The following is a 446,823-nucleotide window of genomic DNA, read 5'->3' as shown; positions in this document are numbered from 1 at the left end:
GGCCCGCGCCGCCGGACAGGATCAGCCCGTGCATCGCGTCCTCGTCCGGCAGCACGGTCGCGATCGCGGCGCGCGAGACCGCCAGGATCAGCGAGTCCGTTTCCGGAACCCGGCTGCGGCGGTACGGCTGCGACAGGTCGTTGAGGCTGACCGCGCCCGCCGGAACCTCCACCACGCCCCGTTCGGTCTCGACGCTGTAGGCGTGCCGGCTCAGGTGCAGGACGAAGCCGTCCTGTCCGTCGCGCCGGATCTGGGACCGGGACCGCGCGGGCCCCTGCGGCGCGGCGTTCATGACGCGCAGGGCCATCGGGCCGATCAGCGTCGTCTCGATCCGGCCCGTGAAGCCGTGCGGATCGGCGTCGAGGTCGTGGGCCGAGAACAGCGCCCGCCACGCGGCGAACCGGTCGCGCTCCGGCAGGGCATCCGTGGTGAAGAGGGACCGGGGTACGAAGTTCACGGCGGGACCGACGACCGAGGGTTGGCGATTTTACCTTACGTTGCGCATCCGGCCAGTCCCTATCGGACACAATCTACGATCGCCCGCAGCCGGCCCCGGCGGGGCGGCCGCGGGGGCCCCTGATCCACCGCGCGACCGCGGTGGCGCCGGTGCGCGCAGGCCCCGGAGCCGCACGGGCTTGCACGAAACATAACGCGTTATATAAAACGGGGCCGGGAGGACCACATGCCCGCAGACATCCTCGACGATCTCGGACCGCTGTTCCTGGGCAGCCGTCTGAAGCGTCTCGCAGACCGCTTCCAGGCCGACGCCGCCCGGATCCTGCGGGACGAGGGGCTCGGTATCCAGCCGGCCCAGTTCCCGATGCTCGCCGCCATCGACCGTTACGGCCCGCTGACCATCGGCGACGCCGCCGCCGTCCTCGGCGTCAGCCAGCCGGCGGCCACGCGCACGGCGGCCAGCCTCGTCGAGCTCGGACTGCTCGACGAGACGCGGTCGGGTGCGGACCTTCGCCAGAAAGCCCTGTCGCTCAGCGGCGCGGGCGAGGCCCTGATGGCGCGCGCCAAGGGCGCGCTCTGGCCGCGCGTCGACAGGGCCGTCGCGGGCCTGTGCGCCGGGCTGTCGGGGCCCCTGCTGGATCAGATCGCCGCGCTGGAGCGCAGGCTCGACGCCGTCCCGTTCGCGGCCCGCATCCGTGAGGACGACGCGGCCGGCGACGCCGCGACGGGCCTGACGATCCGGGACTACACGGACGCGCTGGCGGGCCGCTTCCGCGACATCAACGCCGAGTGGATCGAGGCGATGTTCGCGCTGGAGGAGAACGACCGCCGGATCCTGTCCGATCCCCGCGGCCAGATCCTGGACCGCGGCGGGCTCATCCTCTTCGTGGAGTCGGCGGATCTCGGCATCGTCGGCACCTGCGCGCTGATGCGGACGGATGCGGGCTGCTACGAGCTGACCAAGATGGCCGTGTCCGCGCGGGCCCGGGGCCGCAAGGCCGGCGAGCACCTGCTGCGGGCGGTGCTGGCCCGCGCCGCGGCGATGGAGATCGAGACGCTCTACCTGCTCACCAACACCCGGTGCGAGGCCGCCGTGCACCTGTACGAGAAGGTCGGGTTCCGGCACGATCCGGAGATCATGGACCGGTTCGGCCGGCGCTATGCCCGCTGCAACGTGGCCATGCGCTACCCCCTGTGACACCGCCGGCCCGGGGCTACCATTCCCCGCGTCCCGGCTCGCGCCCTCGGCTCGGCGGCAGAGGATCCGCAGACGCCCTGGCCCGCGGACGGTGTCGCTCTCCCGTCGGCCGCGGGCCCCGGCGTCAGACGGCCGCCTCCGGGACCGGCGCGCGCCCCGCGCGGTCCGACGCCAGGCGGACGACCTGATCGCCGTCGCGGACCGAGGCCATCCGGTGGGTGACTGCCACGATCGTCAGCCGGTCGGCCTGCCCACGCAGGCCGTCCATGACCTGGCGCTCCGTCTCCGCGTCCAGCGCCGAGCTGGCCTCGTCCAGGACGAGGACGCTCGGATCCGCGTAGAGGGCGCGGGCGATCGCGATCCTCTGCCGCTCGCCGCCCGACAGCTTCAGGCCGCGCTCGCCCACCACCGTCTCGAAACCCTCCGGCATGGCCTCGACGCGCGCCAGGATCGACGCCCGCTCGGCGGCCGCCCGCAGGCGCGCGGCGTCGAACGGGCGCCCCAGCACGATGTTGACCGCCAGGGTGTCGTTGAGGAGCATCACGTCCTGGGGCACGACGCCGACATGGGCGAACCAGTCGCCGCTGCGCACCCGGGCGAGGTCGACGCCGTCGACCAGGATCCGCCCCTCGGTCGGGGCGAGCCCCTTGAGCAGCATCTTCAGGACGGTGGATTTGCCCGATCCGGTCTCGCCGACGAGGAAGGTGGGCCTGCCGCGGCGGGCGGTGAAGCTCAGGTCGGCGACGCCGCGCCCGTTCGGGTAGCGGAAGCCGACCGCCTCGAACGCGATCGTCCCCTCCGCCCCCCGGTAGGGGAGCGGATCGGACGGTTCGGCCTCCTCGGGCGCGGCCCACATCCGGGCCAGCGGGCGGAAACGGGCGGCGGCCTCCGCGGTCTCCTTGATCGCCATGCCGACGAGGTGGAACGGTTCGCTGAGCTGGATCAGCATCGTGTTGAACAGCACGATGTCGCCGACCGACAGCAGCCCGGCCTCGTAGCGCGGGAGGAGCATCAGGAACGTCACGGCCAGCTGCAGCGCGGCCGCGGCCCCGAGGGCGCCGCTGAACACGCCGCTCGCCAGCGCGAACCGGCGCCAGTTCGCGTACGCGTCCGCGGCCCCGGCCGCGAAGCGCGCGCTGATCCAGGCCTCGCCGCGGGTCTGGCGGAGCGTGTCGATGAGGGTGATGGCGTTGCCGACGAGCCGCGCGTTCTCCTGGCCGCGCTCCATGGCGGCGTCCAGGAAGGGCCGCACGCGCCCGATGCGGAGGTAGTCCAGGCCGATCACGACGGCCCCGTAGACGAGCACGATCGCGGCCGTCTCCCAGCTCAGGAGGCTGCCGAGGAGTGCGGCCCCGACGCCGATCTGCACGGCGCCCGGCAGGAGCCCGCCGATCGCGAGCTGCGTGACGACGTTGAGGGTCCGGGCGCCTTCCTGTCGGGCGCTGCCGACCTCCGCGGGGTTGTGGTCGAGGAAGAAGGCCGGGGTCTTGCGCAGAAGGCGGGCGAAGAAGGCGGCGTTGGCGATGACGCCGAGGCGCTCTGCGGACAGGAAGGCCATGAAGCGGGCGGCCTGACCGCACGCTCTCGCGACCCCGTAGAGGACCGCGTAGAGCAGCAGCAGATGCAGGGCCGCCGCGGTGTCCGGCCCGCGCGCGAGCGCGTCGACGGCGCGGGAGAACAGGTACGGGGCGGACACCGCCGCCACGGCGCCCGCGAGGGTGGCGGCCAGAACCAGCAGGATCGTCCAGCGCGCCTCGTGCCAGTAGGCGCGGAGAAGGGAGCGGAGAATCGGCGCCATCGCTGCGGGGGTTCGTTTCCGGCGCCGGACAGGATCGTCGGTGCGCGCGGCCTCGTCGACCCGGGCGTCGCGCGGCTGCCCGGCCCGGCACGATCGGGAACGGCAGGATCCCGCGGCGGTGGGACCGCGGACCGCGGATCCGGTCGGACCGCAACAACGGGGACGAAGCCCGGGCGATGTGCAGCGAGCCGCTCCAGGCTGGGGAGGCTCACGGCACAGTAGACGTCAGATCCCGCACAAGAGTGGAGATGCGCGCCCAGACGAGACGCTGGACGCGATGTCCGGGACGAGGCCCGGGCCGCCGAGCGACCGGGCCGGGAGCGAGGGGCCCTGCCTCGGGCGTCGCGACCGGCCACGCCCGCGCTCAGTTGCAGCCGTCGCAGATGCTGCGCTCGATCTTGTTGAGCCGGGCGCGCTCGCGCTCCTGCACGGCGGGCGGCGGCACTTCGCCCGGGCCGAGGGACGTGCCGGGGGGCTTGGTCACACCGAGGCTGTTGGTGTTCGGCGCCGTGATCGTCGAGGCCGGGCCGCCGCCCGTGCCGGTCTGGTCGGGCGCCAGGCCCTGGGCCGCGAGCGTGGCGGGCACGGCCAGGCTCAGCAAGGCCAGGCCCGCGGAGCGGAAGAGGGTTCGGGTCATTGTACCTCCCGTCATCGAGCGCGCGTGAAGCAACCTGGCAGTATCCGTCGCCTGGCGGAACCGCCTTCGTCCGATCGTGAGCCGGACGGCTCCACTATCCCCCGTAATCCGACTGGCCGATAGAGTCCCCATGGCGATCGGCGTGATCGGATCTTTGCCCGGGCTGGCCGCCGACCCGGGCGACCTGAACTGGTCGTCTCGATCATCCCGCGAGATCTGGGCGGACGGCTCTTAGCCAATCTCTAATAAATTTTAGCGAAGTATTTACAAGAACAGGATCGGGTCTCGTCGGGACCGGGAGGCGGGAGGCGTTCATGTGCGTCGCGTGTGATTGGGCGCCCCACTTCCAGGCCTTCGGCGGACACGCCGTCAATCGGCGCGCGGTGCTGCGGTCGGGCGCTGCCATGACCGCGACGGCCATGACCGCGACGGCCGTGACCGCGACGGGCATGACCGCGACGGCCCTGGCGCTGGACCGCGTCCCGACGGGCGCCCGCGCCGGACAGGGGAGCGGCCGCGCGGCCGCGGCGGAGCCGGCCGACGTCGTGTTCCACAACGGTCCCGTCTACACGGTGGCGGGGCCGGCCCCCTGGGCCGAAGCGGTCGCGGTCCGCGGCAACACCATCGTCCATGTCGGGGACGCGGCCGGCGCGATGGCGCTGGCCGGCCCGGCCACGCAGGTGGTGGATCTCGAGGGCCGGCTGTTGATGCCCGGCTTCGTCGAGGGCCACACCCACCCGTTCCTCGGCGCGTTCCTGACGTCCGGGGTCGACCTGCAGCTCGACGACCTCGCCCAGGTCCTCGCGGCCATCGAGGCCCACGCGCGGGCGCATCCGACCGGACCGATCCGCGGCTTCGGGTGGCGCGTCGACATGTTCCCCCCGGAGGGCCCCAACCGGGCCGAACTCGACGCCATCCTGCCGGACCGGCCGGCCTTCTTCTTCGCCATCGACGGGCACAGCCTGTGGGCCAATTCCAGGGCGCTGGCGATGGCCGGCGTCGACCGGGACACGCCCGACCCGATCCCGCGCTTCAGCTACTACGCGCGCGACCAGAAGGGCGACCCCACCGGCTACGTGCTCGAGGTCAACGCGGTCCTCGAGCTGGTCAACGCCGTGGAGCCCATCAGCGTCGCCGCCATGGGCAGCCTGCTGGAGGGCTGGCTGCCCAAGGCCGCGGCCGCGGGCATCACCACGGTCTTCGACGCGGGCGTCCCGCCCGTCGGCAGCGATCAGGCCGCCATCATCGCGCTCTACGCGGAGGCCGAGAAGCGCGGCACGCTGCCGTTCCGCGTCTCCGCCTCCTACTCGGTGAAGTCGCTGCCGATCGACGACACGGTCGAGCAGTTCAACGCCGTGCGTCGGCAGGTCTCGAGCGAGTTCGTGCACGTCGACATCGTGAAGATCGTCGGCGACGGCTCGCAGGGCGGCTACACGGCGTGGCTGATCGAGCCCTACGCCGACCTGCCCGACTCGACCGGAGGGTCGCCCTTCACCGAGGCGCAGTGGCACGACCTCGTCGGCGCGGTCGACGCGGCGGGCTTCGACGTCCACGTCCACGCCTGCGGCGAGCGCACCGCCCGCGTCGCCCTCGACGCCATCGAGAAGGCCGTCGCGAACAACCCGGCCCGCGACCGGCGTCACGCCATCGCGCACCTGGTCTATGTCGAGGACAGCGACGCGCCCCGCTTCGCCCGGCTCGGCGTGACCGCGCAGTTCTCGGCCAACTGGTCGTCGGCCGATCCCGACACGCTGCAGAACATGATGGCGCGCTACGGCGCGCATCGGGCCAGCCGGATGTACCGGACCCGGACGATCCTGAGGCAGGGCGGGCGCGTCTCCTTCGGCACGGACTGGCCGGCGGCCGGCTACGTCTCGACCTACGAACCCCTGAAGTCGATCCAGGTCGGCGTGACGCGCCAGCTGGTCGGCCGGCCGGACGCGCCCGTGCTGAGCCCGGCCGAGGAGCGCCTGACGGTCGCGGAGGCGATCCACGCCAACACGATGGGCGCCGCCTATCAGCTCCGCATGGACGACAGGATCGGGTCGGTCGAGGTGGGCAAGCGCGCCGACCTGATCGTCCTCGACCGCAACATCCTCGCGATCGATCCGCACGAGATCCACCGGACCGCGGTCGTCCTGACCATGATGGACGGCGTCGTGCGGCACCGGGCCTGAGGATCCGACCGCCGCTCAGGGGCTCGGCGCGGCGCCGGCGTCTGTCCCGCCCGGATCCGCGAGCCGGTCCGCCACCATCCGGCAGAACGCCTCGGCGGCCGGCGGCATCGTCCGCCCCGCCTTCTTGATCAGGCAGACCGGACGCTCGAACAGCGGGTCGTCGATCGCCCGCGAGCGGAGCAGGGGCTCGGCCCGGATCTCCCGCGCCGCGCCCGGGAGGATCGTCAGGCCGAGGCCGGCCCGGACCATGCTGACCGCGGTCATCATGTAGGTGGCCTCGCAGGCCACGCGGGGCAGCCGGCCCGAGCCGATGAAGGCGCGGTCGACGACCGCCCGCACGCTCGTGGCCGGATCCATCAGGATCAGGGGGTGCTCGGCGAGCGCCGCGATCGTGACCCGGGGCAGCGCGCCGATCGGGTGATCGGCCGGATAGATCACGTGCAGGGCGTCGCGCGTCCGGTGCAGGACGCCGATCTCCGGATCGCGGACGTCGCCGCCGACGATGCCGAGATCCGCCTCCTCGCCGCGCACGAGGTCGAGCACCCGCTGCGCGATGACGTCCTTGATCCGGAAGGTCACGGCGGGGTGCTCGGCGCGGAAGCGGACGATCGCGTCGGACAGCACGCTCGCCGCGAAGGACGGCAGCGTCGCGACGCGCACGACCCCGTGGCGCCGCGCCGCGAGGTCGCGGGTGTCGACCACCACCGCGTCGAGGTCGCGCAGCACACGCTGGAACACGGGCAGCAGGTCGCGGCCGAGCCGCGTCGGCGCGACGGTGCGGCTGGTCCGGTCGAGGAGCCGCGCGTCGAGCGTCTCCTCCAGGCGCCGGATCTGAACCGTCAGGGCGGGCTGCGACAGGTTCAGCAGGGCGGCGGCCCGGGTGAAGCTGCCGGCCTGGACGACCGACACGAAGGCCCGCACCTGCCGCAGGTTGAGATCCATAAACTCAGGCTATCGCTGCGATCCGATCTTTTCAATTGTGTCATGAAGTGTTCCGCCGTCTCCTGACCCGATACAGGCGCGGATTCGAACCGCGCCGGCGCCCAACGGGAGGAACGGATGCTGGCCCTGCTCGGCCTGTGCACGATCGCGCTGCTGCTCGCCGTCATCCTGACCAAGCGGATGTCGCCCCTCGTGGCGCTGATCGTCATCCCGGTCGCGGCCGCCCTGATCGGCGGGTTCGGCTTCGAGACCGGCAAGTTCGTCCTCGCGGGCCTGCAGAGCCTCGCGGGCGTCGTCGGCATGTTCGTGTTCGCGATCCTGTTCTTCGGCATCGTCAGCGATGCCGGGATGCTCGACCCGATCATCGACCGGATCCTCGCCCGGGTCGGCACCCGCCCCACCCGGATCGTGCCCGGCACCACCCTGCTGGCGCTGCTGATCCACCTCGACGGGTCGGGTGCGGTGACGTTCCTGATCACCATCCCGGCGATGCTGCCGCTCTACGACCGCGTCGGCATCGACCGGCGCATCCTGGCCTGCGCCGCCTCGATGGCGGCCGGCGTGAACTTCCTGCCCTGGACCGGGCCGATGATCCGCGCCTCCGCCGCCCTGAAGCTGCCGATCCCCGAGATCTTCTCGCCCCTCGTGCCGGTTCAGGCGGTCGGCCTCGTCTTCATCTTCGCCGTCTCGTACTGGCTCGGCCTTCGGGAGGAGCGCCGTCTGGCCCACGTCCCCGGCGCCGCGGGGGCCGCCCCCGGCCCGGCCGCGACCGCCCGGATCCTGAGCGACGCGGAGCGGACCCTGCGCCGCCCCGACCGCTTCTGGATCAACCTCGTCCTCACGGCGGCGGTCCTGGGGACGATGGTCTTCCTGGCCGAGAAGGTGCCGCCGGCGCTGATGTTCATGCTCGGCACGGCGCTCGCGCTGGTCATCAACTACCCGCAGGTCGACGCCCAGCGGCAGCGGATCGACGCGCACGCCAGGGCCGCGATCCTGATGGCCTCGATCCTCCTCGCCGCCGGCGTGTTCACCGGGATCATGCAGGGCACCGGCATGCTCAGGGCCATGGCCCAGACGGCCGTCACCTTCGTGCCGCCGGAGATGGGGCGCCACATCCCGTTCGCGCTCGGCCTCGTGTCGATGCCCCTGTCGATGCTGTTCGACCCGGACTCGTTCTACTTCGGCGTCCTGCCGGTGGTGGCGGAGGTGGCCCACCAGCTCGGCGTCCCGCCGGTGCAGGTCGCCCAGGGGGCGCTGCTCGGCCAGATGACGACGGGCTTCCCCGTCAGCCCGCTGACGCCCGCGACCTTCCTGGTCTGCGGCCTGACCGGGATCGACCTCGCCGACCACCAGAAGTTCACCTTCCCGTTCCTGCTGGCGGCCTCGGTGGTGATGACCCTCACCTGCGTCGTCCTCGGGGTCTTCCCCCTCTGATCCCTCTGACAGCGGAGAGCGCGCCATGAGAATCGTCCGCCTCGGTGCCGGCGCGGGCTATGCCGGGGACCGCATCGAGCCCGCCGTCGAGCTCGCGGAGCGCGGCGACATCGACTACCTCGTGTTCGAGTGCCTCGCCGAGCGCACCATCGCGCTGGCGCAGCAGGCGAAGCTGCGCGACCCCGAGGGCGGCTACGACCCGCTGCTGGAGGCGCGGCTGCGGGCCGTGCTCGGGCCGTGCCGGGCTCGCGGCATCCGCGTCGTCACCAACATGGGCGCGGCCAACCCGGTCGCCGCTGCCCGGAAGGCCGGGGCGCTCGCGCGGGAGATGGGCCTCGCCGGCCTGCGGATCGCGGCGGTGACGGGCGACGACCTGCTCGACGCGGTGCGGGCCGGCGACTTCGTCCTGGAGGAGAGCGGCGAACCGGTCGCCAGCCTCGGCAACCGCATCGTCTCGGCGAACGCCTATCTCGGCGCGGCGCCGATCGTGGCCGCCCTCGCGGACGGCGCCGACGTGGTCATCACCGGCCGCGTCGGCGACCCGGCCCTGTTCCTGGCCCCCCTCGTGCACGCCTTCGGCTGGGCGATGGACGATTGGGAGCGCCTGGGCCGCGGCACCCTCGTGGGCCACCTCCTCGAATGCGCCGGCCAGATCACCGGCGGCTACTTCGCGGATCCCGGCTGCAAGGACGTCCCGGACCTCGCGCGCCTCGGCTTCCCCATCGGGATCGTGGCCGAGGACGGCACCGTCGAGATCGCGAAGGTCGCGGGCTCGGGCGGCCGGATCAGCCTCGCCACCTGCAAGGAGCAGCTGCTCTACGAGGTGCACGACCCGGCCCGCTACCTCCAGCCGGACGTGGTCGGCGACTTCTCCGGGGTCGAGATGGAGCAGGTCGGCCCCGACCGCGTCCGGGTGAGCGGCGCGACCGGCGCGCCCGCGACGGGCCTCCTGAAGGTCTCGGTCGGGTACGTCGATTCCTATATCGGCGAGGGGCAGATCTCCTACGCCGGGCCCGGTGCCCTGGCCCGCGGCCGTCTCGCCCTGGCGGTGGTGCGCGAGCGCCTCGCCCTCACCGGCGTGGCGACGCGCGAGCTGCGCTGCGACCTGATCGGCGTCGACGCGCTCCACGGCGCGGCGCTGTCGGGCGGGCGCGAGCCCTACGAGGTCCGCCTGCGGGTCGCCGGGCGGACCGAGACCCACGCCGAGGCCGTGCGGATCGGCAACGAGGTCGAGACGCTCTACACCAACGGCCCGGCCGGCGGCGGCGGCGCCTGGAAATCGGCCCGCGAGGTGGTGGCGGTGCAGTCGGTCCTCGTCCCCGCCGCGCTCGCCCGCCCGCGCGTGCACGTCGTCGAAGCCTGAGAGCCGGGAGTCCCGAGGATGAAGCTGCGCGCGCTCGCCCATGCCCGCACGGGCGACAAGGGCAACACGTCGAACATCGCGCTGATCGCCTACGACGCGGCGGATTACGAGCACCTCGCGGCGCACGTCACGGCCGAGCGGGTGCGGGAGCATTTCCGCGGGATCGTGACCGGCGGTGTGACCCGCTACGCGCTGCCGAAGATCGGGGCGCTGAACTTCGTGCTCACGGGCGCGCTCGGCGGCGGCGTCACCCGCTCCCTGGCCCTCGACGCGCACGGCAAGGGCCTCGGCTCCGCGCTCCTCGATCTGGACATCCCGGACCGGCCCGGAACCGGGGGCGCGCCGCCGCGGTGAGGCCGCCGGCCCGCCGCGCGATCCCGGGCCTCAGCGCCAGCCGAGCAGCACGAGGAAGCTCGAGAAGGTGAGGGCCGAGGCCATGAGGGTGAGAACGAGCGGATCCATCCCCATCGGCTAGCGGTCGGCCGCCGGCGCGGCCATCGGGCGTTCGGCCGCTGCGGCATGATCGCGGGCGGCCCGCGATCCGGGTTCGAACCACAGGCCGCCCACGACCGTTGACGGTCGTTCAGCGTGACCGTTCGAAGAGCCCAGATGGACCGCCCCCGTCGCGTCGGACTGCCCTGGTACGCCCCGGAGCAGTACCAAGCCCTGCGCACCAGCCTCGCGGACGGTGCCAAGCTGCCGCCCGACTACGAGACCTGGCGCATCGCCACGGAGCAGATGGAGCGGGAGGTGCAGCGCAGCGGCGTCGAGGTCGTGCGCGTGCCGATCGAGCCGGAGATCTTCGCGGCGTGGTGCGAGCGCGCCGGGCTCCCGCGGGATGCCGCGGCGCGCGCCCGGTACGCGGCCGCCGCGCTGGCGGCGGATTGGGCCGTCTGAGAGCGCCCCGAGCGGGGCGACGCGCGGAGGAGGCGGCCGCCGGGACTCCGCGCGGGCGCAGGTCCTCACCGACCGCACCGGCGCGCAACCGGATCGGACCGACGGCGCCTTGCGCGGGCGGCTCGGCCTGCTCCCTCGGCGCCCGTGGGCCGGCGTCGTGCGTGTCATCCAGCCGGGCCGTCCAGACCTTCGCGGCCGCCGACCGGAACGGCAACCCGTTCCTGCCAGCGCGGGACCACCCTGTTCGCCCGCGTCGCGCGCACCGGTTTCGGCGCCGCCGACCCGAGCCTCCAGGGGTGGCGCCCAGTTCAAGGGCCGCCCCGTCGGCGACCGTGTCTACAGTGCCTGCATCACGGTGAAGGGCTGCCGGTACGGCGAGCCGCGCACCGTGTCCGGAACGCCGACACACCGGTGGTGAGCGGTCCGCCGTACCCGCTCAGGGCGGCCGGTTGGGACAGAGCGGAAGCGCGGCCCGTCATGCCGCATGGGACGAAGGCCGCGCCGAATCCGGGGCCGGAGCCGCGTCGGGATCGGCGGAGGTCCCATCCGGGAGGGCCCGCGCCCGGATCAGGCTTCGGCCATCGGGAAGGTCTCGGCGAGCGCGCATCGGAACGCGGTGCTCCAGAGGATGCTCCGTTGCAGCGCGCCTTGCATCGCGGACAATCAGCGCGCGGCACTCGGGCTTCATTCCCCCGCAGCGAAGGTGGCACCGAGTGACCAAGCCGGTCGGGCGAAGGAAGAAAATGCCGATTCATCAGCACCTTCGACGGTGCTGGCGGAGACGGAGGGATTAGACCCCAAGCATCGCTTAACCGATTCTAGGATAAGCAAGCCCCGGCGATTGCACGGAATCGCGGTTCGAGATAGCGGTACGACTGCGGTACGAACCCCCTCCCGAGGACGTCCATCCAGTGCCCCGCAGAACCAACACAGGCGTGCGCTACCTCGCCGAGTATAAGGGGTACTACCGCGTGACGATGGCGGTCCCCCGGCAGCTCCAGGACCAGCTCGGCCAGCGCCTCGTCAAGGGGCTGGACACGCAGTCCCTGCTCATCGCGAGGGCTCGCGCCCCGCAGGTCATCGCCGAGTTCAAGCGCCGGATCGAGGATGCCTGGACGGCGCGCGGAGGCAAGAAGCACAGCCTCCTCGCCGAGGCCCTGGAGGTCCGGGGCATGCTGCAGGACGCGGACGAGGACATGGAGCACTTCCTCCGCCAGGGCATGAACGAGCGCATCGACAAGATCCTCAGCAAGGGGGCGACCTACAAGACGGTGTGGAACCCCGAGCTCGGCCCGGACGAGATCCGCATCCCCACGAAGGAGGCCCTGGCCGAGGCGGAGGAGTACCGGCAGATCGTCCGTGGGAGCACGCCGATCGCCTACCACCACGAGTCGTTCATGCGGACGCTCAAGATCGCGGACCGGTCGAAGCTCGACGAGCCGCGGGCGCTCGGGATTTTCCTGGACTGGCTGTCGACCCGGAACCCTCCGATCCAGCCCTTCATCGAGAACGTGACCCGGCCCGTCGCGCTCCGGTACATGGACGAGATGCCCGCCTACACCGGGCTCGCGTGGGGATCCAACGCGAAGTATTTCGGGAGGCTCAAGTTCTACTGGTCTTGGCTGTCGAAGCGGGGCTTCGCCAAGGGGAACCCGTTCCATGACCTGACGATCGCCAAGGACAAGGTCGCGCACGACGAGGAGGAGCGGGCGTTCACGGACTCGGAGATGCAGCGCCTGTTCATGGGCGACCCGCCCGAGGGCAGGTCCATGCTCGACGTCATGTGGGTGGCGGCCCTGACCGGGGCCCGGCTCGACGCGGTGATCGACCTGCGCGTCGGCGAGTGCGACGACGGCTGGTTCACCTTCAAGCCGCAGAAGAAGGAGAAGTCTTCGCGCGACGTGCCGATCCACCCGGACCTGCTGCCGATCGTGCGCCGGCGCATCGAGGGCAAGAAGCCCGACGACGACCTGTTCCCCGAGTGGCCGGCCCCCAAGCCTCCCTCGGTCAAGCCGCGTTCATCATATTATTCGAAGAGGTTCACCAAGTATTCGCGTGATATCAAGGTTCGTGATGAGCTGGAAGGCAAGAGAAGGTCTCTAATCAACTTTCATTCATTCAGAAGATGGTTCATCACGAAGATGGAGCGCGCGGCCGTCCCGGGCGACCTCATTGCGGCCATCGTCGGCCACAAGCGGTCCGGGCTGACGCTCGGCCGCTACAGCGACGGCCCCGAGATGGGGGCCGCCATAGAGGCCATCAAGAAGGTGCGGATGCCCCCGCTCGACGGCAGCGTCGTCATCGAGGACCGCAGCCTTACACCGCGCCGCAGGAGGCAAGCATGAAACCGTTCCCCCGTTCGAATCCCGACTCCTCCGCCAAACCCTAGGGCCTCGCAGGGGGTCCGCCCCCTACGGATCCTCGCCATGACCATTTTCCTGACCGCCGACCAGCACTTCGGGCATTCCCAAATCGCCAGAATGTGCGGCCGCCCCTTCGACGACCGCGACGCCTCGGCCATGAACGAGGCCATGGTCGCGGCCTGGAACGCCCGGGTCCGGCCGGCGGACGACGTCTGGCACGTTGGCGACTTCGCCATGAGGCTGAAGGCGGGGCCGCTGCGCGAGATCTTCGACAGGCTCAACGGGACGAAGCGCCTGGTCCGAGGCAACCACGACCACCGCGACACGCTCGACCTTCCGTGGGCCGAGCCGCCGCGCGACCTCGTCGAGACGACGGTCGAGGGGCAGAAGCTCGTCCTCTGCCATTTTCCTATGCGCGCGTGGCGGGGGTCGATGGGCAGCGCCATCCATGCCTACGGCCACGTGCACGGCCTGTTCGAGCCGACTCGGCTGAGCCTGGACGTCGGCGTGGACGCATGGCCCGGCATGGAACCGGCCAGCCTCGCCCAGGTCGTCGCCCGGGTCGAGCGGTCCGAGCTGGAGCCGGAGGAGCAGCGGCTCGTCCGGGAGCGGCGGGAGAGGGCTTAGAGCAGGTCCTGCCCGCGCGTCTCGCTCCAGTCGACCGGCCCGGCGGCGAGGACCTGCCCCACGAAGGCGTCAAGGTCGAAGTCTTCCTCAGGGGCGGCCTCGGCCGCGGGCGACCCAGATTCGCGCGGTGGCTCGCCGTCCGACCCGGGCTCGCCTTGGGCCCCGGGCGGGGCCCCTGCATCGTCGGCGGCGGCATCGAGGGTGGCGGCCCGCGTCCGCAGGTCGGCCGCGGCGGCCCGGGCGATCGCCGGCAGGGAATCGACGACCCACTTCGGGACTGGCTTCGCCGCATCGGTCTCCAGGAGCCACTGCGCCACGCGGGCGCGCCCGATCTCGCGACCCGTCGCCTCGTGGATCGCCTTGGCGAAATCGGCGTGCCAGGTCCCGGTCCTCGCGCCGAAGGACGCATCCCCGATCCGGCGGACGAGGTCCCGGCGGCGTCCGCGCTCTCCCGCGTCAGTGAACTCGCGCGCTCCCATCGGTACCTCGTCGCCCCTTAGTGAACGGATCGTATCACCAACTGGAGGAAGTGAACACACGCGTTCACCAGACGAGTGCCTCCATCGCATCGGCGTCGTCGTCTGGCAGCTGCACCGGCCCTCCGAGCATCGCGGCCTCGCGCGCATACGCGGGTGCGACGAGGTCCCAGAGGTCCGGGGCCAGCACGGAGAAGGCGGGCACGACGACGGCGGCGCCGAGCTCGAATTCCTCCGCCACGTGACGGGCGGCCTCCAGGGCGACGCGTGCGTGCTCGGCGCACGATGCCCTGCTCGTCTCCACCCGGGCTCGCATGGCCGCCGCGACGCAGGCCTCGGCTTCGGCGATTGCCGCCCGGCACAGGGCGGTCCCGTTCTCGCGGAGGCGCGCGTGCTCCGTGCTGCCGCCGGCGATGTGCGCCATCGAGCGGCCGGCGCAGAGGGCCGACACGTTCGGGACGGGCACGACGCGTTCGGACGCGTGGCGCACCCTTCCCCTCGCCACGTCCCGGATCTCCCGCGTCCGCAAGGCCTGGGCGAACCTGTTCAGCGCCGGTGTCAGGCGAGGGGATTCGACGGCCACGAACAGCGTGTGGCTCGGACCCGAGGGACGGATCGGCCCGTACAGCGACGTCACCCCATGCAGCAGGCGCAACGGCGCGCTTTCGTGGTGCTTGAGCGACGTGACGGACGCGGCCTCGCGGAGCGCCCTAAGCAGCGTGTAGTGACAGGTGCGTTCCATGACCGCCTCCGAATGGCATCGGCCCTTGTCGGGACGGCCCTGGCCGAGGGCGGTCCGGAGAAGGGCCGGGGCACGGGGCCCCGGCTGCTGGGTTCAGTCGCGGTAGTTCCCGAACCCATCGCGGGGGCGGTCCCAGTCGTGCGCATCCTCACGCTCGTCGCGGGCGATGCGGGCGTCGTCGGCGGCCTCGCGGTACGCGACCTCGGCGCGCTCCTCCGCGGCGGATGCCGCAGCGATCGCGTCTGGGGTGCCGTGGGCGAACGCGGCGGAGGAGGCGTCCCGGGCACGGACGAGTTCGCGGTAGGCGGCCGCGCTGGCGGCCTTGGCGGCATCGTAGTTGGCGCGGGCACGAGAGTGGGTCTGGGAAGATGACACGGGTGTCTCCGAAGTTGGCGGGGCGGCTCGGCTGAGGCCCGTGCGAGGCCGGCGAGATCCGCGGAATCGCGGCGCCGGCCCCGAGGCGGGCGTCAGTCCACGCCCTCTGCCAGGGCAGCAACGTCCGGGACGTACAGGCGGGCATCGGTCACGCCGACGTAGCCGTCGGCCATCGCCTTTTCGGCAACCTTGCGGGGGCAGTCATGGATCACGACGACCGCGTCCACTACGGTCCGCCAGTTGGCCCTGGAGCCGCCCGACGTGACGGATCCCTCCAGGCGGACCACGCCCTCGCCGAGCTTGGCGCTCGAGTCCCGCCCGAAGGCCCGGGCAATGACCCGGCCGGCGACCTCGACGGGTCCCTGCCAGCTGTCCTTCTCGATGTGGCACTGCAGGGAAACGGTGTCCGGCTCGCCCTCGCCGTCGCCGCCGTAGGACCGCTTGAGTGCGGCCCGGACCAAGGCCTCGTTGCGGGCGTCGACGCGCCAGGCCGGGGACTCCCAGCGGCCGCCCATGTCTCTGAGGCGCTTGTTGAAATTCGTGTTCATGTGCGGCGTCTGCACCAACAGGTCGGTGCCGGACTTGGTGATCTGAATGGCCACGTGGCGTTCTCCGAGATCGTGCCCGCGAGGTCGGGCGGGTGGGTAGGCCCCTCGACGAGCCGCCCTTGCGCGAGGGCGGCTGGTGGAAGGGCCGGGGCGAACCCCCGGCGGTGGTCAGAGGACGGTGGGGAAGGGGAGGACCTCGCCGGTCACGGGCAGCTCGACGAGCTCGGCGTTCTTGGCCTCGACGATCGCCACGAGGGCGTCGAGGGGGATCTCGATCGAGGTCTGAGGGATCGTGGGGGTGGTGGTGGGCTGGGTCATCTTGGCCTCCGCGAGAAGCGTTCTGCTCTCTCAGTGAACATAATGGTTCACTGAAACGGAGGCAATGGGTAGGTGAACGTTTTTGTTCACCATGTCGCTCAGGCGCCACCCCTGCCGCCAGCGCCGCCCTCCGCCGCTTCTCTGGCCAGGCGGTTGCGCCGCCTGGTCTCTGCGGCGCGGCGGGCGGCCTCGCGCCGTTTCTCCGCCTTGTGCAGATACTCGGCGTCATCGACGTCGAGCCGAGCGAGGGCCTCGCGGGCGTCGCCGGTCAGCAGGGCGAGATCGGGGTAGCGCCGCCAGACCCTGCGAGCCCGGTCGTAGCCGATCGGGACTTGGCGCTCTCCGTCAAGCAACCGCACGCGCTGGGGGGCACCCGGCGCGAGCGGCGGCGGGAACCAGAGGCCAGCGCGGCCGCCGTCGAACAGCAGGACTTCGGCGGTGAGGCCTCCGATGGCGTCGTGTTCGATGGCCGTCACGAGGACGACGGGGAGAGGCACCTCCGGCGGCACCCAGGGCAGCGCCAGGCGGAGCAAGGCCTTGACCAGGGCGTCCTCACCGGGGGCGACGCGCTCGACGACGAGCAGGTCGTCCAGCGCGGGGATCAGGGATTCCTGCGGCATGGCTACTCCCCCCACCGGATGCCGGTGCGGACGCCGGCGAGCCAGGCGAGGGCGCCCAGCGCGACGTACGCCCAGCCCCACGTCCCGACCCAGACGACGGCCATCAGCTGCGGGCTGTCGGTGCCGAACAGCGCGACCCCGGCCGGCGTGAGCGTGCCGGCCGTCAGCAGCCGGTCGATGGGCTCGCCCGCCGCGGCGGCGATGCCCTCCCTCAGGGCGGAGCGGAGATCGGGAATCATCGGACCGCCCCCGGCTTCGCGGGCGCATCGACGGGGCCGTATCGCCGCGGCAGCTCGGCGAGGCCGAGGGCGGCCAGGACGCGCTCTCCCGGATCCCGCTTCCCCGCGAGGACTTTGCCGACGTAGCTCTGGTTGATCTCGTGCAGCCGCGACCAGACCCTCTGTCCGCCCGCAATCCGGACGGCGGCTGAGAGCACGATGCGGACGTCCTCGTCCGTCAGGGGGCGCCGGCTCACGACCGGGACTCCCGCAGCGCCTCGCGGCCCCGCTCGTCCGTGGGCAGGCCGTGCCGGGCGGCGGCCTTGGCGATCGTGCTGGGCTTGCAGCCGTAGGCCGCGGCGATCCGGGCGATCGGGATGTCGGTGTGCGCCAGGGCCATAGCGAGCGCCTGGGCGTTCGGCGCGCGCCCATTGGGCTTCCCGATGCCGAGCCGCCGGCAACGGTAGGCGACGCGGTGCTCCTCGACGCCGTGCATCCGCGCGATCGACGCCCTGGTCTCACCCACATCCAGGAGCTGGCGCAGCAGCGCAGGCGGCGCCCGGTACTCCCCATCCCTTATGTACATCGGCGCGCCCATCCCCTTGCCTCCCGGTCCCTTTGAGTCCACGATTGGCCTCAGTGGTACGAGATGTAATCGCAAATTTTGCGGTTAGAAAGGGTTCTACGATAACGAACGCGCCCCATGGTGAATCGAGGCTGAGTCCTGCCCAGGACTCGCCCCCGGCGTCCGGGACGGTGACGGTAGTGATGAGGGCCGGGGCCGTGCTCCGGCCGGTCCTCGTGTGGAGCGGGACGCGCACGCGCCTGGAGGACCGGCTGGTCGCCGGATTCCAGAGCTATCCCAAGCGGCCGCACTACATCGACGAGGCGCAGACGACGTGGAAATCCGCGCACGACCTGCCCGTCGGCGCGGTCGTGACGACCGCGCGCCAGACGCCATGGGATGACGATACGTACCTGGTCACCCCGGACGGCCTGAATGCCATCACGCGTGCCCAGGCGTGGGACATCATCGACCCGGCCGGCGCCGAGGACAGGGCCGCCGAGCGCGAGCACCACCACCGCGCCGACTTGGAGGCCCTGCCGCTGCATCTCACCCGATTCGTCGGCCACCACGGGTTCCAAGACGGGGTCCACCCGGCCGGGAATTCCTATTATTTCGCAGAGAGATGCACGCGCCGGCAGGCTTTCATGCGCCGGGCCACCCGGGCGGAAATCGCGGCCCTCGGTGGCTAGTGCGCGCCTGCGCGCTTTGTGGCTCTCATGGCGGAGTGCTCTGCTCCGGATGAGGGGCCGGCGCCAGTGACCGCGCCCCCTACGCACAGGGGTTCACATGTCCTTCTTCGCCCGCCTCGCCTCCATCTTGGCCCGCATCATGGGCGGCCTGGGCACCGCCGTCGGCTACGGCCTGCAGGTCCCCGGCGCGCTGCTCAGGAGCGTCTTCCCGAACCCGGCGCTGACGCCCCGCCGCGTGGCCGACGACGCCGTCGCCGAGGACGACGCCACCGACCCGGGTTTCAACTTCGAAACCCCCGGGTTCGGGCTGTTCGTCCAGCACGCCGCGCAGGCGCTCAAGGATGGCGGGGAGGCCGCGTTCGCAGAGCATGTGCCCCACATCTCGGAGCCCGTCGCCGACTGGCTGCGCAGCCTCAACCGGGCCGAGCTCGCCAAAGTCTGCAAGGTCGCGGTGCCGGATCTGACGCGCCACGTCGCCGCCAAGACCGTCGCCGAGGGCTCGCCCCTGCTGCCGTCCTACGTCCGATTCGTCGAGCAACAGTCGGCGGCAGAGGCGCGCAGGACGGTCGAGATCGCCGTGATGGCCGCGAAGGCCCGGACCTCGTTCAAGACGATGGAGGCCGAGGTGGCCGCGATGGCGAAGCGCGGGCCGCGCCCGATCGCGGAGCCGACATGGGACGAGCGCCACGACCTCGGTGGGGCGCGCCCCGCCTTCCGCTGAGCCATCCCCAGGAACGAAGAAGGGGCCCGCCGGTCATCCCGGCGGGCCCCTTCTCTTTTGGCGGTCCCCGGCGGCTCAGATGCCCAGGGCTTCCCGGAGCGCCGCCGTCATGTGCCTCTCCTGCGCCAGTGCCTGCCGCAGCGCCGCGATCTCCGCCTGGGCGGCCCCAAGGCGGGCCTCGGCCTGGGCCGCACGCCGGAGCGCGCCGCGCTGCGCCTGCCGGGCCTCCTGGAGGCGGATCGCCAGCTCCGTGACCGAGTCGACGGCCTGCTCGCGGCGGATCCGGTGCTCGGCCTTGGCGATGGCGATGCCGAGGCCGATCGAGCTTCCGACCCTGGCCATCGTCCCTGTGACCTCGATCGCCGCTGCCGTCCCCATGCTCATGGCCGTCTTCCCTTGTTCCGTGAGCCCAGGAGAATCGAGTGGGAGTCCCGGGTCAACGGGGGTCCGCTGGCCACGGTTAAGGGATCCCTGGCCGGGCCGCGGGCCGACGTGCGCCCGACGTCGGGCCGACGTCGGCCTTAAATAGCCTTTCTGTAATTTTGTATTCAGCCCGATAAGCGACTCTCGCGACTCGGGAAATCGACGTTTTCCGAAATGGCTAGGTACAAGAAGCGCGTTACTAGGGGTTCAGGAGCGTTCCAGGCGGGGTGTCCCGTATTGAATCAGGAAAGCCCCGGTCGCGGAAGCATGGGCGAGCGTTACTCGTCTGTGGATAAGCTGCGTTGCAACGGGGGGTGGACGTGCGTTGCAACGCGATTTCCGGTCAGGCACTCCCTCGTTACACAATAGGCAGGTAACGGTAGGACAACTCGTCGGCGTGAATTTCACTCGCCTCCGGAACGATGGCCTAGACGTGGGTGCCCGCGATCCCGACAGCGACCGTGGCCCCGAATAGCGCAGCGCCCGTGTTGACGAACTCGATCAGCGACCCCGGCGACACGAGAAGGGCCCCGGCCCCTGTCAGCGGCATGCTCCCTCCGCCTGCGGGGATCGCGGCCGGGGCGACGGTGGCTCCGTCGACGTGGATCTCGAACGTCGTGGCCGGCGGCGAGGCGGCCGAGGTCGGCGAGGGCAGCAGCACGATCCCCGAACCGGTCCAGGCCAGCGGGATCGAGATCGGGGTCGCGAGCCGGCGCACCGCGCACGTGCCCGCCGGGATCCGGTTGGCCGTCACGTCCACGGGCGAGCGCATCGAGAGTTGACGCGAGCGCGAGAGGACGGTCTCCGACGTCCAGTAGGGATAGCCGCCCGGGTCCACGCTGCCCGGCGCGCTGCCCACGGGGATGACCCTGGTCGGGTCGGTCCAGACTGCATCCAGCCGTGGCGGTGGATGCGACCGCCAGACTCGGCGATGGGGATGGCCCGCTCCAGGGTCATCAGTCCCTCGACCATGCCCATGGTCAGGCCTCATCATCCAGCATGCGGCCCATGGCGTAGGACGGCACGTAGCCGTCGAGGACGTTCCCGCTCGGCCTGATGGCCCGCAGCATCGCCGTGTAGACCTTGCCCTTCAGCACCCCTCCGGCCTTGCGGTAGGCGAATAGGAACGGCCGCACGTCCTCGGGCTGAGCCGCGAGCGTCAGGCCGAGCTCGCGGTCAGACAGGTGCTCGACAGCCTTGGCGGCGGCCTGGATCTTGGCGGCCAGCGCCATGGCACGGCCATCGAGGATTCTGACGATCGCGTCGAAGTCCCCCCAGAACTCCTCGGGCAGGTCGCGGCGCTTGTCGTCGAGCGGCAGACCGGCGTTGAGCACGTCCCACACGGCGAGCGGCGTGCAGCGCGAGATCAACGCGTGGATCCGCTTGTACTCGGACCCCTTGATCTTCAGCCGCGTGCCGTCGCTGAACCGGACGACGAACCCCTCCATGGTGCGGGGCATGTCGCCGGCGATGCGGACGAGCTCCGCGATCGACTGGAACGGGTGCCTCCACGCTACGAAGAACCCGGTGGCGTCGCCGACCTGCAGCATCTCGGACCTGTCGAGCTCACGTCCGGTGTCATCGTAGGCGCCCAGGAAGACCAGCCCGGAGGTGACGTAGCGGACGACGATCACGTTCTCCGGGTAGAGCGCCTCGAACAGGTAGGTGGTGCCGGGCACCAGGGCCGAGGTGTCCCGGGCATCGAGCCAGGCCTGCGCCCATGCCGCCTGGGTCGAGACGAAGGCGCCCTTGGTCGCCGTGCGCCACCGGCCGGCGTGGTGGAAGGCGATGATCAGGCTGCCGTCGAGCTTGTCGAAGGCCTCGAAGGGTAGGTCCGGCGCCACGCCCCGGCGCTCGCCGAGGTTGAAGAAATTCGGGAACGGGGTGGCCACGACGGCTTGCTCCGCCGGGTCGACGATGAGGCCGCGGGCCACCAGCGAGAACGCGTCCCAGGCGTCGTCGTACACGCACCGCTGGGTGTAGCAGTAGATGTGCAGCCCGGTCTCGGGGCACTCCTTGCGGCTGACGAGGCCGCGACCGCGCGCAGCCTCCAGGCCCGCGACGAGGTCGGCATAGGGGATCGTGCGAGCGGGGTGCATCTCAGCCTCGTGCTTCGTGGGTGGCGGTGGTGATGGCGGTGGCAGCCGGGGCCAGTCCGAGCTCACGCCGCAGGTCATCCCGTGCCGCGAGCAGGCCGTGCCGGTAGGCCTGGTGCGCCCACGGCAGGATCCCCTCGGGCGGCTCGGGCTGCCACGCGGCGAGGTCCCGCTCGTAGCCGTCGAGCTCCTGCCTCGCCGTGGCTGCCTGCCGGGCGGCAAGGCGCTCCTGTGCACGTGTCATGGATCGCTCCTGAGGGAGGGGCCCCGATTGAGGCCCCTAGCGCGCCCGCTTCCGCTTCGGCTGCCGGTCCGTCTCCGCCGGCGGCAGGCCAAGCTTCCGGCGGAGCTGGTCCCTGCGCTTGACGAAGGTGGCGAGGTCCAAGGCGAGGAGCGCCGCGGGGATGCCGGCAGGCGGCTCGTCCCTCACCTTCCGGACGGTCTCCTCCATCTCGGCCAGCTCCTGGCGCCAGCGGCTCTCGGCGAGGCTCTCGTCGAAGATCGGCATGGTCAGCGCTTCCTTCTCTTGGCGGTTTCACGGAGGATGTCGGCGATGCCGTCCCGACGGGGCCGGGGACGCTCTGCGGCGGCCAGCGCGCCCACGAGGACGACGGCGAGGACGAGCACCAGGGCGGCGCCCCAGATGACGAAGTCGAGGGCGAGCTCAGCCATCGCTGCGCTTGCTCCAGGCGATCGCCTTGCCAATGGCGACGCCGATCGGGACGGACGCGACGGTCCAGACAGCGATGACCTCGGGCACGGTCACGGGCGGCTCTCCCGGCTATGGGTGGCGAACAGGGCCAAGGCGACCGAGGCGAATAGGAGGGTCGCTCACGGCAGGGTCACGATGAGCAGGAGGGCGAGGCCGGGCGGGCTCACCACGCGCAGGCTCCGGCGGGCTCAGGCTTGGGGACGATGCCGAGGGCCTCGTGCCGGGCGGCGAGTCTGTCCTCGATCGCGGCGATGCGGTCCTCGACGGCACGGGCCCACGCGGCAGATGCGGCGTACCGGACGGTGTCGCGGTCGGCCTTCCACGCCTCCAGGCGCGCCACGAGCTCGGCGGTCGTCAGCCGGTCCAGGAACTCGTCGCGCGGGAGGGCGGAGCTACGCATCGCCGCCGACCACGACATAGGTGACCCGGCGCTCAACCCCGACCGAGGCCAGCAGCCTCGGGCCCGGCGTACGACGTCCCTGCAGGACGTCCCGGACGTGGACCTCGCTCAGACCGGCCTTGCGCGCGAAGGCACGGACGGAGCCAACCGCCGAGACGAAGCTGATGATGCGTGCGAGTACGGCGGCTTGATCCATGTCCGGGCCGGGATCCTGTTCGCCGCGAATCCTCGTCGTCCGCTGCGAGCCAAGAAGCTAACAGGCGCGCACGCCTGGAACAGCGCTCTCGGGCGGTTCGATTTCAGAGTTGACGTGACGGCTCCTAGGAGAGGTCCGCATCCGATGTCTACAGGCGTGTCGGAACAGCATGCGGAGTTGCCGGAATGCCACATGTACATGTGTGCACCCCGGACATGTACATGCCAGCGACGTCGGCGATGCTTCGGGTACCGTCCAGGCTTTCTCAGAAATACCTGGACGAGGGGCCTCAATCGGGGCCCCTACCGTCCCTTGCGGGCCATGTGCTCCAGGCGGTCCGTGAATTCTTGGGCGAGCCGGTCCGGCATCGTCTCGGCGGCCTCCTGCATCGCCCGCTGCCAGCTCGGCGTGGCGATCGGCTTCATCTCGGCCTTCGGGGTGCTGAGGAGGAGGAGCCGCGGCACGTCGTTGTTCACGACCTTCGGGACGCTGACCTCGGTGCCGTCGCGCCGGGTGAACTCCGTCGTCGGGGCGGACATGCGGCCGGCCTTGATCGCCCGGGCCGTTCGCTTGCGGCCGACGCTGGCCACGACCCGGGGCGGGCGAGCCCAGATGCCCGGCTGCCACGTGTAGCCGCTAAGGGCCTTGTCCCCCGGCCTGACCTCGAACACCCCCCACCGGGCCGAGCCGGCGGTCATGCCGGGGGTGCCGATGTTGCGCTGGTAGCCCCGGGCGGCCATGCGGGCGATGTTCTTGGCGTCCCGCCCGGGGACCTTGTCGCCGGCGCCGGGGCGGCCGAGGCCGGTGTAGCTGATGGCCCCCGGGTTCGGGATCTTCAGCAGCGTCTGGTCGGCGAAGTAAGCCTCCACGCCGACGTCGCCGGGGAGACGGGTCTGGTTGCTGTCCCCGAAGGCGTACTTCAGCCATGTCGACTGCAGCGGCAGGACGAACACGGCGGCCGAGGCCTCGCCGACGGTCGTGACCTTGTTCAGCAGGTCCTTGTCGACGACGTACCGGACGGCGTCCCGGGTTGCCCGGTTGGGATGGTCGAAGGTCGTGTCCACGGACCGGCGCCACCGGTTCGCGCCGTCGATGACGGTCCCCGTCAGGGCGTATTGGACGGCGCGGGGGAAGCGGTCGAGCCCGAACGACTCGAACGCCTGCTGGGCCTCGCGGACGGCCTTGGCGACGTCGAACCGGACGGACAGGGACACGGGGCGGCTCCGGGAGATGGCGGGGCTGGAGGAGGTCCTCGACGGCCGCCGCGGGAGTCTACGCTGGCCCCCGGAGGGAACAAGGCCGGGACAACTCAGGCGGCCTCGGCGACGGCCGCGGCGGGATCCGGAGGGGCGCCGAGACGCAGCCGCTCGCGGACGGCCTCGCGGGCCGAGGCGGGATCCATGCCGGCCTCCTGAAGCCGCTCCCGGGCCCGGCGGACGACGTCGACGAGGGGTAGGGCCGGATCCCGGCGGCCGGTGGCCTCGCGGGCTTCGATGTGCAGCCGGACGAGCGTCGCGACCACGGCGGCGTCCACCGCGGCGACGTCGGCCTCGGCTTCCAAGGTTGCGAGCCGGTCTGCGCGGGCCTCGCGCCACCGCCTGTTGCGCTCGCGGCCGCGCTCCAGGCGTGCCTCGTAGATGGCCTGTGCGATGGGGGTGCGGGACTTCTTCCGGGGCTTGGCCATAGCGGGATCCGGCGGCGTTGCAACGCGCGCAGCATCGGATGCCGGGATGCAAGGATCAAAGGACGGACGGAAGGCGGGGTCCAGAAACACGGAAGCCCCCGCGGTAGTCCGCAGGGGCCTCACACGTGTGGTGCACGTCCCAACCAGCGACGGCAGGTGAAGGGATTCTAGCGGACCACCATGCCCGCCACAAGGGCGTTCAGCGACCGGACGCCCGGCGGTAATCCTCGGCGGAGGCGGCGATTTCCTGAGGGGTCATAGGGCGCCGCGCAGCCGAGGAGCGGGGCGCATCGGCGATGGGGCGACGCCGGGTGAAGGCCCGGACGGGGCGGGGCTGCCGGACTTTGCGGGGCGGAGGAACGGCGAGCGGCTCCAGGTGCTCCGGGAGGCTCGTCCACTCACCGGTCAAGCTGAGGACGACCCGGCCGTGGAACCGGTCCTTGGGGTCGTCGATGACGACGTAGCCGACGTCGGGGGCGACCTCGATCATGACCGAGATGTCCGAGATGCGCCGAACCTTGGGCTCGGGGTAGGGGGCGGGGCCAACGTCGACCTCGGCCGTCGCGAGGGGGGCAGGGCCCGGGGCGGAGCCCCCGATAAAGCGTGACGGAAACCGAACCCCCAGGTCCTCGGATTCGCGGACATCGGACGGCTCGATGACGGTCTCGACCGGCTCGACCGCGACGGGCTCCATGGCGACCGGTTCGGCGAGGGGCTCGGCCGGGGCAGCCGCCGCTAGCTTCATGGCCTCGATGGCCCACGTCCGGCCACGTCCCGTGGCAACCCGGATGGCCTCGATTGCCGCGTCCGCCGTCCCGCACTCGGACCGGATGGCCAGACCCTGACGGCCCGCCTGGAACTTGGCGTCGGCCCGGTCGGCGCGGGGGACGGCACCGTCCCGGATCCTCTTCGCTGCCTGCCGCTCCCTCGGCGGGATAGACCTTGCCTTGCCAGGGCGGACCAAGTTCAGGCCCGCGGCATCCGCCTCCTCCTGGGTGACGCCGAGCAGATCGGCCATCTTGGCGCCGGAGTGGTGGAACAACACGTTCCAGACTTCGTCCTTGTACTCGGACGTCTCGCCGGCCTCGTGCCGCCGCATCCTCCGGCCGAGGCTCTGGAGGCAGTCCAAGGCGTCAGGGACCGTCAGCCCAGCCATGTGGGCGTACAGCGCCGCCCAGGTCTCGGGGTTGCCGCCATGGATATGCGCGTGGCAGTTCGCGACGAGGAACAGCCAGCAATGGCGATGCCCCTTCGCGATGCCGCCGCGGTGCCCGTGGAGGCGCATCAGGTCGGCGAGCATCCGATCCCTCACCCCGGCGGTACCGGCGTACTGCCGGGCGCGGCCGACGTTCCGCTGCGGCCTGCTCCGAGGGTTCTGGGCCTTCCACGGGGCCCTTTCGGCGAGTCGCCTGCGCAGCTCTGTGCTCGTGATCGGGAGCACCGAGTCGGCGAGGTCGTCGAAGCGGCACCTCTTGATGTCATCGATGCAGTCCGGCCAGAGCCGTTCGCAGTACGAGTCGGATGCCTGGTTGTAGCTACCCCAGATCCGGAGCACGCGGCTGGAATCCTGCGTGCCGCGGTCCAGGCCGGCGTCGCGGAACGCCATCCACATCCCGACGAGTCGGTTCTCCTGGGCGTCGCGGTCGGGGTCGTCGTACCGCCTCGCCGGGACGCTGCCGTCATCGGTCAGGGTCGGGCCGTAGAGCGCGTCCATGACCCTCTGCACCTTGCCGGCGGCCTCGCCCGGCAGGGCTTCGCAGGCCCAGGCCGCGTGGAGCCCGCGGCCGCTCCGCGTCCAGTAGCTCGGAGCCGGGACGCCGGCAGCGGTGATCGCTGCTGTGAGCAGGACCTGCAGGTCCTTCAAGGGCATTTCGCGGTAAGGAAGGGGGTTGCCGTTCTTGTCCTCGGCGTAGGGGTCGAACTCCAACCAGGCGTGCCCGACGGAGCACAGGGCATCCCCCTTCCGGCTCCAGGAGAACCTATTCATGCTGACGAACTGCGCGTCCCTCAGGATGTCACACGGGATATCGCCGCGCGCGCGGATCAGGGGGAATTGGCGGTAGGTGCCATGCCACTTCGAGGAGAGGACGATGTATCCGTCCGAGCCCTTGGGATGGAGGATCCGGATGTGCTCAAGCATCTCCATCACGTCGCGCGGCAAAAGGCTGTGCTTGGCGTTGCGCGGCTTGCTACCATCTCGCGTGGCTAGCAGGAACGCGGGGACGATGGGACCCCGCACAGCCACGGCCTCGCCCTGCAGGCTGCCTGCACCCGCGGCGGGAATGGCTTTCGGGGAGACATGGGTTCGGGGCGCCATCTTCCGTCGCTGTGGGTTAGGCGCGGGCACCACTCCGCGCGTCGAGCCATGAGGCTAGCCCCGGACCCAGCAATCTCCAAACGGGCACCGACACGCAGAACTACCTAGGCCGCTTCCCCTAGAGGCTGTTATGGACCTGCGTCGGGCTGATGCTCAGATGAGCGGGGATGAGCCCGACCCGCAAGTCGTATCCGTCCGACGTGTCCGATGAGGAGTGGGCGCTGGTCGCGCCCTACCTGACGCTGCTGCGTGAGGATGCCGGTCAGCGTGAGCATGCGTTGCGCGAGGTGTTCAACGGGTTGCGCTACGTGGTCAGGAGCGGCTGCCCGTGGCGGCTGATGCCCCACGACCTGCCGCCCTGGTTTGCCGTGTATCAGCAGGCCCAGCGCTGGCTGGCGGCCGGCTGTTTCGAGCAACTGGCCGAGGATCTGCGTGCGGTGCTGCGCATGGCGGCCGGTCGGGCGCCGGAGCCGAGCGCGGCCGTGCTCGACAGCCGGACCTTGCGCTCCTCACCCGAGAGCGGCGAGCGGGCCGGCTACGACGGAGCCAAGCGCAAGAAGGGTTCGAAGCTGCACATGGCGGTGGATACCCTCGGCCACCTCCTGGCGCTGCATGTCACACCCGCTGATGCCGATGATCGCGCTCAGGTCGCCCGGCTGGCCAAGACCGTGCAGGCGGCCACCGGCGCGAGCGTCGAGATCGCCTTCGTCGATCAGGGCTACACCGGCGAGAAGCCGGCCGTGGCCGCCCGTGCGCACGGCATCGAACTGGAGGTCGTGAAGCTGCCCGAGGCCAAGCGGGGCTTCGTGCTGCTCCCACGCCGTTGGGTCGTCGAACGCTCCTTTCCCTGCTCCACACGCTTCCGCAGGCTCGTCAAAGATTACGAACGCTATGCAAGCACCCTGGCAGACCTGCACCTCGTCGCCTTCGTCTGCCTTCATGCTCAAAAAGGCCGCTCAACTCGCCGCAGGTTCATAACAGCCTCTAGCACTACCTGGGCACTTTGAGGGGCGGTGGGCGTTTTGATCCCGCGGTGGCACTGCGGGAGATGGACATGGGCGAGAGATCGTCGGGGCCGGACCTCGATGTATGGCTGGCCCCGTTTCTGGCTGCGATGGGGCGCAAGACGCGGCGGACCTGGGCGCCGCTGTACCTGCGCGGCCTGCTCGGCCCCGGGGATCGCAAGAGCCTGCAGCCGATGGCCGCCCGTCTCGGGCTGCCGGGTCACGACCAACTGCAGCACTTCATCGCCAGCCCGGCCTGGGACGACGGCCCGCTCTGGGCGGAACTCACCCGTACCGCGGACCGGCTGGTCGGCGGATCCGACGCCTGCCTGGTGATCGACGATACGGCGCTGCCGAAGAAGGGCACGCGCTCGGTGGGCGTGGCGCGCCAGTACTGCGGGCACCTCGGCAAGAAGGCCAACTGCCAGTCGCTCGTCTCGCTCACCCTGGCGCGGGGCGAGGTGCCCGTGCCGGTTTGCCTGCACCTGTTCCTGCCGGAGGAGTGGGTCGCCAACCCGAAGCGGTGTGAGCGGGCAGGTGTGCCCGAGGCGGCGGTGGTGCCGCAGAGCAAGGGCGAGATCGCGCTTGCCGAACTCGACCGCCTGCAGGCCGAAGGCGTCCGCTTCGGTGTGGTACTGGCCGATGCCGGCTACGGCTGTAGCGCCCTGTTTCGGCATGGCCTCGACGCGCGCGGGCTGACCTGGGCGGTGGGGATCGCCAAGAACCAGAAGGTCTACGATCCCGACGTGCGGCTGGTGGAGCCGGGCGGGAGGGCGCGCAGACCCGTGCCGGATCAGGAGCCGCAGGAGGCCGAGGCGGTTCTCGCTGCGCTGCCGTGGCGGCGCGTGACGTGGCGACAGGGCACGAAGGGCGCGCTCGCGGCCCGGTTTGCCATGACCCGCGTGCGGGTGGGCGACGGTCCGATCTGGGGCAACAACCGCCATCTGCCGGGCGCCGAGGTCTGGTTGGTGGGCGAGTGGCGCGCCTCGGGCGAGCGCAAGTACTACCTCTCGAACCTGCCGCCCCGCACGACCCGGCGCGCCCTGGCCGGCACAATCAAGGCGCGCTGGGTGTGCGAGCAGGGCCACCAGCAGTTGAAGGAGGAACTGGGCCTCGACCACTTCGAGGGCCGCTCCTGGACCGGCCTGCACCGGCACGCGCTGATGACGTGCATCGCCTGCGCCTACCTGCAGCACCTGCGCCTGGCTGGGCCCGACCGGACGGATGGGGGAAAAAAAGGTGGCCGGCCTACCGGGACCGCCACCGTCTCCGAGCCTGCCCGCCGTGCGGCAGGCCATCATCGGCCGCCTGTTCGTCGGCCTCATCCCACCGGTGCGATGCCCGCACTGTCGCCGCCGCTTCCGGCTGCCGTCTGACCTCAAAGTGCCCAGGTAGTGCTAGGGGGAGGCCCATGTCGGGGGCATGCCGAGTCCGGATCCAGCCCGCCCGGCGCGCGAATCGACGGCCACGATTCGGTCCCAGGGCCGGCAAGATCCGGATGGCCCATCCTCGGCCTGATCAATTATGACTGAGTACTGGTCGGACGGTAATTACCGTGCACTTGAGATGCGCCTCCCTCTCGGAGGGCGGGCCGCAGTCGCGGTTTCGGTAAAGCCGTGAGAGCTTCAGACGAGGTGTGGTCGCGAGGGCTGGCCGACTAGTTTTCGTGTGTGGTCAATAGCAAGGAGTTTGAGGTTAGCGTATCAAGTCGCCAAGCTCTTCGATGTCAGACCTACATCCAACGATCGGCCGTCTCGAAGATTTTGGAAGAGTCATAGTCCCCGCTAAGATGTCTCCCGCTACGCCGAGGATTTGGCTAGCTCGATGTAGCCAAACGCGTTCAGGCGTGAGCAGAATACACCGATCATCGTTCGCTAATATTACATGCTCTGGGCGTCTAGATATTAATCTTGATCTGATTGCGAAAGCCCAAGCTCGCGGCGGCGTGACTGTGAGCAGCAGCGCAAATGGATTATCTTCGTTGTAATTGAAAATATGAACTGATTTGATGACATTGTAGGGTATAAATTTTCTTGCATCCTTGGTTAGTGGTGCAAAATTCCAGATCGGGTCATCGGATAAGTTGCAAGCAACAGGTTCAATTTGAATTTTTAATTTAGGGTCGTAAGTCGCCCCATTCTGAAAAGGAAACCGGTTAGGTTTAATTGATCGCCAGATTCGAGTCATTCTGATTTATCCCAAAATATAAATCTTTCAGACCGCCTCAGAAAGATAGTTTCATCATGGCTTTTGCTTTGCGTAAGCGAGATTTTTGGCAGGGACCAGCCTAAAGCGGTGAGTGACTAGGGTGTGAACCGAACCAAGGCGTTGCAGGGTTTGTCGTTTTGTGATTCCAGGCGGCCGTTTTGCGGCCTGGAGGTAGCGATGGCGGACCTGTTCTGGCTTTCGGATGAGCAGTGGGCGGTGATCGAACCGTTCATGCCCAAGGATCAGCCCGGCCCCGAGCGGAAGGACGACCGGCAGATCATCTCGGGCATCCTGCACGTGCTGACATCGGGCTGTCGCTGGCGCGATTGCCCGGCCGCCTACGGCCCGCGTACCACGGTCTACAACCGCTTCAACCGCTGGTCGCGGCGCGGCTTCTGGAAAGCCATGCTCGCCGCGCTGGCCACGGCCGGATGGGCAGGTGATGCAGCCGCCCTCGACAGCAGCTACGTCCGGGCCCACCGCTCAGCCCATGGCGGCAAAGGGGGGCGACGGCGCAGGCTATCGGCCCGTCGCGCGGCGGCCAAACGACCAAGATCCACGCGCTCACCGATGTCCTCGGTCGCCCTGGCGTCCTGCTACTGACGCCCGGCAACACCAGCGATGTGACCACCGCTCCGGCGGTCTTGGCCGAAGCGCCTGGTCGGATCCAGCGTCTGGCCGCCGACAAGGGCTACGATGCCGACTGGCTGCGCGCTGACCTGCGCAAGAGCGGCATCACGCCGGTCATCCCGGGCAAGCGCGGCCGCAAGCGGAAGATCCGCCATGACAGGCCCCGCTATCGGGAGCGCTGGCGGATCGAGGCGACCTTCAACCGCCTCAAAGACTTCCGCCGCATTGCCACCCGCTACGACAAACTCGCCCGCAACTACGCCTCGGCCCTCGCTCTGGCCGCCGTCATCGCCTTCTGGTGCTGATCGAGTCCACACCCTAGCACGCGCTCATACATAGAATGGGGTTAAGACGCCATATGACTCCAGAGCTGAAGCGACGGCTACTGGTCGAATCGTGCAACGCACGTTCACAGACGTATCGGAACGTTAAGTCGAGTTGCTGTGCGGCAACACCTCTGCAAGCGTTCAACGCTCAAGAAGCTTAGTGCCGCGTCCCGGTTTTCTCGCTAAGCATTATGGCAAAGGTCACAACTAGAGCCATGCCCGCTCACGTGGCGACGGCCAAGTTAATTTCGTGCCCGGCGGCAGCGATGCAGATGCTGCACTCATCGACCGTGAACCGAGTGAAGGCCTGCCGGATGGTGTACCACAGCTCGGGGATAGTCCGGGCCACCGCAGTTCGGAGCAGGCCCTTCAACTTAGCGAAGATCTGCTTGATCGAATTGAAGTCCGGCTGTTGGGCGGGAGGTAGAGCAGCCTCGCCCTCACGGCCTCTATGGCCTTCCGCGGAAGACTCACGGGGTTAGCCAGGAACAGCTTCTCTGTTGCGCAGGTCGTTCACGGTGGGTGCCTCTCCACACGCGAACCCGTCCCCATGATGCAGCTTGTCATCCCGGGACGGGATGGCGCCGCAGGAAACCGAGCAGGATCGCGTTGAACCGCGCGGGCTGTCGGAATGCAGTCAGTACGCCCGACGCGATCATCGTCTGCTTACTGGATCTCGCTTGGGCCAACTGAATGGCTGTGATAGGCGCGAAGCCGAACGGCCGATTTTGCAATCATTGTCGACTCGGCATGACGTCGTCGGGCCGAAAGCGGAATGGCTGCTGTTAGGCTCAGATTGCGGGCAAGCGGACGTTCAGCGCGGCTAATTTAATGGGCTCAGAGTGCCGTCCTCAGGACCATCCACATCATACCACTGAAGGTCTGCATCAAGTTGCGAATCGGGCGTGACGCTGCTGATGCTGGCGCAAGCTGACGCCCAGTTTTTGCACCCCGGCGCAATGATGTGCTCTGAGGCGCAAAGTTCTGCTTAGATATATCTCAAGTTAGCCAAGTGGCAACAAATTAAACCTGAAGATATTTCGATTGATCGTCTTCCCTTTTTTGCAACCCGGCTCCCGGACCTGATCATCAAGGACTACGCCGTGCTGGCAGGCCGGTGGCCCGTCGTTTCCGAGGCAAAACCGGCTACCTGCGCGCACGCGCCTTCGGCGCAAGCCTAGGCATCGCTAGGACCCGCAGGCATCGAATGTTTCGAGACTGGCAAGCACCACTCATCGCGCCGCCGCCATCTCGGCAGCCTCGGCCTCACCTCTGCGGCCACCGACAAAAATACAGGTTGCGGCGCCCGGCGGCCTCGCACGAGTCGATATCACGTCGGCACTCCGTTCCGGTCCAAGACCCGCTTCACGGTCGAGCGCGCCGCCTCGATGGCCACTGTGGCGGCGCCGAGCGTCCGCGGTTCGGTCGGCCTATTCAGGGCATGGCGGGCAATGCTCCCGGCGAGGTCGTCCACCTCGCCCGCCATCGCCTCCAGGCGCGCACGGTCGGTCTCGCGGCGCGCCTCCGAACGAAGCTCCAGCAGCCTCCCTATGGCCACCTCGATCCGCTCCCGGCGGATGCGTCCGAGGCGCTGCCGCAGCCACGCGGCGGTCGAACCCAGTCCACCACCGAGGATGGCGACGAGGTAGATCCAGCTCTCGTAGCGCTCGATGAAGGTCTCCTGCTCGCGCTCGTAGTAGTCGATGGCACCCGGATGGCTGGGCAGGCGAGCGCTGGTTGCGTCGGCGGTGTCCTCGTAATCGGGGTGGGTGACGTCCTCGGCCGCCGGCACGGTCTCTGCGAGCGCCGTGCGCATCTCGAACAGGTGCTGGGTCACTTCCGCGGCCACGCTGCGCGACAGGCCGGAACGGGCCATCAGCCGGTAGGACGAGCCCACGGTCGCGACGTCCTCGCCGGGGAGGCGCGGGTTGCCGCCGTACAGGGCCGCAGGGACCGTGACCGCTTGCAGGCGCGGCCACCGGGCCAAAAGGGCGGCGGTGTCGGGAAACCCGATCAGCGCGACCTCGCCGGCTTCACTTGCCTCCCCCACGAGGCCGACGATCCGTCTCGCGGACGGGAGGGTGGGCGTCGTCACCAGCGCCATGGCGTCGATCCGACCGTCGCGGAAGGCGGCCGCGACGTCGGACTTCTCCACGGGAACCAACGCGACGGACTTTCCGCCCACGACACCGGTCGGAGGATTGGTCAGGAGTTCAAGCCCATCGTGGGCGAGGAGATCCCGCAGCAGCGTGCGATCCGCCGTCCGCGCGGCCAGCATGCCCAGCCGCTTCCCCGCGAGGTCCGGGATGGCCTTGATGCCGGACGCTCCGGGAGCCACGACGAAGGCCGCGAGCTCGCGCAGGATGGCGAGCGTGAGGCCGTTCCCCGGCAGCGCGACGTCGGGCCTGACCACCGCGAGGTCGGCCTTGCCGCCCCGCAGTGCCTCGGCGCTTTCCTGCACGCCGCCGAACGCGACGACCTTCAGGCGGACGGCGAGCTTTCGACGGGCGAGTTCGTCGGCGTAGGCCTGCAAGAGGGCTGGCTCGGTTCCGCCGCTCGGGGCGACCGCGATGGTCAGAATCGTGGCCCGGGTCAAGTAGAAGCCAGTGGCGACGAGAAGGATGAGCAAGAGCGCCAAGCCGAGGGGCAGCCATGCCCCGCGACCATCCGGAAACGCTAACTTGCGCACGACTGCCCCCCAACCTCGCCGGGTCGACCGGCAGTAGCGCCCAGTTGGGCGGCGGGCCTCCCGATTTCGAGGGGACGGAAAGTCGGCACCAGAAATCCTAACGACACACTTACGGAATCGACGTCGCTTCCCGCTCGAACCCTAACGCATTCGGGCCCAGCTTAGGGTCGCGGTTCAACGAGGACCGCGCGAACCCCAGACACACGATGTCTCCCACCATCCACGTTGCCGCCATCCATGCCGAGGCCCCCGCCTCGGACGCGGCCCGGTTCATCGTAGGCCAGGACCCGGAAGGGCACTGGGTCGCCATCGAGACCCACGGGCGGGCCGGCGGCATCTTCCGCAGCCGGAAGGCCGCCGTCGACTACGCCGAGGACGAGACCGACCACCGGCCTGACGCGGTGTTCCTGTCCGGGGAACGCGTCGAGTTCCGCATCTGAGAACGTGCCCGGCCCACTGGAGCGGCCGGGCCGCGCTTCCCATATCACTCCCGTAACAGATCCCAGGGGTCACCCGTGTCCACCCGTTCCGTCCGAGCCCGCCACTTCCGGCACCTGGGTTCCGGGCGCCGCAGCGCAGACGCCGTCCGGACATCGGACCTCGTCCTCGCGGTCGCGGGTGTCGCCACGCTCGGCGGCTTCTGCCTCCTGCTCGCCGCCGACGTCCTTGGCGACCTAGTGGGCATCTGACGCCCTTCGAACGGCGGGCGATGCGGTCGGCAGGTCCTTAACGGGATACTGATACAGCGACCCCGTCCGCCTTCTCGAACCCTTATGCGAGAGCGTGCAGGCTCCGGGACCTTCCGTGTTCCCAGAACTTGCCATGCTCGCCCTCCGCACCGCCAGCATCGACCCAGACGCGCAGGGGCGGCGGCTCGCGCAAGCGCGCATCGCAGGCAACCTCGCCGACGTCGACCTTTCGTCCGTGATGACCTTGGAGGATGCCGAGGACGTATCCGACGCGACCGTGAGGGCGCTCGGCTGGGCGCAGATCGGCTACGCCCTCGTCGGCACGCATCCCGCGGTGGCGCGCACTCTCCGGCTGGGCGGGCCGGTCGTCGGACCGCTCCTGCGCGAGGCCATCCTGGACGACGGCGGGACGCTCCGGCTGCCGCGCGGCGCGCTCGGCGCCAGCGTCGGCCTCACCTTCATGATCGGTCGCTCGTTCCCATTCACCGACGAGGAGGCGACGACCGCGCGCAACGCCCTCGGCGCCTGCGCCGCCTGCCGGCTCGACCTGCACATCGTCGGGCGGCGCACCGCGCTGCCGACGGTGCTCGACGAGCGGGCGGCGACAGCGGACCTCGGGCTGGAGGTCGCCCACGTGGCCGGACCATGGATCGACGGCTGGATGAGCGCGGACATCGCCGCCGGAGAGGCGAGCCTCGCCATCGACGGGAACGTGGTCGCCCGTGGCCACGGGCGCGACGTCATGGGCGACCCGCTCAACGCGGTCGCGTGGCTGGCACGCCACCTCGCCGACCGCGGCTCGGGCCTGAACGGCGGCGACCTCGTGTCGGTCGGCAGTTGCTGCGGCCTCGCGCAGGTGTTGCCCGGCCAAATACTGACGGCCAGGCTTGGCGGGCTCGGCCCAATCTCGCTCAGGCTTTGCTGAGCATCCGGTCGCCGACGACGGCGTGCAGCGCGGCGGCGTCGCGGGCGCCGCGCAGGGCCGCCGCGGTCTCAGGGTCCCGCAGCCACCGCGCCACGCAGGCCAGGGCGTTCAGGTGCCGCCCCTCGCTGCCGGCGGGGAGCAGCAGCAGGAAGACGAGGTCGATCGGGCGGTCGTCCACCGCGTCGAACTCCATCGGATCGCGCAGCCGCGCCAGCAGGCCGAACGGTCGGTCGATGCCTTCCAGCCTCGCATGGGGCAGCGCCACGCCGTCCCCTACGCCGGTCGAACCCAGTTCCTCCCGCCTGGCGAGGGGGGCGAGGATCACGTCGACGGCGAGGCCGAGCCGGTCCGCGGCCCGCGCGGCCAGGCTCTCCAGCAGGGCTTTCTTGGATGGGGCGCGCAGGCCCGCCAGGACGTCCTCGGGCGCGAGGATCTCGTCGATGGTCATGGTGCCGGCCGGCGGGGCGTCGAGAGCGGCATCAGTGCGTCGTCTCCGTCGTTCGCGGCCCGGCATCGTTCGCGGCGCGCGGCTTGAGGTTTGGCTCGTCGTCCGGGGCCCGGAGGCGATAGCCGACGCCGGTCTCGGTGAGAAGGATGCGCGGCCGCTCGGGGTCGGCCTCAAGCTTCTGGCGGAGCTGGCGCACGTAGACGCGGAGGTATTGCGGCTCGGACGAGACCGCGACCTCGTGCATGAGTTGCGCGTGGGTGAGCACCTTGCCGGCATGGAGCACGAGCACGCGGAGGAAGTCGTACTCGCGCGGGGTGAGCTTCACCTCGACGTCGTCGACCCTCACAACCCTGCGGACGAGGTCCACGCTCAGGCCGTCAATTCGGAACACCGGACGCTCGCCGCGCTGGGCGAGTTGGTGGCGCAGCGCCGCCCGGAGTCGGGCCAGGAGCTCGGCCATGCCGAACGGCTTGGTCACGTAGTCGTCTGCGCCAAGGTCCAGCGCCTCGACCTTGCCGGCCTCGTCGTCCCGGCTCGACAGGACCACCACCGGCAAGCCGGGATGGCTCGCCCGGATCGTCCGCAGGAGGTCGTGGCCGCGCATGTCCGGCAGGCCGAGGTCGAGCAGGACGAGGTCCACGCCCTCCCGCCCCAGCACGTCCAGGGCGGTCGCCCCGTTCGGCGCCTCCAGGATGGCGTAGCCCTGGGTCGAGAGGCCCATGCGCAGCAGCTTACGGATCGGCGGCTCGTCGTCGATCACGAGGACGGTCGGGCTCATGCGGCGATGTCCTTTGACGACCGAGCGGGGACGGGCAGTGTCACGGTGAAGACCGCGCCCAGCCGGTCGTGCCGGTTGCCCGCGGTGACGGTGCCGCCCATCGCCTCGACGAAGCCGCGCGAGATGGCCAGGCCCAGCCCGGTACCGGCTCGGACGCGGTCGCTCTTGCGCACCCGGTAGAACTTGTCGAACAGGCGCTCGACGTCCGCCTCCGGGATGCCGTTGCCCTCGTCGAGGATCTCGATGCGGACGGACCGTCCGTCCTGGCGGGCCCGCACCGTCACGGTCGTGTCCTCGGGCGCGTACTTCGCGGCGTTGTCGAGGAGGTTCACGAGCACCTGCTCGAACAGGACCGGGTCGAGGCGCAGGGTCGGCAGGTTAGGCGCGAGGTCGACCGCGATCCTATGGCCGCACAGCACCTTCTCGACCCGGCGCAGCGCCGTGTCGACGGTCTCGGCCACATCCTGCGGGGCGAGGTTTGGCGCGACCGCGCCTGCCTCCAGGCGGGTCATGTCGAGGAGGTTCACGATGAAGCGGTTCAACCGCTCCGATTCCTCGATGATCGTACCGAGCAGCTCCGCCTTGGCCGCGCCGTCAAGCGCGGTGTCGAGGTCGCGCAGCGTGCTGGCCGCGCCGAGCACCGACGCCAGCGGCGTGCGCAGGTCGTGGCTGATCGAGGTCAGCAGCGCCTGCCGCAGTCGGTCGGTCTCGGCGGCGCGCTCGGCCCGGTCGAGATCCTCCACGAGGCTCACCCGCTCGATGGCGAGCGCCCCCATGTCGGCGAGGGCATCGAACATGCGGCGGCCCTCCGGCGTGAGGATCGGCCCGGTCCCGTCCGCGTCGAGGCCGACCACACCGACGGTGCCGCGCCCGGTCCGCATCGGCAGGAACAGGCGCTTGGCGCCGGGCAGCGTGTCGGCGCCCCGGCCCGCGGGGCGGTCGTTGTCGAAAGCCCACTGCGCCGCCGCGACGTCGGCCTCGTCCAACATGTCCTCCGGCGGGTAGCCGGCCCGCACCGTCACCGCCTTGCCCTCGGGTAGGAGGAGCACGACGCGCACCTTCAGGATCGCCGCGACCTGGGACGAGGTCGCCCAGAGCACGTCGTCGAGGGTGCCGCAGGCGGCGAGCTTGCGCGAGAATCCGAACAGCCGCTCCGTCGCCCGCGCCCGTCCCTGGCTCACCATGGCGGTCAGCCTCGCCCGGGCGGCGAGGTTGGAGACGAGCACGGCCACCAGGGTGAAGAGCAGGAACGCGGCGACGTTGGTCGGGTCGGCGATGGTGAGGGTGTAGACCGGCGGCAGGAAGAAGAAATTGTAGGCGAGCGAGGCGGCCACCACCGCGGCGAGCGCCGGGCCCAGGCCCCATTTGACCGCGACCCCAACCACGGCGGTGAGCAGGAACAGGTCGGCGTTCTCGACGCCCGCGTAGGGTTGGGCCACGACCGCCGCACCGAGGCCGGCCCCCACCGCGGCCAGAGCAACGAGGTAGGGCCGGGCGTCGAACGCCGTGCGCGGTGCGGCGGTCGCGACGGCGCGACGTGTCGGCTTCTCCGGCTCCACGGCCTCACCGGGCACCACGTGCACGCAGATGTTGCCCCCGTCCCGGACGAGGTCGTGCACCACCGAGCCGTTGACGAGTTCGAACAGGCGGGAGCGCTCCGACTTGCCGACCACGACGTGGTTGACGTTGGCCGAGCGGGCGTAGGCCAGGATGTCGTCGGCGGTCCGGCGGCCGCCGGGGAGCGTGACGGCGTCGCCCCCGAGCTTGTCGGCGAGCCGCAGGGCCGCGGCGATCCGGTCGCGCTGGGCCTCGCTCAAGGAGGCGGCGCGGGTGCCCTCCACGGCGAGCGCGGTCCACGGGGCGTGCAGGCGGTCGGCGAGACGCTTCGTGTAGCGGACGAGGCCGGAGGACCGGGGATCCTCGCTGACGCAGACCAGCACGCGCTCGCCCGCCGCCCAGGGGCCAGCGATGGCGTTGGCCCGCATGTGGCTCAGGAGTTCGTCGTCCACCCGGTCGGCCGTACGCCGCAGCGCCAGTTCCCGCAGGGCCGTCAGGTTGCCCCGGGAGAAGTAGTGCTTCAGCGCGCGCTCGGCGTTGGTCGGGACGTAGACCTTCCCGGCCTTCAGGCGCTCGATCAGGTCGTCGGGGTTAAGGTCCACCACCTCGATGTCGTCGGCCCGGTCCAGGACCCCGTCAGGCACGGTCTCACGCACCCGGATGCGGGTGATCGAGGCGACGACGTCGTTCAGGCTCTCGACGTGCTGGATGTTGAGCGTCGTCAGGACGTCGATGCCGGCATCGAGCAGTTCCTCGACGTCCTGGTAGCGCTTCGGATGGCGGGAGCCCGGCGCGTTGGTGTGGGCGAGCTCGTCGACGAGGGCGAGCGCCGGCCGGCGGGCGAGCAGGGCGTCGAGGTCCATCTCTTCAAGGACGGTGCCGTGATACGGCACGGGCCGCCGGGGGATCACCTCGAAGCCGTCGAGCAGGGCCTCGGTCTCGGCCCTTCCGTGTGTCTCGACGACGCCGATCACCACGTCGGCCCCGGCCTTCAGCCTGGCACGTCCGATCGTCAGCATCTCGTAGGTCTTGCCGACGCCGGGGGCGGCCCCGAGGAAGACCTTGAGTCGGCCGCGGGTCCGTTCCTCCCGGCGCGCCGCTTCGAGCAGCGCGTCGGGCGAGGGGCGGTTCGGGTCGCGGCCGTTCTCGGACATGCTCGTTCCTCAGCGCTTGGCGAGGTCGTCCAGGGCGAGGTTGAGCGCCAGGACGTTGACGCGCGGCTCGCCGAGCAGGCCGAGCGTGCGGCCCTGGATCTGACCGGCGACGAGGTCGCGCAGCTTGTCCTCCGGGACGTTGCGGGCCTTGGCGACGCGCGGCACCTGGAACAGGGCTGCGTCGGGTGAGATGTCCGGGTCGAGGCCGGAGCCGCTGGTCGTCACGAGGTCGACCGGAACGGGCTGGCCGGGGTTCTCGGCCTTCAGCGTGTCGAGGTCGCCCTTGACCCGCTCGGCCAGCGCCGCGCTCGTCGGGCCGAGGTTCGAGCCGGAGGAATTCGCCGCGTTGTAGGGCGCCGGGACGGTCTTGGTGGCGTCGGCCGGGTCCGCCGCCGTGGTCGCCGAGGGGCGGCCGTGGAAGTAGTTGGCCCCGGTGAAGTTCTGGCCGATCAGGCTGGAGCCGACGACCTTGCCGTCGCGCTCGATCAGGCTGCCGGCGGCCTTGGCCGGGAAGATGGCCCCCGCGATGCCGGTCATCGCCAGCGGGTAGGCGAGGCCGGTGACCGCCGTCATGGCGACGAGGAGGACGAGGGCGGGGCGAAGCTGGTTCAACATGGCGAGGGCTTTCGTTGGACGGCTCCCCTCCCCACGAGGGAGAGGGAGAGGACGCAGACGTTACGCGAGGTGCAGGGCGCTGACGGCGAGGTCGATGGCCTTGATGCCGACGAACGGCACCAGGACGCCGCCGAGGCCGTAGATCAGCAGGTTCCGGCGCAGCAGCGCGGCGGCGCCGACGGCCCGGTAGGTGACACCCTTCAGGGCCAGCGGGATCAGCGCCACGATGATGAGCGCGTTGAAGATGATGGCCGACAGGATCGCGCTCTGCGGCGAGGCCAGGTGCATGACGTTCAGCGCCTGGAGCTGCGGGTAGAGCGTCAGGAACATCGCCGGGATGATGGCGAAGTATTTCGCCACGTCGTTGGCGATGGAGAAGGTCGTCAGCGCGCCGCGGGTCATCAGCAACTGCTTGCCGATGCCGACGATCTCGATGAGCTTCGTCGGGTCGCTGTCGAGGTCGACCATGTTCCCGGCCTCGCGGGCGGCCACCGTACCGGTGTTCATGGCGACGCCGACATCGGCCTGGGCGAGCGCCGGGGCGTCGTTGGTGCCGTCGCCACACATGGCGACCAGCTTGCCCTGGGACTGCTCCTTGCGGATCAGCGCGAGCTTGTCCTCCGGGGTGGCCTGGGCGAGGAAGTCGTCCACCCCCGCCTCGGCCGCGATGGCGGCGGCGGTCATCGGGTTGTCGCCGGTGATCATCACCGTGCGGATGCCCATCTGGCGCAGTTCCGCGAAGCGCTCGCGGATGCCGCCCTTCACGATGTCCTTGAGGTAGACGACACCGAGTAGGCGGCCGTCCTTGGACACGGCGAGCGGGGTGCCGCCGGCCTTGGCGATGGTTTCCGCGATGGCACGGATCTCGGTCACGACGCCGGTCTCCGCCTCGGGACGGACGGCCAGGGCCACGTTCGAGCCCCGGCTCGCCATCGGCTGGCCCGAGACCGAGGCGATGACCGCATCGACCGCGCCCTTGCGGATCGACGTGCCCTGCAGGTCCACCCCCGACATCCGCGACTGCGCGGTGAACGGCACGAAGGTGGCGTTCAGGCTCGCCATGTCCCGGGCGCGGATGCCGTACTTCTCCTTCGCGAGGACCACGATGGAGCGGCCCTCCGGCGTCTCGTCCGCGAGCGAGGCGAGTTGCGCCGCGTCGGCCAAGTCCTGCTCGGTGACACCGCGGACGGGACGGAACTCGGTGGCCTGCCGGTTGCCGAGCGTGATCGTGCCGGTCTTGTCCAGCAACAGCGTGTCGACGTCACCCGCCGCCTCGACGGCGCGGCCGGACATGGCGAGCACGTTGAAGCGCACCAGCCGGTCCATGCCGGCGATGCCGATGGCCGAGAGCAGCGCGCCGATGGTCGTGGGGATCAGCGTCACGAACAGGGCGACCAGCACGATCACGGGGATCGACCCGCCCGCGTAGCTGGCGAAGCTCGGGATCGAGGCCACCGCGAAGACGAACACGAGGGTCAATCCGGCGAGCAGGATGTTCAGGGCGATCTCGTTCGGCGTCTTCTGCCGCGACGCACCCTCGACCAGAGCGATCATGCGATCGACGAAAGTCGAGCCGGCGGCCGCGGTGATCCGGACCTTGATCTCGTCGGACAGCACCTGTGTCCCGCCGGTCACCGCAGAGCGGTCACCGCCGGACTCGCGGATCACCGGAGCGGACTCGCCGGTGATGGCGGCTTCGTTGACCGAGGCGACGCCCTCGATCACCTCGCCGTCGGAGGGGATCAGGTCGCCGGCCTCGACGAGCACCACGTCGCCGACCTTCAGCGAGGTGCCGGGCACGCTCTCGTAGCTGCGACCCTGGCCGGTGAGCCGCTTGGCGGTCATCTCGGTGCGGGTGCGCCGCAGGCTGTCGGCCTGGGCCTTGCCGCGGCCTTCCGCCAGCGCCTCCGCGAAGTTAGCGAAGATCAGGGTGAACCACAGCCAGAGGATGATCTGGCCTGAGAAGAGGAGGTCGCTGCCGCCGGTGAGGAGGTCGCGGGCGAACAGGATGGTCGTGAGGACGGCCACGACCTCGACGACGAACATGACCGGGTTCCGGATCATGGCGCGGGGGTCGAGCTTCCTGACGGAGCCGACGAGGGCCGGCCCGACGAGGGCGGCGCTGAACAGGGATGAGGTCTGGCGGGACATGGTCTGAGGTGTCCGGAGAGGGGCGGTGGGGCCCGGCCGCGAGGGCCGGGCCTGCCTTGGTTCAGGGAGCGGTCGCACCGGAGGTCAGGACGAAGGCGGCGGCGAGGGCGAGGCCGCCGAGCATCACGACGCCGAGCAACGCCATCACGAGGTCGGAGGTCCGCAGGGGCTGGGCACCGCCGCGGTCGTGCCGCAGCGGGGGGCGGTGCAGCGCGAGGTGGTGGCGCGGCACACGACGGGCGTGGAGGGCGCGAGGCATGCCTCAGCCCCCCGTCGCGAAGGTCTGGCCGGCCACGGCCGCGAAGTGCTCGACGATGGGTCCGAGCGCCAGGGACGGGAAGAAGGTCAGGCCGCCCATGATCAACACCACGCCGACCAGCAGCCCGATGAACAGGCCGCCATGGGTCGGGAAGGTGCCCGCGGAGGCCGGAACCGTCTTCTTGGCTGCGAGCGAGCCCGCGATGGCGAGCACCGGGATCTTCACGAAGAACCGGCCGACCAGCATGCCGATCGCCAGGGTGCTGTTGTAGAACAGGGTGTTGGCCGTCAGCCCGCCGAAGGCCGAGCCGTTGTTCGCGGCCGCCGACGTGTAGGCATAGAGGATCTCCGAGAACCCGTGCGGGCCGGCATTGGCCGGACCGGCAAGGCCCGCGGACACCACCGTGGCGAGCGCGGTGAAGCCCAGCATCATCAGCGGCAGGCAGAGGATGCCGAGCATCGCCATCTTCACCTCCTTCGCCTCGATCTTCTTGCCGAGGTATTCGGGCGTGCGGCCGACCATCAGGCCCGCCACAAAGATCGCCACGATCACGAAGATCAGCATGCCGTAGAGACCGGCGCCGACACCGCCGATAATGACTTCGCCGAGCTGCATGTTGATGAGCGGGATCAGGCCGCCGAGCGCCGTGAACGAGTCGTGCATGGCGTTGACGGCGCCGCATGAGGCCGCGGTGGTGATCACCGCGAACAGTGCCGAGGCCGCGATGCCGAAGCGGGTCTCCTTGCCCTCCATGTTGCCGCCCGTGAGCCCGAGCTGGGACAGGACGCCGGTCGCGTTGGCTTCCGCCCAGTAGGTGACGGCGACGCCGGCCACGAAGAGCAGGCCCATCGCCGCGAGGATAGCCCAGCCCTGGCGCTCATCCCCGACCATGCGGCCGAAGACGTTGGTGAGCGCCGCCCCGATCACGAAGATCGAGATCATCTGGAGGTAGTTCGACAGGGCGGTGGGGTTCTCGAAGGGATGCGCGGCGTTGGCGTTGAAGAAGCCGCCGCCGTTGGTGCCGAGCATCTTGATCGCCACCTGGCTCGCCACCGGACCGACCGCAATGGTCTGCTTGGCGCCCTCCAGCGTCGTGGCGTCCACATAGCCGCCGAGGGTCTGCGGCATGCCCTGCGAGACCAGGAACAGCGTGAAGACGATGCAGATCGGCAGCAGCACGTAGAGGGTGGCGCGGGTCATATCGACCCAGAAAGAGCCCAGCGTCTTTGTGGAGGCACGGGCGAACCCGCGGATCAGCGCCACGGCGACCGCGATGCCGGAGGCCGCCGACACGAAATTCTGGTGCGTCAGCCCAAGCATCTGGGAGAGGTACGAGAGCGTGGTCTCGCCGCCGTAGGACTGCCAGTTCGTGTTGGTGACGAAGCTGGTCGAGGTGTTGAACGCGAGGTCCGGGGCGACCGCCGACTGTTCCGCCGGGTTGTACGGCAGCACCGCCTGCAGCCGGAGGATCGCGTACAGCAGCACGAAGCCGAGCAGGTTGAAGACGATCATCCCCCCGGCGTAGCCGAGCCAGGTCTGTTCCTGGCGGGCGTCGATGCCAGCCACGCGGTAGAGCCCGCGCTCGATGGGAGCGAGCACGGGCGAGAGGAAGGTGCGCTCGCCGTTGAAGACCCGGGTCATGTAGGCCCCGAGCGGCTTCACGAGCGCCAGAACGACCGCGCAGTACAGCGCGATCTGGATCCAGCCGTTGGTTGTCATGGGGGGAGGTCCGTCTGGCCGCTCAGAACCGCTCGGGGCGGACGAGGGCGTAGGTGAGGTAGACGAGGAGGCCGGCGGTCACGAGGGCGCCGAGGGCGAGGTCGAGGGTCATGGCGGCGTGCCTCAGAGGCGATCGCAGAGCGCGGTGTAGCCGGCGGTGAGCGCGAAGAAGGCGAGGCCTCCGGCGATGAAGACGATGTCGAGCATGGGGGTCGTGTCCGGTTCGGCGGGCCGGAAGCGGGGACGCCGCGACCGGTCTTTGCCGACCCTGAATGTGGACCGGAACCGCGTTAGGGTTCGAGACGGAGCCAGGGGCGATCTTATAAGGAAGCCGTTAGGATCGCTCCGATTCCGATCTACCCGCGCTTGCCGGACCAGCGCCTGGACGCCACGCGGCGCGCAATTCGTGGCAGGCTCCGGGCACGTCGATGTGCGCCGACCGATGGCATGCCGCGCGCCACAGGGCCCGGTCGACGCGGACCACGCCGGTGTCTCCGCCGGCGAAGCCGCTGAAGGGGATGCCGCAGGCGGTACAGCGACCGTCGATATGTCGGAGCACGACGGCGTCGGACGCGGTCCCCACCTCCGGCATCGGGGAGGCGGAGGGGAACCTGGGGATCGGGCACGGCAACCGGCCGCGCAGGCCTGGGCGGGAACCGGCGCTCAAGATGGGGGCAACACGTCGATGACGTTCAGGGCAAGCAGCCCGAAGCAGAAGGCCGTCCACGAACCGAGGACCAGGACCATCAGAGCGAAGACGCGGTCGTCCCTGCATTCCGCGGCGATGTGCCGAAAGACGATCATCTGGATGCTCCACGCGGGCGAAGGCCCGGTGGTGCGAGAGGTCTCGCTTACGCCGTTAGGGAACAAGACGGAGGCGGGCGCCGCGGTATAGGTAAGTCATAAGGCGCCGCGGTCGGGTTCCGGGACAGGTCCCTTGGCTCAGCGCTTACCCGCGAGGCGGTGGTCCCTGATCGCGCGCCGGGTCGCACGGCTCGTGCACAGCCGCCGGAATGCGTGCTGCGCCTCTTGCTCGGACGGCACGGCGGCGCGGGCCCGCAGCGTGGCGGCCAGGGCCTCCTCGCCGCGACAGGCATCGAGGGCGCCGAAATCCCTGTCGTCGTTCAGGTGATGGGTCATGTCCGCGCTCCGGTGATGAGGGTCATCCCAGGTGAGCACGGGACCGCGTAAGGATGCGAGATGCCTCGGATGGCATCTCCATCAGGGTTTCATCAGGAGTGCGGGTGCCGATCCTGTCCCGGGAATCAGCTTCCCCGCGGCGCGAAGATGATCAGGCCGCTGCCGAGCAGGCATATCATTCCCCCGACGACGTCCCACCTATCCGGCCGGTGACCCTCGAAGCCCCATAGCCAGAGGATGGCCGCGACGACGTAGATCCCGCCGTAGGCTGCGTAGGCGCGACCGGCGGCCTTGCTCTCCACGAGGGTCAGCAAGTAGGCGAACAGCGCCAGCGAGGCCATGCCTGGGATGAGCCACAGCGGTGACCTGTCGAGGCGGAGCCAAGCCCAGAATGCGAAGCAGCCGGCGATCTCGGCCAGGGCGGCCGCTGCGAAGGCGGGGTAGGTGAGCATGGCCGCGTGTTCGCACGGGCGGGCAACACAACCAAGCCGGGGCGCCGGGCCCCTGTCCTGATGACTTCCTAATCCTGCGAGCCCGCTTGGCGTCTCGTTCCCTTATGCGGGTCGCCTTATCGTCGACGCCAAGGCTTACCGCCCCCCCACCTCACCGCGGCCTGGCCGATCCCGAGGTTCTTCATGTCCCTATCCCGCCTCGACCGGGCCGAGCCGTCCGATGCCGCCAACGCCGGAGCGGACCGGTTCGGGGGCTCGCTGACGGCCCTGGTGACGCCGTTCGCCGACGGAGGACGGAGGCTCGACGAGCGCGCCTTCGCCGGGCTCGTCGAATGGCAGGTCGCGGAGGGCACCGAAGGCCTGGTGGTCGCCGGCACCACTGGCGAGGCGCCCACGCTGACGGCGGGCGAGCACGACCGGCTGCTCCGCATCGCCGTAGAGGCCGCCGCCGGGCGCGTTCCGGTCATCGCCGGCACCGGCACGAACTGCACCCGCAGCAGCATCGAGCTCACGCGGGCCGCCCAAGCCGCGGGCGCCGATGCCGCGCTCGTGGTCACGCCCTACTACAACAAGCCGATGCAGGAGGGGCTCTACCGCCACTTCGCCGCCATCGCCGGCTCGGTCGACCTCCCGATCCTGCTGTACACCGTGCCGTGCCGGACGGGCGTCGACATCGCCGCCGACACGCTCGCGCGGCTGGCGGCGATCCCGAACGTCGTCGGGATCAAGGACGCGACGGGCGACTTGGCACGGCCGACGGCGACCGCCCGGTCGATTGGGACCGTCTTCCTTCAGCTCTCGGGCCACGACGCGACCGCCGCCGCCTTCAACCTCGCTGGCGGACGGGGCTGCATCTCCGTGGTGTCCAACGTCGCGCCGCGGCTGTGCGCCGACCTGCAGCGCGCCTGCCGGGATGGCGACTTCCGGGCCGCGGCGGCCATCCAGGCCCGGCTCGCGCCCCTGGTCTTGGCGCTGGAGCGCGAGACCAACCCGGGGCCGGTCAAGCTGGCCCTCTCCCTCCTGCAGGCGGACGTGTCCCCGGACATGCGCCTGCCGCTGGTCGCGCCCTCGACCGGGACGGCCGTGGCGGTCGCCGAGGCCCTCGAAGCGGTCCTCGGTTCGAGGCCGGAAGCCTCCGGCCTCGAACCCGAGCCGACGTCCCGCGCGGCCTGACGGCGCGCGTCCACCCTCGGCAGGTCGCCCATCCGTGAAGACTGCCCGCTTGCGGGCGAGGTGTCGCCGCCCGAGATCCACCTTGGCCGTGCCGATGACCGGTCCGTTGTCCGCCAGGGCTCGCCACCATGGACGCAGATGCTGGCCTCACCTCCTGAACCTTCCCGGACGCAGACGCCTGGCGTCGTCATGGCTGTCAACACGGTCGGTTCCCTCGGGCGCCCCTACGAGCGGAGACGCGGGGTCCGGTAGCATCGGCGTCTCGGTGGCTACGCCGGCCGGCGGGCGCCGCCGCCCGGGGACTGTCCCATCCGCGCCGCCCGGGCTGGCCGGCTCGATCAACCTGTTTGGGGAGGACGTCGAATGAGCGCCGATAGCGACAGCCTTATCGCCGCGGGTGCTGGCTCGGGGAACCTCTCGTCCGACGACCTTCGTCGGCGGATGCGATCAAAGCTGCCTGATCGAGACCTGAGGGGGCTGACCCGGCTCGACAAGCTCGAAGACGTCTATGTCGAATGCAGCCGCGACAGGATCCTGGAGGATACCTTCGCTCAATTCATGAAGTACCACCTCACCGAGAAGCGCCTGCGCCTCAAGGAGGCTGAGGTCTTCTTCATGATCGGTCCCAGCGGGGCGGGGAAGAGCCTCGCGATGGATCGGGTGTTGCGCGCACACCCGTCCCTTCAGGCGGAACGGCGGTCCTTCGGCGTCGTGCGGCCCCGCATCTCCATTTCCCTGAGCGGATACGTCCACCCCAGGATCCTCGCCGAAATGATCCTCGACGAGGCCGGAGCGCGCGTCGGCAAGATCGGGCGCGGCGACATCTGGTACAGGCTGCCGGAGGAGCTCCTGAAGCGGGAGGTCAGCGTCGTCCATATCGACGAGTTCAGCCATCTCATCCGGAAGGGCAAGACGCCCGAGATCGAGGAACTCGCGGATGCGATCAAGGGGGCATCGATCTCGCGGACCCATCCGGTCGCCTTCGTCCTGTCGGGGCTACCCAAGATCACGAGGCTTCCCATCAAGGACGAGTAGGTAGAACGGCGTAACTGGATCGTTGAGTTCCCCGATCTCCAGATGGAGAGCGAAAGGGTGCTCGTCGTGAAAATCCTCAATACGATGGCCAAGGCGGTCGAGATGAAGATCGGAGCCATGGCGAAGACGGACATGCCCGAACGGATTGCGCACGCCGCACGCTATCGTTTCGCCCGCATCTGCCAGGTCGTCGCCGCCGCGATCCATCAGGCCCTGCACGCCAAACCCGACGCGAAGGAACTCACGCGGGAACACTTCGCCCTCGCTTATGCGAACCGATCCCTCGCCCGTGGCCGCAACGATCGGAACCCTTTCCTCGTGGACGACTGGGATGCGCTGCAGCCCGGGTCGTTCCTCGGGGATACCAAGAACAAGGAGGACGACGACGAGGACGAGCGATGACCCGGGTCGCGGACGTCGAACCTCTGCAATGGGCTCTGCGGGTGCATCCGGGGGAGGTAGCTATCGGCTACGCCTCGCGCCTCGCCGCCCTCAACGGGTATGACCTTCCCACCCTCATGCGCGGCACCGGCGTGGATGTTCGAAGGCTCCACGTTGGCGACGAGGCGGCCGTCCGCCATGTTGCGGCGCTCGGTGCGCTCGATCCGGCCGAGACGGATGGCCTGGTTCGTACGACCCCTCGCAGAAACGGACCTTCGGATTCCAGGATTGGGAGCGAGAGACTCGCGCGGCGCTCACTGCTCACGGGGTTCGTTCGGTTCTGCCCCCACTGCATCGCCGGGGACATTTGCGACGGTCCTGGGGACGTGACGCCCACGGCGCTGACATGGCTGCGTGTCGAGTGGATGGTCGAGCAGATCCACTCTTGCCACGTGCACGCGATCCAGCTCGTCGAAACAGATCTCGTCGCAGGCTTTCCACTTGTGGACTTTTCGAGTGCTATTGCGACAGAGGTGCTGCCTCGGCTCGAACGATTGCGTGTCGAGGCCGTGCCCTCCAAGCCGAGCGACTTCGAGAAGTGGGTGCTCCGGCGCCTTTCCGGCATCATGAACCCGGATGACTGGCTCGACCGGATGCCCCTCTACGCCGCAGTCGATATCTGCGAGGCCCTTGGGATCGAGACGGTCGATAAGGAAGCACACCCTTACGAGTGTCTCGATCCAGCGGAAAGGGCGGCCGTCTCCCTCGCCGGCTTTCGGGTCGCGCAGGGGGCGGAGCCCGGCATCGAGCGCTTCCTCGATGGCCTCGTCTCACGGGCCAACCAGGCTGGCTACGTGGGGAGCAACAAGGTCTACGGGCAAATTTGGAGATCCGTCGGGCGGAACTCGGATCCTGCGTTCGACCCTTTCCGGGACATCGTGCGGCGGCATGCCCTCGACAACGTGCCGTTCGCGGCTGGCACCGTGGTGCTCGGGCAGGTCCTGGAGGCCCGGCGGCTGCACACCATGTCCTCCGCCGCGAGGGAGTCGCGGGTGTGCAACCAGACCCTACGCGGCATGTTTGCAAGACCCGGCGTGGCGCCGGCGCTTCCCGCCTCGGAGCGGACGCGGCTGATGATCGGCGCGGCCGAGTTCGAGGAGCGACTGCGCGAGTTCGGGGTTGCCCTGCCCGTCGCCGCGGTCGTGGCATCGACCGGCATCATCCATAGGCACTTGCTCGAACTCATCGTCCAGGGGGTGATCCCCGTGTTGTTCGGATCGCGCGACGTGGCCAACGCGCGTCACCGCATCGCCCGTGCGGACTTGGAAAGCTTCATCGGCCGCCTGGGCGAGGGAGCCGTGCCTGTCGAGCAGCCGACCCGCTTGCAGGTCAACCTGGGTCATGCGTGCCTGGTCGCATCGACCAACATCGTGGAACTCGTGAGCTTGGTCCTCGCAGGACGGCTCACGTGGAAGGGCCGCCTGGGTGGCGGTGCTCGATACACGGACCTGCTGGTGGACGCCGGCGAGGTGTTGAACGTCCTCAGGCAGGACAGGCCGCCCCCGACGCACATGACCAAGTTCGACGTGGGCGCCGAGATGCGGGGGATGAGCCATCAGCTGGTCGGCCGGATGATCCGGGCGGGCCACCTGAAGGTCGAGAAGGCATTCTGCCCGAGGGTCCGGCGGCGTATCCCCTTGATCACGCGCGAGAGCTTCGAGACGTTCCGCGGCAGGTACGTGACCCTCACGGAGCTCGGGCATACTCAGGACTTGCACTGGCGTATCGTGAGGCGGCACCTCGATACGTCCGGGTGCATGCCGACATATTCTTGGGACGGGCGGGGCAACGCCATCTACGCGTTGTCGAAAGACTTGGAGAAGGCATTGGCCACGCTCCCCGGCGGCGGTGCGCCGAAGGCGCCCTAGTGCATCGGGACCGGAGCCTCGGCCTCGTAGTCCGCCCAGGCAACATCCACGAACGAGAACTGCGTCCGGCCAAGTGCCATGGCGACCTCGCAGGCCACGGCGAGGCTCTCTCGGTCCTTCGCTGACGCCGCGGCGACCTTGTCCGCCGTGACCGGGCCGTCGCCGGAAATGATCCGGCGGAGCCGGGCAAGCTGCCGGCAGGCCTGTTCCACGGTGAAGCCGTCATCGGCGAGGCGCGCGGCCACCCCGGGTAGATAATCCGGGTCGACCGGAACCTCGACCTCGTCGAACACGAACCACCGCATGGCCGTGTCGAAGCTGGCCAAGTAATGCTTCTCTCGCTCCGCGCAGACCGACAGCTGCCTGATTGCGCTCTCCAACGCCGCCCTGCGCGTCGCGCACGGAACGGCGTTCCCGGTCACCACCGGCACGCCGAGCGGAAGGTTCTCGAACACCAAGTCGGCATTCCATCCGCCGTCCGCCTCGTAGACGTGAACGCCGGCGACGTTGGACAGCCGCCAGTGCGGGGATGCAGTCGCGGCCTGCATCGTCATGGTCGTTTCGACGGCCTCGCTTGCGTCGACCAGCCTTCCCTTGAGGTGCTCAAGCAGAGATGCGGCCAGGCGCCGGTTTGGCCGACTCCCATGAACGTAGGCCATCGGAAGATCCCCGGGCGGCTTTCCATCGGGCCGCTGCGGCGAATGTCGAGTGGACCGGTGCAAGCCACAAACCGAGATCGAACGTCGGGTGCCGCAATCATTCGCAGAGAGAGCAGAACTTTGCGGCGCTCAAGACCACAACTTTGCGCCGTTAGTGGTCCGCTACAGAGGGAACGGGGAGCAGATCATTGCACCGGAGCGCAGTTTTTGCGCTCCGGACCAATGATATGTTTTGCAACTCAAAGTTATTCTTAAAGCAGATCCAACTTAACCGGAGGATACGATCGTCAACCTGAGGCTGATTTAGGTCTTGCGTGCGCTGGATTTGATCGCCTTGACCTCCCCAAGGGCATCCTTGGCGAAGTCCCGCCCTGTGGCGGTAACCACCAAGCCGGCCCTAGCCGCGCGTGCCGTCAGATGGCGAACTCGACGTCCGGCACCACCGCGAGCCGCTCGGGCAACGGCGCCTCGAGCGTGAACCGCACCCAGCCGGGCGGTAGTCGATCCCGGCCTTGCCGCCCATCTCGGACGCGAGCGCCCGCTCGATCAGGCGTAAGCCCAACCCGGCGGTCGTCTCTCTGATCGAGGCCTCGGCCGGAAGTCTGTGACGCGCAGGGTCGCCGATCCGCATCGCGCCCGGCAGACGCACCCGTACCCGCATCATGCGCCGTTGCACAAAGGGCCCGAATTCCGCTCCTTGGTCATCCGGACGACCAAGCTTCGACCTTCCGCGGCAGGATCCCGTGCACGTCCGTCCCGCAGCCTTTTGAAGCTTGCAACTTGCGCGGACCTATATATGTACGTGTGAGCATATATGGGGACGGTGACGATGCTGGCTGAGGGGTCAATCGGCGCTCGACGGACGTCGCGGCAGGCATTCCTGTTCCCCGGGGCGGCGCTGTTCCTCGGCCAGGCCACCGATCAGCGGCTGCATCGCCACAGGGCGTTCGAGGTCGCCATCCCGCTGGAAGGCCATCTGCGCATCGAGACGGCGCGCGCCCCGGGCATCGGTCCCGAGGCAGGCGTCCTCGCGCCACTCGAACATCATCGCGTCATCGCGACCGGCAGGACCGCCTTCCTGTGGGTGGATCCTGAAACCCGTGCGGCCCGCGCCTTGGCGCAGGTCCGCCCCTCCGTGGACGGCAAGGGGCACGAGCGGTTGGTGTCACTGCTGCGCGAGATGGACCGTTCGGAGCCGACCCATGACGAGGCATGGGCGCTGCTCGACCTCTGGCGTTCGATCTGGCTCGACGGACTGCCGCAGTTGCCGCGGCTGGACCGCCGCGTGTCAGAGGTTGTCGATCTCATCGATTCCGCGCCGGTACCGCTGGCCAACCGCTACGAGGCTGCCGACCAGGTCGCCCTCTCTCCGAGTCGGTTCTCGGCGCTCTTCACCCAACAGGTCGGCATGCCGCTCAGGAAGTACCTCCTCTGGCGGCGCCTGCTCTTTGGCATTCGCCGCCTCGGCAACGGGGCTTCGGTGACGTCGGCCGCGGTCGAGGCCGGCTTCGCCGACGGCGCGCATTTCAGCCGGGTTTTCCGGGCGACCTTCGGATGCAAGCCCTCGTCGCTCGCGAACATGAGGGTCGTCGCGAGCGAAGCCCACCCGATCTCGCCGCGACCCCGACCGAGCTAGGACGCGGCCCCGTCTCGCGGGACCGTCGTATCGTTCAAGGAATTCCCGTCGCCCGGCCCAGATGTAGGTGCAACCAGCGCAAGACCGGGTCGAGGGCGAAAGCCCCCACGTCAGGTATCCGCATTTGCGCGGAGCTCTTGCAGAAACATGGAGATCATCGATGAGAGCCGTAGGCCCCCGTAAAAAGCACCTTCCCACCGCGCTCGTCGGACTGGTGCTGACGTGCCTCGTCGGATCGGTCATGCAGGTCGAGGCACAGGAGTTTCACGACACCCCGTCGGAGACGATCCGCGACCGCCAGGCATGCACCTCTGACGTCATGAATCTCTGCCGGGCCTTCATCCCGAACCGGACCGCCATCACCAACTGCCTGGTCGAGAACATCGACCATCTCAGTCCGGCCTGCCGCACCGTGATCGCGAGCCGTCGATGACCGCGGCACCACTCGACCAGCCCCTGGCCGGCGACGGGGTGGGCGGCGAGGCCGGTCACGGTCATCCGCCCTCGGTGGGCCGCCGCGTCTGCTTGCAGCGTCGACGCCCGACGTTATATGTACGAAAGGACACTTATTCGGCGGGTGGGATGGTTTCTCGACCCAGAGGGCCGGCCGAGGCGGGAACCCGTCCGCGCGGCCGCAGGACCAAAGACATGCCGGACGGTCGGCAGGCCCTTCTCCGTGCGGCGACCCTCGCGTTCTCCAACGACGGCTTCGACGGAGCCGACATCCGGAGCATTTCCATCGCTGCGGGGGTCAGCCCGAACCTGGTTCGCATCCATTTCGGCAGCAAGGCGGAGCTCTGGGAAGCCTGCCTCGACTTAATCGTGACGGCGACGACGCCTGTCATCGACGAGGTCGGAAAGCTTTCCAGGCAATCGGATAGGCCCCTTTACGAACGTCTGAGCAATCTCATCACCACGGTCGCGAACTTCTACGCGGTCCATCCGGAGGTAAGGGATTTCGTCTTCCACCACGGGTCGGACGCCCCCGAGCGAGCGGTGATGGTGACGGAGCGCCTCCTCAGGCCGGCCTACGAGGCCTGCCGTTCGTTGTTCGCAGCCGGCATCGAGGCCGGGATCGTGCGCAGCAGCCATCCGGCCCTGTTCTTCTCGCTGCTCAACGGTGCCGTGGGCCAGCCGCCCGCCTTCCCGGCGATGCTGAATCGGCTCGCGCCCGACATCGACGTCGAAGAGGCGCGCAGGCGCATGGCCAAGACCGTGGTCGCATCGCTGCTTCACCGGGCCGCCTGACCCGACCAGCCTTCTCCCGACGTCGATGGCGCCGGACCGAGCGACGGGACGCCGGCATCACCAGCCGGGTCCCGGCTGGCCAGCGGTCCCGGGCACGATGGTGAAGATTGAGAGAGCCGCCATGCCGCTCACCTTCGTTCGACGTCCATCCTCTCACGGAGGCCGACCACGCCTCCGCATAGGACGCTGGGCCTTCGGCTTCGCCCCCTCGCCGGAAGTCCAGCCAGCAGGCCGCGCGGGCAATAAGCCCGATCCCCGCGCGGCCTCCGACCTCGCCGACTTCCGGGGGGCGGTCCGCGGCAAGGAAAGCCTTCGCCGGTGCCGGTGGACCGAAATCCAGCCGCGGCAGGATCATCGGCTACCCCCGTGCCGAAGCCATCACTTGTTCGAAGAACTTCGAACCCATCGCCTTAAGCCGCGGTGGAGAACTTCGTCTCGGCTGCCGCCAGCGACGGCAAGTCAGTCGTATCGTTCAAGCGTTCAGGGCCGCCTGCCCGTAGCGTCCCTGCTCCGGCCCGAGGGCCGAAGCACCATCGGCCGGGGGGCTCAGTGAATGTGCCGGCTTCCCGGACGATGGCAGTGATGCAAGCCGCGGCACCGACCTTCAGCCTCTTCGGGGCCTTCTTCCCTGCGTGGCTCGTCTGCGCGGTCGCGGGGATCGTCGGCGCGTTGTCGCTCAGGGTGGCATTCTCCGTCATCCAACTCGACGACGGCATCCCGTTCAAGCTGCTGACCTACACCTGTGCGGCCTTGGCCATCGACTGTGGCCTCTGGCTGCTGCTGTTCGGCCCGTGAGCGATATGCGGCCGCATGGTTAAGGCACTCCTCGGCAGGCTCGTCGCCCTCGCGATCATCCTCACGGCGGTCGGCGTAGGCTGGAGCTACTACCGCGCGACGCAGCACAACCCGACCTCCGACGATGCGTCCATCGATGCGGACGTGGTCCACATGGCCGCCTCGGTCGGGGGACGGATCGTCGAGTTGCCGGTGCAGGAGAACCAACTGGTCCGGAAGGACGAGGTGGTGTTCCGCATCGACCCGGAGCCCTACCGCCTGCGCCTGGAGGCGGCCCTGGCCGAGGTGAAGGCCGGCGAGGGCCTGCTCGCGAGCCAGACCCGGGCCGTCGCCACCGAGCGGGCGAACGTGGAGATCGCCGATCAGCAGGTCGTGCGCGCCCGTTCAAACCTCGAACTGGCCACGAACACCCTGGCGCGGATCAAGCCGCTGCATCCGAAGGGGTACGTGTCGGATCAGCAGGTGGACGATGCCGCCACGGCCAAACGCAACGCCGAGACAAGCCTGACCCAGGCGATGCAGCAGGCCGCCGCCGCCCGCGGCGCGGTCGGTGACACGGAATCGGCGAAGGCCAACCTGGAGACCCGCAAGGCCACGGCGGCCCTGGCGGCGCGTGACCTCGCGAACACGGTCGTCAAGGCGCCCCACGAAGGCCGCGTCACCGGCCTCACCGTCAAGTCGGGGGAATTCGTCGCCCCCGGCCAGTCGCTCTTCACCCTGATCGTCACCGACGAGTGGTTCGCCGTCGCCAACTTCCGCGAGACCGAACTCAACCGCATCCGGGGCGGCGGGTGCGCGGTCGTGTACTCGATGATCGACCGGACTGTGCCCATCAAGGGACGCGTCGACAGCATCGGCTACGGCGTCTCGGGACAGGACCGGGTGAACCTGCCGCGTTCGGTCCCCATCGTCGTCCGTTCCGTCGACTGGGTCCACGTCGCCCAGCGGTTCCCCGTGCGCGTGAAGCTGGAGAACCCGCCGGAGGATCTCGCCCGGCTGGGCGCCAGCGCCATCGTCAGGATACCCCGCGATGGCGACTGCTGAAGCACGCGGCCCGTCGCCCCTCCTCGCCGAGTTGGCGCCTTTCCCAGGCCGCACCGGGATGGCCCTGCGGGTGACCGCGGTGTCCGTGCTCGTCGTCCTGGCATCGATGACCTTCAAGGTCCCCGAGACCGCGGTCAGCGTCTTCCTCGTCCTCTTCCTGCAGAAGCCCGACAGCGCGACCACCGTCCTGATGTGCATCGCCCTCTCGGTGCTGCTGCCCATCATCGTGGGGATCATCTTCGCCGTCGCGATCCTGACCCTGGACTTCCCCCAGGCGCGGGTCGCCGCGATGGTCCTGCTGTCGTTCGGCATCCTTTGGTTAGCCTCGGCGAGCAAGCTCGGCGCCCTGGGCAACACGATAGGCCTCGTCCTCGCCTACGGCATCGACCTGCTCGGCAAGGGCGCCAACGGCGAGCTCGTGACCCGGGGCCTGCTTTATGCCCTGCAGTTCTCGATGATGCCGCTCGCGGTGTTGATCGCCTTCAACCTGCCCTTCGGCCGGCATCCGGAGCGGCTCGCGAGGGAGGCGCTGGCGGAACGCCTCAGGCTCGCTGCCGCGTGCTTCGAGGACCCGGGCCGCGCGGATGCCATTCGCGTCGTGGACCTGGACGATGGCGCGATCCGGAAGCTGGTACGTCTGGCCGGTCTCCTGGGCCGTCTGAAGCGGACGTCGGCGGCGCGGCTGGGCGCCCTGATGCCCGTCAGTCGGGCGCTCCTGATCAGGCTTGCCGCCGGTGGGGGCGCCGGACAGCCCACGGACCGTCCCGACCTCGGCGCCCGGTGCCGGGACCTGGCGCAGACGGTCGAACACGGGCGACCGACGACAGGGGGCGCAAGGCCGGCCGTCCAGCCGGGAGACGCCCTCGGGGATCTGGTCACGGAAGCGGAGGAGGCTTTCGCGAGCGGCCGGGCCGCAGCGAAGCCGAAGGTCGCGAAATCGGGATTCCTCAAACCCGACGCGTTCTCGAACCCCGACCACGTCCGCTACGCGCTGAAGACGACGTTGGCGGCGATGGCCTGCTACCTCACCTACGCCATCCTCGACTGGCCGGGCATCCACACCTGCATGATCACGTGCTTCGTGGGGTCGCTGCTCACGGTCGGCGAGACCAACCGGAAGCTGGTCCTGCGCCTATCCGGCTGCCTGATCGGCGCGACGCTCGGCCTCGCGACCCTCGTGTACGTCCTGCCGCACATCGACGGCATCACCGGCCTGCTCGTCGTCGTCGCCGCCGTCGTCCTGCCGAGCGCGTGGGTCGTCGTCGGCAGCGAGCGGATTTCGTACATGGGCATCCAGATCGCCTTCGCGTTCTGCCTGTGCGTGCTGCAGGGCTTCGCGCTGAAGACGGATCTGACCGTCGCCCGCGACAGGATCATCGGCATCGTCTTCGGCGACCTCGTGATCTTCCTGGTGGCGACCCGGCTCTACCCCGTTTCGATCCTGCCGGAGGTGGAGGCGACGGTGCGCCGCTTCCTCGCCGGCATCCGCGGCCTCGTGGCGAGGGAGGAGACCGGTCCCGTCGGCCAGCGTTCCGACCCCGGCGCGCTGGAAGCCCTGGAGCGCCTGCGGGACCAGATCGACGCCCTGGCCTACGAGCCGGGCGACGGCCCCGAACGGGCGCGGCCCGCCACCGACATGCTCGACGCCGGGGAGCGTCTCTACGAGCGCGCGGCCCGCATCGGATCGCTCGCCGCGGAGCACCGCCCCCCCGCCATGGCCGGTGCCCGAGCCATGGCGGCTGCCGTGGACGGGGCGATGCACGAGGCGGACGACCCCGAAGCGCCCGCAAGGGGCGCCCCGGACGTGGCCGGGTTCGCCGAGGCGTGGCGGACGCTCCGTTCGGACGCAGCGAGGCGTCACGCACATGCTTAGGATACTCCGTCGCGCCTTCGGTCTGGCGACCGTCCTCCTCACGGCGGGATGCGCGACGTCGTCCCTGGACCTCGCCCCGGCGACGCCCGGCACGCCCTTCGTGCCGCCGGGCGCACCGGCGCCCATCGAGATGAGCGAGGTCGATTTCGGTCTCCCGGCCAGGCCTGCGCTCGCGGTCGTTCAACCGCCGCCGGCCACAGACCCCGTCCGGGTCCACACCTTGCCGGAACTCATCGACATCGCGCAGACCACGAACCCGACGACCCGCATCGCATGGGAGCAGGCCCGGCAGGCGGCTTTGGCGGTCGGCATCGTCAAGGCGAGCTACCTGCCGGTCGTCACCGCCACGGTCCTCGGCGGGTATCAGTATACCTCGTCGAGCCAGACGCTGCCGCTCACCGGCCGGACCGGCAACCTCGGGACCGAGGCTACCGGCACGGTCTCGACGGCAGCCTTGCAGTGGCTCCTGTTCGATTTCGGGCAGCGTGACGCGCTGGCGAAGGCGGCCGGCAAGCTGTCGCTCGCCTCGAACATCTCGTTCAACGCCGTCCACCAGAAGATCATCTATGACGTCGGGCGGCAGTTCTACGAGTTCGGCGCCGCCCGCGAGCGCGTCCGCATCGCGGGTGCGTCGCAGCGTGACGCGCGGGCCGTCCTCGACGCCGCCGAGAGCCGCCTGCACCAGGGCGTCGGGACCACCGTCGAGGTCGCGCAGGCCAAGCAGATGCTCGCCCAGGCCGACTTCGACCTGGTCCAGGGCCGGAACGCCGAGCGGGATTCCTACAACGGCCTCATCGGCGCGATGGGCGTGTCGCCGGTCACGCGGATCCGCGTCGAGGACGCTTCCGTCCATCCTCTGCCCCCATTGGTCGGTGCCCCCCTGGAAACGCTCGTCGGAACGGCCCTGCGCCACAGGCCGGACCTGCAGGTCGCGGTCGCGACCGCACAGGCCAGCCGCGCCGGCGTCGCCGCGGCGGAAGCCGACTTCCTGCCGAAGGTCTTCACGTCGGTCTCGGGGAACTCCGTGAACGGCCGGCTGAGCGTGACGTCGTTGCCCATCGTGGGGAACGTCGGGAGCTCCGCCCTTGGCACGTCGCCAGGAAGCAGCAACGTCACCGTGCTCGGCGGCGTTTCCGTGCCGATCTTCGACGGAGGCGTGCGGGCCGCGCGCCTCGAAGAGGCGAGGTCCCGGACCGCGCAGGCCGAGGACACGTTCATCCGCCTACAGCAGGACGCGGCGCGGGAAGTGGTCGTGTCGGTCGACGCGCTGAAGAGCGCGCTCGCCGCGTTCCGCGCCGCTACCACGCTCGTGGCAGCGTCCGCGGTCAGTTACGACGCGACCCTGTCTGCCTATCGCAGCGGCGCGGGGACGATCACGGCGGCGCTGGAGGCGCAGAGGGCTCTCTTGGCGGCCCGGAATGCGCGGGGCCAGGCCCATGGCACGGCGCAGATCGCCGCCGCCACGCTGGCTTTCGCCATGGGTAGCGCGACCAACGCCCGGGCTTTCTCACGATGACCGCGGCGCCGCCGTCCCGACGACGATCTGCACTTGGCGTGCCGCCGGGACCTGCTTACTGAATGAGCCTCTAGCTTTAAGCTTTAGCGATCTCGGATCGCAGCTCCGGGACGACCTGGAACAGATCGCCAACGAGGCCGTAATCGGCAACTTGGAAGATTGGCGCGTCCTCATCCTTGTTGATCGCGACGATGATCTTCGAGTCCTTCATGCCGGCCAGATGCTGGATCGCGCCGGAGATGCCGACCGCTACGTAGAGGTCCGGGGCCACGACCTTGCCGGTCTGGCCGACCTGCCAGTCGTTCGGCGCGTAGCCGGCATCCACGGCTGCGCGCGAGGCACCCACCGCCGCGCCGAGGCTGTCAGCTAGGGGCTCGATCAACTCATGGAACTTGTCCGACGATCCTAGCGAGCGGCCACCCGATACGATGATCCGCGCGGAGGCCAGCTCCGGGCGGTCGGACTTGGCGATCTCCTCGCCCTTGAAGCTCGAACGGGCCGCGTCAGGCGCGGCGGCGGAGACCGGCTCGATCGGGGCCGCGGCTCCACTTTCCTCGGCGGCCTTGAAGGCCGCGGTGCGCACCGTGATCACACGCTTGCCGGTCGGCGTCTGCACGGTCTGGATCGCATTGCCGGCGTAGATCGGCCGCTCGAAGGTGTCGGGTGCGATGACCTTGATGATGTCCGACACCTGCGCCACGTCGAGCAGGGCGGCCACGCGCGGCAGCACGTTCTTGCCCGTGGTCGAGGCCGAGGCGATGACCGTCTCGTAGGGGTCGGCGATCGACGCTATCAAAGCCCCGACCGGCTCGGCGAGATCGTGATCGTAGACCGCATCCTCGGCAACGAGCACCTTCTCGACGCCGTCGAGCTTGGCGGCCGCTTCCGCCACGGATTTCGATCCGGAACCGAGCACGAGGGCGTGGATCGGTGCGCCGATAGTCTTGGCGGCGGTCAGCGCCTTGAGCGTGCCGTCCTTGATCCGGCCGTTGCCGTGCTCGACGAAGAGAAGTGTGGTCATGTGCGTGCGAACCCCTGTGTGTGCGGGCCGCGCTCGACCGTAGCGGGAGCGCGGCCACGGTTGCGTAGACTTATATGACGCCGGCCTCGACCTTGAGTTTCTGTACCAGCTCGGCCGCGGAGCTGACTTTGACGCCGGCTGACCGGCCCGGCGGCTCAGCAGTCTTGAGCACCGTGAGCTTCGGCGTCACATCGACACCGAGCGCGTCGGGCGCGAGTTCTTCGAGCGGCTTCTTCTTCGCCTTCATGATGTTTGGCAGGGAGGCGTAGCGCGGCTCGTTCAGGCGTAGATCCGTCGTGACGATCGCCGGAAGCGTCAGTGTCACGGTCTGCAGGCCGCCATCGACCTCGCGGGTCACGTCGAGGCTGCCCTCGCCGAACTCGATCTTGTACGCGAAGGTGCCCTGCGGCCAGCCGAGCAGGGCGCCGAGCATCTGCCCGGTTTGGTTTGAATCGTCGTCGATCGCCTGTTTGCCGAGGATGACGAGTTCGGGATTCTCCTTTTCCACGACCCCCTTCAGGAGCTTGGCGACCGCGAGCGGCTCGCAGTTGACGTCGGTCTTCACCAGAATAGCCCGGTCGGCGCCCATGGCGAGCGCGGTGCGCAGAGTCTCCTGCGCAGCCTGCGGGCCGATCGAGATGGCCACGATCTCGGTGACCTGGCCTTTCTCCTTGAGCCGGATCGCCTCCTCGACGGCGATCTCGTCGAAGGGGTTCATCGACATCTTGACGTTAGCGAGTTCGACCCCGGAGCCGTCGGCCTTTACGCGGATCTTGACGTTGTAGTCTACAACCCGCTTGACGGGCACAAGAACCTTCATCCTGTCTCTCCTGAAGATCTTCGATGGCTGCACGCGCAGACCGGCGTCACCTCCAGCGCACGCATCACTGATCGAGAAGACCGGCGAGCTTCATCGCCACGCCCTGCGAGCCCTGGACCTTGAGGCGGCCGGTAGAGAATGCGATCGTCGGGCTCAGCTTGCCCCGCACCAGCTTAAGAAGGTTGTCGGAACTCAGCTTCATCACCGTATCGGCCTCGCCGCCCTCGCCGGTGGAGACGTTCACGCCGCCGCCGGTCGCGTCCACGAGGATGCTGCCGCCATCGGTGAGATCGAACCGGACCCGGTAGCCGAGGGCACTGAGCGCCTCCGACCGTTGCTCGATGCAATCGACCAGTTGCCCGAGATCCGCCATTGCTCTTCTCCGCATCGCCTCGAATGAATGCCCCCGCCCGGTTTTCGGCCGAGGAAGCTTCCCGTCAGAACATCGCCTCGTCGAGCGCCATCATCGCGCCCTTGCCGGACTTCACCGCCGCCAGCAGGCCCGCGACCTGGGGCAGGATGCGCTCCATGTAGAAGCGGGCCGTCGCGAGCTTAGCCTCGTAGAAGTCGCGCTCGTCCGTCCCGGCCTCGAGCGCGGTGTGGGAGACCTTGGCCGTGCGCAGCCACATGTAGCCCAACGCCACCAACCCGAAGAGACGCAGGTACTCGGTGGCGGCGGCACCCGCCTCCTCCGGATCCTTGAGGCCCCGCTGGGCGATGTGAGCGGTGGCGAGTTGTAGGGCGCCGAAGGCCTTCGACAGGGGCTGGGCGAGGGGGGCGAGGTCGTCGTCCTCGATCGCCTCGTCCAGGGCAGCGAGCACCGGGTGGAAGAAGCTGCGCAGGTAGCGGCCGGCATGGGCCGGGAGTTTGCGGCCGACGAGGTCGAGGGCCTGGATGCCGTTTGTGCCCTCGTAGATCATCGAGATCCGGGCGTCGCGGACGTACTGCTCCATGCCGTGGTCGCGGATGAAGCCGTGGCCGCCGTAGACCTGCATGCCGATGCTCGCCGATTCGAAGCCGAGATCGGTGAACAGCGCCTTCACGATGGGGGTCATCAGGGCGGAGAAATCCTCAGCCCGCCGCCGCTCGGCCGGATCGGGATGGTGCTCCATCACGTCGAGGCTTCGGGCGACCCAGGCGCCGAGCGCCCGGCAGCCCTCGTTGTACGCGCGGATCGTCATCAGCATCCGCCGCACGTCCGGGTGGACGAGGATCGGGTCGGCGGGCAGGTCCGGCCGCTTGGCGCCCGAGAGCGCGCGGCCCTGGAGGCGCTCCTTCGCGTAGGCGATGGCGCCCTGGTAGGCGGCCTCGCCCGCGCCGAGCCCCTGGATGCCGACCGACAGGCGCTCGCTGTTCATCATCGTGAACATCGCGCGCATGCCCTTGTGCGGCTCGCCCACGAGCCAACCCGTGGCGTCGTCGAACGACATCTGGCAGGTGGCCGAGGCCTTGATGCCCATCTTGTGCTCAAGGGCGCTACAGGTCACGCCATTGCGCTCGCCCGGCGAACCGTCCGCCCGCGGCAGGAACTTCGGCACGAGGAACAGGCTGATACCCTTCACGCCCTTGGGCGCGTCGGGGATCTTGGCCAGCACCAAGTGGATGATGTTCTCGGTGAGGTCGTGGTCGCCCGCCGAGATGAAGATCTTCGAGCCGGTGACGCGAAAGGACCCGTCGTCCTGCGGCACGGCCTTGGTCCGCAGGAGGCCGAGATCGGTGCCGCAATGGGGTTCGGTCAGGCACATCGTGCCGGACCACGTGCCGTCCACGAGCTTCGGCAGGTAGGCCGCCTTCAGCTCCTCCGAGGCGTGGCCCTCGATCGCCTGATAGGCCCCGTGGCTGAGGCCGGGATAGAGGCCGAAGGACAGGTTCGTGGAGCAGATCATCTCCTCGACGAGCTTGTTGATGCCCGCCGGCAGGCCCTGGCCGCCATAGGCGGGGTCCGCGCCCATGGCGGTCCAGCCGCCCTCCCGGAACGCCTTGTACGCCTCGGGAAAGCCCTTCGGCGTACGGACGACGCCGTTCTCCAGGCAGCAGCCCTCCTCGTCGCCGGAGGCGTTCAGCGGCAGCAGGCGCTCCGTGCAGAACTTGCCGGCCTCCTCCAGGATGGCGTCGGCGACGTCGGGGGTGAAGTCTTCCAGGCCCGGCAGGGGCTGGGCGTCGGCGTGCAACTCGTGCAGCACGAAGCGCATGTCGCGCAAGGGAGCCTTGTAGGTCTGCATCGGGTCAGTTCCTCACCGGCCGGCCGGTTTCGATCACGCTCTCGAACCGGTCGAGGGTCGCCTCCGTCCGCACGAGGCGCATGAAGCTGTCACGTTCGAGTTCGAGGATTGCATCCTCGTCCAGCGCATCCAGGATGTCGGCCTCGCCCCCGGAGAGCACTGAGGCCAGTTCCCCCGCCACGACGAGGTCGTGCTTGGTGGCGATGCCGCGACGGGCGAAGCCCTCCGCCGCCATGCGCATGGCGACCCCGCCCGCGGGGCCGGGCAGCGTCACAGTGACGGGCTTGGGTGCCTCGTAGCCCTCGATGAGCGACAGGGCCTTGGCCTTGGCGTCGGCGAGCAGCCGGTCGCGGTTCATGGTGATCCCGTCGCTCTCGCGCAGGAACAGGAGGTCGCGGGCCTCCTCCGCCGACTTGGCGACCGTGGCGGTCGAGATCGTCTCGAACACCTTGGCGGCGGCGGGCATCGGCCCCCTCGGCAGCTTCGGCGACGATTGCCAGCGGGCCAGCATCTCCTTGCAGCCGCCCCAGGCCGGCACGAGCCCGACGCCCGCCTCCACGAGGCCGATATAGCTCTCGGCATGGGCCTGCACGGCATCGCTGTGCAGAAGGATCTCGCAGCCGCCGCCAAGCGCCATGCCGGCGGGGGCGCTCACCACCGGGAAGGGCGCGTATTTCAGCTGACCGTAGGTCTGCTGACCGAGGCTGACCAGCTTCTCGATCTCGCCCCAGGCGGCGATGTTGGCGGCGAACAGGGCCAGCCCGAGATTCGCGCCGACCGAGAAGTTCGAGCCTTCGTTGTAGACGACGAGCGCCTTGTACTTATCCTTGATCAGCTTGATGGTCTTGCCGAGCAAGACCATGATCTGCTCGTCCAGCGCGTTCGACTGCGAGATGAACTCGAAGCAGACCACGCCGTCGCCGATATCCCACAGGGCGGCGGAGCCGTTCTTGAGGAGTGGCTTGGCGGACAGTTTGATGTCCTCCAACCGCAGAACGCCCTCGGGGCGGACGACATCCTTGTAGCCGCCCTCGGCCTGCAGCACCTGCCGACGGCCGTTCTCGACCCGGTAGAAGGTCTGGCCGTTGAGCCCGGCGAGGATCGGCGGGACGGCATGGCCGTCCTTCGCCAGCCGCTCGGCCACGTAGGCACCGCCGATCCTGTCGGTCAGCTCGAACGGCCCCCACTTCCAGTTGTAGCCCAGGCGCATGGCCTCATCGATGGCGGCGACCTCGTCGCTCGCCTCGCCGACGAGCCCGGCGGCATAGGCCAACGTCGGGCCGATCACCTTCCAGGCGTAGTCGCCGGCGCGGCCCTTCAGGTCGAGCACCGCGCGCGGGCCCTTGGCCTCCTTCAGCGCCGGCAAGTCGGCCTTCGCGGAGGGCCTGTACTCACCGGTCTTTAGGTCGATGGCTTCCTTGGTCTTCTGCCCGTCCTTCCGGTTCAGGCGGTAGAAGCCGCCCTTGCCCTTGCGGCCGGTGAAGCCCTCCGCGATCAGCTTCGTGACCACCGGCATCTCGCGATAGGTGGCGTGGAATGCGTCCTCCGGCGGCAGGGCCGCCCGCAGGCTCTTCGTGGTGTGCGGGATCAGGTCGAGCCCGACGAGATCGACGAGGCCGAACACGCCGGTCTTCGGGATGCCGAAGGGGCGGCCCATCACCGCGTCCGCCTCCTCCACCGGCACGTCGAGGTCGTCGGCCGCCGCGATGGCGTTCTGGATCCAGAAGATCCCGAGCCGGTTGGCGATGAAACCCGGCCGGTCCTTGCAGCGGACGATGCTCTTGCCGAGCTTGCGGTCGGCGAAGTCCGCCACGGTCTGGGCGAGCGCCGGATCGGTCTTCGGCCCCGTCACGATCTCCAGAAGCCGCATGTAGCGCGGCGGGTTGAAGAAGTGGGTGATGAGGAAGTCTCGCTGGAATGCCTCGGGCATCCCTTCGACCAGCGCGTCCAGCGGAATGGTCGAGGTGTTCGACGAGACCGCCGTGCCGGGCCGGCGCACGGCGTCGATCCGCTTGTAGAGCGCCTGTTTCGCGTCAAGCCGCTCGATCACCACCTCGATGATCCAATCGACCTCGCCGAGGCGGTCGAGATGGTCCTCGACGTTGAGCGTCTCCACGAGCTTGGCGGCCCGCGGGGACATGAAGGCGGCGGGCTCGGTCTTGAGCAGCTTCGCGATGGCGCCCTCGGCCAGCGCGTTCCGGCCGGCGGCGCCCTCGGGGACGATGTCCATGAGGAGCACCGGCATGCCGGCATTGGCGACATGGGCGGCGATGCCGGCGCCCATGACTCCGGCGCCGATGACGGCGACTTTGCGGATCCCGGTCATCAGATGCGCTCCAGAACGGTGGCGATGCCCTGGCCGCCGCCGATGCACTGGGTGGCCAGCGCGAAGCGACCGCCCTCGCGGGACAGGAGCGAGGCCGCCTTGCCGACGATGCGGGCCCCTGTGGCGCCGAGCGGATGGCCGAGCGCGATGGCGCCGCCGTCGATGTTGACGATCTTTTCGTCGAGGCCGAGGTCGCGCATGCAGGCGAGCGCCTGGGAGGCGAAGGCCTCGTTCAGCTCGACCACGCTTAGGGCGTCGGCGGCGATGCCCGCCCGGGCCAAGGCCTTGCGCGAGGCGACGACGGGACCCATGCCCATGATCTCCGGCTCGCAGCCCGCGACCGCGACCGAGGCGACCCGCGCCAGCGGCTTCAGCCCGTGACGGTTCGCGAAGCCTGCGCTGCACACCAGCACCGCCGAGGCGCCATCGGTCAGCGGCGAGGACGTGCCGGCGGTGACTGAGCCGTCCTGCTGGAAGGCGGGCTTGAGGCTGGCGAGACCTTCGGCGCTGGCATCCGCCCGGATGCAGCCGTCCGTCTCGACCGTGCCGCCCTTGGTGGCGATCGGGACGATCTCGGCGGCAAGCCGCCCTTCTCCCTGCGCCTTGGCCGCCTTGTGGTGGCTCGCCACCGCGAAGGCCTCCTGATCCGCACGGGAGATCTCCCAGCGGCGGGCGACGTTCTCGGCGGTGTCGCCCATGCCCATGTAGGCGCCGGGGCGCTTCTCATGGAGAGCCGGGTTCGGCATCGGGTTGAAGCCCATCATCGGCACGCGGCTCATGCTCTCCACACCCGCGCAGACGAAGGCCACGCCCGCGCCGAGGGCGATCTGCCCCGCCGCCATGTGGACCGACTGCATCGACGAGCCGCAGAAGCGGTTCACCGTGACGCCGCCGACGCCGAGGTCGAGATCGGCCATCAGGCCGATCAGGCGGGCGATGTTGAAGCCCTGCTCGCCCTCGGGGAAGGCGCAGCCGACGATCAGGTCCTCGATGTCCTTCGAGGGGATCCCGATGTCGGCGACCAGCTTGCGCACCACCTGCGCGGCGAGGTCGTCGGGACGGACCCGGGCGAGCGCTCCCTTCTTCGCGGGTGTGAAGGGCGAGCGGGCATAGCCCGCGATGACGATGTCGGTCATGTTTACCTCCCGGAAAGACTACGATGAGAGAGCGCCGGCGACGTCGCGGCTGCGGGCAGCCGCATCGCCTCCGCGAAGCCCTGGGCGCATGGGCTTGTGAAGTGCGGCCCGACCCACGCCTCCAGGGCGGGATGCAGTCCCGGGGATGCGGCCGGAAAGCCTGCCGGCGCCCGGCGGTGGCATCCCGCGGGCAGGCCGGCGCTGCGTCCGACTGAATCCTCGGTGCGCAGCAGTTCTTCGTCGCGAGACCGGCGACGGTTCTTGCGAGCCCTTGCTAGCGCGCGCGCCGCGTCTTGTCGGGCTCCGCGTCGTCGAGGCCGGCCAGAGCGTAAAGCCTGAGCTTCTCCAGTTCGCCGAGCGTCTCGATGAGCGCCTTCTGCTGATCGACGAGTTGATCGATCCGGCCCTGAACCTTCTTCAGAAGGTCGCGCCACTGCTCTCTCTGGGTCGGATCGGCCGCGTAGAGGTCGAGATATTCCTTGATCTCGCGGAGCGAGAAGCCCAACCGCTTGCCCCGTAGGATGAGGATCAACCGGACCTTGTCGCGATGGGCGAAGATGCGGGTATTCCCGGCGCGCTGCGGGGTCAGCAGCCCCTTGTCCTCGTAGAAGCGCACCGTCCTCGCCGTAACCCCCAATTCCGTGGCGAGTTGGGTCACGGTGTACAGCGTTTCGGACACAGACGGCCTTTTCGTGAAGAACGTCATCGTATGCCCCGAGGGTCCTTAGGGTCAACATCATGCCGAAGCCCGCCTGTTCATGGCCGCCAGCCCGGCCCGTTCGCGCTCCTCCGCGATCAGTTCCTTCTTCGACAGCTTGCCGACCGCGGTCTTCGGCAGGCTTGTCCGGATCTCGATTTCCCTGGGCATCTCGATCTTCGAGATACGCTCGGAGAGGAAGGCGCGAAGCTCATCGGGCGTCGTCGGGAACCCGGCGCGCAGCTTCACGAACGCCTTGGGACTTTCGCCGCGGTACGCATCCGGGATGCCGATCGCGACCACCTCTTCGACGGCCTCGTGCTCGTACAGTGCATCCTCGATCTGGCGCGGATAGACGTTGTATCCGCCACAGATGATGAGATCCTTGATCCTATCGACGAGGAACAGGAATCCCTCCGGATCGCGGTAGCCCACGTCCCCGGTCCTGAGCGCCCCGTCGACCAGAACCTCAGAGGAGTCGGCCGGACGGCGCCAGTAACCCGCCATGATCTGCGGGCCCCGGATGTAGACTTCGCCCTTTGCGCCAGCCGGCATCAGCCGATCGGGGCAGTTCGGATCCCGGATCTCGATGGTCGTGTCCACCAGTGGCAGGCCGACCGAACCCGCGCGACGCCGGGCGTCGAACGGATTGACGCTGACGACGGGCGAACTCTCCGTCAGCCCATAGCCTTCCGACAGCCGGCATCCCGTCAGCGCCTCGAAACGGGCCCCGACCTCGGCGGGCAGCGGCGCGCCGCCCGAGATGCACAGACGGATGGAGCGGAGATCGACGTCGGCCGTTTCCGCCGCCTTGTTGATCGCCGCGAAGATCGTCGGGACGGCCGGGAAGAACGTGGGCTTTGTTCGTGCGATCGTGGCGAGGAGTTCCTCGATCTTGAATTGCGGAACGAGGACGATCTGGGCGCCCATATCGAGGGCCAGATTCATCGCGACGGTCATCGCGAAGACGTGGAACAGCGGGATCACGGCGAGCGCTCGCTCTTGTCCGTCGCGCAGCCCTCCGCCCTGCATCAGGGGCGACAACTGACGAACGTTTCCGGCGAGATTGGCGTGGGTCAGCATCGCACCTTTGGGCACGCCGGTCGTCCCGCCGGTGTACTGCAGCAGCGCGACATCGTCCGGACGCGGTGCGGGACGTCGCTGGGTAGCGCTGCGGCCGGACAGCAGCTTCGAGAAGGAAACGTGCCGCGCATCGTCATGAACGCGGGCCTTTTCCGTCCGCTTGAACAGCCGATAGAGAACGCCGCGGCCGAAGGGCAAAGCATCCGCAAACGGACAGACGACCAGATGGCGAAGACCGGCCTCATCCGCCACGGCGGCGACGGGGCCATAGACCCGTTCTATGTCGGGCAAGACCATGATCGTCGTGTCCGAATCGAGGATCTGCGCTAGGCACTCCCGCGGGGTATAGAGTGGATTGTAGTTGACGACGGTTCCGCCGGACTTGAGAATGGCGAAGTAGAACACCACCGAATACGGCGAGTTCGGCAAGCACAGACCGACCTTAACGCCGTGTCCGACGCCGAGGCGGATGAGGCCCTCGGCCACGCGATCGGTCAGCTCGCCGACGTCACGATAGGTCCACTTCCGCCCGAAAAAATCGAGCGCCGGCCTGTCCGCGAAACGACGCACGGCCCGGTCGAATACCTCCGGCAACGTGTTCGGCTCACTGGCGGACAGACGTGGTGCCGAGGGTGCGGCTGCTTGCCTGCAACCGCCATCATCGTGGGTGGCCGACATGTTCCCCCCTTCCTGCGTCGCTCTCTTCGGAAGCGCTTCGTTCGAGCAGGTCTGGATTGACGTATACGTTAGTCTATATCCGCATAGGTAAACCAAACGCAAGCCCCCACCCCGGCATTCGATCGCGGCGGTGTCCGGTCGAACTTGGGTTCTGCCGCGCCCGACGGATGACGGGACGCCGGTGGTCGACCTTCGAGATCTCGCTGCCGACGAGGATCCGAGGCGCGGCCCGCCGTTCCGTGCCGAGATCGGCGGCCCTCACACCGCGCGCGCGAATATTTGCGCAACACGTCGTTGTGCGCTGCAGCGAGAGCGCCGTTGGTGCCCAAAGGCCACATCCATTGGCGATTACATTCGGCCGATCGAATTTCGGTGAGAAAGGGGCAATCCGTGCTTGCAACTTTTTGCAGCATTAGTCAGCATCATGACGTATAGGTTATGTTAGTGCCACAAGCCGGCGCGATGAGTCGGTCTCGGCACCTCGGCATCCGATCTTGCCAGCCGCCGTTTCTCCCGCCCGTGCCTGCTAAGCCTGGGCGCTCCGGAACGGACTCAAAATTCGAAATCCGCATCGGCTCAATCAGCGGATTCGTGTGGGGGAAACCATGAATTCACGCCTTCGCATCGGCTCGATTGCCGTCCTCACCGCGCTCTGCGCCGTTACGGAAGCATCTGCGGGCGCATTCGGCCTGCGGGAGCAGAGCACGCAGGCCCAGGGCCTGGGATTCGCGGGTGCGGCGGCCGGCTCCGGCGGCGTGTCGTCGATGTTCTGGAACCCGGCCGTCATCACGATGCGGCCTGGCTTCGTCACCGAGCAGAACCTCACGTATCTCGGTCCCTCTGCGACCATCACCCCGTCCACCGGCACCAACCCGGCCTTCGGGGGCCTCGGCGGCTCGGGCGATATCGGCCAGGGCGCGGTGCTCCCGGCGGGTGCAAGCTCTTACCAAATCAACGACCGCCTCTGGCTCGGCATCTCCACCGGCGCGCCGTTCGGCCTGACTACCAAGCCGAACGAGGTCTGGGCCGGCGAGGTCTACGGTCGCTCTTCGCGAATCTTCTCGCTGGTCTTCAACCCGGTCGTCGGCTTCAAGGTGAACGAGTGGCTCTCGGTCGCCGCCGGTCCGAACATCGAGTATTTCCGCCTAACCCTGCGCCAGGCCCTGCCGCTTCCCGGCCTGCCCCCGACGGCCTATCCCAGCTCCTTCCTGAAGGGTGAGTCCTGGGGTGTGGGCTTCACCGCGGGCGTGAACATCACGCCCTGGGAAGGGACGGCGCTCGGCATCGGCTACCGCTCCTCGGTGCATCACGACATCGACGGCTCGATCGGCGTGCCGATCCTCGCCCTGGCGCCGCTGGCCGGACAGGTGCGCGCAAACTTCAACACGCCGGAGAAGCTCAGCGTGGGCCTGACCCAGGCGGTGAGCCCGATCGCCCGCGTGTCCCTCGGCTTCGAGTGGGACAACTGGTCGAGGCTCGGCACCGTCGGCATCGTGTCGAAGACGCTGGGCGTACCGGTGAACTCCCTGCCGCTGAACTACAAGGACGGGTATTACTACTCGATCGGCGGTGAGTACGACGTGAACGCCGCCCTGACGGTGCGCGCCGGCTTCGGCTACGAGACTTCGCCGATCGACTTCAGCAACCGCTCGGTCCGCCTGCCGGACGGCGACCGCTACAGCCTGAACGTCGGTGCGAGCTACCGCTGGAACAATCAGCTGACGCTGAACGCCGCCTATTCTCACCTCTTCCTGGACCGCTCGCGTATCCTCGCGGGCATCGGGCGGGACTACAACGTTGGCAACATCGCCTTCGCGGGTGTGGTCGATTCGAGCGTCGACATCGTCTCGGTCGGCTTCCGCTACGCCTTCGGCGCCCCGCCGCCGCCGGCGCCCGTCCCGCTGGTCCGGAAGAACTGATCAGGTTTCCGCCCAGCATTTGTCTTGACGGTAAATCGCAGCCTTCCAGGCAGATCGTACGGGATTGTCCGCCGCAACGACCAGGATCTCGTCCAGCCGGGTCGTGTAGCGCGGCGAGCGCATCTCGAACTTGGTCGACCATGCCCGCGCCGGGGTGAACCCGGCCGCGGCTGGGACGACCGCCCCGCGCCCGAAGCGCCGGTTGCAGGCATCGAGCGCCGCCATCAGCGCGGCCCCCGCTCGCGGTCGAGCTGGCCGAGGCCGGGTATCGCTCGCTGGGAGGCGTGGAGAGGCAGGAGGTCCGTCGTGACCACTCCGGCCTTCGAATAACAAAAGCCGTCCCGCCAGGTCTTGCGGACGCCATGCAGTGCGGCCTTCACCAGCACCAAAGTGTCGTTCGACGATTCCGGCAGGGTCACCACCGTCGAGACCGACCGCTGCAGCCGAGTCCGGTCGTGCTCGGAGGTGCGGAAGAAGACCGTGACGTGGTCGGTTCCGAACCCCTCCCGGCGGAGCTTTTCCCCGAGCCGGGTCGCGTTGGCGGCGACCGCCTGCTCCATCGTTGCGTGATCCTCGACCCGGTCGGAGAAGCTCCGGTTCACGGCGCAGCCCTTCCGAGTCGCGGCGACCTCCTCCAGGTCGAGACAGGCCTCGCCGCGTAGCTGCCGCAACAGCCGCTCGCCGACCACTGTCATGGCCTTGCGCACCGCCCGGGGGTCGAGATCGCGCACGTCGGCGGCGCTCTCGCACCCCAGCGCCCCAAGCTTGCGGGCGTTCACCGGGCCAACGCCCCAGATGTCCTGCGTCAAGTTCTGGGCCATCCAGTGGTCGTGGGCGGGTCGGTCCGGTCGTAGCCCGAACGGCTCTGTCAACAAGTGGAGCGGGAATACGGGTATCGGCACCCGCCATGTCTGCTTTGGAGATGCCATCGAACCCCTGCGAACGACTGGCTTGGGCGCACAGCCGAACGACCGCTTTTGCGCCTGTCGGCTATCCGGCATGGCGTAATCTGGCCGAAAGCGGTCTGGCAGCTTTCGGTCGCGCGAGGCGCTAAACCGGACACCGCAGCGTTCTCGCTGCCGGCTACCGACGGATACCTTTTCTCGACATTTGAATTTCCGACGCAGTATTCCAAGAGAATCCGGCAGCCTCGGCGGGCGCAACACATGCATAGACCGCGTTTGTTGAAAAACTTTCCTTTTATCTGCATCGCTGAGCGCGCTACCTATCGTTGAATTCCGATTGGGCAAGCAATGTGGAACAGCGCAGCTAGAACTCATCCTTGCCGGTCAGCTCACAGAGAGAAGCTGGAACTGTCCGTCCGCTACAGATGCGCCTTCAGACAACAATCGCCGGCATCTTCTCCTGACACCGACCGAAGACAGAGATATGATTTTGTATAATAATTCTGCATATGTTTAACCGATACTATTATTTATTTTTGCACCAGGCCAGAAACATTCTGACACCTTCTCTTACTTGAGCTTCAATTTCGATTGAAGAAGGACGCTCACCTAGAAGCATTCGCTCTCGGATCTGTCCTGTCGTCACGGACACAAACAACTGAACGGCGGTCGAGACATCCTTGATCACGAGCACACGTCGAGCGACTTGATCGGTGAGATACGCCGTCACGACTTCACGGAACGCGTCGGTGCTCTCTCGATAAAGCGTTACGAGGTGGGGGAAGCGACCGGCTTCCGTGATGACAAGCCTGTAGAGTCCGAACTCACGCTCCGATGTCCAATGGTAGGCGGTGGTCAGGGCAAAGGTCGTCAGACCTTGCTCGGGGCTGATTGAGCCATCCATCAGCTCCTGTGCCAGTCCTTCGCGCGAGGCCTCCGTTAGGTGAACCACGACTGCCAGCAGCAACTCGTCCTTTGTGGCGTAGCGCGCGTAGATCGTCTTGGGCGAAACTCCTGCGGTACGGGCTACACGCGCGATATTTGCCCCCTCATAGCCGTATGTCAGAAACTCGGCAGTGACGATGTCCATCAGCCGATCCTGACGTGCCTGGATCGTTGCCGCGCGCGGGCGTCCGGGGCTGAGGGCACGCTTCCGCGACGCCAACGGCGACGCCTCTTTCTGGCTTGTCGTCACTGCATACCTCCCCGTGACATTCCTACTTGAAAAGGAACTTATTATTTCCTTTATGGTTCTACGACGGGGCGCATCCAGAGAGCCGCATCATGTCGCGTTTGACACTCCTAATCCTATTCCTCGTCGTCGGTACCAGTCTCAACGGCGCCGCTGCCGAGACAAGTATCACGGAAGCGACCTTGGCGTGTCGCAGCGACGTCCTGCGCCTGTGCGCTGAGGACGTGCCCAACCGTCCGGCGATCATCGCCTGCATGCATCAACACCGCGAGCAGTTGAGTGCTCGGTGCGGTGCCGTGTTCGATGAGGGGACGAGCGCGCCATCCTCCGCCGGGAGGTCACACGACTGACGCTCCGCGTCCTCCAGTGACTGCCGCCACCGGCGCTTGCCCCTTCGACGGAGTGTCATCCATGAAGGTCGTCGTCGACCTCAACCGCTGCCAAGCTTACGCGCAGTGCATCTACGCCGCTCCCGACCACTTCGCCCTGCATGGTGCAGAAGCGTTGGTCTACGACACGGCACCCGACGAAGCCGCTCGAGCCGAGATTGAGCGCGCGGTGCAGGCCTGCCCGGTGCGTGCCATTACTGCGACGAGCGACGTTCCGGCCCTTATGCCGCATAAAGTGGGCGACCGATGACAGCGCCCACCGAAGCTCCTCGCCAGATCGTCATCGTCGGCGCCTCGCTCGCGGGCCTGTCCGCGGCGCACGCACTGCGTGACGTGGGCTACGAAGGCAGGATTGTTCTGATCGGTGACGAGAACGAGCCGCCCTACGATCGTCCGCCGCTGTCGAAGCAGGTGCTCCGCGGCCTGTACAGCGCGGAAACATCCCTGCCGCAACGGGCCGATCTGAACGCCACGTTCCGCCTCGGGGTCGGTGCATTGGGGCTCGATACGCTCGCACATCGTATCTACCTCTCGGACGGCACACAGATCGTATACGACCGGCTGCTTATCGCGACCGGGACTCGGGCACGCCCGTGGCCGAACGGTGCGGAAGCAGCTTCCTCGAACGTGTACACGCTTCGCGGCCACGCGGACGCAGAGCATCTTGCGCGTGGCCTCGCCGGGAAACCGCGCCGCGTGCTCATCATCGGTGGCGGGTTTATCGGCTGTGAGATCGCGTCGTGCTGCCGCGATCTCGGCCTCGACGTGACCCTGGCGGTGCGCGGTGCGCTCCCGTTGGTTCATGCCCTGGGTTCCGTCACGGCCGCTTTCATGCGGGACGTAATCCGCGACCGCGGCGTGGACCTCCGACTGGAGACAGAAGTCGCGCGATTTCAACCCGACGCGGATAGCCGGGTCGTCGCGGCCATCCTGCGCAACGGCCAACGGATCGAGGCCGATTGCGTCGTCGCTGCCCTCGGCGCCCTGCGCAACACTGAGTGGCTGGCCGGTGCAGGCTTGGCGGTTTCGCCTAAAGGCGTCCGGGTGGACACCCACTGCCGCGTCCTCACCGCCACTCGGGCAGTTGTGCCGGATGTCTTCGCGGCCGGCGATATCGCTCACTGGCCGAGCGCCATCTACGGCAACCGCCTCCTCGCCGTCGAGCATTGGGGCAACGCGGTCGCTCAAGCGGAGACGGCAGCCCGGAACATGGTCGCCGGTGAAGCGGGACTAATCCCCTACGACCACCTGCCGGACTTCTGGTCGCAGCAGTTCGGCCTCAACATCAAGCTCGTTGGCCTGCCGACCGGGGCCAACCAATTCGCCGTCGTGCAGGGTTCGTTGCGGGATCGCCGGTTCATCGGCGTGTACGGCGCGCAGGGGCGAACTGTGGCCGCTGTCTCCGTAGACAGCGCCCGCTGGCTGCCCGCCTACCGGGCGGCGGTGGCGGAGGCGACGCCTTTCCCACCGATCGTCGGCGCTCTCGACCAAGCCGACATCCGGCCTCAACCGCTGGCCCGGGCCGTGTCCTGACCGCATCCCGCACCACCGTCCGACAGGAGCTCACCGTGAACGGCACGCTGTTCCAGCAGATCCTCGATCCGGCCAACCGCGCCGACCCGTACCCGCTCTACGCCGAGATGCGCCGGACGCCCGTGAGCCGCCAGGACGACGGCAGTTACGTCGTGAGCACTCACGCGGAACTCTACCGCCTCCTGCACGATCCGCGCATCAGCTCGGAGGATCTGCCCGATCCGCCTCTATTCCGCTGGACCGGGCATCCACTGAGCGATCTGTTCGTGCGCCCGGTCCGCAGCCGGATCACCGCGCGCCATCGTCCCTTCATCTTCCGCGATCCGCCAGACCACGACCTCCTGCGCCGGCAGGTCATGCGCGAGTTCGCACCTGCTCGCGTGCGGGCGATGCACCGTAAGGCGGAGCAGCTCACCCACGCCCTCCTCGACGGGCTGCGGGACCGGACCGACCTCGATCTGGTCGACGATTTCTCCTACCCCCTGCCAGTCACGGTGATCTGCGAGCTGCTCGGCGTCCCGCGCGAGGACGAGCCCCGGTTCCAAGGATGGGCGACTCAGCTCGCCACCGCCCTCGAACCGGACCGGCGTACGGACCGCGAGAACGCCGGCAGGACTGAGGAAGCGTTCACGGCGATCACCGACTACCTGCAGGGATTGATCAAAGAGAAGCGCCGGGCGCCGCAGGACGACCTGCTCTCCGGGCTCGCAGCCGAGCACGACGGCGAGCGGATGAACGACCACGACCTCGTGGCCACGGCCGTCCTCCTCCTGGTCGCGGGTCACGAGACGACCGTGAACTTGATTACCAACGGCGTCCTTACGCTGCTCCGCTTCCCCGAGCACCTGGAACGCCTGCGCCGAGAGCCGGAAGTCGCGCCGCGGCTGATCGAGGAGTTGCTGCGCTACGAGCCGCCCGTCCACTATCGCACGCGGCTGGCGCGCGCCGACATCGCGATCGGTGGAACCACGATCCCGGAAGGGGCGCCGGTGGTGCTCCTGCTCGCCTCCGGCAGCCGCGACCCGCTGCGCTTCGCTGATCCGGACCGCTTCGTTCCCGACCGCGCGAACAACCAGCACTTCGGGTTCGGCGGCAGCCTGCACTACTGCGTGGGCGCGCCGCTCGCGCGGATCGAGGCGGAGGTCGCACTCGTGGCATTGGCCCAGCGGCTGCAAGCGCCGCGGCTTCTCGCCGACCCACCGCCATACCGCCCCGGCGCCTCGCTGCGAGGCCCACGGCACTTGCTTTTGGCCATCGACGCCGTCACACCGAGCGCATCGGCGGAGCTCGCGGCATGAGTACGCTCGACGGGAGTTCTCACCGCGACGCCGGAAGGCCCTATCTTCGCTACACGCCGGATGTCGAGGTTCAACAACCCGATGAGGCGGCCCTGACGGCCGAAATCCTCGACGTCATGGCGCGCTCGAACCATGTGGCGTTCGAGCGGCATCGTCACGCGGTTCGCGACGCCCACGCGAAGAGCCACGGCATCCTCACGGGCGAGCTTGTCATATCTGACGGGCTGCCGGCATACCTGCAGCAGGGGATCTTCGCACGACCCGCCGTCTATCCCGTCGTCGTGCGCCTGTCCTCCGCGCCCGGCGACATCCACTCCGATACAATCCCGGCTCCGCGCGGCATGGCGATCAAGGTGCTCGGGGTCAAGGGCGAACGCCTTCTGCATGAGGATGCGGGAGGCAACCAAGACTTCCTGCTGGTCAACATCCCCGTACTCAGCTTCGGTACCATCCAGGCCTACAGGCAGCTCGTCGATCTCCTGGAAAAGAACGCCCGAAATCCAGCCTTCCTGCAGCGGGCGCTCGCCGGCGCCGCGCGCGGGATCGAGTCGGCGGCCGAAGCGATCGGTCTCACGCCCGGCGCGACCCTGCGCGGGTTGGCCCGGGACAACGCGCACCTGCTCGGCGAGACCTACCACTCCATGGCGGCGCTCCGCTTCGGCGACCACGTCGCCAAGATCAGCGCCGCGCCGTTGTCCGCGAACGTGAGGGCGCTGGCGGGCAAGGAAGTCGGCCCGGTCGACGATGGGACTATGCGCAATCTCGTAGTCGAGCACTTCCGGACGGCAGGGGCCGAGTATCAGCTGCGTGCCCAGCTCTGCACCGATCTCGCGGCGATGCCAGTCGAGGATGCGTCGGTGCTCTGGCCGGACGATCTCTCCCCGCATCAGCCGATTGCGACCCTGCGGTTCCCACCGCAGGATGCCTACTCTCCGACCCGGCGTGTCTACGGCGACGACGTGCTCTCGTTCAATCCTTGGCACGGCATCCAGGAGCACCGGCCACTCGGCTCGATCATGCGCGTGCGCATCGCCGCCTACGAACGGTCGAGCGCACGTCGACACATGCTGAACGCACAGCCACGCGTCGAGCCGACGTCGATCGAGCAGATACCTGACTGAAGGGATCTCGAACCCCAGACGCGACAGGAGCCACCGATGACCGACAGCCACGACGCCCCGCAGATCGACGAGACCCGTCTCCGGGCGATCCGCCGCCGGATCGAGGAGGTTGCGGGCGACGCGCCGCAGCTCGCCAAGCTTGCGCTCGAACAGATGATGACCAAGCACAATCCCGACTTGAAGGGCTCCGCGGGCTCGGCCGGGCGGATCGGTGCACAGTCCGGCAACGTCTCGGAGCTGACGGCGATCGCCAGGCTGAAGCCTGGAGGCGCCGAACGGCTGCGGCGCATCTTCGGCCTGGTCAACGGCAACTTCGACGGCGCGCAGAAGGTCGGCACACTCCACGACATGCGCTTCGCCTTCTTCGACGATGACACGCGCATCCTGTTCGCCACCACCTACGACGGCGACTGGGACACGTACATCAACGACTTCGCCACCAAGATCCCGGATCTGATGGATCTGCTGTTCCAGTCGGTTGAGGGCTGGCCGGGGATCAAGAGCCCGAAAGTCAAGGACTTCATCGCCGGACATCAGATCACCGCGGCCGGCTGGTTCGTGGCCAACCCACAGGTCACGGTCGTCGACGTGCGCCGGCTCCAGCGCTTGGAGCGCGCGTTCAACGAATTCCTGGACAAGGTGGGTTGAAGCATGTCGATCATCGAACGACTCGCATCGCGCTTCCGCAGAGACACCGTCTCGCTGGAGCTCGACGACATCCAGGCGCTGATCCTGCGCAGCCGTCCCGAGCCGTACGTCGGCATCCACGCCATGCTCCACTTCGACGACGCGGAGGGTGCGCGCGACCTGCTCGGACGCCTTGCTCCCCACATCGCGTCGGCCGACACGTGGACCGACGAACTCGATCACTGGATCGGCGTGGCCATCAGCTACGAAGGGTTGAAGGCCCTTGGTCTGCCTGAGGCCCAGCTCAAGACCTTCCCGCTGCCCTTCCAGCAGGGCATGGCCGCACGCGCGCCGCAGCTGCGCGATCAGGGGCTCAACGCGCCGGAGAACTGGGACGCGGTGTTCACGCCCGGCCGGTGCCACCTCGCGCTGACCATCTATGCGGTCGACGATGCCGCCCTCGATAGAGCACTCGCGAGCGCCCGCGCGGAGCTCGACCGTGCTGTGGGGGTGACACTTCTCGGAGAGCACCGCTTCGGCGCGCCCGAGGGCGCGAAGAACCCGTTCGGCTTCCGAGACTCAATCTCGCAGCCAGCGATCGAGGGCAGCGGCGTCGCCCCGCTGCTCGGCGAGGCACGGCCGATCAAGGCTGGCGAGTTCATCCTAGGCTACCCGAGCGAGACCGGCGTGCCACTCGCGATGCCTGTGCCAGCCGTCTTGGGGCGGAACGGCACCTTTGTGGTGCTGCGCAAATACCAGAGCCGCGTCGGCTGCTTCAACGCCTTCCTGAAGGCCAACGGCGAGACGACGGAGGCGCGTGAGCGCCTCGCCGCCAAAATGTTCGGGCGCTGGCGCTCAGGCGCACCCCTTACCCTTGCGCCCGACACTGACGATCCCGAACTCGGCGCTGATCCGCGCCGCAACAACGACTTCGCCTACGCGGACGACCCGAGAGGGCGTCTCGTCCCGCTCGGCTGCCATATGCGCCGGCTCAACCCACGCGACGCCGAGCTGACACTGCTCACCGACGTCAATATCCACCGCATCATCCGCCGCTCCAGCACCTTCGGGCCTGTCTACTCCGAGGACGTGGTACCGGCGGACGATGCCAAGGGCGAGCGGGGCATCTTCTTCATCTTCGTCAGCGCGCGCGCTTACGATACGATCGAGTTCATGCAGCAGGAGTGGATCAACCGCGGCAACTTCATCGACCTCGGGGAGGAGCGAGATCCGGTCGTGGGGTTGCACGAGGGTGAGCAACGCTTCACGATCCCGCAGGCTCCGGCACGCAAGCGCATCGACGGCGTGCAAACCTTCAACGTCATGAAAGGTGGCGAGTACCTATTCATGCCGAGCCTCTCGGCGCTGAACTGGCTAGCCAAAGCCGGATGGCGCAATGCTTCCAAACACGACTGACATAATTGGTCCCAGTGCGGTATGTCGAAACTAAATCGGTCAGATAATGGGCCGAGAAGAATCATTCAATTTGAATCGAAATCCCCGAGTCTCATCTGTTGCAGCGAGCCGCGCGAACACAAACCTGTTGCGATGATCAGCCGATCGCAGGGAAGAATACCGACTGTCTCGCGAGCGGTGCTCGTCGTACTGCTATTTCGTAAGCTGCCCTTACGCGAATGGCCTATCGAGCCGGTAGCGTCCGCTTACGGGACGTCGGCAGGACCTTCTGAATGACCGGGACGGGCGCGCAGCCGAATGTCAGGTCCTGCGCGCGCCGGCAATTCGGCGTGACGAAGTATGGCCACAAGCGGCCTGTCCTGTGTGGATGGCTCCCGCATTGCAAGTGGCGAATTGAGCTTCTGACGCGTTGGTCGGGTGCAGTCTTGTGTCCGGCCTGTCGATGCAGTCGTTCATGTTGACCGCTGGCCCTGATGGTATCCGCGAGCTGGGTCCCACTCTGCTTCGCGGGCTATGACGCCCTGGACAGGCGGCGGGGTGTCCCGGCTCCCGGTCTGACCGGTTCGCCATCAACTCTCATCGTCCTCGCAACCTGGAAACGTCTCCTTCGCGTGCTGTCAGGCGGCCGTGGCCGCCGGTGCGCGGTAGGTGCCGCCGCGGGTCATGATCGCCCAGGCGACCCGCGCCGTGCGATTGGCCGCCGCCACGGTCACCACGCGCACCGGCTTACGCTGCAGCAGCGCCGGCAGCCGCGGGTCGACCGAGGTCGGTGTCGTCTTCGCACGCCGGATCAGAGAGGTCATGCCGACCACGAGCAGCCGGCGCAGGTAGCGGTCGCCCATGCGCGAGATCCGGCCCAGGCGCTCTTTGCCGCCACTGCAGTTCTGCAGCGGTGTCAGGCCCAACGAGGCCGCGAACTGCCGACCGGAGCGGAAGCGTTCGGGCTCGCTCACCGAGGCGGCCAACGCGGTTGCCGACACGATGCCGACACCCGGGATCGTCGCCAGGCGCTGCGACAGGTCGCTGTCCCGATGCCAGGCGAGCAACTCCTTCTCCAGTCGGGTGAGTTGGATCTGCAAGGCACCGATCTGATCGGCCAACCCGGTCACCACGCGCTGGGCTAACGGCGGCACCTCGGCCGCGTCGCCGGCCGAGAGTCGGGCCGCCAGTTCGAGCGCGTGCCGCAGGCCCCGCGCCATCTCGATCCCAAACTCAGCGAGCAGGCCGCGGATCATGTTCACCAGCTGCGTGCGTTGCTTGACCAGCAGGTCGCGCGTCCGGTGCAGCGCCAGCGCCGCCTGCTGCTCGGTCGACTTCACGGGCACGAAGCGCATGCTCGGGCGCGTCACCGCCTCACAGATGGCTGCGGCATCGTTCGCATCGGTTTTGCCGCGCTTGACGTACGGCTTCACGTAAGCCGGCGGCATCAGCCGCACGTCGTGGCCGAGGCTCATGAGCTCCCGGGCCCAGTGGTGCGCTGTGCCGCACGCCTCCATGCCGACCAGGCATCGCGGCAGCTTGGCGAAGAACGGCACGACCTGCGCCCGCCTCAAGGCCTTGCGCACGACGACGTGCCCAACTGCATCGACGGCGTGAACCTGAAAGATGCTCTTGGCCAGATCGATGCCGACGGTGGTGATCTCCATGGGGATGGCTCCTGCATGAGCGTGGCTGCTGCTTTGACAGCAACCACATCTTGGCATCGAGACGCCGTCAGTCGGAGCGGGAGCCATCCACCCCATCTGCTTCGGAGCAGGTCCGCTTGAAAATTCGACAGCCTCCTATCGACCCGACCCGGCCGCGCGGACGGCCGCCTGCGTCTCCCGTAAGCAGCCATCTGTCGGTAGTCCCGCAACTCGGCTCGGGAAGGAAACCGGACCTCAGTTTGCAGACACCGCGATCCGATAGGGCGATACCTCAAATGGGCTGACGCGGATGTGCGCGCCGTCGTCCTTGAAGACCGCCAGCTCGTGCAGCCGCCCGCCAACGACGTGAAGCAGGAGGTTGACCGCCGGGCCAGACAGCTCATCGCCATCCCGGTAACGGCCTTCTACCGGGACCCGCCGGGCGACCGCGACGGGCTCGCCCTCAACCCGGAACCTCAGGCTGCCCTCGTCGTCAATCCGACGCACTAGGGCGGTCCGAGCTTGTTCGGCGAGCCCGTCCCTGCCGGGGAAGTCGGCGGCAAAAAGGCGGTCGAGCACGGCCCGCTCGCGCGGCGCCGGTACACGCCAATCAACGACTGCACTCCAAGGTACGGCCAGCGACGCCGCGGCCGCGAGATCGCTCTCGCGCAGCCACGCGATCACGGCATGCGCCTCTCGCTCGGCGGCTGCGGCCGAGTCGAACAGACCGGACCAGCCAAAACCAGCGCCATCCCACCGCGACCACGAGCCATTCTCATCGTCCTCGTGGCGGAGGATGCCCTCCCCATAGGCGTATTGGCTGCCGGGGGTCTTGAAGACCCAGACGCAACGCAGGCCGTCCGGGCTCGACCACTGCCCAACGAGATTGCCCGCCCCATGCAGGTGCGCATCGCGCAGGCCGAGGAGCGCGCGGGCCGCTCGCGTTCGGTTGGCAGGCGGCAGCGACAGATGCATTGCCTCGATTTCGATCCGCACGAGGTGTGCGATGAGCACGTCCTCGAACACTGCTGTGTCTCGCACCAGGATGACGAAGTCGGGAACGTAGGCATCGTACTCGTCCGCTGGTCCGGCCGTCCCGAGGCCGATTGGATCCCAAACCCAGCGCAGCACCTCGGCAACGTGCGACGCCAGTTCCCCGTTGTCGCCTTCATCAGGCATCGCACCCTCTCGGCATCCTGTTCATTTGCCATGCGGCTCATTCGGCCATCGACACCGAGAGCCCGCAAGGGGTCGAGAGCGGGCATGGCGACGATGTCCGCTTCCCGACCTTGTCGTCCGGAAGGGGACCGGCAGAAATCCACCCATCTGAGACGTTCGTCCGGGCACTGGGCGGCGGCAGATGCTGGCCGTAAGCCGAAAGGCCGCTTCGGAGCAGGGCCACCGCAAAAGCGGACAGCCTTCTGCCGATCCGTCCCGGCCATCCAACGAGACGCTAGCGCTTCTCCAGAGTTATCATTCGCAGGGACAGCTGCGGTGTGGTTGCAGTAAGGAGGCTGGTGAGCCTCATTCTCCGGCCGATCTCATTCTTTAGCCCTGGCAATCTCGGACTGAAGCTCCGGCACGACCTGGAACAGGTCACCGACCAAGCCGTAATCGGCGATCTGGAAGATGGGGGCGTCCTCGTCCTTGTTGATTGCGACGATGACCTTCGAGTCCTTCATGCCGGCGAGGTGCTGGATGGCCCCGGAGATCCCGACCGCCACGTAGAGATCCGGCGCGACCACCTTGCCCGTCTGGCCTACTTGCCAGTCGTTGGGGGCGTAGCCCGCATCCACCGCCGCCCGCGAGGCGCCCACGGCGGCACCGAGCGTGTCGGCCAGCGGCTCGATCAGTTCGTGAAACTTGTCCGACGAGCCGAGGGAGCGGCCACCGGAGACGATGATCCGCGCCGAGGCCAGCTCCGGCCGGTCGGACTTGGCAATCTCCTCGCCCTTGAATGTCGAGCCGCCGGCCTCCGGGGTTGCGGCGGATACGAGCTCAATCGGGGCGACGCCGCCGCCCTCGGCCGCCGCCGCGAAGGCCGCCGTGCGCACGGTGATCACCCGCTTTCCATTGGGAGCCTGCACGGTCTGGATCGCGTTCCCGGCGTAGATCGGCCGCTCGAACGTGTCAGACGAGACCACCTTAATGATATCAGAGACCTGCGGGACATCCAGCAGCGCGGCCACCCGTGGCAGGACGTTTTTACCGGTGGTCGAGGCGGAGGCGATGATCGTCGTGTACGGCTCGGCGAGCGACGCGATCAGCGCGCCCACCGGCTCGGCGAGGTCGTAATCGTAGGTGCCGTCCTCGGCGTTCAGGACCTTTTCGATGCCGTCGAGCCTGGCCGCTGCCTCCGCGACGGGCCTGGAGCCGGCGCCCAGGACCAGAGCATGGATCGAGGCGCCGATCGTCCTGGCGGCGGTGAGCGCCTTCAGCGTCCCATCCTTGATCTGGCCGTTGCCGTGCTCAACGAAGAGGAGTGTCGTCATGGTTGTCTGCGCTCTTTAGGGTGGTGGCGCAAGGCTCGATCTGGGAGGCGAGCCTCGCCTGCGGATCAGATGACGCCGGCTTCGACCTTGAGCTTCTGGACGAGCTCGGCCACCGACGCGACCTTGACGCCGGCGGAGCGGCCCGGCGGCTCGGCGGTCTTCAACACGGTCAGCTTCGGGGTCACGTCGACGCCGAGGGTGTCGGGCGCCAGTTCCTCCAGGGGCTTCTTCTTGGCCTTCATGATGTTGGGCAGCGAAGCGTAGCGCGGCTCGTTGAGGCGCAAGTCCGTCGTCACGATCGCCGGCAGCGTCAGGCTGAGGGTCTGAAGGCCGCCGTCCACCTCTCGGGTCACGTCGAGGCTGCCCTCGTGGGGCTCGATCCTGTAGGCGAAGGTGCCCTGCGGCCAGCCCAGTAGCGCCCCGAGCATCTGCCCGGTCTGGTTCGAATCGTCGTCGATCGCCTGCTTGCCGAGGATGACGAGCTGCGGGCTCTCCTTCTCGACGACGGCCTTCAGAAGCTTGGCGACGACCAGGGGCTCGCAGGCGACGTCGGTCTTGATGAGGATCGCCCGGTCGGCGCCCATCGCGAGCGCCGTGCGCAGCGTCTCCTGCGCCTGCTGCGGGCCGATCGACACCGCGACGATCTCGCTGGCCTTGCCCTTCTCCTTCATCCGGATCGCCTCCTCGACGGCGATCTCATCGAAGGGGTTCATCGCCATCTTGACATTGGCGAGTTCGACGCCGGATCCATCCGGCTTCACCCGGATCTTCACGTTGTAGTCGACCACCCGCTTGACGGGCACCAGAATCTTCATGGCGAACGCGATCCTTCCGAATTCTTCTCCGGGCGTGGGCGATTGCTTCTCAGAAGAACGCCTGTAGACCCGTCTGCGCCCGTCCCAGGATCAGGGCGTGGACGTCGTGGGTGCCCTCGTAGGTGTTCACCGTCTCGAGGTTCTGGGCGTGCCGCATCACGTGGTACTCGCCCATGATGCCATTGCCGCCGTGCATGTCCCGGGCGACCCGGGCGATGTCCAGCGCCTTGCCGCAATTGTTGCGCTTGATCAGACTGATCATCTCCGGCGCCATCTTGCCCTCGTCCATCAGCCGCCCGACCCGCAGCGAGGCCTGGAGGCCCAGCGTGATCTCGGTCTGCATGTCCGCGAGCTTCTTCTGGACGAGCTGCGTCTGCGCCAGCGGTCGGCCGAACTGCTTGCGCTCCAGCGTGTAGTCCCGCGCCCGGCGCCAGCAATCCTCCGCCGCGCCCATGGCGCCCCAGGAGATGCCGTAGCGCGCCCGGTTCAGACAGCCGAACGGGCCCTTAAGGCCCGAGACGTTCGGGAGCAGCGCGTCCTCGCCGACCTCCACATCCTCCATCACGATCTCGCCCGTGGTGGAGGCGCGCAGGGACAGCTTGCCCTTGATGGTCGGGGTCGAGATCCCCTTCATGCTGCGCTCCAGGACGAAGCCGCGGATCGCATTGTCATGCGCCTCCGACTTTGCCCAGACGACGAACACGTCGGCGAAGGGCGCGTTCGAGATCCACATCTTGGCGCCCGACAGGCGGTACCCGCCCGCCGTCTTGACCGCCTTGGTCTTCATGCCCGCCGGGTCCGAACCCGCATCCGGCTCGGTGAGGCCGAAGCAGCCGATCCATTCGCCCGAGGCGAGCTTCGGCAGGTACTTCCGGCGCTGCTCCTCCGAGCCGTAAGCATGGATCGGGTACATCACCAGGGAGGATTGCACGCTCATCATCGAGCGGTAGCCGGAATCGACCGCCTCCACCGCCCGCGCCACCAGCCCGTAGGCGACGTAGGACGCGCCCGCGCAGCCATATTCCTCCGGCAGGGTGACGCCGAGGAGGCCACGCTCACCCATCTCGCGGAACAGGCCGGGGTCGGACTTTTCGGTCGCGTAGGCCTCGACGATGCCGGGCAGCAGGCGCTCGCGGGCGAAGTCCTGGGCGGCGTCGCGGATGGCGCGCTCGTCCTCGGTCAGCTGATCGTCAAGCAGGAAGGGATCGTCCCACACGAAACGCGCGGAGGGCGGGGCGTCGGGGGCGGCGGAGCCCGGCGGGCGCATCGGGGCGTTCATGGGCAAGTCTCCCTGGATCGTTCGTTTCACGCTGCGCCGAGAAGGCCGCCCGCGTCGCTCACCCGACGCAGGTGATAGGGCGTATCGCCGAGCAGGTATTCGATCGTAGCGAGGCGGCGGAACAGGTGGGCGCCGAGATACTCGAGCGTCATGCCGATGCCCCCGTGCAGTTGCACGGCTTCCTGTCCGATATAGCGGGCCGCGCGGTTGACCTGCACCTTCGCGGCCGAGACCGCAGGCGCGCGCTCGGCCGCGTCGTCGGACCCCGCCATCATGGTGGCGTAGAGGGCCATGGAGCGGGCCTGTTCCAGCGACATCAGCATGTCGACGGCCCGATGCTGCAACACCTGGAAGCCACCGATTGCGGTGCCGAATTGCTTGCGGGTCTTCAGATAATCGACGGTCAGCGCGTGCAGCGCCTCCATCACGCCGACCGCCTCAGCGCACAGGGCCGCGATGCCCTCGTCCAGAACCCGCTCGATCACGGGGAGCCCCGCATTGGCCTCCCCGAGCAGTGCATTGGCGGGAAGGATTACATCGTCCAGCACGAGATCGGCCGCCCGGCCGCCATCCTGCGTCGGGTAGGGCTTGATCGTGAGGCCAGGGGCGTCGGCGGGCACGAGGAACAGGCTGATGCCCGCCTCGTCCCGCTGGCCGCCCGCCGTGCGCGCGCTGACCACGAGGGTCTGCGCCGCGTCGGCATTGAGCACCACGGCCTTGGCCCCGTCGAGCCGGAAGCCGTCGCCCTCCCGGCGGGCCGTGGTCGCCACGTCCGCGCGGTCGTAGCGGGCCTGACGCTCGCCATGGGCGAAGGCGAGGCGATGGCTTCCCTCGACGAGGCCGGGGACTAGGGCTTCCCGCTGCGCGGCGGTGCCTGCGAGCCGCAGGGCGCCGCCGCCGAGCACGACGCTCGCGAGATAGGGCTCGGGGGCGAGGTGTCGGCCGAGTGCCTCGACGGCGATCATGGTCTCGACCGGCCCGCCGCCGAAGCCGCCATCCTCCTCCGAGAAGGGCAGGCCGAGCAGGCCGAGTTCAGCGAGTTGCGACCACGCACCCCCATCGAAGCCCAGCGGCTTGCGGCGGGCGGCCTCGACTTGCTCGAGGCTGCCGTAACGGTCCGCGGCCCAGCGGGCCACGCTGTCCTTCAGCAGGCTCTGTTCGTCGGTGAAGTCGAAATCCATCGCGAAAACTCCTTCAGAGCCCCAGGATCGCCTTGGCGATCACGTTGCGCTGGATCTCGTTCGAGCCGCCGTAGATCGAGACCTTGCGGGTGTTGAGGTAGGTCGGCGCGGCGAAGGCTTCCCAGCCGAGGGCATCGACGTCGTTCGCCACGGGCGCGGGCAAGCTCAAGGGACCCGCGAGTTCGACCAGCAGCTCGGTCGCCATCTGCTGCAGTTCCGAGCCCTTGATCTTCAGGATCGAGGAGGCCGGGTCGGGCTTCGAGGCGTCGCGGCGTCCCTGGGCCGAGACCACCCGCATCTGGGTGATTTCCAGCGCCTTCAACTCCACTTCCAGGCTCGCCACCCGGCTGCGGAAATCGGGCTCGTCCCACATCGTCCCGGCGCCGGCGGGCGTCTCCTTCGCCAGCCGCTTCACCCGGGCGACACGCTCCTTGGTGAGGCCGATGCGGGCGATGCCGGTGCGCTCGTTGGCGAGCAGGAACTTGGCGTAGTCCCAGCCCTTGTTCTCCTCGCCGACGAGGTTCTCGACCGGCACGCGCACGGAGTCGAAGAACACCTCATTGACCTCGTGCCGCCCGTCGATCGTGATGATCGGGCGCACGGAGATGCCGGGGGTCTTCATGTCGATGAGCAGGAAGGAGATACCGGCCTGCTTCTTCGCCGCCGGATCGGTGCGCACGAGGCAGAAAATCCAGTCGGCATACTGGCCGAGCGTGGTCCAGGTCTTCTGGCCATCGACGATGTAATGGTCGCCGTCGCGCACCGCCTTGGTCTTGAGCGAGGCGAGGTCGGAGCCCGCGCCGGGCTCGGAGAAGCCCTGGCACCACCAATCGTCGAGGTTGGCGATGCGCGGCAGGAAGCGCTTCTTCTGCTCTTCGTTGCCGAAGGCGGCGATGACGGGGCCCACCATGAAGCAGTTGAATTGGAGCGGCAGCGGCACCGCCGCCTGCATCAGTTCCTCCATGAAGATGTAGCGGCGGATCGGATCCCAATCCTGCCCGCCCCACTCCTTCGGCCAATGGGGCACGGCCCAGCCCTTGGCGTTCAGGATCCGCTGCGAGGTGACGTAATCCTCCCGCGCGAGGGAGCGCCCCTCGGAGATCTTGCGGCGGATCTCGGCGGGAATCTCGGTGCGGAAGAAGGTGCGGACCTCCTGGCGGAAATCAGCCTCTTCCTGTGTGAAGCGCAGATCCATGGGTCTTACTCCCCCTCGATCTCGAACAGGCCGGCGCAGCCCTGGCCGCCGGCCACGCACATGGTGACGACCGCGTAGCGCACACGGCGGCGGCGGCCCTCCAGAAGGGCATGGCCCACCAGCCGGGCGCCCGACATGCCGAACGGATGGCCGACGCTGATCGCGCCACCGTTGACGTTGACCTTGTCCGGGTCGATCCCGAGCTTGTCGCGGCAGTAGATCGACTGCGAGGCGAAGGCCTCGTTCAACTCCCAAAGGCCGATATCGTCCACGGAGAGCCCGTTGCGCTCGAGGAGACGCGGCACCGCGAAGACCGGGCCGATGCCCATCTCCTCCGGCCCGCACCCGGCGGCTGCGAAGCCGCGCACGATCCCCAGCGGCTTGAGGTTCCGGCGCGCGGCCTCCTCGGCGGACATCAGCACGGAGGCCGACGCGCCGTCGGAGAGCTGGCTGGCATTGCCCGCTGTGACGAAGGCGGCCTCGCCGCGCACGGGCTTGAGCTTGGCGAGGCCGTCCAAGGTGGTCTCGGGCCGGTTGCCCTCGTCCTTGGCAAGGCGGGTCTCAACCTGCCTCGTCTCGCCGGTCGCCTTGTCGGTCACGGCCATGGTGGCGGTGATCGGCACGATCTCGTCATCGAACAGCCCGGCGGCTTGAGCGGCGGCGGTGCGCTGCTGGCTCATCAGGGCGAATTCGTCCTGCGCCTCGCGCGAGATGCCGTACCGCTCCGCCACGATGTCGGCGGTCTCGATCATCGGCATGTAGATCTCGGGCAGGTTCCGCTCGAGCCACGCGTTGCGGGTGAGTTCGCGCCGCACCTGCGGCTGGACGAGGCTGATCGATTCGACGCCGCCCGCCACCGCCACCGGCACGCCATCGAGGCGGATGCGCTTGGCGGCATCCGCGATGGCCTGGAGGCCCGAGGCGCAGAAGCGCGAGACCGTGGCCCCCGCCGACTGGACCGGGATGCCCGCGACGAGGCTCGCATGCCGGGCGACGTTGCCGCCGGTCGCCGCTTCCGGGTAGCCGCAGCCCATCACGACCTCTTCGACGGCCTCGGGCTCGACACCCGCCTTGCCGAGGGCGTGGCGGATGGCGTGGGCGGCGAGGTCGGCCCCACCGGTCAGGTTCAGCGCCCCGCGATGCGCCTTGCCGATGGGCGTGCGAGCGGTGGCGACGATCACGGCGTCAGTCATCGGGATCTCGTGAGCGAAGTTGCGGTGCGGGCGGAAGCGGGATTCACCGGCCACCCCAATCGGAAAAGCGCTTGCCCTCCTGGGCAAGCCGGGCGAGCAGCGGCGCGGGGCGCAAGGTCTCGTCGCCGCTCTCTTCAGCGAAGCGGTCGAGATCGGCCGCCACCGCAGCGAGGCCGAGGCTGTCGGCCCAATGCATCGGCCCACCGCGCCACGCGGGCCAGTTGTAGCCGTTGAGCCAGATCGTATCGATGTCGCCGGGGCGGGCCGCGATGCCCTCCTCGAGGATGCGCGCGCCCTCGTTGGCCATCGGCAGCATCAGCCGGGCGACGATCTCATCCGGCGAGAAGCTGCGGCGAGTGGTGCCGTGCTCGGCAGAGGTTCGCTCGATCAGCGCCTCGACCTCGGGGTCGCGCGAGCCCGTCCGGGCACCCTCGGGGTAGAGGTAGAAGCCCTTACCCGTCTTCTGGCCGAGGCGACCCGCCTCGCAGAGCGCATCGGCGACCGGGGCCTTGCCGCCGGTGGCCTTCCGGGTGCGCCAGCCGATATCCAGCCCGGCGAGGTCGCTCATGGCGAAAGGCCCCATGCGGAAGCCGAACTCCGTCACCGCCGCATCGACCTCGTGTGGCAGGGCGCCCGCGAGCAGCAGGCGCTCGCCCGCCGCGCTGCGCCGGGCCAGCATGCGGTTGCCGACGAAGCCGAAGCAGACGCCGACCGTCACCGGCAGCTTGCCGAGCCGCCGGGCGAGGTCGTTGCCCGTGGCCAGGGCATCCGGCGCCGTGCGCGCCGCCCGCACCACCTCCACGAGGCGCATGACGTTGGCCGGGCTGAAGAAATGCAGGCCGAGCACGTCGCCCGGCCGGTCCGTGGCGTCGGCGATCCGGTCGATGTCGAGATAGGACGTGTTGGTGGCGAGAATCGCGCCGGGCTTGGCGATCCGCGACAGGGCGGAGAAGATCGTCTCCTTGATGCCCATCTCCTCGAAGGCCGCCTCGACCACGATGTCGGCCTGTGCCGCGTTGTCCAGGCCGACCGCGCCCGTGATACGGCTCAGCCGCTCTTCCATCGCCGCCTCGCTGAGCGAGCCGCGCTTGACGGACGAGGCGTAGGTGGCGCGCATCCGCGCCAAGCCGCGGTCCAGGGCCTCCTGTTCGGTCTCGATCACGATGACGGGAATGCCCGCATTGGCGAAGCAGAGGGCGATGCCGCCGCCCATCGTGCCCGCGCCGATCACGGCCGCCGACGCGATCTCCCGCCGTGGGGTCTCCTTGGACAGGCCCGGCACCCGCGCGGTCTCGCGCTCCGCGAAGAAGGCGTAGCGCAGGGCCTTCGAGCGCGGATCGTCCACGAGCGCGAGGAAGCGGGTGCGCTCCGTCTTCACGGCCTCCTCGAAAGGCAGGTCGAATCCGGCCCGGACCACGTCGGCCAGCGCCGCCACGTTCGGCTGGCCGGGCGCTTTCTTCACTGCTTCATTGGCCTTGGTCTCGAAGCCTGCGCGTGTCGCCGGGTCCAGCCGCTCGCCTCGGTCGCGGACCCGCACCGGCGCGCCGCCTTCGGCAAGCTTGAGCGCATGCGTGCGCGCCGCCTCCACGAGGTCGCCTGTCTCGAGGGCATCCGCGAGGCCCATCGCGACGGCCTTCTTGGCATCGACAGGCTCACCGCTCAGCATCATGGCGAAAGCGGACTCGGGGCCGACGAGGCGCGGCAGGCGCTGCGTGCCACCCGCGCCGGGGATCAGCCCGAGCTTCACTTCCGGCAGGCCGAGCTTGGCCTTTGGTCCGACCACCCGCGCGTGACAGGCGAGGGCGAGTTCGAGGCCGCCGCCGAGGGCCGCCCCATGGATTGCGGCGACGACCGGCTTGCCCGCACCGTCGAGGCGGTCGAGCACGTCCGGCAGCAGCGGCGCGCGTGGGGGCGTGCCGAATTCGGAGATGTCGGCTCCACCGACGAACACCTTGCCCTCCGCCGCCAGCACCACGGCGCGCACTGAGGCATTCGCCAGCGCCGCCTCCAGCGCGCTATCGATGGCCGCGCGCAGGCCATGGCCCAGCGCGTTCACTGGCGGGTTCGACAGCGTGAGCACGGCGACGCCGCCCAGGGTCTCCTGACGAACCACGGTCCCTCCCATCGTTCTGCATTGCAGAATATCGGTTTGCATTTGTGGCCGCATGTCGGGTCGGGGCGCGACGTTTGTCAAGTCTGGCGGCGAAAATCGTGGCGTTTGAAACAGACTTGTTCCGTCATGCAGAACATTGAACCGCTTTCGATTGACAAATTCGGAGCGGGCGTGCGAAGGCGCATCCGCCGAGGCCGCCATGCGGTCTCGCTGTGGACGAGGGTCGTCAGAACCCACGCACGGGATGAAACACGCGCGCTACCGTCATGACGGGCCGCGCCCAGGGAGGAACCCGCATGCTTCGCAGAGCCGCCGCGGCCGCGTCGATCGCCATCGCCACCATGTTGGGGGCGGGGGCCCGTGCCGACGAGATCCTCGTCGGGGCTCACATGCCGCTGACCGGCTCGCTGGCCCGCTCGGGTCAGGCCTTCGACGAAGGCATGCGGGTGGCGATCCAGATGTTCAACGCCCGCTCCGAGAAGCACAAGATCCGCCTCCAGGTGATCGATGACGAGAGCACGCCTGCCAAGGCGGTGTCGGCGGTCGAGAAGCTCGTCTCGGACGGCGCGGTGGCCCTGGTCGGCGGCTACGGCTCGAACATCATCGGCCCGGCCTCGGACGCCTCGAACCGGCTCAACACCACCTACATCACGGCGGGCGCGGTCAGCGACGAGCTGACGGCGCGGGGCCTGAAGACCTTCTTCCGCATCAACAACAACGCGGGCTACCAGCGGGGCATCGGCACCCTGCTCGAGACCCTGAAGCCGACCTCCGTGTCGATCCTGGCCTCGACCAAGGAGGCCCCGGCGCTGCTCGCCAAGGGCTTGCAGAAGGACCTGACCGCCAAGGGCGTGAAGGTCACGGTCCACGAGTTCGACCCGGCGATCACCGACTTCAAGCCGATCATCAACAAGGTGAAGCTGCAGGACCGCTCGGACATCCTGATGATGTCGGCCTACGAAAACGACTATGTCGGCATCATCCGCGCCGCCAAGGTGCTGAAGCCGCCGGTCAAGCTGGTCGTCGGCGCGTGGTCGCTCGCTACCCCGAAGATGTATGCCGAGTTTCCCGACCTGATGAACAACGTGGTCGGCACGTCCTTCCTGCCCTTCCCGGTCGAGATGAAGGACGAAGAGGGCAAGCGCTTCGCGGAGGTCTACAAGAAGACCTACAACAAGGAGATCGAGTACCTCTCGACCCTGAGCTTCGTGGAGACCACGATCCTCGCGGAAGCCATTGCCCGCGCGGCCGATGCCGGCACACTGAAGTCCGGCGGCCTGCCCGATGCCATGCGCAAGACCGACCGCGAGACGTTGCTCGGCCCCGTCCAGTTCGACGCTACCGGCGACAACCCGCGCTTCTCCGTGGCGATGGGCCAGCACCGTGCGGGCAAGGTCGTGCTGGTCTCCCCGGCGGCCGCCGCGACGGGCGAGATCGTCTTCCCCGGCCTGCCCTGGTGAGGCGGGAATGACCGATCTCATCCTCCAGGCCCTGTTCTCCGGGCTCCTCGTCGGCAGCGTCTACGCCCTCGTGGCGCTCGGCCTCGCCCTCTCCTTCGGGGCGATGCGGATCATCAACCTCGCCCATGGCGAGCTCGTCCTGCTCGCCGCCTATTGCGCCTACGTGGTCGAGGCCCGTGCGGGGCTCGATCCCTACTACGCCATTCCCCTGGCGCTCCTCGTGGTCACGGCGGTCTGCGCCGTTCTGTTCCTGATGATCGACCGCATCCGCGAGCACCGGGAGCTGAACTCGCTGATCCTGACCTTCGGGATCGGCATCATCCTGACGAACGCGATCCTCCTGGCCTTCGCCAGCGACGTGCGCACCACCTCCTCGCCGGTGTTGCAGGACGCGACCTCGGTCGGACCGGTCTATGCCATGAACGGTGAGATCGTCGCCTTCGGCGTCAGCCTCGCGCTGATGGTCGCCCTGTGGTGGTGGCTCAAGAAGAGCTGGTACGGGCGGGCCGTGCGCGCCGTCTCGTCGAACCGGGCGGCGGCCAAGCTCATGGGCATCAGCCCGGTGCGGACCGAGCTGGTCTCGTTCCTCGTCGCGGGCGCGCTCGCGAGCTTCGCGGGCGTGGCGCTCTACACGATGAGCGTGGTGCAACCGGCGGTTGGCCATGCGCTGACCGTGAAGGCGTTCATCGTCACGGTGCTCGCGGGCGTCGGCTCGATCCCCGGCGTGTTCCTGGCCGCGATCCTCCTCGGCGTCACCGAGGCACTCACCGTCACGCTGGCGAGCTCCGCGCTTCAGGAGCTCGCCGGGATGGTGCTGTTCCTCCTCGTCCTCTTCCTGCTGCCGAACGGGCTGTTCGGCGCACGCGCCCGGCGCGGCTGAGGAGAACCCCATGGCCTCCCTCGATTCCGCCCCCGCCGTACCGTTGAAGGCGGCTCCCGCGAAAGCACGCGTGCCCGTCGGCGCCCTGATCGGCCTCGGACTCCTCGTCCTGGCGGCTTTGCCGGTGCTGCTCGGCGCCAGCAACTACATGCTCGGCCTGCTGATCTCGGCGCTGATCCTGTCGGGCGTCGCCCTCGCCTGGGCGCTGCTCGGCAATCTCGGCGGCATGGTCTCCTTCGGCCACGCCGCCTTCTTCGGGGTCGGCGCGTACGCCTCGGCCCTGCTCGCGGGCAAGCTCGGCCTGCCGGTGCTGCTCACCGTGCCCCTCGGCGGGGTCGTGGCCGTCGTGTCCTCGCTCGCCATGCTGCCGGCGTTGCGCCTGTCGGGCGCCTATTTCGCGCTTGCCATCCTCGCCTACGCGCAGATCTTCCGCATCCTCGCGACGGAAGCGTCCTGGCTGACCGGCGGCGGCGCGGGCTACCAGCGTTATCCCGGCCTGCCCACCGTATTCGGGTTCGATCTCGCGAGCCGCACCGGCAGCTACCTTCTGCTCGTGGCCTGCGTGGCGCTCTGCGCGCTGGCCTACCACGCGGTGCGGCGCAGCCATGTCGGGCTGGCGCTCCGCGCCATCGCCGACAGCGAGGACGCGACGCGGGTGGTAGGCGTCAACAGCACCTTCCTGAAGTGCCTGATGCTGATGCTCTCGGCCTTCATCACCGGCGTGTTCGGCGCGCTGAACGCCCACATCATCGGCTTCCTCGAGCCGGATTACGCCTTCTCCGGCATCTGGAGCCTGATGCCGATCATCGCTGCGATCTTCGGCGGCTACCGCACCATCGCCGGGCCGATCGGCGGCGCGGTGATCATCTACCTGTTCGACCAGATCGTCGCGAAGGGGCTGATCGCGGTCGGCCACCAGATCATCCTCGGCTTCGTCCTCGTCGGCATGGTGCTGGCCGCGCCGAACGGGCTGCTCGGTCTTGTCAGGAAGAGGGCCCGCCATGCTTGAGCTCGACGCCGTCACCGTCCGCTTCGGCGGGCTGGTGGCGCTCCGCGACGTCACCTTCTCGGTGAAGCCGGGGGAGATCCTGGGGCTGGTCGGCCCCAACGGGGCGGGCAAGACCACCCTGTTCAACGGCATCTCCGGGCTGACCCGGGTGCGCGGGCGCATCCGCTTCGAAGGCCGCGACGTCACGAAGCTGCCGCTTTACCGCCGGGCCCGGCTCGGGATCGGCCGTACCTTCCAGATCCCGCAGCCGATGCAGCACCTCACCGTGCGGGAGAACCTCGCCGTCGCGCAGGTCTTCGGCGCGGGCAAACACAATCCAGAGCGGATCGAGGAGATCCTCTCCGTCATGGAGTTGCAAGCGCAGGGCGACCGCCCGGCCGAGAGCGCACTGGCCCTGCAGGAACTGAAGCGCCTGGAGATTGCCAAGGCGCTCGCCACCGAGCCGCGCCTCCTCCTGCTCGATGAGGTCCTGGCGGGGCTGGAGAGCCAGGCCAAGCGCCAGTTCGCCGCCAAGCTGAAGGAACTGCATCAGCGCTTCGGGCTGACCATCGTCATCGTCGAGCACGACATCGAGACGATCTCGGGCCTCTGCTCGCGGGCGGTGGTGCTGAACTTTGGTGAGATCATCGCCGACGGCACTCCGGCGCAGGTGTTCCGCGATCCCCGCGTCGTCGAGAGCTACACGGGGACCGCCCATGCTTGAGACCCGGAACCTCAAGGCCGGCTATGGCCATATCACCGTCCTGTGGGACCTCTCCCTGACCTTCCGGGAAGGGGCGCTCACCGCCATCGTCGGCCCGAACGGGGCAGGTAAGACCACGCTGCTGCGTGCCCTGACCGGGCTGATCCCCTACGAGGGCGAAATCCGGCTCGGCGGCGAGCGGCTCGCGGGCAAGACCTGGGATCTCGCGTCCCAGGGCCTCGTGATGGTGCCGGAAGGGCGCCTCGTCTTCCGCGACATGAGCGTGGAGGAGAACCTCTGCCTCGGGGCCTACCCGAAGCGGTGCCGGGGCAACCTGTCCGCCGGGCTCGACCGGGTCTACGCGCTGTTTCCCCGTTTGCGCGAGCGGCGCAACCAGGCGGCGGGCTCGCTCTCGGGCGGCGAGGCGCAGATGGTCGCAATGGGTCGGGGGCTGATGTCTCAGCCCAAGATCCTGCTGATTGACGAGCCGAGCCTCGGCCTCGCCCCGGTCATCGTCAACGAGGTGTTCGACATCATCGCCCGCCTGAAGGAAGCCGGGACGACGATCCTGCTGGTCGAGCAGAACACCCGCGTCGCCCTCTCCGTGGCCGACGATGTGCATCTCCTGCGCGGCGGGCAGGTGCGCCTCAGCGCCCCTGCGGGCGAGGTCGATCTCGACCGCCTGCACGATCTCTACTTCGCGCGGGAGGCGCAGAGCGCATGACCGGGACCCTGCGGATCTCCGACCCCGCCGAGGGCGTCCGTCTCCTCACCATCGACCGGCCGACGCGCCGCAACGCCCTCGACCGGGCGACCTACGGAGTCTTGCGGGAGGCGATCCTCCGGGCCGGGGACGAGGGGACCGTGCGCGCCATCGTCCTCACGGGCGCTGGCGGTTGCTTCACCGCCGGCAACGACCTCGCGGATTTCCGCGAGACCGACGAGACCGGGCAGGACAGCCCCGGCCTCGCTCTCCTGAAGGTGCTCGCCGCCTGCCCGAAGCCGCTGGTGGCGGCGGTGGAGGGGCACGCGGTCGGCATCGGCACGACGCTGCTCCTGCATTGCGACCTCGCCTATGCCGGGGAGGGCGCACGCTTCCGCCTGCCCTTCGTCAATCTCGGGCTCAGCCCCGAGGGAGCCTCGAGCTATCTCCTGCCCCTGGTCGCGGGCACGAAGCGCGCCGCCGAACTCCTGATGCTGGGCGAGGTGTTCGGACCCGGGATCGCGGCGGAGGCGGGCCTCGTCAACGCGGTGGTGGCGACGGGCCAAGCCCTCGACACGGCCCTGGCGCGGGCCACGGCGCTGGCGGCGCTGCCTCCGGTCTCGATCGCCGCCACCAAGCGGGCGTTGCGGGCGGGCCATGCGGAGATCGTCGCGCGGACGCTCGCGAGCGAGGCCGAGACCTTCCACGCGCTCCGCCGCGGCCCCGCGGCCCAGGCCGCCTTCGCGGCCTTCTTCGCACGGAATGCGGGACGATGAGCGACATGGCCGAGCTGACGACCGAGGCCGAGCCCGAGGAGGGCGGTCCGAAGGAGGACCGGCACTTCGTCACGGCGCTCGCCCGGGGTTTGGCCGTGCTCGCCTGTTTCGGCCGCGGACGGCGGATGCTCGCCAACCACGACATCGCCGAAGCCTGCGGTCTGCCGCGCTCCACCGTGTCGCGGCTGACCTATACGCTGACCAAGCTCGGCTACCTGCAATTCGTCGAGGAATCCGGGAAATACGCGCTGGGCGCCCAGACCATCGCGCTGGGCTCCATGGCGCTCGGCGGGCTCGATGTCCGCCACATCGCGCGGCCGGCGCTACGAGCCGTGGCCCAGGCCGCGAACGCCTCGGTCGGCCTCGGCGTGCGCGACCGGCTGAGCATGCGCTACGTCGATTGCCAGCGCGGCCCGGCCGCGATTTCGCTCAACCTCGATATCGGCTCGCGCATTTCGCTGGCCCGCTCCGCCATGGGCCGGGCCTATATCGCCGTCTGCTCGGACCGGGAGCGCGCCGCGCTCTACGAGGAACTGAAGGCCTACGATCCGCTCGCGTGGCCTGCCCTGCGCACCGGGCTGGACCGGGCGGTGGAGGAGCACCGGGAGATCGGCTGCTGCACCTCCTTCGGCGAGTGGCAGACCACCGTATCGGCCATCGCGGTCGGCTTCCATCCGGGCGGTGGGCTTCCGCCGATGTCGATTAATTGCGGCGCCCCCACCGTCATCACCGACGGCCGCTTCCTGATGGAGGTGGCCCGGCCCAAGCTCATCGAGGCCGTGCGCGGTCTCGAGGGCGTGATGGGCACCTGAGACAACGAGGATCCCGATGCTGTTCGATCCCGACGACCTGCCGCTCGCCGGCATCCGCGTGCTGGACCTTTCGCGCGTGCTCGCAGGCCCCTGGTGCGCCCAGGTGCTGGGCGATCTCGGCGCCGACGTGATCAAGGTCGAGCATCCCGAGCGCGGCGACGACACCCGCGATTGGGGGCTGCGGACGGGGCCGAGCAACACCTCGTATTTCGACAGCGTGAACCGCAACAAGCGGTCCATCGGGATCGACCTCACTGATCCGGAAGGGTTGGCGCGGGTCCGGGAACTCGCTCGCCAGAGCGACGTGGTGGTGCAGAACTTCAAGACCGGGGGCGCCGACCGGCTCGGCCTCGGCTACGCGGCGCTCTCCGCCGAGAACCCGCGCCTGATCTACTGCTCGGTCTCAGGTTACGCCTCGGACGGGCCCGAGGCGACGCGGCCGGGCTACGACCTCGTGATCCAGGGCGAAGCGGGGCTGATGGCTCTGAACGGCGAGGTCGGGCAACCGCCCCTCAAGTTAGGCCTCGCGGCGGTCGATCTGTTTACCGGCCAATACGCGGCGCAGGCCGTGCTGGCCGCCCTCTTCCAGCGCGAGCGCACCGGACGTGGGCGCCTCGTCGAGTTGGCCCTATTCGATTGCGGCGTAGCCCTGACGTCCTACTACGGGCTGGAGGCGATGGCGCAGGGCTACGATCCCGTCCGCTACGGCAACGCGCACCCCTCCATCGTCCCCTACGGCGTCTTCCAAGCCGGAGACGGGCCGATCATCCTGACGGTGGGGAACAACGGTCAGTATCGACGCCTCTGCGAGCAGGTGTTGGAGCGTCCCGACCTCTCCACCGATCCCCGCTTTGTCACCAACCTTGACCGCTCGCGGAATCGCGCCGACTTCGTCCCGGTGCTTCAGGCGGAACTGGCCAAGTGGACGCGCGTCGAACTGCTCGTGCGCCTCTCGGCCGTCGGCATTCCCTGCGGCGAGGTGCTGGGGCTCCGTGAAGCGCTGATCTCGGATCGCGCTAGGACGGCGGGCCTAATGATCCCCCCGGGCGACGAGAGGCAGGCTGGCGGCCGCGCCCACGTCTTCGCCCCGCCCTACCGCTTTGACGGCGCCCGTTTGCCCGTTCGCAGACCACCGCCGCCCCTCGATGACGGGCGTGCCGAGATCCTGACCTTACTCTCGACCAATCCGGCATGAAGCACCGCCCATTCCGTAGCTCGTGGGTGATCGCCATCCGGGTTGACGCCGTAGCGCTTGGCCACCGCTCTCACGCGCTCTCGACTGGGCTGTAAGGCGCGACGGACGGCCTGTATCTCTGAGGTGCCCGTCGGCGCGAAGTCAGCGAGGTCATGTCCGCTTTGCAGATGGGAAGAGCCAGCTGCGCACGGCAGCAACGGGCGCATTGCAGAACGGCCGCTTCCGGGCGACGGTCCATCACCGCAGTTGACCCTTAGCGGTCGTTGGCAGGGTCCGCTGTTAGGCGTGTTGGTTTACAGATGACCCAGACGACGTGACACAACGTCCCGACGTCGGAGCGCTGCTGTGCGGCGGGCAAATTGATCGGATAGCGAAGCTGCGACTCTAATCTAATCTGAATCACGGCATGTGCAATTCCTGGCACTTCGCCTTAAAAATAACGGTTTAGACCGATCTATACTTGCAATAATAAACAAAAGTAAAATTATCTGTGATTAACTAAGCGTAGCGGCTTCCAGATAATATTCTATTCGCTTTCAGATTTAACATGATAATCAATTTCTGCTAGTTCACTACTGATCATAAATTTGCAGTCATCAGTAAGTTTTGCGGTTTCATGCGTGAGTCGTTTGAGATATTTCTTCCCGTTTTTCTGTTGGCCGATCCGCCGTAGGATTTTTGATACCTCTCCCGTGCGACACGCAGTTAATGCAAGGTCAGAGGGGGGCCAGGAGGACGACATGAATGCGTCCACCAGTTCGTGACGGGCCGCCTTGCATCGGTCCCAATCGAAGAACGGGATAAACTTGAAGAGGTCAGGGACGTCGTCGTACCTCGCGAGCTCGCGGTGGACCGATGGAAATGCCGCGACGATCATCGGGGAGATCGGTCGATCACGGGACCTGAGCAGGACCGGCAAGAGATGTCCCGAGGCCGAAAGGAGCGCCCTGGGCGCGACCTTTTCTGCGTCGAGCATGAGTGCGGCACAGGCTTCCACCGCGGCAGCGTCAAGGTCGAGGCTCGGGCGTTGGACCAGCGTCCGGGCGATGTCTTCCATGGCCCAGGCCGCCCGGAGGCGGGCCGGCTGCGTCGCTCTCCCCAGGGCGACCATGTTGCGGCTCGCGGTCACGCCGTCCAGGTCCCTGCCCAGGCCCATTCGCGCGAACCATGCGCCGTCCAGGCCGTCTCCCACGGCGCTGAGCAACGACGCGATGAGATCGATCTCGTCGCCGTCGAAGCGATCCCTTAGGAAACGATGCAGGGCATGCCCCGCTAGCTTGAGCCTGGCCTCGCCCCGAAGGTCCTTCAGCACGCGCGGCAGGACCCTGGCGAACGTCTTCACCGTCAGCGCGTCGCCGGACATGGCGCGAAGCAGTAGCTTCGGTGCCTTGCTCTCCATGACGCTGAGGGCATGCGCGCCGACGCGCTTGTCTCGAAGCATGGCGGCGAACTGCCAGTCGTCCGCGCGACCAAGGAGGTCGAGCAGCATCGCCGTCGCCGATTCCCGATCCAGAAGCTTGGCGTCGAGCTCGTAAAGCCAGCGTGCGTCCTCAGCGCCGGGAACAAGCGTCCGGGCGATCATCTCGTCGCGCCGTGGCGTCTGTGGCAGCGTCACCAGCGTCGATTGAACATCCTCTTTGGTGCCTGCGGACAGCGCCCTGTCCAGGACGAGGCCGGAAAGTTGCGCCCCCGCGAAGTCGTTCGCTTGTCCGAGGTGGCGCAACTCTGAGGCGAGCCGAGAAACATCGAGGCGTCGGATCAATGGTTCGGCAGCCGGAAGATGCCAATCATCGATCAACCGCGGGAGAAGGCTCGGACCGACGGCATCTAGGGTCTCGTCGTCCAGCGCAGGGAGGATTTGGCCGAGCCGCTCGACGAGAGGGCGGTCGTCTGCGACGTGTCCGGCCAGCGCATCACCTTGAGCCAAGAGCCTCCCCAGCACGGCCGGGGCGGCCTCGCGCAAGGCGCGCTCCGCACGGTCCGTAAAGTTGCTGCCCAGACCTGCGGCGATGCGGGGCACGAGCTCGGTGAGGACTTTGCGGGGGTCGTCCTGCGACAGGAGCGAGACCGCCCCCTCCGGCGCGCGTTCGGCGAGCCTCTCGACCGCGTCCGCGACGGCCGCACGCCCCGCCGGCATGGACCGTCCCTGCAATTTCCGGGAGATGGCGCCCAGAAAGCCCCAAGCGTCGTCGTCCGCGAAGGTCGTGGACGCGCGGTTCGTTGCCTCCACCAGCGACGGTTCGATAGCCTTAATCGCGAGGGAGTCGCGGACCTTGCCGGAATTGACGATGTCCAGCAGGCCGAGGGCGGCCGTCGGCGTGTAATGGATCTTGGTGACCAGTTCGTCCCACAGCAACGCGATCCGCAGGGCCGCCGCGTCGTCCTGGCCGGCGTCGTTCCCGCCCACCAACCCGCTCTCGGGGATGGTCAGGAGGCGCGGGTGGGGCTGGTCGAAGACCCGGGCTACGATCGCGCCCGTCCAACGGTGCCGGCCGTCCTGCACTAAGCGGCCATCCACCCGGCGCCCGTTCCAGTCGGCGAACCTCGACCGTGCGTCCTTCGGGGCGAAGACGAGGTCGAAGTCGCGGCCTCCAACCTTGCGCGGGGACCGCGCGAATGTCGACACGGCGAACCGTCGCCTCAGGGAGGGCCAGAGCGCAGTGAGCAGGCGCGTCGCGACGAGCTCGGGTTCCAGCGCGTCCAGCATGACGACGGGCCGTGCGTCCTCCAGGAACAGCGCTTCCAAGAGCTCGCTGCCGTTGAACGGCGGCGCCGGCGGCAGCGGCTTAATTTCCGTGTCCCAAACGACGACTTGTGTGGCGTCCCGGGCGTCGGGAAGCCTGTCCAGCCGCAACTGGTCGAAATAGGCGGACAGACCTTCGGCCCGGACCCATTCGTCCATAGGAATTACGAGGCTCAAGGTTCGGACACATCCCGCCCGCGCGACCGTCAGGTCCTGCCAGGTCCGCGCAAGCACGAAGCGCTTGCCCCCCGGCAGCGGATACGCCGTCAGGTATGGATCGAACCGCTCCCGCGGCCGCAAGGGTCCCGCGACGTCGGACAGTTGGTTGACCACCGACTGTTCCGCCTTCGGAAGGGGCATGGACGTCGCGAGGAGCTGGTGCCCCTGCTGATACCCATGGACTTGGCGCTCGACGGCTGACACGATCAGACGCCGACGGCCCACGCGATGGGCCACGTCAGGTCGAGATCCCGACGCCAGGTCCCTCCGTCGTCCTCGGCCGCCACCCACCCACGGCCGTCGAGGCCGTTCTCCTGGACGTCGTCGCGGCAGGACTCGTCCGCCTTGAGGTCGCCGCCCACCACGCTGAGGCCGAAGACTCGGATGTCTAGGCCCTCAATGTCGTCGAGCCGTCCCGCGAACAGGGGGTACTCGCGCCCGAGCCATGCCTTCGGCCCAAGCTTGAATGTCTCGGGGTCCACCAAGTCCCACGCGCTCACCACGACCGAGACGCGCGGGCGCTGCCCGCCATGACGCGGGGCGAGCGTCGCCTCAAGGAAGCGCACCAGCTCGCACAGCATGACCTGGGTGGGCAGTCCGCGGTCGTCGTCGTTGCCGAGCTTGCCGAGCATCCTCTTCGACGTGACCCAATCCAGCGGGCGGACGGCCAACTCCGACTGCACCCGGACGAACAGCAGGGCACCGCTGGCCGACCGCATCTCCTCCATGAGCTCGGCCGACACCTCGCCCTGTGCGGCAGCACTGAGCCAGAGCTCCCCCGAGATGTCCGGGATGACGATGTTCGTCTCCTCTCCGCCCTTCACGGTCGCGACGGCGACCTCGAAGTCGCGCCGGTCGTCCGCGTGTTCCGAGCGCGGCGCGAAGCTGCCGGAGTTCAGGTGGTCGGTGACGTCAAGGACGAAGCGGATGTCCTCGGGCTGTCGGGCGGCGTGGAGGCGTCCGCCTCCGGCGTCCAGGGCCGGCCAGACGCGCCCGACGTAGTTGGTCTTCCCGGAGTCGGGCCCCCCGAGCAGGACGATCGAGTTGCTCATCGCCGCCCCCTGTACCCGATGTAGGAGCGCACGCCCACGACCGGCTCGGAGGTCGGCCAGACGTCGACAGGCGGCAGGTCGCTGGCCGTGGTGGCCGCAATCAGCCGATCCAGCCCGAAGCCCGGCCTCGCCCTTTCGTCGTCTTCGGAGAACGGAGCGACCGGCACGATCGTCGCCGTCATGTGGCGCTTCGCGAGCTCCGCCTCCAGTCGGGTGATCACCGAGGGGGATGGTTCGCCGGCGTCGCGATGCGTGACGACGAGCACCAGTCTCGGTATCGGTCCGTCGAACAGCGCACCGAGCCGACCCGCGAGTTGGCCGACCCGCGAGATGATCCCCTGTCGACGCTCCTTGTTCTCCAGGGCGCGTCCGTCCAGCACTACCCAGATCGCCTCCGCTGCCTTCATGAACTCGAAGCGGTCGGTGCGGGAGGTGGCGACGAGGTCCGTCGTCCATTCGCCCGGGAGGTCCGGCAACGCGAGATCGACACGCCGGCCGTCGGAATCGCGGACCAGTCGCAGGTGGAGGAAACCGGGCCGCCTATCGTCCGCCATCTCGGTATGGACGGTCATCTGCTCGGGCGGGTTGCCCTCGTCCCAGTCGCGCGCTCCCCGTGCGATCTCTTCAAAGGCCATGAGGCTCTTGCTGTCGGTAAAACTCCAACCGGCGAGCTGGGCGTTCGCGACGAGGAGGTACAGGCTTACCAGGCACGCGGTCTTGCCCGATTCCGGGTCGCCCAGAATCCCGACCACCGTCACATAGCGCGAGCCCATGATCGCGGACACCGCGTCCGGCCCGAGCGTCCGGCTCGACGGGAACGACGCCGTCCCCTCCGGCCGTTCGAGCACGGGAGCCCCGATGTTCGACAGGCTTTCCGATGCGGACGGGTCGGTGGCTACGCCCGCTTCGACGGCTCCAGGTGCTGGACGTCGGCCGAGGCGATGCTCACAGGTCGCCGGATCCTTCTCCAGCGCGCAGGCACCGGTCTCCCCGACCGTGCAGCCCTCGAAAGTGCACGCATCGCTCACAGCTTAACGAGCCCACGGCACATGTGACAAAGGCCGGCCTCAAGCAGGGCCTGCGCCGCCCACTCAGACGCCTTCCGCTTCCGCTCCGCCCCCGCTACCTCGGTTTGCCCGGTGGCGAGGGCGTTGAGCAGCGGGAACACTGAAGGATGGTGAGCGGCAGGGCCGGCGTCAAACGACGCGACGAGCTTGGTCCGGTCATCGCCAATGATCTTCGTCAAGTCCTTGAGGTCGAGCTCCGGGTCCTTGTCGACGGAGCGGAGCACCAGCTCGTAGTGCAGGTCAGCCGGCAGCCGGCGGAGATGCACCGCTGCCTCGATCGCCAGCGCGACGAGGCGCAAGGGTTCGTCCATCGCGCTCGCCGCGCGATTGAGGAGCCGGCTTCGGTTCAATTGCACCCACCAGAGGAAGTCGATCTCCTCTCGGTCGAGCGCGGCGTTGCGCCGGAGAGCCTCGATCGTCGCGGCGGCCGCCTTCTTGAAGTTCGTGGTGGGCTTGGCGCCTTCCGCGATTGTCACGTTGAGTTCGCCTAAGTCAGGGACGTTAATGCGTTCCCGAGCTTTCTCGGCGGACGCCTGGCTGCGTTCCCGCGCCTCAGTGAGTACCTCGCGGCGCAGCTTCTCACGCTTCTCTTCCGCGAGCTGCGGCTGGAACGAAAGGGCCGCCCAAAGGGCGTTCGAGAAGACGTCAGCGGTGGTCCAGCCGTGAATGCCCGGGGTGCCGCGAAGGATCGAAAGGACCGCCATGCCCGCGCAGATGCCTACGTCGAGCGGCTTCTCCTCGTACAGGTACGCGGAAGCGTGCTTTTGTAGCGTCCCCTGCACCTCTGTGCCGAGATCCTGGTGTGGCCTGCCGTCCCCACCCAGCGCGTCCGCAACCATCCCGGCCTTGGCCAGGATTGCGCCCGAGTCGTTGACCTTGATCCAGGCAGCGGACAGCTCGCCGATGGTTGCCCGACGTGCGTCGACGTCCTCGTTCGACGGCGTGAGCGTCGAGATCCTCATGTGCACCGGAAGGTTGTCCATCACGCGTCCTTCTTCTCTCGTTCACCTATGAGCCTGTCGATCATCGCGACCGTTTCGGGAAGCTTGCCCTGGCGGACGAGCCAGTCGAACAGCCTGCGTTCCAGGCCCTGGGTCATCCGCTCGTCCGATTCCCTCGGCAGGGCTTCGAGGTCGACGAGTATGCGTAGCCGCTCGCTCTCGTAGAGATCGCGGAAGAACCGCAACAGGGCGAGTTCGTAGCCTTCGGCGTCCGGCGGCATCGGCACTGTCTCCCCCGAGCCGGTCTCCGCCTGTTTGGTGGGTACCAGCTCGACAACCGGCTCGCCCTCGACGCCGTCGCCGTCGGGTTGCGCGGGAGCCGCCGGGACCGGGCCTTGCTTCCTGAAGTTCGGAGAGCCTAGCGTGAAGCGCGGGTCGCTGCCCCCGAGCCGCTTGTTGTCGGCCTCGAAACACGTCCGTTCGGGGCTCCAGGCACGGGGATGCATCGTGACGACTAGGCTGTCCGTGCCCTCGTCCCAATCGAACTCGATGACGTTGTAGGTGTGAGTGTAGGTCTCGTCCGACCGGAAGGGGACCGCGGCACCGGACGCGAGCATCATGACGTCGCAGCCGTCCTCAACGCTGTCGATGCCCACCTTCGGGTCGTGTTCGTGACCGGTGATGAAGACGCGCGCGCGGCTGCGCACGTAGCGCCGGAAGTCCTCGGCGTCCTTGTACCAATGCAGCGGATGGTGCGCGAGGACCACATTCTCCTCGCCGTCGTTCCGCGGGATCGAGAACTGGCGTTGGCCGATAACCAGCTCCGGGGGGTCGTCGCGCTCCTTGCCATGGCAGAGAAGCGACGAGTTCAGCCGCACGATCCTGATCCAGCGGTCCGGCCCCACCTCGAAGCGAAGGTCCGTCGCGTACTTCGCCTCCTCGTCGAGTCCGCAATCGTATCCGATGCTAAACCGGCTGTAGTTCTCGAAGCGGGCGAAAAGCGTTGCGCGGTCGTTCGCGTTAGACATGACCTCCTCGTATTCCGCCGCGCCTCCCGCTCTGATGAAGTCCAGGAGCTGACGCCCGCCTCTGGAGAGCTTGTCGCGGTCGACGTCGTGGTTCCCCGGGATCATCCGGACTCGATGGCTCGGGCAACCAATCGCTCCGGCAAGGCTATCGAGCCACTTGCCTGCCTGGGCATATTCCTCTGCCTTGCCGGCGTATGCGATGTCGCCCGTGACGAGGATGCCGTGTGCGGACCGTGACGGCAGGGCCGTCACGACCGCCGCCGCGTCGGCGACGAGCTCCCTCTTCACGTCGTCGTGGATGTGGACGATGTGGTCGCGCTCCTGTCCAAAGTGGATGTCGGAGACGTGGACGAAGACTACCGGCATCAATCCCTCGATCCGCACTCGGCCTGGTTGCAACGGCCTTAGCGCACCGAGTGAGTAATTTCACTCGCGAGCGGGTATAACTAGACCGTCATAGCGTGAGCGAAGACCGCGTCGAGCGCCGATGTCGGCTCGCCGGCACGCTCTTCTGACCTCGTGCCTGTACCGCTTGCCTGCTCACGCCCGCTGTCGGGTAGGCACCTGGCGTCCGCTCCTGGCGCAAAGGAGAAGATCTACTTTGTCTAAACCTGCCAACTGAGGGCTGGTTAAGCGGTTTACTCCTACGTCTCGGCTTTGAAGCGCTGTGCCATGCGCTTGCGCACCGGCTAGGAACTCGACGATCAGACGAAGGTCTCGCGCCTCATTTTGGCCATCGCGTTCCTGACGATTCGCCGCGAAGCTGAGTAATCTAGCGTCCGGACCCATAACGGTGGCGCGGACGGCTCGGGTGTGATTCACGGCTCCGGCGGGAGGGGCCGATGGACCATTTCTGGCTGACGGACGAGCAGTTCGCGAAGATCGCACCGCTTCTTCCAAACGACACACGGGGCAAGGAGCGCGTGGACGACAGGCGCGTGATCAGCGGCATCGTCCACGTGCTGAAATCTGGAGGGCGCTGGACGGACGCGCCACGCGATCTCTACGGGCCGAAGAAGACCCTCTACAATCGCTTCGTGCGCTGGGCGGCCAAGGGGGTCTGGGTCGAGCTGTTCGAGACGCTGGCCCGAGCTGGCGGGCCGCCCTCTCAGGTGCTGATCGACTCCACCGCCGTGAAGGCCCACCGCTGCGCCGCAGGGGGCAAGGGGGGAGCAGAGCCAAGCCATCGGTCGCTCGCGGGGCGGGCGCACGACCAAGATCCACGCCCTCACCGACCGCTTCTGCCGTCCGCTCGCGTTCCTGCTGACCGGTGGACAGGCCGCCGACTGCAAGGCAGGCGCGCTGCTGCTCGAACGCTTGCCCGCCTGCCGCATCGTGCTGGCGGACAAGGGCTACGACAGCGACGCCATTCGGCGGCAGATCGAGGCGGCTGGGGCCGCACCCAACATCCCGCCCAAGATCAACCGCCGCTGGAAGCCGTGCTTCTCCCCCGTGCTCTATCGCGGGCGCAACGCCATCGAGCGCATGTTCGGCCGCCTCAAGGACTTCCGCCGCATCGCCACCCGCTACGACCGTTTGGCGACCAACTATCTCGCCGCCGTCTGCCTCGCCGCCACCGTCAGCTACTGGTTATGAGTCCGGACGGTAGGACGTTGATCGATAACCGGTGCGGCGGTCACGGCGTTCTAGCGATCATGGATTATTATGACGCGTCCTCGATGCCGGTCGTGAAGCCCGCCTGACCCCGTGTAACGCAAATCCTGAAATATGCCGGATGCTATAACCGGGTGCTAAAGCGCGTCCAGATAGCAGTAATCCGGGAAGTATAGCCTAGGGTATGCGCAGGGCGCACAGGTGGCGCACACCGTACGCACACGGGCGCACGTCAGCCCGCGGGGCACATGCCGGGCCGGGGAACGCGCCGGAACAGGACGCCGAAGCGCGCCATGTCGCCGTTCGAAAGGACCTCCAGGTCGAGCGGGTACGCCCCCCCGTGGTCGGTCACGGAGTTCGTGAAGCAGGTCGCCCTGAGCTTGCCCTGGACGAGCCGCGCGTCGTGGCAATCCATGCCGTCGATGCCGATGTCGCGCGGGCCAGGGCCGACGAAGATCGGCCCGTAGCCCTCCCCTCCGACCGGGCAGAACATTCCGGGTGCGGGGAGCGGGCCAGAGGAGGCGATGGCGGCGGCGAGGGCGAGGATACGCATGATAGTCACTCCACTTGAGGGGCTAGGCACCAGGCGGTGCCGTCCGGTTCGAGCCAGACGGCGGCCGCGCTGCTGATGGGGGTGCCATCTGCGAGCCGGAATCCCGGCTGGCTGAGGCGGTAGCAGAAGCGGACGGCGCCGCCCGGCCGGGGAACGCCGACGAGGGGGAGGCCCCGAGCCACCGCGTGGACGTCCCGGGCGCCGGTCCGCAGGCAGCGCAGGCGGGCCGCCTCGGAGGCCCGGAGCGTCACGCCGACCAGGGCGACGGACTGGGCGTGCCCGACGACTCGGCCGGCGACGCGGATGCTCCAGAGCCGACGGGTCAGGTTGCGGTAGGCCTCAACGCCGCTTGCGATCGGCGTGGGCATCGCACAGCGTCCGGATCCACCCACCGGTCCGGATGGACCCAGGCGCGCCGCAGACCTCGCAGACCGCCCCGGACACCCATTCCGCGGTCGCGATCGTCTCCAGCATGCTCTGGGGCGTGCTACCCCGGACGTACCAGCGCAGGGTCCCGAACTTCTCCTTGACCTGGCATGTCCGGTGGCCTTCCGGAACGCCGCCCTCCAAGATCGACTCTGCCGCGGCGGCGAGCAGCCAGTGCCATCCCGAGCCCGTTTCCAGGGTCTCGGTGAACACCGCGGGGTAGTCCGCGTGCAGCTGAAGGTAGCTCTCGGCCGGGACCTCGCGCGGCTGCTGGCTGCCCTGCCAGCGCAGGGCCATCATGCGGCTGACGAGCTCGGCGACATGGGCCCTGTCCGGGGCCCCTGCGTGGCCAGTGCGGGGCCGCGACAGCCGGGGGATGTCCCACCGGACGCGGGGGCCGGCCCCGGTCGTGTCGATCGCGGCGACGGTGATTCCGGCGGCGCCTTCGCCCAGGGCCTGCGTAAGGTATCCCATCGCCTCGGCGTGGATCGCGGTGTTCATGACGGTCTCCATCGCTGAGGGGGTCACTGCCGGGGGCCGGCTTCGCGGGCATCGAGGACGGCCTCGACGAGGCGGCGCAGGGCGCGCAGGCTGCCGCCATTGGCCCAGTTCGCTTCGAGGGCCTCCCATTCCCACCACTCGAACGGCGGCACCCATTGCTCGTCGAGGCCGCGGTCGAGGCGGACATCCGTGAGGATCGAGGCCGCCAGCGGGCGCAGGTGCTCAGGCTCCGGGTCTGGCATCCGCAGGATGAGGCAGCGATCGAGAAGCGGGCGCGGGACAGTATCTAACGTATTCGCCGTGAGGATCCATTGGATGTGTGAGATATTCACGTCAGCCTGTAGGTAGATGTCCTTGTATCGGGCGGCGGTCTCTACGCCGATTTGATTGATCAGGGCATCGGCCGCGTTGCCGTTCTGTCGAGACGTAGCCATCTTGTCGACTTCGTCCATTACAATGAGAGGGTTCGCGATCCCGGTCCGGATCAGCTCGCGCACGGGGGCGCTGAACCCTCCGCTCGACCAGCCCCGCGCCACCCCCGAGACGGTCATGGCGTCCATGGATCCGCCCATCGAGTAGAGCGACGGATCGAGGCGCAGGACCTGGCCGTAGCGGCGGGCGAGGCGCGTCTTCCCGGACCCGGGCTCCCCGACGAGGAGCACGGGCGGATTCTTGACGGCATCCTGGCCAGCCAGGGGCCGGAGCAGCCGGTCGATGATTGCGTGCCCGTGGGGACAGTCCGCCACGAGCTCGGCCCTGGCAGCCGCCAGGTCCTCCGGCGGCATGGCCAAGATGAGCTCCCGGTTAATGATCGACACGGCTTGCTTGATGGGATCGTTCTCGTTCTTGCCGACCTTCTGGACATGGCTGACATCGCCGACCAGGATCACCTTCCGAGGGTTGCGCGCGTCCCCATCGCCCGCGTACGTCTGCCCATCCTCGGGCGCCTTGGGCTCGGGCTCGGCGTTCCGGGCGACCTCGGCGCGGTCCTCCTGGACCAGCTGCGCGAGCACCGACAGGTCGTCGACCGGAGCTTCCGGCGGGGCCGGGGGCTCGTCGAGCACGTCCTGGACGAGGCCGAGGACGTGGACGAATCCACGGACGAGAGGGCCGCTCGACTCGATCTGCACGTGGCGGGATTCGGGAAGGTAGACGCCCGTGTCCACGTCGTCCTCGTCGAACCGGTCGAGCGCCGCGGCGGTGGCCAGGTAGTCGATCGCGGACCGGGCGAGCCCCCATGTGATGACGTCGACGTAGCCGCTGATGGGTCTGTGGCCGAAATGCTCGACGCACAGCATCGCGCAGCGGCGGTTCGCCTCCGCGCTGCCGATCGCCGCGAGCCAGATCGCGCACCGGTCGTGCAGGTCCTCCAGCAGGCGCATCGTCTCCGACAGCACTCTGGGGCCGCTCTTGTCGCTGTCCCACATGGACATCACGGCGCCGATCTCGTCCTGGAGCCACCGGATCGCCCCGGTCGTAGGCTTGCCCAGCACGCCCTGGATCCCCAGCGCGACCTTCGGCGGCATCTTGTGGGGGCTGTCGTCCTCGTTGAGCGGCCCGAGGACGGCTCGGGCGTCGGCGTAGACGTCGCCGCCGACCATTTCGGCCCCGGACAGGACCTCCAGCGTCGAGGGGATCGTTCCCTCGGACGGCCAGCGCCCCTTCTCGAACAGCTCGCGGTGCTTGCGCACGGCTTCTCGCGCGCGGGGATGGGACTCGGACATGGGGGATGCTCACTGAAACGGGGACGCGCGGTCGCCGAGCGGAAAGCTCAGGCGGCGGAGGGGGCGCGTTTCGGTTTCAGGAGCGTGCTCATGGGGAGGATTCTGCCCGAGGAGGAATCCGCCCGCAACGGGCGGCTGTAGTCTTGGTTGAGAAATCCCTGGGCGATGGGTGGCTGTTACTTTTGGGTGATCAGACCCGGGGTTCGTCACCCAAAAGTAACAGGCGTCCCAATACAAAGGAGGACCCGGTTTCCCGAGGCTTCCCTTGGTATAGCCGCCTGTTCGGCGGGACTGGTGTAGGCCTTGCCGCCGCATACGCGGTGGAGGGCGTGTAATCCTCGCGACGATGCGAGGCCGGACGTTTCCCGCATGGGCCGGGATAATCCGGGTGTCATCCCCTCCGGAGAGAGGAACGGGTCTCAGGGTCGCCCCGAGCAAGAGGGGGGCAGCCAGGTTAATCCTCGACGGGCGAGGGGTTGTGCACGACCCGAACATGGACCGCCCTGGCGGGCTTGGCGAGCAGGCCAGCGTCCGGGCGTGTCGGAACAGCATGTTCTGTGGCCGTTCTGCCTCTGTGCGAATCCGCGGGGAGTGGGAACCTGTGTGCGGCCCGCGGCGACGAGCCGGGATCACTCAGGTCCCGGACGGTCAGAGGGGCACGTCACTCCTTCTCTAGCCGTGTGGGAGGGGCATCAGCACCGGGGGATGCCGGTGAGGGTTTTGACGGTCCCCGCAGTGTCGTCCGGCAGCGACCGCCGCATTGAAGGCCATGACCGGGGCGCTCCGGTCATGGCCGACCATTCGAGGCAAGCCCCATGAAAATCGAGCAGGTCGCTGAGCTAGCGCACAAGGTCGCCGCTCTGTCCCAGGCCGAGCGGGATTTCTTCGACGGGATGCTTGCCGACGAGCTGGCGGCCGCTGCCGACGCGGAGCGGGTCGCCAAGCTGCGGGGGATGCCCGACGTCGACGCCGTCCAGTCCGCCATCGCCTGGGCGTCGGAGACCGTCGATCTCGACGCCATCCCGGGGCGGATGCTCCAGGGGCTGAAGGACGCCGGATTCGAGAGGCGCGAGCGATGACCATCGAGCCCACTGAGTTCGACCTGGTCGCCCTGGCGCGCCGGGGCCTGCAGGCGCTGCTCGACCAAGCGTTCTCGGAGATCCAGTACGCCCGCAAGTACGCGACTGTCGACGTCGCCACGCGGGCGCCAACGCCCGAGTCGGCCGAGGCGATGAAGGCGGCCTTCGAGGCGCACCGGGTCGCCAAGGAGCGGCTGGATCGCTTCGAGCTGCTGCACCCGGATCCGAAGTGGCTGTGGGAGGCCGCGATCGTCTACCGCGACGACCGTCCCGACGTTGTGCTGACCCGGCCCGGCGGGGTCACGCAGGACGAGGCGATCGCCGTCTATCAGGCGAACGCCGGCGTGATCGATCGGTCCGAGGGCGTGGTCGGCACGTTCCGGGTCCGGGCGCCCAAGACATGAGCCGCCCAGCCGCCACGGCGCCGGCCGCGATCCGCGAGGCTGTCTCCCGCTACCTGCCGGGCGAGCCCGTCGAGCCGGCGTTCGCCCGCATGTTGGCCGCCTACGCGCGCTGCGAGCGGGGCTGCCTCGATCGGATCGAGGGCAACCCCGAGTGCCGGGATCTCTGCAGGCGGGCGGCCCGGGCGATGAGGAGGCAGGGATGACGATCCTCGAAGCGATGAAGGCCATGCGGAATGGCGCGACCACGCGGTGCCCGGAGTGCTGCACGGGGACGCTCTACCAGATCGTCGCCGGCAGCCTCATCGAGATCGTGCCGGGGTCGGACGCCTGGCACCGCGCCGGAGACATCATCGACGACCCGACGCTCGGGCAGGCCTGGGTCGAGAGCGACAGCTGGGAGATCGTGCAGTGACCCGCCCCGCCCCCTCGGCCGCCCTACTCGCGCGGCTCGCCAAGCGCTTCACTGGATCCCCCGGGCACGCCGCCTGGGTCGCTCGGCAGGCTGGCCCGGATCGCGGCCTCGACGGCGGCCGCGGCGACGTCGGCCCCCCGGCCGTGATGGACGAGCTCGCGGACCAGAGCGCGCCCGGTCAGCGGGTCGGCTACGATGACCGTGGACCGCTCCGTCCCGACGAGCACGCTCACGCTGAGCTCGACGCGGGTGCCGCTGCCGGGGCCGTCCTCGAAGGGGTAGCAGTCCTCGATGCCGATCAGGACGCCCGGCTTTCGGGGCTCCAGGCCGGCGAGGACGCGGATCGACTCGGGGGGGTACTCGTCGTCGGGCATGCCGGTCTCCGTGGCGAGGGCCTCCGCCCTGGCGCGGGCCCACAGATTCGGGTCGGTGAGGTGGTGCCCCCGCTCGCGCAGGAGGCGGATCAGCGTGTGCTCGCGGTTAGGCATTCAGGGCTCTTCCCCGCGGGCGGCCCGGGCCAGGGCATCTCCGCCGAGGAGGTAGCCAGCGAGCCAGCGATATACGTCCGCCTCCGTCTCAGCCTCGGAGCAGAGCGCTATCGCGAAATCGCCGCCCTGGCCGGTCCGTCTGAGGATCCGCACGGCGAGCGCGGCGGCCGCGTCGAGGCGGTCCGCCTGTTGCTCGAACTCCGCCTCGGCGGCGAGGGCGGCCCCGGCGTATCGCAGCGCCGCGACGCAGCGGTCCCGGCTGACCTCCGGGTACTCGTCGAGGAATCCGTCCAGGGAGACGTGCCACTTACTCCCCAGCAGGCCGAACAGCAGCTGCGCCTCCTCGCGCGTCAGCAGTCCAGCCTCAGCGACGAGGACGGCCCCCCGCTCCAGGGCGGCGATGCAGTCGTCCCGGTCCAGCGTGGGGAAGCTCTCGTCCACGATGGTGTCCAGGTCGTCCGCGACCAGGTTCACGAACAGGGTCTCGACGTTGACGCGGGTGCCCCGGAAGCAGGCGGCGCCTCCCATAACGCCGGGGCGGCGCACGATGACCGCATCGCGCGGGGAGGCGCGCTCGACAGTCGAGGACCGCCCCCGGAGCGCGTCCAGGCGCTTGGCGGCGGATCGCAAATCGTCTGTCCAATCGTCTGGCATGCCCCGGATTCTGAGTCCGTTCCGCCGCCCAGACAAGCACGCATGAATACGGGGGTCCCGGCCGTGTGGTCGGCCTACAACTGAGGGAGTGGACCATGCCGCACTGGAACCGCCGCGAGCGTCCGGACTACCGGCACCTGAAGGACGCCACGCCCGAGTCCGCCCTGGTGACCGCCATCCGGTCCCCGACGTACGGGGAGGCCCGCGACTACCGGCTGCTCGCCGGGTTCCAGGCCCGCCTGACGGCCATGTGGGGCGACCGGGAGGTCCTGGCGATCGACGAGCTCGTGCCCGCCCACGAAGAGGTGCGGGCCCGGGATGCGGGGTTCTTCGGCCACGGCCGCGACTGGCGGGGGGCGTTCCTCCACGATGCCATCGGAAACCTGGTGGGGTGGGGCCTGCGCCTGGCGATCCTGGTCGAGGAGGGCACGCCCGAGGCCCAGGCCTTCAGGATGGCCCGCCGGGATCCCCTTTTCGAGCGCATGGGCAACGGCCAGTACCGCCGGCTCGACGCCGAGGGCATCCGCGAGAAGAGCGCCCGGGGCGCCGGGCGGCGCGAGGCAGCCCGGATCCGGCACGCCGAGCGGGTCGCGCACCTCATCGCCTCCCACGTCGGCCGCCTATGCGAGAAGGGGGCCGCGATCCCGGACGTCTGGTTCACCCGGTTCCCCGACGAGTTCGGTCGCCTCAAGGGCTTGGCCGAGCTCGTCTCCGACTCCCGGGGCACGTTCGTCGAGGCCCACCGCGGGATGCACCTCGCTGACCAGAAGGCCTGGCTGAAGGCGGTCGAGGACTACAACCAGCGGCACCCGATGAAAGCGCCCCCGCGGGATCCGGCCCCGGTGCCGGCCGAGGATCTCGACGCGCTCGACGGGCTCTGAAACGTTTTTAAGGCAAAGTCCGGAATTGCCTTAAAAAGGTTCCTAGGCAACATGCGCCGAAAGAGCCCCTACCTCACTTCGGCCGCTTGCAATCCCTGAGAACGAGAGGAACGGTATTAACAGAGTTCGCAGCGGAGATTTGGAAGGAGAACTGCTGAACGTCGCCTACCCAGTTCATCAGGGCGATCATCTCTGGCGTCGCGCCTACCTTCCCTTTTGCCCTACGGTCTATCGCCGGGTTGGCTATGTCATCGAGCTTCAGGCCTTCGCCGGCGAAGGACTGCTTGGTCAGGTCCGGGATCGAGAAGATCAAAAATCCAAGCTTCGGGTTCTTGAAGTAGCTGACTAGACCGTTGAGGGTCCGCCCTGCGCCGTCGATGAACCTCGCGGGAAAATTGCTGGCCTGCCGCAAAGACTGCGGAATGACATCGTCCACGTCCATTATGGTAAGGAACTTCGATCCTTCGTCGCACATGAGCGAACCGGCATAGCGCCGCTCTCGCTTGTTGAATTCGAACCGGATGACGGTCCGGCCGTCCACGTCTTCGACGTTAAACGTGGTCTCGCCGCTCTGCCCGCTGATGACCCGCATGCGTTTGGCCAGGGCGACCGGCAGCCGGTAGACCCCGTTCTCGAAGGGGGCTGACGCGGCCGCCCGCAGTACGGCTTGGTCGATCCCCATTCGCTGGATGTACGCGGAGATGATGCTGCTGATGACCTGAGCGTCGTCACCCGAGATGGCCTTCCCGTCCACCCCGAAGCGGTGGAGGCCGAAAAAGTCGCGATCGCCGTAATCGCGCGTGACCCCTCCCAGGAACGCGTATGCGCAGGCAGAGGCGCAGGTCGCGCTATCATACGAGAAGATGTTCGTGATGCCCTCCAGCGGAATGGATCGCCCGACCATCGTGTTCATGCCAGCCTTGCGGATCATCTCACCGAGCCGCAGGCCCGCCATAAGGTTCCCCCCTAGCGAATGGAGGTGGAGATCCTTGGAGTAGCTGGCTTCGTCGCTCTTGAGGAACCGCTCAAACTCGGCCGGCGTGTCCTCTGTGATCGTCCCTGTCGCTTGGACATGGATCATCATCATGCTGACCTGCACGGCCTCGAACCGCATCGGCTTCGTCTCATCCAGTGGCAGCTTGGTGCGCTCGGACAGCTTGGTGCAGGTCTCGTTCAAGCCCTTGAGCTGACCCGCCGGGCATCCTTCCTCGGCGAGCGCCGATCCCGGTGCCAGCACCAACAGGATGAGGAGGAGGTAGCGGGTTAGAGCCGACATGGGACTGTCCACGGTGAGTTCCATTTGGGATCGACCCCACCGCCCTGTCCGAATCGCCGCGCCGGTGGGACACTCGCCCCGAGCGCCGGCAGCTGACTCGGTGATAGCGCCGCGCTGAAAACGCGGAGAGGGACGTTCAACTCGTTCCCGGGGCACCACCACCGCCCGAAACGTATCGCATGTGAGGCGCTAAGCGCCTTACGGTCTAACCTGCGATACGTTTGCGTCCAGGCTTTCAACCGGCGCCGGCAAGGACAGGGTGCCCGATCCTGTGGATTCGCGCGGCGGCCGTGGTACGCGGTGCCCAGGAATCTGTGGTACTTTTGCGGTACTTCGTGGATCGTAGATGCCGCCGGGCCGTTGTAATCGCTGCGCTTTTCGCGGCGATGCATAGGTGGCGGAGACGGAGGGATTCGAACCCTCGATACCCATTTCTGGGTATGCTCATTTAGCAAACGAGTGCCTTCAGCCGCTCGGCCACGTCTCCGGCGCTCTGGCTCTAGAAGGTCGGATCCGGCGGGTCAACCCGATCCTGGCGGGCAGCGGCCACGCGGCGGCGCTCGACGTGCTTGGCGACGCGCAGATGCCGCGAGATCGCGTAGTTCATCGCCGTCAGGAAGCCGTAGGTGCCGCGCACGAAATGGCGGCGGCCGAGATAGGCCTTCAGGAAATTGCCCGGCAGCTCGACGAACACCCGCCAGGTCGGAATCACCACGCCCCGCGCTTCCAGGTCGTCCGCCTGCTGGTCGGAGTAACGGTTCAGCTTGTCGAGCTGGTCGCCGAGCGAGCGCACCGAGAAATGGTGGATCACGCCCCTGAGCCGCCCTGGACTCACACCCGGTTCCAGCGCCACCCGGTCGTGGACCGGCGAGGCGGCGTAGCGGCCCCGGTCCTTCCGGTAGAGCCGGACCGGCGTCAGCGTGTAGGCGAGCGGGTGCGGCCGGCCCTCGCCGGGGAAGATCTCCGCGATGCCGATCCGCCACGCCGGCCGGCGCGGCTCGCCCGCGGCCCAGAGGCCCCGGATCTCCCGGACCAGTTCCGGCGGGACCACCTCGTCGGCGTCGAGGTTCAGGAGCCAGACGTGCCGGCACTGCTCCTCGGCGAAGCGCTTCTGCGGGCCGTAGCCCGGCCAGGGATTGTGCAACACCCGCGCGCCCAGCGACGCCGCCAGCGCCTGCGTGCCGTCCGTGGAGCCCGAATCGACCACCACGAGGTCGTCGGTCAGGCCGCGCACCGCCCGGATCGTCGCGCCGATCCGGTCGACCTCGTTGTGGGCGATGATGAAGACCGACAGCGGCAGCGGCCCGTCGGGTCCCGGGGCCGGCGCGGAGGCGGCGCCCGCCGGAGCGCGGCTCACGCCAGCCAGTCCGGCACCCGGTCGAGGGCGATCAGCGCGTCGACGTCGAGGCGCGGACGGACCACCGCCGCCCGGTCGCCCCGCACCAGAACCTCCGGCACCAGCGGCCGGGTGTTGTAGGTGCAGGACTGCACCGCCCCGTAGGCGCCGGCGCTCATCACGGCGATCAGGTCGCCGGGCCTCACCTCCGGCATCTCGCGGTTGAGCGCGAGATAGTCGCCGCTCTCGCAGACCGGGCCGACCACGTCGGCGACGAGGCGCGGCGTCTCGGGGCCCGGCTCGATGACCGGTCGCAGGCCGTGATAGGCCTCGTACAGGGTCGGGCGGATCAGGTCGTTCATCGCCGCGTCGACGATCACGAAGGTCCGCCCCTCGCTGTGCTTCACGTAGAGCACCCGCGTCAGCAGGATCCCGGCATTGCCGACGATCATCCGGCCGATCTCGAAGACCGGCCGCAGGCCGAGGGGAGCGAAATGCGGCCGCAGGGTCGCGGCTAGCGCCGCCGGGTCCGGCGGCGGCGCGTTGTCGTCGCGGTAGGGGATCCCGAGCCCGCCGCCGAAGTCGATGTGGCGCAGGGGATGGCCGGCCGCCAGCAGCTCCCGGGCGAGGCCGGCCAGCAGCCGGGCCGCGTCGGCGAAGGGCGCCAGATCGGTGATCTGGCTGCCGATATGCATGTCGACGCCGTGCACCGCGATCCCCGGCAGGGCGGCCGCGGCGGCGTAGACCGCCGGAGCCCGGGTGATCGGGACGCCGAACTTGTTCTCGTACTTGCCGGTGGAGATCTTGGCGTGCGTGCCGGCATCCACGTCGGGGTTCACCCGGACCGAGACGGGCGCCCGGAGGCCGAGACCCACGGCCACCTCGGACAGGACCGCGAGCTCCGGCTCGCTCTCGACGTTGAAGCAGAAGATGCCGGCCGTCAGCGCGGCCTCCATCTCGGCGCGGCTCTTGCCCACTCCCGAGAACACGATCTTCCCGGGATCCACGCCGGCGGCCAGCGCCCGCTGCAGCTCGCCGCCGGAGACGATATCCATCCCGGCGCCCCGGGCCGCGAGGGTCCGCAGGACGGCCTGGTTCGAGTTCGCCTTCATGGCGAAGCAGACCAGCGCGTCGTCGGCCGCGAACGCCTCCGCGAACACGCGGTAGTGCCGCTCCAGCGTGGCGGTGCTGTAGCAGTAGAACGGTGTGCCGACCTCCGCGGCGAGGCCGGTCAGGTCGACCTCCTCGGCGTGCAGGCGGCCGTCGCGATAGTGGAAGTGGTGCATCTCGGCCGTGTCTCGTCGCCGTGTCTCGTCCGCGCCGGAGCGCGGGCTGTTTCCCGTGAAACACCCCGCCGCGGGCCGCGGCGGGCGCGCCGCCGACCGGGTCCGACCAGGTCACCGGGCGCGCGGCACCGCGACGAGGTGCCGGCCTCCGCCCTCTACAGCAGCGGATCCAGAATGAAAGGCTCCTTGGGCACGCGGTAGCCGCGGCGCGCCCCGCGGCTGGTCTCCACCGGCGCATCGGTGCCGCCCGGCGGCACCGCCGCCGCGGAGAGCTCGTCGCCGGCGCGCACCGAGGCCGGATCCGGCTCGGGGGCGCCGCCGCCGAGCCCGACCGAGACCGGCAACGTCCGCCGTCCGGTCGGCGCGTCCGCACTCGGCTGTGCGCCGGCCGCTGCTGCCGCGGGGGCCGCCGTCTGCGGCGGCTCCAGCGCGCCCCGCCGCCCGCAAGCGGAAGCCGCCAGGGCCACGAGGCCGGACACGGCCAGGAGTTTCAGGGCGGGTTTCGACAACATCGCGCGAGGGTCCGGCGGGCTCGGCACCGGCACGCGAGGGCCGGCGGGAGCGCTACCTTAGCCGTTGCCGCGTCCCGGCGCGAGCGCCCGCCCGCTACAGCCCGGTCGCGGCGTGCGGCCGGGCGCCGGTTCCCGGACCGCGACGGTCGGGAGGCGTCAGCCCCGCCGCTCCTTGCCGCCCTGCGAGCCCTGCCGATTCTTGGCGGGGGTGTTCTGCTGCTGCTCGGCCTCGTAGGCGTCGATCGCCCGGCGGCAGTTCTCGCTGAGCTTCTTCCAGTTCTTCTGGAAGCAGGCATCGGTGGCCGGATCGTCGGGGGCCAGGTTGCCGCAGTAGGTCAGGTAGTCGCCGGTGCAGTACTTCTTCAGGGTCTCATTGCCGCGCTTCGTCTGCTGCGCCGCTGCCGGCAGCGTCAGGGCAAGGGCCGCCGCGACGGCGAGGGCGATCGGCTTCAGGCGCATGGGTATCCGTACCATCTGTCGAAGTTGTGAATGCAGGACGCGTCGGCGATGCGATGATGCCTTTGCGTGGTCGAAACAAGGCAGTCATCGCAGGTTTTCGGTTGCGTTCCGGTAGCCAAACCCCCGTTCCGGGGGCGGATCCGCTCAGACCCGCTCGGGTTGCGGCATCGCCGACGCGGTCCGGGGCATCCGGCCCGGGGCCGTGAGGGCGTCGGCGACCTCGACGATTCGCCGCCGGAGATCGGCGTTCTCGCGCTCGATGCCGGCCTGCCGGTCCGGCGGCGGGCTTCCGGCCCGGTCGCTCTGCCGGTCGGCCAGGGTCAGGGCCAGGGCCTCCTCGGCCGCCTTCAGGCTCGCGCGCAGGTCGTCGCGCTCGGCCGCCAGCGCGGCGGCGTCGGGCGCCGGGGCCGGGCCCTGCCGGAGTGCCAGGAGGCTGTCGAGCAGGTCGGCATGGGCGTCCTCGAGGGCCTGGAGGGTGGCGAGGCTCGCGCTCCCGTCGTCGCGGGCGAGCGCCAGCTCGGTCTCGAGTTCCCGGGTCTTGGCCTGGGCCTGGGCGATCTCGGCGTCGCGGGCGGCGACGTCGCGCGCGAGGGCGGCGACCCGCATCGTCCCGGCCCCGATCGCCGCCATGTCGGCCTGCCGCCGCGCCTCGACGGTCTCGACCCGGCGCTCCAGGCGGCGCTGCTGCACGGCGAACTGCGCGCGCAGGAAGTCGCGCTCCGCGGCGATCTCGGCCGGGGACAGGGGCAGGCGCGCCTCGGCCCGGCGCCGCTCCAGGCGCGCGGCGCGCGTGTTGAGGGCCGGCAGCAGCAGCAGGCCGCACAGGCTCGCCGCCAGGAAGCCCAGCGCGAAGATCATCACCGTTTCGATCACGAGGGTGCAGCCCGCGCATCCGGCCGGAAAACCCGACCCGCCTTCACTCTAGCCCAGGTTGGCCGCGAGGGTGAAATCCCGCGGCGCCGGTCAATCAGAACGCGTTCCGATCCCGTGCCCGATCAGGCCGGATCAGAAAGGGTTCCAAGTGGGCTCACGGGTGAACTTCAGATAGCCGACATTGATCCCGAGGCGGGCGCCGACGCCGCTGCGGATCGGCACGACGATGACCCGGTCGTTGACCACCGCGGTCATCCCGAAGCCGCCCACCAGGTAGGCCGAGCCGTCGACGCCGGCGAAGCGGCGGTACAGGTCGCGCACGTTGGGCAGGTTGTAGACCAGCATCATGGTGCGGGCGCCGTCGCCGCCGACATCGAAGCCGACGGACGGGCCCTGCCAGTAGATGCGTCGCTGGCCGGCGTTGCGGGTGTAGAGGGTGCCCTCGCCGTAGCGGACGCCCGCCACCACGGCGCCGCCGCCCTCCTGGCCGAGGATGTAGCCGTTGGGCTCGCCCCAGCGCCGGCCCGCCTCCTCGACGGTGAGCGCGAGGCCGCGCGACACCGTGCCGAAGAACCGGTGGCCGGATTCCACGATCTCGCCGGGGCGGAAGGTCTCGGGCGTGTCGAGATCCTCGCCGGCCGCCCGGGCCGCTCCCGCCGTGCCGAGCCCAGCGAGGGACGCGCCGAGGGGCGCACCCAGCGCCAGGCCGAGGCCCGCGCGCAGGAGGGTGCGGCGATCGGTGCCGCGATCGGTGCCGCGATCGTCTCGTGCCGTCATCGTTGCCTCCTCGCCCGGTTCGATTAACCGTTCGTGCGACGGACCTGTGCCGCTCTGTCCCGCCGGGCCGGCAGAGGCCGCGCCGGGCGGATGAGTCGGACCAGCTTCTGAGGGAATCCGCAAGATGTGGTTAACGCGTCCTGACCCCGCAGCCCGCGCGCTCCCCGCGTTCGGACGGTCGGGCGCGATCATCCCGAAGGCGGCGCTCACGCTCGCGCGGGCGGCCGGGCTGTCCGCCGCGCTGGCGGCCCTGCCGGGGCTCGCCCCCGGCCGCGCCGCGGCGGAGGAGGGCCTGCCGGCCCGGACCCGGATCGAGCTGCTGACGCTCAACGGCTTCGATCCGGTCAGCTACTTCCTGGAGGGCGGGCCGCAGGCCGGTCTGGCCCGGTTCGAGCTGTCCTGGGGCGGCCAGGTCTGGCGCTTCTCCAGCGGCGCCAACCGCGCGGCCTTCCGGGACGATCCGCCCGCCTACGCCCCGCGCCTCGGGGGCTACGACGCCGCCGGGATCCTGGAGGGCCGGCTGGTGGACGCCGATCCCCTGGTCTTCGCGGTGATCGGCGAGCGCCTGTACCTGTTCCGGGATGCCGGGCGCCGCGCCCGGTTCCTGGCGGAGCCCGACCTGGCCCGCCAGGCGGAGGCGGCCTGGCCGGCCGTGAGCCGTCTGCAGGATGTCCCGCCCGACGCCCCGCCTACGGACGCGCCGCGCTGAGCGGCGCCGCCGGCCGGCCGGCCGCGCGGGCCGGCAGGGCGAGCCGCGGGGCCAGGGTCGGGTCCCCGAGGGCCGCGAAGGGACCGTTGCGGTGATCGGGCCCGTGCTGGCCGTAGCGGATCGGGCCGCCGCCCGGCACCACCACCCGGCCCCCCGCCGCCGCGACGATGTGGTCGCCCGCGGCCGTATCCCATTCCATGGTCGGGCCGCAGCGGACGTAGATGTCCGCCTCGCCGGCGGCGATCAGCGCGAACTTCAGGGCGGACCCGACCTGGCGCGTCTCCGCGACCGGCAGCGCGGCGAGGCAGGTGGCGGTCTCGGGATCGCCGTGCCGCCGGCTGCCCAGGGCGACGAGGCCCGCCACCGGCACCGGCCGCGCGCGGACCGGCCGCCCGGCCCCCGGCCGGCCCGCGACCACGGGACCCTCCAGGGTCGCGGGGCCGGCCCACCAGACCCGGCCGAAGCCGGGGGCCGCGAGGGCGGCCGCCACCGGGCGGGCGCCGGACACGAGCGCGATGTTGACCGAGTAGTCCGGCGTCCCGGCGAGGAAGTCGCGGGTGCCGTCCAGGGGGTCGACGAGGAAGAAGAGGTCGGCCGGGCGGGTCGCGTCGCCCTGGGCGCGCTCCTCGGCCACGACCGCGATTCCCGGGAAGCGCCCGGCGAGGGCCTCGACGATCAGGTCCTCGGCCTCGACGTCGGCGGCACTGGAGGGGGAGCCGTCCGGCTTCAGGGCGTGAGGGCAGGGGCCCCGGTGGTAGCGGCGCAGGATCTCCCCCGCCGCGCAGGCGATCTCGGCGAGCGCCGCGGCGATCCGCTCACGCTCCGGCCCCGAGATCGTCGCCGCGCCCGTCATGGTGCCTCCCAAGACCGCCCTGAATGCCCGACCGGCGGGGGATTGTCGACGGCCTCCGGCCGGAGCGCCACCTCATGGGCGCTCCGGGGGCTCCCGCGCGGCGGCCGGCATCCGCGACGGCAGCCGCACCGTCCGCCGGATCCGCGCCAGCAGGGCCTGGCTCCGGCGGCGGTGGCGGCGCAGCTCCGCCGCGAGGCCGCGCGCGTCGGGGAGGCCCACGGCCTTAGCGATCTGCCGGGACGCGGTCTCGGACGGCTCGGCGGCGGGATCGGCCATCACGAGCCGCTGCCACTGGTAGACGGCGTCGAGGAACCCGTAGGTCTCGGCGAGGGCCTCGCCCGCCGCCGCGGGCAGGAGGCCGCGCGCCGTCGCCGCCCGGAACAGCGCCTCCGCGCCGAGGCCGATGCAGCCGGGCCAGTCATGGGCCTGGCTCAGCACGATGGCCTGGGCGAGGAAGTCGAGGTCGAACAGCGCGCCGGGGGCGAGCTTCAGGTCGTAGGGGCCGGCATGGCCCCGCTCCCGCGCGACCAGGGCCCGCATCGCGCCCGCCTCGGCGCAGACGGCGGCGGTCTCGCGCGGCTGCCGGAGGATCCCGGCGATCGCGGCCGTGACGTCGGCCGCCAGGGTGGCGTCGCCGGCGACGACCCGGGCGCGGGCGAGCGCCATGTGCTCCCAGAGCTCCGCCTCGCCGCCGTGATAGGCCGCGAAGCCGCTGAGCTGCACGGCCGGCGGGCTGTGGCTGCCGTAGGGCCGCAGCCGCAGGTCGACGGCGTAGAGCCGGCCGCGCCGCGTGGCCGTGGTGAGCGCCGCGAACACGCGCTGCGCCAGCCGGTTGTAGGCGACCACGGCGTCGAGGGGGCGCCGTCCGTCGCTGGTGCGGTTCTCCGGGTCGAAATCGTACAGGAACACGAGGTCGAGGTCGGATTCGGCGCTGAGCTGCCGGGATCCGAGGCGGCCCAGCGCCAGGACGCAGCAGCGCCCCGCCGGCACCGCGCCGTGGTCCAGGGCGAACCGGCGCTCCTCCGCCTCCAGGCTCAGCGCGACCGTCGCCTCGGCGATCGCCGCGTAGGCTTCCCCGGCCTGGCGCGGGGTGAGGATGCCCGACAGCAGGCGGGCGCCGGTGACGAAGGCCATCTGCCGCGTGGCGTCCCGGCAGCGGTCGAGGCTCTCCTCGTGGCTCGCCGGCTGGCCCAGGAGCGCCCGGTACTGCGCGCGGACCTCTCCCGGATCCGTGGTCGGCGTCACGAAATCGGCGTCGAGCACGGTGTCGAGGACGTGCGGGCTCAGGCCGACCGTGTCGGCGAGGCGGGGCGCCGTCCCCAGGATGTCGGCGAACAGCAGGCGCAGGCGCTCGTGCGAGCGCAGGATGGCGAGGAGTTCGGCCACCGCGGGCATGCGCGCGAAGGCCCGGTCGAGGGCGAGGAGCGCCGCGTCGGGGTCGGCGGTCCCGCCGAGCGCGCGCAGCAGCGCCGGGAGCATCTCGGCGAGGATCTCCCGGGCCCGGCCGGTCCGCAGGGCCGGGCGGCGGCCGAGATGCCAGCCCTGCACGGTCTCCCAGGCCAGGCGCGGGTCCCGGAACCCGAAGGCGCCGAGCCGCGCCAGGGTCTCGGGATCCGGCTCGCTCTCGCCGAAGACCAGGGCGGCCCCGTCCGCGCCGGCCTCCGGCTCCGCCTCGAACAGCAGGGCGTAGTGCGCCTGGACCCGCCCGGCATGGTGGAGCAGGGCCGCCTCGAAGGCCGGCAGGTCGGGGAAGCCCGCGAACAGGGCGAGCGCGGTCAGCGCCTCGGTCCCGGTGGGCAGGCGCTGGGTCTGCTCGTCCCGGATCATCTGGATCCGGTGCTCGAGGGTGCGCAGGAAGGCGTAGGCCGCGGCGAGCTCGTCCCGGGCCCGCCCGTCGATCCAGCCCTCGGCGACGAGCTCGCCGAGCATCGCGACGGTCCGGCGGCCCCGCAGGGCGGGCTTGCGGCCGCCGAAGACGAGCTGCTGCGTCTGGACGAAGAACTCGATCTCCCGGATGCCGCCGCGGCCGATCTTGATGTCGTGGCCGCCGACCGCGACGGTCTCGTGGCCGCGGACCATGTGGATCTGCCGCTTCAGGGCGTGGATCTCGGCGATGGCCGGGAAGTCGAAGTGCCGGCGCCAGATGAACGGCGCGAGCTCCGCCAGGAAGGCCTCGCCGGCCGGGATGTCGCCGGCGATCGGCCGGGCCTTGATGAAGGCCGCGCGCTCCCAGTTCTGGCCGAGCGTCTGGTAGTAGTCGAAGGCGAAGCCGGTGGAGAGCGCCACCGCGGTCGAGCCCGGATCCGGCCGCAGCCGGTAGTCGATGCGGTGGACGTAGCCGTCGGCGGTCCGGTCGGCCAGGAGCTTCACCAGCCCCTGCGCCAGCTTCACCAGGAAGGGCTTCGGGTCGCCGCCGGTCGCCGCGGCGGCGGGCTCCGCCTCGTAGAAGACGACGAGGTCGATGTCGCTCGAGTAGTTCAGCTCGCAGCCGCCGAGCTTGCCCAGGCCCAGGACGATCAGGCCCGACCCGTCCTGCGGCGCCTCCGGATCCCTGGGCCGGTACCGCCCGGCCGCCATCCCCTGCCGGAGGAGCGCCTCCACCGCCGCGCTCACCGAGGCGTCGGCGAAGGCCGACAGGGCGCCGGTCACCGCGTCGAGGTCCCAGCAGCCGCCGAGATCCGCCAGGGCGACCAGGAGGGCGTGCGCCTCCCGGTTGGCGCGCAGCCGCCGGCCGACCTCGGCGAGGTCGGGATTCGCCCCGCAGGCGGCGCCGACCCCGCGCTGCCGCGCGATGATGTCCCGGCTCGCCGCGTCCGGCGACTGCTCCAGCAGGGCGACGAGGCGCTCGGGCGACCGGGTGGCCGCCCGCCAGAGGAAGGGGGAGTGGTCCGCGAGGCCCAGGAGCAGCTCCCGGCAGGCCGGCGTCAGGAGGCCGGCCGGCAGCGCCGGCGCGAGCTCGGCGAGCCGGGCCCGCGCGGCGTCCGGGTCGGCGAGCCCGAGCCGGGGGCGCAGGCCCGCGCGCAGCGTCGTGGCCGATCCGCTCGCCGATCCGTTCCGGGGATCGGTCTCGTCTCTCATGCCGCATCCTCCCTGGCGCGACGGGGCCGGCATCGTAGCCGACCGGGCCGCCCGTGTCCGGCCCCGCGCGCGGCGCCGGGCGGGCGCCGCGCGTTCACGATGCGGCCAGGGATGGGTCCGGCTTCGCGGCCGTTCCAGGGCCGCGGCGGCGGCTTCGCGGCCGCGCGGGCCCGGAATCGGGGCGCGGCCCGGCCTTCCGTCCGATCCGGTAACGCTTTTCAAAGCCGACCGTGGCGTCTATCCGTGCGGACCGGTCGTCGCCCCCGGTCCGGCCCGCGGGCCGCGCGGGATCCCTTCGGGCGACTCGATCGCCGCAGGGGCGGCCGAGGACCGGGCGGCCGAGAACCGGGCGGCCGGGAACCGGCAGCCCCACTCGGGGCCCCGGCCCGCAGACGTCCGCACCTCAGATCCGCCCGCCCGGAGCGCACCATGTCCTCCCCGACCTCGCCGACCCTGAATCTCGACGGCCTCGACCTCGCCGCCCTGCTCTGCTCCCGCGTCTGCCACGACGTGATCAGCCCCGTCGGCGCAATCGTGAACGGGCTCGAGGTCCTGGAGGACGACCAGGACGAATCGATGCGGACCTTCGCCCTGGAGCTGATCGGGAAGAGCGCCCGTCAGGCCTCGGCGCGGCTGAAATTCGCCCGGATCGCCTTCGGGGCCGCCGGCTCGGCCGGGGCCTCGATCGACCTCGCCGACGCCGAGAGCGTGGCCAAGGGCATGTTCGCCGACGACAAGACCAAGCTGACCTGGAGCGCCCCGCAGGCGCTGTTCCCGAAGAACAAGGTCAAGCTCCTGCTCAATCTCGTGATGATCGCCACCTCGGCGATTCCCCGGGGCGGCGTGATCGACGTCGTCGTCTCCGGCGACGGCGAGGCGCCCACGCTGGTGCTCAAGGCCAAGGGCTCCCACGCCCGCATCCCGCCCCACGTCGAGGAGCTGATGGCCGGCCGGCCCGAGAGCGGCACCGTCGACGCCCACGGCATCCTGCCGTTCTACGCCGGCCTCGTGGCGCGGGCCGCCGCCATGGACGTGCGCTTCGCCATCGAGGGCGATGAAGTGACTATCACCGCCACGCCCGCAGTGATCGACGCGTCCGAAGACCCCGATGGAGAGGCTTCGGACACGACGCTGGCGTGAAACTCTGAAAAAGGCGCCGCGCGGGGCCGGGATGGAAACGCTTCCCTAACCCCGCGCGAGTAAGTAGGTTGCGCGAGACCTTCTCCGCGTAACGAGTAGCGCCTATGGACGACCTGCTTCGCGAGTTTTTGACCGAGAGCGGGGAGCATCTCGACACGGTCGATGCAGAATTGGTTCGATTCGAGCAGGATCCGAACAACGAGACTATTCTGCGGAATATTTTCAGACTCGTCCACACGATCAAGGGAACCTGCGGGTTTCTCGGCCTCCCGCGGCTCGAAGCCCTGGCGCACGCCGCCGAGACCTTGATGGGTCGATTCCGCGACGGGCTGCCCGCCACGTCCGATTCCGTGACCCTGATCCTGCTGACGCTGGACCGGCTGAAGGCCATCCTGGCCGATCTGGAGGCCACCGGCACCGAGCCCGCGGGCTCGGACGACGACCTCATCTCCGCCCTCGAGCGCATGGCCGAGGGCTCGCCCGAGCCGGCGGCCGCCGCCCCGCCGCCGCCCGAGCCGGTCCTGCCCGATCCGGTGGTCCGCGAGCTGAAGCCCGGTGAGGTCTCCCTGGACGATCTGGAGGCCGCCTTCCTGGCCGCCCCCGGTCCGGACGAATCGGATTTCCTCCCGCCGCCGCCGGCCGCCCCGGCTCCGGTGCCCGCGCCTGCGGCCGCCGTCGCCCCCGCTCCGGCGCCCGCCGCCAGCGCGGCGCCCAAGGCCGAGAAGAGGCCCGAACCGGCCCGGGCCGAGCCCGTCGAGGCCGAGAAGGCCGAGCCGGCGCGCGCCGAGAAGGCCGAGGCCGTCGAGGGCGAGGCGACCGCCGCCGCCAAGAACCAGACGATCCGGGTGAACGTCGACACGCTCGAGCACCTGATGACGATGGTCTCGGAGCTGGTGCTGACCCGCAACCAGCTCCTCGAGATCGCCCGCCGGCACGAGGATTCGAGCTACAAGGTCCCGCTGCAGCGCCTGTCGCACGTCACCGCCGAGCTGCAGGAAGGCGTCATGAAGACGCGCATGCAGCCGATCGGCAACGCGTGGCAGAAGCTGCCGCGCGTGGTGCGCGACCTCTCGGCCGAGCTCGGCAAGCAGATCGACCTCGTGATGGTCGGCAACGAGACCGAGCTCGACCGGCAGGTCCTCGAGGTCATCAAGGACCCGCTGACCCACATGGTCCGCAACTCGGCGGATCACGGCCTCGAATCGACCGCCGAGCGCGTGGCGGCGGGCAAGCCCGCCCGCGGCACGATCCGGCTCGCCGCCTACCACGAGGGCGGCACGATCACGATCGAGATCGCCGACGACGGCAAGGGCCTGAACCTCGCGGCCATCCGCAAGAAGGCGGTGGAGCGCGGCCTCGCCTCCCAGGCCGATGTCGAGCGGATGACCGACGCCCAGGTCGCCAAGTTCATCTTCCACGCCGGCTTCTCGACGGCGGCGGCGGTGACCTCGGTCTCGGGCCGCGGCGTCGGTATGGACGTGGTCAAGACCAACATCGAGACCATCGGCGGCCTGATCGACATCGCCACCACGGCGGGCCGCGGCACCACCTTCACCATCAAGATCCCGCTGACCCTGGCCATCGTGGCCGCCCTGATCGTGCGGGCCGGCGAGCACCGCTTCGCCCTGCCGCAGGTGGCGGTTCTGGAGCTGGTCCGGGTCGATGCCGGGGCGCAGCGGGTCGAGCACATCAACGGCGCGCCGGTGCTGCGCCTGCGCGAGCGGCTCCTGCCGATCGTCTCGCTCACCGGCCTGCTCGGGCAGTCGAGCCCGGGCGGCGAGGCGGAGCAGGCCGGCTTCGTGGTGGTCGCCCAGGTCGGGCGCGAGCGCTTCGGCATCCTCGTCGACGAGGTCTTCCACACGGAGGAGATCGTCGTGAAGCCGATGTCGGTGAAGCTGCGGCACATCCCGATGTTTGCCGGCAACACGATCCTCGGCGACGGTGCCGTGGTGCTGATCGTCGATCCGAACGGCGTGGCCCGCCAGGTGGCGCAGGGCGTCCAGGGCAGCGGCGGCCACATCGACGCCGACGCCGACGAGGCGGTCGAGATGGCCGACACCAAGACCACGCTCCTGGTGTTCAAGGGCGGCCAGGGCAGCTTCAAGGCGGTGCCGCTGTCGCTGGTCACCCGCCTCGAGGAGATCGAGTGCGCCAAGGTCGAGTGGCTGGGCGGCCGCGCGCTGATCCAGTACCGCGGGCGCCTGATGCCCCTGGTCCCGGCCGACGCGGCGATCACCATCAAGTCGGAGGGCACGCAGGCCCTGGTGGTGTTCTCCGACGGCGAGCGCGCCATGGGCCTCGTGGTCGACGAGATCGTCGACATCGTCGAGGAGCGCCTCGACATCGAGATCGCCGCGGACCGGTCGGACCTGATCGGCTCGGCGGTGCTGCGGGGCCGGGCGACCGACATCATCAACATCGCCCACTTCCTGCCGCTGGCCTACGACGACTGGGCGCGCGGCCTGAAGCGGCCCGAGCAGATCTCCACGATCCTGCTGGTCGACGACTCGGCCTTCTTCCGCGACATGCTGAGCCCGGTGCTGAAGGCCGCGGGCTACCAGGTGGTCACGGCGTCGAGCGCCGAGACGGCCCTGTCGACCCTCCAGTCCGATCCGCAGATCGAGGTGGTGGTCACCGACCTGGAGATGCCGGGCCGCAGCGGCTTCGACCTCGTCGCCGCCATGCGGCGGGCCGAGCCGCGCCTCGCCGGGCTCCCGGTGATCGGGCTCACCGGCGCGATCGGCGCCGACGCGGTGGAGAAAGCGCGGGCGCTCGCGATCAGCGACCTCGTGGCGAAGTTCGACCGCAGCGGCCTGATCTCGGCGCTGGCCGAGATCGGCGCCGCCACGGTGTCGAAAGCCGCCTGAGCCTCCGCGCCGACCGCCCCAGGGCGATCGACCCGCGCCGATCGACCCAGGCCGATCGCCCCATGCCGATCGCGACGATCGCGACGAACGAATCCGGAGAGTTCCGATGCAGGCTGCCAACGCCAACACCAGCGGCGCCACCACCAACGGGGTCGAGACCGGCGCCACCGACGACTTCGTCACGGTCTATGTCGGCGAGACGCTGTTCGGCCTGGCGATCGAGCGGGTCCACGACGTCTTCGTCCCGTCGGGCGTCACGCCGGTGCCCCTGGCGCCGGCCGAGATCGTCGGCCTCCTGAACCTGCGCGGCCGGGTCGTGACGGCCATGAGCCTGCGCCGGCGCCTGGGCCTGCCCGACGCGGAGGCCGAGGCGGACGGCACCAAGGCCAGCCCCAAGATGGCGATCGGCCTGGAGCAGGCCGGCGAGACCTTCGCGCTGGTGGTCGACGGCGTCGGCGAGGTGCTCAAGCTCGGCGCCGACAGCCGCGAGGCGGTGCCGATCAACCTGGATCCGCGCTTCCGCGACCTCGCCACCTGCGTCCACCGCCTCGACGGGCGGCTCCTGGTGATCCTCGACGTGGACGCGCTCCTCGGCTTCACGCCCGCCGGCGCCAAGGCGGCTTGAGGGAGAGGTCGATGAAGGCGCCCCACGAGACCACCTGCCTGGTGGTGGACGATTCCGCGGTGATCCGGAAGGTCGCCCGGCGGATCATCGAGGATCTCGGCATGAACGTCAGCGAGGCCGAGGACGGCAGCGCCGCCCTCGAAGCCTGCGCGGCCAGCATGCCCGACGCCATCCTGCTCGACTGGAACATGCCGAACATGGACGGCTACGCGTTCCTCCAGGCCCTGCGCCAGAGCGAGGGCGGGGGCGCGCCGAAGGTCCTGTTCTGCACGACCGAGAACGACGTCGGGGCGATCGCCCGCGCCCTCCGGGCGGGGGCCGACGAGTACATCATGAAGCCCTTCGACCGCGACATCCTGACGGCCAAGCTCGAACAGGTCGGTCTCGTCGCCGACGCGGCCTGATCGCCCGCTCCCTGACCCGCGGCCCGAGCCCCGCGACCCTGCACCCGAGGCAATCATCATGGCCCTGAGTCCCGCGGTCGCCCCGCTGCGCACGCCGCCAACCCAGAGCACGACCTCATCGGCCACGGCGATCCGTGTCCTGGTGGCCGACGATTCGGCCGTGGTGCGCGGCCTCGTCGCCCGCTGGATCGGCGAGGCCGGATTCGAGCTCGTCGGCACGGCCTCGAACGGCCGGATCGCCCTCGAGCTGATGGCCAAGCACGACCCGGACGTGGTCCTGCTCGACATCGAGATGCCGGAACTCGACGGCACGACCGCGCTGCCGCGCATGCTCGCCATGAGCCCGAGCGTGCAGGTCGTGATGATGTCGACGCTGACGACGCGCAACGCCGACATCTCGCTGAAATGCCTCGCCCTCGGCGCGGTGGACTACATCGCCAAGCCGGAGAGCAGCCGCGGCGTCACCACCTCGGACACGTTCCGGGTCGAGCTGATCGAGCGCGTCCGCGTGTTCGGCTCCGCCCGCGCGCGGAACCGGCGCCCGGCCGCCGCGCCCGCCGGCCACGCCCCGGGGCACCACGCCGCGCCCGCACCCGTGGCCGTGCCGGCCGCGGCGCATCCGGCGCCGGCCGCCGCGGCGCGCCCGGCGACCCCCTTCACCCTGCGGCCCAAGGTCCGCAACCGGACCCAGCCCCGGGCCCTGCTGATCGGCTCGTCCACGGGCGGGCCGCGGGCCGTGGGCGAGATGCTGGAGGGCATCGGCGCGGCCGCCCTGCGGCGCCTGCCGGTCCTGATCGTCCAGCACATGCCGCCGATCTTCACGGCGGTCTTCGCCGAGCACCTGTCCACCCGCACCGGGCTCCCGGCGGCCGAGGGCAAGGCCGAGGAGCGGGTCGAGCCGGGCCGCATCTACGTGGCCCCGGGCGGCCGCCACATGGGGCTGGCCGCCGGGGCCGGCGGCCCGATCATCAAGCTCACCGACGGCCCGCCGGTGAATTTCTGCCGCCCCGCGGTCGACGTGCTGTTCAAGGACGCGGCGGTCGTGTTCGGCGCCGCCACCGCGACGGTGATCCTCACCGGCATGGGCTCGGACGGGACCAACGGCGCCCGGGCGCTCACCGAGGCCGGCGGCCCGGTCCTCGCCCAGGACGAGGCCACCAGCACGGTCTGGGGCATGCCGGGCAGCGTCGCGCGGGCCGGGCTCGCCGAGGCCGTGCTGCCGCTGCCCGAGCTCGCGACGGCGCTGCGCGCCCTGATCACGGGGCAGCCGGCATGACCGAACTCGAGTTCGAATTCCTGCGCACCTTCCTGAAGCAGCGCTCCGGCCTCGCGCTGACGCCGGAGAAGCGCTACCTCGTGGAGAGCCGGCTGACCCCGGTCTGCCGCCGCTTCGGCCTCGCCAGCCTCGGCGACCTGATCGGCACCCTCAAGCTCGCCCAGAACAGCACGATCGAGCGGGCCGTGGTCGAGGCCATGACCACGAACGAGACCTTCTTCTTCCGCGACCGGATCCCCTTCGACCTGTTCCGCGACACGCTCCTGCCGGACGTGCTGGCGCGCAATGCCGGCCGCCGCCGGCTGCGGATCTGGTGCGCGGCGGCCTCCACCGGGCAGGAGCCGTACTCGCTGGCCATGCTCCTCCAGGAGGCGGCGCCGCGGCTCGCCGGCTGGCAGGTGGAGATCGTCGCCACCGACCTGTCGACCGAGGTGATCGAGAAGGCCAAGCTCGGGCTGTACAGCCATTTCGAGGTCCAGCGCGGCCTGCCGGTGCAGTGGCTGATCAAGTACTTCACCCAGGTCGGCGAGCAGTGGCAGATCGCCCAGAGCCTGCGCAGCATGGTGGATTACCGGCAGCTCAACCTGCTGCACAGCTTCGCCTCGCTGGGCCAGTTCGACGTGATCTACTGCCGCAACGTGCTGATCTACTTCGACGCGCCGACCAAGTCGGACGTCCTGGCGCGGCTCGCGGCGCAGCTCGCCCCGGAGGGCGCGCTCCTGCTCGGCGCCGCCGAGACGGTGATCGGCCTGACCGACCGGCTGTCGCCGAACCCTAAGCACCGCGGCCTCTACGGCCACGCCGAGGCCGCGCTGCGCCCGGCCGAGGCGGCGCCGCTGCGCATGGCCGCGAGCCTCTGAGCGGCGCGATCGGGGTTCCCGGTCGCGCCCCGGCTCCGAGCCGTCGCCGTACTCGACCCCGCGGCAGGGATCCGGGCGATCCCGGAAACGCGGCTTTAAGAACCGCGTGGGTAATTTGCACACGGACCCGCCGCCGGGCGAATCCGGCTCATCCGTGACCCGAGCCCCGTCATGAGTACCCTCACGTCCACCGCGGCAGCACAGCTCGCCGCGCAGCGATGGTCGCCGCCTCCGTCGCCCCAGACTCGGATGTCCGACACGATCAGCGGCGCGCTGTCGGCCGGCACGATCAGCAGCACCGACGCGACGGCGCTCACGAGCGCCCTGAGCAGCATCGATTCGAGCCTGTCGTCGGCCAGCTCCGCCTCGGGCAGCACCGCGACAGGGTCGAAGCTCGACCCGTCCTCGATGAAGGACCGGATCGACGGTCTGATCGCCGATCAGGTCAGCAGCGGCAGCCTCACCGCCGACCAGGCCGCGGAACTGAAGAACCTGTTCGCCAGCCACGGCCGGAGCACCCAGAGCGGCGACGCCGCCGGCGACGGCATCGGCGACGTCGCCGGTCCGGCCGGCCCGCCGCCCGGGCCCCCGCCCGGCCCGCCGCCGGCGGACGCCGCGGGCAGCGCCGGGAGCGGGACGTCGGCCTCCGCGTCGGCCTCCGCGGCGGCCTCGACGTCGACCACCTCCGCGGCGCGGACGACGAACGACCTGCTGTCCACCTTCATCCAGCAGCTCCAGAGCAGCCAGTCGGTCAGCGCCGGCTACGGGGCGAGCGGCACCGCCAACGGCGGCACCGCCTCGGCGCTTCTGGTCGACTTCCGCAGCTGAGGCCGCGGCCCGTCCCGGCGAGGGGCCGGGGCGCGGGGCCGGGGCGCGCTCGGCGGGCCTCCCGCCCGGCGCATCGCCCGCCTGCGCGCGGCCGGGGTCGACCGCGGCCGCGCGACGCGGCATCACAGCGTGGACAGGATCGGGAGAGACGGCATGGCGGCAGGATCGGGGACCGGATTGCCCAAGGTCGCGTTCATCGGCACGGGCGGGACGATCTCGTCCCTCGGCCGCGACGCCCTCGACATCCTCGACTACACCGCCACCGACCGGCGCCTCGAGGCCGGCGCGATCCTGGACGCCGTCCCGGAACTCGCGACGGTCGCCACGGTGGTGCCGGTGCCGTTCCGGGCGGTCCCGAGCCCGGCGATCGGATTCGCCGAGTGGCGCGACCTCGTCCGCCTGTGCGAGCGCCTCGCGGCCGAGCACCCGGATCTCGCCGGCATCGTCATCGGGCACGGCACCGCCACCCTGGAGGAGACCGCCTACGCCCTCAGCCTGACCCTGACGGTGGATCTGCCGGTGGTGCTGGTCGGCTCGCAGCGGCCGATGAGCGCCCTCTCCACGGATGCCAAGCTGAACCTCGTGGCGGCCGTGCGCACGGCCGCGGCGCCGGCCTCTCGCGGGCGCGGCGTGCTGGTGGTGCTCAACGACGAGATCCAGGCGGCCCGCGAGGTGACCAAGACCTCGGTGGCGCGGCTCCAGACCTTCCGGACCCCGGATTTCGGCGTGCTCGGCCACGTCGACGGCGAGTCGGTCCGCTACTACCGCCGCTCCGAGCGGGCGCACGCGCCGGGCACGCCGTTCGACATCCGGACGCTGTCGGCGCTGCCGCGGGTCGACGTCGCCTACGGATACGCCGACGCCGACGGCACCGCGGTCCGGGCCTTCCTGGCCGCCGGCGCGCGCGGCCTCGTCGCGGCCGGTCTCGCCCCCGGCATGACCCCGCCCGCCGAGGCCGAGGCCCTGGAGGCGGCGGCCGCCGCCGGGATCGTGGTGGTGATGTCGACCCGGGCCGGCAGCGGGGTGGTCCCGCTCACCACCCGGCTGCGCAGCCGCGGCATCCTCAGCGCCGACAACCTCACCCCGCAGAAGGCCCGGATCCTGCTCGCCCTGGCGCTGACCGTCACGGCGGAGCCCGAGGCGGTGGCGCGGCTGTTCGCGACCTACTAGGCGCCGCGCCCGCCGGGCCCCGGACGCTCCCCGACGCGCGTGGGCTGCCACGCGCGAGCCCGTCGCGCGCCTGCGGGACGCGCCGACGCGGCGGGCCGCATGTGCGATTTGGTCCAGAAAGTCCTACCGGACCCGGATAGGTCACGGATCAGTTCGGTGCAGTCCAGCTGAAGGGTCCTCGTCCCGGAAGACTGTCATCGGACGGAACAAGGTTCTGAAAGACGCCATCAGCATTGCGGAAGATGCTCGGGATCGGCTTCCGCGCAGGGCATGACGGTTCGCGTGCCCGCACAGGGATTCACGGCCATGCGCGCGACATCCATCGTTTCCATGACGCTGGCGCTCTCGGTCCTGTCCGGACTGGGCGCCCGGGCGGAGACCGCCCGGAGCGCCTCCGCGACGCTGGCCACCGGCGCCAGCGCTGCCGCGATGTACAATCTCGGGATCCTCTACATCAACGGCCAGGGCGTGAAGCAGGATTTCGGCACGGCCGGACGCTGGTTCGAGAAGTCCGCCGCCGGCGGCGACGTCGATGCCATGCTCAACCTCGGCAGCCTGTACTACAACGGGCAGGGCGTGAAGCAGGATTACGCCGCCGCGGCCGCGTGGTTCGAGAAGGCCGCCCGCGCCGGCAACGCCGAGGCCATGAACAACCTCGGCAGCCTCTACGATGCCGGCCAGGGCGTGGCGCAGGACTACGCCGCCGCCCGCAGCTGGTACGAGAAGGCCGCGGCCGCCGGTGCCGCGTCGGCCATGTACAATCTCGGGCTTCTCTACACCAACGGTCAGGGTGTCGGGCAGGATTACGGCGCGGCCGCCTCCTGGTTCGGGAAGGCCGCCGCCGGCGGCAACGTCGACGCGATGAACGCCCTCGGCAGCCTGCACCTCAACGGTCTGGGCGTGAAGCCGGACGCCCCCGCGGCCCGCCGCTGGTTCGAGAAGGCGGTCGCCGGCGGCAACGTGGACGCGATGAACAACCTCGGCAGCCTCTACCTGAACGGCCAGGGCGTGAAGCCGGACGCCGCCGCGGCCCGCCGCTGGTTCGAGAAGGCGGCCGCCGCCGGCCACGCGGAGGCGATGAACAACCTCGGCTTCCTCTACCTCAACGGTCGCGGGGTGAAGCAGGATTTCGACGCCGCCCGGCGGTGGTTCGAGAAGGCCGCCGGCGGGGCCGCGGCCACGGGCGTCCCCGGAGACATCGCGCTCCGCTAGGGCAATGCGACGGCGGGGGCGCGGTCGAGACGCGCACCTGTCATGCCGGCGGGCGCGGTCCCAAGCGGGCCCGATGGGGCGAGGATGCGGCGCGGGTGGCCCGTCCCCGTCGGGACCCGTCCGGAGGGATCACAGACCCATGCCGCTGATCGACCCCGCCCGCTCGCTCCTCCTCGTCATCGACGTTCAGACCCGGCTGATGCCGGCGATCGCCGACGGGGCCGGGGTCATCGCCAATACGGGCCGCCTCACCGCCGCCGCGAAGCTGCTCGACGTCCCGGTCCTGGTCACCGAGCAGAATGCCGGGGGCCTCGGGCCGACCGTGCCGGCCCTGGCGCCCGAGCCCGGGACGGCCTTCACCAAGATGAGCTTCGGCGCGACCCGGACGCCCGGCTTCCTGGAACGCCTGCCCGCGGACCGCGACCTCGTGGTCAGCGGCTGCGAGGCCCATGTCTGCGTGCTGCAGACGGTTCTCGGCCTGCGCGAGGCCGGCCGCGGGGTCGCCGTGGTGGCCGACGCCGTGGGCTCGCGGCGGGTCGAGAACCGGGAGGCCGCGCTCGCCCGGATGGCGGCCCACGGCGCCGAGATCGTCACCGCCGAGATGGTGGTGTTCGAGTGGCTCGGCACGGCGCGACACAGGCGGTTCCGCGACGTGGTGAGGCTCATCAAGTAGGCGCCGGGGCGGCGTCCGGGTCCCGCTGCGGAGCGCGCCTCAGGGGCCGTCGAGGGCCGCGCGGGTCTGCGGGTCGGGCCCGATATCGTCGGTGCCGGTCATGCCCAGCACCTCGATCAGGCGGGTCCGGGCGCGGCTGACCCGGCTCTTGATCGTGCCCACCGCCACGCCGCAGATGGCCGCGGCCTCCTCGTAGGTGAAGCTCTGGGCGCCGACCAGGACCAGCGCCTCGCGCTGGGCCGGCGGCAGCTGGTTCAGCGCGCTCTGGAACTGCGCCATCTCCATCCGGATCTCCTGCTCGGGGAGGGCGGTCAGGCGCCCGGCATGGACGCCGTCGGCATCCTCGACCTCGCGCTTGCGCTTGCGCTGCTCCGAGTAGAACAGGTTCCGCAGGATCGTGAACAGCCACGCGGTCAGGTTGGTCCCGCGGCGGAAGCTGGCGGCGTTGACCCAGGCGCGCACGAGCGTGTCCTGCACGAGATCGTCCGAGCGGTCGAGGTCGTAGGTCAGCGAGAACGCGAAGGCCCGCAGCGCCGGGATCGCTCCCAGCAGGAGGTCGCGCATCTCGGCGTCGGCGCCCCGGGGCACCGGACCGGACCCGCTCCCCGCGGGAGCGGCTTGCAGCATCAGGGTCATCGCGAGGCCTCCGTGTCGGAGTGGGCGGCGAGCTCGTCGAGCAGCGTCCGGAGCCGGTCCGGAATCGGCAGGGCCAGGACGCCGGCGTAGTGCAGGCGCAGGCCGCGCCCGATCCGGTCCCGCGCCCCGTCGTCGATCGGCCGGCCGGGCCCGCCGTCCCGCCGTGCCGGACGAAGCGCCGGATCCGGCGTCCGGCCCGGCACCGCGCGTGACGAGGCCGCGGCGACCGGTCCGGCCGCGTCCGCCGCGCCGGCGGCGTCCGGAATCCCTGGATCGTCCTCGGTCCCTGACATGGTCGCGCCCCCTGGCGTGCGCGATGCGGCCCCGCGGGGCCCGGCGGTCCGCCGGACCGTTGTCCCCATCGGTTCGGCGAAGACGCGTCTCATCGCCTTCGGGCAGCGCTGGTAGGCGCGGTGGATTTAATCGGTTCTGAACTCGGCATTCATCAAATCTTAATCTTGAAATAGCCCAGCTTGTGCCGAGATTAATCCGTATAATCTCAGATACAGATCAGAAATACTTATCTTTAGCTTGGCCGTGGCGACACTCGCCCGGCCTGCATGAACGGGGGGTGAGCGGGTCGCGGCGCGCCGCGGGGCCAGGAGCGTTCCGGCATTCGCGCCGGTCGACCGGCGTACGGCGACCGGGCGGACCCGGGGCATGAGCGGCGACGCGCGCGCGGGTGGCCCGAAAATTTGAGCGCCCGCGCCCGAGATTCTAACCTACCTTGTAGGACGGGCGCGCCGATTGCTGTCTGTTTGCCCAATGACACATGCTGGTTCTCAGTATCTGCAGTATGTCATCACTGCCAAGGCGCCGAACGGCGTCATCCAGCAGACCCGGGTCCGGGCGGCCAGCGCGGTCGTACTCGCGAAAGCTTGGCTCGCGGCGGGTCACACCGACGTCCGGATCGTGGATCCCCTCGGCAAGGCGCTTCATCCCGAGGGCTACCGTATGGCGATCATGAAGGGCGGAAAGGCCTACCGCTGACACGGGCCGGCCGCTCGGCGGGGCGACCCGCCTCGACGCCGGGTCCGTGATCCGCGTCCTCCGCGCCGGCGGCTCCCGCGCGCGGATCGCGCGCCGTCCGAGCGCGCCGGGACGGCACCGCTCAGAGCTTCACGCCCTCGAGATAGCCGCGATTCCAGGTGGGGCTGATCAGGATCTCGTTGACGCAGACGGAGGCCGGCAGGCGGGCGACGAACAGGATCGTCTCGGCGAGATCCTCCGCCTGCAGCATGCGCCCGCGGTCCTCCGCGGTGACCGGAACCGGCCGCTTGTCGAGGAGGGGCGTCGCGACCTCGCCCGGGCAGATGCAGCAGGACCGGATGCCGTGCCCGCACTCCTCCTGGTTCAGGCTCTCGGAGAGCGCCACGAGCCCGTGCTTGGCGGCGGAATAGGCCGGCCCCGTCAGCTTGGAGACGTAGCGGCCGGCCCAGGAGGAGACGTGGATGATCAGGCCGCCCCGCTGCGCCCGCATGGTCGGCAGCACCGCCCGCGCCGCGTAGAAGGGGCCGTTGAGATTGACGCCGACCACGGCGTCGATGCCGGCCGGCGTGATCTCGCTCCAGCCGCGCTGAGGCACGTTGAGGCCCGCCGCGTTCACCAGCAGGTCGCAGCGCCGCCACGCGGCGTGAACCGTCTCCCAGGCGCGCTGCACGTCGCCGGCCACGCCCATGTCGGCCGGGACGACCAGCGCCTCGCCGCCCGCCGCGCGGACGAGCTCCGCGGTGCGCGCGAGGGCCTCCCGCTCCCGTCCCGTGAGCGCGAGCCGCATCCCGGCCCGCGCCAGCGCCAGGGCGGCCGCCTGCCCGATGCCGGATCCGGCCCCCGTCACCCAGGCGACCTGCCCTTCGAGCGTGCGCATCATGGCTTTCGGCCCCGTCCCTACGGCTTGGCGACGAGCGGGCAGCCGCCCTCGGCCAGAGGGCGGAAGGCCTGCTCGGCGGGGATCGTGTCGAGGAGCTCGTAGAGGTCCCACGGACCCTTCGACTCGGACGGCGCCTTCACGGCGAACAGGTACATCGGGTGGATCTTGCGGCCGTCCGCCCGGACGACGCCCTTGCCGAACAGCGGGTCGTCGGTCGGGTTGGCCTTCATCCACGCCATGGTCTTCTGCGGGTCCGTGGACTTCGTGGCCGCCACGGCCTTCAGGTAGTGCAGGAGCCCGGCATAGACGCCCGCATGGTTCATCGTCGGCATGGTGTTGCCGTTGCGCGGGTAGAAGCGCTCCGAGAAGGCCCGCGTCTCCGGGTTGAGATCCCAGTAGAACGACTCGGTCAGCACCAGCCCCTGCGCGGTCTGCAGGCCGATCGCGTGGACGTCCACGGCGTAGATCAGCAGGGCGGCGAGCTTCTGGCCGCCGTCGGTCAGCCCGAACTCGTGCGCCTGCTTGACCGCGTTGACCGTGTCGCCACCCGCGTTGGCCAGGCCCACCACCTTCGCGCCCGAGGCCTGCGCCTGCAGCAGGAACGAGGAGAAGTCCGTGGCGGGGAACGGGACGCGGGCGGCGCCCAGCACCCGCCCGCCGCCCGCGTCGATCACGGCCTTCGCCTCGTTCTGCAGGGAGAGGCCGAACGCGTAGTCGGCGGTGAGGAAGTACCACGTGTCGCCGCCGCGCTTGAGCATGGCGCCGGCCGTGCCGTGCGCGAGGGCGTAGGTGTCGTAGGTCCACTGGATCGTGTTCGGCGAGCATTGCTTGCCGGTCAGCTCCGTGGTGCCGGCCCCCGAGTCGATGAAGATCTTGTTCTTCTCGCGGGTGACCTGGCTCACCGCCAGCGCCACCGAGGAGGTCGGCACGTCGAGGATCGCGTCCACGCCGTCGCGGTCGTACCACTGGCGGGCGACGGCGGCGCCGACGTCGGGCTTGTTCTGGTGGTCGGCCGAGACGATCTCGACCTGCACGTCCGGGCTGGTCTTGGCGAAATCCTCGACCGCCATCTGCGCGGCGACGACGGAGCCCTTGCCGCCGGTATCGGCGTAGACGCCCGACATGTCGTTGAGGACGCCGACCTTGACGCGGATCGGCTCGGCGGCGGCCGGTCCGGCGAGCACGGCGATGCCGATCGCGACCGAGAGGACGCAGCTCCGGATCAACGCCATCGTGGGCCGTCCTCCGCGAATGGTTCTGTCTTTCGGCCAGGAGGGCACGCTGGCATCCCAGCGTCAAGCGCCGGTCCGCGACCGGATCCGGGGCCGGCGAGACAGGCCGCGGCCGGATGTGTCGCGCCGGCGGTGCCGAAGACCTCGGGCCGGGCGCGCCTGCGGGGCCGCCCGCCGAGCTGTCTGGACCGGCGCGGCGGCGCGGCCTCCGGCCGGTCGCGCGGTCGGGCCTCGCGCGCTCAGCGGTACACGGTACAGCTGTTGACGTCCCCGCTCGGCAGGAACTCGCAGTTGGTGACCGGCGGGATGATCCCGTCGTCCGTCAAGGTCGAGACGGCCGCCTCGCTGATCGGCGGCGAGGTCAGCATCACCGTGCCGAACACCAGGCTGGCGGCGGCGAACGCCAGAACGGACAGCAGCACGGTGCGCCGGAGCGCGGGGAGCAGGGCGGTGGCCATGGATGTCCTCCCGAGCGGCGCAGCGTCGGCGCCAGCGGAGAGATTGGACTCCCAGGGCTCGGGGCGCGTCCCGCGTATGGGGGAGGGACCCGTGATTTCACGCGCGCCGGCCGAAGGGTCGCCGGGCTGGCGACCGCCGTCGCGCTCAGGGCCGTCGCCCGGAACGCTCGCCGGCGGCTCCGCGCCCGCTCACCGCGACCTCGAGGGGGTTCCAGGGCCCGGGCGTGGCGGTCGAGCGGCGTCCACCGCTCAGCTGTGGCGCCGATCCGACGCGCTCGGTGCATCCTCTCGCACCATCGGCGGCCGCTCACGCATTCGTGGAGGCCGCGACGCCGGCGGCGATCCACGCCCGCCCGCTCCGGTCGGAGATGCTGCCAAGCGGGCGTGGACGGCCGGCGGGGGCTTAGGCCACCGACAAGCTCGGCCCTAGCCGACGCACTTTGCCGGATGATGTCCGCGCCGCGCGGGCGCCGCGTGCAGGGCCGGACCTGCCGGCAGACGGCCAGCGGGACGCATCCGCCGCTATCCCCCGTCACACCGGCTGGGGCGCGAGGGTCTTGGCAGAGGCGAGAACAGGCCTCAGCGCTCGAATTTCATGGTGCCGGCGGAGGGGATCGAACCCCCGATGAACGGCTATTTCACCGTCATTTGACCAGTAGTCTCAGGGCAGACGACTTGAGAGAGACAATCCTACAAGCCGTATGTGTGAGAGTTTGGTGTGATCGTCAAGGGCAATCCAGGGCTATCATGGTTCAGCGGCCTGTGGAACGGTTTCGGCGTCAGCGATTAGTTCGTTTCAGCGGCTGTCCAAAACTTTCCCTTGACAGATGTATATACGCAACACGCTCGATGATTCGAATATTTATATGAAAATCCGGTTAAAACCTGTTGACTCTGGGAGCGCAATCAGAGATAACGTATTTGCCTGACCGATTGGGGTGCCGTTTCGTGCCCGATCAACAGTGTAGGCGAGTCACTCAACCCACATTGCGATTATCGACACACCGACCTTTTGGGCGGACGAAGACGCATGACTTAAATGGTATAAGAACTTGAGCATTAATTGTATTAAGAGCAACTCCACTTACATTCCTCTGCATCCTAAAACAAAGAGACCACTACAACCCGGCTGGCAGAACCGCGGTGTAGGATATGACGCCTTAGACGATTTCGGGTCTATCCCCACTGACATCAACGTGGGCGTGCTGACAGGTGCGGCATCCGGTGGTCTGGTAGACATTGACCTCGACGGACCGTTCACGATTGAGGCGGGCGCGCTGATCCTTCCCTCAACGGGTCTGGTCATGGGCCGCGATAGTAGGCCAGCGTCACATTGGTTCTACCTCGTTGAAGGAAGCACCACGACCGTCAAACTCCAACATCCTGTCACCGGAAAGATGCTTGTCGAATTCAGGGGCGACGGGTGTCAAACGATGATGGCCGGATCGATCCATCCGGATGACGGCCAGACGGTGAGGTTTGAGGCAGGCAAGGACGGCGATCCCACTCGGATCGAGCGCACGAGGCTTCTGACGCTGATCGGCCACGTGGCGACCGTGAGCGTCTTAGCCGAGTTCTGGGCCGAGGGTAGTCGCCACTATCTCGCGTTGCGGTTCGCTGGCCTGTGCGCATCCAATGGGATCAGCAAAGATGCCTGTGAGTGCGTCGTTCAGACCATTTGCGCCATCACTAGCGACGGTGAACGCGAAGATCGTTTGCTCGCAGTCGAGACCACCTATGAAAGGGCTGCACAAAGGCTCCCTGTAGAATGGCGTTCCGATCTTGCGATACTTCTCGGCTCAGACAAGGCGGTCATGACCCTCATCGAATGGATGGGCCGACCGCAGGCTAAGAAGGCCGATATGATCCCACGACAGGCGTCTTTTGTCGCGGATCGAATCGATAAATTTGAGTCAACGAAACTCGATACTGATGTCGCAATTGCTGAATGGTTCAAGACGGTAAACGGAGATCGCCTCCTGTTCGCCGACCGTGAGAATCAGTTCTACAAGAATGTTCACGGCGTATACGAACCGATCACGGCGATCGAAGCAAAGGGAGAAGTGACGGACTTTCTTAAGGGACCGTATTGCAGCAATTTAGGTGGGGAGCCGGAGAAGCGGCGACTGCTACAGTCTGTTGCAAAGATCAATTCAACATACGAAATCTCGAAATCTCTGATGCGCGTAGATGATCACTCGTTTGACAAGGACGACCATCTTCTTGGGACTGGAAACGGTGTCTTCGATCTGAGTGCGTTTCAGATGATCGAGACAGACGCCTATGTGACGAAGCGGATCGGGTGCAAGTTTATTCCCGATGCTGATTGTCCACTATTCAGCGACTTTGTCCAACAAGTCCTGGGTCATGATGAAGAAACGGTCAGATACTTGCAGAGGGCGGTAGGATATACACTTACTGGCAGTGTTGACGCACAGGTAATGTTTATTCTGACCGGCAAAGGCGCAAATGGTAAATCGGTTTTGCTCAAACTATTGTCCACTTTGATGGGGACGTATGGGGGCGCTGTTCCCGCACACAGTATCACGCAGCAGAAGTTCGGGAATGATAAGACAGACGATCTGGCCTCACTGACCGGGAAGCGTTTCGTCGTGGCCTCGGAAGGTGATGCCGGGGATAAGCTGGCGGTTGCTAAGGTCAAGCGAATGGTAGCTGGCGATCCAATTGCCGTTAGAAGGCTGTATGGATCCTACTTCGACCTGCAACCGAAGTTCAAGCTGTGGTTTGGATCGAATGATCTGCCAGAAGTATCCGGAACTGACTATGCTATTTGGCGACGCATGCATGTTATAAGGTTTCCCAGGACCTTCGAGCCTCATGAGCGAGATCCGAAACTCTTGGACAAGCTGAAAGTTGAACTACCTGGCATTTTCAATTGGGCTCTTGAGGGCCTGAGAGAGATTGGCACAATGAAGGGAGACTTCCTTGCACCGCCTCCATCTGTGCTGCAATCGACTGAAAACTACAGGGTTGAAAACGACAACGTCTCGAATTTCATCTCAGATCGTTGCGTGTGCGAGGCGGGATCATCTGTAAGCATGGGAGACCTATACAACAGTTATAAGGGGTGGTGTTTCGAGAACGCCGTCGATCCCCTAACGAACAACATATTCGGGAAGGATTTGACCAGCTTGGGGTTTTCGGTGACTAAACGAAACTCCGGTAACGCGAGGCGAGGACTCAAATTGAAATAGTGGTTCAGGGGACTTTGGCCCCTTCGCGCCCTTCGTTCGCGATTAACTGTTAGATCTCGCAGTGGAGGCAGTGGAAGTTTGGCAGCAAACTATTCCCCATATATTCTTTCTGTTTCTAATAGTAAGGTATGTAACTTCCACATCCTCCACACATAACAACCAACTCGGAAAGACGGGGCAGGGGATATACTCATTGATGGCACCCTGCACCAGATAATCGGCAATCTTATGAACAAGAAGGGAGAAGATCGCGTCCCAACAAAAAAATATCCATGCAGGCTGCCAGATGAATGAGCGGGCAGCGAATAAATCGACGACATATACACTCTACTATTCAACTTCTAATAAATTTCTGACTAAGAAAGAATTACAAACTATGATTTACGAAAAATATAACAGACTCTACGAAATTATTATCAATCGATACGGCGCTGAAGATTGCGAATTTAGGTTCGTTCTGCGTAGCATTCTCCACAGAGGCGCCGAAGAAGCAAATTTCCTCTCGTTTCAATTCGACGGAGACGACGGCAGGGAGTTCAGGCGAGCGAGTATCTACCTTGAAGGGGTGATCTTAGATCTTCATGAAATGTTGGACGATCGAGGGAACGTCCTTCCTCATAGGTAAGCGCTGTCCTCAGGCCACGGCTTTGAGGGCTGGCGTTGGCTGGTAAGCCCAGGGCAGCAGATCATCGAGGTGCCGCTGCGGATGGCCCTCGACGATGCGGGTGATGACGTCGGCCAGGTAAGCCTGCGGCTCGACGCCGACGAGCTTGCAGGTCTCGACCAGCGAGGCGATCACCGCCCAGTGCTCGCCCCCGTGGTCCGAACCAGCAAACAGGGCATTCTTCCGGTTCAAAGCCAGCGGCCGGATCGCGCGCTCGACGGTGTTGGAGTCGATCTCGACGCGCCCGTCGGCGAGGAACAGGCTCAGCCCCGCCCAGCGGCTCAGGGCGTAGCGGATCGCCTCCGCGAGGTTGCTCTTGCGGCTCAGGAGGTCGAGCTTCTCCCGCAGCCACGGCTCCAGCGCTTCGATCACCGGCCGGCTTCGCTCCTGACGGGCCGCCCGTCGCTCCTCGGCCGGACGCCCGCGGATCTCGGCCTCGATCCGGTAGAGCACGGAGATGCGCGACAGCGCCTCTGTGGCGATCGGCGAGGCCGCGGCAAGGTCATAGAATTGCCGACGCACATGGCTCCAGCAGTGGGCCAGCCGCACTGCGCCGCCCTTGGCTAAGCTCTCGTAGGCCGCGTAGCCGTCGACCTGCAGCACGCCTGCAAATCCGGAGAGATGCGCGATCGGTCGTCCAGCCGTGCGGTCGGGCGCGTACACGTAGGCGACGCCGGGCGGATCCGTCCCACCCCAGGGCCGGTCGTCGCGCGCATACGCCCAGAGCTGGCCGGTCTTGGTGCGGCCGCGGCCCGGATCGAGCACCGGTGCCGTGGTCTCGTCGGCAAACAGCTTGCCAGAGCGTTTGAGCGTCTCCAGGAGCCGCGCGTGCACGGGCCGGAGGAGGAAGGCGGCGCGCCCGACCCAGTCGGCCAGCGTCGAGCGGTCGAGGCTGACGCCCTGGCGGGCGAAGATCTGCGCCTGTCGATACAGCGGCAGGTGGTCGGCGTATTTGGAGACGAGCACCTGCGCGACCAGAGCGTCGGTCGGTAGGCCGCCCTCGATCAGCCGCGCCGGCGCGGGTGCCTGCACGATTGCGTCCCCGCAGGCGCGGCAAGCGTAGCGTGGGCGGCGGATCACCAGCACCCGGAACTGCACCGGCACCACGTCGAGGCGCTCGGATACGTCCTCGCCGATCCGATGCAGGGCACCCGAGCAGCACGGGCAGACGAGGCTGTCGACATCGATCACGTGCTCGACTCGCGGCAAGTGGGCGGGCAGCGCCCCACGTTTCGTGCGCCGCTTGGCCCTCCGCGCCTCCTGCTTGGTCGGTTCATTCTCCTCGGCGGCAAAGCCCGCGGCCTCGACCTGCTCGGCCTCCTCCAGCCCGAGCAGGAGCTGATCCTCCGGCAGGCTCTCGGCGCGGCGGCCGAAGCGGTGGCGCTGCATCGCCAGGATGATCTGGCGCAGCCGCTCGTTCTCGGCGCGCTCCTCGGCGAGCAGCGCCTTGAGCGTCTCGGGATCGTCGGACGAGGGCGAAGCAGGCGCGGCCACGAAGCAGATGAGAGCAGATCCGCCAGTGACTTACCACTGCGATGAAGCCCGCTGGCCAGCCTTTTTGCTCAGCCGGCAACCGCCGGCACGCTCACGGCACGCGCTGCATGGACGCGCTTCCAGTCCAAGCCTTCGACGAGCGCCGCGAGCTGCGCCGCACTCAGCCGGATCACGCCGTCCTCGATCTTCGGCCAACAGAACTGACCCGCCTCCAGACGCTTGGTCGCGAGGACCAGCCCGCTTCCATCCCAGACCAGGAGCTTCACCCGATCAGCGCGTTTTGACCGGAACACGTAGACCGTGCCGGAGAATGGGTCCGCGCCCATTGCGTCCCGGACCAGAGCGGCCAGCCCGTCCATGCCCTTGCGGAAGTCCACAGGCCGTGTGGCCAGCATCACGCGCACCGCGCCGGAGGGCCCGATCATAGGGGAGCCTTCAGCGCCCGGATCACCGCGGCGATCTGAGCCGCGCTCGCGTCCTGAGCGATGCGGACCGTGGCACCTGCGATCTCGACTTCGATGCCGTGGCAGCCGCATCGCTCCCCCACCCCGGGGCTCATCTCGGCAGTCGTCGGCTCCTGTGGTCCCACACTCATCACGGCCGGCACGAACTGCAGTGGGCGCTCGCCGTCGTGTCTCCCAACCTGACGCATCAGGCGTCGCCACGTGAACAGCTGCGAGGCGCTCAATCCATGCCGGCGCGCCACGGCGCTGATCGAGGTGCCCTGCCCATCGCTCTCGGCGACGATGGCGGCCTTTTCTTTATCAGACCACGTGCGCCGCCGGCCGGCCCCGGTGAACAGCTCCAGGCGCCGGATCGGCTCCGACATAGCCATACGCCCTGACATCGACATGTGACGGAGCTCCCATTCCGCTCCGTATGTCGCCTTCACACCGACTGCCGGAAGGTGCCGCCCAGACAGCGCTTACCCTCATAGTCATTCCGCTATCTCACAAGCTGTCGCCCTGGCACGCTTCTTCATTGCCATAGAGAATGAGCAGAGTACGCCTGTGGTGAAGGCCGCGATCTTCGTTGAGGCGGCGTGTCAGGCGGCGATCGGCTGAGGGTGGGTCTCGGTCCAGTTCCAGGGGAGCAGGTCGTCGAGGCCTCGAGCCGGATGGTCGGGCAGCCGGCTGAGCACATCGGCGAGCCAGGCCTGCGCATCGATGCCGTTGAGCTTGGCGGTCTCGATCAGCGTGTAGAGGGCGGCCGCGCGATGGCCGCCGGCATCCGAGCCGGCGAAGGTCCAGTTGCGGCGGCCTACCGCGATCGGCCGGATCGCCCGTTCGGCGGCGTTGTTCGACAGGCAGGCGCGCCCGTCGTCGAGGAAAAGGATGAAGGCGCTCCAACGCTTGAGCATGTAGTCGATCGCTTGCGCCACCGGAGCCTTGGCGGAGAGCTTGGCGCGGTTCTCCCGTAGCCACGCTTCCAGTTCGGCGACGAGGGCGGCCGAGCGGGTGCGACGGTGCGCGCGGCGTTCATCGGCGGCAAGACCGTTGGTGGCGCGCTCGGTGGCGAAGATCGCATCGATCCGCGCCACCGCCTCAATGGCGATCGGAGCCTTCCTGAGCTCGGCCAGCTCGAAGAACTTGCGTCGGGCATGCGCCCAGCAGGCCGCCTCGCGCAGCGGGCCTGGTTTACGGCCGGGTTCGTACAGCCGACCGAACCCGGAGAAGGCATCCGCCTGCACGATGCCGTGGAAGTCGCCCAGCCAAGTCTCGGCATGCGCGCCGGAGCGGTCGGGGGAGTAGAAGTAGGCCACAGCCGGCGGCTCGGGACCGCCGAAGGGACGGTCGTCACGCACCACCGTCCAGAGCCGGCCCGTGCGGGTCTTGCCCTTGGCCAGGACCGGGACGGGCGTGTCGTCGAGATGCAGGCGCTCAGCCCCTCGAACATGGGCCTCGATCCGGGTGACCAGGGGCGACAGGGCGGTGGTCACCGCTCCGACCCAGCCGGCCAGCGTCGAGACGTCGATCGGTACGCCCTCGTGGGCGAAGCGCTGGCTCTGGCGATGCAGCGGCAGGTGCAGGCCGAACTTGGCCATCATCACCTCGGCCAGAAGGTTTGGGCCCGCTCGTCCGCGCGGGATCGGATGGAACGGGGCCGGTGTCTGCGCGATCGTCTCGCAGTCGCTGCACGAGAAGCGCTCGCGTACGTGCTGGATCACGACCCAGCGCGCCGGGATCCGCTCCAGGGTCTCGGTGACGTCCTCGCCGAGGTGACGAAGGCGCGCTCCGCCGCAACAGGCGCAGGTCGTCGGGCCGGGATGGACGACGCGCTCGCGCGGCAGGTGCTCGGGCAGAGGCCGGCGGGCGGGCTTGCGCCGAGAGGAAGCCGCACCGGAGAGCGCTTCGGGCTCGGCGGCCGCCTGCACTTGGGTCTCGGCCAGCGTCTCCTCCAGATCCTCCAGGACGAGTTCGAGCTGGTCAATCCGGGCGCTGCGCTCCGAGGAGGTCCCAAACCGTTCTCGCCGCAGCCGGGCGACCTCCAGCTTCAGCCGTTCGACCGCGATCTCCGAGGCGAGCCGGGCCGCCCGCTCGGCCAGGATCATGGCATGGGCGGCGGCAAGATCGGTGGGAAGCGGCGGGGGCTCGGGCGCGTTCGGCACGCTTGAGAGAAGAACATATTCTTCAAGCGCTGTAACGCGTTATCCTCAGCCGAGAGCGCTCGGACGCCAGCTCTCCTGCGGCATCCGCCAGTCGATACCCGAGAGCAGGTAGCCGAGTTGCGCCGTCGAGATCGTCACGGCTCCATCCGCCACCGAGGGCCACAGGAAACGGCCGCGGTCGAGCCGCTTGGTGTAGAGGCACGCGCCCTGGCCGTCGTGCCAGATCACCTTGATCAGGTCGCCGCGCCGTCCGCGGAACACGAACAGATGCCCGCCATGGGGATCGCGCTTGAGCGTCTCCTGGACGATCAGGCCGAGACTGGAAAAGCCCTTGCGCATGTCGGTGTGGCCGGTGGCCAGCCAGACCCGGACATTGGCCGGCAGCGGGATCATCGGCCCTCCAGGGCATCGAGCACCCGGCGCAGCGCCGCGGCATCGACATCCCGGTCGACCTTGAGACGACGGCCGCCGCCGAGATCGATCTCGATGACACCGGTCTTGCGCCGTGCGCGACGGGGCTGGGCCGCAGCACCCGGATCATCCGACCGCGGCGCCAAAACCGCCGACGACGGCTCCGGAGTGATGGCCACGGGGACGAACACCGGAGCCTGCCCGTCCCCGCCCAGACGGCCTTGCCGAGCCTGGCGTCGCCACGTGAACAGCAGGCCCTGAGCGATCCCGTTCCGGCGGGCCACCGAACACACCGACACGCCGGCCTCGTACGAGGCTTCGACGATCCGCGCCTTGTCCTCGAACGACCAACGCCGCCGTCGTTCGATCCCCTCCAGTACCTCGACCCGCATCATCCTGACCCGCCGACCTTAACGCCAGCATTAAGGTCAGGCTTCAGCCGAGCGCGCGATGCCTCCGGGGGCGGCCTTCACCGGACGCGTACTGAGCAGACAGCAGGACTGCTGAACATGCTTGAGGAACGGCTTGAGGGATGCCCCTGCTCTGATTGCCAGGGAAAGCTAATGGTGGCTTAGGGGTTAACGGCTCTACAAAGGCGGCAGAGAAGACTAAATAGGACGGGATGACCCACAACGGGGATCTATGAGCGGTCCTGGCAGATTGTTTTGGTCATTCCCAACCCCACCCTCTTGATCGGCTGTGGTCCGGAACGTCTGAGCAGCCGGTCAACAACTGTTATACTACCGCTCGGCGATGTCGATTCGGATCCGTGCTATAATCAAGCTATGCACATTCAAACAGTCACTGTTCGTATCAAGGACGGTTCACCGGACCTGACTGAGGAACCAACGCATACCCTTCCTCCTGTTCTCATCCGATGCGAGAAGCTATGGCAGGAGCGCGGTCGGCGTAAATCGTGGCCGAAAGATCAGTGGGCGCTTGTTCGGAGCGCCGTTGAACCCTTGATCTACGCCAGGATTGAACCTGAGCCTGAGCATTACCAGCACGGCCTTCTAAACCCGAAGGGACCGATCCAGGCTACCGCTATCGAACTGTCGTCTGTCAGTTTCGAGAATGGCCCTCTCCCGACCATCTCAGGGTGTGCGCAGTTCCAAATGACCTTCGACCGGGCCTTCACGGATACCGGTGAGTTTTATGACTGGATGGAAGCGACCGATTGGCTGGATCACGCCTTATCCTTCGGTTTCCGCTTACAGGATGGTGGCGAATGGGATGCCACCTACGATCACGCGGGCATCGACTTCGAGATCGTCACGCCTTGATGCTTGCCTCGTATAACTGTTGTGCAGTTTCGACGATACGATCATTCCAGGCGAGGCGGTTGAACCATTCCTCAGGGATAGCCGAGACACCGTAGGCCGCTCCCGCAATCTGCCCAGTCACAGCTCCTACCGTATCGGCATCATCGCCCAGGTTCACGGCCAGAAGCACGGCATCCCTGAACGTGGTCGTCTCGGATACGCACCAAAGCGCCGCTTCAAGGGTATGGATCACGTAGCCCGAAGATCGGATCGCGGATCGTGTCTTGCCTCGATACGAACCATCCATGACCGTCCGAACCCCAGAACCGAATGGCCCATAGGATGCTGAGAGAACGTCCCTGAGAGGCTTTCCGGCAATCAGCGAGGCTAGGACCGTCGCCAGGGCATCACAGGCGTCCACGGCCTCATCAGCACCGTGGGTCGTGTAACTCTGACGCCGACTCACGTCCCTTAGGCGTTCGGGGTCGTTCCAGTAGCGCAACGCCACCGGAGCCAGGCGCATGATGGAACCATTGCCCGCGGTGCTGGCACTTGTTGGACCGGCCACGGGATCATCGGTGCACCGGAAGCGCTCCAAGGCATCGCGGGTCGTCACGCCGATATCGAAGCACCCGCCCGTGCAGGAGTTCTCGCCGGCCTGAAACCAGCGACAGAACCGTTCCATGAGATCGCGTTCGTCCAGGCCACCGCAGGCAATCAGTGAGCCGCCGAGACAGAGAGCCATGGACGTGTCATCGGTCCATTGTCCAGGCAGCAGATCGAATGGGCCGCCTCCGACCATGTCATAGACCGGTGGCTTCGCGTCCCTAGCCTCAAACTCAAGCGTGGTCCCGAGGGCATCACCGACAGCAAGGCCGATGAATGCACCTAAAGAACGATTCATTTTCTCGTTGTTGGATGAGCTTCGAACCGAATCGTAGCGCAAATTTTATCCCTCGCCATTGGTGGGATCGTATAAATTATCGTTGTATGTTGTAACTATTCTTCGCCCCACTCAACTATATATCTCACTCCTGCTAGGCTCCCGCCGGCTGTACTCCGTGGTACAAGTCTTGCTATACCGCTATTCACATACTGATCTTTCCTTCCTATACTTAGTTCCCAAGCCGTACCCTTGTTAGACAGCTTTTTAATAACATACCTATCGTCTTGTAAGGTCACATATGGCCTATACCTTCTTTGCTCTCTGATTGTACGTACGCCGTTCGAATCATCCTCATCCTCATCCTCATCCTCATCCTCATCGTCGTCGGAATCACTATTTGATCCGTTGCCGTCCGATTGAAATACTTTGAATATAAGACCAAGGACAAATGATATCAGCAGGAGTGTAATGGCGCATCCTGCCCAATATAAAGCGTGAGAAAAATATGAATCTCCGTTGATGGCATCGAGATACCAAATCCAAGCACGAGATGCGAGTGACGCAACTGCCCCGAATACGTACGCAAAAGCAATAAATACGAACTTAATAGACAATATGAAGGCAGTAAATAGCCAAACGATGGCATCTATCATCGTTGATTGCTCCACTCGACTACATAATTTAGCTGATCTGTTGTCTCTATCGCGCCGGGTCTGATGCTTCGTACCCGTTCAATCGCTTGTCTCGGATCCTCATCCAGCATCACCATCAGCATGGCAGCGATCATACCGGCACGTCCGAGGCCCCCACGACAATGAAGTACGACGGCCCCGCCCGTACGTAACTGTTCCGAGATACTAGAGCCTATGGTTCGCCAAGCTGCTTCGAACGCCGGCCCTGGAACGCTGCCATCGGGAATGGGTGCGTGATGCCAAACCATTCCGGCATCCCCGACCGCATCCGGCAAGCGTTTCACCGACAGGAGGTCAAATTCGTGGGGTTCGATCAGCGTTAGAACGGATGATGCGCCCCAGTCCCGAATCGCCCTTACGTCCACAGTCAAATCGCGATCCCGATGGGCCCCAAAAACGGATGGCCCCTTCTTGCCAGGACAAAATGTAATTCCGATCCTTCCTCCCTTCTCTCCTACGGTTACCGTTGCGATTTTTTAGGGGATGAGCAATGGAAGTTCGGGAATATCTTTGTGACATAGGGAGACTGTGTGATCGGAATACAGTTTGCTCAACGCAACAAATATCACCGCTCGCCATCGATCCTCCGATGTCATGATTATACCACATCGGAGAACCGGATGAAATGCCCAGCTAGTGTTGCTATTTTAAATTCACTCGGTTCTGGTTAGTAGGAACCCCATTGCTAATCAAACGGTAGACCGATGCCCTTCCGACGTTCAGTTCCTTAGCGATGGCCGTGGCACCCATTCCCTGTGCGGCCAGTGCCTTGATCCGTTCGGCGTCGATGGTTGGCTTCCTGCCTTTGTAGACGCCCTCGACCTTGGCTTTCGCGATGCCCTCAAGCTGGCGTTCACGGCGGATCGCGGTCTCGAACTCGGCAAAAACTCCAAGCATTTGCAGAAAACACCGCCCGGCTGCCGTGGACGTATCGACCGGTTGCTCAAGGACTCTTAGGGAAACGCCCTTCGCCTCCAACCGCTTCACGATAGAGGCGAGGTCTCCCACCGATCTGGCAAGCCGGTCAATCCGTGTAACAGTTATAGAATCTCCTGGACGCGCGAACTGGATGATCGTCTCAAGCTCGCTTCGACCGTCCAGTTTCGTGCCAGTCACCTTCTCGGATCGGATGACATTGCAACCTGAGCGTTCCAACGCCTCTTGCTGAATCGCCAAACTCTGAGATGATGCACTCACGCGAGCGTAACCGTAGATAGCCATAGGCGGAGTATCTGTCTCGGATGGTTCTAGACCCGCCCACTCTAGCGTCTCGCAATCCCGACAGCAACCCATATGAGACGCTATTCGATGGTGCGGGCTGTCTCGCGCCTTTGTCTCGCTCGGGTTTACCCTTCTGAGATGCATCATTCGCTTTGAGTTGTCAGATAATTATCAGAGTGAGTATTAGATGAGTTCCGGCAAAGCTGGCGTCTACATCAAAGAGTTGAACTTCTCTGGCGGCGCCAAGCTGAAATTGATAGACAACAGTATTGTTGTTTTGGTTGGTCCCAACAATTCTGGGAAAAGCCTCTCACTTCGCGAAATAAATCACGTACTTCGGGACGGAGACGGCGACACGAAATCTGTATCGTCGATCACGATTGAAAGAATCGGTGATGACGAGGCACTTGCTAATGCGGTTGCGCCATTCCGCAGCCCCAAAGATGGATATTATTATCTTGGTGACAGCGAATATAGCCATACCAGTAGCAGAGATGTCGCGACCGCCTGGAAGTCGGATGGCCCTAAGATATCGGACTTGGCGAAACTATTTGTTGCTCATCTGACTACCGCTACCCGACTGGAGGACTCTAATCCGGTTCCAACCTTTGACGCTTCGAAATTGCGCACAGGCATACACCCAATTCACAGCCTGTACCTAGATTTAGACAAGGAACACGAAGTAAGCAATCTATTTAGATCTTTCTTCGGCTTGGATTTGGTCATCCACAGGAGCCCGGGAAGGGAGATACCATTATACGTTGGTGTCCGGCCGCCGTTAGAAGGGAATGAGACCCTTAATTCTCGTTCTTATCTTGATAAAGTTGAAGATTTGCAACCTTTGCACTTGCAGGGCGATGGATTTCGAAGCTTTGCATCGATTGTTTTAAGGGTTTGGACCGGTGTTCATAGTGTGATACTTGTTGATGAGCCGGAAGCGTTCTTACACCCCTCTCAAGCTCGGGCAATTGGGGAAATTATATCCGCAGGCACAGAGTATCAGAAGCAGATCTTCATCGCCACGCACAGCAATGAGGTGATTCAGGGACTTCTAAGCAAGTTCCCAGATCGTGTTTCTGTCGTGAGATTGGACAAGAGCCCAGAAGGCCGTAGCGCGGTATACTTACCGAGCGAACAAGTTTCCGAACTATGGAAGGATCCAATTCTACGTTATTCTAATATATTGAGCGGCCTATTCCATGACAAGGTCATAGTCACAGAGGCTGACGGAGATTGTAGATTCTACGAGGCGATAGCCGATGCTCAAGGCTCTCCATACGGCTCAATTTTCTTTACCTATGCTGGCGGAAAAGATCGAATTGCCGTTATAGTTCGTGCGTTGCGGGCTCTTCACGTTCCAGTTCGGGTCGTTGTTGATATCGATGCCTTTGCCGACGATGCGGCGCTCAAAGGTATTATCAATGCATTCGGAGAAGATTGGGATGCGTTCAGGAGCGATATTAGTAGCGTCAGAAATGTTATTCAAAGCAGGAAATCATTACTTATTGGGCTTGGTTTCAAAGAAAGAGTTCGCAGTATAGTCGCCAACGTGAAAGATACCGAAATAGTTCCAAAAGACATAATTTCGAAACTTTCTTCTTCAATGAAGGAAACTTCGCCATGGGAGTCGATAAAAGAAGGCGGCGTTGCGGCTATTCCATCAGGTGAGCCGACAAGACAGATCAATCAGTTAATCGCGCGATTGCGGGATATCGGTATATTTGTTGTCCCGGTGGGGCAAATGGAAAGATTTTATAAGGAAGTAGGCAACCATGGCCCTCGTTGGGTGATGGAAGTATTGAAGAAGGACTTGCAGCAAGATCCGGATCTGGAAGGGGCAAGAACATTTGTTTCTAATCTTGTTACATTTGAAACCACGCCTCCTGTTTTCAAGAAAGTTGATCCCGTCGCAGTAAAGCGTCTTATGTTAAGTAGGAAGGACGAGACGAAGAAGAACTTCAAGACCTTTGTTCGAAATTTAGGAAATACCTGGCGGACAATATTTTACATTACAATGGGATCTTACTTTGGAATTCAGACGGTGATGCTAATTTACCATGGAATTATAATGAAGAAATGACATGGTGGCAGTGGCATTCGATTTTCGAACTGTCGATCAGCGAAGTTGGAAGCGCGGGAAGCGGGCCATAGCGCCCGCGAGCATCTTGAGGGTCGATGTCTCGTATCGCCGGCCCACCGACGCGATACGATGGCCGGTGATTGCGTCCCTCAACCGTTCCTCGATACCTGCCCCAAGTGCGCGCGTCTTGAACGTGTGCCGCCAGCCGTGGTTCGGATCAATGCCTGGATCAAGCTGGACGGTCTGGCGAACCCACTTGGCTGCCTTATGCCCTCTCAGTTCGGCCTGGGCGGTCACCCTGTTAGGCTTGGCAATGGGCACTAGTTGCTACCGGGAGCCGACACACCAACAAGCCGCACCCGAGCCACTGAGCCCTTATGTCCGCACTGACTGTCATGTTCATCCGTCATGCCGAGAAGCCGGGCGGTAGCTTCCCAGGGGATGGCACCACGGCAGACGGCACGGCTGACGATAAGTCGCTTGTGATCCGGGGATGGCAAAGGGCCGGAGCATGGGCGGCACTGTTCGGATCCGATCTGTCCAGCGCCGACTATCCGAGGCCGAACGTCATCTATGCGGCGAAGCCCAAGCCCGTGTTCAAGAAGGCCAAGTTCAGCCACCGACCGTTTGAGACCGCGACGCCCCTAGCCGAACGCCTGCAACTGCCCCTCAGAGCGGACTACGGGGTCTCACAGGAGCACGAACTGGCGGATGAGATACGGAGCCTAACCGGGGTGGTGATCGTCTTCTGGGAGCATAAGGCCATCGTCACGGACCTGATCCCGGCTCTCAAGGCCTCTCAGACCATCCCCGGCGTTCCGACCAAATGGGATGGGGACCGCTTCGACGTGGTTCTCCGGTTCGATAGGGCGGTCCCTGACGCTCCCTGGTCGTTCCGCCAAATGTCCCCGCGCCTAATGAGCGGTGATAGTGATGCGCCGTTCTCGGAGCTTGAAGGATAAAGCCTCGCAGAATGAGGTCGGTGCAACGTGGCTTCCGCCTGATCTGCCTGCCAGACCAATCAGTTATCCTATGCGGCGCTTCACTAGTTACATCATTGAGAGGCGTCAGATCTTAGAAATCGCAAAGCATTCAGTTTCATAAACGCTTTGGGGCGTGAGACTATTGTAGGTTAGTTGAGGGCACATTGACGGGCGGGCATACTGCCGTCTAGCAATCCGTGTAGCATTGTCTCGTGCTCGACCATTGCCTGGCCGACGAGTAGCGCAGCTCCATAGTTTCCTTCGTCCACGTGGGCATGCAGCTCCAAAACGTGTCTTCCGAAAGATTTGGTTGTCGATAGAAGCTGCTTTGAGAGCGTCATGAGATGAAGTTCGTGCGGCATTCGTGAGCCGTCTCGCGCCATCCGGCTAACCATCACGCATATACGCTTGCAACAGGTGTCAGCGCCCGACTCATCGGCGAGAGCCCGGTAACACTCGGTGACTGGATCAGAGTATGTCATTTGCAAACTCGCAACGGGCTTCTCGTGTTCAGGCCAAGTCGCGGCCGGAGTGGTCCCCGGCCGCCTTTGGTCAAAAGTCTATTGCCGCCTAGCGGAGAAGCTGCAGGACGCCCTGCTGAGCCTGATTCGCGAGCGAGAGCGCGGAGATACCGAGCGAGTTGCGGGTTGAGAGTGCCTGAGAGTTGGCCGCTTCCTCGTTCATGTCAGCGTTCACGAGATTGGCCGAACCCGTATCGAGGATGTTGATCACCTTTTTGGAAAAATCCTGCCGGTTCTGCACGACGGTGAGGTTTGAGCCAAAGGTGGACGACTGGCTGCGCAGCAGGGACGAAGCCGAATTGAGCTGAGCCATTGCTGTTTTGATGTCGTCATCACTGGCGAAGCTTCCGGTCGCCTGTGATAGGCCTAGACCAGCGGCGTCGAACTTAACACCCTTGAGGTCTAGGAAGCTCGAGTCCTTTTCGTTGAAAGAGATGTGAAGGGTGTTTTCCTTTGGATCCGAACCACCGCGGTAGAGTAGATTGACGCCGTTATAGCTTGAGTCCTGCGCTTGTTGCGTAATCTGGGTCAGCAGATCATTGAACTGCTGAGCAAGGGCCGCACGTGCATTCGCGCTATTCGCCGAAGTGGAGCCGGCCCCTGTCGCAGTAGCTTTGCCATCTGCAATGGTCTGACTAGTAGCGTTTGTGCCGAAGCCGATATCGTTGGCGCCAGCGGATGTGACTGTTACTTTCTGATCAGCACCACTTGCCGTAGTACGGATCGAGATCGCACCCGTGGTGTTATTTGCCTCTGCAATAATCTTGCCCTTCAATCCAACATCGTTGCTGATTTGAAGATTGATAGCATCGCGGACATCTTCGGCGGTCGCAGCTGCCGAGAGAGGCAAATCCGTCCCGACGCGAAGATCGATTTTCTTGGACGCTCCGTCTCCGAGCTGAATATTGATTGAGCCGTCATCCCCGTCGGCCAGGGCCGTTGTGGTTCCGGTCGCGAGGGAGGCAAGGCCGGCAGCACTTGCAGCCGTAACCTTGGCTTTCGTGGAGCCGTCCGTGGCATTTACGCCGGTGGCAGTAATAGCAGCAAAGCCATTTGCCCCAAAGCCGACGTCCTTCGTCGAGCTAGCGACAGCTTCAATCTTCACTGACGCGTCAGAGCCAGTGTCGGTTGATTGGAAGTTGAGACGCCCGTCTGTCGTCAGGCTTGCAGTGACTTGAGCGCCATTGCCTGAGGCAGAAAGCTGCTTATTGATCTCCGTCAAGATCTCGTCGCTCGTGACCTTTGAAAGGTCGGCAACTTTGCCAGCAAGATGAGATGAGTCGATTGTGACAGTGGTGGACTGACCCGTGGCATCGGTCACTTTGAAAGCGGCGTTGTCGGTCGACAACGAGAAATCCAGAGTGCCGGAGCCGTCCGTTGCTGCGGAGGAAGACGCCTTAATAGCTAAGGCAGCCGTGATGTTGGCCTGAGTCGCGCTTGCGCCAGTCGCCGTCGTCTTCGTAGCAAGCGCCTGGGTCGCGGTCGACTTCGCGCTGTCAACTAGCTTCTGAATCGAAGTGATGCCCTGGTTAGCGGCCTGAATGGTCTGAATGCCATTCGAGATGCCGTCCAAGAGGTTGCTCAGGTCGGAAGACCGATTGTTCAGCGACTGCGACGTGAAGAAGTTCACCGGATTGTCGAGGGCCGAGTTGACCTTCTTGCCGGTAGACAAGCGGTTTTGGGTCGTCGCCAGGAGGTTCGCCGTGTCCTGCAGGGAGAGCAGGTTCTGACGTGTGGCCGCAGAAAGGGTGATGTTGGAAGACATGGATGCGATCCCTTTTGGGTGAGGTGTCTTTCTCGAAGACAGGCTCAGGATCGGGATCCCAAGTTTAAACGAAGATAAATATTAGACCTCCTAAGCAGCGATGATGTCTACCAACGTCCGTATTATGTCGCCTATCGTCCTTTACTGGCTGGTAGCGTTGCGGGATCGATATTCGATTGAGCGGGGTTGACACAAATAGCCATGTGTCTACCTAGGGTGGTACCCTATGAGCACCTGATGCCCGACTTCATCGATCCAGGCTTCGATCAGATTGAGAGTGACCGCGACCGCGCCCAAGCCTGGGTGCAGGCGGTATCGACGATTGTGAGGCCGACACTGACCGCCGAGGAAGCGGTGACGCGACGCGTACGGTTCCATTCCTGGCAGCTTGGCGGACTGATTCTCAACGAGATCGACGCGCCGCCACAAGTGGTCGAGCGCACGCCGTTTCAGATCGCGAGCCAAGGCGTCGATCACGTGATGCTCAGTCTAATAACGGCCGGAAAGGTTTCTCTTATCGCGTCCGATACTGAGCAGCCTGTTCCGGTCGGCTCGCTCATTCTATTTGATCTGTCTCAGCAATCTCAGGCGAGATCACTGGGCGTGAGCGGTCTGAACGTGATAATCCCGCGTCGCTATTTGGACGCGCGGTTGGGGGAGCCGGCCGATCTTCATCACTCAATCATTTCCCCGTGCAGCCAACCGCTCGTTCGGCTTCTTGGCGACCTCATCCGGAACACCCATTCCTGCATCGAACAACTGGATGGTAAGCAGAAGAAACTTCTAGCCGACGGGATCGTTTCATCGCTCAACGCCGTTATACCTCCAGTCGAGAACAGCTCTCAAGCAGCGCCGGCTCCACGGGAAATCAAGGTTCGGCAGTTTATAGAAGCAAATCTGAGCCGCAATGATCTTAGTGTGGACGCGCTGTGCGCGGAGTTCGGGCTTTCCCGCACTCCTGTCTACGAAATATTCGAGGCAGAGGGAGGCGTGATGACATATATCCGCAACCGTCGCCTATCCTGGGCTATGCGAATGCTATCCGGCTTAGAAGGTAACTCGCAGAAGCGGATTTCCGAAGTTGCCTATGCTTGCGGGTATGACACCCTCAAGGCCTTCTCGAAGGCATTCAAAGCGCGTTATGGCGTCATTCCGCGGGAGGTCGACGCCTCATATGTAGCCGAACGGGTTCGGGGACCCGGGCAAGCTTTGCAGTCTTGGATCAAAGCTCTTTAACTTAGTTGCGTCGTCTAAGTCTCGCGTTGGATCGTTGGTTCGAAGAACTTATCATCGGTAGATCAACTTTTGGATCGTGCCTTGTGTGTCGTCCTCCGTCACAGTCCGATACTGTACCGTGGGAAGCGGCCTATAGCGTCCGCAAGCATCTTGAGGGTCGGTGTCTCGTATCGCCGACCCACTGAAGCAACGCTATGGCCCGTGACGGCATCCCTCAATCGTTCCTCAATGCCGGCTTCGAGAGCCCTCGTTTTCCAGGTGTGCCGCCAGCCGTGATTTGGATGGACGCCCTTATCGAGGCTAACCTTCTCCCGGATCCATCTTCCTAGCTTATGGCCCTGAAGTTCGCTTGGAGTAGTCGCGGTCCCCTTGCCGTGTCTGTTGGGGTCATAAAACAGCGGACCCTCCGGACGTGTTGCGACAAAGGCCAAGAACCCCTGCTCGATGAGATGCGGGTGTAGAGGGACGGTCCGTGGTTGGCCTGTCTTTGTGACCTTCAAGTCCATCACCGGAATGCTGCCCTCATCGCGTATGTCTCGACGCTCCAAACTTGTCAGCTCTCCTATCCGCGCTCCCGAGTAGGCGGCTAGCCACGGGCACCACCTTCGTGTGGCGCTGCGGGGTAGGTTTGTGGGATCGAGATAGACCGCGGAAGCCGCTGTAAGGATGGCCCGAGCCTCGTTGTCTCGGAACGTTCGTTCACGTCCCACAACGATCTTAGGCCGATCAAGCGAAATGCCCGAGGCGGGGTTGCCCGTCATCAATGAGCCGCCGGACCTTCCCGATGCCCACCGGAACACCGAACTGACGGTCGCTAGGTCATTCCGGTTGATCGCTCGGACCGAGATGCCTTCGCAGTCACGCCGCGCCTCTGCCCAGGAGTACATGTCGTCGGTTGTCAGCGTCCGAACGTCGCGCCCTTCGAAGAACCGTATGAGTGAGCGGAAGCTGCCACGGTAACGCTTGATGGTGTTCCGGGATCGTTTGTCCGCGTTGTATGCCGCCCAACCGTCGAACAGGTGGCCGACCGTCAAGGGAGAGCCGCCTGTCCCCGTTGGCGGATGGCCGGGAGAGAGCAGGTGCCTAGGTTCCGATTTGGCGGTGTCGGCGATTGGAGCTTGGTCTGTTCTCCCGACCGCGCCAAACGGGTCATTCAGGCTTTGTGTGACCATCCCGGCTTGATGCGCGTGCCAGAACCGCTTGAGCGCACCGTCGGCAATCGCATGACGGACTTTGGCTTCGCGTAGGTCTTTGGTTCGTAGCGATGCTTGGACGATAGGGCCGACAGTGAGCGAAGCCGACGCCTCTCCGATGGGAAGCGTGACCGACTGTCCCTTTAACCGTTGAAGCAGATCGGCCGGTGTCCGCTGACGAAGATGGTAGACCCCTGACCTCGGGTGCTTCCACGGACGGGCGATTCGAAGGGACAATGTGTGATACCGCTGTGTGAGAGTAGCGGTTGCCTCGCCCTTATCGTCTGCCTAACCCACTGATTTTCATAGACGGATGATGGTGCCGGCGGAGGGGATCGAACCCCCGACCTTCGGTTTACAAAACCGCTGCACTACCGCTGTGCTACACCGGCAGGCGCCCTGAAACCATTGAGGAAATTGGCGGTTTCGGTGCGTCAGGAGCGTCTTTGACTACGATTGTAGGCGTTTCGTCAAGGCACAGAACTCGGCACACTCCGTTCACTGCTCGTTCGCGTTGCCCTTCGAGCGAGCCCAACAGGCCGGCTCCCGAGGAAATCGGGGGTCGGCACAAGAGTCGGCACACTTTACGGCACAGGATCGAATGGCCAAGGACCCTGCGACCGTCTCCGAGCTGTTTGAGGCGAAGGAGATCACCGACCAGGAGTTGGGAGGCTTGCCGAAGACCCGACGGGCGTGAACGGGACCTGTTTGACGGCCCGGCCGCGTTCCACCTCCTCGGCGAGGAAGATGACGAGATCGTCGCCTACGCCAGGTTCCTGCCGACGACGAGGCCACACCTTCTCTCGCACCTGTACCCTGAGATCATGCAAGGCGGCTTCGCTCCGAAGGGACCGGCGATCTACGAATGGACACGCCAAGCGATCGTCGCGAGGAGACGTGAGATGCCGGATGCCGACCTATTCGCCGCGGCTGTTTCTGGTGCCATAGCGCTGGTGGTCCATGCTCTGAATCTCGACGGTTTGCTCATCGAGTTCCATCCCGCGCATATCCCGCGGCTGCTCGACACCGGCTGGGATGTCCGACCGCTCGCCCTTCCGACCTCCTACGAAGGCTCCAAGATCGTCCCGGTCTACGCCCGGGCGACCGGCCGCACCCTGAATGCTGCGCAGGCGGCCTTCGCGGCTTGGCCAAGCGCTCAGCTTCGCCTGCCGCACGGCCTCGTGGGGCGCGGGCAGCTCGAAGCCACAATTCAGTAACGTTCGGACCGCCGAGAGGAGCACGACCGATGTCACTCGCCGCGCAAAGCGTGCCGTTCTTCCGGGTGTATCGCGAGGTCACCTTGGCCCTTTACACCACTCTCGTGGAAGAGCTCTGCAGCTCGCCAGGCTTGCCGTATCAATTCGCCACCACGCTTGAGGATATCGGGCAGGGCTTCATGAAGCTCACCGACAGGGTCAACGGCGAACTCGAACGCCGTAGCCTCCTCGACCGCGAAGTCGAAGCCGAGCATACCGTCGAGGCCAAGATTGAAGCGTTTCTGGCCCGCACGTTCGTCACTCACCGGGATCCGTTGAGCAACATGCCAGGCGAGGCGGCGAACGCGGGGCTGGATCGGGCGCTCGTTGAGCAAGCGCTGAAGATCGCCCTCACGATGACCCACGATCTACCGGTTGTTCAGCCAAGCTGAACAGCGGATCTGTCGCCTTGCCTTCTCCGTGGGATGACACGGCGCAAGGCGGGCCGACGCCACGCCGAAGATCCTACCGCCTCAGGGCATCCGCCCGCGCTCGGATTTGCATCGGCGCTCGCTAACGCGCTGCCGACCGAGCTTCGACCACCACCACGATCGCCGAGCGTGCCGAGCTGCCCGGTCGTGACTGAGCCGCATAATCTATCTTTGGATGGCGATCTCCTCGCCAGGCGGAATCATCCTGCCCGAGGGGACCCGCGGTGCCGGCGAGCCGACCGACGACCTCGAAGGCGATGGACGAGATCGTGGCGCTGGAGCCCAGATCGAAGTCGGGCGAGGCGAGGTAGGCGGTGCCGTTGTAGGGCGGCGCGGCGGCCGGGTAGCGGGCCAGCGCCGGGCCCCAGGGCCGCTGCGGCGTGTCGCCGGGGATGAGGCTGAGGAAGTTGGTCGGGAACGGCGTGACCGACTGGCCGCTGAGGACCTCGCCGATGCCCTGGACCGGCCCCTCGGCGAGGCCGAACATGATCCAGGTCGAGTAGGTGTAGCCGGTGCCGCCGTGGCGGCCGCCATCCTTGCCGCCCGCCTTCTTGCCGCGCTGCGCGTGGGTCTGGAAGCCGTCGGACCAGATGACGTTCGGGGCGATGCGGTTGGTCCCGTAGACGACCGGGATCGGCAGCGCGCTCGAGGCGGTCTGGACCTGCAGGCCGGTGTAGTCCGGCCGGACTGTGCGCTGCTTCCCGCCGAACAGGCTCATGGCAGCCTCAGACCGGGTCGGCCTCGGCGGTCGCGCGGGCGGCCCAGAGGCTGAAGAAGCGGGGGGGGGGCGGCCGGGCTCGGCGAGGACGGGGTTGCGCATGATCGGCTCCTCGATCACGGCCTGGGCCGGCGAGAAGGCGTGGACGAGGGTCAGCGGCTCGGTCGCCGTGACGATGCCGCGATGAGCGTAGGCGCGGCCGTAGCGGAACACCACGACATCCCCGGGCTGCGGGTGCTCAACTTCGGTGGCGCGCTCGAACACGAAGCCGAGGTAGCGCTCGTCGTCGCGGTGGAGGTGCCAATCCTGCGGGTAGGGGCGCGGGTCGAAAGTCGGCACGAGGCCGGCATCGACGAACACGCGCACGAGGAGCATGCCGCAATCGACGCCGACGCCGCGCAGGTCGGCGCCGGGATGGTAGGGGGGCCAAGCCAGCCTCGTGCCTCGCGCACGAGGATCCGGCGCACTCCATCTTCAGCGAGCATTCGGAGCCCTCGACGCGCTGCATCCCCGGTCATGTCATCGCGCGCTGAGCCCTACTCTCTGGCAGACGAGCCCAGCTAAGCGATCCGGATCTGACGCCGGATCCAGGCTCGGTATGTCTGCTTCGCGTGGTTTCCTGCCTGTCTTCTTGCGGTCGGCGGATGAACTGAAGCGGACACGGCGGCGGGACATGCTCACGACCGCGAGCGGACCTCGATATCTCCCGAAGGCTGGATGCTCCTGCTACGATCCCTCGATGCGCCCCACATCGCTGTCCCCATCTCCTTCGACTGCGCGGATCAAGCCTTCCGCCCTCGACCTGATCGGCCATACGCCACTGATCGCTCTCGACCGCATCCACCGTGGCCCCGGCCGCATCCTGGCGAAGGCCGAGTTCATGCAGCCCGGTGGGAGCGTCAAGGATCGGGCGGCCCGTGCCATCGTCCTTGCCGCGCGTGAGGACGGGCGTTTGGCCCCCGGTGCGCCCGTTGTGGAGATGACCAGCGGCAACATGGGAGCCGGTCTCGCGGTGGCCTGCGCTGCACTGGGACATCCCCTCGTGGTCACGATGTCCGCCGGGAACAGCCCCCAGCGTGCCCGGATGCTCGAAGCGCTCGGGGCCGAAGTTATTCTGGTGCCGCAGATCGACGGAGCAGCTGGGCAAGTCACCGGGGCGGACGTAGACGCGGCGGCTGATGCGGCGGCGCGCATCGCGGAAGATCGGGGCGGCTATTACGTCAACCAGTTCCACGCGCCGGAGTGTATGCGCGCCCACCGCGAAACGACCGGGCCGGAGATATGGGAGCAATCCTCCGGCCAGGTCGATGCCTGGGTGGCCGCTGTAGGGACCGGTGCGACTTTCCTCGGAGTAGCGGCGGCATTGAGGGAACGTAATCCCCACGTGATCTGCGCCGCCGTCGAACCGGAGGGATGTCGCCCCCTGGCGGGATTATCAGTCACAAAGCACCGCCACCTCATCCAGGGCACAAGCTACGGAAGCATCCCCCCACACTGGAATGGTGATCTGATGGACCTGTCTATTCCCGTAACCGATGAGGAGGTGGAGCGCTGGCGTAGAGGGCTCGCGACGCAGGAGGGCTTGCACGTCGGCTACTCGGCCGCTGCCAACGTAGCTGCGGCTGCTGCGCTGTTGTCGTCCGGACGCCTTCCAGCCGACGCAATCGCCGTGACCGTGCTGTGCGATACAGGCTTGAAATACTGAGGCCCACATCCCGCGCCTATCACGCCGATCCGAGGTTGCCGGACGGAGACGAATGTCCGCTTCCGGGAAGCGCCCGCGGCGGTGCGGGCGACTGACATGGGTCGAAAGCAGGCCGTCCGCTCACGGTGGTTTTGCGACGGTCCGCTTTTGGACGGAGAAGCATCGAAGCGGACGTCGCTGCCGTGCCTGCTTTCGACGCCGGGCGGGCTCCCAAGGGACCTGCTTATGGGCATTCAGCAGCGCAGATTTCGGCGCGGTGGTTGGTGGTTTCATCGGGCGCCTGTTGTAAGATCTGAACTATGCCCGGCATCTTCGATTGGCTCAGCAACCGTAGGTCGTCCGAACAGCGTGGCCCTGCTGTCGCGGCGCACTCGGATATGGCAGCTGGGGATGCGCCTGGCGAACTCTATGCCCTTCTCTCGGCTCGGCTTGGCGACTACCCGCCCGACACGCCGCTCCATCGCGGTGATCCAAGGGGTCTGACGCCGGAGCAACGCGCCGAGAACCTAGCCCAGTTTCTCGCCCGCGACCCCAATCGGATCGCCGTCCTCGTCTCTTGGCTTGCCCGAGAAGGGCTCGACGGAGCGGCGGTGCTGAAGGGCGACGAAGCGGCGCTGGCGGAGGGTCGACGGATCGATGCGTGGCTTGCCGGCTGGGTCCCGCACCGCCCCTTCGATCCCGTTCTGGGCGATAGCGAGGTCGGTCCGCCGCGCGCCCGCTGGTTTGCGAGCGACCGCGCGGGTGCGGATCTCGTGTTCAGCTTCGTCTCCGATCTGGCACGGCTCAACGCCGCGGCCATCGCTGCAGCTGATCCGTTGTTCTCTTGGGCGGTTGTAGAGGATGCGCTCGAGGCTGCGGCCACCGCCGACCCGGTCGACAACCCCCATGGGGAGCCGAGTGACCGGCGTTACCACCTCTGTCTTGTCAGGGACACTCACGACGGCTCGATGCCGATTGTCCTCGACGTACCGCTCGCGATGCTCTGCCTGGTGCATGGGCGCATGTCGCCGCTCGGCCTACCGGTACCGGCGGAGTTCCCGATCGGGCTGCATGCGATCCGGTCGGGCGCCTATGCTTGACAGCCTTCTTCGCGAGCGATCGCAAGCTGCAAGAGCTGCTCGGGGTGGAAGGCGGCTTGTCCGCTTCCAAAGAGCAGCGGCATCGAAGCGGCCGTAATTGCCTCCTCGCCCAAAAATATTACACCAAACAGGGCGGTCGAAATTGTGTTGTCGAGATTTTCCGGGTGCGCCTATCAATCCAAATCAAAAAAACAAGTAGCTCGCCTTATCATGATTAACGTTCAGAGCGGGCGAATGTTGGCGCTTCGATGGCCTTCAAACGTAATTACCCACGCCCTTGCGCGGGACGGATTTCGCTGATTCTCTCGTGAGATGGGCCGCAGCGAACTGGAACGGCTGAGCCGCGAAGAGCTGATCGAGCTGGTGCTGCGGCTGCAGCGGCCAGAGAAGACGTCGCGCACCTCGTCCAAGCCGCCCGCGACCGATCGCAAGGAGCAGCGGGAGCACTCCAAGCCCGGCGGCGCCAAGCCCGGTCACGAGGGTCACAGCCGCGTCGTGAGCGACGATCCCGATACGCTCGTCGAGCATCGTCCCGAGGCGTGCGCGTGCTGCGGCGCCAGCCTGCACGCCGCTCTTCCGGCAGAGGTCGTCAGCGTCGCCGAGCAGATCGAGCTGCCCGCGGTGGCGCCGATCGTGACGCAGCACCGCCGGCTCGCGGTCCGTTGCCCGCGCTGTGGGGAGCGGGTGGTCGCACCGGTGCCGGAGGCGGCGCGCGGCACGCCCTTCGGTCCGCGGCTGCATGCGGTGGCGACGTACCTGAAGACCTTCCAGGCGCTCTCGTACGAACGGTTGCAGGCGGTGCTCTCCGACCTGTTCGGCCTCACGCTCAGCCAGGGCGGGCTGATGAACCTGCTCCGCCGCGCGCAGGGCTGCTTCCGTCCGGGTCGCGACGCGGCCATCACGACCCTGCGCCGGGCTGAGGTCGTCGCCTGCGACGAGACCGGCGTGCGCATCGAAGGCTCGAACGCCTATCACTGGCTGTTCCACTCGGGCGACGCGGTGGTGCACACGCCGTCTCCGACGCGCGGTGCTGTCGTGGTGCGCGAGATGATGGACGGACACCGACCGGCGGTATGGATCTCCGACCGCTACACCGCCCAACAGGGCCATGCGGATAAGCACCAGACCTGCTTGGCGCATCTGGCCCGCGATGTTGCCTACGCCGTCGAGGTCAGCGACGATCCCGTCCCCTGGCGCCTGCAACTCTGGCTACAGAGCGTGTTCGCCCTGGCCGAGCGCGTCACAGACTTGGCTGCCTCGACGCTCTCGGCCAAGCGCCGGAGCCTGGATCGGCAACTCGGCGCTATCCTGGCCACGCCGAGCCGCTGTGATCTGACCCGCGACCTGCAGGCCAAAATCAGCCGTGCGCGCGATCAGCTCTTGGTCTTCCTCGCCTATCCCGGAAAGGTCGAGCCGACGAATAACGGCTCCGAGCGGCTGCTGCGTCCCGCTGTCGTGCAGCGGAAGGTGACCAACGGCTATCGCGCCATGTGGGCGGCCGAGGGCGAAGCCGCCATTCGCACCGTCGTCGACACCGCCCGCATCACAGGCAGCAGCCCCTTCAGCACCATCCTCAAAACCACCGGCGCTTGAACCCTGCCATCATAGGCCTGGGTAATTACCTTCAAACAGCAGAGCGCGCCCGATTTTGCCAGCTCGTTCAGGGCGCACCGGTCGAGCGTGGGTGTCCGCACATCTCAAATTGATGATGTGGGCGCTAACAGCTACTGGAATAGAGCCTTTGACCGATCTTTTGCTTCGGTATTTAGCTGCCCCGATCCAGCGCACCACCCAGTGCTCTCGCCCTCGGCGCAAGGCCGGGGGCTGCTCCAACTTGACTATACGCCAAGTCAGACGTCTACCATCGCGCTTGGCTGAAGACATGAGTGTGGCCCCCGATGACTTCTGATACGAGGGTCAGTCAGTTGCGCTCTTTCCTTTGACGGACTTTGATCTTCATCAAACCACGCGAGGTCCATAGCGCGTGAACCATGTCCTCCCTATCAGGCGTCGCCTATCAGCCTGTTCAGTGGGGCGGTGGGGCCCACGTACCCCGAGACTGGGAGGCGCGCCGGCTGGATGAGGCGGGCAGCAACCAGACCGCCAAGCGATCGAACGGCTGCTTACAGGCAACGCGCCAGCTGCCATGAATGGAGAGGTTGGGTCGGTAGCTGGCCGTCCGCTCGGGGTGGAAAGCTTCCGGTCTGCTCATCGATTGGCAGCCCGGGAAGCTGCCGTCGCCCCAGCCATGGTCGTGTTTGGAAGGGGCTCAGGCTTTCGCGACGACGGGAAGCCGGAAGGGCGCTCCGAGTCGATTAAATGCGTTCATCGCCGCGATGGCGATCGTGAGGTCCACGAGATCCTTTGCCGTGAAAGCCGCGCTCGCGGCCGCATAGGCTTCGTCGGAAGCGTGCGTCTCGCTGACCAGTGTGACTTCCTCCGCCCACGCGAGCGCAGCTCGGTATTGGTCGGAGAACAGGTGGGGCACCTCGGCCCAGACTGGAACCAGGGCGACCTTCTCGAACGGCATCGTCTTGAGGAGATCACGGGAATGTAGGTCGATGCAATGCGCGCAGCCATTGATCTGCGACACGCGCAAGAAGACGAGGTGGATCAGTTCGTGGGGAAGGTCGGTGCCCGTGGTGATGTAGTGGTGGATGCCGAAGAACGCCCTCGCGCCCTCCGGCGCCACCTCAGTCCAGACTAGCCGCTTGTTCTGACTCATGACGGATCCCGGTGCTCGGAACGCCGGAGATCGACGTTCGAAGCTACGACGAGCTGGCCCGCAAAGATGTGACATGCCACGCCACATTCCTGCTCGACAGGCGGACACGTGGCTCGTTCACGCTCGGACGTCCGCTTCGAAGCAGTCTCTCCGAGGCATCCGCCGACCGGATTGGGGCGACCGCGGAAAGTCCCTTTGCGAGGGATCGGTCAACCTCCGCATCCCGCCCTCAGCGACATCTCCGCAGCCGCCGCTCCGAGGATTTTGAAAGCGGCCACTTCGAGGCCCGCTCAGCGGGGCTATCGCGCGTGAGGGATCGTCACGGCTAGGCAGTTTGGGTTAAAGCAGCATCCGGTTGGGCGTCCGATAGAAGGCGCCTGGGAGTTTGTAGGGAGCCAACTTGGCCGACGACGCCACGCTGCGCCGACTGCTCGCTGGTATCGCCCGGGGAGAGGCAAATCGGCTGGCCGAACTCTACGATCTCACGAGCCCGAAACTTTACGGCCTGATCCTGCGTATCCAGCGTGACCGTGGCTTGGCCGAGGACGTGCTTCAGGACGTCTACATGCGCATCTGGCAGGCCGCGGGCAGCTACAAGCCCGAGGCCGGGCCGCCGCTGCCGTGGCTCTGCACCGTCGCCCGCAATCGCGCCATCGACAGCGTACGGCGGAAGGTCGAGCATCAGGGCCCGGAATTGGATACCGGCGAGGATTGGGTGGCGCGGCTGATCGATCCGCACGATGGGGCGGCAGATTTCATGGACCGGAGCGCCCTCCTGGCCTGCCTCGGCCGTCTCGACCCCAAGCACCGGGACTGCGTCGTGCTGGCCTATTGCGAAGGGCAATCTCGGGAGGATTTGGCGCGGCACTTCGACCGGCCGGTCAACACCATCAAGACTTGGCTGCACCGGTCACTCGCAGGCCTCAAGTCCTGCCTGGAGGCTGTCTCGTGAGCGGCAGCGGCCAGCCCGGCATGGACCCGACGTCCGAGCATGACATGCGCGCGGCCGAGTACGCCCTCGGGACACTCGACGCGCGGGAGCGGGCGGCGCTGGAGCGCGAGGCGAGCCAAGACCCCGGCACGGCCAGCCGCATCCGCGAGTGGGAGCGGCGCCTGGCGCCGCTGATGGAGGCCGTGCCGCCCGTGGCGCCGCCGCCGCGGGTCCGCGAAGCGCTGCTGCGCGCGCTGCCAGACGCGACCGACGTAGCGCGAGGTGAGCTTCGCCACCTGCGGCGGCAGGTGAGGCGCTGGCGGATCGCCGCGGCAGGGTCAGGCCTGCTCGCCGCGGGCCTCGCGCTGTTCGTGGCAGTCGGGCCGTCACGAACCCCGGCGGGAGGGCGCTATCTGGCTGTCGTGCAGGGAGGCGGGGCGCTGCCGGCGCTGATCGTGCGTGTCGACACGCAGACCGGCCTCGCAGAAGTCAGGCCCGTCGGTGCCGACGCGCCCGCCGGGCGGAGTCTGGAATTGTGGTACGTCGGCGCAGGAGGGGCAAAGCCACTCGGCCTCGTCGGAGCGGCGCCAAGTCAGGTGAGGCTACCGCAGGACACCGCACCGGACGGGGTAATCGCGGTCTCGGTCGAGCCGCCCGGAGGCTCACCGAGCGGCCAACCCACGGGTCCGGTGATCTACACCGGCAAGCTCATCGCCGAATGACCGGGCGCGGCGGGCACGCCTGCCGGCGCTCGCGTGATCTGAAAGGCCACGCGCTGTCGAGGCCCGCAGCCCTCACGGGCCGCGGGCACTGCGCGTTACGGCATCAGCACGGCGTTGATGACGTGGATGACGCCGTTCGACTGCATGACGTTCGGGATGGTCACCGTCGCGGTGTTGCCCTTCTGGTCGGTGACGAGAACCTTCTTGCCCTGCACCTCGACGGCGAGTGGTTCGCCCTCGACGGTGGTCAGCACGCCCTGTCCACCCCCCTTCTTGGCCAGCGCCATCAGGTCCTTGGCGGTGTAGACACCCGGGACCACGTGGTAGGTCAGGATCTTCGTCAGCGTCGCCTTGTTCTGCGGCTGCACGAGGCTTTCCACCGTGCCCGGCGGCAGCTTGGCGAAGGCGGCGTTGGTCGGCGCGAACACCGTGAACGGGCCCGGGCCGTTCAGCGTATCGACGAGGCCCGCGGCCTTCACGGCAGCGACGAGGGTGGTGTGATCCTTCGAATTGACCGCGTTCTCGACGATGGTCTTCTGGGCGTACATCGGCGCGCCGCCGACCATCGGGTTCTTGGCGTAGGCCGCGCCGCTGGCTCCGAGGCTGAGCGCGAGGGTCAGGGCGAGCGCCTGGGCCGTGCGGCGGCCGGTGTTCTGAGTGAGCATCGTGTTTCCTTCAGTCCGAACCCCGATGAACGGGGCAGCGTGGGCCCTTACGAGGCCATCGGAGAGAAAGTTTCGCGGGATGAATGCAAACGGCCGGGAGGCGATCGCCTCTGCTCCCATCCCGTCTGAACGAACCTGAAATCGCCACAGACGGCGATTTTCAGCATCCAGGGTGACGATGGTGGCGCCGGAGCCGGGCCGGAACGCCTGCGTCAGGAGCCCGTCGAAGGACAGGGCCGAGGTCGAGCGGTCGACGGTTCCGAGCGCCGCGGCGGTCTGGGTGCCCGCGGCCGTGGCGGTGATCAGGACCGAGGTGATCGTGGTGATGGCGCCCAGCACCTCGGCGCCGGCCGGGCCCCAGAACCACGCGTAGCCGAGCGCGCCGGGCACCGGGTCGACCGAGGCCGCGATCGACCCGGTGGCGCCGGTGGTCGCGACCGTGGCGGCGGCCGAGCGGGCCGCAGCACCGCCGCCGAACACGTCGGTCGAGCCGTCCGCGTTGGTCCGGGTGATGGTCGACTGGATGCCGTCGGCGACGGTGCCGTTGATCACGCCGTCGAGCGCCAGCGCCACGGCGATCACCGACCAGGTCTGGGCGGCGAGCGCGCCGCCGGTGGCCGCGCCGGACAGAGTCGGGGTCGGCGTGGTGCCGAGCGCGAGCGAGGTGTTGCCGCCGAGCAGCATCGCCTCCTCGCCGAGCATCAGGCTCTGGAGCCCGGTACGGGCGGCGATGGCGCGCACGTCGTCGAAGCCCTGCGCGGCGTACTGGGCCTCGAACTCGACATGCGACTCGATGCCGATGCCCTTGTAGCTGGCGGTGTAGTCGGCGGTAGCGACGACCTGCACGCCGCCGCGGTTGCCGCCGAGACGTCGATGCGCATCCCGGAGACGTTGATGTCGGTGATCGCCCGCCACGCGGCCTGGATGCCGCCCTTGCCCGAGACGCGCGGGATCGCGTTTCGCAGGGGCGTGAGCACCGGGTAGAGCGACTTCGCGCCGAGTTCGAGGTCGTAGCAGGTCAGGCCGGAGGTGGGCGAGCTGGCCTGCGCGAAGGTCGACTTCTGCAGATCGATCCCGAGCTGCGCCAGGATCGGGTCGGTGAGCGGCTTGGCCTGCGCCTCCTTGAGGAGGGCGAGGACGTCGACGTGCTGGGTCATGGGGCGTGATCCTGTGCGGATGCACGGCCGCGCCGGCGCTGACCCGTCCCCGGGGCGCGGGACATCGGACGTAGAGGGGGCATGGGCCCTGCGGCCCGTCGGGGGACGCGCGCGATCCGTCCCCGGACCGACGGCGCGTCGAGAGTGGTCGATGTGCGGTGTGTCGGACGGTACGCGTCAGACTGACGGTTTCGACACCGACGGTCTGCCTGGGTGGAATTCTGCCGGTCCCCTTTCGGGCGGCCGTGTCTATCGACGGATCGCAACTCCGTGATCATGCGAGCGATACGCACATGGTTGCAGCATATTATATACAATACGAGTCCGGACCTTCATTCCTCGCCACCGGGTGGTGTCGGGGGCGCCTAGGCCTCAAATGCAACCGCTTTTTTCGACAGAAAAGATCCACCCTCGGAACGCGTTCCGCCAGTGGCGCGAAATGGTCTGTGAACAGCTGGTCCCGGTGGAGTTGAAGACCGTCGACGAGGCCCAGTTCAAGGGCAGCATAGCCGCTACGAATATCGGCGCCGTGCCGATTTCACACTTCGCACACACGGCCATGCGCAGCGAAACGACGGCCGACGCGGCCCGGCGCGACGACCGGTCCGATCGGGCCTACGCGGTCCTGATGCTCTCCGGCCGGGCTATCGCCCGACAGGGCGACCAGGAGGCGGAATGTCGGATGGGCGACCTTTTCGTCCTCGACGCACGCCCGGCCGTCGTCCAGACGGAGACGAGCAGTACCCTGATCCTGGATCTGCCGCGCGATCGTCTGGAAACCGCACTGGGCCCGTCCCGGCTGTTCAGCGCCCTCAGGGTCGGCGCGGACCACGCCTCCACGACCTTGGCGCGGACGTACATCCAGGATTTGGTTGCGGTCGCCGATCGGCTCGGCCCCGACGCGGCCGCCCGCTTGGCGTCGATCGGGATCGACCTAATCGTAGCCAGCCTCGCCGAACGGATGGCGCAGGAGGTACCGCGTTCCATACACGGCAACGTCACGGTCCAGCGTGCCAAGGCCTATGTTGAGACCCATCTGGGCGATCCGAGTTTGGATCCACCACAGCTCGCCGCCGCAATGGGGCTGTCGCTACGCCGGCTGCAGGAGCTGTTCCACGAGCGCGGCCGGCACATCTCCGACTACATCTGGGAACGCCGCTTGGAGGTGGCAGCCAAGCGCCTGACCGACCCGGCCTGTGCACACCTGTCCGTCGGCATGCTGGCCTACGCCTGTGGCTTCAGCAGCCAGGCGCATTTCGCCCGCCGCTTCAAGGATCGCTACGACGTGAGCCCCCGTGAATACCGGCAGGCGCACACGCAGGACCTGCGGTCGGTTGCGACCGCTCTCGGGCTGTCGCCCTAGCGGCTGAGTGACGGAAGCGGGTCGCTATCGGACTGTCTGCTCGGTGTGGAAGGGAGATGGGCCGCTTCGGAGCTGCGGATACATCGGAGCAGACATGGCCGGTGAAGCCGCTCAGGCCGCTCGATGCAGGGACGAGGGTTCGCTCTCAGGCGTTTGCTGAAACGCTGTAAAAGTGAGGGCATGAAATACATCCACTCCCACCTCTGGCCAGGGGTGCCGTTGGCCCTCGTTTCGGCCGTCTTGTTCGGTGCCTCCGCTCCGTTCGCGAAGCTTCTGCTCGGCACCGTCTCGCCGCAACTGCTTGCTGGGCTTCTCTACCTCGGCGCGGGCATCGGCCTGGCAATCGTGCATGTCAGCCGAGCTACCTTTGGCGTTCCAGCCCAGGAAGCTCCGCTCCGCCGGCATGATCTGCCGTGGCTGGCAGCAGTCGTGCTGTTCGGTGGGTTGGCCGGGCCGCTTCTGCTGATGCTGGGTCTGTCGCACACCTCTGCCGCGTCTGGCTCGCTGTTGCTCAACCTCGAAGGCTTGGCGACTATGCTCATCGCGTGGGTGGTGTTCCGGGAGAACGTTGATCGCCGTCTGATACTGGGTGCGTTCGCCATCCTCGTGGGCGCGGTCGTGTTGTCGTGGAACGGTGAGGGTGTGCGCCTCGATGCGGGCGCGGCGTTGATCGCCGCCGCCTGTCTGGCCTGGGGCATCGACAACAACCTGACCCGCAAGCTCTCCTCGTCCGATCCGGTTGTCACGGCCACGATTAAGGGGGTGGTTGCGGGCAGCGTCAACGTGGCTCTGGCGCTGATGTTGGGCGCGGCAATGCCATCCTTGGCAATGATCGGCGCAGCGGCGGTGGTCGGCTTCCTCGGTGTCGGGATGAGCCTCGTCCTATTCATGCTGGCCTTGCGCCACCTCGGTGCAGCGCGCACTGGGGCCTACTTCTCACTTGCGCCTTTCATCGGCGCGGTGATTGCCGTCGGGCTGCTAGGCGAGCCGGTGACGGTGCAGCTCGTCGTGGCCGGCGCGCTGATGGGTATGGGTCTGTGGCTGCACCTCGCAGAGCGCCACGAGCACGCGCACCTCCATGAGACGATGGAGCACGAGCATGCCCACGTCCACGATGAGCACCACCAGCATCATCACGATGGGCCGGTGACGGAGCCACACTCCCATTGGCACCGCCATGAGCCGCTACGGCACACCCATCCTCACTACCCCGACCTCCACCATCAGCACGGTCATGTTTGATGGGGCTGGAAGCGGCTGCTTTCGGGATGCGGCGATAGCCGCCGTCGTGGCTGGGTCGGGTCGCGATCGGTCGCAAGTGATCGTACGCAGGCACCGGATCTGAGCGCCTCAGCGGGCGAGCGCGAGCTGCTGCGGGTTCTGGTGCGAGACCTTGATCAGCCGACCCGCGCGCGCCTCCGCGCTCATCTTGGCTGGGTGGTCGCGGATCGCGTCCACGGACGGAATGTCAGATGAACCGGAATCACCCGCGCTGCCCTTCGTGACCGCGCGGCCCACGAGATGGCGCGGCACGGGTTGATCTCCCACCATCTTCGCGAGTGCCGCGATCTGCGGCAGCACCTCGTCGGTCAGCGTCTTCTGCAGTGCGTCGCGCTGGCCGGTCATCTTGGCGAGTTCGACCCGAACCGCTTCGACCGCATCGCTGCCCTTGGTCGGGTCGGCGCCGGCACCCTTCTCGGCCGACTCACAGGTTGCCCCGAGGCCCCAGGCGTCGTCATGCATGCGCTGATCCGCTCCTGGTGCGCCCGGCTGTTACGCGCCCCGATCTTGGCGAGCGCCCGTCCGGCGGGGCTATCGGGCGCGACCGCCTTCACCAGCGCATCGTAGGCGGCGTCCGAGAGCGGGCCAGCGGCCAGCGCCATCGCGGCGTCGGTCGGCGCATCGTCCATCAGGTCCGCGATCTCAGCCGCCACCAGGGCCTGCAGGAGGGGCACGCCCTGCGTGGCCCCGGCCTCCATCTGCCGGGGCAGGGACGCGTCGCCGTCGGCGTAAACCACGTCGAGCACCGCCGACCCGCGTCGAGCCGCGCGGCGTGCGTCGCGCGAACTCGGTGTACCCGTCGCGCCGGCTCGTCAGCCCCGCCCGCACCTGCACCGGAACGTCAGGCGCCGGCGAGCCTTGGGGGATCGCGCGATCGGGGGAGGCCGCGAAGCGGGGGAACCAGGGACCTGCATGCGGCTTGGCTCGGCATGCCCGGAAAGACGCCCGCCAAGAAGAAGCCGCCGAAGGTCGTGGTCGACGGGAAGCCGCCCCGCAAAGTGGGGCTGCCGACGCAACTGGCCGCGATCCAGACGCGGTACCGCAGCGCGCTGCTCGACGCGGCCGACCTGCCCTACGCCGAGCAGGGCGACCGCATCCGATCCGCGTTGGCGACGCTCCTTGCCGAGAAGGCCGCTCTCGGCGTGACGGACGGCGAGGACGCTGCGGAAGGGGAGTAGGCCTACCGCCCCATGCCGCGCGCGGGGGAAGCCCGGGCCGTCGGAATCCGGGCCCGGTCAGCGCGTCGGCGCAGGCGTCGCCCCGGCTTCCCAGCCTAGGGGCGGGATCCGGAGCGGGAGCGCTCGCACAGCGACGTGTCTCGGGAACGGTGCGGAAGAGTCCGCGCATTGGGAGAGGGCGGCCTGGTCCCGCTCGCCCCGCCGCCGCGCGATGATCTCGGGCGGCCGGCCCCGCTCGCGGAAGGCTCGACGGCCCGCGGCAGGTCGCCCGCATTGGCTAACGCACGAAGCTGGATCGCGCGGTTCGGCCGGCCGACGTGAAGACGGCCGAGGCCGCCCGATGCCCGGCCGCCGCTACATCGACGGCCGCGCCGGCTCGTCGAGCACCACCCCGAGATTGCCTGCCGAGCGCCAGACCACGCGCGCGCTGATGCGCTCCTCGGTCTGCGGGATCTCGAGCATGAAGGTCTCGGGGAGACCGAAGACGCTGTTCACGCGGAGCTGCGCTCCGCCCGGCGATCGATCCAGGACCCTGCAGCCCACTGGCCGGCCGAAATTCGGCACGATGCGCCCGGTCAGATCCGTCTCGGCTCTCGGGCGGGCGCGTCTCTCGATGGGCATTTCAGGGCACTCAACTCTCTAATCCGCCCCAGATTATCGCCCCTGTCTCTGCTGAAAGTCTTGAATCGCACATTTGGCGACGGGTCGCACTTCACGCGTGCCGCGGCCTGCCTTCCGGGGCCTCCCCGCGCGAGCGGCGAAGGGACGGCATGGGCGCGCTCATGGTCGTGCTACCAGCGACCCGCTGTCGGCTCATCCAGGGCAGGCTTGTCGTCCGGAACGAGGCGCCGCAGGGGGGCATCGGACCAGTTCTGGCCCGGCTGCGGCATAGCCCAAGCCAGGGCCGCGATGGCGGCAAGGCTGAAGCCGGCACAGAGCAGCGCCGCCGCGATATGACGGCCCGGCGCGTGCTGACGCCACGCGCGTTCCACCAGCACGTAACCGGCGCTCCAGGTCAGAACGACCAGCAGCGGGAAGAGGCCGAGCAGCATCGAATTCATCGGCGGCCCCTCCTAGCGACTGGCTATCTGGGCGACGATGCCGAAACCGAGCCCGTCCGGCCTCGGCTGTGCGTGCTCAGTTTCGCCGCGGGGGTCTGCATCGATCGCGGATGCTTGGCGCGCGGGCGAGCTTTCCCACGCCTTCACGGTGCTCGCTGTCCCGAGGAAGGCGAGCCCGAGGCAGCCGACCCCGAGGAGCCTCATGCCGCGACGAGGCTTCTGATCCGCGCGTTCATGAGCCAGAACGTCGTGCACGGCGGCACGCCTGGCGGCACAGTCATTGAGCATGATGTCCTCCGTCCTCCGCGAGATATCGCGGGCTTGGACTGAGGGATAAGAGTCGCGATTTACGGGGCGATGTCGTGTTTGTTGCGGACGAAATCTTGGCTACTCGAGTTCCACACCGTCACGGTCCGTCGCGCGAGCGGTCTCGAGCGGGGGAGCGGTGTGGCGGCCCGAGCTCGGCGCGCCCGTCCAGCGTGTGGAGGTGATCGGGCCGAGGCTGCGCAGCCTCGCGCCAGAAGAAGTCGGCCTGGTCGCGATCGAGGCACCCATCCGGCGCGCCCGCGCGCTCGGATGTCTCGGTCGCGACCCGCGCGATGGCGGCCCGATCGCTCAGGACGACGTCGCGCGGGCCGCGCGCGAGGTCGTCCGGGTGAGACAGGTCGCGCAGCACGTCGGCCGGGACCCGGCACGGAACGACTCGGCCGCCGAGCAATCCGAGGCGGACGTGATCGAGCGTCTCCGGATCGATGGGAGACACGCGCCTCGCGGCTGCGGGACCGACGCAGCCTGACCGAGGGCGGCTCAGACGGTGATGTCCACCACGCGCTCCTGCAAAGCGGGCAGCTCGCGGCCGTCCGCCGGCGCTCGGGAGTCGGTGGACGCCGGCACCGGCATCGTGACGGTATGCAGCCCCGCCCTGTGCGCGATGGCGGCTTCGGCACGCGCCGACTGGATCATCTCCGTCGCCTTCACGGGGCCGACGGCGTTGATCGAGGTGGTGATGGTCATGGCTCCGACCTCCTCACCGAGGATCAGAGCACACGATCCGTGATCGAACGATTTCGGCGATCCGTTCAACTCGACGCATCGCCGCCGGTCCGCGTCGCGCGGACCTCACCCTTCCGCCCTGTCGCCCTGACCCTGCTTGGCCCCGCCATTCGGGTCCGTGCTGTCCTCGCCACTCCCGGAGCCGCTCCCGTGACCCTGCGGGGTGAGGCGCGGGCGATCAGGGGTGAGATCCTCGGGCTTCGTGCCTTTCGCTTCGTCGGGCATGGGCGTCCTCCTTCCCGGCGAACCCCAGGCGCGACCGAAAGTTTCGGCGGCAGGCCTGGGTCCGGCTGTCCGGCCGTGCCGTGCGCGTCGGCGAGCACAGCGTCAGCCCGGGTTCGCGCTCGGGCCGGACCGCGCCCTCCAGGGTCACGCCGACACGCCGCCGGCCGTCGGCTGCAGGACATCGCGCGAGGCGCCGCCCGGGCGGAGCGCCATCAGCCCTATGCTGGCCGATACGACCGCGAGCATGAGCAGCAGGAGCAGGGCTTCTCGCAGCTCGGGCCCGTGCCCCTCGGTGTGACGGAGCGCGAACGCGCCGGCGGCGAGAACCGCGATCAGCGCGACCGGGACGACGAGTATCACGGGCATCGGGCGCTCCTGGCGAGCACACAACGTTCGCTCAAACCAGAAGTTGCTGCGCGGGGCGCCTGCCGAGGCTCGAGCTGTGCGCTCCGGCGGGTCCGGCCTCAGTGGCCCGAGCGGCGGATCAGGCTCTTGAGGCGCTGATCGGCGGTGTCGAGGCGATCGGCGATCCCCCGCCGGATGCACTTGCCGACGGAATCGCCGGCGTAGAACCCGACCGTCTGGTCCTGGTTGCGGCAGGACTGGACCGGCGGCCACGCCACCACCCCCGCCACGACCAGGAGCACGACGAGGCTGTCGACGACGAGCCAGCCCTTCCAGCCGAGCCGGAAGCCGCGCCGCCGCTCGGGCGCCCGGCTCCGGCGCTGGGGGCGGTTCGCGCCGTCCGGGCCGACCCGCGCCATGCGGGCGCGGAACTGGGCCTCCTCGACGGCGTCGGAGGCGCGGGTTGACGAGGCCGGCAGGAGCGGGCGGGTGGACATGGCGGCCTCACGGAGGTCGGTTCGGGGCGGATCGGGGGCGCGGCGCGGAAGGGTCTGCGGCGGTCGCTCAGTTGATGAGCCGCTTCAGGAGCGCGAGGTTGTCCTGGATCGACAGGACGTTGCCGAGCATCTCGGTGCGGGCGCAGGCCCCGGCCCCGACGAGCCCCAGCCAGCCCGCCGCCGGACGGGCGCTGCAATCCGCGAAGCTGCCGTACAGGAACAGCCCGGCCGGCACCGCGAGGAGGGCGAGCTTCGTCAGCGAGAAGAACCGCCCGAGGCCCCCGCGCGGACGCCGGGCGTCGCGGTCGTCGTCCCAGTCCCGGTCGTCCGGCTCCCAGCCGTAGCGGTCCGCCCGATACGCCGCCGCGTCGATGTCCCGGTCCCGGCGATACATGGCGTTCCGTGCTCGGTCTGATCCAGTCGGACCGAAGGTGCCACGCTTTCGTGAAGCTCAACCTAAGAGCAATGTTTAAGTTCTTCCGAACCGGTCCCGCCCAGGTCAGGCGGCGAGCGCCCGCTTCACGGTGGCGCGGAGATCCGCCAGGGAGAAGGGCTTGGTCAGCACGTCGGTGACGATGGCGTCGAGCCCGCGCGCGCGCTCGCGCTGGTCGGCGAAGCCGGTCATGAGCAGGATGGTCAGGTCGGGGAAGTCGCGCTTGGCGGCGAGGGCCAGCGCGATGCCGTCCATGAGCGGCATGCGGATGTCGGTGAGCATCAGATCGAAGCCGCCGTCGGCCTCGTTGAGGCGGTCGAGTCCGTCGCTGCCGTCGTTGGCCGTGACGACCGCGTGCCCGTCGATCTCGAGCCCCCGCTTGAGGAAGCCCCGGACGGTCTCTTCGTCATCCACCAGGAGGATGCGCGCCATGTGGTCCCGTAACCGTCCCCGAAATCCGCGCGCGACCCGTCGCGACGGCGCGCGCGCCCAAACGCCGACAGACACAGACGAATTCCCCGTCTGTCAAGTCGTCGCAGGCCGAATTGTCCTTCGGGTCGCGGCGCGCGGCGAAAATGCCGCGCTGCGGGAGCGGTCAAGCGTCGAACAGGTCCGGGTCGCCGTCGCCGTAATCGACCACGCCCACGAAGGGCAGCTGGCGGAAGGCGTGGGCGGCGTCCATCCCGTAGCCGACGACGAACACGTCGGGACAGGTGAAGCCGACGAAATCCGCGTCGATCGTCACGGCGCGCTTGCCGGGCTTCTCCAGCAGCACCGCGGTGAGGACCCGCCGGGCGCCGCGGGCCATCAGCAGGTCCTTGGCGAAGACGACGGTCCGGCCCGATTCCAGGATGTCGTCCACGAGCAGCACGTCCCGCCCGCGCACCTCGCTCTGCACGTCGCGCAGGATCTCGACCTGCCCGCTGGAGACGGTCCCGGTGCGGTAGCTCGACAGGTGCACGAACTCGACCTGCGGGGCGAGCCCGACCCGGTGCAGCGACCGGAGCAGGTCGGCCGCGAACATGAAGCTGCCCTTGAGCACTGCCACGACGAGGAGGTTCTCGGGCCGCGCGGCGAGGATCTCCCGGGCGAGCTCGTCGTTGCGCTTGGCGATGGCCGCCTCGTCGAACAGGGTCCGGACGCGCCGTTCAGGGATGCTCATCTCTCGTGTCCCGAAGCCCGTTGGCGCGGCGGGATCCGACGCCGCGCTCGAAGACGGTCTTAGCGTCCCGGGCGCGCGCGGGGAACTCCGGATCCGCCAAGACGGTCCCGCGCCGTTGCGGCAGGCGGCCGAGAGCCGCCGTCGACGCGGCTCAGGCTTCGGCCGCCTGCCGGAACGGGCGGAGCAGGCGGGTGAGCCCGCGCCGGCGCGCCGGCCGGGCCGGACGCCGCGCCCCGGCCAAGTCCACCTCCGGCCCCGGCTGCGCTTCGATCCCGTCCGCCTCGTCCCCGTCGTCGGGCTCGACGTGACGGACCTCCTCCAGGACATCCGTCACGATGCGCGGGATGGGCCGCGCGTGCTCCTCCAGGAGCAGCGAGGCGGTCCAGAGGCGGCTCGCATTCGCGAGGGGCAGCTTTCCCTGCGTCAGACGCTCCATCAGCATCCGGTCCGCGAGCGAGGCCGCGAGGGCGCTCACGATCTCGAGCTGATCCTGCTGTGTCGTGCTCTTCATGGCAGTCTTCACGCTAACGATAATAGTCTTCTCCCAGCCATGACTGTATGCGAGCAAATTTGGCGATTCTATAACATGCGCGGGCGCTGAAGTGGCCGCCTGTGTACAGGCCGGCTCCCGCGCGAGGACCGGTCCGGTCGACTCCGATCGGGTCGGGGTGTGGGTCCGGGCCGGCCCAGATCCGGCGCGGCGCCGTCCGCGCACAAGCAAAAGGGGCTGGCGATCCGCCAACCCCTCGCGCTGTCGAGCTGAATGGATGGTACCACCGCCCCGGCTCGAACGGGGGACCCCCAGATCCACAATCTGGTGCTCTAACCAACTGAGCTACGGCGGCACTGGCGCGGGGTGTATCGTGGGCCGCGGCAGTTTTCAAGGCGATGTGTGCACGGGATTTCGACTTCGTGGATAGCGCCGTCCGGGTCCCCCGCGCCGGGGCCGGTCGCGCCCCCGCCACACCGCCCGTTTGCAACGGGATCGGACCCGGCTGTAACTGCGACGGCGGGGTCGACGCGGCGGCGGCGCCGATCGGACGGACCGGAGGCGAGGGGCGGACCGTGAGCGCGCGACAGCCAGCGGCCGCCGCCGGCGGGAACAGGGCGCCCGGCAACGGATCGGCCGACGTGCCGGCCCGATCGGCCGCCGGGCCGGGCCGGCGGCCGCGCCGGCGCTGGGCGGGGGCTGGCCTCGTCCAGGCCCCCGGACGGCTCCGCAGCCTTGTCCGCCGGAGCGAGGGCGGCCTCGTCGCCCTCGCGACCCTGGTGGGCTGCGTCGCCGGCGTGGCGGTCTCGGCCATGACCTGGATCACCCAGACCCTGCGCGAGCTGCTCTACCAGCTGCCCGCGGGCGCGCGCCTCAGCGCCGTCGACGCCGTGTCGCCGGCGCTCCTGCTCGTGGGCCCGTGCCTCGGCGGCGCCGTCCTCGGCCTGCTGATCGTCGTCGCCAACTACGTCCGCGGCCCGCGCAGGCGCCCGGCCATCGATCCCATCGAGGCCAACGCCCTGCACGGCGGCCGCATGTCCCTGCGCGACAGCCTCTACCTCGCCCTCCAGAACGTCATCTCGAACGGGTCCGGCGCCTCGGTGGGACTCGAAGCCGGCTACACACAGATCGCCTCCGGCCTCGCCTCGCGGCTAGGCATCGCCTTCGAGGTGCGGCGCAGCGACCTGCGCACCCTGGTGGGCTGCGGCGCGGCCGGGGCGATCGCGGCCGGCTTCGGGGCGCCGCTCGCCGGCGCGTTCTACGCCTTCGAGCTGATCATCGGCACCTACTCGATCGCCACGCTGACGCCCGTGGTCGTCGCGGCGCTCTGCGGCAACCTGATCTCGCGCGCCCTGATCGAGGCGCAGCCGCTCGTCGATCTCGGCGACATGCAGGCGGTCACGACCTCGCACGTCACCAGCCTGGAGATCCTGCCGAGCCTCGCCCTCGGGCTGTTCTGCGCGGGCCTCGGCATCCTGATCATGCGCGGCGTCACCCTGGTCGAGCGCCTCGTCCAGGCGTCCGGCGTGCCGCGGGTGGCGGCGCCCGCCTTCGGCGGCCTGTGCGTCGGCGCGCTGGCGCTGCTGGCGACGCCGCAGGTGCTGTCGGGCGGCCACGGCGCCCTGCACATGCACTTCGCCGCCGAGGGGCAGGGGCACGGCATCGCGGTCCTGGCCGCGCTGTTCGCCGCCAAGGCCACGGCCTCGGCGATCTCGATCGGCTCGGGCTTCCGCGGCGGCCTGTTCTTCGCGTCCCTGTTCCTCGGGGCCATCGCCGGCAAGCTGTTCGCCGCCCTTGCCCCGGTGCTGGTGCCGCCGCTGGCGGATTTCGGCCTGACGCCGCTCGCCTACGCGGTGATCGGCATGAGCGCCCTCGCGGTGGCGGTCATCGGCGGCCCGCTCACCATGACGTTCCTGGCGCTGGAGGTCACCGGCAGCCTGCCGATCACCGGCGTCGTCCTGGCGGCTGTGATCGCGTCCTCCCTCACCGTGCGCAAGACCTTCGGCTACTCCTTCGCCACCTGGCGCTTCCACCTGCGCGGCGAGAGCATCCGCAGCCCCCACGACGTCGGCTGGATCCGCTCGCTGACCGTCGGCCGGCTGATGCGCCGCAATCCCGGCACCGTGGCGCTGGACACGCCGCTGCCCACCTTCCTGCGCGCCCATCCCCTCGGCTCGCCCTCCCGGGTGATCGCCGTGGACGGGGGCGGGCGCTACGCCGGCATCCTGAACGTGCCCGAGGCGCACGCGGCCGTCCGGGATGCCGGCGCCGACGCGCAGCCGGTCCTCGCCGACCTGCTCCTGCACGCGGACGATTTCCTCACGCCGGGCATGAACGCCAAGGACGCCGCCGCCGCCTTCGACAGGACCGAGAGCGAGGCGCTCGCGGTCGTCGAGAGCGCCGAGAGCCGGAAGGTGCTGGGCCTGCTCACCGAGAGCCACACGCTCAAGCGCTACAGCGAGGAGCTCGACCGCCAGCGCCGGGCGATGGCGGGTGAAACCGACTGATTGTCAGGCTGTGGTGTTGACCCGGTGCCGGCGCGGACCAATCACCTGACGCCGGCGACCCGGGCTCCGCACGGGGCCGCCCTCGAGACGCGTGGAGGATTCATGGCCACTCCGGAGAACAGCCAGCAGCGCCGCTACCGCATCGCGGTGATCCCCGGCGACGGCATCGGCAAGGAGGTGGTGCCGGAGGGCGTGCGCGTGCTGGAGCAGGCCGCCAAGCGGCACGGCTTCAGCCTCCAGCTCGACTGGTTCGATTTCGCCAGCTGCGACTACTACGAGCGGCACGGCCGGATGATGCCGGAGGACTGGAAGGCGCGGATCGAGACCCACGACGCGATCTTTTTCGGCGCCGTCGGCATGCCGGAGCGGGTGCCCGACCACGTCTCCCTCTGGGGCTCGCTGATCCTGTTCCGGCGGGAATTCGACCAGTACGCCAACCTGCGTCCGGTGCGGCTGATGCCGGGGGTGAAGTGCCCGCTCGCCGACCGGGAGCCCGGCGACATCGACTTCTGGGTGGTCCGGGAGAACACCGAGGGCGAGTACTCGAACGCGGGCGGCCGGATGTTCGCCGGCACGGAGCGGGAATTCGCCCTGCAGGAGACGATCATGACCCGCCACGGGACCGACCGGATCCTCAGGTTCGCCTTCGAGCTGGCCCAGAAGCGCCCGAAGAAGCACCTGACCTCGGCCACGAAGTCGAACGGCATCTCGATCACCATGCCGTACTGGGACGAGCGGGTGAGGGCGGTGGCCGGGGCCTATCCGGACGTGCGGTGGGACCAGTACCACATCGACATCCTGACCGCGCATTTCGTCCTCAACCCGGACCGGTTCGACGTGGTGGTCGCCTCCAACCTGTTCGGCGACATCCTGTCGGATCTGGGGCCGGCCTGCACGGGCACGATCGGCATCGCGCCGTCCGGCAACATCAACCCGGAGCGGGTGCATCCTTCCGTGTTCGAGCCGGTCCACGGCTCGGCGCCGGACATCGCCGGGCAGGGGATCGCCAACCCGATCGGCCAGATCTGGTCGGGGGCGATGATGCTGGAGCATCTCGGCGAGCACGCGGCGGCGGCCGAGATCGTCAGCGGGATCGAGCGGGTGCTGTCCGAGCGGACGCTGCGCACCCGCGACCTCGGCGGCAACGCCGACACGGAGGCCTGCGGCAGGGCGGTGGCGCAGGCGCTGGGGTAGGGCAATCACCCCGGGCCCCCTTCCACGCCCTCATCCTGAGGTGCCCGCGCCGGCGGACCTCGGAGGAGCATTCCAGGGATCGCGAGACCTCTGGACGGCTCCTTCGAGGGCTACGCTGCGCTCCGCCGCCTCAGGTTGCGGTGCGTGGTCGGGAGACCCGTAGCGGACCGTGGCGTCAGCGCGGGCGGCGGCGCACGCTCACGACGTTGCTCGCCGGCTCGGCCTTGGCGGTCTCTGCCGGCAGTGTGTCGAGGGCGGTCCGGACGATGGTTTTGGCGTCGAGGCCTGCCTCTGCGTACATCTTCTCCGGGCTGTCGTGGTCCTGGTAGGCGTCCGGCAGCGTCATGGTCCGCACCCGCACGCCGCCCGCGTCCAGCGCGCCGCGCTCGGCCAGCAGGTGCAGCACCATCGCGCCGAACCCGCCCCGCGAGCCCTCCTCCACCGTGATCAGCACCTCGTGGTCGCGCGCCAGATCCAGGATCAGCGCCTCGTCCAGCGGCTTGGCGAACCGCGCGTCCGCCACCGTCACCGCCACGCCCTGCTCGGCCAGCGCGTCCGCCGCCTTCAAGGCCTCCGCCAGGCGCGTGCCGAGCGACAGGAGCGCCACCCGCGCCTCCGCGTCCCGGCGCACCACCCGGCCCTTGCCGATCGCCAGGACCTCGCCCCGCTCCGGAAGCTCGACGCCCACCCCCTCGCCGCGCGGGTAGCGCAGCGCGATCGGGCCCGTGTCGTGGGCGTGGGCGGTCGCCACCATGTGCACCAGCTCGGCCTCGTCGGCCGCCGCCATCACGGTCATGTTCGGCAGGCAGCACAGGTACGCCAGGTCGAACGCGCCCGCGTGCGTCGCCCCGTCCGCGCCGACCAGGCCCGCCCGGTCCAGGCAGAACCGCACGGGCAGGTTCTGCAGCGCCACGTCGTGCACCACCTGGTCGTAGGCCCGCTGCAGGAAGGTCGAGTAGATCGCCACGAACGGCCGGTAGCCCTCGGTCGCCAGGCCGCCCGCGAACGTCACCGCGTGCTGCTCGGCGATGCCCACGTCGAAGGTCTTGTCCGGGTGCGCCTTGCCGAACAGGTCGATGCCGGTCCCGCCCGGCATGGCGGCGGTGATCGCCACGACCTTGTCGTCGGCGTCGGCCGCCTTGATCAGGCTCTCGCCGAACACCCGCGTGTAGGCCGGCGCGTTCGGCTTGGCCTTGGCCTGGATCCCTGAGACCACGTCGAACTTGACCACGCCGTGGTAGCGGTCGGCCGAGGCCTCGGCCGGCGCGTAGCCCTTGCCCTTCTGGGTGACGACGTGGAGCAGGATCGGGCCGTGCTCGGCGTCGCGGACGTTCTTGAGCACCGGCAGCAGGTGGTCGAGGTTGTGCCCGTCGACGGGGCCGACGTAGTGGAAGCCCATCTCCTCGAACATGGTGCCGCCGCCGACCACCAGCGAGCGGGCGTACTCCTCGGCCGCGGCGGCGCGCTGGTAGAGCGCCTTGGGCAGGAGCTTGCCGAGCTGCTTGGCGGTCTCGCGCAGGGACTGGTAGGCGCCGCCCGACGCCAGCCTTGCGAGGTAGGCCGACATGGCACCGACGGGGGGCGCGATCGACATGTCGTTGTCGTTGAGGATGACGATCAGGCGCGAGTGCAGGGCGCCGGCGTTGTTGAGGGCCTCGTAGGCCATGCCGGCCGACATCGAGCCGTCGCCGATCACCGCGATGGCGTTGCGGCGCTTCTGCGCGCCGCCCTTCTGCTTGGCGGTGGCGTTGTCGAGGTCGCGGGCGACCGCCATGCCCAGCGCGGCCGAGATCGAGGTCGAGGAGTGGGCGGCGCCGAAGGGATCGTAGACGCTCTCGCTCCGCTTGGTGAAGCCCGACAGGCCGCCGCCCTGGCGCAGCGTGCGGATCCGGTCGCGGCGCTCGGTGAGGATCTTGTGCGGGTAGCACTGGTGGCCGACGTCCCAGACGATGCGGTCGTCGGGGGTGTCGAACACGTGGTGCAGCGCCACCGTCAGCTCGACCACGCCCAGCCCCGAGCCGAGATGGCCGCCGGTGATCGAGACCGCGTCGATCATCTCGGCGCGCACCGCGTCCGCCACCGCCTGAAGCTCCGACTCCGGAAGACGCCGAAGCGCCGATGGAGACGGAACGCGGTCGAGAAGTGCATTCTGCTCGGGGGTAATCGCCACGGCATCAACCTCTAACGGATGGGATCGGTTCGACCGCCGAGCCTCAGGACATGTCGAGTGGGGCGACGCCCTCGGGCCGCCCGTCGGAGCCCAGCGTGATCCGCTGGATCCGCGCCTCGGCCCGCTTCAGCAGCGCCTCGCAATGCTTCTTCAGCACCTCGCCGCGCTCGTAGATCGCGACCGATTCGTCGAGCGGCACGTCGCCGCGCTCGAGCCGGCGCACGATTTCCTCGAGCTGTTCCAGCGCCTTCTCGAAGGGCAGGTCGCCGGCGGCGGGGGCCACCTCGGGTCTGCTCGCACTCATCCCAGATACTTCCTTTGGGGGTGGTTGTACGGCGCGATCCCCAATGCCCACAACCCAGGGGGACCGTCCGCCGGCCGGGTCCTGACCGTTTTGGACGCGGGCGGCGGCGTTTGCGCCACACTTGGCGTCCGACGGTTCACGCCAGCGCGAGGGTGAACGGCGTGCCCTCGAAGGCGTCGGCGCCGCGACCGATGCGCGCGATCGCCGCGACCATGCGGCCGTCGCGGTCGAGCATCCGGTCGGCGATCGCCACGAACAGGGGGTTGGGCGTGGCCGAGGGCGAGGCGGCCCGCAGGGCGTCGGCGATCGCCGCCTCGTCGCGCTCCGGCGCCAGCGCGCAGGCCGCGATGTAGGCCGCCGCCGTCGAGCGGCTGATCCCGGCGTAGCAGTGGATCACCAGCGGCTTCTCCCGCGGCCAGGTCCGGACGAAGTCGAGGACCCGGGCCACGTGTTCTTCAGCCGGCAAAACGTGTCCGTCGCGCGCCGCCGCGATGTCGCTGACCCCGATGACGGCGTGGTTCTCGGCGTCGATCACGGCCGGCCGCTCCAGCGGCGTGCCGACATTGATCAGCGTGAGCACGTGGCTCGCGCCGGTGGCGGCGACGGTCTCGGGCAGGCGCGAGAGCGGACAGACGTGGAGGGTCGGCATGGTGGGGCGCCAGTGACCTGCGATCGTGACGGATCGAGGGCGGAGATCCGTCAGGGCGGAGACAGGGCGGTGAAGCGCGCGAGGAACCGCGCCTCGGCCTCGGCGGTCGGCCACGGCTCGGCCAGGGCCGGCACCGGGGCGGGCAGGGCGACCGAGGGGCCGAAATAGCGCTCGGCCTCCTCGCGGGCGAAGCCCGCGAGGCGCACCGCCTCGACGTGGGCGGCGATCCGGTCGGCCCGCTTCACGAGGCCGGCGAGCGCGGCCGACGGGGCGGCGAGGCCGAAGCGGCGGCGCACCGCGTCGAGCAGGCGCAGCTCGACGCCGCGATAGGCGTCGCCGATGGCGGCCTTGAGCGGCGAGATGATGTCGCCGACCACGTATTCCGGCGCGTCGTGCAGGAGCAGCTCGAGCCCGTCCCGGTCGGTGCAGCCGGGATCGAGGTGGCGGCCCACGGCCTCGACCAGCAGGCTGTGCTGGGCCACCGAGAAGACGTGCGGCCCGCGGGTCTGGCCGTTCCAGCGCGCGACCCGGGCGAGGCCGTGGGCGATGTCGGCGATCTCGATGTCCCCGGGCGCCGGGTCGAGGAGGTCGAGGCGCCGGCCGGAGAGCATGCGCTGCCACGCGCGCGGCGGCGCGCTCACCGGATCCGGCCCAGTTCGGCGCAGGGCCCGTGCCGGTGGCAGCCGACGAGGTGGTCGTTGACCATGCCCACCGCCTGCATGAAGGCGTGCACGATCGTCGGCCCGCAGAAGGAGAAGCCCTCCGCCTTCAGGGCCTTCCCGATCGCCCGGGAGACCGGCGTCTCGGTGGCGATCTCCGCGCGGGTCCGGGCGGTGCCCTGGACCGGCCGGCCGTCGACGAAGTCCCACAGGAAGCGCGCGAAGCCGGGGCCGCGCTCCTCGATCCGCAGCCAGGCCCGGGCGCCCGCGACGGTGCCCTGGATCTTGGCGCGGTTGCGGATGATGCGGGTGTCGGCCATCAGCCGCGCGACGTCCGCCTCGGTGAAGCGGGCGATCCGCTCCGGATCGAACCCGGCGAAGGCGTCGCGGAACCCGTCCCGGCGGCGCAGGATGGTGATCCACGACAGGCCGGCCTGGAAGCCGTCGAGGATCAGCTTCTCGTAGAGGGCGCGGCCGTCATGCTCGGGCACGCCCCACTCGGTGTCGTGATAGGCGACGTAGAGCGGGTCGAGGCCGGCCCACCAGCAGCGCGGGCAGCCGTCGGGATGATCGATGAGGCTGGTCTCGGACATGCGGCGACGGTAACGAGAACAGGAGCGGAACGCCACCGCCGGGGCGGGCACCGGCTTCCGCGGCCGCTTCGGCGCGCCGGGACGAGCCGCTGCCCCCGCTCCGAGCCCGTGCGCCGCCTCGCGGTCCTACTCGGCCGCGCTCGTCGCCGCGTCCGGCATGGCGAAGGTCGCGCAGGCCGGGCGCTCCAGCGTCACGGGGCGGTCGCCCGCGCGCGGGGTCTCGCCGGCGGCCAGCGCGTCGCCCAGGCGGTCGAGGCGGATCGTGGCGAGGCCGCGGTTCCCGGCCGCGCTGCCCGCGGTGCCGAGCACCTTGCCGCCCGCCGTGATCTCGGTGCCGGGCGCGGGCGCCGCGTCCGGGTAGGCTGCGGCCAGGATGCGGGTCCGGGCCGTGCCCCGGTGCTGCATCCGCGAGACCACCTCCTGGCCGACATAGCAGCCCTTGCGGAAGTCGACGCCGCCGAGCTGATCCATCAGCGCCTCGTGCGGGAAGGCGTCGCCGAAGGCGAAGTCGCGCCCGCCCTCGGGCACGCCGAGGGCGATCCGGTGCGCGTGGTAGTCGGCCTCGGCGGCGTCCGCCGAGAAGGCGCCCGCGGCGGCGTAGAGGCGGGCGCCGAGATCGACGGCGCGGGTATCGGCCACGGCCTCCGCGGCGGGCGGGGTGGCGCCGGCCCAGGCCGCCGCGACCGCGACGGTCGGGTCGGCCGCGATGGTCGCCTGCGCGCGCAGGCGGTAGAGCGTCAGGCGCTTGGCGAGGTCCGCGGCCCTGTCGGCCAGCACGTCGAACCGGAAGCCGTCCGGGATCCGCGAGATCAGGAAATCGAACAGGATCTTGCCCTGCGGCGTCAGCAGGGCGCCGAGGCGCGCCTCACCGGGCCGGAGCGTCTCGACGTTGCAGGTCAGGACGCCCTGGAGCAGCGTCGTGGCGTCCGGCCCGGTGACGGTGACCAGGGCGCGATCCGGCAGCAGGGCGACGGGCATGGGCGGCGATTCCTCGGGGAGCGGGCGGTCCGGCAGGCCGGACCGCGGATCCGGGACGTAGTCGCTGACCGCCCGCGCCTCAACCGTCCGCGCTCACGCGCGCGATGCGGCTCAATGCTGGAGCGTCGTGGTGAAGGCCCCCCCGCGGATGCGCTCGGGGAAGCCCTCCGCGTAGCGGGCCGTGGCCTCCTCGCCGTACGTCGTCACCAGTTCCTGAAAGGCCGCGAACAGGGCGGCTTGAGCCATGCAGTCACCGTCGAGTCCATCGAGGCAGCCTTCCGCGAACGCTTCCGAGACGTAACTCAGCGCGACGCGTTTCTCCTCGACATCGACCTCGATGGGGGCGGTGTGAGAGCTGTGCTGCATGGCCCGATACTTCCATTGCGCCGGACACGGGGCCCGGCGGACACAATGGATGATAAGCAGGTCCCGGCGGCTCGGCCAGCCGAGAATTTCGGATCGGTTAACACGGACGCTCAAATCCGGTGTTTCGCCGGCATCGGCGCCCCGTGTGTTGCGCCTGCATCACCCCCCGAAACGCCCGGCCAGGGCGTGCGACAGCCGGTCGCCCTCGGCGACGTACCGGGCGGCCGCCTCGTGGGCCGCGGGCGTGCAAACCCGGTAGGTCAGCGCGTAGCCGCGGTAGCCCCGGTTGTAGGCACCGGCCAGCCGGTCGCGGCGGGCCGGGGTCACGCCCTCGGAGTCGATCAGCGCCTTCATGCGGGCCGGCCAGTCGGCCGCGTCCGGGGCCGCGCAGAGGTTCCGCAGGAACGCCAGGGCACCGATGATCTCGGACATGCGCAGCAGGTCGCGGTCGTAGGGCGCCGGCACGTCCGCGGGGGCGGTCGCGTCCTTGGACGCGTCCTTGGGCGCCTCCTTCGCGGCCTCCCTGGCGGGCGCGCCGCTCCGGCCGGAGCGCTGCTGCGCCTGGGCCGGCGCGGCGACCGGACCGGCCAGGAGCGCCAGCAAGTACGGGAGCGCCAGCAGGCACAGGAGGGTCGCGGGGCGCCTCACGCCGTCGCCTCCCCGCCCCGCATCCCCGCGCTCCCGTCTTCGCCCCGGGCCGCCACCCGCGCGAAGGCCTCGCGCAGGGTGTCGGCCAGGCCGGGCGTGGTCGGGAGGGTCGCCACCTCCGCGAGCGTCGCCCACCGGGTGCCCAGGGCCTCGGGCCCGGCCACGGGCTCGCCGCCGCGCCACAGGGCGGCGTGCGGGTGGACGACGTAGTGATGCCGGGCCCGGCCGGCCTCGTCCCGGACGATGATCTCGGTGGGCGAGAGCACGCCGACCACCTCCGCCGGCAGGCCGACCTCCTCGGACAGCTCCCGCAGGGCCGCCTCGGCCAGGGATTCGCCCGCCTCCACGAGGCCGCCCGGCAGGGTCCAGACGCCGCGCATCGGCTCGTTGGCCCGCGCCGCCAGCAGGACCCGGTCGCCGCGGATCACCGCGATCGACGCGCCCACGAAGGGCCGGGCCGGGAACAGGCGGCTGTCGGGATCCGGTGCGCCCGCGGTCACGGCTTGCCCCCGTCGGTTGCCACGACGGCCACCCGGCCGTCGGCGAGGCCGACGAGCAGCCGCGCCGTCGCGCCCGCGCCGAGGACGACGATGCCGGTCTCGGCGGGGGCGGGCAGGGGCACGCGCGCCCGCTCGTGCAGGCCGCCCCTGGCCGCCACGAAGGCGATCTCCGGCCGGCCCGCCACCGGCAGGACGAGCTCGGGGCTGCCGCCGGCCGGATCGGTCACGGCGAGATCCGAATCGCCGTCGCCGGCCGCGTAGCCCGCGGCCTCGCCGGCGGGCTCGATCGCGTCGGGGCGCAGCGTCCAGAGCTGGAGCCTGCCCCTGGCGCTGACCGTCGCGGCCTGGGGGGCGCCGGACCCGGAGAAGTCCGCGATGCCGGCGATCTTCAGCGGCGGTCCCGGCTGGGCGGGCGTGCGGGCAGCGACGGCCCAGGCCGCGCCCGGATCGCCGGCGGGCCGGTCGATCAGCGCGAGGCCGCCGGTATCCGCGCCGGACAGCGTCGCCGCCAGCAGCGCCGGGCGGCCTCCGAGGCGCAGCAGGCGCGGCCGCAGGGGCGCGAACACGGCCTCGCCCCCCGCCGGCACCGTCGCGGTCGCCACGGGAACGGGCTTCGGATCGGTGCTCACCGCCATCGGCTGGCGCTCGCGGATCGTCAGGACCGCGGCGGCCGCGCCGCCGTCGGGGGCGCGGGTGCGCCCGGTGAGGTAGGCGCTCAGGGGGCCCGAGAGGGCGCGGCGCGAGCCCGGCAGGGCCCCGCGCGGCGTCTCGGCGGCGGTCAATCCCTCGACTGCATCCCTGCCGATCGGCCGCACGGTGACGGTGCCCTCCGCCAGGGCGAGCACGGCGCCGCCGTCGTCGCCCCAGACCACGGCGATCGGCGCGCTCTCCTCGTCGCCGGCCTGCTGGGCGCCGGTCTGCGCGCCGGTCTGCGCGCCGGACTTGCCGCCGGTGATCGGCAGCAGCCCGGAGGTCGCGACCGAGACCGCGGCCTCGCTGCGCGAGCCGCGCAGCGCCCGCACCTTGAAGGGCAGGTCGAGGATCCGGATCCCGGGCTCGGCCCGGGCGACCGCGACCGGCGCGACGCACGCGAGCAGGCTGAGGGCGAGCGCGCGCCGCCCGCGGCGCGCCGCCGGGTTCCGGCGCGCGGACGCCGCGCCCGAGGAAGCGTCCGATCTGGTCAAACGTGCTGGCCGCCGTTGATGTGGAGTTCGGCCCCGTTCACGTAGGACGAGGCCTCGGTGCACAGGAAGTAGATCGCCTTGGCGACCTCGTCCGGCGTGCCGAGCCGGCGCTGCGGGATCTGCTCGACGAGCTTCTCGGTGCCGGGCGACAGGATCGACGTGTCGATCTCGCCCGGCGAGATCGCGTTCACCCGCACGCCGAGCGGCCCGAAATCGGCGGCCATCTCGCGGGTCAGGCCCGCCAAAGCCGCCTTGGAGGTGCCGTAGGCTGCCCCCGCGAAGGGGTGGACGCGCGAGCCGGCGATCGACGTCACGTTGACGACCGAGCCCTTCGCCCGGGCCAGTTCCTCGCGCAGGCCCCGGGCCAGCAGGATCGTGGCGAAGAGGTTGACCTGGAACACCCGCTGCCACGTGTCGAACTCGGTGGCCAGCGCGCCGAGGCGCTCGCCCTCCGGCCCCTTCGGCGAGATGCCGGCATTGTTGACCAGCGCGTGCAGCACCCCGCCCTCGGCGGCGAGCCGGCCCCGCACCTCCTCGACGGCGCGGACCGTGTCCTGCGCGTCGGCGAGGTCGACCTGCAGGTGGTCCTCGGGCCCCATCTCCCAGGGGCAGTTCTCCGGGAAGGCGTGGCGCGAGCAGGTGATCACCCGCCAGCCCGCGGCCGAGAAGCGCTTGACGGTGGCGTGGCCGATGCCCCGGCTCGCGCCCGTGAGCAGCATGATGCGCCGGCGTTCGTTGACGGGGAGGGCCAAAGCCGTAAGCCTCGCTGGCGTTCAGGGATCGCGGCCCGGTCGGGCGCGGTGCGTGCCGGTGAGCCCCAATGGTCTAGGCGCACGGAGACCGGAAATCCAGAGCGGGCCGCGCGTCGGTGCCGGAGCACGGAGGGGAAACGCATGACCACCGGTCAGACCAGCGCGGAGCGCATGCCGGAGATCCCGGACGGCAGCCTGTCCCCGGCGCAGGCCGAAGCGGCGGCCGCGTTCCGGGCCGAGCGCGGCGTCCCGGTCTTCGGACCGTTCGTGCCGCTCCTGCGCAGCCCCGAGCTGATGCTCTGCGCGAGCCGGATGGGCCAGTACCTGCGCTACGGCAGCGTCCTGCCGCTGCGCATCAGCGAGTTCGCGATCCTGGTGGTCGCGCGGGAGTGGAGCCAGCCGGTCGAGTGGGCGATCCACCACCCGATCGCCCTGAAGGCCGGGGTCGCCCCCGAGACCGCGCAGGCGCTGGCCGAGGGGCGCCGCCCCGACACGATGAGCGCCGACGAGGCCCTGGCCTACGCGTTCTCGACCGAGCTGACGCGCAACCGCGCGGTGAGCGACGCGACCTACGCGGCCCTGGTCGCGCGCTTCGGCGAGCAGGGGGCGATCGATCTGACCGGCATCAACGGCTACTACGCGCTGCTCGCCATGACGATGAACGTCGCCCGCACGGCCCCGCCGGAGGGCGGCCCCGCGGCCCCGCCGCTGCCGCCACTGGTGGGGTAGGGCGCGCCGCGGCCGTGGTGCGGGGGCCGGGGCCTGGTCCCGCGCCGCTTGTGGCGCCGGCCGCTTCGGTCTAACCGTCCTCCCCCGTGCGGGTGCCCGACGTGCCGCCCGCCCATTCCCGAAAACCCGGCCGGACGAGAGCCATGGTCGCCCATACCCGCGCCGATTCGGCGCCCAAGCCCACCGACCCGGCGCTCGCCGGCGCCCGGATCCTCGTGGTCGAGGCGCGCTACTACGACGCGATCGCCGACGAACTCCTCGCCGGCGCCCTGGCGGCGATCGAGGCCGCCGACGCCCGGGCCACCGTGGTGACCGTGCCGGGAGCCCTGGAGATCCCCGCCGCCGCGGCGATCCTGCTCGACACGGGGGCCTACGACGCCGTGGTGGCGCTGGGCTGCGTCATCCGCGGCGAGACCGGCCACTACGACATCGTCGCCGGCGAGAGCGCCCGGGCGCTCATGGACCTGTCGGTGCAGCGCCGGGTGCCTCTGGGCAACGGCATCCTCACGGTCGAGACCGAGGCGCAGGCCCTCGCCCGCGCCCGGGTCGCCGAGATGAACAAGGGCGGCGGTGCCGCCGAGGCGGCGCTCGGCGTGCTCGCCCTGAAGCGTATGGCCGACGGCGCGCGCCCGCGATGACGGATACACCCATGACCGGGACCCCCGACACCCATCCGGAGACCGGCACCGACACTGCCGGCGCTCCCGCCAAGATCAGCCCGCGCAGCGGCGCGCGCCTCGCCGTCGTGCAGGCGCTCTACGAGATGGACATCTCCGGCAAGGGCGTGCTCGACGCCCTCGCCGAGTTCGAGGCCTTCTGGATCGGCCAGGAGGTCGACGGGATCGCCCATCCCCCGGCCGAGACCGCCTTCTTCCGCGACCTGCTGCGCGGCACGGTCGAGGAGCAGCGCGCCATCGACCCGAAGCTCGACCAGGCCCTCGCCCAGGGCTGGCCGCTGCGGCGCATCGAGATCGTGCTCCGGGCGATCCTGCGGGCGGGCGCCTACGAGCTGATGTTCCGCCGCGACGTGCCGGCGGCCGCGGCGATCTCGGAATACGTCGACGTGGCCCACAGCTTCTACACGGCCGATGAGCCGGGCCTCGTCAACGCCGTCCTCGACCGGGTCGCCCGCGAGGTCCGGCCGGGCGAGGTCGGGGCCCCGAAGGCCTCCGGCAAGCCGGGCTCGTCCAAGCCGCTCCCCGGCAAAGCTGCGGCTGGGAAACCGTCGGCCGGGAAGGCCTGAAGCCTTGGCCGGGCCGGCCCGCGCCTCCGAGGAGGGGCTGATCGCCCGCTACTTCGCCCCGCTCGCCGGGCCGGGCGCCGACGGGCTCCGGGACGACGCCGCCGCGCTGACGCCCGCGCCGGGCCACGACCTCGTCCTCACCGTCGACGCCGTGGTGGCGGGGATCCACTACTTCGCGGAGGATCCGCCGGCCTCGATCGCCCGCAAGGCCCTCGGCGTGAACCTCTCCGACATCGCCGCCAAGGGCGCGGTCCCGCGCGGCTTCCTGCTGACCCTGGCGCTCCCCGACGACTGGACGGAGGCCTGGCTCGACGGCTTCGCGCAGGGGCTCGGCGCGGCGGCCGCGGCGGCCGGCTGCCCGCTGCTGGGCGGCGACACGGTGCGCTCCGGTGGGCCGGCGCTGATCTCGGTGAGCGCGTTCGGCGAGGTGCCGACCGGCACCATCGTGCGGCGCACCACCGCGCGGGCCGGCGACCGGATCTGCGTCACCGGCACGATCGGCGACGCCGCCCTCGGCCTGCGGATGCGCCTGGAGCCCGACGCCCCCTGGGCGTCAGGCCTCGACCCGGCGCAGCGGGCCGAACTCGCCGACCGCTACCTGCACCCGCGCCCGCGGCTCGCCGCCGCGCCGGCGGTCCGCCGCCACGCCACCGCCGCCATGGACGTCTCCGACGGCCTCGCGGGGGATCTCGCCAAGATGCTGGGGGCGGGCCGCACCGCCCGGGTGGCGGTGGCCGACGTGCCGCTCTCGGGGGCCGCCCAGAGCGCCTGCGCGGCGGAGCCCGCCCTGATCGAGGCGGTCCTGACCGGCGGCGACGATTACGAGATCCTCTGCACCGTCGCGCCGGAGCGCCTGGAGGATCTCCGGGCCGAGGCCGCGGCCGCCGGGATCGCCGTCGCCGCCATCGGCACCGTCACCTCAGGCGACGGCCCGCCGCGCTTCGAAATGCGCGATGGCGCCGAGCGCGTGTTCGCGGCCGGGGCCTTCAGCCACTTCTGACGCCCGGATCGCGTCCGGTCGGGCGGTCATCGGGCCGGCGGCGGCCCCGGCCGGGTGGCCGATCTGGCCCCGGACCTCCCCGATCATCTCGGCGGCGACCACCGGGATCCAGCGGCCGACCGGGTCCTCGCCCGCGCCGGGCGCCCGGGACAGGGCGCGCTGCAGCACGGACAGCAGGTCGTCCTGGATCGCGAGCGGCTGCGCCGCGACCCGTTCGGCGATCAGGAACCCGACCGCGCCGCTCAACACCTCGATCGTCGCCGCCAGCTTGGCGGCCTGGTCGCTGCTCATGGCGAACCCCCGTCAGAATACAACCAAAAATAGAATATCGGTTGGTTAAGGCAGGGTTAACGGCCGCGGGGACCGTTCCCGATCCTGCTGCAACGGCCGGAAAGGACAGCGAACCCGGTCCCGGCACCCGCGCCTCGTTCGGCACGGGCCCGGGCATCGCCGCCGTCCCGGATCGATCGGGAACGGCTCTGACCCGTCGCGCGGTGCCCGCGAGAGCGGGCCGGCGGCGGCCGGCCGGGAACGGCATTTGCATCATAATGCAGTTTTTCGAGTCCGGGACGCGTCGGCGCGCCGCGCCACGGGACTCGATCCCGGCGCCGTCCGCCCACGCGGCGTTTGCGCTCACCGGCGAAGTTTGGCAATCAAGGCATTGTTCTGGGAAGGAAAGCCCCGGATCCGAGCACCGCGTCCCATGGCCGTCGTCCGGCGGCCAAGCTCGACAATCACAAGCCCACGCCAGGCACGATAATAACAAGGACGGTCGAATGATTCCCTTGGTCCTGATCATCGCGGGCGGGCTCTGCGCCGTCGCCTACGGCATCGTCACGATCCTCGACGTGATGCGGCGCGACGCCGGCACGCAGCGCATGCAGGAGATCGCCGCCGCCATCGCCGAGGGCGCGCAGGCCTATCTCCGCCGGCAGTACACGACGATCGGCCTCGTCGGCGTCGTCCTGTTCGTCCTCCTCGCCGTCTTCCTCGGGATCAAGGTCGCGGTCGGCTTCCTGATCGGCGCCGTGCTGTCGGGCGCGGCCGGCTTCATCGGCATGAACGTCTCGGTGCGGGCCAATGTCCGCACCGCCCAGGCCGCCTCGACCTCGCTGGGCGGCGGCCTCGACGTCGCCTTCAAGTCGGGGGCGGTGACCGGCATGCTGGTCGCGGGCCTCGCGCTCCTCGGCGTCGCCCTCTACTACCTGTTCCTCACCCGCGCGGCCCATCTCGAGCCGTCGAGCCGCGAGGTGATCGACGCCCTCGTGGCGCTGGGCTTCGGCGCCTCGCTGATCTCGATCTTCGCCCGCCTCGGCGGCGGCATCTTCACCAAGGGGGCCGATGTCGGCGGCGACCTCGTCGGCAAGGTCGAGGCCGGCATCCCGGAGGACGATCCGCGCAACCCCGCCACCATCGCCGACAACGTCGGTGACAATGTCGGCGACTGCGCCGGCATGGCGGCCGACCTGTTCGAGACCTACGCGGTGACGGTCGTCGCCACGATGGTGCTGGCCGCGATCTTCTTCTCGGGCGCGGGCGGCAGTGACCGAAACGTCCTCGAGCCGATGATGCTGTACCCGCTCGCCATCGGCTCGGCCTGCATCCTCACCTCCATCGCCGGCACCTACGCGGTGCGACTCGGCGCCAACCAGTCGATCATGGGCGCCCTCTACAAGGGGCTGATCGCCGCCGGCGTGCTCTCCATCGCGGCGATCGCGGCGGTCAACATGACCCTGTTCGGCGGCTTCTCGACGAGCTTCACCACCTCCACCGGCCTGACCTTCACGTCGGGCGCCCTGTTCGGCTGCGCGGTGATCGGGCTCGCCATCACGGCGCTGATCGTGGTGATCACCGAGTACTACACGGGCACCAACTTCCGCCCGGTGAAGTCGATCGCCGACGCCTCGGTGACCGGGCACGGCACCAACGTGATCCAGGGGCTGGCGATCTCGCTCGAATCGACCGCGCTCCCGGCCATCGTGATCGTGGCCGGCATCATCAGCACCTACGCGCTCGCCGGCCTGTTCGGCATCGCCATCGCGGTCACCGCCATGCTGGCGCTGGCCGGCTTCATCGTCGCCCTCGACGCGTTCGGACCCGTCACCGACAATGCCGGCGGCATCGCCGAGATGGCGGGCCTGCCCGCCGAGGTGCGCAAGTCGACTGACGCCCTCGACGCGGTCGGCAACACCACCAAGGCGGTGACCAAGGGCTACGCGATCGGCTCGGCGGGCCTCGGCGCGCTGGTGCTGTTCGCCGCCTACACGTCGGACCTGAACTACTTCATCGCCCATGCGAGCCCGACGCAGTACCGCTTCTTCCAGGGGGTCAGCGTCGATTTCTCGCTCTCCAACCCGTACGTGGTGGTCGGGCTGCTGCTCGGCGGCCTGATCCCGTTCCTGTTCGCCGGCATCGCCATGACGGCGGTCGGGCGCGCGGCGGGCGCGGTGGTCGAGGAGGTCCGGCGCCAGTTCCGGGCCAAGCCCGGGATCATGCAGGGGACCGACCGGCCGGATTACGGGCGGGCAGTGGACATGCTGACCCGCGCGGCGATCAAGGAGATGATCGTCCCCTCGCTGCTGCCGGTCCTGTCGCCGGTGGTGCTGTTCTTCGTGATCCAGTTCATCGCCGGGAAGAGCCAGGCCTTCGCGACCGTGGGCGCGAGCCTGCTCGGCGTGATCCTCACCGGGCTCTACGTGGCGATCTCGATGACCTCGGGCGGCGGCGCCTGGGACAACGCCAAGAAGTACATCGAGGACGGCCACCACGGCGGCAAGGGGTCCGAGGCCCACAAGGCGGCGGTGACCGGCGACACGGTCGGCGACCCCTACAAGGACACCGCCGGTCCGGCGGTGAACCCGGCGATCAAGATCACCAACATCATCGCCCTCCTGCTGCTCGCCGTGCTGGCGCATAGCTGAGTTCCGCGGGGCTGGGGCGCGTCGACGGGGCCGGGCTCTTCGCAGAGCCCGGCCCTTCCCGTCTCGCCGTGTGCGTACCCGCACGCGACGGTCAGTCCTGCGGCGCAACACCTTGGCATCGCGGCGCCGCAGCGCCACCTCGGCGCCGGATTAAACCCGGACGCGGCCCCCGCCGCGCCAGCACGAGGTAACCCATGCCGTCCCTGCTCGACCCGATCCGCATCGGCGCCATCGAGGCGAAGAACCGGATCTTCATGGCTCCGCTGACCCGCGGCCGCGGCACCCGCGAGCACGTTCCGACCCCGATCATGGCCGAGTACTACGCGCAGCGCGCCGGTGCCGGCCTGATCCTCACCGAGGCCACCGGCATCAGCCAGGAGGGCCTCGGCTGGCCCTACGCGCCGGGCATCTGGTCCGACGCCCAGGTCGACGCGTGGCGGCCGATCGTGAAGGCCGTTCACGACCGGGGCGGCAAGATCGTCTGCCAGATCTGGCACATGGGGCGGATGGTCCATTCGGACTTCCTCGGCGGCGCCAAGCCGGTCTCGTCCTCGCCCACGACGGCCCCCGACCAGGCCCACACCTATTCCGGCAAGAAGCCCTACAGCGAGGCCCGCGCCTTGGAGGTGTCCGAGATCCCGCGCCTGCTCGCCGATTACGAGCGGGCCACCGCCAACGCCCTGGCGGCCGGGTTCGACGGGGTGCAGATCCACGCCGCGAACGGCTACCTGATCGACGAGTTCCTCCGCGACGGCACCAACCACCGCACCGACCAGTACGGCGGCTCCATCGAGAACCGCGTGCGACTCCTGCGCGAGGTCACCGAGGCGGTGGCGAAGGTCGCCGGGCCGGAGCGCACGGGCGTGCGCCTCTCGCCGAACGGCGCGATCCAGGGCTGCAACGACTCGAACCCGGAGCCGCTGTTCGTCGCCGCCGCCCAGGCGCTCGCCGATGCCGGGATCGCCTTCCTGGAGATGCGCGAGCCGGGACCGAACGGCACCTTCGGCAAGGCCGACCACCCGCCGATCGCCCCGGCGATGCGGCGCGTGTTCCGCAACCCGATGATCCTGAACGCCGACTATGACGGGATCAGCGGCCAGAAGGCCCTGGATGCCGGCGAGGCCGACGCCATCGCGTTCGGCCGGACCTTCATCGCCAATCCGGACCTCGTCGAGCGCATCGCCAAGGGCGCGCCGCTCAACAAGGACGACGCCGCGACGTGGTACAGCCAGGGGCCCGAGGGCTACGTCGACTATCCGACGCTGACCGAGTCACGCGCCGCCTGACGCGCCGTCTTCGGGACCCCTGCCGCATCCGCGCGGGTGCGGCAGGGGTGCGGCAGGAAAGCGCGGCGGTTCCTTGGCAGCGGACCGTCGCGCACCTATGTGATGGCAGGACCATGGATGTGCCTGCACCTCACGCGCTCGCGGAAGCCGGACCGACCGACGGGCGCTGGAGCGCCGCGGCCCGGATCGCGGAGTTGCGCGACCTCGCGATCCTCGATTCCGAGCCGGAGCCGCTCTACGACGATCTCGTGCGGGTCGCCGCCTATGTCTGCCGGGCCCCGGTCGCGCTCGTCAGCCTCGTCGACGCCGAGCGCCAATGGTTCAAGTCGGAGTTTGGCCTCGGCAAGCGCGAGCTGCCGATCAACTGCTCGGTCTGCGCCCACACGATCGAGGCCGGTGACCTTCTCATCATCCCGGACCTGACCGCCGACCCGCGGACCACCGAGAACCCCCTCGTCACCGGGGCGCCGGCCTACCGCTTCTACGCGGGCGCGGTGATCCGCGGCGGCCACGGCATCCCCCTCGGCGCGCTGTGCGTGCTGGACCGGGCCCCGCGGCCGGGCGGCCTCGATTCGGAGCAGACCGCGACCCTGCTGGCACTGGCGCGCCAGATCTCCAGCCTGCTGGAGCACCGCCGGACGCTGGCGCAGGTCGCCGCCCGCGAGGCGGAGATCGCCGCCAGCGAGCGCCGCTTCCGCGTGATGACCTCGGCGATGCCCCAGATGGTCTGGACCACGCGGCCGGACGGGTTCCACGACTACTACAACGACCGCTGGTACGAGTTCACCGGCGTCCCCCACGGCTCCACCGACGGCGAGGCCTGGAACGGGATGTTCCATCCCGAGGACCAGGACCGGGCCTGGGCGCGCTGGCGCCACTCGCTGGCCACTGGCGAGCCCTACGAGATCGAGTACCGCCTGCGCCACAACAGCGGCGACTACCGCTGGACCCTGGGGCGCGCCATGCCGATCCGGGACGCCGAGGGGCGGATCGAGCGCTGGTTCGGGACCTGCACCGACATCGACGACCTGAAGCGCGCCGAGGCCGAGGCCCGCAAGCTCGCGGCGATCGTCGAGACCTCCAAGGACTTCATCGGGCTCTGCACCCTCGAGGGCGCGATCACCCACCTCAACGAGGCGGCCCTGGCCCTGGTCGGTCTGCCCGACCTCGCGGCCGCCCGCGCCAAGACGGTGCCCGACTTCTTCACCGACGACAGCCGCCGGATCCTGGCCGAGACCGTCATGCCGGCGGTGCGCCGGGACGGGTTCTGGGAGGGCGAGCTCGCCTTCCGGCACTTCGTCACCGGCGAGCCGCTGGCGGTGCTCTACAACATCTTCCCGGTGCGCGACCCGACCGGGGCGGAGATCGGCTACGCCACCGTCACCCGCGACCTGCGCGAGGCCAAGCGCGCCGAGGAGGCCCGCGACCTGCTGATCCGCGAGCTGTCGCACCGGATCAAGAACATCTTCGCGGTGGTCGGCGGCCTCGCCGCCCTGACCGCTCGGACCGACCCCGCGGCCAAGCCGTTCGTGGCCGCGTTCCGCGAGCGGCTCGGCGCCCTGGCCCGGGCCCACGAGTACGTGCGCCCGCATTCCCCCGACAGCGCCCCGCCGGTCGCCGGCCAGACGGTGCTCGGGCTGATGCGCCTGATCATGGCCGCCTACGAGGAGAGCGGGCGGGCGCGCGTGGTGATCTCCGGGGACGATGCCGAGATCGGCGAGCGCACCGCCACGGCCCTCGCGCTGATCATGCACGAGCAGGCCACCAACGCGGTCAAGTACGGCGGTCTCTCGACCCGGGAGGGCGCCGTCTCGCTCAGCGGGATCCGTGAGGCGGGCCGCTACACGCTGACCTGGCGCGAGGAGGGCGGCCCGCAGGTCGCCGGCGCGCCGTCCCGGAAGGGGTTCGGCACGGTGCTGGCGGAGCGCAGCGTCGCCGGCCAGCTCGACGGGGTGCTGGAGCACGATTGGGCGCCGGGCGGTCTCCTGATGCGGCTCAGCGTCCCGCTCGAGAACCTGCGGACCTGACATGACCCGGATGCCGGCCCGGAGGCCGGCCGCGCCCGGGCCGGGTCTCATCGTCCTCGACTTCGACGGCACGCTGGCCGACAGCTTCGCGTGGTTCTGCTCGGTGCTGAACGGCGTCGCCGACCGCTACCGGTTCCGGCGGGTCGAGGCCCACGAGGTGGAGGAGCTCCGGCTCCAGGGCGCCCGGGCGATCGTCGCCCATCTCGGCATCCCGCGCTGGAAGCTGCCGCTCATCGCCCGCCACATGCACGCGCTGGCCGCGCGCGACGCCGGGCAGATCGCCCTGTTTCCCGGCGTCCCGGCGATGCTGGACGCGGTCGCGGAGGCGGGCGTGCCGCTGGCGATCCTGTCGTCGAATCGCGCCGACACGGTGCGGCGGGTGCTCGGGCCGGACAGTGCCGCCCGCATCGGCACCTACGCCTGCGGGGCGTCGATCTTCGGGAAGGCGCGCCGGCTGTGGGCGCTGCTCGCGCGGACCGGCGTGCCGCCGCACCGGGCCCTCTGCATCGGCGACGAGATCCGCGACCTCGAGGCGGCGCGCGCTCTCGGCTGCCCGTTCGGGGCCGTGGCCTGGGGCTACACCGACCCGCGGGCCCTCGCGTCCCTCGGCCCCGAGCACCTGTTCTCGGAGCCGGGAGAGATCGCCCGCCTCGCGGCGGGCGGGGCCGGTCACATGCCGCGATTGGCGCCCGGCACGATGCTGGTGCCGCTGCCGCTGCCGAACGGCTCGTAGCGGGTCAGGCCGCGGAACAGCTGGCTGAGGAAGGCGCGGTCGGCGCCGCTCGTCGGCGTCGTGCGCTCGATGAAGTCGAAGATCCGGCCGTCCTGCAGGCCGTAGAGCGCCACGCGCTCGACCTTGAAGGCGGGGGTGAAGTACACGGCCGTGACCTTCTGGTCCTCGACCTGCTCGCCCAGGAACATGATCGTTCGGCGGGTGTTCTGCGAGATGTAGTACCAGGACTTGTTGCCGACCGTCGACACGGTCGAGGGCGTGCCGAGGATCTGCAGCACCTGCTCCGGGCCCATGCCGGGCTTGATCGTGGCGAGCGCCGCCTGATCGACCTGGTAGCCGTGGCGCAGCTCCTCGCCGATGCAGCCGGACAGGCCGCCTGCCGCGAGGCCGAGCAGGGCGAGGCGCGCGAAGGACTGGACGAAACGGCGCCGCATCGGGCCCCCAGAGAGCGTGTTGACGGACGGGGCGCGACCGTCGCCGCCGGCACGGGGCTCCGACGGCGCTTGCGCCCTGGGCGTGGGTTGCCGTACCGCGGGGTTATGGCTTTGACAAGGCAAGCTTGGCCACAGAGGGCCGGGGTTCCGCACCGATGATCGCCGGGTTGTTCCGCCGCGCGGGCGCGCGCCGCCGCGCCGTCGAGGGGCTGCACGTCGCCCTGAGCCAGGCCGCGCGCCGGCCGGGCCTCTACACGGATCTCGGCGTGCCCGACACCGTGGAGGGCCGGTTCGAGTCCCTGTGCCTGCACGCCATCCTGGTCCTGCGCCGGCTGAACCGGCTGCCGCCCCCGGCCGCCGAGGTGGCGCAGGATCTGGTGAACTCCGTCTTCACCCAGCTCGACGCCTCGCTGCGCGAGCTGGGCGTCGGCGACATGGGCGTGTCCAAGCGGATGAAGAAGCTCGGCGCCGCCTTCTACGGCCGGGCCGAGGGCTACGACGCCGCCCTGGAGGCCGGCGACGCCGCGGCCCTGGAGGCGGCCCTCGTCCGCAACGTGCTCGGCGGCGAGGGTGACGGGCGCGGCCTCACCGCCTACGTGCGGGCGGCCGACGCGGCGCTGGCCGGGGCCGATCTCGACGGCCTCCTCGGGGCCGGGCCGCCCTTCCCGGAGCCCGCGGGCTTCGCGCCGGCACCGGCCGGCCCTGATCACGGAGGACGCGCATGAGCCGCGATGCCAGCAGCCGCGATGCCAGACAGGACGCTTTCCCGCTCGCGCGCTGGGTCAATGTCGAGCGCCTGCCCCAGGGACGCGGCGCCGTCACCGTGGAGGCGACCCCGGCCGAGTGCGCGGCGCTCGCCGCCGATTTCGGGATCCCCGGGATCCGCGACCTCGTCGGGCGCTTCGCCATCGAGGGGGCGACCAGCCGCCTCACCGTGACCGGAGCCGTGGAGGCCCTGGTGACCCAGGTCTGCACCGTCAGCCTCGAACCCTTCGAGGCGCCGGTCCGGGAACCCGTCGAGGTGGTGTTCACCGACACGGACCGGCTCGCCGGCACCGACGCCGAGGACGCCGACATCCCCGACCCCCTGGTGGGCGGCCGCATCGATTTCGGCGCGCTCACCGCCGAGTTCCTGGCGCTGGGCCTCGACCCGTACCCGCGCAAGCCCGGCATCGCCTTCGAGCCGGTCGTGGCGGGCGACGAGGCGGGGCCCCTGGACGGCCTGCGCAAGCTCCGCGACCGCGACGGCTGAGGCCGTCGCGTCCGGCCGGAACCGCCCGCCGGCCGATTTCATTTGCCCGCCGGGCCGGTATCGCTATGGTCCGCCGCGCCCGGCGGGCCCCGTCCCGCCGCCGTCCGAACCCCTTTCCCGCCGAGACCCGCGACCCGCTACCGACATGTCCCAACGCGTGTGCATCTCGCTCGACGCCATGGGTGGCGACCACGGGCCCACCACGGTCGTGCCCGGCGCGGCGCTGGCCCGGGAGCGCCATCCCGGCACCACCTTCCTGATGTTCGGCGACGAGGCGGTGATCGCGCCCCTGGTCGCCAAGGAGGCCCGGCTCAAGGACTGCGTCGAGATCCGCCACACCAGCGTGGCCGTGGCCATGGACGACAAGCCGAGCCAGGCGGTGCGCCAGGGCCGGGGCAAGTCGTCCATGTGGCAGGCGATCCAGGCGGTCCGCGACGGACAGGCCGACGCCTGCGTGTCGGCCGGCAACACCGGCGCGCTGATGGCGATGTCGAAGATCTGCCTGAAGACCATGTCGGGCATCGAGCGGCCCGCCATCGCCTGCCTGTGGCCGACCGTGCGCGGCGAGAGCGTCGTGCTCGACGTCGGCGCCACCATCGGCACGGATGCCGAGCACCTCGTCGAGATGGCCGTGATGGGCTCGGCCATGGCGCGCATCGTGTTCGACCTCGACCGCCCCACCGTCGGCCTGCTCAACGTCGGCACCGAGGAGATGAAGGGCAACGAGGCGGTCAAGGAGGCCGCCCGGATCCTGCGCGAGATGGAGAGCCCCGGCCTCACCTATCACGGCTTCGTCGAGGGCACCGACCTCGGCCGCGGCACGGTCGACGTGGTGGTGACCGAGGGATTCACCGGCAACATCGCCCTCAAGACCGCCGAGGGCACCGCCAAGCAGATCGGCACGTATCTCCGCGCCGCCATGACCCGGACGCTGTCGGCCAAGATCGGGGCGCTGTTCGCCCGGCAGGCCTTCAAGGCCCTCAAGGACAAGATGAACCCGAGCCGGGCCAATGGCGGGGTGTTCCTCGGCCTCGAGGGCATCGTGATCAAGAGCCACGGCTCGGAGAACGCGCAGGGCTTCGCCGCGGCGATCGATCTGGCGCACGACATGGCGCGGCACGACATGATCCGCACGATCCGCGAGATGCTCGACCAGACGGCGGCGCTGGCGCCGGCCTGACGCCGGCCCGGGCCTCCGTCGACGGACGGGATGGAAAACGGACGACACCAGCTTCACAACCGAAGATTGTGAAGCTGGTGTCGTCCGGGAAGGACAATGATGGCAACCCTCCGCACTGACCCCGGGCAGCACCGGCGCGTCCCCCCTCTGCGCTCGGTGGTGGTCGGGACCGGATCGAGCCTGCCCGCGCGGGTGGTGACGAACGCCGACCTGGCCGAGCGGGTGGACACCTCCGACGAGTGGATCGTCCAGCGCACCGGCATCCGCCAGCGCCACCTCGCGGGTCCCGACGAGACCACCTCGGTCCTCGGCACGCGCGCGGCCAGGGCCGCCCTGGACGATGCCGGGCTGACCGCGGACGACATCGACCTCGTGATCTGCGCCACCTCGACGCCGGATCACACCTTCCCGGCGACCGCGACCCAGATCCAGGCGGCGCTGGGCATCCATCAGGGCGCGGCCTTCGACCTGCAGGCGGTCTGCGCCGGCTTCGTCTTCGCGGTCTCGACCGCCGACAAGTTCCTGACCACGGGGGCCGCCCGGCGGGCCCTCGTGATCGGCGCCGAGACCTTCTCGCGGATCGTCGACTGGGAGGACCGCACGACCTGCGTGCTGTTCGGCGACGGCGCCGGCGCCGTCGTGCTGGAGGCGCAGGAGGGGGCCGGGGACCGCGGCGTCCTCAGCGCGAGCCTGCGGTCGGACGGCCGCCACCGGGAGAAGCTCTACGTCGACGGCGGCCCGGGCTCCACCGGCACCACCGGCCACCTGCGCATGGAGGGCCGCGACGTGTTCCGCTTCGCCGTCGGGCAGGTCACCGACGTGATCGTCGAGGCCTTCGCGCAGGCGGGCATCACCGCGGAGGAACTCGATTGGTTCGTGCCGCATCAGGCCAATCGCCGGATCATCGAGGCCTCGGCCGACAAGCTCGGGGTCGCCCGGGACAAGATCGTCCTGACGGTGGATCGCCACGGCAACACCTCGGCGGCCTCGATCCCCCTGGCCCTCGACGTGGCGCGGCGGGACGGCCGCATCCGGGCGGGCGACCTCGTGATGATCGAGGCGATCGGCGGCGGGTTCAGCTGGGGCGCGGCGCTGATCCGCTGGTGAGGCCTCCGGCGGCGCGCGCGAAACGATTCGCTGCCACGGCGCGGTTGACCGGGGGCGGAGCGCCGATTAGCGTGCCGGATCATAGGGATACGCCTTCAGCGTTCGGCGCGGCCAAGGGTGCCGCGTCGTGCGTCATGGGGCGAGGGATGCGGGCGAGGGGGCACGGCATGGCAGGCAAGACGGTGACGCGCGCCGACTTGAGCGAGGCCGTCTACCATCAGGTGGGCCTGTCGCGGACCGAGTCGGCCGCCCTCGTCGAGACCGTGCTGTCCGAGATCTGCAGCTGCCTCGCGAGCGGCGAGACGGTGAAGCTGTCCTCGTTCGGCTCCTTCGTGGTGCGCAGCAAGGGCAAGCGCGTCGGTCGGAATCCCAAGACCGGGGTCGAGGTCGCGATCGAGCCGCGGCAGGTGATGGTGTTCAAGCCCTCCAACGTGCTCAAGGCCAAGATCAACGGCCTGAACGGCGCGGGTGAGCACGACGACGATTGACCGCGCGGGCGTCACCGTCCGGGAGCGCGGCCGGATCGGCCGGACTCCAGGCTTGAGTGCGGCCCTGCGAGCCGGCAAGATCGCGCTGCTTCGCCCCGCTCCGTAAGTTGCCCATGCCGCCAGCCCTCGCCGCCGCATCCACCGACGACCCGCCGACCGGGAGCGGCGAGAAGAGCGCCCACGCGTTCCGGACGATCAGCGAGGTGGCCGAGGAACTCGACGTGCCCCAGCACGTGCTGCGGTTCTGGGAGACCCGCTTCGGCCAGATCCGACCCGTGAAGCGGGCGGGCGGGCGGCGCTATTACCGGCCCCAGGACATCGAGCTCGTCGCCGGCATCCGCCACCTCCTGCACGTGCAGCGCTACACCATCGCGGGGGCGCAGCGGGTCCTCAAGGAGAACGGCGTCCGCTTCGTGCAGGCCGTCGGTCGCGGCGAGGCCGTGGCGGCCGAGCCCCTGCTTCAGGAGGTCGAGGCCGAGGCCGCGAGCCGGGCCGGAACGCGGGCCGGGACGCTCGAGGCCTCGGACCGGGCGGCCCTGGCCGAGGCCCTGGACGAGCTGCGGGCCTGCCGCGCCCTGCTCGACGAGCTGCGCGAGCTGCCCGACGCGGAGGCCTGAGGGCCCCGCCGGACTCGACGGGCCCGGGCCCCACACGCGGCAGGCGAACTTTCCGGCAACAACTCGCGTTGTCGCCCGCATGGCCGCGCCCAAATCCAAGCTGACGCCCAGCCAGGAGCTGATGGCCCGCATCATGCGGATCGTCCGCACCTGCCCGGAGGCGGCGTCCGAAGTCCTGGAGTTGATGTTCCTGGTCAGCCAGATCGAGGCGGCCACCGGCGTCGACCGGGAGTACCGCGACGCCAAGCGGGTGATCAGCCGCCTGCGCAATCCGCTCTGGGAGATGGGTCCCACCGACCGGGAGAAACTCCTGGCGGCGGCCGAGACGATCCGCCGGGTCTGCCGCCTGGCCGAGGACGAGATTCCCCCCGTCCCGGTGGCCGATGCCGGGGAGCGGGCGCGGGTCGAGGGGCGGCTCGCCGCCGCGCTGGCCGGCGAGTTCGACGCCGCGCAGATCGCCCGCATCACCGGGATCGTCGCGGCGGCCCTCCAGAATTAAGCCGCCGCCCGGGCCCTCGACGCCCGTGCGGGGCGTCCCCACATGGTCTGGACCGATGAACGGGGCATCCGGACACGTGTCCGGGGAGAGGCCCCGGGTCGGCTTTGGAGAGACGCTGCCATGATCGCCCTACGTCCGCTCGCCGCGCTGCTCGCAGGGAGCATGGCACTGGCCGGGCCCGCCCTGGCCCAGGCGCCGACCAGCCGAACCAAGACGGTGGCGCCCGGCAAGACGGTCCGCATCGAGATCGCGCCGAACCTCAAGAAGGATTGTTCTCCTGGGCCGATGCCCGAGTTCAAGGTCTCGGGACCGCCCAAGAACGGGTCGGTGATCACCAAGGTCGGCAAGCTGAAGACGCCGGCGAGCTACCGCTGTCCCAACAAGGAGGCGGCCGTCCAGGCGCTGTTCTACCAGCCCAACAACGGCTTCACCGGCACCGACGAGGTGACGTTCGAGGTCAAGAGTTCCGACGGGCAAGTCCAGACGCAGACCGTCAAGATCACGGTCGGGGGCGCGGGTACCAAATCGGGAGACGACGGCAAGAAAGAGGGCACGGATTTGTGAGCAGGCTCCGGCCGCCCCGGTCTCTGAGCAGTTCTGCCGCCCCGGCAGCCGTCCGGGGGCGGCACGGAGTCTCGTCCGTGCCGCCTTCAGCGCTGCGGAGTGTTGCATGCAATCGACATGCCGGGCGCCACGCTCGCCGCACTGCGACAAAAGCGGGCCTGTCGGTTGCATCCGAGCCGAGACAGGATGAAGCTGTCACGGTCTGAGAGGGTTATCGAATGCCGATGCATGCGACGAACGACCTTTTCCAGAGCTTCGCCCGAGGGTACGAGGCCCGCCGCGACACGGAGATGACGCTCTCCGAGTATCTCGAGGCCTGTCGCGACGAGCCCCTGATGTACGCCTCGGCCGCCGAGCGCATCCTCGCGGCGATCGGCGAACCGGAATTCGTGGACACCGCCAAGGATTCGCGCCTCGGCCGGATCTTCATGAACCGGACGATCCGGACCTACCCGGCCTTCCGCGAATTCTACGGCATGGAGGAGACGATCGAGCGGATCGTCTCGTTCTTCCGCCACGCCGCGCAGGGGCTGGAGGAGCGCAAGCAGATCCTCTACCTGCTCGGTCCGGTGGGCGGCGGTAAGTCGTCGCTGGCCGAGCGGCTGAAGCTCTTGATGGAGGTTCACCCCGTCTACGTACTCAAAGCCGGGGACGAGGTCTCGCCGGTCTTCGAGAGCCCGCTGGGCCTGTTCGACCCCGAGACGATGGGCGAGGAGATCCAGCGCCGCTACGGCATCCCGCGCCGGCGGCTGACCGGCCTGATGAGTCCCTGGGCACTGAAGCGCCTCGACGAGTTCAACGGCGACATCTCGCGCTTCAAGGTGATCAAGGTCCGGCCCTCGCGCCTGCGCCAGATCGCCATCGCCAAGACCGAGCCGGGCGACGAGAACAACCAGGACATCTCGTCGCTCGTCGGCAAGGTCGACATCCGGCGGCTCGAGACCCTGTCGCAGGCCGATCCCGACGCCTACTCGTACTCGGGCGGCCTGAACCGGGCGAACCAGGGCATCCTCGAGTTCGTCGAGATGTTCAAGGCGCCGATCAAGATGCTGCACCCGCTGCTCACGGCGACGCAGGAGGGCAACTACGTCGGCACCGAGAATATCGGCGCGATCCCCTTCACCGGCGTGATCCTGGCGCACTCGAACGAGGCCGAGTGGCAGACCTTCAAGACCAACAAGAACAACGAGGCCTTCATCGACCGGATCTACGTGATCAAGGTCCCGTACTGCCTGCGCGTCACCGAGGAGCAGCGGATCTACGAGAAGCTGATCTCCGGCTCGGAGCTGTCGGACGCGGCCTGCGCGCCCGGCACGCTGGAGATGCTGGCGCGGTTCTCGGTGCTGTCGCGGCTGCGCGAGCACGCCAATTCCAACGTCTTCTCGAAGATGCGGGTCTATGACGGCGAGTCGCTCCGCGAGGTCGACCCGCGCGCCCGCTCGATGCAGGAGTACAAGGACACGGCCGGCGTCGACGAGGGCATGGACGGGATCTCGACCCGCTTCGCCTTCAAGGTGCTGGCCGCGACCTTCAACCACGACACCACCGAGGTCTCGGCCGACCCGGTGCACCTGATGTACGTGCTGGAGCAGTCGCTGCGCCGCGAGCAGCTCCCGCCCGAGACCGAGAAGAAGTACCTGGAATTCATCAAGACCGAGCTGGCCCCGCGCTACGCGGAGTTCATCGGCCACGAGATCCAGAAGGCCTACCTCGAATCGTACCACGATTACGGGCAGAACCTGTTCGACCGGTACATCGACTACGCCGATGCCTGGATCGAGGACCAGGACTTCAAGGACGCCGAGACCGGCCAGCTGATGAACCGCGAGCTCCTGAACCAGGAGCTGACCAAGATCGAGAAGCCCGCCGGGATCGCCAACCCGAAGGACTTCCGCAACGAGGTCGTGAAGTTCGCCCTGCGCTCCCGGGCGCAGCACGGCGGCCGCAACCCGAGCTGGACCTCCTACGAGAAGCTGCGCGAGGTGATCGAGCGGCGGATGTTCTCCCAGGTGGAGGAGCTGCTGCCGGTGATCTCCTTCGGCTCGAAGAAGGACGGCGAGACCGAGAAGAAGCACGGTGAGTTCGTCGAGCGCATGGTCGCGCGCGGCTACACCGAGCGGCAGGTCCGCCGCTTGGTGGAGTGGTACATGCGGGTGAAGCAGGCCGGCTGAGGGGCGACGGGGCTCGACCGGTCCGCCGGGTCGGCCGGGCCCCGTTCCGACCCTCCGCCGCCACAGTTTCGGACGACCGGCCGGCGAAGATCTCGGCCCTGCTGCGAAAGAGGGATCCATTCCTCCGGTGGCAGCATGGTACGACAAGGGTCCGGACCCGGCCGGAGCACGCGGACGAGGGTTTTCGCAGCGGATGCACATCGTCGACCGACGTTTGAACCCGGGCGGCAAGAGCCTCCCGAACCGCCAGCGCTTCCTGCGGCGCGTGAAGGACGTGGCCCAGCGCGCGGTGCGGGAATCCGCCCGCGAGAAGGACATCAAGGATCTCGGCAAGGACGGCCGCGTCACCGTTCCGGCGGACGGCGTCCGCGAGCCCCGGTTCTCGCGCCAGCCCGGCACGGGCCTGCAGGACCACATCCTGCCCGGCAACAAGACCTACGTGGAGGGCGACACGATCGAGCGCCCCCCGGGCAGCGGCGGCGGTCGCGGTGCCGGCGAGGGCGGGGAGGGCGGCGAGAACAGCGAGGACGCGTTCCGCTTCGTGCTCACCCGCGAGGAGTTCCTGGAGCTGTTCCTCGAGGATCTGGAACTGCCGGACCTCGCCAAGCGGCGGCTGGCCGTGGTCGAGACGGAAGGCTTGCGTCGGGCGGGCTACACGGTGACCGGCTCGCCCGCCAACCTCGCGCTCACCCGCACCCTGCGGAACTCGATGTCGCGGCGGATCGCCCTCAAGCGCCCGAAGCCCGACGAGGTCGCGGCCCTGGAAGCCCGGCTCGACGCCCTTCCCGAGGGGCACCCCGAGCGGGCCGACCTGGAGCAGGCGCTGTTCCGGCTGCGCGAGCGCGCGAAGCGCATCCCCTACGTCGATCCGATCGACCTGCGCTTCCGCCGGTTCGAGCCCTATCCGCGGCCGATCGCGCAGGCGGTGATGTTCTGCCTCATGGACGTGTCCGGCTCGATGACCGAGCACATGAAGGACCTCGCCAAACGGTTCTACATCCTGCTGCACATCTTCCTGACGCGGCGCTACCGGCACGTCGAGATCGTGTTCATCCGCCACACCGACCGGGCGACCGAGGTGGACGAGGAGACCTTCTTCGGCTCGCGCGAGACGGGCGGCACCCTGGTCTCCTCCGCGCTGGTGGAGATGAAGCGCGTCATCGCCGAGCGCTACGACCCGAACGACTGGAACATCTACGCCGCCCAGGCATCGGACGGCGACAACGTCTCCTCCGACGGGCCGACCTCCACGGAGCTGCTGCGGTCGCACATCCTGCCGGCCTGCCAGCACTTCGCCTATCTGGAGGTCGGCGACGAGAACGGCCCGCGCGCCGGCTTCGTCGAGCACCGCACCACCCTGTGGCGGACCTACGAGGCGATCGCCAAGGCCGGCGGGCCGATCGCCATGCGCAAGGTCAACCACCGCCGGGAGATCTACCCGGTCTTCCGCGAGCTGTTCGGCCGCAAGGAAGGCCGCGCCGAGGCGGAGGCGTGATGGCGGCGCGCGCATCAACCGATCGGGAGGCCGCATGACGCTCGTCAAGGCACGCACGCCCCAGATAATCGCGGGCAACCAGAAACCCCTGTTCACCGGCAACGACTGGGATTTCGACACGATCCGGCGGATCCACGACGCCTGCGAGGCGGTGGCCGGGCCGCAGCTCGGCCTGTCCTGGTACCCGAACCAGATCGAGATCATCACGGCCGAGCAGATGCTCGACGCCTACGCGTCGATCGGCATGCCGCTGTTCTACAAGCACTGGTCCTTCGGCAAGCACTTCGCCCAGCACGAGTCGGGGTATCGCCGCGGCCTGATGGGGCTCGCCTACGAGATCGTCATCAACTCGGACCCCTGCATCTCCTACGTCATGGAGGAGAACACGGCGACGATGCAGACGCTCGTCATCGCGCACGCCGCCTTCGGCCACAACCACTTCTTCAAGAACAATTATCTGTTCCGGCAATGGACCGACGCTGAAGGTATTCTGGACTACCTGGATTTCGCGAAAGGCTTCATCGCCCGCTGCGAGGAGCGCTACGGCCACCAGGCGGTGGAGCAGGTGCTCGACGCCGCCCACGCGCTGATGAGCCAGGGCGTCCACCGCTACCCGCGCAAGAAGCGGCCGGACCTCGCCTCCGAGCAGCGGCGGGAGCGCGAGCGGATCGAGCACGGCGAGCAGATCTACAACGACCTCTGGCGGACCCTGCCGCAGAAGACGGGCGCCGTCCGCTCCGACCTGGCGGCGGAGCGGCGCAAGGCGCTGCTGGAGCTGCCGCAGGAGAACATCCTCTACTTCCTGGAGAAGGTCGCCCCGCGCCTGCGGCCGTGGCAGCGCGAGATCCTGCGCATCGTGCGCTTGGTCGCCCAGTACTTCTACCCGCAGCGCCAGACCAAGGTGATGAACGAGGGCTGCGCCACCTACTGCCACTACCGGATCATGAACGCCCTGTCGGAATCCGGGCAGATCACCGAGGCGGCCTATCTCGAGTTCCTGCAGTCGCACACCAACGTCATCCGGCAGCCGACCTACGACGATCGTTCCTACGGCGGCCACAACCCCTACGCGATCGGCTTCGCGATGATGCAGGACATCGCCCGCATTGCCGAGCAGCCGACCGAGGAGGACCGGGCGTGGTTCCCCGACATCGCCGGGGCCGGCGACGCCATGGCGGTCCTGCGCGATTGCTGGGAGAATTACCGGGACGAGAGCTTCATCCAGCAGTTCCTGTCGCCGAAGCTGATGCGCGACCTGCGCCTGTTCCACGTGGTCGACGATCCGGAGGAGCCGGAGCTGCGGGTGGAGGCGATCCACGACGAGCGCGGCTACCGCAAGCTGCGCCGGGCCTTCGCGCGCCAGTACGACGTGGCGTGGCTCGACCCCGACATCGAGGTGGTGGACGTGGACCTGGAGGGCGACCGGCGCCTGATCCTGCACCACAAGGCGATCAACAAGATCACCCTGCAGAAGGACGACGCCAAGCGCGTGCTGCAGCACCTCGCCGACCTCTGGGGCTACGACGTGGTGCTGAAGGAGGTCGAGCCGGCCACCGGCGCCGTGCTAAGCGAGATCACCGCCAGCGCGCGGCCGATCTTCTTCTGATCGGGGCGGCGGGACGGTTCTCCCGCCCGCGTCCCCATCCTGATGTGGCGTCCGGCCGAAGCCCTCGATGGAGGCAGCCCTCCGTCATCCCGCGCGCAGCGAAGTGACCCAGGGTGGCGCGACATCCGTGAATGGAGCGCCGACTGGGTCGCTTCGCTGCGCTCGCGAAGACGACACCGCGGATCGACCGGGCTCTTCCGATGAGGAAGGCCGCTCCAGAGGCCTGGTGATTGCCCTGGCGGTACCGCCGTGCTGCAAGGGCCCATGACCGCCACGATCCTCACCCTCGCCGAGACGCAGGACTTCCTCGACCGCGAGTTCCCGCAGATGCAGGCGGGCGGCCGGGCCTACCATCTCGAGGCGGTGGGACCCCTCGCGGCGCGGATGCGGCTGGAGGCCCACGAGCGCTTCCTCCGGCCCGGCGCGACCGTCTCCGGGCCGGCCATGATGGCGCTCGCCGACTACGCCCTCTACGCGGCGATCCTCGCCAATATCGGTCCCGTTGCGCTCGCGGTGACGACCAGTCTGAACTTCAACTTCCTGCGCAAACCCGCCACGGGGGATCTCGTGGCCGAGTGCCGGCTGCTCAAGCTCGGCCGGCGCCTCGCCGTCGGCGAGGTGTCGATCACCGCCGTCGGCAGCCCGGAGCTCGTCTGCCACGCCACCGGCACCTACTCGATCCCGCCGCGCTGAGGGGCCCAGGCCGTCGTTGCGGGCGGAGCGAAGCAACTCAGGGCCGCGCGACGCCCGGCGATGTGGCGCTGTGGGTCTGCTTCGCTCCGCTGGCGAAGACGCGTACCCTGCTCAGCCGGCCCGCGCCTCGGTCAGCCGGGCGGCGTAGCGGGCGATCAGGTCGACCTCCAAGTTGAGCCGGTCACCCTGCCGCCGCTCGCCCCAGGTAGTGACCTGGAGCGTGTGCGGGATCAGCAGCACCGAGAACAGGTCGCCCTGGACCGCGTTCACCGTGAGCGAGGTGCCGTCGAGGCAGACCGAGCCCTTCTCGGCGATGAACTTCGCCAGGGGCGCCGGCGCCCGGAGGGTGAACCGCTCGCTGGCGCCCCAGGCACCGGCCGTGACGGTCTCGCGTTCCACGATCTCGGCGACGCCGTCGACGTGGCCGGTGACGAGGTGCCCGCCGAGCTCGTCGCCGATCTTCAGGGAGCGTTCGAGGTTGATCCGCGTGCCCGCCACCCAGGCGCCCACGGTGGTGCGCGCCAGCGTCTCGGCGGCGGCGTCGACCGCGAAGACGCAGCCGCCCGCGGTCGGCTCCACCGACACGGCGGTCAGGCACGGACCGGCGCAGGCGATCGATGCGCCGAGCGCGATCGTCGCCGGGTCGTAGGAGGCGCGGATCGCGATCCGGCGCAGGTCGCCGTCGCCCGTGACCGAGGCGACCGTGCCGACATCGCTGACCAAGCCGGTGAACATCGCTTACGTCCTGTTGCGCTCGTAGGTCACGGCCGCGTCGGGCCCGAGCTGCAGCCGCTCGGCCTCGCGGAACCGATCGCCCGAAAGGGCCTCCGCCAGGGCCGGGCCCAGGGCCCGCAGCCCGCCCGCCGGTCCCAGCGCCATCGGCCCGGTGACGAGGGTGCAGGCATCGATCAGATCGGCCCGCGCGAGCGCCTCCGCAAGGCGGGGGCCGCCCTCGCTGCACAGGCGGGTCAGGCCGCGCTCGCCGAGATGCGCCAGGGCCGCCGGCAGATCGATCCCGCCGGCCGGGTCCGCCGGCACGGTCGCGACCGCGACGCCGAGCGCCTCCAGGGCCCGCCGCGCGTGGGCCGGGGCCGAGCGGGTCGTGAGCACCAGGGTCGGCGTGTCGCGGGCGGTCCGGGCGAGCACGCTCGCCGGGGAGAGCCGCAGGTGCGTATCGAGCACGACCCGCAGGGGCGAGCGCGCCCCTAGGCCCGGCAGCCGCACCGTCAGCGACGGGTCGTCGGCCCGGGCGGTGCCGATGCCGATCAGGATCGCGTCGGCGTGGGCCCGCCAGAGGTGGACCGCCCCGTCCGCCACCGGCCCGGTGATCCGCAGGCGCTCCGGCCCCGCGGCGGCGCAGAAGCCGTCGCGGGTGCGGGCGAGCTTGAGGTGCAGGGCCGGGCGGCCGCGCGTCACCCGGGTGACGTGGCCGACATGGTCGCGCGCCGCCTCGTCCCGCATCAGGCCGGTCTCGACCGCGACGCCGCCCCGCCGCAGGAGGTCGTGGCCGCGCCCCGCCACCCGCGGGTCGGGATCCTCCAGGGCGCTGACCACCCGGGCGATCCCGGCGGCCAGGATCGCGTCGGTGCAGGGTGGCGTGCGGCCGTGATGGGAGCAGGGCTCCAGGGTGACGTAGAGGGTCGCGCCGCGGGCGGCCTCTCCGGCGGCGGCGAGCGCCACGGGCTCCCCGTGCGGGCGCCCGCCCGGCGCCGTGGCCGCCGTCCCGAGGATCCGGCCGGTCCCGGGCTCGACCACGACGGCGCCGACCGACGGGTTCGGCCAGGTGGTGCCGAGCCCGCGGCGGCCCAGCGCCAGGGCGAGGCGCATGAAGTTCGCGTCGCCGCTCATGGACGCCCGGCGCGGCGGCGCCCCGACGCCTCCGGTTCCGGGTCGCCCTCCGGCTCCGGCGCGGCCGCCGGCACCGGCATGCCGTCGCTCAGCGTGCCGAGCAGCTCCTCGAAGTCCCGGGCCTCGCGGAAATTCTTGTAGACCGAGGCGAAGCGCACGTAGGCGACGTCGTCGAGGCCCTTCAGCCCCGCCATCACCAGCTCGCCGATCGTCTCGGACGTCACCTCGGGCTCGCCGGCGCTCTCGAGCTGCCGGGTGATGCCGCTGACCAGCCGCTCGATCCGCTCCGGATCGACGGCGCGCTTGCGGAGCGCCACGTCGATGGAGCGCTGGAGCTTGTCGCGGTCGAACGGCACGCGCTTGCCCGAGCGCTTGAGCACCACGACCTCGCGGAGCTGCACGCGCTCGAAGGTGGTGAAGCGGCCGGCGCAGTCCGGGCAGACCCGGCGGCGCCGGATCGCGGCGCCGTCCTCGGAGGGCCGCGAGTCCTTCACCTGGGTCTCGGAGCCGCCGCAGTAGGGACAGCGCATGGATCTCGATGCTCGGGCATGGGAACGGCCGCGGACCGGTCGGATCCGCGGCCGTTTCCTAATCCACCGCGGGCCGGCCCGGAAGACCGGCCCCGCTCAAGCGGCTCTCTCGCCTCAGCCGTAGATCGGGAACCGGTCCGTCAGCGCGTGGACGCGGGTCTTGACGTCGGCCTCGACCGCGCTGTCGCCGGCCTCACCCTTGGCGGCGAGCCCGTCCAGCACCTCGACGATGAAGCCGCCGATCTGCTTGAACTCGGCGACGCCGAAGCCGCGCGAGGTGCCGGCCGGGGTGCCGAGCCGGATGCCCGACGTGATGGTCGGCTTCTGCGTGTCGAAGGGGACGCCGTTCTTGTTGCAGGTGATGTGCGCCCGCGACAGGGCCGCCTCGGCGGCCTTGCCGGTGAGGCCCTTCCGCTGGAGGTCGACCAGCATCAGGTGGTTGTCGGTACCGCCCGAGGTGATGTCGTAGCCGCCCGAGATCAGCGTGTCGGCGAGCGCCCGGGCGTTCTCCACCACCTGGCGGGCGTAGATCTTGAACTCGGGCTTCAGCGCCTCGCCGAAGGCCACCGCCTTGCCGGCGATGACGTGCATCAGCGGGCCGCCCTGGAGGCCGGGGAAGATCGCCGAGTTGAACTTCTTGGCGAGCGCCTCGTCGTTCGTCAGGATCATGCCGCCGCGCGGGCCGCGGAGCGTCTTGTGGGTCGTCGTGGTGGCGACGTGGGCGTGCGGGAACGGCGACGGGTGGACGCCGGCCGCCACGAGGCCCGCGAAATGGGCCATGTCGACCATGAAGTAGGCGCCGACCGAGTCGGCGATCTCGCGGAACTTCGCGAAGTCCCAGTGGCGCGGGTAGCCCGAGCCGCCGGCGATGATCACCTTCGGCTTGTGCTCCTGGGCGAGCTGGGCGACCTGCTCCATGTCGATCCGCTGGTCCTCGCGGCGCACCGTGTAGGAGACCGGCTTGAACCACTTGCCCGAGACGTTCGGCGGGGCGCCGTGGGTGAGGTGGCCGCCGGCCGCGAGGTCGAGGCCCAGGAACGTGTCGCCGGGCTGCATCAGGGCCAGGAACACGCCCTGGTTGGCCTGCGAGCCGGAATTCGGCTGCACGTTGGCGAAGCCGCAATCGAACAGGCGCTTGGCGCGCTCGATGGCGAGGTCCTCGGCGATGTCCACGAACTGGCAGCCGCCGTAGTAGCGCCGGCCCGGATAGCCCTCGGCGTACTTGTTGGTGAGCACCGACCCCTGAGCCTCCAGCACGGCGCGGGAGACGATGTTCTCCGAGGCGATCAGCTCGATCTCGTGCTGCTGGCGGCCGAGCTCCTTGGCCACCGCCTCGGCGATCTCGGGATCGGCTTCCGTCAGCGGGGCGGCGAAGAAGCTGTTGGAGAAGTGCTTGTCGGCGGCGGTACCGGCGCTCATGATCTGCCTCTGTTCTGGTAGGGGCGATGCCCGGCCTTTCGTCGGCGTGCACGGGCGGGCGTTGAAGGTGGGATTCCTACACGCGCCGAGGGCTCAGGCCAAGCACAGGCATTTTACTCGCGCGCCAAGAATAATTTGTCGCAGACCGCCGCGTTCCCGTCGCGGCGGGTGCCGGCATATTTTCCCTTTCAGCCACGCATCAGCGGCAAAAAGGAGAAGAGTCATGGAATGAAGCATGAACGCCTCGAGGATCAGAGACGCGATGCGGTGCTGTCGTCTGCCGGATGTCCTGGATCATCACATCGCTGAGCTTCGGCTCGGACTAGCCGTCATCGCTCTCGACTTGCTGGAGATTGAGGCCGGCTTTCGACGGGATCTGCCGCGCGGCTGCGACCGCCGGTGCGGTGGGAGCGGTTCGCTCGTCGTCGCGCCGAAGGACCGGACGCGGGATCCCCGGATCGATGGCAAAACCGACGTGACCGTCGATGTCTCGCGTGAGGTCGTCCAGACCCGGGATCCTGGACAGGGTCCGCTGTACGGCATCGTAGGTCCACACGAAGTTCGCGGCACGGATGCGGGAGCCCGACCTGCCCGGCATCGGACGGCACGGGATCGAGCAGAGTTCCGGCGCCGGTGATCCGGTGCTCGACGGATCGGACGGCAGCATACGGACGGACGTGATCCTCCGCGACGGCAGGAGCGGCGCTGCCCCGGTTCGAGCGATCTGAAACACGACGCCGCGCGCATACCGCCGGCCGCGCAGGGGCACCTGTCCGCGACGTGGCGGCGCCGCGAGGCCGACTTCGAGTGCCAGATCATCCCGCTGTCGGATCTGACGGACACCTAGACAGACATCGACTTCGGCGGCCCGTGGACGTGGGTCTGCGCCTTGTACGTCGCGACGCTCCCGGCTTGGGCCGGAGCGTCGATGGCTGTCGCGGCCTGCGCGGCCCGGTCGGACCGTATCGTCCTCGATCCGCACGAGGGGTGGCTGCTACCGCCGAGGAGGCGATCCGCTACGCTCACGACACGGTGGCGCGCATCGCCGGTCTGGACGCGCAGTTCGACACCCCGCGGAGCGCGGACGGCGTGCGGCGCCTCGGCGGCGCCGTCAGGCCGGCGGCGCGAGGTTCGTCTCGATCAGGACCGTCTCGGTCTCGAACGCGGCCGCGTGCCACGCCCCCGCCGGGAAGTGGAACACGCTGCCGGCCGAGAACGGCGCGCGGCCCTGCTCGGTCTCCAGGATCCCCGAGCCGGAGAGCACCTGCACGAACTGCTCGTGATCGTGGCTGTGGGCCGGTGCGGAGGCGCCCGCCGGCACGACCACGCGCACGAGGCTGGCGCCGGAGCCCGGGATCGTGCGCTTGGCCACACCGTTCCCGCCGACGCTCTCGGCACGGTCGTCCCAGGCGGTCAGGTGCTCGCTCATCGACGGATCTCCTCGCCGGCAGGTTGCCGCTCCGGTCCGCCGGGTCAACGTTCGTCCCGGCCCGGTCCCCGCGTCAACCGGTCCCGCCGGGCTGGCGACCGCGCCGGCCCTTGCCGGCCGCGGGGTCGGCCGACGCCGGATCGGGCCGGGCCGGGCTACCCGACGGGGCCGGAGGCGCGGCGCTCGCGGACGGCGTGCCGGAGGCGGGCCAGAAGGTCTCGAACAGCTCCTGCATCGCCCGGATGTTGTTGCCCTGAACCTCGGCACCGGTGCGCAGCATCTGCTGGAACATGTCGGAGCCGGCCTCGCCCGCGGCCGCCTGCGGGTTGGCGGCGGGCTTGGCCGTCGGCTTGGCGGCGGGCTTCGGCGGCGGGGCCGGCGGCTCGACGGCGGGCATCATCGCCTTGGCCATCTCGGCCCAGGCCGGGCCGAACGGGAACGGCACGGGCGGGGGCGGCGCGCTCGGCCGCGCGGGCTCGGCCTGCGGCTGGTTCAGCATGACGTGGACGATGCTCGCCACCACGGCGCCCGCCATCATCGGCAGCATCTGGCGCAGGACCTGCGCGCCGACGCCGCTCGTCGCCGAGGCCTGCCGCAGCACCGCCTGCATCAGCTGCGCGGACCCGAACATCTGGCCGAGGGCCTCGAATCCCTGGGCGGGCGCCGGCTTGGCGGCCTCCAGGCCGAACATCCGGGCGAAGCCGGCCGGGTCCAGGCCGACGCTGCGCTGGAGGCCGAGCGTCAGGGCCGGCATCAGCGCCTCGAAGGCGCGGGCCGTCTGCTCGGTCGTCAGGCCGAACGGCTGGCCCATGGCCTGAAGCCCGGCCTCGCCCTGGGCCTGGAACATCTCGAGCGGGTTGAACATGACGCCTCGACTCTGTCCCGGCCGGGACCGTCCGGGACAGGGCATCGTGACCCTTTGCGCGGGGAAATACCAGTTCCCACCCGCGGAACTTGTGCCTTGCCGCCGCCGTCTCAGGTCATCGGCTCGGGATGGGCGTGCCCCGCCGGCAGCGGCGCCGCGCGCTGGGGCGCCTCCGCGGCGATGTCTGCCCCCGGCCGCCGCGGACCGCTTCCCTCCAGCCGGTCGACCGTGCGGCGGGCCAGCAGGATGCCGAGCGCCCCGAAGATCAGGGAGCCGATCCCCATCCCGGCCACCACCCCGCGGGGGCCGTAGAGCGCCGCGCCGAGCATCGCCGGCGGGATCGTCCCGAGTGTCGCCCGGCCCCAGTTCAGCAGCGTCGAGCGCAGCGGGAAGCCGAGATTGTTGAAGGCGGCGTTGCCGAGGAACAGCAGCCCGTTGAAGAACCAGATCGCGCCGCCGACGAGGCAGAAGAAGCCGAACAGCTCGGCCGCGACCCCCTGCAGGCCGAACAGGCCGGCGAGCCACCCCCGGCCGAGCGCCAGGAGAAGCCAGACCCCGGCGCAGTAGGCCAGCGTCACCCGGATCGCCGCGCCGAGCACGCCGCGCATCCGATCGAACCGGCCCGCACCCCAGTTCTGCGCCAGGATCGGGCCGATCGCCCCCGACAGCGCGAACAGGCCGCCGAAGGCCACCGGCGTCAGCCGGTCGATCACCGACGCGGCGGCGACCGCGTCCGCTCCGTAGCCGGCAAAAAGGCGCGCCAGGAAGGCGCTCGCCACCGAGGGTGCGAGGTTGGTGAGCACGGCCGGGCCCGCGACCCCCGCCAGGGCGGCCGCGTCGGGCGGCAGGTCGGGCAGGCGCGGCCGGCCGAGGAGCCCGTGCCGCGCGACGCCGCGGATGCCCACCGCCACGAAGGTCGCGCGCGCCACGCAGACCGTGATCGCCGCGCCCGTCACGCCGAGGCCCGCCCCGAAGATCAGCAGCGGGTCGAGGAACGCGGTGACGACGGCGCCGGCGAGCGTGACCGTCATCGCCTGACCCGCCTCGCCGACCGCGCGCAGCAGGCCGGTGAACAGCATGCCGGCAGCGAGCAGCAGGTTCGACGGCAGGGTGATGTGGAGGAACAGGACGGCCACGCGCAGCGCCTCGCCCTCGGCGCCGATCAGGGCCAGGAGCGGGCCGGCCAGCAGCGCGATCAGCCCCGCGATGACGGCGGCCACGAGGCTGCCGAGGACGAGCGCGGACGTCGCGAGGCGCCGCGCCGCCGCCGGGTCGCGCGCGCCGACGGCCTTCCCCACCAGGGCGCCGGCCGCGATCATCAGGCCGATATTCACCGCCGTGGCGAAGAACTGCACGATGCCGGCGAAGCCGACCGCCGCCGTGAGGTTCGGGTCGCCCAGCGTCGAGACGTAGAGCAGCGACAGGAGGTCGACGACGAAGATCGCCATCAGCCCCACCGAGCCGGTGGCGGCCATCACGACGACGTGGCGGAGGATCGAGCCGGTGACGAAGCGGCCCGCCTCCGCCGGGGGCGGCCCGTCGGACAGGTCAGACATCCGGCCCGTCACGCATCCCGGGCGCTGCCTTCCGCTTCGAGCTCGGTCTCCGGATCGGATTCCTCGGCGGCCTCCGTCTCCTGCGGGGCCAGGGCGGGCTTCTCCAGGAGCCGCTCGGCGGCCTCGCGCCGGTCGCTGCCCACGAGGTCGCGGGTCTCGGTGCTGAGCGCCCGGGCCGGCCGGACCGGGGCGGTCAGCGGCTCGGGCTTCAGGCCCGCCGCGGCGCCGCGCATCCAGCTGGACCCGTCCGGCAGGGCGCCGGCCTGCTGCAGGACCAGCCGCGCGATGTCGCGCTTGCGCACGTCGTCGGTCCGGGCGGTGGCGGCCTCCGGCGACAGGCCGAGTCCCTCGAGGGCCGCCCGCCCGAAGGCGAGGGCGGATTCGGCGGTCTCGCGGATCTGGTAGTCGACGTCCCGGTTCATCAGCTCCACCGCGTGCAGGCGGTCGTAGGCCCGCACGAAGGTGCGCACGCTGGAGAACTCCTCGTGGACGATGTCGACGATCTTGAGGGCGCCCTCCCGGTCGTCGACGCAGATGCAGACCAGCTCGACCCGACCGATCCCGGCGGCGCGCAGCACGTCGAGGCGCGTGCCGTCGCCGTAGTAGATGCGGAAGCCGAAGCGCGAGGCGGCGCGCAGCTGCTCCACGTCCTTGTCGATCACCGTGACCGGGATGCCCTCGGCCATCAGCACGTGGGTCAGCACCTGCCCGAACCGGCCGAAGCCGATCACCAGCACCCGGGCGTCGCCGCTCTCGGAGAGCTCGCTGGAGGGCTCCTCCAGCGCGAAGGTGCTGCGCGCGTTGCGCCGCTCGATCAGCTTGTCGAGACCCTTGGCGGCGATGGGGCCGATCAGCATGGTCAGCGCGGCGAGCGCCACCGCGAAGCGCGTCGCCGTGACGCCGGTGAGGCCGAGATCCTGGGCCTGCGGCAGCAGCACGAAGGCGAACTCGCCCGCGGGCGCCAGGACCGCGGCGCCCCGCAGGGCCCCGAGGGTGTCCGAGCCGAACAGCCGGAACAGGCCGGCCACGATGGCGACCTTGACCAGGATCGCCGCCAGGGTCGCGCCGAACAGGGCCGGCCAGACCTCGCGCACGAGGTTGCCGTCGATCGACATGCCGACGCTCATGAAGAACAGGCCGAGCAGCATGCCGCGGAACGGCTCGATATCGGCCTCCAGCTGGTGGCGGAAGTTCGACTCGGCCAGCAGGATGCCGGCGAGGAACGCGCCCATCGCCATCGACAGGCCGACCTGCTCCATGAGCAGCGCGGTGCCGAGCACCACCAGGAGTGCCGCGGCGGTCATCACCTCGCGGGCGCCGCTCGCCGCGAGCAGCCGGAAGAACGGGTTCAGGCCGTAGCGGCCGACCAGCACCACCGCGAGGATCGCCGCGAGCGCCTTGCCGGTGGAGACCGCCGCCTCCCCGAGCCAGGAGACGTCGGTCGCCTCGCCGGCCGAGGCCAGCAGCGGCATCAGCGCCAGGATGCCGACCACCGACAGGTCCTGGAACAGCAGCACCGCGAAGGCGCGCGCGCCGTAGGCGCTGCCGAGATCGCCCCGCTCCTCCAGGAGTTGCAGGGCCACCGCGGTGGCCGAGAGGGCGAGCGCGAGGCCGATCACCGCGGCGGCGCCGAAACTGAGGCCGGCCAGGATTCCGGCGCCGCCGAGCACCAGCGCGCAGACGACGAGCTGCGCGGTGCCGAGGCCGAAGATGTCGCGGCGCATGGAGACGAGCTGCGACAGGTGCAGCTCCAGGCCGACGATGAAGAGCAGGAGCACCACGCCGATCTCGGCGACGCTCGCCGCCGTCTCGGGCTCGGCGATCAGCGACAGGCCGGAGGGCCCGATCAGCACGCCGGCCACGAGGTAGCCGAGCACGGCGCTCTGCCCGATCAGCCGGAAGATCGGCACGCCGATCACAGCCGCGGTGAGGAAGGTCAGGACCGGCGGCAGGAAGCTCGCATGTTCGACGGGGCTCGCCATGGTGATCGTCCCGGCGGTTCTGCTGGATCGGCGCAGGTGAGGTCCCCGCTTAGCGCGCGCGCGGCCGCGATGCGAGCCGTATGCGGGTGCCGTTCGGCACCGACGGGGCCGCGCGCGGCCGCACGGGGCGGTTCGGCCCGGGCTCAGCCCAGCAGGCGCCCTCAGCCCAGAAGGTGCCCTCAGCCCGGAAGGCGCCCTCAGCCCAGGAGGCGGGGGCGGGCCCGGTGCGAGCCGTCGATGAACTCGAAGCCGCCGGCCGCGCTCAGCATGTGCAGGCGGGTGCCCGGCCAGGCCGCCCCCGGCCGCAGGCGCGTCTCGACCCGCTGGGCGTAGCCCTCCTCGTCGAGGCGCAGGATCCGGGCGAGGCCGAGCGCCGCGCCGTAGCCCTGTCGGCAATCCTGGACGGGCCGGATCAGGCCGCCGTCGCGCGCCACGATCGGGCCCGCGGCCCGGGCGGAGCCGATGTCGATCAGCACCGGGTTGTGCCGGTGGGGCGTCCAGGGCCCGCGGAAATGCGGCGCGTGCCAGAGATGGAGCGTGTCGGAGTAGCTGCCGCCGCCGGCCCGGACCGTGGCGAACATCCACCAGCGGCCGCCGTGCTGCAGCAGGGTCGCGTCCCCGGCCACGACCCCGTCCAGGAGCACCGCCTCGTGGACCCAGCCGCGCGGGAAGTCGGTGGCCCGGTAGAGGTCGATCGTCCCGGAGGCGTGGGATTCCGGGATCATCCAGACCTGCCCGTCCGCCTCGAACACGAACGGGTAGGACAGGTGGGTCTCGAGCTCGAGCACCGGCTCCGGCCGGCCGCGGGGCCCGTTCTCCCCGAAGCCCACCGCGGCGATCACGCCCTTGCCGCGGCGGTAGTCGAACTCCTCCACGAACAGGGTCACGGCGCCGTCCCGGGCGATCGCGAAGGGGTCGGCGTAGAAGCGCCGCCCGTCGTCGGGGAGGACCTGCCAGCCGCCCTCCGGATGCCGGCGCAGGTCGATCAGGTCGGGGCCGGCGATCCGCCGCCAGCCCACCCGCCAGTGCGGGCCGTGGAAGCAGAGGGCGTAGAGCCTGCGCGCGATCTGCCGGGCGAGCCCACCGGCGGCCCGACGGCGCGCGCCCAGGCCGCCGAGGTCGTAGCCGGCCGCGGGCTTCAGGGGCGCCCCGGCGCCGTCGGGAAGCTCCGTCGAGGCGGCGCCGTCGAGGGCGGCGAGGATCAGCGTGATGGTCCGCGCGAGGTAGCCCTCGAAGGCCGCGAGCATCACCGTGTGCGATTCCGCGCCCAGGCGGCCGACCGCCACCGGCCTGCCGTCCGGCCCGCGCAGCGCCGCCACCGGCGCTCCGTGGGCGAACAGGGCGGCGAGGAGGCCGGCCTCGCCCGGCATCCCGTCGTAGTCGAGCCGCCAGGCCGGCGCCGAGCCCGGCTCCGCGGGGCTGCCCGAGAGGTCGAGGACGAGGTCGGCGCCGCTCCCGCCGGGCTCCGGGCCCTCCGGGCTCGCCTCGTAGGGGGCGAGGGCCACCGGTTCCGCGGCGGTCGCCAGACCCGGCCGGGGCAGGCCGTGGATGGCGGCCTCCAGACGGAACAGGAGCTCCGCGTTCGGCGGCAGGCCCTCCGCGTGCTCCACCCAGGCGACCCGGATCCGATGGTCGGGCCGCTGCCCGAGCTGGTCGAGAAGGCGGATGTGCCAGCCGCGCAGGGACCGTCGGTCGAGCCACACGGTGACGGTCCGGGTGCGGGAGAGCGTCCCGGACGCCGGCGGCTCCGCCCGGGTGGGAGCCCGGCCACCGGCCGCCGACGATCGGTCCGTGCCTCCGATCGCCCGCTCCATCAGCCGGTCAGCCTCATGCCCCGCGTGCCGGATTTCGTGTCGACGCTCACGGCAGCCAGGCCCGGTATGCGCCCGGTCCCGACCCTGGATACGGTCGAGCCGGGCTCGAATGCTGTTACGCCGCACCACGATCAAGCACGGCCGAGTGGCTGTCTACCGGTTCAAGCTTAACGCGCGAGACGATTTCTGGACGGTGAACCGAAAAAATCGAAACGCGGGCCTTCAAATAAACGCGTGTTGGCGGGCGGTGGTACAATGTCGCGAGGCCGTGGCGGCTCGCCGAGGGGAACCCCACCTCCAGCTGGACCGTTCGCCAGACAATGACGTGGTGCGGAGACAGGACATGACGCGCAAGACGCTGACGATGCCCCTCGCGGCGATGCTCCTCGCCGCCATCCCGGGGACGGCCTTTGCCTGGGGCGGTGGCGGCGGTGGCGGCGGCGACAGCGGCAGCGGCCTCTCGCCCTACGCGGCGCTGAGCGGCAACGATCGCTCGGCGGGGGTCAACAACGGCAATTACCGCGACCCGGCCCTCGATCCCTATATCCGCACCTACGACCCGGAGGCCGCGGCCCGCTACGCCGCTCCGCCGGCGGCGCAGCCGCGCCTGCGCGTGCGGCCCTATTACGGGCATCCGTACTGAGGGCGCGGGGGCGCTCCCGCTGCCGCACGGGCAGGGGCCCCCGACGTCGACGGAGTTCAGGAGCGTCCGGTGCCGCTCGCGGCCCGGACGCGCTTGAGCGTCCACGGTCCGCCCGAGAGCTTGCAGCCGGTGCCGCGGACGAAGCGGCTGCGGCTCGGCGCGATCACCGATGCCAGGAAGTTGCGGCAGATCAGCTCATCCGAGACATACGGCAGCCCGGTCGGGTTGACCGACCCGTGAAGCCCGGTCTCCGGGTTGTCCCACTTGACCGGGCGCCCGTTGCCCTGCGGATCCAGGGCGACGCTCAGGGCGGCCCGCGCCCGGCGCCAATCCTCCTCGGCGAGGTCGTCCCCGAAACTCACGGGCCGCTTCTCGATGCTGCCGGTGACGGTCGGCTCCTCGACCACGCGCGCCGCCGCCGGGGGATCGCCCCGGAAGACCAGCAGTGGCTGGCTGCAGCCGCACAGGACCATCGCCAGAGACAGGGCCGAGACGGACGCGCCGATCTGCGACCGCCGGCTTGGCCCTTTACACGCGCATCCCCGCATTACACCTGACTCACGACGGGCTATTCGCTCGACCGAACACGCCGATGTCGGTGCCCCCTCAGGCCCTGGACGCGGCAGGCAGGAGTCTTGGCGTGGATCAGTTAAGGACCGATGACCCGAAGAGCGCGGACTTCACGCTGAGCGAGGACCCCGTCGGGCTGTTCGCCGCCTGGATGAAGGAGGCCGAGGCCTCCGAGCCCGAGGACGCGAACGCGATGGCGCTCGCCACCGCCGGATCGGACGGGCTGCCGGACGTGCGGATGGTCCTGTTGAAGGACTTCGACGCCCGCGGCTTCGTGTTCTACACCAACACCCAGTCCACCAAGGGCGAGGAGCTGGCGCAGAACCCCCAGGCCGCCCTGGTGCTGCACTGGAAGAGCCTGCGCCGGCAGGTGCGGGCCCGTGGGCCGATCACGCCGGTCACGGCCGCGGAGGCCGACGCCTATTTCCAGAGCCGCCGCCGGGAGAGCCGCCTCGGTGCGATCGCCAGCCAGCAATCCCGCCCGCTCGCGGACCGCGCCACGCTGATGTCGGCGGTGGCGGAGCTGTCCGAGCGCTACGGGGACGGGCCGATCCCCCGGCCTGAGCACTGGACCGGGTTCCGGATCGCGCCGGTGAGCGTCGAGTTCTGGCAGAACGGCGACTTCCGCCTGCACGACCGCGTGCGCTTCACCCGGACGGGCGCGGGCTGGAGCCGGGCGCGGCTCTATCCCTGACCGCGGCCGAAACGCAGAGAGCCCCGGCAGGGCCGGGGCTCTCGCGTCGCGTGACAGAGAGCGACGAGGCTCAGGCCTCCTCGCCGTCCTTCTTCTCGTCCTCGGCGGATTCCTCGGCCTTCTCCTCGGCGGCCTCGGCCGACTGCGCCTCGGCGATGGCGGCCTCCTCGGCCTCCACCTCGGCGCCCAGCACGGTCGGCGGCACGATGTTGGCCACCGGGTCGGTCGCCTCGCCGGTGTAGGTGCCGGCCGGGATCTTGATGTCGGAGACGTGGATGACGTCGCCGATCGCGCGGCCGGTCAAGTCGACCTCGATCGCGTCCGGGATCTGGTCGGGGGCGACCTCGAGGCTCAGCGTGTGGGCCACGATGTTGAGGGTGCCGCCGAGCTTCTTGATGCCGGGGGCCGCGTCCTCGTTGACGAAGTGCACCGGCACCTCGACCGTGACGGTCTGGCCCGAGACGACGCGCAGGAAGTCGACGTGCAGCGGCACGCCGGTCACCGGGTCGAGCTGGAAGTCGCGCGGGATCGCGCGGACCTTCTTGCCGCCGGCGTTGATCTCGAACAGCGTGGTCTTGAAGCCGCCGGCGTAGATCAGGGTGCGGGTGCGGATGAGGTCGACCGCGATGGATTGCGGCGGCTGGCCGCCCCCGTAGATGACGGCGGGAATCTGGCCCTGGCGACGAACGGCCCGGGCGGCCCCCTTGCCGACCCGGTCGCGTGCCACGGCCTCAAGCGTCTTCACAGCGCTCATGGCGTGATCCTTTACGATTGCTGGAGCCGGAAAACGAAAAGGCCGCCCCTGGCGGACGGCCACATCCTTCCCGGCGCGCCCCTGCCTCCAAGGGTGTCTCGGGGGCGCGCCGTGCGCTTACACGGGCGGGGGCGGATTGGCAATGCGGCGGCGCGGCCGACCGGCATCGATCACAGGCCGGCCAGCGCCCGCCGCGCCCGGCGCTTCTGCAGCCACAGGGTCAGGCCGAGCGCCGTGCCGATCACCAGGGCCGAGACGGCGGTCGTCACCGTGCCGAGGGCGTAGATCTCGGGCGTCGTCACCGTGGTGGTCAGACCCTGCAGTTCCAGCGGCAGGGTGTTGCGGCCGCCGATCGCCTGGCTGGTGCGGGCGAGCTCGTCGAACGACAGGGTGAAGCCGAACAGGGCGACGCCGACGAGGGCGGGCGCGAGGATCGGCACCACCACGTGGCGGAGCGTCTGCGGGCCGCTGGCGCCGAGGTCGCGGGCGGCCTCCTCGTAGGCCGGGTCGAACCGGTTGAACACCGCGAACATGATCAGCAGGCCGAAGGGCAGCGTCCAGGTGAGATGGGCTCCCAGCGCCGACGTGTAGAGGCCCATCAGCGTGCCGTGATCCTGCAGGAATCCCCAGCCGGTCGCGGCGGCGAGCGCCTTCACGGCGTCGTCGAGGAGCCGGAACTCCAGCCCGATGCCGAGGGAGACCACGATCGAGGGCACGATCAGGCTCGACACCGCCAGGGCGAAGACGAGGCCTGCGCCCCAAAACCCCTTCCGGAAGGCGAGGCCCGCGTAGAAGGCGATCCCGACGGTCAGCGCCATCACCACGAGTCCGAGCGCCAGGGACCGTCGGAACGCCGCCCAGATGTCGACCACGCCGACGCCCGCCCACAGCTTGGCGAACCAGTGGGTCGAGACGCCGTTCATCGGGAAGGTCAGGCCGCCGGAGGGGCCCTGGAAGCTGAGCGCCAGGATCGTCAGGGTCGGCCCGTAGAGGAACAGGACGTAGAGGGCGAAGACCGCCGCCAGCAGGTAGAAGGCGCGGCCGCGGGGCTGATCCATCGCTACAGCTCCCGCCGGAGGTCGATCATCCGGGTGAGCCCCAGGATCATCAGCAGCACGGCGGCGAGCAGCACCACGGCGTTGGCGGCGGCGGCCGGAAACTGCAGGTAGGACATCTGCACCTGGATCACCTTGCCGACGCTGGCGATCTGCTGGCCGCCCATGACGCCGACGGTGACGAAGTCGCCCATCACCAGCGTCGTCACGAAGATCGTCCCGATGGCGATGCCGGGCTTGGCGAGCGGCAGGATCACGTTCCAGAGGATCTGCGCGCCGGACGCGCCGCCGTCGCGCGCCGCCTCGATCAGCCGCCGGTCGATCCGGGCGAGGCTGTTGAAGATCGGCACGATCATGAACACCGTGTCGAGGTGCACGAAGGCCAGGACCACCGCGAAGTCGGAGTAGAGCAGGCCCTCGATCGGCGCGCGGATCAGCCCGAGGCTGCGCAGCGTGTCGTTGACGAGGCCGTTGCGGCCGAGCAGCGGGATCCACGAGATCATGCGGATCACGTTCGAGGTCCAGAACGGGATCGTGCAGAGCAGGAACAGGCCCATCCGCACCGTGCCCGAGCGGACGTGGAAGGCCAGGAAGTACGCGACGGCGAAGCCGAGCGGCAGGGTGATCGCCAGCGTCAGCACTACGAACTTCACCGTCGAGAGATAGGTGCGCACCGTGGTGCAGAGGTCGGCCGACAGGCAGCCGTCGAACACGTCGACGTAGTTCTGAAGGGTGAGCGCCGGGATGATCTCGTACTCGTTGTACTCCCAGAGCGAGACGATCCCGGTGAGCACCAGCGGGACCACGAGGAAGATCAGGAAGACGAGGGCCAGCGGGGCGGCCTGGAGATAGGCGAGGGCGCGGCGGCGGGGGCGCGCCGCGACGGCGGGCGCCGCGGTCCGCTCGGCGGCCGCGGCGGCGGGCAGGGCGAGATCGGTCATCGGATTCGCCCCCCGCGCGCCGATGCATCCCGCCCCCCTCCGCGGGGGAGGGGGCGGGGAGAGGCGGCGGCGCCCACCGCCCTCACGCCGCGATGAACTCGTTCCACTTGCGCACCATGTAGGTGTTCTCGTCCATCACGGCGTTCCAGCAGGCGACCGCGCCCATCCGCGCGTCGAAGGAGCCGCCGTCGCGGGTGGCGCCGGCCTTCTCGATCAGGGTGCCGTCGGGGCCGAGGATGTCCTTCTCGGCGGGCTTCCCCTCCATCCAGAAGGCCCACTCGTAGGGCTGCATGTTCGCCTGGGCGGTCTCCAGCACGGCCGAGTAGTAGCCCTGCCGGTTGAGGTAGGCCCCGGCCCAGCCCGACAGGAACCAGTTGATGAAATCGTAGGCGGCGTCGAGCTTCTTGCCGCTCAGGGTCTTGGGGATGCCGAAGCCCGAGGCCCAGGCCCGGTAGCCCTCCTTCAGCGGCTGGTAGGTGCAGGGCACGCCCTGCGCCCGCACCTTGGTGACGGCGGGCGACCACATCGACTGGATCACCGTCTCGCCCGAGGCCATCAGGTTCACGGATTCGTTGAAGTCCTGCCAGAAGGCCCGGAACTGGCCGGCGCGCTTGGCCTCGATCAGCACCTTGATGGTGCGGTCGATCTCGGGCTTCGTCATGTTGCCCTTGTCGCCGTAGGTGTAGTCGCCAGTGGCCTCCACCACCATGGCGGCGTCCATGATGCCGATCGACGGGATGTTGAGGATCGAGGCCTTGCCCTTGAAGGCCGGGTTCAGGAGCTCCTTCCAGCTCGTGACGGGCACCTTGATCAGGTCCGGCCGGATGCCCAGCGTGTCGGCGTTGTAGACGGTCGGGATCAGCGAGATCCACCCGGTCTGTTCGCCGGCAAATTTTTTGGACTCCTGGCCCTCCAGGTAGAAGACCTTGCGGGGCGCCGTGCCCTGGTCGCCGATCCGCTTTCCCGCCACTTCCCCCTTGGTGAAAATGGAAGAGATCTTGTCGGCGAGCTTGATCCGCCCGGCGTCCATGCCCTGCAGGTTGCCGGAGGGCAGAATCTTCTTGAGGCTGAAATACTCGGTGTCGATCAGGTCGAAGGAGTTCGGCTGGGTGACCGCCCGCTTGGTCACCTCGTCCGTCACCACCGGGATGTACTCGATGGTCAGGCCGAGATCCTCCTTCACCTTCCGGGCGATGTCGGCGGACTGGTTCACCGCGGTCCCGAGGTAGCGCAGGGTCACGGGCTCGGCGGCGTGCACCGCCGGGAAGCCGGTCACCGGCGTCGCGGCGAGCGCGGCCGCCCCCTTCAGGAGCGTGCGGCGGCTCGGCTTCGAGGGCAGGTCCATGGTCGTCTCCCTACGGGTTACGCGTCGAGGCGATGGGCGGCGGCGGCGTCCCAGCCGACCGGGACCGTGTCGCCGAGGTGGAACGGGCGGGCCGCGTAAGCCGCGTCGCTGAGGATGGCGGTGAGGGCGGCGGGGCTCTCGGGGGCGCGCTCCAGCCCCTCGGCGTCGAGGCCGACATGGACGCTGGTGCCCTGGTACTCGACCGCGACCACCCGGGCCGGCAGCGCGGCGGGGCCGGCCTCGGCGCCGAGCCGCATCCGGTCGGCCCGCACGGCGACGAGACCCTCCGACAGCCGGATCACGTTGTGGCCGCCGATGAACCGGGCCACGAAGGCGGTGGCCGGCCGCTCGAACACGGTGCGCGGGTCGGCGGCCTGCTCGATCCGGCCGGCATTCATCACCACCACGAGGTCGGAGAGCGCCATCGCCTCCTCCTGGCTGTGGGTGACGTGGATGAAGGTGAGGCCCAGCTCGGTCTGGATCCGCTTCAGCTCCACCCGCATCCGCACCCGCAGGAACGGGTCGAGGGCCGAGAGTGGCTCGTCGAGCAGCAGCACCTTCGGGCCGGTGACGAGGGCGCGGGCGAGGGCCACGCGCTGCTGCTGGCCGCCCGAGAGCTGGGCCGGCAGGCGCCCGGCGAGGTGGCCCATCTGCACGAGGTCGAGCATCGCCATCGCCTTGGCGCGGCGCTCGGCCTTGCCGATGCCGCGCATCTTCAGGCTGAACGCGACGTTGTCGCGCGCGTCGAGGTGCGGGAACAGGGCGTAGCTCTGGAACATCATGGCGGTGCCGCGCTCGGCCGGGGCCGCGTCGCCCACCGCCTTCGGGCCGATCACCACGTCGCCCGCGCTGGCGCGCTCGTGGCCGCCGATCATCCGCAGCGTCGTGGTCTTGCCGCAGCCGGAAGGGCCGAGCAGGCAGCAATAGGCGCCGGACGGCACCTTCAGGTCGATGCCGTCGACCGCGGTGGCCGCGCCGTAGCGCTTGGTCAGGCCGATCAGCTCGACGTCCATGCGGTTCTCCCCCGGGGGCTGCAGGCAAGCGGCGGGCCAGCGCGTCCTTCAGGCGTCCCGCCGCTCGGCCGGGTCGACGGCCCGGTCGAGCACCCGCCCGCGGCCCGGCTCGGACAGGACCCGGCCGTCCTCGGCGATCACCTGCCCGCCCGCGATCGTCACCACCGGCCAGCCGGTGACGTCGAAGCCTTCCCACGGCGTGTAGTCGGAGCCGTGGTGCAGGTTCGCCTGGCGGATGGTCTCGCGCCGGTTCGGATCCCAAAGCGTGAGGTCGGCGTCGAAGCCCGGAGCGATCGAGCCCTTGCGCGGGTAGAGCCCGTACAGCTTGGCGTGGTTGGTGGCGGTCAGCGCGGCGAACTGGTTGAGGCTGATCCGCCCCTTCGAGACGCCCTCCGAGAAGAACACCGGCAGCCGCGTCTCGATGCCGGGGATGCCGTTCGGGATCCAGCGGAAGGAGGTCTTACCCCGCGGGTTCAGCTTGCCCTGCGGGTCGTCGTAGCGGAACGGGCAATGGTCCGAGGAGACCACGTCGAAGATCCCGCGCCGGATCCCCGACCAGACCGCCTCCTGGCTCTCGACGTCCCGCGTCGGCGGCGAGCAGACGTACTTCGCCCCCGCCATGAGATCCTCCTGGCCGAGTCCCTTCATGTCCTCGGCCGTCAGCGTCAGGTATTGCGGGCAGGTCTCGGCCCGGATCTTCAGGCCCCGCGCCTGCGCCCAGGCGATCTGCTCGGTGGCCTCGCGGCCCGAGACGTGAACGATGACGATCGGCAGGTCGATCAGCTCGGCGTGGCTGATCGCCCGGTGCGCCGCCTCCCGCTCGACGATCTCGGGGCGCGACAGGGCGTGGCCGTAGGGCCTGGTCTCGCCCGCCCGCTCCAGCCGCTCGCTGAGGTAGCGGATCGCGTCGTAGCCCTCGGCGTGGACCATGACCCGGGCGCCCTGCCGCCGCGCGACGTGGAACACGTCGAGGAGCTGGCGGTCGTTCAGGACGAGGTCGTCGTAGGTCATGAAGACCTTGAACGAGGTGTAGCCGTCGGCGACCAGAGCCGGCAGCTCCTGGCCGAGCACCGCCTCGCTCGGGTCCGAGATGATCATGTGGATCGCCACGTCGACGTGGCACTGGCCCTCGGCCCGGGCCCTGTAGGCGTCGACCGCACCGCGCAGGGAGGCGCCCCGGGGCTGGAGCGCGAAGGGCATCACGCAGGTGTTGCCGCCGGCCGCCGCCGCCCGGGTGGCGCTGGCGAAATCGTCGGCCATGACGATGCCGGGGCCGGACTCCTGGGCGATGTGGACGTGGCTGTCGATGCCGCCGGGCAGCACCAGCAGGCCGGAGGCGTCGATCACCCGGGCCGCGTCGGCGATGCCCTCGGCCACCGCGACGATCCGGCCGCCGCGCACGCCGACATCGGCCCGGACCGTGTCGCTCGCCGTGACCACCGTGCCGCCCCGGATGGCAAGGTCGAATTCGGGCATGCCGCTCACTCCTTCCGCGCCAACGGGCGCGCCGGGCCGATGCACGGTCCGCGCCGATTCGGGCGGACGGGGTCGGCGGGGCAGGAGGTCACAGGCGGCCGCGTCGGTCCATCCACCCGCGCCGCGCAGTGACCCAGGGCCGCGCGACGCCGGAGAGCGGGGCGCTACCCTGGATCGCTTCGCTCCGCTCGCGAGGGCGGGTGTTTCGCGGGGTTCCGTGCAGAATCCCGGCCTACGGGCCGCGGGTTGGCCGGCTCGGCCGCCACATCCGCGGATCGAGCGCGCAGGCTCGACGGCGCCGCTGCGTGGAACTGCCGCCAGACGCGGCGCATGTGCCGGGCGGAGCCGAAGCCGGCCCGCTCGGCGATCCGCTCCAGGCCGAGATCGCTCCGCGCGATCAGGTCGCGGGCCAGCGCGACGCGGGACCGGTTGACCGCGTCCGTCACCGTCATGCCCGCGTGGAGCCGGAACAGCCGCGCGAGGTTGCGCGGGCTCGCGCCCACGAACCGGCCGAGCAGCGCCGGCGACCAGTCTCGGGCCGGGTCGGCGGCGATCGCGTCCTGGGCCCGGTGCACCGCCGGGTGCAGGTGGCTGCGCCCCTCGAGCCAGGGCGAGAGCTGGGGGTCGTCGGGCCCGCGCCGCATGTACACGACGAGCGCCCGCGCGACGGCAACCGCCGTCGCCGGGCCCGCCCACTCCGCCACGAGGTGCAGCATCAGGTCGATGCCGGCCGTGACGCCGGCGCTGCTGAACCGGTCGCGGTCCTGCACGAACAGGCGGTTCTCCAGCACCCGGGCCCGGGGCGCCGCCGCCCGCAGCCGGTCGCAGCTGGCGTGGTGGGTGGTGCAGGCGTAGCCGTCGAGGAGCCCGGCCCGCGCCGCCAGTAGCGCGCCCTCGCAGACGGTCGCGACGGTGTGGCCCGGCCGGACGGCGCCGCGCAGCCACGCGACGATCTCGGCCTCCGCGTCGGCGTCGGCGTCGGCCGCCCGCTCCGGCGCGTCGCCGAGCACCCGCGTCGCGGAGCCCGGCAGGAGCACGACCGTCCCGTCGGCCACCGTATCCGGCAGAGGTCCGGCCCCGCCCAGGTCGAGCCCGATCGAGCAGCGGGTGAGCGCCCGCGGCGCCGCGTACGCCACCGCGAAGCCGACCCGGTCCTGGACGGTGCCGGCGATGCGCAGGACCTCCAGCGGGCCGGCGAGGTCGAGCAGCAGCGCGCGCGGCGGCAGGACCACGAGGACCGGGATGTGCCGGGCCGCCCCGCTCACGCGGCGACCGGCAGGTCCGGGCCGGCCAGCGCCTGATCCACCGTGGCGATCCGGGCGAACCGGTCGGCCAGCACCAGCTCGGTCCGGGCCTTGATGTCGTCCGCGCCGAAGCGGCGGCCGTCCGGGTGGGTCATGGCGAAAGTCAGGGTGGCCTCCGTCACGAAATCGATCTGCCAGCCGCTGTCGGAGGCGTGGCGGGCCGTGGTCTCGCAGCATTGCTCGGTCCGGATGCCCGACACGATCAGCCGGCGGATGCCGTGCTGCGTCAGCCAGCCGGACAGGCCGGTCTCGACAAGGGCGCTGTGCCGGCGCTTGTGGAAGATGGCCGTCGGCGTGATCACGACCGGCTCGAGGGTGCGGACGTGGCCGGAGGTGATGGCGAACAGTCCGCTCTCGGCGACGTGCAACACCTGCAGGACCGGGATCCGCCGCGCGGCGGCGCCGTCGATGAGCGCCTGAAGGCGCGCGGTGAAGGGCGGGACATCGGCGTCGTTCCAGAAGGGCCTGTGCCGGAAGGATTCCTGGACATCGATGACCAGCAGCGCAACATCGGACATTTCGTGTCTCCCGCTCGGTGAAGCGAGCCGCAGCATTCACCGAGCGGACGCAGCGGGAAAGAAACCGCACCGCCAACCAGCGGACAGATCCGGCCAATCTCCGGCGCGCAGGAGCAGCCCATGACGGACCATCCCAGGACGATCTTCGTGCTCACCGGGGCCGGCGTCTCGGCCGAGAGCGGGCTCGGCACGTTCCGGGACCGCGGCGGGATCTGGGCGCGGTTCGACCCAATGAAGCTCGCCACCCCGGAGGCCTACGCGGCCGACCCTGACACGGTGCTCGACTTCTACGACCATCGCCGCCGCGGCGTGGTCGCGGCCGAGCCGAACGCCGCGCATCGTGCCCTGGCGCGGGCCGAGACGCGGATCGCCGCGCGGGGCGGGCGGCTGTTCCTGTGCACGCAGAACGTCGACGACCTGCACGAGCGGGCCGGCTCGCGGGCGATCACCCACATGCACGGCGAGTTGCTCAAGGCCCGCTGCTGCGCCTGCACCGCTGTCACGCCGTGGCGGGCCGACCTCAGCCGGGCAGACAGCTGCCCCGCCTGCGGCGCGGCGGGCCGGATGCGGCCGGACGTGGTCTGGTTCGGCGAGATGCCGATGCACCTCGACGCGATCGAGGCGGCGCTGGCCGAGGCCGACCTGTTCGTGGCGGTGGGCACGTCGGGGGCGGTCTACCCGGCCGCGGGCTACGTGCGGCAGGCGCGGGCCCTCGGCATCCCGACCTGCGAGGTCAACCTGGAGCCGTCCGACAATGCCGACGCCTTCGACGATGCCCGCTACGGGCCGGCGAGCGCCGCGCTGCCGCGCTACCTGGCCGAGCTCGGCCTCTGAGGCGGGCGCGGGACCGGCGGCGCGGGTCCCGCGCGGGGATTCGTGACGGGCCGCGGACAGGCCCGACCGCGCGGCGCTCGCCGTCGATCCTGCCAAGCCATTGTCCGAGTAGATCTTTTCGATCCGTGACCGGCCGGCCCGGGGCAGGATCAAAATCTTAAATGACGCGAATCACATCGGCGCGAGCTGTCAAGAACTGGTCGGGCAGTTGCCCACGGGTTACAACAGTCAAGCTCGGGATCGGCGTCGCGGCCTACCCGAGCGTTCGTTGAAGCCACAAGGGGAAGCGACTACCCATGCAGCACTTCACCGTAACCGACCGCGAGCGTGACACCGTCCTGGCGGCGCTGCGCTACTACCAGTTCTACCGGATGCAGGGTCACCCGTTCGACCCCCGTCAGGATCACCTGATCGACACCATCGCCGGCCGGGCCGGCGAGGCGCTGGACCTCGCCGAGATCGACGATCTCTGCGCCGGCCTGAACGGCAACCCGCACGCGCTCGCGGCCGCGGCGGCCTGAGGCACCTTCCGGGGCGGCCGAGGCCGCCCGTCACGACCCCCCGGTCGGCCTAGGGACGGGGCCGGAGGACGGGCAACCTCCGAGATGAGCGGGCCACCGCCGCCGGAGCGAACCTCCCTCACCGGGGCCGGGCTTCGCGCCCAACGACACCGTGCCGACGCGCATCCGGGCCTGCCCCGCGGCGCGTCGGTCCGACGGGCGGGTCCGCGCGGCGGGCCCCCCGAAAGGCCGGTTTCGCGCGACGTCGAAACGTGGCCTAACGGATGCGCGACGGCCGCAGGGCCGCGCCTTCCGGGAGCGCCGAGGCCGATGATGCGGACGGGTTCGCGACGGATCCGCCGCGGCGTGCTGCGGGGCGCCGGCCTCCTGCTCCTCGGGCTCGCGCCCGCCACAGCCGAGCCTGTTCAAGCTGCGCCCGAGAGCGTCGCCACCGCGCTGGTCGTCTCCGTGGACGTGTCGCAATCCGTCGACGACGCGCGCTTCCGGCTGCAGATGGAGGGCATCGCCGAGGCCCTGGAGGATCCGTCGGTCCTCGGCGCGATCACCGGCAATCCGGGCGGGATCCTGTTCGCGATGGTCACCTGGGCGGACCGGGCGAACCTCGCGGTCGGATGGCGGCGGATCGCCGGCCGCGCCGACGCCGCGGCGGCCGCGGCCCTGGTCCGGGCCACCCCGCGGCAGGCGGGCGAGTTCACCTGCCTCGGCCAGATGTTCCGCACGGTGACCGCCGCCGTGCTCCCGGCGCTGCCGGTCCCGGCCGAGCGCGTGGTGGTCGACGTCTCCGGCGACGGGATCGACAACTGCACCGACGCCGACAGCCTCACGGAGGCGCACCGGTCGCTGCTCGACACCGGCGCGACGGTCAACGGCCTGCCGATCCTGGTGCCGGGCGAGAACGACGTGGTCGGGGCCGGCGCCTACCGGGCGCCCGGCTATGGCCTGCTCCCGACCCCGCTGCCGCAGGAGCGGACGAGTCTGGAGCAGTGGTACCGCGCGCACGTCATCGGCGGTCCGGGGGCGTTCCTGCTGGCGGCCGCCGGCTACGGCGACTTCTCGCGGGCGCTGCGGCGGAAGTTCGTGATCGAGATCAGCGCACTGGCTCGGTAGGGGCAGGGCCGGACCGACCCTGTCCAATCCTCCTCCTCGTCCTGACTGAGGTGATTGCGCGGCGAGGCCGCGGAGGAGGGCTCCGGGGACCGCGCGGCCTCTGGACGGCTCCTTCGAGGCCCGCGCTGCGCTCCGGCGCCTCAGGATGACGGTGCGGGTTGGATCAACGGCGATGTCGAGGCGCGGTCACCGAGCCTCCGGCCTGTTCCGCCAAGCTCCTCACGGCGCCTTCTTCATCTGCTGCTCGGCGCGGGTGAGCGCCGCCTCGCAGCCCTTGGCGTCGCCCTTCTGATCCGCCGTGCGCGCCTCTTCCAGGGCGACCTTCGCCTGCTGGGCGGCGTCCGCGCCCTGGCCGGCCTGGGCCGCCTTCTCCGGGGGGGCCTGCGGCGACTCGTTCGCCCGCTGCCCCTCCGTCCCGGTGAGCCCCTCGCCGCCGCGCTTGGCGGCGTTGCCCTGGCCGCTGGTATTGGCCGAGATCGACTGGCTCACCTCGGACTGGACGCGCTTCGACATGCTGTCGATCCGGTCGCCGCAGGGCGAGGCGAGGGCGGGGACCGCCGTCAGGATCAGGGTCAGGCAGGCCGTGAGGGCGGGACGCATCATCGGGTCGGGTGCTTTCCAAAACATGGGGCCGCGGGTTCCCCCACGGCCCCAACGTCTCGCGACGGGTGACGGTTCAGGCGCTCAGCTGATCGCGGATCGGCAATTGCCGGACCCGGCGGCCAGTGGCCGCGAAGATCGCGTTGGCGATGGCCGGCGCCACCGGCGGCACGCCGGGCTCGCCGACGCCGCCGAGCGGCCCGTCGTAGCTGCCGGTCGGCACGAGGTGCACGCGGACCACCTTCGGGGCAGCATCGATCCGGAGGACCTCGTAGCCGTCGAAGTTGTTCTGCACCGCGCGGCCCTGCTTGAAGGTGATCTCGGAGGTGAGGGCGAGCCCCATCCCCATGACCACCGCGCCCTCCATCTGCGAGCGGATGCGCTCCGGGTTCACCTGCGGCCCGCAATCGACCGCGATGTCGATCGCCTTCACCTGGACCTGGCCCTTGTCGTCGACCTCCACCTCGGCCGCCACCGCCGTGTAGGTGACGAAGCTGTAGTGGCCGGCGATGCCCAGGCCGGTGCCCTTGGGCATCTGACGCCCCCAGCCCGCGCCCTTGGCGGCCGCCTCGATCACGCCGCGCAGGCGGCCGGTCTCGATCGGGTAGCGCTTCGGATCCTCGCCGTAGTTCCAGACGTCGCCGATCTCGGTCGGGCTGATCTTCCGGTCGGGACCGATCAGCTCCAGCAGGTACTCCTTCGGCTCGCGGCCGGCGGCGTGCGCCAGCTCCGACACGAAGGACTGGATCGCGAAGGCGTGCGGGATGTTCGACACCGAGCGGAACCAGCCGATGCGGACATGGGCGGCGGCCTCGGGGTTCTCGAGCCGCATGTTCGGGATGTTGAGCGGCGTGTTGACCAGCCCCATCCCGAGCTCGAACGGCAGCTCGTGCTTCGGGTCCGGCGCGAAGATCGAGCCGATCGTCGGCGCCACCGAGCGGTGCAGCCACGCCACCGGCATGCCCTTGTCGTCGAGGCCGGCCTCCAGGTGCTCCACCGAGATCGTGTGGTAGAAGCCGTGGTGGAGGTCGTCCTCGCGGGTCCAGGCGAGCTTCACCGGCGCGCCGCCGACGGCCTGCGAGCAGAGCGCCGCCTCGACCACGTAGTCGGGCTTGGACTTGCGGCCGAAGCCGCCGCCGAGCAGCGTGACGTTCACCTTGACCTTGTCGTCGGGCAGCTTGAGCGCCTTCATCAGGCGGTCGTTGGCCGCCTGCGGACCCTGGACGCAGGCCCAGGCCTCGCAGAACCCGTCCTTCACGCGGGCCACCGCCGCCGGGGGCTCCATCGGCGCCTGGGCGAGGTGGGGCACGAAGTACTCGGCCTGGACCTTGGTCTTGGCCTTGGCCAGGGCGCCGTCGACGTCGCCCTGCGTGCGCACGACCTTGCCGGGCTTGCGGGCCGCGGCCTCCAGCTCCTTGCGGAACGCGTCGGTGTCGTAGCCGGCGTTCGGGCCGTCGTCCCAGGTGATCTTGAGGGCGTCCCGAGCCTTCATGGCCGCCCACGTGTTCTTGGCCACGACCGCCACGCCGCCGAGCGGCATGAACTCGGACGGGATCTCGCCGCCGTCGATCTTGAAGATCTTCACGACGCCCGGGACCTTCTTGGCCTCGCCGTCGTCGAACGACTTCACCTTGCCGCCGTAGACGGCCGGGCGCGCGACGACCGCGTAGAGCATCCCGTCGAGCTTGGTGTCGAGGCCGTAGACGGCCTTGCCGGTGGTGATGTCGAAGTTGTCGATCAGCCCGATCTTGCCGGTGCCGATGTAGCGGAAGTCCTTCGGGTCCTTCAGCTTGACGTCGGTGGGCACCGGCAGCTCGGCGGCGGCCTGGGCGACCGCGCCGTAGCCGAGGGTGCGGCCGGACTTGGCGTGGGTCAGCGTGTGGTTGACGGCCGTGACCTCGGAGGCCGGCACGCCCCACTGCTTGGCCGCCGCCTGGATCAGCATCAGCCGCGCGGCGGCGCCGGCGTGGCGGAAGTGCTGGAAGAAGTGGCGGGTCGAGCGCGAGCCGTCCGTGTCCTGGTTGCCGAAGCGGGTCTCGTCGCCCCAGGCCTGGACCACCTTCACCTTCGACCAGTCGGCCTCCAACTCGTCGGCGACCGTGAAGGCCACCGAGGTGCGGATGCCCTGGCCCATGTCGGAGCGGTGGTTGGTCACCGTGACGGTGCCGTCCGGCGCGATGGCGACGAAGATCTTCGGATCGTCGCGCCAGCCGTGCGGCATGCCGTCGGCGCCGAACTTCTGCTCCTTCTGCTCCTGGGTCTGGGTCTCGTCGGCCCGGGCGGGGCGCAGCGAGAGGGCCAGAACCAGGGCGCCGGCGCCGCCGAGGATGCCGCGGCGGCTGACGTTGTCGAGGGCCGGCCTGGTGCCGGCGGCGCGCTCGGCGCTCAGCTTGGCGTCGTGGATCACAGGCGCTCTCCCTTGCTGGCGGGCGCCGGCTGGCCGGCGGCCTGATGGATCGCGGCGCGGATGCGTGGGTAGGTGCCGCAGCGGCAGATGTTGCCGCTCATCGTGGTGTCGATGTCGTCGTCGGTGGGCTTGGGCGTGTCCTTGAGGAGGGCGGCCGCCTGCATGATCTGGCCGCACTGGCAGAAGCCGCACTGGGCGACGTTCTGGTCGCGCCACGCCACCTGCACGGGGTGGTTGCCGTCCGGCGACAGCCCCTCGATGGTCACGACCTCCTGGCCAGCGGCCGCCGAGACCGGCGTGATGCAGGCGCGGGTCGCCGCGCCGCCGAGATGGATGGTGCAGGCCCCGCAGAGCGAGACGCCGCAGCCGAACTTGGTGCCGGTGAGCCCGAGCTCGTCCCGCAGGTACCACAGCAGCGGCATGTCGGGGTCGCCGTCGAAGCTGCGCGCAGCCCCGTTCACGGTGAGTTTGATCATCGTTGCGTCCTGTCTGGCGGCGCCGGAGCGGCGTTCAGTCGGGTCCGAGCCGGGCCGGGGGCCACGACCGGCTTAGCCGGCTCACGTTCCCCGTTGCGGACAGGCCGCGGGGCGAACGCTCAAGCTCAGAATAATAAATATTCTAAGGCACGCGGCGGGGTGGGCGCAACGCGGGGAGGCGGCCGGTCATCCCGGAGCCTCTGCGCGCGGGACATGCCGCGTGCGGCGGCGCACATGGGCGACCATCTACAAGTAGACGAAAGTCGGCCGATTCAGGCCGACGGCCCTGTCCGCTCGGCGCCCCGGGACCGCGCCCCAGCCGGGGCGCTGCGCGCGATGACGGGCGCCCGCTGCCGATTACCGTCCAGCCGGCAGTACAAACCGCGGCAGTCGTGTCGGCGGCGGCTCCGGAACTGTCCCGCGGCAGCCCCTGTGCCGTCCGCCTGGCACGACGCGCTCGGGCGGACCGGGACAGGGCCACCGCCGTTCGGATCTCGGATGATCAGGACGCTGGTGCCGACGACCGTGGCGGCGCGGCCCTCAGACCGTCACCTGCGTCCCAACCTCCACCACCCGCCCGGTGGGGATCTGGAAGAAGTCCGTGGCGTCGTTGGCGTTCTTGGCCAGCGTGATGAAGATCCGGTCCTGCCAGAGCGGCATGCCGGAATGGGCGGCCGGACGGATCGAGCGGCGCGACAGGAAGAACGACGTCGCCATGATGTCGAACTTGAAGCCCTGGCGGCGCAGCAGCACCAGCGTCTTCGGGATGTTCGGCGTCTCCATGTAGCCGAACTTCATCACGACCCGGTAGAAGTGCGGGCCGACCGGCTCGATCCGCACCTTGTCGGCCTCGTTGGAGCGCGGCGTGTCCACCGTCTCGACGGTGAGGATCACGTTCTTCTCGTGCAGCACCTTGTTGTGCTTGAGGTTGTGCAGGAGCGCCGCCGGGGCGATCTCGGGATCGCTCGTCAGGAACACCGCGGTGCCGCGCACGTGGTGGGGCGGGCTCTTCTCCAGCATCCCGACCAGCTCGACCAGTGGCACGTCGGTCTTGCGGGTCTTGTTGAACAGGATCGTCACCCCGCGCACCCAGGTCCACATCAGGATGATGAGGCCGCCCGCGAGCAGCAGCGGCACGTAGCCGCCCTCCACCACCTTGATCAGGTTGGAGAGCAGGAACAGGAACTCGAGGACGATGAAGGGCAGCATCACGGCGGCGGCTGCCACCGGCGACCACTTCCACATGCGCCACATCACCAGGAAGGTCAGCGAGGCGGTGAGCAGCATCGTGCCGGTCACCGCGATGCCGTAGGCCGAGGCGAGCGACGACGAGGTCTTGAACAGCACCGCCAGCAGCACGACGCCGAACATCAGCAGGGCGTTGATCTGCGGCAGGTAGATCTGGCCGGCATGCGACTCGGAGGTGTGGCGGATCTCCAGCCGCGGCAGCAGGCCGAGCTGGATCGCCTGCCGGGACAGCGAGAAGGCGCCGGTGATCACCGCCTGGCTCGCCACCACGGTGGCGATCGTGGCGAGCACCACCATCGGCAGCAGGCCCCAGGCGGGCACGAGCTGGAAGAACGGATCGGCCGTGTCGGGCTTCTCCAGCACCAGGGCGGCCTGGCCGAGATAGTTGAGGGCCAGCGCCGGGAAGACGAGTCCGATCCACGCCACCTGGATCGGCTTGCGGCCGAAATGGCCGAGATCGGCGAACAGGGCCTCCGCCCCGGTCACCGCCAGGAACACCGCCCCCAGGGCGATCAGCGCGCCGCTGCCGTGGCCGAGCAGGTAGTGCACGGCGTGCCAGGGATTGAGCGCGCGGAACACCTCCGGGTGCAGGCCGATGTGCGGCAGCGCCGCGAGCGCCATCGCGAGGAACCACACGATCGTCACCGGCCCGAAGAAGGCCGCCACCTTCCCGGTCCCGCGGTTCTGCACGAGGAACAGCGCGACGATGATCACCACGGTGATCGGCAGGACGTACTCGTCGAGGGCGGGCGTGACGAGTTTCAGGCCCTCCACCGCCGACAGCACCGAGATCGCCGGGGTGATCACCGCGTCGCCGTAGAACAGCGAGGCGCCGAGGAGCCCCAGCATGAAGACGATGCGCGAGCCGCCGAGCGCCTTCCGGGCCAGCGCCATCAGCGAGAGGATGCCGCCCTCGCCGTTGTTGTCCATGCGCAGCAGGATCGCGACGTACTTGACCGTCACGATCATGAAGAGGGCCCAGAGGATCAGCGAGACGGTGCCGATCACCTCCTCGGGCAGCAGGATGCCGTCGGTCCGGGCCGGGACCAGCGCCTCGCGGAACGCGTAGAGCGGGCTGGTGCCGATATCGCCGTAGACGACGCCGACGGAGCCGACCAGCAGCGTCCAGAAGCCGGCATGGCCGTGCTGGGTCTCGGCCTTCTCGGGGGCGTCCAGGGTGCCGGAGGTGGCCGGTCCGTGGGTCGGCGCCGGAGCGCCGGTCTCGTCGGCGGCCTGGTCGGCCGCGCGCGCGGCGTCGGGGGCTGCGGGCGCGGGCTGGGGGGCTACGCCGGGTGCGAAGGTGTGGCTCATGCGGATGTCGGAAGCTCGGGCGTGGCCGGCGCTTCGCGGTTCGGCTCAGGGGCCAGTCGGGGCCGGGCAGAAAACGCGAAGACTCCGCCGAACCGTGCGGGCCGGCCACCGGGCCGACCGCTCGCGGGATCGTGCGGCCTTGCTATCATGCCCTCGTGCGCCCGGAAACCGTGTGCGCCTGCGAAGATCGCGGAGCTGGGTCTCGGCGCGGCGGGCCGCCCCGTCAAGGTCGACGCGACGCGCCTTTCGGGCACGGCGCGCCCGGGATCCGGACCCGCCCGCGGCGACCCGGAATCGCGGTCCGGGGCGCCGCGTCCTCCGTCGCGGGGGGGCGTGCTCGTCGGCCCGCCCCGCTCCTCACTCGGCGGCGGTGCGGGTGCCGCCCTGCTGGCCGAATCGGCGCTCGATGTAGTCGATGACGATCGTCTCGAAGTCCTTGGCCAGCGTCGGGCCGCGGAGCGTCATCGCCTTCTTGCCGTCGATGAAGACCGGCGCGGTCGGGGTCTCGCCGGTCCCGGGCAGCGAGATGCCGATATCGGCGTGCTTCGACTCGCCCGGGCCGTTCACGATGCAGCCCATCACGGCGACGTTGAGTCCCTCGACGCCCGGATAGGTCTTCTTCCACTCCGGCATCGAGGTGACGATCCAGTTCTGGATGTCGCGGGCCAGCTCCTGGAACGTGGTCGAGGTCGTGCGGCCGCAGCCCGGGCAGGCCGCCACCATCGGCACGAAGGTGCGGAACCCCATGGTCTGCAGGAGTTCCTGGCTGGCCTTGACCTCGACGGTCCGGTCGCCGCCCGGCTCGGGCGTCAACGAGTACCGGATCGTGTCGCCGATGCCCTCTTGGAGCAGCACGCCGATGGCGGCCGAGGCCGCCACGAGGCCCTTCGAGCCCATGCCGGCCTCGGTGAGGCCGAGATGGATCGCGTAGTCCGAGCGGCGCGCCACCTCGCGATAGACGGCGATCAGGTCCTGCACCGCCGAGACCTTGGCCGAGAGGATGATCTTGTTCTGCGGCAGGCCGAGCTCCACGGCGCGGTCGGCCGAGCTGATCGCCGAGCGGACCATCGCCTCGCGCATCACCGCGCGGGCGTCGATCGGCCGCGGCGCCTTGGCGTTCTCGTCCATCAGGTGGGTGAGCAGCTCGCCGTCGAGGGAGCCCCAGTTGGCGCCGATCCGCACGGTCTTGTTGTGCTTGATCGCCTGCTCGATGATCGACGAGAACTGCGTGTCCTTCTTGTCCTTGAATCCGACGTTGCCGGGGTTGATCCGGTACTTGGCCAGCGCCTCGGCGCAGGCCGGGTGGTCGGCGAGCAGCTTGTGGCCGATGTAGTGGAAGTCGCCCACCAGCGGCACGTGGACGCCGATCCGGTCGAGGCGCTCGCGGATCTTCGGCACCGCGGCGGCCGCCTCGTCGCGGTCGACCGTGATCCGCACGAGCTCCGAGCCGACCCGGGCGAGCTGGGCGACCTGCGCCACCGTGGCGTCGATGTCGGCCGTGTCGGTGTTGGTCATCGACTGGACGACGATCGGGGCGCCGCCGCCGACCGTGACCGCGCCGTCGCCCTCGCCGACCGTGACGCCGACGGTGCGGTGGCGCGGGGCGGGGCCGGCGATCTCCGGGCCGCCGCCGGCCAGCGGGTTGTCGGCGGGGATTTCGGAACGGGTGGCTTCCATGACTTCCATCGTGGACTTTCGCGGGCGCGCCTCGCGGGTGCCGGAGCCGTGACGGCTGCCGGGCCGGTCCCGGGGACACGCCTCGCCGGAACTTCGGGGCTGCCGCGGGTTAGCTGCGGACGACCCGGCGCCGCGTCAACCCGGCGCCGCGCGGGGCAGCATCGCGCAGGACAGCATCGCGGCTGTCATGTCGTATCCGGGCGCGGATGTCGAGTTTTCTGCACGTCCGGGCGGCGTCCGACGCGCCGCCGGCCGGTTTTCGTCGGCCGCTGTTGCCGATTCGCTCATGCCGACGCGGGTGCGGACGCGGGTGCCGACGCGCGGCCGGGTCCCCGTCGCGATCCCGGCGCATGGTTGATGCTGCATTGCAGCATACCATCTGTGTTCCATCTATCGTGCGGATCAGGAGGCCGACATGAGCGAGCAATTCGGCGGCGCCGAGCCGCACAATCCCGCCACCGCCGTCCCCGAATCGCCGGTCACGGACGCGATCGACGCCCAGCCGGCGCAGGTGCCGGGCACCGCGCTGACCGGGCCCCGGTCCGAGAAGCCGGTGGCGCTGGCGCTCCAGGGCGGCGGCGCGCACGGGGCTTTCACCTGGGGCGTGCTCGACGCCCTCATCGAGGACGGCCGCCTCGGCTTCGAGGCGGTGACGGGGGCGAGCGCCGGAGCGATGAACGCGGTCGTCCTGGTGGATGGCTGGCTCAAGGGCGGCCCGGACGGCGCCCGCGAGGGGCTGGAGCGGTTCTGGCGCGAGGTCAGCCTCGACGGCGACTTGGGGCCGGCCCAGCGCAATCTCGTGAGCGGCCTGTTCAGCCTGTGGAAGGGCAATCCCGTGGCCGAGTTCTGGGCCAAGATGCTGGCGCCCAGCCCCTACGTGTCGAACCCGCTCAACATCAATCCGCTGCGCAAGGCGCTCGCCGAGCAGGTCGATTTCGACCGCCTGCGCGAGGCCGACACGGCGGGCCTGTTCGTCTCGGCCACCAACGTCTGGACCGGCAAGCTCGCGGTGTTCGAGCGCGAGCGCCTGACCGTCGACCACCTGATGGCCTCGGCCTGCCTGCCCACCGTCTTCCAGGCGGTGGAGATCGACGGCGTGCCCTACTGGGACGGCGGCTATCTCGGCAACCCGCCGCTCTATCCCCTGCATCGCGGCGCCCAGACCCGCGACATCGTGCTCGTCCAGATCAACCCCGTGGAGCGGCGCGAGACCCCGCGCACGGAGGCGGAGATCCGCGACCGGCTCAACGAGATCACCTTCAACGCCAATTTGATGCGGGAATTGCGGGCGATCGACTTCGTCGACGGGCTGATCGAGGAGGGCATCCTCGGCCAGGGACAGTACCGCCGGGTCCTCATTCACCGGATCGACGGCACCGACGCCCTGGAGGACTACAACGCCGCCTCCAAGCTCGACGCGCGCTGGACCGTGTTCAAGCGCCTGCGCGACAAGGGCCGCGCCGCCGCCCAGGCGTGGCTCGCCGAGAACTACGAGCGGATCGGCCGGGACTGTACGGTCGACCTGCAGCAGGCGTATCAGTAGGTCGATCCTTTCCCGATCTGGTTCGTTGACGCGCCGGAACGTCCGCACCGGAGACCTGCCATGACGCTGCTGCGCCGCGAGGCCCTGATCCTGCTCGGTGCCGGTCTCGCCGGCGGCGCCCGCGCCGCCGAGCAGCCGGCCGGAACCGCACGGGCGACGGATTTCGCCTTCGAGACCCCGGAGGGGGCGCCCATGCCGCTCTCCGCCTATGCGGGCAAGCCGGTCCTCGTGGTCAACACCGCGACGGCCTGCGGCTATGCCGGGCAGCTCGCCGGGCTCCAGACACTCTGGACGCGGTTCGGCGATCGCGGGCTCGTCGTGCTGGGCGTGCCGTCGCCGGATTTCGGCAACCAAGAGCCGCTGGACGGGCCGGCCATCGCGGAGGCGGCGCGGGAGAATCACGGCGTCACCTTCCCGCTCACGGCCAAGACCCGGGTGAAGATGCCGGGCGCCCATCCGTTCTACCGCTGGGCCGCGGCCGAGCGCCCCGCCGAGACGCCGCGCTGGAACTTCCACAAGTACCTGATCGCCCGCGACGGCACCCTCGCGGCGGCCTTCGCCACGCAGGTCGAGCCGACCGATCCGCGGGTCATCTCGGGGATCGCCGCCACCCTCGATCAGGCCTGAGCTCTCAGCCGGGCCGGCCTGCGGGATTAAACCGCCGGGCCGACGCGTTCACACCCTATGGCATCGGACAAGAACAAGCGCCCGGACCTCCTCGACCTGCTGGTGCCCCTGCGGCGCTACGCCCGGTCGCTCACCCGCGACACGCTGCGGGCCGACGATCTCGTCCACGACACGCTGGTGCGGGCCCTGGAGATGCAGGGCTCGCTCCGGCCGAACACCAATCTGCGCACCTGGATGATGACGGTGCTGCACAACGCCTTCATCGACGAGCAGCGCCGCCGGCAGGTCGAGGCGCGGCACGCCGACACGCTGGTGCGGATGACCGAGGACATGGCGCCGCCGGCCCAGGAGGGGCAGGTGCGCCTCGCCCAGATCCGGCAGGCCTTCCTGAAGCTGCCGGAGGAGCAGCGCGCCGCGCTCCACCTCGTCACCCTGGAAGGCATGGCCTACGCCGACGCGGCGGCCGTTCTCGGCATCCCGATCGGCACCCTGATGTCCCGTCTCGGCCGCGGCCGTGCGGCCCTGCGGGCCTTCGAGGAGGGGACGCGGACCGACCGCGGCGCCGACGACGCGGAGACGGCCAAGGCACCCGAGACGCGGCGCGGGCCGCCCTCCACCCTCCGGCTCGTCGTCTCCGACGAGCCGCGGGAAAGGTCCGCCTGGCCTCTGCGACGCGCCGTCGGAGAGAGCTGAGCACGGAGCTGACGAAGGACCGGCACCCGAGGGCGCCGGTGCCGACTGACGATTGCGACCGGCGGATCGCCTCCGGGCACGCTGGATTCGAGGACTTCACGATGATCGATCCGATCACAGACGACGATCTCATCGCCTTCGTCGACGGCCAGATCGACCCGATGCGCCGTCTCGACGTCGAGGCGCATCTCGCGGCCAACCCCGCGGCCGCGGCCCGGGTGATGGCCGAGATGCACGATCGCGACGCCCTGCGGGCCTGCTTCGAGCGCGTTCCCGGGCCCGGGCCGGACCGGAACATGGTCCTGGCGCGCCGCTTCGACCGGAACCTGCGCTGGCGCCGCGTCGCGTCGCGGCTCAAGCGGGCCGCGGCCATCGCGGTGCTCGTGGGCGCGGGCTGGCTGGCCCACGACGAGATCGGCCGCTTCGGCGTTCCCGACACCCTGGCGGCGACCCCGGATCCGGCCCTGATCGCCGACGCGCGGCAGGCCCGGGTCGTGGCGCAGCTGCGCAAGAGCATCGGCGGCCAGGCCGACGACCCGGTCTACGACCGGGCGCGCCTCCGCTCGGCGACCGGCATCGACCTGCCGGCCCTGCCCGACGGCTGGCGGGTGCGCGACATCCAGGTCTTCCCCGCCCGGCACGGCACCGGGATCGAGGTCGCCCTCGAGACCGAGCGCTTCGGCGAGGCGTCGCTGTTCGCCACCCGCGGCATCCGCGGCGGACCGACGACGCTCATCACCGGCTCGGACGACGGCGACGTCGTCTCGTGGAACGCGGGCGACACCGCCTACGCCCTGAGCGGTCCGCGCAGCGACGCGGACCTGCGGCAGGCGGCGAGCCTCCTCGGCGCCGGTCCGGCGAGCCGCTGAGCGCCGCGCCGGACTCCCGCCCAGGGCCTCGACAGGGCGCCCCGGCGGGTGCCAAAGATCGGCCATGCAGGCCGCGGATCCAGCACGGGACCCAGCAGGGGACGATGACGGGCTCGCAGCCCTGTTCGAGGCGGCGCGCGCGGTGCGCGCGCACGCGCACGCACCCTATTCCCGCTTCCCGGTCGGGGCCGCGCTGCGCGACGAGCGCGGCGGGATCCACGCCGGCTGCAACGTCGAGAACGCCGCCTACCCGGTCGGAACCTGCGCGGAGGCCGGGGCGATCGCCGCCATGGTGGCGGCCGGAGGCCGGCGCATCGCGGCGATCCTGGTCTGCGGCGACGGCAACGGCCCGGTGACGCCCTGCGGCGCCTGCCGCCAGCGCATCCGCGAGTTCGCCGGGCCGGACACCCCGATCCACGCCGCCGGTCCGGGCGGCGTCGCCCGCAGCTTCACCCTGGCGGAGCTGCTGCCGGAATCCTTCGGCCCGGAGACGCTCGGTGAGTGAGGCGGCCGCCCGCGACGCCCTGCGCGCCGCCGGCTTCGCGGGTCCCTACGCCTGCGCGGTGGTGACCGGCACCGGCCTCGGCGGGATTGCGGCGGCCCTCACGGACGCGAGCGCCGTCGACTACGCGGCGATCCCCGGGTTTCCGGGGCCCGGCGTCAGCGGCCACGGCGGCCGGCTGCACCGGGGACGCCTCGCGGGGCGACCGGTCCTGATCTTCGAGGGGCGGGCCCACGCCTACGAGCGCGGTGACCCGGCGGCGATGCGGGTGCCGCTCGCCTGCGCCCGGCACCTCGGCGCCCGGCGCCTGCTGCTCACCAACGCCTCCGGATCGCTGCGGCCGGCGACCGGGCCCGGCAGCCTCGTGCTGCTCGCCGACCACATCAACCTCTCCGGGATGAACCCGCTGATCGGCGAGGCCAGCGACGCGCGGTTCGTGCCGATGACCGAGGCCTACGACCCGGACCTGCGGGCGCGGCTCCGCGCGGCGGCCGGGGCCTGCGGTGTGTCCCTGGGGGAGGGGATCTACGCGTGGTTCTCGGGCCCGAGCTTCGAGACGCCCGCGGAGGTGCGGATGGCCGGCCTCCTGGGCGCCGACCTCGTGGGCATGTCGACCGTGCCCGAGGTGATCCTCGCCCGGTTTCTCGGCCTGCCGGTGGCGGCGGTCTCGGTGGTGACGAACCTCGCGGCCGGCATCGCGGGCGGCGACCCGAACCACGCGGAGACGAAGGCGGTGGCGGCCCGGGCCGCGGAGGATCTCGGCCGCCTGGTCCGGGCCTTCGTGGCCGGCCTGCCCGACGGAGAGACAGCCGATGACTGATCCCGATGCCGGCGCGGTCGCCCGCCGGGCCCTGCCGCTCCTCGACCTCACCGATCTCGGCGAGACCTGCACCGAGACCAGGATCGACGTCCTCTGCCGGGACGCGAAGCGCGGCGGCGTCGCGGCGATCTGCGTCTGGCCGCGCTTCGTCGCGCAGGGCGCGCGGGCGCTCGCGGGCACCGGGATCCGGATCGCCACGGTGATCAACTTCCCCGCGGGCGGCGAGGACTGCGCCCGCGCCACCGACGACACCGCCGAGGCCCTGCGCGACGGCGCCGACGAGATCGACCTCGTCCTGCCCTACGGCGCGCTGCTGCGGGGCGAGGCGGCGATCGCCCGCGACATGGTCGAGGCCGTGCGCGACACCTGCGGGTCCGCGACCCTCAAGGTGATCCTGGAGACGGGCGAACTCGCCGATCCGGGGCGGATCCGGGAGGCCGGCCGGATCGCCCTGGAGGCGGGCGCCGATTTCCTGAAAACCTCCACGGGCAAGAGCCCGGTCTCGGCGACCCCGGAGGCCGCCGAGGCGATGCTGGCCGAGATCCGCGGCGGCGGCCGCCCCGCGGGCCTGAAGGTCTCCGGCGGCCTGCGCAGCGTCGCCGACGCCGCCACCTACCTCGATCTGGCCGACCGGCTGATGGGCCCCGGCTGGGTGAGCCCGAGAACCTTCCGGCTGGGGGCGAGCAGCCTGTTCGAGACCCTAATGCGGGCGCGGACGCTGTGAGCGTGCGGCTTTCCCAGGAGAGGCTCCCTCAGGAGACGATCCGGGCCAAGCGCGACGGCCAGCCCCTCGAGCCGGAGGCGATCGACGCCTTCATCCGCGGCCTCACCGACGGCACGGTCGGGGAGGGTCAGGCGGCGGCCTTCGCCATGGCGGTGTTCTTCCGCGGCCTGTCGCTGCCGGAGCGGGTGGCGCTGACCCGGGCTATGGCCGAGTCGGGCCGGGTCCTCGCCTGGGACCTGCCCGGGCCCGTCCTCGACAAGCACTCCACCGGCGGCATTGGCGACGCGGTGAGCCTGCCGCTCGCCCCGATGGTCGCGGCCTGCGGCGGCTACGTGCCGATGATCTCGGGGCGCGGCCTCGGCCATACCGGCGGGACGCTGGACAAGCTCGGCAGCATCCCGGGCTACGACGCGACGCCGGGCCTCGACGCGTTCCGCCGGGTCGTCGGCACGGTCGGCTGCGCCATCATCGGCCAGACTGCCGAGCTCGCGCCCGCGGACCGGCGCCTCTACGCGATCCGCGACGTCACCGGCACGGTCGAGTCCCGCGACCTGATCACCGCCTCGATCCTGTCGAAGAAGCTCGCCGCCGGGCTGGACGGGCTCGTGATGGACGTGAAGCAGGGCTCCGGTGCCTTCATGGCGACGCTGCCCGAGGCGCGCGCCCTGGCGGGGAGCATCGTCACGGTGGCGGAGGGGGCCGGCCTGCACACCGCCGCGCTGATCACCGACATGGACGCGCCGCTCGCCAGCGCGGCCGGCAACGCCGTCGAGGTCGCCTACGCGATCGACTACCTGACGGGCGCGCGCCGCGAGCCGCGCTTCCACGCGGTCACGGTGGCCCTGGGCGCGGAGATGCTGGTCGTCGGCGGCCTCGCGCCGGACCGCGACAGCGCCGCGGAGCGGCTGGAGCGGGCCCTCGCGTCGGGCCGGGCGGCCGAGGGCTTCGGCCGCATGGTCGCGGCCCTGGGCGGGCCGGGCGATCTCCTGGAGCGGCCGGCGGCGCATCTGCCGGCGGCACCGGTGCGCCGGGCGGTGCGTCAGGACGGGACCGTCGCGGGGATCGCGACGCGGGCGCTGGGCCTGGCGGTGATCGGACTCGGGGGCGGACGCACGCGGCCGGAGGATCCCGTCGACCCGCGCGTCGGCTTCACGGACCTCGCCGGTCCGGGATCGTCCGGCGGCCTGCTCGGGATCGTCCACGCGGCCGACGAGGCCGCCGCGGACCGGGCCGAGGCCGCGCTGCGGGCGGCCTACCGGATGGGCGACGCGCCGACGGAGCGGCCGCCCGTCCTGGAGCGGGTGGACGCCGGTTAGGGGCCGCGCCCGGTCGGGACCGGGCGCGCGGACCAGCTGTTACCAGCGGCCGTAGCCGTGACGGTGGCCCCAGCCACCGTGGTGATGGTGACGCGGCCCGAAGCCGTGGTGCCGCCAGCCGTGATGGTGGCCCCGGCCCCAGCCGCCGTGATGGTGATGGCGCGGGCCGTAGCCGTGGTGGCCCCAGCCGCCGTGGCGGTGCCCGTAGCCGTAGCCGTACTGGACGGTGTGGACGTCGCCGCCTTCCGCCCGCAGGCCGGCATCGCGGCCGAGGGGGGCGGCCGTCGCGGGCGCCGCGAGGGCGAGTCCGCCCAGGGCCAGGGCGGCGGCCAGGCGGGTCCGTGCGGTCTTGGTGAACATCGGCGTTCTCCTGATCCACGCCGGTCGCCCTGTGGCGTCCGGCCGTGTCCCAGGTCTGCGCCTTTCCAGTTGACGCAAACGTGACCTGCTCGCTCAGGCCGTGTTCAGGTCAGGGTCGGCGGTAGACCCAGACCCGCGCCGGCGGCAGGTTCAGCCAGACCCGGTTGGAGCGGTCCGCGGTGTAGCTGCCGGCCTCGCAGCGGGCCGGGATCGGCGGCACGACCGCGTAGGTGAACTGCACGAACGGCGCGCCCGGCCGCATCAGGTCGTGGGCGGTGTTGAGCAGGTCGAGCCGCTGCTCCAGCGGCTTGGTGAACAGCGGCAGGCTCGAGATCGTCGCGGCCGCGGGCTGCGTCAGCACGTCCTCGAGGCTCGCGCGCATGTTGTAGGCATCGCCCTGGATGACCCGCACGCCCGGGAAGCGATGGGTCAGGAGGCGGCAGAAATCGGGGTTGAACTCCACGAGGATCAGCCGCTCCGGCGCGACGCCGCGCCGGATCAGCGCCTCGGTCACCGGCCCGGTGCCGGGGCCGAGCTCGACGACCGGCCCTTCCAGGCGCGGGTCGACGTAGGCGGCCATGGTCCGGGCGAGCATCTTGCCCGAGGGCGTCACGGCCCCCGTGACCAGGGGGCGCTCGAGCCAGGACCGCAGGAACCGGGCCTCGTCCTCGAGGGGGTCGCGCCGCGGCCCGAAAATCGCGCTCCTGCCCGCAGGAGCCTTCGCGTTGGGACGGCGGAGCGGCGGCAAGTCCTGGATTCCTTGATGCCGGATGAGAATGAATGGCTAGGGACGGCGCTGTCTTACAGTCAAGCCGGCGCCGCGCCTAGGGGATGCAAGCCACGCCGGCCGCTTGCATAACGGGCCGTCCCGGGTTTCGGATCCGGCCTCACGGCCGGACCGCGCCCCCGAAGAAGTCCCGCACCTTCGAGAAGAAGCCCGCGGATTCGGGATGGTTCTCCGGGGAGGCCGACTGATCGAACTCCTGGAGCAGCTCGCGCTGGCGCTTGGTCAGGTTCTGCGGGGTCTCGACGAAGACCTGGATGTAGAGGTCGCCGACCTCCCGCGAGCGCAGCACCGGCATGCCCTTGCCCTTGATGCGGAACTGCTTGGCGGTCTGCGTCCCCGCGGGGATGCGCACCTGCGTCTGCGAGCCGTCGATCACCGGCACGGTGATCTCGCCCGAGAGCGCGGCCGTCACCATCGAGATCGGCACCCGGCAGAACAGGTCGGCGCCGTCGCGCTGGAAGAACTCGTGCTGCTTGATCGACAGGAAGACGTAGAGGTCGCCCGCCGGCCCGCCGCGCAGCCCGCTCTCGCCCTCGCCGGCGAGCCGGATCCGCAATCCGTCGTCGACGCCCGCCGGCACGTTGATCGAGAGGGTGCGCTCGCGGTTGACCCGGCCGGCGCCCTGGCAGGCGGTGCAGGGATCGTCCACGATCTCGCCGCGGCCGTGGCAGTTGGGGCAGGTCCGCTCGATGGCGAAGAAGCCCTGCGCCGCCCGGACCCGTCCGTAGCCCGCGCAGGTCGGGCAGGTCCGCGGCTTCGAGCCGGGCTTCGCGCCGGACCCGTCGCAGACCTCGCAGGTGATCGAGGTCGGGATCTTGATGGTCTCGGCCTTGCCGGTGAAGGCCTCCTCCAGGGTGATCTCGAGGTTGTAGCGCAGGTCGGCCCCGCGCTCGCGGCCCGGCGTGCCGCCGCGGCCGCGCGCGCCGCCGCCACCGCGGCCGTCACCGAAGAAATTGTCGAAGATGTCCGACATGAAGTCGCCGAACTCGTTGCCGAATCCGGGACCGCCGCCGCCCTGGCTGAAGGCCGCGTGGCCGAACCTGTCGTAGGCGGCGCGCTTCTGGCCGTCCGAGAGGCACTGATAGGCCTCGTTGATTTCCTTGAACTTGATCTCGGCGTCCTTGTCGCCGGGATTCCGGTCGGGATGATAGGTCATCGCGAGCTTGCGGAAAGCGACCTTCATCTCGCCTTCCGTGGCGGTCTTGGTGACCCCCAGGATCTCGTAATAGTCCCGCTTCGACATCCCGCCCTCAGGTGCCTTCCCGTCCCGTCCCGTCCCGAACCCCGGGCCGCGACGCTTCTACCACTGCGCCGCCGATCCGGGGCGCCGCTGACGAGCCCGGAAACCAGAAGCGCCGACGACGCGGATTCGCGCTCTGCCGTCGGCCCTGGATCCCGGGCCCCGCATGCCCGGCATGACGGAGCTTCTGAATACGCTGCTCACGCAAAGGCGGGGCCGGATCGCTCCGGCCCCGCGCGGTCGTATCAGATCCGCGCCTCAGGCGCGCTTCTTCTGGTCCTTCTCGTCGACCTCCTGGAAGTCGGCGTCGATGACGTCGTCCTTCTTCTCGGAGGCCGCCGCCTCGGCCCCGGCATCCGGGCCGGCCGCCTGGTTGGCGGCGTACATGGCCTCGCCGAGCTTCATCGAGGCCTGCATCAGGTCCGTGGTGCGGGCCTTGATGGCCTCGACGTCGTCGCCCTCGAGCGCGGTCTTGAGCGCGGTCATCGCGGTCTCGATCGCGCCCTTGTCGGCGGCCGGGACCTTGTCGCCGTACTCGGTCACCGACTTCTCGGTGGCGTGGATCAGGCTCTCGCCCTGGTTCTTCACCTCGACGAGCTCGCGGCGCTTCTTGTCGGCCTCGGCGTTCGCCTCGGCGTCCTTCACCATCCGGTCGATGTCGGCGTCCGAGAGGCCGCCCGAGGCCTGGATGCGGATCTGGTGCTCCTTGTTGGTCGCCTTGTCCTTGGCCGTCACGTTGACGATGCCGTTGGCGTCGATGTCGAAGGTCACCTCGATCTGCGGCATGCCGCGGGGCGCCGGCGGGATGCCGACGAGGTCGAACTGGCCGAGCAGCTTGTTGTCGGCCGCCATCTCGCGCTCGCCCTGGAAGACCCGGATCGTGACCGCGTTCTGGTTGTCCTCGGCGGTCGAGAAGGTCTGGGACTTCTTGGTCGGGATCGTGGTGTTGCGGTCGATGAGCCGGGTGAACACGCCGCCCAGCGTCTCGATGCCCAGCGACAGCGGGGTCACGTCGAGGAGCAGCACGTCCTTGACGTCGCCCTGGAGCACGCCGGCCTGCACGGCGGCGCCGATGGCCACGACCTCGTCCGGGTTGACGCCCTTGTGGGGCTCCTTGCCGAAGAAGGACTTCACCACTTCCTGGATCTTCGGCATGCGGATCATGCCGCCGACCAGCACCACCTCGTCGATCTCGGAGGCCGAGACGCCGGCATCCTTGAGCGCCTTGCGGCAGGGCTCGATCGTGCGCTGCACCAGGTCGTCGACGAGCGACTCGAACTTCGCCCGGCTGAGCTTCAGCGCGAGGTGCTTCGGGCCGGTGTTGTCGGCGGTGATGTAGGGCAGGTTGATCTCGGTCTGGGTGGCCGAGGACAGCTCGATCTTCGCCTTCTCGGCGGCCTCCTTGAGGCGCTGGAGGGCGAGCTTGTCCTTGGTCAGGTCGATGCCCTGCTCCTTCTTGAACTCGGCCGTCAGGTACTCGACGATGCGGTTGTCGAAGTCCTCGCCGCCCAGGAAGGTGTCGCCGTTCGTCGACTTCACCTCGAACACGCCGTCACCGATCTCCAGGATCGAGACGTCAAAGGTGCCGCCGCCGAGGTCGTAGACCGCGATCGTGCCCGACTTCTTCTTGTCGAGGCCGTAGGCGAGCGCCGCCGCGGTCGGCTCGTTGATGATGCGCAGCACCTCGAGGCCCGCGATCTTGCCGGCGTCCTTGGTGGCCTGACGCTGGGCGTCGTTGAAGTAGGCCGGGACCGTGATGACCGCCTGCGTGACCGGCTGGCCGAGATGCGACTCGGCGGTCTCCTTCATCTTCTGCAGCGTGAAGGCGGAGATCTGCGAGGGCGAGTACTTCTTGCCGTCCGCCTCGACCCAGGCGTCGCCGTTGTCGCCGCGGGCGATCTTGTAGGGCACGAGGCCCTTGTCCTTCTGGGTCATCGGGTCGTCGTAGGTCCGGCCGATGAGCCGCTTGATGGCGAAGAACGTGCGCTCGGGGTTCGTGACCGCCTGGCGCTTGGCCGGCTGGCCGACGAGCCGCTCGCCGTCGTCCGTGAAGGCGACGATGGACGGCGTGGTGCGCGCGCCTTCCGAATTCTCGATGACCTTGGGCTGCGTGCCTTCCATCACGGCCACGCAGGAATTGGTGGTGCCCAGATCGATGCCGATAACTTTACCCATGGTGGGATCCCTCTTTGTGTCGCGTTCAAGCAGACCGCCGAGCCCCGAAGCAGCTCGGCCCATGGCGGTGTCGGGGGTGATGTGAGTATGGGACCCGGGCCGGATCAAGGGCCGTGAACGGCTGAAACCCAGCGCGCAATCCCGCGTCGAGGGCGATATAAGAAGCCCGTTCCGGGCCCGCAAGGCGAAGCCTGCGCGGCGGGATCGGCCACGCGGATCCGCGCCATCCCCTTGTCATTCCGGCAGGATCTCGCCGCACGGCCGGCCGCGGCCCGGTGGCGTGGCTGCATTTTGTTGCTCCGCTGCCACGTCGGCGCCATCGACGGCGTGTTAACGTTTCGACAAGGGGTTGCGCGTGGCCCCGCCACTTCGTGTCCCCGTCGTAGAGTCCGATGCGCCCGACCCGCAGCCTCCTGCTCCCGATCCTGGCGGTCGCCGTCGCGGCGCCCGGGATGCTCGCCGCGCCCCCCGCGCGGGCCCAGAACTTCTTCGAGCGCCTGTTCGGCATCAAGCCGGAGCGGCCGCCGACGCCGCCGCGCGGCCTGCCGGAGCCGGCGCCTGCGCCCGGGGCACCGGGCGAGCCGGGCCCGCCCGCGGCGGCTCCCGAGGCGCCCCGGCCGGCCCCCGCGCCGGCCCGCCCGGTCGTGCTGAAGACACCCTCCGAGGACGGCGTGATCGGCCAGGAGCTGCAGCTCAACGGCCTGTCCGGATCCCTGAAGCTGGAGCGCTCCGGCACGGCCGTCACGGCGCGGATCAAGCTGCCCGGGACCAAGATCTCGCAGCCGGCGGAGTCGTGCACGGTGCCGCTCGCGGGCGGCAATCCGGTGACGCTCACCGCCGAGGGCAAGCCCGAGGGCGTGCCGCGCTTCGAGGCCGCCGGGGCCGAGTGCCCGCTGCGCTTCGACGTGACCGACGGCGGCGTGCTGGTCTCGAGCCTGGGTTCGGGCCCGGTCTGCACCTTCTCGGCGGCGGACTGCGCGACCACGCCGGTCGGCCTCTGGGGGCCGGGCGCCGCGACCCTGATCCCGCGGGCCGGGGAGTTCGACACGGCCCGCGGCGTGGCCGACAAGGCCGTCCGGGACAATTACAAGCTGATGACCCAGCGGGCCCGACGCGAGGACGTGCGGCCGATCGTCAGCGAGCAGGCCGCCTTCTCGTCGGACCGGGAGCAGCTCTGCCGCACCTACGCGCGCGAGGGCACGCACGGGTTCTGCCATCTGCGGGTGACGGAGAACCGCGCCCTGGCCCTGGCCACCCGGCTCGGCGCCAACACGGCGACGCCCACCGCCGCCGTGGCACCCCGCCGGCCGCGTCCCAAGCCGGCCGTCGAGGGCATGAACCCGGACGCGGTCGGCGGCGGCGACGCGCTGCCCGAATAGGCGGCCCGCGCAGGACCGCCGGCGCGACGCGGCGGCGCGACCGGGGGCGGCGGATTCGAGGCGCCGGAGCGCGCGGCCGGGTCAGGCCCGGCCGGCGGTCATCGACAGCATCGCCGGGTCGATGCCGTTGGCTCGCAGGGCGAGGTCGTACTTGGCGTCGAGGTCGGCGTTGAAGATCAGCGCCGGATCGGCCGGGCAGTTGAGCCAGCCGTTGGCCATGATCTCGCTCTCCAGCTGCCCGGCCTGCCAGCCGGCATAGCCGAGCGCCAGCACGGCGCTGGCCGGGCCGTCCCCGCTGGCGATGGCCCGGAGGATCTCCACGGTCGCGGTCAGGCAGATGCCGTCGTCGATGATCAGCGTCGATTGCTGGATGTGGAAATCGTCGCTGTGGAGCACGAAGCCGCGCCGCCCCTCCACCGGGCCGCCCATCAGGACCGGCATGTGGCCGACCCGCTCGCGCAGGCGAATCGCGTCCGCCTCGGGCGCGACGTCGAGCTGGACCAGGAGGTCCGGCATGCTGATGTCGATCGCCGCCTTGTTGACGATAATGCCCATGGCCCCGTCGGCGGAATGGGCGCAGACGTAGATCACCGAGCGGGCGAAGCGCTCGTCGGCCATGCCGGGCATGGCCACGAGGAACTGCCCGTCGAGGAAGTGCGGGCCCGACAGCTCCGTCCGGAGCGGCGACGCGGCCTTCCCGGCCTGCGACGACGCTGCCGACATGGGATCAGGCCTGCGGTGCGGAGGGTGCGCCATCCGTCCATGCTACGCCGCGCCCCTCCGTTGTCCAGCGGGCAATAGGGACGCAGCCAGCCTCCCCCAAGCTTGTGCGGGTCTCATGCGCGCCGCAGAATGTCCCGGCCGGCACGCGAAGGCGATCGTTCCGGCCACGTTCGAGACCGTGACCATCGTGGCTGGCTCCGCCTCTCAGGCCGCGTTCGCCATCGAGGAGCAGCGCGCGCGGATCGAGCGCGCGCACGAGGAGACGCGGAAGTTCGTCGCCGAGCAGCACAAGCTGATCGCCGAGCAGTCGAAACTGGCCGCGGAGCAGACCAGGCTGGCGGCCGAGCAGGTCAAGATGACGGCCGAGGCTTCGAAGACGGCCGTCGAGCAGACCAAGCTCGCGGCCGAGGCCGCCAAGATCGGCCGGGACCGGAGTCTCGCGCCCTGGCAGGTGGCGCTGTCTGGCATGACGGCCGGGGCCGCGCTGTTCGGCGCCGGGGCGGCCTCCGTCAAGCTTCTCGGACCGTGAGCCGCAGGCTGCTCCCGATCCTCGACAGGCACCCCCTGCCACGCTAGGTCAGGCGCGCTGCTCACGCGCGCCATCCCAGCGCGCGACAACGAGGGACCCGCGATGATCCAGGTCGGCGACCACCTGCCCCAGGCCACCTTCCGGGTGATCGGCCCCGAGGGCCCGATCGCGCGCACCACCGACGACGTGTTCAAGGGCCGGCGCGTGGTCCTGATCGGCGTGCCGGGCGCGTTCACCCCCAGCTGCCACCGCAACCACCTGCCGGGCTTCGTCACCCACAGGGACGAGATCCTCGGGCGGGGCATCGACGCCATCGCGGTGACGAGCGTCAACGACGTGTTCGTGCTCGACGCGTGGTCGAAGGCGAGCGGCGCCGAGGGGCTGGAATTCCTCGCCGACGGCAACGCCGATTTCGCCAAGGCCATCGGCCTGGAGATGGACGGCACGGGCTTCGGTCTCGGGATGCGCTCGAAGCGCTACTCGATGCTGGTCGAGGACGGCGTCGTCCGGATCCTCAACGTCGAGGAGACGCCCTCGAAGGCCGAGGTTTCCGGGGCCGAGGCCCTGCTGAAGGTCCTCTGAGCGCGCCGCGCGCCGCAGGGCGGCCCTCTTAAGGCCACGTTCCGTCCGCTTGTGTCGCCGGGCTCTGCCCGGAGACCGGCCCGAGGACCGCATGGCCTTCCTGAACGACCTGCCCATCGCCGACCTGATCGCGAATTACGGATACATCGCGATCTTCGTGGTCATCACCCTCGAGAGCGCCGGCGTGCCGTGCCCCGGCGAGACGGTGCTGATCTCGGCCGCCGTCTACGCCGGCAGCACCGGCAACCTGAATATCGGCCTGGTCATCGCCGCGGCGGCGGCGGCGGCGATCCTGGGCGACAATGTCGGCTACTGGGCGGGGCGGCGCTGGGGCATGCCGCTGCTGCTCCGCTACGGCCACCTCATCGCCCTCGATCACGGGCGGCTCAAGCTCGGCCAGTACCTGTTCCGCCAGCACGGCGGGAAGATCGTGTTCTTCGGCCGCTTCACCGCGATGCTGCGCGCCTACGCGGCCCTGCTCGCCGGGGTCAACCGGCTGGACGCGCGCCGCTTCTTCGCCTTCAACGCCCTCGGCGGCATCGTCTGGGCCGGCAGCATGGGCCTCGGCTCGTATTATTGCGGGCGCCAGATCGAGCACATCGTCGGCCCGGTGGGCCTGACCCTGCTGGCGCTGGTGGTGTTCGGCGGCCTGGCCCTGTGGCTGTTCGTGCGCCGCCACGAGGCGCGCCTGCTCAGCGAGGCGGAGATCGCCATCCCGGGCCCGCTCGCCTGAGGATCGTCACGCCTCCGCGAGGTCGATCGCCTCGAGGGCGTCGTGGTGCAGCAGGAGCACGCCGGTGGCCGTGGCCAGCCGGCGCGCCGCCGGCGTGAAGCCGGCGTTCGACACCACGGCGGCCCGGTCCCCGTCCCAGTAGCGCAGCGCCGCGGCGGCTTCCTGAACGGCGGCGTTGCCCACGGGCTTGCTCAGCCGCTTGCACTGCACGACGAGGCGCAGCCCGTCCCGCACCGCCACGATGTCGGCGCCCTGGTCGCCGCTCGCCGGCGTCCGGTGCGCCCGCCAGCCGGCCCGGACCAGCCGCTCGGCGCAGTAGCGCTCGTAGTCGAGCCCGTCGCCGGGCGCCTCGTCCTCGTCCGGGAGCGCGACGGCGGCCGCCTCGGCCTCGATGATCGCCAGCATCCGCGCGTGCTCCGCCTCGGCGAGGTCGGCGAAGCGGGGACCGAGCTGCGGCAGGACGGTCCGCTCGAGGAAGTACGCCCGCTCGCGCAGCCAGCCGTCCTCGATCCAGTTGCCGTAGGGGTCGCTGTAGCTCTCCTGACGCCGCCGCAGCGCCAGCGTCTCGGCATGGGCCCGGGCGATCCGCCGCACCCGGGCCCGGAACCGGCGCGGGCGCCCGAGATGCCGCAGCAGGACGAGCCCGAGGGCGAGCCCCGTCGCGGCGAGCGCCGGCCGGCCGTACCAGAGCCCGAACGGGAGGCCGATCACGGCCGTCCAGAACAGGCGGGCGACGAGGCTGGGCTTGCCGGACATCGGGTCTCTGGGGCGCTGACGGGCCCCGGACCCTCGCAAGCGCGGCTTGCCCGATGCCTAACCCGGCTCCGAAAGCTGTGGACGCGGACGCGGACGAGAGCGCCGCGCCGTCAGCCCTTCCGGCGCTGGTGGCCGAGGCCCATACTCTTGGCGAGGCTGGACCGCGCCGCGGCGTAGTTCGGCGCCACCATCGGGTAGTCGGGCGGCAGGCCCCATTTCCCGCGATACTCCTCGGGCGTCAGGTTGTAGTGCGTCCGCAGGTGGCGCTTCAGCGACTTGAACTTCTTGCCGTCCTCCAGGCAGACGATGAAGTCGGGCTGGACCGAGCGCCGGACCGGCACGGCAGGCCGCAGCTCCTCCGCCGGCGGGGCGGACGGCTCGCCGAGCCCGTGCAGCGTCGCGTGGATGGCCGCGATCAGCCCGGGCAGTTCCGGCGCGGGGACCGGATTGTTGCTCACGAAGGCCGACACGATGTCGACGGACAGCGTGAGATAGTCCGGTTGCCCTTCACCCGTGGCGTCCATCCCATAACCTCCACTCGATCCCAGCCGGCCACCGACCGCCGGCGCCGGCCGGAATCTGTCTCTGCTCGACCCGATACAGGGTAGTTAAGAGGCAGTTACTATGGTGGTGTGAATTTAATAGCAAGACCAATCCACACACGCCCACAAGTCCCGTCTTAGAGTGGATAAAGGGCGCTCGATATTGAACAAAAGGCGGTCTGGCTGCCTCGCGGGCGTCGACCAGACGATTTCCGCCCTGTGCGTGCCGACCGGGCGTTGCAGGCGCGCCGGATCGCGCCATCTGGGAGGGCGGCGGGCGCCCGGGCGTCTCGCCCGGTCGGACGTGAGCGAGGGGACCAGATGCGTGCCGCCAGGAACGGCTTGCGGGACCTCGTCCCGTGACGGCGCCGTGAGTCGCCGGTCGTGAGCACCTACCGGTTCGACAAGCTGCTGGCGCCCCGCTCGATCGCCCTGGTCGGGGCGGTGGGGCGCGCGGGCTCGCTGGGGCGCAGCGTGCTCGACAGCCTGCGCGCCGCCGGGTTCCCCGGCGCGATCATGCCGGTCCAGCCCGATCAGGCGACCGTCGAGGGGCTGCCCTGCGTGCCGCGGGTCGCGGACCTGCCCGCCGCCCCCGACCTCGTCCTGATCGCGGTGCCGCCGCCGAGCGTGCCCGAGGTCGTCGCGCAGGCCGCCGCGATCGGCGCCGGGGCGGCCGTGATCCTCACGGCGCGGCTCGGCTCCGGGCCGGAGGATCCCGGCCCGGTCGCCCACGGGATCGCCCGCGCCCACGGCCTGCGCCTGCTCGGGCCCGACAGCGCCGGCCTCGCGGTCCCGGGCGCCAAGCTCAATGCAAGCCTGTTCGCCCACGCGCCCCTGGCCGGCGACCTCGCCCTCGTCTCGCAATCCGGCACGGTCGCGGCCGCCATCGTCGCCTGGGGCGCCCGCCACGGCACGGGCTTCTCGGCGGTGCTGTCGCTCGGCAGCGTCCTCGACATCGGCGTGGCCGACTGCCTCGACCATTTCGCCGCAGATTACCGCACCCGCGCGATCCTGCTCTGCCTGGACCGGGTCGCGGATGCCCGCAGGTTCATGTCGGCCGCCCGCGCCGCCGCCCGGGCCAAGCCCGTCGTGGTCCTGCGGGCCGGCCGGCACCGGCCCGACACCCGCGCCGCCGTCACCCATACCGGCGCCCTGGCCCGCCCGGACGCGGTCTACGCCGCGGCCTTCCGGCGGGCCGGCCTGCTGGCCGTGCCGGACCTCGACGCGATGTTCTCCGCCGTGGAGACCCTGGGGCGGCAGCGGCCGTTCCCCGGTCACCGGCTGGCGATCGTGTCGAACGGCCGCGGCATCGGCCTCCTCGCCGCGGACCGGCTGATCGAGCGGGCCGGGACCCTAGCGGCGCCCGCCGAGGCGGAGGGCCGCACGCCGGGCAATCCCCTCGATCTCGGCATCGAGGCCGCCGGCCCGGCCTTCGCGGCCGCCCTGACGCCGCTGCTGACGGATCGGACGAGCGACGCCGTGCTGGCGATCCACGTGCCGACCGTCCGCTCGGAGGCGGGCGCGGTGGCCGAGGCCGTCGCCGCGACGGTCAAGGCCGCCCGCGCCGGCCAGACCCGCAAGAAGCCGGTCTTCGCGGTCACGCTCGGCGACGCGGAGGCGGCGCGCGAGACCTTCGCGCAGGCCGGAATCCCGCATTTCACCACCGATTCCGAGGCGATCGAGGGCTTCCTGCACCTCGTCCGCTACCGCGAGGCCCAGGACGACCTGATGCGCACGCCGGACTCGCTGCCGCGGGACTTTTCCCCCGACACGGCGCGGGCCCGCTCGATCGTCGCCGGCGCCCTGCGCCAGGGCGCCGCCTGGCTCGACCCGGTGGCGGTGAACGGCCTTCTGCAGGCCTACGGGATCCCGACCGTCCCGATCACGCTCGCCCCCGACACGGACGCGGCCGCGGCGGCCGCGTGGCCGATCATCGCGGCGGGCGGGACGGTGGCGCTGAAGGTCGTCTCGCCGGACATCGTGCACAAGTCCGACATCGGCGGCGTCCATCTCGACCTGACCAGCGAGGCCGACGTCGCGGAGGCCGCCCGCAGCATCCTCGCCCGCGCCCGCCGGGAGCGGCCCGACGCCCGGGTGACCGGCTTCGCAGTCCAGCCCATGGTCCGCCGCGGCCAGCGCCGGGAGCTGATCGCCGGCCTCGCCGAGGACGCGGTCTTCGGCCCGGTGGTGGTGTTCGGCCGGGGCGGGACCGCCGTGGAGGTGATCGACGACCGCGCCCTCGGCCTGCCGCCACTCGACCTGACCCTGGCGCGCGACCTCATCGCCCGCACCCGGGTCGCGCGGCGCCTGGAGGCCTACCGCGACGTTCCGGCGGCCGATCTCGGGGCGATCGCGCTGACGCTGGTGAAGCTGTCCCAGCTCGCCGCGGACCTGCCGCAGGTGCGCGAGCTCGATATCAACCCGCTCCTGGCCGACGAGACCGGCGTGCTGGCCCTGGACGCCCGGGTCCGGATCGGGCGCGCGGAGCGCGGCGCCCACGGCCGCGGCCACCCGCGCTTCGCAATCCGGCCCTATCCGGCCGAGTGGATCCGCACGCTCAACCTCAAGGACCGGACGGTCCGAGTGCGGCCCGTGCGCCCGGAGGACGAGGGCCTGTTCCTGGCCTTCTTCAAGGGTCTCGACCCGGAGGATCTGCGGCTGCGGTTCTTCGGTCCGGTGCGCGAGTTCAGCCACGCCTTCCTGGCCCGCCTGACGCAGCTCGACTACGCCCGCGCCATCGCGTTCGTGGCCACGGAGATCGAGCCGGGCGGCGGCGAGCGCATGCTCGGGGCGGTCCGGCTCCACGCCGACGCCAACCACGAGAGCGGCGAGTACGCGATCGCGGTGGGCCGCGACGCCCGCGGGACGGGCCTCGCCTTCGCGCTGATGCGCCTGATGATCGACTGGGCGCGGTCCGAGGGGATCGGGCGGGTCGAGGGCACGGTCCTGGCCGAGAATCGGCCGATGCTCGCGGTCTGCCGCCGCCTCGGCTTCGCGCAGGGGCGCGACCCGGACGATCCGGGCCTCGTGAAGGTGCACCTCGATCTCGCCGCCGGTTAGCGGCGGCGCGACGCGGCCCGACCCGGCACCGGCCGTGCCGAGGCCGGGCGGCGCGGCTCAGTGGCCGCTGTCGGTCGCGTTGCGGGTGGTCTCGTAGAGGAACCACGTCCGCTCCTCGGACTGGTCGATCCACTCCTCGAGCTGCGAGGTGGTCGCCACGTCGCCGGCCTCGTCGGTGACGCCGTGGAGCGTCCGCATGTTGGCGGTGAGGGCCTTGTTGTCGTCGCGCAGCTCCTTGAGCATGTCGAGGGGCGAGACGTACTCGGCGTCGTTGTCGGCCACGCGGGTCAGGCTCTTCGCCTGGCCGAGCGAGCGCAGGACCGTGCCGCCGATCTTGCGGGCGCGCTCGTTCACCGCGTCGATGATCTCGAAGATCTGGGCCGACTGCTCGTCCAGCAGGAGGTGGTAGTCGCGGAAATGGGGTCCGCTCATGTGCCAGTGAAAGTTCTTGGTCTTGATGTAGAGCGCGAACAGGTCCGAGCTCAGGATCGTCAGGCCCTCGGCGATCGTCCGGACGTCGCTCGGATCGAGGTCGGTCGGGGTGTTCAGGCGCGCGCTCTCGATGCGGCTGCTCGGCTTGGCCTTGGCCATGGTCGTCTCCCGTGCGGTTCGGTGGCTCGGCGCGTCGAACCGTCTCTCCGGGGAGCGGCCGCCGCGCCTTCTGCGAGCCAATGACCGGCCCGTCGGGAGGTTCCGCCGTTCCGAGAATCGCATGGCTGGGTTGGCTTTAGCGGATAGGTTCGACGGATTCCAAACTGCGGGGCTCCGGGCCGGGCCGGGCTGCCGCCGGCTTGGCGGGGGCGGGCCTTGCCGGTGCGGGCCTGGCCCCGGCGGCCCGCGCCGGGACCGGCTTCGCGTCGTGGGCGGCACCGGGCCGGGGCGTGGCCGGCGCGGTGGTGGCGGGGGTCGGCTTCGCGGCGCCCGCGTCCGCAGCCGCCGCGGGCGGGATCGCGCCGGTGGCGGCGGGCTCGGCCGCCGGCGTGTCGAGGTTGTAGATGTCGTCGCGGAAATGCGCCTTCCCGTCCGGCGTGGCGTAGCCGGTGAGATACACGAAGGTCACCGGGATCGGCTTGGCGAGCTTGATGTCGCGGCGCTCGCCGTCGGCGATGCCGGTCTCGATCTCGATGGGGCCCCAACTCGTGCCCGGCCCGTTGGGGCCGTCCGTGCCCTGTAGCAGCCAGCCGACGAGTTCCTTCACCTGTCCGACCCGGACGCAGCCGTGGCTGTGGAAACGCACGCTCGCGGCGAAGAGCGACTTCGCCGGCGTATCGTGCATGTAGACGGCAAAGCGGTTCGGCATGTCGATGCGCACCTGGCCGAGCGAATTGTCGAAGCCGGGATCCTGGCGCAGCGTGTAGTTGACGGCCTTCTCGCCCGCCCAGTCGATCCGGGTCGGGTCGACCTCGCCCGCCGGGCTGAGGATCCGGATGTGGTTCTTGGCGAGATAGCCCGGATTCCTGCGCATCTGCGGGATGATCTCGTTCTTCACCACCGAGGCCGGGACCGTCCAGGTCGGGTTGAAGTTGATGTCGGTGATCCGCGTCTCCACCGGCGGCGTCGCCTTGTCGGGGGAACCGACCACCGCGACGTAGCGGCGCGCGACGGCGCCGTTCTCCACCGCCTCCACGGCGGCGGACGGGATGTTGACCACCACGTAGCGCTCGCCGAACGGGAATTTCGAGCCCATCAGCCGGGCCGCCGAGGCGGCGAGCTGCCGCTGGCGCACCGCGGCCGGCACGTTGAGCGCGTTGATGGTGAGCCGGCCCAGGACGCCGCTGTCGGGCAGGCCGTGACGGGCCTGGAACGCCGCGATCGCCGCCACCAGCGGCGGGTCGAGGCGGTCGTTCGGTGGCGCGTCCGCCGGCAGGTCGCCGGTGAGCGTCAGGTGGTGGCGCAGGGCGGGGATCGCCGGGTGGCGCTCGCCGGGCTTGAGGCGCGCGAGATCCTCGGGCAGCCGTTCCCAGCCGCCGGCCTCCGCGAAGGCCGCGTAGCGCTCGGCCGCCCGGAGCGTGTCGAGGAACGTCCGCGACGTCAGCGTCGGGTTCGGGTCGGTGGAGACCTTGGCGTAGACCAGCGGCGCCGGCTCGCGCGACTTCTTGGCCGCCTCCTGAGGCTTGGCCTGCTGCGCCCTGGTCTCCGACGCCTTGGTGTCCTGGACCTTCGCGCTCTGGACCTTGGCATCCTGCGCCTTGCCCTGCACTGGGACAGGCTCCGGCACGACCTCGGTCGCCCTGGGCTCGGGCGGCTTGGTCTCGGCCCGCTTGGTGTCCGCCTGGCCGGCGGCGCCCTTCGCCTCGGGTGCCCGGGGCTCCTGGCCCTTCGCGGTCTCGCCCGCGGCGGCGGGCGGCACCGCGACCGGCACGGCGAGCGGTGGCACCGGCGCGGGGCCGGCCTGCGCGGCGCCGGCCCCCTGCGCCAGGGCGGCGCCCGGCGCTCCGAGCAGGGCCAGCAGGGACAGGCCCGCACCCAGCGCGGCGTGCGGGCGGGCGTGACGGCGGGGCTGGACCGGGACCATACGCAACACTCCCGACGGCGCCCGGGACCGGGCGATCGGGCGGGATCATGGACCGGCGTGGTTACCAATCTCCTCCGGCCTTCACCGGGCTCGGAGAGCTGGATTCACCATGCGGACACTGGTCCAGCCGCTCAGCGCGCCGCGCGGATGTCGGTCCGCGCGAAAAGCGCGCTTATGCTGAGACCCCGACGCCCGCCGCGAGATCGACCTCCGCCATGCCGGAATCCGGATACCCGATCCCGAAGACGATGCCCTACCTGCCGCAGCTCGACGGGGTGCGGGCGCTCGCCATCCTGATCGTGTTCGCGGCCCATTGCGGCTACAGCCACGTGGTGCCGGGCGGCTTCGGCGTGACCGTCTTCTTCTTCCTCAGCGGCTACCTGATCACCACGCTCCTGCGGATCGAGCGGGCGCGGACCGGCACGGTGTCGCTGGGAGCCTTCTACCTTCGGCGGAGCCTGCGCATCCTGCCGCCCATGTACCTGACCCTGCTCGCCTCCGGCGCGCTCTACGCGGCGGGGTGGCTCGACTGGATGCCGGTCGCGCCGGCGGCGATCCTCGGGCAGGCGACGTTCCTGACGAACTATCCCGGCCTGTTCGGAACCGAGGCGGTGCTGCCGGTGCCGCTGTGGAGCCTCGCCATCGAGGAGCACTTCTACCTCGTCTTCCCGCTGGTCTTCCTGCTCTGGCTCGGGCGCCTGCGACCGCGCCGCGCGGCCTTGGCCTGCCTGGGGCTCTGCGCGGCCGTCCTGGCGATCCGGTGCGTCAACGTCTGGCGGCTGCCGGATTACAGCCTGAACTACAGCTGGACCCACACCCGGATCGACGCGATCCTGTTCGGGTGCTGCCTCGGGCTGTGGAACAACCCGGTGGTTCCGGCCGACCGGGCGTGGCGTCCCGCGCCCTGGCACGTCGCGGCGAGCCTCGCGGTGATCCTCGGGACCCTGGCGGTCCGCGATCCCGCCTTCCGCGAGAGCCTGCGCTACACGCTCCAGAGCGCCGCCCTGTTCGTGCCCTTCGCGTACCTGCTCCACGGCGAGGGGCCACTGGTGCGGCTGCTGGCCGGCCGGCCGATGCGCCAGCTCGGGCTCTGGTCCTACAGCTTCTACCTCGCGCACATGACCGTGGTGGCCCTCGTGCTGCACCTGCGGCCCGGGCTGCACGGCGTCGGGCTGATGCTGGCCGCCTTCCCGGTGACGCTGCTGTGGTGCTGGGGGATGTACGGGCTCGTCGAGCGCCCCTGCGCGCGCCTCCGCCGCCGGCTGCTGGCGGACCGGCCGCCGGAGCCGAGCCTGGCCGAGGACGGCCGGCGGGCCGGGATCACGCCCGCCTGAGCCTGTCGCGGGCGGCCCTGTGATCCGGCGCGGCCGCGAAGGCCGCCTTCATGGCGTGCCACAGGGGCTTGCGCCGGAACTGCGCGTCGAGCGGCAGGGCCCGCTGCGGCAGGCCGTCGGGCCGCTTGCGGTAGGGATGGTCGTTCAGCCACGTGTCCGGGTCGTAGATGTCCCAGGTCAGGACGTCGAGGCAGGCGGGCTCGTCCAGCACCGCGTCGAGGTAGCGCCGGGCGTAGTCGGCCACCATCCGGTCGCGGGTCGCCACGTCGGACGGGAAGGCGCGGTCGTCGATGTCGAGTTCGGTGATCTCGATCCCGAGTCCCATCTGGCCGATCTCCCGCAGGAAGCGCCGCAGCTGGCCCTGGTCGATCGGGATCGTGCTGGTGAGGTGCGACTGGAGCCCGAAGCGCCGGATCGGCACGCCGCGGGACCGCATCGCCTCCAGGCGGCGCAGGACCTTGGTGCGCTTGGCCTCCATCCAGGGCACGCCCTGCTCCACCGCGTCCTCGTTCCAGGTGCCGGCGGCCGCGGGGTCGGTCTCGTGGAGGATCCGGAAGGCGAGGTCGACGTAGCCGGGTCCGATCGCGGCGAGCCAGGGCGAGTCGCGCAGGCCGCCGCCGCGGTCGGGATCGGCCTCGTTGCCGAGGATCTCGTTGACCACGTCCCAGGCGACGATCTGGCCGCGATAGTGGCCCGCCACCGTCTCGATCCAGCGCCGCATGAAATCCTCGGCCTGGACGGCGCTCGCCCGGCCGAGCAGCGGCCCGACCCAGGGCGGCAGCGCCGCGTGCCAGACGAGCGTGTGGCCGCGCATGCGCTGGCCGTTCCCCCTGGCGAAGCGCAGGATCGCGTCGCCGCGGGCGAAGTCGGTCCTGCCCGGCGCCGGCAGGACCTCCTCCATCTTCATCTCGGTGCCGCAGACGAGGATGCCGCATTCCCGCGCCACCGCCTCCCGGTAGGCGGGCGTCGCGTCGAAGCGGTGGAACGGCACCTCGCAGCCGTATGTCTGGCCCTTGGCGGCCGCTGCGGCCTGGAGGCTGTCGGCCGACCAGGACGGCCGGCCGAGGGGACCGAACCCCGCCGGGCCGGCCGCGCGCGCCGTGCCGGCGAGGCCGAGGGAGGCCGCGCCCGCGAGGATCGATCGGCGGCTCGGGGGAGGGGACATCCGGGTGCTTCGTTCCGCAGGGGGGCCCGCCACCCTAGCAGACGCCGCCGGGGCGGCGATCCGCTGGGACTGCCGGGGCCGGGGCCAGGATCGGGACGCGATCTCGCCTTCCTCGCGGGGGCGCCCCATCTGATGGACGCCCGTCAGCCCAGGATCCGTCATGAGCCAGCACCCCGCGATCAGCCCCGGTCGCAGCGCGGTCGTCACCGGGGCTGCGAGCGGCATCGGCCTCGCCGCCGCGCAGGCCTTCGCCCGGGCCGGCATGAACGTCTGGCTCGCCGACCTGCCGGGCCCGGCCCTGGACGCGGCCCGAGCCGCCGTCGCCGAACTCGCCGCCGTCGAGGTGCGCGCCGTGCCCACCGACGTGTCGGACCGCGGCGCCGTCGAGGCCCTGGCGGCCGCCGTCGCCAAGGGCGGGCCGCCCGCCCTGGTGATGCTGAATGCCGGGATCGAGGCCGGCGGAAAGCTGTTCTCCGACGCCGACACCTGGGCGCGGATCCTGGGCACGAATCTCGGTGGCGTGGTCAACGGCATCCACGCCTTCGCGCCCGGCATGATCGCGGGCGGCAGGCCCGGCGCGATCGTCGTCACGGGCTCGAAGCAGGGCATCACCACCCCGCCGGGCAACGCGCCCTACAACGTCTCGAAGGCGGGCGTGAAGGCGGTCACCGAGGCGCTCGCCCACGAGCTGCGCAACCGGGAGGGCTGCCACACCACGGCCCACCTGCTGATCCCGGGCTTCGTCTACACGGGCCTCACGAAGGCCCGCGGCGTCGCCGAGAAGCCCGCCGGCGCCTGGACGCCCGACGAGACCGTGGCCTTCCTGCAGGAGCGGCTCGCCGTCGGCGATTTCTACATCCTCTGCCCGGACAACGAGACCACGCGGGCGCAGGATCAGAAGCGGATCGCCTGGGCGTCCGGCGACATCGTCGAGAACCGGCCCGCCCTCTCGCGCTGGCATCCGGACTACGCCGAGGCGTTCAAGCGGTACATGGAGGGGTGACCCACGCGGCCTCGCGCTGCCCTGGGTTGCTTCGCTGCGCTCGCAAGGACGGAGCGTGGCAGCGTGGGCTTGCCCGGACCTGTCCCGGCGGCCCCCTGAACCGGACAGCGCTGGCCTGCGCCCCTCGTCTGGCGAAGCCCTTGCACACGGGCTAGGTCAGTGCGACGCAGCCGCCGCACGAGATCAGCGCACGACATCCGGGAGCCGCCCTTGGCCACGATCATCCCCGTCGCTTCCTTCGACTGCGTCGTGTTCGGCGCGACCGGCGATCTGACCGCGCGGAAGCTGCTGCCGGCGCTGTTCTACCGCTTCCGCGACGGCCAGATCCCCGAGACCAGCCGGATCATCGGCGCCTCGCGGTCGGAGCTGTCCCTCGACGCCTTCCGCGAGCACGCCCGCGACGCGCTCAAGCGATTCGTGCCGGCCGCCGACCTGACCGACGACGTGCTCCACCGCTTCCTCGACCACGTCGACTACGTCGCCGTGGACGGGGCCGGCGACAGCGGCTGGACCGACCTCGTGGCCAAGCTCGACGAGCGGCCCGACCAGGTCCGGCCCTACTACCTCGCCACTTCGCCCGACCTCTACGGCTCGATCTGCCGCAACCTCGCCGCCCACGGGCTCGTCGGCGAGAAGTCCCGCGTCGTGCTGGAGAAGCCGATCGGCAAGGACCTGAAATCGGCCCGGGCGATCAACGACGCGGTCGGCGAGGTCTTCCCCGAATCGCAGATCTTCCGCATCGACCACTATCTCGGCAAGGAGACGGTCCAGAACCTGCTCTCGCTCCGCTTCGCCAACACGATCTTCGAGCGGCTCTGGACCTCGGACGTGATCGACCACGTCCAGATCACCGTCGCCGAGACGGTGGGGGTCGAGGGCCGGGCCGGCTACTACGACACGTCGGGCGCGATGCGCGACATGCTGCAGAACCACATCCTGCAGCTCCTCTGCCTGACCGCCATGGAGAGCCCGCTCAATCTCGAGGCGAACTCGGTCCGCGACGAGAAGCTGAAGGTGCTGCGCGCCCTCAAGCCGATCACCACGCACGACATCCAGAGCGTCACGGTGCGCGGCCAGTACGTGGCGGGCGCCGTCGACGGCAAGCCGGTCGAGGGCTACCTCGCCGAGCTCGGCCACGAGAGCCGGACCGAGACCTTCGTGGCCATGAAGGTCGAGATCCAGTCGGGGCGCTGGGCCGGGGTGCCGTTCTACCTGCGCACCGGCAAGCGCCTGCCCCAGAAGCTCTCCGAGATCGTGGTGCAGTTCCGTGCCTCGCCCTTCTCGATCTTCCCCGAGGAGGCCTTCGGCCGCGAGCCGAACCGACTCGTGATCCGCCTGCAGCCGCAGGAGGGCATGAAGCTCGAGGTGATGACCAAGGATCCCGGTCCCGGCGGCCTGCGCCTGCGCCCGACCGACCTCGACATCTCCTTCGAGGAGACCTTCAAGCAGCGCTACCCCGACGCCTACGAGCGCCTGCTGATGGACGTGGTCCGCGGCAACGCGACGCTGTTCATGCGCCGCGACGAGGTCGAGGCCGCCTGGGCCTGGGCGGACGGCGTGCTCAAGGCCTGGGCCGACCGGCCCGAGGCGCCGCGGCCCTACCCGGCCGGCAGCTGGGGGCCGACCGCCGCCATCGCGCTGATCGAGCGCGACGGCCGGACCTGGCACGAGGAGCTGCGGTAACGAAGAACCGCGGCTCACGGCCAAGCTGCCTTGATACGGTCAAGCCAGATGTGAAATCTGTCTGCGCTGCCGGATACTGCCCCGTCAGAGGGTGGAGACGGCGCTGCACGAGGGATCATCACATGCTGGACAATCATCGGGACGCGGCCGTCCAGGCCGAGCGTCGCCTGGAGCGTTCGGTCGCCGCCGCCCTGCGCGTCATCGCGGCCGCCCATGACGAGCGGCAGGCCCCGCCGGTCTCCGCGGCCCGCCGCCGCCTGAGCGAGGTCTACGGCGCCACCCGCCTGGCCCGGCGCCTGGAGCGGGAGCGCCGGACCGCCTGAACGGGCCCGAACCGTTTGGCGCCGCCGCGGCGCGATCCCCGTACCTAGACGGCCGCGTCCCAGGTCTCGCTGAGAGGGACGGTCCCGCGGACCAGCCGGGCGCGCAGCACGACGTCGCCCGGCGGCACCGGCTCCGGCGGGCGCCACTCGACGTAGATCCGCCAGCCGCCGGTCTGCGGCACGAAGTTGGCGACCGGCTCGTGCATCGTCCCGGCGCTGGCCGAGACCTCCGCGGCGACCGCGTCGTCGGGACCCCGCGGCAGGCCCGGACCCTCGAAGTCGATGACGCAGAGCCGCCGCCGCGGGTCGGGCGGGTTCGACGGGCGCAGGCGCTCCGCCGAGCCGAGCCGCGTCGACGTCACCCGGGCGAGGGCGGCCTCCGGGATCGCCGCCACCGGCTCCGTCCCCACCGTGGTCAGGCCGTAGGCGACGTGCAGCGGCGCGCCGGGCCGCGCCGGGGCGGCCGGCACGAAGGCCGCCACGATGTTGTCCATGTACTCCTCGCCCGACGGGATCTCGAACAGCTGCACGGCGCCGTCCGCGAAGGCGCCCCCGGCGGGATCCGGCGCCACCCACAGGCCCGGCCGCGCCTCGTGGCGCGCCTCCACGTCGAGGTAGGCCGCGAAGCTCCGCTCCCGCTGCAGCAGCCCGAAGCCGGCGAGCGGCCGGGCCGCGAAGGCGGAGATCTGCGGCTGCGCGCGCCCGTTGACCAGGGGCCGCCAGATCCGGTCGAGCCGCGCCGGGTCGGCCCCGGCCGCGACGCAGAGGCCGTCGGAATCGTGCACCTGCGGCCGGAAATCGTCGAAGGGCTTCGCGCCCCGCGCCCCGGGCCCGTTCTGGCCGAAGAGGAACATGCTGGTGAGCGGCGCCAGCCCGAGCTTCGGGAGCGCCCGGCGCGGGTGGAGCGCCGCGGTGACGGCGATCCGGGCCGGATCGCCGGGCGCGATCTCGAACCGGTAGGCGCCGGCCACGCTCGGGCTGTCGAGGAGCGAGAGCACCGTGAGCGTGCGCGCCTCCGGCTCCGGCTCGCAGATCCAGTGCGCGACGAAGTCGGGAAATTCCTCGCCCTCCGGCGCGCCGGTGCCGATGGCGAGGCCCCGGGCCGAGAGCCCGTATTCCTGGTTGGCCGCGCGCAGGCGGAAGTAGGAGGCGCCCAGGAAGACGAGGAACTCCTCCTGGAAGCCCTTCGGCCGCCAGGCCGGGGTGCCCGGGAAGGCGTAGTGCAGGCGGAAGCCCGCGAAGCCGAGATCCGCCGGGAAGCTCTGGCCGGCGAGCCGGGTGCCCAGGTCGAACAGCTGCGTGTCGTAGGGGATCGGGCGCGCGGGCCCCCGGAGCGGCTGGAGGTGGAGCGCCACGCGCCTGCGCTGCAGGAAGCCGCGGTGGAACAGCTGCGCGCTGAAATGCGCGCCGAGCCGCAGGCTCGCGGCCGGCCGGAAGGTGATCGCCCGGTAGCCGTCGTAATCGAGGGCAGCGAGCGCCGGCGGCAGATCCTCGGGCGGTGCGGCGTAGGGCGCGGCGGCGCGGCGCGCCGCCTCGGCCGAGAGCGTCTCGAAGGTCATCGCGTCGCCCTGCGGCTGAAGCGCCGGCCCGGCCCACGTTCTGGACCCATTCAGATCAGTCGCGCTAGGTAGAACCGTGCCGGCAGCCGCGGCCACGACTGTTCGAAGAACGCGGCGTCGGGAGGGGGGATTGATCCGTTCGGCTTCCGGCGGCCTGGGCTGCCGGGTCGGCTCCGTATCCTCGCCCCGCACATCGGTATCCACGGTCATCGGTTCCCGGCCCCGGACGGCCGGGCGGCCGGCAGCCTTCCACGGTCGAGTTCCTCGCGCCATGTCGTCACGCGTCACCTCCTCCGCCGAGCGGTCGCACCGGAACGCGGCTCCCGCCATACCCGATCCGTCGGAGAGCGCATCCTGTCGCGAGGTCTGGACCGGCGCACCCCGCGGCGCCCTGCGCGCCCGTCGCCTCGCCCTGGCCGTCCCGAGCCTCGCCGCCGCGGGCGGCCTCGCGTGGCTCGCCGCGCTCGCCTACCCGGCGGGCGTCAGCCCGCTGGCCTGGGCGGTCCTGGTGCTGTTCGCCCTGGTGATGGGCTGGCAGGCCTTCGTCGCCTGCCAGTACGTCTACGGGTTCGTCGCGGCCCTCCTGGGGGACCGGGCGAAATCCGCGCTGGAGCGCCGCGCGGAGCAGGCGGCCGCCGTGCCGGCCGAGGTGGGACGCACCGCCGCCGTGGTGGCGATCCACGCCGAGGACGCGGTCGCGGTCTTCGCCCGCCTGCGGGTGATGGCGCGGTCGCTCGCCCGCGCCGAGGCGCGGGGCATCGACATCTTCGTCCTCTCCGACACCCGGGACGGCGCCATCGCCGCCGTCGAGGAGCACGAGTACGCCCGCATCCAGGCCTGGGCGGCGTCCGACCCGGCGCTGCCGCGGATCCGCTACCGGCGCCGGACGGAGAATGTCGGCCGCAAGGCCGGCAACATCGGCGAGTTCTGCCGCACCTACGGCGGCGAGTACGCCTTCATGATCGTGCTGGACGCCGACAGCCTGATGACCGGCGCGGCCATGGGCCGGCTCGTCGGGCTGATGCAGGCGAGCCCGCGCACCGGCCTGATCCAGACCGTCTCGTACGCCGCCGGCCGGGACACGCTCTTCGCCCGCATCCAGCAATTCGCCGTCCGGCTCTACGCGCCGCTGGCCCTGCGCTGCCTGGAGACCTGGCAGGGTCCCGAGGGCAGCTACTGGGGCCACAACGCGATCCTGCGGGTCGAGGCCTTCGCGGAGAACGCGCAGCTCCCGAAGCTCCCGGGCCGGGAGCCGCTCGGCGGCGAGATCCTGTGCCACGACATCGTCGAGGGCGCGCTGATGGTGCGCGCCGGCTGGGAGGTGCGGCTGCTGCCCGAGATGGGCGGCACCTGGGAGGAGATGCCCACCAACCTCGTCGACCTGCTCGGCCGCGAGCGCCGCTGGTGCCAGGGCAATCTCCAGCACCTGCGGGTGCTGCCCTGGGCCGGCCTGAGCGCGGCGAGCCGCTGGCACCTCCTCGTCGGGATCCTCTCCTACGGGGTGCTCCCCCTCTGGATCGCCTTCCTGGGCCTTGCCGCGTGGCAGGCCGCCCGGACCGGCGATCTGGGCCTCCTGGCCTACGGCCTGACCGGGCAGGGCGCCGCCGCCCACGCGCTCGCCGCCCTCAGCGTCGCCGTGCTGGCGCTGCCGAAGCTCCTGAGCCTCGGCCACGTCCTCGCCTCCGCCGAGCGCCGGGCCGCCTTCGGCGGCACGCGGGCGCTGCTCGCGAGCGCCGCCCTGGAGCAGGCGGTGTGGGTGGTCCTGTGGCCGGTCCTGACGCTGTTCACTGCCGGCGCCGTGGTCTCGACCTTCTTCGGCCGGGTGGTCCGCTGGGAGACGCAGGACCGGGACGACCGGCAGGTGTCCTGGGCGGAGGCCTTCCGGCTCCAGGCCGACGCCGTGGTGGTCGGCGCGCTGATGGTGTTCGCCCTGGTCCTCGTCGGGAGCCCGTGGCTCGCCCTCTGGCTGGCGCCGGTCGCCCTGGCGCTGCTCACGAGCCCGGCCCAGAGCGTCTGGACCAGCCGGGCCGATCTCGGCCGCGCCGCCCGTGCCCGGGGCCTGTTCCTGAACGCCGACGACACCGCGCAGGCGCCGGAACTCGCCGAACTCGCCCAGCTGCGCGGCCTGCCCGCCGCGCCGGCCCCGCTCCGCCCGGTCCCGCGCGAGCCGGCCATCTGGCTCGCCGCCGACGAGGCCTGACGCGGCTCCGCGTCGACTGTCCGGGGCGGTGCGGGACGGCCTCCGCGCCGCCCCCGGAACCGGCCGCGGATCCGGGCGGCGAGGGTCTAGACCCGAGCCTGTCATCCCGGTTCTTACGGCTAAGCTGCCACAGTGTTGCCATCGAGTCACGGGCGGGCGGAACCGCCCGGGCGGGGCGGTTTCTGGCTTGGATTTGAGGCGCGAGCGTTTACCCCTTGGCGAGGATCGGCACGGCATCGTGCCGCGGTCTTCGCCGCGTTCCCGCCATAGTCCGCGCCTGCCCCGAGAGGCTTTGATGCGTCGTTTTCTCCCCGCCCTGATCGGGCTTCTCGGCGCGGCCGCCTGCGCCGCGCCGGCTCTGGCCTACGAGATCGACCCGCTGACCCGCCAGCCGCTGAACGACGCGCTCACCGTTCGCGTCCGCCCGCAGGCCGTCGAGACCGTCGCGGTGCCGGTGGCCAACGCCGCGCTGAACCCCGCCGACCCGCTGAACGCCGACGCGGCGGTGCCGCAGATGTCGGCGATCCCGCGCGAGACGGTGGCCTATAACGGTCCCTACGGCGCCGGCACGATCGTCGTCTCCACCGCCGAGCGGCGGCTCTACTACGTGCTGGGCGGCGGTCAGGCCCTGCGCTACGGCGTCGGCGTCGGCCGGCCAGGCTTCACCTGGGGCGGCGTGCAGACCATCACGATGAAGCGCGAGTGGCCGGATTGGCGCCCGCCGGCGACCATGCTGAAGCGCAGGCCCGACCTGCCGCGCTACATGAAGGGCGGTCTCGAGAACCCGCTCGGCGCCCGCGCCATGTATCTCGGCGGCTCGATCTACCGCATCCACGGCTCCAACGAGCCGGAGACGATCGGCACGGCCGTCTCGTCGGGCTGCATCCGCATGACCAACGACGACGTGACGGACCTGTACACCCGCGCCAAGGTCGGCACGAAGGTCATCGTCCAGCGCTGATTGTCCGGGGCTTCCGGGGGAAGGGCCGGCCGCGAGGCCGGCCCTTCCGCGTTCAGGCCGCCGGCAGCGTGACCAGGGCGTCCGGGCGCTTCACCTCGATCTCGATGAACGCGATCGGGTGGTCGGACCCGTTCATCACGTCGTGCCGGATGCCCGCGGGACGCATGTAGGATTGCCCGGCCGCGAGCGCCGTCTCGCTGACCGCCGCGCCGTCGTGGACGCGCAGGATCCCGTCCACCAGCATCACCACGAAATACGGCCAGCCGTGCTCGTGCCAGCCGGTCACGCCGCCGGGCGGGAAGTCCCAGCGCGTGATGCGCACGGCGGCATCGTCCTGCTGGACGGTGGGCGTGGCGGGGATGGTGCAGGCGAAGGCCATGGCGGCTCCAAGATAGGCGGGCGCAGATGCCCGCGCGACGGGATGCAAGCCTCCGGCCTCCACGCCGCGATTCGACCCGCGCCGTCGTCGCGAGCGCAGCGAAGCGAGCCGGGGACGCGCGACCTCCGAGATCGTGGCGCCGCCGGGTCGCTTCGCTCCGCGCGCGATCACGAGGCTCGGGGCCGGACTAAGCTGGAGCGCCTGCCCTCAGTGGCAGCCGCACGAGCCCGACCCGCAACCCCCGCCCTGCTTCACCGGGGCGGTGCGCGCGGTCTCACGGTCCAGCCCCCGCTCGGCGAGCTCGCCGAGATAGGTGTTCCAGCGGCTCTCGTACTCGCGGCCGAGGGTGTGCAGATAGCCCCAGCCGTAGATGCCGGTGTCGTGCATGTCGTCGAAGCCGAGCTTCACCGCGTAGTTGCCGACCGGCTCCACCGCCACGATGGCCACGGCGCGCTTGCCGCCGATCACCTTCCGCTCCAGCGGCGAGTGGCCCTGCACCTCGGCCGAGGGGCTCGACACCCGCAGGTACTCGGCCGGGAGGGCGTAGCGCGCCCCGTCCTCGAAGGCGACGTTGAGCACCCGCCGGTCGGCCGACAGGCGGATCTCGGTCGGCCACAGATCCTCGGTCACGGGCCACACTCCTCACGCAATCTGGGGCTGCGGCGCGGGACCTGCTTGCCCGCGACCGCCGGTGGCATCATATGCCGGACGATGCTCGATGACAGCTCCCTGACGCCACAGGCGTCCGCGGTCGATGCCCACGCCGGGCCGGCGCCGCTGATCGACCCGTTCCAGCGGGCGATCTCGTACCTGCGCATCTCGGTGACGGATCGCTGCGACCTGCGCTGCGCCTACTGCATGTCCGAGCACATGGAGTTCCTGCCCAAGCGCGACCTGCTGACCCTGGAGGAGCTGGACCGGCTCTGCGGCGTGTTCATCGCCCGCGGCGTGCGCAAGCTCCGCATCACCGGCGGCGAGCCGCTCGTGCGCCGCGACATCATGCACCTGTTCCGCCGGCTCTCGCGCCACCTCGATTCGGGGGCGCTGGAGGAGCTGACGCTCACCACCAACGGCACGCAGCTCACCCGCTACGCCGACGAGCTGGCGAGCCTCGGCGTGCGCCGGATCAACGTCTCGCTCGACACCCTCGACCCGGACAAGTTCCGGGAGATCACCCGCCGCGGCGACCTCAAGGTGGTGCTCGACGGCATCGCGGCGGCCCGCGCCGCCGGGATGAAGGTGAAGATCAACGCGGTGGCGCTGCGCGACGTCAACGCCGACGAGATCCCCGACATGATCGCCTGGGCCCACGGGCTCGGCATGGACATGACGCTGATCGAGGTCATGCCGCTCGGCGAGATCGAGGCGGATCGGACCGACCAGTTCCTGCCCCTGTCGGTCGCTCGGCAGCGGCTGGAGACCCGCTACACCCTCACACCCCTCCCCGACCGCACCGGCGGCCCGGCGCGCTACGTCCGCGTCGAGGAGACCGGCGGCAAGCTCGGCTTCATCACGCCGCTGACCCACAATTTCTGCGAGAGCTGCAACCGGGTCCGCCTGACCTGCACGGGCCAGCTCTACATGTGCCTGGGCCAGGAGGATTCGGCCGACCTGCGCGCGGTCCTGCGCGCCTCCCAGGACGATTCGGTGCTGGCCGCGGCGGTGGTCGAGGCGATCACCCGCAAGCCCAAGGGCCACGACTTCGTCATCGAGCGCCAGCGCCCGGCCGCCGTGCCGCGGCACATGAGCGTGACGGGGGGGTAGGCGCCTCGACTGTCCCTGCGAGCGCGGCGAAGCAATCCAGGGCACCGGTCCCTTACGGGCGTAGCGCATCCCTGGGTCGCTTCGCCGCGCTGGCAAAGACGGACGCGCTCACATCTCCTCGTCGGCGTAGCGGGCCGGCTGCCGCCCGCGCTGGCCGGAGCCCCGCCGCGGCGCGCCCGCGCTGATCCCCGCCACCAGGTCGGCGATGTGGCGCAGCGTCTCGACCGCCAGCGCCTTCTCGCCCTCGCCGCGACCCTGCGGGATCAGCGCCTTGGCGAAGCCGAGCTTCTGCGCCTCCTTCAGCCGGGAGCCCGCCTGCGCCACGGGCCGGATCGCCCCCGACAGGCCGATCTCGCCGAAATAGACCGTCTCGGGCGGCAGCACGGCCCCCGACAGCGACGAGACCAGGGCGGCCGCCACCGCGAGGTCCGCCGCCGGCTCGGTGATGCGCAGGCCCCCCGCCACGTTCAGGTAGACGTCGTGGCTCCCGAGCCGGATGCCGCCGTGGGCCTCCAGCACGGCGAGCACCATCGACAGCCGGTTCGGGTCCCAGCCGACCACGGCGCGCCGGGGCATGCCGAGAGAGGATGGGGCGACGAGCGCCTGGATCTCCACCAGAAGCGGCCGCGTCCCCTCCATCCCGGCGAAGACCGCGGTGCCCGCCGCCTGATGGTCGCGGCCGGCCAGGAACAGCGCCGACGGGTTCGGCACCTCGCTGAGCCCCGAATCGGTCATCTCGAACACGCCGATCTCGTCGGTCGGCCCGAACCGGTTCTTCACGGCGCGCAGGATGCGGAAATGGTGGCCCTGGTCGCCCTCGAAGGAGGCGACCGCGTCGACCATGTGCTCCACCACCCGGGGGCCGGCGATCTGCCCGTCCTTGGTGACGTGGCCGACCAGGATCACCGCCGTGCCGGTGGTCTTGGCGAAGCGGATCAGCGCCTGGGCCGAGGAGCGCACCTGCGTGACCGTGCCGGGGGCGGATTCCACCGTCTCGGTCCACATGGTCTGGATCGAGTCGATGATCGCCAGCGCGGGCGGGCGCCCCTGGCTCAGGGTCTCGACGATGTCCTCGACGTTGGTCTCGGCGGCGAGCTGGACCGGGCGGGCGCTCAGGCCCAGCCGCTCGGCCCGCAGGCGCACCTGCCCGACCGCCTCCTCGCCCGAGATGTAGGCGACCCGCTCGCCCGTGCCCGCCATGGCGGCGGAGGCCTGCATCAGCAGGGTCGACTTGCCGATGCCGGGATCGCCGCCGAGCAGGATCACCGAACCGCGCACGAAGCCGCCGCCGGTCACCCGGTCGAGCTCGCCGATCCCCGAGGGGATGCGCGGCGCCTCCTTGGCCTCGCCGGTCAGGCCCTCGAGGGGAAAGACCCGGCCGCGGTTGCGCGACGGCCGGGTCGCGGCGGGACCCGACTGGCCGGGGGCCGAGGGCGCCTCCTCGACGATCGTGTTCCAGCCGTTGCAGGCCTCGCAGCGCCCGCGCCAGCGGTTGTAGACCGCCCCGCAGGACTGGCAGACGAAGGTCTGGTGGATCTTGGCCATTCGAGTCCGCGCGCCGGCCGTCCGGCCTTCCGGTCAGGGGAGGGAGCTACCCTACATAGGTTCGAACATAACGAGAACCCAGTCCCGTGAGGATCTCGTAGCCGATCGTGCCGGCGGCGCGACCGACCGTGTCGATGTCGAGGCGGTCGCCGATCAGTACCGCGGCGGCGCCGCGCCGGGCCGCGGGCGCCGCCGTGACGTCGAGGATGATCAGGTCCATCGAGACGGAGCCCAGGATCGGGCACGGGACGCCCCCGACCAGCGCCTGGCCGCGCCCGCTGATCGACCGGGGGAAGCCGTCGGCGTAACCGAGCGAGAGCGTCGCCAGGCGGCTGGGCGCGGTGGCGGTCCAGCGGCCGTTATAGCCCGCGGTGGCGCCGGCCGCGACGCCGCGCACCTGCGCGATCGTCGCCTCCAGCCGCACCACCGGCCGCATCGGGTTCGCGGCGCCCGGCGTCGGGTTGCCGCCGAACAGGGCGTAGCCCGGCCGCAGGAGGTCGTGCCGGGCCCCGTCGAGGAAGATTCCCGACGAGTTCGCCAGCGAGGCCCGGAGTCCGGGATAGGCGGCCCGAACCCGAGCGAAATCGGCGATCTGCCGGGCGTTGACCGGGTCGTCTGGCGTCTCGGCGCTGACGAAGTGGCTGAGGAGGAGGTCGATCCCGGCCTCCGCGATCCGCGCGTCCCCGGCGAGATCCAGCGCCTCGGGCACCGACAGGCCGAGCCGGTTCATGCCGGTATCGACGTGGAGCGCCGCGGGCGGGCGGTTCCCCGCGAACGCCGCCCAGTCCGACAGCTCCTCGGCGCTGCCGAGCACCGGGCGTAGCCCGTGGGCCGCGAAGGCCGCCGCGGCGCCCAAGGGCAGGCCGTTCAGCACGTAGATCGCGGCCTCCGGCAGGGCGGCCCGGGCGGCGACGCCCTCGGACAGGTGCGCGACGAAGAAGGTCCGGCAGCCCGCGGCCCACAGGGCCGGTCCGACCCGGCCGATGCCGCAACCGTAGGCGTCGGCCTTCACCACGGCGGCGCAGTCGGCGCCGGCGCCGCGGGCGGCCAGGATCCGCCAGTTGGCGGCGATCGCTCCGAGGTCGATCGTGAGCCGGGCGCCGTGAGCGCCGATCTCCGTCACAGGTCCGGTCTCGGCCACGCAGACCGCCTCCATCTGTTCGCCACCGGGGTCGCGGAAGCACAGGCCGGACCCATAGCATCCGGACGGCGCCCGGGGGCAGCACGGGCCGTCGTTTACACCGGACGCGCCCCGGCGCGCGGCGCGGCTGATGCACGGACGGCACAGCCGCGTGATCAGGCGGGCACGCCAGGGTGACGGCCGAGGTCGGGCTTGGTATAAATCCAGCGCGGTCCGGGGGAGCCGCACGGCCGACGCGCTATCCCCGCGGGTACCAAAAAGCTCAACGATGCCGTTTACCGTTCTGGATCTCGCCGTGCTCGGCATCGTCGCGGTCTCCGCGCTGCTCGCGGCCGTGCGTGGTGTGACCCGCGAGGTCCTGGCGATCGTCGCCTGGGTGGCGGCCGCCGCCGTCGCGTGGACGCTGCATCCCATGCTGCTGCCGACCGTGAAGCAGCACGTGAACAGCGACACCGTGGCGCTCGTCGCCTCGATCGCGGCGATCTTCCTCGGCACCCTGATCGTCGTGTCGATCATCACGGTGAAGATCTCCGACGTCGTGCTCGACTCGCGGATCGGCGCGGTCGACCGCTCCCTCGGCTTCCTGTTCGGCGCGGCCCGCGGCTTCCTGATCTGCGTGATCGGCTGGGTGTTCCTGTCCTGGCTGGTGCAGGGCAAGGTGCCGGACTGGGCCGCCCAGGCCCGCACGCGCCCGATGCTGGAGAAGTCCGGCGACGCCCTGGTGGCGCAGCTGCCGGAGAATCCGGAAGGCTTCCTCAAGCAGTTCAAGAAGCCGAAGACCGGCGCGCCGCCCAACGAGTCCGCCGACGCCCCGGCCGAGACCGACGCGGCGCCGCAGCGCCGGACCGAGACCGCGCCGACCCCGACGCGACGCTGATCTGCGGTATTCGCCGTAGGTCTCATCGCGCGGAACGCCTAGATAGCGGTTCCGGTGGTGTACGGATTGCTTCCGCGACGACCGGCGCGCCGGCCCGTCGCCGCCGGGATCTGTGAGTGATCGACAGCCCCATGTCACACGCCGCCGCCTCCACCGACACCTTCGATCTCGATCTCGACGGCGACACGCTGCGCGAGGAATGCGGGGTCTTCGGCATCTTCGGCCATCCGGACGCCTCGGCGATCGTCGCGCTGGGCCTCCACGCCCTGCAGCACCGGGGCCAGGAGGCGGCCGGCATCGTCTCGTTCGACGGCTCGGTGTTCCATTCCGAGCGCCGCCCCGGCCTCGTGGGCGATTCCTTCTCGGACGGCGACACGATCGCGCGCCTCAAGGGCCGCGCCGCCATCGGCCACGTGCGCTACTCGACCACCGGCGGCACGATCCTGCGCAACGTCCAGCCGCTCTTCGCGGAGCTCGCCAGCGGCGGCCTCGCGGTCGCCCACAACGGCAACCTCACCAACGCCCTGTCGATCCGCCGCGACCTCGTGCGCGACGGCGCGATCACGCAGTCAACCTCCGACACCGAGGTGATCCTGCACCTCGCGGCCCGCTCGCGGAAGCCCCGGATCATCGAGCGCTTCATCGACGCCCTGCAGGCGATCCAGGGCGCCTACGCGATCGTGGCGCTGACCAACAAGAAGCTGATCGGCGCCCGCGACCCGCTGGGCATCCGCCCCCTGGTGCTGGGCGAGCTCGACGGCCGCTACATGCTGGCCTCCGAGACCTGCGCGCTCGACATCATCGGCGCCCGGTTCGTGCGCGACATCGAGAACGGCGAGATCGTGGTGATCTCCGAGGAGGGGATCGAGTCGATCCGCTTCGCCGACGCCGTGCCGATGCGGCCCTGCATCTTCGAGTACATCTACTTCGCCCGGCCGGATTCGGTGGTGAACGGCAAGAGCGTCTACGCGGTGCGCAAGGCGATCGGCCGGGAGCTCGCCCGCGAGGCCTCGGTCGCGGCCGACATCGTCGTGCCGGTGCCGGATTCCGGCGTGCCGGCGGCGCTCGGCTTCTCGCAGGAGACCGGGATCCCGTTCGAGATGGGGATCATCCGCAACCACTACGTTGGCCGGACCTTCATCCAGCCGACCCAGTCGGTGCGCGAGCTCGGCGTGCGCATGAAGCACTCGGCCAACCGCGCGGCGATCGAGGGCAAGAGCATCGTCCTCGTGGACGACAGCCTCGTGCGCGGCACGACCTCGGTGAAGATCGTCCGGATGATGCGCGAGGCCGGCGCCGCGGAGGTCCATTTCCGGATCGCGTCGCCGCCGATCACCTACCCGGACTTCTACGGGATCGACACGCCCGAGCGGGAGAAGCTGCTCGCCGCGACCCACGATCTCGAGGCCATGCGCAAGTATATCGGCGCCGATTCGCTGGCCTTCCTGTCGATCCCCGGCCTCTACCGGGCGATGGGCGAGGAGGCGCGGAACGCGGCCTGCCCGCAATACACCGACCACTGCTTCACGGGCGACTACCCGACCGGCCTGACCGACCTGTCCATCGCCGGCCCGAAGCGCTTCGCCATGCTGGCCGAGGCCGACTGACAGGATCCGGCCGTTGCGCGCGAACGGGCATCCCCTGTGCGCGGAAATGCGCTAGGTCCTCGCCATGGCTGAGTCTCAGAGAACCCTGGAAGGCCGCGTCGCGGTCGTCACCGGCGCATCGCGCGGCATCGGGCGCGCCGCCGCCCTGGCTTTGGCCGGGGCCGGCGCGCACGTCATCGCGGTGGCCCGGACCGTGGGCGCCCTGGAGGAGCTCGACGACGCGATCCGCGCCGCCGGCTCCAGCGCCACCCTCGTGCCGTTCGACCTCGCCGATTACGACGCGATCGACCGCCTCGGCGCGGCGATCAACGAGCGCTGGAAGCGCCTCGACATCCTGGTCGCCAATGCCGGGATCCTGGGCGCGCTCATGCCGATCGGCCACATCACCCCGAAGATCTGGGGGCAGGTGATGGACGTGAACGTCACCGCCAACTGGCGCCTGATCCGCTCCCTCGACCCGCTGCTGCGCATGTCGGACGCGGGTCGCGCGATCTTCGTCTCGTCGGGAGCGGCCTCGAAATGCCGGCCCTACTGGGGACCCTACTCGGTCTCCAAGGCGGCGCTGGAGGCCCTGGTGCGGACCTACGCGGCCGAGAACGAGACCACGGCGATCCGGGCCATGCTGCTCAATCCGGGCCCCCTGCGGACCGGCATGCGCCGCTCGGCCATGCCGGGCGAGGACCCCGAGACCCTCCGGACGCCCGAGGACCTCGCCCCCCATTTCGTGCGGCTCGCCGCGCCGGACTGGGCCGAGACCGGGAAGCTCTACGATTTCCCCACCGACCGGGTGCTGCGTTTCCGCGCGCCCGAGTAAAGGGGTCCGGGGCCTGCGGCCCCGGCGGGTGGCGGGCGGAGCCCGCCGGGTTTGGGATTTGCGATGATCGACGTCCGCTGCATCTGCGCGATCGGCCTGCGGGGCCAGCTCGGCCTCAACGGCCACCTGCCCTGGGAGGGCAACACCGACCCGCTCTTCGTGGAGGACGTCACGCGCTTCTTCGCCCTGACCATGGGCCACGTGCTGATCGCCGGGCCGAAGACGGTGGCCTCGGTGCCCGAATTCGCCTTCAAGGACCGCACCATCGACGTGATCCGCAGCCACGAGGATCCGGAGGCGGTGCTCAAGCGCTATCCCGGGCGGCGGATCTTCGTCGGCGGCGGGATCGCGGTGTGGAACGTCTACGCGCGGTACATCCAGCACTGGGACATCACGCGCCTGCCCTACGACGGCGAGGCCGACCGCTGGTTCGACCCGGCCTGGCTGGTCGGCGGGCCGCTGCGGACGCCCTGAGCGGCACCTTCCTGCAATCCGGCGCGTTGGCGCGCACGCGTCGCGTTTTCCGGAGACCACGATGAGCGCCCCGAGCTACCGCTTCGGCATCGAGGAGGAGTACTTCCTGGCCGATGCCGAGACCCGCGGGACGCCGCGGGGCGACCTCGCCGCGTTCCACGCGCGGGTGGAGGCGGAGCTGCCCGAGACGGGCCGCGAGCTGGTCGCCGCGCAGGTCGAGCTCTGCACGCCGCCGCTCACCGACGCGGCGGCCGCCCGGGAGAATCTCGGCGGCCAGCGGCGGCAGCTCGCCGGCATCGCCGCCGAGAGCGGCCTGCGGCTGCTGGCCTGCGGCACGCACCCCCTCGCCCGCTGGTCGCGCCAGACCGCCACCGACGGCGCGCGCTACAAGGGCATCCTGTCGGATGTCGGCATCGCGGCGCGGCGGGCGCTGATCTGCGGGATGCACGTCCACGTCGAGGTGCCGGACCCCGAGGCCCGCGTCGACCTGATGAACCGGCTGCTGCCGTTCCAGCCGCTGCTGCTCGCGCTGTCGGCCTCCTCGCCGTTCTGGCAGGGCGAGGCGACGGGCCTGCGGGCCTACCGGCTCAGCGTCTTCGGGGAATTGCCGCGCACCGGCCTGCCGGAACTCTTCGCCGACGCCGCCGCCCACGCGCGGTTCGTCGCCATCATGACCCGGTCGGGCGCGATCGCGGACGCGAGCTTCCTGTGGTGGTCGCTGCGCCCCTCCATCAAGTTCCCGACGCTGGAGCTGCGCATCGCCGACGCCTGCACGCGCCTCGACGATTCGCTCTGCATCGCCGCCCTGTTCCGCTGCCTCGTGCGCCTGTGCGTGCGCCGGCCGGAGCTCCACGCCGGCCTCGACGGCGTCTCGCGGGCGCTGGCCTCGGAGAACCTCTGGCGGGCCCAGCACAGCGGCGTGGCCGCGTCCCTGATCGACGAGGCGCGCGGCGAGGCCGTGCCGTTCGCCGAGGCGCTGGAGGCGATGCTCACGCTCGTCGCCGAGGACGCGGACGCCCTCGGCTGCGCGGCGGACGTGGCCCGCGCCCGGGCGATCGTGGCCGAGGGGACCAGCGCCGACGGGCAGGTCGCGGCCTACGAGGCCGCGCTCACCGCGGGTCAGGACGAGCGCGCCGCGCTGGCGGCCGCGGTGGACTGGATCGCCGACGCGGCGCGCTGAGGGCTGCGCAGGGCTGCCGCATCGCCTCCGTCATCACGAGCGGAGGTTGGATCAGCCCTTGTCGAACGGGTTCTGCGAGGTCCGCAGGGACAGGCGGATCGGCGTGCCCGGCAGGTCGAACGCCTCGCGCAGGCCGTTCACGAGGTAGCGCGTGTAGGATTTCGGCAGGGCGTTGAGCTGGTTGCCGAACAGCGCGAAGTGGGGCGGCCGGCTCTTCACCTGGGTGGCGTAGCGGATCTTGATCCGCCGCCCCGATACCGCGGGGGGCGGGTTGCGGGAGGTCGCCTCGTTCAGCCAGTCGTTGATGCGCGAGGTGGAGACGCGCCGGTCCCAGACCTCGGCGGCCTGCACCACCGCCTGCATCAGCTTGTCGACGCCGTCGCCGGCGAGGCCGGAGAGCGGCACGACCGCGACGCCGCGCACCTGCGGCAGCAGCCGGGTGCAATCCTCGCGCAGCTGCTTGAGCAGGCCCGGCTGGTCGGCGACCAGGTCCCACTTGTTGAGGCCGATCACCAGGGCGCGGCCCTCGCTCTCGACGAGGTCGACGATCGTCAGGTCCTGCTTCTCGAACGGGATCGTCGCGTCGAGGAGCACCACCACGACCTCGGCGAAGCGCACGGCGCGCAACCCGTCCGAGACCGCGAGCTTCTCCAGCTTGTCGTCGATCCGGGCGCGGCGGCGCATCCCGGCCGTGTCGTGCAGCTTGATCCGCCGCCCGCGCCACTCCCAGTCCAGGGAGATCGAGTCCCGGGTGATGCCGGCCTCGGGGCCGACGAGCAGCCGGTCCTCGCCGAGCATGCGGTTGATCAGGGTCGACTTGCCGGCATTCGGGCGGCCGACGATCGCGACCTTCAGGGCCCGGCCGCCGGGGGCGTCGTCCGGATCCTCGTCCGCGTCGCGCTGGGGCAGGGCGCCCTTGAGCGCCTCGTGCAGCTCGCCCAGACCCTCGCCGTGCTCGGCGGAGAACGGGATCGGGTCGCCGAGCCCGAGGGTGAAGGCCTCGTAGGCCCCGGCGAGGCCGGCGCCGCCCTCGGCCTTGTTGGCGATCAGGATCACCGGGCAGCCGGCGCGGCGCACCAGCTCGGCGAAGGGCTGGTCGGCCGGCAGCACGCCGGCGCGGGCGTCGATCACGAACAGCACCACGTCGGCGGCGAGGATCGCCGCCTCGGTCTGCATGCGCATCCGGCCGGTGAGGCTCGCGGCGTCGGCCTCTTCCAGGCCGGCGGTGTCGATCACCCGGAACTCGAGGCCGCCGAACGCGACGTCGCCCTCGCGCCGGTCGCGGGTCACGCCCGGGCGGTCGTCGACCAGCGCGAGCTTCTTGCCCACGAGGCGGTTGAACAGGGTCGACTTGCCGACGTTCGGCCTCCCGACGATCGCGACGGTCGGCATATCCATGGTGGTTCTCGAAACAGTCCGGACGAAGGATCAGCGCGTGATCGGCGGGGGCGGCGCGGCGGGCTCGGGCTTGGCGGCGGTCACCGTCACGGGACCGCCCGCGACGATCGCCGCGTAGACCTCGATCCGCTCGCGCAGGTTCCGCGGCGTGTCGGGATCGGCCACGATCTGGTCGAACCAGCGGCTGGCGTCCTCGTAATCGCCCTTCTTCAGGGCGGCGAGGCCCAGCATCTCGCGGGCGGTGTGGCGGAACGGCGTCCCGGCGGCGAGGCCCTGGAGGTTGGCGAGCGCCGGGTCCGGGTTCGGCCCGTCGAGGCGCAGCAGCGCGGCGCGCAGGCGCGCGAGGTCGCGCAGGCCGTCGCCGAGGCCGGTATCGTCGGCGAGCTTGTCGAACTCCGCCGCCCCGGCCGCCGGATCGCGCTTGCCGGTCTCGGCCGCCGCCCGGAACCGGGCGAGCAGCCGGTAGCCCGCCGGGCCCTGCGCCTCCAGCGTCTCGAAGGCCTTGTCGGCCTCCGCGACCTTGCCGTCCTTGGCGAGGCGGTTGGCGTCGTCGAACTGCACCGAGGCGACCTCGGCCGCCGCGCGCTGCTGGGCCTGCCAGTAGCGCCAGCCCGCCACACCCGCCACCACGAGCACGGCGAGCGCGATGATCACGCCGCTGTAGCGCTTCCAGATCTGGAGGATCCGGTCGCGGCGGTAATCCTCGTCGACCTCGCGAAGGAACTCGTTGTTCTCGGCCATTCTATCCCGGCCCGCATGATTTCAGCGGACCACCTCGTCTCGTTCGGGCCCCGCGCCTAACACACGGGCGCCGGGTTGGCGACAGGCCATGTCTCAGGTGCCGCCGCGGGTGCCGGCTCAGGCCGCGCTGCCCGGCCAGACCGGAACGCCGATCACCGGGTAGTGCAGGTAGCGGGCGAAGACGAACCACGCGGCCGTGCCGACCACCAGGGCCAGGACGTCGTTGCGCCAGCCCAGGGGCGCCGCCGCCGGACCGCCGTGCTGGGCCGCGACCGCCCCGGGGGCGAGGCCCCGGCGCTTGGCGCTGATCCGGGCGGTCACCGCCCAGGCGAGGAAGCCGCCGAACAGGAGCATGGAGCCGAGATCGCCGTTGGCGAGCAGGTGCGCCGTCGCCCAGATCTTCACGGCGAGCAGCATCGGGTGCTTGGCCTTGGCGCGGATATGGCCCGGCAGGTAGGCGGCCGCGAGGCACACGAAGGCGAGCCAGACCAGCGTCAGGGCGAGGTGGCGTGTCCAGACGGGCGGGTCCCAGACCGGGATGTAGCCGGCGAGCCGATAGTCGTGGAAGCCGATCCCGATCAGCACGAGCCCGAGCAGCGACAGGGCGGTGTAGCCGAGCTTGTAGCGGCCCTCGCCGATCCGGCCGACGATCGCGGCGCGCCGGGTGCGGGCCATCGAGAAGGCGTGCGTGCCGAGGAACAGCACCAGCCCGAGGATCAGGAGAACCATGGATGACTTTCGGTCGGGCCGCGCGGGTCCGGTCGGCGGCAAGCACTCTGTAATGGTTCTCAAGCGAATCTCCGCCTGTTTGTCCAGGCGCGGCCGGGACGCAGCCGAGTGGCGACCATGGGTTGGGCGGATCGGATCGCCGGACGAGCGCGCGCCGCGTGCCGCCTCGGAGCCGGAGCGGCCGCGCGGCGGATCCTCCCGGCGCTCCTCCTGGCGCTCCTCCTGGCGCTCTTGCCGCTCCTCCCGCACAGAGCCGCGGCCGCGCCGGAGCCGCCGCTCTCGGCCCTGACCCTGGTCGGGCCGCCCGCGCTCGTCTTCAAGGCGGGGCGCGACGCCTGCGACGGCGCCGACGTGCCCGATGCGCCGGCGCGCGCCTTCCGGGACGCGTCGGGCTCGGTGGCGCTCTACGGGATGCACTACCGCAACCGGGCGCTGCGCGGCCCCGACCTCGGCCATCTCAAGCTCGACTGCGCGGTGGTGCTCGATTCGGGCGAGAAGCCCGATCCCGCGGCCTACGACGACCGCTCCTGGATCACCGCGACCTGGACCGAGGACGGGACCCGCGTGGCCGCGCTCCTCCACCACGAGTACCAGGCGAACGAGCATCCCGGCCGCTGCCCGGCCGCCAACTACATGGCCTGCTGGTACAACACGATCACGGCCGCCGCCTCGACGGATGGCGGCCGCAGCTTCCGGCGGCAGAGCCCGCCCGCCGTGGTCGCCGGGGCGCCGTTCCGGCAGGAGGTCGACCAGGGCCGCCACCGCGGCTTCTTCAACCCGTCGAATATCGTGGCCGACGGGACGTGGCGCTACTTCCTCGCCTCGACGACCGGCTGGACCCGACCGGGCAGCGATCAGGAGGCGGGGGTCTGCCTGTTCCGCAGCGACGACCCGGCCGACCCGACCCGCTGGCGGGCCTGGACCGGCACCGGCTTCACCGCCGCCTTCCCGGATCCCTACCGCGCCGCCCGCCCGAACACGGCCACCTGCCGGCCGGTCGGGCCGTTCCCGGGCCCGGTCGGCGCCGTCGTCCGGCACCGCGGCACGGGCGCCTGGATCGCCGTGTTCATGGCGAAGGCGGGGGAGGGCTTTCCCCGGTCCGGCTTCTACTGGACGACCTCCCGGGACCTGATCACCTGGGACAGCCCGCGCCTGCTCCTCGAGGGCGCGACCCTCTACGAAGACCCCTGCGCGGCGACGGCGCCGCTCCTGGCCTACCCGTCGCTCCTCGACCCGGACGCGCGGGGCCGCAATTTCGACGATGTCGGCGACCGGGCGCTCCTGACCTACGCGAGCCTGCGCACCGAGGGCTGCACGATCACCTCCGACCGCGACCTGCTGCGCCGCCCGGTGGCGATCCGCGTCTGGCCCTGATGCCGCTCGACCGGCGCGTCGCGCGCGACACGTTCCCGAGCCCCGGCCGCATCCGGTCCGGCCGGACCGCGGCGGCCGACGTGGCGGAGGCCGAGGCGACGATCGCCGGGTCCTACCGGGCCCGGCTCTCCTGAGCGGGCTGGCCGAGCGCCACCGTGTAGGACGGGCCGGCCGCGACGGAGCGCCCCGGGACGCCGATCCGCTGCCAGAGCACGGTGCCGAGGGTCACGCTGAGCATCAGCGCGGTCGCGGAGAGCAGGAGCGTGGTCGCCCGGGCGTAGGCGCGACCGGCATGGATCAGCAGGCAGCCGAACGCGAAGATCGCGACGGCCTGGAACAGGTGCTGCACGGGCGACGTCCTCTCTGGCGGCGGACGCGCGGTCCGGGCCGGCCGGGATCGACGCCATCGTGCCCGGGCGGCGTGAAAACGCGGTTAACGTCGGGTATAGCTGGCTCCGCCATCGCCCGCTCGGAGAGGAAGCCGCATGTCGCGTTCGAGGGTCCCGGAGACGGAGAGCCGCCCCGACGGGACGGGGGTGATTCCGTCCCCCGACACAGCAATCCTGGGATCGGGCGCCGTCGGCGCGGGGGCGATCGGGGCGTCGGCCCTGGGCGCGCTGGCCCTCGGGGCCGCGGCCCTCGGCGTCGTGGCGGTCGGCGCCTTCGCGATCGGCCGCCTCTCGGTGGGCCGCGCCCGGGTCGGCGCCCTGGAGGTCGGCTCGCTGGAGATCGACACGCTCACGGTGCGGTCGGTGCGGATGCCGGAGCGCGGCTGAGCCGCGGCGCCGGAGACCGCACCCGGAGACATGCGAGGAGGGGAGCGATGACCGATCGGAAACCGCCCTTCCGGCCCGCGGACGCGGTCGACGCCCTCGGCGAGGTCGAGGGCGATTTCGTCCTGCCGCTCTGCCTGCCCGGATCCAACCTGCTGATCGGCGAGGATCTCGCCATGCTGGTCCTCGACACGATCCACGGGCAGCGGGTCGGCCTGCCGCTGAGCCCGCAGGGCGCGGCCGACCTCCACGCGGTCCTGGGTGAGGCCCTGCGGCTGCTGCAGGCGCGGGACCGCGGCCCCATCCAGTAGGCGCGCGCCGGCGAAAGGCTTCGTTGAGGCGGCCGGGATAGACAGGTCCCGGTTCCTCTCCGTGGCGGCCGATGCGCGCTCCGTTGCTACTCCTGCTGCTGGCCTGCGCCGCCCCCGCGCAGGCCCGGCCCGCCACCTTCCTGGCGGTGCACGCCGTCGGCATGGCCTCGCTGCCGCCCGTCCCGCCCGCGCCCGCGGCCGCACCGGTCGCCGCCGACGCGCGCGCCCGCTTCCTGCCGCTCATCGCCCGCGAGACCGCCGGCACCGGCCTGCCCCTCGCGGTCGCCGACGCCGTCGCGCGGATCGAGAGCGGCTACGATCCCACCGTGGTCGGCAGCGTCGGCGAGGTCGGGCTGATGCAGGTCCGCCCGACCACCGCGGCGATGCTCGGCTTCCGCGGCACGGTCGCCGAGCTGGCGTCGCCGGAGATCAACGTCCGCTACGGCGTCCGCTACCTCGCCGAGGCCTGGCGCCGGGCCGACGGCGACCTCTGCCGCGCGCTGATGAAGTACCGGGCCGGCCACGGCGCCGAGTCGATGTCGCCCCTGTCGCAGCTCTACTGCGCCCGCGCCCAGGCGATCCTCGGCGACCCGGAGGCGCGCGCTGTCCGGGCGAGCGCCCGCGCGGCCGCGCCGGACCGCCTCGCCGCGCGGCCGGCGGGCCCCGTCCACCGGACGCGCGTCGCCGCCGTTCCGGCGAGGCCGCTGTCGTTCTGGGAGGCGCACCGGGCGCGCATCGCCCGGCTCAACGCCGCCGTGGTGGCGCGCTGGCGGGCCCGCGGCTGGTCGGCCGCGCCCAACGGGGCCTCGGGTGAGCCGGCCGGCGGCTAGCGCCGTTCCCGATCGGGTCGGGACGGGGGCGATCGCCGTGTCCGTGCCGAGCGAGGCGCGGGTCCCCTCTCCCGCACGGGAGAGGGACAGGGTGAGGGATGCGACTGATCCGGAAGGACCTGATCCCTCACCCCAACCCTCTCCCGCACGGGAGAGGGGGCCTGGCGCGGCTATCTCAACCGGAGTCATCGTCCTTCCAAATCGTCGCAACACGATCGGGAACGGCCCTGGCGCCGCCTACGCCTCGGGTTCGGCCTCCGGCCCGTCCGACCGGGCGCCGCGGGCGACCTCGCGCATCGCGGCGTCCGGGAGCGGGCGCTGGAGCCGCAGCGCCTCCGCGGTCGGCGCCTCCAGCCAGGTCGCCCACTCCTCCGGCTTCGTGAGCAGGACCGGCATCGCCTTGGGATGGACCGGCCCGACGACGCCGTTCGCCTCCGTGGTCAGGAAGGCGAAGAGCCGGTGCTCCTCGGCGACCCGGTCGGGGTTCTCGCGCTTCGTGCCCCGCACGCCGGTCCAGGGCCGCCAGATCCCCGCGAAGGCGAAGAGCGGCCGGTCCTCGTCGAGGGCGAACCAGACCGGCGTCTTGCGCGGCTTCGTGTCGGCGTACTCGCTGAAGGCGTTGACCGGCACGAGGCAGCGATGGGCGACCCCGAGCCAGGGCCGCCAGTGCGGGCTCGCGACGTTGCGCACGTTGGTGATCGGATGCTCGCCGAACGCCTTGGGCCCCGGCATGCCCCAGCGCATCATCGCGAGGTCCCGGCCGGTCGCGCCGTTCAGGACCACCGGCGCCAGCTGATCGGGAAAGATAGCCGGCAACAGCGGAAGGTTTCCGGTGCGATCCTCCGCGATCCCGAAGGCCCGGCGCAGGTCCGCAGGGCCGGTCCGCAGGCTGTAGAGGTTGCACATGGATGTCCCGGACGGTTGGTGAGCACGGCGCCGGCTCTACACGCGTCCGGGACGCCGCGACCAGCCGGGCGGAGGGAATGCCCCGGCCGGTCCGTGGCCGGGGCGCCGTCGCCTCAGTTCAGGTGGAACACCACCTTCACGCAGCCGTCCTTCTTGTCGCGGAAGGTCTTGTAGAGGTCTGGCCCCTCCGCGAGGTTCTGCGAGCGGTGTGTGATCAGGGAGGTCATGTCGATCTTGCCCTCCTGGATCAGCTTGGTCAGCGGCTCGAGGTAGCGCTTCACGTGGGTCTGGCCGCTCTTGAGGGTCAGGCCCTTCTGGACGATCGAGCCCATGTTGACCGGGATCGGCCCGCCGTAGACGCCGGGCACCGAGACGATCCCGCAGGGTCGGACCGCCTTGATGGCCTCGGCCAGCGCGTAGGGCCGCTCGGTGGCGGTGAGCTTCTCCTGCACCGTCGACAGCATGCCGGTGAGGCCGCCGTGGCCGGCGCTCGCCTCCATGCCGACGCAGTCGATCACGCCGTCGGCGCCCTGGCCCTTGGTGATCTCCTTGATCCGCTCGAACACGTCCTCGTTCATGAAGTCGATGACGTCGGTGGCGCCGGCCTTGCGGGCGAGGGCGATCCGCTCGGGCACGGTCTCGATGGCGATGATCCGCTCGGCTCCCATGATCTTCGCCGACTGGATCGCGAAGATGCCGACAGGGCCGGTGCCCCAGACCGCGATCGTCTCGCCGCCCCGGATCTCGCAGTGCTCCGCGCCCTGCCAGCCGGTCGGCAGGATGTCGGTGAGGAACAGGACGGACTCGTCGTCCATGCCGTCCGGCACCTTCATGGGCGCGACGTCCGCCATGGGCACGCGCACGTACTCGGCCTGACCGCCCGCGTAGCCGCCGGTGAGGTGCGAGTAGCCGAACAGGCCGGCCGTCGTGTAGCCGAACTGCGCGGCCGCCATCTCGGCGTTGCGGTTCGAGCGCTCGCAGACCGAGTAGTTGCCGAGCTTGCACTGGCGGCACGCGCCGCAATTGATGTTGAAGGGCACGACGATCCGGTCGCCCTTCTTGAACTTGGTGAAGCCCTGTCCGACCTCGACGACCTCGCCCATGAACTCGTGGCCGAGGACGTCGCCGCTCTTCATGGTCGGCATCAGGCCGTCCATCAGGTGCAGGTCCGAGCCGCAGATCGCGCAGCTCGTGACCTTGATGATGACGTCGCGGGAATCCTCGATGACCGGATCTGGGACCGTGTCGCAGCGGATGTCGTTGCGGCCGTGCCAGCACAGTGCCTTCATGCGTCGTGTCTCCGGAAGCTCTCGGGGTCGCGGCCAACTCGGCCGTTCTCCCGTAAAGCCCGCTTCGGCACGGCCAAGTTCCGGCGGCGGCGCGCCCCGCCTCGGGGCGAAGGGGTTTACGAATGTTTCACGTGAAACAGACCCGTTTACCGCCGCTTCACGAGTCGCGCGGGCACGGCCAGGGTCAGGCGACGCCGTCGATGCCGATCCGCAGCTGCTCGGGCCCCCGGAGCGACGCGCCCGGCCGGTAGGGCGGCGGATCGACCGCGAGCCGCGGGGCGACGAGGCGGCGGCTGAGCGCAATCAGGGCGATCTCGGCCTCGAGCCGCGCCAGGGGTGCGCCGACGCAGTAGTGCAGGCCCCCGCCGAAGCCGAAATGCTCGATGTCGCCCCGGTCGGGATCGAAACGGTCGGGCGCCGCGAACCGGTCGGGATCGCGGTTCGCGGCCGCGAACATCAGGATGACGGGCGCGCCCTTGGGAATCATCTCGCCGGCCACCGCGATCGCGCCGAGGGCCTTGCGGGTCCGGAAATGCACCGGCGGCTCGTAGCGCAGGACCTCCTCGATCAGCCGCGGGGCCCGCTCGGGATCGGCCTTGAGCCGCTCCAGCTCCGCGGGATGCCGGAGCAGGGTCAGCATGGCGTTGGTGATGAGGTTCACGGTGGTCTCGTGACCCGCGACCAGCAGCAGGACCGCCGTCGACAGCAGGTCGAAGTCGCTCATCTGCTTCCGGCCGTCCGGGCCGGGGGCGGCGAGGCCGCTCAGCATGTCGTCCGCCGGGCGGCGGCGCTTCTCGCGGATGAGGTCGCGCATGTAGGCGGCGATCTCGTCGAAGGCGCCGACGATCTGGCGCCGGGTCCCGTCGTCGTGGCGCGCGTCCGGCTCCACGGCGGTGGCGAGCTGCGTCGCCCAGGCCTGGAACCGCGGCTCGTCCGCGCGCGGCACGCCGAGCAGCTCGCAGATCACCGTCACCGGCAGCGGGTAGGACAGGTCGCTCACGAGGCAGACCTCCCGCCGCTCCCGGCACGCGTCGATCAGGCCGTCCACCTCCCGGGCGATCCGCGGCCGCAGCGCCTGCACCCGCGCGATCGAGAATTCCCGCATCACCAGGCTGCGCAGGCGGTCGTGGTCCGGGGGGTCGCGGAAGATGAACGGGCGGTGCGTGGCGCTGATGCGGTTCTTGATCGGGTTGAGGATCAGGTCCTTGAGCGGGTTGCCGGTGCGGGGCCGCCGGGGCGGCGGCAGGTCCTCGGAGCTGAGCCGCGGGTCGAACAGCAGGCTGCGGATCGCCGCGTGCGTGGAGACGACGTAGCTGCCGTCGCGCTGGCGCGAGACCGGCTGCTGCCGCATCCGTCGATAGAGCGGGTACGGGTCGGCCCGGTTGGCCGGATCCATCACGGCGGCGAACAGCGCGTCGTCAGACATGGACGGTCTCGGCGGAAGGCCGCGCCCGGGCGGCTCGGTGCGGCGGGAAGCCCGGGACCGCCATCTCGACGCGCGGCCGGTCGGTGGCGTCGGTGATCGGCGGGAACGGATCGCCGGCCGTGATCGCCTCCGCGTAGGCCGGCAGCCAGCGGGCCTGATCGAACGAGACGGCCGCGATGCTGCGCCCGGCGCGGCCGTACACGGCGAGGAAGCGCCGGGAGGCCCGCGAACCCTGCACCACCGCCACGGAATCGGCCCCTTCGGGGAGGCCGACCAGCTTGATGTTGATCCCGAACTGGCTCGACCAGAAGGCCGGCAGGTGACCGTAGGGGCGCTGGTCGCCGGGCCCGGCCAGCATGTTGCGCGCGGCGTGGGCGGCCTGCTCGACGGCGTTGCCCCAGTGCTCCACGGCGATCAGGCGGTTGCCGTAGAGCGGGATCGGCCACCGGGCGACGTCGCCCGCGGCGTAGATGTCCGGGCAGGGCACCCCGTCGGCGTCGAGGACCCGGCAGGCCGCGTCGCAGGTCACGCCGCTGGCATCCGCGCGCAGGCCCGCACCCCGCAGCCAGCCCGTCGCCCGGGTCGCCCCCAGGGCGACGATGACCAGGTTGGTCTCGATGGTGCTGCCGTCCGCCAGGCGGGCCCGGGCGATGTGCCCGGACGCGTCGCCCTCGAACGCCCGCACCGTCGCGCCGGGACGGAACGTGGCGCCGGACGCGCGCACGCACTCGGCGATCACGCTGCCGACGAAGGTCCCGAGACCCCGGGCCAGGGGCGCGGCGTTCGGGTCGACCAGGGTCACGGGCAGGCCCAGATCGCACAGGCAGGAGGCCGCCTCGCAGCCGATCAGGCCGCCGCCCACGATCAGCACCTGCCGCGGGCGCGCCACCAGGGCGTCCCGCAGGGCGGCCGCGTCGTCGCGCCCGCGCAGGGTGAAGATGCCGGCGAGCCCGCCACCGGTCTCGGCCGGCCAGGGCCGGGCCTCGGCGCCGGTGGCGATGAGCAGGGACTCGTAGGCGAGCGTCGACCCGTCGGCGAGCCGGAGCGTGCGGGCCGCCCGGTCGAGGGCGACGGCCGGGCTCCCGAGACGCCAGCGGGCGCGGAGCTCGGCCAGTTCTGGCAGCCGGGTCGCGTCGGCGGCGAGCTCCCCGGCGAGCACGTGCTTCGACAGGGGCGGGCGGTCGTAGGGGCGGTGCGGCTCGGCGCCGACCAGGGTGAGCGGCCCGTCGTAGCCGCCCCGCCGCAGCGCCTCGGCACCGCGCAGGCCGGCGAGGGAGGCCCCGACCACGACGATGCCGGCGGGTTCGGGAGTCACGGCGCGCCCCCGTCGTCCGGGCCGGCCTGGAGGCTGATGGCGCGGACCGGGCAGGCCTGCAGCGCCCGCTCGATGGCGCCGCGCCGCTCGGCCGGCGGCGCGGGATCGTAGAACAGGATCTCGTGGCCGCGGAGCGCGAAGGCGTCCGGCGCGGCGTAGCAGCACTGGGCGTAGCCCTGGCAGCGGTTGAGATCCACGACGACCCGGAGCGCCGCGGTGTCGGAGGCCGGCTTCATGCCGACCTCGCGAGCGGGCGCGCGGCCCCGTTATCGGCCTTGCCCCGGGCGCGCGCGAGATCGTCCACCGCGGTCAGGATCGACGCCATGGCGTCCCGCGCCGCGAAGGCGTCCCGCATCGCGCCGGCGCGCGCGCGGAAGTCGGGCTCGTCGAGCACGCGCGCCACCGCGGCGCCGACCGCCTCCGGGGTCGGCGCGTTGGTTCCGAGGTTGATCCCGACGCCGGACCAGCCGATGCGCGCGTTCACCTCCGCCTTGTCCTCCGTCAGGCCGGCCGAGACGATCGGCACCCCGGCGGCGAGCGCCTGCGAGACGCTCCCGTAGCCGCCGTTGGTCACGAGCACGCTCACCCGCGGCAGCAATTCGCGGAACGGCAGGAAGCACGACACCCGGGCATTGGCCGGGACCGGAACCGCCAGCGCGTCCACGGGCCGACCGCCGGTGGTGGCCAGGACCAGCAGATCGTCCCGGTCGGCCAGGGCGGTCAGGGTCGGCTCGACCAGCTCGCCGAGATCCGCGTTGGCCAGCGTGCCCTGGGTGACCAGCACGACGGGCCGGCCCGCCGCGTTCGCCGCCTCCAGCGCCGGCCACCACTCCGGCAGCGGCGCGGGCGGCGTCGGCGGCTGGAGCAGGCCGATGAAGCGCAGGCCCGGCGGCAGGGTGCCGTAATCGTACTCGAAGCCCGGCACGGTCGGCTGCAGGAACAGGTCCGGCAGGATCACGATGGAGTGGGGCAGGGAGGCCGGCAGGGGCGGCAGGCCGAGCGCCGCGAGCTTCGCGTCCGTGTAGGCCCGGACCGGGTTGACGAAGGCCGCATCCATGCCGGCCTTCAGGGTGGCGTAGCGGACCAGGTCGTCCCGGTCGCGGGCCGGTGGCAGGCCGAGGCCCACGGGGGCGTGGTCGGGCCGGTCGAGGAACAGGATGCTGACGTTGACGGTCACGATCGGCGGCCGCGGCGCGCTGTCGAGGAGTAGCGGCAGCGCGCCCAGGAACATGCTGCCGGCCAGGATTACGTCGGGGGCCTCGGCCGCGATCAGCGCCCGCAGGGCGGCGGCCTGGACCGGCATGGGATCCACGAACCGGCGCTCGAACTCGCGGCGATAGCGCTCCGGGCCGGCCGGCAGGTCGGTCTCGCGGTACTCGGCCGCGTGATCGTCGGCGTAGGGCGTGAAGCGCAGGCCCGCCGCCTCGACCTTCGGCCGGAAGGTCGGGTCGGTGAGCACGAGGACGTCGTCGCCCCGGGCGGCCGCCGTCCGCCCGATGGCGAGGAGCGGATTCACGTGGCCGGTGAGCGGCGTCGCGGCGATCAGGATCTTCATCACGGCCTCCTCGAGCGCCGCCGGTCGGGCCGGCGTCGCCCCTGCTCGGGTGCCGACGCCTTCATCCGCGGGCGCCCCGTGGCCCCCGGCGCGCCGGACTCACAGGGGAAATCGCGGCCGGTCCAGCGCAGTTACACAACCGGAGGGTGCTTCGTGCGGCGCCGCACCATGGCATCCGGTTGAAGTCCGACGCAATATCGGAGTGTCACAGGCCACAGCCATCGTGCGTGCCGCCGGCACGCGGCGCGTCCTCCGTCCGGACGATGGCTGACGGCACCCGGCCGCGACGGTCGGGGCGCCGTCAGTCGACCACGACGACCCGGTTCGGCAGCTCGTCGGGGTCGCCCGGACCCGCCGGGAGATGCTCCGCCAGGCAGGCTCCGACGCGCGCGACCGCCGTCGTCAGGCCGTCCTCGATCGCGCCGCGCCCGAGGGCCGGCATCAGCTCGGCGAGGATCCCGTCCCAGGCGGCCGGCGGGATCTCCCGCAGGACGCCGAGGTCGCTGACGATCTCGGCGTGCCGCTCGGCGAGCGACAGGTAGAGCAGGACCCCGGTGCGCCGGCGCGTCAGGCTCAGGCCGCGCGACCAGAAGGCCCGCCGGGCCGCCTCGCGGGCGCGGGCGCGGCGCAGGCGGCGCGGCACCAGGGCCATGCGCAGCCGCTCGTTCTGGCTCGCCACCAGGATCGCCGCCACGACGCCCGCCTGCGCCAGCAGGATCGACGCGGCGGTCCAGGCGGTCAGGGCGATCAGCGGCCAGGGCAGGACCAGCGCCGCGACGAGCGCGGTGAGCAGCACGATCGAGCGGTAGGCGCCGGCGCGCCGGCTCACCATCACGACGATCTCGCCGGAGGTCCCGGCCTCCGCGTGCCCGACCGCGCGGGCGAGCCGGTCCCGCGCCTCCGGAGTCAGCACGGCCGCGCGTCTACCAGTCACCGGAGGCCCCTCCGCCGCCCGACGAGCCGCCGCCGCCGGAAAATCCACCGTCGAAACCGCCCGAGGAGCCGCCCGAGCCGCCGTCCGAGAAGCCGCCGCCCCACCCGCCCGAGCCGGGCCCCGGCAGGATGACGAGGCCGCCGGGCCTCGACCGGCCGCCCCGGCTCATGCGCCACGCGACGAAGAGCACGATCAGGAACAGGGCGACGAAGACCGCCACCTGGGCGGGATCGACCTCGTCGGCCCGCACCTGCGGCTTGCGCTGCCACTCCTGCGCGTCGCCGGCCAGGATCGACAGGATGCCGTCGACGCCGGCGTCGAGGCCGCCGAAATAGTCGCCGGTCTTGAAGCGCGGCGTGATGGCGCCCGCGATGATCACCTTGGACAGGGCGTCGGTCAGCGCCCCCTCCAGGCCGTAGCCGACCTCGATCCGGACCTTCCGCTCGCTCGGCGCCACCAGCAGCAGGACGCCGTTGTCGGTCTTGGCCTGCCCGAGCTTCCAGTCCCGGAACAGGCGGTTGGCGTAGTCCTCGACGGTCGTGCCCTGCAGGTTCGGCACCGTGGCGACGACCACCTGGTCCGAGGTCTTGTCCTCGTGGGCCTTGAGCTTGGCCTCGAGGGTGCCGCGCTGCTCCGGCGTCAGGATGCCGGCCGCGTCGACCACGCGGCCGGTCAGCGCCGGGAAGGTCAGCTCGGCCGCCAGCGCTCCGATCGCGGTGATCGTCAGGCAGGCTGCCAGGACGGCGAGCGACAGGGCGTGCCGCCCCCGGACGGGCATGGCCCGGCACACGGTCCGGCCCATATGCGCCACCCTAGAACTTCACGTTCGGCGGCCGGTCGGCGTTCGGCGTCGCCGTGAAGGTCTCCATCGGCTTGGCGTCGGGATACAGGATCGCCGCGATCCAGCGGCCCGGGATCGTGCGCACCTCGGTGTTGTAGGCCTGCACGGCCGTGATGTAGTCGCGCCGCGCGACCGCGATGCGGTTCTCGGTGCCCTCCAGCTGGGATTGCAGGGCGAGGAAGTTCTGGTTCGACTTGAGGTCGGGGTACTTCTCCACCGTCACCAGCAGGCGTCCGAGCGCGCCCGAGAGCTGGTTCTGGGCGTCCTGGTACTCCTTGAACTTCTGCGGATCGCTGACCGTGGAGGCGTCGACCTTCACGCTGGACGCCTTGGCGCGCGCCTCGGTGACGCCGATCAGCACGTCCTTCTCCTGCTGGGCGTAGCCCTTCACGGTCTCGACGAGGTTGGGGATCAGGTCGGCCCGGCGCTGGTACTGGTTCTGCACCTCGCTCCACGAGGATTTGGCCTGCTCCTGCAGCGTCGGCACCCGGTTGACCGCCCCGCAGCCGGAGAGACCCGCGGCCACCAGGATCACCGAGAGCACGCCGAGGAGGCGCGCCGCGGGCGATGTCCGGCGCACCGCGCCGGCCGTCAGCGTCGTTCCCATATCGTCCCCCATCTGCCGGCCGAGACTCGGCCGCTTGATCACGAGTCCGAGAGATAAGGGCCGGAACCGCCAAGGTAAGGCCCCGGCTCGCCCGGCCTTGAAGGTTTGTGCCGCGGCCCGCTAAGGCGTCGGCAACGGACCGCGCCGGCGGACGTTCGGACCCTCGAGCCGAGGATCGGCGCGGCGCCGCGGAGGCCGGGAATGGATGCAGCACTCGCCGACCATGTCAGGGCCGCCAGCGCCGACGCGCGGCGCCACGCCCGGGCGTACCGGGCGCCGGCCGGCAAGGACGCGCTGCCCTGGTCGGTCATCGAGACGTTCGACGCCCGCGTCCGGGGCCACCTCGCCCGCGATCCGCGGATCGAGGACGAGCGCGACCGCGTCCTGATCGCCGCCGTGAAGCTCGCCGAGACGCCGGTCGAGGAGGGGGACGAGAGCATCGCCGAGGCGCGCGCCCATCTCGTCGACGCGATCGACTACCTGGAGCAGGCGGTGCTGCGGTTCGGCCTCGTCAACCGCGAGGGGGCCAAGGCCGGCCTCGGCACCTACGGCCAGCCGGTCGGCTCCCGCGACTGACGGCCCGCCCGCACCGCGCCGCCGGATGTCCGCCGACCTGCCCGCGGCCGCGACCCTCAGCCGCCTCGACCTGAAGACGCTCCGGCTGTTCGCGGCCATCTGCGCGGAGGGGACGCTGAACGGCGCGGCCCGCCGCGCGGCGATCGCGCCCTCGGCGGTCAGCAAGCGCCTCGCCGAACTGGAGCACGCGCTGGGCTGCACCTTGCTCACCCGCGAGCCGCGCGGCATGCGGCTCACGCCGGCCGGCGAGACCCTGCTGCACCACACGCGCCGGATGCTGGCGAGCGCCGAGCAGATCGCCCTGGAACTCGCCGAGCACGCCCGGGGCGTGCGCGGCTTCGTGCGGGTGCTCGCCAACCTCTCGGCCATCGTGGAGTTCCTGCCCGAGGACCTGCAGGCCTTCCTGGCCGCGCAGGACGGGATCCGGGTCGACCTCGAGGAGCGCCCGAGCGGCGGCGTCGTCGCCGGCGTCGAGGAGGGCTTCGCCGATCTCGGCCTCTGCGCGGACAACACCGACACCCGCGGCCTCACCGCCTACCCGTACCGGAGCGACCGCCTCGTCCTGGTGATGCCGGCCGGGCATCCCCTGAGCGGCCGCGGCGCCGTCGCGCTGGCCGACAGCCTCGACTACGACCATGTCGGGCTGCACGCGGAGAGCTCGATCTACGCCGCCCTGCGCGACGAGGCCCGGCGCCTCGGCCGGCCGCTGCGGCTGCGGATGCACGTGCCGAGCTTCGACGCGATCTGCCGCATGGCGCAGGTCGGCCTGGGGCTCGGCACCGTGCCGGAGCGCGTCTACGCCCTGCTCGGGCCGCCGATGCGCCTCACGGCGGTGCCGCTCACCGATCCCTGGGCGCAGCGCACGCTGCGCCTCGTGGTCCGCCCGGGCGCCCTGCCGCCCGCGGCGGCGCTCCTGCTGGAGCATCTCCGGGCTGCCGGTCGCTGAGCGTGCGTTCTCCGGCGGCGAACGCACGGTGGTGCATGGCGTTTGGACTTGGCCACCGGAAGGGCCCTATCTCCGGGGCAACAAACGATGGAGGAAAGCCGTGTCCGGTCCGCTCAGCGGTATCCGCGTTCTCGAGCTCGGTCAGCTGATCGCCGCGCCCTTCGCGACGCGGCTGATGGCCGAGTTCGGCGCCGAGGTGATCAAGGTCGAGGCCCCGGGCGAGGGCGACCCGCTCCGGAAGTGGCGCAAGATGCACGAGGGCACCTCGCTCTGGTGGTACCTGCAGTCGCGCAACAAGAAGTCGATCGCCGTCAATCTGAAGTCGCCCGAGGGGCTCGACATCGTCAAGCAGCTCGCCGCGAGCGCCGACGTGGTGGTCGAGAACTTCCGTCCCGGCGGCCTGGAGAAGCTCGGCCTCGGCTGGGACGTGCTCTCCGCCCTCAACCCGAACCTCGTGATGGTCCGGATCTCGGGCTACGGCCAGACCGGCCCCTACCGCGACCGGCCCGGCTTCGGGGCCATCGGCGAGTCGATGGGCGGCATCCGCTTCACCACCGGCAGCCCGGATTCCCCGCCGGCCCGGGTCGGCGTCAGCATCGGCGACACCCTGGCCTCGCTCCACGGCGTCATCGGCGCGCTGATGGCCCTGCTGCGCGTGAAGACCGGGCAGGGCGCCGGTCAGGTGATCGACGTCTCCCTCGTCGAGAGCGTGTTCAACGTCATGGAGAGCCTCGTCCCGGAGTACGACCTGCTGGGCGAGGTCCGCACCCGCACCGGCGGCGCCCTGCCGGGCATCACCCCGTCGAACACCTACCCGACGCGGGACGGCGGCTACGTGGTCATCGCCGGCAACAGCGACCCGATCTTCCGCCGCCTGATGACGGCGATCGGCCGTCCCGACCTCGCGGACGACCCGGCCCTGCGCAACAACGAGGGCCGCTCCAAGCAGTCGGCCATGCTGGACGGCACCATCGCCGACTGGTCGAAGACGAAGAGTGTGGAGGAGGCGCTCGCCGTCCTCGACGCCGCCGACGTGCCCGCCGGCCGCATCTACTCGGTCGCCGACATCGTGGCCGATCCGCATTATCAGGCGCGCGACATGATCCTGCAGGCGGAGCTGCCCGGCGGGACGGCCGTGAAGATGCCCGGCATCGTGCCGAAGCTCTCCGACACGCCTGGCGAAGTCCGCTGGCAGGGGCCGGCCCTCGGCGCCCACACCGATTCCGTGCTCGCCGAGCTCGGTCTCGACCCGGCGCGCATCGCCGCGCTGCGCGAGAAGGGAGCGGTGGCATGAGCGGCGACGCGCTGATCGTCCAGGAGGTCGCGACCCGGGACGGCTTCCAGATCGAGCCGGTCTTCGTGCCGACCCCGGAGAAGATCCGCCTGATCGACGCGCTCTCGGAGGCCGGCTTCAGCCGGATCGAGGTCTCGTCCTTCGTCTCGCCGAAGGCGGTGCCGGCCCTCGCCGACGCGGCCGAGGTCTTTTCCGGGATCCGGCGCCGGCCCGGGACCGTCTACGTCGCCCTGGTGCCGAACCCGAAGGGCGCCGAGCGGGCGCTCGCCGCCAGGGTCGACGAGATCAACCTCGTCGCCTCTGTGAGCGAGACCCACAACCGCGCCAACATGGGCATGAGTCCGGCCGACTCGATCGCCGGCTTCGCGCGGATCATGGATTCGGTGCGCGGCGCCCCCGTCAGCACCAACGCCACGGTGGCGACGGCTTTCGGCTGCCCGTTCGAGGGCGACCAGCCCGCCGACACGGTCGTCGCGCAGGTGGAGCGCTACCTGTCGCTGGGCGTCGACGGCGTGACGCTGGCCGACACGACCGGCATGGCCAATCCCCGGCAGGTGAGCCGCCTCGTCGCGCGGGTCCTGCCCCTGGTCGGTCCCGGCCGCCTGACGCTCCACTTCCACAACACCCGCGGCCTCGGCCTCGCCAACGTGCTGGCGGCCTACGACGCGGGCGCCCGGCGCTTCGACGCGGCGCTCGGCGGCCTGGGCGGCTGCCCGTTCGCGCCCGGCGCCACCGGCAACATCTGCACCGAGGATCTCGTCAGCATGGCCCACGAGATGGGCGTGCCGACGGGCCTCGACCTCCCGGCGCTGATCGGCCTGTCGCGCGACCTGCCGCGCCTCGTCGGCCACGACGTGCCCGGCCAGGTCGCCAAGGCCGGACGGCCCTGCGACCTGCATCCGGCCCCCGCCCGGGCGGCCTGAGCCGGAGACGGAGAGGGGCGGCCTTACAATGGCCCGCCCCACGCGTCGGACGCGACGCGCTCCCTCTCCCGAACGGGAGAGGGTCGGGGTGAGGGATGAGAACTCTCCGGATGTGGCACACCGTCGACGTGCCGGCAGGACGCTTCTCATCCGGACAGACCTGATCCCTCACCCTGTCCCTCTCCCGAACGGGAGAGGGGACCCGCGCCTCGTCCGGCGAAGGCGGCATCGCCGTCGTGTGCCGTGAGCTGCGCCCGAACCTGACTTCGCGGAAAGCCGCCCGTCCGAAGGCGGCACCGCCCAAGACACGTCCCTCAAGAACACACCACGGAGGAAACCATGATTGCAGCCCTGTCCGGGTCGCCGGCCGCCGCCGAGACCGGCGCGGTGACGGAGACCGGCGTCGTCCGCAAGGTCGCGTGGCGGCTCATGCCGCTGATCATGATCTGCTACATGTTCGCGTTCTTCGACCGCATCAACATCAGCTTCGCCAAGTTCCAGCTCCAGAGCGACCTCGGCTTCAGCAACGTCGCCTACGGACTCGGCGCGAGCATGTTCGTGGTCGGCTACGTGATCTTCGAGGTGCCCTCGAACCTGTTCCTCTACCGGGTCGGGGCGCGGCGCTGGATCGCCCGGATCATGATCTCCTGGGGCATCGCCACCGCGCTGATGATCTTCATCCGCAGCGAGTGGCACTTCTACGCCCTGCGCTTCCTGATCGGCGCGATGGAGGCGGGCTTCGCCCCCGGCATCCTCTACTACCTGACCATCTGGTTCCCGGCCTCGCATCGCGGCCGCATCACCTCGTTCATGTTCGTGGCCTCGGCCTTCTCGGGGATCTTCGGCGCGCCGGTGGCGGGCCTGATCCTCGGCGGCCTCAACGGCGTCGGGGGCCTCGCCGGCTGGCAATGGCTGTTCCTGGCCGGCGGCCTGCCCTGCCTCGTGCTCGGAATGCTCGTGCTGACGCGCCTCGACGACCGGATCGCCGACGCCCGCTGGCTGTCCGAGCCCGAGAAGGCGCTCCTGTCGAGCCGGATCGCCCACCACAACCGGGATATCGGCGACCACTCGCTGATCGGGGCGATCAAGCAGCCGGGCTTCCTGCTGATCGCGCTGATCTACTTCCTGCTCCAGATCGGCTCCTACGGGCTGAACTTCTGGGGGCCGGACCTGATCAAGACCGCGAGCGGCGGGCAGGCGGCCTCGGTGGGTTTCCTGACGGCGATTCCCTACATCTGCGGGGCGATCAGCATGGTGGTGATCGGACGCCTGTCCGACGCCTCGGGCGAGCGGCCGAAATTCGTCGCCGGCCTCGCCATCGCGGCGGCGCTCGGCTTCTTCGGCGCCGGCCTGTTCGACAAGCACATCGTGCCGCTGATGTTCGCCCTGGCGCTGCTGGGGGCCGGCATCGTCGCGTCGATCCCGACCTTCTGGACGCTGCCGGCCAAGCTCGTCACCGGCGTCGGCGCGGCCGGCGGGATCGCGCTGATCAACACGCTCGGGCAGTTCGGCGGCATCGTCAGCCCGGTGATGGTCGGCTGGGTGAAGGATCTCACCGGCTCGACGACGCCCGCGCTCTACGGGATCGGCGTGCTCTGCCTCGTGGCCGCCGGGCTGGCGCTCTTCGCCATGCCGGCGAGCCTGCGCCGCAGCGACCGCGCGGCGTGAGCCGGCCCGCCGCCCCGGCGCGGCCGGGGCGGCCCATCTCGGGCGGCGGCGCGGGCCGCCAGCGGTCGTCGCGGGGCTTCAGGCCGCGACGGACCTTGAAGCGGCGGGCGGTGTGGGCGTGGCTGGCGATGCCGCGCGCCTCGGCCGAGGCACGGACCGGCCGGCGCGGCGACAGGTCCACCGGGGTGGGTCGGGGTCGGGATCGCCGCGGACGGCCGCGCCATAGGCCCTCGCCCGCGGGACCGCGCCGCTGCCGCGGATCGGCCGGGGCACCTCCCGGGCCGTCCGCCCGGCGAGACCGGCGACGCGGAGGTCCAACCCGATCTCCGCCATGGGTGCGGCCCTGTCCGCCGGCGGTCGAGACCGAAGTCCGCATGGACCCGATCCCGCGACAGCCCGCTGGGACCGAGACGCGAGGCCCACCGCGCGCCCGGCGCAGGGACCGGCCGAAGCGGGCGGGACGGCCCGAGCGGGCGCGACGCGGGACCGCCGATGCCGAAGTCGAGTTCGGGCACCGATCTCGGCGGCCGAAAACAGTGAACACATCAGTAACCATGGCCGGAATGCCGTCCGTTGCGCGGTGGAGCAAAAAACCTCGCGCCGTCGGACAAACCGCCGTCCGCTCATATTGTATATTATCTGCAGCCTCAAGAAACGGAGAGAAATCAACTTGAGGTAGAAATGTCCCGCCGGCTGAACCGTTGCTCAGCCTTCCTCCGCGCGACACCCGGTGCGAGCCGGCCGCTCGGGGACGAGGCCCGAATGGTGGGACGCCCTCGAACAGCGATGTCTCAGATGGACCACCTTACCGACCACCGTTCAACTTTCATGCTGGAGAAGGTCGGCGCGATCGTCGCGGCCTACGTCTCGCGCAACGCGATCGAGGTCACGGCCCTGCCGGCGCTGATCGACCAAGTGCACGCGGCGATCGCGGTGCTCCGCCGCGCGCCGTCCGATTTCGGCGGGGTCGGGCTGAGCCAGCCGCAGGTCGAAGCGTCGATCCAAGACACGGGCCTGATCAGCTTCATCGACGGCCGGTCCTACCAGACCCTGAAGCGCCACCTCACCGCGCACGGCCTCACCCCCGAGCGCTACCGGGCGAAGTACGGCCTGCCGGCCGACTACCCGATGGTGGCACCGGGCTACGCCGCGCGGCGCTCGGAGATCGCCCGGGCGATCCAGCTCGGCCACAAGGCGGCCTGAGCGATGGCGCCCGACGCTTCCGCGGATCCGGCCCGAACCCGCACGCCGTCCCCGGAGACGGCGCGCGCCAGCGACGCCCTGAGCCGCATCGCCGGCATCCTCGACGTGCCGGTGGCGAGCTTCTACCCGGATGCCGACCGGCCCGACGCGGCCATGACCCAGGCGGCCGACCTCGTGTCGGCGTTCGTGACGATCGACAGTCCGGCGGCGCGCCGGACCTGCCTGGCCTTCGTGCGGGCGATGGCGAGTTCCTGAAGCGTCGGGGGGCGCTGCAGGAAGCCGGAGACCGGGCCGCCTCGTCGGAGGCGGACCGCGGTCTCCGGCCCGCCCGGGCCGAGCCCGCGTCAGAACACGTGGCGCAGGATGAAGAACAGCACGGCCGCGAGGGTGATGGCCGCCGGCAGGGTCAGGACCCAGGCGAGCGCCATGTTGCGCACCGTGGACATCTGGAGTCCCGAGCCGTTGGCCGCCATGGTGCCGGCGACGCCGGAGGACAGGATGTGGGTCGTCGAGACCGGCAGGCCGTAGAGTTCGGCCAGCCCGATCGTGCCGGCGGCGACGATCTCGGCCGAGGCGCCCTGCGCGTAGGTCAGGTGGGTCTTGCCGATCTTCTCGCCCACCGTGACGACGATGCGCTTCCATCCGACCATGGTGCCGAGACCCAGCGCCAGGGCGACGCAGACCTTCACCCAGCCCGGGATGTAGCGCGTGCCGTCGTTCAGCAGGCCCGCGTAGCGTTTCAGGTCCGCCTTGTCGGTCTCCGAGAAGTCGGCCCCGGCGCTCGGCAGCACGCGCACCGCGTCGGCGGCGAGATACATGTCGCTGCGCAGGTTCTGGGTCTGGGCGGCCGGCACCGTCCGGATCGCCCCGTAATTCTTGACGCTGGCGGCGATGTCGTCGGAGAGCGCCGCCAGGGCCGCGTAGACGGGCGGCGTGTTCAGCGCCTTGGTCTTGAGCGCCTCCGTCACCGTCCGGCGCGCGGCGGCGGCGTCCGGAACCGCCGCGCCGGGGGCGCGGGCGGAGAACACCGCGCTCGCCGCCGTCGAGGCCTGCACGAAGGCGGGCGTCGTGTCGTCCGCCATGGTGCGGTTGAGCGCGTAGGCGGTGGGGGCGGCGCCGATCAGGATCAGCATGATCAGGCCCATGCCCTTCTGCCCGTCATTGCCGCCGTGGAAGAACGAGACCAGCGTGCAGGTGAGGATCAGCAGGCCGCGGATCCACAGGGGCGGGGGCGCGTCGCCCTCGGGCGCCTCGTAGAGGTCCCTGCGGCGCACCGTGAATTTCAGGGCGAGCAGCAGCAGCGCCGCGAGCACGAAGCCGCAGACCGGCGAGAACAGCAGCGCCTTGAAGACGTTGAGCGCCTGGGTCCAGTCGACGCCCGCGGTACCGTCGCCGCCGTTCATCAGCTGGTTGGCGAGGCCGACGCCGAGCACCGAGCCGATCAGCGCGTGGGACGACGAGTTCGGCAGCCCGAAGGCCCAGGTCCCGAGGTTCCAGATGATGGCCGCCAGCAGGAGCGCGAAGATCATCGCGTAGCCCGCGTGCGAGCCGACGTTGAGGATCAGCTCGACGGGCAGCAGCGTCACGATCGCGTAGGCCACCGCGCCCGAGGACAGCATCACGCCCAGGAAGTTGAAGGCACCCGACCAGATCACCGCGACGAGCGGCGGCATCGAGTGGGTGTAGATCACCGTGGCGACCGCGTTGGCGGTGTCGTGGAAGCCGTTCACGAACTCGAAGGCGAGGGCGATCAGCAGGGCGAGGCCGAGCAGCGCGAAGGCGCCGTAGGCCAGGGGCGCCTCGCCGACCGCGTTCATGTCGGCGACGAGGCTCACCACCGCGTAGCCGAGGCCCGCCACCAGGACGAGGAGGAACGCGACCACCCCGCCGAGATGCGTCCCGTGGTCGAGGCGCGGACCGCCCGCCCGCCGGCCTCCCACCGCCCCCGACGGCATCACGGCGGAATCGGACATGAACCCTCGCGGAATTCTACGTGGTGGTGAGCCGGGATTAAGATGGAGCGGTGACGGTTGGGTGACGGGCGACGGCAGGCCCGTGACGGCCCGTGACGGCCCGCGACGCGACGCGCCGCGTCGGTGACCGGGACCGGGAGCGCCGGGCGGCGCTGTCACACGCCTGACGCGGTCGAGCCGCTAGCGGACCGGACCGCTCGCCCGATCGCACGAGGGATCCGCATGATTGACGCCACGGTGCCGGCCCTGTCCCTCGGCGCGCTCCTGGCCCTCGTCCAGGCCGGCAGCATCGCCGTCGCGGCCCGGCGCCTCGGCCGGAACCACGGCCCGTCGCAATTCCCCGCCGGCGCGCCCGTCTCCCTGGTCCGGCCGCTGCGCGGGGTCGAGGCGTACAGCGAGGAGATGCTCGTCCGCAGCTTCCGCCTCGACTACCCGGCCTACGAGCTGATCTTCTGCGTGGCCGACCCGGCCGACCCGATCGTGCCGATGGTGGAGCGCCTGATCGAGGCCCACCCGCAGGTGCCGGCCCGCCTGATCAGCGGCGACGAGCGCGTCAGCGCGAACCCGAAGCTCAACAACTGCCTGCGCGGCTGGCGCGCCGCCGCCCACGACTGGGTGGTGCTCGCCGATTCCAACGTGGCCATGCCGCCGGACTACCTCCAGCGGCTCCAGGCGGCGTGGCGCGACGATACCGGCCTCGTCTGCTCCACCCCGGCCGGCGCCCGCCCGGGCAGCTTCATGGCGGAGGTGGAGTGCGCCTTCCTGAACACCCTCCAGGCGCGCTGGCAATACGCCGCCGAGGCCTTCGGCCTGGGCTTCGCGCAGGGCAAGAGCATGCTCTGGCACAAGCCCTTCCTGGAGGCGCAGGGCGGGCTCCAGGCGCTCGCCGCCGAGATCGCGGAGGACGCGGCCGCCACCAAGCTCGTGCGCGCCGCCGGCAAGCGCGTCCACCTCGTGGCGAGCCCGTTCGAGCAGCCGCTCGGCCCGCGCGGCTTCCGGGAGGTCTGGGCGCGGCAGCTGCGCTGGGCGCGCCTGCGCCGCGTGACCTTCCCGCTGTTCTTCGCCCCCGAGATCGGCAGCGGCGTCCTGCTGCCGGCGCTCCTCGTCGCCCTCTGGGCCGGCAGCCTCGCGGGCCTCGCCGGCGCTGCCGGCCTCGCCGCCCTGTGCTATGCCGCCGAGCACCGGCTCGCGGTCCGCGCGGGTTGGCACCGTTCGCCCCGCACGCTGGCGGCCTTCCTGGCGCGCGACGCCCTGATCCCGGCGATCTGGCTCGGCGCCTGGATGCGGAGCGCCATCGTGTGGCGGGGCAACGCCATGGACGTGCGCCCCCGGCGGGCCGCCGGCGCGCGCTCCTACGCGCCGACGGCCTGACCGCCCGGCGATCGGAGGCCCTGACGTGTCGCGCCGCTACGCCCTCTACTGGCTGCCCACCCCGGGATCCCGCCTCGAAGCCTTCGGGCGCGCGGTCCTCGGCACCGACAACGTCTCCGGGCTGCCGGTCGCGCACCCGGAGGGGCTCGGTGATCTCGCGGCGGTCACGGCGGGCGCGCGGGTCTACGGGTTCCACGCCACCCTCAAGGCGCCGCTGCGCCTCGCCCCGTGCGCCGCGGAGGCCGACCTCGTCGCCGCCGCCCGCGACCTCGCGGCCGCGCACCCGCCGGTGGCGGTGGGCCCGCTCCGGGTCGCCGCCCTCGGACCGTTCCTCGCCCTGGTGCCGGAGGCCCCGCCGCCGGAGCTGGGGCTGCTGGCGGCCGAATGCGTCGCCGCCCTGGACCCGTTCCGGGCGCCGCTCACGGAGGCCGAGCGCGCCAAGCGCCGCCCGGAGCGCCTCGACGCGCGCGGCCGCGCGCTCCTCGCGCGCTGGGGCTACCCGTACGTGTTCGAGGCCTTCCGCTTCCACATGACCCTGACCGACGCCCTGCCGGAGGCGGATCGCGATTCCTGGCACCGGCGCCTGTCCGAAGCCTACGGCGCCGCGGGGCCGGAGCCCCTGCGGATCGACGCCGTCAGCCTCCTGATCCAGGACGGGTCGGAGCCGTTCCGGCTCCTGGCGCGCCTGCCCTTCGGAGAAGCCCGTGGTTGACCGCCCCCTCGGCCTCGAACCCGCGCTCGATCCGAGCGCCCGGGTCGTCGACAGCCGCCTCGGCCGCTACACCGAGGTCGGCGCCCGCACCCGGCTCACCGAGACAATCCTCGACGACTATTCCTACATCGGTGAGGACGGCGAGGTGATCTACACCGCGATCGGCAAGTTCTGCTCGATCGCCGCCAGCGTGCGGATCAATCCCGGCAATCACCCGATGGAGCGCGCCTCCCAGGCGCACTTCACCTACCGGGCGCGGGCCTACTGGCCGGACGAATCGGACGAGCCCGCCTTCTTCGACCGGCGCCGGGCGAGCCCGGTGGCGATCGGCCACGATGTCTGGATCGGCCACGGCGCGGTCGTCCTGCCGGGGCGCACGATCGGCACCGGCGCGGTGGTGGGAGCGGGCGCCATCGTCACCCGCGACGTCGAGCCCTACACGATCGTCGTCGGCAATCCCGCCCGGCCGGTCCGGCGCCGCTTCCCCGAGGCGATCGCCGCCCGCCTGATGCGCCTCGCCTGGTGGGACTGGGACCACGAGCGCCTGCGCCGGGCGCTGCCGGATTTCCGCGGCCTGCCGATCGAGGCGTTCCTGGAGCGCTGCGAAGATTAAGTCGGCTATCGAAATAACCGAGATGTTGCGCCGGCAAATATAATCGTTCCGAATACGTCATCCAATCGTCGTGAAACCGGCGTTTACGTGCGGCCACTCCGCGGCGGATGGTTGCATGCTGGTTATCGAGGATCTCACGCGCCAGTACGGCGACCGGCGCGCCGTCGACGGCGTGTCGCTCCGGATCGAGCCCGGCAGCTTCGTCGGGGTGATCGGCCGGTCGGGCGCCGGCAAGTCGACGCTCCTGCGCCTCATCAATCGGCTGGCGGACCCGAGTTCGGGGCGCATCCTCCACGAGGGCCGCGAGGTGACGACCCTGCGCGGCCGTCCCCTGCGGGAATGGCGCACCCGCTGCGCCATGATCTTCCAGCAGTTCAACCTCGTCGGCCGCCTCGACGTGATGACGAACGTGCTGATGGGGCGCCTCAGCCACGTGCCGACCTATCGCTCCCTGCTCCGGCAATGGTCCGCCGAGGACCGGGCCATGGCCCTCGCCGCCCTGGAGAGCTTCGACATGGGCGAGTTCGCCGGCCAGCGGGCCGACGGCCTGTCGGGCGGGCAGCAGCAGCGGGTCGCCATCGCCCGCGCCCTCGTGCAGGAGCCCGAGATCCTGCTCGCCGACGAGCCGGTCGCCTCCCTCGACCCGCGCAACACCCGCCTGGTGATGGACGCGCTGGCCGAGGTGAACCGGCGCTACGGCATCACCGTGCTGTGCAACCTGCACTCCCTCGACCTCGCCCGCGCCTACTGCGACCGCCTCGTCGGCCTCGCGGCCGGGCGGGTCGTGTTCGAGGGCGGCCCCTTCGACCTGACCGAGGACGTGGCACGCCGGCTCTACGGCCTGGAGGCCGGCGAGGTGCTGGACGATTCCGCGCAGCGGGAGGCGGAGCAGCGGGCCGCGATGCCGGGCCGGCCCGGTCTCGTGCCGGCCCGGCCGGTCCGCGAGGCCGCCCTCGGCGCCTGATCCGGGCCCCGGGCCCCAACGAACACCGCCAACGAGCACTGCCAACGAGCACTGCCAACGAGCACCGCTCTGGAAACGCCCGACCGGCCCTTGGCCGGCCGAACCTCGCCGACGCCGCCACGAAGGACGACCCGATGATCACCCGACGCACCCTCGCTGCCGCCGCGGCCCTCGCCCTCCTCGGCCTGCCGGCCGCCGCCCAGGACTGGAAGGCCCAGTATCCGGAGCTGACGCTCGGCGTGATCCCGGCGGAGAACGCCTCGGGCACCGCCGACCGGTGGGCGCCGCTCACCGCCTACCTGACCAAGACGCTCGGCGTGCCGGTGAAGCTGCGGGTGGCGAGCGACTACGCCGCCGTGATCGAGGGCCAGCGGGCCGGCAACATCCAGATCGCGTGGTACGGGCCGGCCTCCTTCGCGCGGGCCGTGATGACCGGCGTGAAGATCGAGCCGATCGTCAACCAGAAGCACGAGACCGGCGCCTCGGGCTACTATTCGGTGGTCTACGTGCTGGCCTCCAGCCCCTACAAGACCGTCGAGGATCTGAAGGGCAAGAACCTCGCACTGGTCGATCCGAACTCGACCTCGGGCAACCAGGCGCCGCGCTTCTTCCTGAAGCGGGCCGGCTACGACGTGGAGAAGTTCTTCGGCAAGACCTTCTACGCCGGCAGCCACGAGAACGCCGTGCTGGCGCTCACCCAGGGCACCGCCGACGCCGCCGCCAACCTGTGGAATTCCGAGACCGACACGATGGTCACCCGCATGGCCGCCAAGGGCATGCTCAAGAAGCCCGACGGCACTCCGATGCAGCAGTCGGACTTCCGCGTCGTGTTCAAGTCCGACTTCCTGCCGGAGGGGCCATTCGCCGTGCTGGCGAGCCTGCCGGACGACCTGAAGGCCAAGATCCGCGACGCCTTCGTGGCCCTGCCGAAGGCCGACAAGGCCGCGTTCGACCGGCTCTCCGACGGCAAGGACCAGGATCTCACGCCGGTGACCCTCAAGGATTACCAGCCGATCATCGACATGCTGCGCTTCAACGACGAGCAGCGCCGGAAGTCCTGATCCGGAGCCGCCCGCCTTGCGCGGTCTGACACCCCTGTCGCCGGAGCGGGCAGCCGCCCTCTCCGGCCTCTACGCGGCGGCGACCGGGGAAGCCCGCCGCCGCACGCTGGCGGGCTTCGCCCTGGTGGCGGCGCTCGCCGTGGTCGCCGGGCTGATCGCCGAGGTGCGGCCGCTGGTCCTCGCCGAGAACATCGGCAAGTTCACCGCCTACATCCAGCAGATCCTGCCGCCGATCGGCCTCGATCACCCGCTGGAGGACGTCCGCGCCTGGTACTGGGGCCTGCCCAAATGGCTGGGCCTGCTGGGCGAGACCCTGCTCATGGCCTATCTCGGGACGCTGCTCGGGGGGCTCGGGGGCTTCGCCCTCAGCTTCGTGGCCGCCGCCAACCTCGTGCGGTCGCGCGCGCTGCGCGTCGGCGCCAAGCGCCTCCTGGAACTGTGCCGCACCGTCCCCGAGGTGGTGTTCGCGCTGATCTTCGTGATCGCCTTCGGCCTCGGCCCGATGGTGGGCGTGCTCGCCATCGCGATCCACACCACGGGGGCGCTGGGCAAGCTGTTCTCCGAGGTGGTCGAGAACATCGACATGCGCCCCGTCGAGGGCCTGTCGGCCTCGGGCGCGACCTGGGTCCAGACGGTGCGCTTCGCGGTGCTGCCGCAGGTCCTGTCGAACTTCGCCTCCTACGCGCTGCTGCGCTTCGAGATCAACGTGCGCGGGGCCGGGGTGATGGGCTTCGTCGGCGCCGGCGGCATCGGCCAGGAATTCCTCGTGGCGATCCGCAACTTCTACTACGCTGACGTGAGCGCGATCCTCGTGCTGATCATCCTGACCGTCTTCTGCATCGACCTCGTCACCGAGCGGGTCCGCCACCGCCTGATCGGCGCGGAGCAGGCCCGATGAGCGCGCGTCCCGAGGCCCTGCGGGCGGCGGCCCGGGCCGACCTCGCCCGCCTGCGCGCGCGCTACCCCGCGCAGTTCCGCACCGACTGGCCGGGGCGGGCGCGGCTCGCCGCCCTGCTCGTCGTCCTGGTGGGGCTCGCGGCGCTCGGCGCCTGGCGCCTCGACTTCTCGGTGGCGCGGATCCTCCACGGTCTCGGGCGGCTCGGCACCTTCGCGGTGCTGATGCTGCCGCCGTCGCCGGAGGGCCAGTTCTGGACCTTCCTGCACGCGCTGGGCGAGACCCTCGGCATCGCCTTCCTGGGCACGCTGACGGCGGCGATCCTCGCCTTCCCGGTGGCGTTCCTGGCGGCGCGGAACGTCGTGCCCAACCCGTTCGCGCGGTTCGCGGTCCGCCGCGGCCTCGACGTGATGCGCTCGGTCGACGTCCTGATCTGGGCGCTGATCTGGATCAACGTCGTCGGCCTCGGCCCGTTCGCGGGGGCGCTCGCGATCGCGTGCTCGGATTTCGGGGCGCTCGGCAAGCTGTTCTCCGAGGCGATCGAGACCTGCGACCGACGCGCCGGCGAGGGCGTCGTCGCCTCGGGCGGCTCGGCGCTCCACCGCATCCGCTTCGGGCTGATCCCCGGGGTGCTGCCGGTGCTGGCGAGCCAGGTCCTGTACTTCTTCGAGTCGAACACCCGCTCGGCGACGATCATCGGCATCGTCGGCGCGGGCGGCATCGGCCAGTACCTCACCGAGCTGATCCGCGTGCTGGAGCTGCAGCAGGTCGCCTTCCTGGTGCTGATGATCCTCGTGACCGTGGCGGCGATCGACTGGATCTCGACCCGTCTGCGCCGGGCGATCATCGGGCCGGCGGCGCGCTGAAGGAGGCCGCGCAGCGGGCGGTCCGTCCCATCCACCCCCTCATCCTGAGGTGCGGCCTGAGGTGCGGCGCGGCCGCCTCGAAGGAGGGCTCGAGCCACCGCGCGCCAGCTGGAGCCCTCCTTCGAGGCCTCCGCTGCGCTCCGGCACCTCGGGATGACAGGATGGCCCGGACGGCTCGTATCGTACGGCGTCCGGTTCGCGCGCTCGGGTGACGGACCCTCGTCGTCATCGCTTCGCTCCGCTCGCGAGGACGCTGTGCCGAGGCCGTCGCGCGGACACCGCATCACCCCCCGATCACCAGCTCCACCCGGTCGGCCGCGAACAGGGTGCGGTTCGCCTGGATCGGCACGCCGGCGGGATCGATGTTGACGCTCGACACCACCAGCACGACCCGCCCCGGCGCGATGTCGAGGCGCTGCGCCTCCGCGGAATCCGCGGGACGGGCCCGGATCCGCGTCGAGAGCCGGGTGTAGTCGTGGACGCCGCAGGTCGCGAAAGCCCGGGTGATCGAGCCCCGCTCGGCGTAGGCCTCGGCGAAGCCCGCGAAGCGCGGCAGCGGCAGCCAGGTCAGCGCCGTCGAGAGCGGGGCGCTGTCCGCCCGGTGGACGGTCAGCAGCTCCAGGATCGGCGCGCCGGGGGCGAGGGCCAGGGAGGCCGCCTGCTCGGGCCCGGCCGGGACCGTGGCCGAGGCGACGAGGTCGCCCCAGGCCTCGCGCCCGGCCCCGGCGACGATCTCGGAGAAGCGTGTCCGCGGCCCGATCGGGTAGGCGAGGGGCGCCTCCTCCACGAAGGTGCCCCGACCCTGGCTGGCGCGCACGAGGCCGCCCTCCGCGAGCGCCGCGAGGGCGCGCCGCACCGTGTGCCGGTTCACCGCGAACCGCGCCGCCAGGGCGGCCTCGGCGGGCAGTTGCTGCCCCGGCGCGTAGCGCCCCGCCGCGATCTCGGCCGTCAGCGCGTCGGCGATCTGCCGCCACGCCGTCAGCCCCTCGCCCCGGACGAGGCCGGCCGCCTGCTCCTGCGCATCCATGCTGTCATCCAAACTTCATTTGTGCGGCGCACGCCAGTTGTCTATACACCTATACAACCGAGCGACGAAGGGATTCGCGATGACGACGACCCCGAGACAGGCCGGATCCGAGGGCGAGACCGCGGCGCGCCAGACGGTCATGGCCCTCTGCGCCGAGGCGAGCCGCGCGGATCTGGAGGCGGCCCTGTCGGGCCTGGATGCGCCCGCGGCCGCGGATCTGCGCGTGCCGGAGACAGGCCTCGTGATGGCTTCGGGCCGGATCGGCGGCGACGGGCGGCCGTTCAACCTCGGCGAGGTCAGCGTGACCCGGGCCGCCATCCGCCTCGCGGACGGCCCGGCCGGCTTCGCCTACCATCTCGGACGCGACCGCACGAAGGCGCGGCTCGCCGCGATCCTCGACGCCCTCTGGCAGGATCCGGGCCGGCGCGCCCGGGTCGAGGCCGCCCTGGAGCCCGCCGCCCGGCGGCTCGCGGAGTCCCGAGCGCGGGCGGCCCGGCGCACGGCCGCCACCCGCGTCGATTTCCTGACCCTCGCCCGCGGAGAGGATTGAGCATGCTCGCCCCCGGCTTCGCCGATCCGGTCCACGACGCGCAGGGCACCTTCCGCGCCGTCATGGACGCGCTCGCCCGTCCCGGACGCGTCCGGGCGCTCGTCGCCGACCTCGCGCCGCCCGCGCCGCTGACGCCGGAACTGGCCGCCGTCGCGCTGACGCTCACCGACGCCGACACGCCGGTCTGGCTCGATCCGGTCCTCGCCGCGGCGCCGGAGGTCGCGGAATTCCTGCGCTTCCACACCGGCGCGCCGCTCACCGGCGACCCGGCCGCGGCCGCCTTCGCGCTGGTCCGCGAGCCCGCGCGGTGCCCGCCGCTGAGCCGGTTCGCCCCCGGCACGCCGGCCTATCCCGACACCGCCACGACGCTGGTGCTCGCCCTCGACGCGGTCGCCGAGGGGGAGGGGCTGCACCTGTCCGGTCCCGGCATCCGGGGCACCGCCCGGATCGCGCCGGCGCCGCTGCCGGACGGCTTCGCGGCGCAACTCGCCGAGAACCGGGCGGCCTTCCCCCTCGGCGTCGACCTGATCCTGACGGCGCCCGGCCGCGTGGCCGGTCTCCCGCGCTCCACGACGGTCACAGAGGCCTGACCCATGTACGTGGCCGTGAAGGGCGGCGAGGCCGCCATCGACAACGCCCACCGGCTCCTCGCCGAGACGCGCCGGGGCGACCCCGCATTGCCCGAACTCTCCGTGGCGCAGATCCGGGAGCAGATGGCGCTGCTCGTCGACCGGGTCATGACCGAGGGCTCGCTCTACGATCCGGACCTCGCGGCGCTGGCGCTGAAGCAGGCGCGGGGCGACATGGTCGAGGCGGTGTTCCTCGTCCGCGCCTACCGGACGACGCTGCCGCGCTTCGGCGCCTCCGCGCCGGTCGACACCGGGGCCATGGCGGTCGAGCGCCGGATCTCCGCGACCTTCAAGGACCTTCCGGGCGGGCAGGTGCTCGGGCCGACCTTCGACTACACCCACCGGCTGGTCGACTTCGCGCTCGCCGCCGAGACCGCGTCCGAGACCGCGTCCGAGCCCGCCGCCGAGGCCGAGCCGCGCCCCGATGCCGGCACCTGCCCGCGGGTCACCGACCTGCTGGCCCGGGACGGCCTGATCGAGCCCTCGCCCCCGGAGGACGGCGCCCCCGCGGGCGACCTCACCCGCGAGCCGGTGGATTATCCCGCCGACCGGGCCCTGCGCCTCCAGGCGCTCGCCCGGGGCGACGAGGGCTTCGTGCTCGGCCTCGCCTACTCGACGCAGCGCGGCTACGGCCGCACCCACCCGTTCGTCGGCGAGATCCGGGTCGGCGAGGTCGCGGTCGAGTTCGTGCCCGAGGAGCTGGGCTTCGCGGTGCCGCTCGGCCGCGTGCGGCTCACCGAGTGCCAGATGGTCAACCAGTTCAAGGGCACGGGGACGGCGCCGCCGCAATTCACCCGCGGCTACGGGCTGAGCTTCGGGCAGAGCGAGCGCAAGGCCATGGCGATGGCGCTCGTGGATCGGGCGCTGCGCGCGGAGGAGCTGGGCGAGCCGGTGGCGAGCCCGGCCCAGGACCAGGAATTCGTCCTGGCCCACTGCGACAGTCTCCAGGCGACCGGCTTCGTCGAGCACCTGAAGCTGCCCCACTACGTCGATTTCCAGGCCGAGCTGGAACTTGTTCGCCGGCTACGCGCCGAGTTCGAGCGCGCGTCCGACGCCGTCGAGATGCAGGAGGCCGCCGAATGAGCGCCGCGATCGCGCACCGCCCGGAGAGCGAACCGGGCTACAACTTCGCCTATCTCGACGAGGGCACGAAGCGGATGATCCGCCGGGCCATCCTCAAGGCCATCGCGGTGCCGGGCTATCAGGTGCCCTTCGCCTCCCGCGAGATGCCGATGCCGTACGGCTGGGGCACCGGCGGCGTGCAGGTCACGGCCGCGATCCTCGGCCGCTCGGACGTGCTCAAGGTCATCGACCAGGGCGCCGACGACACCACCAACGCGGTCTCGATCCGCCGCTTCTTCGCCAAGACCTCCGGGGTGGCCACCACGACCCGCACCGCGGAGGCGACGGTCATCCAGACCCGCCACCGCATCCCCGAGACGCCGCTCACCGAGGGGCAGACGCTGGTCTACCAAGTGCCGATCCCTGAGCCCCTGCGCTTCCTCGAGCCCCGCGAGACCGAGACGCGCCAGCTCCACGCGCTGGCCGAGTACGGCGCCATGCACGTGAAGCTCTACGAGGACATCAGCCGCCACGGCCACATCGCCACCACCTACGCGTACCCGGTGGAGGTGGCGGGCCGCTACGTGATGGACCCGTCGCCGACGCCGAAATTCGACAACCCCAAGATGGACGACTGCCCGGCGCTCCAGCTCTTCGGCGCGGGCCGCGAGCGGCGGATCTACGCGGTGCCGCCCCACACGCGGGTGCGCAGCCTCGACTTCGAGGACCACCCGTTCCGGGTGCAGCACTTCGACCAGCCCTGCGCCCTGTGCGGCGCCGAGGGCGTCTATCTCGACGAGGTGCTGCTCGACGATGCGGGCCGGCGAATGTTCGTCTGCTCGGACACCGACCATTGCGAGGGGCGCCGCGCGGACGGCCATGTCGGCGCGGGGGACGCGGCATGAGTGGCGATGTGAGGCGCGGCATGAGCGAATTCACGGTCCGCCGGGCCGGGAAACCGGACCTGCCCGCGATCCTCGACCTCTACGCCGAGCTGAACGGCGGGCGGGTGACGACCCTGGAGCGGGCCGGGGCGCTGCTCGACCGACTCACGACGGCCTATCCCGATTACGGGCTCTACGTGGCTGAACGCGACGGCGCGGTCGTCGGCACCTTCTGCCTCGTCATCCTCGACAACATCGCCCACTGGGGCACGCCCTCGGCCCTCGTCGAGAGCGTCGTGGTCGCGTCCCGGCACCGCGGCGGCGGTCTCGGCCGGGCGATGATGCGCGCGGCGGCCCGGCTCGCCGAGGCGCGGGGCTGCTACAAGCTCGCCCTGTCGTCGAACGTCGACGCCAAGCCGGCCCACGCCTTCTACGAGAGCCTCGGCTTCGAGCGCTACGGCTACAGCTTCCGCCTCGATCCCCCCTTCCTGCCCGACGCCGCGGAGGCGACCCGATGAGCGAATCCCTGCTGCAGGTCCGCGGCCTGACCAAGCGCTACGGCGCCCGCCTCGCCTGCGCCGACGTGTCGTTCGACCTCGTGCCCGGCGAGGTGCTGGCGATCGTGGGCGAATCCGGGTCCGGCAAGTCGACGCTGCTCTCCCTCATCGCCACCGAGCTGGCGCCCGATTCCGGGACGGTCGCCTACCGGACGCGCGACGGTACGCTGCGCGACCTCGGCACCTTGAGCGAGGCCGGGCGCCGGGCGCTGATGCGCACCGAGTGGGGGTTCGTCCGCCAGGACGCGGCCCAGGGCCTGCGCATGGCGGTCTCGGCCGGCGGCAATGTCGGCGAGCGTCTGATGGGGCTCGGCGAGCGCCACTACGGGCGGATCCGCGCCCAGGCCCTCGACTGGCTCGGCCGGGTCGAGATCGCCGCCGACCGGATCGACGACCCGCCGACGCGCTTCTCCGGCGGCATGCGCCAGCGCCTGCAGATCGCCCGCAACCTCGTCACCGGGCCCCGCCTGGTGCTGATGGACGAGCCGACCTCCGGCCTCGACGTCTCGGTCCAGGCGCGGCTCCTCGACCTGATCCGCCGGCTCTCGGCCGAGCTGGGGCTCGCGGTGATCATCGTCACCCACGACCTCGCGGTGGCGCGGCTCCTCTCGCACCGGATCATGGTCATGCGCGCCGGCCGGGTGATCGAGACCGGCCTCACCGACCGGGTGCTCGACGATCCCGAGCACGCCTACACCCAGCTCCTCGTCGCCTCGGTGCTCGCCGCATGACCGCGCTCCTGACCTTCGAGAACGTCGCCAAGAGCTTCACCCTGCACCTGCGCGGCGGCGTCGTGCTGCCGGTGGTGGGCGGCGTGAGCCTGTCCGTGGAACCCGGCGAGTGCGTGGTGCTCGGCGGCCCGTCCGGCGCGGGGAAATCCTCGCTGCTGAAGATGGCCTACGGCAATTACCGCTGCGACGGCGGCGCGATCCTCGTCCGCGATGGCGCGACGGTCGTGGACGTCGTCCGCGCCGATCCGCGGGCGGTCCTGGCGCTGCGGGCGCGGGTCATCGCCTACGTGTCGCAGTTCCTGCGGGTGATCCCGCGGGTCCCGGCCCTCGACGTCGTCGAGGCTGCCGGCCGCGAGGGCGGATTGTCCGAGGAGGCGGCGCGCGCGCGGGCCGAGACCCTGCTCGCCCGGCTCAACCTGCCCGAGCGGCTCTGGGGCCTGCCGCCCGCGACCTTCTCGGGCGGCGAGCAGCAGCGGGTCAACATCGCCCGGGGCCTGATCGCCGACCGGCCGCTCCTGCTCCTCGACGAGCCCACCGCCTCCCTGGACGCGGAGAACCGCGCCGTCGTGGCCGAGCTCGTCCGCGAGAAGCTCCGGGCGGGGGCCGGCGTGCTCGGCATCTTCCACGACAGCGAGATGCGCGACGCTGTGGCGACCCGGGTGGTCGATGTCACCCGCTTCGCGCCGCGCGCCCGGGCAGCCTGAGGATCTTCACGATGGACGACTTCATCCTCGAGAACGCGACCCTGGTCCTGCCGGACCGGGTGCAGCGCGGCTGGCTCGCCGTGTCGGACGGGGCGATCGCCGAGATCGGCGAGGGGCGCCCGCCCGCGCGCGGCCTCGACCTCGGCGGCGACCACCTGATTCCCGGCCTGATCGAGCTGCACACCGACCATCTGGAGAGTCATTTCGCGCCGCGCCCGAAGGTGCGCTGGCACCCCCTCGGCGCCGTCCTGGCCTACGACGCGCAGATCACCGCCTCGGGAATCACCACCGTGTTCGATTCGCTGCGTGCCGGCAGCGACCCGGACGGCAGCGGCCTCGGCTCCGAGCTGGAGCAGCTCGCCGGCGCCATCGCCGCCGCGCGGGCCGGGGACCTGTTCCGGGCCGAGCACTTCACGCACCTGCGCTGCGAGCTGCCCTCCCTCGACGTGCTCGACACGGTGGCGACCTTCACGGCCCGCTACCCGGTGGGGCTGATCTCGCTGATGGACCACACGCCCGGCCAGCGGCAGTTCCGCGACATGGAGAAGTACTACACCTACGCCACCCGCGGCGGCCGGCCCATGGAGGAGATCCGCGCCAACACCGAGCGCAAGGTCCGCGACGGACGGGCGCTCAACGCGAAGAACCGGCCGGCCCTGGTCCAGTTCGCCCGCGAGATGGGCATCCCGCTCGCGAGCCACGACGACACGACCCTGGCCGACGTCGACCTCGCGGTCGGCGAGGGCGTGCGGCTGGCCGAGTTCCCCACCACCCTGGAGGCGGCCGAGGCCGCGCACCGGCAGGGCCTCACCGTGATGATGGGCGCGCCGAACCTGATCCGCGGCGGCTCGCATTCCGGCAACGTCGCCGCCCTGGCGCTGGCCGAGGCCGGGCACCTCGACATCCTGTCCTCGGACTACGTGCCGGCGAGCCTGCTGATGGCGGCCTTCCTGCTGCCCGAGCAGGCGCCCGCGATCACGCTGCCCGAGGCGCTCGCCACCGTCACGGCCAACCCCGCCCGCGCCACCGGCCTGACCGATCGCGGCGCCCTGGCGCCCGGGCTGCGGGCCGATCTCGTGCGCGTGCAGCGGGCCGAGGGGGTTCCGGTGGTCCGCGAGGTCTGGCGCGCCGGGCGGCGCGTCGCCTGATGCCGGGCTGCCTCGTCCTCGTGGTCGGCCCGAGCGGGGCCGGCAAGGATACGCTGCTCCGGCTCGCCCGGGCGACCCTGGCCGGCGACCCGCGCTACGTCTTCCCGCGCCGCCTCGTCACCCGGCCGCCCTCGGCCGACGAGGACAACGACGAGCTCGACGAGGCCGCCTTCGCCGAGGGCTGCGCGGCCGGGCGCTTCACCCTGAGCTGGCGCGCCCACGGTCTCGGCTACGCGCTGCCGGAGGCGGTCGGCCGGCGGGTCGCGGAAGGCCACGTGGTGGTCTGCAACGTCTCGCGCCGCGTCGTCGCGGGCGCGCGGGAGTCTGGCCGGCGGGTGAGCGTCGTCGAGATCACGGCGCCGCCCGCGATCCTGGCGCGGCGCATCGCCGCCCGCGGCCGCGCGCAGGACGGCGACCTGGCCGCGCGTCTCGCCCGCGAGGGCGGCGTCACCGCGGACCTGACGATCCTCAACACCGGCGCCGCGGACGAGGCGGCCGCGCGGCTGGTCGCGCATCTGCGCGCCTGCTGACGGGGCTAGCGCGCGGCGGTCCGCGCGGACGCGCCGGCCGCACGGTGCGTGAGCCACGAAAAAGGGCGGGCGCCGACACCGGCACCCGCCCTCGCTCGGATCCGCCGGGGAGCCCCCGGCGTCGACTGACTCAGAGGCCGCCGAACTTGTAGTTGAAGCCGGCGCGGACGATGCTGCCCTCGGTGCGGAAGCGCGAGATGTACGCGCCGTTGCCCACGCCCGGGACCGCGCCGACGAGCACGTTCTGGCTGCCGAGGTCGTAGTGCAGGTACTCGGCCTTCACCGTGATGGCGTCGTACTTGATGCCGATGTAACGGCCGAGCGCGAAGGTGTTCAGGAAGCTGTCGGTGGGCAGCGCGAACTCGATGCCGCCGCCGTAGGCGAAGCCGGTCTTGAAGTCGTCGTAGCGGCCGGCGAACTGCAGGCGGCCGCCCGGGGTGTAGAAGTTGGCGTCGTGGAACACGTTGCCGTAGGCGAGGCCGCCCATCCCGTAGACCAGGACGCGGTCGAAGGCGTAGCCGACGCGGCCGGTGAGGGTGCCGAGCCAGTCGAGGCTCTGGCGGAACTGGCTGATGTTCGGCGGGCCGCCGGCGACGTTGCCGGTGCCGAGCACGACCCGGTTCTTGGTGATGTCCGTCCAGTCGATGCTGTTGGCGATACCGACGACGATGCCGGCGCCCGGCGTGAACTGGTAGTTGTAGCCGGCGGTGCCGCCGATGTTGGCGAAGCCGTCCTGCGTGGTCGAGGTCGCGAACGGGCGGCGGCCGAGGGCGACGTTGGTGGCGTTGCCGGGCTGGACGCCGACGGTCGTGATGCGCTCACGGTCGGTGAAGGTGTAGGCCGACTCGAGACCGGCGTAGAAGCCCGTCCAGGTGAAGACCGGCACCGGCGTGAAGACCGGCGGCGGCGCGGCGCGACGCGGCAGGTCGGCGGCGGAGGCGGCCGTCGTGACCAGGGCCGTCGCGGCGGTGGCGAGGAGGAGCTTCTTCATCATGGCGGGGGTCCGAGGTGACGCGTTGTTGTCGCCACTTAAGCTCGGCCGCACGGATCCCGCTATGCCCGCGAAGCCACACTGTGGCGCGAAAGCGGCGCCGATACTGCCTGTGATTGATGTTTCGACGTTCAAGACTCGTCGCCGTGGCTTGACAGCGGGGCCGTCGGCGGGCCCCCGCGCGTCGCGGAGCTTGATCCCTGGCGGCCGACCCTCTAAGCGGACCGCGTTTTTCGCCCCTGTCGGAACTTCGGGGCGGCTGACCAGGATTCGGGGCCCTTGCGTGGTCCCCGCCGCAGGAATGGGAATCATGGGCAAGGAAAAGTTCTCCCGCACCAAGCCGCACTGCAACATTGGCACGATCGGCCACGTCGATCACGGCAAGACGTCTCTGACGGCGGCGATCACGAAGGTTCTGGCCGAGACGGGCGGGGCGACGTTCACGGCCTACGACCAGATCGACAAGGCGCCTGAGGAGAAGGCGCGCGGGATCACGATCTCGACGGCGCACGTGGAGTACGAGACGCAGAACCGTCACTACGCGCACGTCGACTGCCCCGGCCACGCCGACTACGTGAAGAACATGATCACGGGCGCGGCGCAGATGGACGGCGCGATCCTGGTTGTGTCGGCGGCCGACGGCCCGATGCCGCAGACCCGCGAGCACATCCTGCTGGCCCGCCAGGTCGGCGTGCCGGCGCTGGTGGTGTTCCTCAACAAGGTCGACATGGTCGACGACGAGGAGCTGCTGGAGCTGGTCGAGCTCGAGGTGCGCGAGCTGCTGTCGAAGTACGACTTCCCCGGCGACGACATCCCGATCACCAAGGGCTCGGCGCTGATGGCGCTCGAGGACAAGGAGCCGAAGATCGGCAAGGAGGCGGTCCTGGCGCTGATGGCGACCGTGGACGCCTACATCCCGCAGCCGGAGCGTCCGATCGACATGCCGTTCCTGATGCCGATCGAGGACGTGTTCTCGATCTCGGGCCGCGGCACGGTGGTGACGGGTCGCGTCGAGCGCGGCATCGTGAAGGTGGGCGAGGAAGTCGAGATCGTCGGCATCCGGGCGACCACCAAGACGACGGTGACCGGCGTCGAGATGTTCCGCAAGCTGCTCGACCAGGGCCAGGCGGGCGACAACGTCGGCGTGCTGCTGCGCGGCACGAAGCGCGAGGACGTGGAGCGCGGCCAGGTGGTGTGCAAGCCGGGTTCGGTGAAGCCGCACTCGAAGTTCAAGGCCGAGGCGTACATCCTGACCAAGGAGGAGGGCGGCCGCCACACGCCGTTCTTCACCAACTACCGGCCGCAGTTCTACTTCCGGACCACGGACGTGACCGGGATCTGCACGCTCCCCGAGGGCACCGAGATGGTGATGCCGGGCGACAACGTGACCATGGACGTGGCGCTGATCGTGCCGGTGGCCATGGAGGAGAAGCTGCGCTTCGCCATCCGCGAGGGCGGCCGCACCGTCGGCGCCGGCGTCGTCGCCGCCATCAACGACTGAGCCCGCTGCCGGGGCGGCGCGCGCCGCCCCGCCTCTCCGGCGCCGGTCCCCGTCTCGACGGGGGCCGGCGTCGTCGTTTCGGGGGGCAGAGCCGATCGGCGTCGCTTCCCGGCCGCTTCCCTGCCGCTCCCCGCCCCCTTCCCGGCCACTTCCCGCGCGCGACCCCTTGCAAGCCGCGCCGCGATGGGGCATTGGGCGGTGCGCTAGGAGTGTAGCTCAACTGGTCAGAGCGCCGGTCTCCAAAACCGGAGGTTGCGGGTTCGAGTCCCTCCACTCCTGCCAGACATTCAGCCCGATCCCGCGCGGTGGCCCGGTCGACAAGCCGGGGGAGTTGCGCTAGAGCGGGCGCAATCCGAGATCTGAAGCGACCGTCGGTGCGGGCCCATCCGGGTCCTCGGCGCCGACGTTCGCATTCCCGGATGCGGTCTCTGCCTCGGGGCCGAACACGCACAGATACTGGCGCCATGGCATCGAACGAAGCGACCAAGAAGGTGGACCTGGTGCGCGGCGCGGCCCGCGGTCCCGCGAATCCGCCGCCCGCCCGGCCCGCGACCCCCGCCCGCGCGCCGCAGAAGCGCGCCACGCCGGGCGAGTTCTTCGCCCAGGTGCGCGACGAGGCCCGCAAGGTCACGTGGCCGACCCGCCGGGAGACCACGATCACGACGATCATGGTGTTCGTCATGGTCGTGGCCGCGAGCCTGTTCTTCACGGTCGTGGACCAGGCCCTGCGCTTCGTGGTCGGCCTGATCCTGGGCGTCTGAGGGCGGCTCGCCGCCGAACGGGGGTGACCCCGGGGACTTGTCGGAGTTGAACGGAACCGTGTCGAAGCGCTGGTACATCGTCCACGCCTACTCGAACTTCGAGAACAAGGTCGCCCAGTCCATCAAGGACCAGGCGGCCCAGCGCGGGCTGACCGAGCTGTTCGACGAGGTGATGGTCCCGACCGAGAAGGTCGTGGAGGTGCGCCGCGGCCGGAAGGTCGACGCCGAGCGCAAGTTCTTCCCCGGCTACGTGCTGGTGAAGTGCGACCTCACCGACGAGGTCTACCACCTGATCAAGAACACCCCGAAGGTCACGGGCTTCCTCGGCGCCGACAAGTCGAAGCCGGTGCCGATCCCGGACGCCGAGGCCGAGCGGATCAAGGGCCAGGTCGCCGAGGGCGTCGACCGGCCGAAGCCCTCGATCTCCTTCGAGATCGGCGAGACCGTCCGTGTCGCCGACGGCCCGTTCGCCAGCTTCAACGGCACCGTCGAGGAGATCGACGACGCCCGCTCCCGCCTCAAGGTGGCGGTGTCGATCTTCGGCCGCGCCACGCCGGTCGAGCTCGAATACGCCCAGGTCGAGAAGGCCTGAGCCTCCTGATCGCGGCGGCTCTCCGGCCGCCCGCCCGTTCCGGCCGTCGCCCCGCGGCGGCCGCGAAACCGCCGCATCCCGGTGAGGATGCGGCACCATCCGCGGGAGAACCGCCCGGCTTCGCCTCCGGGATCCACGGCTCGCACCGCGACCTGCAACCGTCCGACCCGCCGCGCTTCAGGCCGCGTGGGGGCGGATTCTCATTGGGAGCAGTCCCATGGCGAAGAAGATCACGGGCTACGTGAAGCTTCAGGTCCCGGCCGGCGCCGCCAACCCGTCGCCGCCGATCGGCCCCGCGCTCGGTCAGCGCGGCCTCAACATCATGGAATTCTGCAAGGCCTTCAACGCGAAGACCGCGCAGATGGAGAAGGGCACCCCGATCCCGGTGATCATCACCGCGTATCAGGACCGCTCCTTCACCTTCGAGATGAAGCAGCCCCCGGTCACCTTCTTCCTGAAGAAGGCCGCCGGCCTGAAGCTCGGCAAGAAGCCGGCCTCCGGCTCCAAGACCCCGGGCAAGGGCCCGACGGTCGGCAAGATCTCGGAAGCGCAGCTCCGCGAGATCGCCGAGAAGAAGATGCCCGACCTCAACTGCGACACGGTCGAATCGGCCGTCGCGATGATCCGTGGCTCCGCGCGGGCCATGGGCCTCGAAGTCGTCGCGTAAGGGAGGGCAGCATGGCTAAGGAAGGCAAGCGCATCCGCGCCGCCCGCGAGGGCATCGAGGCGACCAAGCTCTACGCCCTCGACGAGGCGATCAAGCTGGTGAAGGAGCGGGCGACCGCGAAGTTCGACGAGACCGTCGAGGTCTCGATGAACCTCGGCGTCGATCCCCGCCACGCCGACCAGATGGTCCGCGGCGTCTGCAACCTGCCGAACGGCTCCGGCCGGACGGTGCGCGTGGCGGTCTTCGCCCGCGGCGCGAAGGCGGACGACGCCCGCGCGGCCGGTGCCGACATCGTCGGTGCCGAGGATCTCCTCGAGATCGTGCAGGGCGGCAAGATCGAGTTCGATCGCTGCATCGCGACCCCCGACATGATGCCGCTGGTCGGCCGTCTCGGTAAGGTGCTGGGCCCGCGCGGCCTGATGCCGAACCCGAAGGTCGGCACCGTCACCATGGACGTGAAGGGCGCCGTCGCCGGCGCCAAGGGCGGCTCGGTCGAGTTCCGCGTCGAGAAGGCCGGCATCGTCCACGCCGGCGTCGGCAAGGTCTCGTTCGACGCCGACAAGCTCGTCGAGAACATCAAGGCCTTCGCGGACGCCGTCGCCAAGGCGAAGCCCGCGGGCGCCAAGGGCACCTACGTCCAGCGCATCGCCGTCACCTCGACGATGGGCCCGGGCGTGAAGGTCGAGCCGAACACCGTTCTGACCGCCTGAGGCGAGGCACAGCGTCCACGCTGCGGAGCGCCCGGCCGGGAACGGCCGGGCGTTCTCCGTTCGTGGGGGGGCTCGCACCGGATCCCGGAGCGGGTCCCGCCGAGACCCCCCGCCGCCCCGGAGCGGGGCGGTGTCGCACCGCGCGTATCCCCGTCGCGGGTACGAAGGGCGCCGGCGCGATACGGCCCGGGCCTCGGCAGGAAGACAAGCCGCGGTGGCCGCCACCGGGCCCGCGCTCCTCACGCCATTCTTAACCGCCGAGGGGGGCGCCAACGGCCGCGGCTGTGCTAGATAGGGCGCCATGCGATGCACCCTGACGGTCACCTCCAAGCGACGCATCCTGTGCGTCTTTCCCGCCTACACGCCGTCCTTCGGGACATTCTCCCACGCCTACCCGCTGATGGGCGGGGTGAAGGCGTTCATGCCGCCGCAGGGGCTGCTGCTGATCGCGGCCTACATGCCCGAGGCGTGGGAATGCCGGTTCATCGATGAGAATATCCGCCGCGCCGGCCCGGCCGACTTCGCCTGGGCCGACGCGGTCTTCGTCTCCGGGATGCACATCCAGGAGCCGCAAATCCACGACATCCGCGACCGCGCCCGCGCCGCCGGCAAGGTCACGGTGCTGGGCGGCCCCTCGGTCTCGGGCGCCCCGGAGAAGTACGGCGACTTCGACTACCTCCATATCGGCGAGATCGGCGACGCCACCGACCAGCTCGTCGCGCGCCTCGACGGCGACGTCACCCCACCGCCCGACCAGGTGGTGCTGGAGACGAAGGACCGCCTCGCGCTCGCCGACTTCCCGGCCCCGGCCTACGAGCACGCGCCGCTCAAGCGCTACCTGATCGGCTCGCTGCAGTTCTCCTCGGGCTGCCCCTACCGCTGCGAGTTCTGCGACATCCCGCAGCTCTACGGCCGCCAGCCCCGCCTGAAGAGTCCCGAGCAGATGTGCGCCGAACTCGACGCCATCGTCAGCCAGCCGGGCCATCCGGCGGTGGTCTACTTCGTCGACGACAATTTCATCGGCAACCGCAAGGCGACGCGCGAGATGCTGCCGCACCTCGTCGCGTGGCAGAAGAAGAACAACTACCCGCTCCAGTTCGCCTGCGAGGCGACGCTGAACATGGCCAAGCAGCCCGAGATCCTCGAGCTGATGCGGCAGGCCAACTTCATGACGGTGTTCGTCGGCATCGAGACGCCGGAGGCGGAGGCGCTCAAGGGCATCGACAAGACCCACAACGCCGCCGTGCCGATGTACGAGGCGATCGAGACCCTCAATTCCTACGGCCTGGAGGTGACCTCCGGCATCATCCTCGGTCTCGACTCCGACACCGACAAGTCCGAGCAGAACCTGATCGACTTCATCGACCGCTCGGCCATCCCTGTCCTGACCATCAACCTGCTCCAGGCGCTGCCCAAGACCCCGCTCTGGGACCGGCTGGAGCGCGAGGGTCGGCTGCTGCACGACGCCAGCCTCGAGTCGAACGTGCTGTTCAAGCGGCCCCACGATTCGGTGGTGAGCAGCTGGCGCCGGGCGATCGCGCACGCCTACGAGCCCGAGAAGATCTTCGAGCGGTTCAAGCACCAGTGCGCGGTGACCTACCCGAACCGGATCACCACGCCGACGGCCGGCAAGCTGACCTTCACCAACCTGCGCCGCGGCCTGATCCTGGGCTTCAACATCATCACCCGGGTCGGGATCTTCTCCGACTACCGCAAGCCGTTCTGGAGCGCGGCCGGCTACGCGCTGAAGCGCGGGCAGATCGAGGCGGTGTTCAACATGGGCTTCGTGGCCCACCACCTGATCCGCTTCACCCGCGAGGCCCTGCGCGGCGAGCACAACGCCTCGTTCTACGCCGCGAAGGCCGCGGAGGCGAAGGCCGCCCGCGACCGGAGCTGGTGGGAGGCGGCGCGGCGCAAGCTCGTGCCGGAGCGCGAGGCGGCGTAGCCCGGGTCCCGGGCCCGTCGGAGCGATGCAGCAGCGGCAGGGCTCCCGAGCAAGTCCTTGCCTGCGGCGGAAAAGTCGCGTTCCGGCCCTTGGCAGGCGGCTTGCTAGGCTCTATACACCGCGCCTCACGCATTTCATCCTCACGGAAGGAGAACGGCCGATCGGCCGGTTTCCGCTCGAAATGTCGCCCGGGCAACCGGGTGGCACTGGCCGGAAGGATCCCAGGGGCGACGAGCCCCGCGGAGCCTTGTCCGGCCATGTCCTGTCCGAGACTGCAGGTGCCGGTTCGCCGGCTTAATCCGCCAGCCTGCACAGACGGGGAAGACCGAATTCGTAAAGCCTCGCCCGGCCCCGGCCGCGGAGGGGTGTCGGTTTGAACCAACTCGCCCGAGGCGGCCCGGAAGGGTGCGCGCGGGGACAGGGCCGCGAAGCGTCGTTCGGACGTTCCCGGTCTTCCTTAAGGCCGAGACCACGTCCGGGCGGCATGTGCAACCGGCGGACCCGAGACCGGGTTCCGCCAACCGGAGAGAGCCCAGTGGACCGGACAGCTAAAGCTGATCTCGTCTCGACGCTCAACGGCGTGTTCAATGAGAGCGCCGTCGTCGTCGTGGCCCACTACAAGGGCCTCACGGTCGCCGACATGCAGAAGCTGCGCGCGCAGATGAAGCAGGCCGGCGCCACCGTGAAGGTCGCCAAGAACAGCCTCGCCGGCATCGCACTCGATGGCACGGACGTCGCCTCCATCAAGCCGCTCCTGAAGGGCCCGACCCTGCTCGCCTATTCCGGCGATCCGGTCGCTGCCGCGAAGGTCGCGGTCGATTTCGCCAAGGCTAACGACAAGCTCGTGATCCTCGGCGGCGCGATGGGGAAGACCGCCCTGAACCCGGACGGCGTGAAGGCGCTCGCCTCGCTCCCGTCCCTCGACGAACTGCGCGCCAAGATCGTGGGCCTCGTGCAGGCGCCCGCGACGAAGATCGCTCAGGTCGTCAACGCGCCGGCTTCCAAGCTCGCCCGCGTGTTCGGGGCCTATGCCAAGAAGGACGAGGCCGCCTGAGGCCCTTCAAAATCCATCCATTCAAACCGATATCTGAGAGGAATTCAAAATGGCTGATCTCGCCAAGCTCGTCGACGACCTGTCCTCGCTGACCGTGCTCGAGGCCGCTGACCTGGCCAAGATGCTCGAGGAGAAGTGGGGCGTCTCGGCCGCCGCTGCCGTCGCCGTCGCCGCCGGCCCGGCCGCCGGTGGTGCCGCCGCCGCCGTCGAGGAGCAGACCGAGTTCACGGTCGTCCTCGCCTCCGCGGGCGACAAGAAGATCGAGGTCATCAAGGAGGTCCGCGCGATCACCGGCCTCGGCCTCAAGGAGGCCAAGGACCTGGTCGAGGGCGCGCCGAAGCCGGTCAAGGAAGGCGTCGCCAAGGACGAGGCCGAGAAGCTCAAGGCCCAGCTCGAGAAGGCCGGCGCCAAGATCGAGCTCAAGTAAGTCGACGATGGGCCGGTCCCGGCCCATCACCCCACGGAGGCTCCGCGCGAGCCTGTCGTGACCGGAGCCCGCGGGTCAGCGCCCGCGGGCTTTAGGCCGCTTCGGCGGATGGTCCCGCGAGGGACCGGCAAGAGATTCGGATCGGTGGCGCGGCTCGGCGGGGCGCGCGTCACGGCCCGGTGCGGGAGGTCCCTTTCGGGAACGCTTCCCCGGGCGCGAGGCACGCGGGTAGGAGCGAGGTCACATGGCCAACACGCTGGTCGGTCGCAAGCGCATTCGGAAGTTCTTCGGCAAGATCAAGGAAGTTGCCGAGATGCCGAACCTCATCGAGGTTCAGAAGGCGTCCTACGACCAGTTCCTGATGGTCGACGAGCCCGAGGGCGGGCGCGCCGACGAGGGGCTGCAGAGCGTGTTCAAGTCGGTGTTCCCGATCTCCGACTTCGCCTCCACGGCGCTCCTGGAGTTCGTGCGCTACACCTTCGAGGCGCCCAAGTACGACGTGGACGAGTGCCGCCAGCGCGGCATCACCTTCGCGGCGCCGCTGAAGGTCACGCTGCGCCTCATCGTGTTCGATGTCGATCCCGACACCCAGGCCAAGTCGGTCAAGGACATCAAGGAGCAGGACGTCTACATGGGCGACATGCCCCTGATGACGGAGAACGGCACCTTCATCGTCAACGGCACCGAGCGCGTCATCGTCTCGCAGATGCACCGCTCGCCGGGCGTGTTCTTCGACCACGACAAGGGCAAGACCCACTCCTCGGGCAAGCTCCTGTTCGCCGCCCGCATCATCCCGTACCGGGGCTCCTGGCTCGACGTCGAGTTCGACGCCAAGGACATCGTGCACGTCCGCATCGACCGGAAGCGCAAGCTGCCGGCGACGTCGCTGCTCTACGCGCTCGGCCTCGACGGCGAGGAGATCCTGTCGACCTTCTACAACAAGGTCGTCTACGACCGGGACGGCGCCGACTGGCGCGTGCCGTTCGACGCCGAGCGCATGAAGGGCATGAAGGCCACCGTCGACCTGATCGACGCCGATTCCGGCGAGGTCGTGCTCGAGGCCGGCAAGAAGCTCAACGCCCGCAACGCCCGCCAGATCACCGAGAAGGGCACCAAGTTCCTCAAGGCGACCGACGAGGATCTCGTCGGCCAGTACGTCGCCGAGGACCTCGTCAACGCCCAGACCGGTGAGATCTGGGCCGAGGCCGGCGAGGAGGTCACCGACAAGCTCCTGAAGAGCCTGGAGGAGGTCGGGATCACCGAGCTGCCGGTGCTCGACATCGACCACGTCAACATCGGCCCGTACATCCGCAACACGCTGGCGGTGGACAAGAATTCCAACCGCGAGGGCGCGCTGTTCGACATCTACCGGGTCATGCGCCCGGGCGAGCCGCCGACCCTCGAGACCGCCGAGGCGATGTTCCACTCGCTGTTCTTCGATTCCGAGCGCTACGACCTCTCGGCGGTCGGCCGCGTGAAGATGAACATGCGTCTCGACCTCGACGCCGCCGACACCGTGCGCACGCTCCGCAAGGAGGACATGCTGGCGGTGGTCAAGGCGCTCGTGGAGCTGCGCGACGGCAAGGGCGAGGTCGACGACATCGACCACCTCGGCAACCGCCGCGTCCGCTCGGTGGGCGAGCTCATGGAGAACCAGTACCGCCTGGGTCTCCTGCGCATGGAGCGCGCCATCCGCGAGCGCATGAGCCAGGTCGACATCGACACGGTCATGCCGCAGGACCTGATCAACGCGAAGCCCGCGGCCGCGGCCGTGCGCGAGTTCTTCGGCTCGTCGCAGCTGTCGCAGTTCATGGACCAGACCAACCCGCTGTCCGAGGTGACGCACAAGCGCCGCCTCTCGGCCCTCGGCCCGGGCGGTCTGACCCGCGAGCGCGCCGGCTTCGAGGTGCGCGACGTGCACCCGACGCACTACGGCCGCATCTGCCCGATCGAGACGCCGGAAGGCCCGAACATCGGCCTGATCAACTCGCTCGCGACCTTCGCGCGGGTGAACAAGTACGGCTTCATCGAGACCCCGTTCCGGCGCGTGCGCGACGGCGTGGTCACCGACGAGGTCGCCTACCTCTCGGCCATGGAGGAGGCGAAGTACTACGTCGCCCAGGCGAACGCCCAGATGGACGAGAACCGCAAGCTCACGGAGGACCTCGTGGTCTGCCGCCGGGCCGGCGAGGTGATCGTCGTGGGTCCCGAGCGCGTCGACCTCATGGACGTGTCGCCGAAGCAGCTCGTCTCGGTGGCCGCGGCGCTGATCCCGTTCCTCGAGAACGACGACGCCAACCGCGCGCTCATGGGCTCGAACATGCAGCGCCAGGCGGTGCCGCTGGTCCGCGCCGACGCCCCGTTCGTGGGCACCGGCATGGAGGCGGTGGTCGCCCGCGATTCCGGCGCCGCCATCGCGGCCCGCCGGGCCGGCATCATCGATCAGGTGGACGCCACCCGTATCGTCATCCGCGCCACCGAGGAGGCCGACGCCAACAAGCCCGGCGTCGACATCTACCGCCTGCAGAAGTTCCAGCGCTCCAACCAGTCGACCTGCATCACGCAGAAGCCGCTGGTCCGCGTCGGCGAGTTCGTGAAGAAGGGCGAGATCATCGCCGACGGTCCCTCGACCGAGTTCGGCGAGCTGGCGCTCGGCCGGAACGTGCTCGTCGCGTTCATGCCGTGGAACGGCTACAACTTCGAGGACTCGATCCTGCTCTCCGAGCGGATCGTGAAGGATGACGTGTTCACCTCGATCCACATCGAGGAGTTCGAGGTGATGGCCCGCGACACCAAGCTCGGGCCAGAGGAGATCACCCGCGACATCCCGAACGTCTCCGAGGAGGCGCTCAAGAACCTCGACGAGGCCGGCATCGTCTACATCGGTGCCGAGGTGAATGCCGGCGACATCCTCGTCGGCAAGATCACCCCGAAGGGCGAGAGCCCGATGACGCCGGAGGAGAAGCTGCTCCGCGCCATCTTCGGCGAGAAGGCCTCGGACGTGCGCGACACCTCGCTGCGGGTGCCGCCGGGCGTCACCGGCACGATCGTCGAGGTCCGGGTGTTCAACCGCCACGGCGTCGACAAGGACGAGCGCGCCCAGGCAATCGAGCGCGAGGAGATCGAGCGGCTCGCCAAAGACCGCGACGACGAGCAGGCGATCCTCGACCGCAACACCTACGCCCGCCTGGCGGACGTGCTGATCGGTCAGGCGCCGGTGGCCGGCCCGAAGGGCTTCAAGAAGGACACCACGCTCACCCGCGAGCTGATCAACGACTACCCGCGCTCGCAGTGGTGGCAGTTCGCCGTCATCGACGACCGTCTCATGACCGAGATGGAGGCGATGCAGAAGCAGTACGACGAGTCGAAGAAGCGCCTCGAGCAGCGCTTCCTCGACAAGGTCGAGAAGCTGCAGCGCGGCGACGAGTTGCCCCCCGGCGTCATGAAGATGGTCAAGGTCTTCGTGGCGGTGAAGCGCAAGATCCAGCCGGGCGACAAGATGGCCGGCCGTCACGGCAACAAGGGTGTCGTGTCGCGGATCGTGCCGATCGAGGACATGCCGTTCCTGGAGGACGGGACGCACGCCGACATCGTGCTCAACCCGCTGGGCGTGCCCTCGCGCATGAACGTCGGGCAGATCCTGGAGACGCACCTGGGCTGGGCGGCTGCGGGCCTGGGTCGCAAGGTGTCGAAGGCGGTGGATGCCTATCTGAAGACCCAGGACATCGCGCCGCTGCGGGAGGAGATGAAGGCGATCTACTCCCCCGGCGAGCTCGACGGCCTGACGGACGAGGAGCTGGCCGAGGCCGGCAACAACGTCCGCCGCGGCGTGCCGATGGCCACCCCGGTCTTCAACGGCGCCAAGGAGGCCGACATCGAGCAGATGCTGGAGATGGCCGGGCTGGACCGCTCGGCGCAGTCGACGCTCTACGACGGGCGCACCGGCGAGCCCTTCGACCGCAAGGTCACCATGGGCTACATCTACATGCTGAAGCTCCACCACCTCGTGGACGACAAGATCCACGCGCGCTCGATCGGCCCGTACTCGCTCGTCACCCAGCAGCCGCTGGGCGGCAAGGCGCAGTTCGGCGGCCAGCGCTTCGGCGAGATGGAGGTCTGGGCGCTCGAGGCCTACGGCGCGGCCTACACGCTGCAGGAGATGCTCACGGTGAAGTCGGACGACGTGGCCGGCCGCACCAAGGTCTACGAGGCGATCGTCCGCGGCGACGACACGTTCGAGGCCGGCATCCCCGAGTCGTTCAACGTGCTCGTCAAGGAGATGCGCTCGCTCGGCCTCAACGTCGAGCTCACCTCCTCCAAGAAGGCGGCCAACGACCAGCTGGAGCCGCCGGCGGACGCGGCCGAGTAAGCCAAGAGAACCACACCTCCCGTGGCGGCGGATCTCCGCCGCCACGGTCGAGCGGGAAGGGGAGGGGCCTTCCGAGGTTCGACGACGGTGAGCAGCGCCCGTGCGGGGCGCGGCGCCGGATCTTTTTCAGGACGCGGTGGCCCGGCGCGGGGCTGCCGGCGTCAACAAGGAGCGGATCATGAACCAAGAGGTCATGAACCTTTTCAACCAGCAGGCCCAGCCGGTCAGCTTCGACCAGATCAAGATCTCGATCTCGTCCCCGGAGAAGATCCTCTCCTGGTCGTACGGCGAGATCAAGAAGCCCGAGACCATCAACTACCGGACCTTCAAGCCCGAGCGCGACGGCCTGTTCTGCGCGCGCATCTTCGGACCGATCAAGGACTACGAGTGCTTGTGCGGCAAGTACAAGCGCATGAAGTACAAGGGCGTCATCTGCGAGAAGTGCGGCGTCGAGGTCACCCTCGCGCGCGTCCGGCGCGACCGCATGGGCCACATCGAGCTGGCCGCCCCCGTCGCGCACATCTGGTTCCTGAAGTCGCTGCCGAGCCGCATCGGCTTGCTGCTCGACATGGCGCTCAAGGACCTTGAGCGGATCCTGTACTTCGAGTCGTACTGCGTCATCGAGCCGGGCCTCACCCCCTTGAAGGAGCGTCAGCTCCTGTCGGAGGAGGAGTACCTGCGCGCGCAGGAGGAGTACGGCGAGGACTCGTTCACCGCCATGATCGGCGCCGAGGCCATCCGGCGCATCCTGCAGGAGCTCGACCTCGACAAGATCGCCAACGATCTGCGCGAGGAGATCGCGGTCACCACCTCGGAGCTGAAGCCCAAGAAGCTCCTGAAGCGGCTCAAGATCATCGAGGCCTTCCAGATGTCCGGCAACAAGCCGGAATGGATGATCCTCACGGTCGTGCCGGTGATCCCGCCGGACCTGCGCCCGCTGGTCCCGCTGGACGGCGGCCGCTTCGCGACCTCCGACCTCAACGATCTGTACCGCCGCGTCATCAACCGCAACAACCGCCTGAAGCGGCTGATCGAGCTGCGCGCGCCCGACATCATCATCCGCAACGAGAAGCGGATGCTGCAGGAGGCGGTCGACGCCCTGTTCGACAACGGCCGCCGCGGCCGCGTCATCACGGGCGCCAACAAGCGCCCGCTGAAGTCGCTCGCCGACATGCTGAAGGGCAAGCAGGGCCGGTTCCGCCAGAACCTGCTCGGCAAGCGCGTCGACTACTCGGGCCGCTCGGTCATCGTGGTTGGCCCGGAGCTGAAGCTGCACCAGTGCGGCCTGCCCAAGAAGATGGCGCTGGAGCTGTTCAAGCCGTTCATCTACGCGCGCCTCGACGCCAAGGGGTTCTCGGCCACCGTCAAGCAGGCCAAGAAGCTCGTCGAGAAGGAGAAGCCGGAGGTCTGGGACATCCTCGATGAGGTGATCCGCGAGCACCCGGTGATGCTGAACCGCGCGCCGACGCTGCACCGCCTCGGCATCCAGGCCTTCGAGCCGAAGCTGATCGAGGGCAAGGCGATCCAGCTGCACCCGCTGGTCTGCGCCGCGTTCAACGCCGACTTCGACGGCGACCAGATGGCCGTGCACGTCCCGCTGTCGCTCGAGGCGCAGCTGGAAGCGCGCGTCCTGATGATGTCGACCAACAACATCCTGCACCCGGCCAACGGTCAGCCGATCATCGTGCCGTCGCAGGACATCGTGCTCGGCCTCTACTACCTGTCGATCGTGGCCGAGGGCGCGCCGGGCGAGTACAAGCCCGACAACGCCAAGAACCCGATGCAGGGCGTCTACGGCGACATGGGCGAGCTCGAGCACGCCCTGGCCGCCAAGGCCGTGTCGCTGCACTCGAAGATCAAGTGGCGCTGGACCGGCATCGGCCCGGACGGCGAGCCCCTGACCAAGACCTACGAGACCACCCCCGGCCGCGTGATCCTCTCCGGCGCCCTGCCGAAGCACGCCAAGGTGCCCTTCGACGTCGTCAACAAGCTGATGACCAAGAAGGAGATCTCGGCGATGATCGACACCGTCTACCGCCACTGCGGTCAGAAGGAGTCGGTGATCTTCTGTGACCGGATCATGGCGCTCGGCTTCAACCACGCGTTCAAGGCCGGCATTTCGTTCGGCAAGGACGACATGGTCGTGCCGGAGAACAAGTGGTCGATCGTCGACACGACCCGCGCGCTCGTGAAGGATTACGAGCAGCAGTACAACGACGGCCTGATCACCCAGGGCGAGAAGTACAACAAGGTGGTCGACGCCTGGGCCAAGTGCTCGGACAAGCTGGCCGCCGAGATGATGGGCCGCATCTCCAGCGTCCAGAAGGACGAGAAGGGTGCGGACAAGCAGGTCAACTCGATCTACATGATGAGCCACTCGGGTGCCCGTGGCTCGCCTGCCCAGATGAAGCAGCTCGCGGCGATGCGCGGCCTCATGGCCAAGCCGTCGGGCGAGATCATCGAGACCCCGATCATCTCGAACTTCAAGGAAGGCCTGGACGTTCTGGAGTACTTCAACTCCACGCACGGTGCCCGTAAGGGCCTCGCCGACACCGCGCTGAAGACCGCCAACTCCGGCTACCTGACCCGCCGCCTCGTCGACGTGGCGCAGGACGCGGTCATCCGCGAGGTGGATTGCGGCACGACGAGCGGCATCAAGATGCGCGCCATCGTGGATGCCGGCCAGGTCGTGGCGACGCTCGCCACCCGCATCCTCGGCCGCGCCACGGCGGAGGATCTGGTGGCCGCCGACGGCACGGTGATCGTCAAGACCGGCGAGACCATCGAGGAGCGGCACCTGCCGGCGATCAACGCCGCCGGCATCCAGGAGGTGAAGATCCGCTCGGTGCTGGTCTGCGCCACCAAGAGCGGCGTCTGCGCCACCTGCTACGGGCGCGACCTCGCCCGCGGCACGCCCGTCAACATGGGCGAGGCCGTCGGCGTCATCGCGGCGCAGTCGATCGGCGAGCCGGGCACGCAGCTCACGATGCGCACCTTCCACATCGGTGGTGCGGCCCAGATCGCCGACTCGTCCTTCATCGAGTCGAGCTTCGAGGGCACGATCAAGATCCGCAACCGGGCCGTGGCCAAGAACACGGACGGGGATCTGATCGCCACCGGCCGCAACGTGGCGGTCGTCATCGTCGGGTCGGACGGGGTCGAGCGGGCGGTCCACCGCCTGCAGTACGGCGCCAAGCTCCGGGTCGACGAGGGTGACAAGATCAAGCGCGGGCAGCGGATCGCCGAGTGGGATCCCTACACCCGTCCGATCCTCACCGAGGTGGACGGCATCGTGGCCTACGAGGATCTGGTCGACGGCCAGTCCATGACCGAGACCACCGACGAGTCGACCGGCATCGCCAAGCGCGTCGTCGTCGACTGGCGCGGCTCGGCCCGGACCTCGGACCTGAAGCCCGCGATGGTCGTGGTCGACCGGGACGGCAAGGCGCTCAAGCTGCCGCGCGGCTCGGACGCCCGCTACTTCCTGCCGGTCGACGCCATCATCGGCTTCGACCCGGGCGCGACGGTCAAGGCCGGCGACATCCTCGCCCGCGTCTCGACTGACTCGGCCAAGACCCGCGACATCACCGGCGGTCTGCCGCGGGTGGCGGAGCTGTTCGAGGCACGGCGCCCGAAGGACGCGGCGATCATCGCCGAGAAGTCGGGGACCATCGCGTTCGGCCGCGACTACAAGAACAAGCGTCGGCTCACGCTGACGCCGCATGACGGCTCGGAGGCGGTCGAGTACCTGATCCCGAAGGGCAAGCACATCCACCTGCAGGACGGCGACGTGGTCGAGCTCGGCGATTACATCGTCGACGGCAACCCGGCGCCGCACGACATCCTGGCGATCAAGGGCGTGGAGGAACTCGCGGCCTACCTCGTCAACGAGATCCAGGAGGTCTACCGGCTGCAGGGCGTGTCGATCAACGACAAGCACATCGAGGTGATCGTCCGTCAGATGCTGCAGAAGGTCGAGGTGACCGACGGCGGCGACTCGGACATCCTCTCGGGCGACCAGATCGATCGCACGGAGCTGACCGACTACAACGAGAAGCTGCTCGCCGAGGGCAAGAAGCCGATCCAGGGCGTCCCGGTCCTGCTCGGCATCACCAAGGCTTCGCTGCAGACGAAGTCGTTCATCTCGGCGGCCTCGTTCCAGGAGACCACCCGCGTCCTCACCGAGGCGGCGGTCAACGGAAAGGTCGACACGCTGGAAGGCCTGAAGGAGAACGTCATCGTCGGCTCGCTCATCCCGGCCGGCACGGGCTCGATGGTGGCGGACATCCGCTCCATCGCCCGCCGCCGCGACGCGATGATCCTGCAGCAGAAGCAGGCCGAGAGCGGCGCGATGCCGGTCGAGGAGCTTCCGCCGGCCGCTGCCGAGTAAGATCACGGGCCGGACTGAGACGAGAGAGGGCGGCCTGCGGGCCGCCCTTTCCTTTTGTGGCGCGCCTTTCTCGGCGCGGCCGACTTTGCGGGCGCCGCGAAGCGATCCAGGGCGGCACCGCGCGTCCCGACGTCCCGCTTCCCTGGGCCCCATCGCTCCGCCCAGGGTGACTGTGAGGGCCGCGTCGACGGCAGCCGCCAACCCGAGCGCGGATCGAGACACCCGCAACCGTGCGGCCTTAACGGCGGCTCAACCATACCGCGCGATAAATCCCGTGCGGCCGCAGAAACACCCTGGAAACGGGGAGGATCGGGCCGGTTCGGGTGCGTGAGTGCGGGTCTGGCGTCGTGGGCACGAGACGAGGACGGGAATCGAGCCTGCGCTGGCTCTCGGCGGCCCTGACGCCCTGGATGGTCGGGCTGGGCCTCCTGGTGTCGTTCACCGCCGATGCCGGCACGGAGAACGCCATCGGGGCGAGCCGGCTCGGCGTGATCGACGCCGGCACGGTCCCGCCGCTGCCGCCCGGCACCGTGCTGATCGGATCGGCGCTCCGCCGCCTCGGGGACGAGCCGCCGCAGGCCGTCTTCAAGACCGGCGCGCACGTCTTCCCGGTGGTGCAGCGGGCCGGCAAGGGCGACCCCGCCCGGCCGCCGGCCGAGAGCTTCGCCCGCCGGGCGGCCAACCTGCGCGAGGCCGGCGGCGCCCTGGTCTTCGGCGACGTCACCGGCAGCGTCACCGGCGTGCTGACGCAGGGCTCCGCCGTCTGGGATCCGGAGTCCGAGCCGGAGGCCGCCTTCGTCCCCGTGCCGGATCTCGGCCTCACCACCGGCAGCGGCACCGCCGCCTCCACGGGCGAGGGGACGGCCGACCTCACCGAGGACGGCGGCCCCGAGCGCTTCGACGGCTCGACTCCGCCGGTGCCCCGCGCCATCGCGCTGTCCTCCACGACGCCGGCACCCGCGGACGCCATCCCGGTCGAGATCGCCGCGGCGAGCCTCGCGCTCCCCGATTTCGCGATCCGCACCGAGCGCCCGGACAATGCCCAGCCGGTGCCCGAGGACGCGCGCCGGCGCTACGCCGACCTGATCGACCCGAACGCCCTCGACAAGGAGCAGCGCTGCCTCTCGGAGGCGGTCTATTTCGAGGCCCGGAGCGAGCCCGAGGCCGGCCAGGCCGCCGTCGCCCAGGTGGTGCTCAACCGGGTGAAGAGCGGCCTCTACCCGGCGAGCGTCTGCGGCGTCGTCTACCAGAACCGGCACCACTACATGGGCTGCCAGTTCTCCTTCGCCTGCGAGGGCAAGTCCCTGCGCATCACCGACGCCGGCGCCTGGGAGAGCGCCACCCGCATCGCCCGCTCGGTGATCGAGGGCCGGACCTACCTCGCCGAGGTCGGCGCCGCGACCCACTACCACGCCGACTACGTGCGCCCGGGCTGGGCCCGCCGCCTGCGCAAGATGGACGTGATCGGCCGGCACATCTTCTACCAGCTCCGGGCCGGCCAGACCTGACCCCGGCCGGATCCGGCTTCGTAAGAGAGACTGTGGAAGATCCGAACAATCCTACCTAGGTAGGCGACGCCTAAGCAGTCGAAACCAAGGGTTAATTTTACCTTCGTTCCCGATAATGCTTGCGCGCCGGGCAACGAGTCTGGCCTCTGGTACGTCGAGACGAGCGCCGCGTCCGCGCCGCGTCTCGTAGTAATGCGTATCAGAGGACTCCCATGACCGCGCCGGTCGCTCGCACCGCTCTCCTCGCCGCCGCCCTCGGCGGCGCGCTCCTCGCTGCACCCGCCCAGGCCGGCGGCTGCTACGGCTCCGAATGCTATCGCCGCGTCGTCACGCCGCCGGTCTACGACACCGTGCAGGAGAACGTGCTGGTGCGTCCGCCCCGCACGGTCTACCGCACCACGCCGCCGGTCTACGACACGGTGTCGGAGCGCGTGATGGTCTCGCCCGGCGGCCGCTACTGGCAGACCAGCCGCGGCCCCGGCGGCGAGCTGATCGGCTGCTGGGTGACCGCGCCGCCGCGCTTCGCCGTCCGCACCCGGACCGTGCTGATCCGCCCGGCGCAGACGATCCCCGAGACGATCCCGCCGGAATACGCCAGCGTCAGCCGCCGCGTCCTCGTGGCGCCCGCCCGGGCCGGCTGGGCGCCGATCGGCGGCGGCTACGGCTACCGGCCCGCGGCCTACGGTGGCCCGCTGGTCGGCTCGATCCCGGACGCTCTCGGCATCACCGGGGCCAGTTCGTCGGATATCGGCGTCGGTCTCGGCTTCTACACGGGCAGCCGGTACGAGGGATACTGAGCCGGCAGCGACCGCCGTCGCCTTGATTCCGGGCGGCCCGGCCACACCTCACCGCGCAGCACGGGAGGTGACGATGGGGACGTTCAAGGCCTGGGTGGTCGAGAAGAACGAGGCCGGCCAGAGCCTCGCCTTCAGGGATTTCGACGACGCCGACCTGATGGACGGCGACGTCACCGTGCGGGTGACGCACTCGACCCTGAACTACAAGGACGGCCTCGCGCTCACCGGCAAGTCGCCGGTGGTGCGCCGCTTCCCGATGATCCCCGGCATCGACTTCTCGGGCATCGTCGAGACCTCGGACCATCCGGAGTACCGGCCGGGCGACGCGGTCGTGCTCACCGGCTGGGGCGTCGGCGAGACGCATCTCGGCGCCTACGCGCAGCGCGCCCGGGTCAGGGGCGACTGGCTGGTGCCGCTGCCCCGGGGACTCACGGCCGAGCAGGCCATGGCGGTGGGCACCGCCGGCTACACGGCGATGCTGTGCTGCATGGCGCTGGACGCCCACGGCGTGAGGCCCGAGCACGGCCCGGTCATCGTCACCGGCGCCTCGGGCGGCGTCGGCTCCGTCGCGGTGGCGCTCCTCGCCCGGGCGGGCTGGCACGTGATCGCCTCCACCGGCCGGGACGGCGAGTCCGACTACCTGAGAGGGCTCGGCGCCGCCGAGATCCTCGACCGGGCCGAACTGTCCAAGCCCGGAAAGCCGCTGGGCAAGGAGCGCTGGGCCGCGGGCGTCGACGCCGTGGGCTCCACGACCCTCGCCAACGTCCTCGCCATGACCCGAGCGGACGGCGCCGTCGCGGCCTGCGGGCTGGCGCAGGGCATGGACCTGCCGACCTCGGTGGCACCCTTCATCCTCCGCGGCGTCTCGCTGCTCGGCATCAACAGCGTGACGACCCCGCAGAAGAAGCGGCGCGAGGCCTGGGCGCGCCTCGCCCGGGAACTCGACCTCGGCAAGCTCGCCGCCATGACCAGCAGGGTCCGTCTGGAGGAGGTCGGCCGGCTCGGCGACGAGATCCTGGCCGGCAAGGTCCAGGGCCGGACCGTGGTGACGGTGGCGTAGGGCCGGCGCCCGTCAGGCGGCTTTCCGGGCCTGCAGCAGGTAGCTCATCGGCAGGAGCCGGTCGGCGGCGAGCACGTCGCAGGCCGTCGTGCTGATGTTGTCCGGAAACTCCCGGAACCGCTCGATCGCGAGGCCCGCACCGATCAGGGTCTCGATCAGCGCCCCGAGGGGGTGGGCGAACCAGTAATGCGGTCCGACCCGCGGGGCCGGGCCGTCCCCGTACACGATGGCGTCCTCGCCCACGAACGGCGCCGTGCGGAAATAGGAGTGCCGAATCAGGAGCGGCTGCTCCGCCCGCGGCTCGAACATGTTCACGACGGGATGCTCCTCGTGGATGAGGATCCGGCCGCCCGACCGCAGGAGGCGCGCCGCCACGGCGAGGAAGCGCGGCAGGTCGGGCATCCAGCCCAGCACGCCGATGGTGATCACCGCGAGGTCGTAGGCCCCGTCGTGCTCCGCGTCGATCGCGTGCACGTCGCCCGCGACGAAGCGGCAGTCGCGCCCGGCGATGCGGGCGAGGTCCCTGGCCTGGGCGAGGAACGCCTCCGACTGGTCGAAGCCGGTCGCCGACCGGGCGCCGAGATTCATCAGCGACACCGTCTCCCGGCCGTTGTTGCAGCAGAGTTGCGCGACTGAGGCCCCGGCGAGCCCGACCGCCCGCAGGGCCGCCTCCATCGGGGGATCGAAGCAGGAGAAGCCGGGATCCTGCGCGAAGTGCTGCGTCAGCCGATGCCACGACGGGTCGCTCCGGTGCAGGGGCGCCGAGGCATCCCAGGCCTGGCGGTTGGCGGCGACGACCTCGGCGGCGGACAGGGACGACATCGTTGGCTCCGCGTGAATCGCCGGAGAATCTAGCGAGCGGTGCCCGGGTCGCGCCACGGCGAAAACACCGGGCGGGCCGAGCACCCGTCGCGGGAACCTTTGCCGTACCTCGCGTGTTGGCGTCTTCATGAGCGTCGCATTCGTCAAAGAGCCCGAGGGTGGGGAAGCGTTCGAGAATCTGCCGGATCGGCCGATCTCGCCGCACACGAACTTCGTCACGCCGGAGGGCCTCGCGCAGATCGAGGCGGAGGTCGCGCGCCTCGAGAAGGAGGTCGCCTCGCTGGATCCCGCCGACAAGGCGGAGGATTCCCGCATCGGGCGCGACCTGCGCTACTGGGCGGCCCGGAAGAACACCGCGCAGCTCGTGGAGCCCAAGGGCGGCGACACCGTGCAGTTCGGGTCCACCGTCACGGTGGTCCGCGAGGACGAGTCCGGCAAGGAGAGCCGACAGACCTTCCGGATCGTCGGCGAGGACGAGGCCGACCCGCACAAGGGCTCGATCTCGTACGTGGCGCCCCTCGCCCGGGCGATCACCGGCAAGACGATCGGCGACGTGGTCGAGGTGAACGGCCACGAGGTCGAGGTGCTCGAGATCCGCTGAGCCGGATCAGCGGCCCTCGAAGCGCGCCCGCAGCGGCAGCAGCGCCTCGGCGACGTGCTCCATGAAGGCCCGGACACGCGCCGCGTGGCGCAGGTCCGGATGCGTCAGGATCCAGAGGTCCGCCCCGAGTTCGGGGTGCGGCCCGGACAGGCGGCGCAGCGCCGGGTTCACGTCGGCCGTGAAGCAGGGGAGCGGGCCGATGCCGAGGCCGGCCTCGACCGCCGCCTCCAGGCCCGGCACCGCGTTGATCCGCAGGCGGACACGGTCGGACGGCGCCCGCGCCTCCACGAACCGCGTGAGCGAGCCCCCCGCCACCAGCGGCCCCGGGCTGATCCAGGCCTCCCGGGCCAGGTCGCCGTAGGCGCGATCGGCGCGGCCGTAGACCGCCCACGCGGTGAGGGCCAGTCGACGCCCGACCAGGGTCTCGCTCGGTTCCCGGCTGATCCGGATCGCCACGTCGGCGTCGCGCCGGGAGAGGTTGAGGGTCGCCTCCGCGAGGATGAGCTCGATCCGGATCTCCGGGTAGCGCTCCGCGAAGCTCGCCAGCATCGGCATCAGCAGCTCGGCGGCGAAGCCCGCCGGTGCGGTCACCCGCAGCTCGCCGGACGGCGTCTCGCCCTGTCCCGCCACCGCGCGGGCGAACCGCGTCACGTCCGCCTCGATGCGCCCGGCCGCGTCGACCATCGCCTGCCCGGCCGCGGTCGGCACGTAGCCCGTGCGCAGCCGCTCGAACAGGCGCGTGCCGAGCCGCGCCTCCAGGGCGGCGAGACGCCGGAATGCCGTCGAGTGGTTGATACCGAGCTCGGCCGACGCCGCGGTCAGGCCGCCCCGGTCGGCCACCGCCTTCACGAACCGGAAATCGTCCCAGTCGAGCTCCACGCCGGATCCTTGCATCTGCGCAAGGTTAGTCTTGCATGTCGGGGCATTCTTGCAAGACGGCAAATGCGCGATGCAGGGGCCAGCCGCCGGCCGACGATTCGGCCGGACGTCCGACAGGCAGGAGAGACCACACATGGCGAAGGTTCTGGTGCTGTACTACTCGACCTACGGTCACGTGGAGCAGATGGCCTACGCCGTCGCCGAGGGCGCCCGCGAGACGGGGGCCGAGGTCGTCGTGAAGCGCGTGCCCGAGCTGGTGCCGGAGGAGGTCGCCCGGCAGAACCACTTCAAGCTGGATCAGGCGGCGCCGGTCGCGACCGTCGCCGAGCTCGCCGACTACGACGCGATCATCTTCGGCACGCCGACCCGCTACGGCAACATGGCCTCGCAGATGAAGCAGTTCATCGACCAGACCGGCGGGCTCTGGATGAAGGGCGCGCTCGTCGGCAAGGTCGGCTCGGTCTTCACCTCCACGGCCTCGCAGCACGGTGGCCAGGAGACGACGCTGACGAGCTTCCACACGGTCCTGTTCCACCATGGCATGGTTGTGGTCGGCCTGCCCTACAGCTTCCAGGGACAGGCGGGCGTCGAGGCGGTGAAGGGCAACACGCCCTACGGCGCCAGCACGATCGCGGACGGCGACGGGTCGCGCCAGCCGAGCGCCGTCGAGCTGGAGGGCGCGCGGTTCCAGGGGCGCCACGTGGCCGGCATCGCGGCCAAGCTGGCCCGGGACTGAGGAGCCAAGAAAAAAGGCTCGGATTGCTCCGAGCCTGAAAGGAAAAAGGCCATTGGGGGCTGAGAAGGCCTTCGTGATCAGTAAACGGGTCAGGCCGAACTCTGTTCCGCTGCCGGCGAAAATTTCTCCGCCGTCAGCGGGGCGCCGCCGCCCGGGCGAGGCGATCCCGGATCGCCTCGCCGAGGCCGTCCTCGGGGATCGGCGCCACCGCGATGGTCTCGGCCCCCGAGGCGTCGAGGTCGCGCAGGGCGCCGAACAGCCGGGCAGCGGCCTCCGCGGGATCGCCCGCCGGGCTCAGGTTGAGACTGGCCCGCGCGGTCTCGTGACCGGCCGGGGGGCGGGGCCCGAACAGCAGGGCCGCCTCGCCGGGCTCGACCCGCACCGCGTCGAGGCGGACCCGCGCCCGCGGCGCGTAGTGCGAGGCGAGCATGCCCGGGCCCGCCGGCCGGTCGGCATCCGCCGCCTCGGGCGCCTCCGGATCGAGACCGAGCACGTCGCGGAGCGCCGCCCGGGTGATACCGCCGGGCCGCAGCAGCCGCGGCGGGCCGCCGAGGCAGGCCACCACCGTCGATTCGACGCCAACCGGCGTGTCACCGCCGTCGAGCACCGCGGAGATCCGGCCGGCGAGATCGTCGAGGACGTGGGCGGCCCGGGTCGGGCTCACCCGCCCCGACCGGTTGGCCGAGGGCGCCGCGACCGGCCGCCCGACCTCCGCCAGGAGGTCCCGCGCGAGCGGGTGCGCCGGGACCCGTAGCGCGAGGCTCGGCAGGCCGGCGCGGGCGAGATCGCAGACCCGCGTGCCCGTGTGCGCCGGGACCACCAGGGTCAGGGGGCCGGGCCAGAAGGCCTCCGCGAGGCGGCGCGCCGGCGCGTCGAAGACCCCCTCCGCCAGGGCCGCCGCCGCGTCGGGCAGGTGCGAGATCAGCGGGTTGAAGCGCGGCCGCGCCTTGGCGGCGAAGATGCCCGTCACCGCGGCGGGGTCGGTGGCGTCCGCCCCGAGCCCGTAGACGGTCTCGGTGGGGAAGGCGACGAGACGGCCCGCCCGCAGGAGGGCGGCGGCCTCCGCGAGGCCGGCCGCGTCGGCGGGAAGCCGCCGGGTCGCGGACGGGACCGTTGACCCGGGATCATTCATGCGGGAAGCCGTCTCCGAGGTCATGGCCGCGCGAGCCCCGCGCGCCTATCCTCGCCCCGCCCTAGCGCCGGTGCGCGGGCGCGGTCAAACCCGCCCCGGACCGAACGAGCGGGCGGGCCGCCACACGGGAGGATCGTATGAGTTACCGCGCCCCGGTCCCCGAGATGCTCTTCACGCTGCGGCACGTGGCCGGGCTCGACGCGGTCGATCCCGACGACGCCGAGGCGATCCTGACCGAGGCCGGCCGGATCGCCGCCGGCGTGATCGCGCCGCTCAACCGGGTCGGCGACCGGCACGGCACCCCCTTCGCGGACGGGCAGGTCACCACGCCGCCGGGCTGGCGCGAGGCGTACCGCACCTTCACGGAGGGCGGCTGGAACGGGCTCTCGGCCGAGGCCGATCACGGCGGCCAGGGCCTGCCGAAGCTGATCGAGGCCGCCTGCACCGAGATGTGGAACGGTGCCAACCTCGCCTTCGGCCTCTGCCCGCTCCTGACCCAGGGCGGCATCGAGGCGCTCGCCGCCCACGGCTCCGACGACCTGAAGGCGCGCTACCTCGAGAAGCTGGTCTCGGGCGCGTGGCCCGCCACCATGAACCTGACCGAGCCGCAGGCGGGCTCCGACCTCGCCCTGCTGCGCACCCGGGCCGTGCCGGCGGGCGACGGCACCTACCGGATCACCGGCAACAAGATCTACATCACCTACGGCGAGCACGACCTCGCCGACAACATCGTCCACCTCGTCCTGGCCCGGCTGCCCGACGCGCCCGCCGGCACGCGGGGCATCTCGCTGTTCCTCGTGCCGAAGGTGCTGCCGGACGGGACCCGCAACGACCTGCGCTGCTCCGGCATCGAGCACAAGCTCGGCATCCACGCCTCGCCGACCTGCTCCATGGCGTTCGGCGACCAGGGCGGCGCGACCGGCTGGCTGATCGGCCAGGAGAACAAGGGGCTGGCCTGCATGTTCACGATGATGAACGCGGCCCGGCTCAATGTCGGCCTGCAGGGCGTCGGCGTCGCCGAGGCCGCGACCCAGCGCGCGCTCGCCTACGCGCAGGAGCGCCGCCAGGGCAAGGCCGTCGGCGCCGCCGAGGCGACGAGCCCGATCGCCGCCCATCCGGACGTGCAGCGCATGCTGCTCACCATGAAGGCCTCGACGGCGGCCGCCCGCGCCATCTGCTACCTCACCGCCGCGGCCCTCGACGCCGCGAAGGGGCCGGAGGGGCAGGCCGCCCTGGACCGCGCCTCGCTGCTGACCCCGGTGGCGAAGGCCTTCGCCACCGACCTCGCCAACGAGGTGACCTCGCTCGGCGTGCAGGTCCACGGCGGCATGGGCTTCGTGGAGGAGACCGGGGCGGCGCAGCTCATGCGCGACGCCCGGATCCTCGGCATCTACGAGGGGACCAACGGCATCCAGGCCATCGACCTCACCGCCCGCAAGCTGCCGCTGAACGGCGGGGGCACCGCGCGGTCGCAGATCGCCTGGATTCGCCGGGCCGCGGAGGGGCTGCTCAAGGCCGGCGACCCGGCCTTCGGCCACATGGCGGCGCGGCTGCGCGACGGGATCGGCAGCCTCGACCGGGCGACGAGCCACCAGCTCGCCGCGCTGAGCTCGAACCGCCCCGAGGCGGCGCTCGCCGGCGCGACGCCGTACCTGCGCCTGTTCGGCCTGACGCTGGGCGCCGCCTGCCTCGCGCGCAGCGCGCTCGCCGCGAGCGCCGCCCGGAAGGCGGGCGAGACGGACCCGGCGCACGCGGCCCGCATCGCGCTCGCCCGGTTCTACGCCGAGAACCTCCTGGTGGCCGCGTCCGGCCTGGAGCAGGCGGTGGTCGAGGGCGGCGCCTTCACGGACGACGCCGCCCTGGCGCTGGCGGTTTGAGGAGCGGACCATGGCCGAACCCGTCACGATCGACGACCTCGCGGGCGGCGTCCGCCTGATCACCCTGAACCGTCCGGAGAAGAAGAACGCCCTCACGGGCGCCATGTACGACGCGATGCGCGCGGGCCTGGCGGAGGCCGACGCGTCGGACGCGGTCGGCGCCGTGGTCTTCGCCGGGCAGCCCGGCATGTTCAGCGCCGGCAACGACCTCGCCGACTTCATGGGGCATGCCGGTGATGGATTCAGCACCTCGCCGGCGCTGGCCTTCATCCGCCAGCTCGCCCGCACCCGCACCCCGATGGTGGCGGCGGTCGACGGGATCGCGGTCGGCATCGGCGCGACCCTCTGCCTGCACTGCGACCTCGTCTACGCGAGCCCGGCGGCGCGCCTGCGCATGCCCTTCGTCGAGCTCGGCCTCGTGCCGGAGGCGGCGTCGAGCTACCTGCTGCCCCTGCGGGTCGGCCGGCTCAGGGCCACCGAGCTGCTGCTCCTGTCGCGGCCGCTCGAGGCCGACGAGGCGCAGGCGCTGGGTCTCGTCAACGCGGTGCTGCCGGCCGACATGCTGGTCGAGCAGGCGATCGCGCAGGCGGCGCGCCTCGCCGCCCTGCCGCGCGGGGCGCTGACGGCGTCCCGGGCGCTGATCCGGGGTGACCAGGCGCAGGTCGAGGCGGCCCTGGAGGCCGAGGCCAAGGCCTTCGACGCCCAGCTGCGCTCGCCCGAATCCCAGGAGCGGCTCGCCGCCTTCCTGTCGCGGTCGAAGCCCGCCGCCTCGGCGTGAGCCCGCTCGACCTCTCCGAGAAGATCTGCCTCGTCGCGGGCGCGTCGCGGGGTGTCGGCCGGGGACTCGCCCGGGCGCTGGGCGAGGCGGGGGCCACGGTGATCGTCACGGCCCGCTCCAGCGAGACCGGCCCGCGCACCGAGATGCGCGCGGAGGCGATCGAGGACACGGCCCGCGCGGTCGACGCGGCCGGCGGGCGCGGGCACCATTACCTGTGCGACCACCGCTCCGAGCGCGCCACCGACGCGCTGATGCACTGGGCGCTCCGCCGGTTCGGGCGGATCGACGTCGCGGCCTGCAGCGTGTGGAGCGGCAACGAGGGCTACGACGGCGAGCGCTACCCGGACGGCGCCGGCTGGGGCACGCCGTTCTGGCGCCGCTCGGCGGAGCCGTATCTCGGCCTCCTCGAGGCCGGGCCCCTGCCGGCCCTGCTGCTCGCCCGCGCGGTCGCCCCCGCCATGGTGGCGGCGCGGGCCGGGCTGCTGGCGCTCGTCTCCTTCGGGACCGAAGATTACCTCGGCGACGTGTTCTACGATTCCGCCAAGGCCGCGACCAACCGGCTGACCCTGGCCTTCGCGCGGGAGCTCGCGCCCCACGGCGTCACCGCCCTCGGCCTCTCGCCGGGCTTCGTCGCCACCGAGCGGGCGCGCGACCTCGGCCACGCGCAGCACGCCACCGAGAGCCCGCTCTATGCCGGCCGGGCGCTGGCGGCGCTCGCCGCCGACCCCGGCATCGCCGCGCGGGCGGGCGCCGTGCTGCATGCCGGCGACCTCGCGCGGGTCTACGGGTTCACCGACGCCGACGGGACGCGGCCGGAGCGGTTCCGCGTCGGGCCGTGACGGTTCCGGCTAGACCTGTCGCACGAATGGCGCAGCCCCGCGGCAAACGGGCCGGATCCGCCCCATGACCCGTCGGCGGGGTTGATTCACCGGGTCCGGACGCGCGTCCTGTCGGGATCGGCGGCTCCGATTGCTGCGGGAGCGAAAAACGGCCTTAATTCGCCCGCAGGTCAGGGGTCGATCCTGTGCCCGTTCCGATCTCCGGTCGGGCCGGGACCGCGCGTGTGAACGAGGGAAACTGGCATGTCGGAAGCGAACACGGCCCCGCGCGTGCTGATGGTGTTCCCGAAGTTCTACGAGAACTCCATGTGGAACTTCAAAGAGGCCATGGAGCTGCAGGGCGCCCGCGCGCCCGCGCCGCCGCTCGGCCTGATCACGCTGGCCGCGATGCTGCCGCCGGCCTGGCAGGTGACGCTGGTCAACCGCAACTGCGAAGAGCTGACGGACGCGCAGATCCAGGCGGCCGACCTCGTGATGACTGGCGGCATGCTGCCCCAGGAGCCGGACTGCCTCGTGGTCATCGACCGCTGCGTGGCGCTCGGAACCCCGGTCTGCGTCGGCGGCCCGGCCCCGACCTCGACGCCGGAGGTCTACGACAAGGCCGACTTCCTGGTGCTGGGCGAGGCCGAGGGCATCCTCGACAAGTTCGTGGCCGCCTGGGAGGCGGGCGAGCGCCGCGGCCGGCTCACGGCCGAGAAGTTCAAGGCCGACGTCACCAAGAGCCCGATCCCGCGCTTCGACCTGCTGACCTTCAGCCACTACCTCTATATCGGCGTCCAGTTCTCGCGCGGCTGCCCGTTCACCTGCGAGTTCTGCGACATCATCGAGCTCTACGGCCGCGCCCCGCGGACCAAGACCACGCCGCAGATGCTGGCCGAGCTCGACCGGCTCTACGGCCTCGGCTACCGCGGCCATGTCGACTTCGTCGACGACAACCTGATCGGCAACAAGAAGGCGATCAAGCTGTTCCTGCCGCACCTGATCCAGTGGCAGGAAGCGCACGGCTACCCGTTCAAGTTCTCCACCGAGGCCTCGCTGAACCTCGCGGACGACGACGAACTGCTCGGGATGATGCGGGACGCGAACTTCTTCGCCCTGTTCACCGGGATCGAGACGCCCGACGAGGCGACGCTGATCCAGACGCAGAAGAAGCAGAACACCAAGCGCTCGATCGCCGACAGCGTGCACAAGCTCTACGAGCACGGCATGTTCGTCACGGCCGGCTTCATCGTCGGCTTCGACACCGAGAAGGACAGCATCAGCAAGGCGATGTCGCTGTGCATCGGCCAGACCGGCATCCCGATCGCCATGGTCGGCCTGCTGTTCGCGCTGCCGAACACGCAGCTCTCGCGCCGCCTGCGCAAGGAGGGCCGCCTCTACGAGAACTACGCGGCGACCACGGCCGACCAGGGCGACCAGTGCACGCAGGGCATCAACTTCGTGACCTTGCGCCCGCAGCGCGACGTGCTCGCCGACTACCGCGACGTCCTCCAGGAGATCTACGACCCGCCGAACTTCTTCGACCGGGTGCGGGTGGTGGCGCGGCGGGTGAAGCGGCCGAGATTCGCCGCGCAGAAGCTCAACTGGCGCCACGTCGCCCACGATCTCTACTCGCTGCTGCGCGTGTGCTGGCGGATGACCGTGCGGCGTCCGGAACTCGCCAAGCACTTCTGGAGCGTGTTCCTGGAGACCGCCCGCCGCAACCCGGCCGCCCTGGAGGCCGTGGTCACCAACATGGTGATCTACCTGCACGTCTACCCGTTCTCGCGCTACGTCATCCGCGAGATCAACGGCCGGATCGCCGACCTCGACGCCGGCCGCTGGGTGCAGCCGCCCGTCCTGGCGCCCGAGGCCGAGACCTGCAAGGCGCCGCCGGTCGGCAAGGTGGTGGCCAAGGCCGAGGTCAAGCACCTCGCGGCCGTGGCCTGACGGGTCGCCCGCTCAGGGCATCCCGCCGGCGCCCTCATCCTGTGGGGCCGGAGCGCAGCGGAGGCCTCGAAGGAGGGCTCCAGCGGCCGCCCCGATCCCTGGAGCCCTCCGTCGAGGCCGCTGACGCGGCACCTCAGGATGGGGACGGTTCGTGGGATGTGATGCCGCCGCGCTTGCGGGCTTGGCCGATCATCGCTAGCTGACCCGCCGCGAGGCCACGTCCTCCCCCCGTCGCGCGGGGCACAAGTCCGGGACGGCCCGGCCCTTTCCGGAGGGCCGCCATGGCCTGGATCTATCTCGTCATCGCGGGCCTGCTGGAGGTCGTCTGGGCCTTCGCGATGAAGCAGTCGGACGGCTTCACGCGCGTCTGGCCGACCGCCATCATGGCCGTATCGATGGCCGGCAGCGTCGGCTTCCTGGCGCTGGCCATGCGCACGCTGCCGCTGGGAACCGCCTACACGGTCTGGACCGGCATCGGCGCGGTCGGCGCCTTCCTGGTCGGCATTGCCGTCCTCGGGGAGCAGGCGAGCGCCGGCCGCATCCTCGCCGCCGGCCTGATCGGCTCCGGGCTCGTCCTGATGAAGCTGTCGAGCCCCGGCTGAGCGTCAGGCGGCGCGCACCGTGTGCAGGAACGCGTCGATCTCCCGGCGCAGCTCGGCGGCTTCCTCCGAGAGGCTCGACGCCGAGGCCAGCATCCGCGTGGCGGCCGTGCCCGTGTCGTCGGCCGCCCGCGCCACCGCGTCGATCGTGCCGGTGACGGCGCCGGTCCCGGACGCCGCCTCGGCGACGTTCCGGGCGATCTCCCGGGTGGCCGCGCCCTGCTGCTCGACGGCGGCCGCGATCGAGGTCGCCACTCCGTCGATCTCGCGGATGCGCGCCGCGATCCCGTCGATCGCGTCCACGGTCTGCCCGGTCGCCCCCTGGATCCGGCCGACCTGACCGGCGATCTCCTCGGTGGCCCGAGCGGTCTGGGCGGCGAGCTGCTTCACCTCGCTGGCGACCACCGCGAAGCCGCGCCCCGCGTCGCCGGCGCGGGCCGCCTCGATCGTGGCGTTGAGCGCCAGCAGGTTCGTCTGGCCGGCGATGTCGGTGATGAGGCGCACGACGTCGCCGATCCGGCCCGCGGCATTGCTCAGCTCCTGCACGAGGCCGGCCGTGTCGCCGGCCTGGACCACCGCGCTCCGGGCGAGTTCGGCCGACCCGTCGACCTGGCGGCCGATCTCCTGCACCGAGGCGCCGAGTTCCTCCGCGGCCGCCGCGACCGTGCCGACGTGCTGGGCGGCCTCCTGCGCGGCCCCCGCCACCGTAGCCGAGCGCTCGGCCGTGTGCGTCGCCGTGCCGCTCATCGCCTCGGCATCGGCCCGCAGGCCGAGGGCGGCGTCCGCCACCCGGGCCAGCACGCCGCCGACTGCGGCCTCGAAGGACTCGGCCATGGCGTGGACCGCGCGCCGGCGCTGCACCTCGGCGCCCTCGCGCGCCAGGGCGGTCTCGCGCTCCAGGGCGCGGGTGTGGATCAGGTTGTCCTTGAAGACCTGCACGGCCGCGGCCATCGCGCCGATCTCGTCGCGGCGTCCCGTATGCGGGACCGGCACGGTCTCGTCGCCCTCGGCGAGGCGGCCCATCGCCCCTGTCATGCGCTGGATCGGCCGCGCGATCCCGAACAGGGCGAACAGCATCGCGGCCGCCGCGACCGCGAGGCCGACCACGGTGGCGATCATGGCGATCAGCTTGGCCCGCGTCGCCGCCTGCACTGTCTGGGTGACGTTGGCCACTGTCTGGCCCCGGGCCGCCGCGATCGACTCGGTCAGGCTGGCCACCGCGGCGTCGTTCTGCGCGCCCGTCGCGGGGTCCAGCACGAGCGCGAGGGCGCCCGGCTGATCGCCCGCGATCATCAGCTCGACCACCTGCAGCTGGACGTTCTGGTAGGCGTTCCACGCGTTGGTGAAGCGCTCGTAGATCGCGCGGGCCTCCGGGCTCGTCAGGCGCTCCTGATAGGCCTGCCGGAGCCCGGACAAGTCGCCGAGGGCGTCGGTCAGCGCCGCCTGGTTCCTGTCGAGGGCCGCCGCGTCGGGCGAGGCCACCGCGAGTCGGTAGAGCCGCAGGCGCGCGTCCCGCACGGCCGTTCCGATGGCCTCCGCCTGGTTCTGCGCCGGCAGGGCCTGCTCCGAGATGGCCGCGGCGTTCCGCTCGATCTCCGACAGGCTCACGACGCTGGCGATCCCCTGGCCGACGGCGGCGAGGGCGAGCAGGCCGATGGCACCGGCGAGGACCGTCTTGAGGGAGAAGCGCATGGGAGATTCCGTCCTCGCGGCCGCGCCGCGCCTTCAGGCCCCACCATGCTCCCGCAGAGGTCTTAAAATTCTATCGGCTCTAGACCAGCATTTGTTGTCAGAGCCACTTCTTCCAACGGAAGAAGAAGTAGGGGAATACGGCGGCCACGACCATCATGATCAGCGCCATCGGGTATCCGAATGCGAAATCTAGTTCCGGTATGGACTTAAAATTCATGCCGTAGATCGACGCGATCAGGGTCGGCGGCATGAAGACGACGGCCATGACCGAGAACAGCTTGATGATGTTGTTCTGCTCGAGGTTGACGAGCCCGAGGGTCGCGTCGAGCAGGAACTGGATCTTCGTCGACAGGAAGGTCGCGTGCTCCTCCAGGGACTGGAGATCCCGCAGGGTCGAGCGCACATCCTCGCGCAGGTCGCGCGGGGCCTTGTTGGTCCGGTAGGTCGCCGACAGCGAGAGCAGGATCCGCTCCATGGAGACGAGACTTTCCCGCTGCTTGGAGATGAGATCGCCGTGCCGGCCGAGGGCGCGCAACGTGTCCTGCAGCGCTGTGTTGCGCGCGGAGGGGTCCTCCTGCACTTCGAAGATCTTGCCCGACAGGCGGTCGATGCGCTCGCCCTGGAGCTGCAGCACGTCGGCGGCCCGGTCGATCACCGCCTCGATCAGCCCGGCCAGGATCGACTCGCCCGAGGGCGTCGACGCGCCGCCGTTGCCCATCGAGCGCCCGGCGCGCTGCGTGTACATGCGGAAGGCCTGCGGCTCCTCGTGGCGCACGGTCACCAGCCGGTTGCCGCGCAGGATGAAGGTGATGCCGGCCAGCCCCGGCTCCTCGGCGTCGCTGACCTTCGAGAGCACCCGGCCGGTCATGTAGCGGGCGCCGTCCTCGACGTAGAGCAGCTCCGAGGGCTCGATGTCCTTCATCTCCTCGCGGGTCGGCACCTCGATGCCCGCGAACGACTCGACCTTCAGTTCCTCCTCGCGGCTCGGGCGGATCAGGTCGAGCCAGACCGTGTCCTCGGGGATCGTGTCCTGGAGATCGATGACGCGGCGCTCAAGCAGCGTGGCTCCGGCGCCGACGGCGGGCTGGTGGATGAAGATCACGTACGGGTCTCGGATGCGGGTCGGTCACGGGACAGCGCGGGGCCGCAGCCCGCATCCGGCACCACGGTGGCCGATGCAAGCTGTGCCGCGGATGTGGCGCTGTTTTCTGACGCTTCCGTGACGCCCCGCGCCCGCCCCGCGGGTGGACGGGCGCGCGGCGCGGCGCGCGCGCATTCACGGTGTGCCGGGTCGGAGGCCGGGCACCGGGCTCCGCCGCAGCGGTCGGCTCCGGTTCGATCTCAATTGCAGCCGTCGCAGATGCTGCCTTCGATCTTGTCGGTCAGGGCGCGCTCGCGCCGCCGCTGCTCGCGGGTCGGCACTTCGCCGGGGCCGAGGGACGTGCCGGGCGGCTTGGTCACGCCGAGGCTGTTTGTGTTCGGCGCCGTGATGGTCGAGGCCGGGCCGCTGCCGGTCTGGTCGGGCGCCAGCGTCTGCGCCGCGAGCGGGGTGGCGAGGGCGAGGCTCAGTGCGCCGAGCGTCGCGGGGCGAAGGATTCCGCGGATCATGATAGCTCTCCGGTCGCCGGGAGAACGTGAAACTTGACCGCAGGTTGCTTGGCTTAGCGCCGCCGTGCCGGCTCGCGCCGGAACACCCCGATCATCTCGACATGGCCCGAATGGCGGAACTGATCGACCGGCGTCACGGTCTCCAGCCGGTACCCGCCGGCGACCAGGGTCGCCGCGTCCCGCGCGAAGGTTCCGGCATCGCAGGCGACGCCGATCACGAGGGGAACGCGCGCCGCGGCGATCTGGCGGGCCTGGGCCTCCGCGCCGGCCCGGGGCGGGTCGAACACCACCGCGTCGAAGGGGTCGAGTTCGGTGGGGAGCAGGGGCCGCCGGAACAGGTCGCGGCGCTCGCTGGTGATCCTGCGCAGGCCCGATGCGGCGCGCGCGGCGCGGTCGAGGCCCGCGAGGGCGGCGGCGTCGGACTCGACCGCGTGGACCGCGGCCGTCCGGGCGATCGCCAGGGTCACCGGCCCGCAGCCCGCGAACAGGTCGGCGACGCGCCGGACGCGGGGTCCCAGGGCCGCCAGGGTCAGGTCGCAGAGCGTCGCCTGCCCGGCCGCGGTCGCCTGCAGGAAGCCGCCGGGGGCCGGGTAGAGGCGCGCGGCGCCGGAGGTGGCGCCGGCGGGATCGCCCGCCGTGACCGAGACCGGCTCGGCCTCCATCAGGCGCTCGCCGTGCAGCGACAGCCGGGCGAGACCGAGCTCGCCGGCGATCCGCACCAGCGCGGCGCCGACGCCGGCGCTCACCGGTCCGTGGCCGCGCAGGTCGACGTCCAGGCCCTGGTCGGTGGCCGTCACGGCCACGTCGAGGGGCTTGCGCCCGTGGCCCAGCGGGGCGGCGAGGCGGCGCGCGACCTCGGGGGCCGGGTGCAGCGCCGGCACGGTGATCGGGCAATGGTCGATCGGCACCAGCGCGTGGCTGCGCGCCGCCATCAGCCCGGCCTCGGCCCGGCCGCCGATCTCCCGCACGTGCAGGGTGAGGCGGCGGCGGCCCGCCCCGTGGGCGTCGAGGGTCGGGCCTGGCGTGACGTCGAGGCGCGCCTGGGACAGGGCCTGGGCGACGAGGTCGCGCTTCCAGGCGAGTTCCGCGGGCCGCGCGAGGTGCTGAGTGCGGCAGCCGCCGCAGCGCATGTAGTACGGGCAGAACGGCTCGACCCGGTCGGGCGAGGCCTGCGCGACGCCGAGCAGGACGCCGCGCCGCGCCTCCCGGCGGATCTCCGCGCGCTCCCCGGGCAGCGTGTAGGGTACCAGAGTCCCGTCCTCGGCGATCCCGTCGCCGCGGGCGCCGAGCGCCCGGATCGTGACCGTCTCGCTATCCGCTGGCTCGCTCACGGGAACCTCGCACCGATCAGGAACTCGGCATTGCCGTCGCCGCCCGGCACCGGCGAGTCGATCAGGCCCAGGATCGTGGCCCCGAGCCCCTCCAGGGTTTCGCGGACGGCCGCGCAGACCTCCGCGTGGACTGCCGGGTCGCGCACGAGGCCGCCGCGGCCGACCCGGGCGCGGCCGGCCTCGAATTGCGGCTTGATCAGCGCGACGATCGCCGATGCCGGCCTCAGCAGGCCCGGGAGGACCGGCAGCACGAGGCGCAGGCCGATGAAGCTCACGTCCACGCTCGCGAGGTCGGGCGGCGGGACGAGGGTGTCCGCGCCGAGGCCGCGAATGTCGGTGCCCTCGCGGTTGGTCACGCGCGGGTCCCCGGCGAGGCGCGGATGGAGTTGGCCCCGGCCCACGTCGAGGGCGTGGACGTGGCGCGCGCCGCGGGCGAGCAGCACGTCGGTGAAGCCGCCCGTCGAGGCGCCGACGTCGAGGGCGACCCGGCCGGCCGGATCGACGCCGAACGCGTCCAGCGCGGCGGCGAGCTTGAGGCCGCCGCGGGAGGCGTAGGGATGCTCGGGTTCCGCCTCGACCCGGGCCCCGGGGGCGATCGAGTCCGAGGGGCGCGCGAGCGGCCGCCCGTCGACCCGCACGAGTCCGGCACGGATCGCCGCCTGGGCGCGGGCCCGGCTCTCGAAATGGCCGTGCTCCACGAGATACAGGTCGGCGCGTCGCGGACCAGGGGCGTCCACGGGGTCGTCCGCGGGGGCCGCGCGGTCCGGGCTGGTCCGGTCTCGGGTCATCGGGGCTTCGTGCGGTTCCGGCAGGTCTGCGGCGGAGGTTTCGGGCCGCCGCCCTGTCGAAGGCCGGCGCGCTCCCTAACTAGACCGGGCCGGAAAGGAGAGCCACCGCATGACCCGCACCCTGCCGCTGCTCGCATTGCTCGGGACCGCCGCCGCCGGCGGCGCCCTGGCGCAGGAGCCTCCCAAGGAGGCGGCCAAACCGGCAGAGACCTACACGGCGCCGATCAAGAACGCGAAGGGCGACCCGATCGGAACGCTGGCGATCCGCGACGGGGCGAATACCCTGGTCCTGCGCGTGACGATCCAGCCCGGCGGACTGCCGCCCGGCTGGCACGGGATGCATTTCCACGCCGTGGGCGACTGCTCGGACCCGAAGTTCATGAACTCCAAGGCCCACGTGAACCACGACCAGAGCAAGCACGGGCTGCTCAACGCGGAGGGGCCCGACGAGGGCGACCTGCCGAACCTCTACGCGGCGCAGGACGGCTCGGCCAACGCCGAGGTCTCGAGCGAGACCCCGCTGAACGGCGAGGGCGGTCTGAAGGACGGCGACGGCGCGGCGCTGATCATCCACGCCAACGAGGACGACCACAACACCCAGCCGATCGGCGGTGCCGGCGACCGCATCGCCTGCGGGGTGATCAAGTAGCCGTCGCGGAGGGGGACGGCACGGCCGGCGGGATCGGCCGCGGCCGGCCGTCCTCGTCGATGGCCACGAAGGTGAAGGTGGCCTGCGTGACCCGCTCGCGGACCTGGGTGCAGAACCGCCGCGCCCAGGCCTCGACCTCGATCTTCATTGAGGTCCGGCCGACATGCGAGACCCGGGTGTAGACGCACAGCACGTCGCCGACCCGGACTGGCCGGATGAAGGTCATCGATTCCAGCGCCACGGTGACCACCCGGCCCTGGGCCCGGTCGACGCCCGCGATGCCGCCGGCCTGATCCATCTGCGAGAGCACCCAGCCGCCGAAGATGTCGCCGTTGGCGTTGGTGTCGGCCGGCATCGCGATGGTGCGGACCGTGAGGTCGCCCTTCGGCAGATCGACTTCCGCGGGCGACGGCGCGCTTCCGGCCGGTGAGAGTGCGACGTGCTGCATGCCGTCCATCCGCCCCCGCGCGCCGTCAGGACATCAGGCCGGCGAGCTTGAGCCCCGCCGCCAGCAGAACGGCGACCGCACTCAGGATGCATTCGAGCGGGATGGATTGCCAGAGGTCCGGCGTCGCCGCCGCGGGCTCGGCGGGTTGCGCAATATCGTTCATCGGGCTTCCTCTCGGGCGCGCCGATCTGCCGTCGACGGTCCCGTTCCCGGCACGATAAAGCAAGGCTCGCGCTCGCGCACCCCGAATCGGGGCGTGAGAAAGCCCGGCGGCTCGATGGAACCGCCGGGCCGGTCAGGTCGGAGAGCCGATCAGTAGTAGAACCGACGGCGCCAGTAGGGACGACGGTAGTAGGGGCGCGGGCCGTAGTAGAACCGGCGGCCGTAGTACGGGCGGCGCCAGTAGGGGCGCGGGCCGTAGAAGCGGCGACGGTAGTAGTACTGGGCCTTCTCGGCCACCGCCGGCGCGGCTTCGGCCGGCAGAGCCAGCCCCGGGCCGATGGGCGCGGCGGACGCGCCCTCAGGCGCCGCGGCCGCGAAGCCCAGCACCAGCAGGGCCGCGAGCAGGAATTTCCTCAGCACGGTCTCGACTCCCTTCGTATGGTTACGTCCTGGTCGACGAACCGCACGGGAAGCGAGGGCCCTCCGCCCGGTCCGAACCGCTGCAACGCACGGGCGAGCGGAAGCGTTGCAGCTTAACCGCTGCGACGTTTCGGACAGGGTTGACCGCGGGTTGAGACGCGCGGTCAGGCGATCTTCGTCGTCATGTCCTCGATGCGCGCCTCGGCGCTCTGGCGCACCAGGGCGATGCCGTGCTCGCAATCCTCGCGGCGGACATAGCCCTCGCCCGACTCGGCGATCACCTCGCCGTTGCGCGCCCGCAGGCGCCAGCGCCACTCGCCCTTGGCGTCCCGGTAGAGTTCGAACCGCATGCTGCAGGCCCCCGCTTCGTCCGCCCTTCAGATGGGTGCGGGCGCGCGCAAGGGAAGGCGCGGCCATGACGGCTCAGGGGCGCGGGATCATCCCGCGGCCCGCGCGATCGGCGCCCCGCGATTCGAATTAGAACTTTTCTTCCTCTCGTTGTACGCTTCTCCCGCCGGGAGCCGGGACGCCTGAACAATAACGGGACGCCCGCGGCCGATGAGGGAGAGAGCATGAACGAGATCGTCCAGCCCGAGGCCTACTCGGAGGTCTTCTACGGCGCCTGCCCGCACGATTGCCCCGACACCTGCTCGATGCTCTTCGAGGTGAAGGGCGGCGAGCTCCTGAGCGTGCGCGGCAACCCGGACCACCCGATGACCCGCGGCGGTCTCTGCGTGAAGCTGAAGGATTACGAGAAGCGCCACTACCACCCGGACCGGGTGCTCTACCCGATGAAGCGCGTCGGCCCGAAGGGCTCCAAGCAGTTCGAGCGGATCACCTGGGACGAGGCGCTCGACACGATCGTCGACCGCTGGACGGCGATCATCGACCGGTACGGGCCGCAGGCCATCGCGCCCTACAGCTACCTCGGCAACCAGGGCCTCGTGCACGGTCTGAACGGCGGCGACGCCTTCTTCAACCGCCTGGGCGCCACCGTGACCGAGCGGACGTTCTGCGGCGAGGGCTCGTGCACGGCCTGGCTCCTCACCGTCGGGCCGACGGCCGGCCTCGATCCCGAGAGCTACATCCACTCCAAGTACATCGTGATCTGGGCCTGCAACTCGGTCAGCACCAATCTGCACCACTGGGCGATCGTGAAGGACGCCCAGAAGAAGGGCGCGAAGGTCGTCGTCATCGACGCCTACGCCTCGCGCACCGCGAAGGCCGCGGACTGGCACATCGCGCCGAGGCCGGGTACCGACGGCGCGCTCGCCATGGCGCTGATCAACTCCATCATCGCGCAGGGCCTCGTCGACCAGGACTACGTCGACAACCACACGATCGGCTTCGCCGACCTGAAGGAGCGGGCGGCCCCGCGCACGCCGGAATGGGCCGCGGAGATCACCGGCGTCCCGGCCGAGGATATCCGCAAGCTCGCCTACGAGATGGCGACCGAGCAGCCGGTGGGCATCCGCATGGGCGTGGCGCTGGAGCGGCACTACGGCGGCGGCCAGACCATCCGGGCGGTGACCTGCATCCCGGCGCTCACCGGCGCGTGGCGCCACGTCGGCGGCGGCGTCACCCAGTTCCCGGTCTGGGAGCATCCCTACAAGTTCGACGTGATGTGCCGGCCCGACCTGATCCCGGAAGGGACCCGGGTCGTCTCGAACCTCCAGATCGGCCGGGCGCTGACCGGCGAGCTGAAGCTCGACCCGCCGATCATGTCGATGATGTGCTGGAACTCGAACCCGGTCACGCAGGCGCCCGAGACCGACAAGATCGTCGAGGGCCTGATGCGCGAGGACCTGTTCATGGTCTCGGCCGAGCACTTCATCTCCGACACGGCCGCCTACGCCGACATCCTCCTGCCGGCCGCGATGGGCGCCGAGATGGAGGACATGATCCTGTCCTGGGGCCACCTCTACCTGACCTACAACACCAAGTGCGCGGAGGCGCCCGGCGAGGCGATCCCCAACAACGAGATCTTCCGCCGCCTAGCCGCCCGGCTCGGCTTCGAGGAGGAGAACTTCAAGTGGACCGACGCGGAGTGCCTAGAGCACTACGTCGACTGGTCGTCGCCGGCCTGCGCGGGCATCGACCTCCAGTACATGCGCGCGCACGGTTTCGCCCGGCTCAAGGTCGGAACGCCGGACGACCGCGCTCCGCACCGCGACGGCAACTTCCCGACCGATACCGGCAAGTGCATGCTCAAGATCGAGGGCGCCACGAACTTCGTCGCGCCGCCGTTCCGGCAGATGTACGAGGGCTTCCAGCCGGGCGAGCCCCTCGACCCGCTGCCCGATTACGTCGGCGCGCGGGAATCGCACGCGAACGATCCCGAGCTGGCCAAGCGCTACCCGCTCAACATCGTCTCGCCCAAGAGCCACTACTTCCTGAATTCCTGCTACGCCAACATGGAGGACAAGCAGAAGGGTCAGGGCGAGCAGTTCGTGATGATCAGCCCGGCCGACGCGTCGGCCCGCGGCATCGTCGACGGCGACCGCGTCCAGGTCGCCAACGCCCGCGGCGCCTTCAAGGGCGTCGCGCGCGTGACCGACGACGTCACGCACGGCGTCGTGGTGGCGACGCTGGGCTACTGGCGCCAGCTCAACGAGGGGACGGTGAACAGCATCTCGTCGGCGGCCTTCACCGACATGGGCCACGCGCCGTCGTTCTCCGACAACCTCGTCGAGGTCTCGCGGGCGAACTGATCGGCGCGGCGCGGCGACCCGCTCCCGGTCGCCGCGCTCGCACGGTCGCCCGGTCAGCCGGCGGCGCTGTCGGCGCTCCGCCGCCGGCGGGGCCGCGCCGCCGGCCGGATGTCCCCTCCGGCTGCCGGCAGGCCCCAGCCCTTCACCAGGGCGTAGACCGCCGGGATGACGATCAGGGTCAGGAGGGTCGACGAGACCATTCCGCCGATCATCGGCACCGCGATCCGCTGCATCACCTCCGAGCCTGCCCCCTGGCTCCAGAGGATCGGCAGCAGTCCCGCCATGATCGCCACGACCGTCATCATCTTGGGCCGCACCCGCTCGACCGCGCCGACCATGATGGCCGCCCGCAGATCCGCGCGGGTCAGGGGCCGCCCCGCCCGGTCGCACGCGGCCCGCGCCGCGTCGAGGGCGTGGTCGAGATAGACCAGCATGATCACCCCGGTCTCGGCGGCGACGCCGGCCAGCGCGATGAAGCCCACCGCCACCGCAACCGACAGGTTGAAGCCCATCCACCAGAGCAGCCAGACCCCGCCGACCAGCGCGAAGGGCAGGGACAGCATGACGATGAGGGTCTCGGTGAGCCGCCGGAAGTTCAGGTAGAGGAGCAGGAACACGAGCAGCAGCGTCAGCGGGACGACGATCGCGAGGCGCGCCTCGGCCCGTTCCAGGGATTCGTACTGTCCGCTCCACTGGAGGGTGGTGCCGGCCGGCAGCGTCACCGCGTCGGCCACGGCCTGCCGCGCCGCCGCGACGTAGCCGCCGAGGTCCCGGCCGGCGATGTCGACGTAGATGTAGACCGCGAGCTGTCCGTTCTCGGTGCGGATCGCCGTCGGCCCGCGGGCCAGCGCCACGGCCGCGACCTCGCGCAGGGGCACGGTCCCGCCCGCCGGAAGCGGCACCTGCACCGTGTCGGCGATGGCGGCCGGGTCCGAGCGGAAGGCCCGCGGGTAGCGGACATTGACCGTGTAGCGCTCGCGGCCCTCGACGGTCTCGGTGACGCTCTGGCCGCCGAGCGCGGTGGCGATCACGTCCTGGACGTCCCCGACCCGCAGGCCGTAGCGCCCGAGCGCCTCCCGGTCCGGGGTGATGTCGAGGAAGTAGCCGCCGATCACCCGCTCGGCGTAGGCGCTCGACGTGCCGGCCACGGTCCGGAGCGCGCTCTCGACCTGCCGGGCCACCCCCTCCATCGCCGTGAGGTCGGTGCCCAGCACCTTCACGCCCACCGGCGTGCGGATGCCGGTCGCCAGCATGTCGATGCGGGCGCGGATCGGCTGCGTCCAGGCGTTCGACACGCCCGGGAACTGCAGCGCCGCGTCCATCTCGGCCTTGAGGCCGGCGAGCGTGACTCCCGGCCGCCACTCCGCCTTCGGCTTCAGGGCGATGACCGTCTCGAACATCTCCATCGGCGCCGGGTCGGTCGCCGTGGCCGCCCGGCCGGCCTTGCCGTAGACGGAGGCCACCTCCGGGAAGCTCTTGATGATCCGGTCCTGGGTGGCGAGCAGCGCGCCGGCCTGCGTCACCGAGATCCCCGGCAGCGTCGTCGGCATGTAGAGCAGGCTGCCCTCGTCGAGGTCCGGCATGAACTCCGAGCCGAGCTGCCGGGCCGGCCACGCGGTCGCGGCCAGGAGGCCGGCGGCGAGCAGGATCGTCGGGACCCGGGCCCGCAGCACGGCGGCGATCACCGGACGGTAGGTCCCGACGAGGAGCCGGTTCAGCGGGTTGCGGTGCTCGGGGACGATCCGCCCGCGCACGCACAGCACCATCAGGGCCGGCACCAGCGTCACCGACAGCAGGGCGGCCGCCGCCATCGCGAAGGTCTTGGTGTAGGCGAGCGGCCCGAACAGGCGGCCCTCCTGGCTCTCCAGGGTGAAGATCGGCAGGAAGCTGACCGTGATCACCAGGAGCGAGAAGAACAGGGACGGCCCGACCTCGGCGGCCGCCGCGATCAGGATCGCGACCCGGTCGCTCCCGGGGGGCGCCCGCTCCAGGTGCTTGTGGGCGTTCTCGATCATCACGATGGCGGCGTCGATCATGGCGCCGACCGCGATGGCGATGCCGCCCAGGCTCATGATGTTGGCGCCGAGGCCCAGGGCCTTCATGCCGGCGAGCGCCATCAGGATCCCCACCGGCAGCATCAGGATGGCGACGAGGGCGCTGCGCACGTGCAGCAGGAACACGACGCAGACCAGGGAGACGACGAGGCTCTCCTCCACCAGGGTGTGCCGGAGGGTGTCGATGGCGGCCTCGATCAGCCGGGAGCGGTCGTAGACCGGCAGGATCTCGGTGCCGGCCGGGAGGCTCCGGGCCACCTCGGCGAGCTTCGCCTTCACGCTGTCGATGACCGACAGGGCGTTGGCGCCGAAGCGCTGGATCACGATGCCGCCGGCGACCTCGCCGTCGCCGTTCATCTCGGCGATGCCGCGCCGCTCGTCGGGCCCGAGCTCGACGCGGGCCACGTCCCGCACCCGCAGCGGCGTGCCCGCCGCACTCTTCAGGACGATGTTCTCGATGTCGGCGACGCCGCGCAGGTAGCCGCGGCCCCGCACCATGAACTCGAACTCGGAGAGCTCGACCGTGCGGCCGCCGACATCGGCGTTGCTCGACCGGATCGCGTCCCGGAGCGCCGCGAGGGTGATGCCCTGGGCGCGCAGCCGGTTCGGGTCGACGACCACGTTGTACTGCTTCACGAAGCCGCCGACGCCCGCGACCTCCGCGACGCCCTCCGCGCGCGAGGCCGCGAAGCGGATCACCCAGTCCTGCAGCGAGCGGAGTTCCGCCAGCGTCCGCTCCCGCGCGACCACGACGTACTGGTAGACCCAGCCGACGCCGGTGGCGTCGGGGCCCAGCGTCGGCGTCACGCCTTGCGGCAGGCGGCGCGCCGCGCCGCTGAGGTATTCCAGCACCCGGGAGCGGCCCCAGTACGGGTCGGTGCCGTCCTCGAAGATGACGTAGACGAAGGAGACGCCGAAGAACGAGAAGCCCCGCACCACCTTGGCCCGCGGCACCGTCAGCATGGCAGTGGTGAGCGGGTAGGTGACCTGGTCCTCCACCACCTGCGGCGCCTGGCCGGGATACTCGGTGTAGACGATGGCCTGCACGTCCGAGAGGTCGGGGATGGCGTCCAGCGGCAGCGTCCGGAGGGCCACGAGGCCGGCGCCGACCGCCAGCGCTGTCCCGACCAGCACCAGGACCAGGTTGCGGGCCGACCAGTCTATGAGGCGGGCGATCACGGGGCATCTCCCGCACGGGCGGCCTGCCGATCGTCCCGCGGCGGGGCGAGGCTCTGGAGTGCCGCCTTCAGGTTGCTCTCGGCGTCGATCAGGAAGTTCGCCGCCGTGACCACCCGGTCGCCGGCCGCGAGGCCGGCGCGGATCTCGGTGAAGCCCTCGCCCCGCGCGCCGAGGGTCACGGCCCGCGGCTCGAAGCGGCCCTCGCCGCGCTCGAGCAGCACGACCTGGCGCGTGCCGGTGTCGAGGACGGCGTCGTCCGGGACCGCCACCACCGGCTCGGCGCTCCCCGTCGCGATCGCGACGTCGGCGTACATGTCCGGCAGGAGCGTGCCGTCCGGATTCGGCAGCTCGATCCGCACCCGGGTGGCGCGGGTCTCGGGATTCACCTGCGGGTAGATCACCGCCACCCGGCCGGTGACGGTCCGGCCCGGCGCGGAGCGCGGGCGCACGGTCGCGACCTGGCCGACGCGGATCCCCGCGAGGTCGCGCTCGGGCACGTCGGCCAGCACCCACAGCACCGCGATGTCGGCGATCCGGAACAGCGTGTCGCCGGCCGCGGCCTTCATGCCCTCCACGGCGTTCCGCTGCAGGACGAGGCCGTCCCGGGGCGAGGCCCACGTGATGGCCATCGGCACCGTGCGGGTGCGCTCCATCGCGTCGATGACGTCCGCGGAGACGTTGAGGTTCTGCAGCCGCCGGCGAGCGCCGTCGAAGCCGGGATTGGCGATGAGCTGGGCCGCGGCCGCGTTGATCTCCGGCGAGTAGACGTGGACCAGGGGCTGGCCGCGGCGGACCCGGTCCCCGGTCGTGACGCTCTCGACCCGGTCGACATAGGCGTCGGAGCGCGTCGCCACGACGGTGACGCGGCGCTCGTCGAGGGCCAGCGTGCCGGGCACGCGCACCGGCTGCGCCACCACCCGCCGCTCGGCGGTCGCGATCCGCACGCCGGTGCGCTGGATCCGGCCGGCCGGGACCGTCACGACCGGGCCGCCCGCCTCCGCGTCGGCGTAGACGGGGATGTAGTCCATCCCCATCGAGTCCTTCTTCGGCACCGGCGACGTGTCCGGCAGGCCCATCGGGTTGCGGTAGTAGAGGATCGCGCGCGTGCCGGAATCGGGCCGGTGGCCGGCGGCCTCCGCGCCGGCCGTGTCGGGGCCGGGAACGTCGTCCGGGAGATCGAAGCGGACGTCCTCGCTGGCGCGCACCGGCCGGAACTCGCGCCCGTCCGCGGTCATCATCGGCGCCAGCGAGTAGACCGGCTTCCCGTCCGGATCCCGGTAGTAGACCACCGGGCCGGTCGCCGCCGCATTCGGCGCCGGGACGGACGGGGCCGGGACGGACGGGGCCGGACCGCTCGGCCGCCACGCGGCGAACCGCGTCCGGGCGGCCGCGACCAGCGCCGGCACGGGGTCGCCCCCGTGCCCCGCGCCGTAGCCGATACCCCCCGCCGCGAGCGCGGCGAGGGCCCCGGCGAACCAGGCGGTGCGGCTCACTTGGCGGCCTGGACGATCAGCTGGTCGTCGACCGTGCCGGTCTCACCCTGGACCTTCGCGGCGAGCGACAGGCGCCAGCGGCCCTGCATCGAGAGCTTGGCCTTGAAGCGGTAGATCCCGGGCTCGGTGGACGGCAGCTGCTCGACCTTGGTGGCCATCTCCTCCATGGCGTCGGGCGCCATGTCGAGGCGCTTGGCGAAGACCACGGCGTCGGGCACCGGCTTGCCGGTCCGCCGGTCGACGAGCCGGACGGCGAGGATCGCCTCGCCGACCTTGGCGTCGGGCTGTACGAGTTCGAAGCGGTAATCCTTGACGTCGGCGCGCGCCGGCAGGGCCGGGACCGACAGGACGGCGCCGAGCAGCGCGGCCGCGGCGGCGCGCGCGAGGGGAAGCTTGATCACGGGTTTTGTCTCCTGAACGCGATGGGAGGTGCGCGCGGACGCGCGTCACCGTGCCGGCGCGCGCGCCGGCGGCATCGGGTTCAGGCCCGGGGAGGCTCGGGCAGCGGGGCTCCCGGCCGGCTGGCGAAGGCCGCGGCCTCGGGCCAGCGGGTGCTCAGACCGCGCGCGGTCGGTACGGGGAGGGCGATCGCGGCCGGGAGGAGCGAGGCCAGGCCCGCCAGGCAGAGCGCCATCAGCGGGCAACCCTTGACACAGTCGGGTTTGGCCGGCTTCGGGCAGCACGGCATGGCGTCCATGTCCGCGATCGTGCCGGAATCGCCGGACTCCGCGGCGGCCACCTCCGGCGCGCCGGCGTGGTGGTGGTTCATGTGGCCGTGGGCCGGCGCCGCCATCGGCGCGTGCGCGCCCGCGATGGCCGCGGGCGCGGTCACCGGCGTCAGGGCGAGGCTGATCACCGCGAGGAGCGGTAACAGGCGCCGAAGGGCCGACCAGGGGTTCACGGCGTCAGGATGCCAAATTCCGGGCGGGAGCGGAAGTGCGGGCTCGACCCGCGATGAGGGCGCGCCGCTCCATCGGCGGGTGATCGCCTGAGCGCTCACCGGAAACGAGGCCGCCCGGGACGTTTCCGTCCCGGGCGGCGTGATCGTCACTCAGGAACGGGGCGCCCGCTCCAGCCAGCCGATGCTGCGCCCCTCGCCGCCACCGCCGCCGCTGCGCGGACGGGCCTCGGCGCGCTGGGGACGCCCGTCTCGGTTCGGGCGGCCCTGGTTCGGGCGCTCGCCCTGCGGGCGGGCGGGCCGGTCCGCGCGTGCGTCGCGGCCGTCCTGGGGCCGACCCTGCCGGGGTGCGCCCTGGCCTGGACCGCCGAAGCCGCGGCCGCCCTCGGGCCGGCCCTGCTGGGGACGCCCCTGCTGCGGACGGCCCTGCTGCTGCCGGGGCCGCTGGCCCTGGCGGCCGCCGCCGGGGCGCTGCTGCGGACGCTCGGGCCGGCGCTCCTCCTCCCGGGCGATCTCGGCCGCCTCCTGGCGAGACGGCGGGGTGAAGCCCTCGGGGAAGCCCGCCACAGGGACCTTCTGCCGGGTCACGCGCTCGATGTCGCGCAGGTAGGCCTTCTCCTCGTCGTTGCAGAACGAGATGGCGAGGCCGTCGGCGCCGGCGCGGGCGGTGCGGCCGATCCGGTGGACGTAGCTCTCCGGCACGTTCGGCAGGTCGAAATTGACCACGTGGCTCACGCCCTCGACGTCGATGCCGCGGGCGGCGATGTCGGTGGCGACCAGGACCCGGCAGGAGCCGTCCTTGAAGGCGGCCAGCGCCCGCTCGCGCTGCGGCTGGCTCTTGTTGCCGTGGATCGCGGCCGCCGCGATGCCGACCTTGTCGAGCCCGCGCACGACCCGGTCCGCCCCGTGCTTGGTGCGGGTGAAGACGAGCACGCGCTCGATCGCCGGATCGCGCAGGATGTGACCGAGCAGCGCCTGCTTGGCGCCGGTATGGACGAAGATCACCTCCTGCTCGACCCGTTCGGCCGTGGTGGCAACGGGGGTCACCGCGACCTGGACCGGGTCGGTCAGGTACTGCGCCGCGAGGCCGGCGATGTTCTTCGGCATGGTGGCCGAGAAGAACAGGCTCTGGCGCTTCTCGGGCAGCATCTTCACGATGCGCTTGAGGGCGTGGATGAAGCCGAGGTCGAGCATCTGGTCGGCCTCGTCGAGGACGAGGATCTCGACGCCCTCCAGGGTCAGCGAGCGGCGGTCGACGAGGTCGATCAGCCGGCCCGGGGTCGCGACGAGGATGTCGACGCCCGGCGCCAGCGCGCGCTCCTGGCGGCTGATGGTGACGCCGCCGAACACCACCGTCGTGGTGTAGGACAGGTGCCGGCCGTAATCGGTGAACGATTCGGCGATCTGGTTGGCGAGCTCGCGGGTCGGCGAGAGCACCAGCACCCGGCAGCCGCGGCGCGGGGCGCGGCGGTCCGAGAGCGAGAGGCGGTGCAGGATCGGCAGCGCGAAGGCCGCGGTCTTGCCGGTGCCGGTCTGGGCAATGCCGCAGAGGTCGCGGCCCTCCATGGCCGGCGGGATCGCCTGGGCCTGGATCGGGGTCGGCGCGACGTAGCCGGCCTCGCTGAGCGCCCGCAGCACGGGCTGGGCGAGGCCGAAATCGGTGAATTGGGTCAAGGATGTATCCGATGCAGCAGGGCCGGCCGGGCGCCTCGCGCCTCGCGCGCGGTGCCGTGTTGGAGCCGGTCCGTTGGCAGGGGGCAGCCCGCGTGATGGGGCGGCCCGGGTGCATGCACGTTATGAAGAGGGGGGCCGGATCACGCCGGGTGGCGCCCGATCCGTCACGCAGCCCCCTCAAGCGGGCCATGACGGCCGCTGACGCTGCGCCGCCGATATGCGTGTGTGCGGCTGCGAAGTCAATGCAGGGCCGGGTTGCGGCCCGGTCAGGCCGAGCGCCGCGCGGTCCGGTACAGGGCCGCCGTCGCGCCGGCGAACAGCGCGAGGCCGGCGAGCAGCGCGGGGCCCTGCGCCTCCGAGCCGGGCAGCGCCAGGGGCGCGTCGCTGCCCGACAGGTAGACGATCAGCGCGAAGGTGACGCCCCACAGGCTCTCGCCGACGATCAGGCCGGTCGCGGTGAGCGTGCCCATGCGCAGGGCCAGCTCCGGATCGGGCCGCCCCCGGGCCCAGCGGTCGTAGAACGTGCCGATCGCGGCGCCCGCCACCAGCGGCAGGACCAGCTTCATCGGCAGGTAGATCCCGAGGGCGACGGCCAGCGGCGGCAGGCGCAGGACATTCAGGCGCTCGAGAGCCGCGTCCAGGCCGACGAGGCCGAGGCCGGCGACGGCGCCCCAGGCCAGCATCCGCCAGTTGGCATCGCCGGTCAGGACGCCCCGGGCCAGTGCCGAGATCAGCCCGGCCTGCGGTGCCGCGAGGGCGTTCGGGCCCGCCCCGGGCGCGCCCGCGAAGCCGAAGCTGGTGCCGAGGAGGTTCAGCACCGGCGGGATGATGACGGAGCCGAAGGCCACGCCGATGACCAGGGCGACCTGCTGCTTCCAGGGCGTCGCGCCGACGAGCTGCCCGGTCTTGAGATCCTGCAGGTTGTCGTTGGCGATGGTGGCGACGCCGAACACGATCCCGGTGACCGCCAGGGCGTAGGCGACCAGCGCCCGGGTGCCCTCCGGATCGGTCCCGCGGCCGAACAGCCCCAGGAGAAGGGCCGCGCTCGCCAGCACGGCGAGGATTCCGACGCCCGACAGGGGAGAGTTCGAGGCGCCGATCAGCCCGGCCATGTAGCCAGTCACGGCGGCGACGCAGAGGCCGACCGCGAGGATGAACAGCAGGGCGCCGGCGATCAGCGGGAGGGCCTCGCCTTCCAGCGGCGTCCCGGCCAGCACGGTCCACAGCAGCCAGCCGATCGGCGCGAGCAGGGCCAGGGAGACCAGCACCACTGCGGCGACCGGCAGGTCGCGCTCCGCGACGGCGAGCGCCGCGCCGGCCGCGCGGGCGCGCCCGGCCGCCAGCGCCGAGCGGATGCCGCCGAGTACCGGAGCGGCGATCCGCACCAGGGTCCAGACCGCCGCGACGCCCATCACGCCGGCGCCGAAGAAGCGCACGTCCTGGCGGAACACCGCGCCGACCCAGGCCTCCAGGCCGGCGCCCGGCATCGGCTGCGCGGCGGTCAGCAGCGGGATGAGGCCGCCCCAGGCGATCGCCAGCCCCAGGGCCATCGCGGCCCCGACCGAGGGCCCGACGAGGTGGCCGACGCCGATCAGTGCGAAGGACAGGTTGCCGGCGATCCCGGTGGCGCCCGCGCCGACCCGGAACCACGTGCCGGCGCAGTCGAGGACGAGCCGGGTCTGGGCCAGCGCCGCGAAGGCCGCCGAGACGAGGCCGTTCCACGCGAGGAGCCGCAGGCCGCGGGCGCTGTCGGCTTCCCCGGCACGGCTGCCGGAGCCCACCGCCAGCACCTCGGCGGCGGCCCGGCCCTCGGGAAAGGGCAGGTCGGCCTCGACCACGAGGGCGCGGCGCAGGGGCACGGAGAACATCACGCCGAGGATCCCGCCCGTCGCGGTGATGCCCGCGGTGGTGAGCCACGGAAAGCCCTGCCACCAGCCGATCATCACCAGACCGGGCAGCACGAAGATGATCGCCGACAGGGTGCCGGCCGCGGAAGCGACGGTCTGGACGATGTTGTTCTCCAAGACCGTGGCGCCGGGCAGGCGCCGCAGGATCGCCATGGAGATGACGGCGGCGGGGATCGAGGTGGCGAAGGTCAGGCCGACCTTGAGGCCGAGATAGACGTTGGCGGCGGTGAAGATCAGCGTGATCGCGCCGCCCAGCACGATGCCGCGCAGCGTCAGTTCGGCGGGCTGGGGAACGCTGGACATGCGGACCGGACCCAGTTGCGGGACCGGACCAGTCTAGGAACAGGACCGGAGAAAAGACAGCCGCCGCACCACGATCAGCCGCCGGTATCCGAAGCCGCGCGGCGGGCAAAGCCGCGTCCCGGTCAAGGATCCCGGCCGCGCCGCAGCCCGGCATTGCCTGGCTGTCCGTCGCCGTCCGGCGGCGGTGCGCCCGACGCGCCGAGGATTTCCCGAGAACCCGGTTCGACCACCGGTCCACGCTGGTGCCGTCTTCCGGACGTTGCCGGGCCGTGCCTTTCTCGGCGCCGTGACTGATGAAGGCCTCTGTTTTTCGCGGAAAGACCTAATTTTTTCAGGATTGACAGTATTGATGTCTCGTTCGATCGTGAGAATGTATAGAAATATACTTAGCGATCGGATCGAATGACCGCTGCGCGGCCGACCGATATCGCGGCGGCGACTCCAGACGTTGCCCATGCAGACTGTGTTCTCGACGGAAGGGCTACACCCGAGGAACGGGTTCAGGCTGTGGCGGGACCTCCTCGGGGAGCGGCTCGTGCCGATCGAGGTCGAGCGCCTCGACGACGGACCGTTCCGGGGCAAGCTCGACATCGCCGAGATCGGCGCGCTGCACGTCTCCCGCCTGACGCAGAGCGCGCTGAAGTGCGAGACGACGCCCAGCGCGGCCCGGCGCCACGACAGGGCCGGGATGGTCGTGGTGCTGTTCAAGCTCGCGGGCCTGTCGACGAGCGTTCAGGACGGCCGGGAGGCGGTGCAGCGGCCCGGCGACATGCTGGTGCTCGACCACCGCGCCTCCGTACTGACGACCCAGAGGGACAGCCAAGCCCTGTTCCTGGAGCTGCCACGGGAGCGCCTGGAGGGCGCGCTCGGCTCGACGCGGCTCTACACTGGCCTGTCGGTCGGGGCGGAACTCGCCTCGGCCACGCTGGCGACCCGCTTCATCCAGGAGTTGATCCGGGTGCGTCACCAGCTCACGCCCGACGCCGCCGAGCGCATGTCGGCGATCGGAGTCGACCTGATCGTGGCGAGCCTCGCCGAGCGGCTCGCGCAGGACGTGCCCCGGCCCATCCACGGCAGCGTCGTCGTTCAGCGCGCCAAGGCGTATGTCGAAGCTCATCTGGGCGACCCGGGCCTCGACCCGCCGCAGCTCGCGGCCGTCATGGGCGTCTCGCTGCGCCGCCTCCAGGAGCTGTTCCACGAGCGCGGCCAGCACATCTCAGACTGGATCTGGGAACGCCGGCTGGCGGCGGCCAAGCGCCTGGCGGACCCGGCCTGCCTGCAGCTGTCGATCGGGATGCTCGCCTATGGCTGCGGATTCACGAGCCAAGCGCACTTCTCCCGCCGGTTCAAGGATTGCCACGGCCTGACGCCGCGCGAGTACAGGGATGCGGCCGTGCTGCGGGCCTCCGGCGCTCCGTCGGTTCGCTGACCGCGACGGTGGACGGCCTCGGCCGATCCTGCCCCGCCCCGGCGCGCGGGCCGGCCTCGCGACTCCGCCGATCCGGCGAAGGCGCCGCCGCGCGAGCGGGACTTCAGCCCCGACCCTGCGGGTCCGTTCAGATGATGCTGCGTCGTGATCGGCGGCGTACCGCCCTGTCTTGCACCACATCCGGGCTGCCGCAGATCCGGGCAACCGAAACAGTGTGGTGCGGCCAAGAGGACTCGAACCTCCACCCCTCGCGGGACTAGCACCTCAAGCTAGCGCGTCTACCAATTCCGCCATGGCCGCATCGGACGCGAAGATCGGTCCGGTTGCCCGACCGTCGCACCCCGCGGGAGAACCCGGGGCCGCTTTCGTGTCGCGCGGCGCAGCGGATAACAGATCGTCCGGCCGCCGACAAGCGCACTCACGGGGAATCGTAGCCGCCCTCCAAGAATGGCGCCGCACCGTCGCCGATGCTGACGCCCGGCTCGACGATCGAGGCCGCCTTGCGGATCAGCTCGGTCACCTCCACGGAGATGCGGTCGCCCGTCACCACGATCTGCCCGCGCGCGATCGGGTGGTCGTTGGCCAGGATCTCGACCATGTCGCTGTCGCTGGCCTCCAGCTCGATCACGGCGCCGCGGCCCATGCGCAGAAGCATGTGCAGCGGCATGCGGGCGCGGCCCAGCACCACCGTCAGATCGACCTTCAGGGTCTCGAAGACCGCCACCGCCCGCCATCCCGTCTCGCCGCCGGTCCGGTCCGGGCAAGCCTTCGCAGCAAGCCCTTGCAACCGCCGGCCGCGGGTGTTGAAGGCTTCGACCATCGACGCAGGATGGTGAACTCTTGGTAAACGCGCCCCGCCTCACGGTCAGCCCGCACGCGTTCCCGAAGCGGCCCGGCACCGACCCGGTCGCCGGCCCGGTGGGCTGGCGCGTGAGCGACGCGCCGGTGGAGTACGCGGCCGCCCTCGCCTGGATGGAGGCGCGCGCGGAGGCGATCGCCCGCGGCGCGGCGCCCGAATGCGTCTGGCTGCTGGAGCACCCACCGCTCTACACCGCGGGCACGTCGGCCCGGCCCGAGGATCTCGTGGCGCCGGACCGCTTCCCGGTCCACGCGACGGGGCGGGGCGGGCAGTACACCTATCACGGCCCCGGCCAGCGGGTGGCCTACGTGATGCTCGACCTCGACCGGCGCAGCCGCGACCTGCGCGCCTACGTGGCGAGCCTGGAGGCGTGGCTGATCGAGACCCTGGCCGCCTTCAACGTCCGCGCCGAGCGCCGCGAGGACCGGGTCGGGGTCTGGGTGCGCCGACCCGAGAAGGGGCCCGGCGTCGAGGACAAGATCGCGGCGATCGGCATCCGGGTCCGCCGCTGGGTCAGCTTCCACGGCGTCAGCCTGAACGTGGAGCCCGACCTCGCGCATTTCGACGGCATCGTGCCGTGCGGCGTCCGGGAGCACGGCGTGACGAGTCTGGTCGATCTGGGCCTGCCGGTGAGCATGGCCGAGGTCGACATGCAGCTCCGCGCCGCCTTCGAGGACATTTTCGGTGCGACCGCGATCGAGGCGGATTTCTGATCGGGCGCGCCGCCGAAGCCTCCGGCCGCGCCGATCAGAAATCCGCGTGCAGCCGCGAGGCGAAGAAGTGTGCCGGGCCGCGGTCGCGGTTGTATCCGGGATTGTCGATGAACTGGTAGTCGAAGGTCAGGGTGACGAACTTCGTGAGGTTCAGGGCGTAGTAGGTCTCCAGCGCGCGCTCGGTGCCGTAGTTGAGGCGCCCGTCCCCGACCAGCAGGCCGAGATAGCCGGCCGCGAAGGCGGCCCGGTGCGACGGCGAGAGCCCGTTCATCGCGGCGCCGATTCCGACCGTGTCGTCGGGCCGGTCCCAGGCCTTGCCCTTCAGCGACAGGCCTCCGGAGAAGCTCTGGTCGATGTCGGTGAAGGAGATGTTCTCGGTGCGCCCGTCGTTCAGGCTCGCCCGGGCGAACAGCCCGAGTTCGGGCGTCAGCGCCTGCTCCAGGTTGATGTAGCCGCCGGTCTTGCGGCGGGGCCGCCGGGTCGCCGCGACGGCGTCGTTGATGTCGTCGAACAGGCCGAGCTGCGTCAGGGTGACCACATCGCGGTTGTTGGCCGAGACGCCGACATTCGAGAACAGCCCGATGCGGATCTTGCCGGGCTGCTCCAGCCACGGGAGGACGTGGCGCTCCTCGAACTCGACGTTCAGCCCGGCGCGCCGGAACACCCGCGGGTCGAGCACGTCGCTCGACGGCTCCTTGGGCACCTGCGTGTAGGCGGCGCGGATCGCGAATTCCGGCCGGTTGTACTCGGCGTAGACGCCCTGCGTGAAGCCCGGGAGATTGGCCGGGAAGTCCCAGGCCGACGAGCCCCAGAGCGACCAGTTGAAGAAGTCCACGCGCGGATCGTGCGCGTAGATGTTGCCGTCGAAGAAGTCGCCCAGCGCGAACTTGCCGGCGATCAGCGTGATCCGCTCGGCGTCGTAGCGGGTGGCCACCTGGTTCGGGCCGTCCGGCACCTCCACGGTCTCGCCGCCCAGCCCGAAGGTCTGCTTCACGTAGTAGCGATTCGAGCGCAGCTTCGGGAAGGGGGCGCCGGCCTTCTGCGCCTCGCCGTTGACGAAGCCGGCGACGCCCAGCGTCCGCGACAGGCCGAAGCCCTGGCTGAACTCGGGGTTGTAGTAGACCTCGGTGCTGTCGGTGAGCTTGAGCCCGAGGAAGATCGTGGCCGTGGTGGTCTGCCGGGCCTGGTGGGGGATCAGGCTCTGCGCGCCCTCGTAGGGCGAGCGGAAGCCGGGCACGCCCTGCGCGATCAGCGTCGTCTGGCCGTGCAGCGAGAAGCGGCCGGTATCGCCGTTGTCGGGGTCGTGCGGGGCGGTCTCGTCCGGGTCCGGCGGGACCTTCAGGCCGTCCGGGAACCACATCAGCCGCGCGAACAGCTGGTTGGAGTTGAAGCTCGCCCGGGTCGTGACCGGCCCGCCCGCGTCGCCGGGCACAGCGCCCAGCGGGAAGCGCCGGCTGCCGCCGAGATCGATGTAGCGGTAGTCGATCCCCAGGGCGAGGCTGTCGGTGATGGCGTACTGCACGCCCGCGCCGAGGGTGAAGCCGACATAGTCGAGGTCCCGCCGCGCCGCGGTCTGCCCGCCCGCGTCGAGGTCCGGATAGTTCGCCAGGATGCGCGCGTTCGCCCCCGCGAGCCCGAAGGTGCCGTAGATCAGGTAGCGGTCGAAGCTGTAGCCCAGCCGGGCACGGAGGGCGCCGTAGAGGTCGGTCTTGGCGCGCACGATGTTGAAGGCCGGCGTCGTGTCCGCGTAGCCGAAGCCCGCGATGGTCGAGGGGACTGGCCGCTTCAGATTCGCCGCGTCGAGACTGGCCTCGATGCCGTAGACCCACGGCCCGGCCTGCCAGTTCCAGCCGCCGAACAGGCCGCCGGTTGCCGTCGTGGCGTTCTTGCCCTGATCGCTGCGGCCGGTGGAATCGCCGCTCTTGAACGGCGGGACCGGCCGGCCTCCGATCGTCGTGGGGCCGAAACTGTAGGCACCGTAGGAGCCGCCTGCGCTCCCCTCCAGGCCGACATAGCCTCCTGACCAGTCGGTGTAGGCCGGCGCCTGGGCGGTTGGGCGCGGGGCGAACAGGTCGGCCGCCGGTGCCGCGACGGGCGCGAGGAGGGGCGCGGTCAGGACGAGCGCTGCGGTGCGGACCAGGGGCACGGAACGGGTTCTCATCCGACTCACAGAAAAGTATAGCACTTGCTTAAACGGGATCCGGTGTCGCGCAAGCCGCACCGCGCAGTCCAGTCACAGGGCGTCGCGCAGATCGTGGCCGTCCCGCCCCACATTCTCGGTTCGCTGCATGGCACTGGCATGACGAGCCTGGCTGAGCCGGCTCCGTCAAGATCCAGTGCAAGATTTTGGGGCGAACATCTGCGTGAGATCGCGTAGTGAGCGTGTCGATCTCTCGGGAAGACGTGTGAATACGGTCGTGCCGACTCGACGACGTCCCAGATTAGAATTGTTATTATTTGATGCTCGTGCGATTCCGGTTTGAACTTCGGGCGGGGTGGATTATGTGCGGTCGCATGCACGCGTCGCACATCATCCCGGTTCTCCGCGGCCTCGCCGCGGCCTCACTCCTCGCGTTCGCGGGCGCCGCGACGGCCAAGGAGGTGCCGATCGGGCCGCACGTGACGCGGAACGGCCTCGAGGTCGCCGCCGTCTATCTCCAGCCGATCGAGATGGATCCGCCCGGCATGATGCGCGAGGCCGCCAAGTCGGACATCCACCTCGAGACCGATATCCGCGCCGCCAAGGACAACCGCAACGGCTTCGCCGAGGGGGACTGGGTTCCGGCGCTCGACGTCCGGTTCGAGGCGGTGAAGCTCGACGGCGACAAGCCCACCGACCAGACGGTGTCGGGCATGCTGATGCCGATGGTGGCCAATGACGGGCCGCATTACGGCGACAACGTCAAGCTGTTCGGCCCCGGTCGTTACCGTCTCAAGGTCACCGTCGCGCCCCCGGGCAAGGACAGCCATTTCGGCCGCCACGTCGACAAGGAGACGGGTGTCGGCCCCTGGTTCGAGCCCTTCGAGATCACCCAGGACTTCACCTTCGCGGGCGTCGGCAAGAAGGGCGCCTACTGAGAGTGCTGGAGCTGACCGTGTCCCGCTTGCCGCGCTCCCTCGTCCGAGCCATCCCGCTGCTGCTGGTCGCCGCCGCGTCGGCCTCCGCGCCGGCGCGGGCCGACGACATGCCGGTCATCAAGGTGGAGATGCGCGACGGCGTGATCATCCCGACGGTGATCGAGGTTCCGGCCAACACCCGGTTCAAGCTCGAGATCTCGAATACCGGCCAGACGCCGGTGGAGTTCGAGAGCACGGAACTCCGGCGCGAGAAGGCGCTGGCCGCGGGCTCGACCTCGGCGATCGTGTTCCGCACCCTCGATGCCGGCACCTACCAGGTGTTCGACGATTTCCACCCGGAAGCGAAGGCGACCATGGTGGCCAAATGAGCGCGTCCACGACAGCGCCCGGCTCCCTGGCCCTGGCCGGCGTCACGCCGCGCCGGTCCGCGGTCGACGCGCGGCTCGCGCGGTTCGGCGACGTGCTGCGCCGGTACGGCTGGATCATCCGGTCCGTGCAGTGGCTGATCGTCGCCGTCTACGCGGTGCTGGTGATCGTCCCGGCCCTGCTGCCGCTGCCCGACAATGCCGCCCACATCTGGACCAACCTGACGCTGGCCGCCCAGTTCGCCTTCTGGGGGATCTGGTGGCCGTTCGTGCTGGTCAGCATGGTGCTGGTCGGGCGGGCCTGGTGCGGCGTGCTCTGCCCGGAGGGCGCGCTGAGCGAGTTCGCGAGCCGCTGGAGCCGCGGCTACGCCGTGCCGCGCTGGATCACCTGGCAGGGCTGGCCGTTCGTGGCCTTCGCGGGCACCACCGTCTACGGCCAGATGACCAGCGTCTACGGCTACCCGAAGCCGGTGCTCGCGGTGCTGGGCGGCTCGACGCTGGCGGCGATCGTGGTCGGCCTGCTGTACGGGCGCAACAAGCGGGTCTGGTGCCGCTACCTCTGCCCGGTCAACGGCGTCTTCGCGGTGCTGTCGAAGCTCGCGCCGGTGAGCTTCCAGGTCGACCGCGCCGCCTGGGCGGCCTCGCCCAAGCCGGTCGGCGGCACCGAGGCTTTCAACTGCGCGCCCCTCGTGCCGGTGAAGACCATGCGCGGCGCGGGCGCTTGCCACATGTGCGGGCGCTGCAGCGGCCATCGCGGCGCCGTGCACCTCGCCCTGCGCTCGCCCAACCACGAGATCGTCCACGTGGCCGGCGCGGAGCCGAGCCTCGACCAGACCATGCTGATCCTGTTCGGCATGCTGGCGCTGGCGGTGGGCGCCTTCCAGTGGTCCTCGAGCCCCTGGTACGTCGATGCCAAGCAGTGGGCGGCCACGTGGCTCATCGAGCGCGGAACGACGTGGCCGCTGGAGTACTCGGCGCCCTGGTTCGTGCTGACGAACTATCCCGACCGCAACGACGTCATGACGCTCCTCGACGGCGGGCTGCTGCTGGCCTACATCGGCGCCGCCACCGTCGTGCTCGGGCTCGCCCTGTCGGGGATCGTGGCGCTCGCGACCCTGAGCCTCGGGGGCTGGTCGCTCCGGCGCTTCCACCACCTGACCCAGACGCTGATCCCGGTGGCGGGCTGCGGCGTCTTCCTGGGCTTGTCGGCGCTCACCGTGACGTTCCTGCGCGGCGACGGCATCGTGATCCCCTACGTGGCGGAGATCCGCGCGGGCCTGCTGGCCGGCGCGAGCCTGTGGAGCGTCTGGCTGGCCTGGCGGGTGGCGGGTCTCGACGCCGGCGGCCTGCGCCGGGTGGCGGCCTCGGCCTGCATCGCCGGCGCGGCCGCCCTCTCGGTGGCCAACTGGGTGCTCCTGTTCTGGATCTGGTAGCGCGCGGTTCGCGCGCCTCGCGTCACACGACCTCACAACTTCTGGAGACCGCCATGATCGGCGCCTTCGTCATCGCCTTCCGCGAAGTCATCGAGGCGGGCCTCATCATCTCCATCGTGCTGGCGGCGACCCGCGGCATTCCGGGCCGGATGCGCTGGGTCCTGCTCGGCATCGTCGGCGGCCTCGCGGGCGCCGCGCTGGTGGCCCTGTTCGCCGAGAAGATCTCCGACGCCTTCGAGGGTAGCGGGCAGGACATCCTGAACGCCGCGGTCCTGATCGTCGCCGTGCTGCTGCTGATCTGGCACAACACCTGGATGAGCAAGCACGGCAAGGAGCTGGCCGGCGAGTTGCGCGCCGCCGGTGCGGCCGTGCGCTCGGGCGAGCGGGAGGCGGCGGCCCTGTCGATCGTGATCGGCGCCGCGATCCTGCGCGAGGGGGCCGAGCTGGTCCTGTTCCTCTACGGCCTCGTGGCCTCGGGCACCTCGGGCGCGGACATCCAGTTCGGGGCGGTCGCCGGCATCGGTGCGGGCGCGCTCCTCTCGGCCGTGACCTATCTCGGGCTCGCCTCGATCCCGAGCCGCTACGTCTTCTCGGTGACCAGTGTCCTGATCATCTTCCTCGCGGCCGGCCTCGCCGCGCAGGCGGCGCAGTTCCTGGCCAATGCCGGTGTGGTGGACGTCCTCGGCCACACCCTCTGGAACAGCTCCGCCGTGATCGCCGAGAATTCCTGGCCGGGCCGCGTCCTGCACGCGCTGGTCGGCTACACCGACCGGCCGACCGCCCTCCAGGGGCTGGTCTACATCGCCACCATCGCGGTCATGGTCGGCCTGATGCAGTGGAGCGCCACCGACAAGCGCCGCGCGGTGCGGGCGGCGTAGGGAACGTCAAGCGACCTCCGCCGCACCGACCGTCGGCGCGGCGGAGGAAACCGTGTGGCCGTCCTCAGCTCTGCGCAGTCCACTTGGTGGGATCGGCCGGTTTCTCCCGGTATATCGTGCCGGCGAAATCGACGTGCAGCTCCGTTGCCGCCCCGTCGGGTCGGCGACCCAGGACCTCGAAATGCTTCGGCTTGCGCCGGGGCGCGTCCATGACCGCCCAGCCCGCGGAGGCGACCGCCGCGAGAGCGCGCGCGGGATCGGCCGAGGCCTCCGCCCGCGCCTCCGCCCGTTTCGGCCCGTGTGGGTGGTGGGGCTTCTTGTGATGGATCTCCACAGGATCCCGGCCCTCCGCCGAGATCCGCGTGACCTTGATCTCGGAGGGACGGCGTTCGCCCTCGAGAGTCACCCGCAGCCCGTGCGCGATCGGGAAGGCGGCCACGCCTTTCGGGCCGAGGTCAGCGAGATGGGTCTCACCGTCGGCCTCGACGGTGAAGCGATGGGCGAAGACGTGCCCGACGGTGCCCGAGAAGGCGGTGGTGTCGTGAAGCGGCATGATTTTCTCCGTAGAGCGCCCAACCGCAGGCGCATTCGATATATCGAAATCGATCACGGAGCATTCAAGGCGACGCGTGACCAGCCCCGAGCGGACGGGCCGCCGGGCCGGTTCGGGAGGCTGCCTCTCAGGAACCCGTCGCGACCGCCCGGGCCGGGTCGGCGCCCCATTCCGACCAGGAGCCGTCGTAGAGGCCCCGGGCGGGGCGGCCCATGGTCTCCAGCGCCAGCGCGATGATCGCCGCGGTCACGCCGGAGCCGCAGGTGGTCACGATCGGCCGGTCCGGATCGACGCCGTTCTCGGCGAAGACGGCCTGCAGCTCCTCGGGGCTCTTCATCCGGCCGTCGCGCTGGAGGGCCGCGTAGTGCAGGTTGCGGGCGCCGGGCATGTGCCCCGGCCGGACACCGGGGCGGGGCTCCGGCTCCTCGCCGCGGAACCGCGTGCCCGAGCGGGCATCGACCACCTGCGCCGAGCCGGTCTCGAGGGCCCGGGCGACGTCGTCCGCGTCCGCCACGGCGCCGTGGTCGAGGCGAGCGGTGAAGTGCCGGCGCTCGTGCGGGCGCGGCTCGCCCTCCTCGGTCGGGTAGCCCGCCGCCACCCAGGCCGGCAGGCCGCCGTCCAGGACCAGCGCGTCGCGCACGCCGAAGGCCTTGAGCATCCACCAGACCCGCGGGGCCGAGAACAGCCCCTGTCCGTCGTAGACCACGATCTGCATGCCGTCGCCGATACCGAGCGCGCGCATCCGCGCCGCGAACACCTCGGGCCGCGGGAGCATGTGCGGCAGGTTCGACTCGGTGTCGCTCATGGCGTCGAGATCGAAGCGGCGGGCGCCGGGGATGTGGGCCGCGCGGAACTCGGCCTCGGGATCGCGGCCCGCGGCCGGGAGGTACCAGGAGGTGTCGAGCACGACGATGTCGGGGGCCGCGAGGCGGTCGTGCAGCCATTCGGGTGACACGAGGGGCGCTTGGGCCATGGTCGGCGGATCCGGCTCTGTTCGCGTTGCGGGCTCACAGAACCACAGGTCGCAGCGCGTTGCACGTCCGGGCCGCCGCGGGGCGGCGGCGTTCGAGCGGATTCGTCAGCCGCGCCGATGCCGGCCGATGCCAATCGAGCGCGCGTGGGAACACGGAGCTACGCATCCTGCACCGTGGTCCGATGCATCCAGCGCAGGCTGGTCTTGTTTTAAAGAGCCGTAACCCCAGTTACGACACCATGATGACGCCAATCGCGTCGGCCGTACGGCCGGCATCGTGTTGGCCGCCCCGGACGCTCCGCTCGCGGACGCGAAACGGGGCCGTCGCCTGAACGAGATGCGTTCAAACCTTCCCTGTCTGCCCGGGCGCCCGACCCACCGTGCAGGATGCTTATTGAGCCGATCGATACCATGAATCAACTCGTCCGCATGTCCCAGATCGGCGACGCCGAGACCGTCGAGGAGCCCTCGGCCGACCTGCGCGTGCCCTTCGCTCAGTCCGGCGCCTTCGTGTGCAAGTACATCATCGGTGAGCCGAACGACCGCGCCGTCTGCTGCGGCGCCCCCGTGTCCGACGGCAAGAGCTGGTGCGCCTATCACCGCCGCATCGTGTTCGAGCCGACCCGCCCCGGCCGCATCCGCTGAGGCCGGTCCTGCCGTATCCCCTGTCGTATCCCCTGGACCATGCCGGCCGTCACTGCGTCCGCATGATCTGGATGACCGCCGGGGTGATGATGACCACGAACAGCACGGGCAGGAAGAACAGGATCATCGGGACGGTGAGCTTCGGCGGAAGCCCGGCCGCCTTCTTCTCGGCCTCGTTCATGCGCATGTCGCGGCTCTCCTGGCTCAGCACGCGCAGCGCCTGACCCACCGGCGTGCCGTAACGCTCAGCCTGGATCAGCGCCGTGGCCACGGATTTCACCGGCTCGAGCCCGGTGCGCATCACGAGGTTCTCGTAGGCCTGGCGCCGGTCGGGCAGGAACGACATCTCGGCGGTCATCAGCGCGAGTTCCTCGGCCAGCACGACCGAGGACGTGGCGATCTCGGTGCTCACCTTCCGGAACGCGTTCTCGATCGCCATGCCGGATTCCACGCAGATCAGCGTGAGGTCGAGGGCGTCGGGCCACGCCTTGCGGATCTCGGTCTGGCGCTTCTTGGCGGTATTTACCAGGAACAGCTCCGGCGCCTTGATGCCCATGTAGGCCGCGCCGATCACTAGCCCGAACCGCATGAGGTACGAGGCGTCGAGCACCTCCAGCACGAACAGGTAGAACAGGGCCGCGATCACCGCGACCACCGGCACGACGAGGCGGAAGAACAGGAACGCCGTCTCCGCCCCCTGGCCGCGATAGCCCGCCTGCATCAGCTTGCGCTTGGCGGTGTCCGTGCCGAGCCAGCGGCGCAGCTGGTACCGCTCGACGATGGACTTCATGTAGGCCTTCGGCTCCGTGCGCAGCGTCGCCCGGTTGCCGGTCCGCTCCGCGCTCAGCCGCTCGCGCCGCCGGATCTGCTCTCGCTCGTCGCTGACGAGCTTCATCCGCTTGCCGAGCCGGTCGGTCTCCAGGAAGGGCTGCGCCACCGCGTAGGCGGTCGCGGCCGCCGCGACGGCGGCCAGGACCGTGCCCATGAAGCGCGGATCGAACAGCTTCTCGGCGATGGCGTCGATCATCGGGCGGGATCCGGAAGACGGCGCACCGCGCCTAGAACTCGAAGGCGATCATCTTCTTGATCGTGAAGATGCCGATGGACATCCAGATCGCCGCGCCGACCAGGGCGATCTTGCCCGTATCGGTGGTCCAGAGCAGCGAGATGTAGTCGGGGCTGGTGAGGGCGGTGATGCCCGCCACCGCGAAGGGCAGGCAGGCGATGATCGAGGCCGAGGCCTTGGCCTCCATGCTCATCGCCTGGACCTTGCCGCGCATCTTGGCGCGGTCGCGCAGCACCGTGGACAGGTTGTTCAGCGCCTCGGAGAGGTTGCCGCCCGATTGCTGCTGGATGTTGATCACGATGGCGAAGAAGTTCACCTCGGCGGTGGGCACCCGCTCGAACAGGCGGGTGCAGGCCTCGCCGAGGGACAGGCCCATCGCCTGGGTCTCGACCACGGTCCGGAACTCGCTGCGCACCGGCTCCTCGGCCTCGCGCGAGACCATGCGGAAGCAGTCGCCCACCGGGATGCCGGTGCGGATGCCGCGGACCACCACGTCGACGGCGTTGGGCAGCTCCTTGTTGAATTTCGCGATGCGCTTGAGCCGCAGGTGGCGCAGCAGATAGGCCGGGAGGCCGAAGCCGCCCGCGAAGGCGGCGCCGAGCGCCGCCAGGGCGTTGTCGGTGATGACGAAGAGCAGGAGGCCGAAGACGACGCCGCTCAGGGCCGACATCCCGTAGAAGGTCTGCTTCGTCCATCCGAGGCCCGCGCGGGCGAGCTTCAGCTCGACGCTGGCCTTCGAGGCGCCCTTGGCCTTCGCCTCGATCTCGCTCAGCGTCTTGGCGACCTGCTCGCGTCGGTTGACCGCCACGCCCCGGGTCGCCGCTCCCGAGGCCGAGACGCTGATCGACTTCAGGCGCTTGTTGGCCCGGCGCTCGCCGCCGAGCAGGGGCAGGACCGCCACGTAGGCGACGGCGGCGACCGCGATGCCGACGAGGCCGGCGGCGATCGGCAGGTTGGAGGCGTCCGCCATCGGCTCAGTTCCGGTCGATGACCTCGGCAGCGTCGAGCGCCTCGCCGAGTCGCTGTTCCAGGCCGTAGTAGCGGGCGCGCTCCCAGAATTTCGGCCGGCCGACGCCGGTCGAGCGGTGGCGCCCGATCAGCTTGCCGTTCGCGTCCTCGCCGACGATGTCGTAGAGGAACACGTCCTGCGTGGTGATGACGTCGCCCTCCATGCCGAGAACCTCGGTGATGTGGGTGATGCGCCGGGAGCCGTCGCGCAGGCGCATGGCCTGGATCACGACGTCGATCGAGCCGCAGATCATCTCGCGCAGGGTCCGCGAGGGCAGCGAGAAGCCGCCCATCGAGATCATCGACTCGATACGCGACAGGCACTCGCGCGGGCTGTTGGCGTGGAGCGTGCCCATCGAGCCGTCGTGGCCGGTGTTCATCGCCTGGAGCAGGTCGAAGGCCTCCGGTCCGCGCACCTCACCGACGATGATCCGCTCGGGACGCATGCGCAGGCAGTTCTTCACGAGGTCGCGCATGGTGACCTGGCCCTGGCCCTCCATGTTGGGCGGCCGCGTCTCCAGGCGCACCACGTGGGGCTGCTGGAGCTGCAGCTCGGCCGCGTCCTCGCAGGTGATGACCCGCTCGTCGTGCTCGATGAAGGCCGTGAGGCAGTTGAGCAGCGTCGTCTTGCCCGAGCCGGTGCCGCCCGAGATGACCACGTTGCAGCGCGACTGGCCGATGATCTTCAGGACCTCGGCGCCCTCGGGCGAGATCGCCCCGAAGCGCACGAGCTGCTCCAGGGTCAGCTTGTCCTTCTTGAACTTGCGGATGGTGAGCGCCGGGCCGTCGATCGCCAGGGGCGGCGCGATGACGTTGACGCGGGATCCGTCCGGCAGGCGCGCGTCGCAGATCGGCGAGGCGTCGTCGACGCGGCGCCCGACCTGGCTGACGATCCGCTGACAGATGTTCATCAGCTGCTGGTTGTCGCGGAACCGCACACTGGTCAGCTGGATCTTGCCCCCGACCTCGATGAAGGTCCGGTGGGCGCCGTTGACCATGATGTCGGCGATATCGTCGCGGGCGAGCAGCGGCTCCAGGGGACCGTAGCCCAGCACGTCGTTGCAGATGTCGTCGAGCAGCTCCTCCTGCTCGGAGATCGACAGGACGATGTTCTTGAGCCCGATGATCTCCGTGACGATGTCGCGGATCTCCTCGCGCGCGGTCTCGGCGTCGAGGCGCGAGAGCTGCGTCAGGTCGATCGCCTCGATCAGGGCGCCGAAGATCAGGCTCTTCGTGCGGTAGTAATCCTCCGAGCGCGCGGTCTCGACGACGACCGGGGCCGCCGGTGCCGGGCGCGAGGCCGCCGCCGGCGCGTCGCGCAGCACAGGCGTGGCCGGCGCCGGGATCCGCGCCTGCGGGATCGGCGGGGGCGCCGCCGACGCGCCGCCGGATTGACGCCTACCGAACATGGGTCAGATCCCCGACGCTGACCCGCGGCGCCTGCCGGGCGAAGGATCGCGTCCCCATCAGGATGCCTTGCGGCCGGAAAGCTTGGCGAGCAGCGGCTCCAGCAGGCTCGGACGGCCGCGCCGGCTCTCGGGGCGCCCGAGGGTCATGGCCGCCAGATCGTTGAACAGCTCCGCCACCTTCGAGCCCGCCTGGATCTCGGCGATCATCTGGCCATTGTTGGCCGCCGTGCCGAACAGGGTCGGCTCGAACGGGATCGTCAGGGCGACCGGAGCCTCCAGGGCCTTGGCGAACTCGGCGGTGCCGATCTCGGGCCGCTTGGGCACGCCGACGCCGTTCAGCACGATGCGGGGCGGCTGGTCGTTCGGGCGGCCGTGCTTCAGCGCGCCGAGGAGGTTCTTGGCGTTGCGCAGGCAGGCGAGGTCGGGCCCGGCCACGATCAGGATCTCGTCGGCCGCCGTGAGAACCCGCTTCGACCACGCGTTCCACTGGTGCGGGATGTCCAGGACCACGCAGGGCACGCTCGCCCGCATGTGCTCGATCAGAGTGTCGAAGGCCGGCTCGGACAGGTCGATGGTCCGGTCCAGGCTGGCCGGGGCCGAGAGCAGGCTCAGGTTGTCGCTGCACTTGGACAGCAGCCGCTCGACCAGGGCGGAATCCAGGCGCTCGGGCGCGAACACCGCCTCGGCGATGCCCTGGGGCGGATCCTGGTTGAAGTTGAGCGAGGCGGTGCCGAAGGCGATGTCGAGATCGGCGATCACCGTCTGGACGCCCTGACTCCGGGCCACGGACCACGCGAAATTGTGCGCCACGGTCGAGGCGCCGATGCCGCCCTTGACGCCGTAGACCGCCACGGTCCGTCCCACAGGCTTCACGCCCGGGGCCGTGAACAGGTCGGAGATCGCCGCGATGAGCGTCAGGGGCTCGACCGGCGCCATCAGATAGTCGGACACCCCGCGCTGGATCAGCTGCCGGTAGAGCATCACGTCATTGACGTGGCCGATCACCAGGACGCGGGTGCCCTCGTCGCAGACCTCGGCCAGGGCGTCGAGGCACTCGATCGGCTTCGAGCGCGCGCCCTGGACCTCGATGAGGATGACGTTGGGCGTCGGCGCGTGCCGGTAGGCCTCGATCGCGGCGGCCCCGCCGCCCATCCGCACCTTGACCTGCGCCTTCTGCATGCGCCGGTCGAGGGCCGCGCCCTCGATCATCGCCGCGGTCTCGCCGGTCTCGCAGAATGCCTGGATGGTGATCCGGGGCACCGGGGCGATCGTGCGCTCGGTCGTCTCGGACAGCTCTGCCATGACGGCGCTTTCGGGTTCGCGTGCGGGGCGCGGCGTTGCGGTCGGCGGCGGGGCTGCCCATCCCCGACGCCGGCTGTCTCAGTTCGTGACCTGGGACTTCACGGCGGTCTGCCCATCTTGCCGCCATGTGGTTGACGGATCCTTGCCATCCCGCAACTGGCCAATGTCCCGGACCCGCTTGACCGTGTCGATGCGGCCCTCGGGCCGGCCGCGCACGAGGTCGACCGGGTCGGCGACCTGGGCGGCTACGTTGGACTGCGTGGCGCAGCCCAGGTTCCAGCTCGGCCGGTTGTTGTAGTCGATCGCGAAATTGCTGGTCCCGAGGTCCTGGGGCCAGAGGCCGCAGGCGTCGGCCACCTTGGCCTGCATGCGCTGGAAGCTCAGACGGATCGGCGAGGCGAGGGTCGGCGCGGCCACCGCGTAGCCGGTGACGGTGATCTCGCGGCCGTTGACGCCGTTCTGCGTGCCGAGCCGGCCCAGCACCGACGCGGTCCGCTCCACGGCGACGATCTGGTCGGCCGGGACGCCCTGGGGCACCTGCATCAGCAGGCTTCCGCGGCCGTAGCGCCGGTATTCCAGCATGAAGGCGTCGACATCGGTCGCCTGGCGCGGGTCCAGATGACCCGTGCCGGTGGGGAACACGTCGAGGCTGCGGGTCCCGTCGGTCAGCACGATCGGGTGGCGCGCGCGGTAATCCGTTATGTCGATGCCGCCGGTCGTGGCGGGATCGCTCTTGCAGGCCGCCGCGAGGGTGCCCAGCGCGCAGGCGGCGAGCACGCTCGCGGCGCGGCGGGGCAGGGCGGGCGTGTGACGTCCGGTCATGGGTCCGATCCTGGGGGCGCGGCGGGGCTGCGGGGCGCTACTCGACGATGAAGCCGACGCGGCCGCGGTAGGCGCGGCCGAGCGGCGCCGCGGCGGTCGCGCCGGGCGGGGCGACCTTGCCGTAGATGCGGTTGATCTGGCCGAGCAGCACCGTCTGCCCGTCGCTGGCGTCGACGAAGTTGTCGTCGGGCCGGCTGACCTGCTTCGGCTCCATCGGCCGGGCGATGTAGGGCGTGCACATGATCATCAGCTCGGTCTCCTGGCGCTGGTAATCGCGGGAGCGGAACAGCGCGCCGAGGATCGGGAGGTTGATCAGGCCGGGCAGGCCGGCGATCGCCTGCTTGTTGAACTGCTGGAGCAGGCCGGCGGTCATCATCACGCCGCCGGAGGGCAGCTCGACGGTGGTCTCTGAGCGGCGCACCCGGGTGCCCGGCACCGCGACCGAGGTGTTGCCGATGACGTAGCTGAAGCTCTGTTGGGTATCGATCTCGGTCACGTCCGTGGCGACGCGGATCGAGATCCGGTTGTCGGCCAGCACCGTCGGGGTGAACGACAGGGCGACGCCGTAGGGCTTGTAGGTGATGCCGGGCGAGCAGACGCCGCCGACCGCGCAGGTCGCCGAGGCCGGGACCGCGAACTCGCCGCCGGCCAGGAACTTGGCGGCCTCGCCCGAGATGGCGGTCAGCGTCGGCTCGGCCAGGATGCGCGAGACGCCGGCCTGCTCGAACGCCTTCAGGGTCGCCTGGAGCGAGAAGCCGCCCCCCTGCACGGAGGCCTGGATCAGGTTTCCGCTCGGCGTGTTCGTGTTGATCGGGAAGGGCAGGTTGTTGGTGATCACGTTCGGGTTCATCGCCGGAACCTGCGTGGCCGCCGCGGTCCCGCCGTTCACGAGCGTCTGCCCCAGGTTCCCGACCGGGTTCAGCGCCGCCCAGTTGCCGGTCATGTTGATGCCGAACTGCTTCACGACGTTGCGGGACACTTCGACCACGGTGACGCGGAGCATCACCTGATCCTTGTTGCGGATCGTGAGATTGTTGATCACCGCGCCCCGCGACCCGGCGGCGACACCGCCGCTGGCCGCCCCGGCCGGCCCGGCGGCCCCGCCGCCGCCCAGGCCCACGAAGGCGTTGGCGATGTCGATCGCCTGCTGCGCGTCCGACGAGGAGTTGACCGCCCCCGACAGGAGCACCGAGGCACCCGAGGAGCGCACGTCGAAGCGCCCGCCCGGGATGCTCTGGCTGAGCAGCTCGCGCAGGGTCCCGAGGTTGAGGTCCCGCGCCACCGTCACGTCGAGGGCGGCGATCTGGCGGCCCTCGGCATCCATGATGAAGATCGAGGTCGCGCCGTCGGCCATGCCGATCACGAAGACCTTGCGGGTCGAGCGCACCACCGCGTTGGCCACCGCGGGGTTGGCCACGAACACCTCCTTGGCGTCCCGCGGCAGATCGACGATGACGGAGCGGCCGGCGGTCAGCTCGACCCGCCGGGTGGTGTTGGCTTCCGCGGCCCCGACCGTCAGGACCGGTGCGGGACCGAAGGTCTGGCGGTCCTGGGCGGAGGCCGGCCCGCTCAGGGCGGCCAACAGGGCGAGGGCGCCGGCCGAGCGGCGGCGCGGGCCGCGGTCGGAGCGCCGCGGCGGGCGGGCGTCGGGCAGCGAAGCGGGCGGAGGAGCGATCATGGCGGTCACGGCGTCTGCTGCCGCGCGACGCCGAAGCGCACCACGGTCAGGGCGGGTTCGGGCATCTGCGCGGCGGACGCGTCGGCCAGCGGCGTGGCTTCGGGCGGCCGCCCGGCATCGGCGAGGCTGCGCAGGGAGAGGGTCAGGGCGCCGACCTTCTGGGCGAGGGCCAGGGTCTCGGCCTGCGCGGGCGTGACGGCCAGCGTCGCGGTCTCGCCGGTGACGACGTTGGTGCCGTTCTTCTCCTGGACCAGCTGACCGATCGCCAGGACGCGGATGTCGGTCAGGATCGTCTGGGAGAGCTGCACGTCGCTGTTGTTGGCCCGCGAATTGGACTCGTCGCGGAAGGTGCGGATCACGTCGACGCGGTCGTTCGGCAGGATGAAGCCGCCGGCCGAGTTGGTGCCGCGGCTGTCGGTGACGATGGCGACCGCGCGCATGCCGGGCGGCAGGATCGCCGCCATGAAGCCGCTCTCCGGGCGCACCAGCTTCTGGGCGCGGATCGGCTCGCCCGTCAGGAAGCCCGAGCGCACGGACGCGCCCACGGTCTCCTCGAGGGCCTTGGGGTTGATCTTGCGGGTCATGTAGCCGTTGGCCACGGCGCCGTCCGGCCAGGGCTGCCAGCGCAGGTCCGCGGCCCGGAGCACCTGGCCCATGGGCATGTCGATGGCGGCCACGAGCACGTCGGTCGTCGGCTGCGGCGGCGCCTCGGCCGCCGGCGGCGGTGGCGGCGGTGGCGGGTCGCCGCCGCTCATCAGGAAGGCCGCCCCGGTCCCCGCCGCGAGGGCGATACCGAGGACGGCGAAACGGGCTGGGTTCATCGCATCGCCACGCGCCGGAGACGGCCGGATTGCCGTCCATGACCGGAACCTGCGCGGGGATTCGTGTAATTATGGTTAAGGTATTATAACCTCTGCCGTTGTCGCCGGTCCGGAAACGGGGCGACCGGAACCGCGTCACAATCCGCGGAATCCTTCAGCCTCCGCTCGACCTCGGCCGTGGCGCAGCGCCGGGTCGTCCCCTATCGTGCCGCCGGAACCGCCTCAGAAGCGGGCACTCGGGCGAACCGGGGGGAGACATGATCAGGACAATCGGCGGCGCGGTGCTGGCGACCGCCCTCGCGGGGACCGCGCTCGGCTCCGCCCCGGCGGCCGCGCAGGGAAGCTTCTCGGACAACGCGATACGGATCGGCATCCTCAACGACCAGTCCGGCCTCTACGCCGAGTACGGCGGCCAGGGCTCGGTCGAGGCCGCCCGCATGGCGGTGGAGGACATGGGCGGCAAGATCGGCAGCGTGCCGATCGAGATCCTCACGGCCGACCATCAGAACAAGCCCGACATCGCCTCGGCGATCGCCCGGCAATGGTACGACCGCGACGGGGTCGACGCGATCATGGAGCTGACCACCTCCTCGGTGGCGCTGGCGGTCCAGGGCCTGTCCAAGGAGAAGAAGAAGATCACCATCACCACCGGGGCGGCGACCAGCGACCTCACCGGCAAGGCCTGCACGCCGTACGGCTACCACTGGGCGTTCGACACGCGGGCGCTGGCGGTGGGCACTGGCGGCGCGCTGACCCGGGCGGGCGGCAACACGTGGTTCTTCCTCACCGCCGACTACGCCTTCGGCTCGGCGCTGGAGGCCGACACCAGCAAGGTGGTGATCGCCAACGGCGGCAAGGTGCTGGGCAGCGTCCGGCACCCGCTCTCGAACCAGGACTTCTCGTCCTTCCTGCTCCAGGCGCAGGGCTCGAAGGCCAAGGTGATCGGGCTCGCCAATGCCGGCCTCGACACCTCGAACGCGATCAAGCAGGCGGCCGAGTACGGCATCGTCGAGGGCGGGCAGAAGCTCGCGGCCCTGCTGTTCACCCTCTCGGAGGTGCACGGGCTCGGACTCAAGGTCGCCCAGGGCCTGACGCTCACCGAGGGCTGGTACTGGGACGCCAACGACGAGACCCGCGCCTTCGGCCAGCGCTACATGAAGCGCACCGGCCGGATGCCCAACATGATCCAGGCCGGCACCTACTCGGCGGTCCTGTCCTACCTGAAGGCCGTCAAGGCGGCCGGCACCGACGAGACCGACGCGGTCAACGCCAAGCTCAAGGAACTGCCGGTGGACGACGTCTTCGCCCATGGCGGGATCGTGCAGCCGAACGGCCGCATGGTCCACGACATGTACCTGTTCGAGGTGAAGAAGCCGGCCGAGTCGAAGGGTCCGTGGGACCTCTACAAGCTGATCTCGACCATCCCCGGCAAGGAGGCCTTCGCCACCCCGGCCGAGAGCGGCTGCCCGCTGACGGCGGCGAAGTAGGGACGAGGGAGGGGCGCAGATGCCCCTCCGTCATCGCGAGCGCAGCGAGGCGACTGAGCGCTACGCGGCCTCGGAGAGCGTGGCGCTGCTCAGGCGTCTCGCTCCGCTCGCGGAGACGACGGCGCTCGCGGGCCGCCGATAGGACGCCGTCGTCAGCCCGCCCAGACGCGCCGGTACAGCGCCACGATCTCGTCGGCGGTGGGCTCCACCGGGTTGTTGGCCGGGGAGCCGGAGGCCAGCGCCTGGGCCGCCATGGTGGGCAGCAGCGCCTCCCAGCGGGCCGGGTCGATCCCGTATTCCCGCGGCCCCGGCACGTCGAGGTCGTCGTTCAGTGCCTCGAGCTCGGCCACCAGGGCCGACACCGCCGAGCGATCGTCGGTGTCGGGGCCGGCGATCTTCATGGCGCGGGCACAGGCGGCGTACCGGTCGACGGCGGCCGGGGCCGAGAAGGCCGTCACCGCCGGCAGCAGCATCGCGTTCGAGAGCCCGTGCGCCACGTGGAAATGCGCGCCGATCGGCCGGCTCATGCCGTGGACCAGCGCCACCGAGGCGTTCGAGAACGCGATGCCCGCCTGGGTGGCGCCGAGCATCATCGCCTCGCGCGCCGCCCGGTCGCCGGGATCGGTCCAGACCCGGCGCAGGTTCGGGGCGATCAGCCGCATCGCCTGCAGCGCCAGCCCGTCCGAGAACAGGTTCGACTTGCGCGAGACGTAGGCCTCGATCGCGTGGGTCAGGGCGTCGATGCCGGTGTCCGCCGTGAGCCGCTTCGGCTTGGTGAGCGTCAGCTCGTAATCGACCAGGGCCGCGACCGGCAGGTAGGCGAGGCCGATGCAGAGCATCTTCTCGTCCGAGGCCTCGTCGGTCACGATGGTGAAGCGGGTCGCCTCCGAGCCGGTGCCGGCGGTGGTCGGGATCGCCACGATCGGCAGGCCGGACTCGTCCTGCTGGCGGGGCGCCTTGTAGTCGCGCATGTGGCCGCCGTGGCGGGCGAGCACCGCCACCGCCTTGGCGGTGTCCATCGGGCTGCCGCCGCCGAAGCCGACCACGCAGTCGAAGTCGCCCGCCTGGAGGGCCGCCAGCGCCGCCTCCACGGAGGCGACGGTCGGGTCCGGCACGGTCTCGGAGAAGATCGTGGCACGCGCGCCCGCCGCGGTGAGCCGCTCGAGCAGCGTGTCGGTGCGGCCGCTGCCGGCGAGGTAGGGGTCGGTGACCACGAAGGGGCGCGACAGGCCGAGCTGGCCGAGCACCTCCGGCAGGAGCCGCGAGGCGCCGGCGCCGACGCGCATCAGCCGGGGCAGGGCGATCGAGGCGACCATTCTGTTGCTTCTCCCTCCCGGCGCCTCTGCTGGTCCGCCGGGACGGCGATCTTAGGACCTGCGCGCGCCGGGCGAAACTGCCGGCGCTTACACTGCCGGCCCGGCGAACAGCGCGGCGGCGGCCTCCACCTCGCCCGCGATGAAGCCCGCCACCGCGCGGATATGGGCCGCCTTCCGGTGATCCTCGTGGATGTGCATGTGGAACGAGCGTGTCAGGGCTACCGCCCCGGGCAGCACCGGCACGAGACCCGGATGGGCCGCCGCGATGAAGGCCGGCAGGACGCAGAGGCCCGCGCCGCCGAGCGTCGCGTGGACCTGGGCCAGGAGGTTGGTGGAGCGCAGCCGCGCGGAGACCGGCGGCCCCAGGGCGCCGAGATAGTTCAGCTCGCGCGTGAACAGCATGTCCTCGATGTAGCCGACGAAGGGATGCCCCGAGAGGTCCCCGACCTCCGCGATCGGCGCGGCCCCCGCGAGGTAGGATTCGGCCGCGTAGACGAGCAGCCGGTAATCGGTCAGCCGGCGCGCCACCACCCGCGCCTGCTGCGGGCCCGAGAGGCTGATGACGATGTCGGCCTCGCGCTTCGACAGGCTGAAGATCCGGGCGGTCGCCATGATCTCGACCTCCAGCCCCGGGTGGCGGGCGGTGAGCCGGTGCATCCGGGGTGCGAGGAACACGCTGCCGAACCCGTCCGGCGCGCCGATCCGGACCGTGCCGGAGACCGTCTGGGCGGCCTCCGTGGCGGCGCTCGCCGACAGGAACGCGCTCTCCATGGCCTCCGCGACGCCCAGCAGGTTCGCGCCGTCCTCGGTGAGCGCGTAGCCGAGGTTGCTGCGGTGGAACAGCCGGGCGCCGAGCCCTTCCTCCAGGGCACGGATCCGGCGCCCGACCGTGGTGTGCTCGGTGCCGGTGCGGGCCCCGGCAGCGCTCAGCGTTCCCGTCCGCGCCACCGCGAGGAAGAAGCGGAGGTCGTCCCAGTTGGGCCCCGTCCTGGCCATGGCCGCACCCTCGCTGTGCATCGATGCACGACGACTGTAAGCGCATCCGGCTTTATCGCTCAAGCGATCCTGATAGGGTGCGCCAAAATCGAACGCCACATCACAGGGAGGCGCGCGTGCGCACGATCGGGCATTACATCGGCGGCCGGAACGTCGGCGGCGAGAGCGGACGGTTCGCGGACGTCTTCCATCCCTCGACCGGCGAGGTCCAGGCCAAGGTCGCCCTGGCCAGCAAGGCGGAGCTCCGCGCCGCCGTCGAGAACGCCAAGGCGGCGCAGCCGGCGTGGGCGGCGACCAACCCGCAGAAGCGGGCCCGCGTGATGATGCGCTTCCTGGAGCTGATCCGCGCCGAGAACGACTCGCTCGCCGAACTCCTCGCCTCCGAGCACGGCAAGACCGTGCCGGACGCCAAGGGCGACATCCAGCGCGGCGTCGAGGTCGTGGAGTTCGCCTGCGGCATCCCGCACCTGCTCAAGGGCGAGTACACGGAAGGGGCCGGGCCCGGCATCGACGTCTACTCCCTGCGCCAGCCGCTCGGCGTGGTCGCCGGCATCACGCCGTTCAACTTCCCGGCCATGATCCCGCTGTGGAAATGCGCCCCGGCGATCGCCTGCGGCAACGCCTTCATCCTGAAGCCGTCCGAGCGCGACCCGAGCGTGCCGATCCGCATCGCCGAGATCTTCCTGGAGGCGGGCCTCCCGCCGGGCATCCTCAACGTCGTCAACGGCGACAAGGAGGCGGTCGACGCGATCCTCGACGACGAGGACATCAAGGCGGTGGGCTTCGTCGGCTCCTCGCACATCGCCGAGTACATCTACGTCCGCGCCGCCGAGACGGGGAAGCGCGCCCAGTGCTTCGGCGGCGCCAAGAACCACATGATCATCATGCCGGACGCCGACATGGGCCAAGCGGTCGACGCGCTGATCGGCGCCGGCTACGGCTCGGCGGGCGAGCGCTGCATGGCGATCTCGGTGGCGGTGCCGGTGGGCGAGCAGACCGCCGACCGGCTGATGGAGAAGCTGATCCCGCGGGTCGAGTCGCTCAAGATCGGTCCCTCGCATGACGGCTCGGCCGATTACGGCCCGCTCGTCACCGCCGAGGCGGTGGAGCGGGTGAAGAGCTACATCGACAAGGGCGTCGCCGAGGGCGCGCAGCTCGCGGTCGACGGCCGCGGCTTCAAGCTCCAGGGCTACGAGAACGGCTTCTACATGGGCGGCTCGCTGTTCGACCGCGTGACGCCCGACATGACGATCTACAAGGAGGAGATCTTCGGCCCCGTGCTCTCGGTGGTGCGGGCCAAGGATTACGAGGAGGCGCTGGCGCTGCCCTCGACCCACCAGTACGGCAACGGCGTCGCGATCTTCACCCAGGACGGCGACGCGGCCCGCGACTTCACCGCCCGGGTCAACGTCGGCATGGTCGGCGTGAACGTGCCGATCCCGGTCCCGATCGCCTACCACACCTTCGGTGGCTGGAAGCGCTCGGGCTTCGGCGACCTGAACCAGCACGGGCCGGACTCGATCCGGTTCTACACCAAGACCAAGACCGTGACGCAGCGCTGGCCGAGCGGCATCAAGAGCGGGGCGGAGTTCTCCATCCCGACGATGCGGTAGAGCGCGGCGGTTCGAGGTCGGGGGCGCGGGTCCCCTCTCCCGTGCGGGAGTGGGACGGGGTCAGGGGCGAGAACTCTCCGGACAGACCTGATCCCTCACCCCAACCCTCTCCCGAACGGGAGAGGGTGCACGCCGCGCCCCACGCGCCGGAGGTGCAGGCCCCGCGCGGTTGCGCGGTGAATCGGAGGGAGTGTCCATGAGTTTCGGGCTCGACGAGGACCGGACCGCGATCCGCGAGATGGCCCTCGGCTTCGCGGCCGAGCACATCGCGCCGCACGCCCTCGACTGGGACCGGGACAAGACCTTCCCGGTCGAGACCCTGCGGGCGGCCGCCGCCCTCGGCATGGCGGGCATCTACGTCCGCGAGGATGTCGGCGGGTCCGGCCTGTCGCGCCTCGACGCGACGCTGATCTTCGAGGCGCTCAGCGCCGGCTGCCCGACCGTGGCGGCGTTCCTCTCGATCCACAACATGTGCGCCTGGATGATCGACGCCTACGGCGACGACGACCAGCGCCGGCGCTGGCTGCCGTCGCTCATGGGCATGGAGCGGATCGCCAGCTACTGCCTCACCGAGCCGGGCTCCGGCTCCGACGCCGCGGCTTTGCGCACCCGCGCCGAGCGGGACGGCGACCATTACGTGCTCTCCGGCGAGAAGCAGTTCATCTCCGGCGCCGGCGCCAGCGACCTCTACGTCTGCATGGTCCGCACCGGCGAGGCGGGCCCTTCGGGCATCTCGGCGATCGTGGTGGAGAAGGGCACGCCCGGCCTCTCCTTCGGGGCCGACGAGCGCAAGATGGGCTGGAACGCCCAGCCGACCCGGGCCGTCCGCTTCGACGGCTGCCGCGTGCCGGTGGGCAACCGCCTCGGCGCGGAGGGCCAGGGCTTCAAGATCGCCATGAGCGGCCTCGACGGCGGCCGGCTCAACATCGCCGCCTGCTCGCTCGGCGGCGCGCAGGCGGCCCTCGACAAGGCGCTCGCCTACATGGGCGACCGGCGCGCGTTCGGGGCCAGGCTCACCGACTTCCAGGCGCTGCAGTTCCGGCTCGCCGACATGGCGACCAGCCTGGAAGTGTCGCGCACCTTCCTGCGCCACGCGGCCGCCGCGCTCGACGCCAAGGACCCGTCCGCGACCCAGCTCTGCGCCATGGCCAAGCGCCACGTCACCGACGCGGCCTTCGAGGTGGCCAACCAAGCGCTGCAACTGCACGGCGGCTATGGCTACCTCGCCGAGTACGGCGTGGAGAAGATCGTCCGGGACCTGCGCGTGCACCAGATCCTCGAAGGGACCAACGAGATCATGCGGCTGATCATCGCCCGCGGGCTGACCGGGGGGCGCCGATGAGCGACGTGATCGTCGAGCGGGTCGGCGCGCTGGGGCGCCTTCGGCTCAACCGGCCGAAGGCCCTGAACGCCTTGACGCATGGCATGGTGGGCGAGATCGACCGGGCGCTCGACCAGTTCTCGGCGGATCCCGGAATCGCCGCGGTGCTGCTCACCGGCGAGGGCGAGCGCGGCCTCTGCGCCGGCGGCGACCTGCGCTCCCTCTACGACAATCCCGGCACCGCCTTCGCCGAGACCTTCTGGCGCGACGAGTACAGGCTCGATTCCCGCATCGCCGCCTACGAGAAGCCGTTCGTGGCGGTGATGGACGGCATCACCATGGGCGGGGGTGTCGGGCTCGCGGGCCACGCATCGCACCGGATCGTCACCGAGCGCTCCCGCGTCGCCATGCCGGAAACCGGCATCGGCTACCTGCCGGATGTCGGCGGGACGTGGCTGCTGCCGCGCGCGCCCGGCGAGATCGGCACCTATCTCGGCCTGACCGGCGAGCCGGTCGGCGCCGCCGACGCGATCTTCTGCCGCCTGGCCGACGTCATGGTCCCGTCCGCGAGGCTGCCCAACCTCATCGACGACCTCCTGGCGCTCGATCCGGATGCCGGGCAGGAGGGCGTGCGGGACGTGATCGCCCGGTCCGCGCAGGACCCCGGCCCGGCGCCCCTGGCCGCGCACCGCGCGGTGATCGACCGCTGCTTTTCCTTCGACATGGTCGACGAGATCCTCTCGGCCCTCGAGGCGGACGGCTCCGACTTCGCCGCCACGACCCGGGCAACGCTGTTGACCAAGGCGCCGTCGAGCCTCGTCCTGACGCTGTGCCTCCTGCGCCTCGGCCGCGGCGCGCCGAACCTGGAGGCCTGCCTGGAGCGCGAGTTCCACGCCTCGCTGGCGCTGCTGGCGGAGGGCGACTTCCGCGAGGGCATCCGCGCCGCGGTGATCGACAAGGACAAGAGCCCGCGCTGGACCCCGCCGACCCTCGACGCGGTCGACCCGGCGCGGATCGCCCGCTGGCTGGAGAAGCGGGCGGCGCCGGTTTTTTCGGACGCGCGCACGGGGCCGGTGTGATGACGCGTCGCACGTTCCCACCCAAACCCTCGTCCTGAGCCGACGAAGCGTAGGCTTCGAAGGAGGGCTCCAGGAGCCGCTGTGATCCCTGGAGCCCTCCTTCGAGGCCCGCTTCGTCGGCTCAGGACGAGGACGCGGGTGGGAGACGCGAGGGACAACAATCAAGGGAGGACGGGATGGCACAGACCATCGGGTTCATCGGTCTCGGCAACATGGGCGGGCCCATGGCGGCCAACCTCGTGAAGGCGGGTCACGCGGTGCGCGGCTTCGATCTCGTACCGGCCTCGCTGGAGGCGGCGCGCGCCGAGGGGATCGCGGTCGCGGGCTCGGCCCTGGAGGCGGCCGAAGGGGCGGATGTCGTGGTCACCATGCTGCCGGCCGGGCGGCACGTGGTCGAGGTCTGGACGCAGCTCGTCGAGGCGCTGCCCGCCGGCACGCTGCTGATCGATTCCTCCACGGTGGATGTCGAGAGCGCCCGCAAGGCCCACGCCCTCGCCGCGGCGCGCGGCTGCCTGTCGGTGGACGCGCCGGTCTCCGGCGGGACCGGCGGCGCGAAGGCCGGAACGCTCACGTTCATGGCCGGCGGCGCCGAGGCCGCCTTCGACCGGGCGGAGCCGCTGCTGAAGGCGATGGGCAAGAACGTGTTCCATTGCGGCGATGCCGGCGCCGGGCAGGCGGCCAAGATCTGCAACAACATGATCCTCGGCATCTCGATGATCGGCGTCAGCGAGGCGTTCGCGCTCGGCGAGAAGCTCGGCCTGTCGCACCAGGCGCTCTACGACGTCGCCTCGGTCTCCTCGGGCCAGTGCTGGTCGCTGACCACCTACTGCCCGGTGCCGGGCCCGGTGCCGGCCTCGCCGGCCAACAACGGCTACAAGCCGGGCTTCGCCGCGGCGCTGATGCTCAAGGACCTCCGGCTCGCCCAGGCCGCCGCCATCGCCGCGGGGGCGGCGACGCCGCTGGGCGCCGAGGCCGCGCAGATCTACGGTCTGTTCGAGGGCGCGGGCCACGGGGGAGAGGACTTTTCCGCGATCATCCGTATGCTCCGCGGGCAGGGAGGCGAGTCGTGAGCGAGCCGTACGAGACGATCCTGACGGAGACGCGCGGGCGCGTCCTGCTGATCACCCTCAACCGGCCGAAGGCGCTGAACGCCCTCAACGCGCAGCTGACCCGGGAGGTGATCCGGGCAGCGACCGAGGCGGATGCCGATCCGGGGATCGGCTGCATCGTCGTCACCGGCTCGGCCAAGGCCTTCGCGGCCGGCGCCGACATCAAGGAGATGCAGCACGCCACCTACGCGGAGATGTACGCGGGCGACCGGTTCGCCGACTGGGAGCGCTTCGTCGCCGTGCGCAAGCCGATCATCGCCGCGGTCGCAGGCTACGCGCTCGGCGGCGGCTGCGAGCTCGCCATGATGTGCGACATCATCCTGGCGGCCGACACGGCGCAGTTCGGCCAGCCCGAGATCAAGCTCGGGGTGATGCCGGGGATCGGCGGCAGCCAGCGGCTGACCCGCTTCGTCGGCAAGGCCAAGGCCATGGAGATGTGCCTGACCGGCCGGATGATGGACGCCGCCGAGGCGGAGCGCGCCGGTCTCGTGTCGCGGGTGATCGCGGCCGACCAGCTCCTCGACGAGGCGCTGAAGGCGGCCGAGACCATCGCGTCGATGTCGCTGCCGATCGCCATGATGACCAAGGAGGCGGTCAACCGGTCCTACGAGACCACGCTGACCGAGGGGATCCGGTTCGAGCGGCGGGTGTTCCACGCCATGTTCGCCACCAAGGACCAGAAGGAGGGCATGGCCGCCTTCGTGGAGAAGCGGCCGCCCCGGTTCGAGAACACCTGAACGCGGCCCGCCCCGGCGGGAGGGGCGGGGAGCGAGACCATAAGACAGGGAGGGGAACGACCATGCCGAGCTTCCGGGAGGCCCGCGACCTTCTGCTGGCCCATCGCACCGACTACGCCGCCGCCGTCTCGGCCTTCGCGTGGCCGGATCCGGTGCCGTTCAACTGGGCGCTCGACTGGTTCGACGCCGTCCTCGCCGGACCCGAGAGCCGCGACCGCGCCGCCCTGCGGATCGTCGAGGCCGGCAGCGGGGCCGAGCAGAGCCTGACCTTCGGGGAACTCGCCCGCCGCTCCGGCCAGGTGGCCAACCACCTGCGGCAGCTCGGCCTGAAGCGCGGTGACCACCTGCTCCTGCTGCTCGGCAACGTGCCGGCCCTGTGGGAGACCATGCTGGCCGCGATGAAGCTCGGCGCCGTGGTCATCCCGGCGACCACGCTGCTCACGGCCGACGAGCTCGCCGACCGCCTCGCTCGCGGGCGCCCGCGGGCGATCGTGGCCGGCCCGGAGCAGATCGCGCGGTTCGCCGGCCTCGACACGGGTGGCGCCGTCCGCCTCGTCACCGGGGCTCCGACGGAGGGCTGGGCGGCCTACGACGACGCGTTCGAGGCGTCCGAGACCTTCGCGCCCGACGGGCCCACCGGCGCCGACGACCCGCTGCTCCTCTACTTCACCTCCGGCACCACGGCGAAGCCGAAGCTGGTGCGCCACAGCCACCGCTCCTACCCGGTGGGAGCCCTCTCGACGATGTACTGGCTCGGGCTCCAGCCGGGGGACGTGCACTGCAACGTCTCCTCGCCGGGCTGGGCGAAGCACGCGTGGTCCTCGTTCTTCGCGCCCTGGAATGCCGGGGCGACGATCCTGGTGATCAACCAGGCGCCGTTCAACGCGGCCGCACTGCTGGCGCAGCTGGAGCGCACCGGCGCCACCACGCTCTGCGCGCCTCCGACCGTCTGGCGGATGATCATCCAGGAGGACCTGACCGGGAAGCGCCTCGCCCTGCGCGAGGTCTGCGCGGCGGGCGAGCCCCTGAACCCCGAGGTGATCGAGCGCGTGAAGACCGCCTGGGGCCTCACGATCCGCGACGGTTACGGCCAGACCGAGACCACGGCGCTCATGGCCAACACGCCGGGCCAGCCGGTCGTGCCCGGGGCGCTGGGCCGACCCCTGCCGGGCTACCGGGTCCGCGTCCTCGACCTCGACGGCCAGCCGGCCTCCGAGGGCGAGGTCTGCCTCGAACTCGGGGCCCACCGCCCCGCCGGCCTGATGCAGGGCTACGACGACGGCCAGGGCAACCTGTCGGGCGCCGCCGGCGACCTCTACCACACCGGCGACGTCGCCTTCGTGGACGAGCAGGGCTGCTACACGTTCGTGGGCCGGGCCGACGACGTGTTCAAGTCGTCGGGCTACCGGATCAGCCCCTTCGAGCTGGAGAGCGTGCTGATCGAGCACCCGGCCGTGGCCGAGGCGGCGGTGGTGCCGGTGCCCGACCCGATGCGCCACACCATCCCGAAGGCCTACGTGTCCCTGGTGGCTGGAGCCATCCCGGGGCCCGAGACGGCGCTCGACATCTTCCGCTTCACCAATGCCCGGCTCGCGACCTTCAAGCGCCTGCGCGGGCTCGAATTCGTCACCGATCTGCCCAAGACGATCTCGGGCAAGATCCGGCGGGTGCAGCTGCGCCGCCTGGAGCACGAGGGCATCACCGAGGATCCGCACCGGGGCCGCGCCTACACGCAGGCGGACTTCCCGGAGCTGAAGGGCGAGGCCGAGCGCAAGCTCGACCAGACGGCGGGGTGAGCGATTCCGCCCCGTGATCGCGGGCGCGGCGAGGCGACCCAGGGCAGCGCGAGATCGGTCGGCGCGGCGTGGCCCCGGATCGCTTCGCTGCGCTCGCGATGACGGCGGCGGCGCGCCTGAAGGCTCGGGTCTACGGGCGACGAAACCTCAAGGTTTCCGGTTTCCGAAGCTGAAGCCGCCGATTTACTGGGGTTCTCAAGTCTCCCGTCGACGCTGTCGCGCCTGACTGGGCCCGCACCGGCAAATCGATAAAATTGCGCGCATCCGCTTCAGCGCCGCGGAGGCTCTGCGGCGCAATCCTGTCCTCAACAACGGGGACGGGTTCGATGGGCGCGGGGCTTCTCAGGACGGTTCGGGGGATGCTGGTCGGAGCGGCGACGCTGCTTAGCCTCGCCGCCCCGGCTCAGGCGCAGACGCTGGCGAGCCTGCCGACCGAGGCCGGTGCCAAGGTCCTGGGCGACGCCAAGCCGATCGCGGCCTGGGTGACGTTCTGCCAGACCTACGCGGCGGAGTGCGTGCTGGACCGGGGCGAGCCGGCCCGGATCAGCCTGACGCCCGCCACCTGGGCGACGATCGTGTCGGTGAACCGGCGGGTCAACAAGGCGGTCGAGCCGATGACCGACCAGGACCACCTGCACGTGGCCGACCGCTGGGACCTGGCCGAGGACGGCATCGGCGACTGCGAGGACTTCCAGCTGCTCAAGCGCCACATGCTGGCCGAGGCCGGGCTGCCGCGCCGCGCGATGCGCATGACCGTGGTGATCGACGAGAAGGGCGAGGGCCACGCCGTGCTGACGCTCATCACCGACCGGGGCGACCTCGTCCTCGACAACAAGACCAACGCCATCCTGCCCTGGCACAAGACCGGCTACGTCTTCATCAAGCGCGAGAGCCAGGACGCCGTCGCCTGGGTCTCCCTCGGCGGCGTCACCTCCCCGGTCACCACCGCCAACCGGTGAAGCGGCCTCAGGCCGCCCGGCTCAGGGAGGGCTGGGCGAGGCTCGCCACGTAGGACTCGACCCGGCCGATGAAGGCCGCGAGATGCGGGGCGACGCCCCGGAGGCTGGCCAGATCCCGCACCAGGATGTCCCGCGACAGCGCCCTGTCGCCCTCGCTCGGGGCGTCGGCGAGATAGGAATCGACCGCGTGCTCCGCGATATTGATCGCGCCGGCCCGACCATCCTCGGCGAGCGCTCTGATCACCTGCTGGATGGCGGGCTGCATTGCGGGTCCTTTCCTGGGGCGCGGCCCCGTCCGCGACGGGCTGGCCGGCTTCATGCGCTTCGATCGGGCCCGCCGCGAATCCCCTGCGCGAGCCGTTCTGAGAAGCCGGCAAAGCTGACTTGAATCAAGGCCTTCCGCGAGGGCGCAGAGCGGCCATTCGCTCAGCGCATGCTTCCTCGGGGAGCTCTGCGGATGCAACACTCTCTTAAATCGGAACCGATAGGGCTCGCGGCGCGTTGCCTGTCTCACCCTGACCCATTGTGCGCCGCACGTCGCCGTGTCACCCTTCCGTCATCATCGGGCGGCGGGGGCTTGAACCATGCGGCACGCGGATGGCGGTATCTCGTGTCAGGTCTTCGGCCCGCTGCGATGGCGCGGCTGGACGCACGCCGCGTGCCGGTCGCGGCAGGTGGCGAGTTTCGCCCTGCTGGGCACGATCCTCACGATGGGCGGTGCCACGACCCACGCCCATGCCCGGCTGGTCCTGCCGGATCAGGTGAGCGCCGCCGAACCGACCGGTCCGGTACGGGCGATCGCCGGCTGGACGGATTTCTGCACCCGCACACCCCAGGAATGCACGGTCGACACGGCCGAGCCGGCCGAGATCCCGCTGACCGTGGCGGTGTGGCGGACCCTCCAGAGCGTCAACCGCCGCGTGAACGCGCGCATCCGGCCGATCACCGATCAGGCGCACTGGGGCGTCGTCGACCGCTGGGACTTCCCGGATGACGGGTTCGGCGATTGCGAGGATTACCAGCTGCTGAAGCGGCGGATGCTGGTGGAGCGCGGCCTGCCGCGGCGCGCCCTGTTGATGACCGTGGTGATCGACGAGACCAACGAGGGCCACGCCGTGCTGACGGTCCGGACCGACCGTGGCGATTTCGTCCTCGACAACAAGACCGACGCGATCCGCTCCTGGCGCCGCACCGGCTACAACTTCATCAAGCGGGCCGGCCAGGACGGCGCGGCCTGGGTGTCCCTGGAGGGCAAGGACGGCACCGCGCAGGTGGCCACCGCCGAGCCCTGAACCCGGTCAGGCGCCGACCAGCATCGCGGCGAGGTCGAGGGCGACACGGCCCGAGAGCAGGCTCCAGCCGCACGCGATGACGGTCGCCAGCATCACGAACGGGATCGGGCGCCGCTCGATCCGCCGGCCGCGCACCGTGTTGCGCAGGATGATGAACGGCGCCGAGAAGGCGAGCATCGGCAGCGCGGCCACCGCCGGCAGACCGCCGCACTCCAGCAGGCTGAAGCTCGCCCGCCGCGCCGCGAACAGCTCGAAAGCGCTGGCGATCAGGCCGGACAGCGCCAGTCCGATGCACAGGGTCCGGATCGACTCGAGGGCGGCGGGCGTGAGGACCATTATTCGCGCTCCTGATACAGGTTGAGCGCACTGTACTCACGCCGTTTACCGCTTGTTAAGCACGAGCCTTCGTTAGCGTTAATCCGTGCACAGGTGCGGGCCGGCGGGATCCGGCCCGGGACGTTGGAGGCGCCGAGGCGCGGCGCCTCAGGCCTCTTCCTCGAGATCGATGTCGAGGATCGCCATCCGGAAGACGAAGGAATCGTCGCCGTCCTCCTTGTCGTCGGCGATCACGCCGATCGACTCCTCGCCGATGAACACCTCGGCGGAGTCGCCGGTCTTCATCGCCATGAGGCGGATATTGTTGTTCGCGAACTTGCGGCGCAGATAGTCCTGAAGCTTCGCGGTCTCGGCTTTGGTCACGCTGGTCGATCTCCCCTGGCGGCGCTGGCGCCGCGGATGGGCCGAGGGCTTGCCACGCCGCGGGCGGAGCGGCAAGCGCGACCACTCCGGGTCAGATCCCGTCGCCCAGGTGGATGAACTGGTCGAGGGCGACGAGCTGGTCCATCGCCCGGGCCGGATCGTCGCAGCCGGCGGTACCGACCACGCGCGCCGGCACACCGACGACCGTCGTGTTCGGCGGCACCGGCCGCAGCACCACAGAGCCCGCCGCCACCCGGGCGCAGGCCCCGACCTCGATGTTGCCCAGGATCTTGGCGCCGGCGCCGATCATCACGCCGCGGCGGATCTTGGGGTGGCGGTCGCCGCGCTGCTTGCCGGTACCGCCCAAGGTCACGGCGTGGAGGATCGACACGTCGTCCTCGATCACCGCGGTCGAGCCGACCACGAGGCCGGTGGCGTGGTCGAGGAAGACGCCCCGGCCGATCCGCGCGGCCGGATGGATGTCGCACTGGAACACCTCCGAGACCCGGCTCTGGAGGTAGAGGGCGAGGTCGCGCCGGCCGCGGTTCCAGACATGGTGGGCGAGGCGGTAGGCCTGCAGCGCGTGGAAGCCCTTGAAGTACAGGACCGGCTCCAGTGCCCGGAGCGTCGCCGGATCCCGGTCGATCACCGCGCCGATATCGGCGCGGAACGCCTGCCCGATCCCCGGATCCGCCGTGATCGCCTCGTGGAAGGCGTGGGCGACGAGTTCGGCCGGCAGCGACGGGTGCCCGAGCCGGGCCGCGACCCGGTGGGAGACCGCGCCTTCCAGGGTGGCGTGGTTCAGGATCGTCGCGACGATGAAGGAGGCGAGCTGCGGCTCGGTCCGCAGGACGTCCTCCGCCTCGTCCCGCAGCCGCGACCAGACCGGGTCGACGACCGCGAGGTCATGCGAGGGGTGATTGAAGGCAGGACTGGCGCTCATGGGCGGATGCTCACGTCCGGGACTTCGCAGGGTTAGCCGATCGCGCGTGCGGCGGGGCCGGTCCAGCGCCCGCGCGGACGGGCGGATCTCCCGCCCGGGGCGGAGGTGGGCCGCAGGGGCGCCGGACCGCGGGTTCTGCCCTAGCGTGGTGCGCTGCACCGCGGCGATCAAGGGCCGGCGCGGCCCTGAGGTCGCATCGGTCGCATGGCTGTCAGCGACCGGCGGCGGGTCAGTCCGCCAGCGGCACGGGCTGCCCGAACCGCGCCTCGATCGCCGCCGTCAGGCGGTCCAGCATCGTCTGGACCGGGATGTTGGAGGTGTCCACCGTGGCCGGGGCCCGGGCGTAGAGCGGCTCGCGGCTCGCCAGCACGGCGCGCAGCTCCTGCATCGCGGAGGCGTGATCACCGGTTGTGGCGAGGTGCCCCTGCTCGCGGACGCGGCTCATGTGCTCCTCCGGCCGGGCGCGCAGCCAGATCGTGTAGAACGCCTGCAGGAGCAGATCGTATGTGAGCGGTTCCGCGACGATGCCGCCGCTGGTCGCGAGGATCAGCGGCCCGGGATGCTCCGTGAGGCGCCGCAGGGCCGCCTGCTCCAGCCGGCGATAGCCCTCCTGGCCGTAGATCGCGAAGATCTCCTGGACCGAGAGGGCGTTCTCGCGCTCGATCTCGGCGTTGAGCTCCACGAAGGTCCAGCCGAGGCGCTCCGCCGCGAGCTTGCCGAGGGTCGACTTGCCGGCGCCGCGCAGGCCGATCAGCGCCACGCGCGGCCGGTTGCTCGATTCGGGCCGGCTGCCGCCGGAGAGCGCCTCCTTGGCGGCGACGATCTGCGCCGGGCTCGCCTGCGCGAGGAGGTCGCGCACCACCGGCCAGTCGGGCAGCGCGTCGTTGCCGGTGATCAGGTCGTCGAGCCGCACGCCCATGGCGTTGGCCACCCGCCGCAGCAGGATGATCGACACGTTGCCCTGGCCACCCTCCAGCTGCGCGATGTAGCGCTCGGACAGGCCCGAGGTCTGCGACAGGACCTTGCGCGACAGCCCGCGCACGGTGCGCGCGTGTCTGACGCGCCGCCCGAGGTCCGTGAGAAAGAGAGATTCCTGTTCTACCACGCCGGTCATGGCGCCGTCCGCTTTCCTGCCAGCTCGAAAGCAGAGTCCGTGCCCTGCATGCCTGCCGCTTCGAGATCCATCGCGCTTTGACGTTCCGCCGGACAGGATACTGCCCGAACGTGCGCGCGTGGACCGGCGTTTCCTGCCCTGAGATCTGTCGTGCGCCACCCGCGTACGGCCGCTGTCTTGCGGCGCCGGTCCGTACCGTAGCGATCCAACCACGTTGCTGGCGTGGCGCCTATGTGTTGCGGATCGACCCGATGGTCAAGCCTTGGGCATGATCCTTGTGTGGGCAGAGGGCCCGGCCGGCCGGCGGTTTCCCGGTGCGCGGCCGGTTCGGAAGGGCGCGCTACTCGACCGGCAGGGCCGTGGCCTCCTGCACCGGCGCGGCGGCCGGCGCGCGCCGCGGTGTGGCGGCGGCGAGCATCTGGAGCGACGGCCGGCGCGGCGGCAGCGGCACCTCGACGGCCTCGACCGCGGCCTCGGTGGTCGGCGCCGGAGCGGCCGCGGGGGTCATCGCAGCGGGGGTGGCCTCGGGCTGCGGAGAGAGCCGGAGCTCCGCGATCTGCGCCGGCGCGGCCGCCGCGACGGCGCTGCCCAGGGCCGCGGGGCGGCGCGGCGGTAGCGGCACCTCCACGGCGGGCGCCGCGGCGGCCTGCGCGGTGCCCGGGGCCGGGCCCGGAGCCGCGGCGGCCGGGTCGATGGACAGGCTGGCGAGCTCGATCGCCGCGCCGGCCAGGGCGGCGGGCCGGCGCGGCGGCAGCGGTACCTCGACGGTCTCGGTCGGAACCTCCGCCACCGCGGCGGCGGTGGGTGCGTAGGCCAGGGCGGCGGCAGCGGGGTTGTTCCGGGTGTCGGCGACGCCGCCGCCGAACAGGCTCGCCAGGGCGCTGGCCGACGCTGCCACCGGCGCGACCACCGAGGCGACTTCGGTGGAGATGCCCTGGCGCTTGGCGGCGTAGTAGTAGCCGCGGTTGTAGTACTGGTAGGCTTGGCTGACGTTGCCCTTGGCCGTGCGGTAGGCGCCCGCCAGATAGGCCACGCCGTAGCGCAGGTTGGTCTCCGGATCGTACAGGCCGGCGGCGTCGCCGGTGTAGCCCAGGCTGCGCGCGGTCGCGTGCTTGATCTGCATGAGGCCGAGGGCGCTGCCGCCCTTGGCCCGCGGGTTGTAGTTGCTCTCGCGCTTCACCACGGCGTGCACGAAGCTCGCCGGAACGCCGTTCGCCTTGGCCTGCTGCTCGATCAGCGCGTCGATATTGTCGCGCGCGCCCTGCCCGAAGGCGGCGGCGGGCGCGACCGCGAGGACGGCGGCCAGGATGAGGCGATGCATTCCGAGACCCGGTGCTGCTTGTTCTGTGGTCAAGCTAGGTCACGGGGAAATGAGGCCGGAAAGCGGCCCCGGTTCGGCAGCCTGTGGGCGACCGGGGCGACGGGCCCGCTTGTGATCCGCGCGCCACAGGGCGGCGCGCGGACGCGGTCGGCCGGTCAGGGGAGGATGAGGCGCTCGACCGCGCGGGCGAACCCGTCGGCGTCGTTGCTGTCCGTGACCGCGCTCGCGGCCGCCTGGACGCTCGCCTCGGCATTGCCCATCGCCACCGCGTAGCCGCTCTGCGCGAACATCGGGCGGTCGTTCCCGGCATCGCCGAAGGTGGCGATCCGCTCGCGCGGGATGGCGAGGTGCGCGCTCATCCAGGCGACGAAGCGACCCTTGTCGAGATCGGGCGGAGTCACGTCGAGATAGTAGGCCTGCGAGCGGTGGACGGTGGCCCGGCCTGCCAGTGCCGCGGCGATGCGCGTCTCGCAGGCCGCGAGGTGGGCGTGGTCGCGGCTGACGCCGACGATCTTGGCGGCCGATCCCGTGAGCGTGCCGAGATCCGCCACGACCCGGGGCTCCGCGCCGATCGTGCGGCGCTCCAGGTCGGTGTAGGGACCGTCCGGGTCGCGCAGGCACCACGCGCCGTCGGCGAAGACCCACACATCCAGCCCCTCGGCCAGGAGCCGGTCGAGGGCCGACCGGGCCGCCGCCTCGGGAATGGTCCGCTCCTCGATGATCGACAGGTCTGGCCGGACGACGCTCGCGCCGTTGAAGGCCCCCATCGGCAGGTCGAGGCCGAGTTCCGCCACGAGGCTCCGCAGGCCGATCGGGGGCCGCGCCGAGGCGATGCTGAAGCCGATCCCGGCCGCGCGCAGGCGGCGCACGGCCGCCACCGTCGCCGCGGTCAGGCGCTTGTCGCCGGTCACCAGGGTGCCGTCGACGTCGGAGATCACCAGCGCGATCCCCGCGGCCTTGCCGGCTTCTGCTGTCATCGCGTCACTCCCTGCCCGGATCCCGGCGCGCCGCGGCGGCGAGTTCCGCCACGACCCGGTCGGCAATCGCCTCGGGCGGCTCGAGGATCCCGATGGTGATCGGGTGCTCGTCGGCCCCCGGGACCTCGAGGGTCGCGAACTGGCTGTCGAGGAGGACCGGCGACATGAAATGGCCCTGGCGCTCCGCGAGGCGCCGGGCGATCAGGGCCTTGTCGCCGTCGAGGTAGACGAGGCGAACGCGCCGGCTGCCCCGGGTCAGGACGTCCCGGTACGCGCGCCTGAGGGCCGAGCAGACGACCACGCCGGACTCGCCGGCGTCGAGGCGCTGCTGGATCCAGGTCGCGATCCGGGCGAGCCAGGGCGCGCGGTCCGCGTCGTCGAGGGCGTGGCCCGCGCGCATCTTCGCCACATGCTCCGGTGTGTGGAAGCTGTCGCCGTCCACGAAGATCCAGCCGAGCTTCTCGGCGATCAGCGCCGCCACGGTACTCTTCCCGGACCCCGAGACACCCATGACCACGAGCACTTGAGCGGCCGTCCGGGCATCGGGCGTCGGCTGTGATTGGGACGTCATCCGGATCACCGTGCCTCCGAGGTGCGCCGGGGGCGCCGCGCGTCGCAATCATGCGGAGCGGGCGCGAGGAAGGGAAGATCGCCGCGCCCGACGGCGCCGCCGCGGCCGCAGGAACCGGGGCGCGGCCGGCCGCGTTGATGCCCCAGAACGCGAACAATCAGGGAACATCAGTCGCATGGCCACCACCACCGCGAAGGCGACCTCGAAGGCGGGCCGGGATTCCGGAGCGCGCCAGGACGCGCCGGAGAACCCCAAGACCGACCCGAAGGACGTGTCGAACCAGATCAAGGATCCGGACCAGTGGACGACCGGCGGCGAGCCGATGACCGGCGCGCAGGCCTCCTATCTGAAGACGCTGTCGGAGGAGGCGAAGGAGCCGAAGGCGTTCGACCCCGACCTCGACAAGGCCGAGGCCTCGAAGCGGATCGACGACCTGCGCCATAAGGCCGGCCACGCCTGAGCCGTCACGGGCGCGCCCTCGCGGGCGCCCCGTCACCGTGCCGGGCGGTGCCTATCCCGCCCGGACTCGGCCCGATCCCCTGTTTCGAACACTTCGTTAAGCCGGCGGCAATCGGGCTCGGGTACCAGCGTTCGGAGCGCGTGATGTCACGCGGACAGTGGGACTGGAAGGCGCGTTCGACCATGGAAGAGCCGGGCGGCGACGGAGCGGGGCTGCGCGCTGTGCGATCCTGGGCGGCGTCCGCCCCGTCGGGTCGGATCCGGGCCGCGGCCGCACGGTTCGCCCGCGACCTCCGCGGATCCACCGCGACGGAGTACGCCCTGCTCGGTGGCCTGATCTTCATCGTCGCGGTGGGCAGCATCCGCTACTACGTATCCCGCGTCAGCGCCGTCTACGGCGACATCACCGCGGCGGTGACCCAGGGGCAGTGACGGGCAGCGAGCGGATCGCGCCCGGTCCGGCCGGCCCTGGGCGTCGATCGGCAGATCCGTTACCGCCGACAGCGTCCGGATTTGTGTCCCGATATTTCGGCCGCGGGCGATACGCCCGGCATTTGTCGTTCCAGTGCCCCGAAAAAGCTGTGCTTAACGAGGATGACTTAGCAGTCTCGGCCGTGGCGGGCGGAGTGTGGCTCACCCGCTACGGACACCTGGGCCGCTATGGGCTAGGCACGGGCTCGGCAATACCGATGGGCAACATCTGGATGCGCAAACTTCCCCTCGTCCTGCTCGCCGTCACGGCGATGTCGGGCTGCACGTACCTGCCCGCGGCGGGTCCGACGGCGAGCGCGATCCAGGCCGGGGCTGAGGTCGCCACGGCCGACGGGGGCCTGCTCGCCCGCTACGAGATCATCGACGTCACTCCCTCCGTGGTCGAGGCCCTGCGCGGCCGGCCGTTGGACAGCCTGCTCGCCTCCTTCGGCGACCACCGCCCCTCCTCCGAGCCGGTCATCGGCATCGGCGACATGGTCTCGGTCTCCATCTGGGAAGCCGGGTCCGGCGGCCTGTTCTCCGGGCCCCTCGTCGCCGACCGCTTCTCCGCAGGTTCCAAGTCCGCCCTCATCCCCGAGCAGCCCGTCGGGCGCGACGGCGCCATCTCGGTGCCCTACGCCGGCCGCATCAAGGTCGCCGGCCGCCGCACCCAGGACGTCCAGGCGCTCATCGAGAACGAGCTCGCCGGCAAGGCCATCCAGCCGCAGGTGCTGGTCTCGGTCACACGCCCGATCTCCCAGGCCGTCACCGTCACCGGCGAGGGCGCCGCCGGCGCCCGCCTGCCGCTCTCGGGCCACGGCGACCGCATCCTCGACGTCATCGCCGCCGCCGGCGGCAACCGCGCGCCGGTCAACGAGACCTTCGTGCGGCTCTCGCGCGGGCCGGTGACCGCGACCGTGCCGCTGACCACGGTGGTGTCGAACCCGCGTGAGAACATCTACCTGCGGCCCAACGACGTGCTGACCCTGGTGCGCGACCCGCAGACCTTCATCGCGGTGGGCGCGCTGGGCAACAGCACCGAGCTGCCGTTCCAGGCCGACGGGATCACGCTGGCGCAGGCGCTGGCCAAGGCGCGCGGCCTGTCGGACTTCGCCGCCGACCCGGCCGGCACCTTCATCTTCCGGTTCGAGCCGGCCAGCGTCGTGCGTCGTCTCAGCCCCGGCTCGAAGCTGCTCGGCACGCCTCTGGTGCCGGTGGTCTACCGGATCGACATGCGCGACCCCAACAGCCTGTTCGTGTCGCAGGCGTTCCGGATGCGCAACCGCGACCTGATCTACGTGTCGAACGCGCCCTTCACCGAGGTCCAGAAGGTCCTCACCGCCTTCAACGGCGTCACCGGACCGGTCGCCTCCGCGGCGACGGCCTACGCCTACGCCAAGTAGGCACTGGAATCAGGCACCGGGTCGCCCAGAGGACCGCCGCGGAAAAAAATCGCGTTTCGGCGCGTCCTCGCGTATGGGCACTGGGTGCGGGGCGGGATCGAGGCTACGGAGCCGCATCCGCCGTCGCGCCGACGTGTCGCGCAAGGATGCCCAGAAGAGCCCGATGAAGATCGGACGTTTCGTCCCCGCCCGCGGGCCGCTCCGGCCCGCGCTGATCGCCCTGAGCCTGTGTCTCGCGCTCCTGCCGGCCTCCCGCGCGGCGGCCGACGTGGTGATCGGCGTGGCGGTTCCGCGGTCTGGCCCCTACGTGGCGGTCGGCGAGCAGGTCCTGCGCGGCGTTGAGGCCGCGGCCCGGGACGCCAACGCCATGGGCGGCCTCGACGGCCAGCCCGTGACCCTGGACGTGCAGGACGATGCCTGCGACTCGAACACCGCGATGGCGGTGGCCAACCACTTCGTCCGGTCCAACGTCCGGCTCGTCGTCGGCCATGTCTGCTCGAACGCCTCCATCGCGGCCTCCGACATCTACGCGCAGAACGGGGTGGTGATGATCACCGCGGCCTCGGTGGCGGCGCGGCTCACCGACCGGGGATTGCCGAACATCTTCCGGGTCTGCGGCCGCGACGACGATCAGGCCCGCCTGTCCGCCGCCGTGCTGGCCGAGCGGTTCCGCGACCGGAAGATCGCGCTGATCCAGGACCAGACGCCGGCGGCCCGCAGCCTCGCCGCCGCCACCAAGGACAACCTCAACCGCATCGGCGTGAACGAGGCGCTGTTCCTGTCGTTCTCGCCGAGCGACGCCGACGACGCCGCCCTGGCCGACCGCCTCAAGAGCGCGGGGATCGAGGTCGTCTACTACGGCGGCGACGCCGCCGAGATGGGCCGCCTCGTGAAGATCGCGGCGGACCGGGGCTTCCGCCCCCAATGGTTCGGCACCTCGGCGATCGCCACGCCGGACTTCGCCAAGATCGCCGGGTCCGCGAGCAACGGCGTTCTGATGACCTTCTACCTCGACCCGAGCCGGCAGCCCGCCGCCGCGGCCGTCGTGAAGGCCTTCAAGGCCGAGGGCGTCGATCCCACCGGCTCCACGATCTACGGGTACGCGGCCATGCAGGCCCTGGTGGCGGCCGGCAACTTCGCCCACTCCACCGAGCCGAGGCCCATCGCGCAGGCGCTGCACACCGAGCGCTTCGATCTCGTGCTCGGCACCGTCGGCTTCGACGCCAAGGGCGACGTCACCGCGCAGGGCTACGTGCTCTACGTATGGAAGGACGGGAGCTTCACGCCGGCCGGCAAGTGAGGGGTGGGCTCCTCATCACAGGGCCTGCGCGGCGTCGACCTCCGCGCCGCGGCCGAGCCCGCGCAGCAGCTCGGCGAGATGCGGGCGGACCCGCAACTGCAGGGCGTGCAGCCGCCGCACCGCCGCGCTGAGTTCCCCGTCCCGGTCCAGCATCGCGTCGGCGAAGCCGATCATGCGCGCGTTCGGCCAGGCCGGCTCGCGCAGGGCGTGGAGGCGCTCCACCAGGGCGGCGGCGGGCGCGTCCGGCTCGGCCTGCGCGAACAGGGTCAGCAGCGCCGCGGTGGAGCGCGACAGGCCGTAATGGCAGTGGACCAGGAGATGGCCGGCGCCATCGAGGGACCGCCCGAAATCGAGGATCGCCGCGACGTGCTCCGGTTCCGGCGGGACGAGGCCCTCGCCCGGACCGAGGCAGTCGTGGAACCGGAGGGTCGTGCGGGCGTGGGCGCCGTAGGCGGTGAAGGCCGCGGGCTCCGACGTGCCGGGATCGAGCAGCGACAGGACGTGGCTCACGCCGCGCGCGCTGTGGCCGGCCAGCTCCTCCAGGCCGCAGACGGTGTGCAGGGTGACGGCGGGCTCGGTGCGCATCCCGGGCGCCTAGCACGGGCGCGGGCCGGTTTCGAGGCGCGACGGAACTGCCCCGGCCGCCCGCGGCTTTCGAGAACCGGCACGCACGTGCTACCTGCGACCCCCGATCCGGCCCGGCCGGGCCGGACCTGATCGGACGAGATGCCGTTGGACGAACCTCACCTCGCGCGATCCCCCGCGGCCGGGACGCGGCGCCGCAGCGTGCTGACCGCCGGCCTCGGCGCGGCCGCGGCGCTCACCGGTCCGCTCGCCGCGCCGGCCCGGGCCGAATCCGCCCCGGAGCTGCGCTGGCGGCTGTCCTCCGCCTACGCCAAGACCCTCGACATCCTGTACGGTGCGCCCGAGGCGCTCAGCCGGATCGTCGCGGAGGCCACCGACGGGCGCTTCCAGATCCAGGTTCAGGGGCCCGGCGAGCCGGTCCCGGCCGAGGGCCTGCTCGACGCCGTGGCCGCCGGCACCGTCGAGATGGGCCACGGGCCGGCGACCCTCGGCATGGCCAAGGATCCGACCTTCGCGCTGGCGACTGCGGTGCCCTTCGGCCTCAATGCCCGGGGCGCCGCCGCGTGGTGGCAGGCGGGCGGCGCCGCCGAACTGTTCGCCGAGGTCTTCGCCAAGGCCGGGCTGGTCTGCCTGCCGGGCGGCAACACCGGCGCCCAGATGGGCGGCTGGTTCCGCCGCGAGATCAAGAGCCTCTCCGACCTGCAGGGGCTGAAGTTCCGGATCGGCGGCATGGGCGGGCAAGTGCTCGCCAAGTTCGGCGTGCAGCCGCAGGCGGTCCCGGGTCCCGAGATCTACGCGGCCCTGGAGAGCAAGAAGCTCGACGCCGCCGAGTGGATCGGCCCCTACGACGACGAGCGGCTCGGCCTGCAGAAGGTCGCGCCGATCTACCACTATCCCGGCTTCTGGGAGGGTGGCGCCATGCTGCACTTCTGGTTCAACGCCGAGAAGTGGAAGGCGCTGCCGAAATCCTACCAGGGGATCCTCCGGGCCGCGGCCGCCGAGGTCGGCGCCGACGTCCAGGCGAAGTACGACGCCCGCAACCCGCAGGCCCTGCGCCGGCTGGTGGCCGGCGGCGCGCAGCTGCGGCCGTTCCCCCAGGACGTCATGGAGGCCGCCCTCAAGAACGCCAACGACGTCTACGCCGAGATGGCCGCCAAGAACGCCGATTTCCGCCGCGTCTACGAGGCGATGCGGACCTTCCGCAACGAGGAGTACCTCTGGTTCCAGGTGGCGGAGTACACCTACGACAACTTCATGATCCGCGCCCGGGCGCGGGGCTGAGGCGCGCGCCGCCGCGGGAGGCCGGCTCGGCGCCGCGGGTCCGTCAAAGATGGGGACGTCGGGGGCGCGCCCGATTGCAACGCGATCGGGAACGGCCTTAGCGTCCGGCACGGCATCCGCGAGGGGAGGGCTGCATGTTCGGGACGCTGCGGGTCGGATTGGCGCTGCTCGGGGCGGCCCTGCCGCTCCAGGCCTTCGCACAGTCGGCCGCCAACCTGTCGGCCCTGCGCGGGCTGGTCCCGGTGGCCCGGCTGCAGGCCACGCCCGACGGCAAGGCGGCGCTGGACGCGAACCTGCGGGTCACCGGCGACATCCAGACCGGCGAGCTCAAGCAGCCGACGCTCCTGCCGTTCCCCGAGCAGCAGCAGCTCGCCCTGCGGGACTGCTTCATCACCGACGGCAACGCCGCCAACCTCGCCGACGGCCTCGGCACCACGCTCGCCCAGGCCTACCACGCCAAGGCGACCTACAGCGACTACAAGACCTTCACGAGCATCGCGCCGGCGGTCGCCAACCTGATCGGCTACACCAACAACGTGACCAAGTCGGATTCGAATTCCGGCAAGTACTTCTTCGCCAACGCCACCACGAACGGCAAGCATCCGGTCTCCGAGGAGGCCGCCGCGATCCTGTCGAACGGCGCGGTCACCGACGTGTTCGGCAAGGCCTATGACCGGCCGGCCGGGAGCCCCGGCGCCGACCGCTACGGCAATTCGCGGCCGTTCCAGACCCTGCCGCGCCTCCTCACTTATCGTGGCAAGGACTATTTCGGCGATGCGTCCGACAGCCTCGACTGGCTGCGCGGCCCCTCGCAGGACCTCGTGAACAGCCCGTCCTACCCGAGCGGTCACACCACCTACGGCTACACCGAGTCCATGGTGCTCGCGCTCCTCGTGCCCGAGCGCTACCAGCAGATGGTCGCCCGCGCCGCCGAGTACGGCAACGACCGGATCATCGTCGGCGCCCACTACGCCATGGACGTGCTGGGCGGCCGGGCGACCTCGCTGCACGCCCTCGCGCACCTGCTCGCCAACGATCCGGCCTATGTCGGCCAGATCCGGAAGAATCCGGCCGTCCTCGACAAGGCGTCCGCCGAGGCCGACAAGACGGTCGGCGTGACGGATTACCGGGCGCTCCTGACGGAGGCGCGCGCGGCGATGACGGAGGCGCTGAAGGCCGGCTGCGGCGACACGGTGGCGGCCTGCGCGGCGAAGGATACGGGCCGGTTCAAGGACGCGGCCGCCAACGCAGCCTTCTACGCGGCGACCCAGACCTACGGCCTGCCGGTGGTCCATCCGGACACCGCCGGCCGGCGGGAGGATGTGGGCAAGGTCGCGCCGGAGGCCGGCCACCTGCTGACCGCGGCGTTCCCGGCGCTGACGCTGGACGAGGCCAACGCGATCCTCACCGAGACGCAGGGCCCGGGCGGCGGCTTCCTCGACGACGGCTCGGAGTTCGGCGTCTACGCGCGCCTCGACCTCTACACGGCGGCCGGCAAGGCCGCCGCGCTGGCGGCCAGCCGGGCGGGGGCCGGCGCGACGCGCTGACGCGCCCCCACGCGGCGACCGACGGCCCCCGTGCGGCGGCTCGCAGGCGGGAAGGATTGCCCGCCGAGGCGGCCGGACGGGGCGGCGTCGCCCGATCCCGCGCGGGCCGAGGCGCCCAACGTGCGGATCGGCGCGCGCCTTCGCGCCGTCTGAGAGGGGGCGGGCCTCCGCATCCTCCGGACAGAAAAAAGGCCACTCCCGAAGGAGCGGCCCGAAGTCTAGGGAGGAAACGCCCAAGAAGGGCTGCGAGAGGGCGACGCCATCGCCTTCCCGCGCTGCACAATCTGCGCTCCCGGATGGAAAATTCAAGAGCATCAGGACAGCAGGGCTGTCCTTTCGTGCGTCCGCGCACGCATCCCCGCCGGCCTGTGTTGAAAATGTCGCAGACTGTCGCGCGCGAGCGAAACCTGCATTGCCCCGGCAGGGCGCGATCGATCCTCCCGCAAGTCCCTGATGAGACGGTGTTCTGGCGGATCGAGCCGGAGTTCGGCCCGCATTCTCGACTGCGGCTTTTCATCCGCCCCGTCCGGACGGACGAAATTCCCGCCCGCTCTACCTTCTCCAGCCAAGGTTCGGCGCGACGCGCCAAGCAAGGGGCAGGTGAGTATGGCGATCCAGGGTGAGCGGGTCCGGATCCTCAACGATGTCGAGCCGGGCGGAGACGGCGCCTACGTCCTGTATCTCCTGCAGCAGGCCAATCGGGCGACGTTCAATCCGGCCCTTGAACTCGCCATCGAGGAGGCGAACCGCCTCGACCTGCCGGTCGTCGCCTGCTTCGGCCTGCTCGACGGCGCCAGCGGCTTTCCCGAAGCCAATGCCCGCCACTACGCCTTCCTGCTCCAGGGTCTCGCGGATGCGAAGGCGGGCCTGGAGAAGCGCGGGGTCGGCTTCGTCATGCGCAAGTGCTCGCCCGCCGAGATCGCCATCGCCCTCGCCGAGGACGCCGCGCTCCTCGTGCTCGACCGCGGCTACCTCGCGATCCAGAAGGGCTGGTACCGGGAGATCGCCGCGGCGGTGAAGACGCGGATCGTCCAGGTCGAGGGCGACGTCGTCGTGCCGGTCGAGACGGCCTCGCCGAAGCACGAGTACGCCGCCCGGACGCTGCGGCCGAAGCTGAACCGGCTGTGGGACCCGTTCCTCGCGCCGCTGAAGCCCCGCAGGGTGAAGCACTCCGCCGATCGGCTGACGCTGAAGAGCGCGATCGACGTCTCCGATCCGGAGGCGGTACTCGCCGGGATGACCCTCGACCGGGAGGTCGGCCCGGTGAGGCGCTTCACCGGCGGCGAGACGCAGGCCCGCAAGCGCCTGAAGGCGTTCCTGAAAGACGGGTTCTCGGGCTACGGCGCGGGGCGCAACATGCCGGAGGCGGCCGCCGCCTCGCACATGAGCCCGTACCTGCATTTCGGGCAGATCTCGCCGGTGGAGATCGCCCTGGCGGTGCGGGAAGCCAAGGTCGGCGATTCCGACGACCGCGGCGCCTACCTGGAGGAGCTGATCGTCCGGCGCGAGCTCGCCATGAACCACGTCTACTACACGGAGGGCTACGACGATTACGACAGGGCGGTGCCGGACTGGGCGCGCAAGACCCTGGCGGAGCACGCGAGGGACGAGCGCCCCCACGCCTACTCGGAAGCGCAGCTCGCCGCCGGCGAGACCCACGACCGCTACTGGAACGCCGCGATGCGCGAGATGCGCGAGACCGGCTACATGCACAACCAGCTGCGGATGTACTGGGGCAAGAAGATCCTCGAATGGTCCCCGTCCCCCCGGGAGGGCTTCGCCCGGACGCTCCGGCTGAACAACCGCTACTTCCTCGACGGGCGCGATCCGAATTCCTTCACCAACGTCGCCTGGGTGTACGGTCTGCACGACCGGCCCTGGCAGAAGCGCAAGATCTTCGGCACGGTCCGCTATCAGAGCGAGAACTCGCTCAAGAAGTTCGACGCCAAGGCGTATGTGCGGGCGGTTGAGAGGCTCTGCGCCGCGGAGGTCTGAGGCGGGACCGACGCGTCCGTGCGCTGCCGCACGGGCGCCGCGACGCGCGCGAAATCGTTACGGGATGACCGAAGCCGTCGGCAAGGTATCGCGACGCTCGCGGGTGCGGAGGCGAAGTCGTTCGCGCGCACAGGTTTGTGAAGAAACGCTTTCCGGGCTTCGGATGTTTCGAGCGCACTTCCGGCTCATCGCAAACAGCCGGATCGCATCCGGTGAGAACTCGGTCGGACCGGGGCCGGATCATCGCTCTGCTCGCGACTGAAAGGAGGACGACGATGCGGATGAAGCTGGCAGGCGCAGCACTCCTCGCACTCGGAACCTTGACCGCCACGGCCGGGACGGCGGAAGCCGCCCAGGGCTGCGGCCCGGGCTTCCACCGGGGCTGGTATGGCTGGTGCAAGCCGAATTGGCGCCCCTACGCGTACCGCCCGGTCTACTACGCCCGGCCGGTGGTCTACGGCTGGCACCGGCCCTGGGGCTGGCGCCACCGGTGGGGCTGGCGCCACGCGGGCTGGCACCGCCCCTGGGGCTGGCACCACCACGGCGGCTGGCATCGGGCCGCTTGGCACCACAGGTGGTGATCGGGTGAGCGGCGGGGCCGGCACGCGGGTGCCGGCCTCCGGCCGTCCCGCGAAGGGGGTCTTTCCTTGACCGTTGCGCTATAGCGTCCGCTCCGACTGCGCGGACGAGGTGCTCTTTCATGGTCGAGAAGCGGGACGAGGTGCGGGAAACGACGGATGCCCCGCCCCCGCAACGGTCGCGCTACCGACGCTCGATCATGCGCCTGCGGTCGGCCTCGATGGAGGCTTACCCACTCTGGCGCGGGCGGCTGCTCTTCCTCGTGGGCGGGATCGGCGTCGGCCTCGCCGCCGTGCTGATGGCCAAGGGCGCCGACCTCGCGCAGGACGGGTTCCGGCGGCTCACGGCGCCGTCGCCGCTGATCGCCCTGGTGCTGACGCCCGCGGGCTTCGCCCTCGCGGCGCTCCTCGCCCTCACGGTCTTCCCGAACTCGCAGGGCTCGGGCATCCCGCAGGTGATCGCCGCCCGCCACGCCCGGGATGCCGGCTTCCGCTACTCGCTGATCTCGCCGCGCGTGGCCTTCGGCAAGGTGCTGGTCCTGTTCCTGGGCCTGTTCTGCGGTGCCTCGGCGGGCCGCGAGGGGCCGACCGTGCAGGTCGGCGCCGCGATCATGGCCGCCTTCGGCCGCCTGACCCCCGAGCGCCTGCCCGGGCTCCTCCTCGCGGGCGGCGCCGCCGGCGTCGCGGCGGCCTTCAACACGCCGCTCGCCGGCATCGTGTTCGGCATCGAGGAACTGGGACGCGCCTACGAGGCGCGCTCCTCCGGCCTGATCGTGGCCGGGATCGTGGCCGCGGGCCTGACCTCGCTCGGGCTCCTCGGCAACTATACCTATTTCGGGACGACCGACGCCGCCCTGCCGCTGGCGGCCGGCTGGATCGTCCCGCTCGTCGCCGTCGTCGGCGGCCTCGCGGGCGGCCTGTTCAGCCGCTTGGTGATCCTGTTCGCCCGCGGCCTGCCCGGCGCGGCCGGACGGGCGATCCGGAAGCGGCCCGTGATCTTCGCGGCGGCCTGCGGGCTGTGCGTCGCCCTGTGCGGCCTCGCCTCCGGGGGCGCGGCCTACGGGACCGGCTACGAGGAGGCCAAGGCCATCCTCCACGGCGACGCGGCGGCCGGCTGGACCTACGCGCCCCTGAAATTCGCCGCCACCGTGCTGAGCTCGATCAGCGGCATCCCGGGCGGCCTGTTCGCGCCGTCCCTGGCGGTCGGGGCCGGCCTCGGCGGCACGGTCCACGGCCTCCTGCCGGGCATGCCCGTGGGCGCCGTCGTGCTGATCGGGATGGTGGCCTACCTGACCGGCGTGCTGCAGGCGCCGATCACCAGCTTCGTCATCGTCACCGAGATGACCCAGAACCACGCGATGGTAATCCCCCTGATGGTCGCGGCCCTGCTGGCCGACGCGGCCTCGAAGGCGATCTGCCGGGGCGGCCTCTACCACACCCTGGCGGAGATCATGCTCGAGCGCGCCGACGTGCCGGCGCAGCCCGTGGCGAAGACCGGCTGACCGCGCCGCGACCCGCGCGACCGAGCGCGGGTAAGAATAAAAGCGGACCGGGCCGGAATCCGCGGAACGGTCTCGCTTGGCGCCGGTTGAGGCAGCAGCATCAGGCCCCGCGCCGGGGCGCAGCCGGAGTGACGCCATGACCCTTCTGAAATGGGCCCTCATCTGCTTCGTGATCTCGCTGATCGCCGGCGGTCTCGGCTTCACCGGCATCGCCTCCGGCGCCGGCTCGCTGGCCCGCATCCTGTTCGGCCTGTTCCTGCTCATCGCCATCGTGATCGTGGTCATCGCTTTCGCGGTCGGCCAGGCGGTGTTCTGAGGCCGGCGCGGTGCGCGGCACGGTCTGCCTCGTCACCGGGGCGACCGGCGGCATCGGCTACGAGACGGCCCTCGGCCTCGCGCGCCTCGGCGCGCGGGTCGCCATCGTCGGGCGGGACCCCGGGAAGCTGCAGGCCTGCGCCGACCGAATCCGCGCCGCGGTGCCCGGCGCCGCCGTGGAGCCGCACCGCGCGGATCTGTCCGCGCAGGCCGAGATCCGCCGGCTCGCCGGGGCCCTGCGGTCGGCCTATCCGCGCCTCGACGTTCTAGTGAACAATGCCGGCGCGATCTTCGACCGGCGCACCCTGACCGTCGACGGGATCGAGCGCACCTGGGCGCTCGACCATCTCGGCTACGTGCTCCTGACCCTCGAACTGCTCGACACGCTGAAGGAGTCGGCGGCGACGGGCGGGAAGCCGCGGATCGTCAACGTCGCCTCCGCGGCCCACTACCGGGGGCACATCGACTTCGACGACGTCGAGGGCGCCCGGCGGTACCGGGCGATGGGCGCGTATGCCCAGGCCAAGCTCGGGAACGTGCTGTTCACCTACGCGCTGGCCCGACGGCTGCGGGGCAGCGGCATCACGGTGAACGCCGTCCATCCGGGGGTGGTCAATACCGGCTTCGCCAAGAACACCGGCGGGCTGCTCGGCGCGGCCTGGGCGCTGATGCGGCCGTTCCTGATCACGCCCGAGAAGGGCGCGCGGACCTCCCTCCGCGTGGCCAGCGATCCGGGCCTGGACGGGGTCACCGGCCGATACTTCTCCCACGGGCGACCGAAGGTCTCCTCGGCCGAGAGCCGCGACGAGGCCGTCCAGGAGCGGCTCTGGGCGCTGAGCCTCCGGCAGGTGGGCCGGAGCGACTGACGCCCGACCGTTTCGCGGCGCCGGTCTCAGGCGACCGGCGGGTCGAGCAGCACCCAGAGCCGTCCGATCCTGCCGTCCACGATCTCGGCGACGTCCGTCCCGGTGACCGCGATCGGCCCGCCCTCCGGGCCGGCTTCCCAGCGCAGCGATCCCATTCCGTGGTGCCCGACAGCCCTGCCGACGGGCCTGAAGCGGAAGGTCGGCCCGAACCGGTCCAGGAGCGCCCCGGCGACCGCGCCGATGGCCGCCCGCCCGCGCACGACATTGTCCGGCTCGAACAGGATCGGCTCGGCCACGTAGAGCTGGTCCAGGGCGGCCGCCCGCACGACGGCGTCCCGCTCGTTGAAGACCCGTTCCAGGTTGGCACGCAGCAGCCGGTCGTGGTCGGGCTCCGCCGCCGGTACGGCCGCCGTGATGTCGGACATCGCGCTTCTCCTTCGACGTGGGCGATCGGCCGCTCAGATCAGGCGGCCGCCGCCGTCGATGTGGAGGGTCTCGCCGTTCATGAAGCCGTTGCCCATCAGGAAGACGACGGCTGCGCCGGCCTCCTCGGCGGTGCCGAGGCGTCGCTGCGGCAGCCTCTCGGTGAGCCCGGCCACGTAGGCGTCGCGGTGGGCGCCGAGCGTGCGGGCCAGGAGCGGGGTGTCGGTGGTGCCCGGCGAGAGCGCGTTCACCCGCACCGGTGCGAGTTCGAGGGCAAGGCCGCGGGCGAAGGCCTCCATCGCGGCCGACGCCGCCGCCAGCACGGCGGTCCCCTGGGCGCTCGGGCGGTCCGCCAGGGCGCCGGAAATGAGCGTGACCGATCCGTCGCCGGCCAGCCGGTCGCCGAGGGCGCGCAGGGCGTGAACCGCGGCCCAGATCCGCTCGTCGAAGGCCCGCTTCAAGTGGTCGACCTCGGCCTCGCGGATCTTGCCGGCCACGAAGGTGCCGGCCAGGAGCGCGAGGTGATCGACGCGGGGAATATCGGCCAGGGCGGCCGCGACTGCGTCGGGCCGCGTCACGTCCGCGGCGCGCCAGCCGGCGAAGCCGTTCTCCGCCGCGACGCGCTCGGCGCCCGCCGCGTCGCGGCCGACCACGATGACCGCCGCACCCGCGGCCTTGGCCTGGCGGGCGGCCGCCAGGCCGATGCCCGATGTGCCGCCGAAGACCACGACGCTGCGGTCCTGGAGGGTGCTGCTCAGGGCGGGAAACATGGCGGGAAACCTTGCCGCTCGGCGCCAGGGTGGCGGCGAGGGACACAAGATTGGAGCGGCGCCTTCGCCTTGATAATCGGGCCGCAATTCGTTTCAGTCATGCCGTCATGGAACAGATCGGCCTCGACCGGCTGACGGGCATCGTCGCTTTCGCCCGCTCCGCCTCCCTCGGCAGCTACTCGGCGGCCGCCCGGTCCCTCGGCATCTCGCCCTCGGCGGTGAGCAAGAGCGTGCAGCGGCTGGAGGCGCGGCTCGGCGTGAGCCTCTTCACCCGCACGACGCGCTCGCTGACACTGACGCCCGAGGGGCGCGACCTGCAGGAGCGGGCGCTGCGACTCCTGCGCGAGGCCGAGGCGATCGAGCAGGCCGCGGTCGCGGCGCGCTCCGAGCCTGCCGGCACCCTGAAGGTGGCGGCATCGATCCCGGTCGGTGTGCACCTGCTCGGGCCGGCCCTGCCGCGGTTCCGCGCCCGCCATCCGAAGCTGTCGGTCGACCTGCGCCTGAGCGACCGCTTCGTGGACCTGATCGAGGAGGGCATCGACGTCGCGATCCGAGTCGGCGAACTCGCGGATTCCCGGCTGGTCTCGCGGCGCCTCGCCCCGCACCGGCTCGGCGCCTTCGCCGCGCCCGTCTACCTGGCGCGGCGCGGCACGCCGCGGCACCCGGACGACCTCGCCCACCACGACTGCGTGAACTTCCGCTTCCAGAGCACGGGCCAGGCGCTGCGCTGGCCGTTCCAGGTCGGCGGCCGCCGGATCGAGTTCACGCCGCATGCCGGCATCGTCGCGGATTTCAGCGACGCCGTCGCGGCGGTGCTGGTGGCCGGCGGCGGCATCGGCATCTCGCCGACCTACATCGCCGCGCCGCACGTCGCCCGGGGGGCGCTCGTGCCGGTCCTGCAGGATTTCGCGGTCGACCGCTCGGTCTTCACGGCGCTGTGGCCGGAGAGCCGGCGCGGCAATCCGAACGTGAAGGCGTTCCTCGCCTTCCTCGACGAGGTGTTTCCGTCGCCGGCCCCCTGGGACGGCGTGCGCCCGCCGCCGCCGATGCGCGGGGAGGATGCCTGACAGAGATCCGCACTCGCCGGCGAGGCGGGCGTGCTCAGGCCGCCGCCCGCACCGAATGATCGCCCTGCTGCTGGATCTCGATGAACACCCGGGTCACGTCGGGGCTGCGCGCCTTCAGCGCCCGGTCGAGGCGCGTGACGAGGCTCTCGACCTCGCCGGCGCTGAGATCGTCGGTCATGTCGATGCTGAGATTGACCAGGATGTCGGAGGGGCCGAGGTGCTGGGTCAGCACCTCGTTGACGTGGAGAACGCCCGGCTCGGCGCGGACCAGCTCCGAGATGGCCACGACGACCTCGGGATCGGCCGCCTCGCCGATCAGCAATCCGTGGGTCTCGACCATCAGGAACGCCGCCATGCCGATGAGCACGAGGCCGATGCCGACCGACGCCCAGCCGTCCAGGCTCGGCATCTCCAGAAGGTGGGACAGGGCCACACCGGCGAGCGCGATCAGCAGGCCGATCAGGGCGGCGGTGTCCTCCGCGAGCACCGTGAACAGGGTCGGATCCTTGCTACGCCGGATCGCCCGCACGGCCGAGTGCTTGCCCTTCTCGGCCCAGAACTGGCGCATCGCCACGAAGAAGGACGTGCCTTCCGCCGCGATGGCGAAGCCCAGGATCGCGACGTTCACCCAGAGGCCGGGCAGCCGGTAGCCGAACAGCTCGGCATCCACGTCCGGCTCGGGATGGCGGACCCGCTCGATCCCCTCGTAGACGGCGAACAGACCGCCGCCGAGGAAGATCATCAGCGCCACCACGAAGGCGTAGAAGTAGATCTCGCGACCGTAGCCGAACGGGTGGCGGGCATCGGCCGGGCGCTTGGCCCGCTTCATGCCGACGAGGAGCAGCACCTGGTTCGCCGTGTCGACCACCGAGTGCACGCCCTCGGCGAGCATGGCGGTCGAGCCTGTCAGCGCCCCGCCCACGAACTTCGCCGCCGCGATGGCGAGGTTGGCGCCCGCCGCCGCGTAGATCGCTCCCGTGCTCTCGTGCGCCATCCGGAACTCCCTGCGCGGTCTGTGGGACGCCGGGCCGTCGGACCCCGGCACGGCGCCGCCGCCGCGGCGATGCAAGCGTCGCGGCGGGCCGGTTGTTCCCGTGTGGACGCGGGCGGGTACCCCGTGCAACCTGCGGCCGCTCAAGGAGTCCCGGAGGCAGCATGGCCGACGCCCGCTACGATCCCGACAACATCTTCGCCAAGATCCTGCGCGGCGAGATCCCCTGCCACCGCGTCTACGAGGACGCCCACACCCTGGCCTTCATGGACGTGATGCCCCAGGGCGAGGGCCACACGCTGGTGATCCCGAAGGCGCCGGCCCGCGGCCTGCTCGACGCCGACCCGGACTCGCTCGCCGCGCTGATGGCGAGCGTCCAGAAGGTCGCCCGCGCCGTGAAGGCCGCCTTCCGGGCCGAGGGTCTGACCCTGTTCCAGTTCAACGAGCCGGCCGGCGGCCAGACCGTGTTCCACCTGCACGTCCACGTCATCCCGCGGCGCGAGGGCGTGCCGCTGAAGCGCCACGAGGGCGGGATGGCCGACAACGCGGTCCTCGCCGAGCACGCCGCGCGCATCCGCGCGGCGCTCGAGTCTCAGGCCTGACGCTCAGGCCCGGGACTCAGGCCGCGCTCGCCGAATCGCCCGACTGGGCCATGCTGGCGAGCAGCCGGCGCAGGGCGGCGTTCTCGGTCTCGAGCTCGCTGATGCGCTTCAGCAACAGGGTCACGGAGGCGTCCGTCGCAGCCGGATCGGGCGAGGCCGGCGCGGTGCCGGCCCGGGCCGGCACCTCGAAGGTCACGCCGATGCCGTCCTCACGGCGCCAGCGCAGGGTGGCCCGGTAGGTCCGGTCCTTCTGGGGGATGTAGAGATCGAACGCGTCCGGGAGCGTGGTGGCCTCGCTCATCACGAGGCGCGCGCCGGTGGGGGACATGTCGCGCACCAGGCAGTCGAGGCTCGACGACCCGTTGTTGAAGACGACGCGCCCCTTGAGGAAGACCCTCTGGCGCGTCTCTCGGCGGTGCTCCGACATGCGGGCGGCTCCGGACAGCTGACGGTTCCGCGAAACCTGCACGCCAGCCCTTAAGGAATCTTGGTCGCGATCGCCGAGTCGAGGCCCGCTACAGGGCTCGAGACCGATGACGGGCCGCCGCCACGATTCCGGGAAAGGGAGTCCGCGTCCCGGGCCGGTCCGACTTACGCCCGATGACTTCAGTAATGTCGTCTCCGCGCCGATCATCCCGCCGGCGTCCCGCGCGCCGTGACGGGCGGGGTGGGGGCCTGTCGGGGCTCCCGGGAGCGGAGGCCGTCGGATCGCGCGTGATCGGTCCGGACGCGCGGCTCCGCCCGCGCGCCAGGGTTGAGCCCCGGGGCGTCCCGCCGGAGACGACGCGCGACGGCCGCATCCTGCTCAGGCGATGAAGCGCCGGTCCACGGTCTGGAACAGGTAGAAGCCGTTGAAGCGCACTGCGGTGTCGGCGGCCCGCCCGTCGAAGTCGAGGGGTTGCCGGCTGCCGTCGCAGAGCTTGCCGCCGAAGGTCCAGCGACCCGCGCCGATGAAGGGCGGGACCGTGCTGGCTTCCGGCACCGCGCAGCAGAGGCCCTCCTCGCCCTTGAGCTGGAACAGGTTGTAGCTTCGCATCCGAAGTCCTCCGCCTGGCCGCCCTCGAAGCCAATTTTCCCAATACAAGATCTTGCATTGCGAAGAATCGGCTTGACCGTGCTCATAATGGCACAATCGGTCGAGTTTGTGACGGTCAAGTTTCAGGGACGTTTCGGTTCAACTCGTCGATCCAGATCCGCGCCGACCCGTCGGAGGGCGCGCGCCAGTCGCCCCGGGGCGACAGGGAGCCGCCGGCCGAGACCTTCGGCCCGTTCGGGAGCGCCGAGCGCTTGAACTGGCTGAAGCCGAAGTAGCGGGTCAGGAACACCCCGAGCCAGCGGCGGATCTCCGGGAGATCGTAGGCGACCCGCTTGGTCTCCGGGAAGTCCGGCGCCCAGGTGCCGCGCTCCCGGTCGCCCCAGGCGTGGAGCGCCAGGAAGGCGATCTTCGAGGGCCGGAACCCGTAGCGCAGCGTGTAGAACAGGTTGAAATCCTGCAGCGCGTAGGGGCCGATCGTGCCCTCCGTGCTCTGCGGGCTGTCGTCCTGGTCCACCGGCACGAGCTCGGGGGAGATCTCGGTGTCGAGGACGGCCTGGAGGGTGCGGGCCTCGGCCGCGCCGACCTCGCCGTTGCCGATCACCCAGCGGATCAGGTGCTGGATCAGCGTCTTGGGCACGCCGGCATTGACGGCGTAGTGGCTCATCTGGTCGCCGACGCCGTAGGTGCACCAGCCGAGTGCCAGCTCCGACAGGTCGCCAGTGCCGACCACGATGCCGCCCGCGTGGTTGGCGAGCCGGAACAGGTAGTCGGTGCGCAGGCCCGCCTGCACGTTCTCGAAGGTGACGTCGTAGACCGCCTCGCCCCTGGCGAATGGGTGGTTCATGTCGGCGAGCATCTGCTTGGCGGCCGGGCGGATGTCGATCTCGGCCGCCGTGCAGCCCAGCGCCTTCATGAGCGCGTGGGCGTTGGTCTTGGTCGCGTTCGAGGTGGCGAAGCCCGGCAGCGTGTAGGCCAGGATGTCCGAGCGCGGGTAGCCGAGGCGGTCGAACGCCTTGGCGATCACGATCAGCGCGTGGGTCGAATCGAGGCCGCCCGAGACGCCGATGATGGCCTTGCGGGTGCCGGTGGCCTCCAGGCGCTTGGCGAGGCCGGCGACCTGGATGTTGTAGGCCTCGTAGCAATCCTGCGCGAGGCGCGACGGGTCGGCCGGCACGAACGGAAAGCGCTCGATCCGCCGGATCAGGCCGAGATCGGCCTCCGGCGGGCCGACCCGGAACGGCACCCGGCGATAGGGCAGGGTGTGGCCGCGCGCGTCGTCGTCGAAGCTGCCCGCCTGCAGGCGCTCCTGGGCGATCAGGTCGAGGTCGATGTCGACCAGCGTCGTCACCGGCTTCTCGGGGAAGCGCTCGCCCTCCGCGAGGCGCACGCCCAGCTCGTCGATGCTGGTCTGGCCGTCCCAGGACAGGTCGGTGGTCGATTCGCCCTGGCCGGCCGCCGCGTAGACGTACGCGCAGGCGCCCCGCATCGAGGCCGCCCGGGAGAGGAGCGCCCGCGACTCGGCCCGGCCGACGGTGATCGGGCTGCCCGAGAGATTCGCCAGCACGGTGGCGCCGGCGAGCGCCGCGCGCATGCCGGGGGGCTCCGGCACCCACAGATCCTCGCAGATCTCCACCCCGACCACGAGGCCCGGCAGGTCCTCGGCGGGGAACAGCAGGTCGGTGCCGAACGGCGCGTCCCGACCGGCGACCCGGACGGTCTCGCCGGCGATCCCGGCGCCCGAGGCGAAGTGGCGCTTCTCGTAGAATTCCCGGTAGTTCGGCAGGAATGTCTTCGGGACGACGCCGAGCAGGCCGCCGCCCTGGATGGCGAGCGCGCAGTTGTAGACGCGGTGTCGCCAGCGCAGGGGCGCGCCGACGAGCAGCAGCGGCCGGAGATTGGCCGATTCGGCGATCACCCGGGCTGCGGCGGCCTCGACCGCGTCGAGCAGCGTCTGCTGCAAGAGCAGGTCCTCGATCGCGTAGGCCGAGAGGCCGAGCTCGGTGAAGACCGCCAGCGCCGCCCCCGAATCGTGGCAGGTCCGGGCGAGGTCGAGGATGACGTCGGCGTTGCGCTCGGGCTCGGCCGGATGGCTGCGGCCGGTGCAGGCCGCGACCCGGGCGAAACCGTGGCGATAGAGGGAGCGGAAGCGCGCCGGCGATTCGGAGGTGGCTGGAGACACGGGCACCTGTCCGGATGAGGGGTGGCTGCGGGTCATATAGGGGATGCGGACTGTCGGGGGCGCGGAGCCTGCCCGCACTCTAGCCCGTTCTCGACGTCATCCCGAGAGACCGCGCCGCGGCGCCTCGGGGACCAGATCTCGATTTCCGGTACATCGCGCGACGTTCCCTCGTGATTCCGCGGCCAAACTGGCCCCGGAGGCGGTGACGGCGCGGTCGCGGCGACGCGGGGTCCGGCCGGATGGCCGGGCCGATCGCCCCGCATGGTTTCCGCGCCGCGGCCGGTGGCAAGCCTCCATTAACGACGAATGGCCTAACTCAGGAACAGCCGCCGCGCGTCGGCGGATCCCTGTTTCGAGTATCGTCTGAGAACCCATGCGCGCATCGGGACGGCCTCCGTACTCCCACCGTGACCCCGCCCGCCCTGTCCGCGGCGGCGACCGCTCGGGCCTCTCCCTGGGAGCCCTGGCGCACCGGCTGATGGCGCTCCGCGCGAGCCTCACCCGCCGCCTCTCCGGCTCTCCCGCCGGCCTGCCCGCCCGCCCGTCCTACGGCGCGCCCGGGCGCCGGGCGGAGCCGAGCTGGCTCACCCCGCCGGGCGCGATGGTCGGCCGCGAGGGCTCCGAGCGCGCCGCGCGCGCCGCGGCGCCCGAGCCGCACTGGCCGGCCCAGGTCTTCGACGACCGGGCGAGCCTCGACGTCCTGGACGGTCCGGCCCTCGAGAGCCGGATCGACCGCAGCGCCTCCTCGCCGGGCGTGCTGGTGCGCCAGCCGCGCCGTCCCGCCGCCATCGCCCCCGACTACGCGCCGGCCGCAGCTCCAGCCGCTGGACATGTCGCCGGTCACGTCGCGGCCCCGGTCCACGCGTCGGCTCCGGCCGCCGCCCCCTCGGCCGTGCGCTACACCCGCACCCCCGATTCGGTCCTGCAGGAGCGCCGCCAGCGCGCCCTGGAGGCCGAGCGCGTCGCCCTGGAGCGCGCCCGCGCCGAGGCGCAGGCCGCCGCTCTCGCCCTGGAGACCGAGCGGGCCGCCCGCGAGGAGGCCGAGCGGGAGCGGATCGAGCGCGCGCGGGTCGCCGCCGAGGAGGCCGAGCGTGCCGCGCCCGTGCCGGCGCTGCCCGAAGCCTCGGCGCCGGACGCGGAGCCGGTGCCCCTGTGGCGCCAGCCCTTCGTCGCGCCGCCGGGCGTCCGCTTCTTCCGCACGCCGGACCGCCGCCCGGTCCGGCCCGCGGTCGAGCTGACCGCCTCCACGGCGGCGATCGCTCCGGTCGCGGCCGCGCCGGTCGCCGCCGCGCTGGTCGAGACGGTCGCCGAGGCCCCGGCCCGCGACTGGTCGGACCTGCCGGACTGGTCCGAGGTCCAGCCCTGGTTCGACGGCGGCGACTGGTCGTCCGTCGATGCCTGGTCGGCCCTGGAGGCGCCGCCCGCCGAGGTCGCGCCGACCCCGGCCGCCGTCGCGGCGCCGGCGGCGTCCGACGAGCGCTTCGTCTCGATGCCGCTCGACGTCTCGCACCTGCGGTCGCTGCCGCCGCGGCCGGTCTACGTGCTCGATCGGCTCGTCCGGTTCGACCAGCCGCCGCGCCCGGCCGACGGGCAGGATAACGGGACGGAGGCCGGACCGCGGATGGAGGAGGCCGCCACGATTCGGAGCGCCTTCCTGCCGCCCGTCGCGCCGACGGCCGCGTCCGGCCTGTCCCTGGTCTTCGGCCCGGGCAGCGCCGCGGCCGAGCCTCCGGCCACGCCGGTGTCCGAGGCGCCCCGCCGCGCGCCGGCTCTCAGCGCCATGGCGGCCCGGGCGGCGATCCGCGCGGCCGGTCAGCCGAGCGTCGTCCCGCCGGCGCCACCGGCCCAGCCCGAACCCGCTCCCGCCCCGGTCTCTGCCGCTTCGGTCGCCGCGCGCGCCGAGGTGGAGCGCGTGGTGATCCCGATGACGCCGCGTCCGGTCCTGCTCCGCGGCAAGCTGGCGCCGCAGCCGGAGCCGGTCGAGGCGGACGTCGAGGCCGAGGCCGAGCCGGCCGCGGCTGCCGTCGAGGCGGTCGAGGTCCCGGCGCTGCCGGCCCCCGCGCCGGCGTCGGTCCCCCTGGTGGCGCCCCGTGCGCACCTGATCCCCGCCGGCCGCCACCTCGAGATCGCGCCGATCGAGAACGCCGATTACGAGCTGCCGTCGCTCGAACTGCTCGCCCTGCCGGCGCCGGGCGGCAGCGAGGAGGTCGACGCCGACGTGCTGGAGCAGAACGCCCTCAACCTGCAGCAGACGGTCCAGGATTTCGGCGTGCGCGGCGACATCCTGGCGGTGCGGCCGGGCCCGGTCGTCACCCTCTACGAGCTCGAGCCCGCCCCCGGCACCAAGTCCAGCCGCGTGATCGGCCTGTCGGACGACATCGCCCGGTCGATGTCGGCGGTCTCGGCCCGCGTCGCGGTCGTGCCCGGCCGGAACGTCATCGGCATCGAGCTGCCGAACGAGACCCGCGAGACGGTGTACCTGCGCGAGCTCCTCTCGTCGGCCGACTTCGCCGAGAGCAAGCACAAGCTGGCGTTGTGCCTCGGCAAGAACATCGGCGGCGAGCCGATCATCGCCGACCTCGCGCGCATGCCGCACCTGCTGGTGGCCGGCACCACCGGCTCGGGCAAGTCGGTGGCGATCAACACCATGATCCTCAGCCTGCTCTACCGGCTCAAGCCGGAGGAGTGCCGCCTGATCATGGTCGACCCGAAGATGCTGGAGCTGTCGGTCTACGACGGCATCCCGCACCTGCTCTCCCCCGTGGTCATCGATCCGAAGAAGGCGGTCATCGCCCTCAAGTGGGCCGTGCGCGAGATGGAGGAGCGCTACAAGAAGATGGCCAAGATCGCCGTCCGGAACATCGACGGCTACAACGCCCGCATGAAGGAGGCCCGCGACAGGGGCGAGACCATCACGCGCACGATCCAGACCGGCTTCGACCGCCACACCGGCGAGGCGGTGTACGAGGACGAGGCGATGGACCTGGCGCCGCTGCCGTACATCGTGATCGTGGTCGACGAGATGGCCGACCTGATGATGGTGGCCGGCAAGGACATCGAGGGGGCGATCCAGCGTCTGGCGCAGATGGCGCGGGCGGCGGGCATCCACCTGATCATGGCCACGCAGCGGCCGTCGGTGGACGTGATCACCGGCACGATCAAGGCGAACTTCCCGACCCGGATCAGCTTCCAGGTGACGAGCAAGATCGACAGCCGCACGATCCTGGGCGAGATGGGCGCCGAGCAGCTTCTGGGCCAGGGCGACATGCTGTTCATGGCCGGCGGCGGGCGCACGACGCGCGTGCACGGGCCGTTCTGCTCGGACAGCGAGGTCGAGAGCGTGGTCGCCCACCTCAAGCGCCAGGGCCGCCCCAGCTACCTCGACGCCGTCACCGCCGACGACACCCCCGAGGAGCCCGCCAAGGAGGGCGGCCGGTCCGGCCGGGGCTCCAAGGCCGCCGCGGCCGACAAGGCCGAGCGGTCCGACGAGCCCGAGGAGGAGGCCCCCGTCTTCGACATCGGCGCCTTCGCGGCGGCGACCGGCGGCGAGTCCGACGACCTCTACAAGCAGGCGATCGAGGTCGTGCTGCGCGACCAGAAGGCGTCGACGAGCTACATCCAGCGCCGCCTGCAGATCGGCTACAACCGCGCCGCCTCCATCATGGAGCGGATGGAGATCGAGGGCATCGTCGGCCCGGCCAACCACGCCGGCAAGCGCGAGATCCTGGTCGCCGGGGCGACGCACAGCTCGGCCGGGATGTACGACGACGAGTGACAGGCTCCGTCCCGGGCCGCCCCCCTGCGCGGCGGCCCGGGCGTCGCATCTTCGCCACAGGCCGGGGTTCTACAGGGCCTGCGAAACCCGCCCCGTCCTCGCGAGCGGAGCGACGCAACCCAGGGCAGCGCGACGTCGACGCGCGCGGCGCACCTGGATTGCTTCGCTCCGCTCGCGAGGGCGAAGGGGCACCGAGACGTCTGCGGCAGCCCGCCAACTTATGTTCCGCCCCGTTTGCCGCCGGAGCTTGCCCGCGGTGCCCCAGGAGATTCTGCCGATGATCGGCCGCCGCATCCGCACAGCCGGCTCCGTGATCGCCGCCGGGCTGTGGCTCGCGACCGCCAACCCGGCCCACGCGCAGGTCGGCGCCTTCATCGACAGCCTGTTCGGCCACAAGGAGGAGCCCGCTCCACAACCGGAAGCCGCCCCGGCGGCGCCGGCGCCGGCCAAGAAGCCCGCGCCCAAGGCCAAGGAGGCGAGCAAGGAGGCGAAGCCCGGCAGCGCCAAGTCCGGCAAGGGTGGCGACAAGGCGAGCGACAAGGCGGACCACAAGGCGCCCGAGCCGAAGGTCGCGGCGGTGGGCGCCCCGGCGGCGATCGTCACCGGCGACTCGGCCGATCCCGCCACGCTGCTGGCGCAGGCCAACGCCTACTTCAACGGCATCAACACCCTGTCGGGCAACTTCGTGCAGATCGGCGCCGATGGCCGCCGGATCGGCGGCAAGCTGACGCTCGCCAAGCCCGGCCGTCTGCGCTTCGACTACGACCAGCCCTCGCCCCTGGAGGTGGTCGCCGACGGGACCTCGGTGGCGGTGCGCGACCGCAAGCTCAACACCCAGGACCTCTACTTCATCGCCCAGACGCCGCTGAAATTCCTCCTGCGCGAGAAGATCGACCTCGCCCGCGATCTCACCGTCACCGACGTGGCGAGCGATCCGGGCAGCGTCCGCATCAGCCTGGAGGACCGCGCCACCCTGGGCGGCACCTCGAAGATCCAGCTGTTCTTCGATGCCGAGATGAAGACCCTGTCGCAGTGGCGGATCACCGACCCGCAGGGCTACGTCACCACGGTGACGCTCTCGAACCTGCAGAAGGGCAAGAGCGTCGACGGCAGCCTGTTCTTCATCAATTACGGGCGCTCCGAGGACAAGGCGATGCAGCAGCAGATCCAGCAATCGCAGAAGTGACGGGGGCGCCCCTCAGGAGGCGCCGAGCCCGGCCGCGCCGCCGGGCCGCCACCGGTTCAACTCCCGATCGATCGCGCCTTCCGTCCCGTGCAGGAACTCCGCGGTCGGCAGGCCGGGAGCCAGGGCGGCGAGGTAGCTCACCACCACCGTGCCGGACCGGGTCGCCGCGCCCCCGGGCCAGAACAGGCCGGAGTTGAGCGCCACCGGCACCACCGGCAGGCCGAGCCGGCCGTAGAGCAACTCGACGCCGCGCTTGAAGCGCAGCGGCTCGCCGATCGCGCCGCGGGTGCCCTCGGGGAAGATCAGCACCGACCGGCCCGCCGCGACCGCCTCCCGACCGCCGTCGATCATGGTGCGCAGGGCCTGGGTGCCCCTGGCCCGGTCGATGACGATCATCGGCGAGCGCCGGAGGAACCAGCCGACCACCGGGATCGCCAGCAGTTCCCGCTTCGCGACGATCGCCACGTCCGGCACCAGGACCAGGAAGGCCAGGGTCTCCCAGGTCGACTGGTGGTTGGCGACGATCAGGCAGGGCTCGTCCGGCAGGTGCTGGCGGCCCTCCTCGACGTAGCGCAGCCCGACGATCCGCCGCAGCCCGCCCAGGATCCCGCGCGCCCAGAGCCGCGTCGCCCGGCGGATCGGCCGCTGCGGCGATCCGGACAGGAGGAAGATCGCCAGCGGCGCGAGGAACAGGGTCGTCCAGGCGGCCCAGTAGACGGCGAACAGGAGCGAGCGGGCATGTGCCATGGCGGGCCTCGACGAGGGGCCCGGGACAGGGCAGGGCCCGGGCATAGCGCCTGCCGGTCGATCGCGCACGGCCTTTCGCCCGGCAAACGGTGAGCGGACTGTCGCGGGCCGCGAAATCGGCTATCGGAGCGCAACGCCGTCAGAACCCCAGCGCCGCTCGTGCAACTCACCGTCACCACCTGGAACATCAACTCGGTGCGCCTGCGCATCGATCTGGTTCTGCGCTTCCTCGCGGAGCACAAACCGGACGTGCTCTGTCTGCAGGAGACCAAGTGCCCGGACGACGCCTTCCCGCTGAAGGCCCTGCGCGGCTCGGGCTACGAGCACGTGATGTTCGCCGGCCAGAAGGGCTACAACGGCGTCGCGATCCTCTCGCGCTTCCCCCTGCACACCCGCTCGGTGATGGGCTTCTGCGAGCGCCAGGACGCCCGCCACATCTCGGCGGTGCTGGGGCCGGAGGCCGGGGCGGCCTCGGGCATCGTGCTGCACGACTTCTACGTCCCGGCCGGCGGCGACGTGCCGGACCGCGACCTCAATCCGAAATTCGCCCACAAGCTCGACTTCCTGTCCGAACTGCGCGCCTGGGGTGGGAAGCGCGTCTCCGGGCCGGCGATCCTCGTGGGCGACCTCAACGTCGCGCCCCTGGAGCACGATGTCTGGTCGCACAAGCAGCTCCTCGACGTGGTGAGCCACACGCCGGTGGAGACCGAGGCGCTGGAGGTCCTGCGCGGTGAGGCGGGCTGGATCGACGCGGCGCGCCACCTCACCCCGGAGCCGGAGAAGATCTACACGTGGTGGAGCTACCGCTCCCCCGACTGGTCGGCCGCCAACAAAGGTCGGCGGCTGGACCATGCCTGGGTGTCGCCGGACCTCGCCGGGACCGTCCGGAAGGTCGAGGTCCTGCGCGAGGCGAGGGCCTGGGAGCGCCCCTCGGACCACGCCCCGGTGACCCTGACCCTGGAGCTGTGACCGGGCGCGGAACTGCGGCGCGGTCCGAGCATTGCCCGCTCACGAACCCGTGACGCGAGCGAGCCCCGATGCGCAAGATCCTGATCGCTTTCCTCCTCCCCAAGGTCGTGTCCTACCTGCGCCGCCGCTACGGCGGCCCGCACGCCACCCGCAATCGGGCCTTCTGAGACCGCCCGATCAGGGCGACCGCCTGTGACCCCCGGGCGCAGGCGGTGGCCGCCGCGAAGGCCCTAGATTCTGCGGATCCCCCGCCGAGGAGCCGCACACGATGACCCAGGACCCGCGCGAGGCCGGCCCCCGGCCGCCCTTCCCCGGCGACCAGCAGCAGCCCCGCCCCGGCCTCACTACGAAGATGTCGCCGCGCCCCGACCACGGCGAGGAGAGCTACGTCGGCAAGGGCCTGCTCACCGGCCAGGTGGCGCTGATCACCGGCGGCGACTCCGGGATCGGCCGGGCGGTGGCGATCGCCTACGCCCGCGAGGGCGCCGACGTGGCGATCTCCTACCTCGAGGTCGAGCAGGAGGATGCCGAGGACACGAGGGCCTGGGTGGAGAAGGCCGGCCGCCGCTGCCTGCTGCTCCCCGGCGACATCCGCGACGCGGCCCAGTGCCGGGATCTCGTGGCGCGCACCGTCGAGGCCTTCGGGCGACTCGACATCCTCGTGAACAACGCCGCCGCGCAGGTGGTGAACGAGGGCCTCGACGATCTGGCGGCGCCCGACATCGAGGGCTCGTTCCGCGCCAACGTCTTCGCCATGTACTACCTCGCCCAGGCGGCGGTGCCGCACATGAAGCCGGGCGGGGCGATCGTGAACAGCACCAGCGTGCAGGCCAAGGTGGCCGATCCCAGCATGCTGATCTACGCCGCCACCAAGGGCGCGATCGCGAGCCTGACCATCGGCCTGTCGAACCTGCTGGCGCCGAAGGGGATCCGGGTGAACTGCGTCGCCCCCGGGCCGGTCTGGACGCCGATCCAGCCGATCGTGAAGAGCCCGGATCAGATCGAGCAGCTCGGCGCGCAGACGCCGCTCGGCCGTGCCGGCCAGCCCGCGGAACTGGCCCCGGCCTACGTGCTGCTCGCCTCCCGCGAGGGCAGCTACATGTCCGGGGCGCTGGTGCCGGTCACCGGCGGCATGCCGATGCTCTGACGCGGGCGCGGCGATCCGGGCGAGCGCCGCCGCGGAGGGAGGGACGCCGCTCGAAGCCACGAGGACGCCGTCCGTCCGCCTCAGCCGGTGGCGTATTCCAGCTCCGGCGCGAGGACCGCGTCGCTGTCGGGGTGCACCGTGACGGGGATCGTCTTGGCGGCCGGCGTCTTGCTGCCGATCGCGTAGTGCCAGATCGGCATCAGGACATTGCACTCGGGGTAGTAGCCGCCGATGCAGCCGATCGGGATGTCGTAGGCCACGACCAGCAGGCCCGAGAGCTTGCGGTCGACGCCGTCATCGGCGACCGTCCGGAGCGTGACGGGCTGGCCGATCTTGAGGCCCCGCCGGTCGATGTCCGAGCGGTTCATCAGCACCACCTTCCGGGTGTTCTTGATGCCCCGGAAGCGGTCGTAATAGCCGTAGACCGTGGTGTTGAACTGGTCGTTGCTGCGCAGCGTCATCAGCCGCAGGGTGTCGTGGCCGACATCGGGCATGTCGGCGTCCTCGTCGAGCCCGGTCGGGGTGACGAAGTTGGCCCGTCCCGATTCCGTGCGCCACTCGCGCCGGTTCGCCGGCAGGTCGCGCTGGAAGCCGCCGGGCTCCCACATGCGCCGCTCGTAGTCCCAGAACGAGTCCGGCAGCGTCTCGCCGATCTCGCGGCGGATCTCGGCGAAATCCTCGCTGTACGCCGCCCAGCGCACCCGCGGGTTCGGATCGAGGACGCGCTGCGCCAGCTCGCAGATCAGGCGGATCTCGCTGATCAGGTGCGGCGAGGCCGGACGGCGCAGGCCGCGATTGCCGTGCACGCAGGCCGAGGTGTCCTCCATCGAGAGCACCTGCTGGCCCTTGGAGGTCTCGACGATCTCCAGGCGGCCGGTGACCGGGAGGACGTAGCTGATCGCGCCCGGCAGCAGCGCGGTCCGGTTGAGCTTGGTGATGACGTTGACGGTCAGGGGGATCCGGCGCCACGCCGGCTCCATCTGGCCGTGGTCGGGGATGGCGCGGGCGAAGTTGCCGCCGAGCATGACGAAGGCGCTGACCTCGTCCCGCAGGATCGCTTCGCAGGCCTCGACGGTGTTGTAGCCCGGCTCGCGGGGCGGCGCGAAGGCGAATTGCTGGCCCAGCCGGTCGAGGTCGAACAGCTCGGGCTTCTCGGTGATCCCCATCGTGCGCTGGCCCTGCACGTTGGAATGGCCCCGGATCGGGCAGATCCCGGCGCCGGAGCGGCCGATATTGCCGCGCATCAGCAGCAGGTTCACCAGCATCTGGACGGTCTCGACCCCGGCCCGGTGCTGGGTGAGCCCCATGCCGTAGACGCCGATGGTCGCCTTCGCGTGGCTGTAGACGTGGGCGGTCGATTCCATGTCGGCCCGGTGCAGGCCGGAGCGGCGCTCCAGCTCGTCCCAGTCCTGAGCGCGCAGCCAGGTGGCGAAGGCGTCGAAGCCGTGGGTGTTGTCGTGGATGAAGGCCTCGTCGAGAACGGCGTCGCCGCCCCGGGCCCGGGCCGCGTCGTGCAGGGCGAGGACCGCCTTGCAGATGCCCGCGATGGCGGCGAGATCGCCCCCCGCCTTCACCTGATGGTACTGCGAGCTGATCCGCGTCGCCTTGCCGGTGAGCATCTCGGTAGGCGATTGCGGGTTCAGGAACCGCTCCAGGCCGCGCTCGCGCAGCGGGTTGTAGGTGATGATCGGGACGCCGCGCCGGCTCGCCTCCTGCAGCGGGTGCAGCATCCGCGGCGCGTTGCTGCCGGGATTCTGGCCGAAGAACATGATGCAGTCGGAATGGGCGAAGTCGTCGAGCGACACGGAGCCCACGGCCTGGCCGATGCTCACCGGCAGCGCCACCGAGGTCGTCTCGTGGCACATGTTGGACGAGTCCGGCAGGTTGTTGTTGCCGTAGAGCCGGGCGAAGAGCTGGTAGAGGTAGCTCGCCTCGTTCGACAGGCGGCCCGAGCTGTAGAACACGGTGCCCTTCTGCCGGTCCGGGACGGCCCTGAGCTCGCGGGCGATCTCCTCGACGGCGTGGCCCCAGGAGACCGGCACGTACTTGTCGGTGGCCGGGTCGTAGCGCAGCGGATGGGTGAGGCGACCGGTCTGCTCCAGATGGTAATCGTCCCAGTCCAGCAGCTCCGTGACCGTATGGGTGGCGAAGAAGTCCGGCGTGCAGCGGTGGGCGGTGAGTTCCCAGGCCACGGCCTTCACGCCGTTCTCGCAGTACTCGAAGGGCAGCGGGCTCGCGGGCTTCACCCAGGCGCAGCTGTTGCACTGGTAGCCGTCGACCTTGTTGTGCCGGCTGAGCGCGATCGGCCCACTCGCCAGCACGCCCTCGCGCCGCAGGATGGTGCCGACCGACAGGGCGGAGCCCCACCCGCCGGCG

434 protein-coding genes, 6 tRNA genes and 5 pseudogenes (2 of these 445 running past the window's edge) are annotated in these 446,823 nt (G+C 70.5%); 214 read left to right on the top strand and 231 right to left on the bottom strand.

What is annotated here, in order from left to right; all coding sequences use genetic code 11:
- Positions 1 to 457, bottom strand: the 5' end (the start) of a protein-coding gene (locus tag J3A75_RS27320) for a helix-turn-helix domain-containing protein (RefSeq protein WP_043074455.1). It extends 479 nt beyond the left edge of the window; the window shows 457 of its 936 coding nt (coding positions 1-457); it begins with the start codon at positions 455 to 457; its stop codon lies beyond the left edge, outside the window.
- 225 nt (positions 458 to 682) lie between these two features.
- On the opposite strand from J3A75_RS27320, the gene J3A75_RS27315 reads away from it, so the two are divergent.
- A complete protein-coding gene (locus J3A75_RS27315) occupies positions 683 to 1,654 on the top strand; it encodes a bifunctional helix-turn-helix transcriptional regulator/GNAT family N-acetyltransferase (protein ID WP_053621243.1) in 972 nt (323 codons plus the stop codon).
- A 124-nt stretch (positions 1,655 to 1,778) separates the two neighbouring features.
- Here the strand turns inward: J3A75_RS27315 and J3A75_RS27310 are convergent, their stop codons facing one another.
- The gene (locus tag J3A75_RS27310) at positions 1,779 to 3,452 is read right to left on the bottom strand and encodes an ABC transporter ATP-binding protein (protein ID WP_071000073.1); all 1,674 of its coding nucleotides are present in this window, start codon (positions 3,450 to 3,452) and stop codon (positions 1,779 to 1,781) included.
- A 364-nt stretch (positions 3,453 to 3,816) separates the two neighbouring features.
- The gene (locus J3A75_RS27305; protein ID WP_012320980.1) at positions 3,817 to 4,089 is read right to left on the bottom strand and encodes a hypothetical protein; all 273 of its coding nucleotides are present in this window, start codon (positions 4,087 to 4,089) and stop codon (positions 3,817 to 3,819) included.
- 314 nt (positions 4,090 to 4,403) lie between these two features.
- Between J3A75_RS27305 and J3A75_RS27300 the strand changes: the two genes are divergently transcribed.
- Positions 4,404 to 6,266, top strand: a complete 1,863-nt coding sequence (locus tag J3A75_RS27300) for an amidohydrolase (protein ID WP_209650827.1) — start codon at positions 4,404 to 4,406, stop codon at positions 6,264 to 6,266.
- A 15-nt stretch (positions 6,267 to 6,281) separates the two neighbouring features.
- Here J3A75_RS27300 and J3A75_RS27295 read toward each other — a convergent pair whose 3' ends face one another.
- Positions 6,282 to 7,208, bottom strand: a complete 927-nt coding sequence (locus J3A75_RS27295; RefSeq protein ID WP_012320978.1) for a LysR family transcriptional regulator — start codon at positions 7,206 to 7,208, stop codon at positions 6,282 to 6,284.
- Positions 7,209 to 7,325: 117 nt separating this feature from the next.
- Between J3A75_RS27295 and J3A75_RS27290 the strand changes: the two genes are divergently transcribed.
- The 6 genes from J3A75_RS27290 to J3A75_RS27265 all read left to right on the top strand — a co-directional run bounded on the left by J3A75_RS27290 (position 7,326) and on the right by J3A75_RS27265 (position 13,892).
- Complete coding sequence (locus J3A75_RS27290) at positions 7,326 to 8,642, top strand: CitMHS family transporter (RefSeq protein WP_012320977.1); 1,317 nt, start codon at positions 7,326 to 7,328, stop codon at positions 8,640 to 8,642.
- Between the two features lie 25 nt (positions 8,643 to 8,667).
- A complete protein-coding gene (locus J3A75_RS27285) occupies positions 8,668 to 10,005 on the top strand; it encodes an acyclic terpene utilization AtuA family protein (protein ID WP_024829003.1) in 1,338 nt (445 codons plus the stop codon).
- Between the two features lie 18 nt (positions 10,006 to 10,023).
- The gene (locus tag J3A75_RS27280; RefSeq protein ID WP_012320975.1) at positions 10,024 to 10,359 is read left to right on the top strand and encodes a hypothetical protein; all 336 of its coding nucleotides are present in this window, start codon (positions 10,024 to 10,026) and stop codon (positions 10,357 to 10,359) included.
- 255 nt (positions 10,360 to 10,614) lie between these two features.
- Positions 10,615 to 10,902: a hypothetical protein gene (locus J3A75_RS27275; RefSeq protein ID WP_012320974.1), complete on the top strand. Its 288-nt coding sequence runs from the start codon at positions 10,615 to 10,617 to the stop codon at positions 10,900 to 10,902.
- Between the two features lie 911 nt (positions 10,903 to 11,813).
- Positions 11,814 to 13,247: a tyrosine-type recombinase/integrase gene (locus J3A75_RS37295; protein ID WP_043074449.1), complete on the top strand. Its 1,434-nt coding sequence runs from the start codon at positions 11,814 to 11,816 to the stop codon at positions 13,245 to 13,247.
- An 81-nt stretch (positions 13,248 to 13,328) separates the two neighbouring features.
- A complete protein-coding gene (locus J3A75_RS27265; RefSeq protein WP_043074448.1) occupies positions 13,329 to 13,892 on the top strand; it encodes a metallophosphoesterase family protein in 564 nt (187 codons plus the stop codon).
- Here the strand turns inward: J3A75_RS27265 and J3A75_RS27260 are convergent.
- From J3A75_RS27260 to J3A75_RS27220, 9 genes are all read right to left on the bottom strand, one after another.
- Positions 13,889 to 14,371, bottom strand: a complete 483-nt coding sequence (locus J3A75_RS27260; RefSeq protein ID WP_052516919.1) for a hypothetical protein — start codon at positions 14,369 to 14,371, stop codon at positions 13,889 to 13,891. The genes J3A75_RS27265 and J3A75_RS27260 overlap by 4 nt on opposite strands.
- Before the next feature lie 64 nt (positions 14,372 to 14,435).
- Positions 14,436 to 15,110: a hypothetical protein gene (locus J3A75_RS27255; RefSeq protein ID WP_043074447.1), complete on the bottom strand. Its 675-nt coding sequence runs from the start codon at positions 15,108 to 15,110 to the stop codon at positions 14,436 to 14,438.
- A gap of 93 nt (positions 15,111 to 15,203) precedes the next feature.
- On the bottom strand, positions 15,204 to 15,485 hold the full coding sequence (locus J3A75_RS27250) for a hypothetical protein (RefSeq protein WP_043074446.1): 282 nt from the start codon (positions 15,483 to 15,485) through the stop codon (positions 15,204 to 15,206).
- A gap of 92 nt (positions 15,486 to 15,577) precedes the next feature.
- Positions 15,578 to 16,087: a hypothetical protein gene (locus J3A75_RS27245; RefSeq protein WP_059409973.1), complete on the bottom strand. Its 510-nt coding sequence runs from the start codon at positions 16,085 to 16,087 to the stop codon at positions 15,578 to 15,580.
- 114 nt (positions 16,088 to 16,201) lie between these two features.
- Positions 16,202 to 16,351, bottom strand: a complete 150-nt coding sequence (locus tag J3A75_RS27240) for a hypothetical protein (protein ID WP_160536115.1) — start codon at positions 16,349 to 16,351, stop codon at positions 16,202 to 16,204.
- A 98-nt stretch (positions 16,352 to 16,449) separates the two neighbouring features.
- Entirely contained in the window at positions 16,450 to 16,971 is a 522-nt protein-coding gene (locus tag J3A75_RS27235) for a hypothetical protein (protein WP_059409974.1), read from the bottom strand.
- Positions 16,972 to 16,973: 2 nt separating this feature from the next.
- Positions 16,974 to 17,210 (bottom strand): hypothetical protein, encoded by a 237-nt coding sequence (locus J3A75_RS27230; RefSeq protein WP_043074443.1) that lies wholly within the window; start codon positions 17,208 to 17,210, stop codon positions 16,974 to 16,976.
- Entirely contained in the window at positions 17,207 to 17,446 is a 240-nt protein-coding gene (locus tag J3A75_RS27225) for a hypothetical protein (protein ID WP_043074442.1), read from the bottom strand. Before J3A75_RS27225 ends, J3A75_RS27230 begins: the two co-directional genes overlap by 4 nt.
- Complete coding sequence (locus tag J3A75_RS27220; RefSeq protein WP_245337773.1) at positions 17,443 to 17,787, bottom strand: hypothetical protein; 345 nt, start codon at positions 17,785 to 17,787, stop codon at positions 17,443 to 17,445. The genes J3A75_RS27225 and J3A75_RS27220 overlap by 4 nt, the downstream gene beginning before the upstream one ends.
- Positions 17,788 to 17,972: 185 nt before the next feature.
- Here J3A75_RS27220 and J3A75_RS27215 point away from each other — a divergent pair, with 185 nt between their 5' ends.
- The gene (locus tag J3A75_RS27215; RefSeq protein WP_312892895.1) at positions 17,973 to 18,446 is read left to right on the top strand and encodes a hypothetical protein; all 474 of its coding nucleotides are present in this window, start codon (positions 17,973 to 17,975) and stop codon (positions 18,444 to 18,446) included.
- Between the two features lie 97 nt (positions 18,447 to 18,543).
- Complete coding sequence (locus tag J3A75_RS27210; RefSeq protein WP_052516918.1) at positions 18,544 to 19,167, top strand: hypothetical protein; 624 nt, start codon at positions 18,544 to 18,546, stop codon at positions 19,165 to 19,167.
- A 75-nt stretch (positions 19,168 to 19,242) separates the two neighbouring features.
- Here the strand turns inward: J3A75_RS27210 and J3A75_RS27205 are convergent, their stop codons facing one another.
- From J3A75_RS27205 to J3A75_RS27155, 11 genes are all read right to left on the bottom strand, one after another.
- Positions 19,243 to 19,551, bottom strand: a complete 309-nt coding sequence (locus tag J3A75_RS27205) for a hypothetical protein (protein ID WP_043074441.1) — start codon at positions 19,549 to 19,551, stop codon at positions 19,243 to 19,245.
- A 466-nt stretch (positions 19,552 to 20,017) separates the two neighbouring features.
- Positions 20,018 to 20,449 (bottom strand): hypothetical protein, encoded by a 432-nt coding sequence (locus J3A75_RS27200; RefSeq protein ID WP_043074440.1) that lies wholly within the window; start codon positions 20,447 to 20,449, stop codon positions 20,018 to 20,020.
- Between the two features lie 121 nt (positions 20,450 to 20,570).
- Positions 20,571 to 21,689, bottom strand: a complete 1,119-nt coding sequence (locus tag J3A75_RS27195; protein WP_059409976.1) for an RNA ligase — start codon at positions 21,687 to 21,689, stop codon at positions 20,571 to 20,573.
- Between the two features lies 1 nt (position 21,690).
- Positions 21,691 to 21,930: a hypothetical protein gene (locus tag J3A75_RS27190; protein WP_043074439.1), complete on the bottom strand. Its 240-nt coding sequence runs from the start codon at positions 21,928 to 21,930 to the stop codon at positions 21,691 to 21,693.
- A gap of 36 nt (positions 21,931 to 21,966) precedes the next feature.
- Positions 21,967 to 22,194, bottom strand: coding sequence for a hypothetical protein (locus J3A75_RS27185; RefSeq protein WP_043074438.1), 228 nt, complete (start codon positions 22,192 to 22,194; stop codon positions 21,967 to 21,969).
- 2 nt (positions 22,195 to 22,196) lie between these two features.
- Positions 22,197 to 22,358 carry a hypothetical protein gene (locus tag J3A75_RS27180; RefSeq protein WP_160536113.1) on the bottom strand — a complete coding sequence of 54 codons (162 nt, stop codon included), beginning with the start codon at positions 22,356 to 22,358 and terminating at the stop codon, positions 22,197 to 22,199.
- Between the two features lie 203 nt (positions 22,359 to 22,561).
- Entirely contained in the window at positions 22,562 to 22,798 is a 237-nt protein-coding gene (locus tag J3A75_RS27175; RefSeq protein ID WP_043074437.1) for a hypothetical protein, read from the bottom strand.
- Positions 22,791 to 22,994: a hypothetical protein gene (locus J3A75_RS27170; protein WP_043074436.1), complete on the bottom strand. Its 204-nt coding sequence runs from the start codon at positions 22,992 to 22,994 to the stop codon at positions 22,791 to 22,793. Before J3A75_RS27170 ends, J3A75_RS27175 begins: the two co-directional genes overlap by 8 nt.
- Before the next feature lie 302 nt (positions 22,995 to 23,296).
- Positions 23,297 to 24,208, bottom strand: coding sequence for a hypothetical protein (locus tag J3A75_RS27165; RefSeq protein WP_043074435.1), 912 nt, complete (start codon positions 24,206 to 24,208; stop codon positions 23,297 to 23,299).
- 95 nt (positions 24,209 to 24,303) lie between these two features.
- Positions 24,304 to 24,678 (bottom strand): hypothetical protein, encoded by a 375-nt coding sequence (locus tag J3A75_RS27160; RefSeq protein ID WP_043074434.1) that lies wholly within the window; start codon positions 24,676 to 24,678, stop codon positions 24,304 to 24,306.
- Between the two features lie 199 nt (positions 24,679 to 24,877).
- Positions 24,878 to 26,995 (bottom strand): hypothetical protein, encoded by a 2,118-nt coding sequence (locus J3A75_RS27155; protein WP_059409977.1) that lies wholly within the window; start codon positions 26,993 to 26,995, stop codon positions 24,878 to 24,880.
- A 167-nt stretch (positions 26,996 to 27,162) separates the two neighbouring features.
- Between J3A75_RS27155 and J3A75_RS27150 the strand changes: the two are divergent.
- The 3 genes and pseudogenes from J3A75_RS27150 to J3A75_RS27140 all read left to right on the top strand — a co-directional run bounded on the left by J3A75_RS27150 (position 27,163) and on the right by J3A75_RS27140 (position 31,142).
- Positions 27,163 to 27,973, top strand: a pseudogene (locus J3A75_RS27150) (IS5 family transposase).
- Positions 27,974 to 28,049: 76 nt separating this feature from the next.
- Positions 28,050 to 29,375 (top strand): IS701 family transposase, encoded by a 1,326-nt coding sequence (locus tag J3A75_RS27145; protein ID WP_063111814.1) that lies wholly within the window; start codon positions 28,050 to 28,052, stop codon positions 29,373 to 29,375.
- Positions 29,376 to 30,384: 1,009 nt separating this feature from the next.
- A pseudogene (locus J3A75_RS27140) lies at positions 30,385 to 31,142 on the top strand (IS5 family transposase).
- A gap of 244 nt (positions 31,143 to 31,386) precedes the next feature.
- Here the strand turns inward: J3A75_RS27140 and J3A75_RS36680 are convergent.
- A pseudogene (locus tag J3A75_RS36680) lies at positions 31,387 to 31,622 on the bottom strand (IS630 family transposase); the annotation flags it as partial.
- A gap of 871 nt (positions 31,623 to 32,493) precedes the next feature.
- Complete coding sequence (locus J3A75_RS27135) at positions 32,494 to 33,801, bottom strand: TAXI family TRAP transporter solute-binding subunit (RefSeq protein WP_202130960.1); 1,308 nt, start codon at positions 33,799 to 33,801, stop codon at positions 32,494 to 32,496.
- Positions 33,802 to 34,058: 257 nt separating this feature from the next.
- Here J3A75_RS27135 and J3A75_RS27130 point away from each other — a divergent pair, with 257 nt between their 5' ends.
- From J3A75_RS27130 to J3A75_RS27120, 3 genes are all read left to right on the top strand, one after another.
- Positions 34,059 to 34,292: a hypothetical protein gene (locus J3A75_RS27130; RefSeq protein ID WP_043074418.1), complete on the top strand. Its 234-nt coding sequence runs from the start codon at positions 34,059 to 34,061 to the stop codon at positions 34,290 to 34,292.
- 75 nt (positions 34,293 to 34,367) lie between these two features.
- Positions 34,368 to 34,541, top strand: a complete 174-nt coding sequence (locus J3A75_RS27125; protein WP_179239941.1) for a hypothetical protein — start codon at positions 34,368 to 34,370, stop codon at positions 34,539 to 34,541.
- 133 nt (positions 34,542 to 34,674) lie between these two features.
- Positions 34,675 to 35,466, top strand: coding sequence for a 2-keto-4-pentenoate hydratase (locus J3A75_RS27120; protein ID WP_043074417.1), 792 nt, complete (start codon positions 34,675 to 34,677; stop codon positions 35,464 to 35,466).
- Here the strand turns inward: J3A75_RS27120 and J3A75_RS27115 are convergent.
- From J3A75_RS27115 to J3A75_RS27065, 11 genes are all read right to left on the bottom strand, one after another.
- On the bottom strand, positions 35,453 to 35,914 hold the full coding sequence (locus J3A75_RS27115; RefSeq protein ID WP_059409527.1) for a PTS sugar transporter subunit IIA: 462 nt from the start codon (positions 35,912 to 35,914) through the stop codon (positions 35,453 to 35,455). The two genes, J3A75_RS27120 and J3A75_RS27115, sit on opposite strands and share 14 nt — an antisense overlap.
- A 31-nt stretch (positions 35,915 to 35,945) precedes the next feature.
- Complete coding sequence (locus J3A75_RS27110) at positions 35,946 to 36,692, bottom strand: response regulator transcription factor (protein ID WP_043074416.1); 747 nt, start codon at positions 36,690 to 36,692, stop codon at positions 35,946 to 35,948.
- Complete coding sequence (locus J3A75_RS27105; protein WP_209650826.1) at positions 36,689 to 39,403, bottom strand: sensor histidine kinase; 2,715 nt, start codon at positions 39,401 to 39,403, stop codon at positions 36,689 to 36,691. The genes J3A75_RS27110 and J3A75_RS27105 overlap by 4 nt, the downstream gene beginning before the upstream one ends.
- Positions 39,404 to 39,412: 9 nt before the next feature.
- Positions 39,413 to 40,018 (bottom strand): K(+)-transporting ATPase subunit C, encoded by a 606-nt coding sequence (locus tag J3A75_RS27100; protein ID WP_043074415.1) that lies wholly within the window; start codon positions 40,016 to 40,018, stop codon positions 39,413 to 39,415.
- Positions 40,019 to 40,078: 60 nt separating this feature from the next.
- A complete protein-coding gene (gene kdpB / locus J3A75_RS27095; protein WP_043074414.1) occupies positions 40,079 to 42,169 on the bottom strand; it encodes a potassium-transporting ATPase subunit KdpB in 2,091 nt (696 codons plus the stop codon).
- A gap of 61 nt (positions 42,170 to 42,230) precedes the next feature.
- Positions 42,231 to 42,428 carry a hypothetical protein gene (locus J3A75_RS27090; RefSeq protein WP_043074413.1) on the bottom strand — a complete coding sequence of 66 codons (198 nt, stop codon included), beginning with the start codon at positions 42,426 to 42,428 and terminating at the stop codon, positions 42,231 to 42,233.
- Positions 42,429 to 42,431: 3 nt separating this feature from the next.
- Complete coding sequence (kdpA, locus tag J3A75_RS27085) at positions 42,432 to 44,147, bottom strand: potassium-transporting ATPase subunit KdpA (protein WP_043074412.1); 1,716 nt, start codon at positions 44,145 to 44,147, stop codon at positions 42,432 to 42,434.
- 22 nt (positions 44,148 to 44,169) lie between these two features.
- Positions 44,170 to 44,259, bottom strand: a complete 90-nt coding sequence (locus J3A75_RS27080) for a K(+)-transporting ATPase subunit F (RefSeq protein WP_017484418.1) — start codon at positions 44,257 to 44,259, stop codon at positions 44,170 to 44,172.
- A 551-nt stretch (positions 44,260 to 44,810) separates the two neighbouring features.
- Positions 44,811 to 44,951, bottom strand: a complete 141-nt coding sequence (locus tag J3A75_RS27075) for a hypothetical protein (RefSeq protein ID WP_179239942.1) — start codon at positions 44,949 to 44,951, stop codon at positions 44,811 to 44,813.
- A 138-nt stretch (positions 44,952 to 45,089) separates the two neighbouring features.
- Complete coding sequence (locus tag J3A75_RS27070; RefSeq protein WP_043074411.1) at positions 45,090 to 45,287, bottom strand: hypothetical protein; 198 nt, start codon at positions 45,285 to 45,287, stop codon at positions 45,090 to 45,092.
- Positions 45,288 to 45,412: 125 nt separating this feature from the next.
- Positions 45,413 to 45,739 (bottom strand): YnfA family protein, encoded by a 327-nt coding sequence (locus tag J3A75_RS27065; protein WP_043074410.1) that lies wholly within the window; start codon positions 45,737 to 45,739, stop codon positions 45,413 to 45,415.
- A 183-nt stretch (positions 45,740 to 45,922) separates the two neighbouring features.
- On the opposite strand from J3A75_RS27065, the gene dapA reads away from it, so the two are divergent.
- The 4 genes from dapA (at position 45,923) to J3A75_RS27045 (ending at position 50,256) form a co-directional block, all read left to right on the top strand.
- Entirely contained in the window at positions 45,923 to 46,912 is a 990-nt protein-coding gene (dapA, locus tag J3A75_RS27060; RefSeq protein ID WP_059409524.1) for a 4-hydroxy-tetrahydrodipicolinate synthase, read from the top strand.
- 441 nt (positions 46,913 to 47,353) lie between these two features.
- Entirely contained in the window at positions 47,354 to 47,947 is a 594-nt protein-coding gene (locus tag J3A75_RS27055; protein WP_179239943.1) for an AAA family ATPase, read from the top strand.
- A 57-nt stretch (positions 47,948 to 48,004) separates the two neighbouring features.
- Positions 48,005 to 48,349 carry a hypothetical protein gene (locus J3A75_RS27050; protein WP_143739238.1) on the top strand — a complete coding sequence of 115 codons (345 nt, stop codon included), beginning with the start codon at positions 48,005 to 48,007 and terminating at the stop codon, positions 48,347 to 48,349.
- On the top strand, positions 48,346 to 50,256 hold the full coding sequence (locus J3A75_RS27045; RefSeq protein WP_043074407.1) for a TniQ family protein: 1,911 nt from the start codon (positions 48,346 to 48,348) through the stop codon (positions 50,254 to 50,256). The genes J3A75_RS27050 and J3A75_RS27045 overlap by 4 nt, the downstream gene beginning before the upstream one ends.
- Here the strand turns inward: J3A75_RS27045 and J3A75_RS27040 are convergent.
- Positions 50,253 to 50,915 (bottom strand): hypothetical protein, encoded by a 663-nt coding sequence (locus tag J3A75_RS27040; RefSeq protein WP_043074406.1) that lies wholly within the window; start codon positions 50,913 to 50,915, stop codon positions 50,253 to 50,255. The two genes, J3A75_RS27045 and J3A75_RS27040, sit on opposite strands and share 4 nt — an antisense overlap.
- Positions 50,916 to 51,744: 829 nt before the next feature.
- Between J3A75_RS27040 and J3A75_RS27035 the strand changes: the two genes are divergently transcribed.
- The 7 genes from J3A75_RS27035 (at position 51,745) to J3A75_RS27005 (ending at position 59,027) form a co-directional block, all read left to right on the top strand.
- Positions 51,745 to 52,551: an AraC family transcriptional regulator gene (locus J3A75_RS27035; RefSeq protein ID WP_179239944.1), complete on the top strand. Its 807-nt coding sequence runs from the start codon at positions 51,745 to 51,747 to the stop codon at positions 52,549 to 52,551.
- A gap of 160 nt (positions 52,552 to 52,711) precedes the next feature.
- On the top strand, positions 52,712 to 52,984 hold the full coding sequence (locus J3A75_RS27030) for a hypothetical protein (protein WP_244573433.1): 273 nt from the start codon (positions 52,712 to 52,714) through the stop codon (positions 52,982 to 52,984).
- A 215-nt stretch (positions 52,985 to 53,199) separates the two neighbouring features.
- The gene (locus J3A75_RS27025; RefSeq protein WP_043074404.1) at positions 53,200 to 53,799 is read left to right on the top strand and encodes a TetR/AcrR family transcriptional regulator; all 600 of its coding nucleotides are present in this window, start codon (positions 53,200 to 53,202) and stop codon (positions 53,797 to 53,799) included.
- A gap of 582 nt (positions 53,800 to 54,381) precedes the next feature.
- Positions 54,382 to 54,594 (top strand): YtcA family lipoprotein, encoded by a 213-nt coding sequence (locus J3A75_RS27020; protein WP_052516914.1) that lies wholly within the window; start codon positions 54,382 to 54,384, stop codon positions 54,592 to 54,594.
- A gap of 15 nt (positions 54,595 to 54,609) precedes the next feature.
- On the top strand, positions 54,610 to 55,638 hold the full coding sequence (mdtN, locus tag J3A75_RS27015) for a multidrug transporter subunit MdtN (protein WP_043074402.1): 1,029 nt from the start codon (positions 54,610 to 54,612) through the stop codon (positions 55,636 to 55,638).
- Complete coding sequence (locus J3A75_RS27010) at positions 55,625 to 57,511, top strand: FUSC family protein (protein WP_083461035.1); 1,887 nt, start codon at positions 55,625 to 55,627, stop codon at positions 57,509 to 57,511. The genes mdtN and J3A75_RS27010 overlap by 14 nt, the downstream gene beginning before the upstream one ends.
- Entirely contained in the window at positions 57,504 to 59,027 is a 1,524-nt protein-coding gene (locus J3A75_RS27005; RefSeq protein WP_244573431.1) for a TolC family protein, read from the top strand. The genes J3A75_RS27010 and J3A75_RS27005 overlap by 8 nt, the downstream gene beginning before the upstream one ends.
- A gap of 76 nt (positions 59,028 to 59,103) precedes the next feature.
- Here the strand turns inward: J3A75_RS27005 and J3A75_RS27000 are convergent, their stop codons facing one another.
- The 8 genes from J3A75_RS27000 to J3A75_RS26965 all read right to left on the bottom strand — a co-directional run bounded on the left by J3A75_RS27000 (position 59,104) and on the right by J3A75_RS26965 (position 69,010).
- Positions 59,104 to 60,048 (bottom strand): electron transfer flavoprotein subunit alpha/FixB family protein, encoded by a 945-nt coding sequence (locus J3A75_RS27000; protein ID WP_043074428.1) that lies wholly within the window; start codon positions 60,046 to 60,048, stop codon positions 59,104 to 59,106.
- Positions 60,049 to 60,118: 70 nt separating this feature from the next.
- Positions 60,119 to 60,868 carry an electron transfer flavoprotein subunit beta/FixA family protein gene (locus tag J3A75_RS26995; RefSeq protein ID WP_059409523.1) on the bottom strand — a complete coding sequence of 250 codons (750 nt, stop codon included), beginning with the start codon at positions 60,866 to 60,868 and terminating at the stop codon, positions 60,119 to 60,121.
- A 64-nt stretch (positions 60,869 to 60,932) separates the two neighbouring features.
- Positions 60,933 to 61,241, bottom strand: coding sequence for an SCP2 sterol-binding domain-containing protein (locus tag J3A75_RS26990; protein WP_043074401.1), 309 nt, complete (start codon positions 61,239 to 61,241; stop codon positions 60,933 to 60,935).
- A gap of 64 nt (positions 61,242 to 61,305) precedes the next feature.
- Positions 61,306 to 63,090 (bottom strand): acyl-CoA dehydrogenase C-terminal domain-containing protein, encoded by a 1,785-nt coding sequence (locus J3A75_RS26985; RefSeq protein WP_059409522.1) that lies wholly within the window; start codon positions 63,088 to 63,090, stop codon positions 61,306 to 61,308.
- Between the two features lie 4 nt (positions 63,091 to 63,094).
- Positions 63,095 to 65,416, bottom strand: coding sequence for a 3-hydroxyacyl-CoA dehydrogenase/enoyl-CoA hydratase family protein (locus J3A75_RS26980; RefSeq protein ID WP_043074400.1), 2,322 nt, complete (start codon positions 65,414 to 65,416; stop codon positions 63,095 to 63,097).
- Positions 65,416 to 66,552 carry a thiolase family protein gene (locus J3A75_RS26975; RefSeq protein ID WP_059409521.1) on the bottom strand — a complete coding sequence of 379 codons (1,137 nt, stop codon included), beginning with the start codon at positions 66,550 to 66,552 and terminating at the stop codon, positions 65,416 to 65,418. Before J3A75_RS26975 ends, J3A75_RS26980 begins: the two co-directional genes overlap by 1 nt.
- A 274-nt stretch (positions 66,553 to 66,826) precedes the next feature.
- Positions 66,827 to 67,258, bottom strand: a complete 432-nt coding sequence (locus J3A75_RS26970) for a MerR family transcriptional regulator (RefSeq protein WP_043074399.1) — start codon at positions 67,256 to 67,258, stop codon at positions 66,827 to 66,829.
- Between the two features lie 30 nt (positions 67,259 to 67,288).
- Positions 67,289 to 69,010: a long-chain-fatty-acid--CoA ligase gene (locus J3A75_RS26965; protein ID WP_089231099.1), complete on the bottom strand. Its 1,722-nt coding sequence runs from the start codon at positions 69,008 to 69,010 to the stop codon at positions 67,289 to 67,291.
- 605 nt (positions 69,011 to 69,615) lie between these two features.
- Between J3A75_RS26965 and J3A75_RS26960 the strand changes: the two genes are divergently transcribed.
- Positions 69,616 to 70,929 carry an OmpP1/FadL family transporter gene (locus tag J3A75_RS26960; protein WP_043074398.1) on the top strand — a complete coding sequence of 438 codons (1,314 nt, stop codon included), beginning with the start codon at positions 69,616 to 69,618 and terminating at the stop codon, positions 70,927 to 70,929.
- Here J3A75_RS26960 and J3A75_RS26955 read toward each other — a convergent pair.
- Both J3A75_RS26955 and J3A75_RS26950 read right to left on the bottom strand, forming a co-directional pair.
- Positions 70,930 to 71,774 (bottom strand): annotated as a pseudogene (locus J3A75_RS26955) (DUF4113 domain-containing protein); the annotation flags it as partial.
- A gap of 586 nt (positions 71,775 to 72,360) precedes the next feature.
- The gene (locus J3A75_RS26950) at positions 72,361 to 72,924 is read right to left on the bottom strand and encodes a TetR/AcrR family transcriptional regulator (protein ID WP_053621836.1); all 564 of its coding nucleotides are present in this window, start codon (positions 72,922 to 72,924) and stop codon (positions 72,361 to 72,363) included.
- A gap of 513 nt (positions 72,925 to 73,437) precedes the next feature.
- Between J3A75_RS26950 and J3A75_RS26945 the strand changes: the two genes are divergently transcribed.
- Genes J3A75_RS26945 through J3A75_RS26920 form a run of 6 tightly spaced genes read left to right on the top strand, consistent with a single transcriptional unit; the run spans position 73,438 to position 79,410 of the window.
- Positions 73,438 to 73,665, top strand: a complete 228-nt coding sequence (locus tag J3A75_RS26945) for a ferredoxin (protein ID WP_043074396.1) — start codon at positions 73,438 to 73,440, stop codon at positions 73,663 to 73,665.
- On the top strand, positions 73,662 to 74,948 hold the full coding sequence (locus tag J3A75_RS26940) for an NAD(P)/FAD-dependent oxidoreductase (RefSeq protein ID WP_043074395.1): 1,287 nt from the start codon (positions 73,662 to 73,664) through the stop codon (positions 74,946 to 74,948). Before J3A75_RS26945 ends, J3A75_RS26940 begins: the two co-directional genes overlap by 4 nt.
- 35 nt (positions 74,949 to 74,983) lie before the next feature.
- Positions 74,984 to 76,246, top strand: a complete 1,263-nt coding sequence (locus tag J3A75_RS26935) for a cytochrome P450 (protein ID WP_043074394.1) — start codon at positions 74,984 to 74,986, stop codon at positions 76,244 to 76,246.
- Positions 76,243 to 77,367, top strand: coding sequence for a catalase family protein (locus J3A75_RS26930; protein WP_179239945.1), 1,125 nt, complete (start codon positions 76,243 to 76,245; stop codon positions 77,365 to 77,367). Before J3A75_RS26935 ends, J3A75_RS26930 begins: the two co-directional genes overlap by 4 nt.
- A gap of 36 nt (positions 77,368 to 77,403) precedes the next feature.
- Complete coding sequence (locus J3A75_RS26925) at positions 77,404 to 78,015, top strand: hypothetical protein (protein WP_043074392.1); 612 nt, start codon at positions 77,404 to 77,406, stop codon at positions 78,013 to 78,015.
- Between the two features lie 3 nt (positions 78,016 to 78,018).
- Positions 78,019 to 79,410, top strand: coding sequence for a Dyp-type peroxidase (locus tag J3A75_RS26920; protein ID WP_043074391.1), 1,392 nt, complete (start codon positions 78,019 to 78,021; stop codon positions 79,408 to 79,410).
- A gap of 617 nt (positions 79,411 to 80,027) precedes the next feature.
- On the opposite strand, the gene J3A75_RS26915 is transcribed toward J3A75_RS26920, so the two are convergent.
- The 9 genes from J3A75_RS26915 to J3A75_RS26875 form a co-directional block, all read right to left on the bottom strand.
- Positions 80,028 to 81,056, bottom strand: coding sequence for an IS110 family transposase (locus tag J3A75_RS26915; RefSeq protein ID WP_043074390.1), 1,029 nt, complete (start codon positions 81,054 to 81,056; stop codon positions 80,028 to 80,030).
- Positions 81,057 to 81,290: 234 nt separating this feature from the next.
- Entirely contained in the window at positions 81,291 to 82,214 is a 924-nt protein-coding gene (locus J3A75_RS36675) for a hypothetical protein (RefSeq protein WP_245337774.1), read from the bottom strand.
- A gap of 362 nt (positions 82,215 to 82,576) precedes the next feature.
- Positions 82,577 to 83,527, bottom strand: a complete 951-nt coding sequence (locus J3A75_RS26905) for an electron transfer flavoprotein subunit alpha/FixB family protein (protein WP_043074389.1) — start codon at positions 83,525 to 83,527, stop codon at positions 82,577 to 82,579.
- 65 nt (positions 83,528 to 83,592) lie between these two features.
- Positions 83,593 to 84,342, bottom strand: a complete 750-nt coding sequence (locus tag J3A75_RS26900) for an electron transfer flavoprotein subunit beta/FixA family protein (RefSeq protein ID WP_043074388.1) — start codon at positions 84,340 to 84,342, stop codon at positions 83,593 to 83,595.
- A 49-nt stretch (positions 84,343 to 84,391) separates the two neighbouring features.
- A complete protein-coding gene (locus J3A75_RS26895) occupies positions 84,392 to 85,621 on the bottom strand; it encodes an acyl-CoA dehydrogenase (protein ID WP_043074387.1) in 1,230 nt (409 codons plus the stop codon).
- Positions 85,622 to 85,647: 26 nt separating this feature from the next.
- Entirely contained in the window at positions 85,648 to 86,802 is a 1,155-nt protein-coding gene (locus tag J3A75_RS26890) for an acyl-CoA dehydrogenase family protein (protein ID WP_043074386.1), read from the bottom strand.
- A 13-nt stretch (positions 86,803 to 86,815) separates the two neighbouring features.
- Positions 86,816 to 87,997 carry an acyl-CoA dehydrogenase family protein gene (locus J3A75_RS26885; protein ID WP_043074385.1) on the bottom strand — a complete coding sequence of 394 codons (1,182 nt, stop codon included), beginning with the start codon at positions 87,995 to 87,997 and terminating at the stop codon, positions 86,816 to 86,818.
- Positions 87,998 to 88,002: 5 nt separating this feature from the next.
- Positions 88,003 to 89,190 (bottom strand): acetyl-CoA C-acyltransferase, encoded by a 1,188-nt coding sequence (locus J3A75_RS26880; RefSeq protein WP_043074425.1) that lies wholly within the window; start codon positions 89,188 to 89,190, stop codon positions 88,003 to 88,005.
- A 43-nt stretch (positions 89,191 to 89,233) separates the two neighbouring features.
- Positions 89,234 to 91,315, bottom strand: coding sequence for a 3-hydroxyacyl-CoA dehydrogenase NAD-binding domain-containing protein (locus J3A75_RS26875; protein ID WP_059409616.1), 2,082 nt, complete (start codon positions 91,313 to 91,315; stop codon positions 89,234 to 89,236).
- Positions 91,316 to 91,599: 284 nt separating this feature from the next.
- On the opposite strand from J3A75_RS26875, the gene J3A75_RS26870 reads away from it, so the two are divergent.
- Genes J3A75_RS26870 through J3A75_RS26835 form a run of 8 tightly spaced genes read left to right on the top strand, consistent with a single transcriptional unit; the run spans position 91,600 to position 98,820 of the window.
- Positions 91,600 to 92,763, top strand: coding sequence for an ABC transporter substrate-binding protein (locus tag J3A75_RS26870; protein ID WP_043074384.1), 1,164 nt, complete (start codon positions 91,600 to 91,602; stop codon positions 92,761 to 92,763).
- Positions 92,764 to 92,770: 7 nt separating this feature from the next.
- Entirely contained in the window at positions 92,771 to 93,643 is an 873-nt protein-coding gene (locus tag J3A75_RS26865; RefSeq protein WP_043074383.1) for a branched-chain amino acid ABC transporter permease, read from the top strand.
- A 10-nt stretch (positions 93,644 to 93,653) separates the two neighbouring features.
- Complete coding sequence (locus J3A75_RS26860; RefSeq protein ID WP_089231103.1) at positions 93,654 to 94,652, top strand: branched-chain amino acid ABC transporter permease; 999 nt, start codon at positions 93,654 to 93,656, stop codon at positions 94,650 to 94,652.
- Positions 94,645 to 95,355, top strand: a complete 711-nt coding sequence (locus J3A75_RS26855) for an ABC transporter ATP-binding protein (RefSeq protein ID WP_043074382.1) — start codon at positions 94,645 to 94,647, stop codon at positions 95,353 to 95,355. The genes J3A75_RS26860 and J3A75_RS26855 overlap by 8 nt, the downstream gene beginning before the upstream one ends.
- Positions 95,348 to 96,058 (top strand): ABC transporter ATP-binding protein, encoded by a 711-nt coding sequence (locus J3A75_RS26850; RefSeq protein ID WP_043074381.1) that lies wholly within the window; start codon positions 95,348 to 95,350, stop codon positions 96,056 to 96,058. The genes J3A75_RS26855 and J3A75_RS26850 overlap by 8 nt, the downstream gene beginning before the upstream one ends.
- On the top strand, positions 96,055 to 96,813 hold the full coding sequence (locus tag J3A75_RS26845) for an enoyl-CoA hydratase-related protein (protein WP_043074380.1): 759 nt from the start codon (positions 96,055 to 96,057) through the stop codon (positions 96,811 to 96,813). The genes J3A75_RS26850 and J3A75_RS26845 overlap by 4 nt, the downstream gene beginning before the upstream one ends.
- A gap of 5 nt (positions 96,814 to 96,818) precedes the next feature.
- On the top strand, positions 96,819 to 97,625 hold the full coding sequence (locus J3A75_RS26840; RefSeq protein ID WP_245337775.1) for an IclR family transcriptional regulator: 807 nt from the start codon (positions 96,819 to 96,821) through the stop codon (positions 97,623 to 97,625).
- A gap of 16 nt (positions 97,626 to 97,641) precedes the next feature.
- Complete coding sequence (locus J3A75_RS26835; protein ID WP_043074378.1) at positions 97,642 to 98,820, top strand: CaiB/BaiF CoA transferase family protein; 1,179 nt, start codon at positions 97,642 to 97,644, stop codon at positions 98,818 to 98,820.
- A gap of 526 nt (positions 98,821 to 99,346) precedes the next feature.
- On the opposite strand, the gene J3A75_RS26830 is transcribed toward J3A75_RS26835, so the two are convergent.
- Genes J3A75_RS26830 through J3A75_RS26810 form a run of 5 tightly spaced genes read right to left on the bottom strand, consistent with a single transcriptional unit; the run spans position 99,347 to position 106,236 of the window.
- On the bottom strand, positions 99,347 to 102,019 hold the full coding sequence (locus J3A75_RS26830) for a hypothetical protein (RefSeq protein ID WP_052516912.1): 2,673 nt from the start codon (positions 102,017 to 102,019) through the stop codon (positions 99,347 to 99,349).
- On the bottom strand, positions 101,989 to 102,834 hold the full coding sequence (locus tag J3A75_RS26825; protein WP_043074377.1) for a hypothetical protein: 846 nt from the start codon (positions 102,832 to 102,834) through the stop codon (positions 101,989 to 101,991). The genes J3A75_RS26830 and J3A75_RS26825 overlap by 31 nt, the downstream gene beginning before the upstream one ends.
- Complete coding sequence (locus tag J3A75_RS26820; protein ID WP_043074376.1) at positions 102,831 to 103,862, bottom strand: TRAFAC clade GTPase domain-containing protein; 1,032 nt, start codon at positions 103,860 to 103,862, stop codon at positions 102,831 to 102,833. The genes J3A75_RS26825 and J3A75_RS26820 overlap by 4 nt, the downstream gene beginning before the upstream one ends.
- Positions 103,859 to 104,884, bottom strand: a complete 1,026-nt coding sequence (locus J3A75_RS26815; protein ID WP_043074375.1) for a GTPase-associated system all-helical protein GASH — start codon at positions 104,882 to 104,884, stop codon at positions 103,859 to 103,861. Before J3A75_RS26815 ends, J3A75_RS26820 begins: the two co-directional genes overlap by 4 nt.
- Complete coding sequence (locus J3A75_RS26810; protein ID WP_043074374.1) at positions 104,884 to 106,236, bottom strand: metallophosphoesterase; 1,353 nt, start codon at positions 106,234 to 106,236, stop codon at positions 104,884 to 104,886. Before J3A75_RS26810 ends, J3A75_RS26815 begins: the two co-directional genes overlap by 1 nt.
- Positions 106,237 to 106,712: 476 nt before the next feature.
- Between J3A75_RS26810 and J3A75_RS26805 the strand changes: the two genes are divergently transcribed.
- Positions 106,713 to 107,466, top strand: a protein-coding gene (locus J3A75_RS26805; protein ID WP_209650825.1) for an IS5 family transposase whose coding sequence is annotated in 2 segments (ribosomal slippage) — positions 106,713 to 107,044 and positions 107,043 to 107,466 — 756 coding nt in all. Because the reading frame shifts where the segments join, the coding sequence is not laid out codon by codon here.
- A gap of 250 nt (positions 107,467 to 107,716) precedes the next feature.
- On the opposite strand, the gene J3A75_RS26800 is transcribed toward J3A75_RS26805, so the two are convergent.
- The 4 genes from J3A75_RS26800 to J3A75_RS26785 are packed head-to-tail and all read right to left on the bottom strand — an operon-like array spanning position 107,717 to position 110,688.
- A complete protein-coding gene (locus J3A75_RS26800) occupies positions 107,717 to 108,037 on the bottom strand; it encodes a hypothetical protein (RefSeq protein WP_143739239.1) in 321 nt (106 codons plus the stop codon).
- 5 nt (positions 108,038 to 108,042) lie between these two features.
- A complete protein-coding gene (locus tag J3A75_RS26795; protein WP_059409618.1) occupies positions 108,043 to 108,405 on the bottom strand; it encodes a hypothetical protein in 363 nt (120 codons plus the stop codon).
- Positions 108,377 to 108,964, bottom strand: coding sequence for a hypothetical protein (locus J3A75_RS26790; protein WP_245337776.1), 588 nt, complete (start codon positions 108,962 to 108,964; stop codon positions 108,377 to 108,379). The genes J3A75_RS26795 and J3A75_RS26790 overlap by 29 nt, the downstream gene beginning before the upstream one ends.
- A 23-nt stretch (positions 108,965 to 108,987) precedes the next feature.
- Positions 108,988 to 110,688 (bottom strand): AAA family ATPase, encoded by a 1,701-nt coding sequence (locus J3A75_RS26785; protein ID WP_059409620.1) that lies wholly within the window; start codon positions 110,686 to 110,688, stop codon positions 108,988 to 108,990.
- 815 nt (positions 110,689 to 111,503) lie between these two features.
- Between J3A75_RS26785 and J3A75_RS26780 the strand changes: the two genes are divergently transcribed.
- Genes J3A75_RS26780 through J3A75_RS26765 form a run of 4 tightly spaced genes read left to right on the top strand, consistent with a single transcriptional unit; the run spans position 111,504 to position 112,583 of the window.
- The gene (locus J3A75_RS26780; protein WP_043074371.1) at positions 111,504 to 111,767 is read left to right on the top strand and encodes a hypothetical protein; all 264 of its coding nucleotides are present in this window, start codon (positions 111,504 to 111,506) and stop codon (positions 111,765 to 111,767) included.
- On the top strand, positions 111,764 to 112,171 hold the full coding sequence (locus J3A75_RS26775) for a hypothetical protein (RefSeq protein WP_043074370.1): 408 nt from the start codon (positions 111,764 to 111,766) through the stop codon (positions 112,169 to 112,171). Before J3A75_RS26780 ends, J3A75_RS26775 begins: the two co-directional genes overlap by 4 nt.
- Positions 112,168 to 112,374, top strand: coding sequence for a hypothetical protein (locus tag J3A75_RS26770; RefSeq protein WP_043074369.1), 207 nt, complete (start codon positions 112,168 to 112,170; stop codon positions 112,372 to 112,374). The genes J3A75_RS26775 and J3A75_RS26770 overlap by 4 nt, the downstream gene beginning before the upstream one ends.
- Positions 112,371 to 112,583: a hypothetical protein gene (locus J3A75_RS26765; protein ID WP_043074368.1), complete on the top strand. Its 213-nt coding sequence runs from the start codon at positions 112,371 to 112,373 to the stop codon at positions 112,581 to 112,583. Before J3A75_RS26770 ends, J3A75_RS26765 begins: the two co-directional genes overlap by 4 nt.
- 23 nt (positions 112,584 to 112,606) lie before the next feature.
- On the opposite strand, the gene J3A75_RS26760 is transcribed toward J3A75_RS26765, so the two are convergent.
- A complete protein-coding gene (locus J3A75_RS26760) occupies positions 112,607 to 113,071 on the bottom strand; it encodes a hypothetical protein (protein WP_043074367.1) in 465 nt (154 codons plus the stop codon).
- On the bottom strand, positions 113,072 to 113,725 hold the full coding sequence (locus J3A75_RS26755) for a DUF433 domain-containing protein (RefSeq protein WP_043074366.1): 654 nt from the start codon (positions 113,723 to 113,725) through the stop codon (positions 113,072 to 113,074).
- 95 nt (positions 113,726 to 113,820) lie between these two features.
- Here J3A75_RS26755 and J3A75_RS26750 point away from each other — a divergent pair, with 95 nt between their 5' ends.
- Positions 113,821 to 114,606: a hypothetical protein gene (locus J3A75_RS26750; RefSeq protein ID WP_059409621.1), complete on the top strand. Its 786-nt coding sequence runs from the start codon at positions 113,821 to 113,823 to the stop codon at positions 114,604 to 114,606.
- A 73-nt stretch (positions 114,607 to 114,679) separates the two neighbouring features.
- Here the strand turns inward: J3A75_RS26750 and J3A75_RS26745 are convergent, their stop codons facing one another.
- Complete coding sequence (locus tag J3A75_RS26745; protein ID WP_043074364.1) at positions 114,680 to 115,906, bottom strand: hypothetical protein; 1,227 nt, start codon at positions 115,904 to 115,906, stop codon at positions 114,680 to 114,682.
- A gap of 58 nt (positions 115,907 to 115,964) precedes the next feature.
- Between J3A75_RS26745 and J3A75_RS26740 the strand changes: the two genes are divergently transcribed.
- Positions 115,965 to 116,040, top strand: a tRNA-Phe gene (locus tag J3A75_RS26740).
- Between the two features lie 237 nt (positions 116,041 to 116,277).
- Here the strand turns inward: J3A75_RS26740 and J3A75_RS26735 are convergent.
- The 7 genes from J3A75_RS26735 to J3A75_RS26705 form a co-directional block, all read right to left on the bottom strand.
- Positions 116,278 to 116,369: transfer RNA gene (locus tag J3A75_RS26735), tRNA-Ser, on the bottom strand.
- A 12-nt stretch (positions 116,370 to 116,381) separates the two neighbouring features.
- Positions 116,382 to 117,239, bottom strand: coding sequence for a glycosyltransferase family 2 protein (locus J3A75_RS26730; RefSeq protein WP_175654151.1), 858 nt, complete (start codon positions 117,237 to 117,239; stop codon positions 116,382 to 116,384).
- Positions 117,236 to 118,504, bottom strand: a complete 1,269-nt coding sequence (lysA, locus tag J3A75_RS26725; protein WP_024829005.1) for a diaminopimelate decarboxylase — start codon at positions 118,502 to 118,504, stop codon at positions 117,236 to 117,238. The genes J3A75_RS26730 and lysA overlap by 4 nt, the downstream gene beginning before the upstream one ends.
- Before the next feature lie 155 nt (positions 118,505 to 118,659).
- Positions 118,660 to 119,016 (bottom strand): hypothetical protein, encoded by a 357-nt coding sequence (locus J3A75_RS26720; RefSeq protein WP_012320971.1) that lies wholly within the window; start codon positions 119,014 to 119,016, stop codon positions 118,660 to 118,662.
- A gap of 156 nt (positions 119,017 to 119,172) precedes the next feature.
- Entirely contained in the window at positions 119,173 to 119,475 is a 303-nt protein-coding gene (locus J3A75_RS26715) for a 3',5'-cyclic-nucleotide phosphodiesterase (protein WP_071000071.1), read from the bottom strand.
- 144 nt (positions 119,476 to 119,619) lie between these two features.
- Positions 119,620 to 120,333 (bottom strand): hypothetical protein, encoded by a 714-nt coding sequence (locus tag J3A75_RS26710; RefSeq protein ID WP_043343910.1) that lies wholly within the window; start codon positions 120,331 to 120,333, stop codon positions 119,620 to 119,622.
- A gap of 147 nt (positions 120,334 to 120,480) precedes the next feature.
- Positions 120,481 to 121,125, bottom strand: a complete 645-nt coding sequence (locus J3A75_RS26705; RefSeq protein WP_012320968.1) for a DUF1134 domain-containing protein — start codon at positions 121,123 to 121,125, stop codon at positions 120,481 to 120,483.
- Positions 121,126 to 121,249: 124 nt separating this feature from the next.
- On the opposite strand from J3A75_RS26705, the gene J3A75_RS37110 reads away from it, so the two are divergent.
- Positions 121,250 to 121,834, top strand: a complete 585-nt coding sequence (locus J3A75_RS37110; protein ID WP_012320967.1) for a YHS domain-containing (seleno)protein — start codon at positions 121,250 to 121,252, stop codon at positions 121,832 to 121,834.
- On the opposite strand, the gene J3A75_RS26695 is transcribed toward J3A75_RS37110, so the two are convergent.
- Both J3A75_RS26695 and J3A75_RS26690 read right to left on the bottom strand, forming a co-directional pair.
- On the bottom strand, positions 121,815 to 122,687 hold the full coding sequence (locus tag J3A75_RS26695) for a 3'(2'),5'-bisphosphate nucleotidase CysQ (RefSeq protein ID WP_071000070.1): 873 nt from the start codon (positions 122,685 to 122,687) through the stop codon (positions 121,815 to 121,817). The two genes, J3A75_RS37110 and J3A75_RS26695, sit on opposite strands and share 20 nt — an antisense overlap.
- 72 nt (positions 122,688 to 122,759) lie before the next feature.
- A complete protein-coding gene (locus J3A75_RS26690; RefSeq protein WP_071000069.1) occupies positions 122,760 to 125,765 on the bottom strand; it encodes a bifunctional [glutamine synthetase] adenylyltransferase/[glutamine synthetase]-adenylyl-L-tyrosine phosphorylase in 3,006 nt (1,001 codons plus the stop codon).
- A gap of 429 nt (positions 125,766 to 126,194) precedes the next feature.
- Here J3A75_RS26690 and chpT point away from each other — a divergent pair, with 429 nt between their 5' ends.
- The 10 genes from chpT to J3A75_RS26640 all read left to right on the top strand — a co-directional run bounded on the left by chpT (position 126,195) and on the right by J3A75_RS26640 (position 136,820).
- A complete protein-coding gene (gene chpT, locus J3A75_RS26685; protein WP_071000068.1) occupies positions 126,195 to 126,905 on the top strand; it encodes a histidine phosphotransferase ChpT in 711 nt (236 codons plus the stop codon).
- Positions 126,906 to 127,009: 104 nt separating this feature from the next.
- Positions 127,010 to 129,772 (top strand): hybrid sensor histidine kinase/response regulator, encoded by a 2,763-nt coding sequence (locus J3A75_RS26680; RefSeq protein WP_071000067.1) that lies wholly within the window; start codon positions 127,010 to 127,012, stop codon positions 129,770 to 129,772.
- Positions 129,773 to 129,878: 106 nt separating this feature from the next.
- On the top strand, positions 129,879 to 130,397 hold the full coding sequence (locus J3A75_RS26675) for a chemotaxis protein CheW (protein ID WP_012320962.1): 519 nt from the start codon (positions 129,879 to 129,881) through the stop codon (positions 130,395 to 130,397).
- Between the two features lie 11 nt (positions 130,398 to 130,408).
- Entirely contained in the window at positions 130,409 to 130,801 is a 393-nt protein-coding gene (locus J3A75_RS26670) for a response regulator (RefSeq protein ID WP_012320961.1), read from the top strand.
- 58 nt (positions 130,802 to 130,859) lie between these two features.
- Positions 130,860 to 132,077 carry a chemotaxis-specific protein-glutamate methyltransferase CheB gene (cheB, locus tag J3A75_RS26665; protein WP_012320960.1) on the top strand — a complete coding sequence of 406 codons (1,218 nt, stop codon included), beginning with the start codon at positions 130,860 to 130,862 and terminating at the stop codon, positions 132,075 to 132,077.
- Positions 132,074 to 132,937, top strand: coding sequence for a CheR family methyltransferase (locus tag J3A75_RS26660; RefSeq protein WP_012320959.1), 864 nt, complete (start codon positions 132,074 to 132,076; stop codon positions 132,935 to 132,937). The genes cheB and J3A75_RS26660 overlap by 4 nt, the downstream gene beginning before the upstream one ends.
- A 249-nt stretch (positions 132,938 to 133,186) precedes the next feature.
- Positions 133,187 to 133,765: a hypothetical protein gene (locus tag J3A75_RS26655; RefSeq protein ID WP_234740833.1), complete on the top strand. Its 579-nt coding sequence runs from the start codon at positions 133,187 to 133,189 to the stop codon at positions 133,763 to 133,765.
- A gap of 153 nt (positions 133,766 to 133,918) precedes the next feature.
- Complete coding sequence (locus tag J3A75_RS26650; RefSeq protein ID WP_024829013.1) at positions 133,919 to 134,935, top strand: asparaginase; 1,017 nt, start codon at positions 133,919 to 133,921, stop codon at positions 134,933 to 134,935.
- A 306-nt stretch (positions 134,936 to 135,241) separates the two neighbouring features.
- Positions 135,242 to 136,147 carry a tetratricopeptide repeat protein gene (locus J3A75_RS26645; protein ID WP_043074355.1) on the top strand — a complete coding sequence of 302 codons (906 nt, stop codon included), beginning with the start codon at positions 135,242 to 135,244 and terminating at the stop codon, positions 136,145 to 136,147.
- A gap of 139 nt (positions 136,148 to 136,286) precedes the next feature.
- A complete protein-coding gene (locus J3A75_RS26640; RefSeq protein WP_012320955.1) occupies positions 136,287 to 136,820 on the top strand; it encodes an isochorismatase family protein in 534 nt (177 codons plus the stop codon).
- A gap of 39 nt (positions 136,821 to 136,859) precedes the next feature.
- On the opposite strand, the gene J3A75_RS26635 is transcribed toward J3A75_RS26640, so the two are convergent.
- Together J3A75_RS26635 and J3A75_RS26630 are read right to left on the bottom strand one after the other, a co-directional pair.
- Positions 136,860 to 137,456 carry a sigma-70 family RNA polymerase sigma factor gene (locus J3A75_RS26635; protein WP_012320954.1) on the bottom strand — a complete coding sequence of 199 codons (597 nt, stop codon included), beginning with the start codon at positions 137,454 to 137,456 and terminating at the stop codon, positions 136,860 to 136,862.
- Positions 137,453 to 137,749, bottom strand: coding sequence for a NepR family anti-sigma factor (locus J3A75_RS26630; protein ID WP_012320953.1), 297 nt, complete (start codon positions 137,747 to 137,749; stop codon positions 137,453 to 137,455). Before J3A75_RS26630 ends, J3A75_RS26635 begins: the two co-directional genes overlap by 4 nt.
- Positions 137,750 to 138,221: 472 nt before the next feature.
- Here J3A75_RS26630 and J3A75_RS26625 point away from each other — a divergent pair, with 472 nt between their 5' ends.
- Positions 138,222 to 138,446: a hypothetical protein gene (locus J3A75_RS26625; protein ID WP_071000066.1), complete on the top strand. Its 225-nt coding sequence runs from the start codon at positions 138,222 to 138,224 to the stop codon at positions 138,444 to 138,446.
- A gap of 121 nt (positions 138,447 to 138,567) precedes the next feature.
- On the opposite strand, the gene J3A75_RS26620 is transcribed toward J3A75_RS26625, so the two are convergent.
- The 3 genes from J3A75_RS26620 to J3A75_RS26610 all read right to left on the bottom strand — a co-directional run bounded on the left by J3A75_RS26620 (position 138,568) and on the right by J3A75_RS26610 (position 141,016).
- Positions 138,568 to 139,326, bottom strand: a complete 759-nt coding sequence (locus tag J3A75_RS26620; protein WP_209650824.1) for an SDR family oxidoreductase — start codon at positions 139,324 to 139,326, stop codon at positions 138,568 to 138,570.
- A gap of 17 nt (positions 139,327 to 139,343) precedes the next feature.
- The gene (locus J3A75_RS26615) at positions 139,344 to 140,558 is read right to left on the bottom strand and encodes an ABC transporter substrate-binding protein (protein WP_012320950.1); all 1,215 of its coding nucleotides are present in this window, start codon (positions 140,556 to 140,558) and stop codon (positions 139,344 to 139,346) included.
- A 239-nt stretch (positions 140,559 to 140,797) separates the two neighbouring features.
- Complete coding sequence (locus J3A75_RS26610; protein WP_053621234.1) at positions 140,798 to 141,016, bottom strand: hypothetical protein; 219 nt, start codon at positions 141,014 to 141,016, stop codon at positions 140,798 to 140,800.
- A 1,052-nt stretch (positions 141,017 to 142,068) separates the two neighbouring features.
- Here J3A75_RS26610 and J3A75_RS26605 point away from each other — a divergent pair.
- Entirely contained in the window at positions 142,069 to 144,231 is a 2,163-nt protein-coding gene (locus J3A75_RS26605) for a phage/plasmid primase, P4 family (RefSeq protein ID WP_083374393.1), read from the top strand.
- A gap of 634 nt (positions 144,232 to 144,865) precedes the next feature.
- On the opposite strand, the gene tnpC (J3A75_RS26600) is transcribed toward J3A75_RS26605, so the two are convergent.
- From tnpC (J3A75_RS26600) to tnpA (J3A75_RS26575), 6 genes are all read right to left on the bottom strand, one after another.
- A complete protein-coding gene (tnpC, locus tag J3A75_RS26600) occupies positions 144,866 to 146,389 on the bottom strand; it encodes an IS66 family transposase (protein ID WP_209650096.1) in 1,524 nt (507 codons plus the stop codon).
- A 68-nt stretch (positions 146,390 to 146,457) separates the two neighbouring features.
- Positions 146,458 to 146,814, bottom strand: a complete 357-nt coding sequence (tnpB, locus tag J3A75_RS26595) for an IS66 family insertion sequence element accessory protein TnpB (protein WP_043072964.1) — start codon at positions 146,812 to 146,814, stop codon at positions 146,458 to 146,460.
- A complete protein-coding gene (gene tnpA, locus J3A75_RS26590; protein ID WP_209650095.1) occupies positions 146,811 to 147,218 on the bottom strand; it encodes an IS66-like element accessory protein TnpA in 408 nt (135 codons plus the stop codon). The genes tnpB (J3A75_RS26595) and tnpA (J3A75_RS26590) overlap by 4 nt, the downstream gene beginning before the upstream one ends.
- A 216-nt stretch (positions 147,219 to 147,434) precedes the next feature.
- Positions 147,435 to 148,940: an IS66 family transposase gene (tnpC, locus tag J3A75_RS26585; protein ID WP_024827169.1), complete on the bottom strand. Its 1,506-nt coding sequence runs from the start codon at positions 148,938 to 148,940 to the stop codon at positions 147,435 to 147,437.
- Between the two features lie 102 nt (positions 148,941 to 149,042).
- Positions 149,043 to 149,390, bottom strand: coding sequence for an IS66 family insertion sequence element accessory protein TnpB (gene tnpB / locus J3A75_RS26580; RefSeq protein ID WP_024827170.1), 348 nt, complete (start codon positions 149,388 to 149,390; stop codon positions 149,043 to 149,045).
- Entirely contained in the window at positions 149,387 to 149,803 is a 417-nt protein-coding gene (gene tnpA / locus J3A75_RS26575) for an IS66-like element accessory protein TnpA (RefSeq protein ID WP_070998920.1), read from the bottom strand. The genes tnpB (J3A75_RS26580) and tnpA (J3A75_RS26575) overlap by 4 nt, the downstream gene beginning before the upstream one ends.
- A 567-nt stretch (positions 149,804 to 150,370) precedes the next feature.
- Here tnpA (J3A75_RS26575) and J3A75_RS26570 point away from each other — a divergent pair.
- Entirely contained in the window at positions 150,371 to 150,691 is a 321-nt protein-coding gene (locus J3A75_RS26570) for a hypothetical protein (protein ID WP_071000064.1), read from the top strand.
- On the opposite strand, the gene J3A75_RS26565 is transcribed toward J3A75_RS26570, so the two are convergent.
- The 4 genes from J3A75_RS26565 to J3A75_RS26550 all read right to left on the bottom strand — a co-directional run bounded on the left by J3A75_RS26565 (position 150,681) and on the right by J3A75_RS26550 (position 153,469).
- Positions 150,681 to 151,616 carry an ADP-ribosylglycohydrolase family protein gene (locus J3A75_RS26565; protein ID WP_245295821.1) on the bottom strand — a complete coding sequence of 312 codons (936 nt, stop codon included), beginning with the start codon at positions 151,614 to 151,616 and terminating at the stop codon, positions 150,681 to 150,683. The two genes, J3A75_RS26570 and J3A75_RS26565, sit on opposite strands and share 11 nt — an antisense overlap.
- A gap of 53 nt (positions 151,617 to 151,669) precedes the next feature.
- A complete protein-coding gene (locus tag J3A75_RS26560; protein ID WP_209650823.1) occupies positions 151,670 to 152,209 on the bottom strand; it encodes a hypothetical protein in 540 nt (179 codons plus the stop codon).
- On the bottom strand, positions 152,206 to 152,613 hold the full coding sequence (locus tag J3A75_RS37415; RefSeq protein WP_409518689.1) for a cyclin-dependent kinase inhibitor 3 family protein: 408 nt from the start codon (positions 152,611 to 152,613) through the stop codon (positions 152,206 to 152,208). Before J3A75_RS37415 ends, J3A75_RS26560 begins: the two co-directional genes overlap by 4 nt.
- 277 nt (positions 152,614 to 152,890) lie before the next feature.
- On the bottom strand, positions 152,891 to 153,469 hold the full coding sequence (locus J3A75_RS26550) for a recombinase family protein (RefSeq protein WP_071000061.1): 579 nt from the start codon (positions 153,467 to 153,469) through the stop codon (positions 152,891 to 152,893).
- A gap of 187 nt (positions 153,470 to 153,656) precedes the next feature.
- On the opposite strand from J3A75_RS26550, the gene J3A75_RS26545 reads away from it, so the two are divergent.
- Entirely contained in the window at positions 153,657 to 155,549 is a 1,893-nt protein-coding gene (locus tag J3A75_RS26545; RefSeq protein WP_209650821.1) for an ATP-dependent endonuclease, read from the top strand.
- Between the two features lie 36 nt (positions 155,550 to 155,585).
- Here the strand turns inward: J3A75_RS26545 and J3A75_RS26540 are convergent, their stop codons facing one another.
- Positions 155,586 to 155,846: a hypothetical protein gene (locus tag J3A75_RS26540; protein WP_159392768.1), complete on the bottom strand. Its 261-nt coding sequence runs from the start codon at positions 155,844 to 155,846 to the stop codon at positions 155,586 to 155,588.
- An 80-nt stretch (positions 155,847 to 155,926) separates the two neighbouring features.
- On the opposite strand from J3A75_RS26540, the gene J3A75_RS26535 reads away from it, so the two are divergent.
- Positions 155,927 to 156,511 carry a hypothetical protein gene (locus J3A75_RS26535; RefSeq protein ID WP_071000060.1) on the top strand — a complete coding sequence of 195 codons (585 nt, stop codon included), beginning with the start codon at positions 155,927 to 155,929 and terminating at the stop codon, positions 156,509 to 156,511.
- A gap of 591 nt (positions 156,512 to 157,102) precedes the next feature.
- Here J3A75_RS26535 and J3A75_RS26530 read toward each other — a convergent pair.
- A complete protein-coding gene (locus J3A75_RS26530; RefSeq protein ID WP_209650820.1) occupies positions 157,103 to 158,818 on the bottom strand; it encodes a flagellin in 1,716 nt (571 codons plus the stop codon).
- Between the two features lie 237 nt (positions 158,819 to 159,055).
- On the opposite strand from J3A75_RS26530, the gene J3A75_RS26525 reads away from it, so the two are divergent.
- Positions 159,056 to 160,054 carry an AraC family transcriptional regulator gene (locus J3A75_RS26525; protein ID WP_159392767.1) on the top strand — a complete coding sequence of 333 codons (999 nt, stop codon included), beginning with the start codon at positions 159,056 to 159,058 and terminating at the stop codon, positions 160,052 to 160,054.
- 98 nt (positions 160,055 to 160,152) lie between these two features.
- Here J3A75_RS26525 and J3A75_RS26520 read toward each other — a convergent pair whose 3' ends face one another.
- Complete coding sequence (locus tag J3A75_RS26520) at positions 160,153 to 161,088, bottom strand: tyrosine-type recombinase/integrase (protein ID WP_159392766.1); 936 nt, start codon at positions 161,086 to 161,088, stop codon at positions 160,153 to 160,155.
- A gap of 476 nt (positions 161,089 to 161,564) precedes the next feature.
- Positions 161,565 to 161,639: transfer RNA gene (locus tag J3A75_RS26515), tRNA-Thr, on the bottom strand.
- A 54-nt stretch (positions 161,640 to 161,693) separates the two neighbouring features.
- Here J3A75_RS26515 and J3A75_RS37410 point away from each other — a divergent pair.
- The 3 genes and pseudogenes from J3A75_RS37410 to J3A75_RS26505 all read left to right on the top strand — a co-directional run.
- Positions 161,694 to 162,116: pseudogene (locus tag J3A75_RS37410) on the top strand (acyl-homoserine-lactone synthase); the annotation flags it as partial.
- Between the two features lie 33 nt (positions 162,117 to 162,149).
- Positions 162,150 to 162,464: a hypothetical protein gene (locus tag J3A75_RS36665; RefSeq protein ID WP_244413114.1), complete on the top strand. Its 315-nt coding sequence runs from the start codon at positions 162,150 to 162,152 to the stop codon at positions 162,462 to 162,464.
- A 29-nt stretch (positions 162,465 to 162,493) separates the two neighbouring features.
- Complete coding sequence (locus J3A75_RS26505) at positions 162,494 to 162,895, top strand: hypothetical protein (protein WP_043074353.1); 402 nt, start codon at positions 162,494 to 162,496, stop codon at positions 162,893 to 162,895.
- Positions 162,896 to 163,016: 121 nt separating this feature from the next.
- Here J3A75_RS26505 and J3A75_RS26500 read toward each other — a convergent pair whose 3' ends face one another.
- Complete coding sequence (locus tag J3A75_RS26500; protein ID WP_209650818.1) at positions 163,017 to 164,027, bottom strand: hypothetical protein; 1,011 nt, start codon at positions 164,025 to 164,027, stop codon at positions 163,017 to 163,019.
- Between the two features lie 364 nt (positions 164,028 to 164,391).
- On the opposite strand from J3A75_RS26500, the gene J3A75_RS26495 reads away from it, so the two are divergent.
- The 3 genes from J3A75_RS26495 (at position 164,392) to tnpC (J3A75_RS26485) (ending at position 168,029) form a co-directional block, all read left to right on the top strand.
- Complete coding sequence (locus J3A75_RS26495; RefSeq protein WP_012320945.1) at positions 164,392 to 165,357, top strand: PLP-dependent cysteine synthase family protein; 966 nt, start codon at positions 164,392 to 164,394, stop codon at positions 165,355 to 165,357.
- A 299-nt stretch (positions 165,358 to 165,656) separates the two neighbouring features.
- A complete protein-coding gene (locus tag J3A75_RS26490; protein ID WP_024829019.1) occupies positions 165,657 to 166,436 on the top strand; it encodes a hypothetical protein in 780 nt (259 codons plus the stop codon).
- A 312-nt stretch (positions 166,437 to 166,748) separates the two neighbouring features.
- A complete protein-coding gene (tnpC, locus tag J3A75_RS26485) occupies positions 166,749 to 168,029 on the top strand; it encodes an IS66 family transposase (RefSeq protein WP_209649719.1) in 1,281 nt (426 codons plus the stop codon).
- 676 nt (positions 168,030 to 168,705) lie between these two features.
- Here the strand turns inward: tnpC (J3A75_RS26485) and J3A75_RS26480 are convergent.
- Entirely contained in the window at positions 168,706 to 169,161 is a 456-nt protein-coding gene (locus tag J3A75_RS26480; RefSeq protein ID WP_024829020.1) for a carboxymuconolactone decarboxylase family protein, read from the bottom strand.
- 400 nt (positions 169,162 to 169,561) lie between these two features.
- On the opposite strand from J3A75_RS26480, the gene J3A75_RS26475 reads away from it, so the two are divergent.
- Together J3A75_RS26475 and J3A75_RS26470 are read left to right on the top strand one after the other, a co-directional pair.
- A complete protein-coding gene (locus J3A75_RS26475; protein WP_012320942.1) occupies positions 169,562 to 170,113 on the top strand; it encodes an RNA polymerase sigma factor in 552 nt (183 codons plus the stop codon).
- Positions 170,110 to 170,814 (top strand): anti-sigma factor domain-containing protein, encoded by a 705-nt coding sequence (locus J3A75_RS26470; protein ID WP_012320941.1) that lies wholly within the window; start codon positions 170,110 to 170,112, stop codon positions 170,812 to 170,814. Before J3A75_RS26475 ends, J3A75_RS26470 begins: the two co-directional genes overlap by 4 nt.
- A gap of 95 nt (positions 170,815 to 170,909) precedes the next feature.
- Here the strand turns inward: J3A75_RS26470 and J3A75_RS26465 are convergent, their stop codons facing one another.
- A complete protein-coding gene (locus J3A75_RS26465; protein ID WP_024831186.1) occupies positions 170,910 to 171,479 on the bottom strand; it encodes a fasciclin domain-containing protein in 570 nt (189 codons plus the stop codon).
- A 701-nt stretch (positions 171,480 to 172,180) separates the two neighbouring features.
- Entirely contained in the window at positions 172,181 to 172,636 is a 456-nt protein-coding gene (locus J3A75_RS26460; protein WP_159392765.1) for a hypothetical protein, read from the bottom strand.
- A gap of 376 nt (positions 172,637 to 173,012) precedes the next feature.
- Here J3A75_RS26460 and J3A75_RS26455 point away from each other — a divergent pair, with 376 nt between their 5' ends.
- The gene (locus J3A75_RS26455) at positions 173,013 to 173,999 is read left to right on the top strand and encodes a helix-turn-helix domain-containing protein (RefSeq protein WP_024829021.1); all 987 of its coding nucleotides are present in this window, start codon (positions 173,013 to 173,015) and stop codon (positions 173,997 to 173,999) included.
- A 180-nt stretch (positions 174,000 to 174,179) separates the two neighbouring features.
- A complete protein-coding gene (locus J3A75_RS26450) occupies positions 174,180 to 175,241 on the top strand; it encodes a DMT family transporter (protein ID WP_209650817.1) in 1,062 nt (353 codons plus the stop codon).
- Positions 175,242 to 175,349: 108 nt separating this feature from the next.
- On the opposite strand, the gene J3A75_RS26445 is transcribed toward J3A75_RS26450, so the two are convergent.
- Complete coding sequence (locus J3A75_RS26445; RefSeq protein WP_127992517.1) at positions 175,350 to 175,742, bottom strand: hypothetical protein; 393 nt, start codon at positions 175,740 to 175,742, stop codon at positions 175,350 to 175,352.
- A 467-nt stretch (positions 175,743 to 176,209) separates the two neighbouring features.
- On the opposite strand from J3A75_RS26445, the gene J3A75_RS26440 reads away from it, so the two are divergent.
- Positions 176,210 to 176,458 (top strand): hypothetical protein, encoded by a 249-nt coding sequence (locus J3A75_RS26440; RefSeq protein WP_012320937.1) that lies wholly within the window; start codon positions 176,210 to 176,212, stop codon positions 176,456 to 176,458.
- Between the two features lie 354 nt (positions 176,459 to 176,812).
- Here J3A75_RS26440 and J3A75_RS26435 read toward each other — a convergent pair whose 3' ends face one another.
- From J3A75_RS26435 to J3A75_RS26380, 12 genes are all read right to left on the bottom strand, one after another.
- Complete coding sequence (locus J3A75_RS26435) at positions 176,813 to 177,079, bottom strand: PilZ domain-containing protein (RefSeq protein ID WP_012320936.1); 267 nt, start codon at positions 177,077 to 177,079, stop codon at positions 176,813 to 176,815.
- 170 nt (positions 177,080 to 177,249) lie between these two features.
- Positions 177,250 to 177,519 carry a hypothetical protein gene (locus tag J3A75_RS26430; protein ID WP_012320935.1) on the bottom strand — a complete coding sequence of 90 codons (270 nt, stop codon included), beginning with the start codon at positions 177,517 to 177,519 and terminating at the stop codon, positions 177,250 to 177,252.
- 406 nt (positions 177,520 to 177,925) lie between these two features.
- Positions 177,926 to 178,282 (bottom strand): hypothetical protein, encoded by a 357-nt coding sequence (locus J3A75_RS26425; protein ID WP_199825805.1) that lies wholly within the window; start codon positions 178,280 to 178,282, stop codon positions 177,926 to 177,928.
- Between the two features lie 44 nt (positions 178,283 to 178,326).
- Positions 178,327 to 178,533: a hypothetical protein gene (locus J3A75_RS26420; protein ID WP_012320932.1), complete on the bottom strand. Its 207-nt coding sequence runs from the start codon at positions 178,531 to 178,533 to the stop codon at positions 178,327 to 178,329.
- A gap of 105 nt (positions 178,534 to 178,638) precedes the next feature.
- The gene (locus J3A75_RS26415; RefSeq protein WP_012320931.1) at positions 178,639 to 178,797 is read right to left on the bottom strand and encodes a hypothetical protein; all 159 of its coding nucleotides are present in this window, start codon (positions 178,795 to 178,797) and stop codon (positions 178,639 to 178,641) included.
- A gap of 144 nt (positions 178,798 to 178,941) precedes the next feature.
- Complete coding sequence (locus J3A75_RS26410) at positions 178,942 to 179,163, bottom strand: hypothetical protein (protein WP_012320930.1); 222 nt, start codon at positions 179,161 to 179,163, stop codon at positions 178,942 to 178,944.
- A gap of 98 nt (positions 179,164 to 179,261) precedes the next feature.
- Complete coding sequence (locus tag J3A75_RS26405; protein WP_012320929.1) at positions 179,262 to 179,639, bottom strand: hypothetical protein; 378 nt, start codon at positions 179,637 to 179,639, stop codon at positions 179,262 to 179,264.
- Between the two features lie 67 nt (positions 179,640 to 179,706).
- On the bottom strand, positions 179,707 to 180,033 hold the full coding sequence (locus tag J3A75_RS26400) for a hypothetical protein (RefSeq protein WP_012320928.1): 327 nt from the start codon (positions 180,031 to 180,033) through the stop codon (positions 179,707 to 179,709).
- Positions 180,034 to 180,138: 105 nt separating this feature from the next.
- Entirely contained in the window at positions 180,139 to 180,504 is a 366-nt protein-coding gene (locus tag J3A75_RS26395; protein WP_010687322.1) for a response regulator, read from the bottom strand.
- Between the two features lie 163 nt (positions 180,505 to 180,667).
- Positions 180,668 to 181,234: a hypoxanthine phosphoribosyltransferase gene (gene hpt / locus J3A75_RS26390; protein WP_012320927.1), complete on the bottom strand. Its 567-nt coding sequence runs from the start codon at positions 181,232 to 181,234 to the stop codon at positions 180,668 to 180,670.
- A 151-nt stretch (positions 181,235 to 181,385) separates the two neighbouring features.
- A complete protein-coding gene (locus J3A75_RS26385) occupies positions 181,386 to 181,745 on the bottom strand; it encodes a hypothetical protein (protein ID WP_012320926.1) in 360 nt (119 codons plus the stop codon).
- Between the two features lie 257 nt (positions 181,746 to 182,002).
- Positions 182,003 to 182,079, bottom strand: a tRNA-His gene (locus tag J3A75_RS26380).
- Between the two features lie 457 nt (positions 182,080 to 182,536).
- Here J3A75_RS26380 and J3A75_RS26375 point away from each other — a divergent pair.
- Both J3A75_RS26375 and J3A75_RS26370 read left to right on the top strand, forming a co-directional pair.
- Positions 182,537 to 184,231 carry a chloride channel protein gene (locus J3A75_RS26375; RefSeq protein WP_234742127.1) on the top strand — a complete coding sequence of 565 codons (1,695 nt, stop codon included), beginning with the start codon at positions 182,537 to 182,539 and terminating at the stop codon, positions 184,229 to 184,231.
- A 102-nt stretch (positions 184,232 to 184,333) separates the two neighbouring features.
- Positions 184,334 to 185,425, top strand: a complete 1,092-nt coding sequence (locus J3A75_RS26370) for a tartrate dehydrogenase (RefSeq protein WP_071000055.1) — start codon at positions 184,334 to 184,336, stop codon at positions 185,423 to 185,425.
- A 175-nt stretch (positions 185,426 to 185,600) separates the two neighbouring features.
- Here J3A75_RS26370 and dxs read toward each other — a convergent pair whose 3' ends face one another.
- The 11 genes from dxs to J3A75_RS26315 form a co-directional block, all read right to left on the bottom strand.
- Entirely contained in the window at positions 185,601 to 187,595 is a 1,995-nt protein-coding gene (gene dxs / locus J3A75_RS26365; protein ID WP_209650816.1) for a 1-deoxy-D-xylulose-5-phosphate synthase, read from the bottom strand.
- A 43-nt stretch (positions 187,596 to 187,638) separates the two neighbouring features.
- On the bottom strand, positions 187,639 to 187,899 hold the full coding sequence (locus J3A75_RS26360) for an exodeoxyribonuclease VII small subunit (protein WP_012320922.1): 261 nt from the start codon (positions 187,897 to 187,899) through the stop codon (positions 187,639 to 187,641).
- Between the two features lie 136 nt (positions 187,900 to 188,035).
- Complete coding sequence (locus J3A75_RS26355) at positions 188,036 to 188,548, bottom strand: tyrosine phosphatase family protein (protein WP_043074346.1); 513 nt, start codon at positions 188,546 to 188,548, stop codon at positions 188,036 to 188,038.
- Between the two features lie 50 nt (positions 188,549 to 188,598).
- The gene (locus J3A75_RS26350; RefSeq protein ID WP_012320920.1) at positions 188,599 to 189,159 is read right to left on the bottom strand and encodes a hydrolase; all 561 of its coding nucleotides are present in this window, start codon (positions 189,157 to 189,159) and stop codon (positions 188,599 to 188,601) included.
- A 26-nt stretch (positions 189,160 to 189,185) separates the two neighbouring features.
- Entirely contained in the window at positions 189,186 to 189,800 is a 615-nt protein-coding gene (locus J3A75_RS26345; protein WP_071000054.1) for a DNA-3-methyladenine glycosylase I, read from the bottom strand.
- Between the two features lie 126 nt (positions 189,801 to 189,926).
- Positions 189,927 to 190,778 carry a YgfZ/GcvT domain-containing protein gene (locus J3A75_RS26340; RefSeq protein WP_012320918.1) on the bottom strand — a complete coding sequence of 284 codons (852 nt, stop codon included), beginning with the start codon at positions 190,776 to 190,778 and terminating at the stop codon, positions 189,927 to 189,929.
- Positions 190,779 to 190,889: 111 nt separating this feature from the next.
- Complete coding sequence (locus J3A75_RS26335) at positions 190,890 to 191,144, bottom strand: hypothetical protein (protein WP_012320917.1); 255 nt, start codon at positions 191,142 to 191,144, stop codon at positions 190,890 to 190,892.
- Positions 191,145 to 191,303: 159 nt separating this feature from the next.
- On the bottom strand, positions 191,304 to 191,792 hold the full coding sequence (locus tag J3A75_RS26330) for a TIGR02301 family protein (protein WP_012320916.1): 489 nt from the start codon (positions 191,790 to 191,792) through the stop codon (positions 191,304 to 191,306).
- Positions 191,789 to 192,292 (bottom strand): NUDIX hydrolase, encoded by a 504-nt coding sequence (locus J3A75_RS26325; RefSeq protein WP_012320915.1) that lies wholly within the window; start codon positions 192,290 to 192,292, stop codon positions 191,789 to 191,791. The genes J3A75_RS26330 and J3A75_RS26325 overlap by 4 nt, the downstream gene beginning before the upstream one ends.
- The gene (locus tag J3A75_RS26320) at positions 192,289 to 193,476 is read right to left on the bottom strand and encodes a hypothetical protein (protein WP_083374390.1); all 1,188 of its coding nucleotides are present in this window, start codon (positions 193,474 to 193,476) and stop codon (positions 192,289 to 192,291) included. Before J3A75_RS26320 ends, J3A75_RS26325 begins: the two co-directional genes overlap by 4 nt.
- Positions 193,473 to 194,195, bottom strand: a complete 723-nt coding sequence (locus J3A75_RS26315; protein WP_041372745.1) for an SDR family NAD(P)-dependent oxidoreductase — start codon at positions 194,193 to 194,195, stop codon at positions 193,473 to 193,475. Before J3A75_RS26315 ends, J3A75_RS26320 begins: the two co-directional genes overlap by 4 nt.
- 174 nt (positions 194,196 to 194,369) lie before the next feature.
- On the opposite strand from J3A75_RS26315, the gene J3A75_RS37105 reads away from it, so the two are divergent.
- The 4 genes from J3A75_RS37105 (at position 194,370) to thiL (ending at position 197,200) form a co-directional block, all read left to right on the top strand.
- The gene (locus J3A75_RS37105; protein WP_012320912.1) at positions 194,370 to 194,957 is read left to right on the top strand and encodes a carboxymuconolactone decarboxylase family protein; all 588 of its coding nucleotides are present in this window, start codon (positions 194,370 to 194,372) and stop codon (positions 194,955 to 194,957) included.
- 143 nt (positions 194,958 to 195,100) lie between these two features.
- Complete coding sequence (gene ribH, locus J3A75_RS26305; protein WP_012320911.1) at positions 195,101 to 195,595, top strand: 6,7-dimethyl-8-ribityllumazine synthase; 495 nt, start codon at positions 195,101 to 195,103, stop codon at positions 195,593 to 195,595.
- A gap of 11 nt (positions 195,596 to 195,606) precedes the next feature.
- Positions 195,607 to 196,200 (top strand): transcription antitermination factor NusB, encoded by a 594-nt coding sequence (gene nusB / locus J3A75_RS26300; protein ID WP_024829033.1) that lies wholly within the window; start codon positions 195,607 to 195,609, stop codon positions 196,198 to 196,200.
- Positions 196,201 to 196,204: 4 nt separating this feature from the next.
- Complete coding sequence (gene thiL / locus J3A75_RS26295; protein ID WP_063111085.1) at positions 196,205 to 197,200, top strand: thiamine-phosphate kinase; 996 nt, start codon at positions 196,205 to 196,207, stop codon at positions 197,198 to 197,200.
- Here thiL and J3A75_RS26290 read toward each other — a convergent pair.
- Positions 197,120 to 197,491: a hypothetical protein gene (locus J3A75_RS26290; protein ID WP_071000053.1), complete on the bottom strand. Its 372-nt coding sequence runs from the start codon at positions 197,489 to 197,491 to the stop codon at positions 197,120 to 197,122. The genes thiL and J3A75_RS26290 overlap by 81 nt on opposite strands.
- Positions 197,492 to 197,976: 485 nt before the next feature.
- Between J3A75_RS26290 and J3A75_RS26285 the strand changes: the two genes are divergently transcribed.
- From J3A75_RS26285 to J3A75_RS26270, 4 genes are all read left to right on the top strand, one after another.
- On the top strand, positions 197,977 to 200,121 hold the full coding sequence (locus J3A75_RS26285; RefSeq protein WP_012320907.1) for a sodium-translocating pyrophosphatase: 2,145 nt from the start codon (positions 197,977 to 197,979) through the stop codon (positions 200,119 to 200,121).
- A gap of 194 nt (positions 200,122 to 200,315) precedes the next feature.
- Positions 200,316 to 201,407: an alkene reductase gene (locus tag J3A75_RS26280; RefSeq protein ID WP_063111086.1), complete on the top strand. Its 1,092-nt coding sequence runs from the start codon at positions 200,316 to 200,318 to the stop codon at positions 201,405 to 201,407.
- A gap of 113 nt (positions 201,408 to 201,520) precedes the next feature.
- Positions 201,521 to 203,434, top strand: coding sequence for a PAS domain S-box protein (locus J3A75_RS26275; RefSeq protein ID WP_071000052.1), 1,914 nt, complete (start codon positions 201,521 to 201,523; stop codon positions 203,432 to 203,434).
- A gap of 1 nt (position 203,435) precedes the next feature.
- Positions 203,436 to 204,167, top strand: coding sequence for an HAD hydrolase-like protein (locus tag J3A75_RS26270; protein WP_071000051.1), 732 nt, complete (start codon positions 203,436 to 203,438; stop codon positions 204,165 to 204,167).
- On the opposite strand, the gene J3A75_RS26265 is transcribed toward J3A75_RS26270, so the two are convergent.
- Complete coding sequence (locus J3A75_RS26265; RefSeq protein ID WP_012320903.1) at positions 204,104 to 204,601, bottom strand: outer membrane protein assembly factor BamE; 498 nt, start codon at positions 204,599 to 204,601, stop codon at positions 204,104 to 204,106. The genes J3A75_RS26270 and J3A75_RS26265 overlap by 64 nt on opposite strands.
- 155 nt (positions 204,602 to 204,756) lie before the next feature.
- On the opposite strand from J3A75_RS26265, the gene J3A75_RS26260 reads away from it, so the two are divergent.
- The 12 genes from J3A75_RS26260 (at position 204,757) to J3A75_RS26205 (ending at position 216,273) form a co-directional block, all read left to right on the top strand.
- A complete protein-coding gene (locus tag J3A75_RS26260) occupies positions 204,757 to 205,326 on the top strand; it encodes a ubiquinol-cytochrome C chaperone family protein (RefSeq protein ID WP_012320902.1) in 570 nt (189 codons plus the stop codon).
- Positions 205,323 to 205,853: a YceD family protein gene (locus tag J3A75_RS26255; protein WP_029359110.1), complete on the top strand. Its 531-nt coding sequence runs from the start codon at positions 205,323 to 205,325 to the stop codon at positions 205,851 to 205,853. Before J3A75_RS26260 ends, J3A75_RS26255 begins: the two co-directional genes overlap by 4 nt.
- A gap of 145 nt (positions 205,854 to 205,998) precedes the next feature.
- Positions 205,999 to 207,033 (top strand): phosphate acyltransferase PlsX, encoded by a 1,035-nt coding sequence (gene plsX, locus J3A75_RS26250; protein WP_029359109.1) that lies wholly within the window; start codon positions 205,999 to 206,001, stop codon positions 207,031 to 207,033.
- A gap of 99 nt (positions 207,034 to 207,132) precedes the next feature.
- On the top strand, positions 207,133 to 208,140 hold the full coding sequence (locus J3A75_RS26245; RefSeq protein ID WP_012320899.1) for a beta-ketoacyl-ACP synthase III: 1,008 nt from the start codon (positions 207,133 to 207,135) through the stop codon (positions 208,138 to 208,140).
- A 167-nt stretch (positions 208,141 to 208,307) separates the two neighbouring features.
- On the top strand, positions 208,308 to 208,628 hold the full coding sequence (locus J3A75_RS26240; protein ID WP_012320898.1) for an integration host factor subunit alpha: 321 nt from the start codon (positions 208,308 to 208,310) through the stop codon (positions 208,626 to 208,628).
- A gap of 113 nt (positions 208,629 to 208,741) precedes the next feature.
- Complete coding sequence (locus J3A75_RS26235) at positions 208,742 to 209,245, top strand: MerR family transcriptional regulator (RefSeq protein ID WP_071000050.1); 504 nt, start codon at positions 208,742 to 208,744, stop codon at positions 209,243 to 209,245.
- A gap of 79 nt (positions 209,246 to 209,324) precedes the next feature.
- Complete coding sequence (locus J3A75_RS26230) at positions 209,325 to 209,744, top strand: hypothetical protein (RefSeq protein ID WP_012320896.1); 420 nt, start codon at positions 209,325 to 209,327, stop codon at positions 209,742 to 209,744.
- Positions 209,745 to 209,864: 120 nt separating this feature from the next.
- Complete coding sequence (locus tag J3A75_RS26225; RefSeq protein ID WP_012320895.1) at positions 209,865 to 210,308, top strand: Ig-like domain-containing protein; 444 nt, start codon at positions 209,865 to 209,867, stop codon at positions 210,306 to 210,308.
- 218 nt (positions 210,309 to 210,526) lie between these two features.
- Positions 210,527 to 212,479 (top strand): PrkA family serine protein kinase, encoded by a 1,953-nt coding sequence (locus J3A75_RS26220; protein ID WP_012320894.1) that lies wholly within the window; start codon positions 210,527 to 210,529, stop codon positions 212,477 to 212,479.
- Positions 212,480 to 212,672: 193 nt separating this feature from the next.
- Complete coding sequence (locus J3A75_RS26215; protein WP_012320893.1) at positions 212,673 to 213,974, top strand: YeaH/YhbH family protein; 1,302 nt, start codon at positions 212,673 to 212,675, stop codon at positions 213,972 to 213,974.
- A 34-nt stretch (positions 213,975 to 214,008) separates the two neighbouring features.
- On the top strand, positions 214,009 to 215,580 hold the full coding sequence (locus J3A75_RS26210; protein WP_071000049.1) for a SpoVR family protein: 1,572 nt from the start codon (positions 214,009 to 214,011) through the stop codon (positions 215,578 to 215,580).
- Positions 215,581 to 215,844: 264 nt separating this feature from the next.
- Entirely contained in the window at positions 215,845 to 216,273 is a 429-nt protein-coding gene (locus J3A75_RS26205) for a PaaI family thioesterase (RefSeq protein ID WP_012320891.1), read from the top strand.
- Between the two features lie 111 nt (positions 216,274 to 216,384).
- On the opposite strand, the gene J3A75_RS26200 is transcribed toward J3A75_RS26205, so the two are convergent.
- From J3A75_RS26200 to J3A75_RS26155, 10 genes are all read right to left on the bottom strand, one after another.
- Entirely contained in the window at positions 216,385 to 217,008 is a 624-nt protein-coding gene (locus J3A75_RS26200; RefSeq protein WP_071000048.1) for a riboflavin synthase, read from the bottom strand.
- Positions 217,009 to 217,011: 3 nt separating this feature from the next.
- Positions 217,012 to 218,121, bottom strand: coding sequence for a bifunctional diaminohydroxyphosphoribosylaminopyrimidine deaminase/5-amino-6-(5-phosphoribosylamino)uracil reductase RibD (gene ribD / locus J3A75_RS26195; protein WP_071000047.1), 1,110 nt, complete (start codon positions 218,119 to 218,121; stop codon positions 217,012 to 217,014).
- The gene (nrdR, locus tag J3A75_RS26190) at positions 218,118 to 218,651 is read right to left on the bottom strand and encodes a transcriptional regulator NrdR (protein ID WP_071000046.1); all 534 of its coding nucleotides are present in this window, start codon (positions 218,649 to 218,651) and stop codon (positions 218,118 to 218,120) included. Before nrdR ends, ribD begins: the two co-directional genes overlap by 4 nt.
- Positions 218,652 to 218,765: 114 nt before the next feature.
- Entirely contained in the window at positions 218,766 to 220,070 is a 1,305-nt protein-coding gene (glyA, locus tag J3A75_RS26185; protein ID WP_012320887.1) for a serine hydroxymethyltransferase, read from the bottom strand.
- Between the two features lie 322 nt (positions 220,071 to 220,392).
- Positions 220,393 to 220,737, bottom strand: a complete 345-nt coding sequence (locus J3A75_RS26180) for a hypothetical protein (protein WP_209650815.1) — start codon at positions 220,735 to 220,737, stop codon at positions 220,393 to 220,395.
- Between the two features lie 444 nt (positions 220,738 to 221,181).
- The gene (locus J3A75_RS26175; RefSeq protein WP_053620832.1) at positions 221,182 to 221,499 is read right to left on the bottom strand and encodes a cupin domain-containing protein; all 318 of its coding nucleotides are present in this window, start codon (positions 221,497 to 221,499) and stop codon (positions 221,182 to 221,184) included.
- 73 nt (positions 221,500 to 221,572) lie between these two features.
- Positions 221,573 to 222,364: a DUF937 domain-containing protein gene (locus tag J3A75_RS26170; protein ID WP_209650814.1), complete on the bottom strand. Its 792-nt coding sequence runs from the start codon at positions 222,362 to 222,364 to the stop codon at positions 221,573 to 221,575.
- Positions 222,365 to 222,474: 110 nt separating this feature from the next.
- A complete protein-coding gene (locus J3A75_RS26165) occupies positions 222,475 to 223,920 on the bottom strand; it encodes an MATE family efflux transporter (protein WP_063111092.1) in 1,446 nt (481 codons plus the stop codon).
- An 8-nt stretch (positions 223,921 to 223,928) separates the two neighbouring features.
- The gene (locus tag J3A75_RS26160; protein ID WP_012320882.1) at positions 223,929 to 225,902 is read right to left on the bottom strand and encodes a monovalent cation:proton antiporter-2 (CPA2) family protein; all 1,974 of its coding nucleotides are present in this window, start codon (positions 225,900 to 225,902) and stop codon (positions 223,929 to 223,931) included.
- A 197-nt stretch (positions 225,903 to 226,099) separates the two neighbouring features.
- The gene (locus J3A75_RS26155; RefSeq protein WP_012320881.1) at positions 226,100 to 227,716 is read right to left on the bottom strand and encodes a hypothetical protein; all 1,617 of its coding nucleotides are present in this window, start codon (positions 227,714 to 227,716) and stop codon (positions 226,100 to 226,102) included.
- Between the two features lie 343 nt (positions 227,717 to 228,059).
- On the opposite strand from J3A75_RS26155, the gene J3A75_RS26150 reads away from it, so the two are divergent.
- A complete protein-coding gene (locus tag J3A75_RS26150; protein WP_012320880.1) occupies positions 228,060 to 228,359 on the top strand; it encodes a hypothetical protein in 300 nt (99 codons plus the stop codon).
- A 56-nt stretch (positions 228,360 to 228,415) separates the two neighbouring features.
- On the opposite strand, the gene J3A75_RS26145 is transcribed toward J3A75_RS26150, so the two are convergent.
- Complete coding sequence (locus J3A75_RS26145) at positions 228,416 to 228,907, bottom strand: RT0821/Lpp0805 family surface protein (RefSeq protein ID WP_012320879.1); 492 nt, start codon at positions 228,905 to 228,907, stop codon at positions 228,416 to 228,418.
- 92 nt (positions 228,908 to 228,999) lie between these two features.
- Here J3A75_RS26145 and pdxH point away from each other — a divergent pair, with 92 nt between their 5' ends.
- A complete protein-coding gene (pdxH, locus tag J3A75_RS26140; protein WP_012320878.1) occupies positions 229,000 to 229,623 on the top strand; it encodes a pyridoxamine 5'-phosphate oxidase in 624 nt (207 codons plus the stop codon).
- A 70-nt stretch (positions 229,624 to 229,693) separates the two neighbouring features.
- On the opposite strand, the gene J3A75_RS26135 is transcribed toward pdxH, so the two are convergent.
- The 8 genes from J3A75_RS26135 to J3A75_RS26100 form a co-directional block, all read right to left on the bottom strand.
- Positions 229,694 to 230,377: a 50S ribosomal protein L25/general stress protein Ctc gene (locus J3A75_RS26135; RefSeq protein WP_012320877.1), complete on the bottom strand. Its 684-nt coding sequence runs from the start codon at positions 230,375 to 230,377 to the stop codon at positions 229,694 to 229,696.
- A 170-nt stretch (positions 230,378 to 230,547) separates the two neighbouring features.
- Positions 230,548 to 231,435, bottom strand: a complete 888-nt coding sequence (locus J3A75_RS26130; protein ID WP_053620829.1) for an ABC transporter permease — start codon at positions 231,433 to 231,435, stop codon at positions 230,548 to 230,550.
- A gap of 2 nt (positions 231,436 to 231,437) precedes the next feature.
- Positions 231,438 to 232,373 (bottom strand): ABC transporter permease, encoded by a 936-nt coding sequence (locus tag J3A75_RS26125; protein WP_071000044.1) that lies wholly within the window; start codon positions 232,371 to 232,373, stop codon positions 231,438 to 231,440.
- 82 nt (positions 232,374 to 232,455) lie between these two features.
- On the bottom strand, positions 232,456 to 233,718 hold the full coding sequence (locus J3A75_RS26120; RefSeq protein ID WP_012320874.1) for a PotD/PotF family extracellular solute-binding protein: 1,263 nt from the start codon (positions 233,716 to 233,718) through the stop codon (positions 232,456 to 232,458).
- Between the two features lie 17 nt (positions 233,719 to 233,735).
- A complete protein-coding gene (locus tag J3A75_RS26115; RefSeq protein ID WP_029359100.1) occupies positions 233,736 to 234,731 on the bottom strand; it encodes an ABC transporter ATP-binding protein in 996 nt (331 codons plus the stop codon).
- 48 nt (positions 234,732 to 234,779) lie between these two features.
- Entirely contained in the window at positions 234,780 to 236,207 is a 1,428-nt protein-coding gene (gene hydA, locus J3A75_RS26110; protein WP_012320872.1) for a dihydropyrimidinase, read from the bottom strand.
- Positions 236,208 to 236,371: 164 nt separating this feature from the next.
- Positions 236,372 to 237,472 carry a GlxA family transcriptional regulator gene (locus J3A75_RS26105; protein WP_058607167.1) on the bottom strand — a complete coding sequence of 367 codons (1,101 nt, stop codon included), beginning with the start codon at positions 237,470 to 237,472 and terminating at the stop codon, positions 236,372 to 236,374.
- The gene (locus J3A75_RS26100) at positions 237,469 to 238,029 is read right to left on the bottom strand and encodes an isochorismatase family protein (protein WP_071000043.1); all 561 of its coding nucleotides are present in this window, start codon (positions 238,027 to 238,029) and stop codon (positions 237,469 to 237,471) included. Before J3A75_RS26100 ends, J3A75_RS26105 begins: the two co-directional genes overlap by 4 nt.
- Positions 238,030 to 238,149: 120 nt before the next feature.
- On the opposite strand from J3A75_RS26100, the gene J3A75_RS26095 reads away from it, so the two are divergent.
- The 3 genes from J3A75_RS26095 (at position 238,150) to J3A75_RS26085 (ending at position 240,491) form a co-directional block, all read left to right on the top strand.
- The gene (locus J3A75_RS26095; RefSeq protein WP_012320869.1) at positions 238,150 to 238,863 is read left to right on the top strand and encodes an SIR2 family NAD-dependent protein deacylase; all 714 of its coding nucleotides are present in this window, start codon (positions 238,150 to 238,152) and stop codon (positions 238,861 to 238,863) included.
- Between the two features lie 296 nt (positions 238,864 to 239,159).
- Positions 239,160 to 239,384 (top strand): hypothetical protein, encoded by a 225-nt coding sequence (locus J3A75_RS26090; protein WP_012320868.1) that lies wholly within the window; start codon positions 239,160 to 239,162, stop codon positions 239,382 to 239,384.
- Positions 239,385 to 239,696: 312 nt separating this feature from the next.
- Entirely contained in the window at positions 239,697 to 240,491 is a 795-nt protein-coding gene (locus J3A75_RS26085) for a DUF1194 domain-containing protein (RefSeq protein WP_012320867.1), read from the top strand.
- Between the two features lie 219 nt (positions 240,492 to 240,710).
- On the opposite strand, the gene J3A75_RS26080 is transcribed toward J3A75_RS26085, so the two are convergent.
- The 5 genes from J3A75_RS26080 to ispG form a co-directional block, all read right to left on the bottom strand.
- Entirely contained in the window at positions 240,711 to 241,118 is a 408-nt protein-coding gene (locus J3A75_RS26080; protein WP_012320866.1) for a hypothetical protein, read from the bottom strand.
- Positions 241,119 to 241,167: 49 nt separating this feature from the next.
- Positions 241,168 to 243,498 carry a xanthine dehydrogenase family protein molybdopterin-binding subunit gene (locus J3A75_RS26075; RefSeq protein WP_012320865.1) on the bottom strand — a complete coding sequence of 777 codons (2,331 nt, stop codon included), beginning with the start codon at positions 243,496 to 243,498 and terminating at the stop codon, positions 241,168 to 241,170.
- Positions 243,495 to 243,974 carry a (2Fe-2S)-binding protein gene (locus tag J3A75_RS26070; protein ID WP_012320864.1) on the bottom strand — a complete coding sequence of 160 codons (480 nt, stop codon included), beginning with the start codon at positions 243,972 to 243,974 and terminating at the stop codon, positions 243,495 to 243,497. Before J3A75_RS26070 ends, J3A75_RS26075 begins: the two co-directional genes overlap by 4 nt.
- Before the next feature lie 540 nt (positions 243,975 to 244,514).
- Positions 244,515 to 246,533: a potassium transporter Kup gene (locus J3A75_RS26065; protein WP_012320863.1), complete on the bottom strand. Its 2,019-nt coding sequence runs from the start codon at positions 246,531 to 246,533 to the stop codon at positions 244,515 to 244,517.
- Between the two features lie 357 nt (positions 246,534 to 246,890).
- Positions 246,891 to 248,219 carry a flavodoxin-dependent (E)-4-hydroxy-3-methylbut-2-enyl-diphosphate synthase gene (gene ispG / locus J3A75_RS26060; RefSeq protein ID WP_024829055.1) on the bottom strand — a complete coding sequence of 443 codons (1,329 nt, stop codon included), beginning with the start codon at positions 248,217 to 248,219 and terminating at the stop codon, positions 246,891 to 246,893.
- Positions 248,220 to 248,625: 406 nt separating this feature from the next.
- On the opposite strand from ispG, the gene J3A75_RS26055 reads away from it, so the two are divergent.
- The 8 genes from J3A75_RS26055 (at position 248,626) to deoA (ending at position 255,304) form a co-directional block, all read left to right on the top strand.
- Positions 248,626 to 249,753: a patatin-like phospholipase family protein gene (locus J3A75_RS26055; RefSeq protein WP_024829056.1), complete on the top strand. Its 1,128-nt coding sequence runs from the start codon at positions 248,626 to 248,628 to the stop codon at positions 249,751 to 249,753.
- 60 nt (positions 249,754 to 249,813) lie between these two features.
- Positions 249,814 to 250,380 (top strand): glutathione peroxidase, encoded by a 567-nt coding sequence (locus J3A75_RS26050; protein ID WP_209650813.1) that lies wholly within the window; start codon positions 249,814 to 249,816, stop codon positions 250,378 to 250,380.
- Between the two features lie 57 nt (positions 250,381 to 250,437).
- The gene (locus tag J3A75_RS26045) at positions 250,438 to 251,073 is read left to right on the top strand and encodes a sigma-70 family RNA polymerase sigma factor (RefSeq protein ID WP_012320859.1); all 636 of its coding nucleotides are present in this window, start codon (positions 250,438 to 250,440) and stop codon (positions 251,071 to 251,073) included.
- Positions 251,074 to 251,174: 101 nt separating this feature from the next.
- Positions 251,175 to 251,942: an anti-sigma factor family protein gene (locus J3A75_RS26040; RefSeq protein WP_029359095.1), complete on the top strand. Its 768-nt coding sequence runs from the start codon at positions 251,175 to 251,177 to the stop codon at positions 251,940 to 251,942.
- Between the two features lie 64 nt (positions 251,943 to 252,006).
- Positions 252,007 to 252,447 carry a cytidine deaminase gene (locus tag J3A75_RS26035; RefSeq protein WP_058607170.1) on the top strand — a complete coding sequence of 147 codons (441 nt, stop codon included), beginning with the start codon at positions 252,007 to 252,009 and terminating at the stop codon, positions 252,445 to 252,447.
- Positions 252,440 to 253,264 (top strand): purine-nucleoside phosphorylase, encoded by an 825-nt coding sequence (locus J3A75_RS26030; protein WP_012320856.1) that lies wholly within the window; start codon positions 252,440 to 252,442, stop codon positions 253,262 to 253,264. The genes J3A75_RS26035 and J3A75_RS26030 overlap by 8 nt, the downstream gene beginning before the upstream one ends.
- Positions 253,257 to 253,988 carry a deoxyribose-phosphate aldolase gene (gene deoC / locus J3A75_RS26025; RefSeq protein ID WP_043074331.1) on the top strand — a complete coding sequence of 244 codons (732 nt, stop codon included), beginning with the start codon at positions 253,257 to 253,259 and terminating at the stop codon, positions 253,986 to 253,988. The genes J3A75_RS26030 and deoC overlap by 8 nt, the downstream gene beginning before the upstream one ends.
- 2 nt (positions 253,989 to 253,990) lie before the next feature.
- Positions 253,991 to 255,304, top strand: coding sequence for a thymidine phosphorylase (gene deoA / locus J3A75_RS26020; protein WP_043074330.1), 1,314 nt, complete (start codon positions 253,991 to 253,993; stop codon positions 255,302 to 255,304).
- A gap of 39 nt (positions 255,305 to 255,343) precedes the next feature.
- Here the strand turns inward: deoA and J3A75_RS26015 are convergent, their stop codons facing one another.
- From J3A75_RS26015 to dnaK, 4 genes are all read right to left on the bottom strand, one after another.
- A complete protein-coding gene (locus J3A75_RS26015; protein WP_029359090.1) occupies positions 255,344 to 255,664 on the bottom strand; it encodes a hypothetical protein in 321 nt (106 codons plus the stop codon).
- A 109-nt stretch (positions 255,665 to 255,773) separates the two neighbouring features.
- Positions 255,774 to 256,412: a class I SAM-dependent methyltransferase gene (locus J3A75_RS26010; RefSeq protein ID WP_012320852.1), complete on the bottom strand. Its 639-nt coding sequence runs from the start codon at positions 256,410 to 256,412 to the stop codon at positions 255,774 to 255,776.
- 139 nt (positions 256,413 to 256,551) lie between these two features.
- Positions 256,552 to 257,694 carry a molecular chaperone DnaJ gene (gene dnaJ / locus J3A75_RS26005; protein ID WP_024829063.1) on the bottom strand — a complete coding sequence of 381 codons (1,143 nt, stop codon included), beginning with the start codon at positions 257,692 to 257,694 and terminating at the stop codon, positions 256,552 to 256,554.
- Positions 257,695 to 257,949: 255 nt separating this feature from the next.
- Positions 257,950 to 259,866, bottom strand: a complete 1,917-nt coding sequence (dnaK, locus tag J3A75_RS26000; RefSeq protein WP_012320850.1) for a molecular chaperone DnaK — start codon at positions 259,864 to 259,866, stop codon at positions 257,950 to 257,952.
- A gap of 392 nt (positions 259,867 to 260,258) precedes the next feature.
- On the opposite strand from dnaK, the gene J3A75_RS25995 reads away from it, so the two are divergent.
- Complete coding sequence (locus J3A75_RS25995; RefSeq protein ID WP_012320849.1) at positions 260,259 to 261,245, top strand: hypothetical protein; 987 nt, start codon at positions 260,259 to 260,261, stop codon at positions 261,243 to 261,245.
- A gap of 81 nt (positions 261,246 to 261,326) precedes the next feature.
- Here J3A75_RS25995 and J3A75_RS25990 read toward each other — a convergent pair whose 3' ends face one another.
- Positions 261,327 to 261,968, bottom strand: coding sequence for a YqgE/AlgH family protein (locus J3A75_RS25990; protein WP_209650812.1), 642 nt, complete (start codon positions 261,966 to 261,968; stop codon positions 261,327 to 261,329).
- 115 nt (positions 261,969 to 262,083) lie between these two features.
- Between J3A75_RS25990 and J3A75_RS25985 the strand changes: the two genes are divergently transcribed.
- From J3A75_RS25985 to J3A75_RS25975, 3 genes are all read left to right on the top strand, one after another.
- Positions 262,084 to 262,497: a hypothetical protein gene (locus J3A75_RS25985; RefSeq protein ID WP_012320847.1), complete on the top strand. Its 414-nt coding sequence runs from the start codon at positions 262,084 to 262,086 to the stop codon at positions 262,495 to 262,497.
- 102 nt (positions 262,498 to 262,599) lie between these two features.
- On the top strand, positions 262,600 to 263,079 hold the full coding sequence (locus J3A75_RS25980) for a peroxiredoxin (RefSeq protein ID WP_012320846.1): 480 nt from the start codon (positions 262,600 to 262,602) through the stop codon (positions 263,077 to 263,079).
- Positions 263,080 to 263,170: 91 nt separating this feature from the next.
- On the top strand, positions 263,171 to 263,812 hold the full coding sequence (locus J3A75_RS25975; RefSeq protein ID WP_012320845.1) for a DedA family protein: 642 nt from the start codon (positions 263,171 to 263,173) through the stop codon (positions 263,810 to 263,812).
- A gap of 6 nt (positions 263,813 to 263,818) precedes the next feature.
- Here J3A75_RS25975 and J3A75_RS25970 read toward each other — a convergent pair whose 3' ends face one another.
- Both J3A75_RS25970 and J3A75_RS25965 read right to left on the bottom strand, forming a co-directional pair.
- The gene (locus J3A75_RS25970; protein WP_012320844.1) at positions 263,819 to 264,568 is read right to left on the bottom strand and encodes a restriction endonuclease; all 750 of its coding nucleotides are present in this window, start codon (positions 264,566 to 264,568) and stop codon (positions 263,819 to 263,821) included.
- A gap of 110 nt (positions 264,569 to 264,678) precedes the next feature.
- A complete protein-coding gene (locus tag J3A75_RS25965) occupies positions 264,679 to 265,092 on the bottom strand; it encodes a MucR family transcriptional regulator (protein WP_012320843.1) in 414 nt (137 codons plus the stop codon).
- Between the two features lie 402 nt (positions 265,093 to 265,494).
- Here J3A75_RS25965 and J3A75_RS25960 point away from each other — a divergent pair, with 402 nt between their 5' ends.
- Complete coding sequence (locus J3A75_RS25960; protein WP_209650811.1) at positions 265,495 to 268,170, top strand: bifunctional acetate--CoA ligase family protein/GNAT family N-acetyltransferase; 2,676 nt, start codon at positions 265,495 to 265,497, stop codon at positions 268,168 to 268,170.
- A 57-nt stretch (positions 268,171 to 268,227) separates the two neighbouring features.
- Here J3A75_RS25960 and J3A75_RS25955 read toward each other — a convergent pair whose 3' ends face one another.
- A complete protein-coding gene (locus J3A75_RS25955) occupies positions 268,228 to 268,761 on the bottom strand; it encodes a Dps family protein (protein WP_012320841.1) in 534 nt (177 codons plus the stop codon).
- A gap of 136 nt (positions 268,762 to 268,897) precedes the next feature.
- Positions 268,898 to 270,685 carry a murein L,D-transpeptidase gene (locus tag J3A75_RS25950; protein WP_024829067.1) on the bottom strand — a complete coding sequence of 596 codons (1,788 nt, stop codon included), beginning with the start codon at positions 270,683 to 270,685 and terminating at the stop codon, positions 268,898 to 268,900.
- A 215-nt stretch (positions 270,686 to 270,900) separates the two neighbouring features.
- Between J3A75_RS25950 and J3A75_RS25945 the strand changes: the two genes are divergently transcribed.
- Complete coding sequence (locus J3A75_RS25945; RefSeq protein WP_012320839.1) at positions 270,901 to 272,019, top strand: acyltransferase family protein; 1,119 nt, start codon at positions 270,901 to 270,903, stop codon at positions 272,017 to 272,019.
- On the opposite strand, the gene J3A75_RS25940 is transcribed toward J3A75_RS25945, so the two are convergent.
- Entirely contained in the window at positions 272,006 to 273,184 is a 1,179-nt protein-coding gene (locus J3A75_RS25940; protein ID WP_209650810.1) for an endo-1,4-beta-xylanase, read from the bottom strand. The two genes, J3A75_RS25945 and J3A75_RS25940, sit on opposite strands and share 14 nt — an antisense overlap.
- A gap of 160 nt (positions 273,185 to 273,344) precedes the next feature.
- Here J3A75_RS25940 and J3A75_RS25935 point away from each other — a divergent pair, with 160 nt between their 5' ends.
- The 3 genes from J3A75_RS25935 to J3A75_RS25925 all read left to right on the top strand — a co-directional run bounded on the left by J3A75_RS25935 (position 273,345) and on the right by J3A75_RS25925 (position 276,193).
- Positions 273,345 to 274,187, top strand: a complete 843-nt coding sequence (locus tag J3A75_RS25935; RefSeq protein ID WP_209650809.1) for an SDR family NAD(P)-dependent oxidoreductase — start codon at positions 273,345 to 273,347, stop codon at positions 274,185 to 274,187.
- A gap of 210 nt (positions 274,188 to 274,397) precedes the next feature.
- The gene (gene zwf, locus J3A75_RS25930; RefSeq protein ID WP_053620818.1) at positions 274,398 to 275,870 is read left to right on the top strand and encodes a glucose-6-phosphate dehydrogenase; all 1,473 of its coding nucleotides are present in this window, start codon (positions 274,398 to 274,400) and stop codon (positions 275,868 to 275,870) included.
- Between the two features lie 122 nt (positions 275,871 to 275,992).
- On the top strand, positions 275,993 to 276,193 hold the full coding sequence (locus J3A75_RS25925; RefSeq protein WP_012320835.1) for a hypothetical protein: 201 nt from the start codon (positions 275,993 to 275,995) through the stop codon (positions 276,191 to 276,193).
- 44 nt (positions 276,194 to 276,237) lie between these two features.
- Here J3A75_RS25925 and J3A75_RS25920 read toward each other — a convergent pair whose 3' ends face one another.
- A complete protein-coding gene (locus J3A75_RS25920; RefSeq protein WP_024829071.1) occupies positions 276,238 to 277,752 on the bottom strand; it encodes a glucan biosynthesis protein in 1,515 nt (504 codons plus the stop codon).
- Between the two features lie 271 nt (positions 277,753 to 278,023).
- On the opposite strand from J3A75_RS25920, the gene mdoH reads away from it, so the two are divergent.
- Both mdoH and J3A75_RS25910 read left to right on the top strand, forming a co-directional pair.
- Positions 278,024 to 279,952: a glucans biosynthesis glucosyltransferase MdoH gene (gene mdoH / locus J3A75_RS25915; protein ID WP_182178982.1), complete on the top strand. Its 1,929-nt coding sequence runs from the start codon at positions 278,024 to 278,026 to the stop codon at positions 279,950 to 279,952.
- A gap of 295 nt (positions 279,953 to 280,247) precedes the next feature.
- Positions 280,248 to 280,913 carry a L,D-transpeptidase gene (locus tag J3A75_RS25910; RefSeq protein WP_012320832.1) on the top strand — a complete coding sequence of 222 codons (666 nt, stop codon included), beginning with the start codon at positions 280,248 to 280,250 and terminating at the stop codon, positions 280,911 to 280,913.
- A 52-nt stretch (positions 280,914 to 280,965) separates the two neighbouring features.
- Here J3A75_RS25910 and J3A75_RS25905 read toward each other — a convergent pair whose 3' ends face one another.
- Both J3A75_RS25905 and J3A75_RS25900 read right to left on the bottom strand, forming a co-directional pair.
- Positions 280,966 to 281,292 carry a cupin domain-containing protein gene (locus J3A75_RS25905; protein ID WP_012320831.1) on the bottom strand — a complete coding sequence of 109 codons (327 nt, stop codon included), beginning with the start codon at positions 281,290 to 281,292 and terminating at the stop codon, positions 280,966 to 280,968.
- A gap of 207 nt (positions 281,293 to 281,499) precedes the next feature.
- On the bottom strand, positions 281,500 to 281,922 hold the full coding sequence (locus J3A75_RS25900) for a gamma-butyrobetaine hydroxylase-like domain-containing protein (RefSeq protein ID WP_209650808.1): 423 nt from the start codon (positions 281,920 to 281,922) through the stop codon (positions 281,500 to 281,502).
- A gap of 81 nt (positions 281,923 to 282,003) precedes the next feature.
- Here J3A75_RS25900 and moaA point away from each other — a divergent pair, with 81 nt between their 5' ends.
- Entirely contained in the window at positions 282,004 to 283,056 is a 1,053-nt protein-coding gene (gene moaA, locus J3A75_RS25895) for a GTP 3',8-cyclase MoaA (protein ID WP_029360710.1), read from the top strand.
- 108 nt (positions 283,057 to 283,164) lie between these two features.
- Here the strand turns inward: moaA and radA are convergent, their stop codons facing one another.
- Complete coding sequence (radA, locus tag J3A75_RS25890) at positions 283,165 to 284,601, bottom strand: DNA repair protein RadA (RefSeq protein WP_024829073.1); 1,437 nt, start codon at positions 284,599 to 284,601, stop codon at positions 283,165 to 283,167.
- A gap of 46 nt (positions 284,602 to 284,647) precedes the next feature.
- Complete coding sequence (gene alr, locus J3A75_RS25885; protein WP_147021438.1) at positions 284,648 to 285,757, bottom strand: alanine racemase; 1,110 nt, start codon at positions 285,755 to 285,757, stop codon at positions 284,648 to 284,650.
- A 253-nt stretch (positions 285,758 to 286,010) separates the two neighbouring features.
- On the opposite strand from alr, the gene J3A75_RS25880 reads away from it, so the two are divergent.
- From J3A75_RS25880 to J3A75_RS25860, 5 genes are all read left to right on the top strand, one after another.
- Entirely contained in the window at positions 286,011 to 286,619 is a 609-nt protein-coding gene (locus J3A75_RS25880) for a CvpA family protein (protein ID WP_012320826.1), read from the top strand.
- A gap of 131 nt (positions 286,620 to 286,750) precedes the next feature.
- Entirely contained in the window at positions 286,751 to 288,226 is a 1,476-nt protein-coding gene (gene purF, locus J3A75_RS25875) for an amidophosphoribosyltransferase (protein WP_012320825.1), read from the top strand.
- A 64-nt stretch (positions 288,227 to 288,290) separates the two neighbouring features.
- Positions 288,291 to 289,040: an SDR family NAD(P)-dependent oxidoreductase gene (locus tag J3A75_RS25870; RefSeq protein WP_012320824.1), complete on the top strand. Its 750-nt coding sequence runs from the start codon at positions 288,291 to 288,293 to the stop codon at positions 289,038 to 289,040.
- A 63-nt stretch (positions 289,041 to 289,103) separates the two neighbouring features.
- Positions 289,104 to 289,514, top strand: a complete 411-nt coding sequence (locus J3A75_RS25865) for a dihydrofolate reductase (RefSeq protein WP_024829075.1) — start codon at positions 289,104 to 289,106, stop codon at positions 289,512 to 289,514.
- A 61-nt stretch (positions 289,515 to 289,575) separates the two neighbouring features.
- Positions 289,576 to 290,694, top strand: a complete 1,119-nt coding sequence (locus J3A75_RS25860; RefSeq protein ID WP_053620813.1) for a carboxylate-amine ligase — start codon at positions 289,576 to 289,578, stop codon at positions 290,692 to 290,694.
- Between the two features lie 51 nt (positions 290,695 to 290,745).
- Here the strand turns inward: J3A75_RS25860 and der are convergent, their stop codons facing one another.
- The 3 genes from der to J3A75_RS25845 all read right to left on the bottom strand — a co-directional run bounded on the left by der (position 290,746) and on the right by J3A75_RS25845 (position 293,562).
- Positions 290,746 to 292,092 carry a ribosome biogenesis GTPase Der gene (der, locus tag J3A75_RS25855; protein ID WP_012320821.1) on the bottom strand — a complete coding sequence of 449 codons (1,347 nt, stop codon included), beginning with the start codon at positions 292,090 to 292,092 and terminating at the stop codon, positions 290,746 to 290,748.
- 30 nt (positions 292,093 to 292,122) lie between these two features.
- Complete coding sequence (locus tag J3A75_RS25850; protein WP_024829077.1) at positions 292,123 to 292,833, bottom strand: tetratricopeptide repeat protein; 711 nt, start codon at positions 292,831 to 292,833, stop codon at positions 292,123 to 292,125.
- 117 nt (positions 292,834 to 292,950) lie between these two features.
- The gene (locus J3A75_RS25845; RefSeq protein ID WP_029360714.1) at positions 292,951 to 293,562 is read right to left on the bottom strand and encodes an NnrU family protein; all 612 of its coding nucleotides are present in this window, start codon (positions 293,560 to 293,562) and stop codon (positions 292,951 to 292,953) included.
- Between the two features lie 117 nt (positions 293,563 to 293,679).
- On the opposite strand from J3A75_RS25845, the gene J3A75_RS25840 reads away from it, so the two are divergent.
- Both J3A75_RS25840 and J3A75_RS37100 read left to right on the top strand, forming a co-directional pair.
- Positions 293,680 to 294,936 (top strand): hypothetical protein, encoded by a 1,257-nt coding sequence (locus tag J3A75_RS25840; RefSeq protein ID WP_245295819.1) that lies wholly within the window; start codon positions 293,680 to 293,682, stop codon positions 294,934 to 294,936.
- Complete coding sequence (locus J3A75_RS37100; protein ID WP_268821199.1) at positions 294,936 to 295,070, top strand: hypothetical protein; 135 nt, start codon at positions 294,936 to 294,938, stop codon at positions 295,068 to 295,070. Before J3A75_RS25840 ends, J3A75_RS37100 begins: the two co-directional genes overlap by 1 nt.
- Here the strand turns inward: J3A75_RS37100 and J3A75_RS25835 are convergent.
- On the bottom strand, positions 295,049 to 295,285 hold the full coding sequence (locus J3A75_RS25835) for a hypothetical protein (RefSeq protein ID WP_012320817.1): 237 nt from the start codon (positions 295,283 to 295,285) through the stop codon (positions 295,049 to 295,051). The genes J3A75_RS37100 and J3A75_RS25835 overlap by 22 nt on opposite strands.
- Before the next feature lie 136 nt (positions 295,286 to 295,421).
- Between J3A75_RS25835 and J3A75_RS25830 the strand changes: the two genes are divergently transcribed.
- The 3 genes from J3A75_RS25830 (at position 295,422) to J3A75_RS25820 (ending at position 296,850) form a co-directional block, all read left to right on the top strand.
- The gene (locus J3A75_RS25830; protein WP_012320816.1) at positions 295,422 to 295,712 is read left to right on the top strand and encodes a hypothetical protein; all 291 of its coding nucleotides are present in this window, start codon (positions 295,422 to 295,424) and stop codon (positions 295,710 to 295,712) included.
- A 47-nt stretch (positions 295,713 to 295,759) separates the two neighbouring features.
- Positions 295,760 to 296,020, top strand: a complete 261-nt coding sequence (locus tag J3A75_RS25825; RefSeq protein WP_012320815.1) for a hypothetical protein — start codon at positions 295,760 to 295,762, stop codon at positions 296,018 to 296,020.
- Positions 296,021 to 296,091: 71 nt separating this feature from the next.
- Positions 296,092 to 296,850: a lytic transglycosylase domain-containing protein gene (locus J3A75_RS25820; RefSeq protein ID WP_071000036.1), complete on the top strand. Its 759-nt coding sequence runs from the start codon at positions 296,092 to 296,094 to the stop codon at positions 296,848 to 296,850.
- Between the two features lie 237 nt (positions 296,851 to 297,087).
- Here J3A75_RS25820 and J3A75_RS25815 read toward each other — a convergent pair whose 3' ends face one another.
- The 9 genes from J3A75_RS25815 to J3A75_RS25775 form a co-directional block, all read right to left on the bottom strand.
- On the bottom strand, positions 297,088 to 297,756 hold the full coding sequence (locus J3A75_RS25815) for an SOS response-associated peptidase (protein WP_012320813.1): 669 nt from the start codon (positions 297,754 to 297,756) through the stop codon (positions 297,088 to 297,090).
- A 113-nt stretch (positions 297,757 to 297,869) separates the two neighbouring features.
- Positions 297,870 to 299,045 (bottom strand): zinc-dependent alcohol dehydrogenase, encoded by a 1,176-nt coding sequence (locus tag J3A75_RS25810; protein ID WP_012320812.1) that lies wholly within the window; start codon positions 299,043 to 299,045, stop codon positions 297,870 to 297,872.
- Positions 299,046 to 299,229: 184 nt separating this feature from the next.
- Positions 299,230 to 300,471, bottom strand: a complete 1,242-nt coding sequence (locus J3A75_RS25805) for a cytochrome P450 (protein WP_071000035.1) — start codon at positions 300,469 to 300,471, stop codon at positions 299,230 to 299,232.
- A complete protein-coding gene (locus J3A75_RS25800; protein WP_071000034.1) occupies positions 300,464 to 301,786 on the bottom strand; it encodes an NAD(P)/FAD-dependent oxidoreductase in 1,323 nt (440 codons plus the stop codon). Before J3A75_RS25800 ends, J3A75_RS25805 begins: the two co-directional genes overlap by 8 nt.
- On the bottom strand, positions 301,783 to 302,022 hold the full coding sequence (locus J3A75_RS25795) for a ferredoxin (protein ID WP_012320809.1): 240 nt from the start codon (positions 302,020 to 302,022) through the stop codon (positions 301,783 to 301,785). Before J3A75_RS25795 ends, J3A75_RS25800 begins: the two co-directional genes overlap by 4 nt.
- Positions 302,019 to 303,341 (bottom strand): glycosyltransferase, encoded by a 1,323-nt coding sequence (locus J3A75_RS25790; RefSeq protein WP_058621153.1) that lies wholly within the window; start codon positions 303,339 to 303,341, stop codon positions 302,019 to 302,021. Before J3A75_RS25790 ends, J3A75_RS25795 begins: the two co-directional genes overlap by 4 nt.
- 301 nt (positions 303,342 to 303,642) lie before the next feature.
- The gene (locus J3A75_RS25785; RefSeq protein ID WP_029361370.1) at positions 303,643 to 304,275 is read right to left on the bottom strand and encodes a TPM domain-containing protein; all 633 of its coding nucleotides are present in this window, start codon (positions 304,273 to 304,275) and stop codon (positions 303,643 to 303,645) included.
- Positions 304,265 to 305,053, bottom strand: coding sequence for a TPM domain-containing protein (locus J3A75_RS25780; protein WP_059409932.1), 789 nt, complete (start codon positions 305,051 to 305,053; stop codon positions 304,265 to 304,267). The genes J3A75_RS25785 and J3A75_RS25780 overlap by 11 nt, the downstream gene beginning before the upstream one ends.
- A 34-nt stretch (positions 305,054 to 305,087) precedes the next feature.
- Entirely contained in the window at positions 305,088 to 305,711 is a 624-nt protein-coding gene (locus J3A75_RS25775) for a LemA family protein (protein ID WP_373866324.1), read from the bottom strand.
- A 213-nt stretch (positions 305,712 to 305,924) separates the two neighbouring features.
- Between J3A75_RS25775 and J3A75_RS25770 the strand changes: the two genes are divergently transcribed.
- The 7 genes from J3A75_RS25770 to J3A75_RS25740 all read left to right on the top strand — a co-directional run bounded on the left by J3A75_RS25770 (position 305,925) and on the right by J3A75_RS25740 (position 312,588).
- Complete coding sequence (locus J3A75_RS25770; RefSeq protein ID WP_012320804.1) at positions 305,925 to 306,299, top strand: hypothetical protein; 375 nt, start codon at positions 305,925 to 305,927, stop codon at positions 306,297 to 306,299.
- 25 nt (positions 306,300 to 306,324) lie between these two features.
- Positions 306,325 to 307,245 carry a LysR substrate-binding domain-containing protein gene (locus J3A75_RS25765; protein WP_024829086.1) on the top strand — a complete coding sequence of 307 codons (921 nt, stop codon included), beginning with the start codon at positions 306,325 to 306,327 and terminating at the stop codon, positions 307,243 to 307,245.
- A 100-nt stretch (positions 307,246 to 307,345) separates the two neighbouring features.
- Entirely contained in the window at positions 307,346 to 308,539 is a 1,194-nt protein-coding gene (locus J3A75_RS25760) for a CaiB/BaiF CoA transferase family protein (RefSeq protein WP_012320802.1), read from the top strand.
- Positions 308,536 to 309,462, top strand: a complete 927-nt coding sequence (locus J3A75_RS25755; protein ID WP_012320801.1) for a hydroxymethylglutaryl-CoA lyase — start codon at positions 308,536 to 308,538, stop codon at positions 309,460 to 309,462. Before J3A75_RS25760 ends, J3A75_RS25755 begins: the two co-directional genes overlap by 4 nt.
- Positions 309,463 to 309,801: 339 nt before the next feature.
- Positions 309,802 to 311,130, top strand: a complete 1,329-nt coding sequence (locus J3A75_RS25750; RefSeq protein WP_059409924.1) for an MFS transporter — start codon at positions 309,802 to 309,804, stop codon at positions 311,128 to 311,130.
- A gap of 795 nt (positions 311,131 to 311,925) precedes the next feature.
- Positions 311,926 to 312,333 carry a MucR family transcriptional regulator gene (locus J3A75_RS25745; RefSeq protein ID WP_024829089.1) on the top strand — a complete coding sequence of 136 codons (408 nt, stop codon included), beginning with the start codon at positions 311,926 to 311,928 and terminating at the stop codon, positions 312,331 to 312,333.
- A gap of 3 nt (positions 312,334 to 312,336) precedes the next feature.
- The gene (locus J3A75_RS25740) at positions 312,337 to 312,588 is read left to right on the top strand and encodes a hypothetical protein (protein ID WP_012320798.1); all 252 of its coding nucleotides are present in this window, start codon (positions 312,337 to 312,339) and stop codon (positions 312,586 to 312,588) included.
- Between the two features lie 89 nt (positions 312,589 to 312,677).
- Here the strand turns inward: J3A75_RS25740 and J3A75_RS25735 are convergent, their stop codons facing one another.
- Entirely contained in the window at positions 312,678 to 314,306 is a 1,629-nt protein-coding gene (locus J3A75_RS25735; RefSeq protein ID WP_012320797.1) for an inorganic phosphate transporter, read from the bottom strand.
- Positions 314,307 to 314,528: 222 nt separating this feature from the next.
- On the opposite strand from J3A75_RS25735, the gene J3A75_RS25730 reads away from it, so the two are divergent.
- The 7 genes from J3A75_RS25730 (at position 314,529) to phnE (J3A75_RS25700) (ending at position 320,788) form a co-directional block, all read left to right on the top strand.
- A complete protein-coding gene (locus tag J3A75_RS25730) occupies positions 314,529 to 315,677 on the top strand; it encodes a ceramide glucosyltransferase (protein WP_071000031.1) in 1,149 nt (382 codons plus the stop codon).
- A 25-nt stretch (positions 315,678 to 315,702) separates the two neighbouring features.
- Positions 315,703 to 316,389 carry a DUF1045 domain-containing protein gene (locus J3A75_RS25725; RefSeq protein ID WP_071000030.1) on the top strand — a complete coding sequence of 229 codons (687 nt, stop codon included), beginning with the start codon at positions 315,703 to 315,705 and terminating at the stop codon, positions 316,387 to 316,389.
- A complete protein-coding gene (locus J3A75_RS25720; RefSeq protein ID WP_024829092.1) occupies positions 316,382 to 317,002 on the top strand; it encodes a chloramphenicol acetyltransferase in 621 nt (206 codons plus the stop codon). Before J3A75_RS25725 ends, J3A75_RS25720 begins: the two co-directional genes overlap by 8 nt.
- A 115-nt stretch (positions 317,003 to 317,117) precedes the next feature.
- Complete coding sequence (gene phnC / locus J3A75_RS25715) at positions 317,118 to 317,966, top strand: phosphonate ABC transporter ATP-binding protein (protein WP_012320794.1); 849 nt, start codon at positions 317,118 to 317,120, stop codon at positions 317,964 to 317,966.
- 134 nt (positions 317,967 to 318,100) lie between these two features.
- On the top strand, positions 318,101 to 319,027 hold the full coding sequence (phnD, locus tag J3A75_RS25710) for a phosphonate ABC transporter substrate-binding protein (RefSeq protein ID WP_012320793.1): 927 nt from the start codon (positions 318,101 to 318,103) through the stop codon (positions 319,025 to 319,027).
- 16 nt (positions 319,028 to 319,043) lie between these two features.
- The gene (gene phnE, locus J3A75_RS25705; RefSeq protein ID WP_024829094.1) at positions 319,044 to 319,925 is read left to right on the top strand and encodes a phosphonate ABC transporter, permease protein PhnE; all 882 of its coding nucleotides are present in this window, start codon (positions 319,044 to 319,046) and stop codon (positions 319,923 to 319,925) included.
- On the top strand, positions 319,922 to 320,788 hold the full coding sequence (gene phnE / locus J3A75_RS25700; protein ID WP_012320791.1) for a phosphonate ABC transporter, permease protein PhnE: 867 nt from the start codon (positions 319,922 to 319,924) through the stop codon (positions 320,786 to 320,788). Before phnE (J3A75_RS25705) ends, phnE (J3A75_RS25700) begins: the two co-directional genes overlap by 4 nt.
- Before the next feature lie 283 nt (positions 320,789 to 321,071).
- Here the strand turns inward: phnE (J3A75_RS25700) and phnF are convergent, their stop codons facing one another.
- A complete protein-coding gene (gene phnF, locus J3A75_RS25695) occupies positions 321,072 to 321,815 on the bottom strand; it encodes a phosphonate metabolism transcriptional regulator PhnF (protein ID WP_012320790.1) in 744 nt (247 codons plus the stop codon).
- A gap of 79 nt (positions 321,816 to 321,894) precedes the next feature.
- On the opposite strand from phnF, the gene phnG reads away from it, so the two are divergent.
- Genes phnG through phnN form a run of 9 tightly spaced genes read left to right on the top strand, consistent with a single transcriptional unit; the run spans position 321,895 to position 328,610 of the window.
- Positions 321,895 to 322,365, top strand: a complete 471-nt coding sequence (gene phnG, locus J3A75_RS25690; RefSeq protein WP_083374389.1) for a phosphonate C-P lyase system protein PhnG — start codon at positions 321,895 to 321,897, stop codon at positions 322,363 to 322,365.
- Between the two features lie 2 nt (positions 322,366 to 322,367).
- On the top strand, positions 322,368 to 322,955 hold the full coding sequence (gene phnH, locus J3A75_RS25685; protein ID WP_029361091.1) for a phosphonate C-P lyase system protein PhnH: 588 nt from the start codon (positions 322,368 to 322,370) through the stop codon (positions 322,953 to 322,955).
- A 3-nt stretch (positions 322,956 to 322,958) separates the two neighbouring features.
- Positions 322,959 to 324,077 carry a carbon-phosphorus lyase complex subunit PhnI gene (locus J3A75_RS25680; RefSeq protein ID WP_071000029.1) on the top strand — a complete coding sequence of 373 codons (1,119 nt, stop codon included), beginning with the start codon at positions 322,959 to 322,961 and terminating at the stop codon, positions 324,075 to 324,077.
- A complete protein-coding gene (locus tag J3A75_RS25675) occupies positions 324,074 to 324,961 on the top strand; it encodes an alpha-D-ribose 1-methylphosphonate 5-phosphate C-P-lyase PhnJ (RefSeq protein ID WP_012320786.1) in 888 nt (295 codons plus the stop codon). Before J3A75_RS25680 ends, J3A75_RS25675 begins: the two co-directional genes overlap by 4 nt.
- A 20-nt stretch (positions 324,962 to 324,981) precedes the next feature.
- Entirely contained in the window at positions 324,982 to 325,458 is a 477-nt protein-coding gene (locus J3A75_RS25670; protein WP_071000028.1) for a GNAT family N-acetyltransferase, read from the top strand.
- A complete protein-coding gene (gene phnK / locus J3A75_RS25665) occupies positions 325,455 to 326,228 on the top strand; it encodes a phosphonate C-P lyase system protein PhnK (RefSeq protein WP_024829099.1) in 774 nt (257 codons plus the stop codon). Before J3A75_RS25670 ends, phnK begins: the two co-directional genes overlap by 4 nt.
- A complete protein-coding gene (gene phnL / locus J3A75_RS25660) occupies positions 326,225 to 326,932 on the top strand; it encodes a phosphonate C-P lyase system protein PhnL (RefSeq protein WP_012320783.1) in 708 nt (235 codons plus the stop codon). Before phnK ends, phnL begins: the two co-directional genes overlap by 4 nt.
- Positions 326,933 to 326,943: 11 nt before the next feature.
- The gene (locus tag J3A75_RS25655) at positions 326,944 to 328,080 is read left to right on the top strand and encodes an alpha-D-ribose 1-methylphosphonate 5-triphosphate diphosphatase (protein WP_012320782.1); all 1,137 of its coding nucleotides are present in this window, start codon (positions 326,944 to 326,946) and stop codon (positions 328,078 to 328,080) included.
- Positions 328,080 to 328,610: a phosphonate metabolism protein/1,5-bisphosphokinase (PRPP-forming) PhnN gene (gene phnN, locus J3A75_RS25650; RefSeq protein WP_199825804.1), complete on the top strand. Its 531-nt coding sequence runs from the start codon at positions 328,080 to 328,082 to the stop codon at positions 328,608 to 328,610. The genes J3A75_RS25655 and phnN overlap by 1 nt, the downstream gene beginning before the upstream one ends.
- A 130-nt stretch (positions 328,611 to 328,740) precedes the next feature.
- On the opposite strand, the gene J3A75_RS25645 is transcribed toward phnN, so the two are convergent.
- Positions 328,741 to 329,604: an outer membrane protein gene (locus J3A75_RS25645; protein ID WP_012320780.1), complete on the bottom strand. Its 864-nt coding sequence runs from the start codon at positions 329,602 to 329,604 to the stop codon at positions 328,741 to 328,743.
- A 307-nt stretch (positions 329,605 to 329,911) separates the two neighbouring features.
- On the opposite strand from J3A75_RS25645, the gene tuf reads away from it, so the two are divergent.
- The 14 genes from tuf (at position 329,912) to J3A75_RS25575 (ending at position 349,382) form a co-directional block, all read left to right on the top strand.
- Positions 329,912 to 331,102 (top strand): elongation factor Tu, encoded by a 1,191-nt coding sequence (tuf, locus tag J3A75_RS25640; protein ID WP_012319185.1) that lies wholly within the window; start codon positions 329,912 to 329,914, stop codon positions 331,100 to 331,102.
- 205 nt (positions 331,103 to 331,307) lie between these two features.
- A tRNA-Trp gene (locus J3A75_RS25635) sits at positions 331,308 to 331,384 on the top strand.
- Between the two features lie 182 nt (positions 331,385 to 331,566).
- Positions 331,567 to 331,863 carry a preprotein translocase subunit SecE gene (secE, locus tag J3A75_RS25630; protein WP_012320779.1) on the top strand — a complete coding sequence of 99 codons (297 nt, stop codon included), beginning with the start codon at positions 331,567 to 331,569 and terminating at the stop codon, positions 331,861 to 331,863.
- Positions 331,864 to 331,921: 58 nt separating this feature from the next.
- Complete coding sequence (gene nusG, locus J3A75_RS25625) at positions 331,922 to 332,455, top strand: transcription termination/antitermination protein NusG (RefSeq protein WP_012320778.1); 534 nt, start codon at positions 331,922 to 331,924, stop codon at positions 332,453 to 332,455.
- A gap of 217 nt (positions 332,456 to 332,672) precedes the next feature.
- On the top strand, positions 332,673 to 333,122 hold the full coding sequence (gene rplK / locus J3A75_RS25620; RefSeq protein WP_012320777.1) for a 50S ribosomal protein L11: 450 nt from the start codon (positions 332,673 to 332,675) through the stop codon (positions 333,120 to 333,122).
- Positions 333,123 to 333,133: 11 nt separating this feature from the next.
- Positions 333,134 to 333,832 (top strand): 50S ribosomal protein L1, encoded by a 699-nt coding sequence (rplA, locus tag J3A75_RS25615; RefSeq protein ID WP_012320776.1) that lies wholly within the window; start codon positions 333,134 to 333,136, stop codon positions 333,830 to 333,832.
- A gap of 301 nt (positions 333,833 to 334,133) precedes the next feature.
- Positions 334,134 to 335,777, top strand: coding sequence for a B12-binding domain-containing radical SAM protein (locus J3A75_RS25610; RefSeq protein ID WP_012320775.1), 1,644 nt, complete (start codon positions 334,134 to 334,136; stop codon positions 335,775 to 335,777).
- Positions 335,778 to 336,312: 535 nt separating this feature from the next.
- Positions 336,313 to 336,831, top strand: coding sequence for a 50S ribosomal protein L10 (gene rplJ / locus J3A75_RS25605; RefSeq protein ID WP_012320774.1), 519 nt, complete (start codon positions 336,313 to 336,315; stop codon positions 336,829 to 336,831).
- A gap of 49 nt (positions 336,832 to 336,880) precedes the next feature.
- Positions 336,881 to 337,258, top strand: coding sequence for a 50S ribosomal protein L7/L12 (gene rplL / locus J3A75_RS25600; protein WP_012320773.1), 378 nt, complete (start codon positions 336,881 to 336,883; stop codon positions 337,256 to 337,258).
- Between the two features lie 244 nt (positions 337,259 to 337,502).
- Positions 337,503 to 341,627 (top strand): DNA-directed RNA polymerase subunit beta, encoded by a 4,125-nt coding sequence (gene rpoB / locus J3A75_RS25595; protein ID WP_012320772.1) that lies wholly within the window; start codon positions 337,503 to 337,505, stop codon positions 341,625 to 341,627.
- Positions 341,628 to 341,805: 178 nt separating this feature from the next.
- Positions 341,806 to 346,017 carry a DNA-directed RNA polymerase subunit beta' gene (gene rpoC, locus J3A75_RS25590; protein WP_012320771.1) on the top strand — a complete coding sequence of 1,404 codons (4,212 nt, stop codon included), beginning with the start codon at positions 341,806 to 341,808 and terminating at the stop codon, positions 346,015 to 346,017.
- Between the two features lie 410 nt (positions 346,018 to 346,427).
- Positions 346,428 to 347,525: a cell wall hydrolase gene (locus J3A75_RS25585; protein ID WP_012320770.1), complete on the top strand. Its 1,098-nt coding sequence runs from the start codon at positions 346,428 to 346,430 to the stop codon at positions 347,523 to 347,525.
- A gap of 212 nt (positions 347,526 to 347,737) precedes the next feature.
- Positions 347,738 to 348,322 carry a hypothetical protein gene (locus J3A75_RS25580; protein ID WP_024829101.1) on the top strand — a complete coding sequence of 195 codons (585 nt, stop codon included), beginning with the start codon at positions 347,738 to 347,740 and terminating at the stop codon, positions 348,320 to 348,322.
- Between the two features lie 73 nt (positions 348,323 to 348,395).
- Positions 348,396 to 349,382: an MDR family oxidoreductase gene (locus J3A75_RS25575; RefSeq protein ID WP_209650807.1), complete on the top strand. Its 987-nt coding sequence runs from the start codon at positions 348,396 to 348,398 to the stop codon at positions 349,380 to 349,382.
- A 12-nt stretch (positions 349,383 to 349,394) separates the two neighbouring features.
- On the opposite strand, the gene J3A75_RS25570 is transcribed toward J3A75_RS25575, so the two are convergent.
- Entirely contained in the window at positions 349,395 to 350,204 is an 810-nt protein-coding gene (locus tag J3A75_RS25570; RefSeq protein WP_024829102.1) for a class I SAM-dependent methyltransferase, read from the bottom strand.
- Positions 350,205 to 350,331: 127 nt separating this feature from the next.
- On the opposite strand from J3A75_RS25570, the gene greA reads away from it, so the two are divergent.
- Complete coding sequence (gene greA, locus J3A75_RS25565) at positions 350,332 to 350,805, top strand: transcription elongation factor GreA (RefSeq protein WP_024829103.1); 474 nt, start codon at positions 350,332 to 350,334, stop codon at positions 350,803 to 350,805.
- A gap of 6 nt (positions 350,806 to 350,811) precedes the next feature.
- Here greA and J3A75_RS25560 read toward each other — a convergent pair whose 3' ends face one another.
- Positions 350,812 to 351,684 carry a LysR family transcriptional regulator gene (locus J3A75_RS25560; RefSeq protein ID WP_058607308.1) on the bottom strand — a complete coding sequence of 291 codons (873 nt, stop codon included), beginning with the start codon at positions 351,682 to 351,684 and terminating at the stop codon, positions 350,812 to 350,814.
- A 133-nt stretch (positions 351,685 to 351,817) separates the two neighbouring features.
- Between J3A75_RS25560 and wrbA the strand changes: the two genes are divergently transcribed.
- Positions 351,818 to 352,420, top strand: coding sequence for an NAD(P)H:quinone oxidoreductase (gene wrbA / locus J3A75_RS25555; protein WP_012320764.1), 603 nt, complete (start codon positions 351,818 to 351,820; stop codon positions 352,418 to 352,420).
- Between the two features lie 133 nt (positions 352,421 to 352,553).
- Here wrbA and J3A75_RS25550 read toward each other — a convergent pair whose 3' ends face one another.
- Positions 352,554 to 353,552, bottom strand: coding sequence for an L-threonylcarbamoyladenylate synthase (locus J3A75_RS25550; protein ID WP_024829105.1), 999 nt, complete (start codon positions 353,550 to 353,552; stop codon positions 352,554 to 352,556).
- Positions 353,553 to 353,689: 137 nt separating this feature from the next.
- Here J3A75_RS25550 and J3A75_RS25545 point away from each other — a divergent pair, with 137 nt between their 5' ends.
- The 5 genes from J3A75_RS25545 to J3A75_RS25525 all read left to right on the top strand — a co-directional run bounded on the left by J3A75_RS25545 (position 353,690) and on the right by J3A75_RS25525 (position 359,577).
- Positions 353,690 to 355,429: an acyl-CoA dehydrogenase gene (locus J3A75_RS25545; RefSeq protein ID WP_043074301.1), complete on the top strand. Its 1,740-nt coding sequence runs from the start codon at positions 353,690 to 353,692 to the stop codon at positions 355,427 to 355,429.
- A gap of 10 nt (positions 355,430 to 355,439) precedes the next feature.
- A complete protein-coding gene (locus J3A75_RS25540) occupies positions 355,440 to 356,207 on the top strand; it encodes an enoyl-CoA hydratase-related protein (protein ID WP_043074300.1) in 768 nt (255 codons plus the stop codon).
- Positions 356,204 to 357,046 (top strand): SDR family NAD(P)-dependent oxidoreductase, encoded by an 843-nt coding sequence (locus J3A75_RS25535; RefSeq protein ID WP_071000027.1) that lies wholly within the window; start codon positions 356,204 to 356,206, stop codon positions 357,044 to 357,046. Before J3A75_RS25540 ends, J3A75_RS25535 begins: the two co-directional genes overlap by 4 nt.
- Positions 357,047 to 357,289: 243 nt before the next feature.
- Complete coding sequence (locus tag J3A75_RS25530) at positions 357,290 to 358,975, top strand: B12-binding domain-containing radical SAM protein (protein ID WP_012320759.1); 1,686 nt, start codon at positions 357,290 to 357,292, stop codon at positions 358,973 to 358,975.
- Positions 358,976 to 359,256: 281 nt separating this feature from the next.
- Positions 359,257 to 359,577, top strand: a complete 321-nt coding sequence (locus J3A75_RS25525) for a DMT family transporter (RefSeq protein ID WP_012320758.1) — start codon at positions 359,257 to 359,259, stop codon at positions 359,575 to 359,577.
- Positions 359,578 to 359,580: 3 nt separating this feature from the next.
- Here the strand turns inward: J3A75_RS25525 and J3A75_RS25520 are convergent, their stop codons facing one another.
- The 5 genes from J3A75_RS25520 to J3A75_RS25500 form a co-directional block, all read right to left on the bottom strand.
- Positions 359,581 to 361,266 (bottom strand): methyl-accepting chemotaxis protein, encoded by a 1,686-nt coding sequence (locus J3A75_RS25520; RefSeq protein ID WP_012320757.1) that lies wholly within the window; start codon positions 361,264 to 361,266, stop codon positions 359,581 to 359,583.
- A 97-nt stretch (positions 361,267 to 361,363) separates the two neighbouring features.
- Positions 361,364 to 362,368, bottom strand: coding sequence for a magnesium transporter CorA family protein (locus tag J3A75_RS25515; RefSeq protein ID WP_012320756.1), 1,005 nt, complete (start codon positions 362,366 to 362,368; stop codon positions 361,364 to 361,366).
- Between the two features lie 239 nt (positions 362,369 to 362,607).
- Positions 362,608 to 362,874, bottom strand: coding sequence for a hypothetical protein (locus tag J3A75_RS25510; RefSeq protein ID WP_209650806.1), 267 nt, complete (start codon positions 362,872 to 362,874; stop codon positions 362,608 to 362,610).
- A gap of 53 nt (positions 362,875 to 362,927) precedes the next feature.
- Positions 362,928 to 364,205 (bottom strand): class I SAM-dependent RNA methyltransferase, encoded by a 1,278-nt coding sequence (locus tag J3A75_RS25505; RefSeq protein WP_024829110.1) that lies wholly within the window; start codon positions 364,203 to 364,205, stop codon positions 362,928 to 362,930.
- A complete protein-coding gene (locus tag J3A75_RS25500) occupies positions 364,202 to 364,993 on the bottom strand; it encodes a TlyA family RNA methyltransferase (protein ID WP_024829111.1) in 792 nt (263 codons plus the stop codon). Before J3A75_RS25500 ends, J3A75_RS25505 begins: the two co-directional genes overlap by 4 nt.
- A gap of 109 nt (positions 364,994 to 365,102) precedes the next feature.
- Here J3A75_RS25500 and J3A75_RS25495 point away from each other — a divergent pair, with 109 nt between their 5' ends.
- Positions 365,103 to 365,642, top strand: coding sequence for a superoxide dismutase family protein (locus J3A75_RS25495; protein WP_012320752.1), 540 nt, complete (start codon positions 365,103 to 365,105; stop codon positions 365,640 to 365,642).
- Here J3A75_RS25495 and J3A75_RS25490 read toward each other — a convergent pair.
- From J3A75_RS25490 to J3A75_RS25475, 4 genes are all read right to left on the bottom strand, one after another.
- Entirely contained in the window at positions 365,635 to 366,090 is a 456-nt protein-coding gene (locus J3A75_RS25490) for an acyl-CoA thioesterase (RefSeq protein ID WP_012320751.1), read from the bottom strand. The two genes, J3A75_RS25495 and J3A75_RS25490, sit on opposite strands and share 8 nt — an antisense overlap.
- Positions 366,091 to 366,115: 25 nt before the next feature.
- Complete coding sequence (locus tag J3A75_RS25485; RefSeq protein ID WP_012320750.1) at positions 366,116 to 366,253, bottom strand: hypothetical protein; 138 nt, start codon at positions 366,251 to 366,253, stop codon at positions 366,116 to 366,118.
- A 149-nt stretch (positions 366,254 to 366,402) separates the two neighbouring features.
- Positions 366,403 to 366,672, bottom strand: a complete 270-nt coding sequence (locus J3A75_RS25480; RefSeq protein WP_012320749.1) for a hypothetical protein — start codon at positions 366,670 to 366,672, stop codon at positions 366,403 to 366,405.
- Between the two features lie 164 nt (positions 366,673 to 366,836).
- On the bottom strand, positions 366,837 to 367,022 hold the full coding sequence (locus tag J3A75_RS25475) for a YegP family protein (protein ID WP_012320748.1): 186 nt from the start codon (positions 367,020 to 367,022) through the stop codon (positions 366,837 to 366,839).
- Between the two features lie 222 nt (positions 367,023 to 367,244).
- Between J3A75_RS25475 and J3A75_RS25470 the strand changes: the two genes are divergently transcribed.
- Positions 367,245 to 369,383: a molybdopterin-dependent oxidoreductase gene (locus J3A75_RS25470; protein WP_024829112.1), complete on the top strand. Its 2,139-nt coding sequence runs from the start codon at positions 367,245 to 367,247 to the stop codon at positions 369,381 to 369,383.
- 53 nt (positions 369,384 to 369,436) lie between these two features.
- Here the strand turns inward: J3A75_RS25470 and J3A75_RS25465 are convergent, their stop codons facing one another.
- The 6 genes from J3A75_RS25465 to J3A75_RS25440 form a co-directional block, all read right to left on the bottom strand.
- A complete protein-coding gene (locus J3A75_RS25465) occupies positions 369,437 to 372,616 on the bottom strand; it encodes an efflux RND transporter permease subunit (protein ID WP_012320746.1) in 3,180 nt (1,059 codons plus the stop codon).
- Positions 372,613 to 374,109: an efflux RND transporter periplasmic adaptor subunit gene (locus J3A75_RS25460; protein ID WP_071000025.1), complete on the bottom strand. Its 1,497-nt coding sequence runs from the start codon at positions 374,107 to 374,109 to the stop codon at positions 372,613 to 372,615. Before J3A75_RS25460 ends, J3A75_RS25465 begins: the two co-directional genes overlap by 4 nt.
- Complete coding sequence (locus J3A75_RS25455; protein ID WP_012320744.1) at positions 374,106 to 374,510, bottom strand: FixH family protein; 405 nt, start codon at positions 374,508 to 374,510, stop codon at positions 374,106 to 374,108. Before J3A75_RS25455 ends, J3A75_RS25460 begins: the two co-directional genes overlap by 4 nt.
- Before the next feature lie 80 nt (positions 374,511 to 374,590).
- Positions 374,591 to 375,010, bottom strand: coding sequence for a hypothetical protein (locus J3A75_RS25450; RefSeq protein ID WP_029359312.1), 420 nt, complete (start codon positions 375,008 to 375,010; stop codon positions 374,591 to 374,593).
- A 150-nt stretch (positions 375,011 to 375,160) separates the two neighbouring features.
- Positions 375,161 to 376,681 (bottom strand): DEAD/DEAH box helicase, encoded by a 1,521-nt coding sequence (locus J3A75_RS25445; RefSeq protein ID WP_012320742.1) that lies wholly within the window; start codon positions 376,679 to 376,681, stop codon positions 375,161 to 375,163.
- A gap of 266 nt (positions 376,682 to 376,947) precedes the next feature.
- Positions 376,948 to 378,891, bottom strand: coding sequence for an OPT family oligopeptide transporter (locus J3A75_RS25440; RefSeq protein ID WP_209650805.1), 1,944 nt, complete (start codon positions 378,889 to 378,891; stop codon positions 376,948 to 376,950).
- Between the two features lie 454 nt (positions 378,892 to 379,345).
- On the opposite strand from J3A75_RS25440, the gene J3A75_RS25435 reads away from it, so the two are divergent.
- On the top strand, positions 379,346 to 380,320 hold the full coding sequence (locus J3A75_RS25435; protein WP_029359315.1) for a helix-turn-helix domain-containing protein: 975 nt from the start codon (positions 379,346 to 379,348) through the stop codon (positions 380,318 to 380,320).
- 215 nt (positions 380,321 to 380,535) lie between these two features.
- Here J3A75_RS25435 and J3A75_RS25430 read toward each other — a convergent pair.
- Positions 380,536 to 380,620: transfer RNA gene (locus J3A75_RS25430), tRNA-Leu, on the bottom strand.
- A 118-nt stretch (positions 380,621 to 380,738) separates the two neighbouring features.
- On the bottom strand, positions 380,739 to 381,044 hold the full coding sequence (locus J3A75_RS25425) for a FliM/FliN family flagellar motor switch protein (protein WP_020095633.1): 306 nt from the start codon (positions 381,042 to 381,044) through the stop codon (positions 380,739 to 380,741).
- 116 nt (positions 381,045 to 381,160) lie between these two features.
- Here J3A75_RS25425 and lipB point away from each other — a divergent pair, with 116 nt between their 5' ends.
- Positions 381,161 to 381,892 carry a lipoyl(octanoyl) transferase LipB gene (gene lipB, locus J3A75_RS25420; protein WP_012320738.1) on the top strand — a complete coding sequence of 244 codons (732 nt, stop codon included), beginning with the start codon at positions 381,161 to 381,163 and terminating at the stop codon, positions 381,890 to 381,892.
- A 34-nt stretch (positions 381,893 to 381,926) separates the two neighbouring features.
- Here the strand turns inward: lipB and J3A75_RS25415 are convergent, their stop codons facing one another.
- Positions 381,927 to 384,053 (bottom strand): carbohydrate porin, encoded by a 2,127-nt coding sequence (locus tag J3A75_RS25415; protein WP_071000024.1) that lies wholly within the window; start codon positions 384,051 to 384,053, stop codon positions 381,927 to 381,929.
- Between the two features lie 353 nt (positions 384,054 to 384,406).
- Between J3A75_RS25415 and J3A75_RS25410 the strand changes: the two genes are divergently transcribed.
- From J3A75_RS25410 to J3A75_RS25395, 4 genes are read left to right on the top strand one after another with little or no spacing between them, the layout of a single operon-like run.
- Positions 384,407 to 384,970 (top strand): iron transporter, encoded by a 564-nt coding sequence (locus J3A75_RS25410; protein WP_041372370.1) that lies wholly within the window; start codon positions 384,407 to 384,409, stop codon positions 384,968 to 384,970.
- Between the two features lie 17 nt (positions 384,971 to 384,987).
- Positions 384,988 to 385,338 carry a cupredoxin domain-containing protein gene (locus tag J3A75_RS25405; RefSeq protein ID WP_071000725.1) on the top strand — a complete coding sequence of 117 codons (351 nt, stop codon included), beginning with the start codon at positions 384,988 to 384,990 and terminating at the stop codon, positions 385,336 to 385,338.
- Positions 385,335 to 386,768 (top strand): 4Fe-4S binding protein, encoded by a 1,434-nt coding sequence (locus J3A75_RS25400; RefSeq protein ID WP_071000023.1) that lies wholly within the window; start codon positions 385,335 to 385,337, stop codon positions 386,766 to 386,768. The genes J3A75_RS25405 and J3A75_RS25400 overlap by 4 nt, the downstream gene beginning before the upstream one ends.
- A gap of 53 nt (positions 386,769 to 386,821) precedes the next feature.
- Positions 386,822 to 387,646 carry an FTR1 family protein gene (locus tag J3A75_RS25395; protein ID WP_043074292.1) on the top strand — a complete coding sequence of 275 codons (825 nt, stop codon included), beginning with the start codon at positions 386,822 to 386,824 and terminating at the stop codon, positions 387,644 to 387,646.
- A gap of 64 nt (positions 387,647 to 387,710) precedes the next feature.
- On the opposite strand, the gene J3A75_RS25390 is transcribed toward J3A75_RS25395, so the two are convergent.
- Entirely contained in the window at positions 387,711 to 388,199 is a 489-nt protein-coding gene (locus J3A75_RS25390; protein WP_043074291.1) for a hypothetical protein, read from the bottom strand.
- 127 nt (positions 388,200 to 388,326) lie between these two features.
- Complete coding sequence (sseA, locus tag J3A75_RS25385) at positions 388,327 to 389,172, bottom strand: 3-mercaptopyruvate sulfurtransferase (RefSeq protein ID WP_024829120.1); 846 nt, start codon at positions 389,170 to 389,172, stop codon at positions 388,327 to 388,329.
- A gap of 411 nt (positions 389,173 to 389,583) precedes the next feature.
- On the opposite strand from sseA, the gene J3A75_RS25380 reads away from it, so the two are divergent.
- Complete coding sequence (locus tag J3A75_RS25380) at positions 389,584 to 389,817, top strand: GcrA family cell cycle regulator (protein ID WP_020095642.1); 234 nt, start codon at positions 389,584 to 389,586, stop codon at positions 389,815 to 389,817.
- A gap of 49 nt (positions 389,818 to 389,866) precedes the next feature.
- On the opposite strand, the gene J3A75_RS25375 is transcribed toward J3A75_RS25380, so the two are convergent.
- From J3A75_RS25375 to cpaB, 7 genes are all read right to left on the bottom strand, one after another.
- Positions 389,867 to 390,844: a type II secretion system F family protein gene (locus J3A75_RS25375; protein ID WP_012320729.1), complete on the bottom strand. Its 978-nt coding sequence runs from the start codon at positions 390,842 to 390,844 to the stop codon at positions 389,867 to 389,869.
- Between the two features lie 31 nt (positions 390,845 to 390,875).
- Positions 390,876 to 391,853, bottom strand: a complete 978-nt coding sequence (locus tag J3A75_RS25370; RefSeq protein ID WP_012320728.1) for a type II secretion system F family protein — start codon at positions 391,851 to 391,853, stop codon at positions 390,876 to 390,878.
- Between the two features lie 4 nt (positions 391,854 to 391,857).
- Positions 391,858 to 393,300 (bottom strand): CpaF family protein, encoded by a 1,443-nt coding sequence (locus tag J3A75_RS25365; RefSeq protein ID WP_012320727.1) that lies wholly within the window; start codon positions 393,298 to 393,300, stop codon positions 391,858 to 391,860.
- 57 nt (positions 393,301 to 393,357) lie between these two features.
- Positions 393,358 to 394,602 (bottom strand): CpaE family protein, encoded by a 1,245-nt coding sequence (locus J3A75_RS25360; RefSeq protein ID WP_012320726.1) that lies wholly within the window; start codon positions 394,600 to 394,602, stop codon positions 393,358 to 393,360.
- Between the two features lie 78 nt (positions 394,603 to 394,680).
- Positions 394,681 to 395,424 (bottom strand): CpaD family pilus assembly protein, encoded by a 744-nt coding sequence (locus J3A75_RS25355; RefSeq protein ID WP_029359322.1) that lies wholly within the window; start codon positions 395,422 to 395,424, stop codon positions 394,681 to 394,683.
- 37 nt (positions 395,425 to 395,461) lie between these two features.
- Positions 395,462 to 397,102, bottom strand: a complete 1,641-nt coding sequence (locus J3A75_RS25350) for a type II and III secretion system protein family protein (protein WP_029359323.1) — start codon at positions 397,100 to 397,102, stop codon at positions 395,462 to 395,464.
- Between the two features lie 5 nt (positions 397,103 to 397,107).
- On the bottom strand, positions 397,108 to 397,923 hold the full coding sequence (cpaB, locus tag J3A75_RS25345) for a Flp pilus assembly protein CpaB (RefSeq protein WP_024829123.1): 816 nt from the start codon (positions 397,921 to 397,923) through the stop codon (positions 397,108 to 397,110).
- Positions 397,924 to 398,204: 281 nt separating this feature from the next.
- On the opposite strand from cpaB, the gene J3A75_RS25340 reads away from it, so the two are divergent.
- Positions 398,205 to 399,410 carry an ABC transporter substrate-binding protein gene (locus J3A75_RS25340; protein ID WP_085985359.1) on the top strand — a complete coding sequence of 402 codons (1,206 nt, stop codon included), beginning with the start codon at positions 398,205 to 398,207 and terminating at the stop codon, positions 399,408 to 399,410.
- Between the two features lie 19 nt (positions 399,411 to 399,429).
- Positions 399,430 to 399,552, top strand: a complete 123-nt coding sequence (locus tag J3A75_RS37095; RefSeq protein ID WP_012320721.1) for a hypothetical protein — start codon at positions 399,430 to 399,432, stop codon at positions 399,550 to 399,552.
- Between the two features lie 10 nt (positions 399,553 to 399,562).
- Here J3A75_RS37095 and J3A75_RS25335 read toward each other — a convergent pair whose 3' ends face one another.
- Both J3A75_RS25335 and J3A75_RS25330 read right to left on the bottom strand, forming a co-directional pair.
- Positions 399,563 to 400,726, bottom strand: a complete 1,164-nt coding sequence (locus J3A75_RS25335; protein ID WP_012320720.1) for an iron-containing alcohol dehydrogenase — start codon at positions 400,724 to 400,726, stop codon at positions 399,563 to 399,565.
- Between the two features lie 87 nt (positions 400,727 to 400,813).
- Positions 400,814 to 401,722: a LysR family transcriptional regulator gene (locus tag J3A75_RS25330; protein WP_053621447.1), complete on the bottom strand. Its 909-nt coding sequence runs from the start codon at positions 401,720 to 401,722 to the stop codon at positions 400,814 to 400,816.
- Positions 401,723 to 401,838: 116 nt separating this feature from the next.
- Here J3A75_RS25330 and J3A75_RS25325 point away from each other — a divergent pair, with 116 nt between their 5' ends.
- The 7 genes from J3A75_RS25325 (at position 401,839) to J3A75_RS25295 (ending at position 410,336) form a co-directional block, all read left to right on the top strand.
- Positions 401,839 to 403,335 (top strand): CoA-acylating methylmalonate-semialdehyde dehydrogenase, encoded by a 1,497-nt coding sequence (locus J3A75_RS25325; RefSeq protein ID WP_012320718.1) that lies wholly within the window; start codon positions 401,839 to 401,841, stop codon positions 403,333 to 403,335.
- A 196-nt stretch (positions 403,336 to 403,531) separates the two neighbouring features.
- A complete protein-coding gene (locus J3A75_RS25320) occupies positions 403,532 to 404,677 on the top strand; it encodes an isobutyryl-CoA dehydrogenase (RefSeq protein ID WP_012320717.1) in 1,146 nt (381 codons plus the stop codon).
- Positions 404,674 to 405,735 carry an enoyl-CoA hydratase/isomerase family protein gene (locus J3A75_RS25315; RefSeq protein WP_024829126.1) on the top strand — a complete coding sequence of 354 codons (1,062 nt, stop codon included), beginning with the start codon at positions 404,674 to 404,676 and terminating at the stop codon, positions 405,733 to 405,735. Before J3A75_RS25320 ends, J3A75_RS25315 begins: the two co-directional genes overlap by 4 nt.
- Before the next feature lie 176 nt (positions 405,736 to 405,911).
- The gene (gene mmsB / locus J3A75_RS25310) at positions 405,912 to 406,805 is read left to right on the top strand and encodes a 3-hydroxyisobutyrate dehydrogenase (protein WP_024829127.1); all 894 of its coding nucleotides are present in this window, start codon (positions 405,912 to 405,914) and stop codon (positions 406,803 to 406,805) included.
- A complete protein-coding gene (locus J3A75_RS25305) occupies positions 406,802 to 407,581 on the top strand; it encodes an enoyl-CoA hydratase (RefSeq protein ID WP_024829128.1) in 780 nt (259 codons plus the stop codon). The genes mmsB and J3A75_RS25305 overlap by 4 nt, the downstream gene beginning before the upstream one ends.
- A 62-nt stretch (positions 407,582 to 407,643) precedes the next feature.
- On the top strand, positions 407,644 to 409,377 hold the full coding sequence (locus tag J3A75_RS25300; protein WP_029359330.1) for an AMP-binding protein: 1,734 nt from the start codon (positions 407,644 to 407,646) through the stop codon (positions 409,375 to 409,377).
- Positions 409,378 to 409,736: 359 nt separating this feature from the next.
- Complete coding sequence (locus J3A75_RS25295) at positions 409,737 to 410,336, top strand: transglutaminase-like cysteine peptidase (protein ID WP_199825802.1); 600 nt, start codon at positions 409,737 to 409,739, stop codon at positions 410,334 to 410,336.
- A gap of 7 nt (positions 410,337 to 410,343) precedes the next feature.
- On the opposite strand, the gene J3A75_RS25290 is transcribed toward J3A75_RS25295, so the two are convergent.
- Positions 410,344 to 410,601: a hypothetical protein gene (locus tag J3A75_RS25290; RefSeq protein ID WP_012320711.1), complete on the bottom strand. Its 258-nt coding sequence runs from the start codon at positions 410,599 to 410,601 to the stop codon at positions 410,344 to 410,346.
- Positions 410,602 to 410,920: 319 nt separating this feature from the next.
- On the opposite strand from J3A75_RS25290, the gene J3A75_RS25285 reads away from it, so the two are divergent.
- Positions 410,921 to 411,628 carry a transglutaminase-like cysteine peptidase gene (locus J3A75_RS25285; RefSeq protein ID WP_012320710.1) on the top strand — a complete coding sequence of 236 codons (708 nt, stop codon included), beginning with the start codon at positions 410,921 to 410,923 and terminating at the stop codon, positions 411,626 to 411,628.
- 6 nt (positions 411,629 to 411,634) lie between these two features.
- Here the strand turns inward: J3A75_RS25285 and J3A75_RS25280 are convergent, their stop codons facing one another.
- The 7 genes from J3A75_RS25280 to J3A75_RS25250 form a co-directional block, all read right to left on the bottom strand.
- Positions 411,635 to 411,964, bottom strand: a complete 330-nt coding sequence (locus J3A75_RS25280; RefSeq protein ID WP_209650804.1) for a DUF6949 family protein — start codon at positions 411,962 to 411,964, stop codon at positions 411,635 to 411,637.
- A 147-nt stretch (positions 411,965 to 412,111) separates the two neighbouring features.
- Positions 412,112 to 412,327, bottom strand: coding sequence for a DUF3126 family protein (locus J3A75_RS25275; protein WP_012320708.1), 216 nt, complete (start codon positions 412,325 to 412,327; stop codon positions 412,112 to 412,114).
- A 91-nt stretch (positions 412,328 to 412,418) separates the two neighbouring features.
- A complete protein-coding gene (gene cysE / locus J3A75_RS25270; RefSeq protein WP_012320707.1) occupies positions 412,419 to 413,270 on the bottom strand; it encodes a serine O-acetyltransferase in 852 nt (283 codons plus the stop codon).
- 229 nt (positions 413,271 to 413,499) lie between these two features.
- A complete protein-coding gene (locus J3A75_RS25265; RefSeq protein ID WP_012320706.1) occupies positions 413,500 to 414,384 on the bottom strand; it encodes a helix-turn-helix transcriptional regulator in 885 nt (294 codons plus the stop codon).
- Between the two features lie 340 nt (positions 414,385 to 414,724).
- Positions 414,725 to 415,705, bottom strand: coding sequence for a lytic transglycosylase domain-containing protein (locus J3A75_RS25260; protein ID WP_012320705.1), 981 nt, complete (start codon positions 415,703 to 415,705; stop codon positions 414,725 to 414,727).
- 155 nt (positions 415,706 to 415,860) lie between these two features.
- On the bottom strand, positions 415,861 to 416,682 hold the full coding sequence (locus J3A75_RS25255) for a Cof-type HAD-IIB family hydrolase (protein WP_053622660.1): 822 nt from the start codon (positions 416,680 to 416,682) through the stop codon (positions 415,861 to 415,863).
- 4 nt (positions 416,683 to 416,686) lie between these two features.
- On the bottom strand, positions 416,687 to 417,253 hold the full coding sequence (locus J3A75_RS25250; RefSeq protein ID WP_024829134.1) for a gluconokinase: 567 nt from the start codon (positions 417,251 to 417,253) through the stop codon (positions 416,687 to 416,689).
- 175 nt (positions 417,254 to 417,428) lie between these two features.
- Here J3A75_RS25250 and J3A75_RS25245 point away from each other — a divergent pair, with 175 nt between their 5' ends.
- The 4 genes from J3A75_RS25245 to J3A75_RS25230 all read left to right on the top strand — a co-directional run bounded on the left by J3A75_RS25245 (position 417,429) and on the right by J3A75_RS25230 (position 420,886).
- Positions 417,429 to 417,713 carry a DUF3072 domain-containing protein gene (locus J3A75_RS25245; protein WP_012320702.1) on the top strand — a complete coding sequence of 95 codons (285 nt, stop codon included), beginning with the start codon at positions 417,429 to 417,431 and terminating at the stop codon, positions 417,711 to 417,713.
- Positions 417,714 to 417,856: 143 nt separating this feature from the next.
- Positions 417,857 to 418,144, top strand: a complete 288-nt coding sequence (locus J3A75_RS25240) for a Flp family type IVb pilin (protein ID WP_071000021.1) — start codon at positions 417,857 to 417,859, stop codon at positions 418,142 to 418,144.
- A gap of 272 nt (positions 418,145 to 418,416) precedes the next feature.
- Positions 418,417 to 419,586 carry a polysaccharide biosynthesis/export family protein gene (locus J3A75_RS25235; RefSeq protein ID WP_024829136.1) on the top strand — a complete coding sequence of 390 codons (1,170 nt, stop codon included), beginning with the start codon at positions 418,417 to 418,419 and terminating at the stop codon, positions 419,584 to 419,586.
- Between the two features lie 163 nt (positions 419,587 to 419,749).
- Complete coding sequence (locus tag J3A75_RS25230; protein ID WP_012320699.1) at positions 419,750 to 420,886, top strand: branched-chain amino acid ABC transporter substrate-binding protein; 1,137 nt, start codon at positions 419,750 to 419,752, stop codon at positions 420,884 to 420,886.
- A gap of 15 nt (positions 420,887 to 420,901) precedes the next feature.
- Here the strand turns inward: J3A75_RS25230 and J3A75_RS25225 are convergent, their stop codons facing one another.
- Positions 420,902 to 421,471: a tyrosine phosphatase family protein gene (locus tag J3A75_RS25225; RefSeq protein ID WP_071000020.1), complete on the bottom strand. Its 570-nt coding sequence runs from the start codon at positions 421,469 to 421,471 to the stop codon at positions 420,902 to 420,904.
- A 147-nt stretch (positions 421,472 to 421,618) separates the two neighbouring features.
- On the opposite strand from J3A75_RS25225, the gene J3A75_RS25220 reads away from it, so the two are divergent.
- The 7 genes from J3A75_RS25220 (at position 421,619) to J3A75_RS25190 (ending at position 429,555) form a co-directional block, all read left to right on the top strand.
- Positions 421,619 to 422,752, top strand: coding sequence for a TRAP transporter substrate-binding protein (locus J3A75_RS25220; protein WP_244413111.1), 1,134 nt, complete (start codon positions 421,619 to 421,621; stop codon positions 422,750 to 422,752).
- A gap of 134 nt (positions 422,753 to 422,886) precedes the next feature.
- Positions 422,887 to 424,299: a phosphatase PAP2 family protein gene (locus tag J3A75_RS25215; RefSeq protein WP_024829137.1), complete on the top strand. Its 1,413-nt coding sequence runs from the start codon at positions 422,887 to 422,889 to the stop codon at positions 424,297 to 424,299.
- A gap of 606 nt (positions 424,300 to 424,905) precedes the next feature.
- A complete protein-coding gene (locus J3A75_RS25210; RefSeq protein ID WP_012320695.1) occupies positions 424,906 to 426,294 on the top strand; it encodes a deoxyribodipyrimidine photo-lyase in 1,389 nt (462 codons plus the stop codon).
- A gap of 275 nt (positions 426,295 to 426,569) precedes the next feature.
- Entirely contained in the window at positions 426,570 to 426,875 is a 306-nt protein-coding gene (locus J3A75_RS25205; RefSeq protein ID WP_012320694.1) for a GCG_CRPN prefix-to-repeats domain-containing protein, read from the top strand.
- A 119-nt stretch (positions 426,876 to 426,994) separates the two neighbouring features.
- Positions 426,995 to 428,374 carry a chloride channel protein gene (locus tag J3A75_RS25200; protein WP_012320693.1) on the top strand — a complete coding sequence of 460 codons (1,380 nt, stop codon included), beginning with the start codon at positions 426,995 to 426,997 and terminating at the stop codon, positions 428,372 to 428,374.
- 136 nt (positions 428,375 to 428,510) lie between these two features.
- A complete protein-coding gene (locus J3A75_RS25195) occupies positions 428,511 to 428,690 on the top strand; it encodes a DUF1328 domain-containing protein (RefSeq protein WP_010685332.1) in 180 nt (59 codons plus the stop codon).
- A gap of 10 nt (positions 428,691 to 428,700) precedes the next feature.
- Entirely contained in the window at positions 428,701 to 429,555 is an 855-nt protein-coding gene (locus tag J3A75_RS25190; protein WP_071000019.1) for an SDR family oxidoreductase, read from the top strand.
- 26 nt (positions 429,556 to 429,581) lie between these two features.
- Here the strand turns inward: J3A75_RS25190 and J3A75_RS25185 are convergent, their stop codons facing one another.
- On the bottom strand, positions 429,582 to 429,980 hold the full coding sequence (locus J3A75_RS25185) for a nuclear transport factor 2 family protein (protein ID WP_029361192.1): 399 nt from the start codon (positions 429,978 to 429,980) through the stop codon (positions 429,582 to 429,584).
- A gap of 33 nt (positions 429,981 to 430,013) precedes the next feature.
- Positions 430,014 to 430,748 (bottom strand): SDR family oxidoreductase, encoded by a 735-nt coding sequence (locus tag J3A75_RS25180; protein WP_071000018.1) that lies wholly within the window; start codon positions 430,746 to 430,748, stop codon positions 430,014 to 430,016.
- Positions 430,749 to 430,855: 107 nt separating this feature from the next.
- Between J3A75_RS25180 and J3A75_RS25175 the strand changes: the two genes are divergently transcribed.
- On the top strand, positions 430,856 to 431,815 hold the full coding sequence (locus J3A75_RS25175) for a LysR family transcriptional regulator (RefSeq protein WP_071000017.1): 960 nt from the start codon (positions 430,856 to 430,858) through the stop codon (positions 431,813 to 431,815).
- A 34-nt stretch (positions 431,816 to 431,849) separates the two neighbouring features.
- On the opposite strand, the gene J3A75_RS25170 is transcribed toward J3A75_RS25175, so the two are convergent.
- Positions 431,850 to 432,809: a cation diffusion facilitator family transporter gene (locus tag J3A75_RS25170; protein ID WP_071000016.1), complete on the bottom strand. Its 960-nt coding sequence runs from the start codon at positions 432,807 to 432,809 to the stop codon at positions 431,850 to 431,852.
- Positions 432,810 to 432,970: 161 nt separating this feature from the next.
- On the opposite strand from J3A75_RS25170, the gene J3A75_RS25165 reads away from it, so the two are divergent.
- A complete protein-coding gene (locus J3A75_RS25165; protein ID WP_024829143.1) occupies positions 432,971 to 433,408 on the top strand; it encodes an HIT family protein in 438 nt (145 codons plus the stop codon).
- Between the two features lie 16 nt (positions 433,409 to 433,424).
- Here J3A75_RS25165 and J3A75_RS25160 read toward each other — a convergent pair whose 3' ends face one another.
- The 3 genes from J3A75_RS25160 to J3A75_RS25150 form a co-directional block, all read right to left on the bottom strand.
- Positions 433,425 to 433,835: a PilZ domain-containing protein gene (locus J3A75_RS25160; RefSeq protein WP_012320686.1), complete on the bottom strand. Its 411-nt coding sequence runs from the start codon at positions 433,833 to 433,835 to the stop codon at positions 433,425 to 433,427.
- Between the two features lie 378 nt (positions 433,836 to 434,213).
- Entirely contained in the window at positions 434,214 to 434,444 is a 231-nt protein-coding gene (locus J3A75_RS25155; RefSeq protein ID WP_012320685.1) for a hypothetical protein, read from the bottom strand.
- Between the two features lie 115 nt (positions 434,445 to 434,559).
- Complete coding sequence (locus J3A75_RS25150; RefSeq protein WP_071000015.1) at positions 434,560 to 436,659, bottom strand: NAD(+) synthase; 2,100 nt, start codon at positions 436,657 to 436,659, stop codon at positions 434,560 to 434,562.
- 442 nt (positions 436,660 to 437,101) lie between these two features.
- Between J3A75_RS25150 and J3A75_RS25145 the strand changes: the two genes are divergently transcribed.
- Together J3A75_RS25145 and J3A75_RS25140 are read left to right on the top strand one after the other, a co-directional pair.
- Positions 437,102 to 440,398: a DNA translocase FtsK gene (locus J3A75_RS25145; RefSeq protein ID WP_071000014.1), complete on the top strand. Its 3,297-nt coding sequence runs from the start codon at positions 437,102 to 437,104 to the stop codon at positions 440,396 to 440,398.
- A 277-nt stretch (positions 440,399 to 440,675) separates the two neighbouring features.
- A complete protein-coding gene (locus J3A75_RS25140; protein WP_024829146.1) occupies positions 440,676 to 441,584 on the top strand; it encodes a LolA family protein in 909 nt (302 codons plus the stop codon).
- A gap of 12 nt (positions 441,585 to 441,596) precedes the next feature.
- Here the strand turns inward: J3A75_RS25140 and J3A75_RS25135 are convergent, their stop codons facing one another.
- Complete coding sequence (locus tag J3A75_RS25135) at positions 441,597 to 442,331, bottom strand: lysophospholipid acyltransferase family protein (protein ID WP_043074271.1); 735 nt, start codon at positions 442,329 to 442,331, stop codon at positions 441,597 to 441,599.
- A gap of 159 nt (positions 442,332 to 442,490) precedes the next feature.
- Between J3A75_RS25135 and xth the strand changes: the two genes are divergently transcribed.
- Positions 442,491 to 443,300, top strand: coding sequence for an exodeoxyribonuclease III (gene xth, locus J3A75_RS25130; protein ID WP_029361258.1), 810 nt, complete (start codon positions 442,491 to 442,493; stop codon positions 443,298 to 443,300).
- Positions 443,301 to 443,568: 268 nt separating this feature from the next.
- Entirely contained in the window at positions 443,569 to 444,447 is an 879-nt protein-coding gene (locus J3A75_RS25125; RefSeq protein ID WP_029361257.1) for an SDR family oxidoreductase, read from the top strand.
- 80 nt (positions 444,448 to 444,527) lie between these two features.
- Here the strand turns inward: J3A75_RS25125 and J3A75_RS25120 are convergent, their stop codons facing one another.
- Positions 444,528 to 446,823: the 3' portion of an FdhF/YdeP family oxidoreductase gene (locus J3A75_RS25120; RefSeq protein WP_071000013.1), read on the bottom strand. 80 nt of this gene lie beyond the right edge of the window; 2,296 of the gene's 2,376 nt are visible here — the last part of the coding sequence; its start codon lies beyond the right edge, outside the window; its stop codon occupies positions 444,528 to 444,530.

It is taken from the genome of Methylobacterium sp. PvP105, from assembly GCF_017876975.1.
In the GTDB taxonomy this organism is placed as follows: domain Bacteria; phylum Pseudomonadota; class Alphaproteobacteria; order Rhizobiales; family Beijerinckiaceae; genus Methylobacterium; species Methylobacterium radiotolerans.
Note: the sequence above shows the minus strand (reverse complement) of the source record. Positions and strands in the feature narration are given on the sequence as shown.

Coding starts and splice junctions, on each gene's coding strand:
- J3A75_RS25395 (WP_043074292.1), top strand. CDS start 386,822: ATGATCGGCGCCTTCGTCATCGCCTTCCGCGAAGTCATCGAGGCGGGC.
- J3A75_RS25795 (WP_012320809.1), bottom strand. CDS start 302,022: ATGAAGCCGGCCTCCGACACCGCGGCGCTCCGGGTCGTCGTGGATCTC.
- phnD (WP_012320793.1), top strand. CDS start 318,101: ATGATCACCCGACGCACCCTCGCTGCCGCCGCGGCCCTCGCCCTCCTC.
- J3A75_RS26450 (WP_209650817.1), top strand. CDS start 174,180: ATGAAATACATCCACTCCCACCTCTGGCCAGGGGTGCCGTTGGCCCTC.
- nrdR (WP_071000046.1), bottom strand. CDS start 218,651: ATGCGCTGTCCCTACTGCGGCGGCTCCGAGACCCAGGTGAAGGACTCG.
- J3A75_RS25375 (WP_012320729.1), bottom strand. CDS start 390,844: ATGATCGACGCCATCGCCGAGAAGCTGTTCGATCCGCGCTTCATGGGC.
- J3A75_RS27100 (WP_043074415.1), bottom strand. CDS start 40,018: ATGTTGAACCAGCTTCGCCCCGCCCTCGTCCTCCTCGTCGCCATGACG.
- J3A75_RS27045 (WP_043074407.1), top strand. CDS start 48,346: ATGACCCGGGTCGCGGACGTCGAACCTCTGCAATGGGCTCTGCGGGTG.
- J3A75_RS26670 (WP_012320961.1), top strand. CDS start 130,409: ATGAAGGCGCCCCACGAGACCACCTGCCTGGTGGTGGACGATTCCGCG.
- J3A75_RS26905 (WP_043074389.1), bottom strand. CDS start 83,527: ATGACGACACTCCTCTTCGTTGAGCACGGCAACGGCCAGATCAAGGAT.
- J3A75_RS26920 (WP_043074391.1), top strand. CDS start 78,019: ATGTCGATCATCGAACGACTCGCATCGCGCTTCCGCAGAGACACCGTC.
- J3A75_RS25415 (WP_071000024.1), bottom strand. CDS start 384,053: ATGAGAACCCGTTCCGTGCCCCTGGTCCGCACCGCAGCGCTCGTCCTG.
- J3A75_RS25670 (WP_071000028.1), top strand. CDS start 324,982: ATGAGCGAATTCACGGTCCGCCGGGCCGGGAAACCGGACCTGCCCGCG.
- tnpA (WP_070998920.1), bottom strand. CDS start 149,803: ATGATGCGGGTCGAGGTACTGGAGGGGATCGAACGACGGCGGCGTTGG.
- J3A75_RS26230 (WP_012320896.1), top strand. CDS start 209,325: ATGGCCGCGCCCAAATCCAAGCTGACGCCCAGCCAGGAGCTGATGGCC.
- cysE (WP_012320707.1), bottom strand. CDS start 413,270: ATGAGCGCCAGTCCTGCCTTCAATCACCCCTCGCATGACCTCGCGGTC.
- J3A75_RS25500 (WP_024829111.1), bottom strand. CDS start 364,993: ATGACCCGAGACCGGACCAGCCCGGACCGCGCGGCCCCCGCGGACGAC.
- J3A75_RS26860 (WP_089231103.1), top strand. CDS start 93,654: ATGGCCTCCCTCGATTCCGCCCCCGCCGTACCGTTGAAGGCGGCTCCC.
- J3A75_RS26410 (WP_012320930.1), bottom strand. CDS start 179,163: ATGCCCGTGATACTCGTCGTCCCGGTCGCGCTGATCGCGGTTCTCGCC.
- J3A75_RS26090 (WP_012320868.1), top strand. CDS start 239,160: ATGCAGCACTTCACCGTAACCGACCGCGAGCGTGACACCGTCCTGGCG.
- J3A75_RS25180 (WP_071000018.1), bottom strand. CDS start 430,748: ATGTTTCCCGCCCTGAGCAGCACCCTCCAGGACCGCAGCGTCGTGGTC.
- J3A75_RS26245 (WP_012320899.1), top strand. CDS start 207,133: ATGGCAACCCTCCGCACTGACCCCGGGCAGCACCGGCGCGTCCCCCCT.
- J3A75_RS25400 (WP_071000023.1), top strand. CDS start 385,335: ATGAGCGCGTCCACGACAGCGCCCGGCTCCCTGGCCCTGGCCGGCGTC.
- J3A75_RS25495 (WP_012320752.1), top strand. CDS start 365,103: ATGACCCGCACCCTGCCGCTGCTCGCATTGCTCGGGACCGCCGCCGCC.
- J3A75_RS26500 (WP_209650818.1), bottom strand. CDS start 164,027: ATGCTCCTCGTGCGCGTGTTCGTCGATGCCGGCCTCGTGCCGACTTTC.
- tnpC (WP_209649719.1), top strand. CDS start 166,749: ATGGGCCGCAGCGAACTGGAACGGCTGAGCCGCGAAGAGCTGATCGAG.
- J3A75_RS26115 (WP_029359100.1), bottom strand. CDS start 234,731: ATGGACGTCGAGCTGATCGGCCTGACCAAGCGCTACGGCGCGGCCACC.
- J3A75_RS37110 (WP_012320967.1), top strand. CDS start 121,250: ATGTGGTTAACGCGTCCTGACCCCGCAGCCCGCGCGCTCCCCGCGTTC.
- J3A75_RS26535 (WP_071000060.1), top strand. CDS start 155,927: ATGTCCGCACTGACTGTCATGTTCATCCGTCATGCCGAGAAGCCGGGC.
- J3A75_RS26850 (WP_043074381.1), top strand. CDS start 95,348: ATGCTTGAGACCCGGAACCTCAAGGCCGGCTATGGCCATATCACCGTC.
- J3A75_RS25975 (WP_012320845.1), top strand. CDS start 263,171: ATGGCCTTCCTGAACGACCTGCCCATCGCCGACCTGATCGCGAATTAC.
- J3A75_RS25675 (WP_012320786.1), top strand. CDS start 324,074: ATGAGCGCCGCGATCGCGCACCGCCCGGAGAGCGAACCGGGCTACAAC.
- J3A75_RS25750 (WP_059409924.1), top strand. CDS start 309,802: ATGATTGCAGCCCTGTCCGGGTCGCCGGCCGCCGCCGAGACCGGCGCG.
- J3A75_RS27220 (WP_245337773.1), bottom strand. CDS start 17,787: ATGGGCGCGCCGATGTACATAAGGGATGGGGAGTACCGGGCGCCGCCT.
- J3A75_RS25950 (WP_024829067.1), bottom strand. CDS start 270,685: ATGGTCCCGGTCCAGCCCCGCCGTCACGCCCGCCCGCACGCCGCGCTG.
- J3A75_RS25870 (WP_012320824.1), top strand. CDS start 288,291: ATGGCTGAGTCTCAGAGAACCCTGGAAGGCCGCGTCGCGGTCGTCACC.
- J3A75_RS26560 (WP_209650823.1), bottom strand. CDS start 152,209: ATGATAGATGCCATCGTTTGGCTATTTACTGCCTTCATATTGTCTATT.
- J3A75_RS26980 (WP_043074400.1), bottom strand. CDS start 65,416: ATGACCGGGATCCGCAAAGTCGCCGTCATCGGCGCCGGAGTCATGGGC.
- J3A75_RS26210 (WP_071000049.1), top strand. CDS start 214,009: ATGACGCTCGTCAAGGCACGCACGCCCCAGATAATCGCGGGCAACCAG.
- dnaK (WP_012320850.1), bottom strand. CDS start 259,866: ATGGGTAAAGTTATCGGCATCGATCTGGGCACCACCAATTCCTGCGTG.
- J3A75_RS27080 (WP_017484418.1), bottom strand. CDS start 44,259: ATGACCCTCGACCTCGCCCTCGGCGCCCTCGTGACCGCCGGCCTCCTC.
- J3A75_RS26225 (WP_012320895.1), top strand. CDS start 209,865: ATGATCGCCCTACGTCCGCTCGCCGCGCTGCTCGCAGGGAGCATGGCA.
- J3A75_RS25255 (WP_053622660.1), bottom strand. CDS start 416,682: ATGACAGCAGAAGCCGGCAAGGCCGCGGGGATCGCGCTGGTGATCTCC.
- J3A75_RS27185 (WP_043074438.1), bottom strand. CDS start 22,194: ATGCCGATCTTCGACGAGAGCCTCGCCGAGAGCCGCTGGCGCCAGGAG.
- dnaJ (WP_024829063.1), bottom strand. CDS start 257,694: ATGTCGAAGCGGGACTATTACGAGATCCTGGGGGTCACCAAGACCGCC.
- J3A75_RS27280 (WP_012320975.1), top strand. CDS start 10,024: ATGAAGCTGCGCGCGCTCGCCCATGCCCGCACGGGCGACAAGGGCAAC.
- J3A75_RS26770 (WP_043074369.1), top strand. CDS start 112,168: ATGAGCCGCCCAGCCGCCACGGCGCCGGCCGCGATCCGCGAGGCTGTC.
- J3A75_RS26795 (WP_059409618.1), bottom strand. CDS start 108,405: ATGCCCACGCCGATCGCAAGCGGCGTTGAGGCCTACCGCAACCTGACC.
- J3A75_RS26880 (WP_043074425.1), bottom strand. CDS start 89,190: ATGACTGACGCCGTGATCGTCGCCACCGCTCGCACGCCCATCGGCAAG.
- radA (WP_024829073.1), bottom strand. CDS start 284,601: ATGGCCAAGATCCACCAGACCTTCGTCTGCCAGTCCTGCGGGGCGGTC.
- J3A75_RS25320 (WP_012320717.1), top strand. CDS start 403,532: ATGAGTTTCGGGCTCGACGAGGACCGGACCGCGATCCGCGAGATGGCC.
- phnH (WP_029361091.1), top strand. CDS start 322,368: ATGCTCGCCCCCGGCTTCGCCGATCCGGTCCACGACGCGCAGGGCACC.
- J3A75_RS26350 (WP_012320920.1), bottom strand. CDS start 189,159: ATGCTCTCCGGCCGGCGCCTCGACCTCCTCGACCCGGCGCCCGGGGAC.
- J3A75_RS27025 (WP_043074404.1), top strand. CDS start 53,200: ATGCCGGACGGTCGGCAGGCCCTTCTCCGTGCGGCGACCCTCGCGTTC.
- J3A75_RS25155 (WP_012320685.1), bottom strand. CDS start 434,444: ATGCGAAGCTACAACCTGTTCCAGCTCAAGGGCGAGGAGGGCCTCTGC.
- J3A75_RS26395 (WP_010687322.1), bottom strand. CDS start 180,504: ATGGCGCGCATCCTCCTGGTGGATGACGAAGAGACCGTCCGGGGCTTC.
- J3A75_RS26340 (WP_012320918.1), bottom strand. CDS start 190,778: ATGCCCGTCGCCCTGCTGCCGGATCGCGCCCTGGTCACCGTCACCGGG.
- J3A75_RS25470 (WP_024829112.1), top strand. CDS start 367,245: ATGAACGAGATCGTCCAGCCCGAGGCCTACTCGGAGGTCTTCTACGGC.
- J3A75_RS27065 (WP_043074410.1), bottom strand. CDS start 45,739: ATGCTCACCTACCCCGCCTTCGCAGCGGCCGCCCTGGCCGAGATCGCC.
- J3A75_RS26255 (WP_029359110.1), top strand. CDS start 205,323: ATGAGCCGCGATGCCAGCAGCCGCGATGCCAGACAGGACGCTTTCCCG.
- J3A75_RS27075 (WP_179239942.1), bottom strand. CDS start 44,951: ATGATCGTCTTTCGGCACATCGCCGCGGAATGCAGGGACGACCGCGTC.
- J3A75_RS25185 (WP_029361192.1), bottom strand. CDS start 429,980: ATGTCCGACATCACGGCGGCCGTACCGGCGGCGGAGCCCGACCACGAC.
- tnpA (WP_209650095.1), bottom strand. CDS start 147,218: ATGTCGGAGCCGATCCGGCGCCTGGAGCTGTTCACCGGGGCCGGCCGG.
- J3A75_RS26095 (WP_012320869.1), top strand. CDS start 238,150: ATGACGGACCATCCCAGGACGATCTTCGTGCTCACCGGGGCCGGCGTC.
- J3A75_RS27160 (WP_043074434.1), bottom strand. CDS start 24,678: ATGGCCAAGCCCCGGAAGAAGTCCCGCACCCCCATCGCACAGGCCATC.
- J3A75_RS26165 (WP_063111092.1), bottom strand. CDS start 223,920: ATGTCTGACCTGTCCGACGGGCCGCCCCCGGCGGAGGCGGGCCGCTTC.
- J3A75_RS26610 (WP_053621234.1), bottom strand. CDS start 141,016: ATGGCCACCGCCCTGCTCCCCGCGCTCCGGCGCACCGTGCTGCTGTCC.
- J3A75_RS26950 (WP_053621836.1), bottom strand. CDS start 72,924: ATGGACATCGTCACTGCCGAGTTTCTGACATACGGCTATGAGGGGGCA.
- J3A75_RS26885 (WP_043074385.1), bottom strand. CDS start 87,997: ATGGATCTGCGCTTCACACAGGAAGAGGCTGATTTCCGCCAGGAGGTC.
- J3A75_RS25850 (WP_024829077.1), bottom strand. CDS start 292,833: ATGGCCGAGAACAACGAGTTCCTTCGCGAGGTCGACGAGGATTACCGC.
- J3A75_RS27315 (WP_053621243.1), top strand. CDS start 683: ATGCCCGCAGACATCCTCGACGATCTCGGACCGCTGTTCCTGGGCAGC.
- rpoB (WP_012320772.1), top strand. CDS start 337,503: ATGGCCAACACGCTGGTCGGTCGCAAGCGCATTCGGAAGTTCTTCGGC.
- J3A75_RS25810 (WP_012320812.1), bottom strand. CDS start 299,045: ATGAAGGCACTGTGCTGGCACGGCCGCAACGACATCCGCTGCGACACG.
- J3A75_RS26855 (WP_043074382.1), top strand. CDS start 94,645: ATGCTTGAGCTCGACGCCGTCACCGTCCGCTTCGGCGGGCTGGTGGCG.
- J3A75_RS25160 (WP_012320686.1), bottom strand. CDS start 433,835: ATGTCGGAGCACCGCCGAGAGACGCGCCAGAGGGTCTTCCTCAAGGGG.
- J3A75_RS25790 (WP_058621153.1), bottom strand. CDS start 303,341: ATGAAGATCCTGATCGCCGCGACGCCGCTCACCGGCCACGTGAATCCG.
- J3A75_RS26870 (WP_043074384.1), top strand. CDS start 91,600: ATGCTTCGCAGAGCCGCCGCGGCCGCGTCGATCGCCATCGCCACCATG.
- dapA (WP_059409524.1), top strand. CDS start 45,923: ATGTCCCTATCCCGCCTCGACCGGGCCGAGCCGTCCGATGCCGCCAAC.
- J3A75_RS25830 (WP_012320816.1), top strand. CDS start 295,422: ATGTCGCGTTCGAGGGTCCCGGAGACGGAGAGCCGCCCCGACGGGACG.
- nusB (WP_024829033.1), top strand. CDS start 195,607: ATGACCGGGACCCCCGACACCCATCCGGAGACCGGCACCGACACTGCC.
- J3A75_RS26150 (WP_012320880.1), top strand. CDS start 228,060: ATGACGCGCAAGACGCTGACGATGCCCCTCGCGGCGATGCTCCTCGCC.
- J3A75_RS26270 (WP_071000051.1), top strand. CDS start 203,436: ATGACCCGGATGCCGGCCCGGAGGCCGGCCGCGCCCGGGCCGGGTCTC.
- J3A75_RS25245 (WP_012320702.1), top strand. CDS start 417,429: ATGGCCACCACCACCGCGAAGGCGACCTCGAAGGCGGGCCGGGATTCC.
- J3A75_RS25970 (WP_012320844.1), bottom strand. CDS start 264,568: ATGTCCGGCAAGCCCAGCCTCGTCGCCCGCCTGTTCTGGACGGCCGTG.
- hpt (WP_012320927.1), bottom strand. CDS start 181,234: ATGAGCATCCCTGAACGGCGCGTCCGGACCCTGTTCGACGAGGCGGCC.
- J3A75_RS25300 (WP_029359330.1), top strand. CDS start 407,644: ATGCCGAGCTTCCGGGAGGCCCGCGACCTTCTGCTGGCCCATCGCACC.
- J3A75_RS26100 (WP_071000043.1), bottom strand. CDS start 238,029: ATGTCCGATGTTGCGCTGCTGGTCATCGATGTCCAGGAATCCTTCCGG.
- J3A75_RS26240 (WP_012320898.1), top strand. CDS start 208,308: ATGGCAGGCAAGACGGTGACGCGCGCCGACTTGAGCGAGGCCGTCTAC.
- J3A75_RS26760 (WP_043074367.1), bottom strand. CDS start 113,071: ATGCCTAACCGCGAGCACACGCTGATCCGCCTCCTGCGCGAGCGGGGG.
- glyA (WP_012320887.1), bottom strand. CDS start 220,070: ATGAGCGCCGGTACCGCCGCCGACAAGCACTTCTCCAACAGCTTCTTC.
- J3A75_RS25235 (WP_024829136.1), top strand. CDS start 418,417: ATGCGCAAACTTCCCCTCGTCCTGCTCGCCGTCACGGCGATGTCGGGC.
- phnG (WP_083374389.1), top strand. CDS start 321,895: ATGACGACGACCCCGAGACAGGCCGGATCCGAGGGCGAGACCGCGGCG.
- rplK (WP_012320777.1), top strand. CDS start 332,673: ATGGCGAAGAAGATCACGGGCTACGTGAAGCTTCAGGTCCCGGCCGGC.
- J3A75_RS25770 (WP_012320804.1), top strand. CDS start 305,925: ATGGATGCAGCACTCGCCGACCATGTCAGGGCCGCCAGCGCCGACGCG.
- J3A75_RS26660 (WP_012320959.1), top strand. CDS start 132,074: ATGACCGAACTCGAGTTCGAATTCCTGCGCACCTTCCTGAAGCAGCGC.
- J3A75_RS25510 (WP_209650806.1), bottom strand. CDS start 362,874: ATGATCCGCGGAATCCTTCGCCCCGCGACGCTCGGCGCACTGAGCCTC.
- J3A75_RS25645 (WP_012320780.1), bottom strand. CDS start 329,604: ATGATGAAGAAGCTCCTCCTCGCCACCGCCGCGACGGCCCTGGTCACG.
- cpaB (WP_024829123.1), bottom strand. CDS start 397,923: ATGAACCCAGCCCGTTTCGCCGTCCTCGGTATCGCCCTCGCGGCGGGG.
- J3A75_RS25250 (WP_024829134.1), bottom strand. CDS start 417,253: ATGACGTCCCAATCACAGCCGACGCCCGATGCCCGGACGGCCGCTCAA.
- cheB (WP_012320960.1), top strand. CDS start 130,860: ATGGCCCTGAGTCCCGCGGTCGCCCCGCTGCGCACGCCGCCAACCCAG.
- J3A75_RS26940 (WP_043074395.1), top strand. CDS start 73,662: ATGACAGCGCCCACCGAAGCTCCTCGCCAGATCGTCATCGTCGGCGCC.
- phnC (WP_012320794.1), top strand. CDS start 317,118: ATGCTGGTTATCGAGGATCTCACGCGCCAGTACGGCGACCGGCGCGCC.
- J3A75_RS26755 (WP_043074366.1), bottom strand. CDS start 113,725: ATGCCAGACGATTGGACAGACGATTTGCGATCCGCCGCCAAGCGCCTG.
- moaA (WP_029360710.1), top strand. CDS start 282,004: ATGCTCGATGACAGCTCCCTGACGCCACAGGCGTCCGCGGTCGATGCC.
- J3A75_RS27120 (WP_043074417.1), top strand. CDS start 34,675: ATGCTCGCCCTCCGCACCGCCAGCATCGACCCAGACGCGCAGGGGCGG.
- J3A75_RS25765 (WP_024829086.1), top strand. CDS start 306,325: ATGTCCGCCGACCTGCCCGCGGCCGCGACCCTCAGCCGCCTCGACCTG.
- J3A75_RS26360 (WP_012320922.1), bottom strand. CDS start 187,899: ATGAGTGCGAGCAGACCCGAGGTGGCCCCCGCCGCCGGCGACCTGCCC.
- J3A75_RS26890 (WP_043074386.1), bottom strand. CDS start 86,802: ATGGATTTCGACTTCACCGACGAACAGAGCCTGCTGAAGGACAGCGTG.
- J3A75_RS25475 (WP_012320748.1), bottom strand. CDS start 367,022: ATGCGGTTCGAACTCTACCGGGACGCCAAGGGCGAGTGGCGCTGGCGC.
- J3A75_RS25355 (WP_029359322.1), bottom strand. CDS start 395,424: ATGACCGGACGTCACACGCCCGCCCTGCCCCGCCGCGCCGCGAGCGTG.
- J3A75_RS26265 (WP_012320903.1), bottom strand. CDS start 204,601: ATGCGGCGCCGTTTCGTCCAGTCCTTCGCGCGCCTCGCCCTGCTCGGC.
- J3A75_RS26435 (WP_012320936.1), bottom strand. CDS start 177,079: ATGCCCATCGAGAGACGCGCCCGCCCGAGAGCCGAGACGGATCTGACC.
- kdpB (WP_043074414.1), bottom strand. CDS start 42,169: ATGTCCCGCCAGACCTCATCCCTGTTCAGCGCCGCCCTCGTCGGGCCG.
- der (WP_012320821.1), bottom strand. CDS start 292,092: ATGGATATGCCGACCGTCGCGATCGTCGGGAGGCCGAACGTCGGCAAG.
- ispG (WP_024829055.1), bottom strand. CDS start 248,219: ATGGAAGTCATGGAAGCCACCCGTTCCGAAATCCCCGCCGACAACCCG.
- rplL (WP_012320773.1), top strand. CDS start 336,881: ATGGCTGATCTCGCCAAGCTCGTCGACGACCTGTCCTCGCTGACCGTG.
- J3A75_RS25330 (WP_053621447.1), bottom strand. CDS start 401,722: ATGGCCAGGACGGGGCCCAACTGGGACGACCTCCGCTTCTTCCTCGCG.
- J3A75_RS26455 (WP_024829021.1), top strand. CDS start 173,013: ATGCAACCGCTTTTTTCGACAGAAAAGATCCACCCTCGGAACGCGTTC.
- J3A75_RS26015 (WP_029359090.1), bottom strand. CDS start 255,664: ATGTTCACCAAGACCGCACGGACCCGCCTGGCCGCCGCCCTGGCCCTG.
- J3A75_RS25530 (WP_012320759.1), top strand. CDS start 357,290: ATGTCGGAAGCGAACACGGCCCCGCGCGTGCTGATGGTGTTCCCGAAG.
- phnF (WP_012320790.1), bottom strand. CDS start 321,815: ATGGATGCGCAGGAGCAGGCGGCCGGCCTCGTCCGGGGCGAGGGGCTG.
- J3A75_RS27290 (WP_012320977.1), top strand. CDS start 7,326: ATGCTGGCCCTGCTCGGCCTGTGCACGATCGCGCTGCTGCTCGCCGTC.
- J3A75_RS27210 (WP_052516918.1), top strand. CDS start 18,544: ATGTCCTTCTTCGCCCGCCTCGCCTCCATCTTGGCCCGCATCATGGGC.
- J3A75_RS26915 (WP_043074390.1), bottom strand. CDS start 81,056: ATGGAGATCACCACCGTCGGCATCGATCTGGCCAAGAGCATCTTTCAG.
- J3A75_RS26840 (WP_245337775.1), top strand. CDS start 96,819: ATGGCCGAGCTGACGACCGAGGCCGAGCCCGAGGAGGGCGGTCCGAAG.
- J3A75_RS26985 (WP_059409522.1), bottom strand. CDS start 63,090: ATGCAGACCTACAAGGCTCCCTTGCGCGACATGCGCTTCGTGCTGCAC.
- phnL (WP_012320783.1), top strand. CDS start 326,225: ATGACCGCGCTCCTGACCTTCGAGAACGTCGCCAAGAGCTTCACCCTG.
- J3A75_RS26640 (WP_012320955.1), top strand. CDS start 136,287: ATGCCGCTGATCGACCCCGCCCGCTCGCTCCTCCTCGTCATCGACGTT.
- J3A75_RS26420 (WP_012320932.1), bottom strand. CDS start 178,533: ATGACCATCACCACCTCGATCAACGCCGTCGGCCCCGTGAAGGCGACG.
- J3A75_RS26810 (WP_043074374.1), bottom strand. CDS start 106,236: ATGCCGGTAGTCTTCGTCCACGTCTCCGACATCCACTTTGGACAGGAG.
- J3A75_RS25935 (WP_209650809.1), top strand. CDS start 273,345: ATGAGCCAGCACCCCGCGATCAGCCCCGGTCGCAGCGCGGTCGTCACC.
- secE (WP_012320779.1), top strand. CDS start 331,567: ATGGCATCGAACGAAGCGACCAAGAAGGTGGACCTGGTGCGCGGCGCG.
- J3A75_RS25925 (WP_012320835.1), top strand. CDS start 275,993: ATGCTGGACAATCATCGGGACGCGGCCGTCCAGGCCGAGCGTCGCCTG.
- J3A75_RS25265 (WP_012320706.1), bottom strand. CDS start 414,384: ATGACCGGCGTGGTAGAACAGGAATCTCTCTTTCTCACGGACCTCGGG.
- J3A75_RS26460 (WP_159392765.1), bottom strand. CDS start 172,636: ATGACCCAGCACGTCGACGTCCTCGCCCTCCTCAAGGAGGCGCAGGCC.
- J3A75_RS25380 (WP_020095642.1), top strand. CDS start 389,584: ATGAATCAACTCGTCCGCATGTCCCAGATCGGCGACGCCGAGACCGTC.
- J3A75_RS26440 (WP_012320937.1), top strand. CDS start 176,210: ATGCCCGGAAAGACGCCCGCCAAGAAGAAGCCGCCGAAGGTCGTGGTC.
- J3A75_RS25360 (WP_012320726.1), bottom strand. CDS start 394,602: ATGGCAGAGCTGTCCGAGACGACCGAGCGCACGATCGCCCCGGTGCCC.
- J3A75_RS25350 (WP_029359323.1), bottom strand. CDS start 397,102: ATGATCGCTCCTCCGCCCGCTTCGCTGCCCGACGCCCGCCCGCCGCGG.
- J3A75_RS25135 (WP_043074271.1), bottom strand. CDS start 442,331: ATGGCACATGCCCGCTCGCTCCTGTTCGCCGTCTACTGGGCCGCCTGG.
- J3A75_RS26815 (WP_043074375.1), bottom strand. CDS start 104,884: ATGGACAACCTTCCGGTGCACATGAGGATCTCGACGCTCACGCCGTCG.
- J3A75_RS26170 (WP_209650814.1), bottom strand. CDS start 222,364: ATGTTCAACCCGCTCGAGATGTTCCAGGCCCAGGGCGAGGCCGGGCTT.
- J3A75_RS25200 (WP_012320693.1), top strand. CDS start 426,995: ATGGTCGAGAAGCGGGACGAGGTGCGGGAAACGACGGATGCCCCGCCC.
- J3A75_RS25125 (WP_029361257.1), top strand. CDS start 443,569: ATGACCCAGGACCCGCGCGAGGCCGGCCCCCGGCCGCCCTTCCCCGGC.
- J3A75_RS27310 (WP_071000073.1), bottom strand. CDS start 3,452: ATGGCGCCGATTCTCCGCTCCCTTCTCCGCGCCTACTGGCACGAGGCG.
- ribD (WP_071000047.1), bottom strand. CDS start 218,121: ATGAGCGGCGACGCGAACTTCATGCGCCTCGCCCTGGCGCTGGGCCGC.
- J3A75_RS25165 (WP_024829143.1), top strand. CDS start 432,971: ATGGCCGACGCCCGCTACGATCCCGACAACATCTTCGCCAAGATCCTG.
- J3A75_RS27190 (WP_043074439.1), bottom strand. CDS start 21,930: ATGACACGTGCACAGGAGCGCCTTGCCGCCCGGCAGGCAGCCACGGCG.
- J3A75_RS26415 (WP_012320931.1), bottom strand. CDS start 178,797: ATGCCCGACGAAGCGAAAGGCACGAAGCCCGAGGATCTCACCCCTGAT.
- chpT (WP_071000068.1), top strand. CDS start 126,195: ATGTCCTCCCCGACCTCGCCGACCCTGAATCTCGACGGCCTCGACCTC.
- J3A75_RS26675 (WP_012320962.1), top strand. CDS start 129,879: ATGCAGGCTGCCAACGCCAACACCAGCGGCGCCACCACCAACGGGGTC.
- J3A75_RS26655 (WP_234740833.1), top strand. CDS start 133,187: ATGTCCGACACGATCAGCGGCGCGCTGTCGGCCGGCACGATCAGCAGC.
- J3A75_RS25285 (WP_012320710.1), top strand. CDS start 410,921: ATGCGGCACGCGGATGGCGGTATCTCGTGTCAGGTCTTCGGCCCGCTG.
- J3A75_RS26765 (WP_043074368.1), top strand. CDS start 112,371: ATGACGATCCTCGAAGCGATGAAGGCCATGCGGAATGGCGCGACCACG.
- J3A75_RS26175 (WP_053620832.1), bottom strand. CDS start 221,499: ATGAGCGAGCACCTGACCGCCTGGGACGACCGTGCCGAGAGCGTCGGC.
- J3A75_RS26745 (WP_043074364.1), bottom strand. CDS start 115,906: ATGGAACTCACCGTGGACAGTCCCATGTCGGCTCTAACCCGCTACCTC.
- J3A75_RS27230 (WP_043074443.1), bottom strand. CDS start 17,210: ATGATTCCCGATCTCCGCTCCGCCCTGAGGGAGGGCATCGCCGCCGCG.
- J3A75_RS26625 (WP_071000066.1), top strand. CDS start 138,222: ATGACACATGCTGGTTCTCAGTATCTGCAGTATGTCATCACTGCCAAG.
- J3A75_RS27300 (WP_209650827.1), top strand. CDS start 4,404: ATGTGCGTCGCGTGTGATTGGGCGCCCCACTTCCAGGCCTTCGGCGGA.
- J3A75_RS25920 (WP_024829071.1), bottom strand. CDS start 277,752: ATGACCTTCGAGACGCTCTCGGCCGAGGCGGCGCGCCGCGCCGCCGCG.
- J3A75_RS27170 (WP_043074436.1), bottom strand. CDS start 22,994: ATGGATCAAGCCGCCGTACTCGCACGCATCATCAGCTTCGTCTCGGCG.
- J3A75_RS26495 (WP_012320945.1), top strand. CDS start 164,392: ATGCGCCCCACATCGCTGTCCCCATCTCCTTCGACTGCGCGGATCAAG.
- J3A75_RS26070 (WP_012320864.1), bottom strand. CDS start 243,974: ATGATCAAACTCACCGTGAACGGGGCTGCGCGCAGCTTCGACGGCGAC.
- J3A75_RS26845 (WP_043074380.1), top strand. CDS start 96,055: ATGACCGGGACCCTGCGGATCTCCGACCCCGCCGAGGGCGTCCGTCTC.
- J3A75_RS26145 (WP_012320879.1), bottom strand. CDS start 228,907: ATGCGGGGATGCGCGTGTAAAGGGCCAAGCCGGCGGTCGCAGATCGGC.
- J3A75_RS25980 (WP_012320846.1), top strand. CDS start 262,600: ATGATCCAGGTCGGCGACCACCTGCCCCAGGCCACCTTCCGGGTGATC.
- J3A75_RS27275 (WP_012320974.1), top strand. CDS start 10,615: ATGGACCGCCCCCGTCGCGTCGGACTGCCCTGGTACGCCCCGGAGCAG.
- J3A75_RS25140 (WP_024829146.1), top strand. CDS start 440,676: ATGATCGGCCGCCGCATCCGCACAGCCGGCTCCGTGATCGCCGCCGGG.
- J3A75_RS27295 (WP_012320978.1), bottom strand. CDS start 7,208: ATGGATCTCAACCTGCGGCAGGTGCGGGCCTTCGTGTCGGTCGTCCAG.
- J3A75_RS25880 (WP_012320826.1), top strand. CDS start 286,011: ATGCCGTTTACCGTTCTGGATCTCGCCGTGCTCGGCATCGTCGCGGTC.
- J3A75_RS25825 (WP_012320815.1), top strand. CDS start 295,760: ATGACCGATCGGAAACCGCCCTTCCGGCCCGCGGACGCGGTCGACGCC.
- purF (WP_012320825.1), top strand. CDS start 286,751: ATGTCACACGCCGCCGCCTCCACCGACACCTTCGATCTCGATCTCGAC.
- J3A75_RS25545 (WP_043074301.1), top strand. CDS start 353,690: ATGAGTTACCGCGCCCCGGTCCCCGAGATGCTCTTCACGCTGCGGCAC.
- J3A75_RS26335 (WP_012320917.1), bottom strand. CDS start 191,144: ATGCAGCACAGCTCTCACACCGCCCCCATCGAGGTCGATGTCGAGGAG.
- mmsB (WP_024829127.1), top strand. CDS start 405,912: ATGGCACAGACCATCGGGTTCATCGGTCTCGGCAACATGGGCGGGCCC.
- J3A75_RS26385 (WP_012320926.1), bottom strand. CDS start 181,745: ATGAAGAGCACGACACAGCAGGATCAGCTCGAGATCGTGAGCGCCCTC.
- J3A75_RS26480 (WP_024829020.1), bottom strand. CDS start 169,161: ATGAGTCAGAACAAGCGGCTAGTCTGGACTGAGGTGGCGCCGGAGGGC.
- J3A75_RS25815 (WP_012320813.1), bottom strand. CDS start 297,756: ATGTGCAACCTCTACAGCCTGCGGACCGGCCCTGCGGACCTGCGCCGG.
- J3A75_RS27070 (WP_043074411.1), bottom strand. CDS start 45,287: ATGACCCATCACCTGAACGACGACAGGGATTTCGGCGCCCTCGATGCC.
- J3A75_RS25410 (WP_041372370.1), top strand. CDS start 384,407: ATGCACGCGTCGCACATCATCCCGGTTCTCCGCGGCCTCGCCGCGGCC.
- J3A75_RS26220 (WP_012320894.1), top strand. CDS start 210,527: ATGCCGATGCATGCGACGAACGACCTTTTCCAGAGCTTCGCCCGAGGG.
- alr (WP_147021438.1), bottom strand. CDS start 285,757: ATGGAGGCGGTCTGCGTGGCCGAGACCGGACCTGTGACGGAGATCGGC.
- J3A75_RS26635 (WP_012320954.1), bottom strand. CDS start 137,456: ATGACCCTGATGCTGCAAGCCGCTCCCGCGGGGAGCGGGTCCGGTCCG.
- J3A75_RS26705 (WP_012320968.1), bottom strand. CDS start 121,125: ATGACGGCACGAGACGATCGCGGCACCGATCGCGGCACCGATCGCCGC.
- J3A75_RS25145 (WP_071000014.1), top strand. CDS start 437,102: ATGGCGCTCCGCGCGAGCCTCACCCGCCGCCTCTCCGGCTCTCCCGCC.
- sseA (WP_024829120.1), bottom strand. CDS start 389,172: ATGGCCCAAGCGCCCCTCGTGTCACCCGAATGGCTGCACGACCGCCTC.
- J3A75_RS26715 (WP_071000071.1), bottom strand. CDS start 119,475: ATGCGCCTGAAGCCGATCGCCCTCGCCGTCGCGGCGGCCCTTGCCCTG.
- J3A75_RS27195 (WP_059409976.1), bottom strand. CDS start 21,689: ATGCACCCCGCTCGCACGATCCCCTATGCCGACCTCGTCGCGGGCCTG.
- J3A75_RS26080 (WP_012320866.1), bottom strand. CDS start 241,118: ATGTTTTGGAAAGCACCCGACCCGATGATGCGTCCCGCCCTCACGGCC.
- J3A75_RS26800 (WP_143739239.1), bottom strand. CDS start 108,037: ATGCGTATCCTCGCCCTCGCCGCCGCCATCGCCTCCTCTGGCCCGCTC.
- J3A75_RS26490 (WP_024829019.1), top strand. CDS start 165,657: ATGCCCGGCATCTTCGATTGGCTCAGCAACCGTAGGTCGTCCGAACAG.
- J3A75_RS27005 (WP_244573431.1), top strand. CDS start 57,504: ATGCTTAGGATACTCCGTCGCGCCTTCGGTCTGGCGACCGTCCTCCTC.
- J3A75_RS27205 (WP_043074441.1), bottom strand. CDS start 19,551: ATGAGCATGGGGACGGCAGCGGCGATCGAGGTCACAGGGACGATGGCC.
- J3A75_RS26645 (WP_043074355.1), top strand. CDS start 135,242: ATGCGCGCGACATCCATCGTTTCCATGACGCTGGCGCTCTCGGTCCTG.
- J3A75_RS27115 (WP_059409527.1), bottom strand. CDS start 35,914: ATGACCATCGACGAGATCCTCGCGCCCGAGGACGTCCTGGCGGGCCTG.
- J3A75_RS25730 (WP_071000031.1), top strand. CDS start 314,529: ATGATTGACGCCACGGTGCCGGCCCTGTCCCTCGGCGCGCTCCTGGCC.
- J3A75_RS36665 (WP_244413114.1), top strand. CDS start 162,150: ATGCCGGATGCCGACCTATTCGCCGCGGCTGTTTCTGGTGCCATAGCG.
- J3A75_RS26720 (WP_012320971.1), bottom strand. CDS start 119,016: ATGTTGTCGAAACCCGCCCTGAAACTCCTGGCCGTGTCCGGCCTCGTG.
- rplA (WP_012320776.1), top strand. CDS start 333,134: ATGGCTAAGGAAGGCAAGCGCATCCGCGCCGCCCGCGAGGGCATCGAG.
- J3A75_RS27030 (WP_244573433.1), top strand. CDS start 52,712: ATGAGAGCCGTAGGCCCCCGTAAAAAGCACCTTCCCACCGCGCTCGTC.
- tnpB (WP_043072964.1), bottom strand. CDS start 146,814: ATGATCGGGCCCTCCGGCGCGGTGCGCGTGATGCTGGCCACACGGCCT.
- J3A75_RS25940 (WP_209650810.1), bottom strand. CDS start 273,184: ATGTCCCCTCCCCCGAGCCGCCGATCGATCCTCGCGGGCGCGGCCTCC.
- J3A75_RS27235 (WP_059409974.1), bottom strand. CDS start 16,971: ATGCCGCAGGAATCCCTGATCCCCGCGCTGGACGACCTGCTCGTCGTC.
- J3A75_RS26780 (WP_043074371.1), top strand. CDS start 111,504: ATGAAAATCGAGCAGGTCGCTGAGCTAGCGCACAAGGTCGCCGCTCTG.
- J3A75_RS27090 (WP_043074413.1), bottom strand. CDS start 42,428: ATGCCTCGCGCCCTCCACGCCCGTCGTGTGCCGCGCCACCACCTCGCG.
- J3A75_RS26750 (WP_059409621.1), top strand. CDS start 113,821: ATGCCGCACTGGAACCGCCGCGAGCGTCCGGACTACCGGCACCTGAAG.
- J3A75_RS25840 (WP_245295819.1), top strand. CDS start 293,680: ATGGGTTGGGCGGATCGGATCGCCGGACGAGCGCGCGCCGCGTGCCGC.
- J3A75_RS25995 (WP_012320849.1), top strand. CDS start 260,259: ATGCGCCCGACCCGCAGCCTCCTGCTCCCGATCCTGGCGGTCGCCGTC.
- phnK (WP_024829099.1), top strand. CDS start 325,455: ATGAGCGAATCCCTGCTGCAGGTCCGCGGCCTGACCAAGCGCTACGGC.
- J3A75_RS25570 (WP_024829102.1), bottom strand. CDS start 350,204: ATGTCGTCCCTGTCCGCCGCCGAGGTCGTCGCCGCCAACCGCCAGGCC.
- J3A75_RS26345 (WP_071000054.1), bottom strand. CDS start 189,800: ATGTCCGAGACCAGCCTCATCGATCATCCCGACGGCTGCCCGCGCTGC.
- J3A75_RS25390 (WP_043074291.1), bottom strand. CDS start 388,199: ATGCCGCTTCACGACACCACCGCCTTCTCGGGCACCGTCGGGCACGTC.
- J3A75_RS25370 (WP_012320728.1), bottom strand. CDS start 391,853: ATGGCGGACGCCTCCAACCTGCCGATCGCCGCCGGCCTCGTCGGCATC.
- J3A75_RS26040 (WP_029359095.1), top strand. CDS start 251,175: ATGATCGATCCGATCACAGACGACGATCTCATCGCCTTCGTCGACGGC.
- J3A75_RS26695 (WP_071000070.1), bottom strand. CDS start 122,687: ATGACGGGCGCGGCGACGATCTCGGGGCCGGAGCGTGAGCGGATCGCC.
- J3A75_RS25780 (WP_059409932.1), bottom strand. CDS start 305,053: ATGCCCGTCCGGGGGCGGCACGCCCTGTCGCTCGCCGTCCTGGCAGCC.
- J3A75_RS26200 (WP_071000048.1), bottom strand. CDS start 217,008: ATGTTCACCGGCTTGGTCAGCGATGTCGGCACGGTCGCCTCGGTCACG.
- J3A75_RS26085 (WP_012320867.1), top strand. CDS start 239,697: ATGCGGACGGGTTCGCGACGGATCCGCCGCGGCGTGCTGCGGGGCGCC.
- J3A75_RS25990 (WP_209650812.1), bottom strand. CDS start 261,968: ATGTCGGCAGCGTCGTCGCAGGCCGGGAAGGCCGCGTCGCCGCTCCGG.
- J3A75_RS27240 (WP_160536115.1), bottom strand. CDS start 16,351: ATGACCCAGCCCACCACCACCCCCACGATCCCTCAGACCTCGATCGAG.
- deoC (WP_043074331.1), top strand. CDS start 253,257: ATGACTGATCCCGATGCCGGCGCGGTCGCCCGCCGGGCCCTGCCGCTC.
- lysA (WP_024829005.1), bottom strand. CDS start 118,504: ATGCACCACTTCCACTATCGCGACGGCCGCCTGCACGCCGAGGAGGTC.
- J3A75_RS26775 (WP_043074370.1), top strand. CDS start 111,764: ATGACCATCGAGCCCACTGAGTTCGACCTGGTCGCCCTGGCGCGCCGG.
- J3A75_RS25740 (WP_012320798.1), top strand. CDS start 312,337: ATGGCGCCCGACGCTTCCGCGGATCCGGCCCGAACCCGCACGCCGTCC.
- mdtN (WP_043074402.1), top strand. CDS start 54,610: ATGGTTAAGGCACTCCTCGGCAGGCTCGTCGCCCTCGCGATCATCCTC.
- J3A75_RS26825 (WP_043074377.1), bottom strand. CDS start 102,834: ATGAGCAACTCGATCGTCCTGCTCGGGGGGCCCGACTCCGGGAAGACC.
- J3A75_RS26370 (WP_071000055.1), top strand. CDS start 184,334: ATGGCCACTCCGGAGAACAGCCAGCAGCGCCGCTACCGCATCGCGGTG.
- J3A75_RS25805 (WP_071000035.1), bottom strand. CDS start 300,471: ATGTCTGACGACGCGCTGTTCGCCGCCGTGATGGATCCGGCCAACCGG.
- J3A75_RS26690 (WP_071000069.1), bottom strand. CDS start 125,765: ATGAGAGACGAGACCGATCCCCGGAACGGATCGGCGAGCGGATCGGCC.
- J3A75_RS27010 (WP_083461035.1), top strand. CDS start 55,625: ATGGCGACTGCTGAAGCACGCGGCCCGTCGCCCCTCCTCGCCGAGTTG.
- hydA (WP_012320872.1), bottom strand. CDS start 236,207: ATGCCCGAATTCGACCTTGCCATCCGGGGCGGCACGGTGGTCACGGCG.
- kdpA (WP_043074412.1), bottom strand. CDS start 44,147: ATGACAACCAACGGCTGGATCCAGATCGCGCTGTACTGCGCGGTCGTT.
- J3A75_RS27110 (WP_043074416.1), bottom strand. CDS start 36,692: ATGAGCCCGACCGTCCTCGTGATCGACGACGAGCCGCCGATCCGTAAG.
- J3A75_RS26875 (WP_059409616.1), bottom strand. CDS start 91,315: ATGGGAGGGACCGTGGTTCGTCAGGAGACCCTGGGCGGCGTCGCCGTG.
- J3A75_RS26130 (WP_053620829.1), bottom strand. CDS start 231,435: ATGGATCAGCCCCGCGGCCGCGCCTTCTACCTGCTGGCGGCGGTCTTC.
- tnpC (WP_024827169.1), bottom strand. CDS start 148,940: ATGATCCTGGCCGAGCGGGCGGCCCGGCTCGCCTCGGAGATCGCGGTC.
- J3A75_RS25230 (WP_012320699.1), top strand. CDS start 419,750: ATGAAGATCGGACGTTTCGTCCCCGCCCGCGGGCCGCTCCGGCCCGCG.
- J3A75_RS26120 (WP_012320874.1), bottom strand. CDS start 233,718: ATGGACCTGCCCTCGAAGCCGAGCCGCCGCACGCTCCTGAAGGGGGCG.
- J3A75_RS26405 (WP_012320929.1), bottom strand. CDS start 179,639: ATGTCCACCCGCCCGCTCCTGCCGGCCTCGTCAACCCGCGCCTCCGAC.
- J3A75_RS26895 (WP_043074387.1), bottom strand. CDS start 85,621: ATGAACGCCCCGATGCGCCCGCCGGGCTCCGCCGCCCCCGACGCCCCG.
- J3A75_RS27055 (WP_179239943.1), top strand. CDS start 47,354: ATGCGATCAAAGCTGCCTGATCGAGACCTGAGGGGGCTGACCCGGCTC.
- J3A75_RS27105 (WP_209650826.1), bottom strand. CDS start 39,403: ATGTCCGAGAACGGCCGCGACCCGAACCGCCCCTCGCCCGACGCGCTG.
- J3A75_RS26125 (WP_071000044.1), bottom strand. CDS start 232,373: ATGACCGATCTCGCCCTGCCCGCCGCCGCGGCCGCCGAGCGGACCGCG.
- J3A75_RS25280 (WP_209650804.1), bottom strand. CDS start 411,964: ATGGTCCTCACGCCCGCCGCCCTCGAGTCGATCCGGACCCTGTGCATC.
- J3A75_RS25485 (WP_012320750.1), bottom strand. CDS start 366,253: ATGAACGATATTGCGCAACCCGCCGAGCCCGCGGCGGCGACGCCGGAC.
- J3A75_RS26035 (WP_058607170.1), top strand. CDS start 252,007: ATGCAGGCCGCGGATCCAGCACGGGACCCAGCAGGGGACGATGACGGG.
- J3A75_RS26355 (WP_043074346.1), bottom strand. CDS start 188,548: ATGCCGACCCTCCACGTCTGTCCGCTCTCGCGCCTGCCCGAGACCGTC.
- J3A75_RS27175 (WP_043074437.1), bottom strand. CDS start 22,798: ATGCGTAGCTCCGCCCTCCCGCGCGACGAGTTCCTGGACCGGCTGACG.
- J3A75_RS26400 (WP_012320928.1), bottom strand. CDS start 180,033: ATGTATCGCCGGGACCGGGACATCGACGCGGCGGCGTATCGGGCGGAC.
- J3A75_RS26315 (WP_041372745.1), bottom strand. CDS start 194,195: ATGCTGCTCACGGGCGCGAGCCGGGGCATCGGCCACGCCACCGTCAAG.
- J3A75_RS26965 (WP_089231099.1), bottom strand. CDS start 69,010: ATGTCGGCCACCCACGATGATGGCGGTTGCAGGCAAGCAGCCGCACCC.
- J3A75_RS26285 (WP_012320907.1), top strand. CDS start 197,977: ATGATTCCCTTGGTCCTGATCATCGCGGGCGGGCTCTGCGCCGTCGCC.
- J3A75_RS26620 (WP_209650824.1), bottom strand. CDS start 139,326: ATGATGCGCACGCTCGAAGGGCAGGTCGCCTGGGTGACGGGGGCCGGA.
- J3A75_RS25210 (WP_012320695.1), top strand. CDS start 424,906: ATGGCGATCCAGGGTGAGCGGGTCCGGATCCTCAACGATGTCGAGCCG.
- J3A75_RS26290 (WP_071000053.1), bottom strand. CDS start 197,491: ATGAGCAGCGACCAGGCCGCCAAGCTGGCGGCGACGATCGAGGTGTTG.
- J3A75_RS25520 (WP_012320757.1), bottom strand. CDS start 361,266: ATGCGCTTCTCCCTCAAGACGGTCCTCGCCGGTGCCATCGGCCTGCTC.
- J3A75_RS26065 (WP_012320863.1), bottom strand. CDS start 246,533: ATGAGCCACACCTTCGCACCCGGCGTAGCCCCCCAGCCCGCGCCCGCA.
- J3A75_RS27260 (WP_052516919.1), bottom strand. CDS start 14,371: ATGGGAGCGCGCGAGTTCACTGACGCGGGAGAGCGCGGACGCCGCCGG.
- J3A75_RS25735 (WP_012320797.1), bottom strand. CDS start 314,306: ATGTCCGATTCCGCCGTGATGCCGTCGGGGGCGGTGGGAGGCCGGCGG.
- J3A75_RS26280 (WP_063111086.1), top strand. CDS start 200,316: ATGCCGTCCCTGCTCGACCCGATCCGCATCGGCGCCATCGAGGCGAAG.
- J3A75_RS26275 (WP_071000052.1), top strand. CDS start 201,521: ATGGATGTGCCTGCACCTCACGCGCTCGCGGAAGCCGGACCGACCGAC.
- J3A75_RS26545 (WP_209650821.1), top strand. CDS start 153,657: ATGAGTTCCGGCAAAGCTGGCGTCTACATCAAAGAGTTGAACTTCTCT.
- J3A75_RS37105 (WP_012320912.1), top strand. CDS start 194,370: ATGACCACCGGTCAGACCAGCGCGGAGCGCATGCCGGAGATCCCGGAC.
- J3A75_RS25205 (WP_012320694.1), top strand. CDS start 426,570: ATGCGGATGAAGCTGGCAGGCGCAGCACTCCTCGCACTCGGAACCTTG.
- greA (WP_024829103.1), top strand. CDS start 350,332: ATGAGCGTCGCATTCGTCAAAGAGCCCGAGGGTGGGGAAGCGTTCGAG.
- J3A75_RS25215 (WP_024829137.1), top strand. CDS start 422,887: ATGTTCGGGACGCTGCGGGTCGGATTGGCGCTGCTCGGGGCGGCCCTG.
- J3A75_RS25260 (WP_012320705.1), bottom strand. CDS start 415,705: ATGCATCGCCTCATCCTGGCCGCCGTCCTCGCGGTCGCGCCCGCCGCC.
- J3A75_RS26975 (WP_059409521.1), bottom strand. CDS start 66,552: ATGACCGACATCGTCATCGCGGGCTATGCCCGCTCGCCCTTCACACCC.
- J3A75_RS26630 (WP_012320953.1), bottom strand. CDS start 137,749: ATGTCAGGGACCGAGGACGATCCAGGGATTCCGGACGCCGCCGGCGCG.
- J3A75_RS26680 (WP_071000067.1), top strand. CDS start 127,010: ATGGACGACCTGCTTCGCGAGTTTTTGACCGAGAGCGGGGAGCATCTC.
- J3A75_RS26155 (WP_012320881.1), bottom strand. CDS start 227,716: ATGGAGCGGGCGATCGGAGGCACGGACCGATCGTCGGCGGCCGGTGGC.
- tnpB (WP_024827170.1), bottom strand. CDS start 149,390: ATGATCCCGCTGCCGGCCAATGTCCGGGTCTGGCTGGCCACCGGCCAC.
- J3A75_RS25655 (WP_012320782.1), top strand. CDS start 326,944: ATGGACGACTTCATCCTCGAGAACGCGACCCTGGTCCTGCCGGACCGG.
- J3A75_RS26865 (WP_043074383.1), top strand. CDS start 92,771: ATGACCGATCTCATCCTCCAGGCCCTGTTCTCCGGGCTCCTCGTCGGC.
- J3A75_RS26925 (WP_043074392.1), top strand. CDS start 77,404: ATGACCGACAGCCACGACGCCCCGCAGATCGACGAGACCCGTCTCCGG.
- J3A75_RS26550 (WP_071000061.1), bottom strand. CDS start 153,469: ATGGCTATCTACGGTTACGCTCGCGTGAGTGCATCATCTCAGAGTTTG.
- J3A75_RS26650 (WP_024829013.1), top strand. CDS start 133,919: ATGGCGGCAGGATCGGGGACCGGATTGCCCAAGGTCGCGTTCATCGGC.
- J3A75_RS36675 (WP_245337774.1), bottom strand. CDS start 82,214: ATGCCTGATGAAGGCGACAACGGGGAACTGGCGTCGCACGTTGCCGAG.
- J3A75_RS26970 (WP_043074399.1), bottom strand. CDS start 67,258: ATGACGTTCTTCACGAAAAGGCCGTCTGTGTCCGAAACGCTGTACACC.
- J3A75_RS27180 (WP_160536113.1), bottom strand. CDS start 22,358: ATGGCTGAGCTCGCCCTCGACTTCGTCATCTGGGGCGCCGCCCTGGTG.
- J3A75_RS25440 (WP_209650805.1), bottom strand. CDS start 378,891: ATGTCCAGCGTTCCCCAGCCCGCCGAACTGACGCTGCGCGGCATCGTG.
- J3A75_RS26215 (WP_012320893.1), top strand. CDS start 212,673: ATGCACATCGTCGACCGACGTTTGAACCCGGGCGGCAAGAGCCTCCCG.
- J3A75_RS25985 (WP_012320847.1), top strand. CDS start 262,084: ATGCGCGCCGCAGAATGTCCCGGCCGGCACGCGAAGGCGATCGTTCCG.
- J3A75_RS27285 (WP_024829003.1), top strand. CDS start 8,668: ATGAGAATCGTCCGCCTCGGTGCCGGCGCGGGCTATGCCGGGGACCGC.
- J3A75_RS25860 (WP_053620813.1), top strand. CDS start 289,576: ATGAGCGCCCCGAGCTACCGCTTCGGCATCGAGGAGGAGTACTTCCTG.
- J3A75_RS26530 (WP_209650820.1), bottom strand. CDS start 158,818: ATGTCTTCCAACATCACCCTTTCTGCGGCCACACGTCAGAACCTGCTC.
- J3A75_RS25745 (WP_024829089.1), top strand. CDS start 311,926: ATGGACCACCTTACCGACCACCGTTCAACTTTCATGCTGGAGAAGGTC.
- J3A75_RS25335 (WP_012320720.1), bottom strand. CDS start 400,726: ATGGTCGCCTCGATCGCCCTGCCCCGGCTGATGCGCGTCGGCGCCGGC.
- J3A75_RS25290 (WP_012320711.1), bottom strand. CDS start 410,601: ATGCAGCCCGCCATCCAGCAGGTGATCAGAGCGCTCGCCGAGGATGGT.
- J3A75_RS27130 (WP_043074418.1), top strand. CDS start 34,059: ATGTCTCCCACCATCCACGTTGCCGCCATCCATGCCGAGGCCCCCGCC.
- J3A75_RS25490 (WP_012320751.1), bottom strand. CDS start 366,090: ATGCAGCACGTCGCACTCTCACCGGCCGGAAGCGCGCCGTCGCCCGCG.
- J3A75_RS25680 (WP_071000029.1), top strand. CDS start 322,959: ATGTACGTGGCCGTGAAGGGCGGCGAGGCCGCCATCGACAACGCCCAC.
- J3A75_RS26900 (WP_043074388.1), bottom strand. CDS start 84,342: ATGAAGATTCTGGTGCCCGTCAAGCGGGTGGTCGACTACAACGTGAAG.
- J3A75_RS26260 (WP_012320902.1), top strand. CDS start 204,757: ATGATCGCCGGGTTGTTCCGCCGCGCGGGCGCGCGCCGCCGCGCCGTC.
- J3A75_RS26990 (WP_043074401.1), bottom strand. CDS start 61,241: ATGGCGGATCTCGGGCAACTGGTCGATTGCATCGAGCAACGGTCGGAG.
- tuf (WP_012319185.1), top strand. CDS start 329,912: ATGGGCAAGGAAAAGTTCTCCCGCACCAAGCCGCACTGCAACATTGGC.
- J3A75_RS26615 (WP_012320950.1), bottom strand. CDS start 140,558: ATGGCGTTGATCCGGAGCTGCGTCCTCTCGGTCGCGATCGGCATCGCC.
- J3A75_RS27040 (WP_043074406.1), bottom strand. CDS start 50,915: ATGGCCTACGTTCATGGGAGTCGGCCAAACCGGCGCCTGGCCGCATCT.
- J3A75_RS26160 (WP_012320882.1), bottom strand. CDS start 225,902: ATGGCGAGCCCCGTCGAACATGCGAGCTTCCTGCCGCCGGTCCTGACC.
- J3A75_RS25955 (WP_012320841.1), bottom strand. CDS start 268,761: ATGGCCAAGGCCAAGCCGAGCAGCCGCATCGAGAGCGCGCGCCTGAAC.
- J3A75_RS26525 (WP_159392767.1), top strand. CDS start 159,056: ATGCCCGACTTCATCGATCCAGGCTTCGATCAGATTGAGAGTGACCGC.
- J3A75_RS25945 (WP_012320839.1), top strand. CDS start 270,901: ATGCCGGAATCCGGATACCCGATCCCGAAGACGATGCCCTACCTGCCG.
- J3A75_RS26235 (WP_071000050.1), top strand. CDS start 208,742: ATGCCGCCAGCCCTCGCCGCCGCATCCACCGACGACCCGCCGACCGGG.
- J3A75_RS25550 (WP_024829105.1), bottom strand. CDS start 353,552: ATGAATGATCCCGGGTCAACGGTCCCGTCCGCGACCCGGCGGCTTCCC.
- J3A75_RS25315 (WP_024829126.1), top strand. CDS start 404,674: ATGAGCGACGTGATCGTCGAGCGGGTCGGCGCGCTGGGGCGCCTTCGG.
- J3A75_RS26375 (WP_234742127.1), top strand. CDS start 182,537: ATGACCTGGATCACCCAGACCCTGCGCGAGCTGCTCTACCAGCTGCCC.
- plsX (WP_029359109.1), top strand. CDS start 205,999: ATGTCCCAACGCGTGTGCATCTCGCTCGACGCCATGGGTGGCGACCAC.
- J3A75_RS26930 (WP_179239945.1), top strand. CDS start 76,243: ATGAGTACGCTCGACGGGAGTTCTCACCGCGACGCCGGAAGGCCCTAT.
- J3A75_RS26960 (WP_043074398.1), top strand. CDS start 69,616: ATGAATTCACGCCTTCGCATCGGCTCGATTGCCGTCCTCACCGCGCTC.
- J3A75_RS26505 (WP_043074353.1), top strand. CDS start 162,494: ATGTCACTCGCCGCGCAAAGCGTGCCGTTCTTCCGGGTGTATCGCGAG.
- wrbA (WP_012320764.1), top strand. CDS start 351,818: ATGGCGAAGGTTCTGGTGCTGTACTACTCGACCTACGGTCACGTGGAG.
- J3A75_RS27255 (WP_043074447.1), bottom strand. CDS start 15,110: ATGGAACGCACCTGTCACTACACGCTGCTTAGGGCGCTCCGCGAGGCC.
- J3A75_RS25195 (WP_010685332.1), top strand. CDS start 428,511: ATGACCCTTCTGAAATGGGCCCTCATCTGCTTCGTGATCTCGCTGATC.
- J3A75_RS27265 (WP_043074448.1), top strand. CDS start 13,329: ATGACCATTTTCCTGACCGCCGACCAGCACTTCGGGCATTCCCAAATC.
- J3A75_RS25225 (WP_071000020.1), bottom strand. CDS start 421,471: ATGCGCACCGAGCCCGCCGTCACCCTGCACACCGTCTGCGGCCTGGAG.
- J3A75_RS25540 (WP_043074300.1), top strand. CDS start 355,440: ATGGCCGAACCCGTCACGATCGACGACCTCGCGGGCGGCGTCCGCCTG.
- J3A75_RS26050 (WP_209650813.1), top strand. CDS start 249,814: ATGACGCTGCTGCGCCGCGAGGCCCTGATCCTGCTCGGTGCCGGTCTC.
- J3A75_RS26465 (WP_024831186.1), bottom strand. CDS start 171,479: ATGCTCACTCAGAACACCGGCCGCCGCACGGCCCAGGCGCTCGCCCTG.
- J3A75_RS26430 (WP_012320935.1), bottom strand. CDS start 177,519: ATGAATTCGATGCTGCTCGGCCTCTTCCCGCTGCTGGTCGTTCTGACC.
- J3A75_RS27145 (WP_063111814.1), top strand. CDS start 28,050: ATGGGCGAGAGATCGTCGGGGCCGGACCTCGATGTATGGCTGGCCCCG.
- J3A75_RS25365 (WP_012320727.1), bottom strand. CDS start 393,300: ATGTTCGGTAGGCGTCAATCCGGCGGCGCGTCGGCGGCGCCCCCGCCG.
- mdoH (WP_182178982.1), top strand. CDS start 278,024: ATGTCGTCACGCGTCACCTCCTCCGCCGAGCGGTCGCACCGGAACGCG.
- J3A75_RS25820 (WP_071000036.1), top strand. CDS start 296,092: ATGCGCGCTCCGTTGCTACTCCTGCTGCTGGCCTGCGCCGCCCCCGCG.
- J3A75_RS26445 (WP_127992517.1), bottom strand. CDS start 175,742: ATGCATGACGACGCCTGGGGCCTCGGGGCAACCTGTGAGTCGGCCGAG.
- J3A75_RS27155 (WP_059409977.1), bottom strand. CDS start 26,995: ATGGCGCCCCGAACCCATGTCTCCCCGAAAGCCATTCCCGCCGCGGGT.
- J3A75_RS26055 (WP_024829056.1), top strand. CDS start 248,626: ATGAGCGAGCAATTCGGCGGCGCCGAGCCGCACAATCCCGCCACCGCC.
- J3A75_RS25755 (WP_012320801.1), top strand. CDS start 308,536: ATGAGCGGCGACGCGCTGATCGTCCAGGAGGTCGCGACCCGGGACGGC.
- J3A75_RS25525 (WP_012320758.1), top strand. CDS start 359,257: ATGGCCTGGATCTATCTCGTCATCGCGGGCCTGCTGGAGGTCGTCTGG.
- J3A75_RS25295 (WP_199825802.1), top strand. CDS start 409,737: ATGCTGGTCGGAGCGGCGACGCTGCTTAGCCTCGCCGCCCCGGCTCAG.
- J3A75_RS25585 (WP_012320770.1), top strand. CDS start 346,428: ATGGTCGGGCTGGGCCTCCTGGTGTCGTTCACCGCCGATGCCGGCACG.
- J3A75_RS25175 (WP_071000017.1), top strand. CDS start 430,856: ATGGAACAGATCGGCCTCGACCGGCTGACGGGCATCGTCGCTTTCGCC.
- J3A75_RS27020 (WP_052516914.1), top strand. CDS start 54,382: ATGCAAGCCGCGGCACCGACCTTCAGCCTCTTCGGGGCCTTCTTCCCT.
- J3A75_RS27305 (WP_012320980.1), bottom strand. CDS start 4,089: ATGACCCGAACCCTCTTCCGCTCCGCGGGCCTGGCCTTGCTGAGCCTG.
- J3A75_RS25575 (WP_209650807.1), top strand. CDS start 348,396: ATGGGGACGTTCAAGGCCTGGGTGGTCGAGAAGAACGAGGCCGGCCAG.
- J3A75_RS26205 (WP_012320891.1), top strand. CDS start 215,845: ATGACCGCCACGATCCTCACCCTCGCCGAGACGCAGGACTTCCTCGAC.
- phnE (WP_012320791.1), top strand. CDS start 319,922: ATGAGCGCGCGTCCCGAGGCCCTGCGGGCGGCGGCCCGGGCCGACCTC.
- J3A75_RS25905 (WP_012320831.1), bottom strand. CDS start 281,292: ATGGCCTTCGCCTGCACCATCCCCGCCACGCCCACCGTCCAGCAGGAC.
- J3A75_RS26835 (WP_043074378.1), top strand. CDS start 97,642: ATGCTGTTCGATCCCGACGACCTGCCGCTCGCCGGCATCCGCGTGCTG.
- J3A75_RS25845 (WP_029360714.1), bottom strand. CDS start 293,562: ATGGTTCTCCTGATCCTCGGGCTGGTGCTGTTCCTCGGCACGCACGCC.
- J3A75_RS25910 (WP_012320832.1), top strand. CDS start 280,248: ATGCGTCGTTTTCTCCCCGCCCTGATCGGGCTTCTCGGCGCGGCCGCC.
- J3A75_RS37095 (WP_012320721.1), top strand. CDS start 399,430: ATGCCCCTCCGTCATCGCGAGCGCAGCGAGGCGACTGAGCGCTACGCG.
- rpoC (WP_012320771.1), top strand. CDS start 341,806: ATGAACCAAGAGGTCATGAACCTTTTCAACCAGCAGGCCCAGCCGGTC.
- J3A75_RS26945 (WP_043074396.1), top strand. CDS start 73,438: ATGAAGGTCGTCGTCGACCTCAACCGCTGCCAAGCTTACGCGCAGTGC.
- J3A75_RS25170 (WP_071000016.1), bottom strand. CDS start 432,809: ATGGCGCACGAGAGCACGGGAGCGATCTACGCGGCGGCGGGCGCCAAC.
- J3A75_RS25435 (WP_029359315.1), top strand. CDS start 379,346: ATGCAGACTGTGTTCTCGACGGAAGGGCTACACCCGAGGAACGGGTTC.
- J3A75_RS25150 (WP_071000015.1), bottom strand. CDS start 436,659: ATGACCCGCAGCCACCCCTCATCCGGACAGGTGCCCGTGTCTCCAGCC.
- J3A75_RS26995 (WP_059409523.1), bottom strand. CDS start 60,868: ATGAAGGTTCTTGTGCCCGTCAAGCGGGTTGTAGACTACAACGTCAAG.
- J3A75_RS26790 (WP_245337776.1), bottom strand. CDS start 108,964: ATGAACACCGCGATCCACGCCGAGGCGATGGGATACCTTACGCAGGCC.
- phnN (WP_199825804.1), top strand. CDS start 328,080: ATGCCGGGCTGCCTCGTCCTCGTGGTCGGCCCGAGCGGGGCCGGCAAG.
- J3A75_RS37100 (WP_268821199.1), top strand. CDS start 294,936: ATGCCGCTCGACCGGCGCGTCGCGCGCGACACGTTCCCGAGCCCCGGC.
- J3A75_RS27035 (WP_179239944.1), top strand. CDS start 51,745: ATGCTGGCTGAGGGGTCAATCGGCGCTCGACGGACGTCGCGGCAGGCA.
- J3A75_RS26710 (WP_043343910.1), bottom strand. CDS start 120,333: ATGATCTTCGCGCTGGGCTTCCTGGCGGCGAGCCTGTGCGGCCTGCTG.
- J3A75_RS26180 (WP_209650815.1), bottom strand. CDS start 220,737: ATGCTGCCGTCCGATCCGTCGAGCACCGGATCACCGGCGCCGGAACTC.
- J3A75_RS25965 (WP_012320843.1), bottom strand. CDS start 265,092: ATGGACGCCACGGGTGAAGGGCAACCGGACTATCTCACGCTGTCCGTC.
- J3A75_RS26135 (WP_012320877.1), bottom strand. CDS start 230,377: ATGAGCGCTGTGAAGACGCTTGAGGCCGTGGCACGCGACCGGGTCGGC.
- J3A75_RS25240 (WP_071000021.1), top strand. CDS start 417,857: ATGTCACGCGGACAGTGGGACTGGAAGGCGCGTTCGACCATGGAAGAG.
- J3A75_RS25865 (WP_024829075.1), top strand. CDS start 289,104: ATGATCGACGTCCGCTGCATCTGCGCGATCGGCCTGCGGGGCCAGCTC.
- J3A75_RS26045 (WP_012320859.1), top strand. CDS start 250,438: ATGGCATCGGACAAGAACAAGCGCCCGGACCTCCTCGACCTGCTGGTG.
- J3A75_RS25610 (WP_012320775.1), top strand. CDS start 334,134: ATGCGATGCACCCTGACGGTCACCTCCAAGCGACGCATCCTGTGCGTC.
- J3A75_RS26785 (WP_059409620.1), bottom strand. CDS start 110,688: ATGTCCGAGTCCCATCCCCGCGCGCGAGAAGCCGTGCGCAAGCACCGC.
- ribH (WP_012320911.1), top strand. CDS start 195,101: ATGGTCGCCCATACCCGCGCCGATTCGGCGCCCAAGCCCACCGACCCG.
- J3A75_RS25580 (WP_024829101.1), top strand. CDS start 347,738: ATGACCGCGCCGGTCGCTCGCACCGCTCTCCTCGCCGCCGCCCTCGGC.
- J3A75_RS27000 (WP_043074428.1), bottom strand. CDS start 60,048: ATGACCACACTTCTCTTCGTCGAGCACGGCAACGGCCGGATCAAGGAC.